Origin of the sequence: Paraburkholderia sp. 32 (assembly GCF_050435345.1) — a bacterium.
GTDB classification, from domain to species: domain Bacteria; phylum Pseudomonadota; class Gammaproteobacteria; order Burkholderiales; family Burkholderiaceae; genus Paraburkholderia; species Paraburkholderia tuberum.
Genome location: NZ_JBNDKD010000001.1, coordinates 1032365 through 1487111 on the forward strand (window position 1 = coordinate 1032365; position 454747 = coordinate 1487111).

Here is a 454747-nt window from a genome sequence, read left to right on the forward strand (position 1 = left end):
GGCGCCGGTCGCATACGCGAAAAGCAGACGTTCACAGCGCGGAGTCGGCAGCTATCTCAGCGCGCTGGCAGCGTGAATCCGGGGGGCGCCCATTTCCTGGGCCTTGTTCTCCAGCAATCAACGTTCGTGAGCAGCAAAGGTGCGATGACAATAATAGGTAAGCTCGTATCCCTGGTAAGCCGTCGGACCTTGCGGGCTGAAGGTCATGTCTTCGCCATAACGCCCGAGCGCATCGGGATTGCGGAAGGGATACACGCTGCGCTTGCGATGGCGCCGATGCTCTGTGCCGCGGCGATTCTCGGTCGTTCGGATATCGCTTTCGGAGCCGTCGCGGCGTTCTGGAACTGTCTCTGCGATCCGCAAGGGTCCAGGTCACAGCGCCTGAAGGCGATGGCCATCTTCACGGCCATGGGCGTTGTCGTCATGCCGCTGGCGTCCTATGCCGCGCATTGGGGCTATGCCGTCAGCATTGTCACCCTGTTTGTCCTGGTCTTCCTTTGTGGACTGGCACGGTCCTACAAGCCCTCGCTCGGGCCTATGCCGGCGCAGGCGGGGTTGGTTGCCTCGCTTGCGGTCGTGATCGGAATTGCGTCGCCCGAGCCGCTTGCCGTTGCACTCGCTCATGGTGGCTATTTTCTGCTCGGGTCAGCCTGGACCATGCTGTTTTGCATCTTCCTCTGGCCCGTCCCGTTCCCACAGTCCGCGGGCTTCACGCTCGCGACGATCTTCGGCAGGCTCGAGGACATGGCCGGTTTTTTGGAGTCGCTGGATTCGCGGCCTGGAATGGATGTGCAGGGCTGGACCGAGTTCGATACCGTTTATCGCCGCGGGGTGCGCATGTCGATCGAGCGCGGCAGGGCATTGGCGGCGCATGATGTTCGCAACGGCCCTGATCTCGGGCCGGGCGTCGATGCCGCGGGCAGGGTGTTTTCCACGCTGATCGCAATCGGTCATGCCCGACGCAACGCAGCGATTGCCGACGACGATGGATCGCGGCAATTGCTCCAGGGCCTGCGACAGTTGCTGCAAAGCGTGGCCGCGCAGGCACAGCAAGAACTGCCCATTGCCGATACGCTGGTAGCGCAAGCACACGCATTGTTGCGGCAGACGGCTGAACGGACGGACCAAACGGCAAGCGCCGTTGCCTTTGCGGCAAGGGCCATCGCTCGGCTCGCGGACGGGCGACATGCGCTCGCAATGGACCCCGAGACGCCCGCGCCTGCCGCCGCTCGCGCGGTCAAGATTGAAAGGCTGGTCTGGGACCATGCGCTGAGGGTGGCTGTCGCATCGGTGGTCGCTTTCATGATCGGCACATCGCTGAGTGTCACGTTTGCATACTGGGGCGTGATCGCTGCAATCGTCGTGACCCAACCGGTTTCCGCCAATACATGGTTGCGCGTGCTGGAGCGTGCATGCGGCAGCCTCATCGGCGCAACGATCGCCGCTGTTCTTCTGACGAGTCTGTCCGGTCCGGTTGCGGTGACATTGGCGATCTTGCCGCTTGCCGCGGTGACCGTCGCATTGAGGTTGGTCAACTACGGTCTGTTCGTTGTCTTCCTGACGCCGATGTTCATGCTGATGTCGGATTTCATCCATCCGGCGGAGGGATTGATTGTCGCTCGTCTTACCAATGAATTCGTCGGTGCCTGCGTAGGCGTGGCGGCGAGCTTTCTTCTCTGGCCGCCGAAGGAGAGTAACGCGCTGAATGCAGTGATCTCAGCCGCGATTTCGGCCAACATGGCATTCGCGTCCGCCGCGCTTCGGATGGCTGGAGGATCGACCGCCGCCCTCGATCGCCTCCAACGCGAAGCCGGTCTGGCCAGCTCACGGCTTGAAGTTGCGAGAGAACGTATGCTCCTGGAGGGCCAGCGGCGATCTGCGCGGCTCGAACAACTGCGGAACCTGACCGTCGCGGTGCGGGTGGTTTGCGGCGCCGCCGCGGTGATCGAAGTCCTTCGGAGCGGGGAACCGGAAGCACATGACCGGGAAAGGGCCAATCGCTACGATGAGATGACCGCCACACTGCTGGAAGCCCTGACGTCGAGGGAAGCGATGCCACTGAATCAGTCTTTTGAAACGCCGGCAGATGACCTCGAACAGGCGATCCAGCATCTCGTGACCGCATTTGATAGCTACGTGGGAACCGTATAAGAACGCCAGCGAGCCCCTGTTTGACCGCGGCCTTGCGTCGGAGAAATTCCGCGTTTTCATGACCGTATTCTTTCAGGCGAAATGACGGCAAGTCCGCGCTCGTTAGCATAGTCGCTAGAGCAGATGCTCACAGTTCCACGTGACAATTGACGACCGTGCACTGCAATTGAAAACGATCTATACACCAGCGTCGAACGGCCGGTCTTGGCCGGAGCCCCTTACCGCGCGAGCGGTTTCGTTCGTTTTGGCCCCGACATAAGCCGCAAAAAGCGTCACACTGACCACGAGCCCTGCGATGAGCAACAAAGAAACAGGCCGGTATGCGGCAGCGCACTCCATTGCGGAACGGTCGCTACGACAGAAAATATCGCGAAGCCCCCCGCGAGAGCCGTCGGCCATCCCAAGATCGCCAGCCTGCAATAGGCAATGCAAAAGGCCGCCTGCGCAGCAAAGGCGGGTCCATGCTCCAGTGCGGGAAACACTGAGATCGGCCCCGACGTGAGCGGCATTCCCACCAGCAAACCGCCGATCGCATCACCCCAGCGACGACCGGCAAGGCTTGCAGTCAATAGCAACAGCGGCGTAACGAGGAGCTTGAAAACAAGAACGATGACCACAGACTGGACTCCAGCAATGTCGGCTTTGAAGGACGTGCGAAGTGCCTCTGTTTTGCGTCAGATGAATGGCGCGATGTTCGCCATCGCCCGCGTCACGTAGATCTCCCTCTCGCCTACTGGGGCGACATGCTGCATCGCGGCGCGCGCAGCCTCGACGCCCTCCAGACGCGCGATCACCCACACGGCCAGATACTGCGAAGCCAGGCACCCGCCTGCCGTCGCGACATTCCCCTTCGCCACGAACGGCTGATTGAGCACCGGCACGCCCGCCTCTTCGACCCACGGTTTGGTAGTCAGATCCGTGCAGGCCGGAACGCCATCCAGCAGGCCCAGTTTCGCGAGTATCAGCGTGCCCGAACATTGCGCGCCCAGCAGTTGGCGAGTCGGATCGAGCCGCAACTGCGACATCAGCGCGGCATCGGCGGCCACTCCACGTGTCGGTATTCCACTGCCGACCAGCACCGCGTCGGCCTCGCAAGCGTCCTTCAGCGACGCTTGCGCCTCCAGGACCACTCCGTTCATCGAACGGATCTTCGCCGCTGGGCTGGCAATCGATACCTGCCAGCCCGGCTTTCTGACCCGGTTAAGGATATTCAGCGCGATTAGCGAGTCCAGTTCGTTGAAGCCTTCAAAGGTCAGAATGGTGATGTGCATGACGTCCTCGGGCAGATGGAGAGGTTGTGCAAGATCATGGTAGGGCCGATAATCAATACAATCAAATTATTGTCATGGATACATTGAGCCATGCCTGGGGCCCGTTACAAGCAATTGGTTGACCGCTTTGCGGCTGACATCCGCGACGGCCGCCTTCCCCCCGGGACGCGTCTGCCCACGCACCGCGAGCTGGCTGCTCGCGAGGGCCTGGCGCTGGTCACCGCGACGCGTGTCTATGCCGAGCTTCATACGATGGGTCTGGTGAGCGGCGAAGCTGGCCGTGGCACCTTCGTCAAGGAACCACTCCCTCGCGGGCAAGGCGTTGACTTGCACGCCTGGAGCGCCATTACGATCGACCTGAGCTTCAACTATCCCTCTGCACCGGGTCAGACAGACCTTCTTCGGGCAGCGCTGCGCCAGCTCGCGGCGGCCGGCGACCTCGAGTCGCTGCTTCGATACCAGCCGCACGGTGGCCGCGAGCACGAGCGCGCTACTGCGGCACGCCACCTGGCGAACCGAGGTCTGGCAGCAACAGCCGGAACGACGTTGCTCGTGAGCGGCGCGCAACACGGACTGACGACGGCCGCTATGGCGCTGCTCGAACCCGGCGACGTGGTTGCCGTGGACGCGCTGACTTACCCGGGATTCAAGCTGGCCGCCGAGGCCGTTCGACTGGAACTCGTGCCGATCCCAGCCGCGGGGCGCGGCCCCGATCTGGACGCGTTGACGGCCCTATGCAAGCGACGACGCGTACGCGCCGTCTACGCAATGCCGACGCTGCACAACCCTCTTGGCTGGGTAATGAGCGCGCGGCGGCGCCGCGAGCTTGTCGGTATCGCTCGACAGCATGGACTGATCCTCATCGAGGACGGGGCCTACGCATACCTCGCAGAAGATGCTCCGCCGCCGTTGGCATCGATTGCTCCGGAGACGACGATCTATGTCTCGAGCTTGTCGAAGAGTGTCGCGACAGGTCTGCGCGTCGGTTTCGTCTGCGCACCACGCGAATGGATTCCCAGGCTTGAACGGGTAATCCGGGCCACGACGTGGAACACTCCCGCAACCATGACGGCAATCGCCTGCAACTGGATAAACGACGGCACGGTGGCCCGGCTCGAAGACGAGAAGCGGCGGGATGCGAAGACGCGCCAAATCCTTGCCGCCGAAGCGCTCGGCAAGCTTAAGACGATGAGCCATCCAGCGTCGTACTTCATCTGGATCCCCCTGACGCAGGAAGTCCGCGCCGACGCGATTGCGATGGCGCTGATGCGTGAGCGCATTTCAGTGTCGACGGCCCTGCCGTTCGCGACATCGACGCATGTACCTCACGCCATCCGCCTCGCGATTGGGTCCGTCGATCTGGCCACGCTGCGCCGGTCGCTGGAAACAGTGGCCCGGGTTATTACCGAACAGACCTACTGACCGGCAAGCGCGAGGGCGCGGTCTGTCCACCAGGATTGTCCGGCCAGGACCTGTCGTCTCACTACGACGTACTTTCTGTTGCGATGCAATCGTAGAACACGCCGCGACATGCCCTTTCCCGACGACATCGCACGAAACGACCCTCGACATGGAATGCGTCGCTTTCGAGTTGCCAGCACAAGCATAAGACCGCTTCGTTCCTGCACAAACCGGTGCAAAACGGAAGGGAGAAATGTGCTGACTGGTGCGCAGCGCCCGCGCACGTCCGCAGCCACCCTGGATGGATAGCATCGCGTTGTAAAGCGTCGAGGTCCCATCCCCGGACTGCGACGTGTGTGGTAGTGCCCGCACCTTCGTGTGCGGATTTTTTTTGCCTTTTGGAGGTAGGGAAATGAGGCCTGGTGCAAATGTCTCCTATGTGCGTGAGTACCTCGGATGGACGCGAACCGAGTTCACGTATCGTTTCGCGCCCGCCACGTTCGACCATAACAACAGGAAGCGCTGCTACGACAATCTTCGTTCGCTCGAAGTGCGAAAGCAGCATTCGGCAGAATTGCTTGCGTGGATGGAACCCGTGCTGAGAATCAGCGCCGCCGTGTTGCAGACCGACGATCTGACCCAACTCACGCATGATGCGATGTCATCGTTGCGTGCCCGGTATGTCGGTCCGCCGATGGATGCGCTTACGGTGGTGGTGAACCGGTGCTGTGATGGTGTCGAGCCGACGCCTGATGAATACCGGGCCGCTATGGAACAGGCGGATAAAGCCGGCAACCGCGAAGAGGTGTTGCAGTTGCTGGAGAAAATCGCAACAGAACGGCGCAAGTGGCATCGTGGTGGATCGCCCCTGAGGCCCAATCGCTGGAATCAGGCGTAACGGCAAAAGGCCCGCGCAGTAGCGGGTCTCTTCGCAGAAAAAGTCGCATTGAAGCGGGACTTATTCGACGGGCATGTTAGCAATGTTTGCCGACGTTGATACACCGATGTCTACTACCATCACGACAGCCATGCCGGAAAACCGCGCTTAGGGACGTGCTCGCTTCACTTTCCGTCGCAGCAATTATTAGGACAACCGGGGGACAGTTCAATCTCCACACGTCGGACCTTTTCAGGCGGCTCGACGAAATGCTCAAGGGGCTTGTATATTCCAGCGCGGACGTCGTATGGAACTTGAGTAAGACCAAACTGCATCAGCATTGCCTTTGCTGTGTCCGCACGTTGCATTGCCAATTGCTTAGGCTCTTTTTCGCTTGCCTCAGCCACTCCACCAATGGACAGTACCTCTTGAATAGGATACTTAAGGCGCATGTCGATGGCCCAATTTGCCAATTTTAAAATTTGATCCGCCGATACCTGCGTCGAGTTTCTTTCAAAATACAAATCGATATTTTGACCCGGAAGGTTCTGAGATGTATTGCATGCTTGTGCGCTGATAGACAGCAGCCCAAATGCCAAGGCACCCAATTTAATATTCATATACGACGTATCCCGCCAGGCTATCTGCATTATTAATTGCTTGCTGCGGATTTTCTTGCCCCCAGGTTGCCAAGAATCTTGTGATCGTATATTTCCAATCTTTGCTCCCAAAAGTGTCCGTAAAGTGCGTGCACTCATGAATGATCGTTGACAGCTTCGAATCCCCTCCTGACGTGAAATCACGGGTTTCGCAAAAGACCTCGTGAATACTAATGGTATGCGTGGCTGTATCAGGGGCGCAAACGTGCGCAGCAGAACCACTGCTGACTGGATGGGGCAAACACCCAAGAACACGGTCAAGCTCAGGAGACTGCCGAACAAAATTCTTGGGTTGGAGACCACGCATAACTCTATTGACTGCGGTAAATCCTTGAATCAGAAGATCGCGCGTTGCATTGTCCTTCGTGCCAAACCAATTGGCGACGCGCGCTTGCTCTGAAGGACTCCATGTCTTCAATGCAGTTATTCGCTTGTCAACCAAAACAACCGCATCCTCGCGCAACTTCATGACCTTGGCGCGAAATTCGGCGTCCGTCATGTTTGGGCATATTGGTGTAGTGTCAATTGTCACATAAACCATTGAGCCCGGATTCGTGTTCGTCACTGCGCCAGAATGAACCTCGAACCATTCTTCATTTTCGTTCGCCTTGAAACCGTACTTATTGCGTTCACCAGATTCGTTCATTCCGGATTTCTCCTGTAATGTAAAGTATCAAGCTTGATACTGCATTCGTCTTGATGCGTTCGGTCTTCCCATGCGTCTCGATCCCTCACTACAGGAATCCCCATCAGACGCCCCCGCTGATTTCGAGTGTTAGCCGCCGCGCGTCTTTGGTGCTGATTCGCTGTGTGCGGCCTGCGGCGTCCGTGACGCCACTTGCTACTACGTTCAGGCCAACACGCGTTCGATAGCGCGCGTTCGCGAATGGTCGGCCTTTACGATCTCTCAGTACGAACTGTTCATCGAAACGATTCCGGGAGCGTTCCCGGCAATCGCACGCCCATGCGTAACCGAGGGCTTCAGCCATCTCGTAACCATTTGAATACGACTTCAGCCTATCGAACGGAAACCATTCGCCGGTTTCTGCGTTCAGCGCCATTGCGGACGGCATTGGCGGGAAGTTTGAGTAGATTGAATAGGTGATACGGCAAAGCTGGCATTCTTCCTTGCCCCCGGTTTCATCCTGTTTCTGTTGTTCCATCTGACCTCTGCTGATTTTCCAGAACACACCCGAGGAATTAACCATCCAAACCGCGACACGGTCAATGACTTTAATTCGAGATAAAACCGTTTTGACGGATATTCACAATTGCTCTGCCTATCTCATTTTCAGGTGCATTTTTTCAGTGTCACCGTCCAACAAAAAAGCGGCATTGAGCCGCTTTTTCCGTAAGTGATCGACGCCGGTTAGTGCTTTGTCCACGAAGCGTCCATAGCCGCCAGTTTCCCCTTCGCGCCGTGCGCAGCGTCAGCGAGAATCGCTGCGGCGTCCTGCGGTGTCAGTTGGCGGTTAGGAAGCCCCTTGGCGTCGAGCGCAAGCACCGTGAACAGTTCCTGATCGCAGCGATTGGCGGCGCGGTAGTCCTCGCCGAGCTGGATCATCACCTCCAGCAGGTTCCGGTGTTCGTGCCTTTCCTCGACAGTCACAGCAGGACTCCTGAGCATCGAGGTCGCAAGTGTAATCAGATGTCGGAGTTGCTGCCCCTGCCGGTCGCAAAGATGGAAGGCGGCCAGCGCGAGCCGTTCATACTGGAGAGCGTCTACAGGGGGACGGGAGGGAGATTGCTGCTTTCTGGTGGGTTTGGTCATGCGCGGTCCCTGTTATCGTGAAAGATCGCCCGGACACATAGGGAGGTCCCGCGCGCGCTGGAAACCGACGAGATCGCCGGCGTGGTTGCGGCCTACCGGCACGGCGCTGAAAACGCCAGAAAGGCAGGGTTCGACGGCGTGGAAGTCCACTGCGCCAACGGTTATCTGCTTGACCAGTTCCTGCAGGACTCCACCAATCAGCGCACTGACGCATATGGTGGATCGATCGAGAACCGTGCGAGACTGCTGCTCGAAGTCACGGACGCGTGCGTCGCCATATGGGGCGCCAACCGGGTCGGCGTGCATCTGTCTGCGCGCGGTGACGTGAAGTCGATGGGCGATTCGGACCCTGCGGCCACCTTCGGCTATGTCGCAGGCGAGCTCGGCAAACGCCGCATTGCCTTCATCTGCGCGCGTGAAGCGCTGGGAGACGACCGGCTCGGACCCGCACTGAAGGCAGCATTCGGTGGCAACTATATCGCCAACGAAAAGATGCCCAAGCACACCGCCGAACGTTTGCTTGCGGTCGGCGACGCCGACGCGGTTGCTTTCGGGCAGATGTTCATCGCCAACCCGGACCTGCCGCGCCGACTTAGATTGGACGCATCGCTCAATGAGCCGCGGCCCGAGATGTTCTATCACCCAGGAGCAGAAGGGTACACGGATTACCCGGCGCTTGCCTGACCGTACAAATAGCCACCCCCGGGCCTCGCACCGGCGAGCTTTCCTTGGGACGATCAGCCCAGACAACGGAGAAGCCCGCCAGGTCGGCGTACGCTTGCACCAGGAGATGCCGCCTCGGACCTCATCCGCATAGCCAGCCAGGTGCCCATGGGTCAACGCCGTTCTTACCGTATGTTTCACAACTCAAGGCGAACATGGAAGCAGCGATCGTCCCTATGCATGCACCGGCATCACAGACGAAAGCGAACGAATCGACAAGCCGTTTTTGGAGCAGGACCTCTGGTCCCCCAGCGGTCAGTCGATGGCTAGCGAACAAACTTCGCCGTCCATCGCACCGGGAGCGCGGCCCATCCCCAAAGAGTCCGGGTGGGCTGCATCAGCTTGCAGGCATGCCCGGAATGCTGACGCCGAACGACTGAAGCAATAGCACCGCATTCAGCGCGAGGATGACGACCGTCGCGGCAATCGCTGCAATGTCCGTTAGCCGTCTATTGACGAACTCGCCCATGATGTCTTTGCGGCGGGTGAAGAGCACCAGCGCCACCATCGGGATCGGCAACGCAAACGAAAGAACGACCTGACTGATCACCAGCGCCTGGGTGGCATTCACGCCGAGGCCGACCACCACGAACGCCGGCACCATGGTCACCAGACGTCGCACCCAGACGGGAATCCGGAAACCGACGAAGCCCTGCATGATCATCTGGCCAGCCATGGTGCCGACAACGGAGCTGGAGATACCCGAGCTGATGAGCGAAATCAGGAAAACCGCCGCCGCGCCCGCACCGAGCAACGGCGTGAGCGTATGGTAAGCAGTTTCGATTTCCGCGACGTCGCGGTGGCCGGCATGGAATGCCGCGCTGGCCATGATTACCATGGCCATGTTGATGAGACCTGCGAAGAAAAGCGCAACGATGACTTCCCGGTTCGAAAAACGCAGCAGTGCGCGATGCTCGCTCGCGTTGCTCGCCGGAGTCCGGCCCTGAGTCAGCCCGGAATGGAGATAGATCGCATGTGGCATCACGGTGGCGCCCACGATACCGACCGAAACGGTCAGCGCTTCCCGGTTCGGCATTGAGGGCAAGATCGAGTGCAATCCGGCCTGTCCCCATGCGACGGGCGCAATGAACAATTCGATCAGGTAACACAGACCGATCACAGCAACGAGCGCGCCGATGATGATCTCCATTGGCCGGTAGCCGCCTTTTTCAAACACGAGGATGCCGTATGTCACCACCGCGGTCACCGCCATGCCGGCCATCAACGGCATTTTGAACAGCAACGCGAGGCCGATTGCGCCACCGAGGAATTCGGCCAGGTCGGTTGCCATCGCAGCCACTTCGCTGACACACCACATGACGAAGACGGCCTTGCGCGGCAGTTGCTCGCGACACATTTCCGCCAGATTACGGCCCGTCACGATGCCGAGTTTGGCAGAGAGCGCCTGGAACAGCATGGCGATCAGGTTGGCCATCAGTACCACCCACAGCAGCGTGTACCCAAACTGGGAACCGGCCTGGATGTTGGTCGCGAAATTGCCTGGGTCCATGTAGGCGATCGAGGCAATCACCGCGGGTCCGGCGAACAGCAGCGCAGAGCGCAAGCCGCGTCGTTTGCCGGCCAGCACATCGCGAATCGCAACAGTCGTGCGATCTGTGAGCGTATTTTTGCCGGCAGTGCTGTTCATGGACACTTCCCGACTTCTCTGGACGAACGTGGCACTGCTATTACTCCAGGTTCTTTAGCGCGTGATGGCAATATACAACGGCCAAACTCCGCGGATGATCGGGGCGGGTGCTGCGCAAAGCGCGCCCGGGGCCGCGGGAAGCTCGGTCAAATACGGCGAAATCGCATGCGCATCGTCAGCTTCGCCCGAAATTTGTCAGGCTACTGACAGGAAGCGGTTGAGCATCGCTCCATATCAGCGCCATTCGCAATTCGTCCTTGCGTGACGGTGAATCCATCCAGCAGAATGAGTGGTTAATTCTCTCATGCATGCCCTCCATGAAGCTTTCACGTCGCGAAGTACTTGGCCGTAGTCTGGCCATTCCCCTGAGTCTCGGCCTGTCGCCTTTCCTCGCCCTTCGTTCAGGTATCGCCAGCGCGGCGCCCCCCAATCTCGCTATCGTAATGAATTCCGGCGAAGCCAGCGTTTCGGTCATCGACATGGCGTCGCACAAGATCGTCCGGACATTGCCGACGTTGCGCGAACCCAGTCACTGGGCGCTTTCGCGCGACAGAAGCAAGCTCTATATTGCCGACGCCAGCGGCAATGCACTGTTCATTGTCGACCCGCACACTGGTTTGGCGCTTGGCCATAAGGTGATCGCCGATCCGTACCAGCTTGGCTTCACGCCGGATTTCCGCTACCTCGTCGTCAATGCACTGCGGCTCAACTATGTCGATATCTACCGCCCCGACGACCTGACGCTCGTCAAGCGCTTCTCGCACGGCGGCATGCCGAGCCACCTCGACTTCTCGCCGGACTCGCGCTGGAGCTTCAATTCGATGCAGGAGTCCGGCACGCTCGTTTCATTCGACCTGACGAACCTGACGATCCGCTGGAAGTCGAACGTCGGATCGACCCCCGCCGGCGTGCTCTGGCACAACGGCAAGGTACTGGTCTGCGTGATGGGCAGCGACCATGTGGCGGAAGTCGATCCAGTGACGGGTAACGTGCTGCGGCGGGTGAAAACCGGCGTCGGCCCGCACAATGTCTTTCTTACGCCCGACGGCGCGACGCTCTACGTTAGCAACCGGATCGGCGGCTCGCTGGTGGCGCTCGATCCAACCACCCTCGAGCTTCGTCGTACCTATCCGTTCCACGCTGCGGGGCCAGATGATATTGCTGTTGGCCCCGACGGCAAGCTATGGGTGACGCTGCGTTTCCGGGAGCAGGTCGCCGTACTCGATCCAGCCAGCGGCAACTACGAGACCATCGATGTCGGACGCTCGCCGCACGGCATCTTCCTCACCACCGAAATGAGCCGCCCAGGTCTCGTTACCGCCGAAACGCTCTAACGCCCATCATGCTGATATTTCTCGACAGATTCTTCAATATGCTGGCCGGTGAAATCGACCAGTATCTCGTTCTGCCGTTGCTGTATCACTTCGGCTGGATGCAATGGGAAGAGCTTTCCTTCGACTGGGCGCTGATCTGCGTCTATGGCCTCTTCGCGGTTATCGTCACGTATGCGGTTTGCTGGCCGCTCGAAGCACTCTTTCCGATCGAACGCTGGGATGACCGCAAAGCCGTCGTAACCGACGCGTTCTATACGATCCTCAACCGCGTCGGGGTGTTGCCTGTCGTCAGTTTCCTGCTGTTCTACCAGGTGCAGGTGTGGGTGAACGGCTTCGTGGTCGATCACGGCTACATACCGCCAACGCTTGAGACGTTGATACCGCCGCTTCTCGGACATCCGGTCATTACCTTCATCGCGTACGCGCTGATTCTGGACTGTGCCGATTACTGGCGTCACCGCCTGTCGCACTCATACCGTAGCTGGTACGCACTGCATGCGTTGCATCATGCGCAGCGGCAGATGAGTTTCTGGTCGGACGACCGCAACCATCTGCTTGACGATCTGGTCGCCGCAATCTGGTTCGGCGTCGTCGGCCTCGCGATCGGTATTCCGCCGCTGCAGTTTCCACTGCTGTTCCTGTTCATGCGCTTCATCGAAAGCCTGAGCCACGCCAATATCAAGCTTTCGTTCGGCTGGCTCGGGGACCGGTTGATCGTCTCGCCACGCTTTCACCGGTTGCATCATGGCCTGCGCGCGGCCGGCCGCAATTCCTGTAACTACGGCGCCGTCTTCCCGATCTGGGACATCGTGTTTGGTACAGCGGACTTCTCCGCCGAGTACCCGCCTACAGGCGACCGGCGCGCACCGGAATCGATGGCCACGGGCGGCTACATCGCACAGCAACTAGGCGGCTTGCAGTTTTTCCTTGAACAGTGGCGGCAACCGGCAAAGGCTCGCCGCAGTTCCTCCTGAGAACATCCCTGCATTGCGCCAATGCCCAAACGGGCCGGTTCATGTGCGCCTGGATTTGGTCCGGACCGGCTGGTGCAAAGAACCTGTCAGTAGGCCGTAAGGCATCTGCTCTGTGCCTTTGAACCCGAGGTGCGATAATTGCAGTTGCCGGTTTCAGAATGCCCGGATACCGGCATCTACCCGCTCTATCCAGCTATCCTCAGTTCAAAGAGCTCGAAGTGGTAAAGACTGTCAAGCAAAGATCAGGGCAAGTAAACGTCGCGATACGGCCTGCGCTCCGGCAACATAGGGGGCTGTCTCTCCCCGACGCGACGCGCCCGTCAAGGCGTCCATGGAGTGAATGATGTTGCGCAGAACCAGTTCCTGGTCTGTGCGTTACACGCTCCGCGCGCGCGTTCGCACGCTCGCGCGTAAAGCGATCGGGCTGGCAATCTTTGTCAGCGGTTCCGCAGTGATTGTCGTGTATCTGCTACGACGCGTCTCCGATGGCTAAACGTCAAAGACAGGCGTGGCGCATTTGATTTCCAGGCAGTCCCGCGATGCAAACGTCGGGCGTCTGGAGCTACAGAGCAGCGCCCTCGCGGCTGGCAGCCCGACGCTTCGACTTCCTTTCCCTGGTGTTCAGGCGCGATCGCCGGAGGCACAAGGCAGCCGTAGAACTCCACAGCACGAAAAACGCATCCATACATGGCCGGAGACCGTCCTCTAATTAAACTGGTCATCAATCTCTACCGCGTGATTCGTATGAAGGTCAAATTGGAAAGGCAATGACGAAGACGATACGCTGCCAGTGGGACAGTGGAGAGTTCGCGCTGGACGTGGATGAGGCCGGTAGCGGCGCTTCGGTCGTCCTCCTGCCGGCCCTGAGTACGATTTCCACGCGCCTGGAGATGCGGCCGCTGCTCGACTTGCTCGCGCCTCAGTTTCACGTGACGACGGTTGATTGGCCGGGGTTCGGCGATCAGGCGCGGCCAAAGGAAGAATGGTCGCCGGAGCTTCTCTCGGAGTTTCTTAACTGGTTTTTAAGCGACATCGTGGCACCACCGCACGCCATTGTGGCGGCCGGACATGCAGCCACCTATGCGCTTTACCAGGCCGTCTTGCGCTCAGATACGGTTGATCGCCTGGTCCTCATCGCACCGACGTGGCGCGGCCCGTTGCCGACGATGATGGGTGGCCAGCGGGCCTGGTTCTCCCGTGTGCGCTCTGCCATTGATCACCCCCTCGCTGGCCCGCTTCTCTACCGGCTCAACGTCAGCCGCCATGTCATCACCATGATGGCGAGAGAACACGTTTACAGCGATCCTGACTGGCTTGGCGGCGATCGTCTCGCGGCCAAACTCGCCGTCACCCGTGCACCCGGAGCCCGGCACAGTTCGGTACGCTTTGTGACCGGTGCGCTAGACCGGGTCGCCAACCGTGCGGCATTCCTTGATCTTGCGCGCCGAGCCAACATTCCGATCCTCGTGATCTACGGCGATCAGACGCCGCCGAAATCGCGTGTCGAAATGGAGGCGTTAGGACAATTGCCAAATGTTCAGGTCGAATGGGTCATGAAGGGCAAGCTCGCGATTCACGAAGAGTTTCCAGAAATCGTCTCCATTGCCATCAGGCGGTTTTTGACGAAGGAATCGCCGCTTTAGACGATCAACGACAGACGGGCATAGCCGGACGCTCCGCATTACAGACAGCGGGTTATCCGGGCGTCGCATAGCCACGCCAATATGGCCGGATTACGAATCGATGTGCACCGACACGCCGGTCGACGAGTAGACCGGCGTCGCCTTGTGGCCGTCGACCGTGATCGTCGTGAACTGCTTCGTCGCCCCGTTGCCATCGATCAGATCGATGGTGTCGCCGACCTTGGGCGCATAGCCGCTCACGAACTTCACGTGTAGCGTGCCGCCGGCGATGGTCAGCTGATTACCAACGTGCAGTTGGCCGGCGCCTTTACCGTCAATGTCGAGTTCGAGTGTCGTGCCGGCGAGCTGCGTGTACTTGCCGACGATGGACACGGGCGACGCCGCCGCGATGGTGATGCCACCCGCACCCACATACACGTCGCCCGTGCCGAACGCATTCGGAGAATCGGCCTCGAGCACGCCGCCGCTTACCTGGGAGCCGCCCGACCAGGTGTTGTTGCCGCCGAGCTTCAAGGTTCCGCTACCCTGCAGCGTCAACTTCCCTGCGCCGGCAATGTCGTTGCGCCACAAATCCGACGCGTTGAATCCGCCCTGGGACGCATCCATCGAAACGATGACGCTGCCATGGAACGCACCATATCCGTCCCCGGCTGCAAACATGTTGAGGCGGCCCCACCCTTCCGCATCGTCCATGACCGGATAGCCGGAAGGAAGCTCGGTCGTTTTGAGCACCACGCGGCGCTGCTCAGCGCTCAGATACGGAAAGCGCGTCTCCAGTAACACCTCCGCACCCTTCGGCACAACGGGAGGCGCATTGGTCGATTCGATCGGAGCAAAGCCGAACGTCATACGGCGAGTGAAGTCCGCTTTGTTCGTCGCGTAGTCGGCGAAGCGGTCCGTCGCTGCCGTGCCGGAGTGGGCGAAAACGGCGAAGCTCGTCGAATTGGTATTCGTCGACTGCATCAGGGCCGCGTGCGCCTGGCTAAATGCGGCGCTCTTCAAGGTGGCGTTGCTCGGATCGGAAAGATTCGCAGCAGTCGCCGCAAGTGCAAACATTCGACCAGCAATGACGTCGAGCGGCGAGTGCATACCGGCGAAAATGCGGTTTTCGCCAAGTTCGAGGCCGCGGCTCGCCATCTCCTGGAACCGCTCCGGCAGCACGTAGGCCATCGTCATCGCGTCGCGCATGGCCTCCGCCTCGTGACCGCTGATAAATCCGCCATCGGTCGAAGGCGTGGTGCTCTCGGCAGGCACCAGAGTCGGATCTACCACGACACTCGTGCTCCAGCGGTATGGCCGGGCGTATTTGTAGAAGCGCTTGGCCGGCTCGGTGGACGCGTTGTTGCCCATGATGTTGAGCAGGTCGACAACCTGGCCGAAACTGGTGTTGCCGCCACTGCTGCCGACGCCGATGTTGTTGCCGTTGTCGTTGTACAGAACGGTCGTCGCATCCGCCGGAATCGACGTGATGGTCGTTACCTGCTGCGCCGCCGCGCGCCACGCATTGGTGAGCGGTCCCATGCCATCCGTCACGCTATAACCTTTGCCGCGCCGGTCGTCGTAGTAGGCTGCGTCGGCCTGTGCCTGAGTCCGGTTGGTCGTCTCGATGACCACGAATTGAATGTTTGCGGCATGGACGGCATTGTTCACGACAGCCCCACCCGGCGTACCGTCATTGGGTAGTCCTGTCCACGTGGACTGCACGACAGCCGGAAAGGAACCATTGGCGGGCGCGGAGACGCCCGCATCGACGATCTCGGTCAACGGTTGCCAGATGTCGAGGAATCGCGAGACGACACGCACGCCCGCATTCGTGGCGAGCGTCGCATATCGCGCATCGCCGCGCTGGTTAGTCGCAATCGTGTCGACGAACGCGGGCACGTCGGAGATTGCGGCGTTGTCGACAAAACCGGGGTCGGCAGGGGGCGCCGGGATCGTGGCCGTCGCCGTCGTCGTCGAAGTGTTCGAGGCGCTCGGCGTAGAAGAATCATTGCTACCACCGCACGCGGCTAGTGCCGCCACGCTTGCGAGCACCGTGAGGCGCAGCGGGAGAGGGACGCGAAAATGAGGCATCACGAGACTTTCTTGTGGTTGTTGGTGGCGTCGGATTGTGCGGATGAATTATGACGGCATTGTTTCGACTGATTACGCGGTATCGGATATCGTGGCGCGATTCGCAGGTATCCCGGAAGACCTGGTGGTGGAAGCTGCACATGCTTCGCAGACGTGGGAACGCAGAACTCCTTAGTATTTGATTGCGGCTCATCCACATTCGCGAAGCATGCGAAAGGTTTCATTCCGCGAGGTATTGGTGCAATGTCGATTCGGAACGCCAACCACAGGGCGATCCTTTAACGGACAAGCGTTTCGCGTGAGCCTAAAACCACCCCTTTACCGTCGCCACTCGCCAGACGACAAACATGACGAGGCCCACCGACGCGGCGGTCAACAGAATGAAGTCAATCGAGCGCACTAGCTTTTTCATATCGACGTTGGATCGGACGCGCGACGTCCGCATGAGAACCGGAAGTTAGGCGTGTGGAAGTATCGAAACGCGATCGTATGGAATGTCGAACGCTCACCAGTACTTCAGTGATGCGAGAAAAGCGCGCTATCTGAGGGCGTTGTGAAGGAAAGGCGATGTCCGGATTGCGAATTCACTACCGGCCCTGAACCGTAGTCGTTATTCGCGTGTGTCTGCCGCGGGCTGCTCTCGTCCGGATAGTGCACTTTCGACTGATGGAGCGTGCCGTTCTGTTCGGCCTGTATGACGTTCGCTTCCACCTCGGAGCGAGTGAGGGGCTGCGCCGACGAGAGCGCTGGAATGGCGATTGTGGTTGCGAGGATCGCATGAGCGATAAGTACTTTCATAAGTTGGCTCCTTGGTGAATAGGCAAATTTCGATGGATCGAATGGACCACGCTAACTGCATTGAAAGCGAGTCGATCTTCACGCTGAGGTGGACCGCGAACAGATAGCGATCGACGGGGTGACCGGTATTCAGTGTGTGGATATGAAGGTACGCCCTGCAACCTTAAAAGCCGCTTATCCCGTCTCCGAAAAATGCGCGGCGTCCGCGAGCCATGTTCCGACCGTTTATCGATAAAGGCGATCTGGCAGTTCTTTGACGAACCGGGTTCGCCTGACTCGCCAGGCACTGTGGACTGACCCGCCGCAATCGCGAATATCCGCACTGCGCCGTCAAACCGGGCCATCATGGCGAGCATTCAGCAGATGTTTTTCGAGCGGAAGGAGGCTGCGTTTGTTGCAAGCGCTTCAGTACCGCACGCTCCGACGCGCCTCGCGCTTGCTCGCATGGCGTGGACGACCGAACGGTCTGATCAAATCAGGCTCGGTAAATCTGTGCGCTATCGAACACACGCCGGTGAGTCGAATGTCCATGATTTACCGGTAAACGTCATTCCCCTAAGCCGTTTCGAAGTGGCCAGCCGGACTGACTTCGATGGGTGTCAGCATGGCTTGTGCGTAACGCGCTATATTTGAAATCTCACTGCGATGCGGCAATGCTCGTATTCGCCCGACAGGCGGCGATCTCGAGCTTCTTCTGCACGGCGACGCCCTACTTGCCGCGCGTGTATGCGCCGCGAAAGCTTCGTCTATCGTTGTGAGCGTTGGTGATTTTCAATCCCCGAGATTAACCGGGCTCGTGTTGGACCGTTGCAGACAGGCCTGGCTCGGGTCTTCCGCTTAACCACGACTTCACAGGACGGCAATATGTCACTTCGTATCAATGACACCGCGCCCAACTTCACCGCGCGGACCACGCAGGGCACCATCGATTTCCACGACTGGATCGGCGACCAATGGGCGGTCCTGTTCTCTCATCCGAAAGACTTCACGCCGGTTTGCACGACTGAACTGGGCTACATGGCGAAGATCGAGCCGGAGTTCACCAGGCGCAACGCGAAGCTGATCGGGTTGTCGGTCGATCCGGTCGAAGACCACGAAAAATGGGCCGCGGACATCGAGGAAACGCAGGGCGCCGCCGTCAAATACCCGATGATCGGCGACACCGACCTCGCGATCGCCAAGCTGTACAACATGCTGCCGGCCGACGCGGGCGATACCAGCGAGGGCCGCACCGCCGCGACCAACGCGACCGTGCGCTCGGTTTTCATCATCGGTCCCGACAAGAAGATCAAGCTGACACTGACCTACCCGATGAGCACCGGCCGCAACTTCGACGAAATCCTGCGCGTGCTCGATTCGATCCAACTGACCGCCAAACACAAGGTCGCGACGCCGGTCAACTGGAAGCAGGGCGAAGACGTGATCATCACGTCCGCGGTCAGCAACGACGAGGCGCAGCAGATTTTCCCTGGTTTCAAGACTATCAAACCGTATCTGCGCACCACCAAACAACCGGGCTGACAGATGTGGCACGGCGGCCGCTTGCGGCCGCCTCGCCGACCTTCCTAAGGGATACAGATGATTTTTCGTCAGCTGTTCGATCCTGCTTCGTCGACCTACACGTACTTACTCGGCGACAGCGGCGAGGCGGTGCTCATCGACCCTGTCTACGAGCAGGTGCCACGCGATCAGGCGCTGCTGCGCGAGCTGGGCCTATGGTTGCTCACGACGCTCGATACCCACGTGCACGCTGATCACGTAACCGGCGCATGGCGCATGCGTTTGCGTTGCGGCAGCGAGATCGGGCTTGCCGGGGTCGTCGAGGCGAAAGGCGTCACGCGAGCGCTCGCGCATGGCGATCGGATCGACTTCGGCACGCGTCATCTGAGCGTGCGCGCGACGCCTGGCCATACGAACGGCTGCCTGACCTACGTGCTCGACGATCTGAGCATGGCCTTTACCGGAGACAGCCTGCTGATTCGCGGCTGTGGCCGCACCGATTTCCAGCAGGGCAGTCCGCAGCAGTTGTTCGCGTCCGTGCGCGAGCAGATCCTGTCACTGCCGGACGACTGCCTCCTCTATCCCGCGCACGATTATCGCGGCATCACGGTGACGAGCGTGACCGAGGAGCGGCGCTTCAATCCGCGTCTGGGCGGCGACGTCGACGTCGGTGATTTCGCCGGTTACATGAACAACCTGAATTTGCCGCATCCGAAGCAGATGGCGGTCGCGGTGCCCGCAAACATGCGTTGCGGGCAGCCAGAAGGCGGCGCCGAAGTTGCGACCGAAACGCCGGATTGGGCACCGTTGACGCTGCGCTTTAGCGGCGTGTGGGAAATCGAGCCGATGGCGCTGCTCGAGCATGGCGCCGCGTTTCAGATCGTCGATGTGCGCGAGGCGCCCGAGTTCATCGATCGTTTGGGTCATCTGCCGGGCGCGAAGCTGGTGCCGCTGTCGCAATTGACGGGGCGGCTCGATGAACTGGAGCGCGAGCGGCCGGTGGTCGCGGTGTGCCGGTCCGGCGTGCGCTCGGCGCAGGCAAGCGTGTTGCTGACGAAGGCGGGGTTCGGCAAGGTGGCGAATCTTGCCGGTGGGATGCTGCGGTGGAGGACGGAGGGGTTGCCGGTTGCGTCGGATAGTGTTTGAGGGGGAGTCGGCGCTTCGAAACCCCCACAAGCTCAGCCTTGGCCTTGGCGACAGCCTCGACCTTGCCCCAAAGCCGCGCCAGCCCTCGAATAGCAAGCGCTCCGTTGCGCCGGCCGCGTGATCAGCCAGATCCCCCCACATACGAGCACCAGCGCGACGAGATTCTTCAATTCCATGATGTTCTCGTTCGGACATATCGCGGATAGCAAAAGGTGAACGCAAATTCAAACAGACCGCCGCCAAAATTGACGACCATCACGCCGACGAATCCCAGCAGGCATCCAAGTGCCTTGCGTGGGGAGACCTTGTCGTTCTTGTAGATGAAATGGGCAAGCAGCGCACTGAAGAAGGTCGCTGTCGAATTCAGGATCGAACCGCGAACGCCGGTCGTGTAGGCGAGACCGCACGAACCGGTAGCCTGCGAAGATCAGCTTTGAAGGAATATCGTTTTGCGTGATTCCGAGCAACGCATAGCCAATTTTAATTGCCGGGTACGAACTGCCCCACAGCAGGCAGCATACGGTCGCCACAATGACGAGCACTTTCGGTTGGGTGAATGACCGCGCGGAATCGCACGATCCGGTCGTTGCTGAAGGTACGGACATGTTTCTGGTGATGTTGTCTTTGTGCACTGTGTGGGCAGGCCACAGCAGTGCTTTTTTTGTAATGTCTGGCAGATGCGGCTGCTTCGCGTCTTGCCACGCGTCGCACGGGCACGCCAAATACGGCCGCTGAGACCCATCGGCCATCGAACGAAATGCCACGGGCGACCGGACGTTACGCCGGCTGCTATGTCCGCATCACTGTGTCGGGCGATCTTCCGACCATGCGCTGGCGAGTGGTGCGCACCTTCACACCTGCGGCGAAGGCACCCGTGGGTCCAGTCATTGTGCGCCGACCGCGCGATGCTCGCTCGCGCGGCTTCACCCGGTGCGCCCGAGGAGGATGCCAGTGGTGATTTTCGTTTGGGTGGGTGGATCGTCCCTTACGCCGACGAAGCGGTCGGCGCAAGTGTGCATCATCTGCTCGCGCAGCCGTTCGAGTTGCTGCTAGGGCGTTGCACGTACGACATATTCGCGTCGTATTGGCCATATGTACCGGCCGATTCACGCAACCGCGACATGGCCGACCAGTTCAATCAGGTCCGCAAGCACGTGGCCACGCATCGATCCGATACGCTCGGTTGGCACAACAGTCATGCACTGAAGGGCGACCTTGCCGACGCGATACGCGCGCTGTAACTTCAGGACGGTGCCGATCTATTGACGTTCGGCAGCGGCGACATGGTGCGCCAACTGCTGGCGGCGGGCCTCGTGGATGAACTCCAACTCCTGATTTATCCCGTCATGCTCGGGCACGGCAAACGCCTGTTCGGCAACGATGCGCAAGCGTCCGCCTTCACGCTGGCACACGCGACGAGCACCCCCGGCGGCGTGCTGATCACGCGCTACACCCGCAACGGCGAAGTCCGAACCGGAACGTTCGAGTAAGCGCGAAGCTTCCGATCGACGCTTACAAACGAAGGCCTATTGCTTCCTCACGTCCCGCGCTCGCCTGCCACCCGCCACGGTATCGGCGAACAGGTCGATCACGACCTCGCGCAGCCAGCGATTGCCTTCATCCTGATGGACGCGCTCGTGCCACAACAAATGGATCGGCGCGGCGGGCAGCGTCATCGGCAGCGCGCGCAGGCTGAGCGAGAACGGCGTGGCCAACTCCAGAGCGAGGCGCTCGGGCACCGTGGCGATCAGGTCGGTACGTTGCAGGATGTAGCCGACGCTCATGAAGTGCGGCACCGTCAGTCGCACCTGACGCCGCACGCCGCGCCGTTTCAGCCACTCGTCCACTTGACCGTGGCCGGTGCCGGCCGACACCACCACCAGATGCTCGGCTTCGCGCCACGCGGAAAGCGTGAGCGGCGCGTCCTCGAGTGGGTGAGCGCGTCTGAACAGACAGACGTAGCGCTGATCGAACAGACGCCGCTGATAGAAACCCCCCTTCAACTGCGGCAACAGACCGATCGCCAGGTCGACCCGGCCGTCGGCCATTTCGTTGCTCAGATTGACGCTCGTATTGCGCACCGTATTCATCGCGATGCCTGGCGCGACGCGCGACAATCGTTCCAGCAATGCGGGCAAAAACACGACTTCGCCGATGTCGGTCATACCGATCGTCATCGTACGGATCTCGCGCAGCGGATCGAAGCCCGTCACCGGATTGAGCGCGGCGTGCAAGGTGGCGAGCGCCTGCGAGACCGGTTCCGCGAGACGCAGCGCGAACGGGGTAGGCACCACGCCGCCCGGCGCCCGCACGAACAGCGGATCACCGAGCAGGCGGCGCAGCTTCGCGAGCGCATTGCTGACGCCCGGCTGGCTCATGTTCATTTGCTCGGCGACGCTCGCCACGCGCCGCTCCTGCATCAGCCGCTGGAACAGCAGCAGCAGGTTGAGATCGAGATCGCTCAGTTCCATGGTCTCGGCATGACCTAAGGTCATTCATTTCAGTGATGAAGTAGATTCATTTCATCTTATTGAGCAATGATCGTCTAGTGCTGAAAATACCAACACGGTATCCGCATGCGACGCGCCGGGCGCGCGTTCCAGAGTGGCCCGAATCGATAAACCCGCATATCGGAGACACAATCATGAACCGGATGGATCTGAGCATCGCGATCGTCGGCGCCGGCATCGGCGGCCTTACGCTGGCGCTCGCACTACGCGAACATGGCATCGATGCGCAACTCTACGAGCAGACCGATGAGTTGCGCGAAGTGGGCGCGGCCGTCGCACTGTCGGCCAACGCGACGCGCTTTTACGAGCGCATGGGGCTACGCTCCGCGTTCGAAAACGTGTGCGCCGAAGTACCCGGGCTCATTTATCGTGATGGCCGCAGCGGCAGCGTCATTGGACATCATCGCGGCATGCCCAGCTATCGCGAGCAGTTCGGTGGCTCGTACTGGGGCGTTCATCGCGCCGATCTGCAGGCGGTGCTGTCGAAGGCAGTTGGTCTCGAGCACATCGAGCTCAGCCATCGCTTGATCGATCTCGTGCAGCATCCCGATCGCGTGAGTCTCGCGTTCGACAACGGTCGGCGCATCGATGCCGATCTCGTGATCGGCGCCGACGGCGCACGCTCGATCACGCGACGCTGGATGCTCGGCTACGACGACGTGCTGTATTCCGGTTGCTCGGGCTTTCGTGGCATCGTGCCGGCCGAGCGCATGGACCTGTTGCCCGATCCGGAGACGATCCAGTTCTGGGTCGGGCCCGGCGGCCATCTGCTGCATTATCCGATCGGCGACAAGGGCGATCAGAACTTCCTGCTGGTCGAGCGTCATCCGTCGCCGTGGCCGTCGCGCGACTGGGTCATGCCGTCGACCGAAGGCGAGCAACTGCGCCTGTTCAAGGACTGGCATCCGGCCGTCGTGCAGATGATCACGGCCGTGCCGATCAGTCAGCGCTGGGGCCTGTTTCACCGTCCGCCGCTGGGCCGCTGGAGCAAGGGCCGCGTGACGCTGATCGGCGATGCCGCGCATGCGCTCGTGCCGCATCACGGCCAGGGCGCCAACCAGTCGATCGAGGATGCCGTGGTGCTGGCCGCGCAACTCGCCAAGGCGGGCCCAGGCAAGTGGCGAGAAGCGCAGGAAGCCTACGAGCGTCTGCGCCGGGGCCGCACGCGCAAGGTGCAGTACGCGTCGATCAGCACCGCGGACGTGTTGCATCTGCCGGACGGCCCCGCCGCGCAGGAACGCAACGCGCGGCTAGGGGCGCGCGACAGCATGCTGCATCACCTCGACTGGATTCACGATTTCGATGCGCTTGCGCAAGAGCCGAGCGCGCGACAAGGCGGCACGTGGCTTTGAGCCTCTCCATGAGGCTTCAATAGGGAGGCGGTGGGCCGCATGCTCATGCCAGGCGCCTCTCTCCAGCCACTACGCGTCACATGCAACCCATAGACCGAGTGGCGCGTCACCCTGATCACGTTACCTATATTGCCGCTCGTCTACTTTCCGGGAAACTGCGCGCCGGTGGCAATTGCACCTATGTCGCTGCGATCGCAGCCCTTTGTGCTTGCGCTGATTCGCGGCTGACGGTCATTTCTACCAGCTGTCAATGGCCGGTAGCGGCTGGCGACACCACGCTCGGGGTCGCCAGCGTGTTGTTGCTCTTGGGAGCGGCGGTGGTGTCAGACGTCGAGCTGCTATTGCTGCTCGGCAGGCCCGAGTTCGGTGCCTTGGCGCCCATGCCGCTGTCCGTGTTGGTGGTGCCCGGCATGCCCTAGCCGCCCGTCGTTGCGCCGTTCATCTGGTTCGACGGACTAGCCGTGCTGCCGGCTGTACCGGTCGAACCGCTGCCGCTCTGGCCTCCGGCCGCCTGCGCAAAAGCGCCGCCCGACAGCGAGAGTGCGGCGACGGCCGCGACTAGTGTGATGGTTGCCTTGCTCATGATCCGCCCCTCCTTAATTGGACTGGAAGATAGACGCAGACAGTTGTCGCCTGCGCTACAGCAATGTCGCAAACAGCGTGCGGCGTGCTTTTGTAGGTAGCGAAGCGATCGGCGGCGCACCGAGTGGCGGTCGTGGGGCGCGGATTCAACCGGTGGATCGCACGAGATCTGCCGCGAAATAAGCCGCTCTCCGCCGGAATAAACCCCGCGCCGTTCTCGTTCATTGACCGTTAAGTCCTTTGGGCAGAAGAAGGAGTGCGGTCATGAAGTCTCTACTCGCTCTATTCGGCGTCGTTGCATGCGGCGCGGCCGTCGCGACTCTGATGTCATGCGGCGGCGGTGGCGGCAGTGGCTCGAGTTCGAGCAGCGCGAGCCCATCCGTCCAGTCGTCATTCGCAGCGACGGCCCTCGTATCCGATGGCGCGGTGCCCGCTGCACACACCGACGCTAATCTGAAAAACCCTTGGGGCGTGGCCTTCAATCCCAAAGGTTTCGTCTGGGTCGCGGACAACGGCACCAACGTCGCGACGCTCTATGACGGCAATGGCGTGCCGCAATCGCTGGTCGTTACGATACCCGACGGCAAGAACGGCTCCGCATCGCCCACGGGCATCGTTTTCAATGGAACACAAAGCTTCCGCGTCACGGAAAACGGCAAGTCTGGAGTCGCTGCGTTCATCTTCACGGGCGAAGGCGGCACCATCACCGCCTGGGCGCCCGCCGTAGGGCCGACCAATGCGTTCGTCATGTACGACGACGGTACGGGCGGCGCCGTCTACAAGGGTCTCGCGCTCGCCGCGATGAACAACGGCAACTTCCTTTACGCGACGGACTTCCATAACGACAAGATCGACGTCTTCGATACCTCGTTCACGAAGGTCGCGATGCCCGGCGCCTTCACGGACCCGGCGATTCCAGCCGGCTTCGCGCCGTTCGGCATTCAGGCGATCGGCTCGAATCTGTTCGTCACCTACGCGATGCAAGACGCAGCCAAACACGACGATGTCCCGGGCGCGGGGCTCGGCATGGTCGATGTGTACGATACCGCAGGCAACCTGAAGCAACGCTTCGCGACAGGCGGTCCGTTGAACGCGCCGTGGGGCATTGCGCAAGCGCCCGGGAACTTCGGCTCGATGAGCGGCGCAATACTGATCGGCAATTTCGGCGATGGCATGATCAATGCGTTCAACGCGTCGAGCGGTCAGTCGATGGGACAGATCAGTGGGCCGAACGGCAGTCCGATCGTCGAGCAGGGCGTGTGGGGCATCGCGTTCGGCAACGATCTCAGCAATCAGCCTTCCAGCACGCTCTTCTTCGCGGCGGGGCCGAATGACGAAGCCGATGGCGTCTACGGAAGAATCGATCTGAATACGACGTCGAGCTCAGGTACGAACACGGGCACGAACACCGGCACAAGCGCGGGCGGCGGGATGAGCATTGGAATGTAGCGCTAAGCGCGCCATTGAGAAGCGCCGCTCTTGATGCGAGAGCGGCGGTACTACGACGAGTACATCTGCCAGTGGGACGCGTTGCTCAACGATATTGCTTATGCGGGGCGATGTACGCCTGAGCAGTGCGTGTGATGATCATCACATCCACGCGTGGTTGAGCACCAGACCTGGCCGACGCCCGTCTTATACTCGACCCGCGAGAGCGGGATCGATCTCGTTGTTTGTCAGGCCAAATTCCGCCATGCGAGCACGATGATCTGGCGAGCCCAGATATGAACGAAGGGCTTTGTTTACCGCCTGAATCAGATCGCTGTTACTTCTATTGAACGAGAATGCCCCGAGCGGAGGCTTCAGCTGCTTGCCGTTCGTTCCCGGTTCGTGCTCGATAGCCTCGAGCATTGAGCCTCCGATCCGGTTCGCAATGATCCGATTCCCCAGGGCCGTGCTCGCATACGCATCGACGGCGCCAGAGAGAACCGCTTCGACAGCGTCGGCCTGATGCTCGAAGACGACTATTTGGTCCTTGCTTACGCCAGACGCTTTCGCTGAGTCGTGCTGCACCTGTCCGGCTATGATGCCAAGGCGCGCATCAGCGCGTTTGGCAAGCGACACGTAGCTGTCGAGCGCTTTCGGGTTTCCAGTCCGAACCAGAAAACCGTCTGCGATCCCCCATACCGGGACGCTGAACGCAACCATATTGGTGCGTTCGCGTGTGACGAACAGCGGAACGTTCATATCCCACCTGCCTGCTTCAACGCCGGGCAGGAGTTCACTAAACGACGTCAGATGATGCTCGATCCGGGTTACGCCGATCGCCCGAAGAACCGCGTCGGCCAGATCGATGTCAGCGCCCGTGGGGGTACTATCTGCTTCCGTCCAACCGAACGGGGGTTCTTCGATGTACGCAATCGTTACCTTCATCGCTGTGTCTCGCCAATTGGGAACGGCCATCAAATGCCGGGCCGAATGTTGACGATTCTACTTACATGCGCGGTTGTCGTTGCGGCGGCTCTCTCTGAAACGAACGCGGTTATGCCTGGATCGGGTGTCGGTCTTATGGACGTTGGTTGGATTGCGCGGCATCGCTACGGAAACGCACCCACGTCTTCCGGTCAATCCATGGTCACAACCCTGTCACGCACTGCCTCAAGCGAACCGGCAGTTGCTCACGGAAAGATTTTTCGCGCTCACCACAATATTCGCGCTCCTGAAACGTCTTCAGGCGCATGGAACCGCCACCCACCTCGCACCCGATGACCGACCGAGACAGCGACATCACCGCGACCGTGGTGCGTGAGCGCACGAGGCTCGTCAATTTTATCCGGCGTCGAATACGCGACCCGGACGACGCCGAAGACATCCTGCAGGATGTGTTCCACGAATTCGTGCAGGCGTACCGGCTTCCCGCTCCGATCGAACAGGCGAGCGCGTGGCTTTTCCGTGCCGCGCGCAATCGCATCATCGATCGTTTTCGCAAGAAGAAGGAGCAACCGCTGACCGATCTGTCTGAGGCCGAGGACGACGCCACCGGTGAGTATCGCCTCGACCTCGCCCTGCCGGCGCACGATGCAGGCCCCGAAGCGCTTTACGCTCGCGCTGTATTGCTCAAGGCCTTGCAGGATGCGCTCGATGAGTTGCCGCCGAATCAACGTGAAGTATTTATCGCGCACGAGCTGGAGGGGCGGCCCTTCAAAGACATGGTGGCGGAAAGCGGCGTCGCGCTCAATACGCTGATCGCGCGCAAACGCTACGCGGTCTTGCATCTACGCGCCCGACTGCAGGCCATTTATGACGAACTGGATATATAGAGGAGTCGAGGGATGAAGTTTCGAATCAGATGTGTGGGCAAAGCGCTGCTGGTGGTGGTCGCCATAGCCGTGCTCGGATGGGTGGTCATGACGCTATGGAATTGGGTGATTCCGGCGCTATTCGTTGGCGCCCGTGCGATCGACTTCGCGCACGCGTTGGGCTTGCTGGTTTTGAGCCGCATCCTGTTTGGCGGATTCCGCGGACACGGCGGCTGGCGCGAACGGCGTCACTGGCGCAAATGGGAAGCGATGACGCCCGAAGAACGGGAGCATTTCCAGACGGCATGGCGATCGGGCCGCGACCGGCGCGCGGGAGATTGACCATGCGCGAGAAATCAACGGGCGACTGCAAACAGAAGCCGGGCGTGATTGCGCCAGTCGTCGACCTGAAACGTTGCGAAGGCAAGGGCGATTGCCTGGAGGTCTGCCCTGAGAATGTGTTTGAGATCCGGCGCATCGATGACGTCGATTATCTCAGCCTCGATTTGATGCACCGCCTCAAGCTACGCGTGCATGGAATGAAAGTCGCCTACACACCGAACGCGTACGCCTGCCGGTCGTGCGGTCTTTGTGTGACGGCGTGCCCTGAACGGGCGATCAAGCTCGTCAGAACGGCATAGCGTTACGCGTTTTAAGAAAAGCGCAGGCCGCCTGGCGCAGTGGTCAGTATTATCGATCTCCTCAAGGAGCGCACATGGCTTCATCAACCACGGATCTTCTGCGACAGCTTCACGAACAGAGCCAGACAGAAGTGATAGCCCGCGCACAGGCGCAATTTCAGGGATCGAGCGAGGAGTTTCTGAGTCTCGCGGAGGAATACGAAACGCTCGTACCTCGACTCCGTGGACGGTTTCTCGAAACGCTCGGGCTATCGAGCGAGGATTTCGAATCCTCGCAAGGCACTGCTCTATCGTTAGCCGTGTCAGCGGAAACGGGACGGTTCTTACGCAACATGGTGCTTTCGCACAAGCCGGCTCGAATCCTCGAGCTCGGCAGTTCCTGCGGCGTGTCCACGCTGTATTTCGCCGAGGCCCTTCGCACGTTAGGCAGTGGGACGGTTGTAGCGACTGAACTCGATGCTGTTAAGTGCGCACGACTTCGGGCCCACGTCAGAACGGCGGGCGTAGACGCTTATGTTGACCTGCGGGAGGGCGACGTCTTCCAGACCGTTTCCGAACTGGACGGCACTTTCGACATGGTGTTTATCGACGTCTGGGCCAACACCTATCTGAATCTGTTCAAGCAGATTGAGCGCCTGCTACGCCCGGGATCTATCGTTCTCGCCGACAACATGTACACCGCCGAGGACGCCGTTCGGCCATACAAGCACTACCTCGACGACGATCCGCGCTTTTCGACCACGACGCTGGACTTTGAATCAGGGGTCGAATTTACAGTCGTCGTGTCATAGGCTGACGAAGAGTGGACGCCGTCCAGAATCCGGTTCATGTGCCGTTCAATCTGGAAGGTTCGGCGATGCGATGTCTTGTCGATCTTCCGTGGGCGATGGCGGAATAGCCTGCGCTGCACCTGTGGACAGACAGGCGTCTTGACAGGTCATTTCAGTCCATATCCCAACAAGTTGCCCTTTAGTGAGGTCATTGACGCACTTCGCGCTCGTGGAGCATGCGTGCCATTTGCGCGATCTTGACGTTGTATTCGCAGAGAGATTCAGGGCGGTTCGAACGGAACATCTTTCAATAATCGGTTCGGTAGATGGCACGGCGCTCGCCGTCGAACGGAACTATCTCGGTCAAGACCTGAAAGATGCCGTTGAAGCGTTCCGGCGTTCGAGGGCACTTTTGCAATCCAAAGAGAGGACGACCGATATGAAGAACGACCCGCCCGTCATTTTCATTCACGGCTTGTCGATGCGCTTGTCCGGCGTCTGGCCACATTCGACCGTGAAACGCTCGGCGCCGCGAAAGCCCAGATCAATCGTTTCGGAATGTCGACGCCTGCCGAACTCCAGTCGAGCATTGACCTGTTCTTCCCGGCCCTGGCCTCGCCAAGTGGGCAGGCCCGCCGCGCCAAGCTCCGTAGCCTGGCCTACGGCGTTCCAAGCGACTTCGAAATGAACTTCGGCAGGTACCTGCCTACGCCAGGACAGGCGGGCGACGACGGCACGGAGCCGCCCTCACCGGCGCGCTAAAGCGCTGAGTCTCTGCGCGCAAATCGTGCTGCCCCCGCCGACCTACGCATTCCCACGCAGGGCCCCCGGGGCCGCAGGCGGCGTATCAGCCATCCGACCTGCTGCGGCGCCCGCTGTCCGGCGTGACCGGGTCGTCGAGCGCGTCGACGAGCGTGCGCCGCCCCGCGTCGAGGATTTCGTCGGCGAAGGCCGGGTCGGCGCCTGCGATCGCACGCGACAGCACGAGCGCCCCGACCATCTGACTGAACGCTGCAATCGCATCGCGACGGGTTTGTTCCGTCGTCGCGTCTTCCGTGGCGATCATGGCTGCAAGCCGGTCGAGATACGTGGCGAGGCCGCGCGTGTAGGACGCACGCGCCGCGTCGGTCATCCGCGCAGCGTCGCCAGCGAAGCCGGACAGCGGGCACCCTGCTTTGACGTTGTCGCGGTGCGAGGCGGACAGGTAGCGTGCCGCCTGCTTCCCCAGGCTGCCGCCGTTTGGCGAATCCGCGTAGTCTTGCATCGCCTTTTCCATGACCGCGGTGACCAGCGCATCCTTCGACTTGAAGTGGTTGTAGAAGCCACCCTGGCTAAAACCGGCTTCCTTCATCAACTCCGTCAGCCCCACGGCATCGACTCCGCGTACCCGGAAAAGCCGCTCGGCGGCCGCGACGATCGCGCTGCGGTTCTCGGCGGCCTGCTGTCGTGACACCCCCATCGATCTCTCCCTTATACAAGCGATCGCGTCGATTGAAAAACACAATGTCGATCACCATTGACATGCCGTAATTACGTCGACACAATGCGCCGTAAGACGATGGTGATCGACATTGACATGAGTGTAGCCGACTTTCGCGCACAACGCGAAGCAACGCCGGCGTGGCACGGATGGCAGTCCAGGTCCATCGCGGTTCTTTGATGTCGGCGGGCGGCGGGACGTTGGCGCCGTTCGGCGGGGCAACGGTTCGGTACGCAAGGGCAGGTTTGTTTTCTCCGAATTTCACGCGCGCTGCGAACCGGCGCCCATGCGATTCATCATGCGAAAGGATGAGATATGAAGATCGAAGGTGCTGTTGTTTTCGTGACGGGTGCGAACCGCGGGCTTGGCCTTGAGTTCGCGAAGCAGGCGCTCGAAAGAGGAGCGCGCAAGGTCTATGCGGGCGCGCGCGATCCGGCCAGCGTAACGCTGCCGGGCGTCGTGCCCGTGAAGCTTGACGTGACCGATCCGGCGGCCGTGGCCGCTGCCGCCGACGCGGCGGGCGACGTCACGCTTCTGATCAACAACGCGGGCATCGCGCGGCTCGGCAGTCTGACGGACGACGGCGCGCTCGACGCGTTACGCGATCACTTCGACACCAACGTGTTCGGGATGCTGTCGATGTCGCAGGCGTTCGCGGGCAACCTTGCCGGCAACGGCGGCGGCGCGATCCTGAACGTACTGTCTGTTGCGAGCTGGATAAACCGGCCGATCCTCGCGGCTTATGGCGTGTCGAAGTCGGCCGCGTGGGCGGTGACCAACGGCCTGCGTCACTCGCTGCGCGAGCAGCACACGCAGGTGATCGGGCTGCATGCCGGTTTTATCGATACGGATCTGACGCGCGGGCTGGAAGTGCCGAAGGCGACGCCGGCCGACGTCGTGCGTCAGGCATACGACGCGATCGAGGCAGGGGCGGAGGAAGTGTCCACCGACGAGTTCACGCGGCAGGTGAAGGCCGGGTTGTCGGCAGGCGTCTATCTCGACGCTCCGGCGCCGCACTGAAGGCGCCGGAGCGCCCGCTCGTCGCGCGCGGGCATCTGGACGGAAAAGCAGGTCGCGGGCTGGAAGGAGGTGACCTCTGCGGTTCATGCAGCCGGCGGTCCGATCGTCTCCCAGCTCTGGCACGTCGGGCGAGTCTCCGATCCCATCTTCCACGCCGCCGATATGCGCCACGACTGGCCGGTAGTGGCCGCGCGCTGCCCCATGCATGAGGGACCGTTTCCCGTGGCACGTAAAGCGGCGATCTGCGGCAGGCGACCCGGAGCGCCCAGCCATCGCTACAAAAAGCGGACGCATGACGCACGCGATCAAACTGGAGTTGCTCCAATGCAGCTATCCGTGTGCGTATTTCAAGTACCCGCAGCACGGATTGCCCGCACGGCCTGTTAGCGTCCCGGGCTCACTCGCCTGGTGGCAAGGAACCCTCAACCGCGGACCGCCGCAGTAACCACAATGAGAGCCGAGAAGATCAGCGCCGGGGCGAGATGCCGGAACGGTTCCCGATTTCGTAGCAACGTGAAGAGCGCACCGATCATGATCGCACCGGCCAGGGTTAGGCCTAAGACTCTGGTTTGTCGTCCAGCAAGAAGTGCCGCACTCAACAACTCGAGAGCGCCACAGAGCCACTGAAACCATGCCGGATAACCCCAGCGTGCGAAGTCGCGCTTCACCGCGCCGGGTCTTGCGAGATTGACCATCCCAGCAACCGCGAACAGAACCGCTACGATCGTCGCGAGGATCGATTCTAAAGACGCACTGTTCCACACCATCGTCATGCTCCGTTGATTTGCTGAAAGTGTTTTTGTGCAGAGAGGTCCGCAATCAGGCCGGGGCCATGGGGCTCCCACGCAAGAACTCGACGGGCATGCTGGCCGCTTACTGTCTGGTCGAGCGCCAGTGCGTCGGCGAACAGTCCAAGCGATTTGCGAGCATCGTCGAGCGACCAGAGTTCGACGCGATCGGCGCCGACCGAGGCCCGAATCGCTTCACCCATTTCGGCAACGGCAACGGCATCTTCCGCGACCACGTTGAAGATCTGTCCCGTGACCCGACCGTCCCCGCTTGCCGCCTGCTCCACAGCGCTCAGGTAAGCCGTGGCGAGATCATCGACGTGAACGGCAGGCCAGTGGTCGCGACCATCGCCGACGACCCTCACACTGCCGGTCTGACGGACCATCCCGGCAAGCATGCCGAAGACGCCACCGCCGTAGCCGTGCACCATCGCCGGCCTGAGAATCACCGCGGCAATCGAGCGGCTCGCCGCTAGCGCCCGCACATGTCGCTCCACTGCGGGCCGCCAGGCGATGAGTGGTGTCGGGTTCAGCGCCGAAGCTTCAGTCGCGGGCTCCCCCTCCGTATTGCCGTAGACCCAGGTGCCCGACGTATAGACAAACGCCGCGCCCGGCTGCAAATGCGAAAGCATCGCTACAGCCGCAGCCTCATCAACGGCACCGGCGGAAGCATCATTGGTCGACGCCATGTGCACCACGCCCTCGGCGGCACCGGCAGTCGCAGCGAAAGACTGTGGCTCACGCAGGTCGCCGGAATGCAGTTTCACGCCGAGATCTGTCAGCGCGCTGGCAGCAGCCGACCTGTCCTGGCGCACCAGCGCCGTCACCTGATGGCCGCGGCTGATTGCCTTGCGCGCGACCGCTTGCCCGATGTAGCCAGTACCACCTGTCATGAACAGTTCCATAGCGTTCTCCTCGATGATTGCCTGCGAAGTTGATAAGTCACACGAACGAGACTTACCGGTCTCGTTTTGACAAATCTAAACGAGACTGACCAGTCTTGTCAACTACTCGGCGATCTGTTATTTATCTGGGATGAACACACCCTCTCTCCCCGACCTGAGCCCGCTGCAACGCCGTAAGCGATCCGCCATCCTCGAAGGCGCGAGAACCGTTTTTTTAAGCCAAGGTTTCGGCCTGGCAACAATGGACGATGTCGCCGCGGCCGCTGGCGTCGGCAAACAGACGGTCTACCGCCACTTCAAGTCGAAGGAGGCGCTCTTCATTGGTCTGGTGAGTTCGATGTGCGCTCAGGTGGGTGGACTTCTTGCCGGGGCTCAGGACGAGCAATCCGATGGATCACCCGAAGTCGAGTTGCACGAGTTGGGGTGGTTGCTGGCACGAAGCCTTATCGTGCCGGATTACCTGCGGCTTTACCGGGCCATCGTCGCTGAGGCCGAGCGTCTTCCGGAACTCGGCCAGGTGTTTTACGAAAATGGCGCAAAGGTCGTACGTGCCTTCGCGGCAAAAATTCTGCGAAAGCGATTTGACGAATCGACTGCTGTATTGCGGGCAGCGACATTCGTTCAGTTGGTGCTAGGCGACGCGTATCTGGAACTGTCAATTGGCTACACGGTGCCCGATGTTGAAGCGCGCTTTGCGCTGCAGATTGACGAGGCCGTGGCGGCTGCACTTCGCTAAAATGGGCCAACCCTGTCGGTTTTCCGCGTAGCGACCCTCCACATCAGTTCATTTTGACGCCGCAACCAGACTAAGCGCGTATGCTGGGGGTACCACCTTCTCACGCAACGCATCAGGAGCAACACCATGGCCAAGAGTCAATTACGCAGCACTCGCGAAGCGAAAAAGCCCAAGCAACCCGCGAAGCCGTCAGTGCCGGCAAAGCCGTTCAGCACGGTTCGTTCGCGGGTTGCGAACGAAGGTGTCGCCAAGAAGAAGACGTAAATCGGTTGGCCGCGGACACGCGGCACAGCGATCACATGCAACCTGTAACGTTCACCGCAGTAAATTGATATCTCCACATTGAAGGCGCAAACCGCTTCGGGAGGTGCATCATGATCCATCACCACTCGGACCCCACTTTTCGTGGGCTTCCGCTCACGGCCGAGCAAGACTCGGAAATTCGTCATTACCTGAACAGGAAGGCCAAGCTGGGCAAGCCATGGAATACTCCCGAGCTGCGCGGGATGCTTGAGGACATGCTGCTGCCGCCAAGTACCGAAGACGACAGCGAGAGCGATATTCCGGGCGACGCGTCGAGCGCCGCTGAGCGCGCAGCCGCGTTCGTCGATCAGGACATGGAACCAATCGAGGCGTATGAGGAATTGCATGCCGCGATGGAAGCCGAAAGCATGAAAGGCGATCCGCACTAGCGGGAGCGCTCCGCGCGGGTAGTGAGCGTGCAACCCGGTCCATCCAAGGCGTAGAACGAAGGACGACACATGGCACTCAGTTTTTCCAACCCCAGCCGCAGCTATGATGGGATCAGGCATGGCGTGTGGTTCTGGGGATACGACAAAGCACGCGAGATTACCTTCTTTGTGGAAGACCGCGTACTGAAGCATTTCGACTCCGCCCTCGGTACTGACGAAGCCGAGGTGCTGGCCTCCTTCGACCGGAATCGCAATGAGATCCTGAAGGTCGCCATGACCCTCTATGCCGAGGGGCCGCAGACTCTCTACACGCTGCACTAAAGCTTCATCCGGTCACCCATGCTGAATGAGTTGATCCAGTTCAGGCGATCAACGCGTTTTCATACGGGCTCGATCCGTTGCTGCCGGTCGACGGCTTCCGCATCCTGAGGCTGTTTTTGATGCACTCTGGCCAGTCGCCGGGGCGATCGCTGACGGCTTCTCGACCGAAGTCGACTCTTGATATCAGGACTGGCAAGGCAGTTATAAGTCTCCTTTGCCTGCCTACATTTGTGCATCCACGACCTGGAAGGTCGGGATGCAGGACACCTTGCACTTTAGAGGCCCTACCATTGGTAGCGCACGCCGAGATCGCCCGCGACGCCGCTACGGCGGACATTGCTGTCTCCACTCACGGCGAACTGGTAGCCGAACTGTCCGTAAAGGTTCAGCCGCTCCTTGAGCCTGGCGGTGACACCGCCGGCGAATTCCAGTCGCGTGGCCTGCACATTCAGCGGCACCCGGTCATTGGCGAAGGTCGTGGTGGCCTCGGCATTGAAATCCCGCCACAGGTTGGCACGCACATACGGCTGCCACACCGCTCCCTGGCTGCCTTCGATGGTCCACTTCCCGCGCACGCCGAGGCGGCCACTCGCACCCGAAGTGGAGCCGAGGGAGACTTCACCCAGACCATCGTTCGCGTCGGAAAACGACACGTGCTGCCAGATGATCTGCGCCTGAGGCTCCAGCTCGAAACCCGGGCCGAGCGGCAGGGGGATCGGATAGCCCCCCTCGAGTGATGTCGCGAAGCCCGTACCCCGGACCGGCAGATTCGCAAACTGAGTGGTCGCGGAGCCGTCGTAGTGCGTACCCTGCACAACCGCATCGACATACCAGCCACTGGGGCCGTAGTGAGTCCAGTAGCCTCCGCCTGTATATGCATTCAGATGCATTGAGCCGGTGTGCTCCAGCGTGTATCCGGTTGCCGCTGCGTTGGTGACCAGGCCATCGACATCTGCACTGCCGTAGCCGTATGCAAAGTAGACGCCTGCAGCGTCGCGATGACCGGGCCAGACGCTTCCACGCCATAGGTCGAGACCGGTCTGCACGCCTCCGACTCCGCCGCTCACGCGCGGATCGGCGTAAGACTCGTAGCGGTTGTCGATCTGGCCGCCGAACACGCGTCCCCAGGCGGAGCTTGCCCAGCCCGAGCCGCCCGCGCCGCCGCTCTCCGTCGTGAGCGTGTCGCCGATGCGCTCATGGAGCGTCCCGAGCATCTCGACACCCATCTGCCGGGCGACCGGTTGAACTACGCCATAGGTGGCCAGTTCCGGCCCGATGATCGGGTAGACGCCTGGCGGCAGCGGATCCGGTGGGGGCTCGGTGCCAGGTCCAGTTTCCGGTTCCTCTTCGCCTCCCCCCGGTGGGGGCGGCACGACGAACGACGAGCGCAGAAACCAGTCCTCGGGATTGCTGCTGTTGACGCCGCCGCGAAACAAACGATAGTCTTCGGCGCCACCGCGCGCCTCGCCGACGAGCGAAAAGGCGTCCGACGCCGTGGTGCCACCGTTGGTTGTCTCGACGACGAGAATGCCGTTCCCCGTCGTCAATCCACCGGAGCCGCCTGCGTTCGTGATACGTACGGCTGAAGGATCGGCGCTGCCGCCGTTGATGATGAGTCTGTCCGACGGCGAGCCATCCAGACCGAGGAACGTGCGCAGCGCGAGCGTGCCGCCGGCACCCACGAAATTTTTGACAGTCATCGCACCGAATTGCCCTGCCGGGAGCCCGAAGCCCGGCTCAACCGTTCCGGCATTGGTGACGGTGTTCAAGTCCGTTCCTGTACCGCCCAGGGTTCCGTTCGCCTCCACATTGACCGGCGACTGCAACGAGCCGGTCAGATTGAGCACGCCATTGCGAACGTTCGTCGGACCAGTAAAGGTGTTCTGGCCGGATAACGTGAGCACGCCGTTGCCGGCCTTGGCCAGTGCCCCGCTTCCGGAGAGCACGCCGGACCATGTCGCGCCCATGCCGTTGGTGTCGATGGTCGACGTCGTGCCTCCGACCAGCGTTGCGTTGACGCCTGCGCTCAGCGCCGAACCCACCACCTGTATCGTTCCTCCACCGAGATTGAATGCATAGGTGCCACCCAGATTGTTGAAGTCGCCGAACAGCGAACTTCCGCCAATCTGCAATGTGCCGCCCGACAGGTTATACGTGCCGTTGCCGGCCGCCGCGAGGAACAGTCTCGACGCGCTGCCGATTGCAAGGGTACCGCCGGTCTGGTTGATCGTACCGGTGCCCTGGCTACCCGTGGACGTGACGTTCGAGCCGATGAACAGCGTCCCGTTAGCCACGTTGAAGGTGCCGCCGCTCAGGTTGAGCGTGCCGCTGCTCGGGTTGCCTTGCGTATTGCGGCCGAGCGTCATGAAGTCGGTGGTGCTGTTGCCGAATGCGACCGTTCCGCCCGCCAGATTGTAGGTGCCCGTACCGCCCTGGTTGCCGATGTTCAGCGACACCGGCGTGCCCGGCATACCGAAGACGACGTTGCCCGCGGTCTGCGTAACCGTGCCCGTGCCGCCGAAGTCGCCGACCTGGAGCGCGGAGTTGAACGTGAGCGTGCCGCCGCTCACGTTCAACGTGCCAGACGACGTCGATCCGGGGACCTGCGTCGCGAGGGTATTGCCGAGGCCCAGCGAAAGATAGTCGATCGCGGTGCTGCCGCTGGAGACCGCTAGTCCACCGCCCACCACAAAAGCCGAGCCGCCCTGAATCCGCGCACCGTTGATCGTGAACGTCCCTGCGCCAGTCTTGACGAAGATGCCTTGCAGCGCGTCGCTCGCCGTGCCGGCATTGATGATCGTGCCGGAGAAGCTGGTGCTCGTGTTATCGGTGCCAACCACCAGTATGTTCGTGCCGTCGATCACGGTGCCGCTGCCCGACAGGTTCGGCAGCGGCACGACGCCCGTCGCGACCCCCGGAATCGGAGTGGTTGTGACGCCCGAAATATCGAAGGTGCCGTTGTTTAACATCCCGCTGGTCAAATTGATGCTGCCGCTTCCCGTCAGCGCCAGCGTGCCAGCAGAGATGGTCGTCGTGCCGGTATAGGTATTCGCATTGGTCAGTGTGAGCACGCCGTTGCCGGCCTTGGCCAGTGCCCCGCTTCCGGAGAGCACGCCGGACCATGTCGCGCCCATGCCGTTGGTGTCGATGGTCGACGTCGTGCCTCCGACCAGCGTTGCGTTGACGCCTGCGCTCAGCGCCGAACCCACCACCTGTATCGTTCCTCCACCGAGATTGAATGCATAGGTGCCACCCAGATTGTTGAAGTCGCCGAACAGCGAACTTCCGCCAATCTGCAGTGTGCCGCCCGACAGGTTATACGTGCCGTTGCCGGCCGCCGCGAGGAACAGTCTCGACGCGCTGCCGATTGCAAGGGTACCGCCGGTCTGGTTGATCGTACCGGTGCCCTGGCTACCCGTGGACGTGACGTTCGAGCCGATGAACAGCGTCCCATCAGCCACGTCGAAGGTGCCGCCGCTCAGATTGAGCGTGCCGCTGCTCGGGTTGCCTTGCGTATTGCGGCCGAGCGTCATGAAGTCGGTGGTGCTGTTGCCGAATGTGACCGTTCCGCCCGCCAGGTTGTAGGTGCCCGTACCGCCCTGGTTGCCGATGTTCAGCGACACCGGCGTGCCCGGCATACCGAAGACGACGTTGCCCGCAGTCTGCGTAACCGTGCCCGTGCCGCCGAAGTCGCCGACCTGGAGCGCGGAGTTGAATGTGAGCGTGCCGCCGCTCACGTTCAACGTGCCAGACGACGTCGATCCGGGAAGAGTTGGGGCATTGCCCAGGCCCAGCGAAAGATAGTCGATGGCGGCGTCGCTGCTCGTCGCCGCCAGTCCACCGCCAATCACGAATGCGGAGCCCCCCCGGATCCTTGCGCCGTTGATCGTCAGTGTTCCGCCGCCCGTTTTGACAAACTGGCCTTGTTGCGACGTTGGATCGCTCGCAACGCCAGCATTGTTGATCGTGCCGGAGAAACTGGTGCTCGTGTTATCGGTGCCAACAAACAGGACGTTGTTGGCGGGGGTGTCGATCGTTTCGCTCCCGGAGAGATTGGGCCGTTCAGTCACCGTCTGCTGCGCCAATGCCGGCACGGGTGCCAGGCCCATGAGCCATATGGCATGGAGGATGCAGAAAGGGTTGAGTCGCTGGTGCCGCGTCGTCAGCGGAATCGTCAATCGACCACGCGCGCCGCCGGCCAACGTGCTTAACGATGCGCGATGAATCGTTCTTGCCGCCACGACGACCCTCCGTTACCTGCCGGTGGAAGTTTGCCAAGTCACGCGAGCTTGACTTCGGGAGACCGACCCATCGACGTTGACTTTGGAAAGCATCTCCCCGAACAGTCGTTGCCTTACTGGTTGTGCGCACGCGATTGAGTTGTTGCCAAGTTCTGCTAAGGGTAGGTAGGCAGATTGATTTGTCAAGAATTAACCTGGAAGGCTTCGATTGCGGTCCTGTCATGCGAGTTACCAACGGCTCGCCACCCGAGAAAAGCGCCTGAGCATATCGTCGTGTCCCGATTGGATCTCCGCTTTCCAGATTGTCACTGACGTTTGACTGTCCCGGCGATGCTTCCGGTGAGCGGCTCCTCGTGGCCGAGCGCAGCCGTTTACCAACCGCGCGACAACCCGGTGATACTTCGGCATCCACTCAGTCAGATCGCGCCCGCCTCAGTTAGAGATGCCTCGGACCCGCCGCGATGCCTCCCGCATCCGTTGGGACTTCTGCTTTCCCAACCATTGCAGCGATTCGCGCACGACCTCGGGCGGAACCTCATTGAATGACGCGCTGCGAATCAGCGCCTCGCTTGCGGCAATGTCGTTGAACTGCCCCAGCTTGTTCTGCACGGATGTCAATTCCTTGATGGTGCGACCGTGTCCGCCTTTGATAACGGGTTGAAAAAACTCCAGCAGGTACCTCAGTTTTTTGCCTGCCTTTCGAACGTCGTGAAGATCCTCCTCGTGGGTGTCCTCGCTGCGTGCAGCGCGTCTGCTTCGCTTTTGAAGTGCACGCTGTGCTAGACGGACACGCTTCTCGGCGAACGCCTGAATGGGTAGATTGTCGCAACGCGACAGCAGTGTGGTTTGCGCGCGAAGCAGGACATCGTTCAGAAACGCCTCGACATCGTCGCTTTTGATCATCGTCCGGCTATGCACCACCGCCTGCGCGCGCTTCTCGCGCGCCGCGGCCACCAGCAGTTCGATCGAGGCGCCGGACTCCTTGGCGGCTCTCAGCAGATCGCCTGCTATGTCCCAGTCACGGGTTCCGCCTGCCACGGCCGCAAGACGCTTGAATTCTTCGGTGGCTTGCGCGGTCGATTCCTCTCCGAGGTATGGAGAGTACGCCCAGTACAAAGCCCGAAGCTTTCTGAAAGCGACGCGAAGCTGATGAAACCCTTCTGCATCGCTCTGCGTGGATAGCTCTCTTGCCCTTTGCACGGCTTCGGCCACCACTGGCGCCGCCAGCGACGAGAAGGTACTGGCGATGGAACTCGTTTTTGAAAGTGATGAACCGGCCGTCCGGCGGTTGACTTTGAAGAGAGTGTTTGGCCGTGGCAAGGACCAGTCACCATCCATATCCATTGCAGCCTCGAGTCGGATAGAAAATTCATTTGCCGAGACCTTACCATAGCGACTCTCGAGCGCCGAGATTGTGACGCGGTGATGACATATTTTAAGCTGCCGCGCGTCCGCTGTCCTCGCTTCGAAACATTACCGGCTTCTGCTGCTCTGTATTAGGATGCTCAACTATGTCTGGCAACGCCCGATACGCCGCCGTGTGGTGCGCGTCTTGAGAGCATCTGGGGCATAAGTGGGAGTTCGGTTTGAAGAAACGCGCCACCGTGATCTGTCGCAGAGGTAAGCGAATCCTTCTGGTCGCACGTAGTCAAGCAAAGTGGGCTTTACCGGGCGGGATCCTCAAGCGTGGAGAACATCGCACGGACGCCGCACTTCGGGAACTCAAGGAAGAAACTCAACTATCCGGCAAGTCGGCCAAGCATCTCTTCGACTTCCGTGGCAAGCAGAAGCACCATCACGTGTTTTCCTGCGAAATCCCGAATCGGGCCAAAGCTCGCCCGAGTAACGAAATATCCAGGTGTCGCTGGGTTCACATGGACGAGATCCGTCGCCTCATGACCAGCGGGCCGACGACCGATATCGTGAAGCTCATGTATCAGCGGCGCAGGAAGTAGCCCAGACCTTCAACTGATACCCCGGCGCCCGGATTGCATTGCCAGGAACTAAACAAGCGAGGCCGGCGCACCAGCCTCGCTCAGAATTTCGAAGGCCCGAAAAACTACGCCGCGAACTTGAGCGCCTGTGCGAAATCCGCAATCAGGTCGTCGATATCCTCGATGCCCGCGGACAGCCGCAGCATGCCGTCTGAAATACCCATCGCCTTGCGCGTTTCCGGCCCGGCTTCGAAAAAGATCGTCGGCGCGACGGGAATGATCAGCGTGCGCGTGTCGCCGAGACCGGTCGCCTTGACCGGCAGCTTGAGCGCGTTGACGACTTCGACCATGCGATCCACGTTGAGTAATTCGAACGACAACAGCCACGACGCGCCCTTGAACAGCGTCTGTGCGATCTCGTATTGCGGATGGCTCTTCAGGCCAGGATAGAACACGTTGCCGATCGCTTCGTGCCCTTCGAGAAACTGCGCGAGCGCGAGCGCATTGTCGCTGCTTTGCTTCACGCGCAAGGCGAGCGTTTCCGCGCCCATCGCGATCGAGTGCGCCTGCTCGGACGACAATGCCGCGCCCATGTCTCGCAGGCCTTTCTTGCGGATCTGCAGCAGCCCCTGATCCTTTGCCGCCGAACGCCGATAGTCGTCGGCGATGTTCGGATACGCGCTCCAGTCGAACAGACCGGTATCCGTCACCGCGCCGCCGAGGGCCGCGCCATGACCCGCGATAGTCTTCGTCAGCGAGTTGATGACGAGGCTCGCGCCGACCGCCTTTGGCTTGAACAATGCGGGCGAGGTAATCGTGTTATCGACGAAGTACACGATGCCGCGCTCACGGCACACGTCACCGATACCTTGCAGGTCGGGAATCTGCGTGCCCGGATTCGCGATGGTTTCGACGAACACCATGCGCGTATTCGGCCGGATTGCGTTCTTCACGTCGTCGACGTTGCACGCGTCGACGGTCGTGACTTCGACGCCGAGCCCCCGCAACGTGCCGAACAGACTGTTGGTGTTGCCGAACACGTAACGGCTCGACACGAGATGATCGCCCGCGCGCAGCAGCGTCAGGAACGTCGCGGTGATGCCGGCCATGCCTGTGCTGAAGCAGACCGTGCCGACGCCTTCTTCGAGGCTGGTGATCTTGCGCTCGAGCGCGGCGGTGGTGGGCGTGCCCTGCCGTGCGTAATTGAAGCCGCCTTTCTTCGTGCCCTGGAACACGCCGATCAGGTCCTCGACGCGCTCGAAACCATATTGCACGGACGTATGAACTGGCTGACGCAAGGCACCGTGCTCGGTGCCCGCAATTCTGTCGCCGTGAACGATGCCAGTGGTGAAACCTTGCTTGTCCATTCCTTCTCCGCTTTTTTAGATCGATTGCTTCCAACCGATTATCACCTGTAACCGCTCGCCGGCGAAGTCCTTGGCGTCCCGTCCGGCGGCGCGCGACACCCCGAATGGGCAAAACCCGCTCCGCGATGTCGCGCTGCGGGGTTGACTAGCCTCGCTGGCACGAACAGGCTCTAAGTCTTCATCGACCAGCACGGGAGCGAACGTGGCCGACCCTGATCATCCTGGTAGCAAGCCGAGGACGGCGCACATCATCGCCGCGCAGGCGAGCCCGTGCGACGAGCTCGTCATCCGCACGCAGCCAATCACGACCGGCCGCCCGTGCCAGCGCAAGCGCCTCGCGCTGGCCGCGACGATCGGTGGTTCGAGCATGGCGTTCATCGATGGCTCCGTCGTCAACGTCGCGCTGCCGGCCATTCAGAGCGAACTCGGCGCGAGCGTCGCGGCGATGCAGTGGGTCGTCAACGCGTATCTGCTGTTTCTCGGCTCCCTCGTGCTGGTCGGCGGATCGATGGGCGACAAGCTCGGCCGGCGTACGGTGTTCATCGCGGGCGTCGCGCTTTTCACGCTGGCGTCGGCCGCTTGCGGGTTTGCACCGAATACGTTTGCGCTGGTCGCCGCGCGCGCGGTTCAAGGCATCGGCGCGTCACTGCTGGTACCCAGCAGTCTCGCGATCATCGGCGCAGTGTTCGACGACGCAGCGCGCGGACGGGCAATCGGGACCTGGGCGGGCGTCGGCGCGATCACCTCGGCCGTGGGGCCGGTGGCGGGCGGCTGGCTCGTCGACGCGTGGTCGTGGCGCGCGATCTTCTTCCTGAACGTCCCGCTCGCGGCGCTGACGATCGCGCTCGCCATATCGGCGGTGCCCAACAGCCACGGGGCCGATGCACCTGGACAGCTCGACTGGCCCGGCGCACTGAGCGCAGCCACGGGCCTCGCCGCGCTGACCTTCGGCCTGACCGAAGCATCGGCGCGTGGCTTCGCGCATCCGCTCGTATTCTGTGCGATTGGCGCCGGCGTGCTGATGCTCGCCGCATTCGTGACCATTGAGGCGCGCAGCCCCAACCCGATGATGCCGCTCGACCTGTTTCGCTCGCGCGACTTCGCCGGCGCCAACCTCGTCACACTGCTGCTTTACTTCGGCCTTGGCGGCACGTTCTTTTTCCTGCCGTTCACGTTGATCCGCGCGCATGGCTACACCGCGACCGAAGCGGGGGCGGCGCTGTTGCCGGTGCCTTTCATCATCGGTTTGCTCTCGCGCTTCACTGGCGGTCTGACTAGCCGCTTCGGTTCGCGCACGCTGCTGACCGTTGGCCCGGGCGTCGCCGGCGTCGGGTTCACGTTGCTGGGGCTGCCGTTCGTGCGCGGCAGCTATTGGGCTGAATTCTTCCCTGCGCTCGTCGTGCTCGGGCTCGGCATGACGATCACCGTCGCGCCGCTTACCACGACCGTGATGGGCGCGGTGCCGAGCGACCGCACAGGCGTGGCGTCCGGCATCAATAACGCCGTTGCGCGCGTGGCGGGCCTGCTGGCGATTGCGGTGCTCGGCATCGTATTCGTGTGGTCGCACCACGCGGCGCTATCGGCGCGCCTCGACGAACTGCATGTGCCGCAAGATACGGGCCAGATCGGACAATTGCTGGCGCCGGTCGAGCAAGCGGGAGGGGCGGCGGGCGACTCGCATACGCCGCGCGAGACATCCGTGGCGCGCGCGCAAGCCGATGCGATGACCGACGCGCTGCGGGCCGTCGCGCTCGTCTGCGCCGCGTGTGCGTTCGCCGGAGCGGGGCTTGCGATGGCCACCATCCAGCCGCTGAAACGGCCGGCGGTGGCGCGCCCGGAGTGAGATACGAAACTCAGTGGTGAACAGGCCGCACCGGGGACCCCGTCGGCCGGATCACCGCGGCCGCTCGCGCCTCGATTCTTGCCGCCGACGAAGTCGGTTGATGTGGCGCGCTGTCGTACCCGTTCATTTGTTCATCGATGACGAAATCCGCGACTCTCATCGCGTCCATCGCGTTGCCGTCCACGTCGTTCCACTCGCGAATCGCGCGATTGACCTTGGTTAGCGCGGTGACAGCAAGCAGTATGGCGTCGGTCTCGGTGATCTTGCCTTCGAGATCGTCTACGAGGTAGTCCGCAACACGTAGAGCCGCGCCGATCAGATTGCTGTCGTCGCTCAAGTCCGTCAGTACCGCATGAACCACTGCGAGGCAAGCATCTTTGCGTGCAAGTGCGATGTCTGTCATGAGGTTCTCCAGAGTCGAGGTACAAACACAATTTATTCCGGGTGCTCCCTGCATGTCGAATGCGCCCACCGCGAAGCCGCCACCGCGTTGCCTTTACCAGCGCTGGTGGACGTGCGGCGCGATATGGCGCTGATACACATCCCGGACCCGTTGCATTACCACGTCGGACAGCGGCGCGAGGCTCGCGGCCGAGACGTTCGACGCCGCCTGGGCCGCGTTTTTACTGCCCGGGATGATGACGGAGACGGCATCCTCCATCAGGATCCAGCGCAGAGCCAGTTGCGCCATGGAGGCGTTCACGGGTACCAGGCCGCGCAGTTCGTCGACCGCTTGCAACGCGACGTCGTAGGGTACGCCGGAGAACGTTTCGCCGACGTCGAACGCCTCGCCATGCCGATTGAATGCACGATGGTCGTCTGATGCAAAAGTCGAATCCGCGGACATCTTGCCCGTGAGCATGCCGCTGGCCAGAGGCACTCGCGCGATGACTGCAACGTCTTTCTTTTGCGCTTGCCTGAAGAACAGATCGGATGGACGCTGACGGAACATGTTGTAGATGATCTGCACCGAAACCACGTTCGGATATTCGATCGCCTTCAGCGCTTCTTCCACCTTTTCGACCGACACGCCGTAGTAGCGGATCTTGCCGGCGGCGACGAAGTCGTCCATTGCGTCGAACACCTCGGGACGGTAGTAAACCTCCGTCGGCGGGCAATGCAGCTGGACCAGGTCGAGCGTGTCGACGCCGAGATTCGAGCGACTCCGGTCGATGAAAGCTTCGAGCTCGCGCTTGTTCAGATAGCCGCTGGTCACATGCGGGTCGAGTCGGCGCCCGAGCTTGGTGGCGACAATCGGACGTTCGCCGCCTCGTTGCCGCAGCACGTCGCGGATGATCCGTTCGGAGCGACCGTCGCCGTAGACATCGGCCGTGTCGATGAACGTGACACCGTTATCGAGCGCGGCATTCAGCGCTGCCTTGGCGTCATCTTCCGCAACACTGCCCCACGAGCCGCCGATCGCCCATGCCCCAAAACCGATTTCCGACACATTCCAGCCGGTACGACCAAATTTTCTCGTCGAAAGCGTCATTTCGATGCTCATCCTCTGTTTTTTTGCGAAGTTGCGTCGCAGGTGGTTCATGACCCTTGCGGGAGCGCCGGCGGCCTTTGTACATAGTGTAGCAAGCGGACAGGGCCGTTGAAGTAGGGTATGCGTCCGGGCGGAATCGATGACCGCCCGCGCGATGCGATGAAGTATGATTTCCACGGCATCGAAGCGGCTGCTCCGACAACAGGACGTGGAACCCGGATGAAGGTGGCGTAATGACAACCAACGCAGGTTCTGACGGCATCGCGAACGACGGGCTCGGCGTCACGCGCACGAGTGCACGGATTCCGGCCATCGCACCATCGCGAACCGCGCTTGTCGTCATGCACTACCAGACCGACATTCTCGGACTCTTTCCGTCGGTCGCGCCCGCCTTGCTCGCCAATACGCGCAGCTTATGCGACGCGGCCCGGGCCAAAGGCGTCAGCGTCTATTTCGCCAACCTCAGGTTCAGTCCGGGCTATCCGGAAGTCAGCCCGTTGAACAGGAACGGGCAGGGAATCAAAAGTCTTGGCCTCTTCCTCGCAGACCGGATCGCGCCAGAGTTAGGCCAGCAGGCCAACGAACCGCTCGTGATCGCGCATCGTGCGAGCGTGTTCTTCGGCACCGATCTGGAGGCGAAGCTTTCCGGGCAAGGTATCGATTCGCTGATCATGGTCGGCATCGCGTCGACCGGCGTCGTGCTCTCCTCGGTCGCGTACGCCAGCGACGCGGACTTCCGCCTGTATACGGTGAAGGATTGCTGTTACGACCCGGACCAGGTGGTCCACGAGCATCTGTTTTCTACCGCGTTCGATTCACGCACAACGGTGCTGTCACTGGCGGACGCGTTACTGCTGCTCGCGTAGACCAATATCGCCAGCTCGATTACGTCTTTGCCCGGCGTTCCGTTGGTTTCGCTACGAATAAACCCCGCTATCGCACCAGCGCTTTCGGGCCTCCCGGCGTGACCGCGTAACCGTCGGTGCATGCCGTATTCGGCGATCACGATGAGTTACTCGCCACATCGGCATGTGATTTGCTGGCTGATACTGGAAGAGAAACCAACCGGATGACAAAACGTGGCGTCGAAAACAAAGGGCATCGCCCCGCTCCAGATGTTCGAAAGCGTCGTCATCCGGTTGTACGACGGCGGCGTCCTGTCGCCGGCCGTGCTCGAACGTGTGATCGGCGCCTTCGCGCAAGCGGATGTCGACTGGCATGACACGGTGGAGGGCCGCTCCGTCGACGGTCGTTCACTGCACGAAATCGTCGCGCTGACGATGCTGCCGGGACAACCTGTCCGATCGGCATCGGCATCGTTCATGACCGTGATCGAACACATCGCGGGCGTCGCGCCGGATACGGACGAGAAAGCAGCACAGCCAAAAACCGCGCGACGCAAAAAAACCGCGCCGCCCGTGGATGAAACGGACGCGGAGTCGGAGTCCGAATCGCAAGAACTGCTTGCGCAATTGTCGGGCGACGGACGATCCAGCAAGCGCCGCCGCGCGACCGAACAGGATCGGCCGGCGGGTTCGCGCGGCTATAACCCGTTCGTCGACGCACGGCCTCCGCGTCCGAAGAAGCCGTGACGCTGGTTGCCTTCGTCGACAGGAACGGTCGTTGGCCCGACGCGATTCCCCCCTGCCGTACACTATCCGCTGGCCGCATCGCCCGCTGCCCGCCAGCTCCAACCCATGCCCACTCCACTCAGTCCCGCCAACTGGCTAACCGCCCGCCGCGATGCCGAAACCGGCATCGAGAGCCTGCGCGCGCATTTCGGCGGCCACGCCTACGATCCGCACGATCACGACGACATGTTGATCGGCTATACGGAGCAGGGCGTGCAACGCTTCCAGTGTCATCGGTCGTTGCACACGAGCGTGCCGGGCCGCGCGATCCTGATCGAGCCCGGCGCGCTGCACGACGGTCACGCGCCAGAGGCGGCCGGCTTCACCTACGCGATGCTGTATCTGCCGCAAACCTGGGTCGAGCGCGCGGCGCGGCGGCTCGATCTGCCGGGACTGGCCGGCGTCGAGGCGGCGTTCGGCCATACGCTGGTCGACGACCGTGCGCTCATCGATGCGATCGGCCAGGCCTTCGCCGCGATCTACGGCAACGAGGGCCGGCTCGCGCGCGACGAGACGCTCGATCGTCTGCTGCTGCAACTCGGCGCCCAGCTACGCGATGCGCCGCTGACCGGCGACCCCGCCGCGTCACCTGCGATCACGCGGGTGCGCGATCTGTTGCACGAACACATGGACGGCAATCTCGGGCTCGACGAACTCGCCGAAGTTGCCGGCATCGACCGGTTCAGGTTGACACGTCTGTTTCAGCGCGCATTCGGCACCTCGCCGCACGCGTATCTGGTGCGCTTGCGCCTGCGCGCCGCGCGGCGCCTGCTCGCGACCGGCCGCACGCCCGCGCAGGTCGCCGCCGAAGTCGGCTTCGCGGATCAGAGCCATCTCGGCCGCTGGTTTCGTCGGGCGTACCGCGTGACGCCGGCGGCGTACCGACAGATGTGCACAAACGTTCCAGACTGATCGCGCGGCATCGTCGATCATGAGCGGCTCAACGAGGAGTCGTCATGTTCGATACCAAAGTGGCGCTGATCGTGCGCAGTGATCTCGCGGTCTGGCAGAAGCTCAATGTGGTCGCGTTTCTCGCGACCGGTGTCGCGGCCGCGGCGCCCGATGCGCTGGGCGAACCCTACGAGGATGCCGCCGGGCACCGCTACGGCCGCATGCTCGGCCAGCCGATGATGGTGTTCGCCGCCGACCGGTTCGGTCTGCAGGGCGTGCATCGGCAGGCGCTGTCGCGCGAGCTCGGAATCGTGCCGTATGTGCACGCGATGTTTTCGACGGGGCATGACGCGGCGAATCGCGCAGTCTTTCGCGCCGAGGACGCGGCGAATCTGGATCTCGTCGGTCTCGCACTGCACGGACCGAAGAAAGCCGTCGATAAGGCCGTGAAAGGTTTGGCCTTGCACGAATGAGTCAACGAGTGCGCGAGCCGCCCGATTGTCGACGTTACTCGCGCCGAACTCTAAAAGAAAAACGTTTGCCGCGCCGGACGCGAATTGCGTTAAAACAAAAAAGGCTTATTCGGCGAATGCACGGGGCATATCCAAAGGGCATAGATCAGAAAGGCACAAGTAACGCACCCCCTCAATAGCGGATCGGGCCGCCATCGTGACAATGCGATTGCAAGTCGTTGTCGAGAAACGAATTGTCGGCGATTGCCCCCGCGCGCTCGCCAACTCGTTTCAAATGGTTCTTTGCAAAAACGGCTTTCTACAGCACGAACATGCTCGCAAGAAATCCTTGCATATACGTTTCATCCTGAATTTGACTTCAGTCAGAATTGAACGTGTTGATGTTACACTGCAAGCCGCTGGAGCCATTCTGGCAAAGGGCTTTGGTGTTTCCAGCTCAACTGTGGTTTGAAACGCGTCCACGACTTGTCGCCGGTGTCGTGCGTGCGGCAGCCATTCACTGGACTTCTCCAACACCCTGCTGCGTTCCCGGATTCCTCAGGTACTAATACCGTGTACTCTCAAACGCAAATCGACCCGGTGATCAGCTTCCGCAACTCGCAGCGCGAGCACGTGCGTGGGACGATCATTAACCTCCAGAGAAAGTCTTTGGTCATGGAGGTCTATAACCCCTATTCCATCGTGCAGGTCAGCGAGGTGTTAAGCGAGCTGAGCGTGCGCATGGGCACCAAGAATGCCTATCTCGGCAAGGCGGTGGTGGTGAGTCTGGTGAACACCGGTCTGACCGCGGTGGTTTCGCTGGCACTCATCGACGAATGGCGCGAGCTTAGCGTTCTGCCCAATGAAGCGAAGTCGGTCGGCCGGGAAGCAGAACTCTTTATTAGCGACTGGGACGCGCGCTTCAATATCCGGCGCGACTATCAGATCGTCGTGAACGAGATGCGCGCATTCCTGTCGGAAGTGTCGCGCTGGGTCGAGCAGGTCGACCTGACCGAGAGCTTGCCGAAGACCGAAGAAGGCAGGCTGCGCGAGGACTTGTTCTACGAGCTCGCCACGCCGATCATGCTCAAGATCAAGTTCTTCCTCGACCGCCTGGAGGAAGAGGCCGAGCGCGTCGACGCCGAGACCGCACCCGTGCATCGCACGTATGCGCAAGCGGCACTGCATCCGTTGCTGCTGCGCGCGCCATTCGTCTACCGCACGTTCACCAAGCCGCTCGGCTACGCCGGCGACTACGAGATGGTCAACCAGATCCTCAGCGATCCGCAGCAGGGACCGACCACATACTTCCAGATCGTCAATACCGCGTTCCTGCACGCGGCGGTCGCGACTGCGCACCGCAACCGCATCACGCTGCTGATCGACTTTCTGACGCGTCAGGCCGAAGCGGCGCGCGCTGCCGGCAGGCCGTTGCGCATCCTCAACGTCGGTTGCGGGCCCGCTTTCGAGATCCAGCGCTTCGTGCGCGAATATCCGCATCCGGAGCTGCTGTCCTTCGAGCTGGTCGACTTCAGCGAGGAAACGCTGGCGTTTACGAAGGACGCGATCGAAAGCTCGGCGAATGCCGCGGGCCATAAAGCCTCGGTGCAAATGGTGCATCAGTCGGTGCACGATCTGCTCAAGCGTAAAATTTCAACGGACCCCTCCGCGCGCGAATTCGACGCGGTGTACTGCGCGGGTCTGTTCGACTATCTGTCGGACAAGGTCTGCGCGCGTCTCCTGAGTTACTTCGCCGCTCGCACGCGAGCTGGCGGCCAGTTGCTGGTCACCAACGTCCATTCGGCGAATCCGGAGAAGTACGGGATGGAGCATCTGCTCGAGTGGTATCTGATTTATCGGAACGAAAGCGGCATGAGCTCGCTGCTTCCCGCCAACTCCACTGACCAGAAGCTCTACGTCGACGAGACCGGGGTGAATGTGTTCGCGGAAGCCACGATCCTCTGAAACCGTGTCGACATCCCTGTTCATGACTACCAGTCCCCTGCAGAGCGGCTATCAAACCGAGCTGGCCGACTTTCGCGTCACGTTCAGCCGGGGCGGCGCGTGCACAGCGATTGCGCTCGTGCTGCTCGGCGTGGGGCTGGATTACGCGCAGTATCCGCAGTATCAGACGTCGTTCGCGCTCGCGCGCCTGCTCGTGTCGTTGATGATCGGCGGTATCATCGCCTTGCTCGACACCAGCATGGGGCGGCGGCTTACTCCATGGCTGACGCTGTCCTGGCTGCTGCTGCCGCAGGCGATGATTTCATGGATGATCTGGCGCACCGATGGTGTTCTGTCGCCCTACTACATGGGCCTGAATCTGGCCATCTTCGCGTCCGGCATTGCGTTGCCATTCGGTCTGTGGCAAAACCTCGTGTTCGGCGTGCTGTCCTGCTTTCTGTATCTGCTGGCCTGCCTGTTGCCTCCGCATGACGGCGTGCCGCTCGGCACGATGACCGTCAATGTTCTGCTCCTGCTGTTCGCCGCTGCCGCAAGTGCCGTCTACACGTTTTTCAACGAACGCGTGCGCTTCATGCTGTTTCGCCTGAAGGCCGAGGTGTCCGAGAAAAACGCGGAGGTCTCCGCGAAGAACGCCGAACTCGAAGTGATCAATCGGCAGTTGCTCGACATCAAGGGCCAACTGCTGCAGCAGGAAAAAATGGCGGCGATCGGTACGCTCGCGGCCGGCCTGCTGCATGAAGTGAACAACCCGGTGAACTTCTGTCTGATGGCAATCGAGGTTGCGCTGGAAGAGCCGATCTCGAAGAAGGAGCCGACGCTGCAGGAATGTCTGGTCGATGCGCGGCAGGGCATGCAGCGGATCCAGCACATCGTGTCGGACCTGAAGACGTTCGCGTATCGCAAGCCCGGCGCCGAGGCGGAGCTGGGCACGCCGTTCCTGTTCGAAAAGGCGCTCGATTCGGCGATCCGGCTCGTCGGGCATGAATTGCGCGGCGTCACCGTCACGCGCGAGCTGCCCGCGGATACGCTGGTGCAGGGCGACGAGGCGGCCATCATCGGCGTGCTGATCAACCTGCTGTCGAATGCGGTGCTGGCGATGCGCAAGGCGGGCACGCCCGCGCCGGCGATTCACGTCAACGTCAGATGGACCGAAGACCGCCTGCATGTGACGGTAAAAGACAACGGGCCGGGCATCGCGCCGGAGCATCTCGCGCGCGTGTTCGAGCCATTTTTTACCACCCGCGAAGTGGGACAAGGCCTGGGCCTCGGGCTGTCGATCAGCTATGCGGTGATCGAGCGTCATGGCGGCCTGCTGTTTGCTGAGAGCGAGCAGGGAAGTTGGGCTTCATTCAGTTTCGATCTGTCGCCCGCACCCTGAGAAATACCATGAATGACATCCGACAGACACAGCCCACTCTTCTCTACGTCGATGACGAAGAGTTGGCCTGCAAATATTTCGCGCGCACCGTAGGTGCCGATTACGAGGTCCTGCTCGCGACGAGCAGCGACGAGGCGATCGCTATCCTCGAGCAGGACAACGCCCGCATCGCGGTGCTGGTCACGGACTTCCGCATGCCGGGGCGTGACGGTGGCGACCTGCTGCGCCAGGTGGCGCTGGAATATCCGCACATCGTGCGGATTCTGGTCACTGCTTATGCAGACGTCGAGATGTTATTGCAGACGGTCAACACCGGCGAGGTGTTCCGCATCCTCGAAAAGCCGCTGAAGCCGGCGGCAGTGCGCGATACGCTGCAACTGGCGTTTGATCGTTACCACGAACGCACGATGCAGAATCAGCGCCTGATCGCCATCGACGAAACCCTGGCGTTCATCGCGCACGAACTGAACACGCCGCTCGCGGCGATCGCGCTGAACGCGCACAGCATCGAAGATCGCATCGACGCGGAGCGCGATGCGGAAGGCGAAATTCTCGGCGCCGCGAAATCGATGCGCGAGAGCGCGCAGTACTGCATGGCGGTGGTGTCGTCCTTCTGGCGCTCGGTGCACAACGGGCGGCGCCGGCAACTGGAGGGCGACGAGGCGCGCATCGAGAGTACCGCGCATGGGCTGATCTCGGCGTTGCTCGATACGTATCCGTTTACGACCGCGCAGCGCTCGTGGGTGCAGGTCGACGTCGACAGCGACTTTGCCGTGCTCACGCAGCCGAATTGCGTGGCGCTCGTGCTGTCGTCACTGTTGTCCAACGCGTTGCGCGCGCTCGCGGATGTGCCGTCGCCGTCGGTGCGCTTTACCGTGACAATGGAACCCCACCCGAGCATCGGCATCTGCGACAACGGGCCGGGAATTCCGCCCGAGATCAAAGACCGCCTGTTGACGGACCCAATTACAACGCACGCGAAATCCGGGGGGAACGGCTTGGGCCTGATTCTATGCAACCGTGTCATGCAGTCCTGTGGCGGCGGACTCAGGATCGAGTCCACGTCGTGGGGAGGCACCACCGTAGTGCTGGATTTCCCCCATATCAAAGGTCAAACGCACAGGAGTTGTTGATGAACGAAGCAAAAGCCACAGAGGAGTTGGCGCCGGCGATCATCTTCGTCGATGACGAAGCTACCGCCGTAAAGTACTTCCAGCGTGCCATCGGAAGCCTGGCGCCGGTCCTGACTGGCGGCTCGGTGGAAGAGGGCAAGGCGCTGCTCGACGAGCACGGCGACAGGGTGGGGGTGCTGGTCTCCGACCAGCGTATGCCGGGCGAGTTCGGCAACGAGCTGCTGCGCTATGCGAGCGAGCGCTTTCCGCATGTCGTGCGGATTCTGACCACCGCGTATTCGGAAATCGATCAGACCGTCGCGGCCGTCAACCTCGGTCATATCCATCGCTACATCAAGAAGCCTTGGGACATCACGGCGCTGCGCATGGAGCTGAAGCAGGCGCTCGAGCTGGCCGAGCTGCGCAAGGAGCGTGACACGCTGGTGCGCGAGAAGCTGGGCGTGCTGCAAAAGCAGGTGGTCGCCACTCGCATCGGTCTGGTGCGTTCGCTGTCGGCCACGCTGATCGGGCCCGAGCGCTTTCAGCCGGTCGAGACGTATCTCGCCGCAGCGGTACTCGCCGACGTGCCGAACTCCGAGCCGGACTGGCTGCTGCAGGACTACTCCGATCTGATCGCAGCCGAGAGTGCCCGCAGCGGCGCGTTCGGTCATACGGTGGCCGCGCACCTCGCCACGCTGCGCAACCGTCACGGCAGCGCGAGCGTGACCGCGAGCGACGCACTGACGACGCTGGTCGGGGTATTTTCCGAGGCAGGCATCAATGTGCGCCGCGAAGGCGATGGTCTCGTGTGCGACCAGCCGGCCACACTCGCGGAGTTTCTCGCGGAGCCGGGCAACAACGCGGTGTCGAGCGGGCACGCGGTATGGCTGGCGAGCCTTCTGTGGCTCGACGGCAATGACGTTGCACTGCAGCCGGCAAGTGAAGGCAATGCGATCGCGTTCCGGCCGGCGCAGCGCGGTAGCGAGTTCGCCGCCGATCGCCTCGCCACGTGGATCGAGCAGTTCTGATTACCTTGCTTCGGGGGCGCGGCGTCTGACGCGTCCTTCCTGCTACCGGCTTCGCGCTGCAGCCCGCCGCGGCTAGCAGCGCGACGCTGATCAAGGCTCGCGCGAGTCGTTCGAACGTTTTTCCACGCGCGCGGACAGACAGCACGCTCTTTTCACCTCGATAAGCGTTGCCTTTCAGGCCTGACTTCTCAAGCCTGAACGCGCGGCGCGAAGCGCCGCGTCCGAATCCACTTGGTAGCCACCCACTTGTCGCCCGTGCGCAGCGGCGTGCTCGCGTGCAGCGAGCTCGGATCGCACAGCCCAAAGCGGTTCCCATATTCGAAGTAGAGCGCGTGCCCGCGCTGCGGTGCGACCGACCAGCCAAGCTGCGGAAACACCGTCTCACCGCCGCCTTCGACATCTTTCAGATACATCAGCAGCGTGCCCATGCGCTGGCCGCTGCGCGCGATCGACTCGCGATTCGCTTCGTTGCTCGTCATCAGATAGTCAACGTGCGGCGTCGACTCCGCGCCTTCCTCATAGTGCAGCATTTGCAGGCCTTCGCCGTTCTCGACCGGGGTTGCCGTGAGTTCCGCGATGCGCGCCTCGATGCGCGAGATCAACGGCGTCTCGCCCAAACGGAAAAACATCCCGTGACTGCTGCGATGACCGGCGATCACATCGCGGCCGGTCACTGGATCGACGACGGCCGACCGGTCGAGCCGCGGCTGTGCGAGCGCGATCAGCTGCTCGCATTCATCGGCACTCAGGAAATTGGCGATGTGCACGGCGGCCGGTCGTTGCAGCCGCGACAGCACGCGCACCTTGCGCTCGCCGAGTTGGATCAGCGGAGCGTCGGGCACGCGCAGCGGCTCGGGCTGGTAGCTGAGCGGCGCGCTGCCGACTTCGAGCTTGTCGCCGGGCAGCGCCATACCGTACAGGAACGCCGATGCGACCGCATCGACCATCGCCGACGCGAGCTCGGCCGCGTTGTCGCGGCTCACCAGTTCGTTGACGATCGCTTGGGGCGCGACGCCGCGCGAAAGGTTGGCGGCGATCCAGTCGCGGACTTCGGCTGGGAAATTGACGGTGATGGACATCGGGGCGAGGTTGTGGGGTGTCGTGACAGTCGCGGCGCGCGCGACGCTGGCTCGCGATGATAGCGGACGATTGTGACGATTCTGGACGCACGGCCCGGTTGTCAGTTGGCTGTCGTCTGTTACCGCATATTGCGATGTCCCGCCGCGCCCATAACTCTGCCCGTGCGGGTGTCCGCCCCCACGTGCCGCCCGATCGATGCCCCGGACTCTTCCACCGGCCAACATGTTGCACCCCTGTAACTCAAGGCCGGCGCAAGCCGGTTACATTCACGCATGCCCGTATTCAAGCGCTCGCCCCACTTCCTTACGTCTTCATAACAACACGTCCGGAGGCGTTCGACTGATGACAACGCGCGTGAACCATGGCACTTTTGCGCAGTCCCGTCAGCGGACGAGCTTCCAACCGAGTATCAACACCAATATCCGTTCCCGGAGATCAACATGAGCGAAACCGTGTCCCCGCCGCCAAAGCGCTCCCGACGCGGGCTCATCATCTTCGCGGTTGTCGTGCTCATGCTGGTCGCGCTCGTCGTGGTTCATCTGATGACGCGCAAGAAGCCGGTGCGCGAGAACGCGGCGATCGTCGTCACCGTCGCGCAGGCGACGCTCGGTTCGATGCCGGTCACACTGAGCGAGCTCGGCACCGTCACGCCGATCGCAACCGTGACCGTGCTGCCGCAGCTGAGCGGCTATCTGACCGAGGTCGGCTATCACGAAGGCCAGGAGGTGCAAAAAGGCCAGTTCCTCGCGCAGATCGATCCGCGCCAGTATCAGATCAGCAAGCAGCAGGCGGAAGCGACGCTCGCGAAAGACCGCGCGTCGCTCGCGCAGGCGCGCGCCGATCTCGAGCGCTATACGCAGTTGAACGAACGCAAGTCGATCGCGCAGCAAACCTTCGCGGATCAGCAATTCCTCGTGCAGCAGGACGAAGCGGCGGTGAAGGTCGACCTCGCCAACATCGCCCAATTCGATCTCGACCTCGCCTATTGCCGCATCACCGCGCCGATCGCGGGCAAGGTCGGCTTGCGGCTCGTCGATCCGGGCAACTACGTGACCGCGTCGTCGTCGACCGGCATCGTCGTCATCACGACCGTGAAGCCGACCACGGTGCAGTTCACGGTGCCGCAGGATTCGCTTGCGTCGATCGTGCAGCGTCTCGCCACCGGCGCGAAGCTGCCGGTCACCGCGTATTCGAGCGATAACACCCGCGAGATCGCGACCGGCACGCTGTATGCGGTCAGCAACCAGATGGCGACCGCGACCGGCACCGTCACCTTGCGCGCGACCTTCGCGAACGACGACGAAACGCTGTTCCCGAACGAGTTCGTCAACGTGAAGCTGCTCGTCGACACGATGCAGAACGCGGTGCTCGTGCCGACCGCCGCGGTACAGTCCGGCGCGCCGGGCGATTTCGTCTATCTGGTCAATCCGGACAGCACGGTGTCCGTGCACAAGGTCAAGCTCGGACCGAGCGACGGCAAGAACACGGTGATCGTGTCGGGACTCGCGGCCGGCAACCAGGTCGTGACGGACGGCATGGATCGTCTGAACGACGGCGCGAAGATCCAGCCGGCGCATCCGAAGTCCGCCGCCGGCCCGAAAGCGCCCGCCGCCGCGTCCGAAGCCGCGCCGGCGTCGAGCGCGGCGGCATCGCCTGCGCCGGCCGCGTCCGAAGCCGCCTCGTCGTAACGGACCCCCGCGCCGATGAACATTTCCCGCCTGTTCATTCTTCGCCCGGTCGCGACGCTGCTGCTGATGATCGCGCTCGTGCTCGTCGGTCTGATCGCGATGCGCGTGCTGCCGGTGTCGTCGCTGCCGAACGTCGACTATCCGACGATTCAGGTGCAGACCTTTTATCCGGGCGCGAGCCCGACGGTGATGGCGACCACCGTGACCGCGCCGCTCGAGGTGCAGCTCGGCGAGATTCCGGGCCTGCAGCAGATGACCTCGTACAGTTCGGACGGGGCGTCGGTGATCACGCTGCAGTTCGATCTGTCGCTGAACCTCGACATCGCCGAGCAGAACGTGCAGCAGGCGATCAACGCGGCGAACAGCTATCTGCCGTCGGGCTTGCCGGCACCGCCGACCTACGCAAAGGTCAATCCTGCCGACCAGCCCATTCTGACGCTCGCGGTCACCTCGAAGTCGATGTCGCTGACGCAACTGGAGGACGTCGCGAACAACCGCCTCGGCACGAAGATCTCGGAAGTGGCGGGCGTCGGCGTCGTGACGACGAGCGGCGGCAACGTGCCCGCGATCCGCGTCGAAGCCGACCCGCACAAGCTCGCCGCCTACGGTCTGAACATCGACGATCTGCGCACGCTGCTGAGCTATGTGAACGTGAGCCAGCCGAAGGGCAATTTCGACGGCCCCGATCTCGACTACACGATCAACGGCAATGATCAGATCACCGATCCGAAGGACTACCTCGACACCGTAATCGCCTACCAGAACGGCTCGCCCGTATTCATGCGCGACGTCGCGCGTGTGAGCCAGGCCGCCCAGGACGTCGAGCGCGGCGCCTGGTACAACGGCTCGCCCGCGATCGTGCTGAACGTGCAGCGCCAGCCGGGCGCGAACGTGATCCAGACGGTCAACCAGATCATGAAGGAGCTGCCGCAGCTCGAATCGACGCTGCCGGCCGGCATGAAAGTGACCGTGGTGTCGGACAGCACCGGCGTGATCCGCGCGTCGGTCGCGGACGCCGCGTTCGAACTGATTCTCGCGATCGTGCTGGTCGTCGCGGTGATCTTCGTGTTCCTGCGCAACGTGCCCGCCACGCTGATTCCGAGCATCTCGGTGCCGGTCTCGCTGATCGGCACGCTCGCGGTGATGTACCAGCTCAACTACTCGATCGACAACCTGTCGCTGATGGCGTTGATCATCGCGACCGGCTTCGTGGTCGACGACTCGATCGTGATGATCGAGAACATCGTGCGCTATCTGGAAGAGGGCATGTCGCCGCTCGAAGCCGCCCTCGAAGGCGCGGGGCAGATCGGCTTCACGATCCTGTCGCTGACTATTTCGCTGATCGCGGTGCTGATTCCGCTGTTGTTCATGGGCGGCGTGATCGGGCGGCTGTTCAGCGAGTTCGCGGTGACGCTCGCAGTCACGATCGTGATTTCGGCGGTCGTGTCGCTGACGGTGGTGCCGATGCTGTGCGCGCGGATGCTGCGCGCGCAGGCCGAGCGCCATCCGAGCCGCTTCGAGCGTATCAGCGAGGGCCTGTTCGACAAGACGCTCGCCGCCTACGAGCGCGGCCTGCGCTGGGTGCTCGACCATCAGACGCTGACGCTGATGGTCGCGATCGCCACCGTGGTGCTGACCGGCATCCTGTATGTGGTGATTCCGAAGGGACTGTTTCCGGTGCAGGACGTCGGCGTGATCCAGGGCATCAGCGTCGCCGACAACTCGGTGTCGTACGCGGCGATGGTGCAGCGCCAGAGCGCGCTCGCCGAGGCGGTCCTGAAGGACCCGGACGTGGTCTCGCTGACGTCGTACGTGGGCATCGACGGCACCAATGCGACGCTGAACAACGGACGCTTCCTGATCAATCTGCGCGAGCGCGACCAGCGCTCGGACACCGCCCAGGAAATCGCGCGCCGGCTCGCGCAGGAAGTCGCGCACGTGCCCGGCGTGAAGCTGTTCATGCAGCCCGCGCAGGACCTGACGCTCGACACGACCGTGTCGCCGAACCAGTACAGCTTCGTGTTGCGCGGACCGAGCCAGCAGGCGTTCCAGAAGTACGTGCCGGAACTCGTCGCGCGCCTGAAGCAGATTCCGTCGCTGTCGGACGTGCAGAGCGATCTCAATAGCGACGGCCTCAGCGTGAACGTCGAAGTGAACCGGCAACTGGCCGCGCGCTTCGGCATCACGCCCGCGACGATCGACAACGCGTTGTACGACGCGCTCGGCCAGCGCATCGTGTCGACGATCTTCGAGCAGTCGGCCCAGTACCGCGTAATTCTGGTCGCAAAGCCGGAAACGATGCCGACCGTGCAGTCGATCGGCAATCTGTATCTGCCGAGCCAGACCAGCAGCACGGGTCAGGTGCCGCTTTCCGGCATCGCGAAGATCCAGATCGCGAAGGCGCCGCTCGTGATCAGCCATCTCGCGCAGTTTCCGTCGGTGACGGTGTCGTTCAATCTCGCGAAGGGCGCGTCGTTGAGCACCGCGGTCAAGCAGATTCACCAGGCCGAGCAGTCGATCGACCTGCCGCCGTCGATCACGTCGTCGCTGCAAGGCGCGACCGCGGCGTTCGAGGATTCGCTCTCCAGCGAGGTCTATCTGCTGATCGCGGCGCTCGTTGCCGTGTATATCGTGCTCGGCGTGCTGTACGAGAGCTTCATCCATCCGGTCACGATCCTGTCGACACTGCCGTCGGCCGGTATCGGCGCGCTGCTCTCGCTGATGCTCGCGGGTATGGATCTCGACGTGATCGGCATCATCGGCATCGTGCTCTTGATCGGCATCGTCAAGAAGAACGCGATCATGATGGTCGACTTCGCGCTCGATGCCGAACGCAATCATGGCAAGGCGCCGCGCGATGCGATCTTCGAAGCGTCGCTGCTGCGTTTCCGGCCGATCCTGATGACGACGTTCGCCGCGATGCTCGGCGCACTGCCGATGCTGCTCGGCACCGGCACCGGTTCGGAACTGCGCCGGCCGCTCGGTCTCGCGATCATCGGCGGCCTGACGCTGAGCCAGGTGCTGACGCTGTTCACGACGCCGGTGATCTATCTGTTCTTCGACCGTATGGCCACGCGTGTGAACCGCTGGCGCGCCGAGCGCGCTAAGCGCAACGGCGGCGACGAGCCGGGTGGGCGTCCGCCGGAAGGCGGCGCGGAGGGCACGCGGTGAACATCCCGGCGATCTTCATCCGGCGGCCGGTCGCGACGACGCTGCTCGCGATCGCGATCCTGATCTCCGGCACGCTCGCGTATTTCCGCATGCCGGTCGCGCCGCTGCCGAACATCGCGTTTCCGGTGATCGTCGTGCAGGCCAACATGGCCGGCGCGAGCCCGAATATCATGGCGTCGACGGTGGCCGAGCCGCTCGAGCGGCGGCTCGCGACGATCGCCGACGTCGCGGAGCTGACCTCGATCAGCTATGTCGGCTCGTCGTTGATCATCGTCGAGTTCGGCCTGAAGCGCGACATCAACGGCGCCGCGCGCGACGTCGAGGCGGCGATCCAGGCCGCGCGCGCCGATCTGCCCACCACCTTGCGCAGCAATCCGAGCTACCGCCAGTACAACCCGGCCGACGCGCCGATCATGGTGCTGTCGCTGACCTCGGACACGCTGACCAAAGCGCAGCTCTACGACTCCGCCGATTCGGTGATCCAGCAGCAACTGTCGCAGGTGCAGGGCGTCGGTCAGATCACGCTCGGCGGCGGCGCGTTGCCGAGCGTGCGCGTCGAGTTGCAGCCGGGCAAGCTCAATAGCTACGGGATCGGCATGGAAGACGTGCGCGCGGCGATCAGTGCGGCCAATGCCGACAGCGCGAAGGGGCATATCGACGTCGGCGATCAGCGCTACGTGGTCACGTCGAACGATCAGATCACGCACGCGGCGCCGTATCGCGATCTGGTGGTCGCGTATCGCGACGGCGCGCCGGTGCTGTTGCGCGACGTCGCCCAGGTGCGCGACTCGAACGAAAACATCCGCAACGCGGGGCTCTTCAACGGCAAGTCGGCGATTCTCGTGATCGTCTATCCGATGCCGGGCAGCAACGTGGTCAGCACCGTGCAGCAGATACGCAACGTGCTGCCGGCGATCGAAGCGACGTTGCCGAGCAACGTGCACGTCGATGTCGCGATCGATCGCTCGCAGTCGGTCACCTCGTCGGTCAGCGATACCGAGCGCACGCTGTTCATCGCGATGCTGCTGGTGGTCGGCGTCGTGTTCATCTTTCTGCAGTCGCCGCGCGCGACGCTCATACCGGCGGTCGCGTTGCCGCTGTCGATCGTCGGTACCTTCGGGCCGATGTATCTGCTCGGCTATAGCATCGACAATCTGTCGCTGATGGCGCTGACCATCGGCACCGGCTTCGTCGTCGACGACGCGGTCGTCGTGCTCGAAAACGTCGTGCGGTACATGGAGCAGGGGTTGAGTCCGAAAGAGGCCGCGCTGAAGGGCGCGGGCGAAGTCGGCTTTACGGTGATCTCGATGAGCCTGTCGCTGATCGCGGTGTTTCTGCCGATCATCCTGTTTCCGGGCATCGTCGGACTGATGTTCCATGAGTTCGCGATCACGCTGTCGATCGCGATCCTGATTTCGCTGGTGATCTCGTTGACGGTCACGCCCGCGATGTGCGCGTACGTGCTGAGCCGCGACAACGCCGGTCATTCGAAAGCGCGTTGGGCGCGGTGGATCGAGCGGCAGTTCGATCGCTTCAAGGGCGTCTACGCACGCACGCTCACGGCAGTGCTCGATCATTCGCTGCTGGTGATCCTGCTGCTGTTCGCGCTGCTGGTCGGCAACGTGTTCATGCTCAAACTCGTGCCTGCCACCTTCTTCCCCGAGCAGGACACCGGCATCGTGATCGGGCAGATCATCGCCGACCAGAGCATTTCGTTCACGGCGATGCAGAAGAAGCTCGCGCAGTTGCAGTCGATCGTGCAAAGGGATCCGGCGGTGCAGTCCGTCGCGGGCTTTACCGGCGGGCGCGCGCTCAATACCGCCAATGTGTTCATCGAGCTGAAGCCGCTGTCGCAGCGGCACGCAACGGCCACCCAGGTCGTCAACCGGCTGCGGCCGAAGCTCGACGAAGTGTCGGGCGCGCGGCTCTTTCTGCAGGCGCAGCAGGATTTGCGCATCGGCGGGCGGCAATCGGCGGCCGAGTACCAGTACACGCTGACGAGCGACGATTCCGCCGCGCTGTTTGCGTGGACGCCGAAGCTCGTCGCCGCGTTGTCGAAGCAGCGCGGGCGGCTGCTCGACGTGAACTCCGACTTGCAGCAGAACGGCCTGCAGAGCTACCTGACGATCAATCGCGCGACCGCCGCGCGCTACGGCTTTGCGCCGAATCAGATCGACAACGTGCTGTACGACGCGTTCGGCCAGCGCACCGTGTCGACGATCTACAACCCGCTGAACCAGTACTTCGTCGTGATGGAGGTCGCGCCTGAGTACTGGCAGTATCCAGAGACGCTGAACCGGATCTATCTGAGCACGTCCGCCGGCAATCCGACCGGCACGGCCGCGACACAGATGCCGCACGGCACGGTATCGGCAACGACTACCGCGACCACGACCGGCACGTCGTCGAACACGAACTCGCGCAACTCGGACGCGCAGTCGAACGCGACCAACAACAGCATCGCCAACAGCAAGGGCGGCAGTTCGACCGGTAGCGCGGACAGCACGGCCGCCGAAACGATGGTGCCGCTGTCGGTGCTGACCTCGTATAGGAACAGCCATACGTCGACGCAGGTGAACCACCAGAGCGGGCTCGTCGCCGCGACGATCTCGTTCAACCTGCCGGCCGGCGGGTCGCTGAGCCAGGCGGGCGAGGCGATCAACGAAACGATCCGCGAGATCGGCATGCCCGCGAGCATCCACGGCTCGTTCGCGGGCGCGGCGGCGGCCTATTCGCAGTCGATGGGCGTGGTGCCGCTGCTGATTCTCGCGGCGCTCGGCGTCGTCTACATCGTGCTCGGCGTGCTGTACGAGAGCTCGATCCACCCGCTGACGATTCTGTCGACGCTGCCATCCGCGGGCATCGGCGCGACGCTCGCGCTGCTGATCTTCGGCACGCCGTTTTCGGTGATCGCGATGATCGGCATCATCCTGCTGATCGGTATCGTCAAGAAGAACGGCATCATGATGGTCGACGTCGCGATCCAGTTGCAGCGCCAGCAACAGATGCCCGCGCGCGACGCAATCCACGCGGCCGCGCTGATCCGTCTGCGGCCGATCATGATGACGACATTCGCGGCCGTGCTCGGCGCGGTGCCGCTCGCGGTCGGCATGGGCCAGGGCGGCTCGCTGCGCCAGCCGCTCGGTATCACGGTGATGGGCGGGCTGATCCTGAGCCAGATGTTTACGCTCTATACGACGCCGGTGATTTATCTGTATCTCGACCGTCTGCGTGCACGGCTGGTCAGATGGTCCGCGGGGCTGCGCTGGAACCGCGACGCGAAGCCGGGACAAGCGGATACGAAGGCATGACGATGAAGATTGCGACTGAACGAATGACAGGATCTCGCGCCGGGTTGCCGAGCATCGCGACGCTCGCCGTCGCGCTGCTGGCGCTGTTCAACGCCGGCTGCATGGTCGGCCCGGACTATCATCGGCCGCAGGTCAGGGTGCCCGCCACGTACTCGGAACTGCCGGGCTGGACCCAGGCCGAGCCGAACGCGACCGGCCCGAAGGGCACATGGTGGAGCGCGTTCAACGATCCGTTGATCGACGAACTCGAACCGCTCGTCGCGGTGTCGAACCAGACCGTGCGCGTGGACTACGCGAACTACCAGCAAGCGCTCGCCGAAGTGCGCGCCGCGCACGCGGCCCTGTTTCCGACCATCGGCGCTACCGGTTCGGCGACGCGCGAACGCGCGAGCAGCGGTTCGGTCAGTGCATCGGGAAGCTTCGTCAACGGTACGGCGACGCGCATCGTCAATTCGGGCTCGCTGGAAGGCAACGTGAGCTGGGCGCCGGACCTGTGGGGCCAGGTGCGCCGCACCGTCGAGGAAAACGCCGCGAGCGCGCAGTCGAGCGAAGCGACGCTCGCGAATGCGACGCTCTCCGAGCAGGTCGCGCTCGCGACCGCGATCATCGAGCTGCGCACCAGCGACGCGAACATCGACCTGCTGCAGCAAACGGTCGTCGCGTATCAGCACTATCTCGACGTCGTCACCGAGCAGGATCGCGCGGGCACGATTGCGCCGAGCGACGTGATCACCGCGCGCAGCCAGTTGAATACCGCGAAGTCCGATCTGATCGCGCTCGGCGTCGCGCGCGCGCAGAACGCGCATGCGATCGCGGTGCTGGTCGGCAAGAACCCGGAAGAGCTGTCGATCACGCATAGCACCGCGATGCCGGCGCTGCCGTCGGCGCCGGTCGGCGTGCCGTCGACGCTGCTCGAACGCCGCCCCGACATCGCCGCCGCCGAGCGCAAGATGGCCGCGCAGAATGCGGCGATCGGCGTCGAGGTGGCCGCGTATTACCCGGACATCTCGCTGTCGGCCGTGGCCGGATTCACGCAGTCGCCGCTGTCCGGTCTGCTGAAGGCCGCGAACTACGTGTGGTCGCTCGGCGGCAGCGCGACCGAGACGCTGTTCGACGGCGGCCTGCGCAGCGCGGATGTCGACGCGGCGAAGGCGGCCTACGACGCGGCCGTTGCCAACTATCGCGGCACGGTGCTGGGCGCGTTCCAGAACGTCGAGGACGACCTGTCCGGCCTGCGCATTCTCGCCGAGCAGGCGCTCGTGCTCGAAACGGCGGTGCGCGACGCGGACCGTGGCGCGGAGATCGCGTTCAACGAATACCAGGCGGGCACCGTCGATTACACGACGGTCGCGATTGCGCAAGCGACGCAATTGACGACGCGGCAGACCGCGCTGAACGTGCAGGAATCGCGCTTGCTGCACGCGGCGTCGTTGTTTGGCGATCTGGGCGGCGGGTGGTCGACCGATGAGCTGCATGATCCGCGGCATCCGGCGGCGGCTTCTTCGGCTGCCTCGGCACCTTCTTCGGCTTCCTCGCCTTCGGCTGCGTCTGCTTCATCGGCTACGTCATCGGCGACGTCTGCGGCTATCGTGCCGGGCGCGCGGCAAGTGCGGCACGATCAAAACGACTAAGGACGAGCATTGGGCAAAGGCATCCACGGGCAAGACGTCAGCGACCCGGTATCGACACCCGAAGACGACGCGCCACACCACGCACCACCGCCGCGCGAAGTGACTTCGCTCGGCCTCTTTCTGATCTTCGCCCGCATCGGTCTGACGAGTTTCGGCGGCGGACTGAGCGGCTGGTTCATGCGCGAGTTCGTGCACGACCGCCACTGGATGAGCGAGGACGAATTTCTCAACGGCCTCGCGTTGTCGCAGGCGCTGCCCGGTGTCAACGTGAAGAATCTGGCAATCTGGATCGGCTACCGGCTGCTCGGCTGGCGCGGCGCTGTTGCGGGATTCTGCGGCATCATCTTTCCGGCGGCCGTCGTGATCATTCTGCTCGGCGCGTTCTTCTCGGCGATCGCATCGTTTCCGCTCACGCATATCGCGCTCGCTGGCGCCGCGGCCGGCGCGATCGGGCTGTCGCTGTCGATGGCGATCACCGCCGCACGCCGGCTGCCGCGCCGCGTGTTTCCGTATCTGGTGCTGCTCGCGACGTTCGCGGCCGCCGCGGTGTTTCGCGTGTCGCTGGTGTGGACCGTGCTGATCGCCGGCGCGTTGAGCGTCGGCTATGAATACGTGCGCGAGGCGCGCCAGCCCTGATCGGCTTTTATCGCCGCAAGTCAAACTCCACAAAAGCTTCTGCCGTGCTCAGAATTCTTATCGCCCTGTTTTCGGTGTTCGCGCCGCTGTCGATCGTCACCGTCGGTGGCGGGCAAGGGATCATCCCCGAAGTGCAGCGCCAGGTCGTCGACGTGCATCACTGGATGACCCATGCGCAATTTCTCAGCGACTTCGCGATCGCGCGGCTCGCGCCCGGTCCTGGCTCGCTGCTCGCGACGCTGATTGGCTATCAGGTCGGCGGACTCGGTGGCGCGCTCGTCGCGACCGTCGCGCTATTTGGGCCGACTGCGTTTCTGATGTATGGCGTCGTGCACGTATGGAACCGGCACGAAGGCGCGCGCTGGCTGAATGCGTTGCAGGCCGGGTTGCGGCCGGTGGCTGCCGGGTTGATTCTCGCGGCCGTCTATGTGCTGCTCAAGGAGCTCGAAGGCGGGTGGATTGCGTGGCTCACCGCGGCCATCGCGACCGTGCTCGTGATGACGACGCGTATCAATGCGTTGGTGCTGATCGCGGGCGGCGCGGTTGTGTTTGTGGTGGCGCATTTTGCGGGGTTGCTGTAGCGCGCCACCGGTACTTCTTCCTAGTTGTGTGTAATTCGCCTGATCGTACTGGTCACGAGATCCACGTAGAACAGGTCGCCATTCTGGCCCGCCTTCAGATCCACCGGTCCTCCCTGCAGACCCCTTGCGAAAGTCTGGGGCACATTGTTCGGAGGTTGCATGGTCCAGATGCATTGCCGCAGAAGATCACCAAAGTACAGTGCGTTTTTGAATTGAGCAGGGTAGGTTGTGCTCGTATCGTCGGTAAACCCGATCGCAGAGATGACACTGCCGTTCTGGTCCGGCCCTCCGCCGTTCCGCTTGCCGCCGCAGGTTCTTCCGCGACTGTCATCGGGTGAAATGTAGCTCGTGTGAGCGTACGCATAAAACGGCGCCGTGGCACCCACGAACTTTCCGCAGTAGCCCGTGTTTTGATAGTCGGGCTCGGGAGCCGCAGCGAAGTTGGCGCCAGGGCTCCATCCTTCGTAGCACGGCCAGCCGAAGTCTTGGCCGTCGACAGTGACATGATCGATTGCCTCCCAACTGTTCCAGCCCACATTGCCGATATACAGCTCGTCCGTACTACCAGGCAGGCGGGCGAACCGGAACGGATTGCGTAAGCCTTGCGCAACCAGGGCAACGCTTTGAGTTGTCGAACCCGGGTTCGTGATCCGGAGAACAGCGCCGTCGCTATAGGGAGACACGCCTTGACTGCGAAACGCGCCCTGCGGCAGATTCGTGCCATCGCCGCACGCAGTATCCAACTGTCCGTAGTCCACCTGATCGAAGCTCGCGCCCTCGCCAGCGCTAACGTACAGCGTTCTGTTGTCAACTCCGAAGACTAGTCCGCCAATACTGTGAGACGTGTAGAAAAAACACCACGTTTGATTGCCTGACCCTGCGGGAGGGAGGATCTTCGTTTCGGTCGTGCCCGCTCCCGCCGTTGTCAGCAGCGAAAGCTGGCCGTGAGTCAGAACGTTTCCGCTACAGGCGCCTGTAGCTGGAGGCGTCGTGTAAAGCACGTAAATTTTGCCGTCGTTCCGAGGATCGACCGCAATCCCGAGAAGTCCCCGGTCGACATCGTTGCAGACTTCATTGCTGAGGTCGGCAATCAACGTACAGGTAGGCGTCGCCAGGTCGCAATTCCAAACCCTGCCGCCTTTTTCGGCGATGAAGACCCTGGTCTGGCTTGCGTTGAAACTGATTGCCGTCGGCTGATTGAGACAACCGCTGTATAAAATCCGCTCTGTAAATCCCTTTGGAAGCACTGGCTGCGGCCTGGTCGTGGAGACGGGCTGACATATGACCGATTGCCCAATGGCGACGGAGGTCGGTACACCAGGGTTGCTGGGAGGATTGGCGTGCGCCGGATCGGCGAAACATGCCAACCCCAGCAGCGCTGCCAGTATGACGATCACGCGGGTCTGAGTTGCCCGCCAGAAAACACGGGGCGACACCTTATCCTCCTGTTCGCGAGTTGAATACAAAAACACCTGCAGACGTACGACCGGAGCATTGACTGCTGTATGTGCATCGCGATTCGCGAATTGTGAATGGTTGAATGATAGGACTCGTACCCGCGAATGGTGGCCAATTCTCTGCCGCCGCACGCCACCTCACGCAAGCCGCATAACGTCCACTCACGCGTTTTCCATGTTGAACTGGCGACGCTGGAATAGGTGGCCTCGTTCAACCGTCATCCTTGGATGGCGCCGCTTGGCGAGATCCTGCCCCACATTTTTTCGCGTTAAATGCCCTAGGACATTAATTTCCTCCCCCGTTTCTGCCGCACTATGGGAGATCAAGCGAGACGACGCCGACTCCTCACGGAGCCAGCATCCACCACGACATAGGAGCAGCGGTGATCGAGCAGTGGCGCGAGGCCGTGCGCGCGGTGCACGGCGTGGAATCGAAATACAAGCGGCTGGTCAAGGCGATTGCCGGCGACATCGAGAACACGACGCTGCCGCCGGGCGCGCGCCTGCCGCCGCAACGCGACGTCGCCGCCGAACTCGCGATCAGCGTGCAGACCGTGACCAACGCGTACAAGGAACTGGAGCGGCAAGGCCTGATCCGCTGCGAGGTCGGGCGCGGCAGCTTCGTCGCGGCGCGCGTCACCGAAACGATGTCGAGCTACATGCTCGATACGGCCGAGCGTTCGGTGGTCGACTTTTCGATCGCGCGCATCATTCACACGTCCGAGCATGACGCGATGTGGCGCAAGGTCTGCGCGACGCTGTCGACGCTCGACGATCAGCCGTGGATTCGCGCGTTCCGGCCGATCGCGGGCTTCGAGCATCATCGCCAGGCGGGTATTGCATGGCTCGCGTCGCTCGGCATGCCGGCTTCGGCCGATACGCTGCTCGTCACGAACGGCGCCGCCCACGGCATTTTTCTCGCGCTCGCTTCGCTGGTGGGGCCGGGCGACACCGTGCTGTGCGAAAGCCTGACGGATCACGGCGTGATAGGTTCGGCCAACGTGCTCGGCTTCACGCTGAAGGGCCTCGAGATCGACGAGTACGGCATTCACCCCGAGCATTTCGAGGAGATGTGCGACAGCGAGCGCATCTCGGCGCTCGTCTGCACACCGACGCTGAACAATCCGACCGTCGCGTTGATGCCCGATTCACGGCGTCGCGCGATTGCGAAAATCGCCGAACGTTATGGCGTATACGTGATCGAGGACGACGTGTACGGGCCGTTGCCGGCCAAACATTCCACGCCCATTTCGAGCCTGATTCCGGATCTTTCGTTCTACTGCACGAGTTTTACGAAGTCGGTGATGGCCGGCTTGCGCATCGGTTATATGACGACGCCGCGCCGGCTCGCGCTGCGCGCCGAGAGCGTGCTGCGCGTGAGCAGTTGGATGGCGACGCCGCCGATGGCCGAGGTCGCCACGCGCTGGGTTGTCGACGGCACGGCCGCGCGGCTCGTCGAAATTCAGCGCGAGCGGCTCGGGCGGCGTCAGTCGCAATTGCAGCAGACGCTCGGTAAATATGTGCTGGGCGCGCATCCGCAGGCGCTATCGGCGTGGCTGCGGGTGCCCGATCACTGGCGCACCGATCGGCTGGTGCGCGAACTGCGCAACCGCGACATCGCAGTCACGTCGCCCGATCCGTTTCTCGTGCGCGACGCCGACCGGCCCAACGCGGTGCGGGTTTGCGTCGGCGCCGAGGTCAGCGAAGACGCCTATAAAGCCGCGCTCGAAACGATGCGCGACGTGTTCGAGCAGTACCCGCAGGTGCACGATTTCACCTGATCGCGCCGGTGCGCGAATTGCGTAACGCTGACCGAAATGAACTAGGACAATAAAAATCCTTTTTTAGAACACTAGACTGGGCTGCATGGAAAGCGATGCGGTCGCGAGTCACTGCGTTTATCTGCGATAGCCGTGCCCGCATCGAATAGCGAATCGACCTCTTTGATGCAGGGCCTAGTGCATGTCCGTTCCATCGTTAGCCAATCTTTCGTTAGCCGACATTTACCGCGCGCGCAGCCGTATCGACGGTCGCGTATGCCGTACGCCGCTCGTCGAATCGCCGAGCCTGTCGGCGCACGCGGGCACGCCGGTTTATCTGAAGCTCGAAACCGTGCAGCCGACCGGCAGCTTCAAGCTGCGCGGCGCGACCAATGCGCTCGCGCAGTTGGCCGAGCAGGGCTGCACTCGCGTGGTGACCGCATCGACCGGTAATCATGGCCGCGCGCTCGCGCATGCGGCGCGCGCGCTCGGTATGGACGCGACCGTGTGTCTGTCGCGCCTCGTGCCCGCCAACAAGGTCGACGCGGTACGGGCGCTCGGCGCGCACGTGCGCATTACCGGCCAAAGTCAGGACGAGGCCGAGCACGAAGCATTGCGGCTCGCGCGTGAAGAAGGCTATGCGTACGTGCCGCCATTCGACGATCCGCGCGTGATCGCCGGACAGGGCACGATCGGGCTCGAAATCGTCGAGGCCTTGCCCGATGTCGCGAACATCGTGGTGCCGTTGTCGGGCGGCGGGCTGTTTGCCGGCATCGCGCTCGCGGCGAAAAGCACCAATCCTACGATTGGCTTGACAGGCGTCACGATGGCGCGCGGCGCCGCGATGCATGCGAGTCTCGCGGCCGGACGGCCGGTGCTGGTCGAGGAAGTCGACACGCTCGCCGATTCGCTCGGCGGTGGCATCGGACTCGAAAACCGCTATACGTATGCGCTGACGCGCGATCTGATCGACGAGACCGTGCTGCTCGACGAGGCGTCGATCGCGCGCGGCATCGCGCATGCGTATCGGCAGGAACGGCTCGTCGTCGAAGGCGCGGCGGCGGTGGGGATTGCCGCGGTGCTCGATCGCGCGCTGCCCGCTGAACGCATCGCGCGCGGGCCGCTCGTGCTCGTCGTGACGGGCGCGAACATCGATATGAATCTGCATCGGCGGATCATCGGCAACGAATCCTCGCAAGCCGCGCCGTCACCGAACTCACACACCCCATCATGACCTCGATCACGCTCCTTGGCGAAGCCGAGCTTCGCAAACTCGTGCCGCTCGATCTCGCGGCCATCGATCAGATCGAAGCCGCCTTTGTCGCGCTCGCGACCGAGGCGGTCGCGATGCCGCCGATCCTGCGGCTCGATCTGCCCGCGCATAACGGCGAAGTCGACGTGAAGACCGCGTGGCTGCCGCGCCTCGACAGCTTCGCGATCAAGGTCAGTCCAGGCTTCTTCGACAACCCGTCGCTCGGTCTGCCGAGCCTGAATGGTCTGATGCTGGTGTTATCGGCGAAGACCGGACTGACCGAAGCGGTGCTGCTCGACAACGGCTATCTGACCGCGATACGCACGGCGGCCGCCGGCGCGGTCGCGGCGCGCTGGCTCGCGAAAGCGCACACGCCGCAGGTCGCAGTGATCGGCGCGGGCGAGCAGGCGCGTCTGCAACTGCGGGCCTTGATGCTGGTGCGCCGCGTCGAACACATACGCGTCTGGGCGCGCGACGCGGCGAGCGCGCTGCGTTTCTCCGCGGAAGTGAACGACACGCTCGGCGTGCGATGTGATGTCGCGGCCAGCGTTCATGACGCGCTCGCCGAAGCGGACGTCGCGATGACCACCACGCCGAGCCGCACGCCGCTGATCGACGCCGCCGATCTGCATCCGGGCCTGCACATCACCGCGATGGGCTCGGACGCCGAGCACAAGAACGAAATCGCGCCGGCCGCGCTGGCGGCGGCGCGCTACGTGTGCGACCGCGCGCAGCAAACGCGCGTGCTCGGCGAACTGCATCACGCGCTCGCCGCGGGCACGATGCGTGACGATGCGGCGATCGTCGAATTGGGCCAGGTGATCGCGAAACAGGCCGCGGGCCGCACGAGCGACGCCGACGTGACGATCTGCGATCTGACCGGAACCGGCGCGCAGGACACCGCTATCGCCGCGCTCGCATTGCAGCGCGCGCGTGCCGCGAAGGCGGGAACGACATTTGGCAACGACGCGCCGCCTAAATGACGCGCGATGAACGGCAATACGCCGCGCAAGCGGCTCACGAAGGAGTAGCACAGATGCGGGCATCCCCGATTCAACCGACGGTCGATTTCAACGCCGACGGCGAACAGCATGGTTTCCTGAAGCTGCCTCATTCGCACGACGTCTCCGCATGGGGCGCGGAGATGATCCCCATCACCGTGATCCGCAACGGCGAGGGACCGACCGCGCTGCTAACGGGCGGCAATCACGGTGACGAATACGAAGGGCCGATTGCGCTGTCGAAGCTCGCCGCCACGTTGAAGGCGAGTGACGTACGCGGGCGCGTGATCATCGTGCCGTTCATGAATTTTCCGGCGTTTCGCGCGGGCACGCGCACGTCGCCGATCGATCACGGCAATCTGAATCGCAGCTTTCCGGGCAAGCCGGACGGCACCGTGACCGAGAAGATCGCCGATTATTTTCAGCGCTATCTGCTGCCGCTCGCCGACTATGTGCTCGATCTGCACGCGGGTGGCCGCACGCTCGACTTCGTGCCGTTCGCCGCGATTCACGTGCTGCCCGACACGACGCAGCAGGCGCGCTGCGAGGCAGCGATGCGCGCATTCGGCGCGCCGTACTCGATGCGGATGCTCGAACTCGACAGCGTCGGCCTTTACGACACGGCCGTCGAGGAAGCGGGCAAGGTGTTCGTGTCGACCGAACTCGGGGGTGGTGGCACGGCGACCGTGCACAGCGTGGCGATTACGGAGCGTGGCGTGCGCGGCTTTCTGCAGCATGCGGGAATCATCAGGCAAGACGAAGCAATGGGTCACTCGAGCGCGAGCGCGCCGCGCACGACGACGCTGCTCGATATGCCCGACGGCACCTGCTACACGACGAGCGAGCACGACGGCCTGCTCGAACTGTGCAAGGACCTCGGCGACATGGTCGACGGCGGCGAGGTGATCGCGCGGATCTACGACGCGAAGCGCACCGGCGCCGCGCCGATCGAATATCGCGCGCGACGCGGCGGCATGCTGGCCGCGCGGCATTTTCCGGGGCTCGTGCGGATTGGCGACACGGTTGCGGTGGTCGCCGACGTGCTCGAACGAGGCATACCGGTAACGCGTCTGAACGCGTGATGAAATTCGACCGCTACGATCTCGCGATTTTGCGCATTCTCGCGCGCGATGGACGCATCACGAAGTCGCGCCTCGCCGAAGAAATCAATCTGTCGATTTCGCCGGCATGGGAGCGCGTGAAGCGCCTCGAAGAAGAGGGCGTGATTCGCGGGTATCGCGCGGATATCGATTGGGTGCGCGCGTTCAAAGGCAGCCGCGTGGTGGTCGAGGTCACGCTCGCGCGTCATACCGCGCCGGACATGCGGCGCTTCGAGGAGCGCATCGCGGCCGCGCCCGAAGTCGTGCAATGCCTCGCGACGGGTGGCGGTGTCGACTATGTGATGCAGGTGTTGTCGCGCGATATCGACCACTATCAGCGCTTCATCGATACGTTGCTGACCGACGAATTGGGCATCGAAAAGTACTTCACCTATATCGTCACGAAGGTGGTGAAAAGCGGGGCCGAAGGCTTGCCCGAATGGGCGGAACAATCGATTGGCGAGAACGGCTGAGTGGCGCGCTACTTGCGGTCGACGTACGACGAAAAGCCCCACCCGAAAAAACGATAACCATGCGGCGAATTGCAGAAAAAACGTAGTCTTCGAGAAGCGACAACAAAAAAAACCGCAGTGCCGCCGGACCTACAGTGATAGCAGACATCGCACAGAGGAGGTCGTCATGTTGCTGGGTCATCCGGTCTTATTCAAATCGCTGTGCTACGTGGATGGACGCTGGGTTCATAGCGCGAGCGCCGCGAGCGTCGCGGTGCAGAATCCCGCGAATCAGGAAGTGCTCGGCCATGTGCCGATGCTCGACGCGGCGCAGATCACCGCGGCGGTCGATGCCGCGCAGCGCGCGTTCGACACGTGGCGCTGGGTGCCGGTCGCCAAACGTTCGGCGCTGCTGTTGCGCTGGCATGAGCTGATTCTGCGTCATCAGCAGGATCTCGCCGCGATTCTGTCGCTCGAACAGGGCAAGCCGCTTGCTGAAGCGCGCGGCGAAATTGCGTATGGCGCGAGCTTCGTCGAATGGTTCGCGCATGAGGTGCGGCGCCTGAATGGGCGCACGATTCCGACGCATATCGATGGCGCTCATCTGGGCACGATCATCGAGCCGGTCGGCGTGGCCGCGCTGATCACGCCGTGGAATTTCCCGTGCGCGATGCTCACCCGCAAGGCCGCCGCCGCGCTCGCCGCCGGTTGCACGGTGGTTGCGAAGCCCGCACACGAGACGCCGTTCTCCGCGCTCGCGCTCGCGCAACTCGCCGAAGAAGCGGGCTTTCCGGCCGGCGTGTTCAACGTCGTGCTCGGCGAGCCGCAAATGGCGATGGAAACGCTGGTTTCAGATAGCCGCGTGCGCTCGGTCAGCTTCACCGGCTCGACGCGTGTCGGCGCGCTAGTGATGCAAACGGCCGCACGGGCAGGCATCAAGAAGACCGCGCTCGAACTGGGCGGCAACGCGCCTTTCATCGTGACCGAAGATGCGGACTTCGAGCAGGCCGTGCGCGTCGCGGTCGCGGCGAAGTTCCAGACCTCGGGCCAGGACTGCTGCGCGGCAAACCGGATCTTCGTCGCGCGTTCGTTGTATGAAGCGTTCGTCGCGCGATATAGCGATGCCGTGAAGGCGTTGAAAGTGGGCGGCGCATTCGACCCGAACGTGGACGTCGGCCCGCTGATGCACCAGGCCGCGTTCGACACGACCGTGCAGCGCGTCGCCGACGCGCGTGAGAAGGGTGCGCGCGTCACGGTAGGCGGTGCGGCGCACGAGCGCGGCGGCTGGTTCTTCGAGCCGACCGTGGTCGCGGATGCGGCGCCCGGCATGCGCATTTACGACGAAGAAAATTTCGCGCCGATCTCGGCGGTCACGCCGTTCGATTCGCTCGACGAAGTGGTCGAACGCGCGAACGACACCGAGTATGGACTCGCCGCCTACGTGTGCGCGAAAGATCTGAACACCGTGTTTCAACTGATCCGCCGACTCGACTTCGCGATGGTGTCCATCAACGGCGCGAAGTTCACCGGCGCACCGATTCCGTTCGGCGGCATCAAGTCGTCGGGGCTTGGACGCGAAGGCGGCGTCGAAGGCTTCGAGCCGTTCGTCGAGACACGTTATTTCTGCCTTGGCCAGCTTGGCTTGCCGGTCAGCGACAGCGCCCCCGCTCGTGCCGCTGCACATGCGATGGCGACGGACGCAACGGCCTGAACCTACCGATTCATTCATCCAGACATCACACGAAGGAGCGACCCATGACTCAATTCGATCAACTGCTGAGCGCCGATCGCGCGCACTTCATGCATCCGTCGACGCACGCGCACGATCACGCGAGCGGCGCGCTGCCGGGCCGGATCGTGACCGGCGCGAAAGGTATCCGCATCGAGGACCATCAAGGCAAGACTTTTATCGATGCATTTGCCGGCCTTTATTGCGTGAACATCGGCTACGGCCGCACCGAAGTGGCCGAAGCGATTTACGAGCAGGCGAAGAAGCTCGCGTATTACCACACGTATGTCGGCCACTCGACCGATACGATCATCGAGCTGTCGTCGCGCATCATCGACTGGTCGCCGCAGGGCATGAAGAAGGTGTACTACGGCATGTCCGGTTCGGACGCGAACGAAACGCAGATCAAGCTCGTCTGGTACTACAACAATGTGAAGGGCCGCCCGAACAAGAAGAAGATCATTTCGCGCGAGCGCGGCTATCACGGCTCGGGCATCGTCACCGGCAGTCTCACGGGATTGCCGAGCTTCCACCAGTTCTTCGATCTGCCGATCGAACGCGTCAAGCATACCGTGTGTCCGCACTGGTATCGTCGCGCGCCGGCCGGTATGAATGAAACGCAGTTCGTCGCGTACTGCGTCGACGAACTCGAAAAACTGATCGCGCGCGAAGGCGCCGAGACGATCGCGGCCTTCATCGGCGAACCGGTGATGGGCACGGGCGGCATCGTACCGCCGCCGGCCGGTTACTGGCCCGCGATCCAGCAGGTGCTGAAGAAGCACGACATCCTGTTGATCTGCGACGAAGTGGTGTGCGGTTTCGGCCGGCTCGGCTCGAAGATGGGTGCACAGCACTACGGCATTCAACCCGATCTGATCACTGTCGCCAAGGGTTTGACGAGTGCTTACGCGCCGCTGTCCGGCGTGATCGTCAGCGAAGGCGTATGGGACGTGATCGATAAGGCATCGCAGGAATCGGGTGCGTTGGGGCATGGCTGGACCTATTCGGGCCATCCGATCTGCGCGGCGGCGGCGCTCGCCAACCTCGAGATTCTCGAACGCGAGAGCCTCATGCAGAATGCGGCGCAAACCGGCGCTTATCTGCTGGAGCAATTGCATGCGGCGTTCGACTCGCATCCGCTCGTCGGCGAAGTGCGCGGCGTGGGCATGCTGGCCGCGCTGGAGTTCATGGCCGACAAGGATGTCCGCACGCCGTTCGATGCGGCGCTGAAGGTCGGGCCGCGTGTGTCGGCTGCCGCGATGCAGCGCGGACTGATCGCGCGGGCGATGCCGCACGGCGACATTCTCGGCTTTGCGCCGCCGCTGGTGACGTCGCGCGGCGACGTGGACGAGATCGTGAAGCTGACGCGCGAGGCGGTGGATGAGGTGGCGTCGCAGGTGTTTGCGCCGGCTGCTTCGCTTTGATCAAGTGAGGTGAAGGAGAGCCCCGGCTGCTGTCTTGTCATGCGGTCGGGGTTTTTATTTGCTTCGTGCGGTAGTGGCGCCATAGCTTCATGATGGCCACATAGGCAAGCGCTGCCACGATCAATTCAATAGTCATCCACACCACGAAATACAAATCCTCGGGATCGCGAGTACCGAGCCAATCCGAAACACGCCACCATGCATGCGCTTCGCCTTCTGTCCACTCATTGGATAGTGGGATATAACGAGCTGATATAAAACACAACCCAATGAACAGCGCGACCTTGAATAGTCTACGGACAAGCGTTGCCATACGTGATGACCTCGATGACTGTCATTCGTTATCTCTCACTGTGCGCCTTGTTCGTCGATAGTGCCGCCATAGCTTCATGATCGCCACGTAAGCTAGAGTCGCCGCGATAAGATTCATCGCGACCGTCACCGCGAAAAATAGGTCATCGGGATCGCGGATACCAAGCCGGTTGGCCATATGTAGCCATGCAAGCTCCTGGCTTCTGGGCATCGGTATGGGGTACGTGTGAACGTAAGGCAGGAAAAGACGGAACAGGCCGCAAAACAGCACGACCTTGAAAAGTCTACGGACAAGTGTTGCCATACGTGATGACCTCAATAGTTCCGTATGCCCGCAGGCCCGAACTGCGCGCGGGGATGGTGACAGTATGCAGAAGCGCGTTTCGGATTCTCATGAAATCGCGATAGCTCGGCAGTGTGATGCAGCCAAGTGAAATACCGCGGCCGCCTGCCGGATGCAACCGGAACTGCCCGCGCTTAATTCCATTAACCCAGGTTATGTCGTCAACGCTGCCATCATCCCGGTACAACGCGAACCACTCTTCGTGATGGGACGGACGGCCGACGATTGTATTCAGGCTGTCTTTCGCCTGCCCGTAAAGCCGAGAGCCGATGCCGCCCGTGGGCCGGTCTACGATCCAGTATTTTCCGGCAGGTATCGGGCCGCTATTCGGCACCGCCGTGCATCCGCCCCGATTCAGGTATTGGTCATTACCAGAAAAGGCGTTGAATGTTCCAATCCCGAAAATGGTCAGCGGTGACAGAGGTTCGTTATTCACTAAAAACTTTCCCATATAAGCCATTTTTCAAGCCCCTTATTCGCGCTCATTCCACGAGTCTGTGTATTTGATGTTGCCATCAAGGTAATGCCACGTGATACGGTCATACATCATGGAGACCGATTCAACGTGATTGAGTGAGGACGCCTGCGCCAGCTTGGTATTGGCCATGCCGGGGCTGATGCCGCACACTTTCCCGCCTTCGAGCGTCATCGCAAAATAGACTTCTTCTTTTCCTGCATCGTTGATGCGATACCACTTGATCTCCGCAGACGTCAGGCGTTTGCCCCTTCGCCACGGCCTTGTAAAGATAGGGCGTTGCTGCATCAAACTCTTTTTCAAACGAAACCGGGGAGTGCGTGCGCCGGTAATTCTCCCGTTGGCGTTATCGACCGGCAGGTTAACGCCGTGACCGAAACTGATGAGTTCAATTCTTCCTTCCCGATCCTGAACGGTTGACGAACCCTTGATATCTGCACCGCCATCATCCTTTAGCCCATCGGCTTATACACAATTTCCAGCGTGACCGCCGACACGTAACTTCTGCAATGTCTTGGCAGCGATATGAACCTCTTTGAGTCCCAGCCAAATAGCTTTCGCGCCGGGTTCGCCATCGCCCTTGCGGCCGAGGAATCCGCCCAAGCGCGCGATCAAGCGCAGCACCTCGTTGAGCTTGGGCTTGGCCGGCTGCTTGACGTCGGTCAGCAAATACGCGCCGCGAATTTCATCGACATCGAAGAACAGTTCGGCATCCAGATCGGGGCAACTGCGGCCCATGTGCATCAGATGGACGATTCGCCAAGCCACGACCAGAAACAGCGCCAGCGCGCGTTCGAGCCGTTCGATCGCGCCCAGTTGCAGCGCCTCGACTCGGCAACCGTTCTTCAGCACGTTGAACAAGATCTCGATTTCCCAGCGCGCCCGATACCAGTCGATCAGTTCAATCGCTTCCTGCAGCGTCCTGGCTTCGCGGTTGGTCAGCAAGCGCCATTCGATCGGCTTGACGCCGTCTGGTGCATCAAACTCACGCGCCACCAGACACGTGGCCGCTACGCTTTGACCAACGCCTGCCGGCAGTTCGATGCGCCGCAACCATACGTGCTGGCGCACCTGGCGCGCCTTCACGCCGTGACGCGAGCCCATCGTGAAGGCAATCTCGCCGAGCGGTGCGCCTTCTGTCGTCGCCGTCCAAAGCTTAGCTCCCTCGGGCAGCGAGCGGTCGTGGGTCGAGCGAATCAGCCAATCCGCCGGCGTGCCCAACTCCTGCGCCCGCACCATCAGCGCGAGCATGTCTGCCTCGCGATCGGCGACGTACACCAGTCGCGTGTGCGGCAGGCTCGATGCCGTTTCCGCTACCCGCTCGTAACCCTCGATCCAGCGCAGGCTTTCCTTGAGCCCGCCGCGCTTGCCCTGCGCGTCCTTGGGCTCACGCGCCCACATCCACGCGTCGAGTACACCCAGCGGCACCCGCTCAGGTGTCACCGCATAGGTCGGATGCAAATACATTCCGCGCTGCATCTCGTAAGACAGTGGCCCAAGGCCCGCGGCCTGCCGGCCGTTGAAATCCAGTTCCGTGGTGTCCTGCAGGCACAACACGACCGACTGGGCGGCCATTCGTTGCTCGGTCTGCCGCCAGTGCGGCTCCAGAATCGCACTCCACTGGACCTCGCCGTTGTCGAAGAAGCGGTACGCCGCCATCGTCTCGCCCCAGCCCCGACACGCCTGCGGCACGCCAGCCGTCGGCTTGGCCGCCAATCGTTCCATCAATGTCCTTGCTCGCTTGTTCAAGCGCGCGTCGCCAAGGTCGAGCCCAGCAAATTCGGTTTCCGTCCAGCACGGTGCTTCCAGGGCCAAGGCGTTCACGCAAAAAGCAAGAGTAAACGCGACGCGCCGAAAGTTTACAAGCCCCGGTCGATCTCATTGCTCGACGACGGTTTGTTCCGGCCTACGGTGCGGAGGGCAGACTTGTGTATAAGACGATGCCTTTAGCCACATATGTGCGGGGATGCCCATGCTGAGTAAATGCTCCTTTGATTGAAAGCAGCGGTGATTTTCGGGAAAGGCGCACCTTGTCTGAGCGGCGCCTTCGCTACGCTGCCCCTAATGATGGACGACCGGACAGTGATTCAAGGCAAAGAAAAATGTAAATTGACAACAATTAACGATCGCTAGGCGCAAAAAAAAAGCCCGCCTTGAAGGGCGGGCTCGCAGTGTGCCTGGTTCGCCGTCGAGGATTAATTGCAGCGGCCGGCGGCTTTATTGCATCGAGCGTCAGCGTGCGACCGAGTCGCCATAATGCCGATCCGGAATCACAACGATATTGCCAACAAAGCGCTTTTCCATGAACCGCGTCTGCGCATCATGAAACTTCGACAACGGATAAGTCGCCGCCAGAACCGGCCGGATCGTCCCGTTCTGAATATAGTCGAGCACGCGTTTGAACGCACCGCGCGTGCCCTGCGACGATCCATTCAACTGCAACTGCTTCAGATACATCGTGCGCAGATCGAGCTGCACGACCGGACCTGCGATCGCGCCCGCGGTCGTATATCGCCCCTCGGGCCGCAGTACGTTCAGCAGCTTGCCGAACAGCGCCCCGCCGACAAGATCGGCGACTACATCGACGGCCCGCCCCTCGGTCATCCGTTCGACGTCCGCGACGAAATCGCTACTATCGCGCAGCATCACCCCTTGCGCGCCGAGCGCTATCACGGCCTCTTCCTTACCCTTGCTGACCACCGCATACGGAATCGCGCCGCGCGCGCGGCATAGCTGGATGATGGCCGAGCCGACGCCGCCGGACGCGCCGGTAATCAGCACCGTTTCGCCGTGCTTGACGGCCGCGCGTTCGATCATTTGCTCGCCGGTGTGATAAGCGCACCAGAACGTGGCAAGTTCGGCGTCGGAATAGCTGGAGTCGACCCGATGCGCGTTTTCCGCGGGCACGGCCGTGTATTCGGCGTAGCCGCCGTCGCCGCCGTGGCCGATGTAGTCGATATCGGCGAGGCTGTCGTCGTCGCGGTTGTAGATCGACGCGTCGACGATCACGCGCTCGCCGATACGCGCGTCGCTGACGCCGCGACCCACCGCGACCACGCGTCCGACGATATCCGCGCCCTGAATGCGCGGAAACGTCAGCGTCGAGCGGCCGCGTCGCCACGTCGACACCGCTTGCGGATCGTCGTCGGTGCCGTAGGCGCCCTGGCGGACCCACACGTCGGTATTGTTGAGACCGCATGCGGTGACGTCGATCAGTACCTCGCCAGCCGCGCACGAGGGAACCGGCACGTCGTCGCGATAGACCAGTTTGTCGAGGCCACCGTGCGCGGTCAGCACGACGGCCTTCATCGTTTTCGGAAGCATGTTTCCCCTTTCGTTGAAACGGGCGTCGTGCTTAGCGAGTTCACGCGGGCACGACGCCCGCGCAATCACGGTTTGACGAACAGCTTGCGTGGCGTCCTGCAAAAGGTCTCGACGCCGGTCCGCGTAATCAGAATGCTCTCGGTGATTTCGAGGCCCCAGTCGTCGAGCCACAGGCCCGGCATGAAATGAAACGTCATGCCGGGTTCGAGGACCGTCTTGTCCCCAGGGCGCAGGCTCATCGTGCGCTCGCCCCAGTCCGGCGGATAGCTCGCGCCGATCGGATAGCCGCAGCGGCTGTTCTTCTCGATGCCGTATTTATGCAGCACCGCGAAAAACGCATTGGCGATGTCCTCGCAGGTATTGCCGGGCTTCGCCGCGGCGAGCCCGGCCTCGATCCCTTCGACCACCGCACGCTCGCCCTCGATGAAATGCTTCGGCGGCTTGCCGAGGTAGACGGTGCGCGACTGCGGGCAGTGATAACGCTTGAAGCAGCCGGCAATTTCGAAGAACGTGCCGGCGTCCTTCGCGAACGGCGTGTCGTCCCAGGTCAAATGCGGGGCGGCCGCGTCGGCGCCGGTCGGCAGCAGCGGCACGATCGCCGGATAGTCGCCGCCATAACCGTCGATGCCGGTAATGCCTGCCGAGTAGATCTCCGCGACGAGGTCGTTCTTGCGCATGCCCGGCTCGATTCGCTCGACGATGTGCGCGTGCATCTTCTCGACGATGCGCGCGGCCACGCGCATGTACTCGATCTCGCGCGCGGATTTGACCGCGCGTTGCCAGTTGACGAGGCCGGTTGCGTCCTGCCATTTCGAGTCCGGCAAATGCGCGACGAGCGAGCGATAAGCGGCGGCGCTGAAATAGTAGTTGTCCATTTCGACGCCGATCTTCGCGTTGGCCCAGCCGCGTGCGGCGATCACGTCGCGCGCGAGGTAGTCCATCGGATGACGCGCGGTGGATTGCACGTAATGATCCGGATAGCCGACGATCTGATCGTGCTGCATGAAGACGGTGCGCTTGGCACCGTTCGCGTCCTGACCGCGGCCGAACCAGACCGGCTCGCCATCCAGCGCGAGCAGCACGCACTGATGCACGTAAAACGACCAGCCGTCGTAGCCGGTGAGCCAGGCCATATTGGTCGGGTCCGACACGATCAATAGTTCGATGCCGGCCGCCTGCATGGCCTTGCGCGTTTTCGCGAGACGCGCGGCGTATTCGTCGCGTTCGAACGGCAGGCGCACGACGGGCGCCGCGATTCGCGATTCGTGTTGCGTCGTATCTGACATCTTCCCCTCTCTCTGAGCGTGACGTCGTTGCGGAAAGTGGCGCCCGGTGCAAGTGAACGGGGCGTCCACGGGTATCTCTCGCCGCAGTCTAATGCCGCGAAAAAACGCCGCTGAATGTGCTAGTTCAATGTTCGTGACGTTGTCGACGGACGCTGGATGTTTGTTGCAGTGCACGCTGCGCCGCCCTTGTCCGCGCGTAAAAAGAATTGTTCTAGAGCAATCTGGATCGCAAATATGGCTGCGTATTCTGGTTCGCACTACATGTACGACGAACGGGATCGAATCGATATGAACACCGCGCGAGTCACCGATCTGTTGAGCGCTTCAGGCATCGCCCCGGCAAGTCTTTCCTCCGAGGAGCGCGCGGTCGCCTCCGCAAGCACACCGGCGCGCCGAGACGAAAGCCCGGCGAGCAAGCCATTGATCCGGCTCGACCGGATCACGAAACGATATGGCGCGCTGACCGTGCTCGACGAACTGTCGCTCGACGTGATGCCCGGCGAGAAGCTCGCACTGATCGGTCCGTCGGGATCGGGCAAGACGACGATCCTGCGCATCCTGATGACGCTGGAAACGATCGACGGCGGTCATATCGAAGTGGACGGCGAACAGCTGTTCCATATGCCGCGCGGCGGCCAGATAGTGCCCGCGAACGAACGGCATCTGCAAAAGATGCGCGAGAAGATCGGCATGGTGTTTCAGCACTTCAATCTGTTTCCGCACAAGAGCGTGCTCGACAACGTGACGCTCGCGCCGATGCTGACGAAGGGCGAGAGCCGTGAGTCGGCGCAGAGGCGCGCGCTCGAACTGCTCGACATGGTCGGCATGGCCGATAAGGCGAAGAGCCGTCCGGCGCAACTGTCGGGCGGGCAGAAACAGCGCGTGGCGATCGCGCGGGCGCTCGCGCTCGCACCGCGGATCATGCTGTTCGACGAGGTGACGTCCGCGCTCGACCCTGAACTCGTCGAGGAAGTCCTGAACGTGATGCAGCGGCTCGCGCGTGAGACCGATATGACGATGCTGCTCGTCACGCACGAAATGGGCTTCGCGCACGACTTCGCCGACCGCGTGCTGTTCTTCGATCGCGGCAGGATCGTCGAGGAAGGTAAGCCCGAAGACATCTTCACGCATCCGACGCACGAGCGGACTCAGACGTTCCTGCGCAAGATCCTCGCCGCGGGACATCGAATCTGAGCAGAGCCGTAAGAGATTGCTTTTCCCACGCTGCACGTCACTCACTACTACGCCATACCACTACGCCTTAGGAGCCAAAAATCATGAAGCTAAAGGGGATTCTGATTGCGGGAGGGTTGTCGCTGCTGACGCTCGCGAGCCTCGCACATGCCGCCGACGACAAGCTCACGCAGCTGCGCCAGCAAGGCTTCGCGCGGATCGCGATCGCGAACGAACCGCCTTTCACCGCAGTCGGCGCCGACGGCAAGGTGACGGGCGCGGCGCCTGATGTCGCGCGCGCGGTGTTCAAGAAGCTCGGCGTCAACGACGTCGTCGCGTCGGTCTCCGAGTATGGCGCGATGATTCCGGGCCTCGCGGCCGGGCGGCATGACGCGATAGCGGCGGGGCTGTTCATGACGCCGCAGCGTTGCGCGGCTGTCGCCTATTCGCAGCCGGTGCTGTGCGCGGTCGAAGCGTTCGCGGTCAAGAAAGGCAACACGAAGAGCATCAAGACCTACGAGGAAATCGCGAAAGATCCGAAGGCGGTGCTCGGTGTGGAAGGCGGCACGACCGAACAGAAGCTCGCGACCGCCGCGAACATTCCGACCGATCGCGTGATCATCGTGCCGGACGGGCAAAGCGGTCTGAAGATGCTGCAGGACGGCCGCATCGACATATTCGCGTTGCCGCTGCTGTCGATCACCGATCTGCTCTCAAAGGCGAAAGACCCGAACCTCGAATCGATCGCGCCGGTGCAGAACACGCCGGTGCAGTGCGACGGCGTCGCGTTCCGCAAGCAGGACACCGCGCTGCGCGATGCATTCGACGTCGAGCTGAAGAAGATGAAGGAGTCCGGCGAGTTCGCGAAGATCGTCGAGCCCTATGGCTTCTCGGCGAAGGCGGCAATGTCGACGAGCCGCGAGAAACTGTGCGCGGCGAAGAACTGAGTCCGCGATAAGACGCCATGCGCGCAACGCGATAGCGCGCATGGCCCATGACACATTGTGCGCGAGGTGCGTCGATGAACCACTGGTCCGGCTATTTGCAGCTGATTCTGCAGGGAGCGCAGACGACCGTCGAACTGACGCTGATGGGCGCGGTCCTCGCGCTCGTGATGGCATTCGTCGCTGGACTCGGGCGCCTGTCGCGTTTCTTCGTGGTGCGGGCATTGGCCACGTCGTATATCGAGTTTTTTCGCGGCACCTCGATATTCGTGCAGCTGTTCTGGGCGTATTTCGTGTTGCCGATGGCCGGCCTCACGCTGACGCCGCTGCAGGCCGGCGTGCTCGCGCTCGGTTTGAACGTCGGCGCGTATGGCGCTGAAGTGGTGCGCGGCGCGGTCGCCGCGATCGGCCACGAGCAGCGCAGCGCCTGCATTGCGCTGAATCTTTCCCGCTATCAGCGCATGCGGCACGTGATCTTGCCACAGGCCTTGCCGCTGATGCTGCCCACGTTCGGCAACAACGCGATCGAGCTGCTGAAGGGCACGGCCGTCGTGTCGCTGATCTCGCTCGGCGACATGACGTTCCAGGCGCAGGTGGTGCGCTCGCAAACCGGCAATACGTTGATCCCGTTCGCGACGATTCTCGCGCTGTACTTCGCCATGGCCTGTCTGATCTCGTTCGGCATGCGCAAGCTGGAAAGCCGGATGAGTTTCGGTCTCGACCGCATCAGGAGATAGACGAATGGAATGGGACTGGAGCTTCGTGCGCGAGATTCTGCCGACCCTGCTGCAAGGTTTGGAGATCACCGTGCTCGCCACTTTGCTAGGCGCGGTGGTGGCGGCCGTGGTCGGCATGGCGATTGCCATTTTGCGGCTGGCGCCGAATCGCGCGGTGTCGCGCGCCACGTCGGCGATCGCGAGTTTTATTCGCGGCACGCCGCTGCTCGTGCAGTTGTACTTCGTGTTCTACGTGCTGCCCGACATCGGCATACGGATGCCGGCGCTCGCAGCCGGTGTGCTCGCAATCGGCGTGCATTACGCGACGTATGCGGCCGAGGTTTATCGCGCCGGCATCGAAAACATTCCGCGCGGGCAATGGGAAGCAGCAAAGGCCTGCAACCTGAGTCCCGCGCAAACGTGGCAGCACGTGATCCTGCCCGAAGCGGTGCCGCCGATGGTGCCCGCGCTCGCCAATTATCTGATCTCCATGTTCAAGGAGACGCCGTTACTGTCGGCGATCACGGTCCTCGAATTGATGAATCAGGCAAAGATCATCGCGAATACGGATTACCGCTATCTGGAACCGATGACGCTTGTCGGCGTGCTGTTCCTGATCATCAGCCTGATCGCGGTGGCCGGTGTGCGACTCCTTGAAAAGCGTTTTCCGGCTCCGGGGCATTGAACGATGCAAATAACTATTCGACAGTTCGAGCGCGCGCCGCATCTGATCGAACGCGCTTTCGACAAACGTATCGGCCTCCTGATTCTCGCAACCGATCACACGACCGAGCCGGACTTCGCGGCACTCGTCGCAAACGAGCGTATCGGCATCTATGTGAATCGCGTGCCGTATGCGAACCCGGTGACGCCCGACAATCTGCGCGCGATGCAGCCATCGCTGAGCGCGGGCGCGGCGCTGATCCTGCCCGACGAAACGCTCGACGTCGTGATGTATTCGTGCACGTCGGCATCCGTGATGATCGGCGATGCGCAGATCGAGCGCGCCATTCATGCGGCGAAGCCATCGGCCAAAGTCGTCACCCCGACCGCTGCCGCGGTCACTGCGCTGAGCACGCTGGACGCGCGGCGTATCAGCGTGCTGACGCCGTACACCGCCGAAACCAGTCGGCCGATGTTCGAGTACTTTGCCGCGCAAGGCTTTGCGATCGACCGCTTCTCATGCCTGGGTCTGACCGACGACCGGGAGATGGCACGGATTTCGCACGACGATATCGTCGCCTTCGCGCGCGACGCGACAGCGCCCGACTCCGATGCGCTGTTTATTTCGTGCACTGCGGTGAGAGCTGCGCCGATCATCGCGCGAATCGAAGCCGCCATCGGCAAGCCGGTAGTGAGCAGCAACCTCGCGACCGCGTGGATGTGTTTGCGCCTTTGCGGCGAGAACGAGGCGAGGCCACAGCAGGGTCATTTGATGACGCTGCCGTTGCTGATGCGCTGAGAGCACTGCGCGACGCCAATCATGTTGTTTTTCCCGAACGCGCGCGACGCGTCGCCGACGCACGCGTACGGATTACCGCATCCGTTGCGGGCTTTATGGAAAACCCCGATGCCTGCATCGTCCTAGAACATCGTTGCAGGCGCGGGTCGCCGGTATCGTGGATTCGGGCGACGTTGCCTGTGTCGCATAGAAACATCCCAGGAGAAGACATGCACTACGTACATTCATGGACCGCGCAGAGCGCGCAACCGCAGGCGCGCAGCTTGCTGCGACGCGCAATCGCGGCGTCGGCACTCGGAAACGCAACCGAGTGGTTCGACTACGGTATTTACGCCTACGGCCTGAGCTATATTTCGGCCGCGTTGTTTCCCGGCAGCACCGCGCAGGCCACGTTGTTCGCGCTCGCGACGTTCGCCATTTCGTTTCTCGTGCGTCCGCTTGGCGGCCTGTTCTGGGGGCCGCTCGGCGATCGCCTCGGCCGCAAGCACGTACTCGCGTTGACGATCATCCTGATGTCGGTCGCAACGCTGCTGGTCGGACTCGTGCCGACTTACGCGAGCATCGGCTGGTGGGCACCGGTTATCCTCGTCGTTCTGCGGATGATCCAGGGCTTTTCGACGGGCGGCGAATATGGCGGCGCGGCGACTTTCATGGCCGAGTACGCGCCGGACAATAAGCGCGGCTTTTGTGGCAGCTTCCTCGAATTCGCGACGCTGTCGGGCTTCTCGCTCGGCGCGTTTCTGATGCTCGGTTGCTCCGTCGTGCTCGGCAACACGGCAATGCATGCGTGGGGATGGCGTCTGCCGTTTCTGATTGCGGCGCCGCTCGGCCTGATCGGTTTCTATCTGCGCTCCAGGCTCGAAGACACGCCGGTTTTTCGCGAGCTCGAACAAACGATGCACAAGGAGCAGCATAGCTGCGTCACGCTGAAGGCATTGCTGCGCGACTATTGGAAACCGCTGATCCAACTCGGCGGACTCGTGGTTGCTTTGAATGTCGTCAACTACGTGCTGCTCGCCTATATGCCGACTTTCATGCAGAAGCAGCTCGGCATGAGCGACAACATGTCCCTGCTCGTGCCGCTGATCGGCATGCTCGCGATGATGGTGTTTCTGCCGTTCGCGGGCACGTTCTCGGATCGCGTGGGACGCAAGAACGTCTGGTGGTTTTCGCTGATAGGCCTGTTCGTCGCGGCGATTCCGATGTTCCTGCTGATGAAGCTCGGCGTGGCGGGCGCGTTCATCGGCTTTGCGGTGCTCGGGCTGTTGTACGTGCCGCAACTGGCCAGCATCTCGGCGATGTTCCCCGCGATGTTTCCGACCCAGGTCCGTTACGCGGGGATGGCGATTGCGTATAACGTGTCGACGTCGATTTTCGGCGGCACGGCGCCGATGGCGAACGAATGGCTGGTCGCGCATACGGGCAATGCGCTGGTGCCCGCTTATTACATGATGGCCGCGTGCGTCGTGGGGGCGATTGCGTTGATCTACGTGCCTGAAACGCGCGGGTGTTCGTTGCGCGGGCAAGGCATTCCGGGGAAGCAGGAAGTGATTGTTTGAAGTGACATGGCGTGGCCAACCGCGTATCGATGCAGTTTGGCCACGCGCGTTTGATTGAGCGTTTATTTCAGCTGGCTTTGCGCGAGCCTCGACTTCAGCAGTTCGTATTTCTCCCGCGACGTATCAGCGAACGCCGCCTCACGACTCGAACGCGTATCGTCGAATGGAATCGGTTCGGCAAACTGGCTGACCGTCAGATCCCATCTGCTGCCGTCGATCAGGTTGTAGAAGTGCGTGCCCCCCGACGTACGCGTCGTCAGAATCTCGCCGCCGAAATAGTCCTGCATGATCAGAGACGTAACGCTGCAATGATTCTGCCCGGGATTCGTCGACGACCACGCGTGCGTGGGGCTCGACGTATCGCCGGCCCATACGCGTGCAAGGACGCGGTATAGATCGATGGGCGTCGCAAAGATCTTCGATACGGCAGGCGTCTGTGCTTCCTGTGTCATGGCGGCAATCCTTCGTTCGATGAGCGGAAAAGGTCGTGGAAAACAAAAAAAGCCCCGTCGTTGCCGGCGGGGCTTTCTGGCGCATGTCGCTGCGAATGATGTCTAGCGGCGTATGCGTATGCGAGTCCCCACAGGCAGTCCCACGCGGGCATGCGCATGACGATGCTTTGCAGTCGGGCGGTACGTGAGGGCTTGCATAGCGAGCGAGTGTGCCTTCGATTGCGCGACGCGTCAACGAATCATCGATAACTGCGTCGCGCTGACCGTGCTTACGACTTCGCGCCGCTCAGGATCGCGAGGCTCGGGCAGTAGTGCGTCGCGCTCAGATACGCGGCCTGCTGCGAGCGCACGCCTGCGCTGCTCGACGTCGGCGGATCGATGAATACCTGCGCGTTGTTCGATCCCGCAGGTGCCGTCAGCGTCATCGTTACTGGGGATAGAAATGAACGTGGCGCGCGTCGAATCAGGCGTTCGACCGCGGATGGCTTGCGCCGATGTGCTTCAACGCAATTCAACCGCCGGACAGAACCGTGTCCTCGACTTCGTAGCGCTCATTGCCAACTGAAATCAGATTGATGCCGGCATGCTTGCGCGTCAGCGTGTCGCCGGGCATCGGCCGATCGCTCGCGGACGCGGCCGTGCCGACTACCCGGCCGTTGACGCCGAAGAAAATCGCCCGCGTGGCGCCATCGGGCCAGTAGACCACGACCGTAGTCGATCGATCGCCGTGATGCACGACGCCGAACTTGCACATCGTTTTGGTCTGTCCGTTGCCGCGCTCGCACGGCAACGTGCCGCTCGCGCTGATAGGCGATTCCTTCACGGGCCCGTGGTCGTTCTGCGAGCCGGCCTGAGCGCTTTCAGTCGAAATCGAAATCAGCGTCACGCCTTCCGCTTCGCCGACCACACGCGCGTGCCGCCGATGCCCGACGATCGCGCGCACGGCGGCGCTGTCGCGCGAGCCCGGACAGCCGACCAGCATCGCCATATGGTCGAGATAGTTCACGGTCGCGGCCGACTCGCCGAGCCGCCGGCATGCATCGCCCGAGTGCGGATAGCCATCGCCGAGCACGACGAACGACGCGGGCCATTCGAACGGTTTCTCCATGCCAGCGGCCTGCGCGGAAGTCGAAGCGCAGGCGGCACCGAAAGCCATCGCCGCAATCGCCGCGTACGGCGCCGAAGCAAAAGACCGGATCGTGCGTCGCATCGAAGTTCTCCTCGGCTTGCTCACGCTCGAGCCGCGCCGGCCGCCAACGCGGCCTGCGCCCGCTGCAGCCACTCGCGATTATGCTCGCGCGCGTGGCGCGGCCAATGTTTGGCGTCCTGCACGATTTCCGCATAGAGCGCGCCGGCGCGGCGGCGGTCCGCATCTTCCGGTTGCGCGGCGAGCCAGTCGGCGAACAGGCAGCGCGGCGCGACGTCGGTCGCGCAGGTCAGCGCCTGTTCGAATGCCGCGCGTGCGCCCGGCGCATTCCGCGCGGCCAGCGTGCGCGCGTTCAGCAGCGCCGGCTCGCCCTGGTTGCGTGCCCGCGGATTGACCGAGAACAGATCCGCCAACGTCGCATCCGCGGCCGTGTAGTCGCCGAGCGCGAACTGCGAGCGCGCGAGACCGAGCAGCAGCGCAGGATCGTTTGCAAATGGGCCGTTCGCCGCGGTCTGGAAATGTTCGAGCGCTTCGCGCGGATTGCCGGCCGCGAGCAAGGCCTCGCCGAGCCGCATCCGATGCTGCACGGTCGGCGCGCGGTCGAAATCGGCGCGCGCTTCACGCAGCGCGCGATTCGGATCGACGAATTGCGTGATCGCCTGCGTGGCCACCCGCGCGCCGCGCGAGTGGCGCAGATCCGGCAGATAGATCGCGAAGAAGTACACGATGCTGCCGAGCAGCGGAAAAGCAAACAGAATGAATAGCCAGTAGATGCCCTGGTTATTGCGCATCGCGTGGACGGCGAAAAAGATCGCGATGAAAACGTGAAGACCAATTCCAAAAAAGTAGGGCATATCGATTCAACCTTCGAGCATGAGGAAAAGCGCGCCGCGAGCCCGTCATTGGCGTAACCGGGCCCTAATGCAGCGAACCGACCCGCAGATACGCGAATAGAAGCGACAACGCCACGACGATCACGCCGGTGGCAATGACGAGACGGTTGGCCAACAGTCGGCGCATCGCAAGTCTCCTAGACGAAACTGTAGCGTTCGGAATGGTAGCGGATGCGCGGCACTTTCATTTCGCCGAGCGCCGTTTCGATCGCATCCATCATGGCGTCCGGGCCGCAGATGAAATACTCGTGATCGGCGAACTCGGGCGGGAGATGTCGCCGGAACATCGCGGCGTCGATGCGCCCGACTTCCCCGCTCCAGCCTTCGGGCGGGTCCGACAGCACATAGACGATGCGCAGATCGAGCCGCGCTTTCAGCGCATCGAGCTCCTCGCGGAAAGTCAGCGAGTCCCAGGTCTTGCCGCTGTACAGTAGCACGAGCGGACGTTGGTCGCCGCGATCGGCGAGCGTGCGGATCATGCTCATCATCGGCGTGATGCCGATACCGCCCGCGATCAGCACGTGCATGTCGGTCGGATGCCCGATCGTGAACGCGCCATACGGTCCGTCCAGATACACACGCCGGCCTGTTTCGATCGTCTTCATCTGGCTCGTGAAATCGCCGAGATTGCGGATCGTCATTTCGACGCGGCCGTTCGCGGCCTCGGCGCTCGACGAGAACGAAAAAGGGTGTCCGGTGATCCTGAACGGGCTGCCCCACACGTTGAGCCAGCCGAACTGGCCGGGCTTGAAGCGAAAGCCAGCGTGGCCGTCGGGCTGCATCACGAGCGTCGTCGTGTCGCCGCGTTCGGCGCGCACTTCCGCGATCCGGTACGGACGCCTGATCATGAAGAGCGGCTTGAACAGACGCACGTACAGCAGCAGCGCTACCCAGAATACTGTCATGCAGATCCACAGCGTGCGCTTGAACGGATCGGTCAGATAGAAGCCCCAGCCGATCATATGCAGCACGCCGCCGAAGATCGCGACGAGCGCGAGTCCGATATGCGACAGATGCCACAGCTCGTAACCAATCCTCAATTGCTTGCGCCATAGCGCGGTGATCACCAGCACGATCACCGAGCCGATCGACAGGAACGCGAACCACGCACCCCACGGAACCTCGAGCAGCGAGTCGGGCATCGCGACCTTGTCCGAGCGGATCGCGAACAGGATCAGCGGATGCACGACGACCAGGCTGACCGCGAGCAGCGACACGCGTCGATGGAAATGATAGATAACGTCCTCGCCCCACGGCTCGGTCACGTGACGAAAGCGCGCGGTGAGGCCGAATTGCAGGCCCATCATCGCGAGTCCGGAATAGCCGAGCGCCACCGCGAATTCGGTGCCGAAGTTGCGCGCGGGCGGGAGCGTGCCGGTCAGCAGCGCAAACAGCGGCGCGAGAATGAACAGTAGATAGATGACCGACCAGACGGCCTTGTGCACGAGATCTCGAGACTGCATCGGTGCTTCTCCATGCCGGGTGCGGCGGTCGCGCTCGCGCTCAGTCCGCGTTCAAACGCAGGTGGTGAGCAGCAGCGCGGGCCCGAACGTGATCACGGTCGCGACCAGCGCCGCGATCAGGGTCCAGACGACGACGGTATGCATGAACGAGCTGATGCGTTCGGGACCGGGGTCGCAGGTCGCGGCGCGATAGCGCCATAGCCAGCCGATCGCGATCAGATGCAGCAGCAGAATGATCGCGAGACTCGCGCGCAGCGGGCCGGTGGGCCACGCGAACGCGCAGCCGATCGCGTGCAGCGCATACAGGATCACGAACGCGAGACACCAGATCGTGAAGCCGACGGCGAGCCACCACAACCGCCGCGGCGAAAGCGGACGCGCATTCATGGTCTGGCTCCCAGCACGGCGACGAGGCTCGGCAGCGCGAGCACGAGTCCAAGCGCGATGATGCCCGTCGCCAGCGTGTAATCGACCCACAGGCGGGTGAGGCGCAGATCGGTCAGGCGTCGCGCGGAAACGAAGCCCGCGCCGACGCGCAGCACGTTGCTGATGAGGAACAACAACCCGACGCCCGCGTGAACTGCGATGTACGTGAGCAGCGCCGCGGCCGTCGCGCCGAGCGCATGCTCGCGCGGATTCGGTGTCACGCCGTTGATCAGCATCACGCAGGCGATGAGCGCGACGATCAGCGCAATCGCGCTCAGCCCGATCGTGCCGTGCGGTTTGCGCTCGGCGGCGGCCGCGCGCAACGAGCCACGCGTGGCGGCTGCGGCGACCGCGAGCGCGACGGCCGCGACGAGCGCGAGCCCGCGGTTCGGATGCGGCGTCACGGCTGCCGGCCAGTTCGGCGCGGCAATCCACAGGTAGAACGTGCCGAAGATCAGCGAGGTGAACAGCGTGCTGTTCGCGATCAGCGCGCAGATCATCGAAAGCCACGACGGCGAACCGACGACCTCGGTATGCGGCGGCACGCTGACGCCTCGGCCGACCGGCAGCGCGCCGTAATCGCGCGCGTGCCCCGCGCTCTGGCCCGCGTAGATGAAGAGGCCAAACGTCACGAATGCGAATGCGACCGACAGCAGATAGAACTTGAACAGCATCGCGAGCACCGCCGCGGCCGTCACGAGCGCGGTGACGAGCGGCAGATACGTCGAGTTCGGCAGCACGATCACCTGTTCGGGCTCGCCCGATGTCATATGCACGCCTAGCGTCTCCTGCCAGCCGTTGCGCGTGAAACCGAGGTAACCCTCGCCGCGCGCCAGAGAGGTCGCTAGCTGGCCCGGGGGCACCTTTTCGGTTTCGGCGTCCATGTGCGGGATCGACGCGAATGCGTACGGCGCGGGCGGGATCGGCATCGCCCATTCGAGCGTGGTCGATTGCCACGGGTTACGTCGCACGCGTTGGCCGAAACGCAATTGCACGACGATGTCGATCACGACGAGCGCGAAGCCGATCGTCATCACGAAGCTGCCCACCGACGACAGCAGATTGAGCCAGTTCCAGCCTTCGTCGCCGCTATAGGTGAAGACGCGCCGCGGCATGCCTAGCAGGCCGGTCAGGTGCATCATGAAGAACGTCATGTTGAAGCCGATGAACACGAGCCAGAACGCCGCCACCGAAAGGTTATGCACGGCGGTGCGCCCGGTCAGCAGCGGCAACCAGTAATAGAACGCCGCGAGCATCGGAAACGCGAGCGCGCCGGCCACCACGTAGTGCAGGTGCGCGACGACGAAGTAGGTGTCGTGCGCCTGCCAGTCGAACGGCACGATCGCGAGCATCACGCCGGTCAGCCCGCCGCACGTGAACACGAAGAAGAAGCCGAAGATGTACAGCATCGGCACGTCCCAGCGCGGGCGGCCGTGCGACAGCGTGGCGAGCCACGCGAAGAACTGGATCGCGGTGGGCACCGCGACGATCGCCGAGCCCGCCGAGAAGAACGCGAGCGCCAGATGTGGGATGCCCACCGTAAACATGTGGTGCACCCAGATGCCGAAGCTCAGGAACGCGAGCGCGATGATCGCGACGACGATCGTGCGATAGCCGACGAGCTTGCGGCGCGCGAACACGGGGATCATCGTCGACAGCACGCCGGCCATCGGCAGGAAGATGATGTACACGTCCGGGTGGCCGAACAGCCAGAACAGATGCTGCCACAGCAGCGGATCGCCGCCGCGCGTCGGATCGAAGAACGGCAGGTTGAACGCGCGCTCCACCTCGAGCAGGATCGAGCCGAGAATCAGCGGCGGAAACGCGACGATCATCATCATCGCGGTGACGAGGATGTACCACGCGAAGATCGGCATGCGATCGATCGACATGCCCGGCGCGCGCATCTTGAGGATCGAGACGGTGAGTTCCACCGCGAGCGAAAGCGCTGAAATCTCCACGAACGTGATGCCAAGCAGCCAGATATCGGCATTGAGACCCGGCGTGTAGACGTTCGAGCTGAGCGGCGTGTACATGAACCAGCCGCCGTCCGGCGCGGAGTGCAGGATCAGCGACACCGTCAGGATCGTGCCGCCGAACAGATAGCACCAGTAGCCGTAAGCGGTCAGCCGTGGAAACGCGAGGTCGCGCGCGCCGAGAAACTTCGGCACCAGGTAGACCGCGAAGCTTTCCACCATCGGGATCGCGAACAGGAACAGCATCATCGATCCATGCATCGTGAAGACCTGGTTATAGGTCTCCACATCCATGAAGGCCGCATGCGGCGTCGCGAGCTGCACGCGCGTGAGCATGCCGAGAATCCCGGCGATCGCGAAGAACACGAACGACGTGATCATCATGCGCATGCCGAGCACCGTATGGTTGACCGCGGCGAGCCTCTGCACGCCTGGCCCGGTAGCCCAGATCGCGGCAAGCTGGCGATGCAGCCGCAGCGCGGTGATGCCCTGTGATGGCGGCTCGACGGGCACACTCATTTCTTCACCTCCCCGTTGGCGGCGGCGTTTTTGACAGCAGCCGGAAAATCTTCCGGACGATCGACGATCACGGTGAAGTGCATCCCCGCATGACCGATGCCGCAAAACTGGTTGCATTGTCCGGCGTACTGGCCGGGCTGATCGGCCTGGATACGCAGCAGGTTGTGGTGGCCAGGGACCGCGTCGATCTTGCCCGCGAAGCGCGGAATCCAGAATGCGTGCACGACGTCCATGCTGGTCACGACGATGTCGACCGGCGTGCCCGCGGGCAGGTGCAGCACGTTCCCGGTTTCGACGTTGCCGAGTTCCGGATAGCGGAAGGTCCAGCGCCATTGCTGCGCGATCGCCTCGATGCGCGCGGGCGCATGCGCGCGCAGCGGCAGCAGCAATTCGCCCGCGTACAGCGCGTAGCAGATCAACGGGATCAGGATCACTGCCGGCAGCACGAGACCGCCGAGCACGATCCAGCGCGCGGGCGACACGTGCGAGCCCCAGCCGGGCCGGAAGACCGTCATCAGAAACAGTACGAGCACCATCGCGAACAGGATCGCGGCGCCCGCCAGCATCACCCACCACAGCCCGGCGATCGATGCGGCGGCCGGACCCGATGGCTCGAGCGTCGAGAGCGGCCCGGTGCAGCCGGACAACGCGGCGAGCGATCCGGCTTGGACGGCCAGGCGCAAGCAGCTATGATGGTTTGCACCACCAGGCATCCGATGCGAGGACACACCATCATGGCAAACAAAGGCAATGCTGGAAACGAGACGCGAAGCGAAGTGATGCTCGAGCTGTTGCGGCTCGACAAGGGGTCGGTGGTGGCGCTCGTCGGTCATCCGATTCACGTGATGATGGTGCATTTCCCGATCGCGTTCGTCGTCGCGACGTTGGGCGTCGACGTAATCTACTGGTGGACGGGCGACCCGTTCTGGATTCGCGCCGGATTGTGGGCCGCCGGCTTCGCGTTCTGGAGCGGCGTGGCTGCGAGCGTGGTCGGTACCGCCGAGCTGCTGCTGGTGCGCGGTATCCGCCTGAAGGAGGCGAGCTGGTCGCATGCGGTCGCCGCGATGACGCTCGTCGCGCTCGCGGGTGCGAACTGGGGCGTGCGCCTTTATTACCCCGATGAGATCCTGCCGCATGGGCTCGTGCTGTCGGTGCTCAGCTCGGTGATGACGGGCTTCGCCGGCTGGCATGGGGGCAAGCTCGTGTTCGATCATGGCGTCGGAATTCTCGTTTCGCCGAAGGAGTGATGCAGCCAGCGGCCAAGTCCACCGGGCTCGAACAGATGCGGGGCCAGCAGGTTCGAGTCGATGTGAGGCTTGGCCAGCACGATCCAGATGATCGCGACGATCACGATCAGATAAGCGATGGTCAGCGCGATCGCCGAGGCACGGCTGAACCTGCCGTCGGGCAGATACAGATCGTGTAGCACGAGGCCGGCCAGCACATGCAGCATCGCCATGATGCCGACGAACACCATCTTCGCGGTGAACCATTCGACGAAGGTGGCCTGCAGAAAAATCAGTACGGTGCCGCTCGCAATCGCGACGAAAGCGGCGGGCGAGGTCAACTCCACGAACACGAGACGCGTGATGCGGTGCAGCCGGTCGAGTTCGGTGCCCGCCGCGAGCCCGCGGCGCTGCCAGAACAGATACGGCAGCACGATCAAACCGCCCGACCAGACGGCGATCGCAGCCAGATGAATGAACTTCAGCAGGGTCGTCACAGCGCGGGCTCTCTGACGCGCAGGCTTGACCAGACGAGCGAAAGTCCTGCCGCGAGATAAGGGATCATTGCCAGTACCCACATCAACAGTCCGGCGAGTTGCTGGTCGGCGAGCGGGGTGAGCCCCCACGCGGCGGTGGTCGCGAAGTGCGCGACGTAGAGCGGCACCGGCGCGAACACGATCAACGCGCCGAGCAAACCCATATGGCCGATCGTCGCGACGAGCGCCATCAGCGCGGGGCCGGTCGGCAGCGACGGCGAGAAGATGCTGCGCCACATGAGCCATGCACTGCCAAGCAAAGTAATCTGCATCAGCCAGTAGCCGGGTACCGTCGCGAGTCCCCACGCATAAGGCCCAGGCGCATGCCACAGCCAGATGATCACCGCATGAGCGGCGACCACCGGCACGAGCGGCGGATGCGCGAGGCGCGGCAGCGGAAACGCGAGGGCGAGCAATGGAGCGACGGCAGCGATCAGAATGACGTGATGAGTGACGCGTGCGGAGAACAATGCCGAGGACAACGCGCAGAGCGGCGACACGAACACGAGGGCCATCAACGCGACGGCGCCCCATCCCGCCCGTGCATTCGCCGAGCGGTTGCTGGCCACGAACCATGCGAGCGCCGCGAGCGCGACGAGCAATGGCGGATCGGTATTCCAGCGCAGCCACAAGCTTTCAGGGACAGCCGCGGGACCACAGTAGGCGACAGGAAAATATGGCATGGGCGATGTCTTCAACGAGTCCAGGTGCTTCTTCAGTACACGCAAGCAAACGCGTGACAGATAACGCCTTCGAATTGTCGGGACGGCTCACGATCCAACTGATCGCTCACGTACTCTAGCGCAAATAAACTGTTTAGGGACGGCTATCTGAATCCTGTTAGTTTTTGCGTGACAGAATGTTTTCAATTTGTCACTCGAGGCTTTTGCCGGCTGGATAAAAGCCGGTGTAATGGCGGCGGTAAGATTGCAATGGTGCGGCGCAATACTTCAGGCTGACCTGCCCGGCGTACTATGATGAAATCATGTGACGGAGACCCGCCATGTTTCATGATCCCATCCGAATTCCCGCAATGATCGAATTGACATTGCTTGCGATCGTGCTGATCGTTGTCAGCATCGTACGCGCGAGGCAGCAAAGGAAGCGGGCGCGGAATCGGGCCATGGCGGAGCAGCGAAGCTCTGATAAAACGCGAATGTAATATTCGCGTTTACTGCATCTTTTAATACCTCCGTATTCAGCTATTTTTCTGGTCTTTGTCACTTCTATCGATGGCTTTTCGGCGTGGCGGCAGCCACGCCGGTCGACTTTATAGCGATGGACGCTCCAGTTGGACCCACTGCTGCACGCTGGCGCGCTGCCATTGTTGCGTGGCGTACTCCTTGAGCTTGTGCGGAACGGGATCGCCGTTCAGCACGAGGCGATTGAGCATCAATGCGAGGTCCGTATCGGCGATGCACCACTCGCCGAACAGATTGGGCGAATTGGCCGGAAGCAATGCATCGGCGGCGGCGAAGAGTTTTTGTGCCGCTTCTTGTGCGCTGGCGGAAAGCGGGCCGCCGCGCGATCCGTAGAAAATGACTTCGGTGGAACGCTCCTGGCGAACCGGCAGCAGATCGCTGCGCAGCCAGGCCTGCAGCTGGCGCGCTCGCGCGCGCAGACGCCGATCTTGAGGATAGACCGGGGTGTCCGGGAAAGTCTCTTCGAGGTACTCGCTGATCGCCGACGACTCGGATAACGCAAAGTCTTCGTGTATCAGGGTCGGCACGCGCCGCGTCAATGAGCGGGCCGCATAGTCGGTGGCGTGATTCGCCTTGTTCGCGAGATCGACGGTCGAAAGGTCGAACGGCAAGCGCTTCTCGCGAAGCGTCACGAAGACGGACATCGCGTAGGGGCTTGCGAATTGGGCGTCGGTGTAGAGGTGGAAGGGCGGGTGTGCCACTGGGGCTCCGTTTTCGTTAGTCATCGATGTCGAGCTTCGAATACTAGCTGCTCGTCGCGCGCCGTGCAGCCTTTCACCAGTGCGGATTGGCCATCTCGCAGGCGAGCAGGCAGCCTAACGCCGACACGGTGCCGAGCGCGCCGAGACCAAATCCTACGGCAAGGTTCTCCGCCGTCGTTGCGCAACCCTGCAGCAGCGTTATCGACGTCAGCAGCGACGCGAGAAAAAGACGATACCGAAGTCGCGAAGAAGATGTGCGTCGTGGTGACATGATATGTTCGGCGTGAAGGGCGCTCTTTCAGCGCATCAGCGTACGAGCATAGCGGTCCGCCATTTGTCGCATTCACCCGAGTAGCGGCCCACAAGCGTCAGACCTTACGAGCTCTTGCGAGGCGCCGGGCCGCGCTCGAATCGGTCGCCGGGCAGCGATACGGGGTGAACGCCTCGTCAGTTTTTCGACCGGTATTGCAACTGCAGAACAATATCGCGCGTGGGGCTTCAAAAAAATGGGTCTTCGCGGAAAAGAGTGATGAAAAATCTCCATTTTTCAGATTCGAGGCAGCATGCAAGTGAGGATCTTCAGGCGCAGATACTGCTCATCTCGCAATCCGTACGCGCGTCGTTGGATGACCCGAATCTTGTTATTGAGTCCCTCAACGAAGCCGAGCGGCACCTTGTTTTCTGGCTTGCAATAGGAAGCAATCCCCTCCCAATGACGCTCGACCATCGCGGCAAACTTCTCATAGGGCTTCAAACGCTGCCACCTCAGGCTGGATTTCCAGTTCTCGAAGAAGCGACGTGCCCAGCCTTCGCGCTCGTAGTCCCACAACTGCCCGAACGACTCCTTGAGCAGGTACGCGGTATTCAGCCGTCGGTTCGCTGCGAGAAGCGTCTTCAACGAGTTCCTGCCTTCCATCGACAGGTTTTCGCGATGACTAAGCAGAACGTACTTCTGGCCTTTGATGTAGCGCCGCTGCTCGCCTTGCAGGCGAGCGTATTCGCTCTTGCGCACTTCATCCAGGGCTTCGTTGAGCTGCTTTATGACGTGGAATTTGTCGTACAGGATGGCCGCATGCGGCACGCGTTCCTGCGCGACGTTGTAAAACGGCCGCCACATGTCCATCACGACAAGCCGGATGCCGCGGGCCTTTTTCTCGCCCCGCCAGTCATAGAACTGATGCATGCTGGCCTCCTTTCGATCTTCGCCACCGAACCAGATCGCACGGCCCCGTATCAGGTCGCTCACAACAATGCGGTACGTCTGTCCCCTGCCAATCGAAATCTCGTCGATGCCGATGACCTTCGGCCCAGGCGTGCCGAACCGCTCCAGTTGCGCCCGCATGTACTGCATCTCGAGGTCCTTGACCGTGTGCCAGTGCAATCGCAGTTCGTCGGCCACGTCCTTGATCGTGCTCTCGCGACAGCGACGACCGACGTACCACGCGAAGCGCTTCGTGTAGTGAGGGTTGTCCGCCAGAAAGCTCAGTCGTTCGCCTTTCACGCTGCCATCGCATCGACAGCGGACCCGACGAGCTTCGAGTTCCAGGTAAATCCGTACGTCGCCGTTCGGCAGATCTCGAACGCGACGCACCGTGCGATCGTGGATCGAGCACCGTCGACCACATCCCTTGCAGGCCGTTTTTTTGAGCGCCGAACCAGCGTGACTACGCGTGCCATGCGATCACCGAAGACACCGCGCAGCGCTTCGCAAGGACGGAATCCGTCGAACCGGTATGCGTCAGAAAGACGCTTGAGTTTGCGTGAAGTAGCCATCGCGAAATCATGCCCGATTTCGCGAGGCCATCAAGACGCGCGAACCCTTACCCAGATTGGCTCTCCGACGTTTTCATCATGAAAAACCATCACACTTTTCCGCGAAGATCCAAAAAAATAATCAGGCTGATACAATGGCGCCCCTCTGCCCAGGTGGCGAAATTGGTAGACGCACTATCTTGAGGGGGTAGCGCCGAAAGGCGTGTGGGTTCAAATCCCGCCCTGGGCACCATTTCGAATCGTCGATTCGAATCTTCAAGCGCTTCGCGCTTTCTTCAGACAACGGCGGCCGTATCAGACCATCGCGTTGTCTCCGCTTCTGCGCTCAGAACTCGTTCCGATAGGCAAATAGCCCCGGAAGACCGCCGCTCATCACGAATAGAATTTTCTGTCCGGTACTGTACTTCCCGTTGCTCACGTTTTCCACAAGACCCGCAAATGCTTTGCCGCTGTACACGGGATCGAGCAACAGACCTTCCGTCGATGCCATCAGCCGAACAGCCGCGCGCATGTTATCGGTTGGAATGCCATAGCCGGGTCCGAGCTGCGCTTCGTCGATCGAGATCGCGTCATCACTCACGCTTAGGCCTGGGTCGATCAGCCGGACCGTCTGATTCGCCTTATCCAAAGTAACCGTGCGCGCGTGGCTAGCATTCCCATACACCGTGAATGCTGCAATACGCGACGGATCCAGGCCCAGCGCAATAAAACCCGCGACCAGCCCCGCATGCATGCCGCCGCTTCCATTCGGCACCACGACGCGATCGAAGGCCACGTTTTGCGCTTGCGATTGCGCGACGATTTCAGCTGCGCAGTCCGCGTAGCCGAGACAACCGACCGGGCTCGAACCGCCCAACGGACACACATAGACGTTACGGCCCTGCGCTCGCAACTCGTTCGCGCGTTCCTCGGCGAATTGCAATGGGTTGGCCGTGCCGGGAAGATCATGCACGCGCGCATCGAATAGCGCATCGAGCAGCACGTTGCCGTTCTCCATGTAGTCGTGGTCGAAACGTGGCACGGTTCTCGTCAGCACCAGCTCGCATTGAAGCCCGACGCGAGCCGCCGCGGCCGCCGTGAGGCGCGCATGATTCGATTGCCGCGCGCCGACGGTAACGATGGTGTCCGCGCCGCGCGCGAGCGCTTCGCCAATCAGGAATTCGAGCTTGCGCAACTTGTTGCCGCCGCCACCTAGTCCCGTCAGATCTTCTCTTTTGACGTAGATGTCCGCCCCGCCGAGGCGAGCGCTCAGACGCGCAAGGTGCTGAATTGGCGTCGGGCCTTCGAGAAGCGCATGGCGCGGAAACTTTGATAAATCGAGGCGGTGCGATGAGGCGGAGTTCATGGTCGTGTGCGCGCGATTGAGTTGAAAGAGACGTTTCCATTCATTTGACTGACGCAAAGTTCTCTTTGACTCGAGTGCTCAATGCGTCAACGTCCCTATCCCAGCCAGTAATTTATCAACTTCGGCGTCGGTGGTCAGATAGCTGACCGATGCGCGCGCGATCTGTGTCAGCCCTCTGCTAGTCATATCGAACGGCGTGTACGCGACGCCATTCGAGCCGATCGTGATGCCCTGTGCCGCCAACGCGCGTCGCACCGACATGGCATCGAGTCCGGCGACGTTGAACGACACCAGACCGGATCGTTCGACACCCTGGTCGAGCACCCACACGCCCTCCATCGCGGCCAACCGCTCGCGCAATGTCTGCGCGGTCCGGTCGATCTGCGCGCGGATGTTGTCGATGCCGATTTCCAGCGCTTCGTCCAATGCATTCGCCAATCCGCAATGCAGTGCAAGCGACGCTTCCGATGATTCGAAACGCACGGCATCGTCGCGCAGTACAGGGTCGCCATTGGCGTCGAGCGGCGCGGAATACGTGTCGACGAAGGCCGGCGTCAAGCGGGGCAGAAAATCCCGCCGGACGTATAGCAGCCCGGTGCCGCGCGGTCCACGCAGTGCCTTGCGGCCCGCGCCGGCCAGCACATCGCAGCCGACTTCGACGACGTCGATCGGAAGCTGTCCGACGGCCTGCGCCGCATCGATGAAATACGGAATGCCGTGACGGCGTGCTATCTGCCCAATCGCGGCGGCCGGATTGATCAGTCCGCCATTGGCCGGCAGCCATGTCAGCGCAATCAGTCGGACCCGGTCGTCGAGCATCGCTTCGAGCGCGCGAGGATCGACCTTGCCACTCTCATCGGAAGGAATCGTCTCTATCGATGCGCCCGCGCGCTGCGCCAGAAGGCGCATCGTCGCGAGATTGCCGCCCCATTCGTGCCGCGCAACGAGGATGCGTTGCCCCTCGCGCCACGGACCCAATGCCGCGAAAGCAGCGCCCCAGCCCGGCGAGTTGCCCGTCGTCAACGCGATCTCGGTGGGCTGAGCGTTCAGCAGTCGCGCGGCGAGCGTGCGCGCCCGTTCGGTCTGTTCGCGGGCAGCCGCGCCCGCTTCCATGGGTCCCATCGAGGCTTCGCGCAACAGATGCGCGTGAATTGCTTCGAGCGTGGCGGCCGACGGCAGCGACGCGCCCGCATGATTGAAGTGCGTGGTACTGCGCACACCGGGTGTGCGGGCACGTATTGCGTCGATGACAGCGGGCGACAGCGGAGAAGACATTGGCGGCTCCGAGTGTATGAGTTGAATTCAGACGTTCTTCAAGGCGACAACCGCTTCGACTTCGACGGCGACCCCTGCCGGCAGCGACGCAACACCCACCGCGCTGCGCGCGTGACGGCCGGCGTCACCGAAGATCTGCACGATCACGTCCGACCCGCCATTGGCAACCGTGCTTTGAGCACTGAATGCCGGCGTGCTCGCGATGAACACGTTCAGGCGCACGATGCGTGCCACGCGCTCGAGCCGGTCGCCCGTCGCCGCGGCGATCTGCGCGACGACACCAACCCTTCTCCAGCATCATTCCTGCCACGCCTCTCCTTCCGGATACCAGTACCTGTCCAGCGTCCCTTCCAGCATCTCGATGCTATACCCGGCCCTTTGCGGCGGCATATAGTGCCCGTTGCGGATCGCCACGGGATCCACGAAATGCTCATGCAAATGATCGACGTATTCGAGCACGCGATTCTCGAGCGACGCCGACACGCAGATATAGTCGAACAGCGAAATATGCTGCACGTACTCGCACAAGCCGACACCACCTGCATGCGGGCACACCGGCACACCGAACTTCGCGGCCATCAGCAGTACGACGATCACTTCGTTGAGTCCGCCGAGCCGGCAACTGTCGATCTGGCAGAAGTCGATGGCTTGCGCCTGCAGCAGTTGCTTGAACATCACGCGATTGTGGCAATGCTCGCCGGTTGCGACGCCAATCGAACCGAGCCGCCGGCGAATCGCAGCATGACCGAGGATGTCGTCGGGACTCGTGGGCTCCTCGATCCACCACGGGTCGAACTCGGCGAGACGGCGCATGTTCGCGATCGCCTCATCGACGTCCCACACCTGGTTCGCGTCCATCATCAGCTTCCGGTTCTCGCCGATCTCTTCGCGCAGAATGCGCGCGCGCCGTACGTCTTCCTCCAGATCGCCGCCGACCTTCTGCTTGAAATGCGTCCATCCCTGCGCGACGCCTTCGCGCGCGAGACGGCGAATCTTGTCGTCGTCGTAACCGAGCCAGCCCGCCGATGTCGTATAGGCCGGATAGCCGTGCGCGAGCATTTCCTTTTCACGCTCGCCCTTGGTCTTCGCATGACGATGCAGCATCGCGAGTGCTTCGTGCGGCGTGATTGCATCAGTCACGTAGCGAAAGTCGAGGCAGCGCACGAGTTCTTCCGGGCTCATGTCGACCAGCAGCTTCCAGACCGGCTTGCCGACGGATTTCGCCCACAGGTCCCACGCCGCGTTGACGACCGCCGCGGTGGCAAGATGAATCGCACCTTTGTCCGGGCCGATCCAGCGCAGTTGGCTATCCGAAGTAAATGCGCGCCAGAAAGCGCCCATATTCGCGGCGATATCTTCGAGCTTCTTGCCGACGATCAACGGCGTGAGTGCATTCACCGCGGTCACGCAGATTTCATTGCCGCGGCCAATCGTGAACGTGAGGCCGTGGCCCGTGAGATTCGGCGTGTCGGTTTCGAGCGTGACGTAAGTGGCGGAGTAGTCCGGCGCGGCATTCATCGCGTCGGAGCCGTCCAGCGAACGTGAGGTGGGGAACCGGATGTCCCGAACGGACAGCCTTGTGATCGTTGTCATCTGCGCACCCTCCGGGCTATGGCTATCGGCTTGTCGTCCGCGGACGCAGACGGATCGGTTTCGTGCGCACATTCTCTGTGTGCGCGTTCCTGCTACGCGTACGGGTAAGTCCGTAGTTCCCAGATACCAGGCATCCCTAGCTATTTCCAGGCATTTGTACGCGTTGACAACGCGGCATTCACTTTCTAGCATGCTAGCATGTCTTCTCGAAATCAAGGCCTTCGTGAATTCCTCGACCGAACTTGAGAATGCCGCCGGAGACCCGTATGTCGCACTGCAAAAAGTCGGCGGCGGCGAGCGCGGCAGCTTGACCGACGCGGTCGAGGCGGCGTTGCGGGAAGCGATTGTTACGTTGGCGTTGGAACCCGGCATGATGATCGACAAGATGGCCGTGTGCGAACGCATGGGGGTGTCGCGCTTTCCGGTGTCATCCGCGTTGGCGAGGCTTGCGCACGCGGGTCTCGTCGAGGTTTTGCCGCAACGCGGCACGCGCGTCAAACCGATCGCGCTCGACGACATCCGCCAGCATCTGTTCATCCGCAGCGCACTGGAAGTCGAGACGGTGCGTGGGGTCGCGCTGATGCACGACACGGCGACGCTCGACGCATTGGCAAGCAATCTCGATCAGCAGCGCAGTCTGGCCGGAAGTGGCGAACGTCTGGCGTTTCACGCGCTCGATCTGGCTTTCCATGAAATCCTGCTCGACGCGGTGAAGCTGCCGCGCGTGAAGGAGATCGTCGCGGTGTCGCGCAATGCGCTGGACCGCGCGAGACAATTGCTCGCGAGTCCAGAACGGCTCACGCATACGCTGGAAGAGCACGAGAGCATCTTCAAGGCCCTTTGCGCCGACGACGGCGATGCGGCCGCGAAAGCGATGCACGATCATCTCGACCAGGTCGTCGCCGAATTGCAGCGGTCCGCAAAAGAGCGCCCCGACCTGTTCGCGCCTTGAATGAAAGCTGGAATGAAAGCCGTTGTTCAAGCCGTAAAAAGCTCCACCGTAACAACGTTGGTGATATAGGCAGCCGTCGACAGATCAGCACATGAACCCACTCATTTCCGTCAACAATCTTTGCAAGAGCTTTCCGGGCGTAAGAGCGCTTCATGACGTCCGGTTCGAACTCATGGCCGGCGAGGTCCATGCGCTGATGGGCGAGAACGGCGCGGGCAAGTCGACGCTGATGAAAATTCTCGCCGGCGTCTATACGCGCGATTCCGGCGAAATTCTCTTCGACGGCAAGCCCGTCGATTTTCAAGGTCCGCGCGACGCGCAAGCTGTCGGCATCGGCATCATTCATCAGGAACTGCAACTGATGAACCATCTGAGCATCGCGCAGAACATCTTTATCGGCCGTGAGCCGCGCAAGGGTCTGGGTCTGTTCCTCGATGAAGACAAACTGAATGCGCAGGCGAGCGAGATCCTCGCCCGCATGCACGTGAAACTCGATCCGCGCACGATGGTCGGCACGCTGACCGTCGCGAGTCAGCAGATGGTCGAGATCGCGAAAGCACTGTCTTTCGATTCGCGCGTGCTGATCATGGACGAACCCACGTCCGCGCTCAACGATGCCGAGATTGCCGAGCTGTTCCGGATCATCCGTCAATTGAGAGAGCGCGGCGTCGGGGTCGTCTATATCTCGCACAAGATGGACGAGTTGAAGCAGATCACCGATCGCGTGACCGTGATGCGCGACGGCGAGTATGTGGCCACCGTGCCGACCGAGGGCACCGCCGTCGAGACGATCATCGGCATGATGGTCGGACGCACGCTGGGCGACGTGACGCCGGTCGAGAGCGCGCCGGTGAAAGGCGAACTCGCGCTCGAAGTGAGAAATCTCGTCGCAGGTCCGCTCGTGCGCGACGTCAGTTTCGAATTGCGCAAGGGCGAAATACTCGGTTTCGCAGGCTTGATGGGCGCGGGCCGCACGGAGGTCGCGCGCGCGGTGTTCGGTGCCGATCCGGTCGAATCGGGGGAGATACTCGTGAAAGGCGTGAAGGCGTCGATCAAGAGGCCCAGTGATGCGGTCAAGCGCGGCATCGGCTACCTGTCCGAAGATCGCAAGCGCTTCGGTCTCGCTACGGGAATGGATGTCGAATCGAACATCGTGATGGCCGATCTCGGCAAGTTCCTGTCAATCAATATGTTTCTGCGCCGCGGGCAGATTCGCAAAAGAGCGCAGCACTTCATCAAGCTGCTTGCGATTCGCACGCCTTCGGCGACGCAGCAGGTGCGGCTCCTGTCGGGCGGCAATCAACAGAAGATCGTGATCGCGAAATGGCTCGAGCGCGATTGCGACGTACTGTTCTTCGATGAACCGACGCGCGGCATCGACGTCGGCGCGAAAAGCGAAATCTACAAGCTGCTGCGCTCGCTGGCGGCGCAAGGCAAGGCGATCGTGATGATCTCCTCCGAGCTGCCGGAAGTTCTGCGCATGAGCGACCGCATCGTCGTGATGTGCGAAGGCCGCATTACCGGCGAGCTGTCCGCCAGCGAAGCGACGCAGGAGCGCATCATGCATCTCGCGACGCTGCGCGAAACCCTGAAAACGGTACAAGCCTGAAGAGGTCTACGACATGACATTGCGAACGAATGCCGCGGCGCTGGACAACGAAAGGCGCACTTCCGGGCTGAAAGCGCGAATTTTCGCGCCGACCGCCGTGCAAAAGATGCTCGCGTTCGCGAGCCTCATCCTGCTGCTGGTGTTCTTCAGCTTCGCGTCGCCGGCCTTCATGCAGATGGACAACATCCTCGGCATTTTTCAGGCGACAGCTGTGAACGGCGTGCTGGCGATCGCCGCCACGTTCGTGATCATTACGGGCGGCATCGATCTGTCGGTCGGTACGTTGATGACATTTACCGCCGTGATTTGCGGCGTGTTTCTCACGTACTGGCATCTGCCGATGTGGATGGGCGTGCTCGCGGCACTCGCGACGGGCGCGGTATGCGGCACGGTATCGGGCACGCTGACCGCGAAAATGAAGATCCCGCCGTTCATCGCGACGCTCGGCATGATGATGCTGCTGAAGGGATTGTCGCTCGTCGTGTCGGCGGACAAGCCGATCTATTTCACCGATACCGAGAACTTCTACCGTATTTCCCAGGATTCGCTGATCGGCTATTTCCTGCCGGGCGTGCCGATTCCGAATGCGGTACTGATCCTGTTCTTTCTCGCGATCGTCAGCTCTATTACGCTCAATCGCACCGCGCTCGGCCGCTATACGTTCGCACTCGGCAGCAATGAGGAAGCGGTGCGGCTCTCGGGCGTCAATGTCGATCGCTGGAAGATCGCGATTTACGGCGTGGGCGGCGCTATCTGCGGCATCGCGGGTCTGCTGATCGCGTCGCGGCTCAATTCGGCGCAGCCGGCGCTCGGTCAAGGCTACGAGCTCGATGCGATCGCGGCGGTCGTGATCGGCGGCACGTCGTTGAGCGGCGGTTCGGGAACGATACTCGGCACCATCATCGGCGCTTTCATCATGAGCGTGCTGACCAACGGACTGCGCATCATGTCGGTCGCGCAGGAGTGGCAGATCGTCGTGACCGGTTTGATCATCATTCTGGCGGTGTATGCGGACATCCTGCGGCGCAGCCGGAGAAGTTGACGCAGGAGCAGAAGCAGCAAATAAGCAGGGAACGCAGGAGCAGGAGAGAGAGGGCACGTGAAGGCTCCCTCGAACGCTCGATAGCGGCTTGATAGCCCAACCATTGGAGGAGGCCCCATGTTGAAGAGAAGACTGATCGGTATCGTGGTCGGTGTCGGTGCGCTCGTCGGCGGAAGTAGTCTCGCGTATGCGGACGAGCCGTATATTCCGCTTATTTCGAAAGGCTTCCAGCATCAATTCTGGCAAGCCGTCAAATCGGGCGCCGAGCAGTCCGCGAAAGCGAACAACGTCAGGATCACGTTCGAGGGACCGGAAACGGAAGCGATGGTCGATAAGCAGATCGACATGCTGTCGGCCGCGCTCGCGAAGAAGCCGCAGGCGCTCGGCATCGCGGCGCTCGACAGTAAGGCGGCCATCCCCTTGCTCAAGCGCGCCCAGAACGAAAAGATTCCGGTGATTGCATTCGACTCCGGCGTCGACAGCGATATTCCGTTGACGACCTGCTCGACGGACAACGTCGCCGCCGCCGCGCTCGCCGCCGACAAGATGGCCGCGCTGATCGGCAATTCCGGCGAAGTCGGCGTGATCGTGCACGACCAGACGAGCCGCACTGGTGTCGATCGCCGCGACGGTTTCGTCAATCAGATCAAGTCGAAGCATCCGAACATCAAGATCGTGTCCGTGCAATACGGCGCCGGCGATCACCTGAAGTCCGCGGAAATCGCCAAGACCATGATCCAGGCGAATCCGAACCTGAAGGGTATCTTCGGTGCAAACGAAGGTTCCGCGGAAGGCGCGGCGATCGGCGTCAAGGAATCGGGCAAGAAACTCGTGCTGATCGGCTTCGACTCCGGCAAGGAGCAGAAGGAGAACATCATGTCGGGCTTGATGGCCGGCGCGATTACGCAGAATCCGGTCGGTATCGGCAAATGCACGGTCGACTCGGCGGTCAAGGCGCTGCACGGCGAGAAGCTGCCGAAGAAGATCGACACCGGTTTTTACTGGTACGACAAGACCAACATGAACGATCCGAAGATCGCAGCCGTGCTGTACGACTAAGCGAGGCCGGCGATCGCGACTCGGCAAGCCGAGGCTGCGACAATCATCAAAGAGGGAGAGCCACGATCTTCCTCTTTTTTTATTGCCGTTCCGCAACTTCGGAATCGCGCTATATCGAGCGGTCCGTTGTGCCGCAACAACATGTAATCCGAACGCTCGTACTCCATCGAGCAAGTCGGGATTCGCGCCCATGCAGTGCTTTTGATCCACGGCTGCCGGTCATTTCACACCATTGCATGCATTAATCTGATACTTTATGTTGATGTAATCGCTGCACGAGCCGTCCATTCGCATGCCGATTCGGACCCACCCACCGTCGAATGCGCAGGTCATGGCTTTTACCGAACCAAGGTCTCCATTTTCCAGGTGGGTCGTGTCCTCGGCCCAGAACCTGAGTCCGGACAACCGGCAGATTCTGCTTGCCAACCTGTTCACGCGAACCGCATCGATCGTTTTCGCGTCGATTTGCGAAATCAGCGTATGCGCAACCGCGTATTATCTTTATCCGATTCCTCTATATGCCGCGTGGGGTATTGCGGTCGTCGCATTGCTGATCGCGCGGCTCACGCTGATCTGGTTATGCCGCACGCGGGCAGCCCTTGGGCTGCCCACGCCGACTTCCGCGTTTATTTTCGCGAGTCTGTTGTGGAGCGCGTTATTCGGGTTTGGCACATTCCTGTGCAATATCAGCGGAAGTCCCACGCTTTTTCTGCTTGGAAACGTCTGTGCGGTCGGTGTGATCGGCGGATTGTCCGGACGCAATGCGGGCACGCCGCGGCTTGCGTTATTGCAGATCGTTTTTATTCTCGGCTTTCTGAGTGTCGGCGCGGCGATGTCGCCGGGCAATGGCAAGCTCGTGCTGCTATTTCAGGCTCCGTTTTGCGCGGCCGGCTTCTTCACGGTCGCGCTGCGCAGTAATCGCGACACCGTTGCGTTGCTGCTCGCGCGGGAAAACAGTCATCGCCTCGCGCGCCAGGATAGCCTGACCGGTTTGCCGAATCGCGCGCGTATCAACGAGCTGCTGATCGAACGCACCGGCGAGAGTTCGACGCGGCAGGGCGAGGCGTTCGCGGTGCTGCTGATCGACCTCGACGGCTTCAAGGCGATCAACGACAGTCTCGGTCATGCCGCCGGCGACCAGATTCTGCAGGAAGCGGCCTCCCGTTTGCGCGATCTGCTGCCGAGCGGCGACCACGTTGGCCGCCTGGCGGGCGACGAGTTCGTCGCGATTTCGGACGACGCCGGGCAGCTTCGCGACGTGCGCGTGCTGGCCGATCGCATCGTCAGAACGCTGGCGCGGCCGTTCGTGTTGAGCGAAGCGCTCGTGCATATCGGCGCGAGCGTCGGCATCGCGCTCTATCCCGAACATGCGAAAACGGGTCCGCAATTGCTGATCTGCGCGGACCGCGCGTTGTACGGCGTCAAGCGCAGCGGCAAAAGCGCGTTCATGATTTTCGATGCCGAGAAGCACGTATCCGACGAAAGCCTGAGCCTGCTGCGCAGCGACCTCGAAGGCGCGCTGAAGTCGTTCAATGGTTTGCGCATGGAGTATCAGCCGATCATCGATCTGCATACCGGCGCGGTAGCGGGCCGCGAGGCGCTGATTCGCTGGGCCCATCCGACGCGCGGCGAGTTGTCGCCGTCCGCGTTCATTCCGACCGCCGAGCGCACCGGCCTGATCCTCGCATTGGGTGAATGGGTGCTGCTGCAATCGTGCATGGCGGCGTCGGCGTGGCGCGACAAGGTGATCGTCGCGGTCAATGTATCGCCGGTGCAATTGCGCGAGGAATCGTTCGCATCGACGGTGACGGCAATACTTCGGAAAACGAGGCTGCCGCCGACGCGGCTCAATCTCGAGGTCACGGAAACGGCACTGCTGAACGACGACGAAGTGACTCGCCGCAATATCACCAGATTGCGCGCATTGGGTATCGGGCTGGCGCTCGACGACTTCGGCACCGGCTTTTCGACGATGTCCACGCTCGTGCGCTTCTCGTTCGACAAGCTGAAGATCGACAGTTCGTTCGTCCGCGAGTCCGTGCATCGGCGCGAATCGGCGGCCGTGGTGCGCGGCATCGTCGCGCTGGCGCGCGAGATCGGCATGCCGACCACGGCCGAGGGCATCGAAACCCAGGAGCAGCTCAATTTCGTGCGCGTATGCGGTTGCACGCATGCGCAGGGTTATCTGCTCGGCAAGCCGATGTGCAACGAAGAAATCGAGCAGTGCGAAGCGGTGCTCGACGCGCGTGTCGCCGACAAGGCCGCGCCTGCGGACTTTTGATATCCGTTACCGATGCGATCGAGGTCGTGATGTCGTCTCCCTTGCAATTTCAACTGCGAATCACCGCGCCGATGGAACTCGCCAACTCGCTGCGTGCGGACCCTTCGTGCGCCGCGCATCCAGCGCTACGTGCCATTTTGCAAACGCATCACGCAACGCTCAAATGCCAGTTCGATGCATTCGCGGACTACGTGAGCGAAGCGGAGAGAATGGGCATCGAGAACTACCCGCTTTATCAATGGACACGGCAAACCATCGAGAACCCGCAGAAGAAAGCGAAGTACCTGCAGTCGTTCACGCTCCATGTGAATGGCGACGAAGTGTATGACAAGGACGTCGCCGATGCTCTCGAGGCCGGCTTGTCGAAGCTGATCGACGCGAACGGTATTGTTCGCGTGTCACGGTACGACACGAATCCCGGAAACAATCCGCAGCCGCCCGCGCGCGTGTGAGGCAGCCGCTTAAATTTCAGTCCGAAAGCTTCATGGTCAAGCGGTTTAACATTTGAGGACATGCCGCGAAGTTCGTGAGACGATGCAATTTCACTTATTTTTGTGGGAGCACGACATGGGACTTCTGGACGAAGTGGGCAAGATTGCCGGTGCGGTTGCCGCCGTTGAAGCCGCGGAGAAAGTCGATCCCGAAGCGGGTCTGCTGACCAAAGGCGTGGCCGCTATCGCCGGTTTCGAAGGCGCTGGAAAGCTGGAATCGCTGGTGGAAAAGAAAGAAGAAGAGAAGCAGGACGACGCCGACAACGCTCAAGCCGCGGACGATACAAGCTCCCAGACCTGAACGGACGTCAAGCGGATTGCCGGTTGCATGCGCGCGATCGAATCACGCGCTGCACCGGCAATCTGTGTTTATAAACCTTTCGATATCGAACTCTCCTTCCGCTATTCGCCCGATGTTTCATCGGGCTGTCATCGCCGTCCGGCTACGATCGTCCGTCACTTTCCGTCCGCGCTCGCCCCGCGGGGCGTTGTTTTGCGCTGGCATTCTTCCACCTGAACAACCATACCGGACATGTCGAACAGAAAAATCGTCAAGACAACGCCTGCCGATGAGCACGGCGCATCGATCGTCTCGCGTCGCGGCTTTCTGAAGTTCGCCGGCGCATCGAGTCTCGCGACGGCGGCGGGCGCGCTCGCATCGACCGCGCGCGGCGCCAATAGCGGCACACCCGATGGCACGCCCGAACAGATCCATCTGACCTGGGGCCGCGACCCGACGAGCGAAATTACCGTGTCGTGGTCGTCGCTCGCGCCCGCGGTCAATCCGCAGGTGCGCATAAGCGGCGTCAATAACGGGGACCACGCGAAACATACGGTGCACGCGGTGCAAAGCACGTACACCGACGGCATCAACGGCGAGGTCGTATTCAACTATCACGCGCGCGTGCGCGAGTTGAAGGCCGACACGAGCTATCAGTACGAAGTGACGGCCGATAACGACGGCAATGCAGCGCAACCCTTCACCGCGAGTTTTCGTACCGCGCCGCGCGGCCGCGCGCCGTTTCGCTGGACGAGCTACGGCGATCTCGCTACGCCGAATACGAACTGGGTGCTGTCGTCGCCGCAAAGCCGCTTCGCGGTGGCGGCCGTCGAGCGCTTTCAGCCGCTCTTCCATCTGCTGAACGGTGACCTCTGCTATGCGAATCTGAATCCGACGCAGCAGCCCGAGGTGTGGCGCGACTTCGGCGACAACGCGCAGACGTCGGCGTCGAACCGGCCGTGGATGCCGTGTCCCGGCAATCACGAGCTCGAATTCAACAACGGCGAGCAGGGCCTTGCGTCGTATCTGTCGCGCTACGTGCTGCCCGATAATCACACGCGTTTTCCGGGCCGCTGGTACAGCTTCCGCGTCGGCTCGGTGCTGTTCATTTCGCTCGATGCGGACGACGTCGTCTATCAGGACGCCGCCGCTTTCGTCGCCGGGCCCGCGCCGCTGACGCCGGTCGCGAGTACCGGCAATCCGCCGATTCCGGCGGGCACGTCGCTATACGTGCGCGGCTATAGCAATGGCGAGCAGACACGCTGGCTCGAAAAAGTGCTGCAGCATGCATCGCACGATAACGACGTGGACTGGATCATCGTGCAGATGCATCAGGACGCGCTCAGCTCGTCGAAGACCGGCAATGGTTCCGACAAGGGCATTCGCGAAGCGTGGCTGCCGCTGTTCGATCGCTATGGTGTGGACCTCGTGCTGTGCGGTCACGATCACGACTACGAGCGCAGCTATCCGGTGCGCGGTTGCAATCACAACAAGGGCACCGACATCGCGACGGGGCACCCGGTCGATACGTTGCAGCCCAAGCCGATCATGTCGGCGGTATCGGCGGGTGCATCGACGTTCGATACGAGCCACGGCACGATCCACCTGATTCTCGGCGGCGGCGGCACGAGCGCGCCGCTCGACGTGTATGGCGTCGATACCGGCACAGGCCTGCCGCAGGCGCGCATCTTCACGAAGCCGAATCGCCCGATCCCGTCGACGACCACGGGCACGTTCGTGCGCGCGAGCGCCGACGCGGTCGAAGACGCGATCTGGTCCGCCCAACGCGACACCGGCACCGGCTACGGCATCGCGGTGTTCGACTACGATCCGGGGCAGCCCGGCGGCGACACCACGATCACGATGAACTACTACCATGCGCCGGGCGCGGATCAGACGCCGACACCGGAATATGATCTGTTCGAGACGATCGAATTGAAGAAGAAGCGGCGCGGGTAGAAGGATAGATTCGATTCACTGATCGGCATTCAATTTTCAGGGGCCGCTCATCACGAGCGGCCCTTGTTTTTTCACGGTCACCGCAAAAAACAATGCCCCATTCATTTTGTTACACGTCTTACCGCCACGGACTGTCGTGGTTACAAAGGCCTTTCGAAAGCCCCGCTATACTCGGCGCCGTCTCACTAAAACAAAGACCCGATATGTCGAAGAAAATCATTCAGATGGTTGCCGTGGCTGCATTGAGCGCCGCGGCGTCGTTGCCGGCACTCGCCGGTGATATGAACAACATGCTCGGTGGCGCGCTCGGTGGCGTCGCTGGCGCGGCAGTCGGCGGCGCGGTGGGCGGCAGCACCGGCGCGGTGATCGGCGGCGCGGTGGGCGGCGGGGCGGGCGGCGCGGTCACGTCGAATCGTCACGAACGTACCGGCGCGATCATTGGCGGCGCGCTCGGTGGCGGGGCGGGCACCGCGGCCGGCAACGCGATGGGCGGCCGCACCGGCGGCCTGGTCGGCGCCGCGCTCGGCGGCGGCGCGGGTTCGGCGCTCGGCGGCAACATCTCGCGCTCGAACTCGTATGCCAACGACTACTCCCGCGGCCACCAATCGGGCAAGCACCATCACAAGCATCGTCGTTACGACTGAGACGGCATGACATCGACAGGGCCGGTCCGCGTCCGCATCACAGACGAATGCGGCGGCCCTCGTCCATCACGCATGCAAAACCAGTTTCTGAATACGCCAGTTCAGCAACTCGGCAACGAATAATACGTTTTCCGAAGGACACGCCATCTCGTGAATCCAGCCGAACTGCTTCGGCTGTTTGCCCGCTTTGCCAAGCACACCGAGCACTTTGCCGTCGAGCGTCATCTTGTAGATGCGGCCCGGAAACGCGTCGGCGCTATAGAGCACCTGATTCGGTCCCGGCGAGATGCAGATCGCCCAGGGCGAGCCCGGCGCGAACGTGCCCGCGGCGAGGTCCGCTTCACTCGGCATGTTACCGATCGCGGGGCGCGCGTCCGGCGGCACCGGTACGTCGATCGTGAACTGGCGCAGGAACGTGCCCTCGGTATCGAACACCTGGATGCGCCGGTTGCTGCGATCGGCCACATAAACGTGGTCGTGCGCATCCACCGCGATGCTATGCGGCGTATGGAACTGCCCCGGTCCCGTGCCGCGATCGCCCCATGACTTCAGCCAGTTGCCGTCGCGATCGACCTTCGCGACGCGCGAGTTGATGTATCCGTCGCTGATATAGGTGTTGCCCGCCTTGTCCCACGCGACGTCGGTCACCTGGCGAAAGCGTCCGGGTTCGGACGGCAGCGGCGGATTCGGATGCTTGAGCGGCGCGGTCTCCTCGTCCGATGCTTCCTGCTTGCGGCCGAACACCATCGCGACGCGTCCTTCCGGCGTGAACTTGATCACCATGTCCGAGCCCTTGTCGGTGACCCAGATGTTGTCGTGCCGGTCCACCTTCACCGTGTGGGCGAACGACCACGCATACAGGTTGTGGCCGATCTCGCGCACGAAGCGTCCATCGGGCGCGAACTCGACCAGTTGCGCGGCGGCCGCGCCATATGCGGGGCCGGTGGTGTTGCCGCGCGACAGCACGAAGATATGGCCATGCGAATTGAGCGCGACGCCCGAGCATTCGCCGAAGTACCTGTCGTTCGGCAAACGTACGGGGTTGGCAATCGAGTCGTAAGCAATCGTGGGCACGGCCGGTGTGTCCGCGGCGAACGCCGGCGGCATGGCGAGTCCGGCGGCGCTACCCGCGAGCAGGCTCATGAAAGTCCGTCGGCTCATCGCCCGGTGGTCGGGACCGCCGCAGCATGCACAAAACGACTCGTATCGCTCGCTCATTCGTTGTCTCCTTTGGTCCATCGCTTGAAGTGTGCAAAGGCAAGCCTAGTGCACAAAACGTTGAATGGCTAAATCGTTTTGGCGATGCTGAAAGAGACACTTCCCGGTATGCGCGATCTCGTGCTGTTGGTGGCAGATGCTGTCCAAGTCGCGGCGCGCGGCGGAGCGGTACCGCTCGGCATCGCGAGCCAGCCCGCTTTGCTACTATGTAAGACCGCGACTGCTTAGGTCCGCTTTAGTCCCGCGTTGGTCCATCACACAAGGAGATTCGAATGAGCAAAGGTTATTGGGTGTCGTCGTACCGCAAGACGAACGATCCGCAGAAACTGGCCGCGTACGCGCAACTGGCCCCGGCCGCGGTGGCGGCGGCGGGCGGCAAGTTCCTCGTGCGAGGCGTGGCGGACGAGGCGCGCGAGCAGGGCCTCAAGGAGCGCACGGTCGTGATCGAGTTCCCGACGTACGAGGCGGCCGTCGCCGCTTACGAAAGCGAGGAGTACAAGAAGGCGCTGGCCGCATTGGGCGATGGCGTCGAACGCGATCTGCGCATCGTGCGCGGCACCGACTGACGCGCGACCCGCAAGCGAACACTGCGCGGCAAGTAAGTGCCGCGCAGTCACTCACTTCACCGCGCCGAGCGCGAGCCCCTTCACCATATAACGCTGCAACCACGCAAACACGATCGAAACCGGCAACGTCGCGCACAAGGTCGCGGCCATCACCAGATGCCATTCGACCACGTACTTGCCCGCGACCATATCGGTCACCTGCACGGTCAGGGTCTTGTTTTCCGGCGAGCGGATCAGCGTATAGACGACCGCGAACTCGTTCCACGCATTGATGAACGTGAAGATGGCGGTCACGACGATCGCCGGCACCGCGAGCGGCAGAAACACCTTGAACACCGCGCGCGTGCGGCTGCAGCCTTCGAGCCACGCGGATTCCTCGAGATCCTGCGGCACGGTCTGAAAGTACGACGACAGCATCCACACCGCGAACGCGATATTGAACGCCGCGTACGACACGATCACGCCGATCCTCGAATCGACCAGGTTGCCGTCGCCCCACGGAATCATCGCCGCGAGCCGGAATAGGCCGACCACCAGCAGGATCGGCGACAGCATCTGCGTGACGAGCAGGAACTGCCGATACAGGCCGCGTCCGCGAAATGGGAAGCGCGCGAGCGCGTAAGCGGCGGGCAGGCACACCGCGAGTGCGAGCGCGGTGGACAGGAAACTGATGATCGTGCTGTTGCGCAGCGCGACGCCGAAGTTGGCCGCGTCCCACATGTCGATGAAATTGCGCCACTGCCACTGCACCGGCAGCCAGCGCGCCGGATAGACGAAGATCTCCGAGGCCGGTTTGACCGCGGTGAAGAACATCACCGCGAACGGAAACAGTATGACGATCACGAGCGGCGTCAGCGCGATCCAGCACCACAGCGAGCGTTTCGTCTTCGCGCTCAGACTCATGATGGCACTCCTTCTTTCGCGCGTTGCAGACGCAGATAAGCGATCGAGAACACGAACAGCATCACGAGCATGATCAGCGAAACGGCGGCCGCTTCGCCGGGCCGTCCGAGCCGGAAGCCGAGTTCGTACAGGTAGGTGACGAGGATGTGCGTGCTGTTGTCGGGGCCGCCTTGCGTCATCACCCAGATGATCGGAAACGAGTTGAACACGTAGATCACGTTCAGCAGGATCGCCATGTTGATGAACGGGCGCAGCAGCGGCATCGTCAATTGACGGAACTGCTGCCAGGCGCTCGCGCCGTCGATACGCGCGGCTTCGTAGATATCGCTTGGCACCGAAGACAGGCCGCCAAGAAAAATCGTCACCGTAAACGGAATCGACACCAGAATGCCGACCGCGATTTCGACGGGGAACGCGAACTCGGGCGTCGCGAGCCAGTGAATCGGCCCGCCGATCAGGCCGAGCCGCTGCAGCGTGACATTGACCATGCCGTAGTCGTCGTTGAAGGCCCAGCGCCAGACGACGGCGGTCATCGTCAAAGAGACGGACCACGGCAGCATCACGATCGTGCGTGCCACGCCGCGACCGTGAAAGTCCTGATTCAGAATCAGTGCGACAGGTACCGAGATCAGCACCGTGCCGCCCACCACGCACACGGTCCAGATGATCGTGCGGCGTACCGAATCGAGAAACACCGGGTCCTGAAACACGTTGATGAAGTTCTGCGCGCCGGTGAAGTCGCGGATCGCGCCGAAGCGCGATACCTCATGCAGCGATTGCCACACGATGTTGAAAATCGGATAGCTGATGATGAACAGCGCGAGCACGAGGCTCGGCGCAATCAGCAACCAGGGCGCCTGCGCGCGCGAAGAAACGGAACGGCTCATGCGTGCTCGATCGTAAGACGCGCCCGCTCTCTGGCGGCGGGCACGACGGAATGGGCCGGAGGGTGCATCGTGCTGCATAGGCTCGAATGTGGGAATGGCGCGGCGCAACGCGCGGCGCTCGAGCTACGGCGCCGCGCGTCCCCTGTTCGTCTCGTTACTGTCAAAAGCCGCGTATCAGTGACCGAGCGACTTGTTCGCCTGCGCAGCGGCCGCATTCAACGCTTCCGCCGGTTGCGCCTTGTTCAGGTAGATCGCCTGCATCGCGTCGGTCACGGCTTTCGCGGTGTCTTCCCAGCCGGTCACGGTCGGCGCGAAGTGAGCCGTGGGCAGCAGCGCGACGAATGCCTTGATGTCCGGATCGTTGAACGCCGGGTCCGCCGCTTCGGCCTTCGTGGTCGGCAGGAAGCCTTCGGTCGTCGTGAACTCGACGCGCGGTTCCTTCGTGAACAGATAGTCGAGGAATTTCCACGCGGTCTTCTTCACCTTCGAGTTCTTGAACATCACGATCGAGTCGGTGACCGCGTAGGTGGCGTGCGTCGTGCCCATCGGCACCGGATCGATGCCGTACTTCAGGTTCGGCGCTTCCTTCTTGATCTGCTTGGCGAGGAACGGCGCGGAGATCACCATCGCGACGCGGCCCTGCTTGAACAGGTTCTGCACGTCTTCGCGGCTATAGCCGGTGACGCCCGGTTGCGTGAGACCCTGGTCGATCATCTGCTTGTACATCGTCGCGGCCTTCACGCCCGCCGGCGAATTGAACGCGGCCTTGCCGTCCTTGCCGACCACTTCTCCGCCCATCGTCCACAGCGCGTAGTAAAAGTAGACGTCGGTTTCGATTTCCTTGCCTTGCAGACCGAAGCCGGCGATGCCTTGCGCCTTCAGCTTCTTCGATGCATCGATCACTTCATTCCAGGTCTTCGGGCCGTCGGGGTAGCCGACCTTCGCGAGCAGATCCTTGTTGTAGTACAGCGCGCGGGCGGAAGCGGCGATCGGCAGCCCGTAGGTCTTGCCGTTGATCTGGCCAGGCGCCAGGAACGGACCGATGAAGCGTGCCTTGAAGTTCGCGTCCATATAACCGTCGAGCGGCTCGGCGACGTCGTCCTTCACGAAGTCGAGGAGCCAGCGCGTGCCGACGATCGCGAGGTCCGCGTTGGCGCCGCCGGAGATGTCCGTTTGCAGCTTCTGTTGCAGCGTGTCCCAGTTCACGTCTTCGATCTTGATGGTCGTGCCGGGATTGGCCTTCTCGAAGTTGCGGGCCATTTTCTCGAAGTACGGCGCGGTCGCGTCGCTGTAGTGAGCGACCGTCACGCGGACCGTCTCGGCATGGGCCGAGACGGCGATACCTGCAAACGCGAGCGCCACGGCGACTTTGCCTAGCGCGAGGGAAGCACGGGCATGCAACGACATTTTTCTCTCTCCTGTGGGTGGTTTGCTGCCGTCGCCGGCCGCCTTGGGTAAATTGTTTGAAAAAATCCTACATGACGCAAAATAGCTTGTCACGTAGGGTCTGCGATATTTTTTCTCGGGCTGTTTTGTGCATAAGATGCTGTAAAGCATGGGGTATTCTGCACGGCGCGACGGGGATGGAAACCCACTCTTCGGGATGGCCGGCAGTCGTCGAGGGTTGGGTATGTAGGAAATTTACAGCGTTGCGCGTAGCGCGAGCCGGGTGGCGGACGGCGCCGGCAAGACGGCCGAAACGGCCAGGCCAACGAGCGAGGAACACATGGATCGTGTCGTATTGGTAACGGGCGCATGCGGCGGTATTGGCAGCGTGTTATGCGAGCGCTTCGTCGAGGCGGGTGACACCGTGCTCGCACTCGACATCGACGCGACCGCGCTGCAATCGTTGAGCGCGCGACTCGGCGCGCAACGGGGCGCGCAACAGGTCGTGCCGGTCGCGGTCGATCTCGGCGACGCCGCTGCGGTGCAGCACGCGGTGGCCGCGGCGGTCGCGCAGCGTGGACCGGTCGACGTACTGGTCGCGAACGCGGGCGCGGCGCTCGGCGCGTCGCTCGCGACCACCGACGCCGCAAGCTGGCAGCGCGACATCCATCTGAATCTGAACGGCACGTATCACACGGTGGAGGCGGTGCGCGCGTCGATGATCGAACGGCAGCGCGGCGCGCTCGTGCTGATCGGCTCGGTGAACGGTCTCGCCGCGCTCGGTCATCCGGCATATAGCGCCGCGAAGGCCGGCCTGATCGGCTATACGAAGGCGCTCGCGCTCGAGCTGGGCCGCTTTGGCATTCGCGCGAACATCGTGTGTCCGGGCACTGTGAAGACGCAGGCGTGGCAGGCGCGTGTCGACAAGAATCCGCAGGTGTTCGAGGAACTGAAGAAGTGGTACCCGTTGCGCGACTTCGCGACGCCCGACGACATCGCCGATGCGGTGCTGTTCCTCGCATCGCCGCAAGCGCGCGTGATCACCGGCGTCGCGTTGCCGGTCGACGGCGGCTTGATGGCGGGCAACCGCCTGATGGCGCAGGAGCTGACGCTCGAGTCGTTCTGAGCCGCGCGCGGCGCGTGCACTACGATACCGGCAATACAACATCGGCAATACAACACACAGCAAGACAATGAGGACAGCATGGCAGCAGTGCAACTGAGCGGCATCTTCAAACGCTATGGCGACACCCAGGTCGTGCACGGCATCGATCTCGACATCGACGATGGCGAGTTCGTCGTGCTGGTCGGTCCGTCGGGCTGCGGCAAGAGCACGCTGATGCGGATGGTGGCCGGGCTCGAGGAAATCAGCGGCGGCGATCTGATGATCGGCGGCACGCGCGCGAATACGCTCGCGCCGCAGCAGCGCAACATCTCGATGGTGTTCCAGAGCTACGCGCTGTATCCGCATCTGTCGGTGTATGAAAACATCGCGTTCGGTCCGAGAATCCGCAAGGAATCCTCGGAGAAATTCAAGCCGCGCATCGATGCGGCCGCGAAGATGCTGAACCTCAGTGACTATCTGGACCGCTTGCCGCGCGCATTGTCGGGCGGTCAACGGCAACGCGTGGCGATGGGCCGCGCGGTGGTGCGCGAGCCGTCGCTGTTCCTGTTCGACGAACCGCTGTCGAATCTCGACGCAAAGCTGCGCGTGCAGATGCGCACCGAAATCAAGGCCCTGCATCAGCGCTTGAAGAACACGGTGATCTACGTCACCCACGACCAGATCGAAGCGATGACGATGGCCGATCGCATCGTCGTGATGAACGCGGGACGCATCGAGCAGATCGGCCGTCCGCTCGAACTCTATGACCGGCCGGCGAATCTGTTCGTCGCGAGCTTCCTCGGCTCGCCGTCGATGAATTTCGCCGAGGGCGTGATCGTCAATCGCACGCAGGGTGCGGGCCTCGCGTTGAAGCTCGCGGACGGCAGCGAGGTCGCGCTCGAACGCACGCCTGCGTCGGCCGTGGTCGGTGCGAAGGCCACGCTCGGCGTGCGGCCCGAGCACGTCGAGATCACGACGCAGATACCGGATGCCGCGCTCGACGTCGAAGTGATCGAGCCAACTGGTGCCGAAACGCACCTGTACGGGAAAATAGGCGGCGCTTCGTGGTGCGTGACCACGCGCGAGCGCTCGAAGATCGAGCCCGGTCAGCGTGTCGCGCTGCGTCTGCCGGCCGAACACATCCATCTGTTCGATACGGAGAGTGGACGCAGGCTGGTCTGAACCGCGTGCGGCTTGAACTTTGATCAGGCCGATTCAAGCCGAACAAGCTGCGAGCGACGCGGATCCATATGAAACAGCCCCTAAGGAACACCGGGTGTCCGCACCGAACTTGATTCCTCACATCCGCAACGCACTCGCGAGTCTGCGGCCCGCCGAGCGCAAGGTCGCCGACATGGTGCTCGCCGACGTCGACTTCGCGATGCGCGCGAGCATCACCGAACTCGCGCAGCGCGCCGAAGTATCCGAGCCTTCCGTCACGCGTTTTTGCCGCGCGATCGGTGCGCACGGTCTGCGCGACTTCAAGATGCAGCTCGCGCAGAGCGTCGCGGGCGGGCTGCCGTATGCATCGACCGCGGTCGCGCGCGACGACGACGTGCAGACCTTGATGGACAAGGTCGGCGAAGCGGCGATCGACGGCATCACGCATGCGCGCGGCGCGCTCGATCCTGCCGTGGTCGAAAGCGCGATCGCGGCGCTTTCGAGCGCCCGGCGCGTGTTTTTCTTCGGCGTGGGCTCAGGCTCGGGGCTCGTCGCGCAGGACGCGGCGCTGCGTTTTTTGCGCATCGACATCGCGGCGGCCGCGTTTACCGATGGTCATTTGCAGCGTCTATACGCGGGTTTGATGGAGCCGGGCGACGTCGCGTTTGCGATCTCGCATTCGGGGCGCAGCGTCGAAGTGAATGAAAGCATCCAGATCGCGAAGGAGCGCGGCGCGACGACGATCGCGCTGACCAACGTCGGCTCGCGACTCGCATGGCTCGTCGATATTCCGCTGCTGCTGCGCGTGGCGAGCCCGATCGATCCGAACACGCCGGGCGTGTCGCGGCTCGTGCATCTGTGCATCATGGATGCGCTCGCGATCGGCGTCGCGCTGAAGGCCGGGCCCGAGACGCTGGAAAAGATGCGCCACGCGAAGGCGCGGCTCATGCCGCATGAGCCGGAAGGGGCGGGCGGGTAAGCCGCGCACATTCCGCGACTTTCGTCGTCGCTCCAGGTAGAATCGGCTCGCAGCGTTCCCGTTTACGTCCGTCCGCCCATGTCCTCCCGTTCCGCCGACACCGCATCGCACGCCCCATCAACGACCACCGCCGAACGTGTGCCGACCCTGCTGCTGGCCGCCGCGCTATCGCTCGGCAGCGCGACAGCGCTCGGCTTCGCGCGCTTCGCGTACGCGCTGCTGTTGCCGTCGATGAAACTCGACCTCGGCTGGAGCTTCGCGCAGGCCGGCGCGATGAACACCGCCAACGCGCTCGGCTATCTGCTCGGCGCGCTCGTGTTTCCGCGCCTCGCGCGCCGCTGGTCGGCCGGCGCGCTGTTCGGGGCCGGTTGCGTGCTGACCGCGCTGCTGATGGCCGGCAGCGGCCTCACCGCCAGCACGCATGCGCTGCTGACGCTGCGCGTGATCACCGGTGCGAGCAGCGCGGCGATCTTCATCGGCGGCGGCGTGCTTGCGGCGCGGCTCGCGTCGGCGCGACCGCGCGACGCGGGACTCGTGCTCGGTCTGTATTACGGCGGCACCGGCTGGGGGATCGTCGCGTCGTCGGTGCTGGTGCCGGTGGCGATCCTTGATGCCGCCCACGGCTGGCAATTCGCGTGGTTCGCGCTCGCGGCGGCCTGCGCGGTGTTCGCCGCGGTCGCGATCGGCGCGGCGCGCAGGATCGAGCGCGCGTACTCGAGCGCGGCGGCTGCGGCGCATGCGGCCGGCGCCACCCCTGCCCCGGGCTGGCCGCACTTCGCGGCCGCGCTCGCGGGCTACGGACTGTTCGGCGTCGGCTATATCGGCTACATGACGTTCATCGTCGCGCTGCTGCGCAACGCCGGCATGAGCGCGGCGGTCGTCACCGGTTTCTATCTACTGCTCGGCGCGGCGACCGTGGTGTCGGCGCGCATCTGGTCGACGCTGCTCGATCGCATGCGCGGGGGCCAGGCGCTCGCCCTGCTCAACGCGCTGCTGGCGATCGCGACGCTGCTGCCCGCGCTCTTCACGCAGCCGTGGGTCGCGTTCGTTTCGGGCGCGCTGTTCGGCGCGACGTTCCTGTCGGCGGTCGCGTCGACGACCGCGTTCGTGCGCCACAATCTGCCCGCGAGCCACTGGGCGAAGGGTATCAGCGCCTTCACGATCGTGTTCGCGTTCGGGCAGATCGTCGGGCCGGTCGTGATCGGCTGGGTGTCGGATGGCGCCGGGCTCGCGCGCGGGCTCGTGTATTCGGCGCTGCTGCTGGCGGCCGGCGCGGTACTCGCAGCGTGTCAGAAGGCGTTGCGCGCGCCGTGAGTCGCCTTGTGCGTGCTTCGTATTCAGCGATACGTCCAGCACCGATGCGCGACGAACGTGAGCGGCGGCACCACGCACACGACTAGCGCGATACCGAGCGCGGGCGGCCCGCCCGCAAGCTGCGTCAGGTGCGCTACGAGCGCGGTCGACGTCAGACCGCCCAGCGACACGACCACGAACCGCCCAGCGTTCAGCAACGCAGGCAGCGCAGAAAAACTCCAGAACGTGTTCAACAGATAAGAGGCCGCCGTCGCCCAGGTGAAAGCGATCGCGTTGGCCCACGGCGGCGACATGCCGGCGTCCGCGATCAGCGTCAGCGCAATGCATACATGCAGGCCGGTCGCGATGACGCCGCTCGCGCCAAAGCGCATCAGCCTGACCCGTTCGACCGGCATCATCGCGACGCTCCCTCGCGCTTGCGCAGGATCGCGAACAGCGATACGCCATAAGGCAGCGGCGCATGCGCGAGCCAGTGGCGCTCGGCGCTGAAGACGCGGTACAGCGCCGCGTTGAGCAGCCACGGCGGAATCGCGTCGCCGCTGGAATGCTTGCGACGCAGCAGCCGGTCGGCCCAGCGCGCGGCCACCGCGACCGGATACAGCAGCGTGTTGAAATAGCTGATGCGTTCGACTTCGTAGCCGGCCACGGCCGCGCAGCGCATCAGCGAGCCGCGGCTATAGCGGCGGTGGTGGTGCAGGAAAACATCGTGCGCACTCCAGAGACTTTGTCCGGCCGGCACCGTCACGATGATGCGGCCTCCCGGCGTCAGCAGGTCGCGCATGCGCGCGAGCGAGCCGGCGTCGTCGGCGATATGTTCGAGGCAGTCGAAGAAACAGATCAGGTCGAAGCGTTCGCCGTTGAACGGCACGTCGTCGGGGCAGTGGCCCGCGCGGATGTCGAACTGGTTGCCGGTCTTGCGCGCGCTCAGCGCCCGAGCGGTCGGGTCCATCTCGAGGCCGCTGACGGCGCCGAAGCCGGCCAGCATGTCGAGGTTGCCGCCGGTGCCGGAGCCCACTTCGAGCACGCGTGCGCGACGCGGTAACGCGAGCCGTTCGAGCAGCGTGCGCAGCACGTCGCGCCGCGCGCGAAACCACCAGTGCCCGGCTTCGGTCTCGGCCATTTCCAGGTAGGCATCGGGAGACATGGTGGACTCCTCCGCTTTCAGTGGCCGACTACGCGAAACCGCGGCGCGGCACGCCTGCGTGTCAGTTCGACGCGCGCCACGTGCGCCGCGCGCGCATCCTGACGCACGCCCGGCAACATGCTGACCTTGCTCTTCGCCTGATAGCGACGCCGCACCAGATAAACGGGCCGTTCCTTCGACTCGTAGTAAATGCGGCCGACGTATTCGCCGATCACGCCGATGCCGATCAGCTCGATGCCGCCCATGAACAGCATCACCGAGATCGTGGACGCGTAACCGGGCACCGGATTGCCCGACCACAGCGTGCGGCCGATGACGAACCCGCCGTAGACGAACGCGAGTGTCGCGATCGACAGTCCGATATAAGTCCAGCTGCGCAACGGTACCGTGCTGAAGCTCGTGATGCCTTCGAGGGCGAAGTTCCACAGCCGCCAGCCGGAGAACTTCGAGTGACCGGCGCTGCGCGGCTCGCGTTCGTATTCGACGATCACGGTGCGGTAGCCGACCCACGCGAACAGGCCTTTCATGAAGCGACGGCGCTCCGGCAGGCTGCGCAGCGCGTTGACGACTTGCCGATCGATCAGCCTGAAGTCGCCGACATTCTCCGGCAGCTTCACTTCGGACAGCGCGTTGTGCACGCGATAGTAGAGCGCGGCCGCCGTGCGTTTGGCGAACGTATCGCACAGGCGGTTCGTGCGTTTGGCCGCAACCACTTCGGCGCCCGCGAGCCAATGCTCGACCATCACCGGGATCAGGGTCGGCGGGTCCTGCAGGTCCGCGTCGATCGGAATCACCGCATCGCCGAACGCTTCGTCGATGCCGGCGGTCAGCGCCGCTTCCTTGCCGAAGTTGCGCGTCAGGTCGATCACGCGAATGCGCCGGTCGCGGCCGCTTTGCGCGATCAGCCGATCGAGCGTCGCGTCGCTGCTGCCATCGTTGATGCAGACGATCTCGAAGCGCGTGCCGTCGATCGATTCCAGCACCGGCACGACCGCCGCGAAGAAGCGTTCCACCGCATCCTGCTCGTTGTAGAACGGCACGACGAGTGAGATCAGTGGCGTGGTTGTATGAGTTGGCATGACGCTTCCCCGTTTATCGAATGATTCGAACCGCGTGCGAATAGGCGAGGGCGGTGCGCTCGCCGCGTTCTTCGTCCATCACGCGCACGCGGCGCACGACCATCAGCAGCACCAGCAGCAGAACGATCGGGCCGATCTGCGGCAACTCGGCCGTGCGGTTGAAAAATTCATAGACCGGCAGCAGCCACGCGAGCGCAATCACACTCTGCTCGCCGCGCAGCCAGCCTTTGTCGATGCCGAGCGCGGTCAGGCAGGCCGTCGCGATGCCGAGCCACGCCAGTTCGTAGTGCCACACGTAGGGGTTCGTCAGCAGCGTGGCGACGACGAGACTCGCCGCGCGCAGCCGCGTGTCGCGCGTGTTTCGCCACACCTGCCATGCGGCTGCCGCGGCGATGAGTCCGACGCAGGCCTGGGCCGCAAAGGCCGCGGCGATCGGCGCACCGCCCTCGCGCAGCACCGCGAACGCGGTCGGCGACGCGAGCCAGTAGCCACGGCATTGCTCGAGCAGCGTCTCACGCGCAATGCCGGTGTTGACGAAGAAGAGCCGCACCGATTGCACGCCGCATATCAGCACGCTGAACGCGCCGAACAGCGCCGCGCTGAACGCGGCGGCCGCCAGCGTGCGCCATGCGCGTGCGGCAATCAGCACGAGCGGAAACAGCACGGCCATCTGCGGCTTGATCGCGAGCAGACCGAGGCACAGCCCCGCGCGTACCGGATGCCTCCGGACCCAATGCAGCGTGAGCGCGGCGATGCCGGCGGTCAGCAGCGAGTTCTGGCCGAAGATGGCTGGCACGAACACGCACGGCGAGGCCGCGACGACGAACCATGCGAAGCGCGAGCCCCTGAAGCTGTCGGCAAGGCCCGACACGCGCAGCGTGCCCGCGCTGAGCAGCACGATGCCGCCGCCGACGAACACGAAGTACATGACGAGCCGCGGTAACAGCGCGAGCGGTGCGATCAGCACGAGGAACGTCGGCGGATAAAGCCAGGGCATCACGCTGTCGTGGCTCACGTTCGTGAATAGCGCGCGCTGTAGCTTGTCGAACGACGCGTGGTCGTAGATCTGCATGGCCGAACCGTGCAGCAGTCCATACGAGGCCGACCAGAAAATCGAAAAATCCTCACCGGGACGCGTGAGCCGCGGGTCGGAGAAGCCGTGGCTCGCATAGGCCCACAACGCGATGATCCCCACGTACAGCACGCACATCCCACAGCAGTAGAAGACGATGCGCTCGGGCGTAAGCCAGCCGTGAATCTCGCTGTCGCCGCTGCGCATGCGTAGTTGTGATGCGTACATGATCCCCGCCCCCCGCGTGATCCGGATCGGGTCTATCGACCCGCCGTTCGTTCTGTTTATAGGTTCCGTCTTGTATGTGTCGGCGCGTGACATCGAATTAAAAACCGTGTCGTTGCGCTGAACCGGTCAGCTCATTGTTGGCGGAAATTGATGCGACTTTCAAGCTCGCGTTTTTCTGGCCACGCGCCGCGCACTGCCGACTCCGCCAAAAAGCGGGCCAAACGGCCAGCTTTGTGTGCGCCAACGCACCAAGCCGTCTTGCCGATGAGACGCTTTGGACCGGCGCGCCCTTCGGGAACGGCGATTTTTCGATGGAATTTCTTTTTTACCGGAGTAGGGAAAGTCCTGGGAAAAAAATGCCGAGCCTTGCCCGGCGGGGCATTACGCGATCCGCGAAGTGTTCGGCGGGTCAGGCAAAACGTTGCGCATTCGGACATTTCGGACGCGAATAGGGCGCGAGGCTGGGGGCCAGTCGGCTCGAACCCGCGTCGTTACACTGTTTTCGCAAAGCTGGTCCCGTCCTTGCAATAGGGAGTGCGCGGAAGTCGACGACACGATGCTGCGGACCTGAACAGGCAGCACACCATGGCGAGAGAGGGAGCCAACGTCGACTGACTAGCGGATGCCGGCCTCGAGCCGACGCCAAGAAAAGAATCACGAAAGACGGGGGATGTATGCACAACAAGATCACGCGAGTGCGCGGCGATACCAGGCCCGTGTGCGGCGCACATCGTGCGGCCATGCTGCGCCAGCGGCACGCGGCCGCGATGCTGCGGCTCGCCCGGCAGTTGCCGCTTCACTTTCCCCGTTTCCTCCAGTTCGTGTCGCCCAGCGTTGCGACCATGCGGATCAAACACCGCGCGACGCTGATCGGGCGGCGGAACTAGCCAGCAGCTTCCCGCATTTCCCTGCAGTACCCGCAGTCCCATCGCCCACGCCAATCCTGGTAACGGGTTCCATTAGTTAGTCTTCCAGAGGAGTCGAATCATGAAGAACATCATCGCTGCCGCAGCCCGTTTCGTTCGTGACGAAGACGGCGTGACCGCCATCGAATATGGGCTGCTCGCCGGCCTGATCTCGCTGTTGATCATCAGCGGCGCAACATTGCTCGGCACGCATCTGCAGACGATTTTCAACAACCTCGCGGCCTCGGTCTGAGTCCTCGAGTCGACGGACGAACCTCGCGATTCGTCCGTCCCCTTCCCACTGGAAAAAGGAGGTCTGTCATGAAGAACCTGATTGCTCGCGCAGCACGTTTCATTCACGACGAGGACGGTGTGACCGCCATCGAATACGGCCTGCTCGCCGGCCTGATTGCACTGCTGATCATCGGCGGCGCGACCACGCTCGGCACCAACCTCAGCACGATCTTCAACAATCTCGCTGACTCGGTCTGACGCGGCTCAATCATCCTTGACGAGGTCATCATGACGCTGCCACCTCTGCCGCCACATCCTGTACCGCTGTGTGTGATCGTGCTGGCGATCGTGGCCGCGAGCACGGACATGAGCGCGCGGCGCATTCCGAATCGCCTGATCTCACTCGGACTCGCCGTCGCGCTTGCCGTGCAGATGTCGATTCACGGGCCGCTCGCCGGCGCGCTCGAGTGGTTGATCGGCGCGGCGTGCGGCCTCGCTTTGCTGTTGCCGTTCTATCTGCTGGGCGGCATGGCCGCCGGCGACGTGAAGCTGCTGATGATGATCGGCGCGTGGGTCGGCCCCGCGCTGACCTGGCGGATCGCGGTTGCCACTTTTCTGCTCGGCGGGATCTGGTCTCTGCTGATCGTGCTGTGTCGCGGCCGCTTCGCGCGCGTGCTCGCGAATCTGCGGCAACTGCTCGGCAGCCTCGTCGTCGCGCCGCTCGGACAGCCAAACCTGATCGATGCGGGCTCCGGATCGGTCGGGTCGATTCCCTACGGTGTCGCGATCGCGGCCGGAACCCTCGGAATGCTGTTCGCGGCCGCGCTATAGCCGGACGTTTCCACTGAACGATGCGGGAGTGTTGCCATGAAAAACAGTCGGGCTTTAGTGATGCTGACGATCGCCGTGCTGGCGGGCCTCGCGGCCGTGAGTTTCGCGTCGCGCTGGCTGCTGCAGACGTCGTCGGGCGCGGTGACGTCGGTCGCGGTGGCGTCGTCGGAAATCAGCCTCGGCCAGCCGCTGAACCAGAACCTGATCCACCTGGTCAGTTGGCCGACTTCGAGCGTGCCGCCCGGTGCGTTCGCCGATGGCAAGGCGCTTGAAGGACGCGTGCTGCTGACGAGTCTCGCGCCCGGCGAGCCGGTGCTCGAATCGAAGCTCGCGCCGCAGGGCACGAAAGGTGGCTTGTCAGCGGTGATTGGTGAAGGCAATCGCGCGATCACCGTACGCGTGAACGACGTGGTCGGCGTCGCGGGCTTCGCGCTGCCGGGCAATTACGTCGACGTGATCGTCAATACGCAGCAGACGAACAAGACCGACACGCCGCAAAGCATCTCGAAGATCGTGCTCGAAAAGATCCTCGTGCTGGCAGTCGCGCAGCAGGTCAGCCGCGACGACACCGCGCCGAAAGTGGTCAACGCGGTGACGCTCGAGGTGACGCCCGAGCAGGCCGAGAAGCTCGACCTCGCGCGCAGCGTCGGCACGCTGTCGCTGGTGCTGCGCAATCAGGTGGACAAGCAGACCCCGAGCACCGGCGGCGCGACCAAGCTGACCTTGCTCGACGTGCCGGCTTCGGCGCCGGCGGCGCCCGATGTGCATCCGGTGCGCACGCACTATGCGGCGCGTCCGGCGCCCAGGCGCGATTGCGTCGGTGTGCTGTCGGGGGTGACGGGCAGTGTCGAATGTTTCTAGCGCGGTCGCGGCGCGCGGGTTTGCGCGAGTTCACGTCAGGCGTCGCGATCTGAATCAGAAGGCCATCAAAAGACGTCTCGGTTCACACCTATCGAGCGACGGGGGCAGCAACATGAAAACACAACAACGGTTCTCATCCGGTGGCGGCAAGCATTGCCGCTCGCTCGGCGGCACGGTGCTCGCCGCCGCGCTATGCGCCGGATTGACGGCCGCGCACGACAGCGCGGCACAAACGATGGCCGCCGCGCACGTGCCGCCGGGCTGGGGTGCGCAGACAGCGCCGCTGCCGGTCGGCCGGGGCGCCGTGCCGATGCTGGTCAGCAACACGCCGATGCCGAGCGGCGCGACGAGCGGCAGGATGGTCGCCCCCGCGCAGCTGACCGGGCCGAACTGCACAGGCGAGATTCGCGACGAATCGAGCGTGTCGGTGGCAGTCGGCAAGTCGATTCTGGTGCCGCTCGTCGAGGCCGCGCGCAACCGTACGCTCGGCAATCCGGTCGTCGCGCAGGCGACGCTCGTGTCGCAGCGCACGCTGTACGTGGTCGGCATGAGCGTCGGCACCACGAACATGATCGTGCAGGGCCGCAGCGGCGCATGCCAGATCATCGACGTGAGCGTCGGCGTCGATGCCGAAGGGCTGCAACGCACACTCGCGCAATTGCTGCCGAACGAGCGCGGCATTCGCGTGTCGAGCGCGGCCGCCAATCTCGTGCTCGCGGGCCGCGTGTCGAGCGGGCAGGCTGCGCAGCAGGCGATGAGCATCGCCGGCGCTTACGCGGGCGCGCAGCCCACCCAGCAAGACCAGGCGAGCACCGCGAGCTTTGGTAACGGCGGTACGATCTCGCAGCAAAGCTCGAGTGTTAGCAAGGGTTCCGAAGTCATCAACATGATGACGGTCGATTCGCCGCAGCAAGTGATGCTCGAAGTAAAGGTCGCCGAGGTGTCGAAGACGTTGCTCAATCAGTTGGGCGCGGCGGTCAACATCCAGGGCGGCTTCGGTTCGTGGACCGGTGCGCTCGTGAGCAGCCTGCTGGCCGGTGTCAGCAGTGGTATCGCGGTGAGCAAGGCGAACAACAGGCCGTTCAATATCGCCGTCGACGCGCAGAAGAGCGACAGCCTCGGCAAGATTCTCGCGGAGCCGAACCTCGTCACGCTGAGCGGGCAGGAGGCGTCGTTCCTCGCGGGCGGCCGGGTCTTCATTCCGGTGCCGCAAAGCAACGGCTCGGGCGGCTCGACGATCACGCTGCAGGAAGAAGAGTTCGGCGTCGGCCTCAAATTCACGCCGACCGTGCTCGCGGGCAGCCGCGTGAATCTGAAGGTCGCGCCGGAAGTATCGGAACTGTCGCCGACCGGCGTCACCGTGTCGGCGAGCGGCACGAGCAACACCTCGGTGCTGCCGCTGATCACGACGCGGCGCGCGTCGACGACGGTGCAGATGAACGACGGCGAGAGCTTCGCGATCGGCGGGTTGATCCAGAACAACATCACCGGCTCGCTGAAGGCGTTGCCCGGCATCGGCGAATTGCCGGTGCTCGGTGCGCTGTTTCGCAGCACGTCGTTCCAGCAGGATCGCACGGAGCTGATCTTCATCGTCACCGTGCATCTGGTGAAGCCGCTGCCGGCGGGCGACTATCCGCTGCCGACCGATAGCTTCACCGGTGTATCCGACGGCACGGTCTACGCGACCGGCAACATGGAAGGCCGCCGGCCCGCAGCGCAGGCAGCGGGCGCCGCGAACCCGAATGCGCCACAGATGCCCGCGCAACCGCAAACGCAACCCGCGTTGCCCGCACCGGTTCCGACGCCGGCACCGACCGAAGGCTCGGCCGCGCCCGCCGCGCTGCTGCCGCCCGACACCCAGGCGGACCGGCCGGCACCGTCGGCGGCGGTGCCGCCACCGGACAAGACGACCGCAACGGCAGCGTCGGCAGCGCAAGCGCACACCAACGCCGAACCCGCATTCGCCAAAGCCGACGCCGTGAGCCCAGGCAACCCGACGATCAAGGGCGCACAGCCCAACCCGTAACGCGCCGCGAAGGAGACTCTCATGAAATCCGAACATCTTCTGATCACGCGCCGCGCGGCGTTGCTGCTGATGCTGTGCGCCACGCTGGGCGGCTCGTTGAGCGGCTGCATGTCGAGCTCGCCGATCTGGGACGCACACGTCGGCGACGCCGTGCGCACCGTGACGCAGATGCAGATCATCGATCCGCATGCGGGCGAGCACACGCCATCCACACCGGGCGTCGACGGCAAGGCCGCGGTCGCCGCGCAGCAGCAGTACGACAAGTCGTTCCAGACGCCGGTCACGACGTTCAATCCGTTCGTGATGGGTATCGGCAGCAGCGGCGGCAGTCAGTGATGGCGAACGCGGCGCATGGGGCGGACGCGCCGTCCGCCGGTTAATTCGACAGCTCGGTTGGGAACATCATGATCAACATCCTGGCTCTCTCTGAAGACGGCGCACGGCTCGCGCAGATCGCGCATCTGAGCGGCGAAGCCGGCGACTACCGGATCACGCGCGCGATGGGCACGCCGTCGCTGCTCGGCGAACGCGGCGACACGCTCGACGCGTTCGACGTGCTGATCGTCGACGCCGCGTCGCTGAAGGACGCAGAGCTCGCGGTGGTGGAGCGCCTGCATCGCGAGCATGGGCGGCTCACCTGCATCCTGCTGATTCCCGACGCATCGCCGCAGACGCTGATCGCCGCGATGCGCGCGGGCTTTCGCGACGTGCTGAACTGGCCGCTCGATTCGCGCCAGTTCGGCGACGCGCTGCAACGCGCGCAGGCGCAGAGCCTGCAGGGCGGCACGCGCGATACGCGGATTCTGTCGTTCGTGTCGTGCAAGGGCGGCGCCGGCACCAGCTTCATCGCCGCGAACGTCGCGCATGCGATCGCGACTCTGCCGCAGAAAAAGCGCGTTTTGCTGATCGATCTGAACCAGCAGTTCGCCGATGCCGCGTTTCTGGTCTCCGACCAGACGCCGCCGTCGACGCTGCCGCAAATCTGCGCGCAGATCGAACGCATGGATGCCGCGTTCTTCGACACGAGCCTCGTGCACGTGAGCGACAGCTTCCATATTCTCGCCGGCGCGGGCGACCCGGTGAAGGCGGCCGAGATCAAGGAAGACCGTCTCGAGTGGCTGCTCGGCGTCGCCGCGCCGCATTACGACTTCGTGCTGTTCGATCTCGGCCAGACGCTGAACCAGCTGTCGATGCTCGCGCTCGATCGCAGCGACCAGATTCATCTCGTGCTGCAGGCGAGCATGCCGCACGTGCGGGCCGGCCGCCGGCTGCAGGAGATTCTCTGCTCGCTCGGCTATGCGCAGGAGCAGATGCGGCTGATTCTGAACCGCTATACACGGCACGGCGAGCGGCCGCGCGCGGCGCTCGAATCCGTGCTCGGCATGAGCGCGTATCAGGTGATCCCCGAGGATGCCGAAACGGTGACCGATGCGATGAACCTGGGACTGCCGGTGTCGAAGACCGCGCGCGGCAGCGGGGTTGCGCGCAGCCTGCAGGCGCTCGCCGAAAACATCGCGGCACGCGCGACCAAACCGGGGCGTTCGCGCGCGAAGGGCGAGTCGCTGTTCGGGCGGCTGCTGGGCCGCCAGCCGTCGCCGAAACTCGAAACGCTTTAACCGTGCTCCAACGCTACACGATCAGAACAGGGGGAACGTCATGTCGCTTCGTGAGCAGATTTCCGCGCAACGCGTGCAGCCGCTGGGCGAACGCCAGGACCCGGCGGGCGCCGGCATGTTGCGCGGCGCCTACCAGAAACTGAAACGCGAGATTCATCAGGCGGTGCTCGAACGCGTCGAGCTCGAACGGCTGTCGCGCCTGCCGCCCGAGCAGGTCCGCCAGGAGATCGCGACGCTGATCGGGCGCATTCTCGAAGATCAGAAGGCGCCCGCCAACGATCTCGAACGCCGGCAACTCGTCGGCGACGTGCACGACGAAATGTTCGGCTTCGGTCCGCTCGAAGTGCTGCTGCGCGACCCGACCGTGTCCGACATTCTGGTGAATACGCATCGTCATACGTACGTCGAGCGCCGTGGCCGTCTCGAAGCGACCGACGTGACCTTCTACGACGACGCGCATCTGATGAAGGTCATCGAGAAGATCGTCTCCGGCGTCGGCCGCCATATCGACGAATCGAGCCCGATGGTCGACGCGCGCTTGCCGGACGGCTCGCGCGTGAACGCGATCATCCGGCCCTGTGCGATCGACGGTCCGTTGCTGTCGATCCGCCGTTTCGCCGCCAATCCGTTGCAGGTTGCCGACCTGGTTGAATTGCAGAGCCTGACGCCGCCGATGGCCGAAGTGCTCGACGCGCTCGCGCGCGCGAAGGTGAACATCCTCGTGTCGGGCGGCACGGGCAGCGGCAAGACCACGCTGCTGAACGTGCTGTCGGGCTTCATTCCGGGCGACGAGCGCATCGTCACGATCGAGGACGCGGCCGAGCTGCAACTGCGCCAGCAACACGTGCTGCGGCTGGAGACGCGTTCGCCGAACATCGAGGGACGCGGCGAGATTACACAACGCACGCTGGTGCGCAACGCGCTGCGGATGCGGCCCGACCGCATCATTCTCGGCGAGGTGCGCGGCGCCGAAGCGCTCGACATGCTGAACGCGATGAACACCGGCCACGAAGGCTCGCTGTCGACGATCCACGCGAACACACCGCGCGATGCGCTGACGCGCCTCGAAAACATGATGACGCTCGGCGGCCTGTCGCTGCCGACGCGCACGATGCGCCAGCAGATTTCGTCGGCGATTTCGGTGGTCGTGCAAGCCACGCGTCTGACCGATGGCCGCCGCAAGATCGTCAGCATTTCGGAGCTGACCGGCATGGAGGGCGACATGATCAACATGCAGGAGATCTTCGTGTTCCGCCGCTCCGGCGTCGATACGAAGGGCAACGTGCGCGGCCATTTCTGCGCGACCGGCGTGCGGCCCCAATTCGCCGAGCGCTTGCAGGCATTCGGCGTGGCGCCCTCGGAGCAGGTCTACGATCCGGCGCGTCGCTTCGAAACCACATGACAGGTATGGGCAACGCGCACCAACCGCTCGCCCGGTGTTTCAGGAGACTTGCATGAGCCCGATTTTCTACGCGTCGATCATTCTGCTGTTCGCGGCCGTGGCGCTCGCGACGGGCGGCGTCTACGAGTATTGGAACAGCCGGCACGGCCCGGTCGCGCGGCGCGTCGATTCGCGGATTCGCGCGCTATCCGCCGGCGGCGCGTTGAGCAGGCAGCGTCTTTCGATTCTGAAGACGCGCACGATGGCCGACTCGGCGGTGCTCACGCGGCTGCTGCTGCGCATTCCGCGCGTGCACGCGCTCGATCTGTTTCTGCAGCAGTCGGGGCTATCGTGGTCGGTCGGGCGACTCGTCGGCACCTGCGCGGTGTTGCCGCCGTTCGTGCTGATGGCGGGCGCGAGCCTCGCGATGCCATGGGTCTTCACCGCGGGCGCCGCGGCGCTGTCCGCATTGCTGCCGCTCGCCTACGTGCAGCGGCGGCGCAACCGGCGCATCCGTCAACTCGAACGGCAACTGCCGGACGTTTGCGACATGCTGTCTCGCGCGTTGCGTTCGGGCCATGCGTTCACCAGCGCGATCGATATGGTCGGCACCGAGTTCGCCGAGCCGATGAGCGGTGAGTTCCGCATCGTGTTCGACGAGATCAACTACGGCGTGTCGATCAGCGAGGCGCTGACGAATCTCGCGACGCGCGTGCCGATTCGCGATCTGCGCTACTTCGTGATCGCCGTCGTGATCCAGCGCGAGACGGGCGGCAATCTCGCCGAAGTGCTCGACGGCATCACCGCGCTGATCCGCGACCGCTTCAAGCTATTCGACAAGGTTCGCGTGCTCGCCGCCGAAGGCAAGATGTCCGCGTGGGTGCTCGGCCTGCTGCCGTTCGGCGTCGGCGCCGCGATGATGGCGATCAACCCCGGGTTCCTGAACGTTCTGTGGCAGGACCCGGCGGGCGTCAAGATGATCGCGGTGGCGAGCGTGGCCATGCTGTTCGGCATTCTGTGGATGCGGCACATCGTGAAGATTCGCGTCTGAGCGGGCGAGAGCTCATCGGAGAAGGACCATGCAAACACTGAACATCACGCAGATTCTGTTGCTTGCCGGCGTATTCGCGATCGTTGTCGCGGCCGTGTTCGGCGCGATGCATCTAGGCACGCCGCGCGACATGAGCCGCCGTATCGAGCAGGCGGGCGGCGCGAATGCAGTCCCGGCGCCGGAGCAACTCGACGCCGCCGCGCAGACGCCGTGGTACGAAAAGCTCGTCGAGATTTCGCAGCCGATCTCGAAGCTGTCGGTGCCGAAGGACGGCTGGGAGCAATCCGCACTGCGCCTGCAATTGATGAACGCCGGCTGGCGCTCGGCCAACGCCGCGCCGATCTATCTGGCCGCGAAGACCGCGCTCGCGCTGACGTTGCCGCTCGTGGCGATGCTCGCGCTGTACGGCTCGTCGTTCGCGAATTCGCTGCTCGAACGCGCGATCGTGCTGGTCGTGCTGGCCGCACTCGGCTACTACCTGCCGAACGTCGTGCTGTCGCGCCGCATCGCAGCGCGCAAGCGCAGCATCGTCGAGGACTTTCCCGATGCGCTCGATCTGCTGACCGTGTGTGTCGAAGCGGGTCTGGGCCTCGATGCGTCGCTGATGAAAGTCGGCGAGGAAATCCGCCTTCGCAGCGCGGTGGTCGCGAGCGAGCTCGAACTGATGCTGCTCGAAATGCGTTCAGGTTTCTCGAAGGAAAAGGCGCTGCGCAATTTTTCGCTGCGCACCGGTGTGGAAGACATCGACTCGTTCAGCGCGATGCTGATCCAGGCCGAGCGCTTCGGCACCAGCATCGGCGCGTCGCTGCGTGTGCTGTCCGATACGCTGCGCACGCGCCGCCGGATGCGCGCGGAGGAGCGGGCCGCGAAGATCGCGCTGAAGTTGCTGTTTCCGTTGATGTTCTGCATTTTTCCGGCGCTGCTCGTCGTGCTGATGGGGCCCGCGATGATTCATATCTATCGCGATCTGCTGCCGAGCATGGCGGGTGGTGCATGACCACGCACTTCCTCGCGGGTGGACCGACATGTGGAACGAACGGAGGGAGCCGGTGAAACGCACAAAACAACGTGGCGCGGCAGCGGTCGAACTCGCGCTCGTGCTGCCGCTGCTGCTTGCGCTGATCTTCGGCATCGTGCAGTTCGGCTGGCTGATCAACAACTATCTGGTACTGACCAACGCGGCCTCGCTCGGCGCACATCAGCTCGCGGCGGAGCGCGGTTACGCATCGCCATACTCCGACGCGACTGCCGCGATTCATTCGCAGACCGGTGCGCTGAACGGCACGTTGACGATTTCGATGAGCGTCGGCGGCACGTCCTGCACGAGCGATAGCGCGTGCGCCAGCGCACTGGGGTCGAGCACGTCGGCTCCGGCTGCGGGTACGCAGGCGAAGGTGCAGCTCGGTTATACGTTCGCGCCGCTCTTCGGCGGCACGCTCGATAACCTCAAAGGCATCATGCCCCGCAGCTTGAGCGCCACCATGTCGGAGGTCGTGCAATGAGTGCAGCCATTCGTCCGAAGCGGAGAACGACACCGCCAATCGGTTACAAGCAACAGAAGGGCGTCGCCGCGGTCGAGTTTGCGCTGGTCGCGCCGCTGCTGCTGCTGGTGCTGCTCGGCATCGCGCAGTTCGGCTGGCTGCTCGGCAACTACGTGATGGTCGTCAATGCGGCCTCGTCGGGCGCGCGCTATTTCGCGTCGCAACGCGGCACCAGCACGCCGTACTCGGCCACGCAAGGTCAGGTAAGCACCTCGGCGGCGCTTCTGAATACGTCGAATCTGTCGATCGCGACGTCGGTGAACGGCGTCGCGTGCAGCAGCGATTCGAGCTGCGCCGCCGATCTGACCAGCGCCGGCGGCACGAGCGCGGTCGGCACGGCGACCGTGACCGTCACCTACACGTTCGCGCCGCTGTTCAAGGGCAGCCTGTCGGGTCTGTACGCGATGATGCCGACCGCGCTCAATGCGAGCGCGGTGGAGCGGGTGCAATGACGACGCATGAATAACAAAAGCGGTGGGACCGTTTGGGAGGGGCGTGAAATCATGAAAACGACATACCGTAGTTCGGGTGGCTCGCGTCGGCGTCAGCGCGGCGCCGTTTCCGTTCTCGTGGCGGTATCGATGGTCGCGCTATTGGGCTTTGTCGCAATCAGCGTCGACTTCGGCTACCTCGCGTATAGCCAGCGGCGCCTGCAAAGCGCAACCGATGCCGCGGCGCTGTCGGGCGCGGTCGACCTTTGGACGCAATCGTGGACCACCGCGGCAAGCGACGCGCAGGCGTTCACGGCGGGGTACAACAACAGGCTGCCTGCCGCCGTCGTGCCCGCCAGCGCGACGATCACCGGTCTCACGTTGTCGAGCGTCACATTGCCATATAAGCAGGCGACCTCGGGCTATAACGGCATCCAGGTCACGCAAACGGCGACCGTGCCGCTCTATTTCGCGCGCGTGTTCGGCAAGAGTTCGCAGACCATTTCCGCGACCTCGCGAGCCGGGGCGGGCGGCGGCGCGGAGCCCGCGCTCTACAACGTGATGATCGTGCTCGACGCCACGAAATCGATGGCCACGACGACGGACAGCAACTGCAAGAACTCGAAGGGCGTCGCGCAGACGCGGCTGGCGTGCGCTCAGGCGGGCGCGTTGACGCTGCTGACAGGCTTGACCAATGCGGGAGACAACGTCGGCTTGATGGCGTTTCCGCCGCAAACGTCGTCCACCTATAACTTCACGTGCTCCGGCAAGGCGCCGACCATCGCGGGCAGCTATTCGGCGTCGGGCGCGACTTACCAGGTTTCGTCGCTGAACACCGGCTATCTCGGCAGCAACGGTTCGGTCAGCACGAGCTCGGGTATCGTGCAGGCGCTGGGCGGCGGCAGTTGCGGCGGCATGTCGGCGCCGGGCGGTCTCGGCACGTTCTACGCGCAGGCGCTTACGGCTGCGCAATCGGCGCTCGTCGCGAAGTCGTCGACGCAGAGTCCGGCTGGACAGAACGTGATCATTCTGTTGAGCGACGGTGTTGCGTCGTCGTCGACGAGTCAACTCGGCAACACGTACGGCAGCACTTATGGAAGCGAGTGCCAGGCCGCCATCAATGCGGCGTCGACGATCAAAACCAGCACCGGCACGTTGATCTATACCGTCGCGTATCTGGGCGGGGAGGCCGCGTCGGCGCCGAGCTGCGGCGACGGTAACGACAAGCTCACCGCGTGCAATACGATGCAGTCGATCGCGTCCGGTCCGTCGTATTTCTACTCGGACACCTGCTCGAATGCGGCAGGCGGCACCAATAGCCTCAATACGTTGTTCAGCCAGATCGCGTACAGCCTGACCAAGCCGCGGCTGATTCCGCAAACCGCGAGCTGAAGCGCGAAGGGCTCGTTATGAGTTGTCGCGTGTCTCGGCCGTGCGTCTGCCCTGGAAGACCGGCAGCCGCCAGCCATAGCGCAGCGACGCGAGCCGCGCCAACACGCAAGCCAATGTCGCGAACCACGGCGTCCACCAGGCCGTCCAGCCCGCGTACGAAAAACCGACTTGCACCGCCGCGCCTAACAGCGCGGCCGACGCATAGATCTCGCGTTCGAGAATCGCGGGTACGCGCGAGAGCACGACGTCGCGCATCACGCCGCCACCGACCGCGCTGACGATGCCGAGCAGAATCGCGAGTTCGGCATTGTGGCCATACGTGAGCGCTTTCTGCGCGCCCGACACCGCGAACAGACCGAGCCCGATCGCATCGAAGAACAGCACCGGCTGACGCAGCCGGCGCACCTGCGGATACGCGAGAATCGTCACGGCCGACGCGGCGAGCGCGGTCGCCAGATAGCGCCAGTTCGACAGCCCCGCAGGCGGGATCGCGCCGATGCACAGGTCGCGCACGATGCCGCCGCCGCACGCGACCATGAAGGCGATCACGACGATGCCGAGCAGGTCGAGCCGTCGTTGACGCGCGGCCACCGCGCCGCTGATCGCGAATACGAAGGTGCCGATCAGGTCGAGAATGGTGTAGACGGCGTGTGAATTCACTGAGTGGTTTCGTGTTGATCGAGCCAGGCACCGGCCGCGCACAGCATGGCTTCGAGGCCCGTGCGCAGGGTCGGGTCGAGCACCGGTGCGAATTTCGGCGAGTGATTGCTCGGAATTTCGTTGAGTTTTTTCGCGGCGAGCGCCTGGCGGAACACTTCGGGCTCGGTGCCGCCGACGAACCAGAACGAGTACGGCACGTTCCATTCGCGGCCGAACACGCTGAAGTCTTCGCTTGCGGCGGCCGGCGGCGATTCGTACGCGCGCTCGCCGAACTGCGCCTCGAACGCGTTGCGCACACGCTCGGTCGTGGCCGCGTCGTTGATCGTCAGCGGGTAGCTCGATAGTGTCGTGAATTCTGGCTCGCGCGGCGCGTTCGACGCCACGCATTCGGCGCAGCAGATGCGGCGGATCGCGCCGAGCATGTACTCGCGCACGTCATCGTCGTAAGTGCGCATGTTGAGCTTCAGCGTCGCGTCGTCGGGGATGATGTTCTCTTTCGTGCCGGCTTGCAGCGAGCCGATGGTCAGCACGGCGCTGTCGCTCGGCGCGATTTCGCGCGACACGATGGTTTGCAGACGCAAGGTCGTCGACGCTGCCATGATCACGGGATCGATCGACGTCTGCGGCTGCGAGCCGTGCGCGCCGCGCCCGAACAGCTTGATCTTGATGCTGTCGCCGGCCGACAGGATCGTGCCGCTGCGATAGCCGACCGAGCCCGCCGCGCCGACCATCACGTGCTGGCCGAGAATCACGTCGGGCTTCGGAAAGCGCGTGGTCATGCCGTCGTCGAGCATGCTGCGCGCGCCGCGGCCGACTTCCTCACCGGGCTGGAACACGGCCATCAGCGTGCCGCGCCATGCGTCGCGATGCCCTGCCATCAGACGCGCGACGCCGAGCAGCCATGTGACGTGCATGTCGTGGCCGCACGAATGCGCGACGCCGACTTCGAGCCCGTCTTCGTCTTTCGCCCTCACCGTGCTCGCATAGGGCAGGCCGGTCGCTTCGGCCATCGGCAGCGCGTCCATGTCGGCGCGCAGCATCACGGTGGGACCGTCGCCGTTGCGCAGCAACGCAACGACGCCCGTCACGCCGACGTTGCGCGTCACCTCGTAACCGAGCTTTTCCACGTAGTCCGCGACGATGCCCGCGGTGCGCACCTCCTGCATCGACAGTTCGGGGTGCGCGTGCAGGTCTTTGTAGATCGCTTCGAGTTCAGGCAGCAGCGCGTCGATCGCGCTCGACATCGTTTCGATCAGCTTCGACATGGAGGGCTCCTTGTTGCCATGAACGCCAGGGAAGGAAGGCGGCGGAATGCGGACCGTCTGTCAGGATCGCGCAGGCGGCGCGCTTGCGGACTCGCTTTCGAGCAGGCTGTGCGAAAGCTTGCCAAGCAGACGTTCGAGCGTTTTGCGTTCGTTCGCGCTGAGCGCCTTCGCCAGCTCGACCTCGAGTTCGGTGCCCACCGCTTCGGACGCCTGCGCGACCTCGAGGCCGTGCGCCGTGGCACGCAACGCGATACTGCGGCGGTCCGACGCATGCATGTTGCGCGTGATCAGGCCGCGCGTTTCAAGCTCGGCGAGGACTTTGGAAAGCAGCGTTTTTTCGATCAGCGCGCGCTGTGAAACGGATTTGGGCGTGATGTCGGGCTCCGCGCAGACGAGGCGCAGCACGCGCAACGCACGCACGTCGAGATCCCAGCGCTCGCGGTAGACCAGGTTCGCGCGGTTGATCAGCAACGCGCTGGTCAGATCGAGCCTGAAAGTCAGGAAGTCCGAATACAAGAATTTGCTCCGCTGTCCGTGTCATACGCAGTGCAGGCATTATAGGCAAGTAGTTGAAATTTTCAAATACTTGCGTGGACGCCGCCCTGGTGCGAGACAGGGGAAGTGTTAGCGAGCGTCGCGCCCGGAGCCGGATTGGGCCACGCGGGCGGCGACACCCATCGGTTCGATCAAAGCACTTGAATCGGTCTGCTCGCCGCTGAGCGAATCGAGGCTGATGCCGTTGGTCTCGGGCAGAATCCACGCGGTGACGATCACGCACAGATAACCGACGCCCGCGACCAGCGGAATCGCGGAGTCGAGCGCCATATGACCGGTGCTGAGCCAGCCCACGCCAAGCGGGAACAGCGAGCCGATGACGCGCCCCATGTTGTAGGCCACGCCGTAGCCGGTCGCGCGAATTTCGTTCGGGTAGCTCTCCGAGATCGTCGCGGCGATGCCCGAGAACGTTCCCTGCATCAGCACGCCGAGCAGAAAGCCGAGCACGAGCATCGCGCCGTTCGACGCGGGAATCGCCATATAGGCGAGCGCCATGGAAAACGCGCCCGCCGCGAACACGATATACGTGAGGCGTCGGCCGATGCGGTCCGACGAATACGCACCGAGCACGTAGCCCACGAACGAGCCGAGGATCATGATCGCGAGATAGGCGCTCGTGCCGAAGATCGACAGGCCGCGTTCGAGCTTCAGATAGGTCGGCATCCACGTCGCGATCGCATAGTAGCTGCCGAGCATGCCGCCCGACAGCAGACTGCACAGGATCGTCTTGCCGGCGAGCGGCCGCGCGCAGACACGGCGTAGTCCTTCGAAGGCGGCGGGCGAGTGCTGTTTTCCGAGCGCGCGCGAGAACGCTTCGGGCTCCTTCAGATCGCGCCGAAGATACACAACCAGCAGCGCCGGCACGATGCCGATAAAAAAGCAGCCGCGCCACGCCCACTCCGCCGGCAGCCACGAAAACAGCACGCTATAGACGACCGCCGCGGCGGCCCAGCCAAACGAATAACTGCTCGCCGCGAAGCCGGAGAATTTGCCGCGATGCGCGGGATTCCTGATGATCTCGGTCAAGAGCACCATGCATAGCGACGATTCGCCACCGAAGCCGAGCCCCTGCAGCATGCGAAACAGCGCGAGCTGTAGTGGCGAGTTGGCGAAGCCGCACGCGAAGCACGCGAGCGCGAATAGCACGATGGTCCAGCGCAGAATGCGCACGCGCCCGAAGCGGTCGGCGAGCAGGCCCGCGCCGATCGCACCGACGAGCGACGCGATCAGCGTGTAGGTGACGATGCTGCCCGCGATGGCCTTGTTCATGTGCCAGGTCGCGGCGAGCACGGGAATCAGGAACGAGTAGATCATGAAGTCGTACACATCGACGGCATGACCCATGAACGCGCCCGCAAAGGCTTTCTTCTCGTTGTTCGACAGCGATTCGAACCAGACCATGATGGAGGACTCCGGGCGAGGATGAGGTGGCGGCTGGCGCCTCGAGAATGCGAGTGGGTGTTATAGCGGTGGCGCGACGAACGACAGTCCCGCCTGCTCGAGCAGCGCGGCCACCCGCAGCGAACGCAGGTCGTGATAGAGCGGCGCGACGATCTGCACGCCGATCGGCAGGCCGTCCGCGGTCGTGCCGGCGCGGGCCACGGTCGATGGCAGGCCGCACAGACCCGAGTGGCCGGCCCAGAACAGCTGGGTCGTCATCGGCTGCGGGCGGCCGTTGACGTCGAGCGTGCGCTGCCACGGCGCCCCGGTTTCGTCGAGCGTGAAGGCGGCGGTCGCGGCGGCGGGGCACAGCAGCACGTCGATCGTGCCGAACAGCTCGCGCCATGCTTCGCAAAACGCGTCGCGCTGCTTTTGCAGCAGCAGCCAGTCGCGGTGACGCAACGCGGTGCCCGCGTATTGCAAGGCGGCGTACGACGACGCGTCGGCGGGCACGGCGGCGCTTGCTGTGAGCGCGGCGGCGAAGGCGTCGTCGTCGAGATAGTGCGAGGTCGACGCGCGCAGCAGCAGCACGTAGGCGCGCATCAGTTGCGCGGCGTCGAGCGCGGGGCGCGCGTCCCAGACCACCGTCGCACCGGCGTCTTCGAGCTGCCGGCCAAGACGCGTGAGGCACGCCTCTACCGGGCCGTCGACGTCGGCGAGCGGATGATTGGTCAGTACGCCAAAGCGGAATTCACGCAGGTCCGTGCGCTCGCAGGGTGGCAGTGCGAGCCGCAGCGCGCTCGCGGCTTCGCCGGCCGGACCGGCGATCGCGCCGAGCACGAGTTCGAGGTCGCGCGCCGAGCGCGCGAGCGGACCCGCGACGTTGATGTCGGGCTGCGCCATGCCGCCGCCGATGCCATGGCCTTTCAGCGACACGATGCCATGCGTGGTCTTGTGCGAGAAGACGCCGCAGAAATGCGCGGGGTTGCGGATCGACGAGCCGACATCCGAGCCGACGTCGAAGAATGACATGCCCGCGCAGACGGCCGCCGCGCTGCCACCCGACGAACCGCCCGGCGTGCGGGACGGATCGCGCGGATTGCGGGTCGTGCCGTAGAGGTCGTTATAGCTTTGCCAGTCGCGCAGATAGATCGGCACGTTGGTCTTGCCGAGCAGCACCGCGCCCGCGTCGAGCAGGCGTTGCACGACGTCCGCATGGGCGCTCGCGATGTTCTCGCGATGCGCGGGGTCGCCAAGGGTCGTCGGCCAGCCGCGGACGTCGAAAGATTCCTTGATCGTAAACGGAATGCCGTGCAAGGGGCCGCGCAGCCGCCCCCCGCGCCGTTCCTCGTCGCGTGCTTCGGCGGTGGCGTAGGCGGCGTCGAAATCGGATACGACGACCGCGTTCAGCAGGCCGTTGTCGGCCTCGAATGCGGCTTCGCACGCGGCGACGAGCGAGACGGCGTCGATCTCGCCGGCGCGCATGTCGTGCGCGGCCTGCTGGACAGTGGCGTAACGGTAGCGCGCCGCCTGACTGGCGGCGGGTGGGGAGGAGCTTGGTGTCATGAAAGGCCTGAGAGGGCGATTGATGGGCGGTATGTTGTATACCGTCTATCGCCAAATTCAGCCTGTCAAGTGGCTTGCAGCGTAGTCGACGAAATTATCGGGTGGCGTAAAGCGAGCGCGGTGGCGTGTGCCGCGCCTCGCTTCCTATGCCGCGCGTTTCAAAGGCCGTTTCAACGCGCATTGTTCGCCAGATAGTGCTGGGCGGCGCGCATCACATGCCGCTCGGCGAGCAGCGCCGACAGCGTCGCATCGCCCGACTGCACCGCGCGCAGGATCGCGGCGTGTTCGTCCCAGGTCTGGCGGACTTCCGCATCGCTCGCGTTCGTGAACAGCATGCGCGTGCGGTCGCGCAACGAGCGCATCAGGTCGCTCAGAATCGTATTGGCCCCGGCCGCGTAGAGCAGGTCGTGAAAACGCGCGTTGAGTTCGAGCAGGCCGGCCGTCTCGCCGGCGTCGACTTTTGCCTTGCCTTCAGCGAGCACCTGTTCGATCTGGCCGACCAGTTCGGGCGTTCGATGTTCGGCGGCGAGCCGGGCGTTGAGTCCCTCGAGCGTCGCGCGGATCTGGATCATTTCGCGTGCCGCCGACGGCTGCAGCGACGCGACCACCGCGCCGTGCCGCGGCCGCACTTCGACGAGGCCTTCCGAGGCGAGCGCGCGCAGCGCTTCGCGTACCGGCACGCGCGAGACGTCGAGCTCCTGGGCGATGCGTCCTTCGACCAGCCGCTCGCCGGGCGCGTACGTGCCCGAGACGATTGCTTCGCGCAGCCGCGCGGTGACGAGATGCGACAGCTGCTGATGCATGATCGGCGCGCTCGATTGCCCCTGTGCGCCGCTTGCCGCGGTCGTGTCCGCTTCAGTGTTCATAAGGATCTCCAACCTGTGTTGCTGATGGCGTGTGATGCAGGCGATTTTACCTCAGTGCACGTCACGAATACTGTAGACCTTATACGGAAATAGCCGGCTCGGCCTTGTCTGGCGGGGCATTGAAGCACGCGCCGCGCTTCCTCGTGGCTGCTGCCGCTCGATTCTCCTGCTTTGAAATGTCGCGACGAATGCGGGTAAACCTCAGGCAAGCAGCCGTTGATCCTGTTTTATTTAGTACATAGTATACCAAGCGGTTATCTCAAATCAGCCGCATCCACCCGCGCTCGCAGGTCCGCGCAGTCAGGAGAAGCAATGGAATCTCACGTCGTTCTAACGTCGGCGCACTGGGTTTATCTGTGTGGTGTCGTCTCTATCATCGCGACGCTGGTGTTTCGCGCCAACGTCGTCGCGCCCGCGATTCTCGCGACCTTCGCCACCGTCTACGCGTTTTCCGGCCAGGTGTCGACCGCGATCGAAGCGGTGTTCTTCGCGCCGCTTACGGCGGCGCGCGAGCTGTTCAATATCTTCCTCGTGATTTCGCTGATGACCGCGTTGCTCAACGCGCTGAAACGGATCAACGCGGATGTGCGCATGGTCCAGCCGTTTCGCGCGGTCATGGTCAACGGGCACGTCGGCTTCTTCGTGCTCGGCTTCGTGAGCTACGTGTTGTCGCTGTTCTTCTGGCCGACGCCGGCCGTGCCGTTGATCGCCGGCATTCTGCTGCCGGCCGCGATTTACGCGGGCGTGCCGCCGCTGGGCGCGGCGTTGTGCATCGGCATCGCGGGACTCGGCACGGCCTTGTCGTCGGATTACGTGATCAAGGTCGCGCCGGGCATCAGCGCGAAAGCGGCCGCGGTCGCGATGCCGGACGTTGCCGACAAGGCGCTGCTGCTGTCGCTGATCACGGGCGGCATCGCGTTCCTGATCGCCTATCTGCGTATCCGCAAGCAGATCCAGGCGCCCGATGCGCGCCATCTCGAACGCTGGGAAGCGACCCAGGTCACGGCGAATACCGTTGTCACGCCCGCGGCCGGCACGAGTCGCGCGCGCATCCGGCGCGGCAAACCGCAGCATGCGTCGGTCGGCGACGGCGGCCAGGTCAGCGGCGCGAGCGGCTCGCGGGCGTTGTTGTCGTCGCGCGACCTGTTGACGCCGTGGCAGGAGCGCTGGTCCCGCTGCTTCGCGATCGTGATCCCCGTCGCCTTTCTCGCGATCGTCGCTTACATGGTGTTGCCGCATCTGATCCCCGGCTTCAAGGGCGCGAGCGGTGCAGCGGCCGCGGCGCTCGTCGGTGGCGTCTCCGCGTTGCTGATGGTGGCGGTAGCCGCTGCGCGCGACTATCGCGCGATCTGCCGCAGCACGGCCGAGCACGTCACCGAGGGCTTCGTGTTTTCGTTTCGCGCGATGAGCTCGGTGCTGCCGATTGCGGGCTTCTTCTTCATCGGCGTGGCCGGCACTGCGGCGCCGATCCTCGGCTTGCCCGCCGGTACCCATGCCCCCGGCCTGCTTGCCGATCTCGTGAAAGCGGGCGAGGTCTACATTCCGCACAACGCGTTCTTCGTCTCGTACGGCATTCTGCTGGCCGGCATGGTGACGGGCATCGACGGCTCGGGCTTCGCCGGTTTGCCGTTGACCGGCGCGCTGGCGGGCGCGCTCGGCCGCACGGTGGGCTTCGACGTGTCGACCCTCGCGGCGATCGGCCAGATGGGTTCGGTGTGGACCGGCAAGACGCTGACCGCATGGTCGGCGCTCGCGGCGGTGGCGAGCTTCGCGCGTGTGCCGGTGTTGCAGGCGGTGCGCAATCTGTTGCTGCCGGTGGTGTGCGGCCTGGTGGTGTCGACGTTGGTGGCGATTCTGATCTGGTGATGGGGGGCTGGACGCGCGTGTCGTCCGCGCGGTTTTTGCCGGGCCTTGCGCGTTGGTTTGCCGATGCGCAAGGCCTTGGCGGTTTGATCGTCGGCGCGCTTTGCCCGCGAGTTGCGGCCTACGTCTTACGCCTCGCAACGACAAGCAAAAACGCCGGCTTCAGTGCATCGAAGCCGGCGTCCCAGTTTGACTCACTACGTTGTGTTGCTAACTCACCATGACACGCTGACATTGCCATTGACGAAAGTCTGACAGGCCATCCGATAGCCAGCTTTGATTTCGTCTTCGCTCAGATGGCGTTTTTCCTTGTCCTTCACGCTATCGGTATGTTCGATGCCGTGTTCGACCTTGCATTTGCAGGTGCCGCACAAGCCGCCGCCGCATTTGAACGGAATGCCGCCTTTTTCGCGCAGCGAGACGCGCAGCAGATTGCTGTTGGGCGGCGCGCTGACCGACTTGTTGTCGTTGCTGAGGAAAGTAATCTGGATCATTCGGAGGCTTACGTATTGGGTTCGGAGAGGAGGGGATGAAACGGCGCGGCAACTAGCGCGGGGTCAGTTGCGCGGCGCCGTTGCCGTGGCCCGCGAGCTGCCGCAGCGACTCGAGCGCGGCTTCAGGCGTCGCGAATTTTTCGAGGAACCTGGTGGGAACGAGATTGACCGCCGACGGTGTGGCTTCGTCGATCACCCTGATCTTCGTTTCTTTCATGAGCGCGGCGATGACGAACGTGGCGATATGCCGGTCGCCGTAGAGGTAGTCGAAGGTGGCGAGCGGCACGATGCCTTCGGTCGCCTCGGTGCGGTACTGGCCGGGCTTGCTCGTCAGAATCACGTGCGTGCCGGCCGCGACGGAGCGCGTATTCATGCTGCCTGCTCCAGATCGTCCTGCGCGAGTTCGATGTCGTGCTCGATCCATAGTTGGCACGCGAGGCGATAACCCTGCGCAAGCCGCTCGCCGAGCTGTTTTTTTTCCTTCCAGTTGGGCTCGGGCAGATACTGCGCGCCGGACATCACGCGACACGCGCACTTCGAGCACTTGCCCATGCCGCATTCGTAGCGCAGATGCGGAAACGGGAATTGCCTGATGCCGGCGCGCACGACGAGGTTGGTGTTCTCCTTGACCTCGCCCTGATGGGTCGCGCCATTTTTGTGAAATACCACTGTTGGCATAACGCTCTCCGTGATTCGCTCGGATCTAGTCTAGTTGAAAAAAAGGATATAGTATACCGTCTACTGCCGGACGGACCCCGGCGAGGGCCGAAGACAGCGCCGGCTGGCGCGCATTAGTTCCAGTTTTCTTAGGCTTTCCGCGGTGAGGCCGTAATGAAGCGGCGCGTAGACGGAGCGCTCTTCCCAAGAACGGCTCGCGCAATTCAGACATTGCGGTATACAGTATGCATTAAGGAGGCTACACTAGCTCAACTGTTCCTTCCGTGCCCGACGGCATTCGGGCTTTCGACAACGCCAACCTTTTCCCTACCTGTCAGGAGCTTGAAATGGCTGAATTGATGAACCGTGATGACTTCCGCGCCGCGCTCGAGGACGCCATCAAAGGCAAGAGTGCGAACAAGGCGCCGTTCAGCATCGCGTGGGCGAGCGGCAAGCTGAGCCGCGCGCATCTCGCGCGCTGGGCCGAGAACCACTATCACTACGTGGGCCCGTTCGCCGACTATCTGGCCTACATCTATGCGCGCACGCCGGACCGCTTCACCGAGGCTAAGGACTTTCTGCTCGCCAACATGTACGAAGAGGAAATCGGCGGTGACCGTCATACCGATCTGCTGATCCGTTTCGCCGAAGCGTGCGGCACGACGCGCGAGCGCGTGACAGATCCCGACAACATGTCGCCGACCACGCGAGGCCTGCAGGCATGGTGTTATTCGGTGGCGATGCGCGAGGACCCGATCGTCGCGGTCGCGGCGCTCGTCGTGGGTCTCGAATCGCAGGTGCCGTCGATCTATCGCAAGCAGACGCCGACGCTGCGCGACAAATACCAGTTCACCGACGAGGAAGTGGAGTTCTTCGATCTGCACATCGTGTCGGACGAGATTCATGGCGAGCGCGGCTATCAGATCGTGCTCGAACATGCCGACACGCCCGAGTTGCAGCAACGCTGCCTGAAGATCTGCGAGATCGGCGCGCAGATGCGTCTGCTTTATACGACCGCGCTCTATTACGACTACGTCGAGCAGGACCTGGCGCTGCCCGAACTCGAACTCGCGAGTTGAACCCGCGGCGGCGCGCGCAACGCGGCGCCGTCTTCCGTTGGCATCGCCGCGAGCCAGCCGGCCGGCATGGCGCCGGCCATTGCGGCAACAGCACAGGTATCCGTCATGAGCAATCCGGCAACACTAGAGTTCAAGAATCTCATCGCGGGCGAGTGGACCGCCAGCGTGAGCGGCGGCACGTTCGACAACGTGAATCCCGCCGATACGCGCGACATCGTCGGCCGCTTCCAGGCGTCTTCGGCCGAGGACGCGCGCGCCGCGCTGGCCGCGGCGGCTGGCGCGTTCGCCGCGTGGCGGCGCACGCCGGTCGCGCAGCGCGCGGCCGTTCTCAATCGCGCGGCGGCGTGGCTCGAACGGCATGCGGACGGATTCGCGAACGAACTCACGCGCGAAGAAGGCAAGCCGCTCGCGCAGAGCAGGGACGAAATTCTGCGCTCGGCGCAGGTGCTGCGTTTCTATGCGGTGGAAGGTCAGTCGTATGCCGGCGAGACGTTCCCGAGCGACGATCCCGACATGACCGTCCACACGCAGCGCGAACCCCTCGGCGTCGTCGCCGTGATTACACCGTGGAATTTTCCGATCTCGATCCCGGCGCGCAAGATCGCGCCGGCGCTGATCGCCGGTAATACGGTGATCTTCAAACCGTCGTCGGATGCGCCGCTGATCGGCTACCGGCTCGCCGAAGCATTCGCGCAGGCGGGCATTGCATCGGGTGTACTGAATTTCATCACGGGACGCGCGTCGGAAATCGGCTCCGTCATTACCGCGTCGCCGGTCGTCAGGGCCGTGTCGTTCACCGGTTCGACCGCCGCTGGCGAACAGATTCATCGCTCCCTACCGCTGACCACGCGCACGCAGATGGAACTCGGCGGCAAGAACCCGCTGATCGTGATGGACGACGCGGATCTCGACCGCGCCGTCGACCTGACGATCAAGGGTGGCTTCTCGCTGACGGGCCAGGCCTGCACCGGCACGAGCCGCGTGCTGGTCATGCAGAGCGTGCGCGATGCGTTCAGCGAGAAACTGCTCGCTAAAGTGAAGACGCTCAAGATCGGCAGCGGCCTCACGCCCGGCATGGACATCGGCCCGCTCGCGACCCGGACGCAACTCGACACCGTGCTCGACTACGTGGCCTCCGGCAAGGCACAGGCCACGCATCTGTACGGCGGCGAGCGCCTGAGCGGTCCCGATTACGAGCACGGCTATTACGTCACGCCGGCGATCTTCACCGACGTGACGCAGGACATGCGTATCTGCCGCGAAGAAATCTTTGGGCCGGTGATCGCGATCGTCACCGTGACCAGCTACGAGGACGCGATCGCGAAGGCGAACGACACCGAGTATGGGCTCTGCGCCGCGATCGTCACGTCGAATCCACGCCACATGCATCGCTTCGCGGACGACATCGAGGCGGGCACCGTGAAGATCAACCGAACGACGACGGGCAACGCGATCAACGCGCCGTTCGGGGGGCTCAAGCGTTCGAGCACGTCGACGTTTCGCGAATCGGGGCGTGGCGGTCTCGAGTTCTATACGCAGATCAAGACGGTCTATCGCGGCATCTGAGAGCGGCGAGATCAGCTTTCCGAATCAATGAATCAATCAACAATGAGGGGGTTGCAATGAAACAGATATTTCGCCTGGAACTGGCCGAAGCGCGCGAAATGATCCGCGCGGCCATCGGCCGGGCGCAGCAGATCGACGTGCTCGAATCGGTCTGCATCGTCGACGAGGGCGGCTATCCGCTCGCGCTCGAACGGATGGACGGCGCGCGCATCACTGGGCCGCAGATTGCGTGGAACAAGGCGTTCACGGCAGCCGGCCACAAGCGCTCGACGCATCTGTTCACCCAGCGGCCCAACGGTCCCGCGTTGCCGGGCAACGAAGCGTTCGGCATTCAATGGAGCTTCGAGGGTAAGTTTGCGGCATTCGTCGGCGGCTTTCCTGTTGTCGTCGATGGCCAGGTGGTGGGTGGTGTGGGCCTGAGCGGCGGCAACGGCGAGCAGGACACGCAGTGCGGCCTCGCCGCTTTGCAGGGGCTGCACGATCTGCTCGCGGCGCAGGGGCATAGCGTGCTCGTGGAAGCCGACATCAAGAAATGACGCCACGGGCCGCCTGTGCATGCCGGCGGTCCTGTCGTTCGCATCGCATCGTCATGAGGTGGCGTCATGTCATACCGGATTCAGGTGCTCGAAACAGGAGCGTGCTTCAGCGCCGAGCGCGACGAATCGCTGCTCGCCGCCGCGCTACGCGCGGACGTGCCGCTTGCGCACGATTGTCAGTTCGGCGGTTGCGGCACGTGCCGCGTGAAAGTGCACGAGGGCACGCTCGACTACGAGGAGTTTCCGCTCGGACTCACCGAGGAGGAGGCGCAGGCGGGATTTGCGCTCGCGTGTCAGGCGCGGCCGCGCAGCGACATTGTGATCGGCGCGGGCCACACCGGTGCGCCGACATCGGAGCCGGCGCGTCATACGGTGCGCGTCGAGGCGGTACGCTTGCTGGCGCACGACGTCACGCACCTCACGCTCGCGCTTCCAGAGGATGCCGAAATGATTTACCGGCCCGGTCAGTACATGAACGTGATGCTCGAAGACGGTAGTCATCGCAGCTTCTCGATGGCATCCGCCGCGCGCGCGGGCGGCCTCGTCGACTTTCATGTGCGGAAGATCGCGGGCGGCCGGTTCACCGATCGTGTGGTGGCGCAGCTCAAACCGGGCGACCGCCTCGACGTGGAGCTGCCGCTCGGCGGATTCCGACTGCACGAAGAGGACTATCGTCCGTTGCTGATGGTCGCGACCGGCACCGGCCTGGCGCCGGTGAAAGCGATGCTCGAATCGCTGATGGACGATCCCGATTGCCCGCCCGTCACGCTGTACTGGGGCGCGAGAACGGCCGACGGCCTGTATCTGCATGACGAAATCGGCCGCTGGGCGGAGCGTCTCTACGAGTTCCGCTATGTGCCGGTGTTGTCGCGCGCGGACACAGCATGGAGCGGGCGGCGCGGCTATGTGCAGCATGCGGTGTGCGAGGACCATGCGGACCTGTCGGAGCACGCGGTCTATCTGTGCGGCTCGCCCGCGATGATCGCCGAGGCGAAGGCCGCTTTCATCGCGAAGGGCGCGAGCGTGGATCATCTGAACTCGGACAGCTTTACGTTCCAGCACGCCGCAGCGGCGCTCGTGTAGCGCGCGGCACGCGCGCCATCCAGTCATCAGATTCGCACAAGGAAGCATTCTCCATGATTCATCTGAACGACGCGCAGATCGATGCGCTCGTGGGTTTCGACGAAGCGATCCCGACGCTCGAGCAGGCGTTTCGCGCACTGTCGCGGGGACGCGCGGCGGTGCAGCGGCGCGTGCGCACCGAAGCGGGCGGCGTGAAGCTATCGACGCTCGGCGCCGTGTTGCCCGAAGCCGGCGTGACCGGCGCGAAGGTGTACACGACGATCAACGGCCGCTTCTCGTTCTCGATCGTGCTGTTTTCAACCGACGACGGCCGCCCGCTCGCCACGCTCGACGCGAACGCGCTCACGCGAATCCGCACGGCCGCGACCACGGTGCTCGCGGTGCGGGCGCTCGCGCGCGAAGATGCGCGCGCCGTCGCGATCTTCGGCACCGGCGTGCAGGGGCGCGCGCATGCGCAGGCGCTCGCCGCGCATACCGGTTTGCAGTCGTTCAGAATCGTCGGCCTCGATAACGTGGAGCAGGTCGTCGACGAACTCAACGCGCGTCACCGTGCGCGCGGCGTGAAGGCCACCGCAGGCGAAGCCGCCGAGGCGGTGCGTGATGCCGACGTGATCGTCACCGCGACGCGCGCGACCGGTGCGCTGTTCGATGGCGCGACGCTTGCGCCCGGTGCGATGGTCGCGGCCATCGGGTCGAGCCTGCCCTACACGCGCGAGCTCGACGACACGACGCTCGCGCGCGCGTCGCGCATCGTGGTTGAACTGCATGAACAGGCAAGGGAAGAGGCCGGCGACCTGGTGCAGGCCGCGCCCGGCACGTTCGACTGGCGCAACGTAGTCGAACTCGGCGACGTGCTGGAAGGGCGCGCCAGCGCACGCGTGCGGTCCGAGGACATCGTCGTCTACAAGGCGGTCGGCATCGGCTTGCAGGACGTTGCGCTCGCCGGGCTCGCGTGGCGCAAGCATGTCGCTCGCGAAGCGGCCGCACAGCGCGCCTGAACGCCGATGAGCAACGGCACGCCACCCGGCGCCATACCGCACGGCACATCGCCGCCCAACACGGCCCGCTCGTTCCGTCAGTCGCTCTTTGCGATGCTTGGCTTGTCGAGCGTCGTGATGATGGTCGCGATCGATCAGACCGTGGTCGGCACCGCGTTGCCTACCATCGTCGCCGAGCTGAAAGGCTTTAATCTCTATGCGTGGGTCGCGACTGCGTATCTGCTCGCCTCGGTCATCACGGTGCCGATCTTCGGGCGGCTCGGTGACTGGTTCGGACGCAAGCCGTTGATCGTGATCGCGATCGTCGTGTTCACGGCCGCGTCGGTGCTGTGCGGTGCCGCGCACAGCATGCAGGCGCTGGTGCTGTTTCGCGCGTTGCAAGGGATCGGTGGCGGCATGCTGGTGGGCACCTGCTTCGCGTCGATTCCCGATCTGTTTCCCGATCCCGTCGTGCGTCTGCGCTGGCAGGTGCTGTTTTCGAGCGCGTTCGGCGTCGCGAATGCGGTAGGGCCTTCGCTGGGCGGCTTTCTGAGCGAGCACTACGGCTGGCGCTCCGCGTTTCTCGTCAACCTTCCGGTCGGCGTGCTCAGTCTTTATCTGACTGCCCGACATCTACCGAACATTCGCCATCAACTGCGCGGCAAGCTGAGCCCGGACTGGCGCGGCGCATTGTTGATCGCAGCCGGACTCGGTGCGTTGCAACTGCTCGTCGAATCGCTCGCGCAGCAGACGCTGAAGGTTTCGACGATCGCGTTCGGCGTGGTGGCATTGAGCGCGGGCGCGCTGCTCGTGCGCGAGGAACTGCGCGCGGCCGATCCGATTCTGCCGCCGGCGTTGCTGCGCGAGCGGGCCATCATCGCGTTGCTCGCGTTGTCGATGCTGATGGGCTTGGCGATGTTCGCGCTGCTGTTCTATGTGCCGTTGCTGCTGCAAGGCGGCATGGGTCTCAACGCGGATCGCGCCGGCGTGATGGTGACGCCGCTCGTGCTATGCATCACCGTCGGCACGATCGCGAATACGCGCGTCGTCACGCGTCTGCGTAAGCCCAACGTGCTGCTGTACGTCGGCTTCGCGTTGCTGGGCGTGGCGTGTTGGGGCGTCGCGGCCGAACGCATGGAGACCGGTCATGCGTTGATGGCCGCATTGACTGCGGGCGGCGTCGGGATCGGTCTCGTGATGCCGAATCTGACCGTGTTTGCGCAGCAGGTGGGCGGGCAAGCGTCAGCTTGGCATTGCGACCGCTATGATCCAGTCGGCGCGGATGGTGGGCGGCATGATTGGAACGGCCGTGGTCGGCACAATCGTGCACGTGCTGTATCGCCAACGGGTGGCCGATGTTTTGCAAGGGCACGGTATCGATACGGACGCGCCGTGGGTTGCGCCCGCCGCGCACAGCCCGCAAGTACTGCTGACGTCTCGCGACGTCGCGACCTTCATTCGCGATGCCCACGCGGCAGGGTTCGACGGCGACGCGCTGATCGCCGCGGCGCGCGTCGCGCTCGTGCAGGCCATCGACCACGCGTTGCTCGCGGTGAGCGCGGCAATGGTGCTCGCATGCCTCGCCGTGTCGCTCGTGCCGCTGATTCGCGTGCAGCGATTGGGACGCGAGGTCGCGTCAGTCGCAGTAAGCGAATGAGCGCTGGTGCGGGTCAAAGTTGCTTGCAATAGAAGGTCGTGGCGCAAAACGCCCCGTCGGGCATCAGCGCGTAATTCGGCACGCTGCCGACGCGTTGCCATCCGGCGCGCTGATAAAGCCGTTCGGCATCGCCGCCGGTTACGGTGTCGAGCACGAGAACCGATTTCTTCTCTTCTCGCGCAATGCGATCGAGTTCGCTCATCAGGGCGTGCGCGACGCCGCGCCGGCGTGCTTTTCTGTGCACGAGCATCTTCGCGACGTCGGCGCGATGTGACTGATTTTCGGGTTGCGCGGTAATCAGCTGCACGGTGCCCACGATATCGCCGCTGTGATCTTCGGCGATCAGCAATACGCGCTCGCCACGCGCGACGCTTTCCACGTCGTTGCGCCAGAACGCGAGCGCCGTGTTACGCGAGATCGGCAGCATGAAGCTGACCGATGCTCCGCCTTCCACGCAGTCGATCAGCACGTCGGCGAGCGCTTCGACGCAGGCGGAAGCTTCGTTCGCGCCCACGCGCCGTATGGTCACGTTATCGCTCATCCGTTTCTCCGTTCGTTGACTGGCGATGTGGTCAGCGCGACGAGATAGCGCGCGCGTTTGCGAGTGGGGTTACGGAACACGATCGGGCTGTCGAGCCGCATTGCCAGGCAGTCACCGGTCTTGAGCCGCCAGCTGGTGTCGCCGACCGTGATTTCCATCGACCCGTCGAGCATCCACACCTGTTGATGAATGTCCGCGTCGCGCGCCCCGGTTTCGTAACTGACGCGCTGACCGGCGGGAAAGTTGACCTCGACCAACTGGATCGCCGAGCGCGCGGTCGGCGACAGATGACGTCGCACATACCCCGAGCTCGGATCGGTCCACACCGCCTGCTCGGTCGCGCGACTGACCGGCGATGGCTCGGCAGCCGGCGCGCCATCCTGCTCGAATAGCGACGCGAGCGGCACGTTCAACGCGGTCGCGAGTTTGTCGAGCACGGTCGCGGTAGGGCTGCTCTGAGCGCGCTCGATCAGCGAGATATTCGAGCGGCTGACTTTGCTGCGCTCGGCCAGTGCATCGAGCGACCAATTTTGAGCGTCGCGCAGTTCCTTGATCCGGCGCGCGATCTGGGCGTTGATGTCCATGTAATCCAGTTTAAGGGATGCGGTTTCCAGTAAACTAGACGGCGGCTTTTTTGTTGTCAATGCGCAAATGCCCACTCACCAATTTGAATAAAAATCCGCACAACATTGCCGACTCTTTATTCGCTTTGATTCGCTAACTTTCAATTAGCCTGTGTCGGAAAAGCCTTACGCCCCATTACGCATAAAATTACACGTATTGGTATAAATACCGATGCTGTAGTGAGACTACATTCCTACATTACTCACCACGAAGAGTCGCTACAGCCCATCCAGTTGCGCCGATTCTTCTTCCCACAGGCAAACGTTTGCAGTCATCGCTGCATGCCTGTTTTCGCGTCCGTTTTCCATCCCCCGACGCGCTCCGTTGCCCCAGAAAAGCACAATTTCGGAGAGACACCTATGCAGAAGAAACTATGGCCGGCCGTCGCGATAGCGGCGGCCGTGAGCGCCGCTGCGCACGCGGAAACTCCCACTCCTGGTCTCGACTTCGCGCCCATGTCGACGGTGCTGAACGCGTTCGCGTCGGCCGCGGCGCATCGGCGCGCGGAAACGCTCGTCAACCAGATGACGATCGACGAAAAGCTGCAGTTCATTCACTCGCAGTACGCGATGTCCGCCGTGCCGGGCGGCGGCGCGGGCTACATTCAGGGCGTGCCGCGTCTCGGCATTCCCGACCTGAACATGGTCGACTCGGCCACGGGTTCGGGCAGCACCAACCAGCCATCGACGACCTTCCCGGCGACGCTCGCGGTAGCGGCGAGCTGGGACCGCGCGCTGTCGTGGAACTTCGGCAAGCAGATCGCGATCCAGTTGCGTCAGCAGGGCTTCGGCATGGGGCTCGGCGGTGGCACCAACCTCGCGCGTGAGCCACGCGGTGGCCGGCTCTTCGAGTATCTCGGCGAAGATCCGGTGCTTGCCGGCGAGATGCTCGCCGAGCGCACCGACGGCACGCAAAGCCAGAAGGTCATCGCGACGATCAAGCACTACATGGGCAACGAGCAGGAACATAACCGCGGCGGCGGCAATAGCCAGATCGACGAGCGCACGATGCGCGAGCTCTATCTGCTGCCGTTCGAAATCGCCGCGCGCCGCGCGCAGCCCGGCAGCGTGATGTGCAGCTACAACGAGGTCAACGGCATCCAGGCCTGCGAGAACCCGCACATTCTCAACGACGTGCTGAAGAACGACTGGCACTTCGAAGGTCAGGTGCAGTCGGACTGGGGCGCGACGCATAGCACGGCACCGGCGATCAATGCGGGTCTCGACGAGGAGGAAGACGTCGGTTCGACCGTCTATCTGACGCCCACGCTGGTCAAACAGGCGATCGCGAACGGCTCGGTGTCGACCGCGCGCCTCGACGACATGGTCGAGCGCAAGCTGTATGTGATGATCCGCACGGGCGTGATGGACGATCCGCCGAAGGGTGGCGCGACCATCGACTTCTCGGCCGCGAGAGCCTTCACGCAGTCGGTCGAAGAGCAGTCGATGGTACTGCTGAAGAACGCCAGCAATCAGTTGCCGCTCGCCGCTGGTTCGCTGTCGCGTATCGCGGTGATCGGCGGCCATGCCGACGCGGCGGTGCTGACGGGCGGCGGTTCAGGCAACACGCGCGATCCGGTGACGGGCGCGTTCGCCGGTTGCGGCGGCTTGACGTTCGGCACGGAGACGGGCTGCAGCTGGTGGACCAACCCGTGGCTGAAGCTGAATACGCCGATCGTGTCGGCGATCAAGGCGCTCGCGCCGCAGGCCACCGTGACCTTCGCCGGCAACAGCGATCAGCAGTCGCCGTTTGCCGCCTACACGCAGCAGCAGATCACCCAGGCGGCCACGCTGGCGGCCAACTCCGACGTTGCGATCGTCGTGGTCGCGCAGCCGGCCGGTGAGGATATCGGCGATCTGCCGAGCCTGGGCCTCGCGAATCCGACCAACCAGGATGCACTCGTCGAAGCGGTTGCGGCGGCCAATCCGCACACGATCGTCGTCGTCGAAAGCGGCAACCCGGTGCTGATGCCGTGGAAGGACAGCGTGTCGGCGATCATCGAAGCATGGTATCCGGGCGAAGGCGGCGGCAATGCGATTGCGAATGTGCTGTTCGGCAAGGTCAATCCTTCCGGCAAGCTGCCCGTCACGTTCCCGGTGCGCGACCAGGATACGCCGACGTGGGGCACGAATGGCGCGTTTGCGGCGAACCCGGTGTACGCCGAGAAGCTCGATATGGGCTATCGCTGGTACGACTCGCAGAACATCACGCCGATGTTCGAGTTTGGCTATGGCCTGTCGTACACGCACTTCGCCTACTCGGGTCTGTCGGTTCAGCATCTGCCGGGCGGCCTGATCGACGTGTCGTTCGACGTGCGTAACGATGGTCGCGTCGCCGGTGCGGAAGTGCCGCAGGTGTACCTCGGCGTGCCGTATCAGGGTGAACCGCCGCGGCGTCTCGTCGGCTGGGACAAGGTGGGTCTGAACCCGGGCGAATCGCGTCGTGTGCACGTTGTCGTGACGCAGCGCATGCAGAGCGTGTGGGATACGACGAGCAACCGTTGGCTCTATGTGCCGGGCAGCTCGGTGTACGTCGGCGCATCGTCGCGCGACATCCGTCTGCAGGGGCACGGCTAAATAGTGTGACGGTGTAGTTAATGCGGGCGCGCCAGGTTGCGCGCCCGCCTGAATTGTTGATTACGCTTTCAGCGTGTTCTTGTAGAACTTTCCATCCTTCATCACGATGCGCAGGTTCTGCTCCGGGTTCGCGATCAGGTCGAGATTCTCGAGCGGATTGCCGTCGACGAGCAGCAGATCGGCGTACGCACCTTCCTCGAGTACACCGAGCTTGCGCGGGTACGGATTGCGGTGCCCGGACAGCGCGAGTAGCTGGCCATTGGTGCCCGTTGCGATGCCCAATGCTTCGGCTGCGCCATACCACGCCTTCATATGCGTGAGCATCGTGCCTTGCCGCGCGGCCACGGCCTGCGAAAAGATCAGGTCCGTGCCGAACGCGACCTTGATGCCATGCTTGCGCGCGAGTTTGAAAACCCTGTCCGTGCCCGCGATCACCTGAAGAAATTTTTCGCGGATCGGTGGGGCGAGCGGACCCGCGTCGTCTTCGTTGACGAACGGCTGCGTGCTCAACCACGTGCCGTTCTTCGCCATCAACGCCGCAGTCCTGTCATCCATCAGATGACCGTGCTCGATGCACTGCACGCCTGCCACAACGGAGCGCTGAACCGCTTCGGGCGTGTACGCATGCGAGAGGACATAGGTGCCCCAGTCGGCCGCTGTTTCGACGGCCGCGCGCAACTGCTTTTCGGTAAACGTGAGCATGTCGAGCGGGCTGCGCGGCGTCGATACCCCACCGGCTCCGACCAGCTTGATCTGCGTCGCGCCCTGAATGAACTGCTCGCGCACCCGCAAGCGGACTTCGTCTTCGCTGTCGGCGATCGCGAAGCCACCGTCCCGTTCCAGTTGGGTGACCTGGTTGCCGGCGCGCGGCAGATCGCTCAGCGCACGAAAATCGCCGTGACCGCCGGTGGTCGTGATCATCGCGCCGGACGGATAGATTCGCGGCCCGGAAATCATGCCGCTATCGATTGCCTGCTTCAGCGCGAATGACGGGCCGCCCGCGTCGCGTATCGTTGTGAAGCCGCGCAGTAGCGTACGTTCGGCTTCAGCGCTTGCCGCAAGATGGACGAAAGCAATGTCGGATTGAAGGATGACCTGAATCGGCACTGCCGCGAGCAGCGCGTGCCAGTGCATGTCGATCATGCCGGGCATCATCACCTTGCCACCGCAATCGACGAGCGTTTTGCCGTCGATCGAAGCCGGTTGACCCCGACCCAACTGGCTGATGCTGTCACCCTCGACAACCATATAGAGGCCGTCACGCAACGTCGACGATTTGCCGTCGAACAAGCGGAAGTTCGTGAACAGCACCGGCTTGTCCGGCGGTGCTGGCGGTTGGGTGGTTTGAGCATTGCCAAGACCGGGCAGAACCAGGCTCAGCATCGAAGCGGCGAGACCGGTGACGAAGCCGCGCCGCGACAGATCGGCACTGATACGGCGGTTGGCATACTGCGCTTGAGACTTGTCACAAAGACATGAAAACGACGAACTGACTGTTTTATCGCCGATGTACTTTCCTGAAGGCATAGCTCACCCGTAACGTAGATCACCGTGCATCGAAAGCCGCCATCTGACTACATTTCACACCTGGCGACGCGAAAGTCAAGCCCGCACAGATTATCGCCTACGAACGAGGATGGCAAATTCCGCGTCGCTTGATACAAGCATTGAAATTGCATCTATTACTCGATTACGCGGCTGCAGCATGTAATTAGAAAAATATGCTTGCGACGGGCGAAAAGAACGGGCTATGCTCACGCCACGTATTCTGTAAGTGAATCCCCCGAAATAAGGCGCGATTCCCTACCCCGCTTGGGGGGAGATGCGCCAAACAAACGTCCCAATAAAGCGGATGCATCGGCTATTACAAACGTATTTTCTATCATCGCGATTATCGAGCGAGGCGATCGGTCATTCTTTTAACGCCGCTGCAATTAGAAACTCAACTATTTCACAATTTCGCCGCCACTCCATGAATGCCGGGATCGGAAAAGTCGCATTCAGTCTTTTTTAATTTTTTCACGGAGAAACAGAAATGATCGATGTGTCAAAGCCGCGTATGCTCAAGGTGCTGGCGGGGGCTGGCTTGTCGCTGTTTGCCGTCACCGCGATGGCCGACGATACGCTCGGTTTGTCGGAAAGCCTGTTCTCCATCGGCGCGCCGGAAGTGACGCAGGCGCCTGGCGCGGGTGCGAGCCCGTGGCGCTTCGCGGTTGGCGCAGGGGTCGTGAACATGCCGAAATTTCCGGGCGCGAGTGGCACGAAATGGGAGGCGGTGCCGTCGGTGAGCGTGAATTACGACCGCTTCTTTATCGGCGCGAATCCAGACGCGGGCTCGGTGCTATCGCTGGGCGCATATCTGTATCGTGATAGTAACTGGCGCGTCGGCGCGGCGGTGACCTACGATTTCATCGAACCGCGCAGCGAGTCCGACGACTCGCGGCTGCACGGACTCGGCGACGTCAAACGCACCGCGCACGCGGAGCTGTTCGGTGTTTATACGTGGGAGTTCGTCACGGCGCGCGCGAGCGTTTTGACCGATATTGCCGGCAACGATCGCGGCACCGTCGCGACTTTCGATCTGTTGGGACGCTATCAACCCATTGCGCAACTGACGCTCAGCGCAGGCCCGGGCCTGACGTGGGGAAGCGACAAGTACAACGAAACCTATTTTGGCGTGAATTCCGAGCAGAGCGCGCGCTCGGGATTGCCGACCTACTCGGCCAGCTCCGGTTTGAACCAGTTGCGCTTCTCAGTCAACGGGGTTTACCGGATCGCAACGCGTTGGAACGTTGGCGCGAGCGTGTCGTTCGCGTGGCTGCGCGGCGACGCGACCGACAGCCCCATCACCGAAAAGACGAGTCAGATTACGTACGGCCTTTTCGCCAATTACCTCTTTTAGTCGTCCGCCAAAAACGAAGGCCCGCTGCACCCGATCGCGTGGGTGCAGCGGGCTTTCCCGTTCTGCGAGTCAGCAAGCGCTTCGTCAATTCTTCTGCGCGAGCAGCGCCTGAATCCTGGCTTCGGTCTGCGCATAGTCGCCTTCTCCAAAGTGCGTATAGACGATATGACCTTGCTTGTCGATCAGATAGAACGCGGGCCAGTACTGGTTGTTATAGGCATTCCAGGTGGCGTACTGGTTGTCCTGCGCAACCGGATAGCTGATACCGAGCCGTTTCAGCGCGGTCTTCACATTGCCGGTGTCGCGTTCGAACGGATATTCCGGCGTATGCACGCCGATCACCGTGAGCCCCTGATCCTTGTACTTCTGGTTCCAGCTTTTTACGTAAGGCAGCGTGTTGGCGCAATTGATGCAGCTATAGGTCCAGAAGTCGACGAGTACCACTTTGCCGCGCAATTGCTGCAATTTGAGCGGCTCGCTATTGAGCCATTGCGTGATGCCTGTGAGCTCGGGTGCGGGCGAGCCGCTTTCCTGCGGCGCGGCGACGGCGACCGTACTCGTCGCGATCAACGCGCAGGCGGCAAACGCGGTGGACAGTGCGAAGGTTTTCAAGCGGGTAGTCATGTCAAAGTCCTTTGAGTGAGGGGAAAAGACCGGCGAGCCGCGCGTACAGCAGCACGTCGTACTGCAAATAGATGGCGAGGGCGGTCAGCATCACCAGTACGCCGAATACCTGTTGCAGGCGCTCCGCGTGACGTGAGACCACACGGACATGACGCGTCACGTAATGGCCGCCGTAGATGATCGCGAGCATCGGAATCGCCGCGCCGATCGCATACAGCGTGAGCAGCAGAGCCGACCAACCGAGATCCTGAGCCTTCACGACGAGCACCAGAATCGACGCGAGCACGGGGCCGGCGCAGGGCGTCCATACCGCGCCGAGCGACATGCCGAGCACGAAGCCGCCCGCGTTGCCGCTGCCGGGTTGCGTAGCTGGCGCAATGGCCGCGCCGATGCGCTCGAGCGGCCCTTGCAGTTGCGCGACGAGCCAGTCGTAAGGTCGCGGCCAGATACGCAGAAGCCCGGACAGTGCGAGCAACGCGATGCCGGTATTGCGCAGTACCTGTTGCGCGACGTGCACGGTGCTCGACACCGCGCCCAATAGCAGCGCGAAAGACGCGAAAGTCAGAATGAAGCCGGCGACGATGAACAGTGGCCGCGTGCGGCTCGGTCGTTCGACGGAAGTGCCGAGCAGGATCGGCATCACCGGCAGCACGCAGGGAGAGGCAATCGTCAGCAGCCCGGCGAGCAGGGCGAGCGGAGTTTCGAGAGTACTGTGCATGATGGGCGTTCCGTTGGCTGGGATGGCCGTATTGGAACGCCCGCACGTATCTGGTTTATGTCGGGGTCAGGCGCGCTTGCAATGTAGTGTGTCTGCGTATGGCGCGGATACATTGCGACACAAATCGGTTGAGCAACCGATGCGCGCGGGGGGCAAGGCGGCGGTAGCCGAACGCTGGATCAGCGCGCCCTGCGCTTACGCACCGCGGTTCCGGTCGCGGCTGCGACGCTATTTGCGCTGGACGTGGAGAACATCGGCATACGCTCCTCGATCCAGCGCAGCAATTCGAGAGGTCCCGGTGCGAGCGGCCGGCCGGTCTTGACGAGCACACGCGCCTGCGCGCCGGAAAACAGCGGATGCGCGATCGGTATCGTCGTCAATTCGCCACTCGCGATTTCGCGGTAGGCAGCGAATTCGCCGATCAGCGTCATGAAGTTGTCGACCGTGACGAAGCGCTTCAATGCGCTCAGTGAGTTGGTGGTCAGCGTCGCGGGAATCAACACGTTTTCGGCGAGTTCCGTCATCTTGACGACATGACCGATCCCAAAGGTGGGTGGCATCAACGCGAGCGGCCACGCGCGCAGGTCGTCGAGCGTCGCGGGTCGCTTGCGCTTCGCGAGCGGATGGTCGCTTCTTAGCAACAACACGACCGGCTGCGGCGAACTCGCGCGATGCTCGAGGCGCGCATGAGGCGGCGGATTGTACGCAAGCCCGATATGCGCACGACTTTCGGCGACTTCTTCCTGGATCGCGTCGACCGCGAGCATATCGAGGCCGATTTCGAGTTCTGGATATTGGACGCAGAATGGCGCGAGCACATCGTCGACCAGCGTATCGACGAAGCCTTCGCTGACCGCGAGCCGGATCTGCCCTCGCTGCAGGCCTTTCAACGCATGCAATTGATCTTCGAGCTTCTCCTGCTGCGAACGGTAGCCGCGCCAGAATTCGAGCAGATGCGTGGCCGCTTCGGTCGGCCTGACTCCGCGCGGCTGCCGCTCGAACAGCACCGCGCCGAGTTCGTCCTCGAGCAGCTTGATCTGCCGCGTGATCACGGAGGGTGACGTATTGATGCTTTCGGCGGCGCCGCGGATGGTGCCGTGCGTGAGCACCTCGTTGAAGTAGCGAAGGCGTTGCTGGTTGATCTCGCGCATGTGATTTGTCGATTGCGGTTAATGTGTTGCCCACAAGGCAACGATTTGTGAACTTAGTTGCTCTTGCTGATGAAGGCTTGCGCTGTCACTATCCATCTCAAGCGTCGCGACCGCGGTAAGCCAGTGGTTCAGTCGTCAAGGCATCTCCGGTTTCAGATTCGCTCTACCCGTCTCGTTCGATTCGTTTCAGATTGCCATTGAAGTCCGCTTTGCCTGCACGGCGCTCGCATGCGGCTGTGCGATATCACCCGCGAGCGGACCCGATCAATTCCATATCAAAGCCTTTGCTTGAAGGAGAACAGCCATGTCGGATCAGATCAATAGTCGCCGCCGCCGCTTTCTCGGAACGGCGGTTGCCGGTATCAGCCTGCTCGAATTGGGACTGAGCGGGCTCGCGCATGCGCACTCGGCCGACGCGGCCGGCAATGCGAAAGCGGGCGCGCGCGTGGCGTCGTTCGAGAACATTCGCTCGATCAATGCGGGCACGCTGAACGTCAGCTACGCGGAAGCGGGGCCGCAGAACGGACCGGTGGTCATTCTGCTGCATGGCTGGCCTTACGACATCTACAGCTTTGCCGAAGTGACGCCGTTGCTGACGGCGGCCGGTTATCGCGTGATCGTGCCTTACCTGCGCGGCTACGGCGGCACGCGTTTTCTGTCGGCGGATACGCCGCGCAACGGTCAACAGGCGGTGGTCGCGGTCGACATCATCAACCTGATGGACGCGCTGAAAATCGACAAGGCCGTGCTCGGCGGCTTCGACTGGGGCGCGCGCACGGTGAACATCGTCGCCGCGCTGTGGCCGCAACGCGTGAAGGCGATGGTGTCGGTGAGCGGCTATCTGATCGGCAGCCAGGACGCGAACCGCGCGCCGTTGCCGCCGAAGGCCGAGCTGGCGTGGTGGTATCAGTTCTATTTCGCCACGGAGCGCGGCCGCGCGGGCTATGAAGCGAACCGTCATGACTTCAACAAGCTGATCTGGCATACCGCCTCGCCGAAATGGAATTTCGACGACGCCACGTTCGAGCGCTCCGCCGAATCGTTCAATAACCCGGACCATGTTGCCGTGGTGATTCACAACTATCGCTGGCGTCTGGGACTCGCGCAGGGCGAGCCGCAATACGACGAACTCGAAAAGCGCCTCGCCTCCGGACCGACGATCGCGGTGCCGACCATCACACTCGAAGGCGATGCGAACGGCGCCGCGCATCCCGAGCCCGCAGCATACGCGAAGAAGTTTACCGGCAAGTATCAGCACCGCAATATCAGCGGCGGCATCGGCCATAACCTGCCGCAGGAAGCGCCGAAAGCCTTTGCGGATGCGATTCTCGACGTCACCCGCCTTTGATGGAGCCGGCGCGCGCCGGCTTCTTCTGAACGGAACCCCAGCAGTCGAACGTACGGCTGCTGGGGTTTTTTCATGAGCGGGCCATTTGCAACCCACCTGCAACCCGCACGACGCATGCGACGCCGGCCCTGCTCGGCAGGTTCGGAAGTGGGTTTTTGTATCGCAATGTATCAACGGCATACGCAGACAAACACGCTTGCAGAAATGGGGGATGACGAAAACATTGCAGATACGTTGGAGCGTTCTAATGTCTTCACGCAAGGTTGATTCACGACGTTGCGTGTGAATCAGGCGGGACGTCACAGTGTATCTGCGTCGATGGCTTCGCGTCCCGCTCAATCCTTATCCCTGATGGTTCGATACCCGGAGAAGACTCATGAAACTCGTTCAATCGCTGATCGTCGCCGCACTCGTCGCCGTTCCCGTCGTTTCGTTCGCGCAATCGCAGCCGCAACAGGCACTCACACGTGCCGAAGTCCGCGCGGAACTGGTCCAGTTGGAAAAGGCCGGCTACAACCCGGCCAGCGACAACACGCAATACCCGCAGAACATCGAAGCGGCCGAGGCGCGCATCAGCGCGGGCCATGACGCGGCCGCCTACGGTGGCGTCGCGAACGGCAGTTCCGCTTCGGGCTCGCACGTGCCGATGAAGCGCGCGGCGGCGGATCGCGTGTACGACGGCTCCCACATCGTCGGCCTCGGTTCCATCTACGCGCATTCGTGATCGATGCAAATGAGCAGGCCGTCCGCGTGCATCGGCTCACGTCGACGCGCGGACTCCTTGTTTAACTCAACCTGTCGAGACAATAACGATGACCACGCTGCTGAAAAAAATTCTGGGTTCCGTTCTGTTGCTGGGCGGACTGTTCGCGTTGCAGGCCACGGAGTCCGCGCAGGCGGCGCCGTCCGATGACCTGAAGGGCAAGAACGTCGTTCTCGTACACGGCGCTTTCGCTGACGGGTCCAGCTGGGACAAAGTGATCCCATTGCTCGAAGCGCGCGGCCTGCACGTGGTGGCCGTGCAGAATCCGCTGAGCTCGCTCGCCGACGACGTGGCGGCAACCCGGCGCGTGATCGCGCAGCAGAACGGGCCTGTGATTCTGGTCGGCCATTCATGGGGCGGCGTGGTGGTCAGCGAGGCCGGCAACGACGACAAGGTGAAGAGCCTCGTGTACGTCGCGGCATTTGCGCCGGACAACAGTCAGTCCATTGCCGACATCACGAAGGACCACCCCGCGCCAGTCTGGGCGAGCGAATTGCGCAAGGACTCGGCGGGTTATCTGACGCTATCGACCAAGGCGGTGCTGGACGACTTCGCGCAGGATCTGCCGCTGCCGCAAAAGCGTCTGATCGCGGCGACCCAGCAGCCTTGGGCCGCTGGCTGTATCGACGACAAGGTGACGAACGCCGCGTGGCATGGCAAGCCGTCGTACTTCGTGGTGTCGGGCCGCGACCGCATGATCGATCCGTCCTTGCAACTGGAGATGGCGAAACACATCGACGCGAAGATCACGCGCGTCGCCACGAGCCACGTCGCGATGCTGAGCCAGCCGCAGGCCGTGGCCGACGCGATCATCGCCGCCTCGCGGGCCGCGCATTGAAGCGCCCGCAGTCTCGTCAATCAGATTGCGATAGACGGAATGCTCTTCATGCAGCACAGCGCGAACATCGAGCGGCTATGGCGAATGCCTGCGATCTTGTTTTTGCTGATCGAGCAATGCGACATAGCCGCGGATATACCCTCCGTTTTCGAGGCTTCAGACAATGGAGATACGGCACGTTTGCGGCTTCACCGGTTCTGTCCCATCAGTACCTCGTCGAATGAAGCGCATTGGTCGGCCAATCATCAGTACCTTTTGCTGGGCAGTACTTTTGCGCTGATATTCGCGTTGGGCCTGGCATCGACGGCACTCTTCCCGCACCGTCTGCGTACGGGTTCTACAGCGGCCGACGCGGCTGCGCATCGTGAACCGTCTGAGGGGGGAGCTTGCTGGTAGGGATGGGCACGCTGATGGCGGCGGTACGCTGACCATGAAACGATCCGCATACCGCCGCCGCGGGAACAACGTCATCCTTATCGTCTGTACCGCGCGATATCAATGGAAAATGAGGTACAGGATGATCAGTACGATCACTGGAACGCCGAGCAGCCAGCCAAGTAGGTAAGGCATGATGTCATCTCCTTTCGTATTGGAGTTCGAATACGCAGGAGTTTCAGCAGGCAGCGTGCCTGGCTCGAAGATGTCGATCTATTCGAGCAATCGATCGACGGCAACGCCGATGGTCCGCGTATCGGGCTTTAGCCATATCGATGCCATAGCCGATTCCGAACTTGCGCCGGTAACCAGCGCGACCTGATTGGCCAGTAACTTTTCCATCGAGTGCTTCGGCAACCACGAAAAAGCGAAGCCGCCACCTACCGGCACGCGACATCGCGCGGATAGACGGCGGCCCGCCTCATGTTCCAGTCCACTACGCGTGGTCTATATCACACCGGCAACCAGCAGAACGATCACCACGATCAGTACGATGCCGAGTCCACCCGTCGGACCATAGCCCCACGATCGGCTGTGTGGCCACGCTGGAAATGCGCCGATCAGCAGCAGAATCAGCACGATTAGAAGAATGGTTCCTAGCATGTTATGACCTCCGCCTGGTTGAGAGACCTGCTTTATCTACGTTGGCCACAAGGCCGCAGGGTAATCCCCAAGGAGCAAAGCTTGTGCCCAAGGTCGATCCTTTAATCAGATCACCGGGACGGCGCGCGGCGCGTGCGGAGATTCTCGAGCCAATTGAAACGGCACCCGTCGCGCTCAAAACCTGAGCCGGGTGCCGTTTTTCCAATTGCGGACACGTCGCGCGTCCTATAGACAGGTTCCGCTGATGCGGCCTTCGAAGATCGCGGTGTTGATGTCCCAATCGTCGACGGTACCCGTGCCGCCACCGTCCACCTTGACGACTACCGAGCGGCCGCCGCGCAGCGTCTTCATCTGTTCGGCGGTCAGCGTTGTCTCGTCGGATGGCTCGCCCGCGCCGGGCGGCAGGTCCTTGATGATCACAGTGGCTTTCATGGCATTTCTCCTTGACGTGGAAAGGCGAGCACAGTGCGGCGCCCGCATCGATTTCTGCAAGGCCTATGCCAATGTGAGGGAACGTGCGCCGCAACATGGAGCGGGGGCCGCGATGCGAAGCCTGGCAAGGATCCGCGCGATAGCCGCGTTGAATCGCACTGAACACGATCGCGATTGCGCGTCGAAGTGTTTGCGCGCGTCCCACGAGTCACGTGCGAATGGTTGGGGCGCAGTGCAGCGTCGCGCGTGGCGAACTCAGGCGTCCAACACTCGATCGCAAGCGCAAACAGAAACGGCACGCGCCATATGCGCGTGCCGTGATGGTGAAACGCCCCGGCGAGGAATGCTAGCGGCGCTGGCGTCTACGCGGCGAGGCTGCTTCCGCGATACGCAGATGCGCGGCCGGAAAGCCCGGCGGGTATTCGACGACTCGCATCGCGGCCGGCACCAGCGGCGCGGCGAGACTCGAGCGCGCGCCGACACGGGCGCCGCCGACGATCGCGGCCATCGCCTCGCGGTCCAGTTCGACGCTTTCGGTCAGATCCTTGATGCTCAGCTTGGCCATGATGGCTCCAGAAAAACGCTCCGGCGGCCAGACCCGTTCGGGTGCCGGCCGCCGTGCTCGGAATGTGTTCGGCGTGTCATTCGTTGTATTGAGGTCTCAACGCACGATCAGTATAGGAAATCCATTCGCGACGCGCATGGCCGTGGTGTTGCCGCGGCAGTGAAGGAACCCCCAGTCCCCCGCTGCTGCCCCGGCTTACACGGCGGAGTAATTGGCGCCCGACAGGACAGGGTCGACTCTCAGCTTCAGCGGCAGCACGACGCCTGGGCCGATCGAACCGATGTCATTGAGCGCTGCGACGTTGACGATTTGCTGCTGATCCAGATTCTGAATGACGTTGACGTTGACGTTGACGTTGGCGAGGCCGGCAAGGCTGCCGAGACCACCAAGGCCCGAGGGCATGGGCACGTTGCTGCCGGTGCCGCCGGCGATCCCGGACATGGCCCGGCGGTCGAGTTCGCGCGTGCCGGACAGATCGCGAATCATGAGGGATGACATGGCGTTTCTCCAAAGACGTACGGAAAGCGGACATGAATGGCTCGCGGCGAAGCGGCCCGCGGCTGCGGGCGCCTCGCCGCACCACGCACTATTAGTGGTTGCTGTTGCTCGAATCGATATACGGCGAGAAGTCCGACGTGATGCCGGTGGCGAGCGCAACATCGTTGCCGTTGGCGTTCTGGAAGTTCAGTTCGTTACTGATCAGTTGCGTGGTGGTGGTGTTCTTGACGCTGGTCGGCGCATAGACCGGGGCGAAGCTGTAGTACTTGCTCGGGCCGAAGCCGCCGCGTACGGCTTGCATGGCTTTGCTGTCGAGTTGTTCGGTGACGGACAGGTCTTTGATCATCAGCGTTTTCATGGTGAGTCTCCTGAAAGAAGTTTTTGCAGTGTTGCCAGTGGTTTCGAGCAATTCGTTTGCTCGGACATCACTAACGCACAGGCTGTGCCAGTATTAATCAAGGATCCTGAGGAAATCGGCGAAGCCCTGTCGTATAAGGGTTTTGCGCGTGGAGGGACCACCGTGCCGGTCAGCTCGAAGCACGCTGACGCGCTCGGAGCGGTGGCCGCCGTCCGACATCGCGGCGGACCCTGTTGGATGGCGCACGACATTGCGCGAGCCAGCACGCGGCGCGGCGCGCGGCTCATGCCTGGTTTGCCTGGTTTGCGAAAGCGCGGACCGGGAGCTAGTATCGAAACGGCACATGTAACTGGATACGACAGGTTTTCTATCGACCCGCGTGGCGTCGGTCGCATGCGACACGGTCCAGCGGCAACGGCGGTGCTTCGCACAAATGGCTAGCCTTGCGCGTGTGATTCTCGACTTCCAGAGCGGCGAGCTATCGCGTGACGAGTTCGTCGCGCAGCTCGACAGCGCGTTGGCGACCGAGCAACTTGGTCCGACGCGGCTGCTGGAGACGCTGTACGCCGCGCATCATCGGTCGCCGTTGCCCGACGATCTCTACCTGGAAGTGCGGCGGCGCATCGAGCTGCTGCGCGTGTCGAACGTCGCGGCGGGTGGCGAGGAAACCGGCATCCAGACCTCGGTCGATCTACCGTCGCTGCGTTCGTCGAGCGCTGCGAGTGCGGGCGCCGCGAGTACTGCCGGCAGCACCGCGCACGAGACCATCAAAGGCATCGGCGATACGCTGAACAACCGCTTCGTGCTCGAGGAGTGCCTCGGCGTGGGCGGCATGGGCACCGTGTACAAGGCGCTCGATCTGCGCAAGCTCGAAGCGTCGGATCGCAAGCCCTATCTCGCGATCAAGGTGCTGAACGTCCAGTTTCGCGGCAATCCGAATTCGCTGGTCGCGCTGCAGCGCGAGGCGCGCAAGGCGCAGGTACTCGCGCATCGCAACATCATCACCGTCTACGACTTCGACCGCGACGGGCCGATCGTCTATCTGACGATGGAGTACCTGAGCGGCAAACCCTTGAGCCAGCTGCTGCGCACGCCGGGCTATCAGGGCATGCCGGTGCGGGCCGCGCTGCCGATCGTGCGCGGCATGTGCGCGGCGCTCGCGTACGCGCACGAGCGCGGCTTCGTCCATTGCGATTTCAAACCCGCGAACGTGTTTTTGACCACGAATGCCGAAGTGAAAGTGATCGACTTCGGCATCGCGCGCGTATTCCAGCGGCCTGAAGAGGAGAGCGACGCGACGGTGTTCGATCCCGGCAGTCTCGGCGCGTTGACGCCGGCCTATGCGAGCCCGGAGATGATCGAGCATCGCGAGCCGGACCCGCGCGACGATATCTACGCGCTTGGCTGCATCACGTACGAGCTGCTGACGGGACATCATCCGTTCGATCGCCTGTCGGCCACGCAGGCGCGCAATGCCGATTTCAAGCCGCAGCGTCCGGCGAATCTCGATGCGCGACAGTGGCGCGCGTTGCGTGCCGCGTTGTCGTTCGATCGCAATACGCGGATACCGAGCGTCGTGCGCTTTATCGCCGAGTTCGACAATGAAGCGCGCGCGGAGAAGTCCGGGACGCTCGCGTGGGTCGGGCTCGCTGGCCTCGCCGTCGTGTGCGCGGTCACCGTGGGCGTGTTCGCTTTTCGCTCGGGGTCCAGCCGGCAGCAAGCCGCGCAAACCGAGGCGGCGCGATCACAGGGCGATCAGGTCGATCGGGCGGCTGGGGCGTCCGCTGTCGCGCCCGCACCGAAGCCCGCGTTGACGCTCGCCGCGATTACGCCCACGCTTGCCCAGGTGCCGTGTTCGGCTTTATCGGGCGCGGTGCAGGACCACGCACTGACGGTACGCGGTTTCCTGTCGCAGCGATACGGTGCCGCGCATCTGAAGGAGACGTTGGCGGCGCTGCCTGGCGTCGATACGGTTTCGCTGGACGTGCGGCCGCTCGCCGACGATAAATGCGACTTCGTCAAAACGCTCGCGCCGTTTCTGGTGCGCAACTGGCAGGCGGGGCGCGTGGCGTCGCTGCAGATGCGTCCGCCAAGCGGTTTTCTGACCGAGAACGACTCGCTGGTGGTGGACCTGAAAGCGCCGCCGTTCGATTCCTTTGCGACCGTCGACTACTACCAGCTAGACGGCCACGTCGTGCACATGGTGCCCAGTCGTCTGTGGCCGGACAATCAGATGCAGGCGAACGGCGGTCCGTACACGATCGGCAGCAATGCGGGCGATTGGACCGTATCGAAGCCGTTCGGCTCGGAAATGGTGGTGCTGATGGTGACGCCGGTGCCGCTGTTCGACAAGCTGCGCCCGGAAAGCGAAGCGCGCGCCGATTATCTGCGCGCGCTCGAGACCCGGCTCAAGCAGATTGGCGGTCAATACGGGCAGGATCGCCTGTTGGCGGACTTCGCCCCGATTACGACCAAACCCGCGACGCGATGATCCGTCAGGGAGCCAATCGACACGGCTTTTAGTGCAGATCCTTGACGACGCGAAAACCGTTCTGCGATTGCCGCACGCCCGCGCTGTATTTGAAGCGCGTCGCGCTGAGCATGTAGTCGCCGCCTTCGCGCCATGAGCCGCCGCGAATCGCGCGCATCTCGCAGCCGGGCGAGTCCCACGCGTGGCCATCGACCGGCGCGCCCTGATAGGTGTTGTGCCAGCAGTCGGCGGTCCATTCCCAGACGCCGCCGTTCATGTCGTACAGACCCAGCGGATTCGCGGCGAACGTGCCGACGTTTTCCGGGCCTTCCTTGTGCCACGGGTCGCCGCAGTCCTTGCAATTGGCGTTGCCCTTGCGCATCTGCTCGCCCCACCAGTACGCGGTCGTGGTGCCGGCGCGGTCCGCGTATTCCCATTCGGCTTCGGTCGGCAGACGGTACGGTTTGCCGGTCGTTTTGGCGAGCCACTTGACGTACTGCTGCGCGTCGTCCCAACTGAGATCGCGCGCGGGTGCGGTCTTGATGCTATTGCTCTCCGGCGTCAGCTTCTGGCAGGCGCCGGCGGCGACGCACGCATTCCATTGCTCGACCGTCACGGGGAATTTACCGATCGCGAAGGGCGCGCCAATGCTCACGTGATGCACGGGCTTTTCCGACGGATCGTCGGTATTGCTGCCCATTGCGAACGAGCCGGCGGGTACCGCGATCATGACCGGACAGGCCGCGCAGTCGCGGATTTCACCGGCCGTCGGTGGATGGGCGACGGTCTTTTCGGCGAATGGCGCGGCAGCGGGGCGCGGTGGCGCCGCGGCTGCGCTGGCTTGCGTCGCGGGATGCATGACCTGGGCAGGCGGCGTGGGTGGCGCGACGTGACCGCTTTGCGTCGCGGGCGCGGCTGGCGGTGCAGCCGGCGCGGCACTCACCGCGGGAGTCGATGCCGCCGCGCGCAATCGATCGATACGCGCATGCGCGAGTGTGGCGAAGCGGCCATTCGGATAGGCCTTCAGATAAGCCTCGTAATCGGCCGGGTAGTTGCTGTCCTTGATCGAATCCCAGAACGTGATTTCGTATTGTTCGCCGCTTTCCTTGGGCATGATGCCGCGACTGCGCGGCGTGATGGCGCGACGCTCTGACGTATTCGACGACTCGATAGCGCCTTCGCCACTTGTGGGAATGGATGAACGCGCGACAGAGAGCCACGGTTGCTGCGTTCCGCGTGTAGCGGCGCGTACTTCGGCGCCGACGTCTCGGAACAGCGCGGCGAGCGATCGAGACGATGCGCCGGCGTCGTTGAGCGCTTGCAGCAAGGCATCGGTATAGACGCCATGCCGCGGACCGTCCGCCGCGAAACCGCCCGGTGCGGTTGCATAGGCAATCACGGTGTTGGCAGCGATCCTCGGTTTATCGATCGCAACCGCGGCGGGGGCAAATGGATTGTCGAGGCACGTATCGAGAATCACGAGATTGAGCCGGCCGACACGGGCGGATTGCATCGCATGCAAAACGGTATTCAGATCGACGCCGTTATTCAGTAGCGACACCGGCGCGCGGATGTCGCCTCGCGCATCGAGTCCCGCCGGCAAAAGCAGCGTTTGTGCGCCTACCTGCATGCCGTGTCCGGCGAAATAGAACACTCCGATATCGCCTGTTTGCAATCGTCGTTGAAATTCGTCGATGGCCGCGCGCATCTGCGGCGGCGTAGCATTCGTGCGCGTGATGACTTCGAAGCCACGCGCACGGAGCGCAGCGCCGATCGATTCGGCGTCGCGCGGCGCGTTGGCGCGGATCGGGTTAGTGGCGTCACCGTACTCGCCATTTCCGATCACGAGCGCGACACGCCGCGAATGCGTGTCGTCGCGTGACGAAGCAAAGGGTGAAAGGAGCAAAGCGGTGTCCGCCGGCCGCGCCGGATGACTCGCTACCCAAGCCGGGCTCGGCTCGATGCTTTCATGTTGCGTCGCGGCACCCGCACTGTCCCACTGCGCCTGGATTGCCCCAACCATGCACACCAGCAGGAATCGTCTCCACATCTTTATATCCTGTTTGTACCGGACAGAGTTCAGGCATTCGTGCACCAGGCTCGCGCTGCCTGCGCTCTTTATTAACGATAGCACGCGCTTTGCGTCACAACTGTCCGGGAGTCCTTAACGCATCATACGGTTAACGAGCATTGCGTATCTTTTTGGCAAGTTACGTCCTAAGCTGATTCACAAAGTCACGTCACACGGTCGTTTTAACTAGGTGGGCTGCCTGCCGGTTTCGACCCGCGACATGCCGCTCGAACACCCGGAAGGTCATCGATAGCCGGGCCCCAGCCATGACTCCTGTTCGGGAGAGTGCGCTATGCGAAGAACCCGTGTTTCCTTTCTTTTCGGCAGTCGTGATCCGGCGCAAGCGCGTCGCGGCGGATTACGCGCGGCGGTGTGCGCGGCGCTCGTCGCGGTCTGCCTCGGTATCGGCGCTGGCGGCGTTGCGCGCGCCGAGCAGACGCCGTCACCGCCGGGGGCCGAGGAGTACATCATCTGGCCGTCGGATGGCGCGGTGATTCACGGCGGCAAGCTGTGGGTGCGCATGGGGCTGCGCAATATGGGCGTGTGTCCGAAGGGCGTCGCGTTTCCGAATACCGGCCACCATCATCTTCTGATCGACACGGATTTGCCCGCGCTCGATCAGGAGATTCCATCGGATCGCCAGCACCTGCATTTCGGCGCGGGCGAAACCGACGCGCGCATCGAGTTGCCGCCCGGCAAGCACACGCTGCAGCTGATTCTCGGCGACCATAATCACGTGCCGCACGTACCGCCCGTGTATTCGAAGAAGATCACCATCACCGTGCTAAAGAACTAACGCGGTCCGTTCGTTCGAACTGGTCAAGCCGGAACGGAGAGTCCTGATGAAGAAGATCATTGCGGCCGCGGCATTCGTCGCAGCGGCGCTGACGGTATCGACCGCGCCGCAGGGCGCGTGGGCAGCGACGCCGTCGCCGCCCGGCGCCTACGCGTATATCGGCTATCCGAACGATGGCCAGGTGGTGCCCGCCAATAAACCGTTTCGCGTGTGGTTCGGTCTGCGTTTCATGGGGGTCGCGCCGAAAGGCGTGAAGTACCCGAACACCGGCCACCATCATCTTCTGATCGATACCGATCTGCCGCCGATGGATCAGGAGATACCCTCGGATCGCCATCATCTGCATTTCGGCGCGGGCGAAACGGAAACGATGATTTCATTGCCGCCGGGCAAGCATACGCTGCAGCTGTTGATGGGCGACGACATGCATATGCCGCACAACCCGCCGGTGTATTCGAAGAAGATCACGGTGATCGCGCGCTGACTGTCATCGAACAGCCAACAATGTCGCGCGCGCTGTTGGCTGCGATCCACCATTCACTGGTCTCGCTGTGCCGCTCGTCAGCGTCGGGACAGCGGGTGCGAACTTCCAGGCCTTTGCTATAAGGCGTTCAGGACGCGAATGACGAAAGCAAGGCACTCCTGGCATAGCCCATGCGTCAGTAGCGCCCGAGCAGACAAGTTGCTCGAACCCCGACGCTCGATGATGCGCTTTCCCACTCCCAGGAGATTTGCCATGAACACGCTGATGATCAAGGACCTGTCCAACACCGAACAACTCGACAGCAAGGCGATGAGCGCCGTGCGCGGTGGCAACGGCTACTATTCGATGCCGTCGTACCTCAGCTATGCGCCCGTCTATGCGCCGACCAGCATCAAGAACGTCTCCACGACGCAGATGATCAACACGGAAATGAACATCCAGAGCGCTAACGGCAACGACTCGGCGCTAGTCAGCGGTACGGCCACGTACATCCAACCGACCATTTACTCGAGCAACGTCAACAACGGGTAGTGAGCGGCGCACACGCGGCCCGGGCGGCCGCGTGTGCGTGCCCCAACAGGCGCGTCGCTCAAAAAGACCGCTAATCCAATCGTCCTTTCCACGCATCCTTCGCGTATCCGCCGCTCCCCGCATCGACTTTTCCGCCGCTTCATTGCCGAAGCCGCGCGGAAGCGGCTCGGCCTGAAAAACCGGGCATCTCGCGCGAAACAGGCGGGTGCAACTGGAGACCAACGTGTCAGCGCTGCCGGAATCATCGTTCGATTCGTCGTGTGATTCGCTGGACCTTCAGCGGGTTCCTGCTGAAGCCAGGACGCCTCGCCGCATAGCCCGTGTACTGCGCGGGATCTGCGCGGCAACGATGTGCGCTTTGGCAGTGAGCGCGTGCGTCGACGTCAGCATGCCGGCTTATCAACGCCCGGACACGCCGGCCAAGACATCGTGGTCGGATCGCAATGGCGCGCCGGTATCGGCCGCGGAGACGATCGAGCGCGACTGGTGGAAGGGCTTCCAGGACCCGTACCTCGATACGCTGATCGACAAGGCGATCGACGGCAACTTCGATATCCGGGTGCTGGCCGCGCGTATCGAAGTCGCGCACACGCAGATCAGCGAGACAGGCGCGGCCGCATTGCCGACGGCGGACCTCGGTGCCGGCGCCGACTACACGAAGACGACTGGCCAGCCTTTGACGAAGACGTACAACCTCGCGCTGCAGGTGAACTGGGACATCGACATCTGGGGCAAGGTCGAAAAAGGCGTGCAGGCGCAAAAGGCCGAATTCCACGCGAGCGAGGCGGATTGGCGCGCGGGGTATCTCGAACTCGTCGCGAATGTGGCCAGTACCTATTTCCAGATCCTGCAATTCGACGACCAGATCGCACAGCAGCTAAAGACCATCGCCACGAACAAGCAAATCCTGGCGATCTACGAAGGCCAGGCGCGCAATGGGCTCGTGCCGCAAACGCAGGTGTTGCGCCAGCAGGCGGAGATCAACCGGCTCACCAACGATCTCTATGATCTGCGCCGATCGCGGGCGGTCTCCGACAACGCGCTATGCACGTTGCTCGGCGTGCCGGCCGGCGAATTCCATGTGCCGCAGGGCCATTTACAGGAGCGCGTGAAATTGCCGGGCGTGCCCGATGGTTTGCCCGCGCAATTGCTGTCGCGCCGCCCCGACGTGGTGGCGGCCGAATTCAGGGTGCTCGAGGCCTATGACCTCGTCGGTCAGTCGAAGCTCGCGCAATTGCCGAGCATCGGCCTCACCGCGCAAGGCGGCACGGCAAGTTACGCGCTTAACCAGTTGCTGAAGTCGTTCACGTTCGGCCTGATGCCGAGCATCAATTTTCCGCTGTTCGATCCGGGCGTGCGCGCACATGTGAAGGTGACCGAGGCGCAATCGAAAGTCGCCGAGCAGCAATATCGCGTGGCCGTGATGGGCGCATTCGAGGAAGTGGAGAACGCGCTCGTCAATCTGAGTGCCCATAAGGCGCAGCACGCGGAATTGCAGCAGCAGGTGTCGCGCCTGCAGATCGTCGCTGATCAGATCCAGTCGCAACTGCGCCTTGGCGTCGTGTCGCAACTCGAAGTATTCGAAGACGAGCGGACCTTGCTGGAGGCGCAACAGGCGTTGCTGGAAAACCACCAATTGATTCTGTCCGACACGGTAACGCTTTATAAGGCGCTCGGCGGCGGATGGCCCGGTGTCGACGTGCAGGCGCAGGTCAAAGAGAAGTAACGAAACATTGAGCTAATCCACGAGTTGGCGTACCGCGCGGGTATTTCGTCGGCTGACGGCTTATCCGCGGTCTTCTCATCCGGCGATATCCAAATTGACACTCTCGATGCGTGACTTACAATCCTTTAGGGGTCAGCGTTTGCGTGGCTCTTCACGACAATATCGTTGCGCCGTTGTTCTTCGTCCAGTTCGCCCCGCGTTCCCGCCGCGGCAGGTAAACGCTTAGCGATCCAGATAAAATGGCCACCGGCGAAGCTCCGATTGCTGAAATGCGCGTGACAGTGGACGCTGCCTTCGACGTGGTGTTGTCACCGGTTGCCTGCGCGCAGCGCCCCGCGCTCGACGCCATTCGCATCGTCGACAACCTGTTCGCCATCGGCCGCAGCGAAGCGCCGTTCAGCGACTATCCCGCACCATGGACCGCCGCTCTCTCGCGCCGACATGCGCGCGTTTTCATCGAGCATGGCGCGATTTATGTTGCCGATCTCGGCAGCAAGAACGGCACGACGGTCAACGGCATCGCGGTGCGACAAACCCCCGCGCGTGTACGCGCCGGCGATGAACTCTGCTTTGGCGGTGAACTGCGCTATCGCGTCGGCATCGAGCCGCGCGCGCGCGTCGTCACGGGTGGAAGCGCTTCTCCCCTCATTCATCTATTGCTGGTGCCGCAGCGCGATGACCTGGGTCTGCAACCGGTCGACGTGCTGGCTTTTCCGTTTCTGATCAGTAAAACGGACGAGGTTTTCTCGCGCTACAAAGACCGTTATCCGCACCAGGTCAATTACATATCCCGGCGCCATGCGCACCTGTTTCTGAAGGGCGGCGAGCTGTATGTCGAGGATCTCGGCAGCACCAACGGCACGTTCGTGAATGGACAGCGGATCGGCGAATCGGCGCTTGCACTGGCGGACGGCGACGTCGTTGCATTTGGCGGCGACCACTTCGTCTACAGGGTGTCGCTACAGAACTCCGCCGACGTCGAACCCACCGTGACCCAGCTCTCTCTTCAGCCCGCTGCCGACAGTGCCGCCGATGCCGACAAGACGACCTTCGTCGGCGCTGCGCATTCGTTTCTCGACATCTTTTGCGTCGATCCGGCGCTGCAACGCGAAGACGAAGTGAATGAAGCGGCGCAGCCGGGCTCCGCGCGCGCGAAGCGTGACGGAGTAGGGACGGCAAATGGCGCGCAGGGCGCCAAAGGTGCGCAGGCGGGGCATCCCGCCGATACGAGAGACGGCGCGAACGAAAGAAGCGGCAAAGCTAAAAGCGCGGCAAGAGGTAAGCCGCGTCGCTGGAAGATGGTCGCCGGCGAACTCCACAAGGCGTTAGCGGACGGCGAGCGCACCAATGTGCGGCGCGCGGCGGCATGGGGCGCAGCGGCTATCGCGATCGTGGTTGCGCTTGGCGTGGGCCTTTATCTGCACGGTTCATCGGAACGGGAGTTGAAGAGCCTGCTCGCGAGCGGTGATTACTCGAGCGCCCTCACGATGGCGCGCGGCTATCTGGCCACGCATCCGGCGGACACGAAAATCAGCGCGCTCGCGAGCGAGGCGTTATTGAAAGCGAACTTGCCGGGCTGGATCGAAGCCGTGCAAAAAGCGCAGTTCGACCAGGCCGACACGCTGCTGAAGAACATGAGGGCGTTGAGCGGAAATGACGCCGATGCCGCGTCGCTGGTCGGCGAATTGCAATGGGTCGGCGATCTCGAACGCTTCGTCGCGGCGCGTGGCGGCGTCGACGCGCCGATCCGCATGTATACGGACGAAGCGACGATCAACGGTCTGCTGCACCGCTGGGACGACGACGCGGCGAGTCACCAGCGCGCGCTCGATCGGATTGCGAGTTACGTGCCGGTCTTCGCGGAGCCCTACGCCCACACGCTCAGCCATCTGCGCAAGCTCGAAAGCGACGATTCGGTGTACGTCGCCGCGATCGATCGGCTCAATGGCGTAATTCGTACCGAACTTTCGCGCGACAAACCCGACGCGCTGCCGCCGGTACTCGACGATTACGCGCAGCGTTATCCGCGGCTCGCGGGGCTCGATAGAGTGCGCGACGATTTGCGCCAATACACCGGGTTGCTGAATGCCGCGTTGAGCCGTCAATTGACGTCATTGCTGGCGATGATGAAAACGGTGCGCTTCAGCACGCCGCCTTTTCAGGCGCAATTCCAGCAGCTTGCGGCGACGCGCTTGCCGTCGGCGGACATCGTTCAACGGCAGGACGCGGTCGATGCCGCGTGGCAGCGCGGCGACGCGCAGCAGGCGCTGAACGATTTGCAGTCGATGCCGGCGAGCCCGTGGTCCGATGTGCTCTCGGCCGAAGCGACGCACAAGCAGGCGTTGTCCGATCAATACAACGATCTGCGGAAAACGCGTGACGGGAAAGATTACGACCAGCGTCTGCTGTCGTTCTACGCGAGCCTCGATCCGCGGATAGACGCATGGTTCGTGCAGGCGATCCAGAAAGACGTGGCCGCATTGCATGACAAGGCACTCGCGCATGCGCAAGATCTGCTGGTGCGCGCGCAAAGCCTGTGGAAAGAGTACCGCGCGAACGGCCCGATCGGCGGCACGCAGCGGCTCGAAGCCGGCATCTCGCCGGGCTTTCGCAACGAGGCGCGTCTGCTGAGCGAGGCGCAGACGGCGGCACGCCAGGGCATGCGCATCTATACGCAGCTGAAGGCCGATCATCCCGCCGACTTCGATCGCCTGCTCGCGGATATCGAAGCCGAAGCGAGTTTGCAGCGCCGCTCGTTGACCGAGTTGCGCATGGTGCTGGACCCTGGGCTGCTGAAAGCGAAGCTCGCGTTGATTGGAGGCGATCAGAGTGAAACGCGATCCTCACCCTAGACCGTTGTCGGAGGCGCTCGAAGATCATAGCGTCGAAGGCATTGCGATTCTGACGTCCGAGCCGGTGCGGCTTGCGCGCGCGCTGATCTGGGCGATGGTCGCGCTCGTCGTGTCGGGTTTGCTGTGGTCGTTCGTCGGCCGCGCGGATGTGATCGTCAGCGCGCCCGGCACGTTGGCGCCGGAGTCGGAGGTGCGGCGCATCTATACGCCGATCGACGGCGAACTCGCGGATCTGTATATCGCCGAGGGGCAGCCGGTGTCGAAAGGCGACGTGCTCGCGCGGCTCAATGCGCGCGGCGCGATCGAGGCAGCGAGCAACGCGTTACAGGCACAAGTGAAGCTCGAAGACGCCGAACGCGAATGGAAGCAGTTCCCGGAGAAGAAGGCGTTGATGGAACGCAAGGCCACGTCGTTGAAGGCGCAACTCGAAGTCGAGGAGCGCTTGCACGAGAATCGCGTTTCAGAAGGCACGACGAAGCTTGCCGAAGGGCAGAAGGCCGAACTCGACGAAGCGCGCAGCTCGCTCGACAACGCGCGCCGCACGCGCGAAGCGGCGAATCAGGAACTCGATCGCTATTCGCGGCTGTTCGCGCAGCCGGGCGGCGGTGGCATTGCCGAATTACAGGTCGAGCAGAAACGCACGGCCGCGCTCGAAGCGGATAACGCTTACCGTGTCGCGCAGTCGAAGCTGGCCGAGCTCGACTTTCGTCTGAGCCATGAATACGCGCAGGCCAATGCGCAACTCGCGACGAGCGGGCAGCAAAGCACCGATCTGCAGCTGCAATACGATCAGGCGGTGCGCGACATCACCGATGCGGAAGACAAACTGCGCGTGCAACTGCAAAGCGCGCGCCTCGAAGCCGATGCCGCCGCGCGGGTGCGTTTCGAGAACATCGATAAAGACAATTTTCTGCTGATTCTCGCGCCGGTTTCAGGCGTGATCACCGACGTCACGTCGACGCAGCGCGGCGACAAGATTCAGGCGAACGCACCGCTCGGCGGCATTGCGCCAAAAGACGCGCGGCCCGTGCTGAAGATCGAAATCTCCGAACACGACCGCGCCTTTCTGCACGTCGGCCTGCCTGTCAAATTGAAGTTCAACGCGTTTCCTTACCAGCGCTACGGGTTGATCAGCGGCACGCTCGCCTATATCTCGCCGGCCACGAAGCCATCCGCGCAGGACAAGCAACCGGTCTACGAAGGCCGTGTCACGCTGGACAAGGACTACTACCAGGTGGCCGGCACGCGTTATCCGCTGCGTTACGGCATGACCGCCAATGCGGAAATCGTCGTGCGCGAGCGGCGCCTGATCGACCTCGGTCTCGATCCGTTCAGAGAGGTGGCGGGTTGAGCGCGCGAATCAAAACATCCACGAAAGGAGCCGGGCAAATGACCGCGATAGTGCGTATCGATGACGAAGTCGTGGACGTGGACGAGTTCATTCGTCTTCTGAAACTGACCGGCCAGTTCGAGAGCCTGGTCGAGCAGATCGTGCGCGACAAGCTTACCGTCCATGCGGCGAAGAAGCAGGGCGTCGCCGTCAGCGCCGACGAAATCCAGCAGCGCGCGGACCAGTTTCGCCGCGTGCGCGGGCTGCATCGCGCGGCGGACATGAATCATTATCTCGACGCGCTGCACGTGAGCCTCGACGAATTCGAGGCGTTCATTACCGACGGGCTTTATCAGGAGAAGATGCTCGACGACATCGGTAACGACGCGGCGATCCATGATTACTTCGCGCTGAATTCACCGAAGTTCGACGCGATCGAAGTCAGCCATATCGTGCTCGATAGCGAAGGCAAGGCGAAGGAAATGATCTCGTACCTGCACGACGACCCCGACGCCTTCGGCGAGATGGCGCGCGAGCATTCGATTGCCGATACGCGCGAGTCGGGCGGCGTGATCGGCAAGGTACTGCGCGGTTCGCTGAAGCCCGATATCGAGGCGAAGATCTTCAATGCGGCGGTCGGCGATCTGCTTGGGCCGTTTCCGTCGGCCGACCGTTCGTGTTTCGAGATCTTCGCGGTCACGGCCAAATATCCGGCCACGCTCGATGCCGACGTGGCCACCGAAATCCGCCGTTTGCTGCGCGAGAGCTGGCTCATTGCCCGCGCCCAGGAACACGTGATCGAAGCGCGCTAGCGCCCGACTAGCGCCCGATAAAGCGAGGCTCACCGATACATGGACGCCCTCCAGACCGCGCCATCCGCGCCTTCCACCGCCGAATTTCTCGCTTCGGTGGAGATCCTGTCGCCGTTCTCGCGCGACGAAATCGAGCGGCTTGCCGAGTACGCGCAGGCAAAGTTCTATCCGTTTGGCGAAACGGTGTGCTCGGCCGGTGACGTCGCCGAAGGTCTCTATGTGATCCGCTCGGGCACGGTACGTATCTTCTCCGAGGAGCACGGCAAGGAAACCAGCATGGGCGTGCGCAAGTCGGGCGAGATCTTTGCCGACATTGCGATGTTGCGCTCGTACGTTCACGAAGCGTCGGTACGTTCGTCGGGCAAGACCGAAGTGCTGTTCATTCCGCGCAGCGCGATCGAACCGGTGATGGCGGGCAACGCCGCCGCGTTGGCGTTCGTCGCCAGCTATGTGGCGATCAATTCGGCCGGGGGCTTCGTCGCGCAATTGTTCGATCTGCGCGGCAAGCTGAACAAGGCGGAACTCGAAGAGTACGTGCGCAGCGTCGGCGCAAAACGGGTCGCTGCCGGCAAGGAGATTCTGAAACAGGACGGCCGCGACGACAGGCGGCTTTATGTGGTGCGGCAAGGCCAGGTGCGCATCGTGCGGCAGGAGGAGGGCCACGACTATACGCTCGCGACGCTCGGCAAAGGGGAGATATTCGGCGAGAAGGCGTGCCTGATGCGCCAGGAACAGATGGCATCGGTCGTTGCAACCACCGACACGCGGCTGCTGGTCATCCCCGAGCGCACCGTTCATTTCATTCTCGAGCGCAATCCGAAACTGCGAGAGGTGCTCGACGAGCGCATCCGCTATGGCGACCGCGAATTACAGCGGCAAAAGCGGCTCGAACAGCGGCGCAAGCTGCCGTTGATGCTCGACCTGCAGAGCAAACCGGAACTCGGCGAGAAGATCATCCGGCGTTTCGCGCTCGTCGAGCAGGCCGAGGAGATGGATTGCGGCGCCGCGTGTCTCGCGATGATCTGCCGCCATTACGGCATTCCGATGACGCTCGGCAAATTGCGCGAACTCGCGAACGTGACGACGCAGGGTGCGACGCTCGACAGCCTCGCGCGCGCGGGCGAGTCGCTCGGCTTCACGACGCGCGGCGTGCAATGCACGTTCGATTCGCTGCGCGGCTTCGATCTGCCGTTCATCGTGCATTGGGAGGGTTATCACTATGTGGTCGTGTACGGGCTGTCGAAAGACTATGTCTGGATGGCGGACCCGGCACTCGGTTTCAGAAAGCTGAGCGTCGAAGATTTCGAACGCGGGTGGAGCGGCACCTGCCTATTGTTTACCGGCGGATCGCAGCTGCTGCAGATGTCGGCCGAGCGCTCGCCGTGGATTCGCTTTGTCGGCTATCTGAAGCCGTACCGCAAGATACTCGGCTATCTGTTTCTGGCGACCTTCGTGATTCAGGTGCTCGGGGTGATTCCACCGCTGATCATTCAGAACATTCTGGACGGCGTGATCGTGCATCAGAACGTCAGTCTGCTGCATATGCTGATCGGCGGGCTCATCATCTCCAATGTCTTCACGCAGTTGATGTCGACGATTCGCGCGTATCTGGCGAACTTCATGGTTCGCAACATGGACTTCGCGATGATGTCGCAGTTCTTCAAGCATACGTTGTCGCTGCCGTTCTCGTTCTTCGCGAAGCGCAAGACCGGCGATATCTTCGCGCGCTTTCAGGAAAACCAGACGATCCGCGCGTTCCTGACCGAATCCACCGTGACGACCGCGCTGAATCTGCTGATGATCTTCATCTACTTCACGATCATGTTCGTGTACAACGTGAAGATGACGCTGGTGTTGATCGCGTTCGTCATTCCGATCATGGGACTCACGGTAATCGCGACGCCGAAGATCAAGGGCTACGCACGCGAGGTGTTCACGGCGTCGACCGAGGCGAAGTCGTTCCTGATGGAAGCTCTGTCCGGCGTCGAGACCGTCAAGGGCATGGGCATCGAGCGGCCGGTACGGTTGCGCTGGGAGAAGAAATACGCAAAGGCGCTCGAATTGCAATATCGCGCGCACGCATTCAATATTCTGGTCGGCTTTGGCAGTCAATTGCTGAATGCGGCAACGACGATTGCGATTCTTTGGGTCGGCGCGAATCTGGTACTCGCGCGTGAGTTGACGATCGGTCAGCTGATCGCGTTCAATGCATTCATGGGCAGCGTATTGAGTCCGCTGATGGGTCTCGTCGGCTTGTGGAGCATGCTCAACGATGCGGGTGTCGCGATGGAACGGCTCGGCGATGTGCTCGATATCGAGCCCGAACAGAAGCCGCAGGATTTGCCCTCGCGCGTGATGCTGCCGGAGCTGCAAGGCGAGATCAGCCTGCAAGGCGTGTACTTCCGCTATGGCGAAGAGGATTCCGCTTATGTGCTGGAGAACATCAGCTTCGATATCAAGCCGGGTGAACTGGTCGCGATCGTCGGGCGCAGCGGGTCGGGAAAAACCACGCTCGCGAAGCTGCTGGTTGGCTTCTATCGGCCGAGCGAAGGGAAAATAACGATCGACGGCTATGACTCCGGCGTGATCGACAAGACTTATTTCCGCGCGCAAATCGGCTACGTGATGCAAAGCAATCTGCTGTTCTCGGGCACGATCGCCGAGAACATCGCAAGCGGGGACGACGCGCCGGAGCGCCGCCGCATCGAGGAAGTCGCGAAAATGGCCGACGCGCATGGCTTCATCAGCAAGATGCCGCTCGGATATGAGCAGATCGTCGGCGAGCGCGGCATCGGTTTGTCGGGCGGTCAAATCCAGCGGCTTTGCATTGCGCGTGCGTTGTATCACGATCCGCGTCTGCTCGTGTTCGACGAGGCGACGTCGGCGCTCGACTCGCAATCGGAAAGCAATATTCTCGGCAATATGCACGACATCCTGAAGGGCCGCACGGCGGTGATCATCGCGCATCGGCTCAGCACGATCATGCGCGCGGACAAGATTCTCGTGCTGTATGAAGGCGCGATCGTCGAACAGGGCCGTCACGAGGAGCTGATCCAGCGCGGCGGCATGTACTATCAGCTCGTGCAGAAACAGTTGAGTGCATCATGATGAAGATACTCGACCAGATTGAAGAGGCGAGTCCCGCGATATCGTACGCGGGACTGATCGAGCGGATCGAGATCCTGCGCTCCACGTTGCGCTGGTCGTCGCGGCTCGAACGCGCTGATATCGACAAGCTGCTGAGGCAAGCCACGTCGTTGCGCGACGAAGTGATGCAGCTTTCGCACAAGGAGCGCTTCGTGCAGGCGGCCACCGCGGGCGAGCCGCAGACGAGCGCGGAGCAATCGCGCGGTGCGCGCCGCAAGGCACTACTCGAACGCAGCTTCATTTTCGAGGGCACGTTCGGCGACAACCCGCGTTTGCTCGAATCGCTCGAAATCGCGGAAAAAGCGGCGCCAACCGATTTGCCGGTGTTGATCGATGGAGAAAGCGGCACCGGCAAGGAGCTGATGGCGAAAGTGATTCACGCGAATGGCTCGCGTGCGGACAAGCCGTTCGTTTCGGTGAACTGCGGCGCGATTCCGGAAAATCTGCTCGAATCCGAACTTTTCGGGCATCGCAAGGGCGCATTCACTGGCGCGTCGAGCGACCGCAAGGGAAAATTCGAAAGCGCGCATACGGGCACGATCTTTCTCGACGAAATCGGCGAGTTGCCGCTCGCGGGCCAGGTCAAGCTGCTGCGTGTGCTCGAGGCGCACGAGATTCAACGCGTCGGCTCGGACGAAACGATCGCGGTCGATACGCGCATCGTCGCGGCGACCAATCGCAATCTGCGCAAGCTCAGCGAGGAAGGCCGGTTTCGCGAGGATCTGTTCTACCGGCTCAGCGTGATTCACGTGACGCTGCCGCCGCTGCGCGAACGGCGCGACGAAATTCCGTTGCTGATTGCGTGGTTCGGCGACGAAGCGGCGGGCACGCTGAAACGCCGGCCAGTCAGGTTGACGCCGCGTTTGCGGGACTTTCTATTGAGCTACGCGTATCCGGGCAACATTCGCGAATTGCGCAACGTGATGTACCGCATCTCATGTCTGGCTGCCGACATGGCCGACATCGAGCATTTGCCGCTCGATATGCGACCCGCCGCACCCGGTTCGGCGGCGGCGCAGGCGGAGGGCGGACAGGCGAGCGGCGAGCAGCCGATCAGCGTCGCGAATCTGATGTCGTTGAGCGACGCGAAGCGGGCGGCCAGCGACGACGCCGAGAAAGCGTTCCTCGAACGCGGACTGCGTGAAGTCAGCGGGACCGTCGCCGAACTGGCGCGGCGCATCGATATGAATCGCTCGCACTTGCAGATGCTGCTGAAAAAGCACGGCCTGCATTCGAAGGATTTCCGCAATCGCAATGCGTCGCCCACGAAGAACGGCGCGAACGAGCGCGACGAGGAAGAAGACGAAGGCTGAGTGAACGACCACTGAACGCTCGGTGAAACGCGCGCCTGAAGATCATCAAGGCGCCGGGTTCAGCAAGGTCTTGTCCGCGGCATTCGGGTCCTGCGCTTCGACGACCACTGCGGTGATATTGTCGCGCCCGCCGCGCGCGAGCGCGAGGTCGACGAGTTCGCAACTTGCGTTTTCGCGCTCCGCCGTGGTCAGCACGGCGGCGATCTCGTCGTCGCTCAGTTCGTTGCTGAGACCGTCGCTGCACAACAGGAACACGTCGCCGTCGGCGACTTCGATCGCGTCTTCGTCGAGTTCGAGCGAATCCGTTGCCCCGACCGCGCGCGTGATCATGTGCTGCGCGGGATGATGGCGCGCCTCTTCGTCGGTGATGACGCCGAGCGAGCGCAGCTCCTCGACCTGGCTGTGATCGCGCGTCAGTTGCCGCAATTGCCCCGCGCGGTACAGGTAGATGCGGCTGTCGCCGGCCCACACGTAGCCGCAGAAGCGATCGCATGCAAGCAGCACGACCACGGTGCTGCCGATGCGCTGCACCTGGCGGCGCGCGGCTTCGTCGCGCAATTGACGGTTCGCGGTTTGCAGACGCGTGCGTACATCGGCGATCAGCATTCTGAGGCCGTGCGGCGCCGCCAGTTGAGTCAACGCGTCGATCACGGTGCGGCTGGCAACGTCGCCGACCGCGTGACCGCCCATCCCATCGGCGACAGCCCAGCGTCCCGCTTCGGGCTCGTCGAGGCAGGCATCTTCGTTGATTTCGCGGACCCGTCCCGTGTCGGAACGCGCGGACGACGTCCAGCGAAATTGGCTCTCGCATGTCACAACGGCTACACCATATCGTTTCGGTTGCGTGCGTCCGGAGACACGGTGAGGTTCGCGTTCGCGCCGGTATTGCGTACGTCGACCGACTGGAACTGGTTGATCATCTGGTTAGCATAGAAGTTGTTGGAGACCTCGTACAGATTGACCACCGGCCCAATGCTCGGCGTTTGCGGCACGTACGGCTGAATCCAGCCATAGATCCATGGCGCGCCGCCGCCACCGCGAATCGCCGCCATCGCTTTGCGATCGAGCGCGAGGTTCAGCGAGAGGTCGTTCAATTTGATGCAGGACATGTCGTTCTCCGGTTGGCCGCGTGCGCAATGCGCGCGGCTGAATGGACTCTGCACCACACGGCGCAAAGGCCATGCCAATCGGGGGCGGATTCGACGCGAAGCCCGCGGCGCATTGACTGGCGCGGCTTGCGCGGCTTTACCACGAACGCGGTCGACGCGATCGGTCGGCTCGCGGCCAACAAGCCCCCATTCGAACAGGTGTGAGACCCAACACATTCAGCGGGGTCCCACGGGTTCTCCATTCGGTTGAAATCAACCCGCGACACGGCTCGCAAATGAGCGTCACACACCAACAGATCAGCGCGATTTCTGTTGGTCCCGTCCTGACATCTACCTCTTCAGAAAACCGCTCGATCAGCCGTCAACCCTGTAAACAGGGGTTTTCCGGCGCCTGGCCCGGATGATGCAAAAGCTGTCGCAACAGTGTTGGAAATGCGAACGAGGCCAGCCATGAACACGCCAAACGCTCGATACACGCGACGACGACCCGCAATCCGCAGCCGCTTGCGACACCGCATCATCGACGATCGATCTGCCGATCGGCGCACATCTGGTCACGCAACGCAACGGCTACGAACATCACGGCATCTATGTCGGCAATGGCCGCGTCGTGCACTACTCGGGCTTTGCGGCCTCCGCGCATCCCGGACCGGTCGAGGAAGTCGAACTCGCGCGCTTCGCCGCCGGCCATTCGCTGTCGGTTCGCGCGACGCCGAGCGCGATCTACGTCGGCGCCGATGCGGTGCGCCGCGCGCGCTCCCGCCTCGGCGAAAACCGCTATCGCCTGCTGACCAACAACTGCGAACACTTCTGCGCGTGGTGTCTGCTCGGCGAAAGCCGCAGCGAACAGGTGCATTGCTGCTTGCGCCATCCGAGCACGGGCATGCGCGCACTGCTGTGCCTCGTGAAGGCGTTTGTCGAGAGCGGGGCGAGGAACGAACACCGCGTGGCGCAACTCGCGCAACTCGCGTGAACGCAGCGCGTCGGGAACGGGACGGATTCGAGGAGAACATCATGGTAGCCGCAGAAAAAAGCTTGCACTGGGCCGTCGACAAATGGCTCGCGCCCACGCCGTCGATGCCCGCGCGCGTGGTGCGGTTCTGCCATCACGCGTCGCAACAGCAACGCTATGTATGTGTGCAGGCGTTGAAGCCGGAAGGATTGCTGTCGATTTTCTTCTTCCGCCACGGCGACGGTTCGTGGAACGTGTTCCCGCCGCAAGCCGAGCGGCCCGCGATGAACGGGTATTGCCGCACGGCCGCGTAGAAACTCATGCGTGACCCGCCGTGGCCGCTTCCGTGGCGAGCCACTGACTGAACAGCAACATCGCCGGCGTCATCGGCTTGCCCTTCAGGCAGGTCAGCCAGTAACTGCCCGCCTTGACCTCGACGTCGAACGGGCGCACCAGACGCCCGGTATTGATCTCCCTTTCGAACATCAACGCAGGCACGAGCGCGATGCCCGCGCCCTGTATCGCCGCTTCCACCATCAACCGCGACGAATCGAACACCGGTCCGCGCACCGGCCGCGGCGCGATGCCCGCGGCCGCGAACCAGTTCATCCAGTCGTCCATGCGGTACGAGCGCAGCAGCGTTTCGTTGGCGAGATCGTCGGGCCGCGCGAGGCGCGCGGCGATCTCGGGCGTGCAGAGCAGCGCGAGCGGCGCGTCGAGCAGTTTGGTGGCGAGCGAGCCGGGCCACGTGCCGTCGCCGAAACGGATCGCGAAATCGAGGCCCTCGGTCGCGAGGTCGACGAGGTTGTTATTGGTCAGCAGCCGCAGCTCGACGAACGGATGCGCGTCGCGAAACGACTTCAGGCGCGGCATCAGCCAGCCGACCGCGAACGTGCCGACCACACCGACCGTCAGCACCTCGTGAAAATGCCCGCCGTCGAACTGCTTGAGCACCGCCTCGATACGATCGAACGCGTCGGACAGCACGGGGCGCAACGCGAGCCCTTCGTCGGTCATCGCGAGGCCGCGCGGCAAACGCTTGAATAGCGCGGTGCCGAGCCGCTCCTCCAGCGAGCGCACCTGCTGGCTGACCGCGGCTTGGGTCACGTTCAGCTCTTGCGCCGCGCGCGTGAAGCTCAGATGCCGCGCGGACGATTCGAACGCGCGTAGCGCGTTGAGCGGAAGATACGGTCTCATGGTGCAGATACAAGATTTTCTTGTGAGTGGACTAACTTATCACCATCGGCCCACTTCGCCGACTCCCTGTCTCTTATTCGCTAGTCGAATTGTGCGACACTAGGGCCACATCGACGGGGGCAATCGCATGCCCGGCGCCGCGCCAGACGCGCGGTGGCGAGTCGGCAATGAAGAGCCGGCAATTGTGAGCAACGGTGAACGGCCGCCACGGATTGCCTCGATGTAGGTGGTGAGAAGTTGACTGTCCAGATGGAATGCTCGACATGTTCTGCCGACGTTCGTCCAGGTAAGCCGTCGGCTCGTGCAACCTTGCATCATTGCCCTCGATCGGGAGTCCGCTATGTCCGTGTATGTTCTGGCCTTGCTGATTGGCGTCGTCGCCGGCCTTCGCTCGATGATCGCCCCCACCGCCGTCAGCTGGGCCGCGCGTCTGGGATGGCTGCCGCTGCAAGGCACATCGCTTGCCTTCCTCGGCTTCGCGGCCACGCCGTATATCTTCACCGTGCTGGCGGTCATCGAACTGATCACGGATCAATTGCCCGAAACGCCGAGCCGCAAGGTGCCGCTGCAGTTCGGCGCGCGAATCGTGCTCGGTGCGCTGAGCGGCGCGGCGATCAGCGGCGCGCACGGCGGCCTGGCGGGCGGCATGATCGTCGGGGTGGTGGGCGCGGTGGTCGGCGCGGTAGGCGCGGTGATCGGCACGCTCGGCGGCGCGAAGGTGCGCAGTTCGCTCGCCAGCATGTTCGGGCGCGATGCGCCCGCGGCGTTGATCGAGGACGTGGTCGCGATCGTCGCGGCTGCGTTGATCGTCGTGTCGTTGCACGGGTTCTGACACAAACGCAAAAACGCGGCGGGACGCTTTGCGCGTCGCCGCCGCGTTCGGTCGCTGCCCGCAGCTTATTGAACCCGGGCGATTCGCGCGGCCGTCGTGACTTGCGTGACCGGCGCCGCCGCCGTCGAACTCGCCGCCACGGGCGGCATCAGCTTGCCTTGCACGAGCAGTTGAAGCGTCTTCACGACCAGAATCGCGATGATCGCGTTCGCCACCACGAACAGAACCGGTGCGGCGAATTCGATCGGACCCGTCGCGCCGCGTTCGACGAGACGCAGGGCCATCGTCGGCAACGCCGCTACGCCGAAGCTGAACGCCCAGTAGCCGGGCACGAATGCCTGTTGGCGGATCCACGGTAGCAAACGCAGCAGCATCAGCGCCTGATAGAGACCGTAGCCGAGCAGCGCGTAGGCGAGCAGGTCGGGCGTGCCGCTGGTGAGGCTCAAATACGCGACACCACCGACGACTGGCGGCGCGAGTTGCACGCCGAGGGTCGGGCGCAGCGCTTCGGGCAGCGGTTCATGCACGGCGGCGCGATGCAGGATCATCGATTCGAGCGCGAGCCACGCCAGCATGCCGCCGCCGAAAAACAGCTCGCCCAGTTGATGGAAGCCGAATGCGGCCGAGCTCGCCGCCGCGACGAAGCCCGCTCCGACCGTCGGCAGATAGATCGCCGGCGTGGTCAGTTCGGGCTTGCGGCCGCCTTGCCACAGCTTGCCCTGTAGATAGACGCCGAGCCCAAGTTGCGCGATCGCCGCGATGCCGTACAGCGTCAGCGCGAGGGTATGCGCGTACGGCTGCAGCAGTTGCGCGGCAAGCAGCGTCGAGATCGGCGCGAGCGCGACGAACGAAGACTGCACCGGATGGTCCAGTTCGGCGCGTGCGTCGGCGCTCCGTGCGAACCACTTGTGCGCGTAGGCGAACAGAATGATGACCCAGACGGCGAGCGCCGCGATCGTCACCACGCTGCCGGCGACGGCCGGCAAGTGCCACAGGCGGATTGCTACGCGCCACAGGTTGGCCAGCGCCAACGAGCCCACCGCGATGCTCAAGAAGCCAGCGGGAACCGCACCACGATTGCTGTTCATGACGACCTCCGAAAGTTGCGTCGCGCTGCGGGTTGCTGGCCATGCGCGATCGATGGCCTACTGTAAAAGGCCACGGAGAATCGCAGAACGCTGCAAACGCTCGACAAATGGCGCGAGCGTCTCAAGCTGTGTTTTAGCGGGGGAAAGGGGCAGAGAAGGCGGGGGAGGAAGGGCGGCCGTCAACCGCCCATGCGCACCAGCATCGCCAGCAGCTGGTCGAACGAAAGCGGCTTGCGCGCGTAGGCAAAATGTGGATTCGGCTGCACCGGAATGTCCGACGCGGCGCTGCACAGGATGATCGGAATCTCGCGCAGCTCTGGGTCCTCATACAGCGTCGCGCACAACTGGAGGCCCGACATGACCGGCATCATGCAATCGGACACGATGATATCGGGCCGGCTCGAACGGACCAGTTCGAGCGCGACGGAGCCGTTCGACGCCGTCCGTACCGCATAGCCGTGTCGTTCCAGCAGCAGCCGCCACACCGTGAGGATGTCGAACTCGTCGTCCACCACCAGAATGGTTTTCATGGGCGGCTAGGTTTTTCGCCCCAATTGCAGCGTGGCCGACAGGCCCGGCGTCGATTGGATGCCCGCGGCGCTGGGCGAGCCGTCGATCACGTCGAGTCCTTGCGACGAAATCGACAGTTCGCGCAGTGACGTGTCGTGCGCGCTTTCGCGTTGCTTCACCACCGAAATCACGCGCCGCAGTCCGCCTTCGGTCTCGGCGTAGCGCAGCAGCACGAGGTTTTCGGTCAGCGCCGACACGCGCACGGCCTTCGCGTGACCCGGATCGCTGTACAGCGGCAGCTCCTCCGTGACGAGCGTCGTGACGGTCGCTTCGCGCAACTGATGCAGCAGTGCATTGAGGAACAGGCCGAAGCGCTCGGTACGCAACGCCGAATCGCGAAAGCCCTCGACGCCGTCGATCACGATGCGCGTCGCGCCGGTCTGCTTGACGGTGGTGAGCGCTTTCGACGCGATTTCATCGACCGCGAGTTCGATCGCCGGCTGCCAAAGCACCATCAGACGACCGTCCTGCCACGCATCGGCAAGCGCGATCGACACCGCTTCGGCCTTGCCGATGAGTCTCTGCGGACTCTCGTAGAAGCCGAGATACACGCAACGCTCGCCGCGTGCGAGACCGGCCGCGAGGAACTGCAAGCACAGCAGCGTCTTGCCGACGCCCGACGGGCCGATCAGCGTGGTCGTCGCGCCTTGCGCAAAGCCGCCGCCGAGCAGGTTGTCCAGGTGCAGCAAGCCGAAGCCGAGCCGTGCTTTCAGATCGACGGGGCCCGCTTGCTCCGCGCACTGCGCTTCGAGGCGCGGGAACATCAGCAGCCCGCTGCCGGCGATGCGGAAGAAGTGCTTGCCCATCAGATGATCGCGCGCGCGCATCTTGTGCACTTCGATTTCGCGCGCGCGCCGCATGCCGTCGTGATAGCTGTTCAGCTCGATCAGACCGTCCACCAGCGTGTGCTCGGGATGCGACTCGTTGCCCGACAGCGGCGCGAGCAGCAGTGTCGTGCAGTCCATCGCGGCGACCAGCGCGTTCAGCTCGTGGATGAACTTCGACAGCGACAGCTCGGTTTCGCTGAATTCGCGCGCGCTGCGAAAGCCGTCGATGATCATCAGGCTCGGCCGATAGTCGTAGATGCTCGACGCGATCAGCTTCAGGAAACCGTCGAGTCCGTCCTGCATCAGCTCGTGATAGCCGGACACGAACAGCATCTGCTGCGCGACCGCGGCTTCGTCGAAAAAGCTCAGGCCTTTCAGGTGACCGAGCAGCTTGTCGTGCGATTCGGCGATCAGCGTCATGTACAGCACTTTCTCGCCTTGCCGCACCCGATGAAAACCGATCTGGCTCGACAGGATCGTCTTGCCGGCGCCGGCCATGCCCTCCAGTAGATAGACGCCACCGCTCACCAGACCGCCGCCGAGGATCTCGTCGAAACCGGGCACGCCGGTTTCGACATTGCGTCGGGCCGCGTCAGGCCGGGCCGTGTTAGGTCGCGCCGCGTCGGACGGGCGGGACGTGTTGGATGCGTCGGTAGTCATTGTCGATGTGTCGTTCAAAGTGCAAGCGACGGCCTGGTCGTAACCGTCCTGTGCTCAACCCCGTTGCGGCAGCAATCCCCATTCCCGATCGCGAGCGACAGTGTCCCGCGGCGTGAAATGCGGGGAGTCTATCCGGCAACGCGTGCTCGGCGAACGGCATGTGCTCGACAGGGCGGCGTGAGAGGGCGAAAAAGGCCGGCGGCGAGAAGCCCGGTGCATGCGGTATGAGGGGGAGTGAAGTGCGGTGGCCGGTCGAACTTGCAAACCGATGCAATGAAACGGAAAGGCGAGCGCTTCGCTCATACGGCGCCGCAGGCTGCGCTCGAGGCTGCCGACCACATAGGTCAGGTGCAGGTTCGAACGGCGGCTGCGAGTGGCGCCGGCTTCGGCGGACGGCTTCTGATGCTGGTTCATGGTGTACCGGGTGACGCGCCTCGCCGTATACAATTCGGCAGCGCCTGATCCCAGCGGGCTTTCCCCCGCCTATTTGCCAACCGATCCAACCCATGCCGAATCCGACCCGGGCCTTTCTTCTCGGCCCGCTCCTGAAAGGCGTTTCACGCTCCTTCTATCTGACGCTGCGCGTGCTGCCCATCGGCATGCGCGATCCGATCGGCCTTGCGTATCTGCTCGCGCGCGCGGCCGATACGATTGCGGACACCTCGCTGATCGCGCCGGGCCAACGCCTCGAATTGCTGCTCGCGTTGCGCGATCAGGTCAATGGCGTGGCCGTCGACAGCGCGCCGTTCCAGCGCATCGCCGCGGAAGTCGCGGGTCAGCAGGCGCAGTCGGATGAAAAGCTGCTGCTCGAATCGTTGAGCCCCGCGCTCGACGTGCTCGCGCAACTGAGCGAGTCCGACCGCCACGCGGTGCGCGCGATCGTCACGACGCTGACCGAGGGCATGGAATTCGATCTACGCACGTTCCCCGACGAACGCTCCGGCCAGATCGCGGCGCTGCGCGAATACGACGAACTCGATCGCTATACGTATCTGGTCGCGGGCTGCGTCGGCGAATTCTGGACCACGATGACTTACGCGCACATGCCGGGCACGCTGAAAGAACAACCCGACACGATGAAGCAGCGTGGCGTGCGTTTCGGCAAGGCATTGCAAATGACCAACGTGCTGCGCGATTGCGGAAAAGATTTGCGCATCGGCCGCTGCTATTTGCCGCAGAGCATGTTCGAGCGCCACGGTCTGAGCGCGCGCGATCTGCTGCAACCGGCCAATTCGATGCGCGCGCGGCCGCTGCTCGTCGAACTGCTGCGCAAGACGCTCGATCATTTCCGCGCGGCGCTCGACTATACGCTCGCGATTCCGGTGAGCGCGGTGCGCTTGCGGCTCGCCTGCCTGTGGCCGATCCTCATCGGCCTCGACACCTTACTGCTGCTCGCGGATAACGACGCGTGGCTCGATCCGGCGAAAGTGTCGAAGGTGACGCGCCATGACGTGTATCGGATCATCGCGTCATCGCTGCTGCTGGTGCCGTCGAATGCGCTGGTGCGCCATGCGATCAATAGCCGCATCGCGCGGATCGAAACTCGGCTGTAGGCGTAAACGCCTACGGTTGCGCGCACAGTCACGCGCATCGAATAAAACTGAATCGCTTCAATGCACTACGAATCGCCCGCAGTAGCCGCGATTTATTCTGGATCATTGAATCTTCAACAATCGGGAAAGCCCCAGGCCACTGCATTCGCGCTTCACGTTAGTCTCTTCGAAAAGGAGGCGACCCATGCGACAAGCGTTCAATATTGCGTTGGTGCTTTTGCTTGGCTATCTGATGGCGGATCGGGCGTTGATGCGTGCGCAGGCGGGCGAGGTCGGCACGATTACGTGTCACCAGGGCGCGGCGCTCGTCAAATCGGACGCGTTGAAAAAGGGCTTTGGTGACGCTGGCGCGAGCGCGCAGAGCGAGAGCTTCCTGTCGAGTTGCCTCGTGACCGGGCGCGGCCAGGTCGGCAATCTGATCGCACGCGACTGAGCGCGGGCAGCTGAGAATTCATCGCGACGCACGCAGAGCGGCGCGAAAAAGCGCCCAGACCGTGAAGGCCTGGGCGAAGTCATCGGGAGCCCGATGACGGAGGTAACCACATACGAACTGGCCCGCGCTCGGAGATACCCGAGTCGCGGGCCAGTTCATTTGAATCGGGGTGCGCGTCGCAAGGACGCGCTATTTGGAAGTGCTCGCGGTTCGTTTCGCCGTAGGGCTTCGTGGCCACACAGCTGCGCTTGACGAACCGCCTGCCACCTACCGCTTACTGACCGAAGTAGACCGACTTCGGGCCACTCGTCGGAGCCGCATGGCTCGTTTGCGACGTACCGCTCACCACACCACCGAAGCCGGTAGCGGCTTGACCGACGCCGTTTTGCGCGTCGACGCGGGCTTGCGCAGCCTGGATGTCAGCCGGGTAGTGCGGGTCGGCGTGACCAGGTTGATAGCCGGCCTTTTCCAGTTGGATCAGTTCGGCGCGCACTTGAGCGCGGGTCACGGGCTGGTTGGCTTGCGCGAACGCGGCGACCGGAGCGGCGACAGCGACGGCGATGACAACGGCTTGAATCAGCGATTTCATGATACTTACCTCCAGTTCAGGGTTTTATCTTGCTGCGAACTTGCTTGTTCGTAGTCAGTGATTGCATTGTAATTTGGCGAACTGGACAGAGTAAGTCGTGAGGTAGGTAATGTTTGTTGCTAAAATTGATATAAAGCGACGGAACTTTTAGGGTTAACGCGTAGACGTGTGGCCGGTGTCACAGGAAATGAAAACTATTCGAGGTCGGTGAACGACTGCTAGCACAGTTCGTGATTGATCCGGGCGGTCGACATCCCTTGCAGGAGTAAGGTGGTCCGCGATTGCCTCAAATCGACCCCAAGCCGACCGTGAACCCATCACCACATATTCGGCAGCTTCCAAACTACAGCGGCGATCCATTCCTGCCAGTCGCTCGGCGGGTCATCGGCCCTGAGCGGACGACCGGAAGTACAGGCGTTCCCTTCAGTTAAAGTATCTGCGTCTGTTGCCGATATGCCGTGTGAGTGCCTACCCGTCAAGAGCTCTAAGCAGCCCTGTTTTATAGACATTCAGGTGCCGATCGATAGGCGTCGTCGATGACAAAAGATCGGCCGGCAGCGAGAAAGATTTGTGATGAAATGCGCAGCGGCATGCCGGGCTTCGTCACAACTGACCGCTGCAGGGACGCCGCCATGGTTATGCAAGTGATTCGACCGCGATGAAAGTTTCACCGGTTTGCCGTCGAATGCGCCCATAGCCTCTGCCGAGGGCCGCCCAATCCAAGCCGAATCTGAAAAAGTGAACCCCACGTGCGACAACACTGAGTTTGGCTCCTTGCTGTCGGTCTTGGCCTGTTTCATTCTTTTCTCGTTGTGCGGTTGCCATCAGCGAGACCACGATTCTTCGAACACGAGCGGGCCGGCCAGTACCACCATCACCGCCTTGATCTGGGCTCCTGACTGGCCGGAAGAAATGCTTCAGATTGCTGCCGAATTCAGCAAGCTGAATCCGGACATACACGTGGATGTGCAGTTCATGATTGGCAATTCGGTGGAAGAAAATATCAAGCCGCGGATCGCCTCCGGCAACTTGCCCGATCTGGTGAGTATCAATCCGAATGCCTACGCGGCCGACCTGGCCGATCAAGGGCTCCTAGCCGACGTTAGCAAGACAGCCGCCTGGAACAACATGCTCGATCCTCTCAAAAAAGACTGGACCAGTCGCCAATCCAGGCACTTTGGAATAGCGGGGGGAATGGCTACGACTTTGATCTATTACAACCAGGACATGTTTGCGAAGGCGGGGATCAGAGAGCTGCCGACCAATTTCAACGAATTCCTGGCGGTTTGCGAACAGCTCAAACGTGCGGGCTATACGCCAATAATGTGGAACGGCGGCTTCCCAAATATGCTCGGCAACGGCCCCTTCAGTTCAGGCTTTGCTAACAATGTGGTTGCGCGCGAGCCAGACTGGAAGGACAAAATCAGCGATGGCACGCTGGATTTGAACACCCCCGAGGTAGCGGATATTTTCGCCAAGATCAGGCTGATGCCGGAACGGGGTTTCGTACAGGAATCGTTCATGACAACTGGCTACGATGATGGCATACGGCTATTCAAGGAGGGCAAAGTCGCAATGGCTTTTCACGGTAGTTGGGCAGCCGGTCTGTTGCTGCACGGCAATCCGTTTGAAGTTGGCGTGCTCATCCCGCCCTGGAACGCGCCAGGCGAGCAGGTGGTGCCCGTGATCGGCAGCGAAACCGGGTTTGCGGTGTCGGAAACGCCCAACAAGGCCGCGGCAATGCGTTTTCTCGAGTTCGTCGCTGGGCAGGGGTTTTCCATCCTCCAGATCAAGCGCCAGAACATTTCCCCATTCAAGCAGTTCCCGGGCATGGTGGTGAGCGATCAGAAGATTGTCGACTACACGAACATGGTCAGTCGCTATGCTGTGACCGGCAGCCCGTACTATTCGTTTCTACCTTCCAATTCCATCGAGCGCTTGCATCGATTGATACAGGATGTGCTGTTCAGGAAAATAACGCCAATGCAGGCTGCAAAACTCCTGGACGAGTCTGTTAAGAATGAAGCGAAGATGCACTACAAATGAGCCCACTGATCGCCTGGCTGCGAAGCGCATTCGCCTACTTCTCGTTGGATCTGCTGCGCCGGGTCGAAATTCGCTACCGGCTGATAACCGCGTTTATCCTGCTTTCGCTGATACCGATACTTGTCTCCAGCTACATTTCGTATGTGGAGTCAACAGCAGAGTTCAAGCACAAAGCGGAGATATTTTCCAAAGAGGTAGTCAAACAGGTATCCAAAAACATCTCGTTGCGGATGGAGCAGATCGAGACGGAGAGCAGTCTTCTGGTGCTCTCCGATCAGGTTCAAGACGCGCTGACCCGCGTCGCACACGGCAATGAAAAGGAGCAGAGCGAAGCTCGCCAGGATCTGACCCGACTGCTCCTGGAGCACTACGGCGCGGTTGATTTCATCAATCAGAAATATTTGCTCGACAAGGACAACCGGATCACGGACACCCAGGCGTTCGCGCAATTGACGCGAAGTGTGGTGCATCTGGTCCAACAGGCTCCCGATCGAAATGGCCGGCCTTACTGGGGCAGCTATGACAACGGGGCCGGTCAGCAAGATCTCGGGATGGTGCGCGCCATCATCGGCAAGAGCGACAATCGACAGATCGGTAATCTGGTTCTAGTGATTCGCCCCGAGTATTTCTCATCGATTTTCAATGACGTCGCCGTGGGCAGTGGAACGGAGATCTATGTACTTGACGCCAGCAGCGACAAGCTGATTGTTCGTGCCGACGGCTCTTCAATGAGCACCGACGGAAAGGCTGAACCGGGTCTGCTCGAAAGAATCACAAACGCCGATCCGCACGGCGAGCCAAATGGCTTCGTCGACTTCCATGGCAAGAATGGCGACCGATATCTCGCTGCATACACGGGTATCGCCGGCACAAAATGGTTTGTGGTCAGTACGATCCCGGAGAAGAAGTTGACGGCGGAGGCACAGTCCGTACGCGATCAGATCATACTGGTGGGCATTTCGGGGTTTCTGCTTTCGATCTTCCTCGCCAACTTCATTTCACACAGCATCTCTGTACCGCTCAAAGATCTGGTGCGAAGGATGGACGACACCGGTAGCGATGCAGGCGCAGAGGCGGAGGCATCGGTGGACGCGCGCAGTGAGATTGGCGTAAAGGATGAATTGGGCAGATTGGCGCACAGGTTCGAACGAATGAGTGCGGCGATCGGGCAGAAGATCCAGAAGATCAACGAGATCAACGCTACCTTGGAGCAGACGGTCATCGAGCGAACGGCCGAGCTCGTCGCCAAAGAGCAGGAGTCGCGCACGTTGATCGAGAATTCACCTGACACGATCACGCGCTACGACCGGGAGCTGCGCCGCACCTACGCCAATCCGGCCTTCTGTGTCTCGGCGGCCCGCAGCCTTCGCGAATCGCTCGGCAAACGGCCCTCAGAGATACCGGGCGGTGCTAACGCGCTGGCTTACGAGAAGAAGATCAGCGAAACCATTGCAACCGGGAAAAGTCGCCAATTCGAACTGAGATGGCTCAGTAAGGACGGACAGGAACAGTGCAGCCATATCAGGCTCACTCCAGAGATCGACGCGTCGGGCGAGGTGAACTCCGTGTTGGCGGTCGGTCGTGATTTGTCGGACCGGATGGCATTCGAGGCAACGATATGGAAACAGGCTAATTACGATGCGCTGACCCATCTCCCGAACCGCCAGATGTTTCATGCCCGTCTCGAGCACGAAGCCGGCGTGTCCCATCGCTCCGGGCGGCCGATGGCCTTGATGCTGATCGATCTCGACCGCTTCAAGGAGGTCAACGACTCGCTCGGACACGATATGGGCGACATCCTGCTGATCGAGGCCGCGAGGCGCATTACCTCGTGTGTGCGTGAATTCGACACGGTCGCTCGACTTGGCGGTGACGAGTTCACGGTGATTCTGCCCGAGTTGGACGACACCGGGAGCATCGAACAGATCGCGAAGACGATCATCGCCGCGCTGGCCCAACCCTTCAAGCTTGGTCCGGACGAGGCTTTCATTTCTGCGAGTGTCGGAGTCACGCTTTACCCTGACGACGGGACAGAACTGGATGTTCTCTTCAAGAATGCCGACCAGGCCATGTACGCGGCGAAAGCCGCGGGGCGCAACCGTTTCCACTACTTTACGCCCGAGTTGCAAGTGGCGGCAGAAAAGCGCCAGCGTCTCACGAGCGATCTACGTACCGCCCTGCAAGTCGAACAGTTCCGTGTTTATTACCAGCCTATCGTCAATCTGGCGACTGGCGAAATTTATAAAGCTGAAGCGCTAATTCGCTGGCTGCACCCTGTGCGCGGCACGATCAGTCCATTGGATTTCATCGCATTGGCCGAAGACACGGGGCTCATCGTTCCGATCGGCGATTGGGTGTTCAAACAGGCCGTGCGCCAGGCGCGTCAATGGCGCCGACGATTCCATCCATCGTTTCAGATCAGTGTGAACATTTCACCGGTGCAGATTCGCCAGGACAATCTGGTGTGTATCCAATGGTCGGAATACCTCATTCGGCAAGGCATGCCTAGACAGAGCGTGGCAATTGAAATAACCGAAGGGCTGTTACTGGACGCCGAATTGAACGAGAAGTTGCTGAGTTTCCGCGAGGCAGGAATCGGGATTTCGATCGACGACTTCGGGACCGGTTACTCGTCCTTGGCCTATCTGAAGCGCTTCGACATCGATTATCTCAAGATCGACCGTTCATTCGTACAGAACCTCGGTTTCGACGGCGGCAATCAGGCGCTCTGCGAAGCAATGGTCATGCTCGCTCACAAGTTGGGATTGCAGGTTATTGCCGAGGGGGTCGAGACGACGGATCAACGTGATTTTCTCGCCGCCGTGGGTTGTGACTTTGCGCAAGGCTTTTTGTATTCGGAGCCGGTTCCGTCTGATCAATTTGAGGAGCGGGTGTGGCCGACAGCCAGGCAGGCGGCTCACCAAGAGGTGCGCGACGAATCGTGAGCTATCGCCGAACGAGTGTATGCCAGGTATCGAGAAACGAGCCCCGGTCACGGTAGTCTCGAACGGTCGAAAACAGTTCGACCTCAGTCTTCCGAGTTTTCGGGAGAAGCCATTGGACAGGCTGCGATCGGACGGGGCGCCAACGGCCGCAAAGGCCGGTCTCGCGACAGACGGACTCAACGCTCGAAAGTCCGTTTGCAGGCTTGAAGATACGCCTGAACGTGTATATCGAGGCATCGACCAACGGCGGCTTGTGGCCGAACCCAGTCCGACGTTTAACACGCCGAGTGAGCCGCCATTCATCAGTCCGCGTCGGGCAGAGGTCGACCCATAAGGGCAACTCAATTGCACTCGCGGCGAATGACGGGTTTTGGGTAGCCGCCGCCATATAATCCCTGGATTCGAAGAAATCGAGGAAGCAATGACAATGTGTCCATTGGTTCGAATATTCCCGCACCAAAGACGATATAGTCAGCGTGATAACCGACTACACCAAAAAATCGTGGAATAGCGTTTGATGACACGCGACCGGGAGCCAGACGAGATGACCCTTGAGGAGTTGTACGATCAAGCAATCGGCAACATGGAACGCACCGTCCATCGTCTCGCCCAACGCCTTCCCCAACCGGAGATGGTTACTGTCGGCAAGACTGCTATCGGCTTTCGGTATTCCGACAAAGGCACACCTCAGGCAATCGTGCAGAAAATGGCCCGAGTAGTTAGCTCACTTAGGGCGGCTAGACTGCTACTTGCGCACGGATTCATCGGGGAGCAGGCCGCGATGCACCGAATGATTGATGAAGCCGAACAAGACATAAACTTTCTTTCACTCGGCATGGTGTATGGCGAGACCGAGCTGCATAGGACGTTCCTTGAAAACTTTTATCAAGAAGAGTTTGAGGACCCGACTCGCCCTGTTCAAACGAGAATCAAGCGCGGCAATGTTCCACGGGCGCGAATCCACGCATACCTGGCCCAAAACCCAGCAGCCGACGCGGACCCAAGCACGGCCTCCACGACGATGCAGACCATCCATAAAACGTATTCTGGCTACATCCACGGCGCGTCACCTCATCTGATGGAAATGTATGGAGGTGGGCCAGCGAGGTTTCATATGGCAGGAATGCGCCGAAGCCCGTTGTGGCAAGACCACGCGGACGATCTCTAGAACTACATATATCGCGGTATTTTGTCCTTTGGCATGGCCGCGAAGGCGTTCGGCGATGAAAAGCTCTTCAGCCAGATCCGCGCTTACGCTCACGAGTTCGAAAGGAGTGAGCCACGATGAAGTAACATGCAGATCACTGCGTTCACCGTGTTCGCGGTGCCAACGACACAACGAGCCTTACTATGCGCGAAGGTCCGTTGCTTGAGCGGAATAGCCGTTCTAGCGTCCGCGCGCGTACGCCAGCGAGTGTCAGCAACTGGCCGCACCCGGTCCGACGATGAGCTGACGGCGTGCTCCGCCATTGATGCCTCGGGTCGGGCAGCAGTCGGACCCGAAGCGGACCTTGGCATTTTCCGGAAGCAGCCGTTCGTGCCAGTGTCTCGCCACGTCTCCACGGGGCGAGGTCAATGAACGCAATCGAAATTAAATCTTGCGAATCTCAGGGCTGCAATCGTCAATGGCGTCCGTCCTACATCTGATTTTGACGTCGGCATGCATGCAGTATCTCGTTGACCGCAAATGCTCCTCTCACGGTCTGCACATTTTGCAGGACACACAGGTGATACGCTCTTTCGCGCGGCAAAAGCATTGCGCCATTTCTGTAAATCGCGTCGCACGAGTTGCTGATCTGGCGAGCCGCAAAGCTGCTCTGACTGTTTCCCAACGAATGCAGAATGCATTGATCGTAGTCTGGATTATCACTACCGTACGCTAGGGCCGAGAGCGGGGTGGCGAGCGTGATCGAGAGAAACAGATAGGCGAGTTTGAGCATGATTGCGACCAAGACTCAGGGATATAACGGCGGGCAGTTACCGATTATCAGCGATTCAGGCGTCAGTGTCGAATGACCGGTGGTGGCAGGGCCGAGTCAAACACTCGGCCCACCTATGTGAATGCCTCAGACCGACCCTCAACGGCCAGTCACGGTGCGCGCTCTCGCTCGCAGAAAACTGACCGGTCCGTACGTTCAAGTGGCATTTTCGGGAACAACTATTCGACTTAGCCGCCGCTGGCCGGTCGCCACACCGACGGCGGCTTAAGCCAACAAGGTGCTGGGACCTGCGTCGTCATGGTGTTTCGCGTCCGCGGTCCGCGTGGGAGTCCGTTGTTTTACGAGGAGAAAAGTTGAGCACGCCTGGTGAGGAACCGGAAGCCTAGTACCTCATCGATCGTGAACAAGAAGACGGTCGTAATGCCCTCAGAAAGAATGCTCACGCTCACAACAACCCGTCGAATTGAAGCGGAACGGTCGGTATCGGGGCAGCGCAGATAAAGTCACCGGAAGCGAATTCAAAGAGGCCCCTCGTTGGCGGGGCCTTGAGCTACGAAATCACCGTGTTTCTGTTAGTACGTCACAGAAGTCCCACTGCCAGTAAAACTGTGCTGGGTAGGAGCGTCATTTGCATAGTCGCCAACGGCCTGGATGATGTTCACGATCTGCTGCGGCAACCTGCCGCCGCTGACGGCGGTCATTGCAGTACGATCCATCTCAACGACTACGGGGAGGTCTTTGATTACCAGCGCGTTCATTTCGATTCTCCAAGGGTAAATTAGTCAGTCAGGAATGTCAGAGCTTGTTTTGAGGGTGTAGATACTCCTCGATGAGGATCAAGGCAAAGTGCGTGCCAAACGGTGGCACCGCGGTAAGCGATCACACAACTAATTGAAAATATTGGATTTTTAATGGCGACCAGTGCGAATTGGTAGACAGACATGCGCGCTGCGACCGGTGGGTCGGATCCAACTCTCCGTCTGGCGCTGTGGGTTAGATCGCGACACATGCGGTCCGCCTCCGTATCCCGTGTTTGTACGATGTCCTCGAGGCTTAGAATCCGATCGAAGCCTGAGGACAATGAGTCTGTCGCACGGTCGCTGAGGGAAACGCCGATTCGCTCCGCGGCTTTCCTCGTTTCAATGACGGGAGATGCTGTCAGTCAGCGAGAAATTGCCCGGCTCTTCGATGTCTATCTGCACAAGCCGTTCTCCTGCGAGGCACTCATGCAGGTCATCGAAGACGCTCGCTGCAGCAGCGATGCGAATACTCGCCAAGCCGCCTGGACTAACTGTTGTCGACGGAAGCGCATACAACCCATAGTCGGAGGTTCAACGGCAAGCCTCTTCCGGGTCACGGAGCAAAGCGAGCGGCAGCTTTCAGCATGAAAGCGACTTTTGAATGTCTGGCCGAGTGAGCGGGCGACCGGCTGAACATGGCCGAGAGCGCCACTTCAAATGAAGGTCGCGCGAAGCGGGCGTGAACGGCAACGTCTGTTTTTCCGTATTCAAGGGCGCGGATGAGACAAGCGTGCCCCACTACACAGGCAAATCCAGCGTCGAAAGGCTTGTGCGAGCCGTCTGTGCATATGGCGAATGGCATATAGCAGGGAGTACCGCCGCGTCTAAACTGAAATTGCCGCCACATCACGATCACGACTTTTCTCTGCCCACATTCCGACGTGTCTGGGTCCTTCGGCGCAGTTGCCGGACTCGACGAATCAATCCACCTGCCTTTGTCATCCGCTGAAAAGGGCGTAGAGACGGGCTGACGGGCGTTCAACGATGTGAGATCTGAACCATGGCCAGAAAATCTACGCGCGCACCAATTCTCGCTCTTTAATAAAGTGAACTAACGCCTTTGAACCGGAGGTCAGAATGGAGCAAGTTCTGCGTGCAGCGGTCATGCAAACGGGATCGGCCATGTTCGATGTCGAACGAACGCTGGCCAAGCTCGAACGGGACGTAGTCGCGGCGTCGAAACTCGATTCGCAATTGATTGTGTTCCCGGAAGCCTTCGTATCCGCCTATCCCAAGGGACTGCATTTCGGCGCTCCCGTCGGCGAGAGGACGCCTGAAGGCAGAGAGGACTATCGCCGGTACTTTGACAGCGCCATCGAGGTGCCATCCGTGTGGACAAATCGAATCGCGCAGATCGCAGGCGACCTGAGGCAATACCTGATCGTCGGTGTGATTGAGCGCGACGGCGGTACGCTCTACTGTACTGTCATCTTCCTGGCGCCCGATGGAATACTGCTGGGAAAACATCGAAAGCTGATGCCCACAGCGGCCGAGCGGTTGATCTGGGGGTTTGGCGACGGGTCGACGCGTTCCCGTATTTGATACGCCTTTCGGTCGGCTGGGTGCGGTGATCTGTTGGGAAAACTACATGCCGCTTTTGCGCATGGCCATGTACGCGAAGCGAATACAGATTTATTGCGCGCCGACAGCGGACAGTCGGCCCACCTGGGTTGCTTCAATGCAGCACATTGCGATGGAAGGCCGCTGTTTTGTGCTCTCTGCGTGTCGGCATTTACGGCGCCGCGATGCGCCGGACAACTATGCTGCCGTCCAGGGCAACAATCCGGATACCGTCCTCATGCGTGGCGGCAGTTGCATAGTGGGACCACTAGGAGAGGTGCTTGCCGGGCCCGTGTTCGATGAAGACGCCCTGCTTGTTCACGAACTGGATCTCGCTGACCTCGCGAGGGGAAAATACGACTTCGATGTCGTAGGGCACTACGCACGTCCGGATATATTCCGCCTCCATGTAAATGAGTCGGTTACCCCACCCGTCGTCTTTGAGCAGAACCGTTGATTGCGCCTTGTCGGGCTGTTTCTCCGAAACGGCCTCGCACGGATGCCTAACGTCGGTCGCGACATCACCGAGGACAATCGGTCTCAGTATGCATTTCATTGCGGCACTTCACCGTGCCTTCCTGAAACAGGCGAATGATGCCCGGTTCTCGGGCGATGGAGGACGCTATGTATTCCTTGTTGCCAATATTGGGACCTGATCCTGACGCCCCCGTGAGCGCGGAAGCATACTCATTGGGTAATGATGGTCAGGCAGCCGGAACCACATTTGTGAACGACGAGGGGCAATCGCGGCCGGTTGGCGCGCAATGGCTAAACGGCTGGCTTACCTCTACCCTTGCGCCTCCGAATCACACGACCCTCTGGGGTATCAACGACGGCCTTATCGCTGTGGGCAGCATGACAACGGACAACTACGCAACCGAGTCCGCCATCATCGTCGACGCCGGGAATGTGACTGACCTCTCGAACCTGGTCGGGCCGATCTCATGGGCGGCCGATGTCAACGATCAGGGGCTCGTTTGCGGCGGCGGCACTAACGGAGAGGGTTTCCTGTTCAGCGTGCCCGCAAACCGTCTCGTTGCCACTGTTCCGGCGCTTAATCTTGCCGTGATAAACAACCAGGGAGAAGCAGTTGGCTTTAGTGATTCCGGGAAGCCGGGAGTACATAGCGTCGCGAGCGGCGCCACAAAGATGCTGGATGCGATGGAAAGCGCGTACGGCATTAACGACGCCGGGGTAGCCTGCGGAGCAGCCGGCACGCCGCCCACATACAAGGCCGTTCCGGGAACGTGCGACACACGGCAGGCGACGCCGGTCTTTCAGCCTATCCCGCTGCCCGCTGGAGCAGCCGAGGGTACTGCAACGGCAATCAACAACAGTGGTGATGTGGTCGGCAGTTGCGTGTTTGACGATCCGTCGTTAAACAACGGCTTTCATTTTGGAGCTTTTCTCTATCAAAACGGGACGACGACGCTTCTGGACAAGCTGATTTCGGATCCCGGATGGCATCTGGAGGTTGTGTTCGATATCAACGCTAGCGGACAGATCATCGGGATGGGGAAGCAGAACGGCACTTTGACGGCTTTCATGCTGTCACCCACGACGAGCTGGCCATGGTGGCATTTTCCGTTGCCGGTACTTGTAGGGCGCCTTCTCGGGGGTGTGGCCGATGACGCAGGTGGTTCGCTAGTTCTTGGCGGAAGGCCGATTCCAATCGATCCGTGGGGCCCCTGGCTGCAACTACAGCCGGAAAAGCGCGATGCGCTCATTGCACTAGCGATCGACGAGATCGCGAGTTCTATCTTTGACGAAGCGACCCGCGTGCAGGTGCGAACGACGTTGGTCGAAGCCGCAACCAGCCGCCTGAAAGGTATGAATGTCAGACGCGGTCGAACCGGACCGCGGCAAACCTCGAAACGAAACGCGGAGATTCCCAGAAAGCACGGGCTTCCGGTGAGCTGGCTAAAGAAGTTTGGCCGCTAGCGTCAACCTGGCGGATTCAACCGGTCGATGCAATAGTTCGATCGAATCGTTCAGCCGGTGTTTCGTAATCCAGGGTCTTTCGTGGTCGCTCGTTCAGCCTTCGTCCCACTCGTGTAGACTGCGCGGTTGTCCCAACAGATCGACCACCTCGGCCCGGCTCTTCCTCCTGGGTCCGGCGTGTGTCAATGCCCGCGTTCGACGCGCCCCCGACAACGCTTGATGGTTTTGACCAGCTGGTAGCAGACCCGAGCGAGTACTCGATCGAGCCGCCAGCGGAAGAACAAATAAAACGGATGCATTTCTGGAACACCCCCTGATTGAAGCGGAAATCGAATTGCTGGTTGATTGCCTGATCGGCGACGCCGCGCCGGACGAGGCAATCGATGTCGCGTCGAATTCCCGATCCAGCGAATTCGACATCGCGACACGCGCGCTCGCCGTCGACGGCTGGTGTGTCGTGTCGAACTTTTTGTCACAGAGCCAGACGCAGGCCTTATCGACCGAATGCATGGCCATGCACGACGCGCAGCTGCTGACACCAGCCCGTGTGGGGGCCAATCGCGCTGCCACACTTTTGCGCGGCGATAGCACGCACTGGTTCCAACCCGACGCGCTGAGCAAGCGGCAGCAGGCGTTCGCCGATCGCATCGACGCGCTACGGAACGCGCTCAACCGCGACCTGTTTCTCGGTCTGGTCGATAGCGAATCACACTACGCGATATATCCGCCAGGTGCCGGATACGCACGCCACCTCGACTGCCTGCGTAACAGCGACAGCCGCGTGATTTCCGCTGTGTTCTACCTCAACGAAGCGTGGCAGGACGCCGAGGGCGGCGCACTGCGGCTATACCTTGCCGATCAGTCTTATCACGACGTCTTTCCGCGCGCCGGAACGCTGCTCTTGTTTCTCTCGGCGGAGTTTGAACACGAGGTGCTGCCCGCCACGCGCGACCGCATGAGCATTGCATGCTGGATGAGGCAGCGGGTGTAAGCCGAACCGCGTGCGCATCTGTGGTTAGCGTCCAGGATCGCGCCCTTTCGGATCAGCTTGACAATCAATTGCCGGATTTCGTTAGTGTCCAGTTCGGCATGGTGCCGATGGCATACGCGCGAAGCCAACGCCGAGTCACGACAATGTGGCCGAGCTCGGAAGCTCAATCAAGCCGTGAGCCCTCCTTTCGCCCCCGTCACCCTGGGTGCAGCAGACGCGTGAACAGAGTCCCCAAAAAGTAGCTCAGTGTTGGAGATTTTCCTCGCAATCTTCCCAGTACCGAAGCGGGTCGCGATGTTGTGGATAGTGTAAGTTGAGCCACTCTGACAACCGGGCCCAATCGGGATGGTTGGTACCAGTTTGAGCCGACCAGATCGACGACCTCTCAAGTACTCGACCGTTCGCGCGATCACGGACGAGCAAGCTGCCCAGTCCGCTTGAACTGTTCGTCTGTGACTCAACCAGATACCGCGGCAGAATCCTGAGCTCAGCATCCTCGGCCCACCCGTATATGGCGCGGACCACGCCGGACGGATCTCGCAACTCTATGGGTCCGCTTTCCGGGCGAACGGCTGTCCAACCTTCAGGAAACTCAGTGACAACCCCGTTTTTACCTTCCCTTACCCACTTCGCCCGCCATGCCCTCGCCATCGACTCGCGCATGCGAGATACCGACTCGTAGGCAGCAGGCAACTCGATCGCCATCGGAAGAGTAATGAGGTTGTCTTTCCAGAGTTTGGCTTCGTCGTCGACGCGCTCGACCTCGTCGAACACCCCTGCATCGAATGGGTTCTCTGGCCGGCTCGATACTTTCACGTTCCCATTAGGCAGACCCTCGAAAAGGCGCTCAGCATCATGGCGGGTAAGTTTCGTCTTTCCTTTCTTCATTTGGCTCTCTGCAACAAGGTTGTCGCTAACGCGTAGGCCATAACGACCGAAATCGGGCGCCACTTCCTCTCACGCGCGGTTGAAGATGCTCACGATCCTATTCTGCGCTATTCGCATGTTATACCGGCTTGCGCGGCGGCAATGGCACGGCTTATGCCGCCGCTCCTGCCGCCGGACATCAGACGGGTCGATCCTCGCACAGGATCAGAGGATGAGCGGACGGGCGTCTAACGATTCCAGCAAACTATTGCATCCACCGGTTGAATCCGCCACCCTTTGCAGACGGTCACGATAAGTGGAATTCTACGGCCGGTATCAGAGGCGATTCAGCCACTTGGCACGCCTGCATTCCGACTAGCTTCTCCCGCGCCCCGGAAGGAATTGACCCAGTTATCAAGCAAGCGCCGTGGCGGCTGATCGCAAAGGCTTACCACTAGAATTCGGACTGCGGGAACGGCGATGCACCATTGAGCCAGTCGTAATGCTCAACATTGACTCTTGACTTCAGTACACCTTTGTTGCGAACGTTGCCGTCGTCATCTTGAGCGTTATCCGACGAAAATCTCAGCGCCACACCGACGGTGGCGTCCGCAAACCGTGCTGTCAGATTTGCGCTGCTCGTGCAGTCTACCGGTGCACTCAGGGTGCCGGTTGTCACGATCGCTCCTCTTTCCAGCGTCCGACCTTGGCGCGCGAACTCCTTCCAAAGGAACGCAAGGGATTCAAACGGCCGAGTTCGATCATCGCCATTAAGCGTTGATGCGATACGCTCACCGTTGCGCCAGATGCCCGCATCCTCATCAAAGGAACAATCATCTGCAAAGGGGATTTGCTCGCCGCAGATTAGTGCGTGGAATCCAAGGTTATCGGCAACGAAGCTAGGCTGTGCGACTGCTTTCCTGTCGATGTATCGGCTACACACGACCTCGATGGCAACAAAAGCACGATCAAGCATTGACGTATCGAACGCTTCTTTTGCAGGAGAAACCGTGCGACCGAAGCGAAAAGCAACCTCGGTTTCAAGCGTCGCACGACTATCGACGCGAAAATTGAGGATGCTGCCCGAAGGTGGGGACTCGCGATTGGACCAAGCACCCGGTGGCAGGAGCGTTGATTAACTCGCCGCGCAGTCCGCGCGGCGAGGCACCCGCGATTTTCCATCCAATCACTGGCTCGCCGATACGCTCGACAAAAAGCGCCTGTGCGGCGTAGCCGCCACTCAGCGAACTGGGTCTTGATCCGGGCGGCAAGTCTCCAAGCCCCAGCCCGGTCTGCCACGACCATTCCAAGTGGGCCGCGGCGGCAGCGGGATCGAAACGCATCTGTTCCATTCCTTCAACGTAGGCGTGCTCTGTTACACAGTGGACGAATAGCTCGGGGAAAAGGAAGCCCCGCCCTAACGGCAAGGCTGTCGTTCCGAGTTGGCTTAGACGTCCTTGGCTCGAAGTTGAGCCGGGAAGGCCCAGATAGCGATCGCTGCGCAAAGCACGCACAATGCGACGATCGTGTAGAGCGCAGGAGTTGTGCTTCCGGTCAAATCGCTAATACGGCCGACCATCACAGGGCTGACGATGCCGCCCAATTGCCCGATCGAATTGATCAGTGCGATACCGCCCGCAGCACCCACACCGGTCACAACCTTAGGCGGGAGTGTCCAGAACGCCGGAATCGTGGTCAGCATGCCCGTACCGAGAACAATCAGGGCGACGACCAGCGCAACCGGGTTCTTCGCGAAGATGCCCGCGCCAAGAAAGCCTAAGGCGGTGAGCAGCATGCAACCTGCGAAAACCATTCGACGATTCCCAGAACGATCGCCCAGCTTGCCCATCGTGAGCATCCCGATGCCACCAAACAAGTACGGGAGGGCTGTGAGTAGACCGATGGTAGAGGGGTCTTTAATTCCCGACGAGCGAATGAGCTGTGGCATCCAGAAGTTCATTCCGTAGGACGCGATCTGAACGAGGAAGTACGCCAGCGCCAGAATCAGGAAGGCCTTCGACTTCAACGCACCGAGAAACGAGTGGCTTTCGGCCTTCTTCGCGTCGGCATCGAGTTTGGACCGCAAAAGAATCTTCTCGTCGTCATTGAGCCATTTGGCATCTTCGACACGATCGTCAAAGCGGAAGAGCACCACGAACCCCAGCAGCACGCAGGGCAAGCCACCGATCAGAAAGATCCAATGCCATGCGGCCATGCCCATGAAGCCATCGAAGTGCGAGAGGATGAAACCCGACAAAGGTGCACCGACGACGCCGGAGAACGCCAGGGCGAGAAAAAGCAGCCCACTGACTCGGCCGCGATGCTTCGCAGGAAACCAGGTCGAAAGGTAATAGAGTACGCCTGGTGCGAAACCCGCCTCCATCGCGCCGATGATAAAGCGAGCAATGTAGAACTGCGTCTCGCTCCGAACGAAGACCATGCACGCCGTGGCGATGCCCCACGAGATCATGATGCGCGCGATCCATTTGCGCGGTCCGACACGAAAGAGAAACAGATTGCTCGGAACTTCGCAGGCAACGTACCCCACTACGAACAGGGCAGCACCCAGGCCGTAGGCAGTATCGCTCAGCGCAAGCTCCTTCTGCAGATGAAATTTCGCAAAGCTGATGTTGATTCGATCAAACCATGCGAACAGATAGCAGATGATGATGAGCGGAATAACGCGAAGTTTGACCTTCAACATTAGCGCTGTTTCGGCATCGCGTATTGCTACGCCACCTTCCAATGCCTTATTGATTTGCATATGCTGCCCCTTATGTCTCTGGTAAAGGGTAGGTGTCGCGGCGTTGTTTTAACGCAGCGTCCAAAACCGTATGTCCGGGTAAGTTCGGCTCGATAGGAACGGCTCAGTTCAACTGCGCAGGCCCGGAATCTTTTTTTGCGTTCTCGTTTCCAAGGAGCTGTTCCTGCACGCGACTGATTCGCTATTTGCCTTGGCGGCTCATGATTGTCTCCATTTCGCTTGTTTAGTATCGGTGCGATGCACCTGTCACTGTCGGACGAAGAACGACACCCACCCGTTGCCGGGTGGGTGGATCTCATTACTTGGTGAAGTTGGCTTCGCGCGCCTTGATGATCGCGACTACCGTGTCATTGACAGGAGTCGGCACGCCGTACTTCCTGCCTTCGCGGGAAATTGATCCGTTGATCGCTTCGACTTCGCCGCGACGGCCGAGGTTATAGTCGAGCAGCATCGAGGGGCGAGCATTGGGAATCTTGCTTCCAAGCTTGCGAATGTGCTCGATCGGATCGCCCACATCGAGGCGGATGCCAGCGGCTTTCGCCACCGCAATCGCTTCTTCCGCCGCGCCCTTTGCTACACTCCAGGCACTGGGGTTCGCCATTACTTCGCCGATGGTCATTCCCGTTGCACACGTGGTGCCCGAGAACGCGACGTTCATGATCAGCTTTTCCCAAACCATCTGATCAAGATCGCCGAAGATCGCAACCTTGAAGCCCGACGAGCGCCAGATTTCAGCAGACGCTTCGAGGTCATCACGCGACAGACCACGATAAGCGCCGAAGCGAATCATTTCCATGCCGTTGTGGTGTGCATGACCGGGTGCGCGAATCGATGCTCCAAAGCCTCCTACAACGCCTATCGCGATCCGGTTCTCTCCGAGGATCGTCGCAGCCTTTTCGGCAGACCCCAAACCGTTCTGAATGGTTTGAACAACTGTCTTCGGACCGAGGAGTTGTTCCGAGGCACGAGCGGCAGCCTCAACGTCGAACGCCTTCGTCGCGATGATGACGAGATCGCACTCGCCAATACCATCGGTTGTCGTGCTGGCGTGAATCGGCACCGTGCGGTCGCCGCTGGCACCTTCAACACGCAGTCCTTTCTTTTGCATCGCGGCCACGTGATCGGGCCACAGACAGATCGCATGTACTTCGTGGCCGGCGCTCACCATCAGACCAGCGTATACGGAGCCCATTGCTCCGCTGCCTACAATCGCTATCTTCGCCATTTCCGTGCTCCTTAGTGGCTAAGCACGGAGATGATTGCCTTCGTGACGCTTTCCGTGTTGCCGTTGCCGCCGATGTCCGGGGTGCGCGGACCGTCTTGCAACACCTTGGCAGTCGCCTGGCGAATCGCCGCAGCAACCTTTTCGCAACGCGGATCGTCATTCTGTCGGGCGATCCATTCGAGCATCATCGCAGCGGACAAGATCGTTGCAATCGGGTTGGCTACGCCCTTGCCGGCGATGTCCGGCGCGCTGCCGTGGCTCGGCTGGAAGATGCCGTGCTTCAGGCTCACGTCGCCCGAGGGTGCGACGCCGAGACCACCCACCACACCGGCTGCGATTTCCGAGGTGATATCGCCGAAAACGTTCTCAGTCACCACCACGTCATAGCGTTCCGGGTTGGTGACAAACATCATCGAACCGGCGTCGATGTAAATCCGGGCAGTGCCGATGTCGGGGTGACGTTCCGCGACTTCATCGAACACCTTGCGCAGAAAGGCGTTGCTGCGCAGCACGTTCGACTTGTCCAGCAGCGTGACGTGACCGGGCGTGCCATGTGTCTCGCGACGCTGCCTGGCTTGCTCGAACGCCAGTTCAAAGAGTTTTTCGCTGGTAGCGCGGGTGATCGTCAGGCGATCGCTGACAGCTTCATTGCTGGATTCCTGCTTGTCGTGACGACCAGCGAACAGACCTTCCGTCGTCTCACGGATGACGAGCATGTTTACTTTCTCGGCCTTTACACGCGTCGGCACGCCGGGGAACAGCTCGCAGGGACGCAAGCTCGCGAACAGGCCATAGCGTTCGCGCAGATCGATTTGAGGCGCAATTTCGGTACCGTCATCCTTGCGAACAGTCGGCAGACCCATCGCGCCCAGGAGAACAGCGTCTGCCTCGCCGACGGCAACCGCGTCAGCTTCGGCCATTGATTCGCCAGTGCGCTGGTAGAGGTTTGCGCCTGCTTCGTAGGTCGTGTATTTCAGCTCGACGCCTTCGTTCCCAGCCGCCGCCTTCAGGACGCCAACCGCAGCGTCAACCACTTCAGGACCGATACCGTCGCCCGGCAGGAGGGCGATTTCGTATTGCGCCTTGCTCATCTTCGTGTCTCCAGATCTAACCGGCGCCGTTGCGGTGCCGTTGGGTCAAATAATGGAGAAGGCGGGCTGGTCCGTGAATTAGTCTTTCGCTAGCCAGCCGTAACGAACCGTTATGGCTGCCTTACGCGTCACGGCGCGCGGCCGCGCGAGCCTGAAGGTGCACTACAAGGCTCTCAGCCGCTGGCGAGAGGGCTTTGCGGTTGCGAATCGCGATGCCGAGGCGACGACGTGCCCAAGGCTCCTCGAGGGGCACTTCGGTAATTCCTAAGCGTTTGACGAAAAGTTTGGTGAGGTTGCGAGGGGCAACCGCAATGCCAAGGCCTGACGAAACCATCAAGCAAAGAGCATCGTAGCCGGTGACCTGTATCCGGAGCCTGAACTCCTTTTGGAGCCGATTGGCGATCTGGGTGAGCTGAGTGTTGATCGCACTCCCAGTACGAAGCCCTACGAAATCCCACGAGAGAGTCTCCTCGAACCGGGTATGTCTTCTGCCTGCCAGCGGATGGTCGCGCCGCACCACCACGGCCAACTCGTCTTCCTCATAGGGCAGAGTCTCGACGCTCTCTGCGTGAGGCTCGACAGTGAAGATTCCGACGTCTGCGGCGTTCTCAGCGACTGAACGCAGCGTGACAAGGCTGTTGCGTTCCTCGAGCCGGATCTCGACTGCCGGATGGTCGGCAAGAAAGGTCCCGAGGTCATCGGGCAGGAACTGGGTTATCGCCGAGATATTTGAAAAAACTCGCACCTGCCCCCGCGTACCGGAGGCGAAATCCAGCATCTCGCTGTGAATGTCGTCGAGGTAGTTGACGGCGCGACGTGCAAGATTCAGCAAAACATACCCAGCAGCAGTTGGCTCGACGCCTTTATGATGGCGCGTCAACAAAGTGGTTCGCAGTGTTTCTTCGAGCGCGCTGATGCGCTTACTCACGGCCGGCGCGGCGATGTGCTCTCGTTCCGCGGCGGCTGCGATGCTTCCTTCTTCGACCACAGCGATGAAAAAGCTGAGAGAAACGGGATCAAGCTTCATAGGCGGCTCTCTGGCCATTCGTTGCACGCACTAAATTCATTGCTTCAGCGTCCCTTTGGCATCAGGGGAGAAGTTTAACTGACCCACTCGTGGCGCCCCCCGGGCGAACGCCCAGTGCCCAGTGTATTGATCCCGCGCTAGCCCAATGTCAACGGTGCAATCCCTCAAAGGGCGCCTCTCGAGGTCGCACTTTGATAGCGCTTGTTCCGGTACTGATGCATCGATTCGCCTGGATACTTGGATGGCTGGCCGGTACCAGGGTGGGACTGGTCATTTGGATGTCGGATTGCGGCGGCTGTCAAACGTCGACTTATGGCCGAACCCAGAAATTCGGGTTCCGGCCGAGACTCACGGAGTGCGCCAGCGCCGCGAATTCGGGATTCCGCTGAATGCGAGCAGGCCTGCGGAGTGGCCGCTCGCCCCGCTCCAATCAGAGGTTCGACACGCAGCCATTATTCGACTAGGCTTATCAGAAGCCCCATGCTGCACAAACGCGTTGAAAACCCGCCAAGAAAGATTCGATTCAAACATCTGTTTGCAGGGTATCTCACGATAGGCTACCGACCATGGACGACATCTCTCCGCAGGCCTTCGTCGATGCCGCGATAGCCTATCAGAAGACTGCCGCGGTGAAAGCCGCCGTCGAGCTCGATCTGTTCACCGCGATAGCGGACGAGCACGGCGACGTTAAGCGTATAGCCGAGCGGGTAAAGGCCGCCGAGCGCGGTGTGCGCATACTCTGCGACTTTCTGACCGTGCACGGGTTTCTGCAGAAGGAAACGGGACAGTACCGATTGACGCCGTCGACCACCGCATTCCTGACGACTTCCTCGCCGGCCTGGATGGGGAGCATCGTGGATTTCCTGGCGGCTCCTGAAATGACGGCACTGTGGCTGGACGACCCCGCCGCGTTCGTTCGCAACGGAGGAGCCGTGGGGCTGGGCAACATCGAGCCCGAGCATCCCGTCTGGGTGAAGTTTGCGCGTGCGATGGCACCGTTCGTGACACAAACCGCACAGAGCATCGCGCAACACGTGAGTGCGCGGCCTCAGGCACCGAAGCGCGTGCTGGACATTGCAGCCGGGCATGGGCTGTTCGGAATCGCGATCGCCGAAGCGATTCCCGGCGCGGAAATCGTGGCGACCGACTGGCAACCGGTTCTCGAGGTCGCGACGGTGAACGCCGCAGCGGCCGGTGTCAGTTCGCGTTACCGCACGGTCGCCGGCAGTGCGTTCGAAGTCGATTGGGGTACGAATTTCGATCTGGCGCTGGTCACGAACTTCCTGCACCACTTCGATCCGCCAACCTGCGTGGAATTACTCTCGAAAGTCCGCAGGAGCCTCAGTCCCGCAGGGCGAGCGCTCGCGGTGGAATTTGTTCCCGACGAGGATCGCGTGTCGCCGCCGTTCGCCGCCGCGTTTTCCTTTATGATGCTTGCGTCCACGCCGCAAGGCGACGCGTACACCGCGCGCGAACTCGAGCAAATGGGCCGCGAAGCCGGCTTTTCCAACGTAACGGTGATGCCGCTGCCACCTTCGCCGCAAGCCCTCGTTGCATTCGAGTAGCGCACACCCCTCGCGCTCCAGGCACCGCATTTCGTAATGGAGACGGCGTTCAGACGATGTCGATGTTGAAGGTTGCGCTGCCGGCCGACCTGACGGTCGACGCCGGGGTGTGCTCGGCACGGGCGCGGGCGGCTATCTTCCGCCGTCGCGAACGCCCGACGACGTATGCTCTTGCTGACGTACAAAACCTGGTCGATCTTGCTCATCCTGCGGGTCGATGCCGCTCGCAGCCTCGTCGATACCGGAGAACTCTCACTTGCAGTGATCGCCAGAGAGACCGGATTTGGCGATACCGAAAGAATGCGCAGAGCATTCGTCAGGACGCTCGACCACCCCCTCATTGCTTCACGGAATTTTCAAGAAGGGTTCCGCACCTTGTCCACGGCTCAGTCCCCGCACATGGTTGCGGCGCGATTGGCAGCAAACGTGTACACGGCGATCCGTCAGCGGGCCGCGCATAATCGTTGCCTGCCTGAAGGCGGTACGTTTCAGCGGAGATCGAAGTACGGATGCCGAAAGCAGGCGCGTCCGGCGACGCCAAGCACATCACTTGCGGGCTGGATGGTCGCCACCGCGAGACCCGCTCCTGCGAACGCGCACGCGCCGGACACCAGCGCGACTCCGCGCAGCGCGTCAGTGATGGCGTCGGCTTCCGCCTTCGCCACGGGTGTCTGCGGCGGCGTATGAGCATCGCCGGCCGCCGCCGCGGCTTGCGCGTCCGGCTCCAGCAACCGCCCGGTCTGGCAGCTTGTCGCCCATCGATCCGCCCACCAGCACAAAGGACCCGAGAAAGAGCAGGTAGGCGTTGACGATCCACTGCATCGCCGCAACGCTCGCGTGGAGCTCCCTCTGAATGGCAGGCAGCGCTGCGCTGCGGCGGTCCCGAACCGAAATTCCCGGTTTCTGTGGCACGATTCACCGTCCGCTTCACTGATACCGTCACTGCCAACCGGGCACTGCCAACCGGCCACTGCGTCAAGACGATTGAAATAGTCGAAGAAATCCAAGGTCCCCGATTTCACGAACTCTGGCATCCGCCGACGTTCCGCACTACCACCGCTTTGCGGCGTGCTATTTCTCCGGGACCGGATTGACGGACGAGGCCGTTTCTTCCGCATCGTCTCGCGCGATGCCCGGCGTCGCCTCACGGACCGATTGCCGCAAACGCGTGAACGCCTGGCTCGTGCGTGCATCGCGTTGGTCGCGTGCGTCGTAGAAGTCCTTGCTGAGCCACTGGCCGAGACTCATCATCAGCGAGCCCAACGCGCTCTTGAAGCGCACCCATGCGTTGCCGGTGCGCGCCAGTTGCGCGGCCGCCTCGACCGCCTCGGCGGCGAGCCGGTCCAGTTCCGCGTGCAGATAGTCGGCGAAGTGATGCAGGCCATGCTGATTGCCATTCGACGATTTGCGCTCCAGTTCGACGTGCTGCGCAATCAGCGATTGATTGGGTACGCGAATAAACGGCGGCGTATCGGTGCGCGCGCCGCCGCCACGGCGAATCGCCACACCGAGGTTCGCGGACGCCTCGGTGCGCTTGCCGAGCGGTGGCATTTGCCACTTGTCGCACAGGTACTTCAGCAGGCTGCAATGATCGAATCGTTCGTTGCACACGCCGGCTTCGCACCACGGTGACACCAGGATGGCGGGAACACGCACGCCGAGTCGTTTGAAATCGAAGCTCGCGGTGTGGTCGTCGGGTGCGAGCACGTCGGCCGGCGGCGATACGTGGTCGTAGAAACCGCCGTGCTCATCGTAGAGGACCACCAGTAACGTGCGCTCCCACAGCGCCTGATTCGAGCGCAGCGCATTGTAGGTATCCGCGATCAGCTTCTCTGCCTTCATGATGTTGTGCGGCGGATGATCGTCGTTCTGCGCTTCGCCGAAGTACTTCGGCTCGATCAGTACGAATTGCGGAAACTGACTGGCGGGTCCCGCTGCGTCCTCGAAGAATTGATCGAAAGAGCGGTAATTCGCGAGGTTTTCCGCGCGTCGCTGGTTCTTCAGCAGCAACGAGGCGGGGAAGTCGTAGAAATAGACGCTCCACGTTTTGCGCGCGGCGTTCAGCCGATCGAAAATCGTGTCCTGATCCTGCTCGGTGTACCAGTGCGGATTGAGCCCGTCGAGTCCCGAAGGCATTCCGATCTCGCCTTTCGACGTACCCGTCAGCGCGAAAAAACGGTTGGGCCACGTCGGCCCCGGCAATGACGAGAACCACCGGTCGCACACGGTGAATTGCGAACCGAGCGTGTGCAGCGCGGGCAGAAAGCCGAGCGGGTAATAGCCCATCACGTCTTGCCGCGCGGCGAGGCTGCTCTTCGGGTAGTCGTTCACGAACGTACGCACGAAACCGCTGTTGTCGGCGGCGATCTGTTCCATCACGGCCTTGTGCTCGTGATTCGGATCGTCCTTCATCTGCCGCTCGCGCGTTTCACGCGGATAGAAGGTGTGGCCTTGACCGTCGGCGTTCGATTTGCCGGCCGCGTTGCGCACGCCGTCCAGTTTGTCGTGCACGGCGTCGAGGCAGCCGAGCATCTGGTCGAACGAGTGATTCTCCATCAACAGTAGCACGACGTGTTCGATCGGATCGTTCTGCGCGTTCTGCTCGACGTCACTCATCTTTTATCGCTCCACTCGGGACGGGATGGACTTCGCGTTGCCAACTTAGCGCAAAACGCGCGCTGGCGAAAGAGCCCTGCTTTGAGGCGGACATGCACGCGACGGTCAATGTACTTCGTCGTATGCATGATTCGCTTAACGTAGCATCGACTCAACTGCCGCCCGAGAAGATCGGACCTTGCCCGCCCGGCGCGAACGATGGGAAGTGGTCGCCGGACGGCGCGGCCGTCGCCGGTGCTTGCGCTCCCGACTGCGACGCCGGTTCGCGCAACGTCAACGCGCTATCGGCCGTGATCGGCACGCTCGGCTTCGCGAGCAGCTCGGTCTTGCGCATCGAGCCGACCGACGTGCCGAAGTAATAGCCGATGATGCTGATCCACGCGGTTCCCAACGCGCCGACGATCACGTTGACGAGATCCTTGTTGGTACCCGGCAAAGGCTGGAACGCCATCAGCAGCAAAATGCCGAAGAAGCCGGCGGTGACGGCCATCGCGAGCACCTTCGGGACCCAGTCGCGATTGGCGACACCCATCGCGCGTGCATTCGCGGTGTCGCTCGTGGCGATGCGGGCCATGTCGGCGTCGTGCGCGAGGCTCGACTGCGCGGCCGTCACCATCAACTGCTGCAATTGCAGCGAATTCGCGCTTTCGGCCTGGCGAAGTTTTTCGAGTGCGCCGGGGTCGTTCAACGCGGGTTCCACGAAGGCCGGGTCGCCCGGCGTGCCGAGCGCGTGCGAGATGATCGCGGCGGCAGCGGTCACGCCGAGGCCGACCGGCCCCCCTACGAGCCCGGCGAGAAGCGGGGCGGTGCTGTTGATATTCTTCGCAACTTTAGACCAGTCCATCATGCTGCTCCCAGGAGAAGATTGGCTGCCATGCGTTCGGTCCAGCCGCGGCTGAAACTCGGCCACGAATGCAGGTTCCGCAGGTACCGCAGACGATACGCGGCGAAGCGCATCACGAACTTCATCGGATCGGCGTTCTTGACCGCATCGAGCGTGTCGGGGCCGAACTTGCCGTCTTCCCTGGCGCCGGACGCTTTCTGCATCCACAGCACGACGAGGCCGCCGTTGTAGTTCGCATCGAAAATCTGGAAAGCCACGCGCGGATCGAGTTCGTCGAGATGCAACGGGTCCCAGTACCTGCGCTTGGCGATCTGATGGGCGGTATCGAGCGGCAGGTCTTTCATCGCGCCGTTATAGCCCTCACTGCGCGCGACGCGCGCTGTCACACCCCACATCGTTTCGCCGCCTGGATCGGCCGGATTGAAGCTGTACCCGCCTTCGTTTCCGATCAAGGCTTTGAATGCATCTTCGAAGCTGTCCATCGAACTGTCTCCTGTTCGGCTGTGTTGCCAACTCAAATGGCGAATGCGCGCGGCTCAGGCCGCTCGCATCGCCCGTCCTACGGCGTCGCTTACCGTATCGAGCGATGCCCGAAGCGGGTACGACGTCATGGGATTCGAAACGGGCTTGACGCGCAGGTCAGGCCTCGATGTCCGGGTGTCGGCTTCGTCGGGCGATGCGTCCGTCGAGAGCGCCAGCTCGCGTTCGCGCGCCGACAACGTGCCGGCGTCGAGCTGCAATGCCTGTGCATACTTGCGCGCGGCCTCGCGCAGCGCGCCTTTGTGTTCCAGCGCGTGGCCCCATTCCACATAGGACGGCGCGAGATCGGGACGCAACGCGACGGCATGCGACAGCTTGTCGATTGCTTCGTCGTCGTGGCCGGTTTTGACGAGCGCCTCGGCCCAGTCGTGCAGCGTGTCGACGGAGTCGGGGTTCATCTTGGCAGCCTGCCTGAATGCTTCGAGTGCTTCGCGATCGTGCTTCTTCGAATGCAACAGCACGTCGCCGAGCAGTCGCAGGTTTTCAGCGGTGCGCGACTTTTCCTTCGCGGCGGCCCGCAGTTCCTTTAGCGCATCGTCGATGCGGTTCTGCTGTTCGAGCGCAATGCCGAGACTCGCGCGCAGCACCGCCGAGTGCTTGTATTGGGTCAATGCTTCACGGATCTGCTGCTCGGCTTCTGTCGAGCGCTGCTGACTGTCGAGCAACCACGCCTTACCCGCGACTGCCCATTGGGCTTGCTCGGATGAGGGCAACGCGAGGACTTCGTCATAGATCCCGACGATCTCGCGATAGTCGCATTGCGCGAGCGAGCATTTGGTCTTTTTTTGGACCTGCGTGAACAGATGACTGGCGAGGATGTTAGGTTCGGCGAGGCGCATCGCCGTGACTGCGATGTCGTGCACGAGCTTTTCGAGGTCGCGCCCTTCGAACGGCACCGTGCTTTCGCGGCCGTTGAACGGTCCGTGTTCTATCTGCACGTGCGCGACGTATGAATCCGCGCTGCCATTCGTCTTCGTGATGCCGATGTGCACGGCGACATCGTCGCGTTTGAGCACGCCTTTGATGAAGCGCACCGTCGTCGCATACGACATTTCCTGACCCGGAATCTGGATGTCCTGCTGCGCGTCGTTGCTGGTCATCGTGTCGTGCGGAATCGATTCGGCATCCTGGCCGATTTCCTTCATCGCCGACATGATCCGCTCGGCGAGAAAGTTCGCCGTATAGCCGCGCTCGGTCAACGTTTGCGGTGTCTCCACCGGCGGTACCAGCAATTGACGCGTGAGCACGCCGCGCACGACGAGGCAGATGGAACCGATCGTCAGTAGGATGAACAGCCAGGGCAGGACATACGGCCAGAGGCGTTTCGGTCCGCGGCCGATCACACCGGCGGTGCGCAAGCCGAACAGCACGAATCCGCTCGAATGATGACGATCGCGGCGATTCGCGGCGCGCATGAACGGGCCGCCGTACCCGTTGGTTGACCGGCGTTGACTCTGTGCACTCGACATGACTCACCTCGCTTCGATCCGCGATCGATGTTGGCAATCGCCTGACTTGCGCGGTGGGGTATGCATCGAGCGTGCCATAGCGCATGGAACCGGCTGGCAGCCGGATGTTGGCTTCTGGTGGGGGATTGAAAGAAAGAAGTGTTGCGAGGTGACCAACGTATTGCGAAAAACAGTTTGCTGGCGGGAGACAGGATGTGCGTTAGCAAATAAAAATGCCGCTCAGTCCAGAAGACTGAGCGGCATCGGTGAAGCGAACTACTGTTTGTGGATTCTGCGCTGCCGTGGCTTAAACCGAACTCGGCCGCCACTTCAACAATCGACTCTCCACCGCGGTCAGCAGGTAGTCGGCGGCAAGCGCGACCACCGCCAGCACGATCATCGCCGCGAACACGCCGGCGGCATTGAACGCGCCCTGGGCGGTGGAGATCAGCAAGCCGATGCCCTGCTTCGAGCCGAGAAACTCGCCGACCACCGCGCCGACCAGCGCAAAGCCGAAGCTCACGTGCAGGCTCGCGAGAATCCAGCTGAGCGCCGACGGAATCACGACCGAGGTCGTCACCTGACGGCGCGACGCGCCGAGAATCTGCGCATTCGCGATCATGTAGCGATCCGCTTCGCGCACGCCCTGGAACGCGTTGGCGAACACGACGAAAAACACCATCACGACCGCGAGCGCGACTTTCGACGCCATGCCGAGCCCGAGCGCGATCACGAACACCGAGCCGAGCACGACGCGCGGGATCGAGTTGGCGATCTTGATGTAGAGACTGAACACGTCGGAGAGCAGCTTGTTGCGGCCGAGCACGATGCCGCAGAAGATGCCCCCGATCGAACCGATGATGAAGCCGAGCCCCGTTTCCTCGAGCGTGACCCACACCTGCGTGAGCAGCGGCCCTTGCGAGGTACCGTTCACGAACCAGTCGATGATCTGAGCGAAGATCTCGGTCGGCATCGAGAAAAAGAAAGGGTCGATCCACTTCAGGCGCGCGGACAGTTCCCAGCCGCCGAGCACGACCACGAGCAGGAGAATACGCAGCGAAATCACCAGAATCTGGCGCTGGCGGATCTTCTTCTGCGCAATACGCTCGACGTGAGCGAGCGACGCGGCGTCGATGCCCGAGGGCATCATCTGTTGAGAGGTTGTAGACATGTTTGCCGTTCCTTGATTAACCGATCTGCACTTCTTCGCGCAGGTCATGCCAGATATCGCGCGAAATTTCGATGAAGCGTGAGTCGTAGCGGATCTCCGATGTGACGCGCGGTCGCGGCAGATCGATTTCGTAGACTTTCTTCAGCGTGGCGGGGCGGGCAGTTAGCACGAACACGCGGTCGGCGAGCGCAATCGCTTCTTCGAGGTCGTGCGTGACGAACACGACCGAGCCGGCGCCGCCCCACAATTGCAGCAACTCGTCCTGCATCAATGTGCGCGTCTGCATGTCGAGCGCCGAGAACGGCTCGTCCATCAGCAGGATTTCCGGCTTGTTGATGAAGGTCTGCGCAAGCGCGACGCGCTTGCGCATGCCGCCGGACAGTTGATGCGGATAGTGCTTGCCGAACTTGTCGAGGCCAACGCGGCGCAGCCATTCGTTTGCTTCATCGTAAGCGGCCGATTTCGAGCGGCCGCGATACAGCGGACCCGCCGCGACGTTGTCGAGCACCGAGCGCCACGGAAACACCGCATCGGCCTGAAACACGAAACCGATGCGCGGATCGATGCCGTCCACCGGCGCGCCCATCACGCGCACTTCGCCGGTGGTCGGCTTCAGCAAGCCGGTGATCATGCTGAGCGTGGTGGACTTGCCGCAGCCGGTCGGGCCGACCACCGCGACGAATTCGCCGCGTGCCACCGACATGCTGAAGTCGCGCAGCGCGATCGTGGCCTTGCCGTCCGGGGAAATGAAACGGCACGACACGTTGCGCATTTCGATCGCTGGCGTCTCGCGTGACATAGGTTGATTCATCGGCGGGTGCCTCGCAGTTCTGTGAAGATGAAAGAAGCGTTACTTCGACGCGGTCTTGACCGGCGCCGACACGTAGTCGTTGGTGTAGGTCTTGGCGAGATCGATATGCTTGCCCTTCACCGACGGATTGAATGCGGACAGCACCTTCAGCACCGTATCCGGGCCGTCGGCGGGCATCTTGCCGTCCTTCGTGAACATCGGCAGCGACGCCTTCAGCGCGTTCACGTACAGGTCCTTGTTGTTGCCGTAGTAGTCTTTCGGCATCTGCGCGGCGATGTCCTCGGCGCTATGCGTCGCGATGTAGTTCAGCGTCTTCGCGAACGCATGCGAGAGCTTCGCGGCCTCGTCCTTGTGCGCTTCGGCCCACGCGCGCTGCACGTAGAAGCTCGAAGCGGGGTAGGTGCCGCCGAGCGCGGCGCGCGTACCGTCCACGTTGCGCATGTCGACCAGCACCTTCGCGTCGCCGGTCTTGAGCAGTTGCGAGACGGTCGGCTCGGTGGTCATGCCGGCGTCGATGCGGCCTTGCTTGACGGCGGCGATGAAGCTGTTGTCCGCGCCGACCGGCAACATCGTGTATTGCGTCGACGGCACGCCCGCGCGCTGCGCGAGGTACTGTGTGAGGAAGCTGGTCGACGAACCGAGGCCGGTCACGCCGAGCGTCTTGCCTTTGACGTCGGCCATGCTCTTCAGCGAATCGGCCGCCTTCGTCGAGACCATCTCTACTTCGCCCGGCACCTGGCCGAAGACGACGAGCGCCTGCACTTCCTTGCCCTTGCTCTGCAGGTCGATCGTATGATCGTAGAAGCCGACCACGCCTTGCACCGCGCCCGCGAGCAGTTCGTTCTCCGCATCGACACCGGCCGGCTGCGACAGGATCTCGACGTCGAGGCCTTCGTCCTTGAAGTAACCGAGCTGCTCGGTGAGCTTGGCCGGCAGATAGATGATCTTGGTGGCGCCGCCGACCATGATCGTGATTTTCTCGGCGTGAGCGGCGGCCGATGCGGCGGCAAGGGCGAACGCAACTCCTGACACAGCGGCAATCTGGCGCAAGGTACGCATGAAGCAGTCTCCTTAGGTGGGTCGCCGCGACCCCGTGGTGCGCGGCGCTTTTCTGGGTCAATGGGGGCGATTATAGAAACGCGAAACCTTCTGGCAGCTTTCGGGGTTTGGCGCAAAACATGGGTGTTAACCCGAAAATGCGCCAAAAATGCGCCGAAATTGCGCGCGATCGGCACTACGCTCGCGGCGGGCACTGGACGTATGCGGCAAACCACACGGTATGCGCGCGGCCCTCTTGTTTTAAGGCACAATCGACGACCTGACTTTTGCCGTTGCCGCCATGAAGCTGCTGCTGATCGAAGACAACCCCACGCTTGCGCACTGGCTCGCGAAGATGCTGGAGCAGGAGGCCTTCGCGCTCGACGCCGTGCAGGACGGCGATGAAGCCGACCGCCTGCTGCGCACCAATCACTACGACGTGATCCTGCTCGACCTGAACCTGCCGAAGCTGTCGGGCAAGAACGTGCTGCGCCGGCTGCGTCAGCGTGGCGACGCGACGCCGGTGCTGATCCTCACCGCGAGCGGCTCGATCGACGAGAAGGTGGAGCTGCTCGGCGCCGGCGCCGACGACTATCTGGTGAAGCCGTTCGAAGTGCGCGAGCTGATCGCGCGCATCAAGGTGGCGATTCGGCGGCAGTCACCGTCGAAAGCGGGCGAGGTGGTGTGCGGCGATCTGTCGTTCGACATCGACACGCGCCAGTTCACGCTGAAGGGCGCGCCGCTGAACGTGACGCCGCGCGAGCGTTCGGTGCTCGAAGCGCTGATCCTGCGCCTCGGCAAGACGGTGACGAAGCCGGCGCTCGTCGATGCGATCTTCACGCTCGCCGACGAGCCGAGCGAGGATGCGGTCGAGATCTACATTTCGCGTCTGCGCAAGAAGCTCGATGGCAGCTCGGCCGCGATCGTCACGCTGCGCGGGCTCGGCTATCTGCTGCGCAAGCGGGAAGACGACCAGTAACGATGGCCAATAGCCTACGCATACGCCTGCTGTGGTGGCTGCTCGTCCCGCTCGCGCTTTATGTGTTCGTGACCGGCAAGACCGAGTACGACAACGCGCGGCACACCGCGAATCTGGTGCAGGACAATCAGCTGGTCGCGTCGGCGCGGATGATCGCGGGCGAGGTCGAATGGAGCGACGGCTTTCTGCGTGTCGATGTGCCGCCCGCCGCGCTCGAGATCTTCGCATCGCCATATCGCGACCAGGTGTTCTATAGCGTGCGTGTCGACGATGGGCGGCTGCTCGCGGGTACGCCTGATTTCCCGCCGCGTCCGCTGCGGGCGCCGGACGTGCCGGATTCGTACTACACGCAGTTGCACGGCCAGCAGGTGCGCGCTGTCGACATCGTGCGGCTCATGTACGACAACGGCGCGACGCGTCCCGTGCGCGTGACGGTCGGCAAGACCGTGCGCTCGCGCGATGCGATGACGCAACAGCTGTGGCGGCCGCAACTCGTGCGCCAGCTCGAAATGATCGCGCTGGCGGTGGCGCTCGTTTGCATCGGGCTCACGTTCGAGTTGCGGCCGTTGATGAAGGTGAAAGACGAGGTGGCCGACCGCGATCCGATGCAGCTCGAACCGATTCGCGTCGAGCGTCTGCATACGGAACTGCGGCCCATCGTCGATGCGATCAATCAGTGCATCGCGCGGCTCGGCGTGCAGGTGGCGGCGCAGCGGCGCTTTATCGCCGACGCCGCGCATCAGTTGCGCACGCCGCTCACGCTGCTCGGCACGCAACTGCAATTCGCGCGGCAGCAGGAAGGCCTCAATCCCGCGCTCGACGAAGCGCTTGCCGCGATGCATCGCAGCAACCGCTCGATGGTCGGGCTCACCAACAAGCTGCTTTTGCTCGCGCAGGCCGAGGCCGCCGACAACTCGCAGCTCGCCATGGAACGCGTCGATCTGGTGCCGCTCGCGATGGAGGTCGTCGAAGATCTCGGCCTGCTCGCGCAGGCACGTGAAATCGATCTGGGCGCGGAATTGCACGGCGCGGCGCCGGTGCTCGGACATCGCGGCTTGTTGCAGGCACTGATCGCGAATCTCGCCGAGAACGCGATTCGCTATACGGGCAGCGGTGGTCACGTGACGGTCGCCGTGAACGCCGATACCGCGGCCAATGCGGTGACGGTCAGCGTGACCGACAACGGCCCCGGCATTCCGGCCGAATCGCGCAGCCGCGTGTTCGAGCCGTTCTTTCGTGCGTCGACGGATACCGAGGGCACGGGCCTCGGTCTTGCGATCGTGCGCGAAATCGCGGACGCCCATCACGGCGAGATCACGCTGAAGGCGGGCGAGGGCGGCAAGGGTGTGCATATCGCCGTGACGTTTCCGCGCGCGACGCCGAAGTGATCGGGATAAGCCCGAGATTCGCGCAACATGCACAGCCGTGAAAGCATCGGGAAGGGTTCGCACCTTCCAAATCACGGGCAGGCGACCCGCGCGGCGCCCGGACACAAGATAACGGAGACACCCCCAATGAAGCTTTCCTTGACGCGTTGCTCGCGCGCGGCCTATGCCGCCGTCGCGGCGTCGCTCGTGCTGTGGGCGCTCGCGAGACTCGCGACGCCTGCGCAAGCCGCCGCGCCGGAGAAACTCGCGATCATGGTGGGCGGTACCAACAAGCTCATCTATCTGCCGGCGCGTCTTGCCGAACAGCTCGGCTATTTCAAGGCCGAAGGGCTCGACGTCGAACTGCTGTCGCAGCCGACTGGAATAGACGGCGAAAACGAAATGCTCGCGGGCGCGGTGCAGGGCGTGGTCGGCTTCTACGATCACACGATCGATCTGCAGACACGCGGCAAGGAAGTGAAGACGATCGTCGTGTTCAGCCAGGTGCCCGGCGAAGTGCAACTGGTCGCGGCGAAATCGGCCGATTCGATCCGGAGCATGGCCGACGTGCGCGGTAAAACGCTCGGCGTGACGGGGCTCGGCTCCTCGACGAGTTTTCTCACGCAGTACCTCGCACAGCGCGCGGGCGTGCGGTCCACGCAATACACGCTGCTGCCGGTCGGCGCGGACAGGAGTTTCATCGCGGCGATGCGGCAAGGACGCATTCACGCGGGTATGACGACCGAGCCGACCGTCACTCGACTATTGAAAGCGGGCGACGCCAAAGTACTCGTCGACATGCGCAATGTCGATGGCACGCCCGCCGCGCTCGGCGGCATGTATCCGGCGTCGAGCCTCTACGTGCAAAGCACGTGGCTCGACGCGCATGCCGATGAAGCCGCGAAACTCGCGCGCGCATTCGTCAAGACGCTGCGCTATATGCGCACCCACAGCGCGGAACAAATCGCCGCGCAGATGCCGAAAGAAGACATCGGCAACGACAGGGCGCTGTATATCAGCGCATTGCAGGCCTCGCTGCCGATGTACACCGTCGACGGCAAGATGCCAGCCGACGGTCCGCAGACGGTGCTGAAGGTACTGTCGAGCTTCAATCCGGCGGTGAAGGGGCGGCATATCGATCTGTCGCGCACGTTTACCAATCGGTTCGTCGATGACGTGAAGCCTTGAAAGCGGGCTGACCGCGGGGGTCGCTTCGAGCACAAGATGAAGCTTCACAATGGTTACGTCGTCGCGACGACGTTTGGCGCGAAGAACCAGTTGCAATTGACGACGAGTATTCGCACGCGGTTCTGAGTTGCGGGACGGCTTGCGAATGCCACCTCACGACTTCCGCTCACGTCCCGCACGCGTCTTGCCCGCTCTGCTGCTCGCGCGGGTCTGCGTCGCGAGTTCCTCGACCATTTCCCGCGCGGCCGTCTGCAACTCGGGCACATAGCGCCGCTTCGCTTCCGCGAGCGACACCGCGCGCGACAGAAACACTACGTTCAAGCTCGCGAGCACGCGTTCCTCGAACACGATCGCGACGGCAACCGCGCCGATCTTCCCCTGGTCCGCCCAGTCGCCGTGATTCGAGCCGAACCCATCCGCGCGCACGCGTCGCACGAGACTGCGAATCAACGCGTCGTTCGACGCGAGCGCCTTCTGCTCCTCGCCGCCCGCGCCCGCGCGCAGCAGATCGAGAATGTCCTCGCGCTCCTCGTCGGGGCACATCGCGAAGTACGCGCGACCCGCCGCGGTCAGCAGGATCGGCAAACGGCGGCCGACCATCGCGCGATGAAACGATAGCGGACTGAAGCGGTGCGTGGTCTCGCGGACGATCATCGCGTCGCCGTCGGGCGTGGTCAGATCGGACGGCCACGCGACGCGTTGCAGCAGACGCCCCATCACCGGCGGCGCGATCGTCGCGATACGTTCGTCGTCGGTGAAGCCTTCGCTCAGCGCGCGCACCTTCAGCGTGAGCCGGAAGCTGTCGTCCGACGCGCTGCGCCGCACGAAGCCTTCCTCCATCAACGTTTCGAGCAGCCGCCGCGCGGTGGTGCGATGCAGGCCGGTCAGTTCGCTGATCTGCTGGCTCGTCGCGCGGCCGCTGTCCATCGAGTTGAGCGCCTGCAGCACCTGCAAGCCGCGCGACAGACCTCGCACATTCGTGTATTTGGTCACTTTAAACCTCAATAAAATCAACTATGTGCATTCTATGCACAATTTCCAGATTTTGTTGAGCGGGCAGGTGGCCGGTCCTAGACTGCCAACAAATCAACGATTTCATGGAGACAGCAAGCTGTTGTCCGCAGGCGATTTTTCGCCATGGCGACAGCCGGTTCCCGCCGCCGCGCTCCGTGAATATCTCGACCCGGTCACTCTGGTCGACATACGGAGACAACATGCCCCAACCGCTCGACCCGGTGGCCGCGCAAGGCCACAGTGGACCCGTCACCACCGACGTCGCGATCATCGGCGCCGGCCCGGTCGGTTTGATGATCGCCAACTATCTCGGCCTGCAGGGCGTGCGCGTCGTGCTGATCGAAAAGCTCGACGGGATCATCGACTATCCGCGCGCAATCGGCCTCGATGACGAAGCGCTGCGCGTGTTTCAGTCCGTCGGCCTCGCCGATGCATTGCTGCGGCACACGACCCCCGATCACTGGATGCGCTTCGTCACGAGCAACGGTCACTGCTTCGCATCGATCGAGCCGCGCACCGACGAATTCGGCTGGTCGCGCCGCAACGCGTTCATTCAGCCGCTGGCCGATCGCGTGTTGTACGACGGCCTGCAACGCTTCCCGCACGTCGAGGTGCGGTTCGGCCACACGGTCGACTCGTTCACGCAGGACGGCAGCGGCGTCACGATCGAAGCGCAACACGCGCAGAGCGGCCGCCGCACGATCCGCGCGTCGTACATGGTCGGTGCGGACGGCGGCAACAGCTTCGTGCGCCGCACCCTCGACGTGCCGTTCGAGGGCCGTACGAAACCGAATCAGTGGATCGTCGTCGACGTGCGCAACGACCCGATCGGCTCGCCGCACGTGTACATGCATTGCGATCCGCGGCGCCCGTATGTGTCGGCCGCGCTGCCGCACGGGATTCGCCGCTTCGAATTCATGGTGATGCCCGGCGAGACCGAGGAAGAGCTGTCGAAGCCGGAGAACATGGCCGCGCTGATCCGCAAGGTCGTCGCCGAGCCGGAGAAGGTCGACTACATCCGCAAGCGCGTCTATACGCACAACGCGCGCCTCGCGAGCAGCTTCCGCGTGAAGCGCGTGCTGCTCGCCGGCGACGCCGCGCACATCATGCCGGTGTGGCAGGGCCAGGGCTACAACAGCGGTATTCGCGACGCGAGCAACCTCGGCTGGAAACTCGCGATGCTGGTCAAGGGCGTCGCCGGCGATGCGCTGCTCGATAGCTACACCGCCGAGCGCCGCTCGCATGCGCGCTCGATGATCCACCTCTCTGAGGTCGCGGGCGACATCTTCGCGCCGACGAGCCGCTTCGGCATCAAGTTTCGCGACGCGTTCGTGCGTACGTTCAACTGGTTCCCGGCGGTCAAGCGCTACTTCGTCGAAATGCGTTTCAAGCCGATGCCACGCTATGAAAGCGGCGTCGTATTGCTGGCGCGCACGCCGCGCAAGCGTGGCTGGCTCGCGCGCGTGCTCGAACGCTCGGGGCATTCGGCGCCGGGCCGCCTGCTCGGTCTGATGAGCGAGAAACGCGAGTCGCGGCTCGGCCGTCTGGTGTATGGACGCGACCCGCATTGTCATTCGCCGGTCGGCCGCATGTTCGTTCAACCGCGCGTGCGCACGGTGAGCGGCGAGGTCGTGCGACTCGACGATGTGCTCGGCAACCGCTTCGCGATCGTCGGCTGGGGCGCGGAACCGACCTTCGGTTTGTCGGAGCAGGCGCGTGCGATCTGGCAGCGGCTCGGCGGCTGCTTCGTGGTCGCGAAGCCGGATACGCAGCTGTCTTTCCATGACGACGTGCCAGAAGACGTCATCGCGATCGGCGATGTGAACACGCGGCTGAAGGACTGGTTCACGCGAGTGCCGGAATCGGTCGTGCTTTTGCGTCCCGATCGTTTCGTCGCGGGCATGGGCTCGCCGCAGCAGGTGTCGCAACTCGTCGTCGAACTCGCGCGGCAACTGCATCTCGACGTGGCGGGGCGGGCCGACGTGGCCGGTTCTGGCAACGAAGCAGCGTTCGCGCCCGATGCCGTCGCCACTTTCGCCACCGCAGCAACCGCCGGAGCCTGATATGCCGATGCTGCTCGAATGCCTTTCGCACACGCCGTTGCACGGCTATTACGATCCCGCGCCCGAAGTCGTCGCGGAAGTCGAGCGCGTGCATGCGGCAGCGCGTGCGCGCGTCGTCGAGTTCGATCCCGAACTGGTCGTCGTGTTCGCGCCCGATCATTACAACGGTTTCTTCTATGACGTGATGCCGCCGTTTTGCATCGGCGCATCGGCGAGCGCGATCGGCGACTTCAAGAGCCTCGCCGGTCCGCTGGACGTGCCCGTCGATACCGCGCTCGACCTTGCCGAAGCGGTGCTCGCGAGCGACGTCGACGTCGCCGTCTCGTACCGCATGCAGGTCGATCACGGTTGCGCGCAAGCGCTGGAGATTCTGACGGGCGGCCTCGATCGATATCCGGTCGTGCCGGTATTCATCAATTCGGTGGCCGCGCCGATGGCTTCATGCCGCCGCGCGCGTCTGCTCGGCGATGCGTTGGGTCGAGCGCTCGCACGCTCGATGCAACGCGTGCTCGTGATCGGCTCGGGCGGCATCTCGCACGAGCCGCCGGTGCCGGAACTCGCGGGCGCGAGCGAGGAAGTCGCCGAGCGTCTGATCGCGGGCCGCAATCCGTCGGCCGAATCGCGTGCGGCGCGTGAGGCGCGCACGATCGCGGCGGCGCGCGCGTTCGCCGCGGGCGACAGCCGTCTGCATCCGCTCAATCCGGAATGGGATCGCGCGTTCCTGAAGCTGCTCGAAGACGGCGAACTCACCGCGCTCGACGGTTTGACCAACCGCGCGATCACGCGCGAGGCCGGCAAGTCCGCGCACGAAATCCGCACGTGGATCGCCGCGTTCGGCGCACTGAACGCGAGCGGCCCGTATCGCGCGTCGCTCGATTACTACCGTCCGATCCCCGAATGGATCGCGGGCTTTGGCGCGATGCATGCCCGACCCGTGACTTCCCACGTCTAACCGAATCAGGAACCCGCTATGACCACTCAAAGCAATATAGACGCGCTCGCCCTGCGCCTGCGCGAATCGGAACGTACGCGCGCGACCATCGCGCCGTTGCGCGACGACCCGCGTTTCGTCGAACTGTCGAACCCGGCCGACGCCGAGGAGCTCGCGTACGCGGTGCAGCAGGCCAACGTGGCCGCGCGCATCGCGGCGGGCGAGCGCGTCGTCGGCCGCAAGATCGGACTCACGTCGCCGGCGGTGCAGCGTCAACTCGGTGTCGACCAGCCTGACTTCGGCGCGCTGTTCGCATCGATGGCGTATGGCGACGGCCAGCCGATTCCGCTGGACGAGCTGATCCAGCCGAAGGTCGAAGCGGAGATCGCGCTCGTGCTCGAACACGATCTGCTGCACGAGCGCCACACGTACGCCGATCTGATGCGCGCAACCGCGTATGCGGTCGCGGCGATCGAAGTGGTGGACAGCCGCATCGAAGGCTGGAACATCCGTTTCGTCGATACGGTCGCGGACAACGCGTCGAGCGCGCGCTTCGTGCTCGGCAGCCGGCCGGTCCTACTGCGCGATATCGATCTCGCGGCCTGCGCGATGACGCTATCGAAGGATGCGGAAGTCCTGTCGCGCGGCAATGGCGCCGCGTGTCTCGGCAATCCGCTGAATGCCGCCGCCTGGCTCGCGGATCGCATGGTCCGGCTCGGCACGCCGCTGCGTGCCGGCGACGTGCTGATGACGGGCGCTTTGGGCCCGATGGTCGCCGTCAAGGAGCCGGGCACCTACTGCGCGCAGATCGAAGGTCTCGGCAGCGTCCGCGCGACTTTTTCCGCATAAAACATGCACTCGCAAGCACTCGATTGGGAACTCATATGGCAAGCGAAAAACTGAAGGCCGCGATCATCGGCTCGGGCAACATCGGCACCGATCTGATGATCAAGATCCTGCGTCACGGCAAGCATCTCGAAGTCGCGGCGATGGTCGGCATCGATCCGAACTCCGACGGCCTCGCGCGCGCCGCGCGGCTTGGCGTCGCGACCACGCATGATGGTGTCGAAGGTCTGACTCGTCTACCCGTGTTCAACGACATCGACTTCGTGTTCGACGCGACCTCGGCCGGCGCACACGTCAAGAACGATGCGCTGTTGCGAAAGCTGAAGCCCTCGATTCGCGTGATCGATCTGACGCCGGCGGCGATCGGCCCGTACTGCGTGCCGGTGGTGAATCTCGACACGCATCTCGACGCGCCGAACGTGAACATGGTCACGTGCGGCGGACAGGCGACCATTCCGATGGTCGCGGCCGTGTCGCGCGTCGCGAAGGTGCATTACGCGGAGATCGTCGCGTCGATCAGCAGCAAGTCAGCGGGCCCAGGCACGCGCGCGAACATCGATGAATTCACCGAGACCACGTCGAAGGCGATCGAAGTGGTCGGCGGCGCCGCGAAGGGCAAGGCGATCATCGTGCTCAACCCGGCCGAGCCGCCGGTGATGATGCGCGACACGGTCTATACGCTGTCGGAGCTGGCCGACCTCGACAAGGTCGAGCAGTCGATCGAGCAGATGGCCGCCGCGGTGCAGGCGTACGTGCCGGGCTATCGCCTGAAGCAGAAGGTGCAGTTCGACGAAATCAGCGCGAGCGCGCCGCTGAACATTCCGGGCCTCGGCAAGTTCAGCGGTCTGAAGACCTCGGTCTTCATCGAGGTCGAAGGCGCCGCGCACTATCTGCCTGCGTATGCGGGCAATCTCGACATCATGACTTCGGCCGCGCTCGCGACCGCGGAGCGCATGGCGCAGGCGCTCGTGCAGGCATCAGAGGCTTAAGGAGACTTCCCGCATGGACAAGAAACTGTATATCTCCGACGTGACGCTGCGCGACGGCAGCCACGCCATTCGTCACCAGTACTCGATCCAGAACGTGCAGGACATCGCACGCGCATTGGACCGCGCAAAGGTGGACAGCATCGAAGTTGCCCACGGCGATGGCCTGCAGGGTTCGAGCTTCAACTACGGCTTCGGCGCGCACAGCGACCTCGAATGGATCGAAGCGGTGGCTGACGTGGTCGAGCACGCTCAGATCGCGACCCTGCTGCTGCCCGGCATCGGCACGATCCACGATCTGAAGGCCGCCTACAACGCGGGCGCTCGCGTGGTGCGCGTCGCCACGCATTGCACGGAAGCGGACATCTCGAAGCAACACATCGAATACGCGCGCGAACTCGGCATGGACACTGTCGGCTTCCTGATGATGAGCCATATGACCACGCCGGAGAACCTCGCCATCGAAGCGAAGAAGATGGAGAGCTACGGCGCGACCTGCATCTATGTGGTCGACTCGGGCGGCGCGCTGACGATGAACGACGTGCGCGACCGCTTCCGCGCGGTGAAGGCGGTGCTGAAACCCGAAACGCAGACGGGCATGCACGCGCACCACAACCTGTCGCTGGGCGTGGCCAACTCGATGGTCGCGGTCGAAGAGGGCTGCGACCGTATCGATGCATCGCTCGCGGGCATGGGCGCCGGCGCGGGCAACGCGCCGCTCGAGGTGTTCGTCGCGGCGGCCGAGCGCATGGGCTGGAATCACGGCACCGACCTCTACACGCTGATGGACGCCGCCGACGACATCGTGCGTCCGCTGCAGGACCGGCCGGTGCGCGTCGATCGCGAAACGCTCGCGCTCGGCTATGCGGGGGTGTATTCGAGCTTCCTGCGCCACTCGGAAGTGGCCGCGAAGAAATACGGCCTGAAGACCGTGGACATTCTCGTCGAGCTGGGCAAACGCCGCATGGTGGGCGGCCAGGAGGACATGATCGTCGACGTCGCACTGGATCTGAAGCGCGCGCACGCAACCGACGCAGTGGCTTCATGACCCGGACGCTGCGCGACCGTGCCGCATGCCGCGCGCGCAGCGTTCATTTCATCCAGCAAGGTCGCCGCAAGAGCGACGCTGACTCAACATTGGAGACATTTATGCGGCAGTCAACGCAAGCAACGCAAACAACACAGTCGACGAAACCTCTTGCCGGCGGCGCGCTGACGATCGGGCTCTGCCTGATCGTCGCGCTGCTCGAAGGCGTGGACCTGCAATCGACCGGCCTCGCGGCACCGCGCATGGCGCGCGAATTTCATCTCGCGGTCGCGCAGATGGGCTGGGCGTTCAGCATCGGCGCGTTCGGGCTGCTGCCAGGAGCCGCGATCGGCGGACGTCTCGCCGACCGGCTCGGGCGCAAGCGCGTGCTGATGTGGTCGGTCGCGCTATTCGGCATCTTCTCGCTCGCGACCGCGCAGGTGTGGGACCTGAACAGCCTGCTCGCCGCGCGCTTTCTGACCGGCCTCGGTCTTGGCGCAGCGATGCCGAATCTGATCGCGCTGTGCTCGGAAGCGGCGCCGCCCCATCAGCGCAACACCGCGGTCGGCGCCATGTATTGCGGCATGCCGTTCGGCGCGGCGCTCGCGGCGGTGGTCGGCATCATCAGCCCGGGCGACGCGGGCTGGCGGCATATCTTCTACGTCGGCGGCTTCGGGCCGTTGCTGGTGCTGCCGCTGCTTGCACTGTTCCTGCGCGAGTCGGCGCAGTTCGTCGCGGCGCGTGCAACCAAAGGCGCGCGATGCGATGCGTCGGCGAGCGTGACGCACGCGCTGTGGCAGGAAGGACGCGCGGGCACGACGATCGCGTTGTGGATCAGCTATCTCGGCACGCTGATCGTGCTGTATTTCCTGATCAACTGGCTGCCGTCGCTCGTCTTGACGCGCGGTCTGACGCGCGTCCAGTCCGGTGTCGTACAGATGATGTTCAACATCGGCGGCGGCATCGGCGCGATCGTGATCGCCGGCATGATGGACCGGATGGGCCGGCGCCGCACGGTCGCGGGCATGTATGTCGGCATCGTCGTTGCGCTCGGCGCGTTGCTGAGCGCGAATGGCGGCACGTCGATGGCGTGGGGCGGTCTGCTCGCGGGGCTGTTCCTGGTCGGCGGGCAGTCGGTGTTGTATGCGCTGGCGAGCAGCCTGTACCCGACCGAAGTGCGTGGCACCGGCGTCGGCGCGGCCGTGGCGGTGGGCCGTCTCGGCTCGATCCTCGGACCGTTGATCGCGGGGCAACTGCTCGCGATCGGTCAGGGTGCGAGCGTCCTGCTCGGCGCGAGCATTCCGCTGATCGCGCTCGCCGCGATTGGCGCGTGGCTCGTCGTGAATCGCTCGACACTTCGTTATACCCCGGTGGCCGCGCAATAGCTTGGCAGCCCGAAATACCGCGCGGGTCCGCCGTCAACGGCGACTCGCGGTCACTTAATCCGTGAAACAAAGGAATTCGACATGAGCAACACCAACACACAAGCAGCGGCGATCACCGAGGAAGCGACCAGCCGATTCGTGCGGATCACCGAAGACGGCCGCGAGATGCAGCTCCACTACAACGACGTGGGGCAGGGTGAGAAAACGGTCGTGATGCTGCACGGCTCGGGACCGGGCGCGACCGGCTGGGCCAACTTCAATCGGAACGTCGAGCCGCTCGTCGCGGCGGGCTATCGCGTGATCCTGATGGACTGCCTCGGTTGGGGCAAGAGCGACCCGATCGTCTGCAAGGGCTCGCGCTCGGAACTGAACGCGCGCTGCCTGAAGGCGCTGCTCGATGCGCTCGATATCGAACGCGCGCATATCATCGGCAACTCGATGGGTGGGCATAGCGCGGTCGCGTTCGCGCTCGCCGAGCCGCAACGCGTCGGCAAGCTCGTGCTGATGGGCGGCGGCACCGGCGGCCCGAGCCAGTTCGTGCCGATGCCGACGGAAGGCATCAAGCTGCTGCAAGGGCTGTACCGCAACCCGACCATCGAGAACCTGCAGCGCATGATGAGCGTCTTCGTGTTCGACACGAAGGCGTTGACCGAAGACCTGATGCAAGCGCGCCTCGCGAACATGCTGGCGCGCCGCGATCATCTCGAGAACTTCGTCGCGAGCCTCGCCGCGAATCCGAAGCAGTTCAATGACTACGGGCCGCGCCTTGGCGAAGTAACCGCCTCGACGCTCGTGATCTGGGGCCGCGACGATCGTTTCGTGCCGATGGACATCGGCCTGCGGCTCGTTGCCGGGATGCCGAACGCCGATCTGCATGTGTTCGGCCGCTGCGGGCATTGGGCGCAGTGGGAGCATGCGGACAAGTTCAACCGGATGGTGGGGGAGTTTCTCGGACGCGGGCAATGAGCAGGGTTGTCGTTGTGGGCGACTGGTGCGTCGTTGCGGCGGCGGGCTGGTTGCCTCGTTTAGGTTTGGGTTCTTTTCTTCGCCGACTAATAGGCGATTTCAAGGTCCAAATGTAGAGTCAATGTAGATACGGGCGACTTGCTGTTTTCGCTGTGCGTATCTACAATGGATATACATTTGGAGCTGGGATATGAAACTCAAGATTCAGAAGTGGGGCAACAGCGCTGCAGTACGGTTGCCGGCCGTGTTGTTGGAGCAAATTCATGCGTCGGTGGGCAGTTCGCTGAACGCGGACGTGCGCCCCGAGGGGGTGTTGCTTACGCCTGCGCGTCGCAAGTATTCACTGGATGAACTCGTCGCGCAGTGCGATCCGAAGGCGCCACTGCCAGCCGATCTCGACGTCTGGAGTGAAGTCAAGCCGGCGGGGCGCGAAGCATGGTAAGGCGCATCAAGTTCGAGCGCGGCGATATCGTGCGCGTGAGCCTGAATCCGACGCTTGGCAAGGAGCAGCAAGGCGATTTCCGTCCCGCGCTGGTTTTGTCGCCTGCCGCATTCAATGCTCTTGGGGTCGCGCTCGTTGCGCCGATCACGCAGGGGGAGTTCGCTCGATACGCTGGATTCGCGGTACCGCTCTCGGGTTCGGGAACAGAGACTCAGGGGGTGGCTCTGGTGAATATGGTGCGCACTCTGGACCTCGAGGCCCGCGGCGCACGCAAAGTCGAGCGCGCTCCGGCCGAGGTAGTCGAGGACGCGCTCGCCCGACTTCAAACGATTCTGGAATGACGGGAAAGACGATACGAACTAAACCAATCCGCGGCGAGCGACCCCATCACTGCGCCGCCGGCATCCGGGTCACACTCTTCGGCACCCGCCCATCACTACCCGCGGCGTCGTCCGCTGCCTCTCCCAACTCCCGCCTAACCATCGACTCCCGCACCACCAGATGCAGATCAAGCATCGAATAACCCGCGCTTTCTTCGCCCTTACCGTGCAGTTCGTCGATCAGCTTCATCATCGTGAGCTCACCCATCTTCTCGCTCTGAAAGTCTACCGAGGTCAGCGCCGGCGACGCGTACTCGCCATACGGCACGTTGTCGAATCCAGCGATGGAAAAGTCGCGCGAAGTCGGCACGGTGACGGGACTCGCCGCGCTCGTCGCGGGGCTCGGCAATTTCGCGTTCACGATGACGATGGACTGGTTCGTGAGCCGCGTCGGCTATACGCCGTTTCTCGTGGCGCTCGGCTTTGGCGATCTGATCGGCGCGAGCCTGCTATGGACGCTCGTGTGCCGCCCGTCGACGACGCCGGCGCAGGACGTCGTGACGCGCGAAGCGCGGGCTTGAGGAGCCGGCGGCGCAAGCGCATCTTCGAGGCGCCCAATCGTCGGCAAGTGGAGGGCCAGCAGTCACGGCTCGGTGGGGGCATTTGCGGCGCGTCAATGCGACCAATTCGCATTCATCCAAAAATAATATTCCCCAAGTCCTCTATAAGATATCTGTCTTAAGACCGGGGTAATCGGCCGCAACCCCTTGCCAGTCAGGGCTCGACCCCTTTGGGTAGGGTCTCGCGACCTGTTTGTCTAGTCACATTTAGTGGAAAACGCGCATATACTCTCGGTCGTATCGCAAAACGAAGGTCGCGGGGTTGCGTCGTGCCGAACTGACGCCGTCGCCGTCGCGCCACGATTTGCGCTGGCTTCGACTGCCAACGCTCTGTCTATCACTTCCTAGCAAAGCATTAATCATGTCCACACCGCCGAAGATCATCTACACCCTGACCGACGAAGCGCCCGCACTGGCGACGTACTCGCTGCTGCCGATCGTCAAGGCGTTCACGCGCTCGTCCGACGTGCTCGTCGAAACGCGCGACATCTCGCTCGCCGGCCGGATCATTGCCGCATTTCCGGACTACCTGAGCGCGGAGCAGAAGGCTTCCGACGATCTGGCGGAGCTCGGTGGACTCACCATGCGCCCGGAAGCGAACATCATCAAGCTGCCGAACATCAGCGCGTCGGTGCCGCAGTTGAAGGCCGCGATCGCCGAGCTGCGCGACCAGGGCTATAAGCTGCCGTCGTACCCGGACGTCGCGACGAGCGACGCCGAGAAGGACGTCAAGGCCCGCTACGACAAGATCAAGGGCAGCGCGGTGAACCCGGTGCTGCGCGAAGGCAATTCGGACCGCCGCGCGCCGTTGTCGGTGAAGAACTACGCGCGCAAGCATCCGCACAAGATGGGCGCATGGAGCGCGGACTCGAAGTCGCACGTCTCGCACATGAGCGCTGGCGATTTCTACGGCAGCGAGAAGTCGGCGCTGGTCGCGCAGGCCGGTAGCGTGAAGATCGAACTGGCCGCCGCCGACGGCACGATCACGGTCCTGAAGGCGAAGACGCCGGTGCAGGCAGGCGAAATCATCGACGCGTCGGTGCTGAGCAAGAACGCGCTGCGCAGCTTCATCGAAGCGCAGATCGCCGAGGCGAAGGCGAACGGCGTGCTGTTCTCGGTGCACCTGAAGGCCACGATGATGAAGGTCTCGGACCCGATCATCTTCGGTCACGTGGTGTCGGTGTTCTACAAGGACGTGCTCGCGAAGCATGCGGAAGCACTGGCCAAGGTCGGCTTCAACCCGAACAACGGTATCGGCGACCTGTACGCGCGTCTGAAGGATCTGCCGGCTGAGACGGCCGCGGCGATCGAAGCCGACATCGAGGCGCAGTACGAACAGCGTCCGCCGCTCGCGATGGTCAACTCGGACAAGGGCATCACGAGCCTGCACGTGCCGAGCGACGTGATCGTCGACGCATCGATGCCGGCGATGATCCGCGAGTCGGGCAAGATGTGGGGCGCCGATGGCGCGCTGCACGACGCGAAGGCGGTGATTCCGGACCGTTGCTACGCCGGTGTGTACCAGGCGGTGATCGAAGACTGCAAGAAGCACGGTGCGTTCGACCCGGTCACGATGGGCACGGTGCCGAACGTCGGGCTGATGGCACAAGCCGCCGAAGAATACGGTTCACACGACAAGACGTTCCAGATCCCGGCGAACGGCGTGGTCCGCGTCACCGACGAAGCTGGCGCGGTGCTGCTCGAGCAGCCGGTGGAACAGGGCGACATCTTCCGTATGTGCCAGACCAAGGACGCGCCGGTCCGCGACTGGGTCAAACTCGCGGTGAACCGCGCCCGCGCTTCCAACACGCCGGCCGTGTTCTGGCTCGACGCGGCGCGCGCGCACGATGCGCAGATCATCAGGAAGGTCGAGCAGTACCTGAAGGATCACGACACGAACGGTCTCGACATCCGCGTGATGACGCCGGTCGAAGCGACGAAGTTCTCGGTCGAGCGCATCCGCGCCGGCAAGGACACGATCTCGGTCACCGGCAACGTGCTGCGCGACTACCTGACCGACCTGTTCCCGATCATGGAACTGGGCACCAGCGCGAAGATGCTGTCGATCGTTCCGCTGATGGCCGGTGGCGGCATGTTCGAAACCGGCGCGGGCGGTTCGGCGCCGAAGCACGTGCAGCAGCTGGTCGAGGAAGGCTTCCTGCGCTGGGATTCGCTCGGTGAATTCCTCGCGCTGGCGGCATCGCTCGAGCATCTGGGCACCGCGTATCACAACCCGAAGGCGCAGATTCTTGCGAAGACGCTCGATCAGGCGACCGGCAAGTTCCTCGACAACGACAAGTCGCCGGCGCGCAAGGTCGGCGGCATCGACAATCGCGGCAGCCACTTCTACCTCGCGATGTACTGGGCCGAAGCACTGGCCGCGCAAACCGACGATGCCGCGCTGCAGGCGCAGTTCGCGGGCGTCGCGAAGGCGATGGCCGACAACGAGGCGAAGATCGTCGCGGAACTCGGCGCGGCGCAGGGCAAGCCGGTGGATATCGGCGGCTACTACCGTCCGAACGTCGAGCTGACTGGCAAGGCGATGCGCCCGAGCGCGACGCTGAACGCAATCGTCGATTCGGTGGCTTGAACTCGCGCGGGCGACTGATGCGGTAAGCGCCGCGGCCGCACCTGCGCTGGCCCCGAAAGCCGCGCGGTAAGCACGCAGTACAACCGCGGACAAAGCCGCAAGCAGGACCGCAAATACGACAATGGCGCCTTCGGGCGCCATTGTCGTTTCTACTGTCACTGCTACGTCGCCGTCGGTCATGCCCGTCCTTATACGTGAACGATTTCCCAATCGGCGAGCTTCTCCGGAATTTCGAGCGTCGACGTGTCGAGCTCCGACAGATGCTCGCAGCTCAGACCGCGCGCGAGGTCGTCGGCGGCCTGTTGCGGGCTCGGGAATTCTCCGAGCGTTTCGTTGCCGTAGGTGGCTTCCCAGCCGTCCTGACCCGGCAGAATGTAGAACGCTCCCTGCGTCGAACCAAAGCGAAAGCCTTTCATTTTTAGTCTCCCAGTTGCCAATAAAAAAAGCCGCGATTCGTGACGGCTTCTTCGCAATCTGCGGGATTTGGCTGGCCATGTCGTGAGGCCCCTCGAATCCGACTGCGTGAAGCGCGTGCTCTTGTGAAAGAGTCTACGTCAGCGAATCGGCGGGCAATTGGGCGTCGAACCGGTCTTTATATTAAAAATATGCTTGTAAAAACAAAGGCTTGTGCGATCCGTTTTGCGATGTGCAACGCCGCCGGGCATCGTGAAATGGCCGCTTTGTGCCCCGCAACATGATTTTTTACGACGCGCGGCATCGTTTCGTATCGTGAAAATTAGGGGCTGCGCGCGACGCGCAAAACGACGCTGTGCGGCCCTATGACGCGCCGAGCCGTTCGATCAGCATCGCGACGAAGGTCTCGGTCACCGGCGGCAAGGTTCGGCCGCGCTTTTTGATCAGCGCGATGCGTCGCGTGAACGCGGCTTCGTCGATCGGTCGCGCGACCAGCTCGGGCTCCGCGCGCACCTCGCGCGCCGACGCCGGCAGGATCGTGATGCCGAGCCCGGCGCGCGCCATCGCTACCGCGCTCATCATGTAGGTCGGTTCGCAGGCGATGCGCGGCTCACATTGCGCGTCGGCGAATGCGCTGTCGACGACCGCTCGCACGCTCGTGCCCTGCGCGGTCAGCACGAGCGGCTCGCTGGCGAGATCGGCGAGCGTGACGGGCCGGCGCCGCCGCGCGAGCGCGTGCTGCTTCGGCAGCACGGCGACGAGCCGGTCGATGCCCGCGTGCAGTACCTCGAGCCCGCTGTCGTTCAGCTCGCCGCCCGTCAGTCCGATATCGGCTTCCTCGTTGCGCACCAACGTGTTGACCATGCTCGCGACGACATCGCGCACCTCGAAGCCGACGCGCGGCACGGCTTTTCTCAGCGCCTGCACGAGCTCGGGCAGCACGCTCGCCGCGAAGGTCGGCAGACACGCGATGCGCACCGTGCCGCTCCCGCCTTCGCCGAGCGCGCGCGCATCGAGCAGCACGTGCTCCATGTCGTGCAGCGATTTCTGCAGCACGGGCAGCAGCTCGCGGCCGGTCGGCGTCAGGGCGACGTTGCGGCTGTTGCGATCGAACAGGCGCAGGCCGACCGTTTCCTCGAGCCGGCGAATCTGCACCGTCAACGCCGGTTGCGACAGATGCAGCCGCGCGGCCGCACGCGTGAAGCTGCCCGTTTGCGCGACCGCGATAAACGCGCGGATGTCCCGGAGATTCAGATCCATGATGATATGTGATTGCTGCAATCAATTCATTTCAATTGCTTTATTGCTGCCTCGAACTTACGCTCGATCACACTAAAAAACAACCTGGAGACAAGCTCATGCTGCCATTGCTGGGGCTGGCTACCATCGTCGTGCTGCTCGGCGCGATCCTGTCCAAACGCATGTCGCCGCTCGTCGCGCTGATCATCGTGCCGCTCGCGGCCTCGCTGCTCGGCGGCTTCGGCTTGCAGACGAGCAAGTTCGTCGTCGATGGCCTCAAGAGCCTCGCGCCCGTCGTCTGCATGTTCGTCTTCGCGATCCTGTACTTCGGCACGATCACCGACGCCGGTACGCTCGACCCGATCATCGAGCGCATCCTGCGCGCGGTCGGCACACGGCCCACGCGCATCGTGATGGGCACCACGCTGCTCGCGCTGCTGATCCACCTCGACGGCTCCGGCGCTGTCTGCTTCCTCGTCACCATTCCGGCGATGCTGCCGCTCTACGACCGCCTGAAGATGGACCGGCGCGTGCTCGCCGCGGCGGTATCGATGGCGGCCGGCATCAATTTCCTGCCATGGACGGGGCCGATGATTCGCGCGTCCGCGTCGCTGCATCTGCCGATCTCGGCGTTGTTCAATCCGCTTATTCCGGTGCAGGCGATCGGCCTCGTATTTGTGTTCTCGATGGCGTACTGGCTCGGGCGGCGCGAGGAAAAGCGCCTCGGTCTCAACGCTGCGAGCGGTTCCGTGCCGATGCCCCAACGCGAACTGACGCCGGAACAACAGGCGCTGCGCCGCCCGCGAAACTTCTGGTTCAACATCGTGCTGACGTTCGTCGTGCTCGGCACGATGGTCGTGATGGGCGAGAAGATTCCGCCGGCGATCATGTTCATGGTGGGCCTGTGCATCGCATTGATGGTCAACTATCCGAATGTGGACATGCAGCGCAAACGGATCGACGCGCATGCGCGCGCCGCGCTGATGATGGCCGGCATCCTGCTCGCGGCCGGCGTGTTCACCGGCGTGATGCAGGGCAGCGGCATGCTGAAGGCGATGGCGCAGGCGGCCGTCGGCTTCGTGCCGCCGGCGATGGCGAGTCATATTCCGATCGTGCTCGGCCTGCTGTCGATGCCGCTCAGCATGCTGTTCGATCCCGATTCGTTTTATTTCGGTGTACTGCCGGTGATCGCGGAAGTGGCCGGCCAGCTCGGCGTGCCGGCGGTGCACGTCGGTCAGGCCGCGTTGCTTGGACAGATGACCACCGGTTTTCCGGTCAGTCCGCTCACGCCCGCGACGTTCCTCGTGGTCGGGCTGTGCGGTATCGATCTGGCCGATCATCAACGATTCACGTTTCCCCTGCTGTTCGGCGCGTCGGTCGTGATGACGATCGCGTGCGTCGTGCTCGGGATCTTTCCACTGTGAGCTTCACTGAAGGAACGGGAGCACCATGACAGCCACTGAACCTCGACGCGTCGTGCGCATCGGCGCGGGCGCGGGCTATTCGGGCGACCGTATCGAACCCGCGCTCGAACTCGCGGAACACGGCCAGCTCGACTATCTCGTGTTCGAATGCCTCGCCGAACGCACGATCGCGATCGCGCAGCAGGCGCGCAGCAAGGACCCGGAGCTCGGCTACGACCCGCTGCTCGAAGCGCGCATGCGCGCGGTGCTGCCCGTCGCGGCGCGCAACGGCGTGCGTATCGTGTCGAACATGGGCGCGGCCAATCCGCTCGCGGCAGCGCGCCGGACCGCGCAGATCGCGCGCGAGTTGGGTCTCGGCGGCCTGAGGATTGCCGCAGTCACCGGCGACGACGTGCTCGACGTCGTGCGCGCGGGCGACTTCCATTTCGTCGAATCGGGCGAGGCGGTGGCCGCGTACGCGGACCGGCTGATATCGGCCAATGCGTACCTCGGCGCGAGCGGCATCGTCGAGGCGCTCTCGGCCGGCGCGCAGATCGTGCTGACCGGGCGCGTCGCCGATCCGTCGCTGTTCGTCGCGCCGCTGATCCACGAATTCGGCTGGCGCATGGACGACTGGCCGATGCTCGGCCAGGCGACGGTAATCGGCCATCTGCTCGAATGCGCGGGGCAGATCACCGGTGGCTACTTCGCGGACCCCGGTTTCAAGGACGTGCCGAATCTCGCGCGGCTCGGCTTTCCGATCGCCGAAGTTGCGCGGGACGGTTCAGTGGTGATCACGAAGCTCGCGCAAAGTGGCGGGCTCGTGACCGAGGCGACCTGCAAGGAGCAGTTGCTCTACGAGATCCACGATCCGCGTCGTTATCTGCAGCCCGACGTGGTCGCCGATTTCTCGCAGGTGCGCGTCGAGCAGGAAGCCGTGGACCGTGTGCGCGTCACCGGCGGTGGCGGCACGGAGCGCACCGCGACGTTGAAAGTGTCGGTTGCGTATTTCGACGGCTATATCGGCGAGGGGCAGATTTCGTACGGCGGACCCGGCGCGCTTGCGCGGGCGCGGCTCGCGCTCGATATCGTGCGCGAGCGTCTCGCGCTGACCGGCGTGCAGACGCGCGAGTTGCGCTTCGATCTGATCGGCGTGAACGCACTGCATGGTGACGCGGTGGCGGCCGGTCATGGCGAGCCGTACGAAGTGCGCGCCCGGGTGGCGGGACGCACGGCGTCGCTCGCGCAGGCGCTGCGCATCGGCAACGAGGTCGAGACGTTGTACACGAACGGACCGGCGGGCGGCGGCGGCGTGACGAAGGCGGCGCGCGAGGTGGTCGCGGTGCAATCGGTGCTGCTGCCGCGCGAGTATGCGGCGCCGGCTTTCTCGCTGATGGAGGCTTGAGATGAAACTACGAGAACTGGCCCACTCGCGCACCGGCGACAAGGGCAATACGCTCAATATCTCGGTGATCTGCTACGACGCGCTGCATTACGAGCGGTTGCGCGATGTGCTGACGCCCGAGCGCGTCAAGACGCATCTGCGCGATGTGGTGCGCGGCGAGGTGGTGCGCCATGAGTTGCCGGGCCTTGCCGCATTCAACTTCGTGCTCGGCGACGCGCTCGGCGGCGGCGTTACGCGTTCGCTCGCGCTCGACGCGCATGGCAAATCGCTGAGCTCGGCGTTAATGGATCTCGACGTGGGGCAGTGAGGGCATTGCCGGCGGCGTGTCGTATTGCGGAGCGGCCGCTCGGCCCCGCATGTGATCACACGCCAGCCTTCGTCAGGTCATGCGCGCGGCGCAGTCGCTCGCGGCTGTTGCTCAGATGCATGCGCATCGCGGCGCGCGCGTCGTCGGCATCCTGACGCTCGATCGCGCGATAGATCATCAGATGCTCGCCGAGCACGCTGCGCAACACCTCGATATGGTCTAGCTCCGCGATCTCGGCCGAACCGAGCCGGGTGCGCGGGCTGACCGAGCGGCCGAGCTGGCTCAGCACGTCGAAGAAATAGCGGTTGCCGCTCGCGCGCGCGATCTGCAGATGGAACTCGATGTCGTGTGCGAGCGTGTCGGTGCTGCCGCGCTCGAGCTCCGACTCGAATCGATCGAGCGCAGTGCGGATCTGCTTCAGGTTCTGCTCGGTGCGCCGCGATGCCGCGAGCGCGGCCGCGGCCGCTTCGACGTCGATCCGGAACTCGATGATCGCCATCACGTCGAGCATGCTGGTGAGATCGGCGGCGGGAAGCTGCATCGGCTTTTCGGCGGCGGGCGCGAGCACGAACGTGCCAATGCCATGGCGCGTCTCGACGATCCTCTCTGCCTGCAGACGCGAAATCGCCTCGCGGACCACGGAGCGGCTCACGGACAGCTGCTTCATCATCGCGACTTCGGTGGGGATGCGGTCGCCTGGCCTCAGCGCCCCGCGGCGAATCTCATCGGAAAGGGTGGCCACCACCTTTTCAGTTAGGCTGCTCATTTTTGTGGCTGGTTGACTGATCCTGCAAAGTATCGCACAGGACTGTACTCGATTCTGCCGCGTTCGGCGGCATCGGCGCGGGCTATTTTTTGCGTGCGGATGCGCGGTTGGGGGCGGGGATGAGGCGGACATTTGCGCAAACGCATGGGCTGCAGACGACAGTCTGTCAATTGGAGACATCAGACGTCCTAGTTCGAGGCGGATGCCGGGTTAGTCAACAGGGCTATGAACCTTTGAATCTGCCGTCATTTCAAGGCGCTCACTTTGGAACCACAGGGTAAACACCCCGCTGGATTTGACAAAAGTAACGCGGTAGACTGTCGTCAGACAACATATCGGGCGTAGAGCAGGGTCTTGCACCCACCGGGTGCGCCGCGCTGCGTTCCACCAGGCCTTGTGGCCGACAAGGAGACACAACTTGACATCAGTTCTGACCACCGCGCTCGACCCGCTGGAATCGGCGGTCGCGAAGGTGAAGCGCAACGTGTTGCCGCTTTTCCTGATCATGTTCATCGCGAACTATATCGACCGCGTGAACATCGGCTTCGTCAACGCGCACATGAAGGCCGATCTCGGCATCGGCGCGGCCGCCTACGGGCTCGGCAGCGGGCTGTTCTTCATCGGCTACGCGCTGTTCGAAGTGCCGTCGAACGTGCTGATGCAGAAGTTCGGCGCGCGCGCCTGGCTCACGCGCATCATGGGCACGTGGGGGCTGGTGGCGGGCGCAATGGCGTTCGTCTGGAACGACACGTCGTTTTACGTGCTGCGGTTCCTGCTCGGCGTCGCCGAGGCGGGCTTCTTTCCCGGCGTCGTCTTTTACTTCACGCAGTGGCTGCCGCAAAAGGAACGCGGCAAGGCGATGGCGATCTTTCTGTCGGGCTCGGCGCTCGCGTCGGTGCTGTCCGGTCCCATCACCGGCTCGCTGCTGTCGATTCGCGGCCTCGGCCTGCAAGGCTGGCAGTGGATGTTCCTGATCGAAGGCGCGTTCTCGATCGCGCTGTGCGTCGTCAGCTGGTTGCTGTTGAAGTCGCGCATCCGCGACGCGCATTGGCTCACGGCCGAAGAACAGCGTGTGCTCGAACAATCGATCGCGGCCGAACAGGGCGAGCGCGAAGCGCAAGGCGGCGCGCATCTGCCGACGGTGAAGCTGCTGAAGGACCCGCAAATCGCGCTGTTCTGCTTCCTGTACTTCGCGATCCAGCTGACCATCTACGCGGCCACTTTCTGGCTGCCGACCATCATCCGCAAGATGGGCGGCCTTTCCGACTTCGAGGTCGGCATGTTCAACGCGATTCCGTGGCTGATCTCGATGGTCGCGATGTACGGCTTCGCGGTCGTATCGGCGAAATGGCGTCATCAGCAGGGCTGGCTCGCGGTCGCGCTCGTCATCGCGGCGGTCGGTCTGTTCGCGTCGACGTCGGGCAACCCGGTGTTCTCGTTCGTCGCAATCTGCTTCTCGGCGATCGGCTTCAAGGCGGCGTCGTCGCTGTTCTGGCCGATTCCGCAGGGCTACCTCGATGCGCGCGTCGCCGCCGGCGTGCTCGCGCTGATCAATTCGCTCGGCAACCTCGGCGGCTTCTTCGCGCCGGCCACCTTCGGCTATCTGCAGCAACACACGGGCTCGATCACGGGCGGGTTGTACGGTCTCGGCGTCGCGTCGCTGCTCGCGGCGGCGGCCGGCTTCCTGACGCGCAACAAGCCCGGCAATCGCGAGCCGTTGCCCGATTCGTTGCGCGGCAACACGCATTGACTACACTGACGGCTCGCGTGCGGCCGTCGATTTTTCTGTATTCGAGTTCTCATCCGGTCCGGTCGAACACGCACGCAGCGCGCGGCGGCTTCCGCCGGCCGGCCTACTTCATCACACAGGTGCTTTTCCCATGTCCACCAAACCTACCGAATCGAACGCCACGCCGGTCGTCACCGAACTGCGCGTCGTGCCCGTCGCCGGTCGCGACAGCATGCTGATGAATCTGAGCGGCGCGCATGGTCCGTTCTTCACGCGCAACATCGTGATTCTGCGCGACAGCGCGGGCCATACCGGCGTGGGCGAAGTGCCGGGCGGCGAGAACATCCGCAAGACGATCGACGACGCGCGGCCGTTCGTGGTCGGTCAGTCGATCGGCAATCTGCAGGCGATTCTGAACAAGGTGCGCACGCAGTTCGCCGATCGCGACGCTGGGGGGCGTGGCCTGCAGACCTTCGACCTGCGCACGACAATTCACGCGGTGACCGCGCTCGAAGCCGCGCTGCTCGACCTGCTCGGGCAGCATCTCGGCGTGCCGGTCGCGGCACTGCTCGGCGAAGGCCAGCAGCGCGACGAAGTGGAAATGCTCGGCTACCTGTTCTATATCGGCGATCGCAACAAGACCGATCTGCCGTACGCGAACAACGCCGGCGCGCGTGACGACTGGGAGCGCGTGCGCACCGAGGAAGCGCTGACGCCGGAGACGGTCGTGCGTCTTGCCGAGGCCGCGAAGGCGCGCTATGGCTTCAACGACTTCAAGCTGAAGGGCGGCGTGCTGCCAGGCGACGCCGAGATCGAAGCGGTCACGGCACTCGCCGAGCGCTTCCCCGAAGCGCGCGTGACGCTCGACCCGAACGGCGCATGGTCGCTCGCGGAAGCGGTGCGCTTGTGCCGTGACAAGCACGATGTTCTCGCCTACGCGGAAGATCCATGCGGCGCGGAGAACGGCTATTCGGGCCGCGAAGTGATGGCCGAGTTCCGTCGCGCAACCGGCCTGCCGACGGCGACCAACATGATCGCGACCGACTGGCGTCAGATGGGTCACGCCATCCAGCTGCAATCGGTCGATATTCCGCTCGCCGATCCGCATTTCTGGACCATGCAGGGCTCGGTGCGCGTCGCGCAGATGTGCAACGACTGGGGCCTCACGTGGGGTTCGCATTCGAACAACCACTTCGACATTTCGCTCGCGATGTTCACGCACGTCGCGGCCGCGGCGCCGGGCAAGATCACCGCGATCGATACGCACTGGATCTGGCAGGATGGTCAGTTCCTGACGCAAGATCCGCTGCAGATCGTCGGCGGGAAGGTCAAGGTGCCGCGGAAGCCGGGGCTCGGCATCGAACTCGATACGGATGCGCTCGAGAAGGCGCACGCGATGTATCAGCAGCACGGCCTCGGCGCGCGCGACGACGGCATTGCCATGCAATATCTGATTCCGAACTGGAAGTTCGACAACAAGCGGCCGTGTCTCGTGCGTTAAGGACGATTTAACTCAATCAAAAAGCCTGGCGGGCCGCACGAAAGATGCGGTTCACCAGGCTTTTTTGTTTCCTTTTGCATTGCACGGTGCGAGATAGCCGCACCGCGGATGTCGGCGGCCATCATCGGGCCACTTGTCAGCTCTTGCGAAACACCACATGCGAAATCCGCTGCACCAGCAGCGCGGCCGCGAGCGATGCCACCGCCGTCAGCCACACACCGATATGAATCGACTGTACGAGCGCGTCGCGTGCGCTATCGATCAGCGCGAGCGTATCGAGTCCCGACTTCTTCATATCCGCAATCAGCTGTGTGCGCGACGCGTCGTCGATCAGGATGCGCAGATCGACGAAACGCGGCCGCCATTGCGATGAGGCCGGCTCTCCGAGCACGCTCATCGTGCGCGTGACGACGTTGCGATAGTGATGCTGCACGACAGTCGCGACGATGCTGGTGCCGAGCATGCCGCCGACCATGCGCGTCGATTGCAATAGCGCGGTCGTGATGCCGAAGCGCTCGCGTCCGGCGATCTCCTGGCCGAACACGTTCAGGTTGTTCAGGATGAAGCCGAGGCCGATGCCGACCGCGCCCATCGGCAGCACGATGCGCCAGTGCGGCGTGTTCGGATTGGCGAACGCGAGCGCGATCGACGCGAACATCAGCAGCGCGAAACCGATCGTCAGAATGCGCGTGGGCTTCTTCATGTGAATCACGATGCGCGTGTTCACCACACTACCGAGCGCGATGCACGCGGCGATCGGCGTCGCTAGCAGGCCGGCCTGCTGCGGCGAAAGACCGAAGCCGCCTTGCAGCAGCAAAGGCGCGAAGAAGATCAGCGAGAACATCACGAACCCGGACAGCATGCCGAGCGTGAATAGCGTGACGAGCTGCGCGTCCTTGAACAGATCGAGCGGAACGATCGGATGCGTGGCGCGCTTTTCGCACCTGAAGAGTGCAATCGCGCCGGCGATCACGCACGCGCCGAGCACGAGATTGCCCACGGTGAGGCCGTGCTTCGGCACCGCTTCGATAAACGCCTGCAAGCCGCCGAGCACGCCCGCGACGAGCCCCGCGCCGAGCCAGTCGATCTTTACTTCGCCGTCATGCGGCCGCCGGAAATTCGGCAGATGCATCCAGATGAAATAGAGCGCCGCCGCGCCAACCGGCAGATTGACGAGAAACGTCGAGCGCCAGCCGAGGTGCTCGCTCATCCAGCCGCCGAGCGACGGGCCGGCCGCCGTGCCGATGCCGTAGGCCGCGGCCAGCACGACCTGCCAGCGCACGCGGGTGCGCGGGTCGGGGAACAGATCGGGAATCGACGCGAACGCGGTGCCGACCATCATGCCGCCGCCAACGCCTTGCAGTCCGCGCGCGATCGCGAGAAACAGCATGCTGTTGGCGAGGCCGCACAACACGGACGCGACCGTAAACGTGATCACCGCGGCGATCACGAAGCGCTTGCGGCCGAAGTAGTCGCCGAGCCGCCCGAACACCGGCACCGTGACGACCGAGGCAAGCAGGTACGCGCTTGCGATCCACGCAAAATATTCGAAGCCGTGCAGCTCGGCGACGATCGACGGCAGCGCGGTGCTGACGACGGTCTGGTCGAGCGCGACCAGCATGTTGACGAGGCCGATGCCGAGCATCGCGTAAAGCGCGTGACGAAACGGCAGGGCGGGGGCGGCGGCGGCGGAACTGGCGGGGGCGGTGGAATTCACGGATCGGGCAGAAGGCGGTTCGGGGTGGACGCTGCACGGCGGATCGCGGTCAGGCTGCCGGCGATTGTACGCAGGTTGTCTGACGTCTTGAGGATTATACGGGTTTCCCCTGGTCAAAAGAATTCGTCGCGCGAAAAACCACACGGCGCGGGAAAAAGGTGGTGCCCCCCGGGCACGGCGTCGCACACGGGCCGCGGCGACTCCTGCATCGCCGTCCTCCAGTCGCGGACGCTGGCGCGCGCTTGCATCGTAGGGATGTGCGCGAGCGTACTGGACGGTGCGCACGGGTTCGCCCGAACGTGGTAAGTTCGCTCGCGGAATATCCGATCGATGTGTTCGAGGAGGAACTCATCCTGCGTCACGCCATGGCTTGCCTGCTGAACACAGTCCGCGAAGCCTTGACGATCAGCGTCGGCGCGAGAGCGGCTTGGGGAGGTGGCGCGCTTCTGCTCTATGCGCACGGCGCAGCCGCCGTCACCGACATCGATACCGGCACCGGCGCCGCCTCAGGAATCGACACCGGCTTGGTCTCGCTGTATGGCGTGATCGATACGAGCGTCGAAATCACCGACCCCGGTTCGGGCTGGGTCGCGCGCATGGACTCCGGCGCGTATCGCGGCTCTCGGGTCGGGCTGCATGGCGCGCAGCCGCTCGGGGGCGGCAACGCGATCGTGTTCACGCTCGAAAACGGCTTCAGCTCGACCGACGGCAGCTTGCAGGTGCCCGGCTCGATCTTCAATCGTCAGGCATGGATCGGCGCGAGCGGCAGCTGGGGCGAACTGCGCGTCGGCCGTCAGTATTCGCCGATCTATATCCCGTTCAAGGGCGATCTCGACGCGTTCGGCGCCGGCACGATCGCCTCGGGGCTCAACAATCTGTCGAAGATCACGCCGTATGCGAACAACGCGGTTGCGTATCTGTCGCCGCGCATCGCCGGCTTCAGTGCGACGCTAATGATGGCGATGCGCGATCCGTCCGAGGCCGACGGCAACGGCATCGACGGTTATTACGTGAGCGCGTCGTATCGGCTCGACCACCTGCATCTGCTGTACGCGCGCCAGCAGACGCACGGTGCCGGCGCGCTGCGCGCGAACCTCGGCGGCGCGAACTACGCCTTCGGCAAGCTGCGCGTATGGCTGTCCTTTTTCAACGGCGATGGCGGCACACCGGTCTATCACGGTGCGGGCGGCTCGCTGTCGGCGCAGTACAGTTTTTCGACCAATGCGCGTGCCTCGCTCGGCTATGCGCACGTGCGCGACTACACGACGCCTGGCGGCAGCGCGGACCAGTTCAGCGCGGCATTCGAATACAGCATGTCGCCGACGCTGCTGCTGTATTTCAGCGCCGCCTATCTCGCGAATCACGACGACTCGCGCTTCACGCTGCGCGGCGTCAACGTGACCGGGCTGCCCGTTGCCTATCCGGGCGCGCCGGTCGCGGGCGTCCAATTCGGTGTGATAGAGCGGTTCTAGCGCGCATCGCAATACGTCTAGCTTTCAGTCGAGTCATTCACCCAATGGATAAAAGCGCTTGAATGCGTGCGCGAAATCACATGTCGCGCGGGCCTGATTTCTGCGTCGCGTTTTACGCCAGCTTTCAACACGAAACGGCTGAGGGCGTGTTTCGCGTCGACGAATCAATTAACGAATTTTTGCTTATGTTGATCCTCATATTGTTCAATTCACATAACGCGCAGATTCCGGGGGATCACGCTCGCGCGTTGGCACGATTCCGATTGAACAGAAAACGGGGTAGCGGCGCTATGCTAGCGGTTTCGTCTACTCGAGGAGCGACCGATGACCCAACACGCAGGTTCGATGATCACGTTCAACCGTCCCGACGGCAAGCAGCTACAGGGCTATCTCGCGAAGCCTGAAAAAGCCGCGGGCGCGCCCGCGGTCGTCGTGATCCAGGAATGGTGGGGCTTGAACGACCAGATTCGCGGCGTCGCCGATCGCCTCGCGAAAGCCGGCTACTTCGCGCTGGTGCCCGATCTGTATCGCGGCAAGTCGACGGTCGAAGAGGATGAGGCGCACCACTTGATGAGCGGCCTCGATTTCGGCGATGCCGCAACGCAGGACGTGCGCGGCGCGGTCCAGTATCTGCAGCAGCACGCGGCGAAGGTTGGCTTGACCGGCTATTGCATGGGCGGCGCGCTGACGTTCCTCGCGCTGTGCAACGTGCCTGAAGTGGCGGCCGGCGTCGTCTGGTATGGCTTCCCGCCGCTCGACTATATCGACGCGTCGAAGATCAAGGTTCCGGTGATGGGCCACTGGGGTCTGCAGGACGAGTTCTTCGCCGCCGACACCGTCGACGCGCTCGAAAAGAAACTCACCGACGCGAAAGTCGACGTCGAGTTTCATCGCTATCTGGCGCGTCACGCATTCGCGAACGAAACGGCGGTCGGGTCGGGCCGCATCGCGAGGACGCAATACGACCCGGTCTGGGCGCAACAGGCGTGGGATCGTACGTTGACGTTCTTTGGCCGCACGCTGTGGAAATGAGTTGGTGAATGGCGGAAGCGGACGGCTCGTCCGCTTCGTGAGAGTGCCCGCGGTCTTGGCGCTTTCTTGATACGGCCGTCCGAACTGTGCCGGACGCTGCCCACGATGGACGCGTCCGCGGCTCAGGAAGCGCCCCACATCTGCGCGCTGTTGATGGCGGCGGCGTTCGGCAAGGAAACAGGCTTGACCGGCAGTGCGCGGGTGGTGGCACGCACCGCGATGTTCACGGCAGCGCGCCGCTATATCGACGCAAATCTCGGCCAACCTGATCTGACGGTCGACAGCGTGCTGGCCATGTCGCGAGCTGTCGCGGCCCACGCTGTATCGATTGTTCGAGCCGGAGGGTGGGCTTCATGCGTATATCCGCAATCAATTCATGGAGATGACAACGTGGTGAAGATCGATCCTGACCGACTGATGGCCGACCTCAAACGGCTGCGCGGTTTCGGCGCGACCGGTCCCGGCGTGGTCCGGCTCGCGCTGTCGCCGGTCGATCTGGCGGCGCGCGAATGGCTGGTCGGCCGGATGACGGAGGCGGGGCTCGACGCCCGCATCGACGGTGTGGGCACCGTGTTCGGACGCTCGCGCAATAGCGGGCCCGCGCTCGTGATCGGCTCGCATACCGACACGCAGCCGACCGGCGGCTGGCTCGATGGCGCAATGGGCGTGATGTACGGGCTCGAAATCGCCCGCGCGCTAGCGGAGCATGACGCGACGCGGCACCTCGCCGTCGACGTCGCGTCGTGGATCGACGAGGAGGGCACGTTCTCGGGCCTGCTCGGCAGCCGCAGCTTCGTCGGCGAGGTGGTCGACGATTCGATTCGCGGCGCGACGAATCGGCAGGGCGAACGCGTCGCCGACGTACTCGAGGCCGCTGGACTGGCGGGCCGGCCGCGTGCGCGTTTCGAGGCAGGGCGCCAGGTCGCGTATCTGGAGCCGCATATCGAGCAGGGCGGACGTCTCGAAGCGATCGGCAAAGCGATCGGCGTCGTCACGACGATCGTCGGGCTGCGCGAATCGCGGCTGCGCTTCACGGGTCAGCGCAATCACGCGGGCACGACGCCAATGGCGATCCGCCGCGACGCGGGCGCGGCGCTCGTCGCGTTCATCGCGCGGATGAACGACGCGTTCGGGCAGCTGGCGGACGCGGATACCGTCTGGACCGTGGGCCGCATCGATCTCGATCCGGGCTCGATGAGCGTCGTGCCCGGCGCGGCCGACATGTACCTGCAATTCCGCGATGCGAACCCGGCACGGCTTCAGGCCATGGAACGCGCGCTCGCGGAACTGGTGCGCGATTTCAACGCGCACGACGCGGTGAGCGTCGAATTGCAGACGCTCGACGAGCCGATCGAACCCGTCAGCATGGACGCCACGCTCGCGGAGCACATCGCGCGAGCCGCCGAAGCACTCGCGCCGGGCCAGTGGCTGCGCATGCCGAGCGGCGCCGCGCACGACGCGCAGGTGATCGCGCGTTGCATGCCGGCGTGCATGATGTTCGTGCCGAGCATCGGCGGCGTGAGTCACGACTTTATCGAGGACACGGCCGAGGCACATATCGTGCTCGGCTGCCAGGTCGCGGCGACGGCCGCGGCTTCGATACTGCTGCAGCTATCCGCCAGGCATTCCTGAGGGCCGCGCTACTTCCACTTGTCGCCGAGCGCGTCGAGCCCGGCTTTCATCAGATCCTCGGGCAGCATCGCGATGCGCAGCTCGCAGTCGGCGTCGAGCGTCAGGAACCACGGTTCGGCAAGCGCGGGGATCGCCGATGCATCGGCGACCTCGACGACCGCCACCGCGCCGCGTTTGCCCTGCTGCTCGGTGAAGTAGATGGCTTCTGGTTTCATGTCATCGAGGATCTTTCTCATCAGGTCGCCGATTCGGCCTTCGCGCACGAGTGTGCTGAACGGTTCGTTCGGTATTTGTATGTTGAGAAGCATGCGCATGTCATCCTCCTGTTCGATGCCCCAAAGGGCATCTTAAGGATAGGTGTTGCATGCGCGGGCGATGGTGCTGATCGCGGACGAAGCATCGGCGATTACGGCCGGTGGGTGGCGCATCGTGCCGGGTGTGCGCTGCTTTAGCTACCGAACAGCGAACCCTGCGTTCCCCGGCTCGGCTGACGATGCGCCGGTTTCGCGGGCGCATCGTCCTTGACAGCTTGCGCCGCTCCCCGGTCAGGCGCCTGCCTTTGCGCGTGGTCCGCCGCTGCTTCGAGCGAGGTCTGCCCCGCCTCCAGCGAAAGCAGCAGCATCTTGTTGGCGAGGCCGCCGGCGAATCCCGTCAGCTCGCCCGACGCGCCGATCACGCGATGACACGGCGCGACGATCGAGATCGGATTCCGGCCGTTTGCCGCGCCCACCGCGCGTACCGCATTGAGTTTGCCGATCTGCTGCGCGATCTCCGAGTAGCTGCGTGTCTGGCCGAACGGGATGGTCAGCAGCGCGCGCCAGACCTGCTTCTGGAACTCGGTGCCGTGAAACTCGAGCGGCAGATCGAAGGCCTGGCGCGTGCCCGCGAAGTACTCGTGCAATTGCCGCGCGGTCTCCACGAGCACCGCTAGCTCGTTCGCTTCGCTCATCTCGCCGAGTCGCACGCGGTCAGGCTTGTCGTGCTCCCACAAAATCGCGGCGAGGCATTCGCCTTTCGCCACCAGCTTCAACTGACCGACCGGCGAATCGATCAACTTGTATGCGTACGTCACTTTCTCAGGCTCCTGACAGGGTGGCGGCGCAAGGACTTGCGAGGCGGCGTTTCGACTACCGGACGCGCAAAACTGCATGAAGGCTGCGCCGTTATCCGATAGTGTGTCGCTTGCGTGGCCCGAACGCGCTCCAGATATTGCTGTCTCATTCGCATTCGACATGGCCGCGACGGCCGTGACCCCCGCGACGCTCGCATCACTGTACCGCAGAGGACCCCAGATGACCTTCGACTCAGTAAAATCGACAGCTTCGGTACGACGCGCTGCGGGCGCTACCCGATCTTCTTTCCCACGACTGTGACCACGACTCTAGAACAACTGCGGGCCGGGCGACTGGCGGGTGCGCGCGAACTCAAACTCGCGTGCGGCCTGAGCGAATTTCCGCGCGAGATTTTCGATCTCGCCGATACGCTCGAAGTGCTCGACCTGTCGAACAACGCATTGACGACGCTGCCGGACGATCTGCCGCGTCTGCGCAAACTGCGCATCCTGTTCGCGTCCAACAACCCGTTCACCGAATTGCCCGGCGTGCTCGGCGAATGCGCGCAACTGAGCATGATCGGCTTCAAGTCGAATCGCATCCGCGAGGTGCCGGCGCGCGCGCTGCCGCCGCTGCTGCGTTGGCTGATTCTGACCGACAACGATCTCGAACGCTTGCCCGCGGAGCTCGGCCGCTGCACGCAACTGCAGAAGCTGATGCTTGCCGGCAACCGGCTGCGCGCGCTGCCCGAGGAGTTGGCCGCATGCAAGCGGCTCGAATTGCTGCGGCTCGCGGCGAATCGTTTCGATGCATTGCCGCGTTGGTTGCTGCGTCTGCCGCGGCTTGCGTGGCTCGCGTATGCGGGCAATCCGTTCAGCGCGGCGCTCGAACAGGCGGCGCTCATCGACACACCGATCAGCGGCATTCGTTGGGATGCGTTGCAGCTCGAACGGCCGTTGGGCGAGGGCGCATCGGGCGTCATCTATCGCGCGGCGCTGCACGCGGACAACGAGCCCGCGCCGCGTGCGGTCGCCGTCAAGCTGTTCAAGGGCGCGGTGACGAGCGACGGTTTGCCCGACTGCGAGATGGCTGCTTGCATTCGCGGCGGCGAACATGCGAACCTGATCCCCGTGCTCGGCAAGGTGATCGGGCATCCGTCGGATACGCATGGCCTCGTGATGGGATTGATCGATACGCGCTTCGCCAATCTCGCCGGTCCGCCGAGCCTCGCATCGTGTACGCGCGACATCTATCGCGACGACGCGCGCTTCGACCTTGCGACGGTGCTCGGTATCGCGAGCGGCATCGCCAAGGTCGCGAGTCATCTGCATCGGGGCGGCGTGATGCATGGCGATCTGTACGCGCACAATATCCTGCACGGCGGCGCGGGGGGCGCGCTGCTCGGCGATTTCGGGGCGGCGTCGTTTTTTGACGCCGGCGATCGCGAGCTCGCTATCGCGTTGCAGCGGCTCGAAGTGAGGGCGTACGGCTGTCTGCTCGAAGAACTGCTCGAGCGTTGCGACGTATCCGGTGGACTCGACGCGCAACTCGCCGCCTTGAAGACGCGTTGTCTGAGCGAAGATATCGACAGCCGGCCGCTCTTCGATGAAATTGTCGCCAGCGTCGCGTCGTTCGATCGGCCCGTCCGCAACCGGCACGTCCGCAACCGGCACGTCCGCAACCGGCACCTCCGCGAAGGAGTCAAGCCATGACGCAGAACATGCGCCGCCGCGTGCTGCTCGCGGGCGCGCTGGCCGCAACCGGTCTCACTGGCATCGCGCTGTTCGCGGACGATGCCGGCGCCGAAGTGCTGCCCGGAACGAAGCCGAAGATCGCGCTCGTACTCAAATCGATGTCTGACCCGTTCACGGTCGCGATGGTCGACGCTGCGCGCAATTACCATGACCACTTCTCGTCGCAATTCAGCCTGACGATTCGCGGCACGGCCAAACAGACCGACACCGCCGCGCAGATCCGCATGGTCGAGGAGGCGATCAGGGCGAAGGTGAACGCGATCGTGATCGCGCCGACCGACTCGAAGGCGCTGGTCCCGGTGATCGCGCGCGCGATCAAGGCCGGCATCATCACGATCACGATCGACAACCCGCTCGACGATGCGGCGCAAGCGGCCGCCGGCATCTCGGTGCCGTTCGTCGGGCCGAACAATCGCAACGGCGCGAAGCAGGTCGGCCAATATCTGGCCGCGCGGCTGAAGCCCGGCGATCAGGTTGGCATCATCGAAGGCATTTCGGTGAGCAGCAATGCGCAGCAGCGCACGGCCGGCAGCCGCGATGCGATGGATGCCGCGGGCGTGCAGGTCGTCGCGGTCGAGTCGGGTGACTGGGAGTACGGCAAGGCCCGCGACGTGGCCGCGAAAATGCTGGCCGAGCATCCGCAGTTGCGCGCGCTGTTATGCGGCAACGACAACATGGCGATGGGCGCGGTCGACGCGATTCGCGACGCGGGTCGCGGCGGCGGCGTCTATGTCACCGGCTACGACGCGATCGATGCGATCAAGCCGCTACTCGCCGACGGCCGCGTGCTCGCGACGATGAACCAGTTCGCCGGCCGCCAGACCGTGTTCGGCATCGACTTCGCGTTGAAGGCGGTGACCGAGCGGCGCAAGCAGCGCGAGTTGTCGAAGGTGATCGAGACGCCGCTGCAACTGGTGACGGGCTCGAAGCGTTGAGGCGGCGCGCGACGCGGCAGCGATTTTTTCCGTGGCATGATGATGTCCGGTGTATTGGTATTCAACCACAACGAACCGCTGGGCCTGCCATGTCCTTCCATACCTGGTTGCTTTTCGCCGGTGCCTATCTGCTCACCACCATTTCGCCGGGACCGAACGTTCTGCTCGTGATCCGCAATTCGGTCCGCTATGGAAACCGCGGCGCGGCGGCGAGCGTCGCCGGTAATCTGCTCGCGCAAGGAGTCGTCGTCGCTCTCGTGGCGCTAGGTGTCGGCGCGGTATTGACGACGCTGCCGCCGCTCTTCGTCGCGATGAAAGTGCTCGGCGCGGGTTATTTGGTGTATCTCGGCATCAGGCAACTGCGCGGCGGCAACAAAGAGGCATCGCGGGCCGCGCAGCCGGCGGGCGTCGCATCGTCCGCTTATACGTTCGAGCGCAAGAAGGTATTCCGTGAAGCCTTGCTCGTGTCGAGCAGCAATCCGAAGACGATGATCTTTCTATCGGCGTTCATGCCGCAATTCATCGACCACGAGCGCGGCCTGTCGGAGCAGTTCATCGTGATGTATCTGACGATCGCGGTCACCGTCGCGCTCGTGCACACCATTTATTCGCTCGGTGTGCGAGGTATCCATACGCGCGTCGGAGCCAGCCGTTGGGTCGCGGCCATCAAACGCGGCAGCGGGCTCGTCTTCGTCGCGCTCGGCATCAAGCTGCTGACCGCGCAACGCGGCTAGTCCGTCATGATGCCGGCAAGAAAATGAGCCGAATGCAAAGCATCGTCGATGTGAACGTGCTGTTCCTGAATGGGCAGGGCGAGTGCCTTTTCATCCAGCGCGCGAATACCGGTTTCAGGGACGGCCAGTACGCGTTGATTGCCGGCCATCTCGAACCGGGCGAATCGATCGAGGCATGCGCGATTCGAGAATCGAAAGAAGGATCTTCGCGGAAAAGTGTGATGGTTTTTCATGATGAAAACGTCGGAGAGCCAATCTGGGTAAGGGTTCGCGCGTCTTGATGGCCTCGCGAAATCGGGCATGATTTCGCGATGGCTACTTCACGCAAACTCAAGCGTCTTTCTGACGCATACCGGTTCGACGGATTCCGTCCTTGCGAAGCGCTGCGCGGTGTCTTCGGTGATCGCATGGCACGCGTAGTCACGCTGGTTCGGCGCTCAAAAAAACGGCCTGCAAGGGATGTGGTCGACGGTGCTCGATCCACGATCGCACGGTGCGTCGCGTTCGAGATCTGCCGAACGGCGACGTACGGATTTACCTGGAACTCGAAGCTCGTCGGGTCCGCTGTCGATGCGATGGCAGCGTGAAAGGCGAACGACTGAGCTTTCTGGCGGACAACCCTCACTACACGAAGCGCTTCGCGTGGTACGTCGGTCGTCGCTGTCGCGAGAGCACGATCAAGGACGTGGCCGACGAACTGCGATTGCACTGGCACACGGTCAAGGACCTCGAGATGCAGTACATGCGGGCGCAACTGGAGCGGTTCGGCACGCCTGGGCCGAAGGTCATCGGCATCGACGAGATTTCGATTGGCAGGGGACAGACGTACCGCATTGTTGTGAGCGACCTGATACGGGGCCGTGCGATCTGGTTCGGTGGCGAAGATCGAAAGGAGGCCAGCATGCATCAGTTCTATGACTGGCTGGGCGAGAAAAAGGCCCGCGGCATCCGGCTTGTCGTGATGGACATGTGGCGGCCGTTTTACAACGTCGCGCAGGAACGCGTGCCGCATGCGGCCATCCTGTACGACAAATTCCACGTCATAAAGCAGCTCAACGAAGCCCTGGATGAAGTGCGCAAGAGCGAATACGCTCGCCTGCAAGGCGAGCAGCGGCGCTACATCAAAGGCCAGAAGTACGTTCTGCTTAGTCATCGCGAAAACCTGTCGATGGAAGGCAGGAACTCGTTGAAGACGCTTCTCGCAGCGAACCGACGGCTGAATACCGCGTACCTGCTCAAGGAGTCGTTCGGGCAGTTGTGGGACTACGAGCGCGAAGGCTGGGCACGTCGCTTCTTCGAGAACTGGAAATCCAGCCTGAGGTGGCAGCGTTTGAAGCCCTATGAGAAGTTTGCCGCGATGGTCGAGCGTCATTGGGAGGGGATTGCTTCCTATTGCAAGCCAGAAAACAAGGTGCCGCTCGGCTTCGTTGAGGGACTCAATAACAAGATTCGGGTCATCCAACGACGCGCGTACGGATTGCGAGATGAGCAGTATCTGCGCCTGAAGATCCTCACTTGCATGCTGCCTCGAATCTGAAAAATGGAGATTTTTCATCACTCTTTTCCGCGAAGACCCCGAAAGAAGAAGCCGGTGTGACGATCGCGCCCGGCGCGCTCGAATTCAAACTCGTGATGCGGCGCGACTCGGACACGAACCGCATCAGCTTCTTTCTCGTGTGCCGTTCATGGCAGGGCGAACTGGCGAACATGGAGCCGCACAAGTGCTCGGGCTTCGTGTGGGCGAAGCCGGACCATCCACCGGCACCGGTCGTCGACTACGTGGCGGCCGCTCTCGCGCATATCCGCGACGGTGTGATGCTGGCCGATTTCAAGCCGTGGTGGGCCACCTGAACTCGCGCGTCGATTCCGGCCTCGAAGATCTACAGCGACGCTCGTGACCGGCGAAACGACGTTCGACGCGAAGGGCGACCTTCAGCACGGCGTGATCTCGCTGTACGACTACAAGGACGGCAAAAAGACGCTGCTGGACGTCGTCAAGCTGTAACAGCGAGCGGTACGCCGCAAAAGCACAAAGGGCCGATCAAGCATTGCTTCATCGGCCCTTTGTTTTGACGGTAGCGAGATCGTTCGACTCAGGTCATTGTGGTTACGGCACGAGCCACAACGCCACCGCGTAAATCACCAGCGACACCGCGAACGTCACCGCCGTATAGCCCATGACGCGCTGAATCCGGATACCCGCGATCGCGACGATCGGCACGGCCCAGAACGGCTGCAGCATGTTCGATACATTTTCGGCCATCGCGACGCCCATTGCGGTGCGCGGCACCGACGCATGCAGGCTGAGCGCCGCGGGCAGCACGAACGGACCCTGCACCGCCCAGTGGCCACCGGCGCTCGGCACCAGCAGCGTGATGATCAGCGAGCTCAGATAGCTCCACAGCGGCAGAGTGACCGGTGACGCGATCGTCACGAACGCTTTCGCGATCATCGACGCGAGACCCGTGCCCTTCATGATGCCCATGATCCCGCCGTACATCGGATATTGCAGCAGCATCGAGCCGGTCTGACGCGCGGCGCGGCGAATCGAATTCGCGTACGCGATCGGCGTGCGTTGCAGCGCGAGACCGATCATCAGGAAGATCAGGATCGTGTTGTTGATGTCGAGATCGAATCCTTCCTTGTGCCACGTCAGCGCCAGATAGCCGATGCCGAGCGCGAGCATCAGCAGTGTGCCGAGCATCGACTGTTCGAGGCGCGCCGCGAGCGATGTCTCGCTGCTCGCGCGGGCATGCGGGTCGTCGCTCGGCGCGTCGGCGGCTGCTTCGCCGCTCTGACGAAACGCGACGACGTTCTCCGCCTTCGGATGCATCTTGATGAAGATCGCGGTCATCACGACGACGACCAGCACGGTCGGAATGAACACGAACGGCGCGAAGATGGTTTCGCTGAGCGGCACTACGTGGCCGGTCGCTTTCTCGACGAGATTCAGCGCATTGCCGTGCGATGCCTGTGATAGCGCGATCGAACTTGACAGCCCGCTGTTGCAGATCGACCAGGCCGAATAGCTGCCCGCGACGAGCCATGCGAAGTCGACGTCGACGCGCCGCGCGATTTCCCGCGACAGCAACGCGCCGACGATGAGCCCGAGCCCCCAATTGAGCCACGCGGCAACCGCGACGACCGGAAACACGAGCAGCGCGGCACGCGTCGGCGAGTTCGCATGCGAGGCGAGCGCGCGCAGACCGCGTTGCACGATCGGCGCTTCCGCGATCGCGTAGCCGGTCGCGAGGATCAGGATCATCTGCAGCGCGAAGCCCAGAATGCCGAACGTGCCGGTGTACCAGGAATCGAGCAGCGTCGGCAATGTGCCGTTCGGTGCGATCAGCATCGCCAGCACGGCGACGAAGAACGTCAGGCAGATCGACAGTACGAAGGGGTCGGGCATGACCTGCTCGAAAACATAAACCAGCCCTTCGACGATGCCGCGCGAAGCGGCCGGTCGGCCGGCGGCGTGAGGGGGAGTGTCTCGCTTCATGTGTGTGACTCTGTGTAGTGCCCGGCCCTGTGCTGGGCGGAGGGGCGGGTACGGCGCGCCGGCGCGGGGTGCTGGCGCGTATTGGCGGCAAACTTGCCTTACCTGATCTTGATCACAGCGGACAGATTGGCGCGAATCCAGGAAGGTGGGCCCAGGCTTGGGCGCGCCTGGCCTCGAACCCGGTGTTGCGCTCGAAAAGACCTCTGTTTCCGTTTCAATGTTCTTACGGTGAACACGGTTTCGTTAAACGAACACTGCATTATTCGCGGTGGGAGCGTGCAATGTCAAGAAAGGTGAAATCGGCCGAGCGGTCGCGGCATCGTTTAATACTTTCCTCGACCTAATTACGCAGAAAAAATATATTGGACGTCTTACTGGCGTTCTTGCACTATTCGTTCCCAGCGCAAAGTCCGCGCTGCGATCCCCACGCCCGCGCGGGCGCTCATCAAAACCGATAACAGCAATACCTGAGGATACAGATGCCTAACTATCGCTCACGCACTTCGACTCATGGCCGCAACATGGCCGGCGCCCGCGCGCTGTGGCGCGCCACCGGCATGAAGGACGACGATTTCGGCAAGCCGATCATCGCGGTCGTGAACTCGTTCACGCAGTTCGTGCCGGGCCACGTGCATCTGCGCGAGCTGGGCGCGCTGGTCGCGAAGCAGATCGAAGCGGCCGGCGGCGTGGCGAAGGAATTCAACACGATCGCCGTCGACGACGGCATCGCGATGGGCCACGGCGGCATGCTGTATTCGCTGCCGTCGCGTGAACTGATCGCGGACTCGGTCGAGTACATGGTCAACGCGCACTGCGCGGACGCGATGGTCTGCATCTCGAACTGCGACAAGATCACCCCGGGCATGCTGATGGCCGCGATGCGCCTGAACATTCCGGTCGTGTTCGTGTCGGGCGGTCCGATGGAAGCGGGCAAGATCAAGTCGCCGACCGACGGCCAGGTGATCGCGAAGATCGACCTGATCGACGCGATGATCAAGGCCGCCGATCCGAAGATCAGCGACGCCGAAGTCGCCGAAGTCGAGCGCAGCGCGTGCCCGACCTGCGGTTCGTGCTCGGGCATGTTCACCGCGAACTCGATGAACTGCCTGACCGAGGCGATCGGCCTCGCGTTGCCGGGCAACGGCACCATCGTCGCGACGCACGCATGGCGCAAGGGCCTGTTCGAGCAGGCGGGCAGCCTGGTCGTCGATCTGTGCCGCCGCTACTATCAGGAAGAGGACGCCTCGGTCCTGCCGCGCAGCATCGCCACCAAGCAGGCGTTCGAAAACGCGATGACGCTCGACGTCGCGATGGGCGGCTCGACCAACACCGTGCTGCACCTGCTGGCCGCCGCGCAGGAAGCGGGCGTCGATTTCACGATGTCGGACATCGACCGTATCTCGCGCAAGGTGCCGTGCCTGTGCAAGGCCGCACCCATGACCGACAAGTACCACATCGAGGACGTGCATCGCGCGGGCGGCATCGTCGGTATTCTCGGTGAACTCGCGCGCGCGGAGCTGCTCGATCTGTCGTGCGGCAACGTGCATAGCGGCACCCTCGGCAACGCGATCGCGAAGTGGGACATCGCCGGCGACGCGGGCGAGGAAGCGCAGAAATTCTTCCGCGCGGCGCCGGGCGGCATTCCGACCACGGTCGCCTTCAGCCAGGAAGCGACCTACGCGACGCTCGACACGGACCGCAAGAGCGGCTGTATCCGCAGCAAGGACAACGCGTACTCGAAGGACGGCGGCCTCGCGGTGCTGTACGGCAATCTCGCGGAGAAGGGCTGTATCGTGAAGACCGCGGGTGTCGACGAATCGCAGTGGCTGTTCTCGGGTCGCGCGCGCGTGTTCGAAAGCCAGGACGACGCGGTCGACGCGATTCTCGGTGACAAGGTCGTGCCGGGCGACGTCGTGGTGATCCGCTATGAAGGTCCGAAGGGCGGTCCGGGCATGCAGGAAATGCTGTACCCGACTTCGTATCTGAAGTCGAAGGGCCTCGGCAAGAGCTGTGCGCTGTTTACCGATGGCCGTTTCTCGGGCGGCTCGTCGGGCCTCGTGATCGGCCATGCGTCGCCGGAAGCGGCGGAAGGCGGCACGATCGGTCTGGTCGAAGACGGCGACGTGATCGAGATCGACATTCCGCAGCGCAAGATGCATCTCGCGGTGTCGAACGAAGAGCTCGCACGCCGTCGCGCGGCGATGGAAGCGCGCGGCGACGACGCATGGCAGCCGACCAATCGCGAGCGTGTCGTGTCGCAGGCATTGCAGGCGTATGCGGCGCTCGCGACCTCGGCCGATCGCGGCGCGGTGCGCGATATTTCGCAATTGAAGCGCAAGTAAAGCGCCAATAAAGCGCGGACTGGCGCGGATCAGCGCGGCGGCCCTGTTCGCGGTGACGCGACTGGGCCCCAATAGAGACCGGTATGCGGGCGACTGCATGCCGGTTTTTTTTGCAGTGCCAGCGCGAATGGACGATCGCTTAGGCGTCTCCTGCGCAGCCCTGCGCGGAGCCTTTCCTAAGCCGGAAACTGGAAACGATGTCATCGGCACGCTGCGACGACCCCGCCAGCATCACGCAGTTTCTGCCGTTGGCTTTCGCGGCATAGAGCGCTGTATCGGCTCTCGCCATCGCCGAGGCAACGGTATCGCCGTCACCGAAAGGCTCCTGGCGCAACACCAGGTCGCGCCAGTTACATCCGCTGCCTCCGCACGAAGCGCATCTCGTACCGGAAGAATTTTTCGCGCCAGATCAAATTTCAACGATTTTCGCCCGACGATTTCCTTTCGAATCGCTGGACAGACTCATCTGGCGTCGACGTAACGGGGCGGTTGCCACGCATAGCCGGATTTCGGCCTCATGCAACCTTCGCGTTACGGCCTGCTTGCGTCTATGCTTGACTCACTTGTTTGGCTGCCAACAACGCCGACGAGGTCTTCTGCAGTCTTCAATAATCGCCCGCTCACCAAGGGCAAACCCAACAGGAGAAAACCAGATGTCACGATCCATCACGCGGCGCGCTTTCATGGTGTTCTGTGGTTTGGCCTTGGCGGGTACGCTGACCTTGGCGCAAGCGGCGCCCGTCTCGTTCGAGGTGCCTTTGACGGGCGCCCAACAGGTTCCGCCGGTGCAGACGCCTGGCAGCGGCACCGCCAAGCTCACGTACGACCCCAGCACGCGGGTCGTCACCTGGAACATCAGCTTCAGCGGATTGACGAGTCCGACCACGATGGCGCATTTCCACGGACCCGCCCCGGCCGGTAAAAACGCTGGCATAAAAGTCTGGTTGTCGCAGAAGGGCAACATGGAGGTGACGAGCCCGATCACCGGTCAGGCCACCCTATCTCCGGACGACGCCAAGATGTTCGAAGCCGGTGACATGTACATCAACGTTCACACGAAGAACAATCCGAATGGCGAAATTCGCGGCCAGGTGAAGCCGCCGAAGGGCAGCTGAAGCAGGCACGGTAGCCGCGCCCGGAGAGCGGGTTTGCGGCAGGCTCACAGATAAGCCGCGAGCAGCATCACCACGGCAACGCCGACGCCGAATGGCAGCAGCGCCAGCAGCGCTGGCGCCTGCCGCGGCGCGTCCACGGACGAGGGCAGCAGTTTGTAGCCGGTCAGCATCGGGCGCAGCAGGTTGTGTCCCTTCGCTACCGCGTAGAGGGCGATCACGAGCACGTGCAGGACCACCGCGGCGAGCAGCACGTACCAGACAAGGCCGTGCAACGCCGAGATTGCGTTGGCGAGCCACACGGGCACCAGTTCGCTAAACGGCCCTTCGTCGGCGATGTCGTTGTTGACGTAGAGCCCGCTCAGCGTCTCGGTCAGCAGCAAGACGAGCAAAAATAGAACCATCCAGCCGCCGGCCGCATTGTGGCCTACCTGCACATCGGGCTCGCGATGAAACAGGCGGCGCAAATGACGAAGCGCAGCCGCGGGTGATGCCACGAAACTGCGAAAGCGGGCGGTCTCACTGCCAAAGCAGCCCCACAGCAGCCGGAAAATAACAAGGGCGAGCAGCGTCTCGCCGACGCGCACGTGCCAGTCGATCCAGTTCAGCTTCAACGTGACATACGCGGCCGTGACCAGCACGACCACCAGCCAGTGAAACAACCGCACCGGCGCGTCCCAGACAAGGACAGGGCGGGTTACGGGCTGGGTCGGCCGCGTGTCGGGTTCGTGAGCATCCATGTGTCGTACCTGCGTGCGCGATCGCGCTCGGACGAAAATCCCCGTGGCTCCTCGGCCACGCGGAAAATCGACGGAGCCGTGCTGGCAAACGAATTCAGTGTTTCGAGCGGGACCGGAAACTTCCCCACACTCTAGCCGGCGGGAGCTTAAATCCGATTGCCACTCGAACAGCAACTGGCGGCGGCGAGCGCGGTCGTTGGCGTCTGTTCAAGCCGATTGCCGCCCAGCGACTTGGCTCGATACAACGCCTGGTCGGCGGCTGACAGCAGGTCGGTGAGGGAAGCCGTTTCGCGACTTGACTCGGCGAGTCCAATGCTGACAGTGGCGCGAATCCGGTCGCCGTCGGCGCCATGGGACATTGCGGCGAACCGGCTGAGAACGGTCTCGCCTAGCTTTTTTGCGCGGTCGCTGTCGTAGCCCGGCAGCAGGGCGGCAAATTCTTCGCCGCCGATGCGTGCAAGAATCGCGTCCGTACCCGTCACGGCTCGAACGGTTTCCGCGAATGACCTCAAAACCTCGTCGCCGGTCTTGTGCCCAAAGTGGTCGTTGATTCTCTTGAAGTGATCGAGGTCGAACGCAAGAAGTGTGACGGGTAGTCGATTTATGCCGTGGTCGCTGATAACCCGCTCCCCCTCTTCGAAAAACAACTTTCGATTTCCGAGGCGAGTCAGGTAATCCGTGCGGGACTCCTGCAAAAGCTCACCATGAATTTCTTCCCGGGTCAGCCGGAGCAAGGTCATCGGCAAAATGACCGAGTAGAGAACCCCTTCGTACATCGTGATTTCGCTGGAGACAGCCAGCACGCGCGGCCCGAAGATCGGCACCAGCCATGGCAGCACGAAAGCCCGGGCGACGTAAAACAGCGCGTGGATGCCCGTTACCGCCACGGCGACGCGCCGGGATTGAACCGCCGGCATGCCGTCGCCTCGCAGCAGTTCGAGCGACGTCATGGCGGAAGCCAGCGCGATCGGGATGGCGCTGACGTACATCCAGACGGCAGCCTGCCAACGCACGCCAGCCACGGCCCACGTGAGCCCCATCAGCAGAAGCAACCCGATCGAGCTCGCGAGATATCGCCGGCCGTTGGACATTGCCACACCGTCCAGGACGAGCAGATAGCCGGTGAGAATCACGAGATTACTCACTGCGGGGCCAACTGCACCGAGCAGTTGAACCCGAAATGCAGCCGCCGCGCAACCGATTCCGAGGGTCGCATAGCCGGCCGCCAGCATTCGCAATTCCTTGCCGCGCTTGGGATGGGACAGGTGTTCCCAATACATCATGGCGGAACTGGCAAACAAGGTTCCGATCACAAGAAGGTAAAGCGTGGCTAGATCGACTTTCATCGCTGACTTCAGAGCGCGTCCCCGCTGCAACGGGGAAAAGGTTAGAGACTACATACGTGATAACGGCAAATGCCGCGCATCCTTGCGAAATGATATCGGAATGGGTCGTGGGGAGATTCGCAACCGGTCTCGTGACTCAGCCGTCCTATCAGCCGATCGGCATCGCGCGGGCCAATACAGGCACGATCGGGAACGATGTGTACTGGGACACCGACACCACGACCGCCACAGCCGGCGTCGTGTACGGCACGCCGATTCCCGCGGTGAACGGGCTGACCACCGCGCAGATGAGCACACCGGCATCATTCGTCGGTGATGACTTCGGTCCGACGGGGGTGTGGGCGATGCCTGCCGGCGCGACGCATCCGGTGCTGCGCTGGCAGCTGGCGCAATGACGCGTGACTAATCAAGCGGAAGTTGGAAAAAAATTCTAGCTTCCGCTGATTAGTTACCCCCTGACAAATGAAGCAAAAGGCGGTCAAATTATCGCGGCCAGCGCACGAGCTGGCCAGTTGGGTCAGGCCCGCCCGCTCAACCCTCGCATCCGCCGGGCGAAATGGGCGCGCTCCGCATCGTCCATCAGCATGAGGAACTGATCCGCTTCCATATGAATCAGTTCTTCGTGATCGCCCGCCTCGAAGTAGACGTCGGGCTGGCCTGCCAGGCTGGATTCCAGGTAGGTTTTCATGCCATACGCCATACAAATTGGCGGCACCGCACCCACATCGCAGTCCTTGAATAATTCGCGCAGTTCGACTTCCGTGGCCAGGGCGAGCCGGCGCCCTGTCTTGCTCCAGAGTTCGGAGAGCTGCACGGCGTAAGTTGACGGCAGCACGGCGGCCACGTAGCCGTGTTCGTCTTCGAGGAGCACGGTCTTGGCGAGGCGGTCGCCCGGAATGTGCGCCGCAGCAGCCGTTTCGATACTCGAGTGGCTGTATGGGTGACGCACGACTTCGTAGCGGGAACCCTTGCTGCGCAGGCAGTCCTGCAAGGTTGGCGACATCGACATGGCACACCTCCTGTCGAATACCTGAAAAGGAATGAACAATTGCGGTCTTTTCAGAATAGTTCACGCACCGGCAATACGCACGCCAGCTGAACGATTCCATCGAGCGATCGCATCCACCGGTTGAATCCGCCGTTCCTCAGCTGACGTTGGTCGGCCGGTCCGGCGAACGACACCTTTGGTCCGTGCGAGGCATGGCGCCGCCGCGGACCGAAAAAGTTCGCAAGCTGTTGATCGTTAAGGAACTGCGTTCTACCGTTCTCGCAGGTGCAGCCGATTTACAGGTAGCCTGCATTCGTCAACTTGACAACGCCCATCGTGAACCTCGAACGCAGCCATACCTTCTCCTTTAGCCCCGACGGCGAACATTTCCTGCTCGACGGCCTGCCGTTCCAGATTCGCAGCGGCGAGGTGCATCCAGCCCGCATCCCGCGCGAGTACTGGCGACACCGGATCCGCATGGCAAGGGCGATGGGGATGAACTGCATCGCGTTGTACATCATGTGGAATTACCACGAGACGCATAGAGGCGTGTTCGACTTCCGCAGCGGGAATCGCGATATCGAGGCCTTCATCCGCCTTTGCCATGCCGAGCAGATGTGGGTGCTGTTGCGCCCCGGACCTTACGTGTGCGCGGAGTGGGATCTGGGCGGCCTCCCTTCCTGGCTGTTGCGCGATCCGGACATCCAGTTGCGGACCGACTCGGCCACCGATCCTCGCTACATGGCGGCGGTGGCTCGCTATATCGACGAACTGGTTCCGCGTATCAAGCCCTTGATGAGCGAGCACGGCGGACCGATCCTGATGATCCAGATCGAGAACGAATTCGGTTCGTATGCGAGCAATCCGGCTTACCTCGAAGAGCTCAGGCAGCTTTGGCTAGCAGGAGGCATAACCGGGCCGTTCTACACCGAAGACGGTCTGCCGCAACTCGAACGCAATCGCACCACGGTAACGGGCGGCGCGATCGCGCTGAGCAACGGCGACGCAGCGCAGATCGCAACCGTGCGCCGCGAATTCCCCTCGGTGCCCGCGATGGCTGGCGAGGTGTACCCAGGGTGGCTCACGCATTGGGGCGAAGCGGGGTTCGCGGGCGTGGACTACGACCTCTCCAGTACCTTGGCCACGTTCATGCAGGCGCGACTATCGTTCAACCTGTATGTCATTCACGGCGGCACGAGCTTTGGCTTTTTTGCCGGCGCGAACGTGGACGCTTCAGGCAACTATCAGCCCGACATCACGAGCTACGACTACTGCGCGCCGATCAGCGAGCAAGGCATGGCGACGCCGAAGTACATCAAGTACCGAGACCTGATCGCCAGCTATCTGCCCGAACCCTTGCCAGCCATACCCGAGGGCATCGCCACGCTTGACTGCGCAGGCGCTGAGGCCTTGATGCCAACGCTCTACGCCTCGATCTGGGACAACCTGCCCGCGGCACTGCCACGCGAGCATGGCGTCGAGCCGCAGTCGTTTGAACGCTACGGTCAGGCGTTTGGCTTCGTGCTGTATCGCAAGTCTTTGCCGGAGCACGCGCGCGGTGTGCTGGATATCAGCGCCGTTCACGACTACGCAACGGTTTTCCTTGGTGAACGGTACGCGGGCGGCGTATCGAGAGCGCAACTGCCGCAGAAGTACGCGCAGTCGCTCCACATGATGCATCGCGCGCCGCTTGCCCTGCCTTCGGCGCGGCACAACCACGGGTCGAACCCGGACGGCAAGGTCGCGCTGGAGATACTCGTCGAGGCCATGGGGCGCGTCAACTTCGGACCCGCGATCGTTGACCGTAAAGGTCTGCTCGAGCCGGTCACGATGAAACACGTCGACGGCTCGCTCGCGTTGCTCGAGGAATGGGACATCTACCTGCTGCCGATGGATGAAACGTTTATCGCCAACCTCAACGAAGACTGCACGAACCCACGGAAACCCGGTCTCTTTTATAAGGCGAACGTGCTGCTGACTGAAGTCGGCGACACCTGGCTCGACATGAGCAACTGGACCAAGGGTATCGTCTGGGTCAATGGCCACAATCTCGGACGCTACTGGAACATCGGCCCGCAAAGGCGCCTGTATTGTCCCGCGCCGTGGCTCGTGCAAGGTAACAACGAGGTGCTGGTCTTCGACCTCCATCAGATCGAGGCAAAGCCGATTCAACTGGCCGACAGGTTGTACTAGCGCCTACGTATCGTCCCCCCTTCACCGCTTCGCGGCGGCAACCGGCAGCAGTTCGAGCGTAAGCACTTCGAACGGCGCCAATTGCACTGCTTGCGACAGATCAGCGTCCAGTTGAGCAGGAATACCGGAATCCCCCGCACGCCCAAGGCTGCGCGATTCGAATCGTGCCGCCGCGTGATCCGGCAGTTCCAGTTGGCGCCGCAGCTCGAGTGTGAAGCGTTGCGTGCGACTGTGAGGATTGCGCAGCGTCACGATCGCCTTGTGCGGCGCCCACGCTGCCCAACCGTAGGCCGCCTGTTCGTCCGGCGCTCCGCCGATCCAATGACTGTCGCGAAGAATGTCGCCGTTTTCGCGCGCCCATTGGGCGGCGCGCGCAAGCACATCCCAGTCGTGCTCGCCCAGCAGCGCCGGCGTAATGTAGAGCTCCTGCAATTGCGTGCCGGTCCCGAAGTACGACCACACTTCGTTGGAGAATGCGTCGCCCGCCGACGCATTGAGGCGTGGATTGCACTGCGCGTAGAGGATGCCGTGCAGCATCAGCGAATTGAGTGGAAAGAGCGGACTGCGCTCCACGACGTTGTGATACGTCTGCATGTCGCGGTATGTGATCCAGCGCTCGCGGTTGGTGCCGCTGCCCGCCAGGCCATCGTCGCTGCCGCCGCGCCAGATGGAGTCGACGTGGCGCAGCCAGAACGGCGACGGATGCGTACCTGTGGTGAGATTAATGAAAATTTCAGGCTTGGCCGCGCGGATGTCCTCGATCAGTTGAATCGCCGCGTCCCAATCGCTGTCGAACAGGCTGCCGGGGAACACCCTGTCGGCATTGCCTGTGCCGTCGAACTTGAAATGGTTGACGCCGCCCTTGTCGAGCAAGTCCATCGCGACTTCATGAAAGCGCCGGTAATACGTCGGCCCCGATAATGCGAGACCGTTGTCGATGACCTCATAACCAGCGGCACGTCCTCGCGTCACGCGTTCCTGTTTCGGCGCACCGTAGCCGCCCCACGGGGAAAGCCATATGCCGGGAGCGGCGCCGAATCGCGCGGCAGCGTCGCGCAGCGGAACGAAGCCATGTGGAAATGCCTTGCTGAATTGCCAGCCGCCGCCAAGGTCGTCCCAGCCATCGTCGAACAGAAGCGAATCGATCTGCACCCCGCGCGCTGCGTGCAACTCGTGGCCGATTGTTGCGATGCGCTCGAGGGCCTGCTCCTGCGTGTACGGCGTGAGGTAGCCGATGTCGCCCCAACTGTTGTAGTGCAGAAACGGGCGATACGGGCGAGCCCGTTCCCGCTCCAGATAGATGCCGAAGTCGCGCCGAACCTGGCCGTCGCTGGCTACACCTGCCACAGCGGAGTAGACCAGCGTCCTGTTTTTCTCCAGCGGCAACGCGCGATGCAGCATGAAGCTGAGGCTGTCGCCCTTCACCTGACTTGTCGCCAGCGGGTGCTCGAAGCCCAGATAGAAGTTGCCCGCAATGACCGGCGTGCCCTTGCGCTCACTACTGGCCCTGGCGCCTGGAGCGCGCGTCTTCAGCAATGAGACGGCAGCGATCTCTTCGTCCTGAAGAAGCGCCGTAATCGCCAGCTGGACGCGCAGATATCGTGACCCTTCGCGCTGTTCCACGCTCAATTGCACCTTTAGGCGTCCATGTGTATCTACCAGGGAGACGCTCGCGCGTCGCCCTGCGATTCGTTCGCCCAAGCGGGACGCATGAGGGTTGGGTTCGAGCGCAGCGTCGCTCACGGGCGCAACGACCCTCAGCTCGGCCAGGCCGATGGTGGTTCCGTCAGCGAGCGTGAGCGTGAACGGCGCGACGATGCGCAACGTGCGTTTGCGCTCGCAATCGATCAGCGAGAAACCGGCGAGACGTTTGTCCTCGTTCGTCCAGCGCAATGCAATCGCGTCGTTGCCGAACGAGGAGATATGGCCCGTCGTCTGGAGCACGGGCATGCCAGTTTGCGTGGACAAAGCATGGTTGGCGCGCATGGAGAAACCTGTCTCGGGCCAGAGGAAGAGATTTTCGCCGCTCCGCGAATGGCGTCAGATAACGAACTGCGCCGTGGTGGAAGGCGCGAACAGTTCGTCGATAGTCATTATCCGTTCGGAAAGCCCCTGCGTATGGCGGTAGCGCAAGAACGCGTTGAGCACCGCTTCGTTGCCGGGCACACCGTAGCGCTCGCCCGAGGCGGCTCCGGAGCGGCGACTCTCAAATCCGCCAGCGCGTACTGACGACCCACTGCCGCCCTTCGGCCCGGTGCGAAACCAACGGCTGCTTGCGGTGGCGGATTCAACCGGTCGATGTTTATCGGGAGACGGCTGGTCAGCCGGCGTCGCAACGTTACTGTCCCGATGAGGGCGAGCCTTAGACAGGATTCGAGGCGGGCCGTCCTTCCAGCACGGCGGCGATATTGTCCAGCGCCGTAAAGCCCATCTGGTCGCGGGTCTCGATCGTTGCGCTGGCCATATGGGGCGTCAGGAACACGTTGTCGAGCTCAGCAAACCGCTTGTCGACGTTGGGCTCGTTCCGGTACACATCCAGAGCCGCGCTGAACAGATGACCCGACGTCAGGGCGTCATAAAGCGCATCTTCGTCCACCAGGCCGCCACGCGCCGCGTTAACAAAAATCGCGCCTGCGGGAAGGAGTCCAAACTCTCTTTTCGTCATGAGCGGGACGCTTCCACCCGGCACGTGCAGCGTGAGGACCTGGCAGTGCGGCAGCATTTCGTCGAGAGTGGCATAGAAGGTCGCGCCATTTTCCAGCGACGGGGCCGCACGGTGCATGTCCGTGTAGATCACGCGCATGCCGAATCCCTGCGCACGCTTAGCGACCGCCCGTCCAATACGCCCAAATCCGACGATGCCGAGCGTCTTGCCATTCACTCGCATACCCAGCATCTCGGTCATGCCGAACGATTTGCCCCATCCGTTGCGCATGATCCGTTCGTATTCTGACGCGCGACGGCACGCAGCCAGCAAGAGCAGCATGGAAAAATCGGCTGTGCACTCGGTCAACGCGTCGGGCGCGTTCGTCACGACGATTCCCCTTTCACGGGCCGCCGCTACGTCCATGTGATCGAAGCCCGCGCTCGCGTTCGCAATAATCTTGACCGTCGAAGGCAGCGCGGCAATGTGTTCCGCTTGCAGGCCGGATTTTTTCCCGATGAGTACGGCCGGCACGTCGTGCTTCTTGCAGAAGTCGACGACAGACCACGAGTTCATATCGGACTCGGTCACGAAGGCATGGAATTCGGCCGCAGCGCGATTCGCCACGGCGGTGGGAACCGTTCGCGCAATCAACAGGCTGGTGCGTTTATCTTCCGACATGGTTTTTCCTCTGGTAGGCAGACGTCGAGAGACTACGAAATCGCTGACCGGGCCGTCAATGTTGATTGGATGAATCAACTCCTCGGTGATGACTCGCCCCTATTGTTCGCGGCGCCTGCGCGTTGCGATTTGTTTCCGTCTTGCCCCTCTTCAATCTTGCTTGCGGCCACACGCGCATCAGGAAAACCCTGATGCGATCCCCATCCGCAAGGCCCGCGGATGTTGATTCAATGAATCAAGATTGCTCAACCCCTGATGCGAATGCAACTCTGTTTCCCATGTCCAATTGACTTGACGAGAGGAAAGGAAATGTCTGCATCGAAGAAGTTCGCAGCCGTGACGGGCGCCGGCTCCGGCATCGGCCGAACCGCCGCCGTCGCACTTGCTAACGCAGGATTCGCCGTCGCGCTGATCGGGCGCAGAGCCGAGCCGCTGCTGGAAACAAAGGAAGCAATCGGCAGGGCGGGGGGAGAAGCGGATGTATTCCAGGCCGACGTTGGCGACGCAGCATCGGTCGAGCACGCGTTTTCGGGAATTGCCGAGGCATTCGGTCGGCTCGACGTGCTGTTCAACAACGCGGGGCGCAATGCTGGGGCTGTCCCTCTGGAAGACTACGAAGTCGACTTCTGGAACGACGTCGTGGCCACCAATCTGACCGGCGTTTTCCTCTGCGCTCGCGCCGCTTATCGTTTGATGAAGGCACAGTCCCCGCAAGGCGGACGAATCATCAACAACGGATCGATCTCCGCCCACTCGCCAAGGCCGCACACCATTGCCTATACGGCAACAAAACATGCTGTGACTGGCATCACCAGATCGATCGCGCTGGACGGACGCGCATTCAACATCGCCTGCAGCCAGATCGACATCGGCAACGCCGCCACATCGCTCACTGAACGGATGAACCACGGCGTACTGCAAGCGGACGGACGCCTGGCACCCGAAGCAAGAATGGATGTGACGCACGTGGCGAATGCAGTCGTGCACATGGCCAGTCTTCCGCTCGAAGCCAATGTTCTCAATATGACCATCATGGCGACCGCCATGCCGTTCGTCGGCCGCGGATAAATCGCCCTTAAGCCAACTAAAAAAACAACAGGCTAATGTTACGGAGACACCGATGAAAATCGCAGAGGAACAAACATTGCCGGTGGGAACCCCGGCTTACGCGGATACCACGAATCGCTCCAGAGTCCGCTACGTCGTGCTCTCGATGTTGCTCATGGCCACCATTCTGAATTACGTGGACCGGTCGGCGCTGGGCATCGTTGCGCCGGGCCTCTCGAAGGGGCTGGCGCTCAACAAGATGCAGATGGGCGAGCTGTTTGCTGCATTTGGTCTTGCCTATTCCATTGCGCTGGTGCCCGGCGGAGTGCTGACCGACATTCTCGGCTCACGCCTCGCCTATGCGCTGTCTCTGGTCGGTTGGTCGTTCGCCACGCTGTCGCAGGGTTTCGCGACCGGCTATCAGATGCTGCTCGGGTCGCGGCTCGCCATCGGCGCACTGGAGGCGCCGGCCTTCCCTTCAAACGCACGCGCCGTGACCTTGTGGTTTCCCGCCCGGGAACGCGGCTTCGCGACCAGCGTCTACGTAATGGGGCAATACATCGGGACGCCCTTGTTCACCGGATTGTTGCTGTGGATCTCCGCCGCGTATGGTTGGCGGACGGTCTTTTATGTGACCGGTGGCTTCGGCATTCTGTTCAGTCTGCTCTGGTACCGGGTTTACCGCGATCCGCATCAGCACCCGCGCGTGAATGCCACCGAGCTGCAATACATCAATGAAGGTGCCGCGGCGACGCGCAAGCCCCGCGAGAAATTCAACTGGCGCATGGCGCTCAAGCTGCTCACCTACCGCCAGGTTCTCGCCATCTGTCTCGGAAAGTTCTGTAACAACACGCTGCTGGTCTTCTTCACCACGTGGTTCATGACCTATCTGATCGAAGCGCGTCACATGTCGATGATCAAGGTTGGGATCTTCCAGGCACTGCCTTTTATCGGCGCCACGGTTGGCATCCTCGCGGCCGGCTCCCTTTCGGACTTTTTTATTCGGCGCGGAGTGGCGCTTTCGACAGCGCGCAAGGCTCCGCTCATCATCGGCACGATGCTCGGCGCGTCTATCGTGCTTGTCAATTTCGTCGAGTCGAACGAGCTGGTGATCGCCATCCTGACGATCGCGTTCTTCGCGCAGGGCGTCGGGTCGATGTCGTGGGCCGCCGTTTCCGAAATCGCGCCTCGACAGTACGTGGGACTGACCAGCAGCATCACGAGCCTCGCGGCCAACATCGCGGCCGTCACCACGCCGCTCATGATCGGCTACATCACCCAGCACACCGGCCACTTCTACTGGGCCCTCAACCTGATGGGCGCGATCTGCCTGCTCGGAACGTTTTCGTATTCCGTGCTGCTGGGCAAGCTTTCCCGCATCGAACTGTGATGCTTTCAACTATACGGTGAAATCGGATGATTGAATTCAAGTGGGATCATCTGCAACTGTGCTCGGCGGACGCCGAAGCCACTGCGGCATGGTTTGCGCGCTGCCTGAACGCCGAGATCGTGCGTCGTCCTGGGCGAGTGGATTTGCGCATCGGCAGCATCAACCTTTTCATCACCTCGCTGGCGAGCGTCCAAGCCGGCCACCCTCGCTGCGAGCGGCAGCAGGGCATAGATCATTTCGGCGTGGTCGTGGACGATATCGACGCGGCGTTCGTGCATCTGTTGCTCTGCGACGCGGAAATCGTCGAACCGATCAAGCAGGTTCGCCCCGGCGTCAGAGCCTGCTTCGTGCGCTCGCCCGGTGACGTTCTCGTTGAGATACTGGAGCGGCGACCCGCCGAGATGACTTTTACCTGAAAAAAAGTCAATATTGGCGCTGGATCGGTCGTGCTCGAGTGCAAGGCGCGATCTGCGTCGTCACTCCCCCGTTGCCCCGTTGCGCTGCATCACCTTGCTTGCCATCCCATGCGAAACTGGATCACTCTGACTGAAGCGGCTCGACAACTCGGAGTGCAGGCGCAGACTGTCTATGCGTATGTAAGTCGAGGTACCATCGCCGTCATGCCGGATCCGCTCGACCCACGCAAGAGCCTCTATCGCGCGGAGGACGTCGCCGGTCTGTGCCGAAAAAAGCAGGTGGGACGCAAGCGCGAAGCGCTCGCCGCCGGGACCATATTCGGTGCGGAACCCTGCATTTACAGCAGCATTACCACCTTCTCAAAAGGCCGGCCCTACTACCGGGGGCGGGATAGCATCCGGCTTTCGGACGCGGCGACGCTTGAAGACGTGGCGGCCATTCTCTGGAACGCGCGCGCCCCCGTTTCCTTCGAAAGCGGCGAGTTGCCGCTACAGGGCGACGAGCGCGGCAGGCAATGCGCGTTCACATCGCTGGCAGCGCTCGCGGCCTGTGGACACTCGACCCTCGGACGCACGGACAGCGCACTGCATGTCGAGGCCGGCCGGCTCGTGGCGCTCATCGCACAAGCGTTTGGTGCGCGACGCGGCGCGAACGCACAAATGACGCATGAGCGGCTCGCGCTTGGTTGGGGCCAGGACCGCGATGGCGCCGAACTTATCCGCCGTGCCTTAGTCCTCGTGGCCGACCATGAGATTACGAGTTCCGCGTTCGCCGCCAGGATTACCGCCTCCACCGGCGCGTCGCTGCCCGGATGCCTGCTCACGGGACTCGCGACTTTCTCCGGCCCACTGCATGGCGACGCGTCAGGCCGCGTGCGGGCCGTGTTCGACGACGTCGGAAGACTCGGTGCGCAGCACGTGGTTGCCCATCACTTGCAGTCGGCCATTCCAATCCCCGGGTTTGGACATCATCTGTATCCGGACGGCGATCCGAGGGCGGCCGCGGTGCTCGAAGTGCTGAATCCGCCTCAAGAGATCATGTCGTTCATCAACAAGGTGGTTGAGCTGACCGGGCTCAAGCCAAATATCGACGTTGCGCTTGCGGCCCTGACGGCTCAACTGGCGTTGCCGCGCGATGCGTCGTTCGCGTTGTTCGCAACAGCCCGGAGCGTGGGTTTGCTCGCGCACTGCATTGAGCAACTCCGGGTGAGCAAGGTCATACGGCCACGAGGCCGCTATACCGGGCCGGCGCTGGAAGACGCCGCCCCCGAGTCGCCTGCGGAAGGCAGCGAGAATACGCTCGATCCAGCCATGCTCGACAAGAATCGCTTATTCAGGCCGGTTGGGCGCTGAGAGACGTGGCACCTGGATCTTTGCCGAAACAAAAAACCTCGACGCCGATCGGCTCTTGCCGAGAGGGCCGGCTTGTTCCAGTGGACGTAAGCGTTTTGAGCGAAGCGGCGTCGGTAGCTTCGAAGACGTTGCCACCATGCTTATGGCGATGGATGGGGCATGCGACGCCAGACCATGGCCAGATTGCGGACGGAAGGTCTGGAGTCTGGGCGGGAGCCCACATTCCAGGGGTTGCATCAACGTGCGTCCGAGCGGCCGCTCTTGGGCCGACTCCTGCCTGACGGCGGTCGGCGGCTCGCGACCCGGATCTGCCCTTCGCCCCAATGCGGACTCGGCCGCGGCTTTCAAGGTAGAACGGCCGCCTGGTGGTGCATCCGCGGTGCAGGCGCTTGCTGCCCATACGCAGTCGTTTTCGCCAGGGAGAACCGAGAACCCCTGGCGTCCACCTGGGTAGCCCGTCACAACGCAGTACGTGCGATACTTCGCTGCCATCGCCATGCTATGCCACCAGGATCTCGAACTTTGTTATACATCCGTAAGTATTCGTATTTTTCCGTGTCGCGATGAGTGATTCTCGCAAGCGGGGGAGGTTCTTGGGGCGATTAGGCTATGTCTTGATTGTAGTGCTGCTGCGCGTCTTTGCAGTCCTTCCCTATACGCTCGTCGCAAGGTTCGGCAGCGCGCTTGGGGCAATGTTATACGCACTTCCAAGCTCCCGAAAACATATCGCTCTCGTCAATCTGCGTCTCTGTTTTCCGGGCAAGAGCGAGTGCGAGTACGACGACCTTGCCAGAAACCATTTTCGCCACGTCGTTCGAAGCTATCTCGAACGAGGGATTCAATGGTATGGCAGCGCGCAAAGGATACGGAAGCTGGTCCACATCGAAAGTCGAATCGATCTGGAAGACAGGAATGCTCCACCGACCATCTTTCTGGGCTTCCATTTCGTGAGCATCGAGGTCGGCTGCATACTCTACTCAACGCGCCTGCCCGCCGCCTCACTGTATACACGCATGTCGAACGCGCGCCTTTGCAGTCTAGCCAAGCGGCAACGCGGCAGATTTGGCGCCGAGATGATTGAACGTTCGACAAGCGCCAGAAAGATCGTCGGCTTACTTCGTTCAGGCAAACCAGTCATGCTGGCTGCTGACATGGATCACGGCATACACAACTCCGTTTTTGTGCCGTTTTTTGGCGTCCCCGCTTGCACACTCACTTCGGTTTCGCGCCTTGCTCGACTGGCCCATGCGCGGGTTGTACCATTCATGACTGAAGTATTGCCCGACTACCGCGGGTATAAGCTGACCATCTTCGAGCCGCTCAGCGACTTTCCTTCAGAAAGTGAGACGATCGACGCGCGCCGATTGAATGAATTTCTTGAAACGCAGATCAATCGGTGCCCAGAGCAATATTACTGGGTGCATCGACGCTTCAAGAATCGTCCACCGGGCGTACCAGGTGTGTACTGAGTACACCGTCCGTAAGGCATGCGACCGTTCCTGGTTGTGTGCTTCCGTGAGGTAACGCAATGAGCTCGACTGACAGGCATAGGTCCGCTATCTGAGTGGACCGGACGTTTGAGTGTCTGTCCGAATGCTCGAGCGTATGGCCGTTCGTGGCCGGATGGCGACCGTCTCAGTTCGCCCCACTCCGGGCCAAACTCCAGCCGCGAAATGAAACTACCTTCCGCAGCGAGACGACGCGCACATGCTCCCAGATACGAGCGTCCGCGGCCCGGCACCTGCATCAAATGCGCTCGCCAACACGAGCAGGGCACCGCCGGGAACCCTGTCCGCTTACGCGCCGGCACCCGTCTCATCGAAGAATGAGGTTTTGTCCGTCCCGTTCGCTTTGGCGCGATACATCGCGCTATCGGCCTGGCGCATCAGGGCGTGTACATCAAGACGTTCGTCCGCGCTATTGGTACCGAGCATGCGCACGCCAATGCTGGCCGATACGGCGACGGGATGACCGCCGATCTCTCGAAGCCCATGAAGGATGTCGTGAATACCGTCGGCAATCGCGCGCGCGCCGGCGTCGCCATGCACGTGGCGGGCGAGCACCGCGAACTCGTCGCCTCCCAGGCGGGCAACCGTATCGCCGCGGCGAATGCGTGTCTGCAGACCGTTGGCGAAGCACTGCAACAGTTCATCACCCACCGCATGCCCATAAGCGTCATTGACGTACTTGAAGCCGTCGAGATCGATGAACATCAAGGCAGACTGTCCTTTATCGTCGTCTCGCGCCGCAGTCGCTTTAGCGATCGCCTGCTCGAGGCGAGTGCGGTTGCTGAGTCCTGTCAGAGGATCCGTCGCAGCCTGCCGTTCGAGCCGATGCACGAGGGCCATCAAGTACACGGAAGTCGCCGCGATGCTGAGCATGATGCCCAATCCCACCGCGAGGTTTTCTCTCCACCACGACTCGACGCGCATCAAAATCACGACGCCTGCAAGCGCAACTGCACATGAAAGTAGCAACGGCCGCTTGCCGTGGCGGCAACCGGCACCCACAAGGAACCAGAACACGACCCAGAGCAAGGGCAGCGCCACGCGCCCGCCGAGCGCCAAGGCAGTCATGACAAGCGCCTGGTCTGCAATGGTGGTGACCGTCAATCGAAGGCGCGGCCGAACCGTCGCGGCGGTCGCGGCTATGTATGTCACCACGCCGAATACCACGTATGCGAAAACCACGCCCAGAGTGTCATACGCGGCGGCCGTGCGTTGGAGCGCGGCGACGGCGATATAGCCGATCAACACGACCGTGCCCATGCATATCCGGAGGAGCGCCTGCTCCTTCTCAGGTTGTCCGCGAAAGACACCTGGAAACGTTTGCTCATGCCAACGCTGCGCGCCCGGCCGCTCCATGCCGTCTACCCGTCAATATTGTCTTTTGCAGCGGGCATTCTATCGCTTTTGCCGGCGACCAATGCTTCTTGCCGCTCTCTCCGTCCGCTTCCGAGGGTTGAACGGCCATTCCTGCCGCCGCGGCGACCGACACACATCCCCGCCTGAAGCGGTACCGGCAAGCACCGGGTGCATGCCCAAATACCGGTTGGTCTTTTGAAACGCGCTGCTGCCATTAGGCTGTGTTGTGCGGTATGGCGGCTTTCGCGCCTTGCCTGGTCGCAACAATCTGCGTTCCGCGACGACGCCCCCAACCCCGCGCAATGGGCTGTCCTTTTCGCTGGCGTATGCCGGCGCGGCACTCATCGCGCCTCGGTCGCGGCCTTTCGCGTGGAACCGTGCTCTGCGCCCGCTGACGCTTGCACTTTGGGTGCCGCTCGCGCTCGCCGCGTGGCGCGTGCCGATGGCCCACGCGGCCGGACCACTGCCGCAGGGCGGCGCCTTCGTCCGGGGCCAAGGCGCGATGACGAGCGGCACCACTTCGCTAACGATCGACCAGTCCTCGTCCCGCGGCGTGATCGACTGGCACAGCTTCTCGATCGGCAACGGCAACACCGTCGCCTTCAACAACGGGTCGGGCGCGACGCTGAACCGTGTCACGGGCGGCGATCCGTCATCGATTCTCGGCAAGCTCACCGCCACCGCGGCACACTCACAGCCATGTGAATGAGGGCAGATGTCGAATAACCTTTAGCGCGTGCAGCCAACCGACGTCAGGCACAGGTCGTTGCAAACCGGCCAGTTCTCGTCGGAGAAGGGTAGCCATCACCTACATCGACTGCATTTCGCTGGCGCCTATGGCCTGGGACCTGGGGCCTCAATCAGCATCAGGTCGAAATCGGCTCACCTAATCCTGGCCCGCTTGCAAGTGTCGAGCGAGTGCATGCGAGCAGCTCGCCGTTGCAGTTCGAGCCGGATCGATTCTTTGGGAGACGGTGCGGAAGCAGGAAGGATATCGTCCCTTGATATCAACTCCATATGGTCTATATACAAGCAGAGTGATTGTTGAAACCGGCAAGGAATTGGGAATGGACGACGCTACTTTCGGGGAGCAATTAGCTCCAAATGGAGACGCCGGGCTGCCTTGGTCAAGCAGCATCACGGTGACGATGCGTGTGAACGGCCAGCCGCGGGCCGCTACGGTGAACCCGCGCGTCACGCTGCTGGACTGGTTGCGCGAAGACTCGGGTCTCAGCGGCGCCAAGAAGGGCTGTAATGAAGGCGCATGCGGCACCTGCACCGTGCTGGTCGACGGCAAGCGGATGAACAGTTGTCTGACGCTCGTCGTGCAATGTGACGGCTGCGAGGTCACGACTGTCGAAGGTCTGGCCGCCTCCGACGGGACGCTGCATCCGGTACAGCGGGCATTTATCGAGCACGATGCCTTTCAGTGCGGCTATTGCACGCCCGGGCAAATCGTCTCCGCGGTCGCCTGCATCGCTGAAGGGCACGCGACCGATGAGGCGAGCGTTCGCGAATGGATGAGCGGCAATCTGTGCCGCTGCTCTTGCTATCCGCAGATCGCGGCGGCTGTGCTCGATGCCGCCGGCGCGGCCGGGGACAAACGATGAAAAACTTCGAATACGCGCGTGGCGCAACCGCGCAACAGGTAGTCGCGTCGTTGGCGGCGGGCAACGTGGCGATCATCGCGGGCGGTACGGAGCTGCTCAACTGGATGCGGCTCGGCATCGCAGCGCCCGATCGCGTCATCGATGTCGCTGGACTCACAGGTCTCGTTCGTATTGTGCGCGAGCGTGACGATCTGGTGATCGGCGCGCTGACGGACCTGAACGTGATCGGTGAAGACGCGCTCGTCGGCGCCCACGCGAGCGCGCTGGCTCAAGCCTGTCTGCTCGCCGCCTCGGCGCAGGTGCGCAACCGCGCGACGCTCGGTGGCAATGTGATGCAAAAGACGCGATGCGCTTATTTTCGTTCGGAAGCGCCGTTGCCATGGGGCTGCAACAAGCGCAATCCCGGGTCGGGCTGCCCCGCGCGCAATGGCATCAACGAACGGCATGCAATTTTTGGCTGGACCGATGCATGCGTCGCGGTTCAACCGTCCGATCCGGCTGTGGCACTGGCTTGTCTGGATGCGACAGCTGAGGTCATCGGGCCGAACGGCGGTCGAATGATCAAGATGACGGAGTTCCACCTGACGCAGCAGGAAGCGGCCGGCGTGGGCGGCGATGCCGCCCGGCTCGAGACGAGACTGGCTGCCGACGAAGTGATCGTCTCCTTTCACATACCCATCCGCGCGGACGCACGATCGGCCTACGTAAAAGTCCGCGAGCGCGCCAGCTACGAATATGCGCTGGTCTCGGCAGCCGCATCCGTGGAGCTCGATCGGGATCGCATTGTGTCGGCGCGCATTGCACTTGGCTCGGTGGCGCAACGTCCGTGGCGCCTTCCAGCCGCGGAGGCGTCGCTGGCCGGGCAGGCGCCGACCAGGGAAGTGGTCACGCCGATTGTCGACGCGGCAATGAGCGACGCCCGGCCGCTCGCTCACAATGGCTACAAGGTGACGATGGCGCGCAATGCCGCGGTGCGTGCGTTACTGACGGCAGCAGGGCGATCATGAGCATCGGCACGGCGGTCTCCCGCGTGGAAGGCCAGGCGAAGGTCACGGGACAGGCGAAATTCGCGGCTGACAACACGCCGCCCGGCACGCTTCATGCGGCGTTGGTCGGCGCGCCCGTCGCGTCGGGCCGGCTGATCGACGTGGATGCCACCGCGGCACTTACCTTACCGGGTGTGGTGCGGGTGCTTACCGCGCACGATATGCCGCGATTCGGTGCGGTTCAGCCGCCCGCGGCGGTGCTCGCACTGCCGTTGCAAAACGACGCGATTCGGTACGAAGGCGAGCCGGTCGCAATCGTGCTTGCGGAATCCATCGAGGCGGCGGAAGCCGGCCGCGATGCCGTGCTTGTCCGTTGCGAGCGCGACGACCCCGTCCTTCCCGGCGCCGCGCCGCGCGAGCCGCCGCCCGAGCCACGCATGCTCGGCGACGATCTGGAGATGGGCGACGTCGATGCGATTTTCGGAACCGCACAGGCAAGCGTGGCGGCGACGTATATTCAAGCCGCGCGTCACCACAATGCGATGGAGACATCGGGCACCGTTGCGCGATTCGAGCATGGCAAGCTCACGCTGTGGGATGCGGTTCAGGCGAGCGAGAATGTGCCGCTTGTCGTAGCCGCGGCACTCGGCATGAGGCCGGACGACATTCACGTGATCGCACCGCACACGGGCGGCGGGTTCGGCTCGAAAGGATATGTGTGGCCGCACCAGATTCTTGCCGCCGCCGCGGCACGCGTCGCGGGGCGGCCCGTGAAGCTTCATCTGCGGCGTCACGATCAGTTCGTCTGCGTCGGCTATCAGCCGTGGGTCAAACAGGACATCAAGCTTGCGGCAACGGCGGACGGCCGGCTCAGCGCCATCGATCACGAAATCGTCAATTCGAGCGCGATTGCGGACACGCATCTGGAGCCCGCAAGCGAAGCAAGCAAGACGCTTTATGCGTCGCCCGCCATTCGCACCAAGCAGTGGCTGGAGCGGCGCAACATCAACGTGCCCACGCCAATGCGCGCGCCGGTGGAAGGTCCGGGACTATGGGCGCTCGAAAGCGCGATGGACGAACTCGCCGTGGCGCTGAAGATCGACCCGCTCGATCTACGACTGGCGAACTACGCCGAGGTCGATCCGCATACGAACAAGCCTTGGTCGTCAAAAAAGCTTCGCGAGGCGTATGAGGAAGGCGCGCGGCTTTATGGCTGGCGCACGCGCGGCGAGACGCCACGACGAGACGGAGCGTGGCGCATCGGACATGGGATGGCGACGAGCTCAATGGGCAATTTCCGCTTTCCCGGCGGGGCGCGCGTGCGCCTGAGGTCCGACGGCACGGCGCTGATCGAGGCGAACACGCACGATATCGGCACCGGCACGCAGACGGTCTTTTGCCAGATCGCGGCCGAAGAGCTGGGCTTGCCGATCGAGAACGTGTCGATTGTGTGGGGCGATACCAACCTTCACCCGGCGAGTCCCGTCTATGGATCGAGCGCCACGGGCAGCACGGGAAGCGCGATCGCACTGGCTTGCCGGGAAATCAACGCGAAGCTCGATGCGCTCGGCGGGAAAGACGTTCGCGCGAGCCTGCGGCGGGCTAATCTACCGGAGATGGTCGCGGACGGTGCGTTCACGCTTCCGGGTGGCGCCAGCTTCAGCGCGGACGGCGACGGTACGCCATACGCGATGCGGACGTGGGGTGCGATCTTTGTCGAAGTAGGCGTCGATCCCGAGCTTGGCCTCGTGCGCTTGCGCCGGGCGGTGGGTGCCTACTCCGCGGGCCGGATCATCAATCCGAAAACGGCGCGAAGCCAGATGACGGGCGCGATCATCTGGGGTTGGGGCAAGGCGACGATGGAAGAAAGCGTGCAGGAGCCCAATACCGGTGGCTGGCTCGCGAAGAATCTGTCGAACGTGGCGGTCCCGGTGAATGCGGACATTCCGCTCGATATCAAGATCCACTTCGTCAGTGAGTATGATCCGCATGCAAGTGCGATCGGTACCCGCGGCATCGGAGAACTCGGCGCGACCGGCGTGGATGCCGCAGTGGCCGCAGCCGTCTACGACGCCATTGGCTTGCGTGTGCGCGACCTGCCCATTTTGCCGGGCAAGATACTGGCCGGCCTTTCGAGTCAGCACGCCGCTGCGGGATAGCACCATCTGTGCCTTGTGTGACAACGCTCGCTGACATATTGCACCCGCACACCGGGAGTTACAGGTTTATTTCAGCGAGCGGATGTTCCCGCTGACCGGCGACCGGGAAGTGTTCCCACGGTTTTTCGCGATCCTGTACAGACTGTCGCGAGGCGCCTGCGAACGGCAGTTGACGAGCCCAATTGCGGCACATCGGCAAGTCGGGCATGTCCCGAAGTGCCCCCTCGGCAGATTGCTTTTCGCAGCAAGCCGGAAAAACGCTCAGTTCAGAGCCTATACACCCGCTCCGCATTGTCGTGAAATAGCGCGCGCCGCTCGTCGGACGAAAATTCTTGCGTAATTTCCTTGAATGCGTTGAATACGGCGTCATAGCTGCTAAACAGTTTGTCGACCGGGAAATTGCTCGCGAACATACAGCGGTTCGCCCCGAACGCTTCAATCGCGTGCAGCACGAACGGCCGGATGCTATCCACCGTCCATTTCCAGTCTCCCATGCCCAGTCCGGATATCTTGCAGAAAACGTTGGGAGCCGATGCGAGCGATTTCATGCCCTGCTTCCAGCCTTCGATTTCTTCCGGCATCCGGTCGACTGGCATGCCGGTGTGGTTGAGCACCATCAGCGTATCGGGAAACTCCCGTGCGAGAGACAAGGCCTCTTCCATCTGGGTGTAGTAGAGCTGCAGGTCGAACGACAGGTCGTAGCGCTTGAGCAACGCATAGCCTCGACGCCATTGCGGATCGCTCATCAGATTTGGGTTATCGATAAACGTCTTCACCGGATCGCGGTGGAAATTCAGACACTGACGGATGCCCCGCACGTTGGCGAATTGACAGTGTTCCTCGATCACAGCCTGCGTGTTCGGCGCGGCGAGGTCCGCGAATGCGACGATACCGTGCGGATAACCGTGAACATCGGCGACGCCCTGGAGCCAACGCGTCTCGGCGACAGGATCGTTGTGGTCATATTCGACCTGCAGGTGAACCGACTTCACGACGTTCTGGTTCCTGATGTCGGCGAGGAAATCGTCGATGAGATAGTCGCGGCGAATGGCCGAATAGTCACCGAATACGCGCTCCAGCATCGGCCCCTGCAGCCAGGGATAGTTACCGGTTTTGAGATCGTAGAGATGATGATGCGGGTCGATGATCGACAGATTGTCCATGATGTCTCCCGTTTAGAGTAAGCCGGAATGCGTTGCCGCTCGCGGCGTACGAACGTCAACGCCACAACCGCCATGCACTATTAGTAGTTGCCCGCCGAAGGCGGATAGACTCGCTTGACCGTCGCCTGTACCTCCGGCTTATCGATGGTCTCTTTCGTCACGAGCGGCTCCTTGAGCGCCAGTTCCTGGGTGGTCGGCTGATGGTTCAGTGCGTTGAAGACCTGCGTGGTCGCGTCGATTCCCTGCCCGACCGCCTCCTGCAGGAATATCCCCTGGATCGCGCCATCGCGCAGCAGCCTGATCGTCGTCGGACTGCCGTCGGCGGTCACGACGGCAACCTTGCCGACCATGCCGCGCGTTTGCAGCGCCTTCGCGGCGCCCGTAGCGGCTTCGTCGTACATGCCGTAGATCGCCTTGACGTCCGGATGCGCCGTCAGCACGTCGTTCGCCTGGGTGACCGCCTCGTTGACGGTCAGGCCGTGCGTCTCCAACACCTGGACGACTTCACACCCATCAGCCTTGAACGACTCCTGCGCGCCCTTCAAATACTTCTGCGCGTTCTCGCGATCCTGCGGCAGCGACAGCACTGCCACCTTGTTGCTGCCGCGCTCCTTCGCGAGCTTGCAGACATAGGCACCCTCTGCCTTGCCGGTGTCGTAGTTATTGGCGGTGACCGCCGACGTATAGTCGGTCTGACCGGCTTGCGGCCCGATGCCGGTGAATGCGACCGGGACCGACTTCGACTTCAACAGACGCAGCACCGGCGGCGTGCTGGTCGAACTGACCGGCCCCATGACGATCGCGCTGACGCCGCGTGTCATCGCCGTGCGGACGTTGTCCATCTGCTTGGCCGGGGAATTCTCGGAGGTGAACTCGACGTAATCCATGCCGAGTTCCTTCGCTCGTTGCTTCACGCCGTAGGCCACCCACTGCCAGTACGAAATATCCAGTGACGGCGCGATGTACGCGACGGTCTGCCGGTCCGCCGCGAACGACATCTGCGACGCGAAGGCCATGCTGATCGCCAATGCCGATGCCCCGATCAACCGTCCAAGCGGACGGTCTGAAAACCTGCCGGCTGATTGCAACGTGTGCTTGTCCATCTCCGTCTCCTGAGCTGGCCCGTGCTTAACGCCGGGCTTTGGTAACGCGGTCGACGAGGACCGCAATGAGAATGACGACGCCTGTGACGGTGCCTTGCCAGAAGCTGTTGACACCGATAAGATTCGCGCCGTTCTGAATGATGGTGATCATGAGTGCGCCAAGCAGCGCGCCGATCGCAGAGCCTGTTCCGCCGAACAGACTCGCTCCGCCGATCACGACTGCCGCGATTGCCTGCAGCATCAGGCTCGAACCCGCGGTCGCTTCCGCATTACTGATGTAGGACACGCTGACGATGCTCGCGAATGAAGCGAACAGTCCCGACAGCAGGTAGGCGCCCAGCCGCACGCGATTGACCGGGATGCCGATCACGCGGGCCGATGAACTGCTGCTGCCGATCGCATACAGCCACCGCCCCGCGACGACCTTGCGCAGGCAATACTCGATCGCGACGAGCAGCAGCACGCACCACAGCGCGTAGTTCGGCAGGCCGGGAATCAGCGTTCCGGAATTCAGCAGGTAGTAGTTGGGATCTGAAATGGGCAGCGAATGACCATCTGTGACGATGAACGAGAGGCTTCCTGCGATTGCGTACGTGCTCAGCGTCACGACGAACGGCGCCAGCCCGACGAAGGTCACGAGCGCACCGTTGAGCGCGCCGATCACGATTCCGACCGACAGCCCCGCGAGACTGCTGACGATTGCGCCGTAACCGTGCGTCATGGCCAGACCCGTGACCATGCCGGTTAGCGAGAACACCGAGCCGACGGACAGATCGATCCCGCCCGTGATGATCACGAGCAGCACGCCGAACGCCATGATCACGAGCGGCGCGGCCGCTTGCGTCACATTGGAAATGTTGCCACCGGACAGCGCCGCCGGCACGATCATGCCGACCGCGAGTTCGATCACGACGATGGCGATCGCAATGGCGATCTCCGTGCGATACGTCGACAGCAAACGGCGCAATGCGCCGCCAGACTGGCGATGCTCGCCCGCGATCGGCTGAGTGACTGATTTCATGACTGTCTCCAGATAAATATCGTTCGTATGCAAAGCGGTCTAGGCAGCCATGCCGGTCGCGGCAGCCAGTTGCGTCTCGTTCACGTCGGCATGACGCAACACTTCGGTCGGCCTGCCGTCGAGGTCGAACGCAAGTACCGTGTCGCACAACTCGACGAGTTCGATGTATTCGGTTGACCACCAGACGATCGTCGTGCCCTGCTGCGCCATCCTGCGGATCAGCCCGTAGATTTCCCGCTTCGTGCGGATGTCTACGCCGCGTGTAGGTTCTTCGAGCACCAGCAGCCTGGGCCGCAGTAACAGCCAGCGGGCCACCAGCAGTTTCTGCTGGGTGCCGCCGCTGAGCGTTGCGGGCAAGTCCCACAGCGAGCCTGCGCGGATTTTCAGTGCGTCAAGTAGTTGGGTGCTTTGCTCGATCTCCGCGCGACCCACGACTTGGCGCCGCCCGACGACACGCGCAGCGGCGACGAGGTTGTCGACGATTGGCAGGGTAGCGAGGATGCCTTTGTTGGAGCGGTCGCCGGAGACAAAGCCGACACCGTCGCGTGCGCCGGCGGAGGGGTGGGCGTATCTCACGCGCGTGCCATCACGCGTGATGGCCCACGCTCCGGCGGGTGCGATACCGGTTAGCGCATCGATAAGCGACGATGGACCGACAGGTGCGCCAGCGAGGCCGACAATCGCGCCTTGGGGAACCTCGATCGCCACGCCATCACGTTCGATGCGAAGCACGCCGGCGGAGTGGGCCTTGGCGCCATCGTGAGGTTCCCGGTCGGCAAGCGGCGCGGCTTGTGTCAACTGCGCCGAGCCCGCTACGCTTTCCGCCGCGTCGTCGACCACGACGCTTTGTCCCATGCATTCAATGATTTCGCGGTCCGTGATCGCGCCGAGCGCGGCACGGTCGACCGCTGTCTTGCCATCGCGGATGATCGTGCAGACATCGGCTATCTGGCGGATCTCGCGCATTCGGTGCGAGACGAACAGCACAGCGAGCCCCGCGTCGGCGATCAACCGGCGTATCACCGAAAAGAGCCGGCCCGTTTCCGCCGCGGTCAGATTTGCAGTCGGCTCGTCGAGCAGCAGCAGCTTCGCCCCTGAGCCGAGCGCGCGGGCGATCTCCACCAGTTGGCGCTCATGCAGCGTCAGGCTGCTGACGAGCCGTCCTGCCGATTCGCGCGCGAAGTGAGGATCGATCAGTGAGAGCGCTTCGATGGCGATGGCCATCGAAGCCCGTTCGCTGTAGCGGGCGCACCCGCGCTGTAAGCGCGGCATGGCGATGTTCTCGGCGACGGATAGATGCGGCAGCAGCGCCAGTTCCTGATTGACCACGGCAATGGTGCCCGCGGCGACATGGCCGCCCACGGATGTGCCGATGTCCTGTCCGTCGAATTCGAGCGAGCCGCCGTCGCGGTCGAACTGGCCAGAGATGATTTTGATGAGCGTCGATTTGCCTGCGCCGTTGCCGCCCAGAAACGCGTGCACTTCGCCTGCGGCGATTGAAATATCAAAACCCTTCAACACGCTCGTGGGTCCGAAGCTTTTGACGATCGAACGCGCCGTCAGCAGAAAGGACGGATAATTCATCGCTGTCTCCTGCGCAGCTGTTGCGCTGCGCAATATATGTCTATGGTTTACCGCGGTGCTGCCGGTGCATTGACGCTGTCAGCATCAGGAAACTTCACGGCCCCGGGTTAAGCGGCTTGCCCACAGAATGGCAGTGCGGATGGCGTGCTAACAAGGCGGTTTCATTCAACTTCGACTGAAATAAATTTCACTATGCGCATCCCACCCGTGAAAGCTATCGTCGCTTTCGAGAGCGTGGCCCGAACCAGGAGTGTCAGCCGTGCATCCGAGGAACTTGGTCTGACCGCTTCGGCGGTGAGCCATCAGATCAGCAACCTCGAATCGATCATCGGCCAACCACTTTTCTATCGGTCGGGCCGGGGTCTCGTCCTGACACCGACAGGCGAGCGCTATCTGTCGGACGTGACGGGCTCTCTTGCTGATCTGAGCCGCGCGACCGAGCGCGCATCGAGCCGCGCCGACGTCGATATCCTGCGTGTGCATTCCAGCCCCAGCTTCGGGCTCATGTGGCTGTTGCCCAGGCTCGCGTCGTTTCAGGAAGCCAATGGCGATATCCAGTTGAATCTGGCCTGCTCGTATGAAGATGTATCGTTTACCAGTGGCTACTACGACATCGACTTGCGGCATGGCTATGCGAACTGGCGCGATCTCGAGGTCAGGACACTGCGCAATGAATTCATCGCGCCGCTCGCCTCGCCGAGATATCTGGAAAGCCATCCGGTCAGAACGCCGGAAGACCTTCTGGAGCATCGTCTGATCTATTCGGAGACGCCGCTCGTCCAGTGGAAGCAGTGGTTCGGACGCACCGGCGTGTCCGCTGCGCACAAGACTTTCGATTTCTCGTTTGACCGCTCGTACATGTCGCTCGAGACGGCCGCACTTGGCCTGGGCATTGCGTTAGAAAGCCTGATGCTCGCGTCGGTACGAATCAAGGAAGGTGCGCTCGTGCCGGTATTCGCTGATTCGCACTCTGTCGAAGTGGGCGCGCATCATCTGGTCTATCCGCCCCAGAACGCGGAGCTCCCACGCGTTGCGCGGTTCATCGCCTGGATCGAGCGGGAAATCGGTCACAGGGACCGTACGGCGTAATGACTGCGCCGAATCGGCATCAGGGTATTCCGGTACGTGCATGAGCATGCGGGTTGTTTCGGCGCGTCGACACAGCGACCCGGCATGCCTCGCGGGCTGGCAGCCGGTTACCTGAAAATTTCTCAAGCATAGTTGAGCGCCACGGTGTTGATGCGAGTGACCGCGTGCCGGACACTGCGTCATCAGATCAACACCCAGGAGACAATCATGCTGCTCGACAACAAGGTCGTTATCGTCACGGGCGCGGCTTCACCGCGCGGAATCGGCAAAGCCACCGCCAAAGCACTGGCCGAGCAAGGCGCGCGAATCGTGATCCTCGACTTGCGCGAAGAAGACGCGAAACAGGCCGCTGCCGATCTCGGCGAAGCCCATCTCGGGCTCGCCTGCGACGTCACCGACAAAGACGCTTGCGTGAAAGCCGCGAAGGCGACGCTCGAACGATACGGCCGCATCGACGGCCTCATCAACAACGCCGGCATCACGCAGCCGGTGCGCACACTAGACATCACCGCCGAGGGCTTCGACGCAATCGTCGACGTCAATCTGCGCGGCACGCTCTATATGTCGCAAGCCGTATTGCCGGCGATGAAAGAGCAGAAAGGCGGCAGCATCGTATGCATGTCGTCGGTGTCGGCGCAACGAGGCGGTGGTATTTTCGGCGGCCCCCATTACAGCGCCGCGAAGGCCGGCGTACTCGGTCTCGCCCGTGCGATGGCGCGAGAGTTCGGTCCCGACAGCATTCGCATCAACTCGATCACGCCCGGTCTGATCCAGACCGACATTACCGGCGACAAACTCACCGCGGAGATGCGCGTGGACATCATCAAAGGCATTCCGCTTGGCCGGCTTGGCGATGCTGCCGATGTCGCAAACGCGTGCCTCTTTCTGGTGAGCGATCTGTCAACGTATCTCACCGGCATCACGCTCGACGTGAACGGCGGCATGCTTATTCATTGACTGACACCGTGCGCCCGAGAGAGGGCGCTGAATTCCAGGTACCCGGGCCAACCCGGGGCCAGTGGATGGAGACAAAACATGAAATCCAAGAGTACCGCTTCGCCCATCGAAGGCGGCGTGTTGCCCCTTGCCGACTCGCCCAGCTTCGAATCGAAGACCTACGCGAAAGTAAGCCGCCGGCTCATCCCATTCCTGATGCTGTGCTACCTTGGCGCATATCTCGATCGGGTCAACGTCGGCTTCGCGAAGCTTCAGATGCTCAACGATCTGCGCTTTAGCGAGACGGTATACGGCATGGGCGCAGGCATCTTCTTTCTCGGCTATTTTCTGTTCGAAGTGCCGAGCAACCTCGTCCTTCACCGTGTCGGCGCGCGCAAATGGCTCGCGCGAATCATGCTCACGTGGGCGGTGATTTCCGCGAGCTTCGTTTTTGTGAAATCACCGACGGCGTTCTACGTGTTGCGATTTCTGCTGGGCGTCGCTGAAGCGGGCTTCGCACCTGGCGTAATTCTCTATCTGACCTACTGGTTTCCGGCTGCCCGCCGAGCGAAGGCGCTCTCGCTGTTTTTTATGGCGATTCCGCTGGCCGGCATAATCGGCGGCCCGCTTTCGGGCTGGATTTTGCACTCGCTGCATGGCACGCTGGATATGGCCGGCTGGAAATGGCTGTTCCTGCTCGAAGCGCTGCCCTCGCTCGTGCTCGGTATAGCGATCCTGCTGTATCTCGATGACAGCATTGTCAAGGCAAAGTGGCTCACCGAATCGGAAAAGACCCTGCTCGCACGCAATGTCGCGAGCGATAACGCGCATAAGATCGCCCACATCTCGGTCAGATCGTTCATCGGGGACCGTCGCTTGTGGCTGATGGCCGCGATCTACTTCTGCGTCGTGCTCGGCCAGTACGGTCTGACGTTCTGGCTGCCGACGATCATCCGCAAGTCCGGCGTTGCCGATCCGCTGTGGGTGGGACTGTTCACTGCGATCCCGTATCTGTGCGCCATCATCGCGCTGCCCTTGATCGGCATGAGCGCTGACCGTCGCCGCGAGCGCCGGCTGCACCTGGCGATTCCCATGCTGGTCGCCGCCGCGGGCTTCGCCGTATTGCCCACGCTCGGCAGCATCCCCGCCTCGATCGTCTGTTTGAGTATCGCGGCAGCAGGCATCCTCGCCTCGTCGTCGCAGTTCTGGTCGTTGCCGACAGCCTTGCTAGGCGGCATGTCTGCCGCAGCCGGAATAGCTGCCGTGAACTGCGTCGCCAATCTCGCCGGCTTCTTTTCTCCAGCGATCGTGGGCTGGCTGAACGACCTGACAGGTAAGTCAACAGCGGGGCTGATTTTCATCTCGACCGCTATCACGCTCGGTGCCTGCCTTGTCTTCCTGGTGCCCGCTAAAACCGTGAACCGCTGAACCTCCTTCACCCATTCCGACTGATCACAGGAGACGACATGAACAGTCCATCCAATGCCTCGACGGCATCGCTTGCCGAGCACGCTTACCGTATCCGCAGAAACGCCCTGTTGATGGGCGAAGTCCAGGGACAAGGCTACATCGGGCAGGCGCTCGACATCGCCGATGTGCTGGCCGTTGCTTACTTTGGCGCGATGCGCTATCGCCCCGAAGACCCTGAGTGGGAAGAGCGCGACCGCTTCCTGTTGTCCAACGGACATTACGCAATCGCGCTGTATGCGGCGCTGCTCGAAGCAGGCATTCTGCCGGCCGAAGAGCTAGAAACCTACGGCAGCGACGATAGCCGCTTGCCGATGTCCGGCATGGCCAGCTATACGCCTGGCATGGAGATGTCCGGTGGTTCGCTCGGCCACGGCCTGACCATCGCGGTCGGACGGTGCCTCGGACTCAAGCGCAAGCATTCTGCTTCGTTCGTGTACACGCTGTTCTCTGACGGCGAACTGGATGAAGGCGCGATCTGGGAAGGCATCATGTCGGCAAGCCACTGGAAGCTCGACAACCTGATCGCGGTGGTCGACGTGAACAACCAGCAGGCCGACGGCCCGTCCACGCAGATCATGGCGTTCGAGCCGCTTGTCGAAAAACTGGAGGCGTTCGGCTGGTTCACGCAACGCGTCGACGGCAACGATATTGCCGCCGTGGCCGCTGCGTTCGACGCGGCCCGCGCGCATCCCATTGCGCAACCGCGCATGATCATCGCCGATACACGCATGGGTTGCGGCGTGCCGTTTCTCGAAGAACGCGAGAAGAACCACTTTATCCGCGTCGATGCCCACGAATGGCAATTGGCGCTGCAGGCACTCGAAGCAGGGAGACAAGCATGAGCAACGCAACGACAAGCAAGCCGCGCCTGAAGACCTCGGCCATGATCGCCTCGATCGCCGGCGAAGGACAGATCACGCGTTCGGCGCCTTTCGGCCACGCACTGGTGGAATTGGCACGGCAGAACACGAACGTCGTCGGCATGACGGCCGACCTCGGCAAGTACACCGACCTGCACATTTTCGCCAGGGAGTTTCCCGAGCGCTACTACCAGATGGGCATGGCGGAGCAATTGCTGATGGGCGCCGCGGCCGGCCTTGCGCACGAGGGGGCCCAACCGTTCGTCACGACCTATGCGGTATTCGCTACGCGCCGCGCCTATGACTTCATGCATCAGGCCATCGCCGAGGACAACCTCGACGTCAAGATCGTCTGCGCATTGCCGGGTCTGACTACTGGCTATGGTCCGAGCCACCAGGCGGCTGAAGATATCGCGTTGATGCGCGCGATGCCGAACATGACGGTGATCGACCCGTGCGATGCGCTCGATATCGAACAGATGGTGCCGGCGATTTCCGCACATAAAGGACCGGTGTACGCGCGCCTGCTTCGCGGCAACGTACCTGCTGTGCTCGACGAATACGACTACACCTTCGAACTCGGCAAAGCGAAGATGCTGCGCGACGGCGCCGACGTGCTGATCATCTCCTCCGGCATCATGACGATGCGCGCACTTGAAGCGGCGAAGGCGTTTGAAAAAGATCGGATCGACGTGGGCGTGCTGCACGTACCGACCGTCAAGCCGCTCGACACCGAGACGATTCTCCGCGAAGCGAAGCGCTCGGGTCGGCTCGTGGTGGTAGCGGAGAATCACACGGTAATTGGCGGTCTCGGCGAAGCGGTGGCGGCGGAACTGATGCGCGCGGGCGTGTCCTGTCCGTTCCGGCAGGTGGGACTGCCGGATGCGTTCCTTGCTGCCGGTGCGTTACCTACGCTCCATGACCGCTACGGAATTTCCACGTCGACGATGGTTGAGGCGATCAAGCGGTGGTTGGTCTGAGGCAAGGCACTCGCCGTCAGACGGGTGACTCGGAATCAGGGGAAATTCGCGGCTGGCGAGGTGCGAATGTCCGGAAAGCAATCTGTAACTGCCTCAGAAACGCAAGCGCGTGTCAGCGCCTTCTATCGGTTGAATGAGACAGCACACGGGGAGCGGCGATACGTTACGTGCCTACGCCTGCCGCGCTGTCGGCGCCGCCGTCCGGCACCTGTATGTAGTCGTCCTGCGAAAGGTCCCTTATTCAGGCTCCGTCGTTGGCTCCGCACGCTCCGACACATCATTCCCCTTCGCGTGCATGCACTCCAGGTACGCGAGATCGTATCTTTGTTGCACGTTCAGTTGTGCCCGCGGCACGTGGGCGTCGCTCGCGGCGCGCGTGTCGACACCGCTCGCCAGCTGCTCCCTCGCATACTGTTTGCACTGCGCATCGTCCCGCAGAAAAACGGTGAATGGCTTGTCGCGCCCCGGCTTCACGGCTACCGCCGGCCCTATGGGCTGCGACACGCATCCGGCGGCAACCGAGCAGGCCGTCACGGCAATCTTGATTCGACAAAGAATACTCACGGCGTCCGTCCCTATCCGAGGCTATCAAGATAGCAGCGTCCCGACGGAGAGGAAGTAAAGGGTAATAAGGTCGACATGCATGCTCTCGCTTGCCTGGTACTTCGCGAAATGGGGATTCCCTACGACGGGTTAACGGCGAGCGGCCCGACGTCTTAAGGGCGACGCAAATCCCGCGCGGCGTTACGATATCTGCGTTCAACCGACAGCCGATTCCTTCCGCCCGACCGCCGCCCCATGGAACTGAAGCAGATCCAGTATTTCATCGCTCTCTTCGAGGAGGGCACCGTGACCCGCGCGGCCAAGCGGCTGAACATCGCGCAGCCCGCGCTCAGCATGCAGATTTCGAAGCTCGAAGCCGAAGTGCGGCAGACACTTTTCGCGCGCGGCCCGCATGGCATGGCTCCGACCGAAGCGGCGCGGCTCATGTACCGCCTCTACACGCCGATCATGCGCGACATCGAACATGCCCGCGAGCATCTGAGCCGGCGCGATGTCATCGTGACGGGACGCGTGTCGCTCGGGATGGTGTCGTCGGAGGCGCAAAGCGTGCTGCCCGAATCGCTCGCACGGTTCGACGCCCTTTTTCCGCAAGTCGAAGTGTCCGTCGCGGACGGCTTCAGCGCGCAACTCATCGACGCCGTCGAAGCGGGCCGACTCGATGCCGCGATCATCAACAAGCCGCGCGGGCGGCTCACGCTCGACGTGGAGCCGCTGCTGGTGGAAGAAATGGTGCTGGTGACGAGCGCGGCGCACGGGCCGGATCTGCCGGAGACGATGCATCTGGTCACGCAGTCCGGTATCGAATTTATGCTCCCCACGCGCCGCAACGGACTGCGCGGCGCGCTCGACGCCGCCTTGATGGCCGCCGACGTCGTCATTCAGCCGAAGTTCGAGATCGATCTGCTCAGCACCATCGTGCAGTTCGTCGAGCAGAGCAGCATCGCGACGATCCTGCCGCGCGTCGTGGTGCAGGCGAAGGTGGACGAAGGCCTGCTGCGGGCGCGCACGATCGACTCGCCGCCGATCGTGCGTCACATCATTCAGGTCACGCACCCGAAGCGCCCGATCGGGCCGGCGGCGCAGGCGCTCATTGCGATCATCACCGAGGAGATCCGGCGCGTGACCACTGGCGCGCGGGCTTAGTGAAAACTCAACCGCCGCTCGGGCTCATCGGTTCACGCGCGCTGCACGACGCATCGCTGCGCGTGCCGAACAGCGTGTCGCAGATCGGGAACGTGAGGTTGAAGTTCTGCGTCGCCATAAGTTCGGGATCGTGATGCGTGACGTGCAGGCGCCGGACTGTGTTGATGAGCGGCACGCGGTCGAGAAACGGGCTGTCCGTCACATGCGAAAGCGTGCGCAGCCCTTCGTACATCAGATAGTACGCGGCCATGCAGCACATAGCGGTGCGCGGCCCATTCCGCCCAGTTGCCGAACAGAAAGAGCGGCACGACCGCGAGCCATTCCGCGAACGTCGGCGCATGAAGCTGCGCGGCGCAATAGACGATCACCGCCGTCGTGAAAATGAGCGTGAAACCGAGATGCATCTCTCCGCGATACCACCACGGCGTCGCCTGCACATATTCGTCGCGAAACTTGTAGGATCGCGCGCGAATGTCGTCGTCATACTTCATGATGAGCGTCTCCTTTTTCTATCGGACGATGCGCGGGCGCGCTCTTCGGCGCGCCCGCCGATGCTTGCATGCTTCAGGACGGATTGCGCGCCGCCCCGTTTTCGAGCTTGCCGAGCGTCTCGGGCACGACGAACGCGCCGATCAGGAAGATCACGCTGATCGCGCCGACGAAGATCGCGAGCGTCGACGGCAACTGGCTCGCATCCTTCGCGACGAGCGAGACGAAGGTCGGCATCATCCCGCCGATCGCGAAGCCGATGTTCCATGAAAGACCCGTCCCGGTCGCGCGGATCGCAGTCGGAAAGCGCTCGTTCAGGAAGATCAGGATCGGCGCATAGCCCGCGCTGCCGAGCGCGGAGAGCAGCACCGCGTACACGCCGATCATCGTGATGTTCTGCGCGGTCGGCAGCAGCACGAAGAGCGCAGGCAGCGCGACCAGCCGGATGAGGCCGAGCCACACGAACGCGCTCTTGCGCCCGATGAACGTGCTCAGATGCCCCGCCGCAACGGAGGCGACGACCACCGCCACGCTGCAGATCATCAGGATCGCGGCGGCCGCGCCGTTCGGCACGTGGCTCACGACCTTGAGGAAGGTCGGCAGATAGCCCGACGTGAGGTAATAGCCGCTGCCGCCACCGATGGTCAGCAGCAGGTTCACGAACAGCACCTTGCGATAGTCCCGCGAGAACAGCGTGCGAACCGGCGAGCGCACCACTTCCACCTGCCCGCTCTTGACCTGCGCGGCGGCCTTGGCGGCCTTCTCGGCGGCGAGCTTCTTCCAGAGCGGCGATTCTTCCAGGCTATTGAATACGAAGAGGCCGAGCAGCGAACTCAGGATGCCGGTAAAGAACATGCAGCGCCAGCCCCAGACGTCGAAGAGATCGCCGGGAAAAAGCGACGACATCGCGAGATACGTGAGCGACGCGAGCAGTGCGCCAAGGCCCGCGCCACCGCCGCCGATCAGCCCCGAAACCGCGCCGCGATACTTCGGCGCGACGGATTCCGTGCCGATGGTATGCGTCGAAGCCACCACGCCGCCGACAAACACGCCCTGCACGAGGCGCAGCAGCATAAACAGGACCGGCGCGACGAGGCCCACCTGCGCGACCGTCGGCAGCATGCCGAAGGCCGCCGTCGAGAGGCCAACGCCAACGACCGCGACGATCATCGCCCCCTTGCGGCCATGACGGTCCGCGTAGGAGCCGAAAAGCGCGGAACCGAGCGGGCGCATCAGCAGCGTCACCGCGAACGACGCATAGACCGCCGCGAGCGAGAGCATCGCGTGCTCGGATGGGAAGAACAGACGCCCGACCACCGGTGCCACGTACAACAACACGAACAGGTCGAACAGATCGAGCGCCCAACCCATGCACGAGGCCACGACTGCGCCCATGACCTGGCGCTGATTGACGTGAAGCGCGGCGGCACCTTCTTGCGCTGCTACGGACATTTGCATCTCCTTGTATGTCACTGGGCCGTCTTTCGATCGCCCCCGTGTCGCTGGCACGTTTGTCTTTTGGCGTGCTCTTGTCGAGGTTAAAAAATCGTCAGTGCGCGGCGGCGAGCGGCGGCGCAGCGGAGTCGCTGGATGCGCCCGATGCCAAGCTCGCGCGTCGCTGCGCGACCATCGCGTGGGCGATCTTCTCGGCGATCATGATGGTCGGTATGTTGGTGTTGGCCGAAGGCAGTCTCGGCATCAGCGATGCATCGACCACGCGCAGTCCCTGCGCGCCGTGCACGCGCCCGTCGGTATCCGTGACGGCGTCGCGATCCTGCGCGCCGCCCATGCGGCATGTGCCGCTCGCATGCCACACGCCGAACACGTTCGCGCGGATGAAGTCGGCAAGCGCGCGGTCGTCGGCCAGGAGCGCGGCCATGTCCAGCCCGCGCGTGAAGAAGCGTTCGATCAGAAAACGACGCAGCGGCGCGGGCGTATCGAGCAGCGTGCCGAGCATCGAAGTCAAAAGCGCGTTGCGCTCGCCGACCTGGCTCAACGCCTTGACGCGCGGAGAAAACGCCGCTGGAAAGAAGTCGCGCGGATCGCGTCCGAGCCCCGACGCCTCGACCACGCTCGCGAGCATCCGCACGCCGGTAGCGAGCCGTTGCAGATCGCGTTCGTCGTCGAGCAGATTCAGGTCGACACGCGCAGCGGCGGCGGTATCGGCGGATACGAGCTGCACGCGGCCGCGCGAGTACGGCCGATTGCACCACAGGAAGAAAAGGCCCAGCCGGTTGCCCAGCTCGTGCCATGCCGCGCGTGTCGCGCTCGACAGATACAGGTCCGACTCGTCGCAGCCCGCGACGCCGGAGCTCATGCGCGCGGCCATCATGCTGGCGCGGCGTCGCGCGAGCGGCATGCGAAAGCGCGGTTCGAGAAAATGACAGAACGTGAGCGACGGATGATCCTGCAGATTGCGCCCGACGCCCGGCCGATCCACCGCACACGCGATGCCGAGCGCCGCGAGTTCGCGGGCATCGCCGATACCCGCGCGCATCAGCAGCGCAGGCGACTGAAGCGCGCCCGCGCTCAGCACGACTTCGCCCGCCTCGAAACGCACGCGCTCGCCGCTTTGCGCCAGCGCGATCACGCCGCGCGCCGCCGCGCCTTCCATCACGATGTGCTCGACGCGAAGGTTCGAATACACCGTGAGATTCGGGCGCTTGCGCGTGGCTTCGTCGAGATAGGCGATGGCCGTGGACACGCGCTTGTCGTCGATGTTCGAGAACGCGCCGGGGAAAAAGCCGTCGCCAAATTCGCCGTTCTGATCCTGCAATTGCGCGACGCCATTCGCGCGCAAGCCCTTGGCGAACGCATCGCAGAACGGCGGCCAGTCTTTCGGCATGATGCGGCGAATCGGCACGGGGCCGTCGCTGCCGTGCAGTTCGCCGCCCGGAAAGTTGACGTCGCGTTCCAGCTTGCGAAAGTACGGCAGCACGTCACGCCACGCCCAGCCATCGGCGCCGTTCGCAGCCCACTCGTCGTAGTCGCGCGGCAGGCCGCGATTGGCCGATTGCACGTTGATGCTCGACCCGCCGCCCATCACGCGGCCCTGCTCGTAGACGCGCGGCGCGGCGTCCTTGGTGGCTTTCGCCTTCAGGTCCGGCCAGATGTAGGTCTCGCCACAGAAGACGGGCATCGGATAGCTGTCGAGGATGGCGGCGGGCACCGCGCCCGGCGGCGTATCGGCGCCTGCTTCGATCAGCGCGACGCGCAGCGACGGCACGGCCGACAGCCTATGCGCCAACACGCATCCCGCAGAGCCGCCGCCCACGATTACGTAATCGAAGCGTTCCATCCTCTGTCTCCTGTTCTTCTGTGACGCTGCTTATCAACTTCCGCGAAACACCGGCTTGCGCTTGCCATGGAACGCCTCGACGCCCTCGCGGAAATCGTCCGATGTGCGCAGCCGGCTATAGCAATGCCCTTCAAGTTCAATAGCAATGGAAAGCGGCGCATCTTCCGAATCGTTCAGCAGCTTCTTCGCGGTGCGCTGAGCGAGCGGTGAGAACGCGCGCAGTTCGTCGACGAGCGCATCGGTGGCGGTTTCCAGTTCCGTGTCGGCCACGCAGTCCACCGCAATGCCCCACTCGTAAGCCTGCTTCCCCGGAATGCGGCGCGAGCGCATCACGATGTCCTTCGTCCGGCCGATGCCGACCATCGCCTGAAGACGAGCCGAGCCGCCCGAGCCGGGAATCTGCCCGAGCTTTTGCTCCGGCAGCGCATAGAAGGTCGTTTCGGTGACGATGCGGAAATCGCAAGCCAGCGACAGCTCGAACCCCACGCCGAAGCAGAAGCCGCGATTGGCCGCGATCACCGGCTTCGAGCAACGGGCGGGCGCCGCGATATTCCACGCGAGCTTCGACACGTGCTCCGGCGACGCTTCCAGAAAGCCCTTGATGTCACCGCCGCTCGAAAAGTGCTCGCCCGTCGCGCGCACGACGATCACGCGCACGCGCTCGTCGTCGTCCAGCGCCTCGAAGACGAGGCGCAACTGGTCGCGCGCGCGCATCGAAATGACATTCAACGGCGGCCGATGCAGGATGATGTCGGCGCGCTCGCGTTCGGCGTCGATCTCGACCGAGAAGCCGTCGAGTCCTTGCAGCAGCGTCTGGCCGCGATGGTTCAAATCGCTCATATCGGGTTACTCCTTTGTGGTCTGTGTGGGTTGAACGTTGCCGTCGGATGCGTATTCGCCCGCCGAGAGCTTGCGGCGCAGAATCTTGCCGACCGGCGACTTCGGAATATCGTCGACGAACACGTAGTCGCGCGGGCGCTTGAAGTTGACGAGGTCGGACTGGCGGCACCAGGCGTCGAGCGCCTCGGCATCGACGTATTCGCGGCGCTTGATGAACGCGACCACGCGCTGGCCCCAGCGCTCGTCCTTGACGCCCGCGACCGCGACTTCATCGACGGCCGGATGCAGCGAGAGCACCGATTCGATATCCACCGGCGAGATGTTTTCGCCGCCGCTGATGATCATGTCGTCGACGCGGCCGGTCACGTACAAATCGCCGTCGCGGTCGAAATAGCCGGTGTCGCCGGTGAAATACCAGCCCTCGCGCAGCGACTTCGCGTTCGCGTCCGGGCGGTTCCAGTAGCCTTCGAATGCTTCGTCGCCGAGCAGGTCCGCGATGATCTGGCCTTCCTCGCCGGCCTGTGCGATCTCATCGGGCGACACGGCGTCGAGCTTCACGACGCGCAGCCGCGTGTTCACGCCCGCGCGCCCGGCGCTGCCCGGCTTGCGCGTCGCGTCCTGATCGATGCTGACCGTGTAGACCTCGGACGAACCGTAGTGATTGACGAAGATCTCCGGCTCGAACGCAGCCGACAGGCGCTTGAGCAAACCATCGTTCATCGGCGCACCCGCGAAGCCCAGCTTTCTGACCGACGACGTATCGGTGCTGGCGAACGCGCTGTCCGCGAGCAGATCGTGATAAAGCGTCGGCACGAGATAGAGGCACGTGAGCGCGTACTTCGCGATGGATTCGAGCGCGAGCTTCGCGTTCCAGCGACGCACGCAGACGAAGACGCCATCGACGAGCGCCATCGAAAGCAGCGAGCGCACGCCCATCGTGTGATAAAGCGGCATCACGCCGAGCGTGCGTTCGCCGCGCCGGTACAGGTTCTGCGCGACGTGCGCGAGCGCGCCCGCGCGTTCATGCCGATGACGGCGCGGGACACCCTTCGGCTTGCCGGTCGTGCCGGACGTGTAGAGGATCAGCGAGATATCGTCGGCGGTGGCGTGCGTCGTCTCGCCGGTGCGCGTGCGTTCCGCGAGCAGCGCGTCGAAGGCCATCGTGCGGCCGGGGGCGTCGTCCAGACCGATGCGCGGCACGTGCTGCGCGGCGGCGCTTTCCACGACGGCATCGGCGCAAACGGGTTCGTAGACGATCGCCTTCACGCCCGCATCCGTCACGCAGTACTCGACTTCCTCCGGCTTCGCGCGCCAGTTGAGCGGCACGATCACGATGCCCGAGAATTGCCCCGCCCAGTGCAGCGTCGCCATTTCCCAGCGGTTTTGCAGCACGACGAGCAACCGGTCGCCGCGTTGCAGCCCGAGTTCGCGCAGGGCATCGGCGACATTCAGAATCATGCGATGCCACTGCGCATAGGTCAGTTGCATGTCGCCATCGACGAGCGCGAGCGCGTTCGGGCTGCGCTCGACGCTTTGCAGAAACGTGCGGCCGAGATCAAGCATGTTCGGCCTCCTTCTCGCCGCGCGCCTCGACCTGACGACGCGCTGCCACATCGAGCACGGCCGCGACGATCGGCGTATAGCCGGTACAGCGGCAGATATGGCCCGAGAGCATGTCGCGCACCTGATCCTCGGTCGGATTCGGCACCCGCTGCAGATAGTCCGCACATGACATCAGAATGCCCGCCGTGCAGAAGCCACATTGCAGCGCGTGATGGCGCTGGAACGCCTGCTGCAAATCGCCGAGCGTCTGGTCGGGCGCAAGACCTTCGACTGTGTCGATGCGCCGCGCATCGGCCTGCACCGCGAGCATCAGGCACGAGCGCGCCGCGACGCCATCCACGTGCACCGTGCATGCGCCGCACACGCCATGCTCGCAGCCGACATGCGTGCCGGTCGCGCCCAGTTCGTGGCGGATGAAATCCGACAGCAGTTCGCGCGGCTCGCAATGGCCGCTGCGTTCGCGGCCATTGAGCGTCAGCGTGATGCGCCGCTGCTCCCCTTGCCGCATGATGTTGTCCGATGTGTTGCTGCTCACGTAGCCTCCTCGATCGCGCGCCATCCCAGTTGCCGGACGAGATTGCGTCGATATTTCGCGCTGATGTGCGCGTCGTCCTGCGCGTTCAGTTTCCAGCTCAGGTCGTTCAATGCGCCGCGCAGGTCGTCGCCTGTCAGACGCGGCCAGCTTTCCGCCACCGGCCGGTCCGCGACGCCGCCGACCGCGATACGGATCGAATCGTCCGTCACCACCGCCGCGCACGCGACGATCGCGAAATCGCCGTGCCGCGCCGAGAACTCGGTGAACGCATAGCGTTCGCCGGGCTTCCTGAGTGGAAAGCGCACGGCTTCCACGAGTTCGTTTGGCTCGCGCGCGGTCATCAGCATTCCCTGAAAAAAGTCCTGCGCGGCGAGCGTGCGGCGCTTCTTTTTCGAGCGCAGCATCACGTCGCCGCCGAGCGCGGCCAGCACCAGCGGCAGTTCTGCGCTCGGGTCCGCATGCGCGACGGAGCCGCACACCGTCCCGCGATTGCGAATCTGAAAATGCGAGATATGCGGGAACGCCATCGCGAGCATCGGCACTTCGTCGCGCAGCGTGGGACGCCATTCGACGCTGCCTTGCGTCGCCGCCGCGCTCACGACGAGATGGCCTGCTTTGTCATCTACGCGCACGGCGTCGAGTTCGGCGGTGCGCGAGATATCGACCAACACGCGCGGCTGCGCGAGCCGCATGTTGAGCACGGCCATCAGCGATTGACCGCCCGCCAGCACGCGCGCGTCGTCGCCGGTTTGCGCGAGGGCGTCGAGCGCGTCTTGCGTCGTCATGGCGCGCAGATAATCGAACGGCGCGGGCTTCATACGTGCCTCCTGAAGCGGGCCAAAATCCGCGCAATCCACGACATGCGCTGCTCGACGGGCTGGCCCGCCGCCTGCCGTCCGAGCGATTCGAACAATTGCTTGAGCACGACCTTCGCCGCGCCTTCGAGCATGCGTGCGCCGACCGCCGCCACCTTGCCCGACACCTGCGCTTCATAGTCATAAGTGAGGCGCGTGCCGGTTCCCTGCGGCGTCAGTTCGACGAGACCGTTGCCGCGCGCGCTGCCGAGCGGCGAGATGCCCGCGCCCGCGAGCCGCAGCCGGTGCGGCGCGTCGATCTCCGACAAGCCGATGCGCGCCTCGAAGCGCGCCTTGATCATGCCGACGCCCACCGTCACGTCCGCGCGATACTGATTCGGCGCGGTCTCGTCGAGCGCATGGCAGCCGGGAATAACCTTCGCGAGCGCCTTCGGGTCGAGCAGCACGCCGAACACGGCTTCGGGCGTCGCGGGCAAATCGACCGTGCCGCGCGCCGTCAACGCCTTGCCGCCCGGCGTCGCGGGCTTCGCAGCCGGTGCTTCGCGCAGTTCGGGCCGCGACGGTTCGGGATCGTCGATGCCGATCAGCGCCATCACTTTGGGCGGCGTGAGGGGCAGGCGGATATCGTCGACGCCGAGGGCATCGGCCACCGCATTCGCGATGCACGGCGGCGTGCTCATGTTGTTGCCTTCGCCGAGCCCCTTCGCGCCGAGCGGCGTGAAGGGCGACGGCGTCTCCAGATGTACGATCACCGGGTCGGGCACTTCGCAGGTCGTCGGCATCAGATAGTCGGCGAGCGTGCCGGACTGGAAACTGCCGTCCGCGCCGTAGCGGAACTCTTCCATCAGCGCCGCGCCGACGCCTTGCGCGAACGCGCCGCGAATCTGGCCATCGGCGAGTGCGGGATTGAGTAGCGTGCCGGCGTCGTGCGTCGTCACATAACGGTCGATGCGCACGCGCCCCGTCACGCGGTCTACTTCCACGCCGCACATGTCGAACGCGAAGCCGTACGCCGCCGACGTGTTGATGCGATCCTGTTCGTCGGGCGCGTCCATGTGCGGCGGCGACCAGAAGACGCTCTCGCGCAGACCCGGCTCCTCGCCTTCCGGTAACAGCGCGGGCGCCCAGTGCGGCGCATTGCTTGCGGCGCGCGCGAACGGCAACGCGCGCTCTTCGGCACCGTTCGGAAAGACGCGCGCGCCTTCGAAGCGCACGTCGCCGGGCGCGCAGCCGAACTGCTTCGCGAGAATGCGCGCGAGCTTTTCGCGCACGCGGGTCGCGGCCAGATGCACCGTGCCGGCCACCGCGCCCGCGAATCGGCTCGAATAATTGCCCGCCGCGACGGACCACGCGTCCTTGTGCGTATCGAATTCGACGTTCACGACGATGTCCTTCGGGTCGAGCCCGAGCACATCCGCGACGACTTGCGCGCATACCGTCATGTGGCCCTGGCCCGCTGGCGTCGACGCGATGGTGACGACCACGCCGCCGAGCAGATCGACGCTCACCGTCGCGCTGGCGATCGCGCCGTTCTTCGGCCCGGCTTTCTTGCGGGCGTCGGGCGGCATCACAGTCGTGATGTATCCCATGTTCGATACCGACGGCTCCACGATCGCCGCGAAGCCGATGCCATAAAGACGCCCAACTTTGCGCGCCGCGTCGCGTCGCGCGACGAGTTCGTCATAGCCGCCTTCGGTCATCGAGCGGCGCAGCGCTTCCTGATAGTTGCCGGAGTCGAGCAGCGCGCCCGCCGTCGCGCGATACGGAAAGGCATCGGCGGGAACGAAGTTGCGGCGGTACACATCGAGCACATCGAGCCTCAGTTCGACGGCGATACGCTGAATGAGCCGCTCCAGCGCGAAGTAGACCTGCGGTCCGCCGAAGCCGCGCACGAGGCCGGTCGGCGTCTTGTTCGTGAGCACGACGCGGTTGCGCACGACGAGATTCGGAATGGCATATGCGCCCGTCAGGCAGCCGTGCATCCGGTAGAAGGTCGCGGGTTCGGGCGCGCGCACGTAGCCGCCGATATCTTCCAGTTGATCGTAGGAAAGCGCGACGATGCGGCCATCGCTTTCAACGGCCGCTTCGATGGTCGAAAGGCGCGCGGTCGCGGAAGTCGCCGCGCTCAGGTGTTCGAGCCGGTCCTCGACCCATTTCACCGGCGCGCCGGCCTTGCGCGAGGCGAGGCACATCAGCACGACATACGGAAACACCGCCTGCTTGACGCCGAAGCTGCCGCCGGAATCGCGCGGGGCCTTATGACGCAGACGGTTCGCGGGAACGTTGAGCGCCATCGCCATGACGGCGTGCAGCGAAAACGGTCCCATGAAATTGGATGTGACGTCATAGCCTTCGCCGCCCGACAGATACTCGGCGATGACCACGCCGCATTCGATCGGCGCGCACGTGTTGCGCGGATAGTGCGCGACGAGCTTCACGCGATGCGGCGCATTTTCGAACGCGGCTTCCGGTTCGCCATAGCGGAAACGCCGGTCGCTGATCACGTTGCTGCCGACGCGCTCGTGCAGCACCGGCGCATCGCCCCGCACCGATTGTTCGATGGACGTGACCGGATCGAGCATCGCGTAGTCGACCTTGATGAGGTCGAGCGCGTCTTCCGCTAGCGCGCGGGATTCCGCCATCACCACCGCCACCGGCTCGCCGACGTAGCGCACGCGGTCCATCGCGAGCGCCCACTGCTCCATCGGCGACTTCACGCCGACGACGAAGGGTCGCGACCACGCACGCAGATCGTCGCGCGTGAGCACGGCGTGCACGCCGTGCAGCTTCGATGCGGCTTCGGTATCGATGGAAACGAGTTCCGCATGCGCGTGCGGCGAGCGCAGAATCGCTGCGTGCAGCGTGCCGGGCTTCACGGCGATATCGTCGCCGTAGCGGCCACGGCCCGTGAGAATCGCCGGGTCTTCGAAGCGCTGCATCGGCTGGCCGACGTGGCGCTGCGGCTTCGCGGCATCGCTGTCGGCCACGCGCGCGTTGATATCGGCAAATCCGGTTTCGCGCTGATTCATGGCGTCACTCCGTCATCTTCGCCGCGGCTGCCGAATTCATCGGCGAGACCGCTCCAGCGGCGCGCAATCTCGCCGTGCTCGATGCCGAGCAGATCCAGAATGCGCCCGACCGTGTGATCGACGACATCGTCGATGGTCTTCGGATGCGCATAGAACGCCGGCACCGGCGGCATTACGATGGCGCCCATTTCGGTCGCGAGCGTCATGTTGCGCAGATGCGCGAGATTGAGCGGCGTCTCGCGCGCGACCAGCACGAGGCGGCGGCGCTCCTTGAGCATCACGTCGGCGGCGCGGGTCAGCAGATTGTCCGCGAAGCCGTTCGCGACACCCGCGAGCGTTTTCATCGAACACGGTGCAATCACCATGCCTTCGCTGAGGAACGAACCGCTCGCCACGGCCGCGCCGATATCGCGCACGTTATGCACGACGTCCGCGAGTTGGTCGACGTCGCCGCGCGTGAGGCCGAGCTCCTGCGCCGCCGTCACTGCACCCGACGCCGACACGATCAGATGCGTCTCGTGCGTGCCGAGGCGCCGCAGCGCAGCGAGCAGCCGCACGCCGATGACCGCGCCGCTCGCGCCCGATATGCCCACGACGATGCGCTTCTTCCGCTCAGCCATGATCGCGCGCGAGGTAGGCGTCGAGCGCGCTGTTGTCGGCGGCGACGAGCGCGGTCAGATCCGCGGTGTCCTGACCCGGGATGCGCACGCGTGTGAAGACATGCGCCGGATAGACGACCGGGCGCGTCGCGTCGAGTCCCATCTTCGCGCTGATGCCTTGCAGATGCGCGGGGGCGTCGTCGGGCTGGCCGACCGTCGTCGAGGGATCGAGCGGCGAGCCTTGCGCGCCCGCGACGACGACGAGATCGCGGTCGGCCTGAAAGCGCGTCGCAATCGCCCATTCGATTTCTGCGGGATCGTGCACGTTCACGTCCGTATCCACGACGACGACCAGCTTGATGTCGTAATGCGCGCCGAACGCGCAGAGAATCACGTTCTTCGCTTCGCCTTCGCGTTTCTTGTCGAACTGCACCCACAGGTGATAGCGGCACACACCGCCTACCGACAGATGCACGTCCTTCACCGCCGGATGGCTGCGCTGAAGGTGCGCGAGGAGCGTCGCTTCGCGCGGAATCGCGCCGAGCAGCAGATGCTCCATTTCGGCCGGCACGATCGTATGAAAAATCGGGTCGCGCCGATGCGTCACCGCCGTCACTTCAATGACTTCGCGCGCTTCCTTCGCGCTGTAGTACTTTGGGAACTCGCCGAATGGGCCTTCCGGCTCGCGCACGTTCGGCAGAATGCGTCCTTCTATGACGATCTCCGCGAACGCGGGCACATGCACACCGCTCGTCACGCATTGCGCGACCGGCAGCGGCGCGCCGTGGAGCGCGCCGGCGATTTCGAGTTCGTCGTTATCGATGGGCGTGATCGCTTGCGAAGCGAGCATCGTCAGCGGATCGACGCCAATGGCGACGGCCACGTCGAGCGCATCGCCCGCTTCCTCGGCGGCGCGCTGGAACGCGTAGAGATGGCGCGGCAGCAGCAGTATCGCCATGCGATCGCGGCCATGCACCTGAATGCGGTTGATCGACACGTTCTGCACGCCGGTGCGCGGATTGCGCGCAATCACGAGACCCGCGGTGATGTACGGGCCGTTGTCATGCTCGCTATGCGTGGGAATAGGCAGAAGCGCGTGCAGATCGATTCCGCTCGTATGCGCCACTTGCTGGCACGGCGCGTCCTCACGCGCAATGACTTTCGACGCGAGCGGCTCGGCGGCAGCGGCGGAAAAACGTGCGAGCAAAGCGGCTTCGTCGACGCCCATTGCTTCGGCAATCCACGCCCGCTTCGACATGAATCCGCTCACGACCGGAACCGCATGGCCGCCGGGGCGCGTGAAAAACGCCGCTTGCGTGCCGTCGAGGCGTTTGGCGATAGCGGCGAGTTCGTGTTCGAGCGCAACCGGCTTGTCGATGGTCGCGAGGCGTCCCGTCTTCGCGAGATGCGCGAGCCAGTCGCGCAGCGAGAGCGAGCCCGCCTCCGAGCCTTCCGGGGCCCACGAGAATGAGGAAATGCCGTTCTTTGCGGCATAGCGTATGTTCATCAGCGTCTCCATCTGTGCTGTGCCCGGCAAAGTGATGCCGCAGCGATCGATGGGGTCAAGCGTAGCGATATCGCGCCATAACTTCTAATAGTGTTTTCTGATGCGCTGGATCATTCACTCTTATATCAGTGTTAGCCCCGATGACAGCGTTCTTACAGTTACGTATCAATAGATCCGTCCCGCAACCCGTACTGGCGGGCGCGGGCGGCAACGGCGCGCGGCAGGCACGCACCGTTCGACGTGATAATGCAGGTGGCGGCTATTAGCATCGCTGATGCACGAGGGATGAGATGGACCTCAAGCAAATTCAGTACTTCATCGCGCTGTTCGAGGACGGCTCGGTTACGCGGGCGGCCAAGCGCCTGAATATCGTGCAGCCCGCGCTCAGCATGCAGATCGCGAAGCTCGAGGACGAACTGCATCAGCAACTCTTCGAGCGCGGCGCGCACGGCATGGCGCCGACCGCGGCGGGGCGGCTGATGTATCGCCTGTTTCTGCCGATCATGCGCGACCTCGCACACGCGCGGCAGCAGATCGTTCAGCGCGATGAAGTCGTGACGGGACACGTCGGCATCGGGCTGATTGCGTCCGTCACGGAGAGCGTGCTCGCGGATTCGCTCTCGCGCTTTCACGCGCAATATCCGGACGTCGAAGTCACGGTCGCCGACGGCTACAGCGCGACTTTCATCGACTGGGTGGCGGGCGGTCAGTTGGAAGCCGCGATCATCAACAAGCCGCGCGCGCGTCTGTCGCTCGACTCCCGCGCGCTGCTCGACGAAGAGATGGTGCTCGCAACCAGCGCCGCGCACGGCCCCGATCTGCCGCACGCCATTGAACTCGCGCAGCTGCCCGAACTGGAACTCGTGCTGCCGACCAAGCGCCACGGCCTGCGCGGCGTGCTCGACAGCGCCGCGCAGCATGAAGACGTGCTGCTCGCGCCGCGCTTCGAAATCGACGTGCTCTCGACCATCCTCAAGCTCGTCGAAAACACGCGCTTTGCGACGATCCTGCCGCGCATCGTGGTCGAGCGCGCCGCGCGGCATGGCACCTTGCGCGCGTGCCCGATTCTCGCGCCGCGCATCGTGCGGCATGTCGTCTGCGTGAGCCATCCGCGAAGGCCGTTGAGCGCGGCGGCCGAAGCGCTGATCGCGATCATCGGCGACGAGCTGCATCAAGCCTCGAATATTTCGTGTAACGAACCATCCCCTTCTTTGAAGGAACGCTCCGCATGAACGCATCACGCTGGATTGCCGGCGAATGGACCGGCACGCCTACGCTCGACAGCATCGATCCCGCCACGGGCGAGGCCATCGACCGGTTCGCCGACGGCGGCGCGGATGAAGCCGATGCCGCCATCGCCGCCGCGCGCCATGTGTTCGATCGCACGACGTGGGCGCAGGATGCACGTCTGCGCCAGGACGTGCTGCGCGGCTCGGCGGCGGCGCTCGACACAACGAACGGGAAACGCTGGCGACGCTGCTCACGCGCGAGAACAAGGCGATTGCATCGAGGCCGCTTGCAGAATACATGCCAATAAATCGGCTGACGATCGTCAAAAAACCGCCCGCGAGCCTTGATACATAAGGCGAAGGCGGCCAATTTGGCCAGAGGAAGATCCGTCAGGAGATGGCTTCGCATTACTTCGTGGCGGTCATTCCAGCCCGGAGTAAAAAACCCCGCGATAAGCCGAAAGCAGAGTTGTCGCTCCTTCTGGCGCTGAGATGGGTCATCGCCCGCCTACGCAATCAGCGCTTCTTCAGCCTGGACGACGCGCTCGGTGACTATCTGCCCGATCTCCGGCGACCCGTGCCTCCGCTCGATCCGACGGTCGATTTCGCATTAAAATCAGTGGCTTAGGTCGAGATGGGAGAGGCGGGATACGGCGGATTTTTTGCGAATCCCGGCCGACCCTCCGCCTCGCTCAAAATACCGGAAGTCGAATCAGCGCGCTGAAAACCTGGCGCTCTCGTTACAACGTAATGGCGGGAATGTTCTATGACGCCGACTTTTGGTCCCTTCTACTCTCTACCGATCCTCACTTTTTGAAGCGCGATCGATTACGCATGTGGGTGATGCTTTCACGGCACGCTCACAGCAACTACGGGAGTATCGAATGTCTAAGGCACCGTCCCCTGAAGTCGATATTAGAACACTGCGCAAAGTCATCATGGCTGCCTCGATTGGTAACTTTGTTGAATGGTTCGATTTCGCAGCGTATGGTTTCCTCGCAACTATCCTCACTAGCGAGTTTTTTCCGAGCAGCGATCCATCCGCGGGCCTCCTGAAGACTTTCGCGGTGTTTGCAGTGGCTTTCGCATTTCGTCCGGTCGGTGGCATAGTGTTTGGCGTAATTGGAGATAGGATTGGGCGCAAACGCACGCTGGCGCTGACCATCTTGATGATGGCCGGGGCGACCACACTGATCGGCCTGCTGCCGAACTACGCCGCCATCGGTGCTCTCGCGCCGTTGTTGCTAACCGTGATTCGCTGCGTGCAGGGCTTTTCGGCCGGTGGTGAGTATGCTGGCGCCTGTGCCTACGTAATGGAGCACGCGCCGCAAAACAAACGCGGCTGGTACGGCAGCTTTATTCCCGTGTCGACTTTTTCTTCATTTGCGATCGCGGCCGTCGTCGCTTATGCGCTTGATGCAACGCTTTCGGCTGATGCAATGCGCGCGTGGGGATGGCGCGTGCCGTTCCTCGCGTCCGCACCCATCGGGCTCATCGGGCTGTACCTGCGCATCAGTCTCAATGAAACACCCGCCTTCCGCGCTCTTGAAGGCGAGCACCAGGTGGCGCATGCGCCGTTACGCGAAACGTTCCGTACGCAGGCGGGCGGCATTCTGAAGCTCGGTGCATTTATTTCAGTGACAGCATTGTCCTTCTATACCTTTACTACCTGTTTCGCGACATATCTGCAGGTCGTAGGACACATGAGTCGCGCAACTTCGCTGCTGATCACCGTTGTGGCACTTTTGTTTGCTGCGGCCATTTGTCCGCTTGCCGGCCTGTATTCTGATTTCGCCGGGCGCCGCATGACATTATTCACCACGTGCGCGCTGTTGATTGTAATCGTCTATCCCTCGTTCTCGCTCGCGGGCTCGGGACAATTTCTGTCAGCACTGATCGGCGTGGCAATGCTCGCGACAGGCGCGGTGTTGTCGGGCGTGGTGACGGCTGCGTTGTTGTCGGAAGTGTTCCCAACCAGGATGCGCTATACCGGGTCGGCCATTACCTATAACCTCGCCTACACGATCTTCGGGGGCACCGCGCCGTTGGTCGCTACCTGGTTGATCGGCACGACCGGAAACAATATGTCGCCCGCTTTGTATCTGATCGCCGTATCTTTCATGGGCCTGATCGGCGGGATGATGCTTCCAGAAACTTCACGAATGTCCTTGCAAGATGTGGGCACTGACAACGACCCAGCTATAGGCGAGATGCTCGGAGCGCAGCGACCGCTCAGGTAGCCCGGATCGTTCGAAGCTTTCCCGAGACTGCCGGCCGGCACGACGCGCGGCCTTGGCGTCGGCGAATTCCGCGAGGTTGGCCGCCTGATCCTCCAAGCTTGCGCACAGCCATAGCGACCCCACGCGCCAGAAGCCTATACGGAGCATCGAATGAGCAATCTGCATGAGAACAGCATCATCATCGACGGCCTGAACATTTCGAAATTCGACCGCTCGGTGTTCGAGGACATGAGGAAGGGCGGCATCACCGCGGCCAACTGTACGGTGTCGGTGTGGGAGAGCTTTACGAAGACCGTCGACAACATCTCGTTGATGAAGCAGCAGATCCGCGCAAACAGTGAGTTGCTGACGCTCGTGCGCACCACCGAAGACATCGCGCGTGCGAAGAAGGAAAACCGCACTGGGGTGATCCTGGGCTTCCAGAACGCGCATGCGTTCGAGGACAACCTCGGCTATATCGAAGCCTTCGCCGACATGGGCGTGCGCGTCGTGCAGCTTTGCTACAACACGCAGAACCTGGTCGGCACCGGTTGCTATGAGCGCGACGGTGGGCTGTCGGATTTCGGCCGCGAAGTGATTACCGAAATGAACCGCATCGGGATCATGGTCGATCTGTCGCACGTTGGTGGCAATACGTCGTCGGAGGCCATTGCGTTCTCGAAGAAGCCGGTCTGCTATTCGCATTGCCTGCCGTCGGGTCTCAAGGCGCACCCGCGCAACAAGTCCGATGAACAGCTGAAGGAAATCGCCGAGGCCGGCGGCTTCATCGGCGTGACGATGTTCGCGCCGTTCCTCAAGCGCGGAATCGATGCGACGGTCGAGGACTACATCGAAGCCATCGACTATGTCGTCAACCTGGCCGGCGAAGATACGGTGGGCATCGGCACCGATTTCACGCAAGGCTACAGCGTCGACTTCTTCGACTGGCTCACGCACGACAAGGGCCGCTATCGCCGTCTGACGAACTTCGGCAAGGTCGTGAACCCGGAAGGCATCCGCACGATCGGCGAGTTCCCGAACCTCACCGCGGCCATGCAGCGCGCAGGCTGGAGCGAGACGCGCATCCGCAAGATCATGGGCGAAAACTGGGTGCGCGTGTTCCGCGATGTCTGGGGCGCATAAGCACCGAAGCCCGATCCTCATTCATCGAAACGCGACGGGCGCCGTGACGAGCGCCCGCGCGAACCGAAACTCACCCCTCGGAGCACCCTCGCGATGCAACCGCAACTGCCGATCGACGTCGATCCGAACACTGGCGTCTGGACCTCTGACGCACTGCCGATGCTGTACGTCCCGCGCCATTTCTTCACGAACAATCACACGGCTGTCGAAGAGGCGCTCGGGCGTGATGCCTACGCGGAGATCCTCTACAAGGCGGGTTACAAGTCGGCCTATCACTGGTGCGACAAGGAAGCAAAGCAGCACGGCATCAGTGGCATAGCCGTATTCGAGCATTACGTGAAGCGTCTTTCGCAACGAGGATGGGGCATCTTCACGATCGTCGAAGTCGATCCGGTGAGCGCGCGTGCGCGCGTCGAACTCCGTCACTCATCCTTCGTGCTGGCGCAACCGGGCAAGCACGGCAAGCTTTGCTACATGTTCGCGGGCTGGTTCGCCGGCGCTATGGACTGGGTGAACGACACTACTGAAGCCGGCGAGGGCGCTCCGCGCTCGCAGTCGAAGGAAGTGCAATGCGCAGCGGAAGGCCACGACCACTGCGTGTTCCAAGTGTCGCCAGTCGCGCAATAAACCGTTTTCTCGCAATAAGCTGACCTGAGTTGCTGAGAGACGGCGCCAGAGCGTAGGCCATTGCAGTACGCGAGAACGGACATCGTGTCCCTGACGCGACGTACAAGTGCGTATTCGACGGCAAGTCGAGCGCAGATTCCACGCTTGCCCGAGCGCGGATTCCACGACTGCCCGAGCATGAATTTCACGTGAAGTCGAGCGCTGGAATGTGAGGTAACGACGCGGGTAACCCATGGCACCCTCGACGTTTTTGCGTCGGGAGTGCGAATGCCGAACAACAGGTTATCCATGCGTCAGATCAAGGAAGTCTTACGGCTCTATTAGGTCTATTAGGGGGGCCCCGGTAGGCGCGATTTCCTGTCATAAGCGCCGGGGTTATGTACCATTAGCGACTCCCCCGCAAAAGTGTCATAGCGTGACATATAAAATCCGCTGTGCGAGTAGGGCCGACAGGGTCACGGGAACGAAATCCGGCCCCCGCATTCGCCTCCCTACGGAGCGGTCCGAATTCAAAGCAGATATCCGCGTCGCTACTGAGCACCCTGGGGACTGACCGCTTAGGCCGACAATGTGCTGGCCAATCTGACCGAGCGAATGGCCGTTGCACCTGGCGGATGCCGCCGATCGCCGTCCTTTCCACTCCGCCGTAAAATAGCTTCGCCTGTGACAGCGGAGAGTACAAGGCGCTATGAAAATCCGTACGCGGTTCGTCACCGCAATATTGGCGGTGCTCGTCGCCATCGCGGTGCTCTTTATCCCGTTGCCGCAGCGAATTGCGCTCGACACGCGCATCATTTCGGTTGCGTCGATACAACGCCCTCCCACGGTCGTGTTCGACTATGTCACGACGCCGGCTCACTGGCCAATCTGGCATCCGTCATCGCTCGCGGTCAGCGGTTCGGTGGAACATTCGCTCGATGTGGGCGAGCAGGTAACGGAGGAATTCAGGGTGGCGGGCAGGCGTGGCCGCGTTGTGTGGACAGTCGCGGCACGTGTGCGTCCGAGCAAGTGGGTGATAGCAGGAAAGATTGACGGCAGATCGGCCGGCACCGTCACTTATTCGCTGACATCGACTGTGAGCGGAACCCGTTTCGAACGTGAATTCACCTATCGCGCGCCGTCGTTGTGGTTCGCGATATTGAACTGGTCCGTGCTGCGCGCGCGGATTCAATCTGAATCGGATACGGCAGTCTTGCGACTTAAGAGCCTTGTGGAAGCGTCACCGCAGCATTAGCAACGTCGCTCGGCTGGCGTTGTGACTTGGCGTTTTCACGACCAGACTGAATCCTTGGGTACAAGTCTGCTAGTGGCCATTCGTGAGGGCAATCGAAGCGCAAGAGGGTGCCATATGCGGTCGTTCGCCATTGCCACGATTTGGACATTTGAGTGTCCGTTCACACAGGTTGAATCCGCTATTCATTGGAAAGTCCGCTTCGGATCGCGGGCCTAGACCGCTCGCGCGGCAGGGGCTCCGATAGACGGTGGCGCAATGGAGAGGAAACCGACTCTGTCTTCATGTCGTCGGGCGGGGAAATCCGCCTCGTCTTCCATCGTGGGAAGCATCGACGGCCACATGTCGCCGAGATCGGTGGGGCAGGAGGTGAGCAGAACTTCCTAGCGCCAATCGTCGAGGACGAAGTCGTTAGGGCGGCTGTAGGCAGGCTCGTTAGGCCGATGCATGGTCACCACCTGCATTTGGCTGCGGAAACCGCGTGCCATCATCTGGCGATAGGCTTGCTCGCGCCCGGTATTGACCCCAACCAGGACCCTCGCCATCCCCAATGCGGTGGCGAGCGCGCCGGCGGCGTCGAGCAGCGCGCCGAACCGATCGGAGGCACCCGGACCGGGGCGCACCGCGCCGAATTTGATGAAGAGACAATCGGCACCGGCCTCGCTCGCCGGTCCCCAATGGCAAACCGCGAAGCCGCCCAACTGGCCCGAACGCTCCCATAACAGCAGGGCGTCGCCGAGGCCGCGCGCGGCGACGGTGCGGATCTCAGCGGAGAGATCGAGACCGTCGAGGATCTCGTCGCTGAGCGCGCGGCTCGCTTCTTCCGCCGCCCGCCGCTCGCCGGCCGCGAGCGCCGTATAGCGCGCGTCCTGCGGCAGCGGGCCGGACGCCGCCGGCGCCGCCATGATCGCGGTGAGAAAGCGCGGATAGAAGCCGAACTTCTGATAGAGCCAAATGTGCTTCGTGCTTTGGGCGAACGTGCACAGGCCGGCATGGCGCGTGCCCCAGTCCGCGAATTGTTCCGAGACCGCTGCGACCAGCGGCTGGGCGATGCCCTTGTCCCACAGATCAGGGCGAACCGAGAGTGGGCCGAAAAAGCCGACACTGCCCCAGTTGGTGGCGAAGTTGACGCCGGCGAGCGTGCCGTCGTGGTCGGCAGCGAAGGCGGCGGTATGCTCGCATCCGAAGCGGCCATAGACGTAGTCGAAATCGGTCCAGAAATTATCGGGATCGGCGACGCCGAAGAAGGTACCGAAGGCGCGCCGCACGATGCGCTGCCCCTCCGGCAGGTCGCGCTCTTCAAGTGGACGAACGTTGAGCATGTTGGCAATCCCCCGTCCTCGGCCATGACCTGCAACGATCGTAGCATACGGTCGGGTCCTCGCGAATAGGCGGGGCGGAGGTCTGTTGAGGTTTACGGGCGCCCCCGTCAGGCCGAGGTCGTTAAGGTTTATTCGATGCCTGCCATCGGCCGCAGGAATGTGCATGCCTCCGCGCATGTCGGCAGGCGTCGAATAAGCCCGATGGAGGAAACCGCGGAGTGCTCCGATGCGCTCGGAGCTTCACGGCTATGGCGATTGATAGACCGGGATGCTGAGTGGCGTCGGATGCGGCACGGTCAGGCGAGGTGCCAAGCGGGCGCTGACGCCGTGGCGGAGCGGTGCAGTCGTGCATGCGCGAGGATGACGCGCGCGGGCGAAGCGCTTCGCGAAGCGACACGCGCAAACGTCCGCCCCTGGGCCGCGTTGCCGCAGAGCGAACGTTCGACAGGCAGGTCGAGGAACCGTGGAGTTCATGTCTGATCCCGGCGCATTGGCGGTGCACGGATCGGGGCGCTGCGCGCGAGGATGTCGATGACGATCATCGGTGCGCCGCAGTGCCGGCAGATGAAGACGGGGCGGGTTGCGACGATGGCCTCGTCCGGTGACGGGCTGATCTCGGGTGCGACGTGCAGCAGATTGCGCACCCTCGCGAGACTGGTACGGCGCACCGGGTTGGCGAGCAGTCCGTAATGACCGATCCGATGGAAGCCGCCGGGTAGCACATGGAGCAGGAAGCGGCGTATGAATTCGCCGGTTTCGAGGGTCAGGGTCTTGTAGCGGGTGCGTCCCTTCGCACGGTAGTCCTTCCAGCGGAACGTCACGCCACGCTCATCGAAGGTGACCAGGCGCTGGTTGGAGATGGCGACGCGGTGCGTGTAGCGTGAGAGGTACTCGAGCACCGCCTTCGGTCCGGCGAACGGGCGCTTGGCGTAGACCACCCATTCGCAGGTACGTAGCGGCGCAAGCCACCGGGCAAAGGTGGCGGGGTCAGCGAGCCCGGTGTACTCGCCGAAGAACTGCAGGTCGCCACGGTGGTGAACCGACTGGAGTGCCTCGAGGAAGCGGCGCCGGAACAGGCGTGACAGGACGCGCACGGGCAGGAAGAAGCCGGGCCGGCAGGCGATCCAGCGCTCACCGTCAGGCGACAGCCCGCCACCGGGCACGATGCCGTGCACATGCGGGTGATGCGTGAGCGCCGAGCCCCAGGTGTGCAGTACGAGCGTGGCGCCGACCCGGGCGCCGAGGTTCCTGGGATCCGCGGCGATGGTACGCAGCGTGTCAGCGGCGATGTCGAGCAGCAGGCCGTAGATGATCCGTTTGTTGTACCAGGCGATCGCACTGACGGGCGCGGGCAGCGTGAAGACGACGTGGAAGTATTCGACGGGTAGCAGAGCGGCCTGGCGTGCCTCCAGCCAGCGGTGTGCGGCGCTGGCCTGGCACTTCGGGCAATGCCGGTCACGGCACGAGTTGAAGGACACCTCTGTGCTTGCGCAGCCTGAACAGCGCAGCACATGTCCGCCCAGTGCCGCCGTGCGGCACCGTTCGATGGCCGACATGACCTTCAGCTGCCCCAGGCTCAGGTGTGTCGTGGTTTGCCACGCTGGTCCATGGCTGCGGAAGATGTCCGCAACCTCCAGCATGAGGCGTTACAGCGCGCGGGCCTACCCGGCAGGCAGGCGGTCCAGCGGACTGGTGACCTCGTGCAGCAGGTCGGTGGCCACCTGGACGCAGAGCGCGGTGTTCTCAAGCTTCGCATGGCCGGGCAGCACCTGGATCACGCGGATGTCCACCTTCTGTTCAAGCAGGTGTGTCGCAAAGCTATGCCGCAGCGTGTGCATGGACATGCGCTTGTCGATGTTCGCAGCCTCGGCGGCGGCATGAATGGCACGGTTCAACTGTCGCGTGCTTAACGGATCGAGCGAATCGAGCCCGGGAAACAGCCACCCGCCATCGAGCATCCTGCCCTGCGCACGGGCCACGCGCCCACCACACACGCAGACGCTCGAGCAGCACCGGCGAGAGCATGGCGTAGCGGTCACGGCGCCCCTTGCCCTGCTCGATGCGCAGTGTCATGCGTTCGCTGTCGACGTCGGTGACCTTCAGCGCTACCACTTCGCTGGCGCGTAGCCCCGCGCCGTACGCGACCGACAGCGTGGTCTGGTGCTTCAGGTTGCCGGCCGCCTCGATCAGTCGCCGCACTTCATCGGGACTGAGCACGACGGGCAATATGCGGGGCACGCGCACCGGTTGCATCCTGACCATCAGCTCGGGCCGGTCGAGCGTGACTGTGAAGAAGAACTTCAGGCCCCGTTACGCCGCCATTTTCTTCGCTCGATTAAACGGAGCCAGGAGCAGAGACTACACCGGACAGTGTCCGAAACGATCATGCGAGATCAAGGGTACGCACGAACTTCAGCAGTTGATCGCTGACATCGGCGGCGGCCTCATGCTGAACCCAATGCCCCACGTTATCGAGTTCGAGTCCTCCTACAAGGCCCGGTAAGCCGGCGCGAAGGTCGTCGAGGCTAAGCGGATATAGCTCTTTCAGACCGTCCGCCTTGCCCCAGATAAAAAACGACGGCTGAACGATCTTCGCGCCCTTCCACGGAGCGGACAAGGCGAAATACGGCTCCGCCGCGCGGTAGTAATTCAACCCTCCGTGGAAACCGGTACGCTGAAATTCCGCGATGTTATGCGCTACATAGTCTGTTGGGGCCCACGAAGGCAACGGTCCAGGGGCAGTACGATGAAGGCTTCGAGCCGGATCCAGTGGACTCCACTGCTGGCCAGCTGGCGCGGTACCCGATGCCCAATACAGAATGCCGGGAATGGTCACCGCTGCGTTGGCCCAGATTTCGTCGGCGTCGGCCCGAATTTGCTCGAACATATAGAACTTGTCTTGAAGCCCCGCCTTTCGCATTCTGTCGAAAACACTAGCGTCTCCGCGCGGCACGAAAGGGACACTGAGGCAGAACACCGCCGGAAATCTGTCCGGGCGCATCAGCGCCGCGTTCCATGCATGGGTCGCCCCCCAGTCATGTCCGACGAGGACGGCGCGGGGAATCGCTAGCGCATCGAGCAGGCCAATCAGGTCGCCTGCCGTGTGCAACGGTGTGTAGAGGTTTGCGTCGACTGGAGCCGAGCTTCGCCCATAACCGCGCATATCCGGGGCAATCGCACGAAAACCCGCCGCCGCAATGGCCTTCATCTGCCGCCGCCACGTATAGGCGGTGTCCGGGAAACCGTGGCAGAACAGCACTGCTGGCCCCTCACCTTGCTCCGTTACGTGCAAGGTAATGCCGTTGGTCGCAATGTCGTATTGTTTGATGCCATCGCTCAAATCTGAAATCACTTCATCGCTGTTCGATGCGCTCATTTCATTCAACTCCTTTAGTCGACCTGCAGGACCCTATCCGGGTCAGGATGTGACCGTGATGGCTACGACAGCCTTTTCGCCTCGAGCCAGGCGCGGATTACCTGGACGAGTTCAGCCTTGCGTTCGAGCGGAAGCCAGTGGCCTGCGCCCAGCGTCGCCACAGACAGATCCGTGCAGGCGTTTCGCATGGGCTCGCCGAGAGCGCTGCGGGTGATATCGCAGATGCCATCAAATTCGCCGTTCACGAACAGCACAGGCTGGCTCAGGCGGCCGCTGTCGGGCGCAATTCGAGCGTAGGCGATGTTGGCGTCATCGTTCAGATACCAGGCGTTACCCGGACGAAAACCGGTCACACGGAACACATTAACCAGCGCGTCGAAGTCAGCCGACGGCCAGAGCGCCGCGTCCGGCGCCACCGTCGGCGCGCGACGTGCCGACCCGAACCAGCCTCCATTGCGCGAGACCAGCGCAGAGCGATAGATGTGGTCCACGGATTTCGGGTCTCCAGACCGATAGATCGCCGCCAGTGTCGCCGCTATGTCGGCATTGAAGTCGGTAACGGTCTGATCGAAATGAGTCAGATAGAAGCGGTAGTAGTCCCATTGCCCGTCCGGATACTGGTCGGCGGGATAGAGCGTGCGATCGACCAGGGGCAGCAGACTGCGCAACCCGAAGCTCTCGGGCATATACGGAACGGAGACGAACACAACGGCACGGCTGCGCTTCGCGTGATGCGCAGCCAGCGCCCCGGCCACCGGGCTTCCGAGGTCGTGGCCGACCCATATTGCCGGACTTGCGCCCAGATGGTCATGAAGCTCGACCATATCGTCAACGATCTCTTTGAGTGCATAGGCATCGGGCGCGCCTGGTGTCGATGAGCCGCCGTATCCGCGCATGTCCGGTGCAATGCAGCGCCAGCCCTCCGACGCGAAAGCCTCGATCTGCGCGCGCCACATCAGACCGAGCCCGGGCCAGCCGTGAAGGAGGATCATCAGTGGCCCCTCGGCGGGCCCGGCCTCCCAATAGCGCGTGGAATGGCGGGGTGAGGCGAACGTGTGGGCGATCATGGCAGGAGCATTCTCCGGTGGTCGGTCGTCCAGAAAGGACGCGGTTTTCGATTCCATTTGCAGCGTGAGTTCGCAAGCGCAGCGTGACTCACTTGCCGCCCGCCTCGAGAACGGCATTCCGCAAAAGACTAGTACGGAATTCTCATCTATCGCCGTTCAGGATTATGACTATACTCCAGCTCAGATCCGGTGACTGAAACGTTCATCACCCTCCCAATTAACGAATGGAGCGGAGCTTTCAAATGGCTTTTCGTAAATTTTTTATCGCAGGCGCGACTGGTGACACGGGCGGAGCAGCGACAACGGCCCTTTTAGCTGCAGGCGAACAGGTACGAACCCTGGTGCGACGCGAGGACGCTCGCTCAGAGCGGCTGCGCGCACAGGGCGTCGAGGTGCTGGTTGGCGATCTCTCGGATATCGACGATGTCGCACGCGCTCTTCAAGGCATCTCATCGGCCTATTTCGTTTATCCGATCGAGGCTGGTGGGATAGCGGCCAGCGCTTCGTTTGCACAGGCCGCCCGTGAGACCGGAATCGAATCGATTGTGAACATGTCGCAGATTTCGGCTCGCCGTGAAGCGAAAAGCCATGCCGCGCGAGACCACTGGATCTCGGAACAGGTGTTCGACTGGGCCGGCACGTCGGTAACGCATCTGCGCCCCACGTTCTTCGCTCAATGGTTGACCTACCCGGGTCAAGTCGCGTCCGTCAAAAAGGACGGGATGCTGCGTCTGCCTTTTGGCGAAGGGCGCCATGCGCCGATTGCAGCCGAGGATCAGGGTCGCGTGATTGCCGCGATCCTTCGCGATCCGGCGTCGCACGCGGGCAAGGTCTATCCGCTCTACGGGCCGGTCGAGATGAATCACCATGAGATTGCGGCGGAGATGAGCAAGGCGTTGGGTAGGACGGTCTCGTACCAACCAGTCGATCTCGATCTGTTCAAACAGCGCCTGAATACGGATGCAAAATTCAGCGACACCTTCACGCAGCATCTCCTGTCGGTTGCCGTCGATTACCAGGAAGGCGTTTTCGCCGGCACCAATTCCTTCATTGAGGATTTGACCGGTACTCCGCCGATGACGGTCCAGGCTTTTATCAGGAAGCACGCGGCACGGTTCGCCTGACCGCGATTCCACAGCAGAGAAGACGAACAAAACAGGAGCTTGTCATGCAGTCCTCCCGCATTGATGCAGCCAGTGAGATCGGGACCGAGGAATACCTCGCCAATCCCGTATGGATCGCTCTGAGCGAAGCGCCTCCGGCCTTCATCGAGCGCCGCGAAGGCGGTGCCCGGTATCGCCCGGAATTTGCGCCGTTCGGGGCCGCGCAAAATTACACTGCGCAAAGCGTCTCTCAAGTTGCAGCAATGCTCCAGCCGGGACAGCGCCTTTCATTCTTCACGGCGGCCAAACCGGACTTGCCGCCCGGCTTCGAAGTGGTGCGCGAGGCTGTTGCAAATCAGATGGTTGCCGCCAACAGGTTCACCGTATCGTCCGATGAGCGGATCATGCGACTCGGTGTCTACGACACACCTGATATGCTCCGACTCGCCGAAATGACGGAGCCTGGACCATTCAACGCCCGGACCAACGAATTGGGTCACTTCTTTGGCGTTAGGGAGAGCGGCCAGCTGGTGGCGATGGCGGGCGAACGAATGACTGCCGGCAAGTACGTCGAAATCAGCGCCGTGTGCACGCACCCCGAGTGGCGCGGCCGAGGGTTGGGTCGACTGTTGATGGAGCACCTGGCGGCAACCATCCAGGAACGCGACAGAATACCGTTCCTTCATGTGTTCACGAATAATGTTTCCGCCGTTCGTCTGTATCGGGAGCTCGGTTTTCGCATTGCCAGGACTTTGCAACTGACGGCAATTGTGAGGTCGTCGGGCGAGAGCTAACCGCTGCTGCGGGAGCACCGGGCGAACGGCATTGCCTGAGGTTGACTCGTAGCACAATGCATCTTTGAGACTGGAAAATGGGGCACTCACAAGCTGGCAAACTGGCCACGCATCAGCGGATTGTGCAGGTCGCCGCACGGCGTTTGCGCGAGCGCGGCATTGAGGGAATCAGTGTCGGCGACATCATGAAAGAAGCCGGCTTAACCGTCGGCGGCTTCTACAAGCATTTCGAGTCACGCGATGCGCTCGTGACGGAGGCTTTCATCATGGCATTGCAGGACATCGAGCATATTCAGGCCGCGCTCAAGACGGCGCCTGAGCGCGCGATAAGCACATATGTGTCGGAAAGCCATCGGAACAACCTCGGCAGAGGTTGTCCAATTTCAGCGCTAGTCAACGACGTACCGCGCGCGCCCGAAGCAACCCGCGAGGCATTCACCGAACGTGTCAGTGAGATCATCGCTTTGCTCGCACAGTCTTTGCCGGATACAGAAGACGCCCATGCTAAAGCGGTGATGATCTTCAGCACCTGCGTTGGTTCAATAGCGCTCGCTCGCGCCGTGAATGACCCGAGTCTGTCGAACAGGATAATCGAAGGAGCGCTGGCGGAGATGCTCAAGATGTACGAATGATGTCGATCAGCGGAAAAGGATAATTCGCTGGCTTCGATCATAAGCCGGTTGATGGAGCAGAGCGGACGCTCGAATGTCTGCGCGGATCAGCGGCCGGAGGGCCGCAGTTGGCCGACTGCTGACTCATAAGCCTGCGTGTCGTCCAGTTGAAGCGTACTTCAGCCGGACGTCAGAGCCCGGCGGGGAACGCGTCAGATTAAGGTATTTCCAACGTAAATTGACACCCTCGCTGCAAAGTCTCAGGACCAAATCTGACAGTTTCGCCGTTGACGTAGGTAAACGTCCGAATCTTGACGGTACCCCGATTACGAAACGGTCGCCTTTGCCGATCGGCGCGGCTATGACGGCATCGGGCTATGACGGCATCGCCGTGGCGCGGGGGATGGTGGAGCGCGGCCGGCAGATCCTCGGCCAGCTCGAGAAGCGCCTAGAACGCGCGAAGGAGGCCGTGCGCGAGCGGTTCGGCACTGCCGACAACCGCTCGCGCTGCGTCTTCGCCATGAACCTCAACTACGACCCCGACGTCGTGCCCGAGATCGTCGAGGCCGACGCGATCTTGCGCCGCGACCATCAGAAGCTGGCTCCGTTCCGGTGCTATGCCCGCTTATGGCTCGAGCGCGACTACGACGCGGCGGCCGGCAAGGGCGAGGTCATCGTCCAGGGGGACTCAGCCGTAGCGGCGGATCGTTTCCTGCACGCCCGACAGACCTTTGCGCAAGTCATCGGCATTCATGACCGGCACGAGTTCGATCTTGGCGTTCAAACCAAAGAAGAGCCGCTCGGCGGTATCGGCAATCTGCGATGATTCCGCCATGTTCACGATGAAGAAGCCGCCCCGGTCGCCATTCTCGGCGTGGAAATAAGCGGCTTCGGGCTTCAGATCCTCGGTTAGCTGTTGGAAGACTTTTTCTAATTTGCCGGCGCGGATGGCGGAGTTGCCGGCATCAGCGGAAAACGAGAACTTCACCATAACACGCATGACTTACCTCCCTGACGGTTGCCGGGTCGCCCGGCGACGGGCACCCTCGGTGGATCATTCTTAGCCTACGCTCACCCGCCCGCAACTTGGATCGGCGGCAACCCCAGGCGGGGGATTTCGATCGCGGGGCAGCGGTTCATCACCTAAACGGACTTTTCGTACGCTAAGCGCGCTACGCTGGGCGTCTCGAACGTCTCTGCGCGACCCGTTGCCGCCACTCTGTCTCGTGGAGGCTCTACGGCAGATATCCAAGGGACAACTGACAGTGAGCAGAGCACACACGTGCCGACAAGGGGCGCAAAACGCGTAGATTTAGGCGCATCCCGACAACGTCTCCCGCTATTCTTCATACACGGGTCGCGCAGTTCGCGCCCTTTCCTCGCGCGTGCCGACCGTCTTGCGCTTACACGGGGGACGTATGAGCCCTGCTGCTAGATTGTCGCGTCTACGGCGCGCACCTGGAAGCTGTCGGTCGTCGCGAAACATCCCGCTGGTCATCGCGCTTGCACTGACTGAACTGTTCTCTGGGCAGCAGGCCTTCGCGGCAGGACCGCTGCCGCAAGGCGGCCGCTTCGTAGGCGGCTCAGGAAGCATTGCTCAGAACGGCACGAACCTGAACATCACGCAAACGGGCTCACGGGGGATCATCGAATGGGACAGTTTCTCGATCGGACCGCACGGCACGGTTTCGATCAACAACGGCACGGGCGCGACACTCAATCGCGTGACGGGTAACGACTTCTCCGCGATCCTCGGCACGCTGAGCGGCACCGGCAGTATTTACCTTGTCAACCCGCATGGGGTTCTAATCGGGCGAAACGGCGTGGTCTCGACGGGCGGGCGCTTCGTCGCTTCGACGCTCGACATCCCCAACGACACATTTTTGAATCCGCCCGCGATCGGTGGGTCGGTCTACACGGGCAGCTCCACGGCGAATGTGATCAATCTCGGCAGACTCATCTCGTCGGGCGGGGACGTGTTCCTCATATCGGCTAACAAGGTCACGAACGCAGGGACAATCGATGCGCCAACCGGCAATGCCGAACTTGCCGTGGGGCGTCAGGTCCGTCTGCTTGACGGCACGGATCAGCAAGTTTTCGTGGACGTCGGAAGCGGCGGCACGGTGACGAACACGGGCTCGGTGCAGGCGGCTATCATCAATTTGCAGGCGGCCGACGGCAACATTTTCGCGCTCGCGGGTCATTCGGGAGCGCTGCGCGCCACCGGCACTGCGTCACGCGCCGGCCACGTGTGGCTCGTCGCGAACACCGATACCGCCACTTCAGTTATCAACACCGGTAGCGTCGACGCGCGCGGGGCGCAGATCAGCGCACGCAATGCGGACGGCAGCGGCGGCGCGGTCGATATGTCCGGCAAGGAGGTCGAGGTCGGCGGCGCGGACGTTCAGGCGAAAACCTGGAACATCACAACGGGGGACTTCATCACGGACGCCTCCACCGCTCGCACGCTGAGTGCAAGCCTGAGCCACGGTGCCTCGATCAACGTGGACGCGAACGGCGGCGACGGCCTGCTAGGGGCGACCGGCGAGGGAGACATCGCTATCGACGCGAGCATTCGCTGGCACGGCGCCGCGTCGCTGACGCTCGACGCGGCGCACTCGCTGACCATTGCGCCGAACGCGACCATCGCCAATCGCGGCACAGGCTCGCTGATTCTCAATGCCGACTGGCATGGCTTCGACAACGGCGGCAGCGTGACCAACCTGGGCACCATCGACTGGTCGCGAAGCACGGGCATCGTCACGGCGCTCTACGACATGAACGGCAGATACACGCCCGGTACGTTGCGCAGCAATCCTTCCTGGAGTGCCGCGCCGTTTAGTGGCCTGGTGACGCAGATCACCGCCTATCAGCTAATTAACTACCTGGCGGACCTTAATGCGGTGAATAACAATCTCGCGGGCAACTATGCGTTGGGCAACCTGTCAATCGATTTCCTGGATCCGGTGAATTTCGGCGGCATCGGCACCGCTGCCACACCGTTCACGGGTCAGTTCGACGGTATGGGCCATGTCGTCACGGGACTCAACATCTCCGGCGACGCCGATACCGGGCTTTTCGGCGTGATCGGCAAAACCGGCGTCGTGCGCAATTTTGATCTCACACAAAGCTCAGCGACCTCCTCCGCAGGACCGGTCGGCTTGCTCGCCGGCACCAACTATGGGCTCATTGTGCAGGTCGGCGTCTTCGGTAGCGTCCAATCCACGGGCGACACAAGCAGCGTGGCCGGAGGGATCGTCGGCGAAAATCGCGGCCTCGTCGAACAGTCGTTCGCTGCGGTGCAAGTCAGCGGCGCGGGCATGGTCGGTGGCCTTGCCGGTACGAACGATGGTTGCATCGAACAGTCTGTGGCCGAACATAGGGCGGGTGCCGGTGCGAAAGCCACGATCGGGGGACTCGTCGGCACGAATCATGGCGGCATTAACCAATCGAACGCAATCGAAATCTTGACGGGCGGCGCTGTGGTCGGCGGACTGGTCGGCAGCAATGCGGGCGTTATTCGCGAGTCCTATGCCAAGTCGACACTCGCGCCTGATCCGGGTGCAACGACAGGCGGTATCGCGGGCACGAATAGCGGCCGGATCGCCGCGGACGTGTTCTGGAACAGCGAGTCGTCCGGGGCGACGGCAGGCGTCGGCTCGGGCACACCGGTGGCGAGCTCAAGCGGACTCACGGACGAACAACTGACCGAGCCGGCGAGCTTCGGCCCGACGTGGGACTTCAGCGCGAACGGTGTTTGGGTCGTCGGATTTCCCTACCCGACGCTCCGCTGGTTGAGCGGATCCTGATATCCGGGCACTCGACTACAGTTCTGTGTAAGGCTTAGTGCCAGTTTCGAGCGACTCCGCTTCGTGGACTGGCAACCATATCTCGACTGGGCGTCACCGGCAAAGCGCGCAGCCGGCGCGGTTGGCGCAAGTCGACCCCTATGTATAGATCTCAACTATGTATAGGTTGGCTCGAAGGCGGGCATCGGCCCCTGTTCCGCAGGGCTTGAGGGGCCGACGGATCTTTACATAGTTATAGCGTCTGTAAGAAGCGGATGAGCGAATCCGGCGCACGAAATCGCCGCATCTTGGTCGCGGGAGCTTCCAGCCGAGCGAGTGCCTTCTCCTTGATGGCGAGGTCTGCCTCAACGTAGCGGTGAGTGGTATTGGTGCTCTCATGTCCGAGCCAGAGTGCGATCACGTTGAAGGGCACGCCCGATTGCAGCAGGTGCATCGCCGTGGTGTGACGCAACGTATGCGGTGAAACCTGCTTGTTGGCAAGGCTCAGCAGGCTGGTCGCGGCGCGGGCGACGGCAAGATCCAAGCGTTGCCCAACATTACAGCGAGTCATCGCGCGCCCGTCGCGATTAGGAAGCAAGGCTGCTTCAGTTCGCAGTTGTGGGTTGAGGCGCAGCCATGCGCGGATTTCCTGCACAGTCGTCTTCCACAGCGGTACCGATCGTTGTTTGCGACCCTTGCCCTGCAGGTGCACGCAAGCCGCTCCGTCGAGTACGACATCGCTCACGCGCACGCCGATAATCTCGGACACACGAGCGCCGGTGTTGTAGAGCATCGCCATGAGTAGATGGTCGCGCTGCGAGGACCAGGTCGGTCCGGGTTGCCCCAGGACTGCCGCCATCTCTTCGCGAGTGAGGAAACCCAGCATCGGGCGTTCGAAGCGCTTCATCGGCACCGCCAAGGCTCGCTCTACAACATGTAGCGAGGCGACATCGCGTCGGCCGGCAAACTTCAGGAATGCGCGCAGCCCGGTCAGCCGCAGATTGCGGCTGCGAACCGAGTTGTTCCGCTCGCGCTCCAGATGATCCAGGAATGCCAGGATCAGATCGGGCTGGATGTCCACGAGTTGCATCGCGGTCGGCTCCTTGCCCAGCTTGCGCCCGGCGAAGTCCAGAAACAGCACCAGGGCGTCGCGGTAACACGCTACCGTGCGCGAGCTGAGCGCGCGCTGTGTGACCAGGTATTCGGTAAAGAACTGCTGCACGAGCGAAGCGAATGAAGGCGGCTTGGGTGCGACGGCATTACGCATCGGGCACCTCCACCTGGGGCATGAACGACTCGAATCGCTCTGCAGCCAAACCCATCAACTCCGGAACCGCCGAGAGGTACCAATACGTGTTGGTCACCATGGCGTGCCCGACGTAGGTCGACAGCGACAGCATCGCCTGATCGATATCAACACCCTGCGTGTGCCATCGCATGATGCGGTGCACGACGAAGGTGTGACGCAGATCGTGGATACGCGGGGCGTGATGGGTCCCGCGGTTGCGCCAGTTCAGGTTCTCGCGTAGCCCTTTGAAGACGCGATGTACCTGGCGCTCGCCCAGCGGCAGTCCCCGGCGTTGACCGCGCGTGCCGACGAAGAACGGTGCGTCCTCCTGCACGGACTCGCCAGACAGCTCACGCGTCAACCGATAGCGACGCAGGGTTTCGATCGTGGTGGGGTGCATAGGTACCTGACGCGACTTGCCGAACTTGGTCTGGTGGATGGTGAGCATGCCGCGCGTGAGGTCGACATCCTCGATGCGCAGCGCCAGCGCTTCTGAGATTCGCAGCCCCGTGCTGGCGACCAGTCCGAACAGTGTCTCGAAGATGATTCCGCGCAAGCCCGGGGCCGGCCCAAGCTGTCGAGCGGCAGCCAGCAGATCAACGATCTCGCTCTCGCTATAGATATGCGGTGCCTGTCGCTCCGGCAGGCGACCGAAGATCGCATCGTCGGGAACCTCGGTACGCGGCTCGAACTGTTGCAGCCAGCGCATGAACGGGCGCAACTGTTTGAGTCGTCTCGCCCACGTGTGCGGGTCGCTGCTGCCGTGGCTGTCGCGTCGCGCCCAATCGGCCATGACCTCCACAGTCAACGGTCCGCGGTGACCGATGGACTGAACGTGCCGTGCGAAGCTGCGTAAGGCATAAGCCGGGCTGCGTAGACCAAACCCGAGGCCGCGGCGCTCAGTAAGGTAGCGCTCAACGTACGCGTGCAGAGAGAGGACGGCGCTCATGATGGGCTCCCCGGCCACGGCAGCGCCACCTCGACCAATTTACGGCTGTCGAGCTTGGCGTAGGTTAGTGTCGTGTTCAGGGACCGATGGCGCAGCACGTCGGCCACCTCCTTGAGGGAGGAGCCGCTTGCCAGCAGTCGGTTTGCCATGGTGTGGCGAAGCAGGTGTGAGCCTGTGTATGGCAGCCCAGCGCGAGCGTAGGCCTGGCGAATCGTCTTGCGCACGAGATCGGGGCCTGCGGGCTCGCCGCGTGGGGCGACGTGACGTACGAAGACAGCGCGATTGCGGGTCTTGGGACGTTCATCCTTCAGGTACGCGGCAATCGCTGCGCCGGTGGTCGATGGCAGCGGCAGTACGTCTTCCCGACGCCCCTTGGTGTGCCGGAGTGTGATCGTACCGGCGCGCCAGTCGATGTCATCAAGGCCGAGCCGCGCAACTTCACCGCTGCGAAGCCCAAGATCAAGGGCACATCGTACGATGGCGGTACGCCGCATCGGGCAGCGGCCGGCTTGGCCGAGAGACCCGATCAGCCGCTCGACTTCTTCGGTCGTCAGGGTCTTGGGCAGCGAAGCCAATTGCCAGTTGGCAGGATACGAGAGCGCGCCGATGAGCCCATGTACAAGATCGCCGAGTGACGCGCGGTAGCGGAAGTAGCCGCGCAGCGCGGCCACCACTGCGCCGGCACTCGCCGGCTTGCTGTAGAGCTTTGCCTCTTGGGCGAAGAAGCGGCGCACGTGCTCAGGCCTGACCATCGGGATGTCGATGACGTAGTCGCCGAACCGCGAGGTCAGGAACCGACCTACGATGCGTAGTGCCGACTCCCGGGTCTTCGGAGCGAGGCCACGAACATGATCCATGTACTCGTCGTACTGGCGTAGTTCTTCGCTTACCGGCGCTTTGCTCACGACCGGTGGGGTGATCACTCCTCGAGCGCGTAGCACTACCAGCAGATGCCCTGGTGCAGCGCTCAGACTGGGTCGATGGCGTTGAACGACACCGTCGCAACGGCAGGACGGAAGGTGCTCGTTCAGAAACTCGGCGAGCACTGATTCGTCGATGCGACAAACATCCACACGACGGCGATGAATCCATTGCGCAAAATGATCGATGCTGCGCACGTAAGTGGCAAAACTGTTCTTGGCGTAACCACGGTCCGCCAGATATTGCACGAACGCATCGACATGAGGCGCCAAGGGCCCCACGTCGAGCCAGTTGGTGAAGCTGTGTTGAGGCAGTCGGACGTTTCCCATGACGGTCTCCTGAAGTGGAACCACCACTGGACTCCGATACCAAAACTATGTCTAGAAGATCGCTGACCGGCCTGCCACCAGCCGCGCTGCGCCTACATTACGCGAATTCGAAGCCAGCAAACTATACATAGTTGAGATCTATACATAGGGGTCGCTATGCAAAGCTTTACATAGCGACCCGATACGGCCCTTCAAGCTGCCTGGCAGCGGTCGTTCAATCGCTGGGAAAGCGGACGTCATATACTGGCTGCAGGAGAAGCCGATGAAACGCACATGGACAATCATTGGTGTTGCTGATGTGGCCCGCAGCTTCAAGTGGTATCAGTCGCTGTTCGGACAACCGGAAACGCTGCCAGCGCATGACTACTTCGGGCAAATCGTCGACACGGATGGAACGGTCTTGCTATGCCTTCACCAGTGGGGCGCGCATGAGCATCCTCCGCTGGCTAGTCGCGACCGTGCGGAACCTGGCAACGGACTGCTTTTGTTCTTTCGTATCGATGATTTCGACGATGCGCTGCTGAGAGCCCGCGCGCTTGTCGCCGGACTCGAAGAGGAGCCCAACGTGAACCCCAACACCGGAACCAAAGAGTTTGCGCTCCGCGATCCTGACGGGTACTACGTCATGGTGAGTGCGCTCGACCCGCCCTAACACTTCCATCAGGCGGTCGCGCGGCCAATGGCTACTATCGAGCATTTGCGCCTTCGCTGCGCAGGTCCGCAACTGGCCGTTCAGTGCCTCATGCAAGCGGCATATGCACGCCAAGGCAGCGCGATGCAGCGATCGACAGCAGCCGGACCCGCTCCGGCCAGTCAATCCCCTCCGAAGCAGCCGTTCAACGTTTCACATGAGTCGCGTGCGCGGCTTGTCCCCGACTCGCCGCTCGATGAAGCGATGAAGAAGAAATCGGATTGCCATACGTGGAACCGGCGAGCGGCGTGGTGCCGCTTGTTCCCGAAGAGCGCTGCCTAGTTCAAGACAAGCCATCCGCAGCCCATTATGAGATCGCGGAATTCTCAATCCGCTCCGTGGGATCTTCCTGCTCAACGTACAAAGGCCGGTCTGGACGAACTCGGTAAACAGTGTGCGTGAGGAGCAGCCGGTGAAGCTGGTTACGTACCTGCCAATCCGGCCGCCGAACTCATACGGTGCCAGTCGCAAGGCGAAGTTACTTCAGGTGAATGAGGACTGATCCCTCCGATATTTCCGGCGCGGCTGCGCCCGTGTTTCCGGCGTTTTTCGCGATCCAGTCCTTCGCCTTTTGCACGCTTTCATCAATGCCTGCCTTGTCCTGGCAAACAGTTACCGAGAATCCGCCATCGCCGCTGCGCGCGAGGGTGTAGCCGACAAAGCCTATGACCGAACGCAGCAGTTCTTCGACGTCAGTCGCTCGGTTCTCCAGCAGATCGAATAATTCCTTTGCACCCTTCCCGGAATATGTCCTTATAACAGTTTGCATGATTGGATCCTCCTGTTTGATGGACCAACGAGACGAGCACGCCGCACAAAATAATGTGGAGGCTCGATCTGCTCTTTCCGACAGCGTGTAGTGCGTGCAACTAATTGAGAAGGCCGCCCCACCTGATATCCGCGACCCTTACCTATCAGTGTAGTAACTGTGCCGTCGTAGTAAACGCAACGCCCGCAAATGGCCGTTTACTGCACCATGCACGCGGCCACACCCCCGAACCGCGCAGGGCAGCGGTCGACAGCCCTCGACCCCTAGTTGCCGTCGGACCCGGCACCAAGTCAACGGCAGATTTTAGGATCCAACGGCCATCCATGAGCCTGGTGCGGCCGGCAGGTTCTCAGCTTTTTGCTGGTTGGCGAGCGCACGGTTTTCGGTGACTCGACTATGATGATCTGGTAATGGCCTCGATTCCGCAGTAATACAGCAAGATCTCGAAACGGCGATTGTGGGAGGCGCAATGAGCGAGCAACAAAATGTTCAATTGGTGCAGCAAGCATACGATGCTTTCAGCAAGGCCGACATCGGGGGCGTCCTGAAAACGCTCGCCGAAAATGTCGACTGGTTCATACCTGGGCCTACGGAGATCATCCCATTCGCTGGTGGAAGGCACGGCCCTCAGGAGGTCGCGGAATTCTTCAGTGCGCTTGCTGCGACTCAGACTGCCGAACGGTTCGAACCTCTCAATTTTATTGCCAGCGAAGACAAGGTCGTCGTGCTTGGGGTGCAGCGCTGGCGCGTAAATTCAACTGGCATTACGTATGAGGATGAGTGGGCTCACGTCTTCACGATCGAAAACGGAAGAATCACGAAATTCAAGGAATACCATGACACTGCGGCTGAAGCGGCGGCCCATCGGCGATAGAAACATTGGTCTACCTTGATTAAAGCCGAGGCAACGTTCAGCGACCGCGAGTTTGGCCCTCATGTCGATTTTCTTCGGTAATTTTCTTCGGTACCACCAGCGGCGGCGTGCATCGATCCGCAACATCGTCCCCTCCCGCACGCGCCTGGATGCCTCGTGTGGGTCACCGCAACGCTTCGCTTGACGAATAACGCGCTCGGGGCATTCTCTTTCGTCAAAGGCCCGCCCCGTTGCGCCACTAGCCCGCTTTTCGCGTGGGACGGATCTGGGCGCCGGATTCGGCCCTGTCCCGGCGTTTCAGCGCACCGGAGAAGGCTATCCGCCTGCGCCTCCTGCATCGCACGACAGGCCTTGTAAGCATGTCTTTATGCTGAAGTCCAGTTATCGAATATCGCCAAGAGAGCTGGCAAGATCCCTCTTGGGCTCGCATCACGAATGACAGCCTGAGTTTGTCGTCAAGCCGTCACTAGGCCATCCTCGAACGATTCGATAAGACCGGCGGGGACGACACGATAGACCGCAGCTCAGGGACCGGCTCGGACAGTGCTTTAAGATCCGGCGCAGGTCGCCGCAGCGCGTCGTCCGTAGCAAATGCCGCTTCGAGCGCCTCCGAAATGTCCAGCAGCCGCCCGTCTCCACGCGCTGGGCCGACCAACTGCACACCAAACGGCATGCCGGCATGATCGACCCCGCACGGCAGCGACAACGCCGGATTGGTCATCAGCGAAACGAGGTAAGTCAGTCCCAGCCAGCGATAGTACGTATCGAGCGGCTTGCCATTGATCGCTTCGAGATGCCATTGGGACCACGGAAATGGCGTGACGGACACCGTCGGCGAAACGATCACGTCATAGTGCTGCACGAGCGACTGGAAGCGTCGATACAGCGTCGTTTGCATCTTGTGCGCCCAAACGGCGTCGCCGAGCGTCATCGATGCGCCCAGCTCGAAGTTCGCGCGCGTATTGGGTCCAAGCTGCGACGGATCGCGCTCATAGATTTCCGCGAACTGCGCAACGAAGTTCTGCGCGCGCACTACGTCGAAGCATCGGTCGATGCCGCTCATGTCGATGCATACCGGTTCGCACACCGCCACGTGCCGTGCGATCTTGTCGACCTTCGCGCGGAACGTCGCGCGGGATGCGTCGTCGAGCGCGCATACCCCGAAGTCATCGGTAAAGCCGATGCGCAGCCCCGACGCATCGATCGGACGGCGCTGCGCAAGCGCGGCCGAATCGACGTCGTAAGATAGCGGATCGCGCGCGTCGAAGCCAGCCTGCGCGGCAAGCAGCAACCGCACATCGCCGACGGTACGTGCCATCGGGCCGCTCACGGTAATCGGCGCCCACCCGAGTTCGCGCCGGTCGCCCGGCACGAGTCCCGGCGATGGCCGCAGTCCCACAATCCCGCAGACCGCGGCTGGAATGCGCAGCGATCCGCCCGTGTCCGAGCCGGTGCAGAGCGGGAGCATGCCGGTTGCGAGCGCTGCGGCCGATCCGCCCGACGACCCCCCCGCGTTCAGCAGCGGCGCAAAGGGGTTGCCCGTCGCGCCCCAGACGTCGTTGCGGGTGTTCGCACCCGCGCCCATTTCGGGCGTGTTGGTCTTGGTTGTCACGATGGCGCCCGCCGCCCGAATGCGTGCGACCATCCCGTTGTCCTCGTCCGGAACGTTTGCGCGGAAGAGCTTCGAGCCATACGTCGTGAGTACGCCGGCGGTCTCTTCCAGATCTTTCACGCCGATGGGCACGCCATGCAGCAAGCCGAGCGGCTCGCCACGCATCACCGCCGCTTCCGCGCGACGCGCTTCGTCGCGCGCACGTTCGAAACACGTCGCCGCCATCGCGTTGACGGCAGGGTTAATCGCTTCGATGCGCGCGATGCACGCGTCAAGCAGTTCGACTGGCGAGACACTGCGATCGCCGATCAGTCGGCGCGCATCGACGGCGGAGAGAGAGACGAGAGAGTCGTGCGTCATGGGCATCGAGGAGGAATCGGATAAGAGCTCAAGCCGCCGCTGGCGAAGGCAAGGCCTGCTCGACACAGGCGATGATCGCATCGCGCGTGTTCTCGAGATGCGCGTACGTCTGCTCATGCACGGCGCGCATATCGCGGGCGCGGTAGGCGTCGAGGAGATCGGCATGCTCGCGGTTGTTGCTGTCGAGGATATCGCTTTTGACGTGCATCGAGAGGGACACGTAAGGCCGCGCGACCAGCGACAGCCCTTCGACCAGTTCAAAGAGACGCGTGCCGGCGGCGCTCGCCATCAGATGCTTGTGGAACTCCTCATTGAGGATGGCCCACCTCTCGGACGACAATGTCGCGCACATTTCATCATGCACCTTTTCGGCGGAGGCGAGCTCGCCATCGGTGGCATGCGCGCAGGCGCGTTGGGACAGCATCGGCTCGAGCACCATGCGCAGTTCGTAGATTTCGCTGACGTCCGCGGCCGTGAGCGCGCGTGTGACGACGCCCTTGTTGGGATCGATCGAGACCAGCCCTTCCGCGCGCAGGTCGCGGAACGCTTCGCGCACCGGCGTCGTACTGACGCTGAGGCGTTTGGCGATCTCTTCCTGCCGCAGCCGCGTGTTCGGTGGATACACGCCGTTGAGAATCTCGGCGCGCAACGTGCCGAGCACGTATTGCTGAATGGTACGAAAGGGCTGGCTCATGTTCGTCTCCGTGAGCGGTTGTTATCGTATGTTGCGCATTTCGTCGATCAAATGGTGACGGCGCGTCTTTCGAACTTCAGCATGCTTTCGATGCGCGCGGCAACGCGCAGCAGCTTCGCATCATCGCCGAAAGCGCCGACGATCTGGAAGCCGAGCGGCAGATTTGCATCGCTCCAGCCGGAAGGCACATTGACGGCGGGCGCCCCCATCAGGCTCCAGGGTGCGCAGAAACGGGCGTCGCCCGTATCGGCGTGTCCGTGGGGCGCTTCACCGCTGGCGGGCAAGGTCACGAGCGCGTCGCAGCCTTGCAGCAGCGCGGCAGACTGCGAGCGCACGTGCGCCTGCAACAGCAAGGCTTGCTGATAGCGCTCGAGCGGCATCGCCTGGCCTTCGGACAACAGCACGCGCATGTGTTCGCTCATCAGCGCGGGCGCGCGTGCGGCTACATCGCCAATGGCGCGATACGCCTCGACCGCGAGAATCGTCAGTGTCGCTTCGCGCATTTGCGGCAGGTCCGCGCCGTAGTCCAACTCGACGATGCGCGCGCCGCCTTCGCTCAGCGTCCGCAGCGATGCATCGAAATTGGCGCGTTGATGCGGCGCGATGAGTTCGTCCCAGAACGGCGTGCGAACGACGCCGAGCGTGAGCGCGGAGGTGCCGCGCGGAAAGTGATCGCGCCACGCCGCTTCGCTTTCGACCGCCTGAAGAGCGCCTTCGACGAACAACGCATGCGCGACGGCGACATCGTCGACGGATCGCCCGAAGAATCCGACGTGATCGAGCGACGCAGCCAGCGGATGCACGCCTTCGCTCGGCACCGCGCGATACGACGGCTTGTAGCCGACGATGCCGCAATACGCGGCCGGGCGAATGATCGATCCGACCGTCTGCGTGCCGATGGCGAGCGGCACGATGCCCGCTGCGACGGCCGCCGCCGATCCGCTCGACGAGCCGCCCGGCGTGTGCGCACGGTTCCACGGGTTGACGGTCGCAGCCGGTCCGCGCCAGGCGAATTCGGTCGTCTCGGTCTTGCCGAAGACCGTCCCGCCGAGCGCGCGGATCATCGACACGATGCGCGCGTCGCGCTCGGGCCGATGCCCGTCGTAAGCCGGCGAGCCGTAGCCCGTGGGCATGTCGGCGGTATCGGCGAGATCCTTGACTCCGATGGGCACGCCCACGAGCGCACGCGCCACGGCGCCGCGCACGGCGTACGTATCCGGCCGATGCACGAAGGCCCGAAGCCACGGCTCCAGCGCATCGGCGCGGGCCTGCGCGTCCAGCAGCGTCGCGCGCGCGGCGGCTTCGTCGTGACGATTAGCGAGCAGTGTCGTGAGCAATGATTGATCTGATCGATTCATCGTTACTTGCTCGCGGCTGCGGCGAACGTGTTGTCGACGCCATTGGCATAAGTGATTGCGCCGGGTTTGATGTTGCCGATCGACTCCTGCAGATCGAGCGCATTGCGGAAGGCCTGCTCGGAAATACCGGGCGTGGCCGCATAGATCTTCTGATCGATGAGACGCTGCACCGCCGAATCGACGATCTTCGGATCGAGCGATGGGAATTCGGCGCGCGCGACGCTCTTCGCCGTGTCGTGCGATTGCTGAATCAGAGCTTCGGCCTCACCGATCGACTTCACGAACGCGGCTACCATCTTCGGCTTGCTCTTGACGGTGAGAGAGAGCGTGTCGATGGTCGAGAATGCATAGCCGCCCGGATACGCCTTCGGGAACGCATACACGATGCGATAACCCTGCGCGAGCCCCGTTTCCGCTTGCGGCATATAGAGCGCGGCGGCTTCTGAGCGCCCCGCCATCACCGGCGCGAGTTCGGTGCCGATCTGCACGGTGTTCATCTTCACGTCCGCGAGCTTCTGTTCGCTGATGAGCCGTTGCAGCAGATACGTGCTCGTCGACGGCGGCAGTGCGGTCGAGACGCTTTTGCCTGCGAGATCGCCGACGCCCTTGACCGTCGAATCCTTCGGCGCGATCACCCACACCGGCACGCCGGCGACCACGTTGGCCACGTTCACGAGCGATGCGCCCTTGAGGTTGGCGAGCATGGCGGTCATCGGGTCTTGCAGCGAGAAGTCCGCATGACCGCCGATCACCGCTGCAACGCCCGCCGCGCCGCTGCCCGCAGTGACCTTCTGCACGGCAAGGCCGTTCTTCTCGAAGATGCCTTTGTCGATAGCCACATAGAGCGGCAGGTACTGGATCGACTGAAATGCCTGATAGATGACCACCGGCTCGGCGGCCTGAGCGCTCGTCGCGCCGATTCCGGATGCGACCAGACATGCGGCCGCGATACTATTGAGCAGAGCGTGTGTCTTCTTCATTTTTTCTTCCAGGAAATGATCTTCGCTTCCGCGAGTTGAACGATCCAGCTGAGAACCGAGGCCATCAAGGTCAGCACGATGATGCCGAGCCAGACGGTATTGAGATCGAAGAGCGAGCCCGCGACGAACACCGCGTGACCGAGCCCCGACTGCGATGCAATGTATTCGCCGACGACCGCGCCGATCAACGCGAAGCCGATGTTCACGCGCAGCGTCGAGAAGATCCACGGCAGCGCGCTCGGAACGATGAGCTTGGTGAAGATCATCGACGGCTTCGCCTTGAACGAATGGAAGAGATTGAGCAGGTCCTTGTCGACTTCACGCGCGGCGGCGCAGGACGAGATCATCGCGACGGCGAATGTGGAGATGCCGGCGAGCCATATCTTCGACGAGGCGTCGGAACCGAACCAGATCACGATGAGCGGTCCGAGCGCAATCTTCGGAATACTGTTGAGGATGACGGACAATCCTTCGGCGACACCCGAGACTGTCGGCAGAAACCACAGCAGCAGGCCGAGACCGATCCCGAGGCCGCTACCGATGGCGAGACCCGCCAGCGTTTCATAGAGCGTGACCCAGGTGTCGGACACGAGCGTGCCCTGCGTCAGCCCGATGACGGCGGCCTCATAGATGCCGGACGGCGAGCCCAGCAGCTTGCCGTTGATCCAGCCCGCGCTAACGGCAAGTTGCCAGGCAAGGACCAGCGCAACGACGATACCGAAGACGGCGCCCGTCGTGCCGAACTTGCGGCGCGTACGGCGTACGGCTTTCCTTGGCGTGACGTTGGTGGACAGAACGGCTTCAGTCATGGACGGCTCCTGCAAGGATGCTCGATGGAGCGACTTCATCTGCGTCGCGCGAGGTGACGTGTCCGCGCAAACCGTTCCAGACACGCGCGTGATAGCCGCGGAACTCGGGCGCCTCGCGCGCGGAGACGGCATTGCGCGGTCCGTGCGTCGTCAGTTCGATGTCGATCTGGTCTTCGATGCGTGCGGGACGCCCGCCAAGCAGGATCACGCGATCGCTCATCGCGATGGCTTCTTCGATGTCGTGCGTGACGAGCACGACACTCGTGCCGCTTTGCGCACGCAGCGCGATGATGTCGTCCTCGAGTGCGAGACGCGTTTCGTAGTCGAGCGCGGAGAAGGGTTCGTCGAGCAGCACGAGCGTCGGATCGACGAGCAGTGTGCGCGTGAGCGCAACGCGCTGTCTCATGCCGCCTGAGAGCGAATGCGGATAGGCATCGGCGACGGCGCCGAGCCCGTAGCGCGCGAGCATCTGCCGCGCACGGGCGACATCATCGGGCCGGACCTTGCGATACAACTCAATGCCGAGCAGCGCGTTTTGCAGCACTGTGCGCCACGGCATCATCAGGTCCTTCTGCAACATATAAGCGATGCGGCCCGCTTCCCCATCTGCCGCGTCTGCCGACCGATATCTCGCCTGACTGCGGCGTGAGCAGGCCTGAAATGAGATTGAAGAGGGTGCTCTTGCCCGCGCCGCTTCGTCCGACGATGGACACGATCTCGCCATGTCCCACGGAGAAGTCGAGCCGGTCGAAGATGGTCACGGTCGAGCGATCGGGCGATTGAAATCCGTGACTGAGCTGCCGCACGCGCAGCGGTTCCGCGAACGTGTTGACTGTTGCGTTCGATCCCTTCATGTCGTTCCTCGCAAGGTCTCGTACTGGTGAAGTAGTTGCTGCAATGCATAATGCACAATCAAAAATCGGAAGCTGTCCTCGTCAAAAAAGTTTTTTCCCGGTGGATTCGCATGGGGATGCGTCGGTGCGCGACCTTGGTGCCGCTGCGCGTCCGCAGTGCGCGTCGCTGTGCGAAATCGGTGCATGTTGCGATGAAACTGTGCGGAGCGAGGCATGAATTCAATGGCACATTAATCGCTTCGTGCAAGTCTCTTGAACGACGTTCATTCCGTTGGAAAGCCACTGCAAAGAGCGATTGCCAAGACAGGAAGTGTTCGATCCGTGCACGAGCGATCAGCCGATAGCCGCCCGAATCGTCAGCTTGCTCGACGGCGACAGCTTGATGCTGTCTATCGATCGACTGGCCGCGTTCGGACACCGCACCGATGGCGCGTGTCTCGAGAAGCGCTGACACCGCGAGATCGCGGCTGGGAGACTTACGTCGACGATTGCGCGAACCTGTCCTTTCGTCGCAACTGTCTCGAGGATCTGCCACCGGTCCTGACCGGCAATCGATACACAGCCCGCAGGCGGACGCCTGGACGGCGCTTACGGCGGGCTGGCAGGGCTCGAAGTGCTTCGCGCGCTGGATCCAGCGGGCATCGCGACACGGCATCCTGTCGAGGTCGTCGCGTGGACGAACGAGGAAGGCAGTCGTTTTGCGCCCGGCGCGGGGGTTCGAGTGCGTTCTCGATCCCGCATTGCTCGCGGGCTACCGCGAATCGCGCGACGCCGGAGGCATCCGGTTTGGAGATGCGCTGGATGAAGCGCTTGCGGCAACGCCCGTCATTGCGGTTACGTGAAGACCCGCTATCGTGGTCTGATGAAGAACATCGCCCAGATCACCACGCTTCGGGAAAGTCGAAGGACGCGATCGGACAGCAGCTCGCCGGTGAGAAATGCGACGGGAATAACGCCTGCCCACGCGAAATGACGCCTAATGCTATCAGCAACCTCCTTGCCAGTGGCTCCGTCGCGCGGCCGGATATCGGTGACGATGAGATCGGGAATGCGGCTGTCATCGGCGAGGATGACGTCAAATCCATCCATCGATTCTGCGGCGTGCACGAATGCGCCCGCGCTCGCGGCACGTTCCAGTGGAATGGTGACGAGCAAACCGACGACATACATCATCGGCACCATCGTGGCGTGCGCAATCACCGACTCCACGCGCGCGTCGACGCTCTGGCCGCTGGGCTTGAAATAGAGCATGACCAGGTAACTGACAACGCATAGCCCGATCAGCCACGCCGCCGTGATCCCTCGGAGCCGGAATGCCATGAATATCATGAAAAGGGAAAACGTCAGGATCGGATAGGCTTGCCGCCAAGCCAGGTCGCCCGGATAGATCTGCACCATTCTCAGGACCGCGCACCAGCAACTGATCGTCCAGACACTGAGCAGCTCGACGGCCCTCCGCTCGACGAAATAGCATCGTTGAGATCCAGAACTGAGGGATCTATACACGCCGACGACGGTGAAGGTGACGGTTCGATAGTCGAAACATCCTTCTGGCCCGCGCCCCTCACCTAGCTGCCTCGGTAAAGCTCGACCATCTTCGCTGCTTCGCCATTTTTCTGGAAATCCTCCAGCTCGCGCATCACCTGCTCGCGTGTTTTTCCGGGGAGAACAGGATCTGCCGATGTGGCAGCCGGAACCGCGACCGCCGGAGCCTGCTGGGTGCTGCCAGCCGCTACGGACTCCTGCTGGTTGGTCGCTGATTGGGCGAAGCATCCATCTGCTGTCACTCCAGCCACCACGACAAGACAGACGGTAACCGATTGATAAAGTTTCATGAGAGTACTCCTTCGAAGTTTAAGAGATCGGCGTGTTCACTCTCTCGCCGACCCACAGCATTCTTCGCACGAGCCAACGCAGATTCGGCCTCCTTGCGACGATCAGCCGATCCAGGTGCACTCGATGACTGCCCTGTCAGCGTTGCTGTCATATTCATTCTTGGCCAGCCGAAACGCCATCGCAACGCACATGCGTAGGCGATGAACAACCACCGTCGGCGAAAGATGTATGCACTGTCGATGTCCGATCCCAATCCCGATCCCGATGACGTGTCGGACATTCGCCTCCCGACGGCGGTCCTTCCTGAACGGTCCAACTGCGGGCACGTCACGTCGCTGATACATTTGTGGCTGATGGTAGGGAGGGCGACCTGCTATTCTGTTTTTATCGCACCGCGGCTACGGACGAGGGCGTTGTGCATCCGTGGCCTTCGACATCGCTTTCGCTGCAATTCGCCGCATTGCTCCGTTAGCCACGATCGGTGGAGATCTTTCCAGCCAGTGGTGCGGCGATAAAGCTCATCGATGTGGAGCACTATCCCACGGTGATTTTTCTGGTCCGGCAGGCCTTATGAAATTGTCAGGCTTCGTGGTACGCAAGTTTGCCTCGGCAGATCTCGAGCGCGCGTTCCGTACTGACTATGCGCGCCGCTACGCCGGCCAACGCAGGCTGGCTGGCGCCGCCAGCCTCCTGCTGTGGATCCTGTTTGCTCGCCGCGATTGGTGGCTGCTGACCCGGGTCGATCCCGGCATCATCTTTCACGTTGGCTATCTGCGGCTCGCAGGTGCCGTGGGTATGGCTGTGCCGATATGTTTGATGTGGGGACCGCGTGCCTTCGACGAACGCTGGGTGGTCGGATTGCTTTGCGTATGGATGCTGAGCTGCTGGTTCACCCTCTTGCAGTTGATGGAGCTTTACCCGGGCGGCCTTGGCTTTCCGGGAAGTATTCCCCGAATTTTTACTTGTCCTTTTCACGATATTCACATTGCTCCGACTTCGAGCAATCACGGCAGCGTGGTTAGTCGGGCTGGGCGTTGTAAGCTTTCACCTTACCCTTTCTCTCTGGCCACGGACGGGCGCTTCCACGGTGGGCGCTGGCTGGGCGTCCCGTGGGTCTGTGTTGGCCATCATGTATTTTATGGGCGTTGTCATCTGCATTCAGTTTGAACGCGCTGCCCGCCGTGAATTTATGTTCAGGCGGACATTGCGCGCAGCAAACGCACGCGTTCAGGCGGCGTCCTCCGCTGTCAAACGGCAGAATGAACGCATGAGAGAGCTGGTCAGAGAGAAGGAACGGTTCTTTTCATCGGCCTATCACGACATCCAGCAGCCGCTCGCCGCAATCAACCTCTTCATCCGCAGCGCGCGGACAAAGCTCGAAGCTGGTCACGCCGCAACGCATGATCTCGACGTCATCGAGGAGACGGCAGGCGACATCCTCGACATGTTCAAGAACATTCAGGACTACAGCGAACTAGGTTCGTACGTTCCAAGCCTGTCGCCGATCGATACACAAGCCGTGCTGGCCGATGTTTTTGAACAATATCTTGAACCGGCGAGATCGCAGGGCATCGAAATCAGAAGCACCATGCGCTTGCGCCGCCCGCCGCCCATTGAAAGCGACCGCTCGCTGTTCAAGCGGGTATTGTCCAACCTCGTATCGAACGCGATCAAGAACACCCGCATGGGAGGCGTCGTTATCGGGTGGGTGGAGGTCGGTGAACGGCTTCGCATCGACGTCTGGGATACGGGCGTCGGTATCTCGCCCGCACATCGGGATGCGATATTCGCCGAGTACTATCAGATTGACAACCCGGGCCGCGATCGCTCGAAAGGCTTGGGGCTCGGGCTGTCCATCGTCCAACGGGTCATTGGGATTCTGCCGGGGCACAGCTTGAGGTTCTATTCGGTCGAAGGGCGCGGGTCGCACTTTTCCCTGTACGCTCCAATTTCGATAATGACGCCGGTCATCGGGACGGAGGACCGAAAGGATGATGCATACACGTCCGTGCTCAAGGGCAAATACGTCCTGCTTTGCGACGACGAACCGACCGTTCTCGAAGGTCTGCGGCGGCTGTTTATCAGCGCGGGCGCACTCGTGGATACTGCCGGGTCAATGACGGACTTCGAAGCGATTCTGGCCGATGAAGGCCGCGCACCCGACGTCCTCGTCACCGATATACGGCTGCGCGAAGGGCCAAACGGCATTGAGCTTGCCGAACGGATCAGGCGGCGTTTCGACTGGGCGGGCGCGCTGCCCGTTGCGTTCATCACGGGCGAGCTGATTTCCCCGCCCTCACTTCGCGATTTTTCCCAGCCTTTCGTGTTGCTGCGCAAGTCTTCCGCGCCAGAAAACACGCTCGTTGAAGTCAGCCGGTTCGTTGCCGCCCAACAGCCGGCAGACTTTTGTCATGTGCGGGATCCGTGACTGGCGGAACGCCAAGTTTGATCCCTCTATCTGCAAGCATCACGATCAGTTCCGTACGGCGCCGCAGATTGAAATGCGCGAGCAGATGACTGATGTATTTCCGTACGGTAATGTCCTCGAGCCCCATTTTCAGCGCGATGACCTTGGATGGAAGCCCGCGCACCAGCCACGCCAAGGTTTCGAACTCTCTCGGAGTCAGTCCCAGTTCAGATGCGGTGCTCATTTCTGAGTTGCCTCCCGACTGGTGGTTCCGAGGTTCATCCGCGGGGGCGTCGTCTGTGCTCATGTAACGCCTGAGCGTCGCGATGCTTGACGCAGGCAGGAATACGCCGCCGGCCAGCACCGCGCTTATCGCCGCATGGAGCGCTTCAGGAGATGACGATTTGGGCACGTATCCCATGGCGCGAAGTTCGATGCATCGGCCAATGGTTTCCACGCTACCGTCGGCCGAGATCACAATCACCGGTAAAGACGGGCGCGACTCCTTCAATTCGGCAAGCGCGTCGCAACCGTGACCATCGGGAAGGTCGAGATCGAGAAAAACGATGTTCAGGAATTCGCCGAGCGCATGATTCAAACCTTGTGACAACGTACTCGCGTGCAGCAACTCGATGTCCGGAAAGATCTGTCTCAGCAGAAGCGCCAGTCCGGCTCTGAACAGTTCGTGATCGTCGACGATCAGTACGCGCATTCCATCGTCTCCCTGAACCGCTTTCGAAGCGGGCCGCAATGACGCAGCGGATGATGCTACATCCGTGGCGGTCTTGCGTTGTGTCAGACCAATAGTACATGCAGTGTACCGATGCCCCGGACGGCGACGGCTGACCAATAGGACATTTCCTCGAATGTGGCGGTTTTTGCCCGTCGTCCGGCGATTCAAGCCTACCGGAATGGGGATAAACTCACGAGCGGACGCTTCAACTTCACCTGCTCGCGCAGCGGTTGGCGCAAGAAATCTCCCTCTGGCACCGGCATCTTCGGGCCAATCCCCACTTCGTCAAAATTTGAAGGATTCGTGCGGCAATATGCACGCACCATGTAAATCACGCAACTCCATTTCCGCATCGGATTCTTGCTGCGTAAGCCGCTGAGAGTTGTTCGGGAACGCCTACTTGGGCAGAGCGATGTTGGCACTCAATTGCGCGAATTCAGTTTTGCTCATCGATAATTAGCCGTTAGTCTTAAATCGTTGCACCATTTATCTATTGAGTTGACTAAGGCCAAATTCAAATTCCCGTCTCAGTACGCCGGACACATCAATGAACATTTGTTCGGCCGTCATCTCGTTCTGCTCGATCTGAAGCGACATGAAGACGCCGTCCAGCAATTGAAGTAACATTCGCCCCATTCTTTGGGCAAGGCGCTTCGCACCGTCGGACTCATAGCCCTCTAAAAGGGGGGCCACAGATCGCTCGACATAATCCCTCCATTCGCGCCGGATCTTGACCGCAGCGTCCCGTATTTCATGGCGACTGGCTTGATGTTCGGTTGCGACGATCATCATAAGGCGCAAAAATTCCGGTGCCTGAACGAAGCCAGAAGCGAATACCATCAGCTTTTCATAGGGGTCGGTCTTCTGATCCGAAAAAGGCTTAAATTTCCGCCTCCATTCCTCTGCAGTAATGGTAAGGACTTCTGCAAAGAGCCTCTCTTTGGATTCAAACGCCCAATAGATTGACCCCGAAAGCACGTTCGCTTTTTTTGCGATCTTTGATATCGATGCCGCTGTATATCCTTGCTCGGCAAACACCTCGCGCGCGGCCGCCAAGATACGGTCGCGAGCGAGTTGCGGATCGACGTTTTTTTTTATTTTTTCGTTTGCATTAGGCATAAATCTTCTTTCTGAGTTTGTTTCAGCCCTCCATGATAACTGGGTTTTCCAGTCTGATCGGGGTGAATGACGACGCGGTGCAAATCGCGCAGGGACGCCTCGGCGGGTGCATCGAGGGTGCTGCGATCCAGCGGGGGCGCTGCATGCATGAGGGACGCCTCCTGGCACGAACGGAACCAGGCTCGGCCGACGGCGCACGCGGGGACCGCATCGAAACCCAGTCTACTCGAACATGCGAGACGATGTGTCTGCCAGCCCGCCGTTGCCGTCGAAATCGCCTGGCAAGGCAGCCACGCGAGCGCGGGCCGATCCTGCCGGCGCAGACCGGACGACGCTCGCGGCGTAACCGCGCAGCCGGCGTGACTCGTCAGTGTTCGTCGGGCGCCACCAGCCCCGAGCGCTGCTGCCGGCCCCACGAGCGCCCGCCGCGCAGGAAGTGCAGCCAGCCGAGCAGCGCGCCGGTATGGCGAATCAGCTGGAACGTGAAGGGCTCGGCAAGCGCCGCCGCCATGGCCATCCACAGACTCGAGCTGGGGCGCTCGCCGGTCCAGCGCCGGTACAGGTGGATACACCAGAGATAGAACGCCAGGTCGATGGCGGTTTTCAGGCCGATCACGCAGAAAATCGACACCACGATCGCGCGGTGCCCGCCGAACAGAAAGCCGGGCAGCAGCGCGAACGCGGTCAAGCCGTAGATCGGCTGCATCGTATCGATCGCCTTGACCGGCAGCATCAGCATCCCGAGCGTGCCGTAGCGCGGATTGCCGGTCATGTCGCGATTCCAGTACTGAGTCTGCAGAAAGCCGGCGAACCAGCGGCGCCGCTGCCGCAGAAAGCTGCCGAGCGTGCCGGGCGCGTCCGTGCGCGCATGCGCGTCGCCGACCACGCGCACCGCCCAGCCGAGCCCGTGATCCGCCGAATGGCGGCGCAGCCGGTGAATCAACTCGTAGTCCTCCACCAGACACTGCGGGTCGAAGCCGCCTACCGCCAGCAGCGCATCGCGCCTGAACGCGGCGAACGCGCCCGACACCAGCAGCAGGCTGTCGGCGCGCATCCACGCAAAGCGCGCGATGAAGTTGCGCATGTACTCGTAGGTCTGGAACCACTGGAACACACGGCCCGACACGCTCTTGCCGCAGACCGGCACGAGAATGCCGGCCGCCGCGACGAGCTTCGGCTCGCTCGCGAACGCGGCGCGCATCGCGTAGGTGGCGTCGTCATCGAGCAGCGTGTCGGCGTCGACGGTCATCACGGTGTCTGTCGTCATCACGGTGATCGCTGCGTTCAGCGCGCGCGCCTTGCCGCCATGCGGCACGCGCAGCCAGTACAGATTGGGATAGAGCGAACTGGGCGCGCTCAGTTTGCCGTCCGCGGCCGGGGTCAGGCCGAAGCGCTCCGTGAGCAGCGCGCGCGTGTTGTCGGTGGAGCCGTCGTCGGCGATCACGATCTGCGTCAGGCCGTGCACCTGCCGCAGCAACGCGGCAAGCGTCATGGGCAGCACGGCGGCTTCGTCATGCGCGGCGACGATCACGCCCATGGCCGGCAAGCTGCGCGTCTCCGAGGCCGGATCGAGCGGCGCCGCGGGGCGCAGGAGCGGCAACGTCTTCAGTGTGACGAAGCCCAGCAACAAGGTGTCGTAGGCCACATACGCGAGGCCGGTGGACCACGCCACCACGCCATGCAAAAAGAACGCCCGGGCGAACAGCAGTAGCCATACCACGACGACACTCAGGTGAATCAGCGTGCTCGGCAGCGGGGCGGGGCGCGGCAGAATGCGCGGCGATATGAGCGCGAGCGCCTGTTCCAGTGATCTCTTCAAAATGGCTGCTGAATCTGTCGATACCGCGTTGATAAAAGGCCTGCGTCAAAAGGAACAGCGACGGCCGTCACGGCACCATGCGTTTGAGCACCGACTTGCGATCGATCCATTGATGCTTGAGCGCACCGCCCACATGCATCAGAAGCATGGCGTAGAGCGCATAGCCGAGCCACGCATGCAGGGCGCCGAAGCGATCGTGCAAGCTTTCCTTCAGCGCCGGATCGAGACGCGTCACGTAGCCGATGCGCGGCCACGGGAACAGGTTGAACAGGCGCATCGGATGAGTCGCCGCGTCTTTCCAGGCCGAATCGTGCAACCAGCCCGACAGCGGCAAGCCGATCATGAGCAGATACAGCACGAAATGCGCGACGTGCGCGGCGCGCATTTCCCAAGCCGGAAAGTCGGCCGGCAACGGCGGCGGCCGGTGCGACACGCGCCACAAGATGCGCAACAGCACGAGGCAGAGCACGGTGATGCCGATCGATTTGTGAGTATCGATCACCGGACGCACCCAGTCGTCAGGCAGCGAATCCGCGCTGAGCCCCAACACGACATTGCCGATCATCAGCACCGCGATGATCCAGTGCAGCAGCATCGCCGTGCGGGTGTAGCGCCACGAAGCCTGCGCAGCGCTCGACTGCGCAAGCGGGACAGGGGCCGGAGTGGTCATCGATGATTCCGTCCGGACATGAAGGCGATCCTGCACAACCTGTTTAAAACGGCGTCGTCGAAATAGTGCCTGCGTCTATAAATTGACCCCGATAGAACGTTCGCTTTTTTTGCCATTTTTGATATAGATGCCGCCGTGTATCTTGCTCGGCAAACACCTCACACGCGGCCGCCAAGATGCGGTCGCGAGCGAGGTTCGGATCGACGGTCTTTTCGTTTTTCCGTTTGCATTAGGCATCAATCTTCTTTTTGAGCTGGTTTCAGCCCTCCACGATAACTGGATTTTCCAGTCTGCCTATGCCTTCAATTTCTACCGAGATGGGCTTGCCTGAGCGTCGGAGATCCCAATGAGCCAGCATGAGATACTTGCCACCGATCCGCGGCTGCATCGCAGTGCCGCAATGCAGCACATCGCCTGGTTCAAGCGTCATGTATTTGGACGCGTGGGCGATAATCCTTTGTACCGAGAATGTCAAATTAGCCGTTGAATCTTCGAAGACAAGATCATCGCCGTCGAAGGAGTTGATCGTCAGCCGATTGGGGTCCTGAATTTCATCGCGCGTGACGATCCAAGGCCCCATCGGACCAAAGGTATCGGCACCTTTGGACAATGTGTGATACGTCAGATAGATCGAGCGCTCGTGCTCCTCGTCTCGTACGTGACGCCAGGTCAAAAGTTCCCGGTATCCGCCACGGACCACCCCGGGAAGAACAATCTCCAGGCTGTCTTGTTCTTTCAGCCCGGGTGAGGTCACGTCATTCACGATGGTGTAGCCAAAGACGTGGTCGAGTGCCTGCGACTCCGCAATCATCTTGCCGCCGCGCCCAATCACTACCCCAAGCTCTGGCTCGGGGTGAGTCAGACCGAACTCTTCTCGCACGATTACGGATCGTCCGCAACCTATCAGCGAGCTGGCAGGCTTGAGAAAGAAGGCGGGATTTGCAAACGGCCGAAATGCCAACTCTTGTCCCATCCGATTATTGATGGCGACGCCGATGATCTTACCAGGTCGAGAAAGCGGAGGGCACCACGAGACCTGGTTCAATGGAATTGGCTGGACTCCCAACAATGCCGCCGTGATCGTCTCCTGTCTCAAGCGATGATCGGCCATCGCTGCAATGAGCGCCTCAAGGGATTCCGGTGCTTGCGCACCCAATGCACCCTTAAGATCCACGACACCTGCGTCACACACGACGCCATAAGTCCGCCGCTGAGCGGTCTCAAAACTACAGAACTTCATCTCGGAACCTCCACGTTGCTTGACCAGTAGAAGTGGCCATGATACCGTGCCTTGGTTGATCGATCAAGCAAGAGACAAATTTTTGTTCTCGGGCCGCCCGGCAAAAGGGCTTAGATGGCGGCGCGAGCCGCTCTGGAGTGAGTAAATGGATTTCATGATGGTGTGCGCGTCGCACTCTCCCATCCTGGACTTCCCTGCAAAGCAGAGTCGTTCAGTGCGCAACGTTCTCGAGGCACTCGAGGGTCAGCGCGCGCGCATCGCTTCGTTCGCACCTGATCTGGTGATCCTCTTTGGCGTCGATCACTATGGGGGGCAGCAAATGAATTGCATGCCGTCGTTCTGTGTCGCGGTGCAAGCGACGGCGCTTGCTGATGTGGGCGGGACGCCGGGCCATCTCAATGTCCCCAGGGACCTGGCGGTGCAGGCGGTAAAGTCGATACGTGGCCAAGGTGTGGACACGGCCGTTTCATACGCCATGGAGGTTGACCACGGTTTCTCGCAGGCACTGAAGTACCTGACCGGCGGGCTGGCCGCCTATCCTGTCCTGCCGATCTTCGTGAGCTGCCTCCAACCGCCATTCAGCCCCTATGCGCGCGCCCGGGCATTGGGGGAGGCGGTCGGCAACTTTGCGCGCTCGCTGCGTCAAGCTCGCGTGCTCTTTATCGGTACCGGCGGGCTGGCCCACGACCCGAGCAGGCTGTTTCCTCCGATCGACTCGGTTAAGGACCGATGGAGACCCTACATCCTGCAAGGCAAGGCGCAATCGCAGGTGACGCAACAAGCCTGGATCGACTACGAGATCAAAGCCCACCGAACCGTTGCAAAAATCCTCGCTAGCGTCCTCATGCCTGCAAAACTGGCCGGGCTCAACGACGGCTGGGACAAGGCGTTCATGGAGGCGTACTGCTCCGGTCGATTGAACCAGTTCGACGACTGGGATCCCGAACAGGTGATGGCCAAGGCAGGAATTGGAGCGGTGGAAACCCAATCCTGGGTCGCCGCCGCAGCTGCCATGCATGTCGCAACAGGCGCTGTTCCTCACAAGGTATTTCAGGAGCTATCCAAAGAAATTGGCATTGGTTTTGGCATTGCGGAAGCCGGTCCAGCAAAAGGGCGCAGTGTCTGCGCCCCCCAGCTTTGAACTGCTTCGGATCCGAGCCAGAGATCGCAGACAAATTTCGATACATAGGTCTGCGAAATGACGCTCCGCGCCGATTTAAATGGTGTTGAGACTTCGGCTTGTTGCAAGCGCCTCCGCATGCGCCGGCCGCCAGACTTCGCACGATCCGGACGATTAGCCCAAGCCTGTTTTTTGTGCCGGCTGCCGCTTCCGGCAAGCCGCGATTTTGCCCAGGACAGGGTGCACGGATCTCATCGCGGCCGCGGGCGATGCAGACCGCTTCGATATCCAGAAAAAGAAGCCTCCAAAAGGCATCGGGTCCATGCATGCACGAACAGTCCGATTCTCCCAAACCACGTGTTGCCCCTGCCGCCTAGGTATAAACGACAATATCGTCACGATGACGATACTGTCACCATGAACACCACATAACGGCCATTGCGTCGTGTAATGGGTGATGCGCATGCCGCATGCAACACCAATGCTGGCCGACGGCAGACATAGCCCTATCGGCGCGGTCAGGCTTGCGCCGAGCGAAGCCCCGACAAGCCACCGTGCGCGGCATCGCCTACCGCTGCTGGAGAAATCATGGAGAACACGATGCGGCTAACCAGATATGCAACCTTGCCCGGGCTGCTGTTGCTGCTCAGTTCATGTGGCCGATTGCGAGATCCGTTCATTGAGTCGCAGGTACGCGATCGGACCGACTATTCGGTGATTCAGGACAAGTCGACGAATTGCGTAATCGTTTGCGGCACCGGGTCGCCGCAGATCACGTCGGTGTGCGCTCAGGGCTGTACCCTGGCGGCGTCCGGAACGCAACGATTCCTGTTCCGTGCGGGCGAGAACGCCATGCGCAACATCGAGGTCAGCCACGTACCACTAAAAAGCGGTTGACGGAGCATTCATCCCTGTGGTTCCAGAGCTTTCATCCCGCACCGGCGTGTAAAAACGCTGGTCCAGAGCAGTCCGTTGCCCAGCTAACGCGCCCGCCACGCTTCTTTCAACTAGGAGAAACACATGTCTTCCGGAGCCGATGGATGGCTCCGGTGGGACACCGGTTGCCGTAGTTCTACAAAAAAGAGGAGGAGACACAGATGTTGCATCGTTCCATTTATCTTGGCTTGGCGGCGGTAAGCAGCCTTACCTCCATCGTTGCGCATGCAGGGGAAGATTTCCAGGTGAGGTACAACATTGCCGGCGCCATTGGCGGTGAAATGTTCGCGCCTCCCGATTCCTCAGGGCTTGCCGTCGGTGTTGCCGCGACCTACATCGACATTAAGAAAGTGACCGGTAACGACGGCAATACGCTCACAGCCCCCATTCCGGGCGGAACCGTGCCGCTGCCCGCGCCGAACCCCGCGGCGCTGTATCCCTCCTATGGCGCCAGCACCGCCCAGGTCGACGCCACAGGCACGTTCAAGATTTTCAACCTCGCTGTGGGCTACATCACGAGCGACACCTACGGCGGCGGTCGCCTGGTTTTTGGCGGCCTCCTGCCGTACGGCACTCAGACAAAGACGACTCAAGTCAACGCTTCAACGCCCGCTCTGCATTGGAATCCGGCGGTTCCTTCCGCAGCGCAAAGCGCTGTGGCGGCCCAGTTCGGCGCATCGTATCAAGGGAGCCTTGCTAGCCAGGCAGCAGCTGGCTCTGGCGACGTATCGGGTATCGGCGACCTTGAATTGCAGGCTGGCTGGCTCTATGCCGCCGAGCAGCTTCGTGTTCTGGCAGGCGTTTCACTTGTGCTGCCGACGGGCCAATACAACGCGTCGAACCCATCAGCCCCAGACATCGGCTTCGGCAATTTCTATACGGTGCGCCCGGCTATCCAGGTGGCTTACCTACCGACCCCGCGCACTGCGCTCACAGTGAAGCTGAGCCTGGGCTTCAACACCACGAACCGGGACGACAACGTGCGCAGCGGCAATTGGCTGGGTCTGGAAGGGGCGGCAGCATACAAGGCTTCCATCGGGGTGTTCGGACTACATACCGTCTTCGTTCAGCAGTATCAAAGCGACTCCAACAACCCCTGGGGCTCGAGTCGTTACCAAACGCTGAATGCCGGGGGGTTCTTCACCACCAAGGTGCCGGTCCTCAATGCCGCGCTGACGCTTCAGTACATGGCGACGGTCAGTTCACGTAATGCAAGGGCGGGCAGCTTCAGTCAAATACGACTGATCAAGGTCTTTTGACAGGGATATCGGCGAGGACTCGGCGAGAAGCCCGGCTGCACATCAGCGTGCTCGCGGTCGAACGAGATGTCTATCGTTCGTCGTGTAGCATGCGTAACGACATTTGTGTCATGATGGCAATATCGTCATTATTATATGGGGACACGATGCTGCGCTCAACACGCTCGACCGGCCGTGAATGTCAACACGAGCTCGATCCTGCGCGCAGACGCCGCGCCGTCCGCAATTTCCGGCAAGAGCTTTCGAGTATCTTTCCAGTAGCACCGAGGACGTCATGAATCTGCATCGAAGACAACTATTGATAGGCGCCGGCATTGCGGTTGCCGGCGGAATGATAGCTGCCCGTGCTTTAGGCAACGCTAAGCGTCCGCGCGCACACTTTGGTGCGCGCCGCGCCCGGCAGCCGAACATCTTGCTGGTTGTCACCGACCAGGAGAGACACGGTTCCATGCTTCCCCAAGGTCTTCATCTACCTCATCGAGATCGGCTGTACGAACGCGCGATGAGATTCTCGGGCATGAACGGAGTAACCGGCCTTTGCTCGATGGCGCGCGGGAACATTTACACGGGACTCCACTATCAATACAACGGTGTCTACGAGAACGTGCCCGTTCCATTTGCGCACGACCTCTATGAGTCGGTTCCCACGCTTGGAACCATGTTGCAGGATGCCGGTTACGAAACCGCCTATTTCGGGAAGTGGCATCTGAGCCACCTACCTTCCCAGCCGGTCGGAACCGATCGGATGCGGGCCTTGTTTGGCAGCTACGGTTTCGCCATCAGCGACCAGGATCGCGAATTCGACGGCGCCCTCGCCGGGTTCGATGCCGATCGCGGCATCGCGGAGAAGGCCGCGCAGTTCATCGGCAGCCGACGAAACGCCCGCCAACCGTGGTTTGCGGCCGTCAACTTCGTCAACCCGCACGACATCATGTATTTCCTGGCGACGCAGCGCCAGTTCGAGACCTATGTCCAGCTGCCGATCGGCGGCGTGTCGCTCAAGCCCGCGCCCGACGATCCGCTCTTTCGGCAGAACCTCGGCTTCGACCTGCCAGCCAATTTCGGCAAGGATGCCGACAGTGGGCGGGTGTCTGCGCACAAGCTCTTCGAGTTGGACTATGACATGGGGCTCGGACGCATTCCGCTCGATGATCGCGACGCCTGGCGGAACTACCAGAATTACTACTTCAATTGCCTGCGAGACGTGGATCGCAACATCGGCATCGTTTATGACGCGCTGGATGCCTCCGGAGGGTGGAACGACACAGTGGTCGTCTTTGTGAGCGATCACGGAGAGCTAAGTGGGGCGCACGCGCTGCGAGGCAAAGGCAACGTCATCTATCGCGAGAACTGCTGCCTGCCGTTTGCAGTCTGGCATCCCGATATGCCCGCTGGCGGGGACACCGCTGCCCTTGCCAGTCACATCGACATCGCGCCAACCCTCCTTTCATTCGCCGGGATCAATGAGGTCGAGCGACGTGCGGCGTATCCGCAGCTGCAGGGAGTGGACTTGTCGGAGGCAATCCATGCCAGCGACCGCGGAACGACGGGCAGTGGCCGCAAAGGCGTTCTGTATCAGTGGGACAGCCGCATCTACGGCGTGCCCCCCCAGGCGATCCAGGAGGTGACCTCGGCGCACGGCGCCCTGTCGAGGACACTTTTCATGACCAAGGGTCTGCTGCTGGAAAGCATGAAAACGAGGAGCGGAATGCGGGGCGTGTTCGACGGGCGGTACAAGTTTGCCCGCTACTTTCGGTCTACTGAACACAATACGCCGCGTTCGTTTGCCGAGCTCGTGCGATTCAACGATCTGGAGCTGTACGACACCTTGGCGGACCCGCTGGAGCAGACCAATCTGGCCGCCCGGCCGGGAAACGAGGCACTGCTTTGGAAGATGGCCATGTTGTGCAACGAATTGATTGCCCTGGAGATCGGCGAGGATCGTGCGCAAATGCTGCCTGGTCCCCAGCTGCTGTGGAACGTAGGTTGACACCCACAACCGAGTGCCCCGTCAGGGTGATCAATGTCACAAAGAGCCGGTCGGAACCGGCGAAACGGATAAGCGGAGTTCCTAGTGGAAACAATTGCGCAGATGAGCGCTCGGCCCGGTGGGTGCGTTGATTCGTTGCGGCGGACAGTCGGAGCGCTGCCGTCGGTCGTCGACGTGCTGGTCGTCGGCTTTGGGCCAGTAGGCGCCGCGCTAGCCAATTTGCTCGCGAGTCATGGCGTGCAGGTCCTGGTCATCGACAAGGCAACCGACATCTTCATGGCGCCGCGGGCCATCGCGCTGGACAACGAGGCACTGCGTATCTTGCAACTGGCGGGCGTGGCCGAAGGCGATTTCGAGACGCTGGCCATACCCTATGTGCGGATGCGCTCGCCGGCGCTGGGCGAGTTCGGCAAGGCCAACACGCTGGGTAGCCTGGACGGTCACCCGAAGCTCGTGACGTTCTATCAGCCGGACCTCGAGCGGTGCCTGCGCAGCCGGCTGGCGGGGTGTGGCCACGTGCAGACCGCCCTCGGGGTTTCGCTCAGCGGATTCCAGGCAGGGCACGAGTTTGTCGTCGCGTCGCTGGACCTGGGTCAGGGCCGTACGCATTCGGTCCAGGCCGGCTACCTGGTCGGCGCAGATGGTGCCAGCTCGCTCGTGCGCCAACTGATCGGGCAGGAGTTCAAAGGCAAGACCTTCGTCGAGGACTGGCTGATCGTCGATGCCCGCAACGTGCCACGCCCGATCGACCATGTCGAGTTCAATTGCGATCACCGGCGGCCGACTCCGCATATGCCCGCACCCGGCGGGCGTGAGCGCTGGGAATTCATGCTGCGGCCCGGGGAGACGCGCGAGGACATGGAGTCCGAGGCGCGCATTCGCGAGCTGCTCGCTCCGTGGGGCAACGTTGACGACATGGTCATCGAGCGCAAGGCTGTTTACCGCTTTCACGCCAGGACGGTGAACGCGTTCAGCCAAGGACGCGTTTTCCTGGCGGGCGATGCCGCGCACATCACGCCGCCATTCGTCGGGCAGGGACTGGTCGCCGGGCTGCGCGATGCAGCCAATCTGTCCTGGAAGCTCGCCTGGGTCATTCGCGGGCGCGCCGCTGCGCAGATTCTCGAGACCTACGATCAGGAACGGCGTCCCCATGTGAAGGCGATGATCAACTTCGCGAAGTTGATGGGGAAATTGGTGATGCCGCGCAATGGCGGTCTCGCGCTGTTCACACACGGCTTGATGCGTATGGTGCGGCTCGTGCCACAGCTGCGCGCGCATTTCGAAGAACTGGGCCTCAAGCCGAAGAACGCCTACTCGCGCGGGCTCTTCGTCAAGGGCCGGACACGGACCAGGCTGGTGCGCGGCGCCGTCATTGCTCAGGGCTGGGTGCGCGGCTGCGACGGCACAACCTGCCTGAGCGACAACGTACTCGGCAAGGGCCTCACGCTGGTCGGGTTCGGCAGCGACGCGGGCGCTGCGCTCGATAACGAGACGGCCACCGCGTTTGCCGCTGCCGGCGGCACTGTCGTTCAGATCGCGCATCGCGGGCAGCGGCTGCATCTTGCGCCAGGCGGCAGCTGGGAGGACCTGGACGGCGTCTTCCTTCCTCGCGTCGTATCGGTCGGCTGGGCCGCCGTGATCCGCCCTGACCGGACGATCCTCCACGACGGACCGGCGACCGAAGCGAGCCGGCTGGTGCGCGAGAGCCTGGCCTTGCTTGGCGCGCCGATCAGCGCCCCCGTCGGCGCGCCTGCGCCCTCTGTCGCACTTACCGTACCCGCCGCCTGAGGCTTCCGCCATGAACCTGACCACTGTACAACCGGCTCGCCATCCGCGCCCGACGACGAAAGCGTCGGCGCTGGCGTACCTGATTTTTGATCGCCCCGACCTCGCAAAAGCCGAGCAGTTTTTGAACGACTTCGGGCTTCGTACCGTGTCGCGCGACAGCGAGCGGATGTTCCTGCGGGGCACCGGAGCCGCGCCTTTCTGCTACGTGGCTCGCAAGGCGGCGAAGGCCCGTTTCGTCGGCTTCGGCTTGCGCGTGAACAGCAGGGCCGATCTTGAGGCGCTTTCGCGCGTGCCCGGTGCATCGGACGTGGAGTCGTCGAAGTGGCCAGGCGGCGGCTACCGTGTGGGCCTGGTCGACCCGTCGGGTTTCCGCGTCGACGCAATATTCGGCCAGGCGCCGGCGTCAGCGCTACCTCATCGGCCGCCGCTGCCGTTGAACTCCGTGGACGCCGCAGTGCGCATCAACGGGACGCAGCGCCCGCCGGTGGGGGCGCCGGACGTCATCCGCCTCGGGCACGTCGTGCTCGAACTGGCCGACTTTCAGCAGACCTGCGCGTGGTACACGCAGCACTTCGGGTTCATCCCAAGCGACGTGCAGGTGCTTCCTGACGGCTCGCCCGCGGTCACCTTCATGCGGCTCGATCTCGGCACCACGCCCGCGGACCACCACTCGCTCGCGTTGGCCCAAGGCTTCGCACCGCTCTACAGCCATAGCGCTTACGAGGTGGTGGACGCCGATGCGGTCGGGATGGGACAACGCCTGCTGCGCGAGCAAGGCTGGACGCACGCCTGGGGTATCGGGCGACACATCCTCGGCAGCCAGGTGTTCGACTATTGGCAGGACCCGTGGGGCGACAAGCACGAGCACTACTGCGACGGCGACCTGTTCACCGAAGATGCACCGTTGGGGGTGCATGCCGTCAGCCGCGAAGCGATGTCGCAGTGGGGGCCGACCATGCCGCGCAGCTTCACCAAACCCAGGTTCACGCCGGCCAGTGTGGCAGCGCTCATCCGCAACCTCCGGCACAGTCCCGACGTGACGGTGGAGAAGCTGAAAACGCTCGCCAAGCTGTTCGCCTGACGCGAGCCATTTTGCAAAGCCATTCGAGGCGTATTTATGTCACTGCACGTTCTGCATTACAAGCATCAAGGCCGCGCCCAGTGGGGCGTCGTCCGCAAGGGCATCGTCACGCCGATTCCGGGCGAGTTCGAGACGACGGCCGACTTCATCCGCGTGAACCATATCGAGACGCTGTCCGCGTTGACCGGGCCGGCGATTCCCGAGTCTGAAGTGGAGTGGCTCTCGCCCGTCACGCGTAATCAGCAGTTCGTCTGTCAAGGCGCGAACTACCGCCAGCACATGATCGAATCGGGCATGGACCCGGATGCGAAGACGTTCAACATGATCTTCACGAAGGCGACGAGCTGTGTCGTCCCGGCCGACTCGCCCGTCGTGCGGCCCCCGGAGGTGCGCTTTCTCGACTACGAGATCGAACTGGGTCTGGTGATGAAGCGCGACATCACGTCCCTTCAGTCGATCACCGATGCGAATCTGCACGAGTACATCGCAGGCGTGGTGATCGTGAACGACTACTCGGCCCGCGACATCCAGATCCCGCAGATGCAGTTCTATAAAGGCAAGAGCTACCGCACCTTCGGCCCGGTCGGCCCTTACTTGTGTCTGCTCGAGCCGCGCGACATCCCGAGGCTGCGACGACTCGATCTGACGCTGACCGTCAACGGCGCCGTGCGCCAGAAAGACTCGACGGCCAACCTCGTCTATGGTCCCGCCGAGACGCTGACCGAGCTGTCGGGCGTGCATGACCTGTATGTCGGCGACCTGCTCTCGACGGGCACGCCGTCCGGCTGTGCGCTCAGCGTTCCGTCCCCGGGCAAACAGAAGATTGCCGCACTGCTGCCTGAAGCAGTCAAGTGGAGGATGTTCATGAATGTGCAAGCGGGCAGGAGTCAGTATCTGAAGGCCGGCGACCTCGTCGAAGCGCGTATCGCCAGCCCCGACGGTCTGATCGATCTCGGCGTGCAGCGCAATCGCATCGTCGGAGAGGCGGCATGAAAGGGATCGCAAGCCAGGCGGACGTCCTTGCGATCGAAGCGCAAGGAGTGCCGGCGGATCTGCCCGCGAGCACCTACGAGATGATCTGCCGCGGTGCGGCCGTCGATCCGTCAGCGCCCGCGCTCTCGTTCTTTCTGCGTGCCGACGATCACCGGAAGGCGGAGTGCTGGACCTACCGGGAGCTCCTCCGTGACATCACTCGATCCGCGAATCTGTTTGCGCGCCTGGGCCTGCGCAGCGACTCCGTGGTGGCCTATGTGCTGCCGAATCTGCCGGAAACCCATTTTGTCATCTGGGGCGGGGAGGCGGCCGGCATCGTCTGCGCCATCAATCCCCTGCTGGAGGGCGCGGCCATTGCCGACCTGCTCAATGCATCGGGGGCCAAGGTGCTCGTCACGCTGGCCCCGTTCCCCGGGACCGACCTTTGGCCTAAAGTGCAGGCCGTCCTCGACGAGGTGAAGTCTCTGCAGCATCTGGTGCTCGTCAATCTCGCAGACCGCGTGCGAGGCCCGAAGCGGCTCGCGGCCCGGTTCCTGCAACGCCGTGAGTGTTCGAGGCTGCATGGCGGCGGCGGTGTTCGCAGCGCCGTTCCTTCGCACGTCACGATCCATGATTTCGGCAGTGCGATCGCCCGGGAGTCCGGGGCCGCACTGGACAGCCGGCGCCGCTTCAGCGCCCACGAGTCGTCCTCCTATTTTTGTACCGGCGGCACGACCGGGTTGCCGAAGATCGCCATGCGCCGCCACCGCAATGAGGTCGCCAACGCCTGGAGCGTCGGCCAATTGTTCGGCGACAGCATCGGCCCGGGCAAGACGGTGTTCTGCGGGCTGCCGCTCTTTCATGTCAATGCCGTTCTGGCGACGGGGCTCGTGCCGTTCTCGCGGGGCGCACACGTGGTGCTCGGTACACCGCAGGGTTATCGCGGCGAAGGCGTCGTCAAGCGTTTCTGGGAAATCGTCGAACACCACCGCATCAACTTTTTCAGCGGTGTCCCTACGCTCTACGCGTCGTTGCTCGATGTTCCCGTGGGCGGTCGCGATATCGGTTCGCTCGAATACGGCCTGTGCGGCGCGGCGCCGATGCCGGTCGAGGTGTTCCGTGTCTTCCAGGAGCGCACCGGCATCAGGATTCTCGAGGGCTACGGGCTCACCGAGGGGGTTTGCGTGAGCAGCGTCAATCCGCCGCTCGGAGACCGCCGGCTGGGGTCGATCGGGCTGCGTATTCCAGGGCAGGCGATGAAGGCCGTCATCGTCGACGACACCGGCCAATATGTCCGCGACTGCGTCGCGAACGAAGCCGGGATTCTCGTGATCTCCGGCCCGAACGTCTTTGCCGGTTATGCGCAGCCCGAGCAGAACAGGGGGCTCTGGCTGGATCTGGGCGACGGCAAGCGCTGGCTCAATACGGGAGACCTGGGGTGCTGCGATGCCGACGGCTATTTCCGGCTCACCGGCCGCAAGAAGGACTTGATCATTCGGGGCGGCCACAACATCGATCCCGCGACGATCGAGGAACCGCTTCACCGCCACCCCGCAGTCCAGATCGCCGCGGCGATCGGGCGGCCCGACGCGCACGCCGGAGAGTTGCCGGTGGCTTACGTCCAGCTCAAGCCCGGCGCAAGCGCCACCGAGCAGGAACTGGCGGAGTTCGTGCGCCGCGAGATCAGCGAGCGGGCCGCACTGCCCAAGCAGATCCGGATCGTGGATGCGATGCCGCTCACTGCCGTCGGCAAGATATTCAAGCCGGAGCTGAAGCGGCGCGAAACGGCCGACGCGCTACGCTCGGCGCTCGTCGAAGCCGGCATTGCGGGCGCCCGCGTGAGCGTCGACGAGAACAAGTCGAGCGGCATCTCCCTGCATATCGAACTTCCGGAAGATGCGCTTGAAGCGAGGGCCAGTGCGGTAGTGGGGCGGTTCCCGTTTCCCTTCTCGATCGCGGCAGCCGCAGAGGCGGTGCGGGTGGGCAACAGGAAGACGGCAGGCGCGGACAATGAGGGCGGCCAATAGTCGGGTCGACAGGAAGCTATACAGGTTTGTGGTGATATGAACGAAGACCTTTTGGAGGCATTTCTAGCCATGACTTCTGCGGGAAAGAAAGCATTGGAGCCGCCCCTTGGGTGGAGAAGCCTGCGCGCACCTCGGTTGAGCCCACTGCGCCGGGACCAACTCCCGTCGATTCCGCGCGTGATGTTGAGGATCTTGGGAAAACGCGCACGCGTCAATGCACCCAATCTCTTCTTGACGTTGATGCGGCACCGGCGGCTCATCCGTCCCTGGCGGAAGTTCGCCTCGACGCTGATGCCTTACGGGACGCTGAGCCGCATTGATTGTGAACTGGCCATCTTGCGCGTTGCGTGGAACTGCCGAAGCAAATACGAGTGGTTTCAGCATGTCAGCATCGGGCTGGGCGCCGGCTTGAGCCCGACCGACATCGCGAGGGTCGCCGAAGGCCCTGATTCGCCCGCATGGAGCGCACACCACGCGGCCGTGCTCAGAGCGGCGGATGAAATCCATCATGACCGGGTCATTGCCGATGCGACGTGGAGGCAACTTGCCGAGCAGTACGACGACAAGAAGCTGATTGAACTCTGCATGTTGATCGGCCACTACGAGATGTTGGCGTCTGTGCTGAATTCACTGGGGATCCAGGTGGAAGAATCGCTTGACAAGCGCGTCCTCGCCGCCGGTATTGGCGGCCCCGTGAACGATGACCGAGCCCAAAGCGCGATCGGCGCGAGCCCAATGAACGCGGGGCGGCAGCGCTGACACCCCGTCAGTGGCTTCAGGCTGTCACGCCGCGCCTCCTGACGGTGTTCTCCTCCGCAGTGGCCGGTTGGTTGAGCACCTCTGACATCAGGCCCGTTGGGAAACTCGCGAGCGTCGGGAGCGCTCGTGTCGCTAGCCGATCGGCAGTTTTGCCCGGCAGGCCGAGCGCGCGAAGGGCTGCGGCTGCACTTTGTTCGGCGAAATCCGGATCGCAGCCCGGCTGCAACATCGAATGCGTTGCGCCGAGGACGGCGCCGGCGACAACGTTGAGCGCCAGCGCAAGCGGCATTGGCCTGAAGCGGCTTGTTCGTATGCCGTTGGCCAGATCCCGTCGCGCGAAATCGAGCAGAAGCCCCGGTCCTTGCGCATCGGGCCAGCTCACGCGCACGAGGAAGCTGGCAACGACCGGGTAGTGCAGAGCGAGTCGCGACACCAGACGAATGCCGCAGGCGATTCGTTCAGCCGGGTCTTCGGATTGCAGGACGACCGGCTCGGCGAAAGCAATCAGCTCGTTTGCGACCGTCCCGGCCAGTTCCCGGATCAGCGCTTCCGGAGAGGCAAAGTATTTGTAGAACGTTCCCCGGGAGACTTCCGCGGCAGAGATCACATCATCGATCGACGTCGATGCGGGGCCTTTCTCCGCTACGAGACGAAGTGCGCTCTTCAGCAAGCGCGCCCGCATGCGCTCTCGGCGCTCTGCTGCGACGCGTGGGCGATGGTCATGAGTTTTCATTCACACGATTGTACGCTGTCCGTACTCGATCAAACGACGATCCTGTCATGATGACTACAAGATCACTCGGACACGCGCGAAAACCACGCCAACCCCGCCACGATGGCACGGGCCGCATGACGTGCCGTTGACGTCATTCATACGTCGGGCTCGGACCAGCGCGAGGCGCGTTTTTTTCAACCGCCAGGCGCCCAACCGGAGGCGACGGCACTGGAGTAGCAGCGTTCCGGATGCATTGTCGAACAGGTATGAGTGTCATTATTGTCATTGTGACATATGTGTTATTATATGAGCGCGTGCTGTTCGCCATGTCGGTCGAACAGTGCGCGGCGGAGGAAGCAGGCCTGCTCTCATCCTGTGAGCTCCTTGTCTTCCCACCTGCAACGGTTAGTTCAGCCGCCATCGAGCGACGCCATCGAGCGCGCGTTTGCATTGAAGGCTAATTGACTCTCAGAAGGATTTCCTATGGCAGGCTCATGCAAGACCATTGCGATCTATGGCGGCGGAATCGGCGGTGCATTGCTCGCGCGGCGCCTGAGCAAAGACTTCAATGTCACGCTGATCGATCCGCTCGACTACTTCGAAGTACCGATGTCGGTGCCGCGAAGCCTCGTCGATCCTGAATTTGCCGAACCCGCGATGATCCCGTTCGCCGTCGCGTTGCCAAACGTCACGCACGTCCGAGCGCGGCTTGTCGAATGGACCGCGAACGGGGGCAGGATTGCCGACGCGGACGGCCTGATGAGCCTGGTGCGCGCCGATGTTTCCGTGCTTGCGACGGGCAGTCGTTTCTCCAGTTCGCTGATGCGATCGGAGGGCGAGACGATGGACGAGCGCAAAGCGTTCTATCGTCGCTTTCATGCGAGGTTGCTGGCCGCAGACAGGATCCTTATCGTCGGCGGCGGCCCCATCGGAATCGAAGTGGCAGGCGAGATCAGCGAAGCCCTCCCGCAAAAGCGCGTCACGGTCATCGAGGCAGGTGCACGAATCCTTGGCGGAACGTCTTTGCGACTGTCCGAGCATGCCCGAGGAGTTCTCGCGGCGCGCGGGGTGACGATCGTGACTGATGAGCGCCTTGCCGATGGCGCTGCGCCGTTACACGAGACTCTCGCACCCGCCGGGGAGGCGCTGACGAACCGTGGACGGTCGATCCGGTATGACCTCCTGATCTCGTGCATCGGCGGGCGGCCCAACACCGACTTCATGCGCTCTCAGTTCGGGCATCTGCTCGATTCAATGGGGCGCATCCGCGTCGACGGCCACCTGCGCGTGGCTGACGAGGATCGCGTCTTCGCACTGGGCGACATCACCGATCTGGCGGAGAACAAGATGGCTTGGCATATCCACGGGCAAGTCATCGTCGCCGAATCTAATATCCGTGCGGTACTGTCGGGCAGAGCCGGACCGCTGAAGGTCTATCGTCCGAAGACCAACGTCCCGACCATGGTGGTGACTCTCGGTAGTCGCGAGGGCGTCGCGCATCTGCCGGTGCTTGGCTTGGTGACGACGCCGTGGGTCAACAGGATGGCGAAATCGGCGCACATGCTTGTTCCGAAATTTCGCAAGGCGCTCGGGCTTGTCCAGGGCTAAGGACGGCCGGCGGGCCACCGTCGCTACCAGCGGTCTGCGGCGGGAAGTGCGCGGAGCTGGTTCCGGGACTGGTAACACTTGACGCCGCATCGTTGCGAAGTCCGCCGGGCATGGCGGCAAGGCAGGCTTGCGCCGCCTGTACGCCGGCCCGCCGTCCGGATGCCGTGGCCAGCAACACTTCGTCAGCAGCCGGCGCAGCAACCGCTGACGCGCTCGGCCGCTTTCGGGGAATCCACGTAGTGACATAGTCGTCACCGTGATGATAATGACACTATGCAGCGCGTGGCATGCTAATCCGCCAGCAAGGCGCCAATGTCATGAGTTAGAAATTCGCATTCAAAGCTCTCGCCATGGTAGCCATCGACACAGTGCCGCAATAGCCGTCTGCGAGTCGTGCAGAGGCATCGAGTTCTCAATGACACAGGATTCGTAGCCCTAAGCCTAACAGGTGGATGGCTGAATCAAGGAGAGCGAAGTTGAAGGAGAAGTCGATGGGTATGGCGGACGGGTCTTTGCGTTTGGTGGTCGAAAAATGGCTTGGGCCGACTCCGACGATGCCGGTTCGGGTAACCCGGTTTGGTCGCATGCCCTCGAGTCAACGACGCTATGTGTGCGTCGAGGCATTGCGGCCAGCAGGCGAGTTGGCAATTTATTTCTTCCTTCACGCTGACCGTACGTGGTGCGTGTTTCCGCCTGAGGTCGAGCGTCCGGCGATGAGCGTTAATGACATGCATCGTTATCGCGGTAATCCCTGGGCTTTTTAACGACAGCCTCGTCTGCACGTACAGTGCGTGACGTGCCGCGAGAAGCGCACGATCGTCGCCGGCATGACGCTGCGCAGGCGTCACGTAGCGGATGCCGCTATGACGATGCTCGAAGTTGTACCACTGCACGAAGCCGGCAGCCCAGGTGCGAGCAGCGTTCAGGTCCTCGAAGCCTGTGACCGGAAACTCCGGCCGGTACTTCGCGGTTCGGAACAGCGCTTCGGCGTAGGCGTTGTCGTCGCTGACACGGGGGCGTGAGTACGACGGCTTGACACCCAGCCAGTGGAGCATCGCCAGCACGGTCGTGGCCTTGAGCGTCGCACCGTTATCGCCGTGCAGCACCGGCCGGGTCTCAAGGACGGCAATGCCTTCGGAGAGCGCCGTACGACGCACGAGATGAGCAGCGTGTTCGGCCGCGTCGCTGTCGTGCACCTCCCAGCCGACAATCTTGCGGCTATACAGGTCCAGGATCAGGTACAGGTGGAACCATCGACCTGTTACCGTTGCCGGCAGAAACGTCATGTCCCAGCACCACACCTGGCGCGGCGCCGTTGCGACGTGCGTGGTCGGCGGCCGGGCGCTCGAAGGCGTTCTGGCACGACCACGGCGCGTCATCTGCCCATGCTCGCGCAGCACGCGCGCAAAGGTCGATTCGCTGGCGATGTACACGCCTTCGTCAGCAAGCATCGGCACGATACGCGCCGGTGGCATGTCGGCAAAGCGTGGCTCGTTGGCTACGCGCAGCACGTTTGCCCGCTCCTGCGGGCTCAGGGTGTGCGCGGGCAATGGGCGCATCGCGCCGGGCCTGGCGTCGCCCTTGACGAGCCCCTGATGGGCCTTCCAGCGTTGCAGCGTTCGCACATCGATTCCGGCGACCTCGCAGGCCAGACGCAACCGTGCGCCAGCCCGATTGGCCGATTCGATTTCCCGGGCCAGCCGCTGGCGATCCTCGAGGCCGATCATTCGTCCTCGCCCTTGTCCGTGTTGAAGATCGCCGCGACTTTTTTTGACAGTACCAGCAGCGCTGCTGTCTCAGCCAGCGCCTTCTCCTTGCGCCGCAGTTCGCGTTCCAGTTCGTTGATGCGGCGCTGATCCTGCTTCGTCTGCTGCGGGCTCGTGCGGGCTTCTTCGGGCTCGGCCAGCGCCTGCGTGGCCGCTTGCCGCCACTGCGCCAGTTCCTGCGGATACACGCCATGCTCGCGGCACCACGCATTGCGCGCCGTCTCGTCCATCGCTGCCGTGTTCAACACCGCCTCGAAACGGGCGGCCGCTGTCCATGCCCGCTCGCGAGCGGGCATGGACAGCGCATCACTGCGCCAGCGCTCCAGCGTCTGCGCGCCAACACCGATCTCGCGCGCAACCTTTTCCACTGATGCGCTCTCCGGCGGCAGCAACCGCGCCACCGCTCTGTCCTTGAATGTCTTTCCGTAACGCGCCAACTTGTTCTCTCTTTATCGCCCCCAGATTCCAATTTTATCCAGGCGACAACCATTGTGACGCGGGGGGATTAGACGGCGGCCGAAGGTCTGAAAAGTCCTTCGAAGCACTTTCATGGTAGATATCAATAACGACTGCGATCGCAAAGTTAACCGATAGTTGACCTTTCTAGAGGTAAAGCGATAGCTTGTCTCTTGCATCAACTATCGCTTAATTCCTCACCCGCACACACCGAAACCCCGCATACACATACTGATAATGCGGCTGAAACCAGTTGCGAAATTCCGGCCGCAGCATGCACAGCGCGGTACGCGCCGAGCCGCCCTTCAGCACGTAGTGCTGCCCATCGAAGAAGTTGGCCGAATAGCCGGGATAGAACGGAAACGCTTCGAAGCCCGGCAGCGCTTCGAAAAGCGTCGAGGTCCATTCCCAGCCGTTGCCGAACTGACCTTCCGCGCCGAACGTGCTGACGTTGTCCGGATGCGCGTCGACGGGCCGTGGATCCCAACTGCGGAAATCGAAGTTCCCCGACGCCGCTTGCGGCGCACCGTGCGCCGCGCGTTGCCATTGCGCCTCGGTCGGCAGGGTTTTGCCGGCCCAGCGCGCGTAGGCGCTCGCTTCGGCGTGGCTCACGTAGACGGGCCAGTCGAGCGGCAAGGGCACGTCGTCGAACATCGTGCGCAGCGTCCATGCCGGGCGACCGTCTTGCGCCGTGCGTTGCGACCAGCCAGCGGGATGCTCGATGCGCTCCGCTTCCTTCCATGCCCAGTCCTTCGGCGACCACCACTTCGGCTCGCGATAACCGCCGTCTTCGATGAACTCGAGGAACGCACCGTTCGTGACCATGTATCGATCGATCTCGAACGCGGGCACGTCCACGCTCATTTCGCCGAACTCATTATCCCAGCCGAAGCGGCCGGCCTCGCGCGGCATGCCGAGCACGGCCGTGCCGGCCGGCACGCTAACCATCGACGACAACGCGTCGCGCTGCTCATCGCTCGTCACCACCGGCTCGCGCAACGCGGTGTTCTTCTGCGCGAGAGGCAACTGATGGAGCATGTACGCGAGCGTTTCCGCATGCATCAACCGATGCTCGATCGCGACGTTCAGCAGTTGCACGGCCGCCTTGTCGTGCGCCGCGCTGCCGAGTTCGTCGAGCGCGGTGTCGATCTGCCGGCGCGCGCGCGTCGCATACTCGCGCACGGCGGCGAGCGACGGCCAATCGCTGGGTTGATCGGTGGGAAAGCCGCCGTCTACCGGATCGATGCCGAAGGCGAACAACTGGTCGAGTTCCGGCGCGAAAGCCGGCAGATCGAACAGACGCTGGTCGAGCAGATTGCGATCGAACGCTTCGAGATGGCCGATGTAGAACACGACGCGGTGACGCTCGCGGATCGGCCGTTCATAGAGGTAGTCGGGTTTGACGATCGCAAACAGGTCGTCGGTGACTTGACGCGCGTCGAGCAGGCGCTGCACGAGCGGATGATGCGGGACAGGGTCGCGATTCATTGGGGCCGGGTCTCCATGCAACACGGTTGCCGTAGGGGGACGGTCTGAAAACTCTACCCGCTCGCAGGCGGCGTGCCAAGACTAACAGCGCGACCGTCCAGGCCAGCCCGGCCGCTAGACCTGCCGCAAGCCTTGGAGATCGACGATGTGAATGTGCTTGCCCCGCGTGTCGATCAGGCCGCGTTTTTGAAATCTTGACAGGGTACGGCTGACCGTTTCGAGCGTCATGCCGAGGTAGCTACCCATGTCCTCGCGCGTCATACGCAGATTGAACTCCGACCACGAGTAGCCGCGCTGCGCATTGCGCTGTGACACGTCCAGCAGAAAGGCGGCGACGCGTTCGTCGGCGGACAGCGAGCCGAGCACCATCATCTGCGCGGCTTCGCTGACGATCTGCGTGCCCAGTAGCTTGTGCATGCGTTCCTGGATCGAACTGATTTCGCGACACAGCAGCTTCAGCGCGCTATAGGGAACGATGCACACCGTGCTGTCTTCCAGCGCGACGGCGCTGCACGCATGGAGGTCCGCGCTGATGCCGTCGAGCCCGAGCGGCTCGCCGGCCAGACGCAGCCCGGTGACCTGCTCGCGGCCGTCGCGGTGGACCATCACGGTCTTCATCGAGCCGGAGCGCACCGCGTAGATATTGTCGAAGCGGTCGCCGCTGCGATACAGCGCTTCGCCGCGCGGCACCGAGCGCGCCGAACAGATCAGCGTTTCGAGCTTCGGCAGTTCCTCCGCCGACAGCCCCTGCGGCATGCAGATCTCACGCATCGAACAGCTGGAGCAGCGCGCGGCGGTACGTGCGGCTGCGCGTGCCGCCACGGCCTCGCGGTTGCCGGCGGAGCGGGTCGAGGAACGGGTCACAGCAGTAGGATTCAGCATGTTCGATCATTGGTAGTGGTGAAATTGTCCCACCCGCTATGACCCGCAACTGGCGGCAAAGTGACGCGTTCGCTGCTCGGCAGTCCGAGCAACGGCGGTGCTCTGACGAAAGTGAGAAGGTGAGCCGCCGCGGCCTATATCGACGTCGCCCGTCGACGGGTAGCGTGGCTCGATTCCGGCAAGGCAGGGCGTGGCGTGCCGCCCCGCGCCTGATGAAAGAGTCAGGCGGGTTCCTTGTCGGTGCCCGCGGCGGACGGTACCAGCAGAACCGGAAGAGTGGCCTGGCGCACGCAGCGTTCAGCGACGCTGCCGAGAATCAGCCGCTGAAAGCCACGCCGGCCGTGCGTGCCCATCACGAGCAGGTCGGCGTTGAATTCGGCGGCGGCCTGCAGCACGATCTCGGCGACATCGCCGAGCGACGAAGCCTCGGAGACCGCCGGGTCGCCCTTCACACCTTGCTCGGCCATCGCTTTCGAAAACTCGGCACGCAGCTCCTGGCCTTCCTCGATCAGGCGGTTGCGCAGGATCGACGGGTCGTAGCCGGGCGCCTCAAAGTACATCGGCGTGTTTTCGACGACATAAAATGGCCGCAACACCGCGCCATTCGATTTGGCGAGATCGAGCGCCGCTTCGAACGCACGGCGCGAGGTATTGCTGCCGTCGACCGCTACAAGGATGCGAGTGTACATATCGGCTCCGAGTCAAAAATGCGTCTGCCACATTGCTAACCGCGGCAGGTTTATTGATCTTTTATACCAATGAAGCTTAGATGATTGCCCGAAAAGATGCACCGGACCAGGATGTAAATCAAACACTGGCCAAATATTCCGGCGCGGCGCGGACAAAATGGCGGACGCGGCGGCGTGCGCGAAGCAGCCTGGCATGCTTACAACCCGTAGAACTTTGCTGAAGCCGAAACAGGGTTGGCCTTACAATCAAGCCATATTCAGACAAGCTGGCCAGTCCGCTGATGAACGATCGAAAAACCAAGGGCTTACCCGACCAGATCTACGGCGACATTCTCAACCGCATCCTCGAAGGCGAGTACAAGGAAGGCGAGCGATTGCCGACCGAGCACGCGCTGGCGGAGCGTTTCGCCACGTCCCGACCGACCGTGCGCGAAGCGCTCGCGCGATTGCGGGCCGACGGCATCATCTCGACGCGGCACGGCTCTGGCACGACCGTCGCGCGGCGCCCCGATCCGGACGTACGCCGCTTCGCGCCGCTCGAAACGCTGTCCGATATCCGCCGCTGCTATGAGTTTCGCATCGTGACCGAGGCGGGCGCGGCCGCGCAGGCAGCGCTGAAGGCCGACGCCGACGACATCGCCGCGATCCAGCACGCGTGGGACGAGCTCGAGCGCATCATCGAGGCGCAGGGGATCGGCGCGAAGGATGACTTCCTGTTTCATCAGGCGGTCGCGCGCGCGTCGAAGAATCCGTTTTTCATCACGGTGATGTCGTTCATCGAGGAACAGATCCTGTTCAGCATGAACCTGTCGCGCAATCTGTCGCTCGTCAAGACGGTGGAGCGGCAGCGGCTGGTGCAGGCCGAACACATGGCGGTGCTCGACGCAATCCGCCGCAAGGACGCGGCGGGCGCGGGGGCCGCAATGCGCGCGCATCTCGAGAACGCGCTGGAACGGATGTTCGGTTCCTGAGTCCGCGCGCGGGTGAAGGCGTCGCGACTTTTGTCAGGCCGCGCTTCGGCGCGGCTCAAGCAGCGACGGCGACCGGCCCGAACAGCGAGGTCAGCGTTTTCGCGCTCACCGCGACTTCGAGCGCGACGGCCCGCTCGATGCCAATCTGCAGCGGCGGCCCGAGCCGGCTGATGTCGAGGCCGGCTCGGCGCAGCATTCTCTCGATCGGCGTGGTGGTCACCGTGACGTAATGCGTGATGCCCATGCGCTGCGCGAAGCGCATCACTTCCTGAATTGCGCGGATTGTCATATCCGTGAAACCAAACGACTGTTCCTCACCGCCGGTCTCGATCGCCCAGCGGCTCAGTTCCCAGATATGTCGCCCGACCGGCGCGGCCGCGCCATGCAGTAGCTGCGGGAAGGTGTCTTTCAGCATGTTCGGACCTTCGGTCGGCATCAGGCGCCAACAGCCGCGCAACCGTTCGTCTTCGCCCTGAATCAGCATGTAGTACGGCCCGAGCGCGTCGTAGCCGTCTATCTCCATTCCCGCGATGGTCGGAATTTCCCAGCCGAGCCGGCCGTGAAAGACACGGGCGCGCAAGCGGTACATCTCGTTGATCAGTTCGTTGTCGAATTCCTGCCGGAGTCCAATTCGGATCGTGGTTTGCATGACGTTCTCCTGTACGCGTTGGGGGGCTGCCAGATACGCAGGAAAACTTATGCATTCTGAATCTTTGCGCCACCTACCTACCTGGATAGGTGTGGATGCTTATCGGGTATATCAGAATTCAGACACGTCTCCGCCCCCAACCTACAAGGGTCCAAAATGGAACTCCTCGACAATCACTGGCAACCGCAAACCCACCTCCAGGCGCGTCCTTCGGAGGTCTCTTCGGCAGTGGATCGCGTTCTGATCATTGCCTACCGGAAGAAGAAAAAAGAGAGCCAGCGCCGTTTCTGGGCTCGCTTTGGCGTCACGCAATCGCGCGGCAGCCGCTTCGAGTCGGGCGCGGAGATCCCGGCGCCGGTGTCGATCCTGCTGGGTCTGTACTTCATGAAGACCGTGTCGGACGCCGATCTGGGTCGCGCCGAGCGTGTGATGTACAGCCGCGACGCGGCCGCGCTGCTCAACCCGGGTCAATAAGCCCAAGCTGCGCCGCGATCACGGCTGCCGCACGCCGCGAATTCACGCCGAATTTCGCCCTGATGTTTTTCATATGGAAGTTCACCACCGCTTCCGAGCAACTCAGGATGTGAGATATCTCCCACGTGGATTTGCCGCGTGCGGTCCATTTCAGACATTCTCGCTCGCGCGGCGTGAGCTTTGGCATCAAGGTCTGCGCATGTGAATTCAGATGCTGTTTGCTGGTGTCGATCACCAGGTCGCGCAACAGCACGAGGTTCGGCAACGCGGCGTTCACATGGCGCCTGAACCCGTCTGACGGCTTGTCGTCATTGACGAAGCACATCATGCCGGCTTCCTGATTCGGCCCATGAATTGGCAGCGTCACGCCCGCGCTCAGGCCGTACGAGCGAGCTTCCTCATACAGGGATTGCTGCGCCGGGCTGGCGAAAATCTCGGGCGTCCAGACCAGCGGCGATGAGCGTGACAGGCAGTGTGCGACCGTCGGATCGATATGCACCATGCCTTGCTCGTCGTACGTCTGGCGCCATGCCGGTGCGTAAGTGCTGCGCAGGTAAGCGTCCTCGAGACGCATGGTTGGCCGCGGCAGCATCGCGACCAGAATCTTGTCGAAGCCCCACGTTTCGGCAAAGCCCGTAATTACGCCGAACCATTCCGCCTCGTCGGCGGCGTCCAGTAGCGGTGCCATCTGCTCGATAAAGTGTAGCGGCAATTTTTTGGCTCTCTCAGGCTCGCAAACATCCCGTTCGCGGTTATTGGCAGACAAACTTCGGTCCGCTCTTTTGGTCCGCATAATCTATCACTAAAAACTCGAACGCAATGCGCCGGTGCTCCGCGGGGTAAACGATAGCCGCCACGTGATAGCAACGCCGGCGTCGCCTATTATTATGCTGATTGAAATAAATCTTTAACCCGGCCGGGCTTCTCGGGTGCGCGGCGCGGCTAATCGGCATCCGGCGACAGATTTTAATATGTTTCGTTGACGGCATTATTTCGTCGCGCTTTAAACTAAATCGTATTTACTCGATTATCTCGGAAAGCGGGTTATTGCTCGCCGTGTCCTTGTTGCCAAAAAAAGCCTGCGCCGATTCCGCTGGCTGCGGGCCCGCTTCATTGTTATACAAAAGGAAATTTCGTGATCGGCTCCCGCGCAAATCGCCGCCGATGGCATGCTGGGCAATCGTCACGCGCAGGTTGTTTGACAACATTGTGATGCCGATGCTACCGTGAAACCTCCGCCTAGCGCGTTTCCGCGTCAACCATCATGAACGAATCACCGCTTAGCGACGGCGAGTTCGCCGCGTCGGTCATGGCCGTGCCGCCGCTCGCGCGCCGGGCCGACTACACGCTCGACCCTGCCCAGAATCTCGCGCTGATCCGCCATATCGAAGCGGGCGGCGTACGCACGCTACTGTATGGCGGCAATGCGAACCTTTATCACGTCGCGGTCAGCGAATACCGCGAGCTGCTGGACCTTCTCGCCGAGGCTGCGGGTTCCGGGACACGGGTGATTCCGGCGCTGGGTCCCGACTACGGCAAGATGCTCGATCAGGCGCGCATCCTCGCGCAGACGCGTTACCGCACGGCGATGGTGCTGCCGCTCGGCGGCTTCACGACGTCCGAGGGCGTCGAGACGGGCCTCACGCGGGTCGCCGACACGGCCGGCATGCCGCTCACGCTGTATATCAAGAGCGAAAACTACGTCGCTGTCGATACGCTCGCGCGGCTCGTCGAGCGTGGGACGCTGAGCGCGGTCAAATATGCGATCCCGCGCGACAACCCCGCTGACGATCCGTATCTGCGCCGGCTGCTGCAACGCGTGCCGGCCGCGAAGATCGTATCGGGCATGGGCGAGCGGCCGGCGCTCGTGCATCTGCGCGAGTTCGGACTCGCAGCGTGGACGACCGGAAGCGGCTGTATCGCGCCGAGCATGGTGATGGCGCTGCTGCGCGCGGTGCAAAGCGGCCGGAGCGCCGGTAGCGCCGTTAGCGCCGATCACGACACCGCCCAACGTCTCTACGATGCGTTCATGCCGCTCGAAACGCTGCGCAACGACATCTCGCTGATCCGCGTGCTGCACGATGCAATCACGTTCACGGGCCTCGCCGACATGGGGCCGCTGCAGCCGCTGCTCAGTTCGACACCGCGCGAGCATCATGCGAAGATCGCGCAGACCGCGCGCACGCTGCTCGCTCTCGAGCGCGAGTTCGCGCCCACCCAATCGAACCGCTCCGACACGCAGACAACCCCATGACCGATCACAGTCGACGCTATCCCGATCCCTCCATCCGTGTGTTCGATCCGCGCTTCAAGTCGTTGATCATCGCGTCGGCGTCGGTCGAATGCTTGTATCAGGGCACGCGCTGGTCGGAGGGGCCGGTGTGGTTCGGCGATGGCCGCTATCTGCTGTGGAGCGACATTCCGAACGACCGCATCCTGCGCTGGGACGAAACGACGGGCGCGGTCAGCACGTTCCGTCAATCGTCGAACAATGCGAACGGCCATACGCGCGATCGCGAAGGGCGTCTCGTCAGTTGCGAGCACCTGACGCGGCGTGTGACGCGCACCGAGTACGACGGTTCGGTCACCGTGCTCGCCGATCGCTATCAGGGCAAGCGCTTCAATTCGCCGAACGACGTGGTCGTCAAATCGGACGGCTCGATCTGGTTTACCGACCCGACCTTCGGCATCGAAGGTTTCTACGAGGGCGAGCAGCAGCAGTCCGAGCTGAAGGCGTGCGTGTATCGGATCGACGGCCAGTCGGGCGAGGTGTCGATGGTCATCGACGACGTGCTCGCCCCGAACGGTCTCGCGTTCTCGCCGGACGAATCGCTGCTGTACGTGGTCCAATCGCGCGGCGAGCCGCGCAAGATCCGCGTATTCGATGTCGAGGCCAATGGCAAAGGCACGACGCTGTCGAACAACCGCGTGCTGATCGACGCGGGTCCGGGCACCCCGGACGGCTTTCGTGTCGACACGCATGGCAACTTGTGGTGCGGGTGGGGCATGGGCACCGACGAGCTCGACGGCGTGCGCGTGTTCAGCCCGCAAGGCGAGCCGCTCGGCCACATCGCGTTGCCGGAGCGTTGCGCGAACGTTTGCTTCGGCGGACGGCATCGCAACCGTCTGTTCATGGCGGCGAGCCACGGATTGTATTCGCTGTTCGTCAATACGCAGGGCGTGCGCGGAGGTTGAGCGGTTGTCCGCTAACCAGACAACATATATTGCTATCGCGGCGAGGGCTCGGGTTTGCCCTTAACCCGCGGTGCCGGGCATTGAACGACAAGGATTTCAGGTTAAACAAGCCATTTTCTCGCCCGACCCACATCTCGACTATTTGCTTGACATCGGCTGTTGCGCTTCGCTATGTTCCCTTGGTAGAAAGACACCGCCCGCAACGCATCGACCAGCGGGCTTCCATACCAAGAAGCGAGGAGACGCAATGACTGTTTCGCACAGGTTGTCGTTCAAGCTGGTATCCGTCTGTATCGCCGCGAGCGCGGCGTTCACCCTTGCCGCGCACGCGGCCGATCCGGTCACGATCAATATCGTCGACGTGGCCGGCGATCTTCAACTCACGCAGAAGGGCTTCGAGGCGTTCAAGGCGAAGAATCCGAATCTCGTCGCGAACATCACGTTCACGAACGCGCCCGCGCCGCAATTGCCCGGCAAGATCAAGGCGATGCAGGCCGCGGGCCGCTCCGACATCGACCTCGTTTTGACCGGCACCGACGCGCTCGCGGCCGGCATCGAACAGAACCTGTGGATCAAGCTGCTGCCCGACAACGCGGCGCAATTCCCCGGCGTGCTCGACAAGTACGCGCCGGGCCCGCGCAAGATGCAGGATCTCGCGCAAGGCTACGGGCTCGAGGTCGCGTATATGCCGGCTGGTCCGCTGCTCGAATACAACCCGGCCAAGGTCAGCGATCCGCCGAAGACACCCGAGCAACTGCTGCAGTGGTGCAAGGCCCACCCCGACAAGCTGATCTACGCGCGGCCGGCCAATTCCGGTCCTGGCCGCACGTTCCTGATGGGCTTGCCCTACGTGCTCGGCGACAAGGACCCGCAGGACCCGGTGCACGGCTGGGACAAGACGTGGGCGTTCCTGAAGCAGTTGAACGACTGCATACCGTACTATCCGGGCGGCACCTCGGCGGTGATGAAGGAACTGGGCGAAGGCACGCGCGACATGACCGTGACCGTGACCGGCTGGGACATCAATCCGCGCGCGCTCGGCATCGTGCCGGCCGAATTCCGCGTACAGCCGTTCGACAACATGACGTGGGTCAACGATGCGCACTACATGGTGATTCCGAAGGGCGTGCCGAAGGAAAAGCTCGACGTGCTGTACAAGATGATGAACTTTATGCTGGAGCCCGCGCAGCAGGCGCTGACCTATGACGACGGCTACTTCTATCCGGGTCCGGCGATCAAGGGCGTCACCGTCGAGCAGGCGCCCGCGCACAGCCAGGAGGTGCTGAAAAAGTATGGCCGCCCCGAATACGCGAAGATGTTGGCCGATCATCCGCATGCGTTGCCGCTGAACGCAGCGGCGATGGTCGCCGCCTTCAAGAAGTGGGATAGCGAGATCGGCGCGCAGAAGACCCAATAGGCCTTCACCAATGCGACGGGAAACGGGGCAAAACGCAGCGCGGCGTGAGGTTCCGCCGCGCTGCGTGTTTTCAGCGATCACGCGCGTCTCGGCTTGAGTGCCTGATGCGCCGCGCCACCGCAAGCGCGGCACTCGCGACATCCGTCGCCTCACGCGGAGCAGGGAACCGCCATGAAGCATCACTTTGAGCAGTTGCGGCTCGATTCAGTGAGCCGCAGTTTCACGAACCCGCAAGGCCACGCGATCGCCGCGCTGCAGGGTCTCGATCTGACGATCCGGCGCGGCGAGTTCATCGCGCTGCTGGGGCCGTCGGGTTGTGGCAAATCGACGGCGCTGAACTGCATCGCCGGATTGCAGCCGCTCACCGGCGGCGGCATCTGGCTCGACGAGCGGCGCATCGACGTGCTGCCGCCGGAAAAGCGCGGCTTCGGCATGGTGTTCCAGAACTACGCGCTGTTCCCGCATATGAGCGTGCTGGAGAACGTCGGCTTCGGGCTGAAAATGCGCGGCGTCGGCAGAAGCGAGATCGCGCGCCGTGCACGCGAGGCCTTGAAACTGGTGCAACTGACCGGTCATGAGCACAAGCTGCCCGGCCAATTGTCCGGTGGCCAGCAGCAGCGTGTCGCGATCGCGCGTGCGATCGTGATCGAGCCGCCGCTGATCCTCATGGACGAGCCGCTGTCCAATCTCGATACGAAGCTGCGCATCGAAATGCGCGCGGAAATTCGCCGCATCCATACGCAGCTCGAACGCGCGACGCTGTACGTGACGCATGATCAGGACGAAGCGCTGTCGATGGCCGATCGCATCGTCGTGATGAGGGAGGGCGTCGTGCAGCAGGTCGCGACGCCGAAGGAGGTCTATACGCGGCCGCGCAATCTGCATGTCGCGCGCTTCATGGGTTATCGCAATGTCGCCGAGTTCACGCTGGAGGGCATGCAAGGTGATGGCGTCGTGGTCAGTGCTAACGGCGTGCGGCTCATCGGCACGCCGATGGCCGGCTTCGACGGCAAACGCGTGAGTGTCGCGCTGCGCCCCGAAGACATGGAGCGCGCCGAGCCCGGCGCCGACAACGCGTTCGAGGCGCTGATCGACGCGGTCGAGTATGGCGGCCACGATTCGCTGCTGCGCGTGAAGACCGCGTTCGGCGACGTGTGGGCGCGCGTGAGCGGTGAATGCGCGGAGGGCGAGCGCATCACGCTGCGCGTGCGGCCGTCGTGCGTGCTCGTCTACGACGCCGAGGCCGCATGAACACGCCGACGCTCGTCCCCCCGCTTACGTCCCGCGTGCCGCGCGATGCCAAGGCCTGGCTCGTCGCGCCCGCGCTGCTCTTTATCGTCGCGCTGTTCATCTATCCGTTCGCGTATGGTCTCGCGCTGTCGTTCCGGCCGATGAACGGCGGCGGCGTGTGGGCCAACTATCTGACGTTCTTCACCGACACGTCGATGTGGCCGACGATTTTCGTTACGCTGAAGCTGTCGGTGCCGGCCACGCTGATCAACGTCGGCGTGTCGGTGCCAGTCGCGTTCGCGCTGCGCCGCTACTCGCGGTATCAGAAGATCGTCACGACGCTGTTGGTGATCCCGGTGACGCTCGGCACCGTGCTGATCGCCGACGGCATGCTCACGTACTTCGGTCCGCACGGCTGGCTGCCGCAGGCGTTGCAGGCGCTGCATCTGTACACGCAAGAGGTGCGGCTCACGCACAACTTCACGGGCGTGTTGCTGTCGCTGATCGTGTCGGGCTTTCCGTTCGCGTTTCTGCTGACGCTGTCGTACGTGACCGGCATCGACCCGACGCTCGCAAGCGCGGCCGCGACGCTCGGCGCGAGTCCGTGGCAGCAGTTTCGCCGCATCTATCTGCCGCTGCTCGTGCCGGGGCTCACGATGGCCGCGTGTCTGTCGTTCGTGCAGGCGTTCTCGGTGTTTCCGTCGGCGGTGCTGCTCGGCGCGCCCGCGGGTCCGACGCGCGTGATGTCGATTGCCGCGGCCGAAGCCGCGTTCGAGAGCTACGACTATTCGCTCGCATCGGCGATCGCGATGGTGATGGGCTTCGTGCAACTGCTGGTGGTCGCCGCGCTGCTCGGCGCGCGCCGCTGGTTCTATCGTGGTCCCGTAACGGGAGGCAAAGGCTGATGACGACCGATCGTCGCGCGACGCAGCCCGACTGGTCCGCGTCCACCTCCGCTTGCGCGGCGCCTCAGCCGGGCGACGGCGCCCGCGAGCCAGCACAACATGCGCGTCAGCGCGCGAATCTGCCGGGCCGCATCTGGCAGGTGCTGGTGTGGGCCGTGATGGCGTTCTTCCTGATCAACGTCGTGCTGCTGATTGCGACCGTCGCGGTGAATTCGATCGCGACGCGCTGGTTCGGCACCGCGTTGCCGCAAGGCTTCACGTTGCACTGGTATGCGCAGGCGTGGAGCGACTTCCAGCTCGCGAGCGTGCTGTGGGTGACCGTGCAGGTGGTCGGCGCGGTCGTGTTGCTGTCGGTGCTGCTCGGCGTGCCGGCTGCGTATGCGCTCGCGCGCGTGCAATTCCGCGGCAAGCGCCTTGCGATGCTGATCTTTCTGCTGCCGTTGATGGTGCCGCCCGTCACCTACGGCATTCCGATGGCGACCGCGATGTACAAGGTCGGACTCGCCGGCACGCTATGGGGCGTGATTCTTGCGAATCTCGTACCGGCGCTGCCGTTCGTGATTCTGGTGATGACGCCGTTCATCGAGCAGATCGATCCGAATCTCGAAGCGGCCGCGCGCATTTTCGGCGCGAACACGTTCCGCTATTTCCGTTACGTGCTGCTGCCGCTGCTCGTGCCGGGCATGCTGGCGGCGGGGCTGCTCGTGCTGGTGCGCACGATCGGCATGTTCGAGCTGACGTTTTTTACGGCCGGTCCTGCCACGCAAACGCTGGTGGTCGCGTTGTACTACGCTGTGTTTTCGACCGGCGTGCGCGCGCCGCAATCGATCGATGCGATGGCGATGATCTATATGGCGATCACGTTGATCTGGGTGCTGATCGCTCTACAATTCGTGAGCCCGACGCAGATCGTGTCCCGCGTGAAAGAACAGAGGCGCTGACGCATGGTCGGCGCCAATCGTGGAGTAGACGTTGACGAATAGAAAGACCCCCGAGGAATTGCGTAGTCATCGCTGGTACGGCGCGAACGATCTGCGTTCGTTCGGCCACCGCTCGCGCACCGCGCAGATGGGCTACAACCGCGACGAATACGCGGGCAAGCCGGTCATCGCGATTCTGAACACGTGGAGCGAGATCAATCCGTGCCACACGCATTTCAAGCAGCGCGTCGAGGAAGTGAAACGCGGCATCTGGCAGGCCGGCGGCTTTCCGATCGAGCTGCCTGTGCAGACGCTGTCCGAGCCGTTCCAGAAGCCCACCACGATGCTGTACCGCAATTTCCTCGCGATGGAAGCCGAGGAGATGCTGCGCTCGTATCCCGCCGACGGCGTCGTGTTGATGGGCGGCTGCGACAAGACCACGCCCGCTTTGTTGATGGGCGCGATCTCGATGGATCTGCCCGCCATCTTTCTGCCCGCCGGCCCGATGCTGCGCGGCAACTGGAACGGCGTGACGCTCGGCTCGGGTTCCGATTCATGGCGCTACTGGGCCGAACTGCGCGCGGGCACGCTGACGTCGGACGACTGGCAGGGCGTCGAGGGTGGCATCGCGCGCTCGCCCGGTCACTGCATGACGATGGGCACCGCATCGACGATGACGAGCGCGGCCGAAGCGCTGGGCTTCACGCTGCCCGGCTTCGCGTCGATTCCCGCGCCCGATTCGCGGCATGCGCAGATGGCCGCGCAAACCGGCATGCGTATCGTCGAGATGGTGTGGGAGGATCTGAAGCCGTCGGACATGATCACGGCGGCATCGGTCGATAACGCGGTGACGACTTGTGTCGCGCTGTCCGGGTCGACCAATTCGGTCGTGCATATGATCGCGCTTGCACGGCGCGCGGGCATCGAGTTGACGCTCGACCGCTTCGACGAGATCGCGCGCCGCACGCCCGTGCTCGCGAACATCAGACCGACCGGCGCCTATCTGATGGAGGACTTTTTCTACGCGGGCGGTTTGCGCGGGCTGCTCGCGGAACTGGGCGAACTGATCGACGGCTCGCAGAAAACCGTGAACGGCCGCACGCTCGGCGAGAACCTTGCCGGCGCGCGCATTTTCAACGACGACGTGATCCGCCGCCGCACGAATCCGCTACTGCGCGACAGCAGCCTCGCGGTGCTGCGCGGCAATCTCGCGCCCGACGGCGCCGTGATCAAGCCGGGCGCGGCCGAGCCGCATCTGCTCGTGCATACGGGCCGTGCGGTCGTGTTCAGCGACTACGACGACATGGCCGCGCGCATCGACGACGACGCACTCGACATCGACGAAAGCTGCGTGCTCGTGCTGCAGCACGCGGGGCCGGTCGGCGCGGGCATGCCCGAATGGGGTCAACTGCCGATTCCGCGCAAGCTGCTGCAAAAAGGCGTGCGCGACATGGTGCGCATCTCTGACGCGCGGATGAGCGGCACGAGCTATGGCGCGTGCGTGCTGCACGCGGCGCCCGAGGCATTCGTCGGTGGGCCGCTGGCGTTGGTGCGAAGCGGCGATCTGATCGAGCTCGATGTGCCGCGCCGCAGGCTGAATCTGCTGGTATCGGACGAAGAGCTCGCGCGCCGCAAGGCCGCGTGGGTCAAACCCGCTGCGCGCTTCGAGCGCGGCTATGGCGCCCTGCATCAGGCGCACGTGATGCAGGCGGATCAAGGCTGCGATTTCGACTTCCTGCAGCGCGGCGGCGTGAGTCCCAATAGCTCGGGCGAGCCGGAGATTCACTGAGGTTCAATACCCCACGCGATACACGCGCCCCGTCTGCGCCCCTTCCACACTGCGCAGATAAGCAAGCGCCGCGCGTTGCGCGCTGACGGGCTCGAAGCCGCGAAAGAACGGCGCGTAAGCTTCCATCGACTCGGTCAGCACGGTCGGACTCACCACGTTGATGCGCAGCCCGCGCGGCAGTTCGATCGCGGCGCCGCGCACGAAGCCCTCGAGCGCGAGATTGACGGTCGTCGCGCTCGCTCCCTGCGGGATCGGCTCGTCGCCCAGAATGCCGCTCGTCAGCGTGAACGATCCGCCGTCGTTCACATACGGCAGCGCCGCGAATACGACGTTGATCTGGCCCATCAGCTTGTCGCGCAGCCCGACCCAGAACTGCTCGATGCTCATCTGCTCCAGCGGACCGAAATGCACCTTGCCGGTCGCGGTGACGACGCCGTCCACCTTGCCGATGTCGCGAAACAGCCGCTCGACGCTCGCCGGGTCCGTGCTGTCGACGTGATATTGCCCGCGCGTCGCGCCCACCTCGATCACTTCGTGACGCGCCTTCAGCTCCGCGCGGATCGCCTGGCCCAGCGTGCCCGTGGCACCGATGACGACGATTCTTTTCATCCGCAACTCCGTTAAACGAACCCACGTTAAACCAAGCAAAGCACGCACCAGAATAAAACGGTGCGTGCTGCGTGATTGCCTGATAAATCGGAATAAACCCGGTAATTCAAACGCGCGCGTCTAAAGGGATGATGCGCGCGCGCCTATTTCACCCGATGTAATTCGATTACGCGCGCGGGCCGCAAATGATTGAGCGCATAGTGAATGCGGCCACGATCGTGGCGCTGTCCGACCGGACGCGGGTCGTCGTACTGATGGTCGGCCGAGTAGACGTCGAGCGGCTCGGCCATGCCCTTGTCGATCACCGAGTAGCCCGGCTCGAGCGCGAGCAGCAGGTGGTTGCCGCCGACCCTGCTGTCGAAGCCGGCCATGCCATCGAGCGACTCGGGCACGCTGTTGTCGAGCGTCGCATTGCTGGTCGTGACCGCGTCGGGCGAGATCGCGCCGTGGCCCGCCAGACGGGCCGCTTCGCGGTTCTTGCCGTCGGTGTCGACCGTGCTGTCGTGCGTGCGGTCGTTGTGCAGGTCGGTGCTTCGTGGGTCCTTCGGGTCCGGCTTCGTACCGGCGTTTTCGGGTTTGCTGATCGCGCTGTTCATCGTGCATTCTCCTGAAGCGGACATTCGAAGAAAAGAGCAAAAGCCGTTCCGACTGACACGGCGCCGCGGTGCGCGAGAGTCGCGATGCGTTCTCCGCCATCCTTCGATGCGAGTGGCGTTACCTCGCGATTAAACGGCGATGACGTCCGCGATTCATTTCGTTTTTTTCAATGGACGCGTATTTTCTACAGAGTATGATCTTACTCCTGCGACCGACGCGCGGATAAATTGGCGGCATGCTCCGGCTGTTCCAGCATGGTCGGAAAAACTAACAAACAAATGGCCGCGCGACTGAGAAAATGTTACGGGGCTTCAGGGGCGGGTGACTCATGCACTTCGATGCTGCATTCACACATCGCGGCTATCTTCTGAATTGCGAACCGGCGCGCTCGGGCGACGGCTCCTGGCAACCGTATGTGGTGATCTCGCGCTCGAGCGACGGCGAACTGGTCGCTAACCGTTTCTTTCCCACGGAACTGCGCTTCTCCGACGAAGCCGCTGCCATCGCGCACGCGCGCGATTGGGCAGTGCGCTGGATCGACGCGAGCAGTCTGACTATCTGAAGTCAGGGAACGATGCGTGCGTGCCAGCGCGCGTCGACGCAATGAATCCGAGCCGACCTGCGCGCTGCCGGCGGGCACCGCTAAAACGCGGTAATCTCTGCTCGATAACCACTTCGAACCCGTGCACGCCGCACGGCGCCGTCCCTTATGCCCAACGAGCCTTCCCATAACTGGGGCCTTGAACAGATCGTCGCCGACCTGCGCGCCTCGCGCGAGCAATTGCATCGCACGCGGCATCCGCTCGGCATTCGCGAATTGCCATCGCGCGAAGCGGTGGTCAATATCGTGGCCGGTCTGCGCGCCGCGATGTTTCCGACGCATTACGGCGCGCCCGATCTAACCGACGAAACGGTCGACTACTACGTCGGCCACACGCTCGAAAGCACGTTGCGGCTGCTCGCCGAACAGATTCGCCGCGCGCTGCGCTTCCTGCCCGAGTTCGGCGAGACGCCGGACACCGAGTTGCGGGAGCGCGCGTTCGCGGTGGCGCGCGAGTTCGCGACGCAGCTGGCGGGCATACGCGCGTTGCTCGTCAGCGACATCCAGGCTGCGTACACCGGCGACCCCGCCGCGCAGCACATCACGGAAATCCTGCTGTGCTATCCGGGCGTGTGGGCGATGACGCATCATCGGCTCGCGCATGCGCTGCATCGGCTCGGCGTGCCGCTGCTGGCGCGCTTCATCAACGAGATCGCGCACTCGGCGACCGGCATCGACATTCACCCGGGCGCGACGATCGGGCCGAGCTTCTTCATCGATCACGGCACCGGCGTGGTGATCGGCGAGACAGCGATCATCGGCGAGCGCGTGCGCGTGTACCAGGCGGTCACGCTCGGCGCGAAGAGCTTCGCGGCCGATGAGGACGGCACGCTGATCAAGGGCAATGCCCGGCATCCGATCGTCGAGGACGATGTCGTGATCTACGCGGGCGCGACGATTCTCGGACGCGTGACGATCGGGCGCGGGTCGGTGATCGGCGGCAACGTGTGGCTCACGCATAGCGTGCCGCCGGGCAGCAGCGTATCGCAAGGCAAGGTCCGCGAAGGAGAGCGCACCGACAACGGACGGCAATGATGCACGGCTAGCCGCCGCGCCCGCGCGCCGGGCCGATAGCATCGCGCTGCGCCTAGCCGATCGGCCAATGGCGCAACCACGGCAACGCATGCATGCCATGCAGCCACACATGCTCGCCGATAAACCACGCGGCCGCCCACGACGCCCCGACGACGATCAGATCGCAGCGCCCGCTATTCCATAGATTCAACGAATGTCGCCCGGCGATCCACGGCACGCCGAGCGGATTCGGCCAGTCGGCGAGCAGATGCATCAGGCCGCCGCACGCGAAGCCGAACGCGGGCGCCGCGAAGATCGAATGTCCGAGCGTGTGATACGACACCGCGAGCAGCGCGAGCCAGCCGATGCCCCAATGCGTCAACGTGCGATGCGTGATCCACAGCCGCCGCGCGCGCGACCACCATGCGACTTCGAGCCAGTCCGGCGCGGTGCTGCCGGCCACGCCGGCGATGAAGCTCAGCAGCACGCCAGCATGAAACGGACCGCCGCCGTTGCGCGCGACGATCGCCGCCGCGATGATGCCGGCTGCGAAACCGGTCGCATGATGCGCTTTGCTGGATGCCATCGAAACTCGCGGCACACGTGCCGCGCGAAAGACAAAGGGCGGCTATGTTCGCAGATGGGCGCGTAAAAAAATAGCCGATGCGCCAGATAAAAATTCGCGCACCGGCCTTCCGTGCATGACGCGCACGGCGTTCAAGCGCGCCGCGCCGCTCAGGTCGCGCAGCGCGCGATATCGAAGCGCATTTCCTCCTCGGGCGGATCGTCGGGCGCATTGGCCGGATGCACGACCTTGATGACCGTGTTGCCGTTGAGCGGGGTCAGCGTGACGAAGTACGAGTTGTGCGAATCGGCACCGACCGCAAGTTCGGTCGCCGCGCCGGCGTGCGAGGTGCGCACGCGCGGCAGACGTTCTTCGAGGCAGGCGGCGATGGACGCAGGCGTGCGTGACGACGACACGTACACGAGCGGTGCGGACGCATCGCGCGCGGGGCCGCCCGATGAACCGCAAGCGGCGAGGGTGGCGGTGAGGGCGACAGCTGGGGCAAGCAGGAGAAGTCTTTTCATGATCCGATCGTCGGCATTCCCGGTCATGCATGGGAAGGTGAGGCGCGGGCGAAGCGCGATGCGCTGACGTACAGCGCGATGCTTCGCGACGAAGCTGCCGTGCAGGCGGCGCGGTTTCGCGGCGTCGCACGGCGGCCGGGGCAGTATACCGAGCATGTGTCGACGTCGTCACTAGCGCGGCCATGCGTTTATTGGTGTCGATGCGCAGCGAAGTGTAATTGCCGCTATGCGGATATTTAATTGCGCGCCTTACAACGGTTTATTTTCGAATCCGGGATTATGTGAATTAATCGCGTAAGTGCCGGTCCGCAAAAGGAAATTATTTTTAACGATGAATGGCGGGACGCGCTGTCAGGTCAGGGGCTTTTGTCGGGCGGTAACGGCTCAAGGCCTCGCGGCGAGCACAAGGGGAAAGCGGATGAGGCCGTTTGCCCTGATTCCCACGGTTTTGCGCAATGCAGTCTTTCGAAGAAAGCCTTAAATCGAGGAGGGATGCCACTTATAATTTTGATAGACCCCTTCGACCAAAGGGTGTCTTTTTCATTTTTACACGCGGCTTTCGGGCCGCGTTTTTTTATCTGAAATTTAAAGCGGATTTATAAATCGTCGCGTAGGTAAATATAACTTTTTGCGCGTTGAGCGGCGGCGCCGTTCCGAACGCGCCTTGTCCGTTCGTCAGAGCGAGCAGGGCCAAGCGGGCTGCGCAGGTAGAATCGCGGGTTCGAAATCTGTTTGTGCGCCCCGCGAAGTGAGTGAACCTGTGATGACCGACACGCCCTTTCCCTCGACTGACACGAATGCCGAGTTCCTCGGACCGGACGACAGCGTGCATGAAGAACGTCTGTGGCGCGACAACGGCTGGACCGCGCGCATCATCAAGAACGAAGACGACGAAGGCTGGGCCGTCGAAATGATCAAGGACGGCGAGGCGGAGCCTGCGCTCGTCGGACCGTGGACGATGGGCCGCAACAAGAAGGATCCGAAGCCGCTCGACGTATCGGCGTTCAACACGCTCGTGAAAACCGCGACGGAAGTGCTGCGTCGTCACGAGCAGCAGCTGCGCGCGCAACTCCACAAGACAGTGCGCGTGCCGAGCGCGGACGGCAACGACGAACTCGACATCACGCTCGACATCGTCCCCGACGAAGACGAGCCGTACGCACTGTTGAGCGCGCTCGATATTTTCGGCGAGCAGATCGCGCAAGTGCAGGTTGCGCCGACGTTCAAGCTCAGCAAGGCGAGCGCCGCGGCGTGGGTGGCAAACGAGTTTCGTCGGCCGGGGTAAGTGGCGGTTATAGGCGCGGTTGCGTCGTGATCGGCTCCGCTGGTCGCTGACACTGCCGGCGATCATGGCTGGCCACTCGAACTGGCTCGTGGTCGAAGATATCGACGATCGTGGCGAAACGGTCGGATACGACGTCTCGCCAAACCCTAGCTGCGCTTGCAGAAAATCGCGGTGATGAGCGGCGCGACGTGATGCACGATCGCCGTGCTGCCGGCGTTTTCAAGCGCGCTTTTAACATTGTCGTCGCTGCCGAACACGACCGCGCCATACGCGGACTGGGCGACCGGTTCGCCGTCGCCGACCCGGAACATCGGGTCGTCCTTTTCGAAGCCCACCACCGCGAATACGCGGAAACCGAACGCGGTCAGATGCACATCGGGCATCGGCGAGAACGCGTTGATCGAGTTGCTTTCGACGTGACTTGGCTTCGGTTTGATCAGCTGCTGCTGCATCAGATCGGCAATGAACTGGTGGCCGCTCTCATTGCATGTCAGCGGCGCGTCGAGCTCCACGGCGAACGAAGAAAGGGGCAGCGCGGCGGCGGCAAACAGCAGAGGGACAAGGAGACGGTTCATGAGCGTAGGCGGGCGTCAACAGTCGATGTCGTGGATTAGCAACCACTGCGCCATCCCCCGGAGGGCACGAGCGGTGCTGAACATCGAACAGATTCCGCGTGACTGGCACAACTGGATTCGCACTTTACAGCGATTCGGTGAATTCCGCTTTGTGACGGACACACGAACGGTATCTGCAAATTGCAGAGCAACGTACGGCATAACAGCAAGCTTTCAGAATCCCGTATATATTTCCGCCCTATGACTTCGCAACCCCGACCTCCAATCAACGTTCCGCCGCCACGTACGTGGGACGCCCGGCTCGCCCGCCGGCTCGTGACACCGCTAGTCGATACCTGGGTCACCCCGAACCATTTGACCACGCTGCGTCTGCTGATCGGCGTCGCAGGCGCGCTGTGCCTTGCGCACGGGGGATTCGCGTGGGCCAATGCGGGCGCACTGCTGATCGTCCTGTCGAATTTCGTCGATCACACGGACGGCGAACTCGCGCGAGTGGGCGGCAAGTCGAGCCGCATCGGTCATTTTTACGATCTCGCCTGTGATGCGCTCGTGACCGTGATGCTGTTCGTCGGCATGGGTATCGGTGTCGGCGGCGCGCAGATCGACGCTTTGAAGCTCGCGCCCGGCGTGCTCGGCGCGGTGGCTGGTGTCGCGGTCGCCCTGATCTTCTTTTTGCGCATGCGGATCGAGGAAATGGTCGGCAAGGCCGGCACGAAGCAGGCGTCGATGGGGGGCTTCGAAACCGAGGACGTGCTGTACCTGCTGCCCATCGTCACGCTGACGAATGTCGTCGCGCCGTTCGTGGTGATCGCGTCGATCGGCGCGCCGCTGTTCGCCGCATGGGTGGTGATCGACTACTGGCGCGTCGCGCGCCGTAGCGCTCGCCCGACGGCCAAGGCTGCCAGCGCGTCTGAATCCCGTCAACAGTGGGCCAGCAAATGAATCTGCACGCCGAAGACGAGGTTATCGCGCCCGTGTCGTCAGGCACGCCCGTGGCGGCGCTCACGCCCGCGCCCGATGCCGACCGCGCGGTCGCGAGCCGTACCCGCACGTTCGACAACGCGCGTCTGCGTAAAGACTTCGCCGCGCAGGACGCGTTTCTGTATCTGGACGATTTCCTCGCCCCGGAAGTGACCGCGCAGCTGGTACACAGCGCGCGCGCGCTGCTCGACGAAGTGAACCGCAACTATCTGCCGGGTCACAAGCAGGGCGGCAGTGTCAGCCGCCATACGATCGACCGTCTCGCGCCGTTCGTCGCCGAGCTGTATCGCTCGAAGGAGTTGATCGGCTGGCTCGAGCAGCTTAGCGGCGACCAGTTGCAGGTGTCGCCCGCCGACGATCCGCACGCATACGCGCTCTACTACTACACGCGCCCCGGCGACCATATCGGCTGGCACTACGATACTTCGTATTACGAGGGACGCCGCTACACGCTGCTGCTCGGCGTGATCGACGAATCGTCGTGCCGGCTCGACTACGAACTGCATACGCGCAATCCGGAGGTGCCCGACCAGCCGGGCTCGGTGCAGATTCCGCCGGGCGGCCTCGTGTTTTTCGATGGCGACAAGCTGCGTCATCGCATCACGCCGGCCGGGCCGAACGAGATGCGTGTGTCGCTGACGTTCGAATACGTCACCGATCCCAACATGCGGCCGTGGCGCCGCTTCGTTTCCAACATGAAGGACGCGATCGCGTACTTCGGTTTCCGCCAGGTGTTCCGTCAGATGGCCTCGCGCGGCAAGGACGCCGCGTGAGTCGGGCGGCCCTGCTTCTGCTGTCGATCGGCTCGGCGCTGTTCGTCGGCCTGCTCGCCTGGCAGGGCTTCGGCTCGGTGGCGTCGACCTTGCTCGCAGCCGGCTGGGGCCTCGCGGTCGTCGCCGCGTTCCACGTGGTGCCGCTCGTGCTCGATGCGGCTGCGATCGCCGTGCTGTTCAGGCGCGATCAACCTTCGCGTGACGGTGCGCATGAAGGTCCGGCAAGCGGTGCAACCAGCGGCGCGACGAGCGCTGCGCGAGCCGAACCCTCGCTGCGCGATGCGTTGTCCGCGCGCTGGATCGGCGAGTCGGTGAATAGCCTGCTGCCCGCTGGGCAGATCGGCGGCCCGGTGGTGATGGTGCGTCAACTGTCGCAGCACGGCATGCTGCTGCGCGACGCGGCCGCCGCGATCACCGTCAGCACGACCTGGCAGGCGCTCGCGCAAATCGTGTTCGCGCTCGGTGGCCTCGCGATGTTCGGCGCGTACGCCGCGCACGGCACGCTGCACGACCTGCGCACCGCAACGCTGATTGCGACCGGCGTGCTCGGCGCGCTGATCGCCGCGTTCTACTTCGCGCAGCGGCGCGGTCTGTTCGGCCGGCTGCTGAGCGTGGTGTCGAAGGTGTTCGGCAAGCGCGACTGGTCGTCGCTGATGACGCGCGCGGAAGCCGTCGATGCCGCCGTGCAGTCGCTGTACCGCGAGCGCGGCCGCGTGGCGGCGAGCTTTGCGCTGAGCCTCGTGGGATGGGTCGTCGGCACGGCCGAGGTATGGCTCGCGCTGCGTTTTCTCGGTCATCCGGTCGGCTGGATCGACGCGCTGCTGCTGGAAAGCATCGGCCAGGCGATTCGCGGCGCGGCCTTCATGATCCCGGGCTCGCTCGGCGTGCAGGAGGGCGGCTATCTGCTGCTCGCGCCGCTGGTGGGTTTGCCGCCCGACGCGGCGCTGGCGTTGTCGCTCGCCAAGCGTGCGCGTGAACTCCTGCTGGGCCTGCCGGGCCTGCTTGTATTGCACTTCAGCGAACGAAGCTGGCAACGGCGGCGCGCTCCACGGCGTGTGCCGGTTGCCGATTGACCTCCGTACTTTTTTCAAAGGACCGCGCATGCGCGCAATCATTCTCGCAGCGGGCCTCGGCCTGCGTCTCCAGCAGCCGCCGCAAGCCCAGTTTCCGAAATGCCTGTTGCAGTTCGACGGCATGAGCCTGCTCGAACGGCATCTGCAGATGCTCAAAACCGCTGGCGTGACCGACGTCGTGCTGGCGCTCGGTTTCCAGCCGGAATCCGTGCAGGCGGAACTCGCGCGCATCGACTGGCCGCACAAGGTCGAGACCGTGCTCAATCCGCGCTTCGATCTTGGCAGCGTGCTGACCGTGCATACCGTTGCCGACGCGTTGACGCGCGGCGGCGACGTGCTGCTGATGGACGCCGACGTGCTGTACGACGAGCGCATCCTGAGCGCGCTGGTGGCGGGCGAGTCGGTCAACCGTCTGCTGATCGACCGCGATTTCGAAGCGGGCGACGAGCCCGTCAAGCTGTGCCTGAAGGACGGCGTGCCGGTCGAGTTGCGCAAGCAGCTCGCGGTCAATCTGGAGTACGACACGATCGGCGAGTCGGTCGGCTTCTTCCGCTTCCGCGAGGAAACCGCGCGACGCTTCACGCAGATCGTCGCGGGCTATATCGACAGCGGCCGCGCGAACATGCCGCACGAAGAGGCGGTGCGCGACCTGCTGCTCGAGCGCAGCCAGCTGTTCGACACGGCCGACGTGAGCGGCGCGCCGTGGATCGAGATCGACTTTCCGAACGACGTCGCGCGCGCCGCCAACGAGATCCTGCCGCAGTTGCAGCCGCTCGTCAGCGCATCGCGCTGAGGCGTCCGTGCCGCGCGCGAAGATGCACGGCAGCGCGCGATGGCACACGGCAAAATCCCCTCGCGCGACAACATTTGTTGTCGCCGCGATGCCATAATCGACGCTTTCCATTGATGGCTGGCCGCCCGTCGCCATGACAATGCTGCTCGCTTTAGGCGCTTTCATCGTTCCGCTGATCGTCGCGTGCGCGATGTTCATGGAAAACGTGGACGGCACGGTCATCGTGACGTCGCTGCCGGTTCTGGCACGCGACCTCGGTCATGATCCGATCACGCTGAAGCTTGCGGTCACCGCGTATGTGATCGGCCTTGGCGTCTTTATCCCGATCTGCGGCTGGGTCGCCGACCGCTTCGGTTCGCGCACCGTGTTCCGCACCGCGATCGGCATCTTCATGGCGGGCTCGCTGCTGTGCGCGGCCTCCACTTCGCTCGATACCTTCGTGCTCGCGCGCTTCGTGCAGGGCATCGGCGGCGCGCTGATGGTGCCGGTGGGCCGCATCATCATCTTCCGGTCGCTGCCGAAGTCGGAGTTCATTCGCGCGATGAACTATCTGACGGTGCCGGCGTTGCTCGGTCCGGTGGTCGGGCCGCCGCTCGGCGGCTTTATCACCACCTATCTGCACTGGCGTCTGATCTTCGTGATCAACGTGCCGATCGGCCTGCTCGGCATCTGGCTCACCAACAAGTACATCGCCAATACGCGCGAGCCGCATCCGGGCCGGCTCGACTGGCTCGGCTTCGTGCTGTCGGCTAGCGGGGCTTCGCTGTTCATGCTCGGGCTCTCGCTGGTCGGCGGCGAACTGGTGTCGACGGGACTATCGGTCGGCATGTGCGTGACCGGCATCGTGTTGCTGCTGCTTTATGTGCTGTATGCGAGCCGCGTCGCGCTGCCGGTGCTCGATCTGCGTTTGCTGCGCATTCCAAGTTTTCATGCGAGCGTGATCGGCGGTTCGCTGTTTCGGATCGGTCTTGGCGCCGTGCCGTTCCTGTTGCCGCTCGCGTTGCAGGAAGGGCTCGGCATGACCGCGTTTAGAGCCGGCGCGATCACGTGCGCGTCCGCGTTCGGTTCGATCTTCATGAAGACGGTGGCGTCGCGCATTCTCGAACGCTTCGGCTTTCGTACCGTGCTGATGGTCAACGCCGCGTGCGCGGGTCTCGCGATCGCCGTGTACGGGTTGTTCTTTCCCGGCACGCCGCATTGGGTGATCTGGTGCATCGTGCTGGTGGGCGGCTTCTTTCCGTCTCTGCAATTCACGTCGCTCAATACGCTGGCCTATGCCGATATTCCGGGCAGCGACGTCGGCCGCGCGACGAGTGTCGCGAGCGTCATCCAGCAGATGTCGCTCGGCCTCGGCGTGACGATCTCGGGCATCGTGCTGCAGATTTCGCATCGTGTGCAAGGGCATCCGAACATCGTGTTCTCCGATTTCTGGCCGGCGTTTCTCGTCGTCGGTCTGTTCTCGTGCCTGTCGATTCCGATTACGCGGCGGCTGCCGCGAGACGCGGGCGATGAGATCTCGCGCGGCCGTCGCGGGCGCGCGTAAGCCATCATGCGGATGTCGTCGTCGATGAGGAGGTCATGAAGTTGTTTCGCAACGTCAAAGCTTCAACCAGTGCTTCGATCAGCGGTCTTGCCCTGATCGCAATCCTCTGCGTTTCAACCGGGTTTCTCGAGGCGGCGCCTGCTGTCGCGAAAGCGCCCGCGAAGACGCAACCGGCCGTGCTTGCCGGTTCGGCGATTGCGGTGCCGGACTCATACAGCGCCGATGCCGCCGAGCAGATCTTCAACGAAGGTGGCAATGCGGTCGATGCGGCCGCCGCGATCGCCTTCACCCTCGCGGTCACGTTCCCGGATGCGGGCAACATCGGCGGGGGCGGGTTCATGACGCTGTACGTCGACAACAAGCCGTATTTCCTCGACTATCGCGAGCGCGCGCCGCTCGCCGCGACGAAGAACATGTATCTCGACGACAAGGGCGAGATCATCAAAGGCATGAGCCTGGTCGGCTATCGCGCGGTGGGCGTGCCGGGCACCGTCGACGGCATGTGGCAAGCGCAGCGCCGTTTCGGCAAGCTGAAATGGCAGCAGGTGCTCGCGCCGGCTATTCACTATGCGCGCGACGGCTTCGTGGTCGCCCCGCAACTGCAGAAGCTGCGCGACGATGCGGCGAAGAACTTCGCGGGCAGGACCAATTTCGACACCTACTTCGGCAATCTGAAGCAGGGCGTCACCTTCAGGCAGCCTGACCTTGCCGCGGTCCTGCAGCGTATTTCCGATCAGGGCGCGAAAGATTTCTACACGGGCAAGACTGCGGATCTGATCGCCGCTTCAATGCGCGGCCACGGCCTGATTACGAAGGCCGATCTCGCGCAGTACAAGGCGGTTTGGCGCGAGCCGGTGCAGGCGAACTGGAACGGCTACCGCGTGATCACCGCGCCGCCGCCGAGTTCGGGCGGCGTCGGGCTCGTGCAACTGCTGAAGATGAAGGCCGATATCGCGCCCGAGTTCAAGAACGTGCCGCTCAATTCCGTGCAATACGTGCATCTGATCGCGGAGCTCGAGAAGCGCGTGTTCGCGGACCGCGCGCAGTATCTCGGCGACCCGGATTTCTACAAGGTGCCGGTCGCGCAACTGATCGACGACCCGTATCTGGCCAAGCGCGCGGCCGAGGTCGATCCGAATGCACCGTCGGACACGAAGAGCATTCAGCCGGGGCTCGGGACCTCGATGCCGGAGAAGGCGGAGACCACGCATTTTTCGGTGGTCGACAAATGGGGCAACGCGGTGTCGAACACGTACACGCTGAACGGCGCGTTCGGCTCGGGCGTCGTGGTGGATCGGGCAGGCATCGCGCTGAACGACGAGATGGACGACTTCTCCGCGAAGCCGGGCGCCGCCAACATGTTCGATGTGGTCGGCAGCGACGTGAATGCGATCGAGCCGAAGAAGCGCCCGTTGTCGTCGATGGCGCCGACGATTCTGACGAAGGACGGCAAGGTCGCGCTCGTGATCGGCACGCCGGGCGGATCGCGCATCTTCACGACGATCTTCCAGGTGATCACCGACATCTACGACTTCGACATGCCGTTGCCGGATGCGCTCGCCGCGATGCGTTTCCATCACCAGCTATTGCCGCCGAATACGATCTATTCGGAGCCGTACAAGCCGATCGAGGGCGAACTCGCCCAGCAGCTCGAGGCGAAGGGCTACAAGCTGGAAGGGCAGCAATTCACCGGCGATGTTCAGGTGATCAGGATCGATGGGGACGAGCCGGAGGCGGCGGCCGATCCGCGTGGGCGAGGGGTGACGCGGGTGGTTCGGTAGGGAGGAGAGTCGGTTGCAGCCATTCTCTTCGACGATCAGCCTAGTCCTGATCGACTTCGGGCCATAGTCTCGGGAATAGAAATCGAAGACTCTTCAATGGGAGACCGAACGAGAGATTGCCGCGATGGGAAGGCGAGTCGAGCAGTCCAATATCAAGTAGAGAGCGCGTAATCCGGCGAGCCAGAACATCAGTAACGCCAAGTATCTGATTGAATTCGGCGCGGCTGACTGCACGCCGCGTCGCCACAAACTCCATCGCCAGTGCCGAGGCCTCCGGTTTGATCACCGATTTTTCGGAGCCGATCATCCACGGATTCGAATCGAGGTAGCGCAATAGATCGAGCAGGCGATCTGCAATGCCATCGAACTCGGTCATGCGAACCATAAAGCTTACCTGGTCCAGGCAGCAATCGAGAAAGAACCGCGCGAAACGCACCAGGCCTTCCTGGGATAGATTGCCTCGGCCATCGAGGTCATTGCGGCGGGTCTGGTCGGCTTCGCTCAATCTTGCGTAGTACAGCTCATGTTCGCGTGCGAGACCGCGAAGCGGAGACCATAGGCCATGCGTCAAGTCGGCCGATCGTAAAGCGAGATGTGAATGCAGACGTGCCACCCGGCCATTGCCGTCTGCGAACGGGTGAGTCCATGCCAACCGATGATGCGAGCAGGCGATGCCGATCAACTGATGGTCCTTGATCCGTAGGCGCGCATATCGCTTGGCCCATGCATCGAGCAATGGCGCGATCATTTCAGGTTCTGGCGCGAGATGCCGGCCCACGGTGACGTCCGATCTGCGAAGTTCGCCCGGCACGATTGGTTCGCCCTCGCTGGTAAATCTCTCAGCGACCGGCAAATAGGAAAAAAATCGCTCATGAATGGCCGTAAGTCGTGCGGGCTCGAACAGGGCGGGCGTCGCAAGCAAATCCCACTCTTCTTCGAGCGAGGATTCCGTTGCAATATGCGCCATCGCAAGGCGCTGCTTTTTGCGCTCGGCGACGTCAGCTGAATAGTCGCGCTTGAGAGCGGCCTCGATCCTGGCGGGCGTGGTGTGCTGGCCTTCGATCTTATTTGTGTAGTACGAATTCATCGCACGCAATTGCGGGACGAGCGCCGCGGCAAATGGCGTCCCGCTTACGGCAAGGAGCTTTTGCGATGAGTCGACGAGTTCGGTCGTGCGCTCGATCAGCGGATCCAATACACGGTCCTCAGGAAACAAGGGTTCGAACGATACGACGGTCGTCATCGCGGATTGTAGGGTTTAATGTAGAGTTAGATGTTGTTGATTATATCGTTCAATAAATTGATTTATAAGGATTTTAATTATTTCTTGTAGAGTCTAATGTAGGGTTTGCGGTAGGGTGGCGCCTGACTGTCCACCCCGCAGTCCCCCGGCAATCCCCCCATCACCCTGCCTGCTCCACCGGCGTCACCGTCAACTCCACCCGCTGCGCGCCGCGCAACACCGTCACGTTGACCGGCTTGTCGATACGCGAAGCATCGAGCGTGCGTTGCAGTGCATCCACATCCTGCACCGGCTGCGCGTCGATCGCGACCATCGTGTCGTCGGTGCGCAAGCCGCCGAGCGCCGCCGGACTGCCTTTGACGATCTCCATCACGCGCACGCCGCTTTGCGTGCCGAGCCCGAAGTAGCGCTGCACGCGGCGCGACAGCGGCGTCGTCGTGCCGGCCACGCCGATATACGCGCGTCGCACGCGACCGTGCGCGAAGATCTGCATGATGACCCACTTCGCGGTATCGATCGCCGTCGCAAAACAGATGGCCTGTGCGCCAGGAATGATCGCGGTATTCACGCCGATCACCTGACCCGCCGAATTGATCAGCGGTCCGCCCGAGTTGCCCGGATTCAATGCCGCGTCGGTCTGGATCACGTCGTAGATCATGCGGCCGGAGTTCGAGCGCAGCGACCGGCCGAGCGCCGAAACGACGCCGGTCGTCACGGTCTGTTGCAGCCCGAGCGGGTTGCCGACCGCAATGGCGATCTGCCCGACGCGCAGCTTTGATGATTCGCCGAGTTCGACATGCGGCAGCGGTTCCGGCGAACCGATGCGCAGCACCGCGAGATCGCTGCCGGGATCGTCGCCGACCAGATCGGCGTCGAACTTCGCGCCGTCGGCCAGCGTCACCTGGATATGCGTCGCGCCATGCACGACGTGGCTATTGGTCAGCAGGTAGCCGTCGGGCGTGAACAGGAAGCCCGAGCCGGTGCCGCCGCGCGCGCCGCGCCCATGCGCGGACGCTTCGCCGGGCAGCCGGCGTTCGACGGCGATAAACGCGACCGCCTGCTGCACGCGCTCCAGTGCACCGATCACGGTGCGGGAGTAGGCGTCGAGCAGCGCGTCGTCGTCGTGGGTCAAAAGGTCGGTGGACTGGGGCCCGGGGGCGTCGGATGCGGCGCTCGACAGGTCATCGATGAAGCGTGGGCGGCTTCCCATAACGATGCTCCGGATAGACGGGCTCCGAGATGCGGGACGGTGCGCGAGTTTTCAAGTGCATCGCGGGGGCGTCGGCGGCGTCCCGGCCGCGCCGCCAGACCGGTGGCCACTGCCCGTGAGACACTTTCCCGGGCGGGCCGTCGTTCGCCGCTCGCTCGCGCCACGGAGACCCTGTTCATGTCCGCATCTAACGCTTCAGCGCCGCAATCCCCGCAGCCGGGTCCACGCATCGAGTCGCTCTGTGCGATCACGCTCGCCACCAGCGACATGCAGCGCGCCGTCGCGTTCTACGAAGCGCTCGGCTTCCCGATCAAGTTCGGCGGTCCGCGCGAGGCCTTCACGTCGTTCGCGTTCGGCAGTTCGTATTTGAACCTGATCGCTGATGCGCGCGCGCCGGTCAACTGGTGGGGGCGCGTGATCATCTACGTGTCGGACGTCGACGCGTTCCATGCCAGGGCGGTGGCGGCAGGCTTGCAGCCGACGTTCGCGCCGTCGGATGCGCCGTGGGGCGAGCGCTATTTTCATATCACCGATCCGGACGGCCACGAACTGAGCTTCGCGCGGCCACTGCCCTAGCGGCGGAAGTCGGGGCAAAACTCGCTATCATGGGGTTATCACGCATATGCAGCGGCCGCCCACGCGGTAACACGGCTGACACCTCGCGCTTCGATAATCGAACGCGACCGCGTCGCGCTAGCCGCCGCGCGCCATCCCATTCCTGTTGCGAGGAGAGCCGCAATGAAAGAGCCGGACCCGAGACCCGATATCGAACTGATGGCGGAGCGGCAACGCCGTTTCGAGGAAGACCTCATCGATGCCTACGACGAAGAACTCGAAATGGAGGTCGACGACCGCATCATCGACGGCCCGGACGGCTTGACGCCCGAGCATCGCGAGGCGCGCAAGCAGTACTTCCGCGAACTGTTCCGGCTGCAGGGAGAACTGGTCAAGCTGCAGGACTGGATCGTCGCGACCGGGCACCGGCTCGTCGTGATCTTCGAGGGGCGCGACGCGGCCGGCAAGGGCGGCGCGATCAAGCGCATCACACAGCGCCTCAATCCGCGCGTGTGCCGCGTGGCCGCATTGCCCGCGCCGAACAATCGCGAGCGCACGCAATGGTATTTCCAGCGCTATGTATCGCACCTGCCGGCGGGCGGCGAGATGGTGCTATTCGATCGCAGCTGGTACAACCGCGCGGGCGTCGAGCGCGTGATGAACTTCTGCACCGACGAGGAATACGAAGAGTTTTTCCGCTCGGTGCCGGAGTTCGAAAAGATGCTGGCGCGCAGCGGCGTGCAGATCCTCAAGTACTGGTTTTCGATCACCGACGAAGAGCAGGAAATCCGCTTCCAGAACCGCATTCACGATCCGCTCAAGCAGTGGAAGCTGAGTCCGATGGATCTCGAAAGCCGGCGCCGCTGGGAAGCCTATACGCTGGCGAAGGAGGTGATGCTGCAGCGCTCGCATATCCCCGAGGCGCCGTGGTGGGTCGTGCAGGCCGTCGACAAGAAACGCGCGCGCCTGAACTGCATTCAGCATCTGCTGAGCCAGGTGCCGTATCACGAGATCGAGCATCCGCAGATCGACTTGCCGTCGCGTGTCTATCACGAAGACTATAGCCGTCAGCCGGTGCCTCAGTCGATGATCGTGCCTGAGCTGTATTAACAGCGGATCGTATGAAATAGCCGGCCAACGAAAAAGCGCGGTACGTATATCAGCGTACCGCGCTTTTCTTCGTGCTTCGCCCCGCCAGATCGGCGAACTCAGAACACCGAACGGAACGCCCAGAACAGCCCGCCCGCGAGCGCGATCGACGCGGGCAACGTCAGCACCCATGCGAGGATCAGACTGCGCACCGTGGCCCATTGCAGACCCGAGCCGTTGGCCGCCATCGTGCCGGCCACGCCGGAAGAGAGCACATGGGTCGTCGACACCGGCAGACCGTAGACGTCGGCGGCACCGATCGTGATCATCGCGACGAGTTCAGCCGACGCGCCCTGGCCGTACGTCAGATGCTGTTTGCCGATCTTCTCGCCCACCGTAACGACGATGCGCTTCCAGCCGACCATCGTGCCGAGACCCAGCGCGATCGCGACCGCCACCTTGACCCACGGCGGAATGAACTTGGTCGCGTGGTCGATCTGCGTTCTGAAGTTGGCGATGACCTTCGCGTCTTCGGGCGAGAACTGCGGCTGATTGGCCTTCTGCATCAGACGGATCGCCTCGGAGGTGACATACATGTTGTTGCGCACGTTATCGACGATGCCTTGCGGCACCGCGGCCATCGAGCCCGACTCGGCGACCTGGCGACCGATCTGCTCGGTCAGCTGCTGCAGCGCCGGCAGCGTGGCGGGCGTCAGCTGACGGGTGCGCACGAAGGCCTCGACGTCGGCGCGCGGATCCGCGGAAGGCGCCGCGCCCTGCGTGTAGCGCGACAGCGTCGCCGCGGTTTGATGCGCGACCGCGACGAAGTTCTGCGTTTGCGCCGGCGTGACCGCCTTGTTCAGCGCGTAGGCGGTGGGCACGGTACCGATCAGGATCAGCATGATCAGCCCCATGCCTTTCTGGCCGTCGTTCGAGCCATGCGCGAACGACACGCCCGTGCAGGTCAGAATCAGCAGACAGCGAATCCAGAACGGCGGCGGCTCCTTGCCCTTCGGCTCGGCATACAGCGCGGGCACGCGCACGACGGCCTTCAGGATCAGCAGCAGCAGGCCCGCAAGCAGAAAGCCCACGATCGGCGAAAACAGCAGCGACTTGCCGACGCCGAGCGCCTGATTCCAGTCCACGCCACTGGTGCCGTTCGCACCATGCAGCATCTGATTCATCAGACCTACGCCGATGATCGAGCCGATCAGCGTGTGCGAACTCGAAGACGGCAGGCCCAAAGACCACGTGCCCAGATTCCAGATGATCGCGGCGATCAGCAGCGCGAATACCATCGCGAAGCCGGCGCTGCTGCCAACCTGCAGAATCAACTCGACGGGCAGCAGTTGCAGCACGCCGAAGGCGACCGCTCCGCTCGACGTCAGCACGCCCAGAAAATTCCACGTGCCGGACCAGACCACCGCGATATTCGGCGTCAGCGAGTGGGTGTAGATGACGGTGGCGACCGCGTTGGCCGTATCGTGAAAGCCATTGACGAACTCGAAGCCGAGCGCGATCAGCAGCGCGACACCGAGCAGCAGATACGGCAGTACCGAGCTTTCGCGTACGGGCTGCAGATCGTCTATCAGATGAACGCCGCAGTACACGACGCCCGCGATGAGCAGGGCAACGAAAATAACCAGGCCCGCGTTACGGCCTTTGCCGCTGGCGGCGCCTGGTTGCGGATACGAAAGTTCCGGCATGACGTGAGCCCCAAAAAGTGGTCGCAGAGTTCTTGATGCTGCTTTCGCTGTGTGTCGCAACGATGACAACTACGTGACGGCATTGGGGGTGCGGGAAAAGCAGGCGCGGCGCGCCCTATGCTACGCCGCTCACGCCGGTAAATACTACGCGGGCTGGCGGACGGGAATAGCAAGATGTCCGAACCGAACTAAGCAAGAGCACGAGCGGCGAGCGGGCTTCGGTTGCGCTTACGATGCGCTGACTACTTCGCCGCTTGCGCTGCCACCGAGGGTGCGTTTATAAGCTTGCGCGACGATTTCCGCCGGTACCCCTTGCGACGGATCGCGGCCCATCGATTCGAGCGTTTCGGCGACCCACCCCGGGCTCACCACATTGACGCGGGCCTTGCCTCGCAACTCGAGCGCGGCCGAGCGCGCGAACGCTTCGACACCTGCATTGACGATGCTGACCGCGGCGCTGCCTTCCATCGGCTGTTGCGCGAGCACGCCGCTCGTCAGTGTGAACGAGCCGCCTTGCGACACATGGTCCACGCCGCAGCGCACCAGATTGACCTGCCCCATCAGTTTATTGGCAAGACTAAAAGAAAAGTCTTCGTCGCCAAGCGCCGCGAGCGGCGCGAATTTCGCCGAGCCGGCCGCGCAGATGATCGCGTCGAAGCTGCCGGCTTGCGCATACATCGCTTCGATGCTGCGTTTGTCCGACAGGTCGACGTGCAGTTCGGAGCCTTTGCGGCTCGCGCCGACCACGTCATGTTCCGTGGCGAGCAGCCTCACGATGTGCGAACCGAGCAGGCCGGTCGCACCGACAACGAGAATTCGCATACATCCTCCTAAGGTCTGTTTGCGGCATTTGCCGCACTGCACACTGCATCGTCGCCGGAGCACTCGCCGAACCGTGCAACGCGCGATCCTATCGGTCGAGGATAGACGCTGCCGGTGCGACGCGCCAACGCGTGAGGGAAGAGTCGGCTGACACGCGCCGCGATCCTCCTGAGCATCATTTTTGCTACGCTGGAAGTAAGGTCATGTTTCCGGGGAGCGTCGATGAAGCAAGACAGCGAGACAGTCAACGAGCCGGTAGAGGACGAACCGGCACAGCGTGCCTTCACTTCCTATGCCGCGCCGCTCGTCGATGAGGCGATCCGGCTCGCCAAAGGGGTGCATGGCGAGGCGTCACCCGAAGCGCTGCACAAACTGCGCGTTTCACTGCGGCGTTTGCGTTCGTTATGGTGGGCTTTCGCACCGCTGCTCGACAAGGGCGAAAATTCCCGGCAACGCGCGGTCTACAAGTTTCTCGCCACCGCGGCGGGTAAAACGCGCGATTGGGACATCCTGATCGCGTTGCTCAGGCAGCAAGACAGCGGCGCGCAAGCATTGATGCCGAAGCTCGAGCAGGCGCGCCGCGACACGCTGGCGACCAGCCGCGAGACGTTGTTGAACGCCGACGTCAAACACCTGCTGCGCGATGCGTTGGCCACCACTTCCGCGCAACTGCACGCCACGCACGATTCGGCTATTGCGCTGCGCAAATTTGCCGCTCGACGCATAGGGGCGTCGGAGCGCTCATTGAAAAAGCGCATCAAACGCGCGCGCCATGCGAAACGCTCGAATTACGGAGCCTTTCACGATGTCAGAAAAGCGGGCAAGAAACTGCGCTATCTGTTCGAGTTTTTCGGGCCGGTGCTTAAAACCAGCCATAAGCGCACGCTCAAGCGCCTGAAAAAAATCCAGAAGCGCTTCGGCATGCTCAACGATACCGTCGCGAGCGAAACGCTGTTGCGCGACAATGCCGCATCGTTTGCCGACGCGGACCACATCGAAGCCGCGTTGGGTTGGCTCGACAGGAAACGCAAACGCCGCTTGCGCGCGGCGTCGGAGCTACTGGGCTGAGAGAGCGCGTTCGGTCCTCGCTAGCGCGGAGGATCCGCAGCCCAAAATGCACGGCGCACCGCGCTGCGGCCCGAAAGAATAGTCCGCGAAGGAGGCGAGGAGCGTGGCACCGCATGGGCTTTCGCTGCGTCATCGGCTGCGCCTGACGTTGCGCGCCGTTCGAGCCGGGATGACCCGCTATGTGGGCAACCGCCCGTGGGTGGCCGGCATCGCCGGCACGCTCGTCGCGTTGGCGATGTCGATCCTGACGGCGGTGGAGGTCGGCGAAGGCCGCCGCGAAATGCTCGATCATGCGCGCCAGACGTCGCAAAACCTCGTGTCGATCATTTCCGCCGATCTCGCGCGCAACGTCGAAATTTATAGTCTGTCGCTGCAATCGATGGTGGATGCCGCAGGCGATCCGCTCACCTGGACGCTGCCGGTCCCGGTGCGCCAGGCGATGCTGTTCGATCGCGCGACTACCGCCGCGTTTCTCGGCGGCGCGTATATAGTCGGCGCCGACGGTGAAGTGGCCGCCGCGCAGTACGCCGACGCCAACACCACCGTCCATCTCGACGATCGCGAATACTTTCAGGTGCATCAGCGCAATCCGGCGGCGGGCCTGTATTTCTCGCATCCGTTCATGTCGCGGCTGCGTGGCGGCAAGCTGTCGATCGCGCTGACGCGGCGCATCGACGATGCGCAAGGCCGCTTCGCCGGCATCGCGCTGCTCGCGATCCGCATCGAGTACTTCCAGCACCTGCTGGACCGGATCGACACCGGCGAGCAGGGCTCGGTTTTCATCGTGATGGCGGACGGCACGCTGCTCGCGCGCAAGCCGATCGACGCGCGCGCTATCGGCACCAGCGTCGCCAAGTCGCCGACCTTCGCACCGATGACGGTGCACGACTCCGGCAGCTACGTATCGGTCTCGCGGGTCGACGGTGTGCGTCGCATCTTCACCTACACGCACGTACCGGGCACGCCGCTGATCGTGGCCGTCGCGCCCGCTGTCGATGACGTGCTCGCGCCGTGGCAGCGTCGCAGCCACGTGGCCGCCGCGCTGACCATCTCGTTCGGCTCGGTGTTCGTGCTCGTGTCGTGGCTGCTCGCGTTCGCGCTGCGCGACAAACAGCGCGCGCAGGCCGCGCTGCTGCGTCTTGCCGCGACCGATCCGCTGACCGGGCTCAACAATCGCCGCGTGCTCGACAAGCGGCTCGACGACGAATGGAAGCGTGCGCGACGCGAGAACAAGCCGCTGTCGGTGCTGTTCATCGATATCGATCACTTCAAGCGTTTCAACGATACCTACGGCCATGAGAGCGGCGACGAGGTATTGGTCGCGGTGGCTGATTGCATCGCGTCCGTGGTGCGGCGCTCGGCCGATCTGGTCGCGCGCTACGGCGGCGAAGAGTTCGCGGTGGTGCTGCCGGATACGACCGCGCAGGGCGCGTTCGCGGTCGCGGAGCAGATTCGTCGCAAGGTGGAAAACCAGGTCATCGTGCGCGGACACGATGCGCCGCAGGCGGTGACGGTGAGCGTCGGCTGCGCAACGGCGCTGCCGAGCGCCACGGATGTCGCGAACGGACTCGAGCTGATGGCGGCCGCTGATGGACAGTTGTATGTGGCGAAGAACGAAGGGCGCAATCGCACCCGGTCGGCGCAGTGGGACGAGTATTCGGCGGCGCAGGGGGTCTCGCGCACGGGGGCGGCGCCTTAACGCCAGGTGTTCGTGCGCGTGAGCGTGAGCGCCTTCCCGGCCCAGATTGTCGCGACGCAGCGCAATTCAGGCGCGCTCCGCACTGCGCGGCGCGAAGCCGCGCAACGTCACCGCCGCTGGTGTTTCGTCCCGCAACGCCGAGCGCGGCCGATCGGCGGCCGAACCATCCGCGTAAGCCAGCAAGCCCACCGGGAAGCCACGCCGCTGCCATGCATCGAGCCCGCCGCGCAGTGCGCGAATCCGCGTGTAGCCATTGCTGCGCATATGTTGCGAGACTTCGAGCGCGGTCGCGCTGTCCGGGCAGATGCAATAGATGACCATGTCGTGCGTGCGCAGCGCGCCGTCGATCTGTTCAGGCGAATGCGGATCGAGCGCGCGCGCATCGGGAATCTGGCGTCGCAGATCGAGCAGCGGAGCGCCGGGCCGCGCATCGAGCACGCGGGACGGCGCCATGCGGCGCAGGCGGCCGGAGCACCGCCAGCGCCACGGCATGCTCGACGCGGCGGCACTCGCCGATGAGGCCTGCGTCGGCGCGGCCAGCATCGGCTCGGCTTGGGCCGACGTGGCTCGCGTGAACCGGCGCCGTTCGTAATATCGCAGATACAGCCGGTAGAGCAGATAGACGAGCGCCACCGCAAGAAGAATGTCGGCGATCGTGCCGCCGCGCTGCTCGACGAACGCGCGCAGCATATGCACCTCGCGTTCCACGGCCGCGCCGCCGAGCAGCCAGAACGTCGCCCACGCGATCACGCTCGCCAGATCCCATAGTGCGTAGATGCGGATGTCGACGGCGGTCGTACCCATCAGCGGCGGCGTAATCAGGCCGAGGCCGGGCACGAACTTAGAGATCGACACGAGCGGCACGCCATAGCGTTCGAATAGCGCGCGCGCGGTTTCCAGCCTCGTATCGACGGCGGGCGACAAGCGGCCGAGCCACGCGAGCAGTTTGCGTCCATACAGACGGCCCGCCGCGAACCAGGTGCCGTCGCCGATCAATGCGCCCAGCACCGCCGCGCCGAGGGTCGGCCAGAACGCCAGGGTGCCCGCAGCGATCGCCGAGCCCGCGAACAGCAGCATCGGCACGGCCGGAATCGGTACGCCGAGGCGCGTCAGCAGGACGTTGACGAACACGATAGCGCTGCCCCAGGTTGAAACCGCCGACAACGGAAACTCGACCAATTGAGGCGCTCCTGTTGCTGCTGTTGGGCTGGCATGCGTGGACGGCCGGTATCGACCATCGGCCTCAATCGTCAATACGCAACTAACTGTCAACCCCGCGTGCCCACCGCAAGGTGGCCGGCGCGCTTGAAGAGAGTGCGCGCGAGCGCGCACGCTGGATTCGCAGGGGCGGGGGCTGCATCGTCAACGAACCACGAGCAGCCCCCGGGTCCACCTCATCAGGCATTCGGCACTGCCACCACGCCCGGATTCCCGACGATCGCCAGAAACTCCCGCCGTGTCGACGGATCGGTGCGGAACGTGCCGAGCATGCGCGACGTGACCATCGTGACGCCCGCCTTGTGCACGCCACGCGTCGACATGCACTGATGCGCGGCTTCGAGAATCACGCCCACGCCGGCTGGCTGCAGCACGTCGTTCAGCGTATCGGCGATCTGCACCGTCATCTTTTCCTGGATCTGCAGCCGTTTCGCGAACGCATCGACGAGGCGCGCGAGCTTCGAAATGCCGACCACGCGATGGTTCGGCAGATACGCGACGTGCGCGCGTCCGATGATCGGCACCATATGGTGCTCGCAATAGCTTTCGAAGCGGATGTCCTTCAGCACGATCATTTCGTCGTAGCCGTCCACTTCGGAGAAGGTACGCGCGAGGATGTCGCGCGGATCGACCTGGTAGCCGACGAAAAACTCGTCGTAAGCGCGCGTCACGCGTGCCGGCGTGTCGATCAGACCTTCGCGCTGCGGATCGTCGCCGGCCCAGCGCAGCAGCACGCGCACGGCTGCCTCAGCTTCTTCGCGGCTCGGGCGTTCGGCGGCCGCTACGGGTTTGGTCTTCTTTGCCTTGCTGCTGGTCATGCGTCGTCCTCCTGGATCGCGCGTCGACGCTGCGCGACGCGCGGGGTCAGTAACTGAGGTCATTGTTCCATGTTTTGCGCCGAAGGTGCCGATGCCCCTTTCGCGGCCGGGGCAGTCGCGGGCGTGCTGCGCACGGCTACTTCGGCCATTCGTCCATCGCATCGTTGAACAGCTCGGCGACCACGCCGCGCAGCCAGCTGCCGCGCGGATCGTTATGAAACTTGCGATGCCAGTGCTGCCGCAGGTCGAAGCGCGGCAGCGGCAGCGGCGGCTCGACGAGCATGATCGACGCATGCTCCGAGACGTACGCGAAGCCGATCGCGTGCGGCACGGTCGCGAGCAGGTCGGTGCGCGCGAGGATGAAAGGCAGGCTCATGAAGTGCGGCGTTTCGAGCACCGCGCGTCGCTTGATGCGCTTCTTTTCGAGGTACTGCTCGAGCACTTCCTGGCTGCGTCCCTCGGCGCGCACGACCGCATGCCCGGACGCCACGTATTGCTCGAGCGTGAGCGGCCCCTTCGACAGCGGATGTCCGCTGCGCATCAGGCAGATGAAGCGATGCGTGAAGAGCCGCTGCTGAAAGAAGTTGTTGCCCGCCAGGTCCGGAAAATAGCCGACGGCGAGGTCGACATCGCCCGATTCGAGCCCGCGTTCCACTTGCGACGGCGACAGCGTGACCGAGCGCAGTTTCGCGGACGGCGCGCGCTCGGCGAACAGCTGCAAAAGACGTGGCAGAAACACGATTTCGCCGACGTCGGACAGCGCGATCGAAAACGTGTGCGTGCTCGTCGCCGGATCGAAATCCTGCACGTCGAGCATGCCTTTCTCGATGCGCAGCAACGCGTCGCGCGCGGCGGGCAGGATCGCGAGCGCGCGCGGTGTCGGCTCCATGCCTTTCGATGTGCGCACGAACAGCGGATCGTCGAAGTATTCGCGCAGGCGCCCAAGCGCGGTGCTCACGCGCGGCTGGCTCACGCCGAGCTGCTCGGCGGCGCGGCTCACGTTGCGCGTGTCTTCCATCGCGACCAGATAGGGGATCAGGTTCAGATCCAGATGTGTCTCGGACATGCTTGTTATGGCTCGCGGGGCGGGCGGGGCAAGGGGATGCTTATGCCGTATCGCTATAGAGCCTAGTTGAAAAATCGCCCGTAAGCATAGTGGGATTTTGCGCGGCCGGCATTTTCGCGCGCAGGGCGAGCGCTGGACGAGGGCATCCCGGACCTTCGCCGCCGCGCGCGGCGACCTATGATGAAGGGGGTTTCCCTGCCTTGACAACCCGCCCACAGGACAACCATAATCGCCGAAGCGTTCGCTAAACGAATCACTGTTCATTCAACGAACAATTCAGCGGCGAAGCAATCGAAGGCGCCAGCCCGCTCTCCCCCTCGCGAGCCGTCGCCAGCATGCCCGGAGACTGTTTCCGCGCGAGCCTTGCCGGTTACGGCTGTCAGCCCAGCGGCACGTAGCGCCCCCAAAGGAAATTCGACATGATCAACAAGATTTTCGAGACACTTCAATCGGCGGTCGCCGATGTCCACGACGGCGCGACCGTCATGATCGGCGGCTTCGGCACGGCCGGCATGCCGTCCGAGTTGATCGACGCGCTGATCGAGCAGGGCGCGCGCAATCTCACCATCGTCAACAACAACGCAGGTAACGGCGATATCGGCCTCGCGGCGCTGCTGAAGGCCAAGCGCGTGCGCAAGATCATCTGCTCGTTCCCGCGCCAGACCGACTCGTATGTGTTCGACGCGCTCTATCGCGCCGGCGAAATCGAACTCGAACTCGTGCCGCAAGGCAATCTCGCCGAGCGCATCCGCGCCGCGGGGGCGGGCATCGGCGGCTTTTTCACGCCGACCGCGTACGGCACCAAGCTCGCCGAAGGCAAGGAAACCCGCCTGATCGACGGCCGTCACTACGTTCTCGAAGCGCCGCTGCACGCGGACTTCGCGCTGATCAAGGCGTACAAGGGCGATCGCTGGGGCAACCTGATCTATCGCAAGACCGCGCGTAACTTCGGGCCGATCATGGCGAGCGCCGCGAAGACCGCGATCGTGCAGGTGTCGGAAGTGGTGCCGCTCGGCGGTCTCGATCCCGAAGAAATCGTCACGCCCGGCATTTTCGTGCAACGCGTGATCGCGGTGCCGCAAGCGGCGCATGCCCCCACGCCCAATCCTCACGACGCTGCTGCCTGACCCGGAGACCGACATGAAGAAACTGACTCGCGATGAAATGGCCAAGCGCGTTGCCCAGGACATCCCTGAAGGCGCTTACGTGAACCTCGGCATTGGCGTGCCGACGCTGGTGGCGAACCACCTCGCCGCCGACAAGGAAATCTTCCTGCACAGCGAAAACGGTCTGCTCGGCATGGGCCCGGCACCGGCGAAGGGCCAGGAAGACGACGAACTGATCAACGCCGGCAAGCAGCACGTCACGCTGCTGACGGGCGGCGCCTACTTCCATCACGCGGATTCGTTCGCGATGATGCGGGGCGGCCATCTGGACTTCTGCGTGCTCGGCGCGTTCCAGGTGTCGGCGAAGGGCGACCTCGCGAACTGGCACACCGGCGCACCCGACGCGATTCCGGCGGTCGGCGGCGCGATGGACCTCGCGATCGGCGCGAAGCAGGTCTACGTGATGATGGAGCATCTGACCAAGCAGGGCGAGAGCAAGATCACCGCCGAATGCTCGTACCCGGTCACCGGTATCGGTTGCGTGACCCGTATCTATACGGACCTCGCAATGATCGACGTCACGAAGGAAGGCCTCGTCGTGCGCGAGATTTTCACGGACATCGGCTTCGACGAACTGCTGAAGCTGACCGGTGTGCCGATGACCGACGGCACGCAGGCCGCGCGCGCGGCCTGATGGCTGGCTGAGGCGTCGCGGCGGCGGTCTGCTTTGCGGCCGCGTCGATGGCGTCTCGTCTGAAAGCAGCATTGCGCGAACGGGCCAGCGCTGACGGGGTGAATTCCTGGACGGCGCTGGCCTGGCGACTTCAGCGACGGGCTGACCACGTTTGGCGCACAATACGCAGCAGATACCGCGGCATACGCACGGCACGAGCGCGGAGCAAGCGCGCTACGAGCGCTTGCTCCGCCACGGCGTCGGCTTCGAACCGCCGCGCGCCGTGCCGCTTCTTCGCTTCCGATTCCCTCAAACATCGTCGTCACCATGCTCGACTCCAGCGCCCGTCTGACTGGCCTTCTTTGCGGCACACAGCCGATGAACGACATCTGGGCGCCGCGTGCCACGCTGCAGCGGATGCTCGACGTCGAAGCCGCGCTCGCGCGTGCCTCTGCCGCGCACAAAGTCGTTCCCGAATCCGCCGTCCCTGCGATCGAAGCGGCCTGCCAGGCCGACCAGCTCGACGCCGACGCGCTCGCACGCGACGCCGCGCTCGGCGGCAACCTCGCGATTCCGCTCGTCAAGCAACTGACTGCACGCGTCAAAGCCGCCGATGCCGAAGCTGGCAAATACGTGCATTGGGGCGCGACGAGCCAGGACATCATCGACACCGCGACGGTGCTGCAACTGCGCGACACTTTCGACCTGCTCGACGGCGGCCTGCAAGCCACCTGCGACGCGGTCGCGAAACTCGCGGCCACCCATCGCGCGACACCGATGATCGGCCGCACGTGGCTGCAACAGGCGCTGCCGATCACGCTGGGTCTGAAGTTCGCGCAATGGCTCGACGCGCTGTTGCGTCATCGCGAGCGGCTCGACGCGTTGCGCGAACGTGTGCTGGTGCTGCAATTCGGCGGCGCGGCCGGCACCCTCGCGAGTCTGCGCGAGGCGGCGCCGCAGGTCACGCAGTCGCTCGCCAAGGAACTCGGCCTCGCGGTACCGACCTTGCCGTGGCACACGCAGCGCGATCGCATCGCCGAGACGGCGTCGCTGTTCGGCATGCTGATCGGCACGCTCGGCAAGATCGCGCGCGACGTGTCGCTGCAAATGCAAACCGAAATCGACGAACTCGCCGAACCGGCCGCGGCCGGCAAGGGCGGATCGTCGACGATGCCGCACAAACGCAACCCGGTCGGTTGCGCGGCGGTACTGACGGCCGCGACGCGCGCGCCCGGCCTTGTGGCGACTGTGTTCGCCGGCATGGTGCAGGAGCACGAACGCGCGCTCGGCGGCTGGCAGGCCGAATGGGACGCGCTGCCGGATCTCGCGCGCCTCGCGGGCGGCGCGCTCGCGAACATCGAACAGATCGCTGCGGGTCTGAACGTCAACGAAGCGCACCTCGCCGCGAATCTCGACGTCACGCACGGCCTGATCCTCGGCGAAGCGGTGATGCTCGCGCTCGGCGATTCCATCGGCCGGCTCGACGCGCATCATCTGGTCGAGCGCGCGTCCAAGGCGGCGATCCGCGACGGCAAGACGCTGTATGACGTGCTCGCCGCCGACTCGGCCGTCACCGAACATCTTTCGCTCGAGCGCCTGAAGCAGCTGCTCGATCCCGCTCAATACGTCGGCCAGGCGCACGCATATGTCGACGCCGCGCTGGCGCTTCACACCACGCGCGCGCAGCGCGCCCATTCCAAGGAGTAACCGGCATGCCCTACGCCGCAGTCAACGGCACCGAGCTTCACTATCGTATCGACGGCGATCGTCACGGCCACGCGCCGTGGCTCGTGCTGTCGAATTCGCTCGGCTGCGATATGTCCATGTGGACGCCGCAGGTCGCGGCGTTGTCAAAGCACTTCCGCGTGCTGCGCTACGACACGCGCGGCCACGGCCATTCGGAAGCGCCGAAGGGTCCGTACACGATCGAGCAGCTGAGCGGCGACGTGCTCGGGCTGATGGATACGCTGAAGATCGCGCGCGCGAATTTCTGCGGCATATCGATGGGCGGCCTGACCGGCGTCGCACTCGCCGCGCGTCACGGCGACCGCTTTGAGCGCGTCGTGCTGTGCAACACGGCCGCGCGCATCGGCTCGCCGGAAGTGTGGGTGCCGCGTGCCGCGAAGGCGCGCAGCGAAGGCATGTTCGCGCTCGCCGACGCGGTGCTGCCGCGCTGGTTCACGGCAGACTTCATCGAGCGCGAGCCGGTCGTGCTGGCGATGATCCGCGACGTGTTCGTGCATACCGACAAGGAAGGCTACGCATCGAACTGCGACGCAATCGACGCGGCCGACCTGCGGCCCGAAACGCCGGGCATCAAACTGCCGACGCTCGTGATCAGCGGCACGCATGATCTGGCCGCCACGGCCGCGCAAGGCCGCGAACTTGCGCAGTCGATTCCGGGCGCGCGCTACGTCGAACTCAATGCCTCGCATATCTCCAACATCGAAAAGGCCGGTGAGTTCACGAAGACCGTGCTCGACTTCCTGACGGAGGCAAAATGAACGACGAAGACCGTTACGAAGCCGGTATGGAGGTGCGTCGCGCGGTGCTGGGCAACGCGCACGTCGACCGTTCGCTCGCGAACCGCACCGAGCTGACCGAGGAATTCCAGAACCTGATCACGCGCTATGCGTGGGGTGAGATCTGGACGCGTGAAGGTCTGCCGCGTCATACGCGTAGCCTGCTGACGATCGCGATGATGGTGGCGTTGAATCGCAGCGAAGAACTCGCGCTGCACCTGCGTGCCGCCAAAAACAACGGCGTGACGCGCGAGCAGATCAAGGAAGTGCTGCTGCAGACCGCGATCTACTGCGGCGTGCCGGCGGCCAACTCCGCATTCCATCTGGCCGACAAGCTGTTTCGCGAGGATGATGCGGCGGCCGCGGCGGCGAAGTCGTAAGGACTGAGCACACGTAACTGATCCTGCGCATCGCGCAGGATCAGGTCGAAGGTGAGGGCAGGCGTGCTCACGACGGACTCCGCAGCTCACGCAGGAAACGCTGCACGGCCACCCGCACGATCTGCTGCACCCAACGGTGGGTCGCCTTCGACACCGCGCGCAGTTCATCGAGCAGTTCCTGCGGCAAGTACTGGCGGTAGGAAGGGTTGCGGTAGCGGCCGGCCATTTCAGTTCGTCCATTCCGACCGGCCGCGACAGGTCAGGACTGTCTTGGGTTCAATGCAGGCCAGCGGGCCAGGGCAATGAACCACAGCAGAATGACGTTCACCACCGGAATGAAGGCGAGCAGCGACCAGGCGCCCGCATATCCCGCCTTCTTCAGGATCAGCCATAGCGGGATAATCTCCGCGATGACGACAACAAGAACAAACACCAGCCAGTGCCATATGGAAAGAGCGCCCACGCATACCTCCATTTTTTAAAGGGTCTTCGCGGAAAAGAGTGATGAAAAATCTCCATTTTTCAGATTCGAGGCAGCATGCAAGTGAGGATCTTCAGGCGCAGATACTGCTCGTCTCGCAATCCGTACGCGCGTCGTTGGATGACCCGAATCTTGTTATTGAGTCCCTCAACGAAGCCGAGCGGCACCTTGTTTTCTGGCTTGCAATAGGAAGCAATCCCCTCCCAATGACGCTCGACCATCGCGGCAAACTTCTCATAGGGCTTCAAACGCTGCCACCTCAGGCTGGATTTCCAGTTCTCGAAGAAGCGACGTGCCCAGCCTTCGCGCTCGTAGTCCCACAACTGCCCGAACGACTCCTTGAGCAGGTACGCGGTATTCAGCCGTCGGTTCGCTGCGAGAAGCGTCTTCAACGAGTTCCTGCCTTCCATCGACAGGTTTTCGCGATGACTAAGCAGAACGTACTTCTGGCCTTTGATGTAGCGCCGCTGCTCGCCTTGCAGGCGAGCGTATTCGCTCTTGCGCACTTCATCCAGGGCTTCGTTGAGCTGCTTTATGACGTGGAATTTGTCGTACAGGATGGCCGCATGCGGCACGCGTTCCTGCGCGACGTTGTAAAACGGCCGCCACATGTCCATCACGACAAGCCGGATGCCGCGGGCCTTTTTCTCGCCCAGCCAGTCATAGAACTGATGCATGCTGGCCTCCTTTCGATCTTCGCCACCGAACCAGATCGCACGGCCCCGTATCAGGTCGCTCACAACAATGCGGTACGTCTGTCCCCTGCCAATCGAAATCTCGTCGATGCCGATGACCTTCGGCCCAGGCGTGCCGAACCGCTCCAGTTGCGCCCGCATGTACTGCATCTCGAGGTCCTTGACCGTGTGCCAGTGCAATCGCAGTTCGTCGGCCACGTCCTTGATCGTGCTCTCGCGACAGCGACGACCGACGTACCACGCGAAGCGCTTCGTGTAGTGAGGGTTGTCCGCCAGAAAGCTCAGTCGTTCGCCTTTCACGCTGCCATCGCATCGACAGCGGACCCGACGAGCTTCGAGTTCCAGGTAAATCCGTACGTCGCCGTTCGGCAGATCTCGAACGCGACGCACCGTGCGATCGTGGATCGAGCACCGTCGACCACATCCCTTGCAGGCCGTTTTTTTGAGCGCCGAACCAGCGTGACTACGCGTGCCATGCGATCACCGAAGACACCGCGCAGCGCTTCGCAAGGACGGAATCCGTCGAACCGGTATGCGTCAGAAAGACGCTTGAGTTTGCGTGAAGTAGCCATCGCGAAATCATGCCCGATTTCGCGAGGCCATCAAGACGCGCGAACCCTTACCCAGATTGGCTCTCCGACGTTTTCATCATGAAAAACCATCACACTTTTCCGCGAAGATCCTTTTTAAAGTTGACGGGCAGAGCTGAGTATAACGACGCACGGCTGACTTCTTTTTCAATATTTCCGGCTGCCATCGATGCCGCACACCCGCTGCGCTTTACGCGCGTAGTCCTGCAACGCGGTCAGTTTCCGTATGGTCGCATCCCCGTCGCTGGTGATACCGAAAAGATCGTCAGCAGCCGCTGCGTCAAGTCCGGCTGTACCGGCTCCATCAGCTCCAACCATCCGTTCGCATCCGACCGTGCGGGAGGCGGCCAGACACTTCCGCGCCACGCAGCTGGCCGTACTCGACGCGTGCGAAGACTGGGAGGGCGATGGTTACATGCGGCCCGCAACGGTCTTTCGCGCCGGAAGCGTTTCGGATCGATTTCCCGCCTTGGCGACTATTTCGTGGAAGCCTACAGACAGACCCGAACCAGACGTACAGGCCGCGCGGGCAAGGGGTGTAATGACTGAAACAGAGCGAGGTAGGGGCCTTATGACGCGCCGCTCGCAGGCAAAAAAAGACCCGCGCGATGCGGGTCCGGGTCTGAACTGGCGCGGTTCACTCGATATGCCTGTACCGAGTGTCCCCGCCGCCACGCTGCAACTGTTTCGAAACGATAAGAAACTGCTCGTCACTAATCGTACACTCCAGTTCGCCTATCTCGTACACAGCAATCAGCTTGATCTTATTTCCGTTTCGCTCCTCAAAGGTAATCTGATAGACCCCTCGCCACATTGGTTCGCCATCCTCATATTTACCGATCTTCTCGGACGCCAGTCGCACGGCCCTTGTTTTCGTAGCATCGAAATCCAGGGAGAGGATGTCAGTTTTTCTTAGCGCCATCTGGGCCACATAGGCCGGAAACCGGTCGCCGCATGGCGGGTATGGTCCGGGTTCCGCCAGGCATAGCGCGGGAAGGGATAGCAGCAGGACTGCAAAAGCGTGTTTCATGGATTCAAAGGACCTCACTCTATCTGCTTGAACATTCTGTCAGCCTCGACTCTTGACAGCAAATGCTTCGAAACGACAAAAACCTCTACGGCACTCATTGAGCATTCAAATTCGCCAGCGTCGTTCACAGCAATCACCTTGACCTTGTTTCCGTTTTTTTCGTGAAAGGTGATGTGATAGACCTCACGCCATAACTGTTCGCCATCCTCATCTTTTCCTATTTTCTCGGACGCCAGTTGCACGGCTTGGGTTTTCGTATAGTCGATATTGCCAAGCATGCCAGCCTTTTTTAGGCTGTTTTCGGCCATGTTGGTCGGCCACCCGTCGCATGGCGGGTTCGGTCTGCCTTGCGCCAGGCATAGCGCGGGAAGGGATAGCAGCAGGACTGCAAAGGTGCGTTTCATGGATGTTTCACCCTAAGCATTCTGTCGCCACTGTTCCAGATTTGCTTGCGGTATGGCAAGTGCAGAACGATACATCCATTTGACGCGTTGCCGGGATCGGTCTGGCTGTCGCCGTGGATCATGAAGGCGGAACGTTCGCCTAAGCACGTTCCGCATACCGGGTTAAGCCCATCGTCTTATACACAAGTCTGCCCTCCGCACCGTAGGCCGGAACAAACCGTCGTCGAGCAATGAGATCGACCGGGGCTTGTAAACTTTCGGCGCGTCGCGTTTACTCTTGCTTTTTGCGTGAACGCCTTGGCCCTGGAAGCACCGTGCTGGACGGAAACCGAATTTGCTGGGCTCGACCTTGGCGACGCGCGCTTGAACAAGCGAGCAAGGACATTGATGGAACGATTGGCGGCCAAGCCGACGGCTGGCGTGCCGCAGGCGTGTCGGGGCTGGGGCGAGACGATGGCGGCGTACCGCTTCTTCGACAACGGCGAGGTCCAGTGGAGTGCGATTCTGGAGCCGCACTGGCGGCAGACCGAGCAACGAATGGCCGCCCAGTCGGTCGTGTTGTGCCTGCAGGACACCACGGAACTGGATTTCAACGGCCGGCAGGCCGCGGGCCTTGGGCCACTGTCTTACGAGATGCAGCGCGGAATGTATTTGCATCCGACCTATGCGGTGACACCTGAGCGGGTGCCGCTGGGTGTACTCGACGCGTGGATGTGGGCGCGTGAGCCCAAGGACGCGCAGGGCAAGCGCGGCGGGCTCAAGGAAAGCCTGCGCTGGATCGAGGGTTACGAGCGGGTAGCGGAAACGGCATCGAGCCTGCCGCACACGCGACTGGTGTACGTCGCCGATCGCGAGGCAGACATGCTCGCGCTGATGGTGCGGGCGCAGGAGTTGGGCACGCCGGCGGATTGGCTGATTCGCTCGACCCACGACCGCTCGCTGCCCGAGGGAGCTAAGCTTTGGACGGCGACGACAGAAGGCGCACCGCTCGGCGAGATTGCCTTCACGATGGGCTCGCGTCACGGCGTGAAGGCGCGCCAGGTGCGCCAGCACGTATGGTTGCGGCGCATCGAACTGCCGGCAGGCGTTGGTCAAAGCGTAGCGGCCACGTGTCTGGTGGCGCGTGAGTTTGATGCACCAGACGGCGTCAAGCCGATCGAATGGCGCTTGCTGACCAACCGCGAAGCCAGGACGCTGCAGGAAGCGATTGAACTGATCGACTGGTATCGGGCGCGCTGGGAAATCGAGATCTTGTTCAACGTGCTGAAGAACGGTTGCCGAGTCGAGGCGCTGCAACTGGGCGCGATCGAACGGCTCGAACGCGCGCTGGCGCTGTTTCTGGTCGTGGCTTGGCGAATCGTCCATCTGATGCACATGGGCCGCAGTTGCCCCGATCTGGATGCCGAACTGTTCTTCGATGTCGATGAAATTCGCGGCGCGTATTTGCTGACCGACGTCAAGCAGCCGGCCAAGCCCAAGCTCAACGAGGTGCTGCGCTTGATCGCGCGCTTGGGCGGATTCCTCGGCCGCAAGGGCGATGGCGAACCCGGCGCGAAAGCTATTTGGCTGGGACTCAAAGAGGTTCATATCGCTGCCAAGACATTGCAGAAGTTACGTGTCGGCGGTCACGCTGGAAATTGTGTATAAGCCGATGGGTTAAGCCGCATCGAGAACGGTCCAGTTTTAGGGTGCGGAAACGGTGCCGTAATTTCATACAGGCCAACGGGGATTGGTCCCCAGTCGCGGACATACTGGCTACTGTGTTTATTCTTGTGCTCTCCCTTGCCGGAATATCCCTTATCTGTGATTAATTTGTCGTTGTGATACAACAAGTGGCTCTCATGCTTGTAAATCCACACCATCGTCTTTTCCTCATTGGTTGTACGAACCAATGATTACACCAGATCATCTGGCTGCACACAATTTTTAAGATATACGTCAGTTTGATCTGCATCCGCGTATCGAGCCGACAGAGGCAAGTGCAATTGATCGCGAAAGATCACGGCGAATATGAGTATGGGGCCGATTCGTGGGGAAAACAGAACCACGCCGCAACGATTGCCGGAGCAACACAATGTAAAGAATGCGAATCAAAGCAACAAAAAAGAACGCGAAGAATGCAGCCGCAACGAACGTTCAAAACGCAGATGTGCAAAAGCCGGACGTTACGAAGGTCAGCGCAGTGAAGCCTCAAGCCACGAAAACCGCGGCAAACGAAAGCCGCAAAACGAAAACGCCTGTTACCGTTGTGAAGGAATGCGCGCCGTTCAGGATTGGTATCGAAGGAATCCGCACGGCATTCATTCGCGAATTCGGCGGGCGCCGATATTTTTTATGCGGTAGTCGTCGCTACGACGCTCACCGGCACCTGCACGCACACCGCGCGCAACACCGTCTCCTTGATCACCTCGCGCCAATGCGCGAGCGCCGCCTTGTCCATCAGCGGCTCGCCGAGAAACGCGCCGAGCGTGTACTGATTGGCGTTATAGAAATAGCCGAGCGACGCGATCATCAGATACACGTCGCGCGCCGCGATATCGGCGCGAAACACGTCCTGCGCGCGGCCCGCCTCCAATAGCCTCTGCACGACCGAAATCGCGTAGCCCGAAATCTCCTTGAGCTTCTGCGATTTTTTCGCATGCTTGCCCTGGTGCAGATTTTCGCTCGACAGCAGCGTCACGAACTCCGGGTGATCGAGGTAGTACTGCCAGACGAACTCGACCATCTGTTCGAGGCCATGCACCGGATCGCGCAGATCGAGATCGAGTTTGCTTTCCGCTTCGTTGAACTGCGTGTAGATCGTCTCCAGCACTTCGATGAATAGCTGCTCCTTGCTGCCGAAGTAGTAATAGATCATCCGGTCGTGCGAACGCGCGGCCTTCGAAATACTTTCGATGCGGCCGCTCGCATAACCCTGCTTCGCGAACACCCTGATGGCCGCCTTCAGGATCTTGGCGCGCGTGTCCTGCGCCTGTTTCGCGCGGATACCGATGGCGCCCGGCTTGCGGGCGGCGGTGGGGCTCATGACGGTCTCGGATCTCGTTGTCAGCGTAGGTTTGAACGGCGGGCGCGCAGACTTAGCACGCCGATGCCGCATTGCACCATGATCCCGCGTGACGGAAAACACGTTGCACAGTCGATTTTGATCGAGTAGATTTCAATCGAGTTTGGTGTAGAAGATACTACATGAACGGTGAGTGACCGCAACATGAAAATGGGCGGCCCACGCGGAAATGCCCTGAAACCGGGACGATTCGCGCACCACGCAGCACCGCCAGCCATGTCGCGCCTGTGATGTCGTAGGGAACCCCACGATGACAGAACATACGAAGGTCGATTTCGGTGCAGAGAGTGTCGATCGCGATACCGCGTCGACGCCGGGTCCAACCGTGCTCGAAAAGTCGGCGCCGCGCAGCGAGCGCATGGCCTCGAACAAGATCGAATGCAATGCGTGTCCGGTGCTGTGCCAGATCTCGGAAGGGCGCACCGGCGCGTGCGATCGTTATGCGAATGCGGATGGGCGGTTGATACGCGTCGATCCGGTGGTGTTTCTGTCGCGTACGGATGATGCCGACGCCGATCCGGTAAATGCGGCGATCGAATTCGGCACAGCCCCCGCCGCGGACCCAGGCACCCCCGAACCCGCGCTGTTCGTCACCGGCGTCGGTGCCTCCTCGACCTATCCCGACTACAAGCCCGCGCCGTTCATCGTCGCGTCGAAGCTCGACGACGTCGACATGGTCACCGTCGTCACCGAAGGCATCTTCAGCTATTGCAGCTTCAAGGTGAAGATCGACACCGACCGCTTTCTCGGCCCCGAACAGGCCAACGTGCGCTGCGACGGCGAGATCGTCGGTCACGTGAGCACGGCCGAATACGGCTCGCAGATGCTGAGCCTCGGCGGCGTCCATCATCTGACCGGCGGCAGCAAGAAAGAGGGCCGCGTGACCTGCGACATGATGCTCGCGCTCGGCAACAAGGAGGCGGTCGAGCTTGGTATCGACGGCGGCGCGAGTCTCGTGATTCGCGCCGGCGTCGCGCCGATCGTCGACGGTGTCGAGGAGCAGCGCATGCGCGTCGGCTGCGGCTCCGCGACGATCGGTATCTTCGCGAAGCAATGGTTCGGCCACGTTGATGAGGTGGTGGTCGTCGACGATCACATTACGGGCGTGCTGACCGAGCACCAGGCGGGCCGCTGCCTCGGCATGACGCGCTCGGGACTCAAGATACGCGGCCGCAAATCGACGCCGGGCCGCTATTTCCAGGTTGCCAATCCCGGCACCGGTTGGGGGGGCACCGACATTCAGGACCCGCTCGCGATCGTCGAAGGATTCGATCCGTCGGTCGCGAAGCCGGGCATGCGCGTGCTGATGGTCTCGACGACCGGCGAACACGCGCAATGGTACGAACTCGACGCACAGCTCGTGCCGCGCATCGCGCCGATGCCCGACGCGGTGCGCCGCACGGTCGAGCGGATCGGCGAGAACTGCGAGCCGTCGCTCGCGACGGTGCTGTTTCTCGGCGGCGCGGGCGGCAGTCTGCGCGCCGGCGCGACCGAGAATCCGGTGCTGCTCACGCGCGCGATCAAGCGCAAGCACGTCAACGTCACGTGCGGCGGCGCGCCGGCTTATGTGTGGCCGGGCGGCGGCATCACCGTGATGGTCGACGTGACGCGCATGCCGGACCGCTCGTTCGGCACGGTGCCGACACCGGCGCTCGTCGCGCCGATCGAATTCACGATGACGTACGACACGTACCGCGATCTCGGCGGCCACGTCGAGGCGGTGCGCTCGTTGCAGAGCGTGCTCGCGAGCGGGCCGACGCATACGGAAGGCGCGCCGCTCGCGCGGCGGACGCTGGCTCGCGATCCGGACAATCCGTGGCCGCCTGCAATGCCCGGTTAAGCACCCTGACTAAAAATCACGCGATGACCCCCACCCGAACCCGCCTCGACGAACACCGCTGGCATTGGCAGCACGGGCCGATCGACCTGATCCTCGGCGCCGACGGCGAGCCCGACGCGGTGCGTGCCGCATATGACGCATGCTGGGAGCGCTTCAGTCCTGTGCTGGAGGAGCTGGTCCGCGAATTGAACGTGCTTCGGCAACCAGTGCAGGCTGTGGCGGCACGACATGATTGCCCGCTTCGAGGGCCGGTCGCGACGCGTATGTGGCGTGCGTGTCATCCGCATCGTTCGAGCTTCATCACGCCGATGGCGGCGGTCGCGGGCAGCGTCGCCGACGAACTGATCACCGCGTTCGCGCGCGACGGCATCGCGCGTGCGTTCATCAACAACGGTGGCGACATCGCGCTGCACCTGGCGGCGGGGCAGAAGTATCGGGTGGGCGTGTTGGCGGACCTCGCGCAAATTTCGGGCACGCGTTTCGCGCACGACCCCGCGCTCGACGCGCATCTGACGCTCGACGCTCGGCAGCCGATTCGCGGCGTCGCGACGAGCGGCTGGCGCGGCCGCAGCTTCAGTCTCGGCATCGCCGACAGCGTGACCGTGCTCGCGCGCGATGCCGCGAGCGCCGACGCCGCCGCGACGATGATCGCGAACGCGGTCGATCTCGACCATGCGGGAATCGTGCGGCGTCCGGCGTCGTCGCTGAAGGACGATAGCGATCTCGGCGATCTGCTGGTGACCGTCGACGTGCCGCGTCTGCCGCAGCCGCTGATCGATTTCGCGCTCGCGCGCGGCGTCGATGTCGCGAAGCGGTTGCGCGACCAGGGTTTGATCGAAGGCGCCGCGCTGTTCCTGCAAGGACGGGCGCGGGTCACCGGCATCGACGATTCACGCGCGTTGTCCACCACGCGCGCTTCACTGACAACGGAGGCTCCGTGTTCGAAATACGCCGCGTGCTGACGCACGTCGAAGACATCTTCCACGAGTTCGGCCCCGCGCCCGCGCAGCCGCTCAGACGAGGCGCGATCGCCGCGGTGATGACGAATCCGTTCGCGGGCCGCTACGAGCCGAAAATAGAACCCGCGATGGAAGCGCTGAAACCGCTCGGCTTCGAGATGGCGCAGCGGCTGCTGACGGCGATGGCGGTGCCGCATGCGTCGATCGAAAGCTATGGGAAGGGCGCGATCGTCGGCGCGCGCGGGGAACTCGAGCACGGCGCGCTATGGCATGTGCCCGGCGGCTACGCGATGCGCGAGCTGCTCGAAAAGCACGGCGTGCCGACCCACGCGATCGTACCGTCGACGAAGAAGGTCGGCGCGCCGTCCACCGCGCTCGACGTGCCGCTCACGCATGTCAACGCGAGCTACGTGCGCAGCCACTTCGATGCGATCGAAGTACGCGTGCCCGGCGCGCCCGCCGCCGACGAGATCGTCTACATCCTCGTGATGAGCACGGGGCAGCGCGTGCATGCGCGGGTGGGCGGCCTCGCGAAAGAGGCGATCGTCGGCAAGGATGGCTTGCGCTGAAGCGGCGCGCGGCAACCATACAGCAAGGCAACGAAACTCGGAGAGCGCAAATGGCAATCAGGCTTCGGAAGCTGGTCGTGCAGGTCGACGAAACACGCATCGAAATGGGCCAGACCGTCGAGCCGCCCGCGCGCCGCGCGGTCGCGATCGCGGTGATCGATAATCCGTATGCGGGCCGCTATGAGGCGAAGCTCGACGCGCTGATCGAAGCTGGCGAGGAACTCGGCGCGCTGCTCGGCAAGCGCTGTGTCGAGGCGTTGGGCATCGCGCCCGGGGAAGCGCAAAGCTACGGCAAGGCGGCGATCGTCGGCGAGGCGGGCGAGCTCGAACATGCGGCCGCGATCCTGCATCCGAAGCTCGGCGCGCCGCTGCGCGCGGCGGTCGAGAAGGGCGCCGCGCTGGTGCCGTCGGCGAAGAAGATCGGCACCCTGGGCACCGCGATCGACGTGCCGCTCGGCCACAAGGACGCCGCCTACGTGCGCAGCCATTTCGACGCGATCGAGGCGCGCGTGGCCGATGCGCCGCGCGCGAACGAAATCGTCGTGGCGGTCGCGGTGACCGCGTCGGGCCGGCCGCTGCCGCGCATCGGCGGCTTGCAGGCGAACGAGATCAAAGGCGAGGACGGCCTGCGCTGAGCGATCGTTTTTTTCAGCCGCCTGTTTGCCGTCGCTTGTTTTGCGGGTTGTTTCGCTGGTAGTGTCCTGCCGTTGACGCGGGCGCGCATGGTGCCGCCCGCGCTGCAACGTCCGCCGATCGGGCCGCTGCGCATGTTGCGCGCGCGCCGTTCGGCGAGCTGCCGAGGGTCGCGATGCTTTCGAATCTGCTGGTACAACTGGTCAATGGACTCGCCGACGCGTCGACGCTGTTTCTGGTCGCCGCCGGTTTGTCGTTGATCTTCGGCGTGACGCGCATCGTCAACTTTGCGCACGGCTCGTTCTATATGTTCGGCATTTACGTCGCGTATAGCATCGCGAGCCGCTTTGGCCACACGGCGGGCGGCTTCTGGCTGTCGGTGCTCGCCGCCGCGCTCGCGGTCGGGGTGTTGGGCGCGCTCGTCGAAATCGTCGTGTTGCGGCGGATCTATCAGGCGCCGGAGTTATTCCATCTGCTCGCCACGTTTGCGCTCGTGCTGATCTTTCGCGACGCCGCACTATGGTTTTGGGGCCCCGACGATCTGTTCGGTCCGCGCGCGCCGCATCTCGCGGGCGCGGTCGACTTTCTCGGCCATCCGCTGCCCACGTACGACATCGCGCTGATCGTGATCGGTCCGGTCGTCTTGCTGCTGCTGTGGTACGCGTTGACGCGCACGCGTTGGGGCACGCTCGTGCGCGCCGCGACGCAGGATCGCGAGATGCTCGGCGCGCTCGGCATCAATCAGGCGTGGCTGTTTACCGGCGTGTTCTTCGTCGGCGCGTTTCTCGCGGGACTCGGCGGCGCGCTGCAAGGGCCGCGCATGTCGGCGAACCTGTCGCTCGACCTCGAGACGATCGGCAATGCGTTCGTGGTCGTCGTGGTCGGTGGCATGGGTTCGATTCCGGGCGCGTTCGTCGCGGCGTTGCTGATCGCCGAGATCAAGGCGCTGTGCATCGGTATCGGGCACGTGACGATCTTCGGCATCGGTTTATCGCTGAGCCGCTTCACGCTGGTGGCCGAATTCGTCGTGATGGCGGTCGTGCTGGTGGTGCGGCCTTGGGGTCTGCTCGGCCGCGCGAGCGCCGCGGTGCGCGCGATGGGTACGCCGGAAACGCCATTGCGTCCGGCGGGCAGGCGTCTGAAGGGGCTGGCCGCCTTCGTGTTGCTGGTGCTGGTTCTGGCGCCGCTCGCGGCCAACGCGTTTCCGTATATGCCGGTGCTGCTGGTTGAAATCCTGATTGCGGTGCTGTTCGCGGCGAGCCTGCATTTCATCATGGGTCCGGGCGGCCTGCATTCGTTTGGCCATGCCGCGTACTTCGGACTTGGCGCTTACGGCGCGGCACTGTTTCTGAAGGTGCTGAATCTGCCGATGGAAGCCGCGTTGCTGCTCGGGCCGCTGCTCGCGGTGGTGGGCGCGCTCGTGTTCGGCTGGTTCTGCGTGCGCCTGTCTGGTGTCTATCTGGCGATGCTGACGCTCGCGTTCGCGCAGATCGTCTGGTCGGTCGTGTTCCAGTGGGACGACGTGACGGGCGGCAGCAACGGCATTCTCGGTCTATGGCCGTCGAACTGGCTGTCGTCGCCGGTTGCGTTCTACTACCTGACGCTCGCGTGCGCGGTGCTCGGCGTGTGGCTGCTGCGCCGCATGCTGTTCTCGCCGCTCGGCTATGCGATGCGCGCGTCGCGCGATTCCGCGCTACGCGCCGAGGCGATCGGCATCGACGTGAAGCGGGTTCAGTGGGCGTCGTTCGTGATCGCGGCGTTGTTCTGCGGACTCGCCGGATCGCTGTACGCGTTTTCGAAGGGCAACATCTCGCCCGAAGTGATCAGCGTGAGCCGCTCGGTCGATGGCCTCGTGATGGTGCTGCTCGGCGGCTTGCAGACGTTGAGCGGGCCGATCGTCGGCGCGGCCGTGTTCACGTGGCTGCAGGATACGGTCGCGCGCCAGACCGACTACTGGCAGGCGCTGCTCGGCCTCGCGATCCTGCTGCTGGTGATCGCGTTTCCGCAGGGTATCGTCGGCTTCATTCGCGAGCGTTTCGGCGACGCGAACGGCGATCAGGCCGACAAGACCAACGGCGGCGCCGCGTCGCCGTCGCAACGGGCCGCCGCGGTCAAGGAGGGGCTATGAGCCTGCTGCGCGTAAGCGGTCTGTCGAGATCGTTCGGAGGACTGAAGGCGGTCGATAACGTTTCATTCGATCTCGAAGCGGGTCAACTGCTGGCGCTGCTCGGCCCCAACGGCGCGGGCAAATCGACTTGTTTCAATATGGTCAACGGCCAGTTGCAGCCGTCGTCGGGTTCGATTCTGCTCGACGGTCATGAACTCGTCGGCATGCGGCCGCGCGATATCTGGCGGCGCGGCGTCGGCCGCACGTTCCAGATCGCCGCGACGTTCAACTCGATGACGGTGCTCGAAAACGTGCAAATGGCGCTGGTGTCGCGCGAGAAAAAGACCTTCGGCCTCTGGAAGCCAGCGGCCTCGCACCACGCCGACGAAGCGTTCGCGCTGCTCGAACAGGTCGGCATGGGCGCGCACGCGAAGCGCGCGTGCGGCGTGCTCGCGTATGGCGACGTGAAGCGCGTCGAGCTTGCGATCGCGCTCGCAAACCGGCCAAAGCTGCTGTTGATGGACGAACCGACCGCCGGCATGGCGCCGAAGGAGCGCAACGAATTGATGGCGTTGACCAAGCGTCTGGTGACCGAACACGAGATCGGCGTGCTGTTCACCGAACACAGCATGGACGTCGTATTCGCGTACGCCGACCGGATGATCGTGCTCGCGCGCGGCAAGCTGATCGCCGAAGGCGACGCCGACACGATCCGCAACGACGCACGCGTGCAGGAGGTCTATTTCGGCACCGGCAAGACGTTCCGGCCGCACGCGCCACTGCAAGAGGCGTCAGGCAGCGTGCGGGATCGTGGAGCATTGCAATGAGCGAACCGATGCTGAAAGTCTCCGGCCTCAATGCGTTCTACGGTCGCGCCCACATCCTGTTCGACGTCGGCCTCGAAGTCGGCCGCGGCGAGGTGGTCGCGCTGATGGGCCGCAACGGCGCCGGCAAATCGACGACGATGAAAGCGGTGATGGGACTGCTGCCGCGCCGCCACGGCGAAGTGACGTTTCGCGGCCAGAACATCAGCGCGCACGCGCCGTACAAGATCGCGCGCATGGGCGTCGGTTTCGTGCCCGAGGACCGCCGCGTGTTCGCGGACCTGACGGTGATGGAAAACCTCGACACGGGCCGCCAGCCGCCGCGCGAAGGCGCGCCGCAATGGACGCCCGACAAGCTGTTCCGCCTGTTTCCGAATCTCGGCGAAATGCCGAAGCGCCCCGGCGGCCAGATGAGCGGTGGCGAGCAGCAGATGCTGACCGTGTCGCGCACGCTAATGGGCAATCCGTATCTGGTGCTGCTCGACGAACCGTCCGAAGGCGTCGCGCCGGTGATCGTCGAGCAGATGGCGAACATGATTCTCGAACTGAAACGCGAAGGGCTATCCATTCTGTTATCCGAACAGAATCTGCACTTCGCCGAGCTGGTCAGCGACCGCGCGTATGTGCTCGAGAAAGGGCAGATCCGTTTCAGCGGGACGATCGGCGAACTCGCACGGAACGAAGCAGTGAGGCGCGCTTATCTGAGCGTGTGAATTCATCGGGTAGTGTCGGCGAAAGGAGAGGCAGATGGCGGCAGAGACGTTGACAGGCTTGTCGGGCAAGGTCGCGGTAACGAACATCGGGCTGCTGCTGTCGGGCGATATCGATCAGCCGATTCTCGACGCGGACACGCTGGTGATCGACGACGGCGTGATCGTCGCGCTCGGCCGCGAGAAAGACTGCGATCTCGAAGGCGCGCGCACGACGGTCGACTGCAAGGGCACGACGGTCGCACCGGGCCTGATCGACTCGCACGTGCATCCGGTGTTCGGCGACTGGACGCCGCGCCAGAATCAGCTCGGCTGGATCGAGTCGAATCTGAACGGCGGCGTGACGACGATGATCTCGGCCGGCGAAGTGCATTTGCCTGGCCGTCCGAAAGACGTGCTCGGCGTGAAGGCGCTCGCGATCACCGCGCAGCGCTCGTTCGACGGCATGCGCGCGGCCGGCGTCGGTGGCGGCGTCAAGGTGCTGGCGGGCGCGCCGGTGATCGAGAAGGGCATGGTCGAGCAGGACTTCAAGGAGCTGTCCGAAGCCGGTGTGAAGCTGCTCGGCGAAGTCGGCCTCGGCAGCGTGAAGGGCGGCGAGGAAGCGCAACAGATGGTCGCGTGGGCGCGCAAGTACGGTATCCAGAGCACGATTCACACGGGCGGTCCGTCGATTCCGGGCTCCGGTCTGATCGATCGGGACGTGGTGCTCGCCGCCGATGCCGATGTGATCGGCCACGTCAATGGCGGCCATACGTCGCTGTCGTACCGGCACGTGTGCGATCTGTGCGAGCAGTCGAGCCGCGCGCTCGAAATCGTCCACAACGGCAACGAGCGGATCGCGTTGCTGACCGCGCGCCATGCGATCGAACTGAAATGCCCGCACCGGATCATTCTCGGCACCGATAGCCCGGCCGGCTCCGGCGTGCAACCGCTCGGCATTCTGCGCATGATCGCGCTGATATCGAGCCTCGCCGACGTCCCCGCCGAAATCGCGTTCTGCTTTGCGACCGGCAATACCGCGCGGCAGCGCCACCTGCGCCAGGGGCTGATCGAGGTGGGCCGTCCCGCCGATCTCGTGTTCATGGACCGCGCGCAGCATACGGCCGCCGACACGCTGCTCGAAAGCGTGCAGCTCGGCGATATTCCGGGCGTGGGCATGGTGATGATCGATGGTCTGATCCGCTGCCGGCGCAGCCGCAATACGCCGCCCGCGACCGAAGTGCCGGTGGTGCTGTGAACGCGCGGCGCGACAGGGTGCTCGCATCATGATGAACCGCGCCGCTCAGCTCGTGCTGAAGGTAAACGGCGCTACGCATGTGGTCAGCGCGGCGGCGCAGACACCGCTGCTCTACTTGTTGCGCAATGATCTCGCGCTGAACGGGCCGAAGTTCGGTTGCGGTCTCGGCGAATGCGGCGCCTGCACCGTGCTGCTCGACGGCATGCCGACGCGCGCCTGCGTGACGACCGCCGAAGTTGCGCTGGGCCGCGAGATCACGACGCTCGAAGGGCTCGGTACGCGCACCGCGTTGCATCCGGTGCAGCAGGCGTTCATCGACGAACAGGCCGCGCAATGCGGCTACTGCCTGAACGGCATGATCATGACCGCGAAGGCGCTGCTCGATCGCGATCCGCATCCGAGCGTCGCGACGATCCAGCGCGAGCTGTCGCGCAATCTGTGTCGCTGCGGCACACATGTCGAGATCGTGCGCGCGGTGCAGCGCGCGGCGCAATTGCTCGACGCGCAAACGGACGTGGACGACGGAGCGCGCGTATGACCGGGCCGGACTTCAGCGTCGATCGTCGTGGCGCGACGCCGTCGCGCAAGCAGTTGTACGACGCGCACAGCGTGCTGCTCGTCGCGCGGCCGCCGCATGCACCGGTCAAGGCCGCGCGCGGCCAGCCGGGTTCGCGTTCTTCGTTCGTGCCGACCGAGGCGGATCTGTTTCTGGTCGTGCGAGACGATGGCAGCGTGGTCGCGTTCAACGGTCACGTGGATCTTGGCACCGGCATTGGCACCGCGCTCGCGCAGATCGTCGCGGAAGAACTCGATGTGCCGTTGACGCGTGTGTCGATCGTGCTCGGCCATACCGGCGAAGCGCCGAACCAGGGACCGACGATCGCCAGCGCGACGATCCAGATTTCGGCGGTGCCGCTGCGGCAGGCGGCGGCGCAAGCGCGTCAGTATCTGGTCGCGCAAGCGGCTGCGCGCCTGAACGTAGACGCGAACGATCTCGACGTGCAGGACAGCCGCGTGTTTCCACGCGATGGCGACCCGGCGCAGGGCATTCACTATGGCGAGCTGATCAAAGGCCAGCGTGTCGAACTGCTGCTGTCGAACGATGCACCTTTGAAACCGCCGCACGCGTATCGCGTCGTCGGTAAAAGCGCGCCGCGTGTCGACATTCCCGCGAAGGCGACCGGTGAGCTGAGCTTCGTGCACGACGTGCGCGTGCCCGGCATGCTGCATGGACGCGTGGTGCGGCCGCCTTATGCGGGCGTCGCGCAGGGTGAGTTCATCGGGCATAGCCTGCTGGAAGTGAACGAAGCGGCGATTCGCGATTTGCCTGGCATCGTCAAGGTGGTCGTGATTCGCGATTTCGTCGGTATCGTCGCCGAGCGTGAGGAGATTGCGCAACAGGCGGCGCAGCGGCTCGACGTGCGCTGGAAAACGGTCGATGGCCTGCCGCCGCTCGACACGAGCGAGCAGGTCGAAGCGGCGTTGCGCGCGAATCCGGCGACGCGGCGCGATCTGGTGATCGAAGGCGACGTGGATGCGGCGCTCGCGCAAGACCCGTCGCGCACGTTGGAACGCACTTACGTGTGGCCGTTCCAGATGCACGCATCGATCGGGCCGTCGTGCGCGGTCGCGGACTATCGCAACGGAGGCGGCGACGACACGCAGCTGAAAATCTGGTCCGGCACGCAGAACCCGCATTCGCTGCGCGCCGACCTCGCGTTATTGCTGACGCTCGACGAAGCGCGCATCGACATCGTGCGGATGGATGCGGCGGGCTGCTACGGACGGAATTGCGCGGACGACGTCGCCGCCGACGCCGCGCTGCTGTCGCGCGCGGTCGGCGCGCCGGTGCGCGTGCAGCTCTCGCGCCAGGACGAACACGCGTGGGAACCGAAGGGCGCCGCGCAACTGATGGACGTACGCGGCGCGCTCACCGCCGAAGGCGAACTGGCCGCCTACGACTTTGCGACGCGCTATCCGTCGAACGACGCCCCCACGCTCGCGCTGCTGCTGACCGGCACGATTGCCGCGCAGCCGCAGGTGTTCGAGATGGGCGACCGTACGGCCGTGCCGCCGTACGACTATCGCAGCATGCGCATCGTCTGCGACGACACGCCGCCGATCGTGCGCGCCGCGTGGCTGCGCGGTGTGTCCGCGTTGCCGAACACGTTCGCGCACGAGTCGTTCATCGACGAACTGGCCGAGCAGGCCGGCGTCGATCCGGTCGAATTCCGCCTCAGGCATCTGACCGATCCGCGCGCGATCGACCTCGTCAAGGCGGTCGCGGCGAAAGCCGGGTGGGAACCGCGCGAACCCGCGTTCAGAACGCGCGGCGAGGACGACGAAGACGGCAACATCGCGCGCGGCCGCGGCATCGCGTACGCGCGCTACGTGCACAGCAAATTCCCGGGATTCGGCGCCGCATGGTCCGCGTGGGTCGCCGACGTCGAAGTCGATCGCAACAGCGGCGAACTGGCGGTCACGCGCGTCGTGGTCGGCCAGGACACCGGCACGATGGTCAATCCGGATGGCGTGCGTCACCAGATTCACGGCAACGTGATCCAGACGACGAGCCGCGCGCTGAAGGAGCAGGTCAGTTTCGGCGACAACGCGGTGACGAGCCAGGAGTGGGGCGCGTATCCGATCCTGACGTTCCGCGAAGTGCCGGTGATCGACGTCGTGATGATGCCGCGCCACGGCGAGCTGCCGATGGGCGCCGGCGAGTCGGCGTCGCTGCCCGGCGCGGCCGCCATCGCCAATGCGCTGTACGACGCGACGGGGGTGCGTTTCCGTCGCCCGCCGTTCACGCCGGGAAAAGATCCGCGCCGCGCTCGCCGACGCGCAGGCGCAAGACGCGGCGGCGGCGCGCAGGAAAAAGCGCTGGCGGCGCGGCTTTTTCGGCTTGTTGGCCGCGGGCGCGGTCGGCTGGCTTGGCGCGCTGTCGTTCGCGTCCGGTTCCAGCGCGCCGCTTGCGCCGATCACGCCGCCGCTTGCAAGCGCGTTTGCGCCGGAACTGGTCGCGCGCGGCAAGCTGCTCGCGTCGCTCGGTAATTGCGCGGTTTGCCATACCGCCCACAACGGCGTGCCGAACGCCGGCGGCAAGCCGCTCGCGACCCCGTTCGGCATCGTCTACAGCACCAACCTCACGCCCGACGGCCAGACCGGGATCGGCCACTGGTCGCTCGAAGCGTTCGTGCGCGCGATGCGGCACGGCATCAGCCGCGACGGTCATCGGCTGTATCCGGCGTTTCCGTACACGTCGTTCCAGAACATTTCCGATGACGATCTGCACGCGCTCTACGCGTATCTGATGTCGCAAACGCCGGTGCGCAGCCGGCCGCCCGAAACGAAGCTCGCGTTTCCTTTCAGCGTGCGTCCGCTGATGGCTGCATGGAACGGCCTGTTTCTCGGCCGCACTGCGTTTACCGCCAACCCCGCGCAGAGCGCGCAATGGAATCGCGGCGCGTATCTGGTGAATGGCCTTGGCCATTGCAGCGCGTGCCACACGCCGCGCAACGTGTTCGGCGCCGAGAAAACCGGCGCGGCGTTCATGGGCGGAGGCAGCGCCGAGGGCTGGGAAGCGCCCGCGCTGTCGGCGTTGTCGAATGCGCCGGTGCCGTGGAGCGAGGACGAACTGTTCCGCTATCTGCGCGACGGTCACGCGCCGTTGCACGGCGTCGCGGCCGGGCCGATGGCGCCGGTGATCGGCGATCTCGCGGCGCTGCCCGACAGCGATATCCGCGCGATGGCCGTCTATCTCGCGTCGCTCAATCCGCTGGAGCCGAACGCCGATCCGGCCGCGACCGCGCGCGAATACGAACAGGCCAGCGCGATGACGGGCGCGCCGGTCACGGCGGGTGCGCGGCTTTTCGACGGCGCGTGCGCCGCGTGCCATCACGCTGGCAGCGGACCTCAGTTGTTCGGCGCACATCCGTCGCTGGCGCTGAACACGAACCTGCACGGCGCGGCGCCGGACAACCTGATTCGCGTGATTCTCGACGGCATCGGCTCGCCTGCGCGGCCCGAACTCGGTACGATGCCGGCTTACCGCGACAGTTTCAACGACGCCCAGGTCGCCGAACTCGTGTCGTTCCTGCGCGCGCAGTTCGCGGGCGGCAAGCCGGCATGGCAGGACGTCGCCGCGAACGTGGCCAGAATCCGCGCGGAACCGCGCGAGCAATGAGCCGCCAGCCGTCGTCCGAAGGTGCGCAGGTCCACGCGCTTGCACGTCCTCAGGTTCGCATGTCTGACTAAAACCACCATTCCTTCTGATAACGGAGAAACGCATGACCACGCGCGCAGGATGGATCTCTCGCCTCATGGTGTCGACCGTGTGCTCGTTTGCCGCGCTCGGCGCGAGCGCCCAGCAGACCATCAAGATCGGTGAGATCAATAGCTACAAGGCGCAACCCGCCTTTCTCGGGCCTTACAAGCAAGGCTGGAATCTCGCACTCGAGCAGGTGAACGCGGCGGGTGGCGTGCTCGGCAAGCAGCTCGAAGTTATTTCGCGCGACGACAACGGCAACCCCGGCGACACGATCCGCGTCGCCCAGGAACTGATCGCGCGTGAGCAGGTGCAGGTGCTGTTCGGCGGCTTCCTGTCGAACACCGGCCTCGCGCTCGCCGACTTCGCGAAGCAGAAGAAGATCTTCTTCCTCGCGGCCGAACCGCTGACCGACAAGATCGTCTGGGCCGATGGCAATAAATACACGTACCGTCTGCGCCCTTCGACCTACATGCAGGTCGCGATGCTGGTGCCCGAGGCCGCGAAGCTGAAGAAGAAGCGCTGGGCGATCGTGTATCCGAACTACGAGTACGGGCAATCGGCGGTGGCGACCTTCAAGAAGCTGCTGACGGCCGCGCAGCCGGACGTGCAGTTCGTCGTCGAACAGGCGACGCCGCTCGGCAACGTCGACGCGGGCGCCGTGACCCAGGCGATCGCCGACGCGAAGCCCGACGCGATCTTCAACGTGCTGTTCGGCGCCGACCTCGGCAAGTTCGTGCGCGAGGGCAATACGCGCGGGCTCTTCAAGGACCGCGCGGTGGTGTCGCTGCTGACCGGCGAGCCCGACTACCTCGATCCGCTCGGCGCCGAAGCGCCGACCGGCTGGATCGTGACCGGCTACCCGTGGTATTCGATCGATACGGCCGCGAACAAGCAGTTCGTCGACACGTATCAGGCGAAATATCACGACTATCCGCGGCTGGGCTCGGTGGTCGGCTATTCAGCGCTGATGTCGATCGCGGACGGAATCAAGAAGGCGGGCTCGACCGATCCGGACAAACTCGCCGCCGCGTTCAAGGGGCTCAACGTGCAGACGCCGTTCGGCCCGATCATGTACCGCGCGCAGGACAATCAGTCGACGATGGGCGCGTATGTCGGCGTGACCGGCGTGAAGGACGGCAAGGGTGTGATGACGTCGTACCGCTATGTGGATGGCGCGAGCGTGCAGCCATCGGACGCCGAGGTGAAGAAACTGCGCCCGGCGGATTGAGGACGTGGCGCGCGGCGGTCCGTCGTGACTGCCGCGCAATGGCCGCGCGAGTGTTGGTGAATGCACGTCCGCAGCGGCTTTTGCCACGAGCGGGCGGCTTTGAAAACGGCGGTTGCCGTCGGCGAAACCTACTCTTCCGCGTCGTGCTCCGTGACGAAGCGCTTCAGATAAGCGAGCACGGCCGCTTCCATCGCGCGATGATCGGCGGTGTTTTTCGAGCCCGCGTTTTCTTCATCGCCGAACAGTGTGGACGGCGCGTTGTGCACGTCCACTTCCTGCCCCTCGCGGAACACGCGAATTTCGTGGACGTCTTCGACGTACTCGGCGATCCAGTGCACGCCCTCGATATGTGTGCCAGCGCGAACCGTAACTATCTTCATGGCTGTCTCCATGCAAGGCGGCCGATTTGAGTTAGCGCTTCGGCGCTTACTCCCGTCCCATGTCCACCACCATACGCCGTCCCGCCGACGCACGCGAGTCCCGCCGCGCAACCGCCGCCGGAGCATGGCGCGGATGGGCGCTCCGGCACGCTCGTTGCTGAATGATAGAGACTCACCCACAACCGGAGAACCGTCATGCCAGAGCAGAAAACCTTGAAGCGTGCCGCGGCCGATAAACGCGCCGGCAAATCAGCGAGTACTCAAGCGGGAGAGTTCGTCAAGGAACAGGTGGACAAGGTCCGCGCCGGCAAGCACGGCGTGCGCTCGCCGAAGCAGGCGATCGCGATCGGGCTGTCCGAGGCGCGGCGCGCGGGCGTCGACCTGAAGCCGCCGAAGAAGGGCGCCACGAGCGAGGCGACCCGCAAGAAAGCGCAGAAGGACAGCGCGGCGGGCAAGCACGAAGGCGCCGCGAAGAAGAGTGCGAGCAAGGAGTCGAGCGCGAAACGCTCGCGTGTGTCGGAGAGCGTGCTCAAGCGCGAGAGCAAGGCCGGGGCGTCGTCGGCGGCGATGTCGAAGCAGGCGAAGTCGGCGGCGGCCAAGCGGCCAGCCGCGAGCCGCTCGGCCGCAGCCAAAAAGGCCGCTGCGACGAAGGGCGCGGCTGGACGCTCCGCTGCCGCGAAAAAGGCCGCGCAAACGCGGGCGTCGCGCGCGCATCACTGAGCTTGCGGCTCGCAAAGCGGCAGCAATAAAAAAGAGCGGCGCACGCATGCGCGTGCCGCTCTTTCGTCGTCGCCTGGTGGCGCGCTTGCGGGCCTTCTTACTGCACCGTCGCCAGCACCTCGCCAACGGTGCGGAAGAGCCGCGCGATCTGCTCTTCGTCGATGATCAGCGGCGGGGAGAACGCGAGGATGTCGCCGGTGAAACGGATCAGCACGCCTGCCTCGAAGCATTTGACGAACGCCTCGTAGGCGCGCGCGCCCGGCGCTCCGTCGCGCGATTCGAGCTCGATGCCCGCGACGAGGCCGAGATTGCGCACGTCCTTCACGTGCTTCGCGTCGCGCAGCCCATGCGCGGCGGCTTCGAACGTCGGCGCGAGGCTGGCCGCGCGCTCGAACAACTGGTCGCGGCGGTACAGATCGAGCGTCGCGATCGCGGCCGCGGCAGCCGCCGGATGCGCCGAGTACGTGTAGCCGTGGAACAGCTCGATCGCGCCCGGCGCGCCGCTACCCACGACCGTGTCGTGGATGGTGCGGCTCGCCGCGACCGCGCCCATCGGAATCGACGCGTTGTTGATCGCCTTCGCCAGCGTGATCAGGTCCGGCGTGACGCCGAAGTGTTCGCTCGCGGTCGCCTTGCCGAGGCGGCCAAAGCCCGTGATTACTTCGTCGAAGATGAGCAGGATGCCGTGCTTCGTGCAGATCTCGCGCAGCTTCTGCAGATAGCCTTGCGGCGGAACCAGCACGCCGGTCGAGCCGGCCACCGGTTCGACGATCACCGCGGCGATCGTCGAAGCGTCGTGCAGCGCAACGATGCGCTCCAGCTCCTCGGCCAGATGCGCGCCCCATGCGGGCTGGCCCTTCGAGAACGCGTTGTGTTCGAGGTTGTGCGTGTGCGGCAGATGATCGACCGCCGGCAACAGCGCCCCCGAAAACGTCTTGCGATTCGGCGCGATACCGCCGACCGAAATCCCGCCGAAACCGACGCCGTGATAGCCGCGCTCGCGGCCGATCAGACGCGTGCGCTGGCCTTCGCCGCGCGCGCGATGGTAGGCGAGCGCGATTTTCAGCGCGGTGTCGACCGATTCGGAGCCCGAGTTCGTGAAGAAGATGCGATCGAGCCCTTCCGGCATCAGCTCGGCAACCTTCTTCGCCGCTTCGAACGCAAGCGGGTGGCCCATCTGGAAGGTCGGCGCGAAGTCGAGCGTCGACAGCTGCTGGGTGATCGCGGCGACGATTTCATCGCGGCCATGGCCGGCGTTCACGCACCACAGCCCGGCGCAACCGTCGAGAATCTCGCGCCCGTCGGTGCTTCGGTAGTACATGCCCTTCGCCGATTCCAGCAGGCGCGGCGCGGCCTTGAACTGGCGATTGGCGGTGAAGGGCATCCAGAAGGACGACAGATCGTCGATGACGGGGCGCGAAGTCATGGCATCTCCTCGAAGTGGTGTCGGTTGGGGCTTTAAGCGTAGCCAAACTGTAGCCCTCGCGGTTTAATGGCGGCATAAACAGTTGACCAAGTGTGGTGTCAACCGTGCTGGTGGATTCGCGCGAACTGTTCCGGTAGGCGGGCGGTCCGCGGTTCGTCTTTTTGCCCCTCGTTTTTCGCCCGAAACATGATCGAACTGGACCTTCAACGCGACCGGCGCGCGGCGCCGACGCTCGTCGAACAGGTCGTGCAGAGCTTCGCGCGCGCGATCGACTCGCAATCGCTGCGCGCGGGCGCACTGCTGCCGTCGGTGCGGCAGCTTGCCCAAAGCCACGCGCTGAGCACCTTCACCGTGACCGAGGCGTACAACCGGCTGGTGTCGATGGGGCTCGTGGTCGCGCGGCGCGGCTCCGGCTATCGGGTGGCGGCGCGCTCGCCGTCCACACGGGCGGCCGTCGCCGACTGGACGCCGCCGAGCCTGACCGCGACGTGGCTGCTGTCCGACGTGTTCGCCGATCACTCGGTGCCGATCAAGGCGGGCTGCGGCTGGCTGCCGAGCGAATGGACCAACGAGAGCGGCCTGCAGCACTCGCTGCGCGCGCTGAGCCGGGTGCCGGCCGCGCGGCTCGGCGACTATGGCCATCCGTACGGCTTCGCGCCGCTGCGCGAGCGCATCGCCGAACAACTCGACCGGCGCGGGCTGCCCGTCGACGTCGCGAACGTGCTGCTCACGCAGGGCGCGACGCAGGGGCTCGATCTGATCGTGCGCACGCTGCTGCGCGCGGGCGATGCGGTGATCGTCGAAGATCCCGGCTACTGCAATCTGCTGCAGATCCTGAAGCTCGCCGGGCTGGTCGTGCATGGCGTGCCGCGCACGCCGGCCGGCGTCGATACGGACGTTCTCGCAACGCTGGTCGCGCGGCACAAGCCGAAGGCGATCTTCGTCAACACCACGCTCCAGAATCCCACCGGCGCGACCTTCGGCATGTCGGCCGCGTTCCGCTTGCTGCAGATCGCCGAGCGCGAGCGCATCTGGGTGATCGAGGACGACGTGAGCCGCGAACTCGCGCCGGCCGGCGCGCCGCTACTGGCGGCGATGGAAGGCTTGCAGCGCGTGTTGCACGTCGGCGGCTTTTCGAAGACGGTGACGCCGTCGCTGCGCTGCGGCTATGTGGTGGCCGAGCAGGCGGTGCTGCGCGAACTCGCGCGCACGAAGATGGCGGTGGGGCTGACGTCGTCGGAAACGATCGAGCGGATCGTCGACAAGGTGCTGGTGGAAGGGCGTTACGCGCGCCACGTCGAGACGGTCAACGAACGGCTCAAGCTCGCGCACGTGGCACTCGAAGAACGGCTGGACGCGCTCGGGCTCGAGGTGTTTCACCGGCCGCGCGCGGGGCTCTTCATGCTGGCGCGTCTGCCGATCGAAGCGGAGCGCGCCGCCGAGGTCGCGACCGCCGCGCTCGCGCACGGCATCTGGCTCGCACCGGGCTCCTACTTCCGTCCCGACGACGCGCCGAGCGCGTGGTTCCGCTTCAACGCGCCGTATTCGAGCGACGACGCGTTGTGGCGCTTCATCGAGCGGGTCGGGCAGGGGGCGTGGTAGACGCGGCGGCGCGCGTCGAAAGCTCAGCCGCCGTGCCCGATCAGCTTCAGCGCGATCGGATACAGCGACGCGACCAGCAGCAGCGCCATCGCGATGTTGAAGACGCGCAGCCGCTTCGGGTTCGACAGCACCTCGCGCATCGCGGTGCCGAAACCGGCCCACACGCAGATGCACGGAAAGCCGATCACGTAAAACACCGCAGCCATCGCGACGGCGTTCATGCCGAAGCTGTTGCTCAGGTGAATCGTCGTCGCGGCGGTCAGCACCATCATCCACGCCTTCGGATTGACCCACTGAAACGCGATCGCCTCGTGAAAGCGCATCGGGCGACGCTCGCCGTTCCTGAGCTTCAGTTCGCCCGACGTGCCGATTTTCCACGCCAGATACAGCAGATAAGCGACGCTGACGACTTCGAGCACCGTATACAGCACGGGGAAATGCACGAACGCCTCGCCGAGGCCGATGCCGACCGACAACATCAACAGCACCACGCCGACGCTGATGCCGGACAGATGGGGTAGCGTGCGGCGAAAGCCGAAATTGACGCCCGACGCGAGCAGCATCGTGTTGTTCGGACCGGGCGTGATCGAGGTGACGAGCGCGAACAGGATGCCGGCGGGCAGCGCGCTGAGAGTGACGAAAGACATGGGGGCTCCGGTGTCGCCAACAGAAAACGGTGAGGCTCATTCTAGCGACAGGGGCCGGTACAGTACCTGTACGGTTTTGAGAATGATGTCCGGTACGGATCGATGATGACTTGATTGGCCGGAAAGCGTCGCCACGCGGCGTTTCAACACTCGGTAGTTAACATATGTTGCATTTATTTTTTTAATGGCAACATATGTAGACGGCTGGCGCAGCAGCAGCCCGCTATCCATCAGGAACCTGCCGTACGATTGGAGATACCCATGAAAGTGATGAATTGGTCCACTGTTGCCATGCTCGTGGCGGCAACGTTGGCGAGTCCGGGCGCGTTCGCGCAGGACGCGACGTCCACGCTCGCGAAGATCCAGCGAAGCGGCGTGATCGCGATTGGCCATCGCGAGACGTCGGTGCCGTTCTCGTACGTCGACGCGAACAACGAGGTGGTCGGCTTTTCGCAGGACCTGTGCAACAAGGTCATCGATGCGGTCAAGGCGAAAACGAAGCGTCCGGACCTCAAGGTGCGCTTCATCCCGGTCACCTCGCAGAATCGCATTCCGCTCGTGCAGAACGGCACGGTCGATCTCGAATGCGGCGTGACGACCAATCTCGTCGCGCGCCAAAGCCAGGTGGCGTTCGCCGACACGTTCTTCGTCGCGACGACGCGTCTTCTGACGCGCAAGGACTCGGGCATCAAGGACTTTCCGGATCTCGCGGGCAAGACGGTCGTGACGAATCAGGGCACGACGTCCGAGCGCATCCTGCGCAAGATGAACGAGGACAAGAAGATGAACATGCAGATCATCAGCGCGAAAGATTACGGCGAAGGGCGTCTCACGCTCGAAAGCGGCCGCGCCGTCGCGTACATGATGGATGACGTGTTGCTTGCCGGCACGCGCACGCTGACCGCGAAGCCGTCGGACTGGATCATCACCGGCACGCCGCAATCGTCGGAAGCGTATGGCTTCATGTTGCGACGCGACGATCCGGAGTTCAGAAAGCTCGTCGACGACACGCTCGAACAGGTGATGAAAGGACCGGAAATCCACACGATGTACGACCGATGGTTCATCAAGCCGGTGCCGCCGAAGAACATCAGCTTCGACTTTCCGATGAGCGATTCGCTGAAACAGCTTTACGCGACGCCGAACGACAAGGCGCTCGAATAACGGCTTTGGCCGCTATTGCGCGTAGGAATGGTTTCTAGTGGCAGTCTTTTGCTCTTTCCTCTATACCTGGCTATAGGCGGCGCGTTTCGGTTGAACGTAGCCTATAGCGGGAACGGAGGTGCAAAGTGAAGAGGCCGATGGAATCTTCGCGGCGCGGACGGATTTTCTCCAGTGGAATTCTTCGTGCTGCGCTGGCGTTGGCAAGCGGCGTATTCACGGTGTCCGCAAACGCCGACGCACAAACGCGCGCGATTACGATCGTATCGGGCACCTATGGCGAGAATTGCGGCGCGCCGCGCGGCAACCTGACTCGTGAGCTCGAGCGTCATTGCAACGGACGGGAAACTTGCGATTACGCGCTGCCCGGCCTGCACAAAGGCGGCACGACGATGGCATGCCCACGCGACTTCCACGCCGAATGGCATTGCGACCACGCGGACTTCCACACGGCGGCGCTGGGTCCCGGCGCGAAATCGGGCGACACGCTCGTGCTGGGTTGCGTCGAGTCGCGTGGCGCGGGCAAATAGCTCCATGCGCGAATAAAAAGGCCGAGACCCTGACGGGGGCTCGGTCTTTGATTTTTGCTGCGGTCTTTTTAGCTGGCTTTACGAACCGGCGCGAACCGGCGCGAAGCGCCGCTTGCTGAACGACGGCCCGATACGACGGAAACGTTCCCGTTTGTGCTCGTCTTCGAAGTGCGCGAGCGACGGCTTGACCAGATCGCTGCGCGACACGATGCCTCCAGACGCATGCTGTTGCGATCGGCGACCACCGGCAGGCGTTCGAGCCCGAGCACGGCGAGCCGCGTCGCCACCAGCCGGCAGGTTTCGGATGACAAAGCAAACGCGGTGTTGTGTTGCGCGAACACGTCGGCGAGCGTCATCGCGCGCTTGCGTTCCGTGTCCTCGGCGCAGAAGCGTTCGAGCAACATGCGGTCGGCCACGCCGATCACCGCGCCGTCGCGCACCACCGGATACGCGCGGCGCAGCTGGTTCGCGCCGAACAGCGTCTGCAGCGTTGCGCCGACCGTCGTGGCGGCATCGACCGATTCGACCGAGGCGGTCATCACTTCGTCGACATAGTGGCGCTCGAGCGGATCGACGCCGTACTCGCGATAGATGTGATAGCCGCGTCGCGCGATTTTCTCGGTCATGATCGAGCGCCGCATCACGACCGTGGAGAAGCCGTGCGCGATCAGCGTTGCCGTCAGTAGCGGCAACAGCGCGTTGGCGTCGTGCGTGAGGCCGAACGCGAACACGATGGCCGTCAGCGGCGCGCCGAGCGTGGCACCAAGCGTCGCGGCCATGCAGACGAGCGGCCACAGCGCCGGTTCGCTGCCCGGGAGCCAATGCGCGAGCACCGTGCCGAGTCCGGCACCGAGCATCAGGAGCGGTGCGAGCACACCGCCCGACGTGCCCGAGCCGAGCGCGATGACCCACATCACCGCCTTCACCGCGAGCAGCAAAAGGGCGACCTGCACTGCAATGTGCTGATGCAGCAGATCGCCGATCACGTCGTAACCGACGCCGAGCGCACGCGGTTCGAGCCAGCCGCCGATGCCGACGACGATGCCGCCGAGCGCTGGCCACCACATCCAGTGGATCGGCAGCTTGCCGAACAGGTCTTCCACCTTGTAGAGCGAGGCGGACAGGCCGGACGCCAGCGCGCCCGACAACCCGCCCGCGACCGCGCACGACAGCAGCGACCAGCCATCGGGCGCGGCAGTCTGTAGCGGAAACAGCGGACCTGTACCGAAGAAAATCACGCGGGCGAAGCCAGCGACCGCGCACGCCACCGCGACTGGCAGGAAGCTGCGCGGCCGCCATTCGAACAGCAGCAGTTCGACCGCGAGCAGCACGGCCGCGAGCGGCGTGCCGAACACCGCGGTCATGCCGGCCGCCGCGCCCGCCACGAGCAGCGTCTTGCGTTCCGCCGCCGTGACCTTCACGCACTGCGCGATCAGCGAGCCGAGCGCGCCGCCGGTCATGATGATCGGGCCTTCCGCGCCGAACGGCCCGCCGCTGCCGATCACGATGCCTGACGACAACGGCTTGAGCACCGCCACTTTCGGCGACATCTTGCTCTTGCCGAACAGGATCGCCTCGATCGCCTCGGGAATGCCGTGGCCGCGAATCTTTTCGGAGCCGAAGCGCGCCATCAGCCCGACGATCAAACCACCGATCACCGGCACGCCGATCACCCAAATGCCAAGCGTATTGGTGGCGGGCGAGCGGTCGACGAACGACAGCGTGCCGAAGAAAAACAGATTGGTGAACAGGCGAATCAGGTTCAGCAGAACAAAGGCGGCAATCGTGCTGACGAAGCCGATGCCTGCGGCGAGCGCGAAGATGCCGGGCAGCCGTGCATTCGCCGCGAAGTCGCGTTTGTGGGAATTCATGCTCATGGTTAGTCGAGGTCGATCCGTGGAACCTGGAAGGAGCCTTCGAGCGATCTCAATTCGGCGCGATGCAGTTCCGCAAGCCGTTCGAGTACCCGTTCTCCCGCTCTTTCGAGGTGTACTTCAACCTGGCGGCGATCGGTCTCGCTGACCTGGCGGCGCACGAGATTCAGTGCCTCGCAGCGCGATACCAGCGCGACGACGCCGTGATGTTGCGCCTGCAGACGCTCCGCGAGTTCGCCGACGGTCGCCCAGTCGCGCTCCGGATAGCCCTTGATGTGCAGCAACAACAGGTATTGCAACGGCGTGATGCCCTCGCTTTGCGCGGCCTGCTCCGAGAAGCGCTCGAAGCGCCGCATCTGATAGCGAAACTGCGACAACTGCTCGAAATCGCTCTTAACGAGCTTGCGAGTCCGTACTTTCATGGCAAATCCGCCGATGCGAAGAAAACCGAAAATATATCACGTCATGATGTACTTGAGCGAATTGCGGCCGTCGCAACGGCATCGCGCGGCAGGTCTCCTCGGTCTTTTAGTTGAAAATCAGGCCGCCTCGCGGGCTCGGGTGGCGGTTTGCCGATACAGGCCGGAGATCAGGTCCACCTGCGTGATCATGCCGACCACGCGGCCCGCGCGATCGAGCACCGGGATGTGGTGATGGCCGAAGTTCGCGAACATCGGCACCAGTTCCGTGATTGGATCGGTGGCGGCGACGGTGCAGACGTCGGTGGTCATCACGCTGCCGACGTTCGACGTGCGAAGCGCATCGCCGCGCAGCCAGCCGTCGAAGTAGTTCAGGATCGGGCCGAGCGCACCGAAGCTTCTTCTGTCGACGAAATCGGCGCGCGTGACGATGCCTAGCAGTTTCTGCGCCGCGTCGACGACCGGCAGCGCCTTCACGTTGTGGCGCTTGAACAACTGCCATGCGGCGGCGGCGCGCGTGCCCGGCGATACCGACACGAGGTGGCGCGACATCACGTCTTCGCAGCGCAGTTCGTTGAAGCTGCGCGAGAACGCCTGAAGCTGCGTTTCGCGCAGCAGCGAATAGAGATCGTCGGTGTCGATGTCGAGCAGTTCGTCACGGCGTCCGAGCACGGCTTTGACGTCTTCGCGCGTGAAGCCGACGCGCGCGGCTTCGTCGGCGGCCTGGCTCGGTGTCGCGCGGTCCTGGCGTCCCGCATGCGGATAACGGTGGCCGGTTGCCGCGTGATAGACGAGCGCCGCGAATAGCAGCGCGGCCGACTGGATCGCGATGGGTTCGAGCACGAAGCGGTAGCCGAGCGCATGAATGACCGGGCCGCCCAGCACCGCGGTCAACGCGACCGCGCCCGACGGCGGGTGCACGCAGCGCAGCGCGAACATGCCGGAGATCGACAGCGCCACCGCGAGGGCGGCCGCCAGCGTCGGATCGCCGATCAGCATGGCGCAGGTTACGCCGACCGTCGCGGACACGAGGTTGCCGACGATGATCGACCATGGCTGCGCCAGCGGGCTCGCGGGCACCGCGAACAGCAACACGGCGGAAGCGCCCATCGGCGCGACAAGCAGCGGAATATTTGCGACAGGGCCGAGCAGCAGATACATCAGACCGCCGGTGAACGCGATGCCGAGAAGCGCGCCGAGGCACGAACGCGCACGCTCGTGCCATTTCACGGTGACCGGTGCAGGGAGAAAGCTGGCAAGCCAGCCGAGAGCAGGAGAGCGGGACAAGATAGGAGCAGAAAGTAGTCGATGATGCCGGGCCCGACATTACCGGGGAAACCCTGGCAACGCGAATACAGTCTGGTCATGATTATATGTCAATATGATATAAAAGTTCTCCGCCCCCCGCGCGGCGCGCGGAATCTGTCGCATCTCGCAGACAGTCGAGACCACAGCCGACGTGCTTCAGCATGGCCCTTAAATCAACCCTCGGCGCGTTCTTTTTTGTCACATCGTGATATAAAATGAGAGCAGGCGGATTGGGAGGACTCGTTGGCCCGTTGCCTGATAGACCGATAAAGGAGCCATCATGATGATCACATTTCAATCGACGGCGTCGCCGGATGTCGTCATGCTCAGGGATCTCGCACAATATCTGCTTGGTCTGATCGGCAAGCGGCTCGGCGCGCGGGGTGTTATCAGCCACGACGAGCTGCCCCGCGCGATCGATCGGCTCGAAACCGCCATCACCGAAGACGCGGCCGCGGAAACGACCCTCGAAGCATTGCACTGCTCAACCAGTAATCAACGCGAGTCGCGCAACCGGCTGTCGCAGCGCGCGTGGCCGTTTCTGGACATGATGCGTGCGGCGCGCGACTCGGACGCAGACATCATCTGGGGGCTGTAGTTCGTCGAGGGAATCGCGATGAAACGACTTGCGTCGTGTCGACGTTTCGCAATCGTCCTCATTTCGGTTTGCGCCGTTCCGCTTGCCTATGCGTTCTCACCCGCGCAGCAGACCGGCCGATACCCGCAGCCGGTGTGCGGCTCTTGCACCGCATCGTGCGGCACGGGGGTGCGAAGCAGTGTGATCGGCGTGTATGGCGGCACCGTTGTCGACCAGTTGTCCAGCGGAGCGGTGGTGCTCGTGAAATGGCCGAACGGTTCGCCGCACGAGGCATGGACCGCTCGGTCGCATGGCTATGGTTTGCCCGTCGATCCCGCGGCAAACGCTGCTCATGTTTTCTTTCTGTGGCCTGAGTCGTAGCGCGGTGTTCCTGATCGCCGCGCCGAGCAACCGCTATTTCAGGGCAGGGATTCGGTGGCCGCCGAAACTCGTGAATAGTGCCTGTTTGACCGCGTTTCTGTAGGTATTTGCATGCATCGGTGTCGCGCGGTATATATCACGAACTGACATATAATTAATTGATCACGTGCCGCACGGCGCAAGGAGATTCTCATGTCGAGCTTCAAGCGCATTCTTCTCTGCTACGACGGAACTCGCGAAGGACAACACGCGTTGAAGGACGGTGCCGCTCTCGCGCAAGACCTGAACGCAGAAGTGCACCTGCTTTCCGTGCTCAACAATACGGCGTGGATGCAGGGCGCGGACATCACGTCCGCGGTGCCGGTCGATTTCATCAACGAATCCGCCAAAACGCTGCTCGACGAGGGCTTACGAAAGCTCGCCGCACGCGGAATTCGCGCGACCGGTCATCTCGCGATCGGCGAACCACTCGATGAGATTCCGTTTTTCGCTAACGATCTGAAGGCCGATCTGGTCGTCGTCGGTCATCGTCGCAGTCACGGACTCGCGCGATGGTGGGGTGGCCGGCACGACGGGCTGCTGCTCGATCGCGTGACGTGCAGCGTGCTGGTCACGATGGGCGCGGCAACCGATGCGCCGGCCGCAGCCGCAGGCACGGGCGAGACCGCGCGGTCCGCCGAACATTCATGAGCGTTGTGTTGTGTGTTGAGTTGCGTTGCGTTGGCACGGAGGCACACCATGAAAGACGTCGACGAACAGTTCAATCATCCTCAGCCCGTCAGGCACAGCGACAACGAAAAGAGCAAGCTGCCGCAGCGCGCAGCCGATGCGCAGCGGCCGAAGAAAAAACCCGAAGGCGAGCCGCCGGTCGAGTGACGAGGGGCGGCGCCACGCCGTTCAGTTTGCGCGGAAACACTACAACGCTGCCAGCCCGAAAGCCTGGCAGCGTTTTAGTCATGCATGCAAGCCGCTGGCACAGGCGACCGACGTTACGTCAGACAATCAGAAGTCGGTGCTGACCGACAACAGGAACGTACGCGGTGCGCCCTGGGTCAGGTACGTCGTCGCGCCGTAGGCCGACACGGCTGACCAGTACGCCTTGTTCGTCACGTTCTGCACGGTGGCGCGCAACGTCGTCCTCTTGCCGTAGAGGGACGTCTCGTAACGCGCCCCCAGGTCGAAGCGGTTCCACGACGGGATCGACAGCGTGTTGGCCGCGTTCGCTTCCTGCGCGCCGGTATGGATCCAGCGCGCGTTGACCGCGAGCCCCGGCACCATCGGAATGTCGTAATCGGCGCCCAGGTTGAACAGGAAAGTCGGCACGCCCACCGGACGGTTGCCGTCGTAGGTTCCGCCTTGTGTGTTCTCGAGCGTCGCGTCCATCAGCGAAGCGCCGGCCAGCAGACGCAGGCCCTTGAGCGGCTCGCCATGCACTTCGGCTTCGAGACCGCGATGGCGTTCGTTGCCGTTCAGGCCATAAATATGCGTGGCCGCGTCGGTGAACGCCGACGGCTGTTCGATCTGGAAAGCGGCAAACGACGCACCGAGCCTTTCGGTGTCGTACTTGACACCCACTTCCCACTGCTTCGTGCGGACCGGCGCCAGTTGTTGACCGTAGTTCAGCGTGCCCGCCGGCGCGATGCTGCCCGCTGCCAGCGCTTCGCTGCGGTTCGCGAAGATCGACACGTTCTGCGTCGGGCGCAGAACGAGGCCGAACAGCGGCGTCGTGATGCCGTCGCTGTAGTTGCCGCTGCCGATGCCCGTGTTGTCGTAGTTGGCCGTCGCGATCTGCTGGCGACGCGCGCCGACCGTGAACAGCACCCGGTCATGCAGGAAGCCGAGCGTGTCGGACGCGGACACGCTGCGGATCACCGTGGTGGCCGTCATGCCCGGATCGGCCAGGTTGCCGCCTGACATCGTCGTGGCCGGGTAAGGCGTCTGCACCGTGTTGTAGAGCGAGACCGGGCCCATGAAGGCGTAGGTCCACGCGGAGTTGGTGTTCTCGCTCGTGATGGCGCCGCCCGCCGCAACCCTATGCGAGACCGGGCCGGTGTCGAAGCGGCCGCGCACGCCGACTTCGGCGGAACTCGAATTCTGGTTGTACGGCACGCCGAGACGGGCACCGGTGACGCCGGTCGACGAATAGGTCGGCGAGTAGTACTCACCTTGCTCGACCGTGCGGCGCACACCACCGGTCGCATAGGCGGTCCAGCCAGGCAGGAAGTCGTATTCGGCCTTCAGGATGCCGACGGTGTCTTCGAGGTTCGTGTACGACCAGTTCTGCGCGTAGTTGTAAGTTGCCGGCGGCACGGCGGGAATCGCGTCGGTGAAGTAGACGACCGGGCGGCCGTCGCTGACGTGCTCGCGCTGATACAGGAAGTCGCCGGACAGACGCAGCTTGTCGCCGCGCCAGTCGAGCGCGACGGCCGTAGTGTTGTCGCGGCGGTGTTCGCCGTCGATGCTCGTCTCGCCGTCACGATTCGCCTGGTTCACGCGGATCCCGAACTGGCCTTCGCTGCCGAAGCGTCGGCCGACGTCCACCTGCGCGCCGAACTCGCCGGAGCCGCTGGTTGCGAGTGTCACGTTGGTGGTCGGCGTGTCCTCCGCTCTCTTCAGCTGCACGTTCACGCCGCCGCCGATCGCCGAGCCCGTCGGCGAAGCACCGTTCAGGAACGCGTTGGCGCCCTTGAACACGTCGACCCGCTCGACCGCCGCGGTCGAGACCAGTTGGCGCGGCGTAACGCCGTACAGACCGTTGATCGAGATGTCGTCGGCATTGAGCTGGAAGCCGCGAATCACGAACACTTCCGAGAAGTTGCCGTAGCCGTACGCGGTTCGCACCGACGGGTCGTTTTCGACCACGTCGGCGAGCGTGCGCGCCTGCTGATCCTTGATCAGCTTGGCCGTGTAGGTCGTCATGCTGAACGGCATGTCGATGTTGCGCTGCTTGCCGAGCACGCCGTAGTCGGCGCCGCGCGCGACCTGGCCGCCCGCGTATGTCGGCGACAGGTCGCCGGGCAACTCTTCGACGGCGGCCGCCTGAACCTTGATGGCGGGCAGCGTGCCGTCGGCGGCGGGGGCGGAGTCGGAGTCGGTGGATTGAGCGAACGCGCTGGCCGGGACACTGAAAGCGACGGCGATGGCGGCAAGGATGGTGGCGCGATGCAGAGTGGCTTGAGCAGGCGTGGCCTGCGGGCGATTCCAGCGTGAAACGGACATGAATTGGAAAGTAGGCGTGGTCGTCGATCTTCCGTCCCGGGGCGCTAGTTGGAATCCGGGCGGCATTTTTCCTGGTTGCGCGCGCGGATGATGCCGTTTATGTAAGCAGTCCGAGCGCAGAACGAAAGGTTCGGCGGAATTATAGTGCAAATAGGAATCATTCCTATTATAGAGACGCAACGATTTACGGAACTGATGGCAAAAGTGGATGTTTTCGATGACGTCGAGCGGCCGCGACGCGCGGGTTTGACGCCGCCGCAGCCGCGGTACAGCGCTTGCTACCCACCCAAAGGTTTACTCGCAGGCCGCCATACATGCCACGAAATCCGACTACCTGCCAGAGGTGGAGCGCCCGAGAGGTCCAGCTATTGCACGGCGTGCCGCGCGTGCTCGTCATCGACGACAACGAGAACGCCGGCGAAGCGCTTGCCACCTGGCTTTCCTACGAGGGTGTCGAGGCGCGCGCCGCGACCGGCTGCACCGCGGCGCTGCACTGCGTGCGCAACTGGGTGCCCGACGTCGTCGTGCTCGACATCATGATGCCGGAGCGCGACGGCTACGAAACGGCGAGCGCGCTGCGCCGCTATCTGCCGACGCACAGTCTCGGCATCGTCGCGTTTACGTCGCTGGACGAGGACCACGTGAGGCAAACCGGCCGCGAGCGCCACAACTTCGACGGTTATTGCCAGAAGGGCACGGCGCCGGCCACGCTGCTCGCCCTGCTGCGAGGGTTGTGGCGCGGCTAGCGACCGGGGCGCGCGTCGATAAAAAAACGCGGCGGCGTGGACATCGCTCCACACCGCCGCGCTTTTCAACCGCGCTCTTTAGTCGGACCCGCAACCCGCCGCGCTCAACCGCTCAGCTCTTTCGCGCGGTCTGCATCCAGCCGGCTTGCACGCCGAACTGCGCGATCTGTTTCGCGACTGCATCGGCGAGGCGCTTTGCATCGTCCGACACGCCCGCGCGCTTCGTTTCGGTCACGCCGTGCAGGCCCGCGCCGGCCGCTGCCGCGGTCGCGACGGTGCCGGCCGCCGCGCCGACCCCGGCGGTTTCGACCATGCCGGGCATCTTGCCGCTGTCCGCGTTGGCCGTGAAGCTCTGCACGACACGCGGCGTGCCGCCCGCGGGCTGGTAGACGATCCGCACCGCGCTGCTCACCTCGCTCTTGCCCGCGCCCAAACCGATCAGCGTGCGGCGGCGGCGATTGCCGGCGTCGATCGTCTCGAAGCTGCCTTGCACGAGCAGCACGTTCTGGCCGGCGGGCGCCGGCGCGTCGGTGCGCACCGCGTGCAGACCCATCGCCTGCAGCTGATGGACGATCTCGTCGGCGACCTGCTCGCGCACCTTGGCGGCATCGGCAACCTGCTTCTGCGCGTCCGACGAGCCCGACATCTGCGTCTTCAGTTTTTGCAGCATGCCGCCGTTGTCGAGCTTGACCTGCTGCGGATCGGCATCGAACGTGTAGACGTAGATCGTGTCCGGATGCATCGTCGATTGCGTGCCTGCGTCGGCCGTCGCGGACGTGCTCGTCGCGCTCAGATTCGTGACGCTGGCGCCGGCGCAGCCGCTCAGCAGCGCGCCGCCGCACACGAATGCCATGCAGGTGAAACGGGCGGCGTTCTTTTTGATGAAGTTCACTGAAGTCAACATGATGATCCTGTGGTCGGCACGCGGTGCCAGTCTGTTCGAGTCCATCGCCGATGATCGGGCAACCGTGGGATCGTCGATCGTCGGCGAAGGGATTCGCACGTGAAGCCTTTCGATCTCATGCGTCTGTGATTCGTCACGCACCGGCAGCGAACGAAGTATGGGTGAGCGGCTCGCCGAACTCCATTCAACAATTATTTCGAGCGATGTCACGGCGAGACGAAGAAGAGCGCGCGGACGTCGAGCCGCCGATCAGCTCAAAGCGAGCTTGACGATGCAGCACAGGACGAAAACTAGCAGGGCGGCGGCAATGGCCATGTCCATTGGATAGCGCATTCCTTCACCCTGCCCTGACGTTGCGGAGCTCCTATCGTAATCACCTGACGGAAGATGAAAAGCATCAGTGAAGCGCCAATGTGGGACAGGCAACGTAGTCCCGGAAAGCCGCGCGGGGCGGGGCTGCGGGAGCGCACGGACGAGATGCGGCGATGCAGCGGTCGCTCGAACGCGCTCGCATGTTCCGGCGCAAAGAAA

412 protein-coding genes, 1 tRNA gene and 19 pseudogenes are annotated in these 454747 nt (G+C 62.9%); 240 read left to right on the plus strand and 192 right to left on the minus strand.

Going from position 1 to position 454747, the window contains the following annotated elements; translation table 11 throughout:
* The first annotated feature begins 126 nt into the window (after nt 1–126).
* On the plus strand, nt 127–2151 hold the full coding sequence (locus OKW26_RS04900; RefSeq protein ID WP_429352858.1) for an FUSC family protein: 2025 nt from the start codon (nt 127–129) through the stop codon (nt 2149–2151).
* Between the two features lie 272 nt (nt 2152–2423).
* Here the strand turns inward: OKW26_RS04900 and OKW26_RS04905 are convergent, their stop codons facing one another.
* Both OKW26_RS04905 and OKW26_RS04910 read right to left on the minus strand, forming a co-directional pair.
* Nucleotides 2424–2768 (minus strand): hypothetical protein, encoded by a 345-nt coding sequence (locus OKW26_RS04905; protein WP_429352859.1) that lies wholly within the window; start codon nt 2766–2768, stop codon nt 2424–2426.
* Nucleotides 2769–2825: 57 nt separating this feature from the next.
* Nucleotides 2826–3422 (minus strand): DJ-1/PfpI family protein, encoded by a 597-nt coding sequence (locus tag OKW26_RS04910; RefSeq protein ID WP_429352860.1) that lies wholly within the window; start codon nt 3420–3422, stop codon nt 2826–2828.
* Nucleotides 3423–3512: 90 nt separating this feature from the next.
* Here OKW26_RS04910 and OKW26_RS04915 point away from each other — a divergent pair, with 90 nt between their 5' ends.
* Together OKW26_RS04915 and OKW26_RS04920 are read left to right on the plus strand one after the other, a co-directional pair.
* Nucleotides 3513–4844, plus strand: a complete 1332-nt coding sequence (locus OKW26_RS04915; RefSeq protein WP_429352861.1) for a PLP-dependent aminotransferase family protein — start codon at nt 3513–3515, stop codon at nt 4842–4844.
* A gap of 391 nt (nt 4845–5235) precedes the next feature.
* Nucleotides 5236–5721, plus strand: coding sequence for a hypothetical protein (locus OKW26_RS04920; protein WP_429352862.1), 486 nt, complete (start codon nt 5236–5238; stop codon nt 5719–5721).
* Nucleotides 5722–5885: 164 nt separating this feature from the next.
* On the opposite strand, the gene OKW26_RS04925 is transcribed toward OKW26_RS04920, so the two are convergent.
* From OKW26_RS04925 to OKW26_RS04940, 4 genes are all read right to left on the minus strand, one after another.
* Nucleotides 5886–6320: a hypothetical protein gene (locus OKW26_RS04925; RefSeq protein ID WP_184030258.1), complete on the minus strand. Its 435-nt coding sequence runs from the start codon at nt 6318–6320 to the stop codon at nt 5886–5888.
* A complete protein-coding gene (locus tag OKW26_RS04930) occupies nt 6310–7005 on the minus strand; it encodes a M35 family metallo-endopeptidase (protein WP_429352863.1) in 696 nt (231 codons plus the stop codon). Before OKW26_RS04930 ends, OKW26_RS04925 begins: the two co-directional genes overlap by 11 nt.
* Nucleotides 7006–7108: 103 nt before the next feature.
* On the minus strand, nt 7109–7522 hold the full coding sequence (locus OKW26_RS04935; protein WP_429352864.1) for a hypothetical protein: 414 nt from the start codon (nt 7520–7522) through the stop codon (nt 7109–7111).
* 206 nt (nt 7523–7728) lie between these two features.
* Nucleotides 7729–8130 carry a hypothetical protein gene (locus tag OKW26_RS04940; RefSeq protein WP_429352865.1) on the minus strand — a complete coding sequence of 134 codons (402 nt, stop codon included), beginning with the start codon at nt 8128–8130 and terminating at the stop codon, nt 7729–7731.
* A 45-nt stretch (nt 8131–8175) separates the two neighbouring features.
* Here OKW26_RS04940 and OKW26_RS04945 point away from each other — a divergent pair.
* Nucleotides 8176–8814 (plus strand): annotated as a pseudogene (locus OKW26_RS04945) (alkene reductase); the annotation flags it as partial.
* Nucleotides 8815–9190: 376 nt separating this feature from the next.
* Here the strand turns inward: OKW26_RS04945 and OKW26_RS04950 are convergent.
* Entirely contained in the window at nt 9191–10501 is a 1311-nt protein-coding gene (locus OKW26_RS04950; RefSeq protein ID WP_429352866.1) for an Nramp family divalent metal transporter, read from the minus strand.
* Between the two features lie 317 nt (nt 10502–10818).
* Here OKW26_RS04950 and OKW26_RS04955 point away from each other — a divergent pair, with 317 nt between their 5' ends.
* The 3 genes from OKW26_RS04955 (at nt 10819) to OKW26_RS04965 (ending at nt 14452) form a co-directional block, all read left to right on the plus strand.
* On the plus strand, nt 10819–11835 hold the full coding sequence (locus tag OKW26_RS04955) for a YncE family protein (protein WP_429352867.1): 1017 nt from the start codon (nt 10819–10821) through the stop codon (nt 11833–11835).
* 8 nt (nt 11836–11843) lie between these two features.
* Entirely contained in the window at nt 11844–12809 is a 966-nt protein-coding gene (locus OKW26_RS04960; protein WP_184030237.1) for a sterol desaturase family protein, read from the plus strand.
* 767 nt (nt 12810–13576) lie between these two features.
* The gene (locus OKW26_RS04965; RefSeq protein WP_184057993.1) at nt 13577–14452 is read left to right on the plus strand and encodes an alpha/beta fold hydrolase; all 876 of its coding nucleotides are present in this window, start codon (nt 13577–13579) and stop codon (nt 14450–14452) included.
* Nucleotides 14453–14542: 90 nt separating this feature from the next.
* On the opposite strand, the gene OKW26_RS04970 is transcribed toward OKW26_RS04965, so the two are convergent.
* Nucleotides 14543–16525, minus strand: coding sequence for a phosphatase PAP2 family protein (locus tag OKW26_RS04970; RefSeq protein ID WP_429352868.1), 1983 nt, complete (start codon nt 16523–16525; stop codon nt 14543–14545).
* A gap of 516 nt (nt 16526–17041) precedes the next feature.
* On the minus strand, nt 17042–17323 hold the full coding sequence (locus OKW26_RS04975) for a DUF4148 domain-containing protein (protein WP_429352869.1): 282 nt from the start codon (nt 17321–17323) through the stop codon (nt 17042–17044).
* A gap of 864 nt (nt 17324–18187) precedes the next feature.
* On the opposite strand from OKW26_RS04975, the gene OKW26_RS04980 reads away from it, so the two are divergent.
* Both OKW26_RS04980 and OKW26_RS04985 read left to right on the plus strand, forming a co-directional pair.
* Nucleotides 18188–18844 carry a peroxiredoxin gene (locus OKW26_RS04980; protein ID WP_184058000.1) on the plus strand — a complete coding sequence of 219 codons (657 nt, stop codon included), beginning with the start codon at nt 18188–18190 and terminating at the stop codon, nt 18842–18844.
* Between the two features lie 57 nt (nt 18845–18901).
* Nucleotides 18902–19969: a rhodanese-like domain-containing protein gene (locus tag OKW26_RS04985; RefSeq protein ID WP_184058002.1), complete on the plus strand. Its 1068-nt coding sequence runs from the start codon at nt 18902–18904 to the stop codon at nt 19967–19969.
* A gap of 166 nt (nt 19970–20135) precedes the next feature.
* Here OKW26_RS04985 and OKW26_RS04990 read toward each other — a convergent pair whose 3' ends face one another.
* Nucleotides 20136–20339: a hypothetical protein gene (locus OKW26_RS04990; protein ID WP_429354173.1), complete on the minus strand. Its 204-nt coding sequence runs from the start codon at nt 20337–20339 to the stop codon at nt 20136–20138.
* Nucleotides 20340–20874: 535 nt separating this feature from the next.
* Here OKW26_RS04990 and OKW26_RS04995 point away from each other — a divergent pair.
* Nucleotides 20875–21459: pseudogene (locus OKW26_RS04995) on the plus strand (dihydrofolate reductase family protein).
* Between the two features lie 36 nt (nt 21460–21495).
* Here the strand turns inward: OKW26_RS04995 and OKW26_RS05000 are convergent.
* The gene (locus tag OKW26_RS05000; RefSeq protein WP_429352870.1) at nt 21496–22440 is read right to left on the minus strand and encodes a LysR family transcriptional regulator; all 945 of its coding nucleotides are present in this window, start codon (nt 22438–22440) and stop codon (nt 21496–21498) included.
* 173 nt (nt 22441–22613) lie between these two features.
* Between OKW26_RS05000 and OKW26_RS05005 the strand changes: the two genes are divergently transcribed.
* Nucleotides 22614–23831, plus strand: coding sequence for an FAD-dependent monooxygenase (locus OKW26_RS05005; protein ID WP_090807791.1), 1218 nt, complete (start codon nt 22614–22616; stop codon nt 23829–23831).
* 247 nt (nt 23832–24078) lie between these two features.
* Here the strand turns inward: OKW26_RS05005 and OKW26_RS05010 are convergent.
* A pseudogene (locus tag OKW26_RS05010) lies at nt 24079–24414 on the minus strand (hypothetical protein).
* 263 nt (nt 24415–24677) lie between these two features.
* Here OKW26_RS05010 and OKW26_RS05015 point away from each other — a divergent pair.
* Nucleotides 24678–25862: a TIGR03118 family protein gene (locus OKW26_RS05015; protein WP_429352871.1), complete on the plus strand. Its 1185-nt coding sequence runs from the start codon at nt 24678–24680 to the stop codon at nt 25860–25862.
* A gap of 186 nt (nt 25863–26048) precedes the next feature.
* Here OKW26_RS05015 and OKW26_RS05020 read toward each other — a convergent pair whose 3' ends face one another.
* Nucleotides 26049–26786 (minus strand): transporter substrate-binding domain-containing protein, encoded by a 738-nt coding sequence (locus OKW26_RS05020; RefSeq protein WP_429352872.1) that lies wholly within the window; start codon nt 26784–26786, stop codon nt 26049–26051.
* Between the two features lie 305 nt (nt 26787–27091).
* Here OKW26_RS05020 and OKW26_RS05025 point away from each other — a divergent pair, with 305 nt between their 5' ends.
* From OKW26_RS05025 to OKW26_RS05045, 5 genes and pseudogenes are all read left to right on the plus strand, one after another.
* Nucleotides 27092–27673, plus strand: coding sequence for an RNA polymerase sigma factor (locus OKW26_RS05025; protein WP_429352873.1), 582 nt, complete (start codon nt 27092–27094; stop codon nt 27671–27673).
* Nucleotides 27674–27685: 12 nt separating this feature from the next.
* On the plus strand, nt 27686–27994 hold the full coding sequence (locus tag OKW26_RS05030; protein WP_184070297.1) for a hypothetical protein: 309 nt from the start codon (nt 27686–27688) through the stop codon (nt 27992–27994).
* A 2-nt stretch (nt 27995–27996) separates the two neighbouring features.
* Nucleotides 27997–28293 carry a 4Fe-4S dicluster domain-containing protein gene (locus tag OKW26_RS05035; protein ID WP_184061497.1) on the plus strand — a complete coding sequence of 99 codons (297 nt, stop codon included), beginning with the start codon at nt 27997–27999 and terminating at the stop codon, nt 28291–28293.
* 74 nt (nt 28294–28367) lie between these two features.
* A complete protein-coding gene (locus tag OKW26_RS05040; RefSeq protein ID WP_429352874.1) occupies nt 28368–29084 on the plus strand; it encodes an O-methyltransferase in 717 nt (238 codons plus the stop codon).
* A 193-nt stretch (nt 29085–29277) separates the two neighbouring features.
* Nucleotides 29278–29478 (plus strand): annotated as a pseudogene (locus tag OKW26_RS05045) (DinB family protein); the annotation flags it as partial.
* Nucleotides 29479–29910: 432 nt separating this feature from the next.
* Here the strand turns inward: OKW26_RS05045 and OKW26_RS05050 are convergent.
* Nucleotides 29911–30522 (minus strand): TetR family transcriptional regulator, encoded by a 612-nt coding sequence (locus OKW26_RS05050; protein WP_429354174.1) that lies wholly within the window; start codon nt 30520–30522, stop codon nt 29911–29913.
* 336 nt (nt 30523–30858) lie between these two features.
* Between OKW26_RS05050 and OKW26_RS05055 the strand changes: the two genes are divergently transcribed.
* Nucleotides 30859–31563, plus strand: coding sequence for an SDR family oxidoreductase (locus tag OKW26_RS05055; protein ID WP_429352875.1), 705 nt, complete (start codon nt 30859–30861; stop codon nt 31561–31563).
* Between the two features lie 30 nt (nt 31564–31593).
* Nucleotides 31594–31728: pseudogene (locus OKW26_RS05060) on the plus strand (alkene reductase); the annotation flags it as partial.
* Nucleotides 31729–31985: 257 nt separating this feature from the next.
* Here the strand turns inward: OKW26_RS05060 and OKW26_RS05065 are convergent.
* Nucleotides 31986–32336 carry a DoxX family protein gene (locus tag OKW26_RS05065; RefSeq protein ID WP_260331815.1) on the minus strand — a complete coding sequence of 117 codons (351 nt, stop codon included), beginning with the start codon at nt 32334–32336 and terminating at the stop codon, nt 31986–31988.
* A complete protein-coding gene (locus OKW26_RS05070) occupies nt 32333–33256 on the minus strand; it encodes an NAD-dependent epimerase/dehydratase family protein (RefSeq protein WP_429352876.1) in 924 nt (307 codons plus the stop codon). Before OKW26_RS05070 ends, OKW26_RS05065 begins: the two co-directional genes overlap by 4 nt.
* A gap of 130 nt (nt 33257–33386) precedes the next feature.
* On the opposite strand from OKW26_RS05070, the gene OKW26_RS05075 reads away from it, so the two are divergent.
* The gene (locus OKW26_RS05075) at nt 33387–33992 is read left to right on the plus strand and encodes a TetR/AcrR family transcriptional regulator (protein ID WP_429352877.1); all 606 of its coding nucleotides are present in this window, start codon (nt 33387–33389) and stop codon (nt 33990–33992) included.
* A gap of 137 nt (nt 33993–34129) precedes the next feature.
* Here the strand turns inward: OKW26_RS05075 and OKW26_RS05080 are convergent, their stop codons facing one another.
* The gene (locus tag OKW26_RS05080) at nt 34130–34375 is read right to left on the minus strand and encodes a hypothetical protein (protein WP_429354250.1); all 246 of its coding nucleotides are present in this window, start codon (nt 34373–34375) and stop codon (nt 34130–34132) included.
* On the opposite strand from OKW26_RS05080, the gene OKW26_RS05085 reads away from it, so the two are divergent.
* Both OKW26_RS05085 and OKW26_RS05090 read left to right on the plus strand, forming a co-directional pair.
* Nucleotides 34367–34684 (plus strand): hypothetical protein, encoded by a 318-nt coding sequence (locus OKW26_RS05085; RefSeq protein WP_090807765.1) that lies wholly within the window; start codon nt 34367–34369, stop codon nt 34682–34684. The genes OKW26_RS05080 and OKW26_RS05085 overlap by 9 nt on opposite strands.
* A gap of 69 nt (nt 34685–34753) precedes the next feature.
* Nucleotides 34754–35005: a DUF1488 domain-containing protein gene (locus tag OKW26_RS05090; protein ID WP_018425166.1), complete on the plus strand. Its 252-nt coding sequence runs from the start codon at nt 34754–34756 to the stop codon at nt 35003–35005.
* Between the two features lie 284 nt (nt 35006–35289).
* Here the strand turns inward: OKW26_RS05090 and OKW26_RS05095 are convergent, their stop codons facing one another.
* Together OKW26_RS05095 and OKW26_RS05100 are read right to left on the minus strand one after the other, a co-directional pair.
* Complete coding sequence (locus tag OKW26_RS05095; RefSeq protein ID WP_429352878.1) at nt 35290–39114, minus strand: autotransporter outer membrane beta-barrel domain-containing protein; 3825 nt, start codon at nt 39112–39114, stop codon at nt 35290–35292.
* A gap of 564 nt (nt 39115–39678) precedes the next feature.
* A complete protein-coding gene (locus tag OKW26_RS05100; RefSeq protein ID WP_429352879.1) occupies nt 39679–40590 on the minus strand; it encodes a CHAD domain-containing protein in 912 nt (303 codons plus the stop codon).
* 242 nt (nt 40591–40832) lie between these two features.
* On the opposite strand from OKW26_RS05100, the gene OKW26_RS05105 reads away from it, so the two are divergent.
* On the plus strand, nt 40833–41201 hold the full coding sequence (locus OKW26_RS05105) for an NUDIX hydrolase (RefSeq protein ID WP_090807757.1): 369 nt from the start codon (nt 40833–40835) through the stop codon (nt 41199–41201).
* Between the two features lie 104 nt (nt 41202–41305).
* Here the strand turns inward: OKW26_RS05105 and OKW26_RS05110 are convergent, their stop codons facing one another.
* A complete protein-coding gene (locus OKW26_RS05110; protein WP_429352880.1) occupies nt 41306–42547 on the minus strand; it encodes a cystathionine gamma-synthase family protein in 1242 nt (413 codons plus the stop codon).
* A 202-nt stretch (nt 42548–42749) separates the two neighbouring features.
* Here OKW26_RS05110 and OKW26_RS05115 point away from each other — a divergent pair, with 202 nt between their 5' ends.
* On the plus strand, nt 42750–44390 hold the full coding sequence (locus OKW26_RS05115) for an MFS transporter (RefSeq protein WP_429352881.1): 1641 nt from the start codon (nt 42750–42752) through the stop codon (nt 44388–44390).
* A 10-nt stretch (nt 44391–44400) separates the two neighbouring features.
* Here OKW26_RS05115 and OKW26_RS05120 read toward each other — a convergent pair whose 3' ends face one another.
* Both OKW26_RS05120 and OKW26_RS05125 read right to left on the minus strand, forming a co-directional pair.
* Complete coding sequence (locus OKW26_RS05120; RefSeq protein WP_184005010.1) at nt 44401–44793, minus strand: hypothetical protein; 393 nt, start codon at nt 44791–44793, stop codon at nt 44401–44403.
* Between the two features lie 93 nt (nt 44794–44886).
* Nucleotides 44887–45882, minus strand: coding sequence for an aldo/keto reductase (locus tag OKW26_RS05125; protein WP_429354175.1), 996 nt, complete (start codon nt 45880–45882; stop codon nt 44887–44889).
* Between the two features lie 233 nt (nt 45883–46115).
* Between OKW26_RS05125 and OKW26_RS05130 the strand changes: the two genes are divergently transcribed.
* From OKW26_RS05130 to OKW26_RS05170, 9 genes are all read left to right on the plus strand, one after another.
* Nucleotides 46116–46748, plus strand: a complete 633-nt coding sequence (locus tag OKW26_RS05130) for an isochorismatase family cysteine hydrolase (protein ID WP_184061507.1) — start codon at nt 46116–46118, stop codon at nt 46746–46748.
* A 249-nt stretch (nt 46749–46997) separates the two neighbouring features.
* The gene (locus OKW26_RS05135) at nt 46998–47474 is read left to right on the plus strand and encodes a hypothetical protein (RefSeq protein ID WP_429354176.1); all 477 of its coding nucleotides are present in this window, start codon (nt 46998–47000) and stop codon (nt 47472–47474) included.
* Nucleotides 47475–47579: 105 nt separating this feature from the next.
* Nucleotides 47580–48425 (plus strand): helix-turn-helix domain-containing protein, encoded by an 846-nt coding sequence (locus OKW26_RS05140; protein ID WP_429352882.1) that lies wholly within the window; start codon nt 47580–47582, stop codon nt 48423–48425.
* Between the two features lie 44 nt (nt 48426–48469).
* Entirely contained in the window at nt 48470–48877 is a 408-nt protein-coding gene (locus tag OKW26_RS05145; RefSeq protein ID WP_184061509.1) for a DUF2000 domain-containing protein, read from the plus strand.
* Nucleotides 48878–49085: 208 nt separating this feature from the next.
* Nucleotides 49086–49328 carry a hypothetical protein gene (locus OKW26_RS05150; RefSeq protein ID WP_429352883.1) on the plus strand — a complete coding sequence of 81 codons (243 nt, stop codon included), beginning with the start codon at nt 49086–49088 and terminating at the stop codon, nt 49326–49328.
* 101 nt (nt 49329–49429) lie between these two features.
* A complete protein-coding gene (locus tag OKW26_RS05155; RefSeq protein ID WP_090807735.1) occupies nt 49430–50821 on the plus strand; it encodes a class I SAM-dependent methyltransferase in 1392 nt (463 codons plus the stop codon).
* Between the two features lie 22 nt (nt 50822–50843).
* Nucleotides 50844–52199 carry a sensor histidine kinase gene (locus tag OKW26_RS05160; RefSeq protein ID WP_090807732.1) on the plus strand — a complete coding sequence of 452 codons (1356 nt, stop codon included), beginning with the start codon at nt 50844–50846 and terminating at the stop codon, nt 52197–52199.
* 8 nt (nt 52200–52207) lie between these two features.
* Nucleotides 52208–53332: an ATP-binding protein gene (locus OKW26_RS05165; RefSeq protein WP_429352884.1), complete on the plus strand. Its 1125-nt coding sequence runs from the start codon at nt 52208–52210 to the stop codon at nt 53330–53332.
* On the plus strand, nt 53332–54339 hold the full coding sequence (locus tag OKW26_RS05170; RefSeq protein ID WP_429352885.1) for a response regulator: 1008 nt from the start codon (nt 53332–53334) through the stop codon (nt 54337–54339). Before OKW26_RS05165 ends, OKW26_RS05170 begins: the two co-directional genes overlap by 1 nt.
* Before the next feature lie 188 nt (nt 54340–54527).
* On the opposite strand, the gene OKW26_RS05175 is transcribed toward OKW26_RS05170, so the two are convergent.
* Nucleotides 54528–55418, minus strand: a complete 891-nt coding sequence (locus OKW26_RS05175) for a 2OG-Fe(II) oxygenase (protein ID WP_429352886.1) — start codon at nt 55416–55418, stop codon at nt 54528–54530.
* Between the two features lie 441 nt (nt 55419–55859).
* Here OKW26_RS05175 and OKW26_RS05180 point away from each other — a divergent pair, with 441 nt between their 5' ends.
* Genes OKW26_RS05180 through OKW26_RS05205 form a run of 6 tightly spaced genes read left to right on the plus strand, consistent with a single transcriptional unit; the run spans nt 55860 to nt 66437 of the window.
* The gene (locus OKW26_RS05180) at nt 55860–57107 is read left to right on the plus strand and encodes an efflux RND transporter periplasmic adaptor subunit (RefSeq protein WP_429352887.1); all 1248 of its coding nucleotides are present in this window, start codon (nt 55860–55862) and stop codon (nt 57105–57107) included.
* 15 nt (nt 57108–57122) lie between these two features.
* Nucleotides 57123–60278 carry an efflux RND transporter permease subunit gene (locus OKW26_RS05185; RefSeq protein ID WP_429352888.1) on the plus strand — a complete coding sequence of 1052 codons (3156 nt, stop codon included), beginning with the start codon at nt 57123–57125 and terminating at the stop codon, nt 60276–60278.
* Entirely contained in the window at nt 60275–63589 is a 3315-nt protein-coding gene (locus OKW26_RS05190) for an efflux RND transporter permease subunit (protein WP_429352889.1), read from the plus strand. Before OKW26_RS05185 ends, OKW26_RS05190 begins: the two co-directional genes overlap by 4 nt.
* Nucleotides 63586–65220 (plus strand): efflux transporter outer membrane subunit, encoded by a 1635-nt coding sequence (locus OKW26_RS05195; RefSeq protein WP_429352890.1) that lies wholly within the window; start codon nt 63586–63588, stop codon nt 65218–65220. The genes OKW26_RS05190 and OKW26_RS05195 overlap by 4 nt, the downstream gene beginning before the upstream one ends.
* A 9-nt stretch (nt 65221–65229) precedes the next feature.
* Nucleotides 65230–65856 carry a chromate transporter gene (locus OKW26_RS05200; RefSeq protein ID WP_429352891.1) on the plus strand — a complete coding sequence of 209 codons (627 nt, stop codon included), beginning with the start codon at nt 65230–65232 and terminating at the stop codon, nt 65854–65856.
* Nucleotides 65857–65900: 44 nt separating this feature from the next.
* The gene (locus tag OKW26_RS05205) at nt 65901–66437 is read left to right on the plus strand and encodes a chromate transporter (RefSeq protein WP_429352892.1); all 537 of its coding nucleotides are present in this window, start codon (nt 65901–65903) and stop codon (nt 66435–66437) included.
* Between the two features lie 20 nt (nt 66438–66457).
* Here the strand turns inward: OKW26_RS05205 and OKW26_RS05210 are convergent, their stop codons facing one another.
* Nucleotides 66458–67873 (minus strand): PQQ-dependent sugar dehydrogenase, encoded by a 1416-nt coding sequence (locus OKW26_RS05210; RefSeq protein ID WP_429352893.1) that lies wholly within the window; start codon nt 67871–67873, stop codon nt 66458–66460.
* A 404-nt stretch (nt 67874–68277) separates the two neighbouring features.
* On the opposite strand from OKW26_RS05210, the gene OKW26_RS05215 reads away from it, so the two are divergent.
* The 7 genes from OKW26_RS05215 (at nt 68278) to OKW26_RS05245 (ending at nt 76612) form a co-directional block, all read left to right on the plus strand.
* The gene (locus OKW26_RS05215; protein WP_429352894.1) at nt 68278–69675 is read left to right on the plus strand and encodes a PLP-dependent aminotransferase family protein; all 1398 of its coding nucleotides are present in this window, start codon (nt 68278–68280) and stop codon (nt 69673–69675) included.
* Nucleotides 69676–69856: 181 nt separating this feature from the next.
* Complete coding sequence (gene eutB / locus OKW26_RS05220) at nt 69857–70888, plus strand: hydroxyectoine utilization dehydratase EutB (RefSeq protein WP_429352895.1); 1032 nt, start codon at nt 69857–69859, stop codon at nt 70886–70888.
* Entirely contained in the window at nt 70885–71889 is a 1005-nt protein-coding gene (locus OKW26_RS05225; protein ID WP_429352896.1) for a cyclodeaminase, read from the plus strand. The genes eutB and OKW26_RS05225 overlap by 4 nt, the downstream gene beginning before the upstream one ends.
* A 53-nt stretch (nt 71890–71942) precedes the next feature.
* Nucleotides 71943–72989, plus strand: a complete 1047-nt coding sequence (gene doeB, locus OKW26_RS05230; RefSeq protein WP_429352897.1) for a N(2)-acetyl-L-2,4-diaminobutanoate deacetylase DoeB — start codon at nt 71943–71945, stop codon at nt 72987–72989.
* Complete coding sequence (locus tag OKW26_RS05235) at nt 72989–73480, plus strand: Lrp/AsnC family transcriptional regulator (protein WP_429352898.1); 492 nt, start codon at nt 72989–72991, stop codon at nt 73478–73480. The genes doeB and OKW26_RS05235 overlap by 1 nt, the downstream gene beginning before the upstream one ends.
* A 166-nt stretch (nt 73481–73646) precedes the next feature.
* Nucleotides 73647–75170 carry an NAD-dependent succinate-semialdehyde dehydrogenase gene (locus OKW26_RS05240; RefSeq protein WP_429352899.1) on the plus strand — a complete coding sequence of 508 codons (1524 nt, stop codon included), beginning with the start codon at nt 73647–73649 and terminating at the stop codon, nt 75168–75170.
* Nucleotides 75171–75214: 44 nt separating this feature from the next.
* On the plus strand, nt 75215–76612 hold the full coding sequence (locus tag OKW26_RS05245; protein ID WP_429352900.1) for an aspartate aminotransferase family protein: 1398 nt from the start codon (nt 75215–75217) through the stop codon (nt 76610–76612).
* Between the two features lie 37 nt (nt 76613–76649).
* On the opposite strand, the gene OKW26_RS05250 is transcribed toward OKW26_RS05245, so the two are convergent.
* From OKW26_RS05250 to doeA, 7 genes are all read right to left on the minus strand, one after another.
* On the minus strand, nt 76650–76925 hold the full coding sequence (locus OKW26_RS05250; protein ID WP_429352901.1) for a hypothetical protein: 276 nt from the start codon (nt 76923–76925) through the stop codon (nt 76650–76652).
* A gap of 21 nt (nt 76926–76946) precedes the next feature.
* A complete protein-coding gene (locus tag OKW26_RS05255) occupies nt 76947–77228 on the minus strand; it encodes a hypothetical protein (protein WP_429352902.1) in 282 nt (93 codons plus the stop codon).
* Nucleotides 77209–77727 (minus strand): DUF2778 domain-containing protein, encoded by a 519-nt coding sequence (locus OKW26_RS05260; RefSeq protein ID WP_429352903.1) that lies wholly within the window; start codon nt 77725–77727, stop codon nt 77209–77211. Before OKW26_RS05260 ends, OKW26_RS05255 begins: the two co-directional genes overlap by 20 nt.
* A 12-nt stretch (nt 77728–77739) precedes the next feature.
* Nucleotides 77740–78174 carry a type VI secretion system tube protein TssD gene (gene tssD, locus OKW26_RS05265; protein WP_429354177.1) on the minus strand — a complete coding sequence of 145 codons (435 nt, stop codon included), beginning with the start codon at nt 78172–78174 and terminating at the stop codon, nt 77740–77742.
* 33 nt (nt 78175–78207) lie between these two features.
* Nucleotides 78208–79557: an IS4 family transposase gene (locus OKW26_RS05270; RefSeq protein ID WP_429352904.1), complete on the minus strand. Its 1350-nt coding sequence runs from the start codon at nt 79555–79557 to the stop codon at nt 78208–78210.
* A gap of 417 nt (nt 79558–79974) precedes the next feature.
* The gene (locus OKW26_RS05275) at nt 79975–81066 is read right to left on the minus strand and encodes an alcohol dehydrogenase family protein (RefSeq protein ID WP_429352905.1); all 1092 of its coding nucleotides are present in this window, start codon (nt 81064–81066) and stop codon (nt 79975–79977) included.
* A 65-nt stretch (nt 81067–81131) separates the two neighbouring features.
* Nucleotides 81132–82352: an ectoine hydrolase DoeA gene (doeA, locus tag OKW26_RS05280; protein WP_184061528.1), complete on the minus strand. Its 1221-nt coding sequence runs from the start codon at nt 82350–82352 to the stop codon at nt 81132–81134.
* A gap of 288 nt (nt 82353–82640) precedes the next feature.
* Between doeA and ehuA the strand changes: the two genes are divergently transcribed.
* The 6 genes from ehuA (at nt 82641) to OKW26_RS05310 (ending at nt 88206) form a co-directional block, all read left to right on the plus strand.
* Nucleotides 82641–83546 (plus strand): ectoine/hydroxyectoine ABC transporter ATP-binding protein EhuA, encoded by a 906-nt coding sequence (gene ehuA / locus OKW26_RS05285; protein ID WP_429354178.1) that lies wholly within the window; start codon nt 82641–82643, stop codon nt 83544–83546.
* 83 nt (nt 83547–83629) lie between these two features.
* Nucleotides 83630–84472 (plus strand): ectoine/hydroxyectoine ABC transporter substrate-binding protein EhuB, encoded by an 843-nt coding sequence (ehuB, locus tag OKW26_RS05290; RefSeq protein WP_429352906.1) that lies wholly within the window; start codon nt 83630–83632, stop codon nt 84470–84472.
* Between the two features lie 74 nt (nt 84473–84546).
* Nucleotides 84547–85206 (plus strand): ectoine/hydroxyectoine ABC transporter permease subunit EhuC, encoded by a 660-nt coding sequence (gene ehuC, locus OKW26_RS05295; protein ID WP_018423791.1) that lies wholly within the window; start codon nt 84547–84549, stop codon nt 85204–85206.
* A 4-nt stretch (nt 85207–85210) separates the two neighbouring features.
* On the plus strand, nt 85211–85870 hold the full coding sequence (gene ehuD / locus OKW26_RS05300) for an ectoine/hydroxyectoine ABC transporter permease subunit EhuD (RefSeq protein ID WP_184061530.1): 660 nt from the start codon (nt 85211–85213) through the stop codon (nt 85868–85870).
* A 3-nt stretch (nt 85871–85873) separates the two neighbouring features.
* Nucleotides 85874–86647: an ectoine utilization protein EutA gene (eutA, locus tag OKW26_RS05305; protein ID WP_429352907.1), complete on the plus strand. Its 774-nt coding sequence runs from the start codon at nt 85874–85876 to the stop codon at nt 86645–86647.
* Nucleotides 86648–86856: 209 nt separating this feature from the next.
* On the plus strand, nt 86857–88206 hold the full coding sequence (locus OKW26_RS05310; protein ID WP_184061532.1) for an MFS transporter: 1350 nt from the start codon (nt 86857–86859) through the stop codon (nt 88204–88206).
* Between the two features lie 62 nt (nt 88207–88268).
* Here the strand turns inward: OKW26_RS05310 and OKW26_RS05315 are convergent, their stop codons facing one another.
* From OKW26_RS05315 to coxB, 8 genes are all read right to left on the minus strand, one after another.
* Nucleotides 88269–88658, minus strand: coding sequence for a YunG family protein (locus OKW26_RS05315; protein ID WP_429352908.1), 390 nt, complete (start codon nt 88656–88658; stop codon nt 88269–88271).
* Between the two features lie 269 nt (nt 88659–88927).
* Nucleotides 88928–89083 (minus strand): hypothetical protein, encoded by a 156-nt coding sequence (locus OKW26_RS05320; protein WP_167368682.1) that lies wholly within the window; start codon nt 89081–89083, stop codon nt 88928–88930.
* Between the two features lie 86 nt (nt 89084–89169).
* Nucleotides 89170–89868, minus strand: a complete 699-nt coding sequence (locus tag OKW26_RS05325; protein ID WP_429352909.1) for a hypothetical protein — start codon at nt 89866–89868, stop codon at nt 89170–89172.
* A gap of 20 nt (nt 89869–89888) precedes the next feature.
* Nucleotides 89889–90659 (minus strand): tetratricopeptide repeat protein, encoded by a 771-nt coding sequence (locus tag OKW26_RS05330; protein ID WP_187610654.1) that lies wholly within the window; start codon nt 90657–90659, stop codon nt 89889–89891.
* Nucleotides 90660–90835: 176 nt separating this feature from the next.
* Nucleotides 90836–92161: a ferredoxin reductase family protein gene (locus OKW26_RS05335; RefSeq protein ID WP_429352910.1), complete on the minus strand. Its 1326-nt coding sequence runs from the start codon at nt 92159–92161 to the stop codon at nt 90836–90838.
* Nucleotides 92162–92212: 51 nt separating this feature from the next.
* The gene (locus OKW26_RS05340; RefSeq protein WP_429352911.1) at nt 92213–92548 is read right to left on the minus strand and encodes a hypothetical protein; all 336 of its coding nucleotides are present in this window, start codon (nt 92546–92548) and stop codon (nt 92213–92215) included.
* Nucleotides 92545–95082 carry a cytochrome c oxidase subunit I gene (gene ctaD / locus OKW26_RS05345; protein WP_429352912.1) on the minus strand — a complete coding sequence of 846 codons (2538 nt, stop codon included), beginning with the start codon at nt 95080–95082 and terminating at the stop codon, nt 92545–92547. The genes OKW26_RS05340 and ctaD overlap by 4 nt, the downstream gene beginning before the upstream one ends.
* On the minus strand, nt 95079–95765 hold the full coding sequence (coxB, locus tag OKW26_RS05350; protein ID WP_429352913.1) for a cytochrome c oxidase subunit II: 687 nt from the start codon (nt 95763–95765) through the stop codon (nt 95079–95081). The genes ctaD and coxB overlap by 4 nt, the downstream gene beginning before the upstream one ends.
* Nucleotides 95766–95816: 51 nt before the next feature.
* On the opposite strand from coxB, the gene OKW26_RS05355 reads away from it, so the two are divergent.
* Nucleotides 95817–96329: a DUF2231 domain-containing protein gene (locus OKW26_RS05355; RefSeq protein WP_184040085.1), complete on the plus strand. Its 513-nt coding sequence runs from the start codon at nt 95817–95819 to the stop codon at nt 96327–96329.
* Here the strand turns inward: OKW26_RS05355 and OKW26_RS05360 are convergent.
* The 5 genes and pseudogenes from OKW26_RS05360 to OKW26_RS05380 all read right to left on the minus strand — a co-directional run.
* Nucleotides 96293–96805 carry a CopD family protein gene (locus OKW26_RS05360; protein ID WP_429352914.1) on the minus strand — a complete coding sequence of 171 codons (513 nt, stop codon included), beginning with the start codon at nt 96803–96805 and terminating at the stop codon, nt 96293–96295. The genes OKW26_RS05355 and OKW26_RS05360 overlap by 37 nt on opposite strands.
* The gene (locus OKW26_RS05365) at nt 96802–97527 is read right to left on the minus strand and encodes a cytochrome c oxidase assembly protein (RefSeq protein ID WP_026226403.1); all 726 of its coding nucleotides are present in this window, start codon (nt 97525–97527) and stop codon (nt 96802–96804) included. Before OKW26_RS05365 ends, OKW26_RS05360 begins: the two co-directional genes overlap by 4 nt.
* 587 nt (nt 97528–98114) lie before the next feature.
* Complete coding sequence (gene yfcF / locus OKW26_RS05370) at nt 98115–98771, minus strand: glutathione transferase (RefSeq protein ID WP_429352915.1); 657 nt, start codon at nt 98769–98771, stop codon at nt 98115–98117.
* A 49-nt stretch (nt 98772–98820) separates the two neighbouring features.
* Nucleotides 98821–99018, minus strand: coding sequence for a hypothetical protein (locus OKW26_RS05375; protein WP_429352916.1), 198 nt, complete (start codon nt 99016–99018; stop codon nt 98821–98823).
* Nucleotides 99019–99294: 276 nt separating this feature from the next.
* Nucleotides 99295–100386 (minus strand): annotated as a pseudogene (locus tag OKW26_RS05380) (ISL3 family transposase); the annotation flags it as partial.
* A 281-nt stretch (nt 100387–100667) separates the two neighbouring features.
* On the opposite strand from OKW26_RS05380, the gene OKW26_RS05385 reads away from it, so the two are divergent.
* Nucleotides 100668–100752 (plus strand) — tRNA-Leu (locus OKW26_RS05385).
* A gap of 93 nt (nt 100753–100845) precedes the next feature.
* On the opposite strand, the gene OKW26_RS05390 is transcribed toward OKW26_RS05385, so the two are convergent.
* The 4 genes and pseudogenes from OKW26_RS05390 to OKW26_RS05405 all read right to left on the minus strand — a co-directional run bounded on the left by OKW26_RS05390 (nt 100846) and on the right by OKW26_RS05405 (nt 104733).
* Nucleotides 100846–101865 carry a D-cysteine desulfhydrase family protein gene (locus tag OKW26_RS05390; protein ID WP_429352917.1) on the minus strand — a complete coding sequence of 340 codons (1020 nt, stop codon included), beginning with the start codon at nt 101863–101865 and terminating at the stop codon, nt 100846–100848.
* Nucleotides 101866–101943: 78 nt separating this feature from the next.
* Complete coding sequence (locus OKW26_RS05395) at nt 101944–103140, minus strand: aminotransferase class V-fold PLP-dependent enzyme (RefSeq protein WP_429352918.1); 1197 nt, start codon at nt 103138–103140, stop codon at nt 101944–101946.
* A gap of 27 nt (nt 103141–103167) precedes the next feature.
* Nucleotides 103168–103425, minus strand: a pseudogene (locus OKW26_RS05400) (RidA family protein); the annotation flags it as partial.
* Nucleotides 103426–103437: 12 nt separating this feature from the next.
* Nucleotides 103438–104733, minus strand: a complete 1296-nt coding sequence (locus tag OKW26_RS05405; RefSeq protein WP_429352919.1) for an L-fuconate dehydratase — start codon at nt 104731–104733, stop codon at nt 103438–103440.
* Between the two features lie 190 nt (nt 104734–104923).
* Here OKW26_RS05405 and OKW26_RS05410 point away from each other — a divergent pair, with 190 nt between their 5' ends.
* The 9 genes from OKW26_RS05410 to OKW26_RS05450 all read left to right on the plus strand — a co-directional run bounded on the left by OKW26_RS05410 (nt 104924) and on the right by OKW26_RS05450 (nt 115050).
* Nucleotides 104924–105685 (plus strand): GntR family transcriptional regulator, encoded by a 762-nt coding sequence (locus tag OKW26_RS05410; protein ID WP_429352920.1) that lies wholly within the window; start codon nt 104924–104926, stop codon nt 105683–105685.
* Between the two features lie 91 nt (nt 105686–105776).
* On the plus strand, nt 105777–107294 hold the full coding sequence (locus OKW26_RS05415; protein ID WP_090807657.1) for a sugar ABC transporter ATP-binding protein: 1518 nt from the start codon (nt 105777–105779) through the stop codon (nt 107292–107294).
* Nucleotides 107295–107307: 13 nt separating this feature from the next.
* Nucleotides 107308–108336 carry an ABC transporter permease gene (locus tag OKW26_RS05420; RefSeq protein WP_429352921.1) on the plus strand — a complete coding sequence of 343 codons (1029 nt, stop codon included), beginning with the start codon at nt 107308–107310 and terminating at the stop codon, nt 108334–108336.
* A gap of 117 nt (nt 108337–108453) precedes the next feature.
* Nucleotides 108454–109395 (plus strand): ABC transporter substrate-binding protein, encoded by a 942-nt coding sequence (locus OKW26_RS05425; protein ID WP_090807654.1) that lies wholly within the window; start codon nt 108454–108456, stop codon nt 109393–109395.
* Between the two features lie 331 nt (nt 109396–109726).
* Entirely contained in the window at nt 109727–111676 is a 1950-nt protein-coding gene (locus OKW26_RS05430; protein WP_429352922.1) for a putative bifunctional diguanylate cyclase/phosphodiesterase, read from the plus strand.
* 29 nt (nt 111677–111705) lie between these two features.
* Nucleotides 111706–112128, plus strand: a complete 423-nt coding sequence (locus tag OKW26_RS05435; RefSeq protein ID WP_429352923.1) for a hypothetical protein — start codon at nt 111706–111708, stop codon at nt 112126–112128.
* Between the two features lie 115 nt (nt 112129–112243).
* The gene (locus OKW26_RS05440; RefSeq protein ID WP_184072767.1) at nt 112244–112468 is read left to right on the plus strand and encodes a hypothetical protein; all 225 of its coding nucleotides are present in this window, start codon (nt 112244–112246) and stop codon (nt 112466–112468) included.
* A gap of 231 nt (nt 112469–112699) precedes the next feature.
* On the plus strand, nt 112700–114406 hold the full coding sequence (locus OKW26_RS05445) for a fibronectin type III domain-containing protein (RefSeq protein WP_429352924.1): 1707 nt from the start codon (nt 112700–112702) through the stop codon (nt 114404–114406).
* Nucleotides 114407–114609: 203 nt separating this feature from the next.
* Nucleotides 114610–115050, plus strand: a complete 441-nt coding sequence (locus OKW26_RS05450; protein ID WP_429352925.1) for a hypothetical protein — start codon at nt 114610–114612, stop codon at nt 115048–115050.
* Nucleotides 115051–115116: 66 nt separating this feature from the next.
* Here the strand turns inward: OKW26_RS05450 and OKW26_RS05455 are convergent, their stop codons facing one another.
* Nucleotides 115117–116268 carry a peptidyl-alpha-hydroxyglycine alpha-amidating lyase family protein gene (locus tag OKW26_RS05455; protein WP_429352926.1) on the minus strand — a complete coding sequence of 384 codons (1152 nt, stop codon included), beginning with the start codon at nt 116266–116268 and terminating at the stop codon, nt 115117–115119.
* A gap of 272 nt (nt 116269–116540) precedes the next feature.
* On the opposite strand from OKW26_RS05455, the gene OKW26_RS05460 reads away from it, so the two are divergent.
* A complete protein-coding gene (locus OKW26_RS05460) occupies nt 116541–116834 on the plus strand; it encodes a DUF1330 domain-containing protein (RefSeq protein ID WP_018423759.1) in 294 nt (97 codons plus the stop codon).
* 51 nt (nt 116835–116885) lie between these two features.
* On the opposite strand, the gene OKW26_RS05465 is transcribed toward OKW26_RS05460, so the two are convergent.
* The 3 genes from OKW26_RS05465 to OKW26_RS05475 all read right to left on the minus strand — a co-directional run bounded on the left by OKW26_RS05465 (nt 116886) and on the right by OKW26_RS05475 (nt 120031).
* The gene (locus tag OKW26_RS05465) at nt 116886–117737 is read right to left on the minus strand and encodes a carbohydrate ABC transporter permease (RefSeq protein WP_090807642.1); all 852 of its coding nucleotides are present in this window, start codon (nt 117735–117737) and stop codon (nt 116886–116888) included.
* The gene (locus OKW26_RS05470) at nt 117734–118624 is read right to left on the minus strand and encodes a carbohydrate ABC transporter permease (RefSeq protein WP_090807639.1); all 891 of its coding nucleotides are present in this window, start codon (nt 118622–118624) and stop codon (nt 117734–117736) included. The genes OKW26_RS05465 and OKW26_RS05470 overlap by 4 nt, the downstream gene beginning before the upstream one ends.
* 174 nt (nt 118625–118798) lie before the next feature.
* On the minus strand, nt 118799–120031 hold the full coding sequence (locus tag OKW26_RS05475) for an ABC transporter substrate-binding protein (protein ID WP_429352927.1): 1233 nt from the start codon (nt 120029–120031) through the stop codon (nt 118799–118801).
* A 319-nt stretch (nt 120032–120350) separates the two neighbouring features.
* Here OKW26_RS05475 and OKW26_RS05480 point away from each other — a divergent pair, with 319 nt between their 5' ends.
* The 4 genes from OKW26_RS05480 (at nt 120351) to OKW26_RS05495 (ending at nt 124569) form a co-directional block, all read left to right on the plus strand.
* Nucleotides 120351–121136: an SDR family oxidoreductase gene (locus OKW26_RS05480; protein ID WP_429352928.1), complete on the plus strand. Its 786-nt coding sequence runs from the start codon at nt 120351–120353 to the stop codon at nt 121134–121136.
* A gap of 78 nt (nt 121137–121214) precedes the next feature.
* The gene (locus tag OKW26_RS05485; RefSeq protein WP_184072779.1) at nt 121215–122297 is read left to right on the plus strand and encodes an ABC transporter ATP-binding protein; all 1083 of its coding nucleotides are present in this window, start codon (nt 121215–121217) and stop codon (nt 122295–122297) included.
* A 94-nt stretch (nt 122298–122391) separates the two neighbouring features.
* Nucleotides 122392–123255, plus strand: coding sequence for a MurR/RpiR family transcriptional regulator (locus OKW26_RS05490; protein ID WP_187610637.1), 864 nt, complete (start codon nt 122392–122394; stop codon nt 123253–123255).
* Nucleotides 123256–123333: 78 nt separating this feature from the next.
* The gene (locus OKW26_RS05495) at nt 123334–124569 is read left to right on the plus strand and encodes a YbfB/YjiJ family MFS transporter (RefSeq protein WP_429352929.1); all 1236 of its coding nucleotides are present in this window, start codon (nt 123334–123336) and stop codon (nt 124567–124569) included.
* A 23-nt stretch (nt 124570–124592) separates the two neighbouring features.
* Here OKW26_RS05495 and OKW26_RS05500 read toward each other — a convergent pair whose 3' ends face one another.
* From OKW26_RS05500 to OKW26_RS05520, 5 genes are all read right to left on the minus strand, one after another.
* Nucleotides 124593–124967 carry a GtrA family protein gene (locus tag OKW26_RS05500; RefSeq protein ID WP_184061561.1) on the minus strand — a complete coding sequence of 125 codons (375 nt, stop codon included), beginning with the start codon at nt 124965–124967 and terminating at the stop codon, nt 124593–124595.
* Complete coding sequence (locus OKW26_RS05505) at nt 124964–125713, minus strand: class I SAM-dependent methyltransferase (RefSeq protein WP_429352930.1); 750 nt, start codon at nt 125711–125713, stop codon at nt 124964–124966. The genes OKW26_RS05500 and OKW26_RS05505 overlap by 4 nt, the downstream gene beginning before the upstream one ends.
* Nucleotides 125714–125730: 17 nt before the next feature.
* Complete coding sequence (locus tag OKW26_RS05510; RefSeq protein ID WP_429352931.1) at nt 125731–126792, minus strand: glycosyltransferase family 2 protein; 1062 nt, start codon at nt 126790–126792, stop codon at nt 125731–125733.
* Between the two features lie 13 nt (nt 126793–126805).
* Nucleotides 126806–128092, minus strand: coding sequence for a glycosyltransferase family 87 protein (locus OKW26_RS05515; RefSeq protein ID WP_429352932.1), 1287 nt, complete (start codon nt 128090–128092; stop codon nt 126806–126808).
* A 131-nt stretch (nt 128093–128223) separates the two neighbouring features.
* Nucleotides 128224–128529: a hypothetical protein gene (locus tag OKW26_RS05520; protein WP_429352933.1), complete on the minus strand. Its 306-nt coding sequence runs from the start codon at nt 128527–128529 to the stop codon at nt 128224–128226.
* A gap of 237 nt (nt 128530–128766) precedes the next feature.
* Here OKW26_RS05520 and OKW26_RS05525 point away from each other — a divergent pair, with 237 nt between their 5' ends.
* The 14 genes from OKW26_RS05525 (at nt 128767) to OKW26_RS05590 (ending at nt 140361) form a co-directional block, all read left to right on the plus strand.
* Nucleotides 128767–128979 carry a hypothetical protein gene (locus OKW26_RS05525; RefSeq protein WP_429352934.1) on the plus strand — a complete coding sequence of 71 codons (213 nt, stop codon included), beginning with the start codon at nt 128767–128769 and terminating at the stop codon, nt 128977–128979.
* A gap of 100 nt (nt 128980–129079) precedes the next feature.
* Nucleotides 129080–129250: a Flp family type IVb pilin gene (locus OKW26_RS05530; RefSeq protein ID WP_184046198.1), complete on the plus strand. Its 171-nt coding sequence runs from the start codon at nt 129080–129082 to the stop codon at nt 129248–129250.
* 68 nt (nt 129251–129318) lie between these two features.
* Entirely contained in the window at nt 129319–129489 is a 171-nt protein-coding gene (locus OKW26_RS05535) for a Flp family type IVb pilin (protein WP_184046199.1), read from the plus strand.
* A 30-nt stretch (nt 129490–129519) separates the two neighbouring features.
* The gene (locus OKW26_RS05540; protein ID WP_429352935.1) at nt 129520–130062 is read left to right on the plus strand and encodes an A24 family peptidase; all 543 of its coding nucleotides are present in this window, start codon (nt 129520–129522) and stop codon (nt 130060–130062) included.
* Nucleotides 130063–130098: 36 nt separating this feature from the next.
* Complete coding sequence (cpaB, locus tag OKW26_RS05545) at nt 130099–130923, plus strand: Flp pilus assembly protein CpaB (protein ID WP_187610631.1); 825 nt, start codon at nt 130099–130101, stop codon at nt 130921–130923.
* A gap of 112 nt (nt 130924–131035) precedes the next feature.
* Nucleotides 131036–132949 carry a type II and III secretion system protein family protein gene (locus OKW26_RS05550; protein ID WP_429352936.1) on the plus strand — a complete coding sequence of 638 codons (1914 nt, stop codon included), beginning with the start codon at nt 131036–131038 and terminating at the stop codon, nt 132947–132949.
* A 21-nt stretch (nt 132950–132970) separates the two neighbouring features.
* On the plus strand, nt 132971–133285 hold the full coding sequence (locus tag OKW26_RS05555) for a hypothetical protein (protein ID WP_429352937.1): 315 nt from the start codon (nt 132971–132973) through the stop codon (nt 133283–133285).
* Nucleotides 133286–133353: 68 nt separating this feature from the next.
* Nucleotides 133354–134565 carry an AAA family ATPase gene (locus tag OKW26_RS05560; RefSeq protein WP_184061571.1) on the plus strand — a complete coding sequence of 404 codons (1212 nt, stop codon included), beginning with the start codon at nt 133354–133356 and terminating at the stop codon, nt 134563–134565.
* A 40-nt stretch (nt 134566–134605) separates the two neighbouring features.
* On the plus strand, nt 134606–135967 hold the full coding sequence (locus OKW26_RS05565; protein WP_184024443.1) for a CpaF family protein: 1362 nt from the start codon (nt 134606–134608) through the stop codon (nt 135965–135967).
* 52 nt (nt 135968–136019) lie between these two features.
* A complete protein-coding gene (locus OKW26_RS05570; RefSeq protein ID WP_429352938.1) occupies nt 136020–136997 on the plus strand; it encodes a type II secretion system F family protein in 978 nt (325 codons plus the stop codon).
* A gap of 28 nt (nt 136998–137025) precedes the next feature.
* Complete coding sequence (locus OKW26_RS05575) at nt 137026–137994, plus strand: type II secretion system F family protein (protein WP_429352939.1); 969 nt, start codon at nt 137026–137028, stop codon at nt 137992–137994.
* Nucleotides 137995–138046: 52 nt separating this feature from the next.
* Nucleotides 138047–138499 (plus strand): TadE/TadG family type IV pilus assembly protein, encoded by a 453-nt coding sequence (locus OKW26_RS05580; protein ID WP_187610624.1) that lies wholly within the window; start codon nt 138047–138049, stop codon nt 138497–138499.
* The gene (locus tag OKW26_RS05585) at nt 138496–138990 is read left to right on the plus strand and encodes a TadE/TadG family type IV pilus assembly protein (RefSeq protein WP_429352940.1); all 495 of its coding nucleotides are present in this window, start codon (nt 138496–138498) and stop codon (nt 138988–138990) included. The genes OKW26_RS05580 and OKW26_RS05585 overlap by 4 nt, the downstream gene beginning before the upstream one ends.
* A gap of 51 nt (nt 138991–139041) precedes the next feature.
* Nucleotides 139042–140361: a pilus assembly protein TadG-related protein gene (locus OKW26_RS05590; protein WP_429352941.1), complete on the plus strand. Its 1320-nt coding sequence runs from the start codon at nt 139042–139044 to the stop codon at nt 140359–140361.
* A 15-nt stretch (nt 140362–140376) separates the two neighbouring features.
* Here the strand turns inward: OKW26_RS05590 and OKW26_RS05595 are convergent, their stop codons facing one another.
* The 6 genes from OKW26_RS05595 to OKW26_RS05620 all read right to left on the minus strand — a co-directional run bounded on the left by OKW26_RS05595 (nt 140377) and on the right by OKW26_RS05620 (nt 146653).
* Nucleotides 140377–141021, minus strand: a complete 645-nt coding sequence (locus OKW26_RS05595) for a trimeric intracellular cation channel family protein (RefSeq protein WP_429352942.1) — start codon at nt 141019–141021, stop codon at nt 140377–140379.
* Nucleotides 141018–142286, minus strand: coding sequence for a M20 family metallopeptidase (locus tag OKW26_RS05600; RefSeq protein WP_429333334.1), 1269 nt, complete (start codon nt 142284–142286; stop codon nt 141018–141020). Before OKW26_RS05600 ends, OKW26_RS05595 begins: the two co-directional genes overlap by 4 nt.
* Before the next feature lie 60 nt (nt 142287–142346).
* A complete protein-coding gene (locus tag OKW26_RS05605) occupies nt 142347–142802 on the minus strand; it encodes a MarR family winged helix-turn-helix transcriptional regulator (RefSeq protein WP_187610620.1) in 456 nt (151 codons plus the stop codon).
* Between the two features lie 108 nt (nt 142803–142910).
* Entirely contained in the window at nt 142911–144245 is a 1335-nt protein-coding gene (locus OKW26_RS05610) for an MFS transporter (protein ID WP_429354179.1), read from the minus strand.
* Nucleotides 144246–144302: 57 nt separating this feature from the next.
* Nucleotides 144303–145787 (minus strand): amidase, encoded by a 1485-nt coding sequence (locus tag OKW26_RS05615; protein WP_184061579.1) that lies wholly within the window; start codon nt 145785–145787, stop codon nt 144303–144305.
* A gap of 170 nt (nt 145788–145957) precedes the next feature.
* On the minus strand, nt 145958–146653 hold the full coding sequence (locus tag OKW26_RS05620) for a GntR family transcriptional regulator (RefSeq protein ID WP_184061580.1): 696 nt from the start codon (nt 146651–146653) through the stop codon (nt 145958–145960).
* 312 nt (nt 146654–146965) lie between these two features.
* Between OKW26_RS05620 and OKW26_RS05625 the strand changes: the two genes are divergently transcribed.
* Nucleotides 146966–148519, plus strand: coding sequence for a hypothetical protein (locus OKW26_RS05625; protein WP_429352943.1), 1554 nt, complete (start codon nt 146966–146968; stop codon nt 148517–148519).
* A 212-nt stretch (nt 148520–148731) separates the two neighbouring features.
* Here OKW26_RS05625 and OKW26_RS05630 read toward each other — a convergent pair whose 3' ends face one another.
* From OKW26_RS05630 to OKW26_RS05640, 3 genes are read right to left on the minus strand one after another with little or no spacing between them, the layout of a single operon-like run.
* Nucleotides 148732–149010, minus strand: a complete 279-nt coding sequence (locus tag OKW26_RS05630) for a 2Fe-2S iron-sulfur cluster-binding protein (protein ID WP_090807615.1) — start codon at nt 149008–149010, stop codon at nt 148732–148734.
* A gap of 52 nt (nt 149011–149062) precedes the next feature.
* Entirely contained in the window at nt 149063–149383 is a 321-nt protein-coding gene (locus OKW26_RS05635; RefSeq protein WP_429352944.1) for a hypothetical protein, read from the minus strand.
* Nucleotides 149380–149688, minus strand: a complete 309-nt coding sequence (locus OKW26_RS05640; protein WP_184061583.1) for a 2Fe-2S iron-sulfur cluster-binding protein — start codon at nt 149686–149688, stop codon at nt 149380–149382. Before OKW26_RS05640 ends, OKW26_RS05635 begins: the two co-directional genes overlap by 4 nt.
* Before the next feature lie 326 nt (nt 149689–150014).
* Between OKW26_RS05640 and OKW26_RS05645 the strand changes: the two genes are divergently transcribed.
* The 6 genes and pseudogenes from OKW26_RS05645 to OKW26_RS05670 all read left to right on the plus strand — a co-directional run bounded on the left by OKW26_RS05645 (nt 150015) and on the right by OKW26_RS05670 (nt 156565).
* Nucleotides 150015–150746, plus strand: a complete 732-nt coding sequence (locus OKW26_RS05645; RefSeq protein ID WP_429352945.1) for a TenA family transcriptional regulator — start codon at nt 150015–150017, stop codon at nt 150744–150746.
* Between the two features lie 105 nt (nt 150747–150851).
* A complete protein-coding gene (locus tag OKW26_RS05650) occupies nt 150852–152312 on the plus strand; it encodes an aldehyde dehydrogenase family protein (RefSeq protein ID WP_429352946.1) in 1461 nt (486 codons plus the stop codon).
* Nucleotides 152313–152368: 56 nt separating this feature from the next.
* Complete coding sequence (locus OKW26_RS05655) at nt 152369–152848, plus strand: GlcG/HbpS family heme-binding protein (RefSeq protein WP_184061585.1); 480 nt, start codon at nt 152369–152371, stop codon at nt 152846–152848.
* A gap of 66 nt (nt 152849–152914) precedes the next feature.
* On the plus strand, nt 152915–153931 hold the full coding sequence (locus OKW26_RS05660) for a 2Fe-2S iron-sulfur cluster-binding protein (RefSeq protein ID WP_429352947.1): 1017 nt from the start codon (nt 152915–152917) through the stop codon (nt 153929–153931).
* A gap of 53 nt (nt 153932–153984) precedes the next feature.
* Nucleotides 153985–154929, plus strand: a complete 945-nt coding sequence (locus OKW26_RS05665; RefSeq protein WP_187627147.1) for an ornithine cyclodeaminase family protein — start codon at nt 153985–153987, stop codon at nt 154927–154929.
* Between the two features lie 6 nt (nt 154930–154935).
* Nucleotides 154936–156565: pseudogene (locus OKW26_RS05670) on the plus strand (MFS transporter).
* Nucleotides 156566–156578: 13 nt separating this feature from the next.
* Here the strand turns inward: OKW26_RS05670 and OKW26_RS05675 are convergent.
* Together OKW26_RS05675 and OKW26_RS05680 are read right to left on the minus strand one after the other, a co-directional pair.
* On the minus strand, nt 156579–157106 hold the full coding sequence (locus OKW26_RS05675) for an N-acetyltransferase family protein (RefSeq protein WP_429352948.1): 528 nt from the start codon (nt 157104–157106) through the stop codon (nt 156579–156581).
* Entirely contained in the window at nt 157103–157690 is a 588-nt protein-coding gene (locus OKW26_RS05680; RefSeq protein WP_090807603.1) for a helix-turn-helix domain-containing protein, read from the minus strand. Before OKW26_RS05680 ends, OKW26_RS05675 begins: the two co-directional genes overlap by 4 nt.
* Nucleotides 157691–158089: 399 nt before the next feature.
* Here OKW26_RS05680 and OKW26_RS05685 point away from each other — a divergent pair, with 399 nt between their 5' ends.
* Nucleotides 158090–160306 (plus strand): beta-glucosidase, encoded by a 2217-nt coding sequence (locus tag OKW26_RS05685; protein ID WP_429352949.1) that lies wholly within the window; start codon nt 158090–158092, stop codon nt 160304–160306.
* A 60-nt stretch (nt 160307–160366) separates the two neighbouring features.
* Here OKW26_RS05685 and OKW26_RS05690 read toward each other — a convergent pair whose 3' ends face one another.
* Nucleotides 160367–161689, minus strand: a complete 1323-nt coding sequence (locus OKW26_RS05690) for an amidohydrolase family protein (RefSeq protein ID WP_429354180.1) — start codon at nt 161687–161689, stop codon at nt 160367–160369.
* A 652-nt stretch (nt 161690–162341) separates the two neighbouring features.
* Here OKW26_RS05690 and OKW26_RS05695 point away from each other — a divergent pair.
* Nucleotides 162342–163208, plus strand: a complete 867-nt coding sequence (locus OKW26_RS05695) for a MipA/OmpV family protein (RefSeq protein WP_429352950.1) — start codon at nt 162342–162344, stop codon at nt 163206–163208.
* An 84-nt stretch (nt 163209–163292) separates the two neighbouring features.
* On the opposite strand, the gene OKW26_RS05700 is transcribed toward OKW26_RS05695, so the two are convergent.
* The 3 genes from OKW26_RS05700 to OKW26_RS05710 all read right to left on the minus strand — a co-directional run bounded on the left by OKW26_RS05700 (nt 163293) and on the right by OKW26_RS05710 (nt 165701).
* Nucleotides 163293–163832 (minus strand): thioredoxin family protein, encoded by a 540-nt coding sequence (locus OKW26_RS05700; protein ID WP_429352951.1) that lies wholly within the window; start codon nt 163830–163832, stop codon nt 163293–163295.
* Nucleotide 163833: 1 nt separating this feature from the next.
* The gene (locus tag OKW26_RS05705) at nt 163834–164550 is read right to left on the minus strand and encodes a cytochrome c biogenesis CcdA family protein (RefSeq protein WP_090807599.1); all 717 of its coding nucleotides are present in this window, start codon (nt 164548–164550) and stop codon (nt 163834–163836) included.
* Nucleotides 164551–164729: 179 nt separating this feature from the next.
* On the minus strand, nt 164730–165701 hold the full coding sequence (locus tag OKW26_RS05710) for a LysR family transcriptional regulator (RefSeq protein WP_429352952.1): 972 nt from the start codon (nt 165699–165701) through the stop codon (nt 164730–164732).
* A 304-nt stretch (nt 165702–166005) separates the two neighbouring features.
* On the opposite strand from OKW26_RS05710, the gene OKW26_RS05715 reads away from it, so the two are divergent.
* From OKW26_RS05715 to OKW26_RS05725, 3 genes are all read left to right on the plus strand, one after another.
* On the plus strand, nt 166006–167049 hold the full coding sequence (locus OKW26_RS05715) for an alpha/beta fold hydrolase (protein WP_429352953.1): 1044 nt from the start codon (nt 166006–166008) through the stop codon (nt 167047–167049).
* Nucleotides 167050–167425: 376 nt separating this feature from the next.
* Nucleotides 167426–167773, plus strand: coding sequence for a DUF4148 domain-containing protein (locus OKW26_RS05720; protein WP_184061594.1), 348 nt, complete (start codon nt 167426–167428; stop codon nt 167771–167773).
* A gap of 88 nt (nt 167774–167861) precedes the next feature.
* Nucleotides 167862–168650 carry an alpha/beta fold hydrolase gene (locus tag OKW26_RS05725; RefSeq protein ID WP_429352954.1) on the plus strand — a complete coding sequence of 263 codons (789 nt, stop codon included), beginning with the start codon at nt 167862–167864 and terminating at the stop codon, nt 168648–168650.
* A gap of 20 nt (nt 168651–168670) precedes the next feature.
* Here OKW26_RS05725 and OKW26_RS05730 read toward each other — a convergent pair.
* From OKW26_RS05730 to OKW26_RS05755, 6 genes and pseudogenes are all read right to left on the minus strand, one after another.
* Nucleotides 168671–168748, minus strand: a pseudogene (locus OKW26_RS05730) (AsnC family transcriptional regulator); the annotation flags it as partial.
* 784 nt (nt 168749–169532) lie between these two features.
* Nucleotides 169533–169688 (minus strand): DUF3309 family protein, encoded by a 156-nt coding sequence (locus tag OKW26_RS05735; RefSeq protein ID WP_018423731.1) that lies wholly within the window; start codon nt 169686–169688, stop codon nt 169533–169535.
* Nucleotides 169689–169913: 225 nt separating this feature from the next.
* The gene (locus tag OKW26_RS05740; RefSeq protein WP_429352955.1) at nt 169914–170120 is read right to left on the minus strand and encodes a hypothetical protein; all 207 of its coding nucleotides are present in this window, start codon (nt 170118–170120) and stop codon (nt 169914–169916) included.
* A 346-nt stretch (nt 170121–170466) separates the two neighbouring features.
* Entirely contained in the window at nt 170467–170685 is a 219-nt protein-coding gene (locus OKW26_RS05745; protein ID WP_184005151.1) for a hypothetical protein, read from the minus strand.
* A 195-nt stretch (nt 170686–170880) separates the two neighbouring features.
* Nucleotides 170881–171183 (minus strand): hypothetical protein, encoded by a 303-nt coding sequence (locus OKW26_RS05750; RefSeq protein ID WP_429352956.1) that lies wholly within the window; start codon nt 171181–171183, stop codon nt 170881–170883.
* Between the two features lie 91 nt (nt 171184–171274).
* Complete coding sequence (locus tag OKW26_RS05755) at nt 171275–171541, minus strand: hypothetical protein (RefSeq protein WP_429352957.1); 267 nt, start codon at nt 171539–171541, stop codon at nt 171275–171277.
* Nucleotides 171542–171974: 433 nt separating this feature from the next.
* On the opposite strand from OKW26_RS05755, the gene OKW26_RS05760 reads away from it, so the two are divergent.
* Nucleotides 171975–174032 (plus strand): protein kinase domain-containing protein, encoded by a 2058-nt coding sequence (locus OKW26_RS05760; RefSeq protein ID WP_429352958.1) that lies wholly within the window; start codon nt 171975–171977, stop codon nt 174030–174032.
* 28 nt (nt 174033–174060) lie between these two features.
* On the opposite strand, the gene OKW26_RS05765 is transcribed toward OKW26_RS05760, so the two are convergent.
* Together OKW26_RS05765 and OKW26_RS05770 are read right to left on the minus strand one after the other, a co-directional pair.
* Nucleotides 174061–175125 (minus strand): formylglycine-generating enzyme family protein, encoded by a 1065-nt coding sequence (locus OKW26_RS05765; RefSeq protein WP_429354181.1) that lies wholly within the window; start codon nt 175123–175125, stop codon nt 174061–174063.
* A 105-nt stretch (nt 175126–175230) separates the two neighbouring features.
* Nucleotides 175231–176061, minus strand: a pseudogene (locus tag OKW26_RS05770) (caspase family protein); the annotation flags it as partial.
* Nucleotides 176062–176374: 313 nt separating this feature from the next.
* On the opposite strand from OKW26_RS05770, the gene OKW26_RS05775 reads away from it, so the two are divergent.
* From OKW26_RS05775 to OKW26_RS05815, 9 genes are all read left to right on the plus strand, one after another.
* Nucleotides 176375–176878 carry a DUF4399 domain-containing protein gene (locus OKW26_RS05775; protein WP_429352959.1) on the plus strand — a complete coding sequence of 168 codons (504 nt, stop codon included), beginning with the start codon at nt 176375–176377 and terminating at the stop codon, nt 176876–176878.
* A gap of 46 nt (nt 176879–176924) precedes the next feature.
* Nucleotides 176925–177362 (plus strand): DUF4399 domain-containing protein, encoded by a 438-nt coding sequence (locus tag OKW26_RS05780; RefSeq protein WP_090807583.1) that lies wholly within the window; start codon nt 176925–176927, stop codon nt 177360–177362.
* A gap of 252 nt (nt 177363–177614) precedes the next feature.
* Nucleotides 177615–177893, plus strand: a complete 279-nt coding sequence (locus OKW26_RS05785) for a hypothetical protein (RefSeq protein WP_184061603.1) — start codon at nt 177615–177617, stop codon at nt 177891–177893.
* Between the two features lie 349 nt (nt 177894–178242).
* Nucleotides 178243–179619: an efflux transporter outer membrane subunit gene (locus OKW26_RS05790; RefSeq protein WP_429352960.1), complete on the plus strand. Its 1377-nt coding sequence runs from the start codon at nt 178243–178245 to the stop codon at nt 179617–179619.
* A 239-nt stretch (nt 179620–179858) separates the two neighbouring features.
* Nucleotides 179859–182471 carry an FHA domain-containing protein gene (locus tag OKW26_RS05795; protein WP_429352961.1) on the plus strand — a complete coding sequence of 871 codons (2613 nt, stop codon included), beginning with the start codon at nt 179859–179861 and terminating at the stop codon, nt 182469–182471.
* The gene (locus OKW26_RS05800) at nt 182449–183822 is read left to right on the plus strand and encodes an HlyD family efflux transporter periplasmic adaptor subunit (RefSeq protein WP_429352962.1); all 1374 of its coding nucleotides are present in this window, start codon (nt 182449–182451) and stop codon (nt 183820–183822) included. The genes OKW26_RS05795 and OKW26_RS05800 overlap by 23 nt, the downstream gene beginning before the upstream one ends.
* 38 nt (nt 183823–183860) lie before the next feature.
* A complete protein-coding gene (locus OKW26_RS05805; RefSeq protein WP_184024541.1) occupies nt 183861–184613 on the plus strand; it encodes a peptidylprolyl isomerase in 753 nt (250 codons plus the stop codon).
* Between the two features lie 39 nt (nt 184614–184652).
* On the plus strand, nt 184653–187721 hold the full coding sequence (locus OKW26_RS05810) for a peptidase domain-containing ABC transporter (RefSeq protein WP_429352963.1): 3069 nt from the start codon (nt 184653–184655) through the stop codon (nt 187719–187721).
* Nucleotides 187718–189073 (plus strand): sigma-54 interaction domain-containing protein, encoded by a 1356-nt coding sequence (locus tag OKW26_RS05815; protein ID WP_429352964.1) that lies wholly within the window; start codon nt 187718–187720, stop codon nt 189071–189073. The genes OKW26_RS05810 and OKW26_RS05815 overlap by 4 nt, the downstream gene beginning before the upstream one ends.
* A 45-nt stretch (nt 189074–189118) precedes the next feature.
* Here OKW26_RS05815 and OKW26_RS05820 read toward each other — a convergent pair whose 3' ends face one another.
* Nucleotides 189119–189889 (minus strand): PP2C family protein-serine/threonine phosphatase, encoded by a 771-nt coding sequence (locus OKW26_RS05820; RefSeq protein ID WP_429352965.1) that lies wholly within the window; start codon nt 189887–189889, stop codon nt 189119–189121.
* A gap of 5 nt (nt 189890–189894) precedes the next feature.
* The gene (locus tag OKW26_RS05825; protein ID WP_090807566.1) at nt 189895–190182 is read right to left on the minus strand and encodes a hypothetical protein; all 288 of its coding nucleotides are present in this window, start codon (nt 190180–190182) and stop codon (nt 189895–189897) included.
* A gap of 526 nt (nt 190183–190708) precedes the next feature.
* Between OKW26_RS05825 and OKW26_RS05830 the strand changes: the two genes are divergently transcribed.
* Both OKW26_RS05830 and OKW26_RS05835 read left to right on the plus strand, forming a co-directional pair.
* Complete coding sequence (locus OKW26_RS05830) at nt 190709–191155, plus strand: lecithin retinol acyltransferase family protein (protein ID WP_429354182.1); 447 nt, start codon at nt 190709–190711, stop codon at nt 191153–191155.
* A gap of 41 nt (nt 191156–191196) precedes the next feature.
* Complete coding sequence (locus OKW26_RS05835) at nt 191197–191448, plus strand: hypothetical protein (RefSeq protein ID WP_184061610.1); 252 nt, start codon at nt 191197–191199, stop codon at nt 191446–191448.
* 4 nt (nt 191449–191452) lie between these two features.
* On the opposite strand, the gene OKW26_RS05840 is transcribed toward OKW26_RS05835, so the two are convergent.
* Nucleotides 191453–192331: a LysR family transcriptional regulator gene (locus OKW26_RS05840; protein ID WP_184061611.1), complete on the minus strand. Its 879-nt coding sequence runs from the start codon at nt 192329–192331 to the stop codon at nt 191453–191455.
* Between the two features lie 340 nt (nt 192332–192671).
* Between OKW26_RS05840 and OKW26_RS05845 the strand changes: the two genes are divergently transcribed.
* A complete protein-coding gene (locus OKW26_RS05845; protein ID WP_090807556.1) occupies nt 192672–193163 on the plus strand; it encodes a DUF4126 domain-containing protein in 492 nt (163 codons plus the stop codon).
* A gap of 65 nt (nt 193164–193228) precedes the next feature.
* Here the strand turns inward: OKW26_RS05845 and tehA are convergent, their stop codons facing one another.
* From tehA to OKW26_RS05860, 3 genes are all read right to left on the minus strand, one after another.
* On the minus strand, nt 193229–194251 hold the full coding sequence (gene tehA / locus OKW26_RS05850; protein WP_429352966.1) for a dicarboxylate transporter/tellurite-resistance protein TehA: 1023 nt from the start codon (nt 194249–194251) through the stop codon (nt 193229–193231).
* Between the two features lie 179 nt (nt 194252–194430).
* The gene (locus OKW26_RS05855; RefSeq protein WP_184061613.1) at nt 194431–194781 is read right to left on the minus strand and encodes a response regulator; all 351 of its coding nucleotides are present in this window, start codon (nt 194779–194781) and stop codon (nt 194431–194433) included.
* 6 nt (nt 194782–194787) lie between these two features.
* Complete coding sequence (locus tag OKW26_RS05860; protein WP_429352967.1) at nt 194788–196308, minus strand: RAD55 family ATPase; 1521 nt, start codon at nt 196306–196308, stop codon at nt 194788–194790.
* Nucleotides 196309–196814: 506 nt separating this feature from the next.
* Here OKW26_RS05860 and OKW26_RS05865 point away from each other — a divergent pair.
* Nucleotides 196815–197861: a phytoene/squalene synthase family protein gene (locus OKW26_RS05865; protein ID WP_429352968.1), complete on the plus strand. Its 1047-nt coding sequence runs from the start codon at nt 196815–196817 to the stop codon at nt 197859–197861.
* Between the two features lie 184 nt (nt 197862–198045).
* Nucleotides 198046–198294 carry a hypothetical protein gene (locus OKW26_RS05870; RefSeq protein WP_129961873.1) on the plus strand — a complete coding sequence of 83 codons (249 nt, stop codon included), beginning with the start codon at nt 198046–198048 and terminating at the stop codon, nt 198292–198294.
* Nucleotides 198295–198568: 274 nt separating this feature from the next.
* Here OKW26_RS05870 and OKW26_RS05875 read toward each other — a convergent pair whose 3' ends face one another.
* A complete protein-coding gene (locus OKW26_RS05875; protein ID WP_184024579.1) occupies nt 198569–198883 on the minus strand; it encodes a DUF4148 domain-containing protein in 315 nt (104 codons plus the stop codon).
* A gap of 509 nt (nt 198884–199392) precedes the next feature.
* Nucleotides 199393–199683 (minus strand): hypothetical protein, encoded by a 291-nt coding sequence (locus OKW26_RS05880; protein ID WP_429354251.1) that lies wholly within the window; start codon nt 199681–199683, stop codon nt 199393–199395.
* A 10-nt stretch (nt 199684–199693) separates the two neighbouring features.
* On the opposite strand from OKW26_RS05880, the gene OKW26_RS05885 reads away from it, so the two are divergent.
* The 3 genes from OKW26_RS05885 (at nt 199694) to OKW26_RS05895 (ending at nt 205042) form a co-directional block, all read left to right on the plus strand.
* The gene (locus tag OKW26_RS05885) at nt 199694–200929 is read left to right on the plus strand and encodes an ABC transporter substrate-binding protein (protein ID WP_429354183.1); all 1236 of its coding nucleotides are present in this window, start codon (nt 199694–199696) and stop codon (nt 200927–200929) included.
* On the plus strand, nt 200926–203874 hold the full coding sequence (locus OKW26_RS05890) for a bifunctional diguanylate cyclase/phosphodiesterase (RefSeq protein WP_429352969.1): 2949 nt from the start codon (nt 200926–200928) through the stop codon (nt 203872–203874). The genes OKW26_RS05885 and OKW26_RS05890 overlap by 4 nt, the downstream gene beginning before the upstream one ends.
* Nucleotides 203875–204391: 517 nt before the next feature.
* A complete protein-coding gene (locus tag OKW26_RS05895) occupies nt 204392–205042 on the plus strand; it encodes a hypothetical protein (protein ID WP_429352970.1) in 651 nt (216 codons plus the stop codon).
* A gap of 469 nt (nt 205043–205511) precedes the next feature.
* Here OKW26_RS05895 and OKW26_RS05900 read toward each other — a convergent pair whose 3' ends face one another.
* A complete protein-coding gene (locus OKW26_RS05900) occupies nt 205512–205814 on the minus strand; it encodes a VF_A0006 family four-cysteine protein (RefSeq protein WP_184046296.1) in 303 nt (100 codons plus the stop codon).
* Between the two features lie 572 nt (nt 205815–206386).
* Nucleotides 206387–206572, minus strand: a complete 186-nt coding sequence (locus tag OKW26_RS05905) for a hypothetical protein (protein ID WP_184061621.1) — start codon at nt 206570–206572, stop codon at nt 206387–206389.
* Nucleotides 206573–207691: 1119 nt separating this feature from the next.
* Between OKW26_RS05905 and OKW26_RS05910 the strand changes: the two are divergent.
* The 3 genes and pseudogenes from OKW26_RS05910 (at nt 207692) to OKW26_RS05920 (ending at nt 211106) form a co-directional block, all read left to right on the plus strand.
* Nucleotides 207692–208631 (plus strand): annotated as a pseudogene (locus OKW26_RS05910) (nitrilase-related carbon-nitrogen hydrolase).
* Nucleotides 208632–208798: 167 nt separating this feature from the next.
* On the plus strand, nt 208799–210115 hold the full coding sequence (locus OKW26_RS05915) for a hypothetical protein (RefSeq protein ID WP_429352971.1): 1317 nt from the start codon (nt 208799–208801) through the stop codon (nt 210113–210115).
* Nucleotides 210116–210623: 508 nt separating this feature from the next.
* Nucleotides 210624–211106, plus strand: coding sequence for a 2OG-Fe(II) oxygenase (locus OKW26_RS05920; protein WP_429352972.1), 483 nt, complete (start codon nt 210624–210626; stop codon nt 211104–211106).
* A 243-nt stretch (nt 211107–211349) separates the two neighbouring features.
* Here the strand turns inward: OKW26_RS05920 and OKW26_RS05925 are convergent, their stop codons facing one another.
* From OKW26_RS05925 to OKW26_RS05950, 6 genes are all read right to left on the minus strand, one after another.
* Nucleotides 211350–211994: a hypothetical protein gene (locus OKW26_RS05925; protein ID WP_429352973.1), complete on the minus strand. Its 645-nt coding sequence runs from the start codon at nt 211992–211994 to the stop codon at nt 211350–211352.
* A 433-nt stretch (nt 211995–212427) separates the two neighbouring features.
* Nucleotides 212428–212949 carry a hypothetical protein gene (locus OKW26_RS05930; RefSeq protein WP_429352974.1) on the minus strand — a complete coding sequence of 174 codons (522 nt, stop codon included), beginning with the start codon at nt 212947–212949 and terminating at the stop codon, nt 212428–212430.
* Between the two features lie 471 nt (nt 212950–213420).
* Complete coding sequence (locus tag OKW26_RS05935; RefSeq protein ID WP_429352975.1) at nt 213421–214737, minus strand: MFS transporter; 1317 nt, start codon at nt 214735–214737, stop codon at nt 213421–213423.
* A gap of 298 nt (nt 214738–215035) precedes the next feature.
* Nucleotides 215036–215962, minus strand: coding sequence for a ketopantoate reductase family protein (locus tag OKW26_RS05940; RefSeq protein ID WP_184061626.1), 927 nt, complete (start codon nt 215960–215962; stop codon nt 215036–215038).
* An 11-nt stretch (nt 215963–215973) separates the two neighbouring features.
* On the minus strand, nt 215974–217053 hold the full coding sequence (locus tag OKW26_RS05945) for an isocitrate/isopropylmalate dehydrogenase family protein (protein ID WP_184061627.1): 1080 nt from the start codon (nt 217051–217053) through the stop codon (nt 215974–215976).
* A gap of 121 nt (nt 217054–217174) precedes the next feature.
* The gene (locus tag OKW26_RS05950; protein ID WP_184061628.1) at nt 217175–218080 is read right to left on the minus strand and encodes a LysR family transcriptional regulator; all 906 of its coding nucleotides are present in this window, start codon (nt 218078–218080) and stop codon (nt 217175–217177) included.
* Nucleotides 218081–218646: 566 nt separating this feature from the next.
* On the opposite strand from OKW26_RS05950, the gene OKW26_RS05955 reads away from it, so the two are divergent.
* Nucleotides 218647–219645 (plus strand): methyltransferase, encoded by a 999-nt coding sequence (locus OKW26_RS05955; protein ID WP_429352976.1) that lies wholly within the window; start codon nt 218647–218649, stop codon nt 219643–219645.
* A 171-nt stretch (nt 219646–219816) separates the two neighbouring features.
* Nucleotides 219817–220332, plus strand: coding sequence for a hypothetical protein (locus OKW26_RS05960; protein ID WP_429354252.1), 516 nt, complete (start codon nt 219817–219819; stop codon nt 220330–220332).
* A 24-nt stretch (nt 220333–220356) separates the two neighbouring features.
* Here OKW26_RS05960 and OKW26_RS05965 read toward each other — a convergent pair.
* From OKW26_RS05965 to OKW26_RS06000, 8 genes and pseudogenes are all read right to left on the minus strand, one after another.
* A pseudogene (locus tag OKW26_RS05965) lies at nt 220357–220518 on the minus strand (MFS transporter); the annotation flags it as partial.
* Between the two features lie 198 nt (nt 220519–220716).
* Nucleotides 220717–222261: an alkaline phosphatase family protein gene (locus tag OKW26_RS05970; RefSeq protein ID WP_429352977.1), complete on the minus strand. Its 1545-nt coding sequence runs from the start codon at nt 222259–222261 to the stop codon at nt 220717–220719.
* A 151-nt stretch (nt 222262–222412) separates the two neighbouring features.
* Nucleotides 222413–223105: a hypothetical protein gene (locus OKW26_RS05975; RefSeq protein ID WP_184061680.1), complete on the minus strand. Its 693-nt coding sequence runs from the start codon at nt 223103–223105 to the stop codon at nt 222413–222415.
* Nucleotides 223105–223587 carry a glycoside hydrolase family 108 protein gene (locus tag OKW26_RS05980; protein ID WP_090807511.1) on the minus strand — a complete coding sequence of 161 codons (483 nt, stop codon included), beginning with the start codon at nt 223585–223587 and terminating at the stop codon, nt 223105–223107. Before OKW26_RS05980 ends, OKW26_RS05975 begins: the two co-directional genes overlap by 1 nt.
* Before the next feature lie 54 nt (nt 223588–223641).
* Nucleotides 223642–225114, minus strand: a complete 1473-nt coding sequence (locus OKW26_RS05985; protein WP_429352978.1) for a tetratricopeptide repeat protein — start codon at nt 225112–225114, stop codon at nt 223642–223644.
* 286 nt (nt 225115–225400) lie between these two features.
* A complete protein-coding gene (locus tag OKW26_RS05990; protein ID WP_429352979.1) occupies nt 225401–226264 on the minus strand; it encodes an ABC transporter permease in 864 nt (287 codons plus the stop codon).
* A 16-nt stretch (nt 226265–226280) separates the two neighbouring features.
* Complete coding sequence (locus OKW26_RS05995) at nt 226281–227075, minus strand: ABC transporter ATP-binding protein (RefSeq protein WP_184024643.1); 795 nt, start codon at nt 227073–227075, stop codon at nt 226281–226283.
* A 39-nt stretch (nt 227076–227114) separates the two neighbouring features.
* Nucleotides 227115–228134 (minus strand): ABC transporter substrate-binding protein, encoded by a 1020-nt coding sequence (locus OKW26_RS06000; RefSeq protein ID WP_018423693.1) that lies wholly within the window; start codon nt 228132–228134, stop codon nt 227115–227117.
* 280 nt (nt 228135–228414) lie between these two features.
* Between OKW26_RS06000 and OKW26_RS06005 the strand changes: the two genes are divergently transcribed.
* The 3 genes from OKW26_RS06005 (at nt 228415) to OKW26_RS06015 (ending at nt 231647) form a co-directional block, all read left to right on the plus strand.
* Nucleotides 228415–229092, plus strand: a complete 678-nt coding sequence (locus tag OKW26_RS06005; protein ID WP_018423692.1) for a response regulator — start codon at nt 228415–228417, stop codon at nt 229090–229092.
* A 2-nt stretch (nt 229093–229094) separates the two neighbouring features.
* Nucleotides 229095–230480 carry a sensor histidine kinase gene (locus tag OKW26_RS06010; protein ID WP_187619659.1) on the plus strand — a complete coding sequence of 462 codons (1386 nt, stop codon included), beginning with the start codon at nt 229095–229097 and terminating at the stop codon, nt 230478–230480.
* A gap of 126 nt (nt 230481–230606) precedes the next feature.
* Nucleotides 230607–231647 carry an ABC transporter substrate-binding protein gene (locus tag OKW26_RS06015; protein ID WP_429352980.1) on the plus strand — a complete coding sequence of 347 codons (1041 nt, stop codon included), beginning with the start codon at nt 230607–230609 and terminating at the stop codon, nt 231645–231647.
* Between the two features lie 153 nt (nt 231648–231800).
* On the opposite strand, the gene OKW26_RS06020 is transcribed toward OKW26_RS06015, so the two are convergent.
* The gene (locus tag OKW26_RS06020; RefSeq protein WP_429352981.1) at nt 231801–232640 is read right to left on the minus strand and encodes a DNA-binding transcriptional regulator; all 840 of its coding nucleotides are present in this window, start codon (nt 232638–232640) and stop codon (nt 231801–231803) included.
* A 221-nt stretch (nt 232641–232861) separates the two neighbouring features.
* Here OKW26_RS06020 and OKW26_RS06025 point away from each other — a divergent pair, with 221 nt between their 5' ends.
* From OKW26_RS06025 to OKW26_RS06065, 9 genes are all read left to right on the plus strand, one after another.
* Complete coding sequence (locus tag OKW26_RS06025) at nt 232862–234724, plus strand: bifunctional 3-(3-hydroxy-phenyl)propionate/3-hydroxycinnamic acid hydroxylase (protein WP_429352982.1); 1863 nt, start codon at nt 232862–232864, stop codon at nt 234722–234724.
* A 1-nt stretch (nt 234725) separates the two neighbouring features.
* Nucleotides 234726–235676, plus strand: a complete 951-nt coding sequence (locus OKW26_RS06030; protein WP_429352983.1) for a 3-carboxyethylcatechol 2,3-dioxygenase — start codon at nt 234726–234728, stop codon at nt 235674–235676.
* A gap of 18 nt (nt 235677–235694) precedes the next feature.
* The gene (locus OKW26_RS06035; RefSeq protein ID WP_429352984.1) at nt 235695–236504 is read left to right on the plus strand and encodes a 2-keto-4-pentenoate hydratase; all 810 of its coding nucleotides are present in this window, start codon (nt 235695–235697) and stop codon (nt 236502–236504) included.
* 35 nt (nt 236505–236539) lie between these two features.
* Nucleotides 236540–237490: an acetaldehyde dehydrogenase (acetylating) gene (locus OKW26_RS06040; RefSeq protein WP_184046345.1), complete on the plus strand. Its 951-nt coding sequence runs from the start codon at nt 236540–236542 to the stop codon at nt 237488–237490.
* 13 nt (nt 237491–237503) lie between these two features.
* Complete coding sequence (gene dmpG, locus OKW26_RS06045; protein WP_429352985.1) at nt 237504–238535, plus strand: 4-hydroxy-2-oxovalerate aldolase; 1032 nt, start codon at nt 237504–237506, stop codon at nt 238533–238535.
* Nucleotides 238536–238636: 101 nt separating this feature from the next.
* Nucleotides 238637–239899 carry a 3-(3-hydroxy-phenyl)propionate transporter MhpT gene (gene mhpT, locus OKW26_RS06050; protein ID WP_429352986.1) on the plus strand — a complete coding sequence of 421 codons (1263 nt, stop codon included), beginning with the start codon at nt 238637–238639 and terminating at the stop codon, nt 239897–239899.
* Between the two features lie 81 nt (nt 239900–239980).
* The gene (locus OKW26_RS06055) at nt 239981–240865 is read left to right on the plus strand and encodes an alpha/beta fold hydrolase (protein WP_429352987.1); all 885 of its coding nucleotides are present in this window, start codon (nt 239981–239983) and stop codon (nt 240863–240865) included.
* 190 nt (nt 240866–241055) lie between these two features.
* Nucleotides 241056–241307 carry an AbrB/MazE/SpoVT family DNA-binding domain-containing protein gene (locus tag OKW26_RS06060; protein WP_429352988.1) on the plus strand — a complete coding sequence of 84 codons (252 nt, stop codon included), beginning with the start codon at nt 241056–241058 and terminating at the stop codon, nt 241305–241307.
* A complete protein-coding gene (locus tag OKW26_RS06065; protein WP_429352989.1) occupies nt 241301–241648 on the plus strand; it encodes a type II toxin-antitoxin system ChpB family toxin in 348 nt (115 codons plus the stop codon). The genes OKW26_RS06060 and OKW26_RS06065 overlap by 7 nt, the downstream gene beginning before the upstream one ends.
* A 46-nt stretch (nt 241649–241694) precedes the next feature.
* On the opposite strand, the gene OKW26_RS06070 is transcribed toward OKW26_RS06065, so the two are convergent.
* Nucleotides 241695–241955, minus strand: a complete 261-nt coding sequence (locus OKW26_RS06070) for a hypothetical protein (RefSeq protein ID WP_429352990.1) — start codon at nt 241953–241955, stop codon at nt 241695–241697.
* Nucleotides 241956–241971: 16 nt separating this feature from the next.
* On the opposite strand from OKW26_RS06070, the gene OKW26_RS06075 reads away from it, so the two are divergent.
* Nucleotides 241972–242208: a hypothetical protein gene (locus OKW26_RS06075; RefSeq protein ID WP_429352991.1), complete on the plus strand. Its 237-nt coding sequence runs from the start codon at nt 241972–241974 to the stop codon at nt 242206–242208.
* Nucleotides 242209–242608: 400 nt separating this feature from the next.
* Entirely contained in the window at nt 242609–244837 is a 2229-nt protein-coding gene (locus OKW26_RS06080) for an NADP-dependent isocitrate dehydrogenase (protein WP_429352992.1), read from the plus strand.
* A 188-nt stretch (nt 244838–245025) separates the two neighbouring features.
* On the opposite strand, the gene OKW26_RS06085 is transcribed toward OKW26_RS06080, so the two are convergent.
* Complete coding sequence (locus tag OKW26_RS06085) at nt 245026–245253, minus strand: hypothetical protein (RefSeq protein ID WP_187610566.1); 228 nt, start codon at nt 245251–245253, stop codon at nt 245026–245028.
* 361 nt (nt 245254–245614) lie between these two features.
* Nucleotides 245615–246511 carry a LysR family transcriptional regulator gene (locus OKW26_RS06090; RefSeq protein WP_187610565.1) on the minus strand — a complete coding sequence of 299 codons (897 nt, stop codon included), beginning with the start codon at nt 246509–246511 and terminating at the stop codon, nt 245615–245617.
* Between the two features lie 98 nt (nt 246512–246609).
* Here OKW26_RS06090 and OKW26_RS06095 point away from each other — a divergent pair, with 98 nt between their 5' ends.
* The 3 genes from OKW26_RS06095 to OKW26_RS06105 are packed head-to-tail and all read left to right on the plus strand — an operon-like array spanning nt 246610 to nt 249605.
* Nucleotides 246610–247914 (plus strand): CitMHS family transporter, encoded by a 1305-nt coding sequence (locus OKW26_RS06095; protein ID WP_429352993.1) that lies wholly within the window; start codon nt 246610–246612, stop codon nt 247912–247914.
* A 25-nt stretch (nt 247915–247939) separates the two neighbouring features.
* Nucleotides 247940–249298: an acyclic terpene utilization AtuA family protein gene (locus tag OKW26_RS06100; RefSeq protein ID WP_429352994.1), complete on the plus strand. Its 1359-nt coding sequence runs from the start codon at nt 247940–247942 to the stop codon at nt 249296–249298.
* A 1-nt stretch (nt 249299) separates the two neighbouring features.
* The gene (locus OKW26_RS06105; protein ID WP_184061648.1) at nt 249300–249605 is read left to right on the plus strand and encodes an AtuA-related protein; all 306 of its coding nucleotides are present in this window, start codon (nt 249300–249302) and stop codon (nt 249603–249605) included.
* A gap of 55 nt (nt 249606–249660) precedes the next feature.
* On the opposite strand, the gene OKW26_RS06110 is transcribed toward OKW26_RS06105, so the two are convergent.
* A complete protein-coding gene (locus OKW26_RS06110) occupies nt 249661–250371 on the minus strand; it encodes a FadR/GntR family transcriptional regulator (protein ID WP_184024710.1) in 711 nt (236 codons plus the stop codon).
* Nucleotides 250372–250789: 418 nt separating this feature from the next.
* Between OKW26_RS06110 and OKW26_RS06115 the strand changes: the two genes are divergently transcribed.
* On the plus strand, nt 250790–252121 hold the full coding sequence (locus OKW26_RS06115) for an MFS transporter (RefSeq protein WP_184061649.1): 1332 nt from the start codon (nt 250790–250792) through the stop codon (nt 252119–252121).
* A gap of 130 nt (nt 252122–252251) precedes the next feature.
* Nucleotides 252252–253601, plus strand: a complete 1350-nt coding sequence (gudD, locus tag OKW26_RS06120; protein ID WP_429352995.1) for a glucarate dehydratase — start codon at nt 252252–252254, stop codon at nt 253599–253601.
* Between the two features lie 136 nt (nt 253602–253737).
* On the opposite strand, the gene OKW26_RS06125 is transcribed toward gudD, so the two are convergent.
* Nucleotides 253738–255246: an MFS transporter gene (locus OKW26_RS06125; protein WP_429354184.1), complete on the minus strand. Its 1509-nt coding sequence runs from the start codon at nt 255244–255246 to the stop codon at nt 253738–253740.
* A gap of 371 nt (nt 255247–255617) precedes the next feature.
* Between OKW26_RS06125 and OKW26_RS06130 the strand changes: the two genes are divergently transcribed.
* The 3 genes from OKW26_RS06130 (at nt 255618) to OKW26_RS06140 (ending at nt 259454) form a co-directional block, all read left to right on the plus strand.
* Nucleotides 255618–256790: a porin gene (locus OKW26_RS06130; RefSeq protein ID WP_429352996.1), complete on the plus strand. Its 1173-nt coding sequence runs from the start codon at nt 255618–255620 to the stop codon at nt 256788–256790.
* A 324-nt stretch (nt 256791–257114) separates the two neighbouring features.
* Complete coding sequence (locus OKW26_RS06135) at nt 257115–257822, plus strand: dienelactone hydrolase family protein (protein WP_429352997.1); 708 nt, start codon at nt 257115–257117, stop codon at nt 257820–257822.
* A 390-nt stretch (nt 257823–258212) separates the two neighbouring features.
* Nucleotides 258213–259454 carry a Zn-dependent hydrolase gene (locus OKW26_RS06140; RefSeq protein WP_429354185.1) on the plus strand — a complete coding sequence of 414 codons (1242 nt, stop codon included), beginning with the start codon at nt 258213–258215 and terminating at the stop codon, nt 259452–259454.
* A gap of 8 nt (nt 259455–259462) precedes the next feature.
* Here the strand turns inward: OKW26_RS06140 and OKW26_RS06145 are convergent, their stop codons facing one another.
* Together OKW26_RS06145 and OKW26_RS06150 are read right to left on the minus strand one after the other, a co-directional pair.
* Nucleotides 259463–259768, minus strand: coding sequence for a panthothenate synthetase (locus OKW26_RS06145; protein WP_187614207.1), 306 nt, complete (start codon nt 259766–259768; stop codon nt 259463–259465).
* Nucleotides 259769–259902: 134 nt separating this feature from the next.
* Complete coding sequence (locus OKW26_RS06150; RefSeq protein ID WP_429352998.1) at nt 259903–260526, minus strand: methylated-DNA--[protein]-cysteine S-methyltransferase; 624 nt, start codon at nt 260524–260526, stop codon at nt 259903–259905.
* A gap of 297 nt (nt 260527–260823) precedes the next feature.
* Here OKW26_RS06150 and OKW26_RS06155 point away from each other — a divergent pair, with 297 nt between their 5' ends.
* The 7 genes and pseudogenes from OKW26_RS06155 to OKW26_RS06185 all read left to right on the plus strand — a co-directional run.
* On the plus strand, nt 260824–262218 hold the full coding sequence (locus tag OKW26_RS06155) for a leucine-rich repeat-containing protein kinase family protein (protein WP_429352999.1): 1395 nt from the start codon (nt 260824–260826) through the stop codon (nt 262216–262218).
* Nucleotides 262215–263195, plus strand: coding sequence for a substrate-binding domain-containing protein (locus OKW26_RS06160; RefSeq protein WP_429353000.1), 981 nt, complete (start codon nt 262215–262217; stop codon nt 263193–263195). Before OKW26_RS06155 ends, OKW26_RS06160 begins: the two co-directional genes overlap by 4 nt.
* Before the next feature lie 89 nt (nt 263196–263284).
* Complete coding sequence (locus OKW26_RS06165) at nt 263285–263929, plus strand: LysE family translocator (protein WP_429353001.1); 645 nt, start codon at nt 263285–263287, stop codon at nt 263927–263929.
* 32 nt (nt 263930–263961) lie between these two features.
* Nucleotides 263962–264210, plus strand: a complete 249-nt coding sequence (locus OKW26_RS06170) for an NUDIX domain-containing protein (protein ID WP_429353002.1) — start codon at nt 263962–263964, stop codon at nt 264208–264210.
* Nucleotides 264211–264374: 164 nt separating this feature from the next.
* Nucleotides 264375–265466, plus strand: a pseudogene (locus OKW26_RS06175) (ISL3 family transposase); the annotation flags it as partial.
* 56 nt (nt 265467–265522) lie between these two features.
* Complete coding sequence (locus OKW26_RS06180) at nt 265523–265780, plus strand: hypothetical protein (protein WP_429353003.1); 258 nt, start codon at nt 265523–265525, stop codon at nt 265778–265780.
* 37 nt (nt 265781–265817) lie between these two features.
* A pseudogene (locus OKW26_RS06185) lies at nt 265818–265934 on the plus strand (ABC transporter substrate-binding protein); the annotation flags it as partial.
* A gap of 102 nt (nt 265935–266036) precedes the next feature.
* On the opposite strand, the gene OKW26_RS06190 reads toward OKW26_RS06185, so the two are convergent.
* A complete protein-coding gene (locus OKW26_RS06190) occupies nt 266037–267428 on the minus strand; it encodes a short-chain fatty acid transporter (protein ID WP_090807457.1) in 1392 nt (463 codons plus the stop codon).
* 479 nt (nt 267429–267907) lie between these two features.
* Here OKW26_RS06190 and ilvD point away from each other — a divergent pair, with 479 nt between their 5' ends.
* Nucleotides 267908–269770, plus strand: coding sequence for a dihydroxy-acid dehydratase (gene ilvD, locus OKW26_RS06195; protein ID WP_429353004.1), 1863 nt, complete (start codon nt 267908–267910; stop codon nt 269768–269770).
* Between the two features lie 653 nt (nt 269771–270423).
* Nucleotides 270424–270885: a CHRD domain-containing protein gene (locus OKW26_RS06200; protein ID WP_429353005.1), complete on the plus strand. Its 462-nt coding sequence runs from the start codon at nt 270424–270426 to the stop codon at nt 270883–270885.
* A gap of 44 nt (nt 270886–270929) precedes the next feature.
* Here OKW26_RS06200 and OKW26_RS06205 read toward each other — a convergent pair whose 3' ends face one another.
* Complete coding sequence (locus OKW26_RS06205) at nt 270930–271622, minus strand: cytochrome b/b6 domain-containing protein (protein ID WP_090807451.1); 693 nt, start codon at nt 271620–271622, stop codon at nt 270930–270932.
* 146 nt (nt 271623–271768) lie between these two features.
* Nucleotides 271769–272968, minus strand: a complete 1200-nt coding sequence (locus OKW26_RS06210) for a diguanylate cyclase domain-containing protein (RefSeq protein WP_429353006.1) — start codon at nt 272966–272968, stop codon at nt 271769–271771.
* A 107-nt stretch (nt 272969–273075) separates the two neighbouring features.
* Between OKW26_RS06210 and OKW26_RS06215 the strand changes: the two genes are divergently transcribed.
* Nucleotides 273076–273363, plus strand: a complete 288-nt coding sequence (locus OKW26_RS06215; protein WP_429353007.1) for a hypothetical protein — start codon at nt 273076–273078, stop codon at nt 273361–273363.
* Nucleotides 273364–273485: 122 nt separating this feature from the next.
* On the opposite strand, the gene OKW26_RS06220 is transcribed toward OKW26_RS06215, so the two are convergent.
* Nucleotides 273486–273977, minus strand: coding sequence for an aminoacyl-tRNA deacylase (locus OKW26_RS06220; protein WP_429353008.1), 492 nt, complete (start codon nt 273975–273977; stop codon nt 273486–273488).
* A gap of 300 nt (nt 273978–274277) precedes the next feature.
* Here OKW26_RS06220 and OKW26_RS06225 point away from each other — a divergent pair, with 300 nt between their 5' ends.
* The gene (locus OKW26_RS06225) at nt 274278–276149 is read left to right on the plus strand and encodes a beta-galactosidase (protein ID WP_429353009.1); all 1872 of its coding nucleotides are present in this window, start codon (nt 274278–274280) and stop codon (nt 276147–276149) included.
* A 21-nt stretch (nt 276150–276170) separates the two neighbouring features.
* Here OKW26_RS06225 and OKW26_RS06230 read toward each other — a convergent pair whose 3' ends face one another.
* The 3 genes from OKW26_RS06230 to OKW26_RS06240 form a co-directional block, all read right to left on the minus strand.
* Nucleotides 276171–278135 carry an enterotoxin gene (locus tag OKW26_RS06230; RefSeq protein ID WP_429353010.1) on the minus strand — a complete coding sequence of 655 codons (1965 nt, stop codon included), beginning with the start codon at nt 278133–278135 and terminating at the stop codon, nt 276171–276173.
* Nucleotides 278136–278189: 54 nt separating this feature from the next.
* On the minus strand, nt 278190–278315 hold the full coding sequence (locus OKW26_RS06235; protein WP_429353011.1) for a hypothetical protein: 126 nt from the start codon (nt 278313–278315) through the stop codon (nt 278190–278192).
* Nucleotides 278316–278511: 196 nt separating this feature from the next.
* Nucleotides 278512–279474 (minus strand): 2-hydroxyacid dehydrogenase, encoded by a 963-nt coding sequence (locus OKW26_RS06240; protein WP_187619784.1) that lies wholly within the window; start codon nt 279472–279474, stop codon nt 278512–278514.
* 309 nt (nt 279475–279783) lie between these two features.
* On the opposite strand from OKW26_RS06240, the gene OKW26_RS06245 reads away from it, so the two are divergent.
* The 5 genes from OKW26_RS06245 to OKW26_RS06265 all read left to right on the plus strand — a co-directional run bounded on the left by OKW26_RS06245 (nt 279784) and on the right by OKW26_RS06265 (nt 285149).
* On the plus strand, nt 279784–280542 hold the full coding sequence (locus OKW26_RS06245) for an SDR family oxidoreductase (RefSeq protein ID WP_429353012.1): 759 nt from the start codon (nt 279784–279786) through the stop codon (nt 280540–280542).
* A gap of 52 nt (nt 280543–280594) precedes the next feature.
* A complete protein-coding gene (locus tag OKW26_RS06250; RefSeq protein ID WP_429353013.1) occupies nt 280595–281911 on the plus strand; it encodes an MFS transporter in 1317 nt (438 codons plus the stop codon).
* 26 nt (nt 281912–281937) lie between these two features.
* A complete protein-coding gene (locus tag OKW26_RS06255; RefSeq protein ID WP_090807437.1) occupies nt 281938–282327 on the plus strand; it encodes a VOC family protein in 390 nt (129 codons plus the stop codon).
* Between the two features lie 108 nt (nt 282328–282435).
* Nucleotides 282436–283680, plus strand: a complete 1245-nt coding sequence (locus OKW26_RS06260) for a citrate/2-methylcitrate synthase (protein WP_429353014.1) — start codon at nt 282436–282438, stop codon at nt 283678–283680.
* Between the two features lie 563 nt (nt 283681–284243).
* Nucleotides 284244–285149 (plus strand): lipid A biosynthesis lauroyl acyltransferase, encoded by a 906-nt coding sequence (locus OKW26_RS06265; RefSeq protein ID WP_184061669.1) that lies wholly within the window; start codon nt 284244–284246, stop codon nt 285147–285149.
* 327 nt (nt 285150–285476) lie between these two features.
* On the opposite strand, the gene OKW26_RS06270 is transcribed toward OKW26_RS06265, so the two are convergent.
* Nucleotides 285477–286448 (minus strand): diguanylate cyclase domain-containing protein, encoded by a 972-nt coding sequence (locus OKW26_RS06270; RefSeq protein ID WP_429353015.1) that lies wholly within the window; start codon nt 286446–286448, stop codon nt 285477–285479.
* 505 nt (nt 286449–286953) lie between these two features.
* Between OKW26_RS06270 and OKW26_RS06275 the strand changes: the two genes are divergently transcribed.
* The 4 genes from OKW26_RS06275 to OKW26_RS06290 all read left to right on the plus strand — a co-directional run bounded on the left by OKW26_RS06275 (nt 286954) and on the right by OKW26_RS06290 (nt 291299).
* Nucleotides 286954–287253, plus strand: a complete 300-nt coding sequence (locus OKW26_RS06275; RefSeq protein ID WP_429353016.1) for a filamentous hemagglutinin N-terminal domain-containing protein — start codon at nt 286954–286956, stop codon at nt 287251–287253.
* A gap of 358 nt (nt 287254–287611) precedes the next feature.
* Nucleotides 287612–288154 carry a (2Fe-2S)-binding protein gene (locus OKW26_RS06280; RefSeq protein WP_429354186.1) on the plus strand — a complete coding sequence of 181 codons (543 nt, stop codon included), beginning with the start codon at nt 287612–287614 and terminating at the stop codon, nt 288152–288154.
* Nucleotides 288151–289161, plus strand: coding sequence for an FAD binding domain-containing protein (locus tag OKW26_RS06285; RefSeq protein ID WP_429353017.1), 1011 nt, complete (start codon nt 288151–288153; stop codon nt 289159–289161). The genes OKW26_RS06280 and OKW26_RS06285 overlap by 4 nt, the downstream gene beginning before the upstream one ends.
* On the plus strand, nt 289158–291299 hold the full coding sequence (locus OKW26_RS06290) for a xanthine dehydrogenase family protein molybdopterin-binding subunit (protein WP_429353018.1): 2142 nt from the start codon (nt 289158–289160) through the stop codon (nt 291297–291299). Before OKW26_RS06285 ends, OKW26_RS06290 begins: the two co-directional genes overlap by 4 nt.
* A gap of 266 nt (nt 291300–291565) precedes the next feature.
* On the opposite strand, the gene OKW26_RS06295 is transcribed toward OKW26_RS06290, so the two are convergent.
* From OKW26_RS06295 to OKW26_RS06310, 4 genes are all read right to left on the minus strand, one after another.
* The gene (locus OKW26_RS06295) at nt 291566–292453 is read right to left on the minus strand and encodes an amidohydrolase family protein (protein WP_429354187.1); all 888 of its coding nucleotides are present in this window, start codon (nt 292451–292453) and stop codon (nt 291566–291568) included.
* An 89-nt stretch (nt 292454–292542) separates the two neighbouring features.
* Nucleotides 292543–293565, minus strand: coding sequence for a substrate-binding domain-containing protein (locus OKW26_RS06300; protein WP_184063135.1), 1023 nt, complete (start codon nt 293563–293565; stop codon nt 292543–292545).
* 25 nt (nt 293566–293590) lie between these two features.
* Entirely contained in the window at nt 293591–294586 is a 996-nt protein-coding gene (locus OKW26_RS06305; protein WP_184063137.1) for an ABC transporter permease, read from the minus strand.
* Nucleotides 294587–294625: 39 nt separating this feature from the next.
* The gene (locus OKW26_RS06310) at nt 294626–296107 is read right to left on the minus strand and encodes a sugar ABC transporter ATP-binding protein (protein ID WP_311734752.1); all 1482 of its coding nucleotides are present in this window, start codon (nt 296105–296107) and stop codon (nt 294626–294628) included.
* 255 nt (nt 296108–296362) lie between these two features.
* Between OKW26_RS06310 and OKW26_RS06315 the strand changes: the two genes are divergently transcribed.
* The 6 genes from OKW26_RS06315 to OKW26_RS06340 all read left to right on the plus strand — a co-directional run bounded on the left by OKW26_RS06315 (nt 296363) and on the right by OKW26_RS06340 (nt 303212).
* Nucleotides 296363–297259 (plus strand): LysR substrate-binding domain-containing protein, encoded by an 897-nt coding sequence (locus tag OKW26_RS06315; RefSeq protein ID WP_184063141.1) that lies wholly within the window; start codon nt 296363–296365, stop codon nt 297257–297259.
* 207 nt (nt 297260–297466) lie between these two features.
* Nucleotides 297467–298216 carry an SDR family NAD(P)-dependent oxidoreductase gene (locus tag OKW26_RS06320; protein ID WP_184063143.1) on the plus strand — a complete coding sequence of 250 codons (750 nt, stop codon included), beginning with the start codon at nt 297467–297469 and terminating at the stop codon, nt 298214–298216.
* Nucleotides 298217–298294: 78 nt separating this feature from the next.
* The gene (locus OKW26_RS06325; RefSeq protein ID WP_429353019.1) at nt 298295–299623 is read left to right on the plus strand and encodes an MFS transporter; all 1329 of its coding nucleotides are present in this window, start codon (nt 298295–298297) and stop codon (nt 299621–299623) included.
* 38 nt (nt 299624–299661) lie between these two features.
* Nucleotides 299662–300507, plus strand: coding sequence for a transketolase (locus tag OKW26_RS06330; RefSeq protein ID WP_184063147.1), 846 nt, complete (start codon nt 299662–299664; stop codon nt 300505–300507).
* A complete protein-coding gene (locus OKW26_RS06335; protein ID WP_090807419.1) occupies nt 300504–301505 on the plus strand; it encodes a transketolase family protein in 1002 nt (333 codons plus the stop codon). The genes OKW26_RS06330 and OKW26_RS06335 overlap by 4 nt, the downstream gene beginning before the upstream one ends.
* A 798-nt stretch (nt 301506–302303) precedes the next feature.
* The gene (locus OKW26_RS06340; protein WP_429353020.1) at nt 302304–303212 is read left to right on the plus strand and encodes a LysR family transcriptional regulator; all 909 of its coding nucleotides are present in this window, start codon (nt 302304–302306) and stop codon (nt 303210–303212) included.
* 7 nt (nt 303213–303219) lie between these two features.
* Here OKW26_RS06340 and OKW26_RS06345 read toward each other — a convergent pair whose 3' ends face one another.
* From OKW26_RS06345 to OKW26_RS06390, 10 genes are all read right to left on the minus strand, one after another.
* Complete coding sequence (locus tag OKW26_RS06345; RefSeq protein ID WP_429353021.1) at nt 303220–303462, minus strand: hypothetical protein; 243 nt, start codon at nt 303460–303462, stop codon at nt 303220–303222.
* 314 nt (nt 303463–303776) lie between these two features.
* Nucleotides 303777–305153 carry an MFS transporter gene (locus tag OKW26_RS06350; protein WP_184063153.1) on the minus strand — a complete coding sequence of 459 codons (1377 nt, stop codon included), beginning with the start codon at nt 305151–305153 and terminating at the stop codon, nt 303777–303779.
* 97 nt (nt 305154–305250) lie between these two features.
* Nucleotides 305251–306999, minus strand: a complete 1749-nt coding sequence (locus tag OKW26_RS06355) for a GMC family oxidoreductase (protein WP_429353022.1) — start codon at nt 306997–306999, stop codon at nt 305251–305253.
* Between the two features lie 33 nt (nt 307000–307032).
* Nucleotides 307033–307839, minus strand: a complete 807-nt coding sequence (locus OKW26_RS06360; RefSeq protein WP_184063157.1) for an enoyl-CoA hydratase/isomerase family protein — start codon at nt 307837–307839, stop codon at nt 307033–307035.
* A gap of 6 nt (nt 307840–307845) precedes the next feature.
* Complete coding sequence (locus tag OKW26_RS06365; protein WP_429353023.1) at nt 307846–309402, minus strand: AMP-binding protein; 1557 nt, start codon at nt 309400–309402, stop codon at nt 307846–307848.
* Nucleotides 309395–309910, minus strand: coding sequence for a (2Fe-2S)-binding protein (locus OKW26_RS06370; RefSeq protein ID WP_244145040.1), 516 nt, complete (start codon nt 309908–309910; stop codon nt 309395–309397). The genes OKW26_RS06365 and OKW26_RS06370 overlap by 8 nt, the downstream gene beginning before the upstream one ends.
* 23 nt (nt 309911–309933) lie before the next feature.
* A complete protein-coding gene (locus OKW26_RS06375) occupies nt 309934–310755 on the minus strand; it encodes an FAD binding domain-containing protein (RefSeq protein WP_429353024.1) in 822 nt (273 codons plus the stop codon).
* Nucleotides 310752–313781, minus strand: coding sequence for a xanthine dehydrogenase family protein molybdopterin-binding subunit (locus OKW26_RS06380; RefSeq protein ID WP_429353025.1), 3030 nt, complete (start codon nt 313779–313781; stop codon nt 310752–310754). Before OKW26_RS06380 ends, OKW26_RS06375 begins: the two co-directional genes overlap by 4 nt.
* On the minus strand, nt 313778–314401 hold the full coding sequence (locus OKW26_RS06385; protein WP_090807398.1) for a UbiX family flavin prenyltransferase: 624 nt from the start codon (nt 314399–314401) through the stop codon (nt 313778–313780). Before OKW26_RS06385 ends, OKW26_RS06380 begins: the two co-directional genes overlap by 4 nt.
* Nucleotides 314394–315887 carry a UbiD family decarboxylase gene (locus OKW26_RS06390; RefSeq protein WP_429353026.1) on the minus strand — a complete coding sequence of 498 codons (1494 nt, stop codon included), beginning with the start codon at nt 315885–315887 and terminating at the stop codon, nt 314394–314396. The genes OKW26_RS06385 and OKW26_RS06390 overlap by 8 nt, the downstream gene beginning before the upstream one ends.
* Nucleotides 315888–316177: 290 nt before the next feature.
* On the opposite strand from OKW26_RS06390, the gene OKW26_RS06395 reads away from it, so the two are divergent.
* From OKW26_RS06395 to OKW26_RS06425, 7 genes are all read left to right on the plus strand, one after another.
* Entirely contained in the window at nt 316178–317119 is a 942-nt protein-coding gene (locus OKW26_RS06395) for a LysR family transcriptional regulator (RefSeq protein ID WP_184063167.1), read from the plus strand.
* On the plus strand, nt 317116–317424 hold the full coding sequence (locus OKW26_RS06400) for an aldehyde dehydrogenase family protein (RefSeq protein WP_429353027.1): 309 nt from the start codon (nt 317116–317118) through the stop codon (nt 317422–317424). Before OKW26_RS06395 ends, OKW26_RS06400 begins: the two co-directional genes overlap by 4 nt.
* Before the next feature lie 89 nt (nt 317425–317513).
* Complete coding sequence (locus OKW26_RS06405; RefSeq protein ID WP_429354253.1) at nt 317514–317744, plus strand: hypothetical protein; 231 nt, start codon at nt 317514–317516, stop codon at nt 317742–317744.
* Between the two features lie 256 nt (nt 317745–318000).
* Nucleotides 318001–319356: an MFS transporter gene (locus tag OKW26_RS06410; RefSeq protein ID WP_429353028.1), complete on the plus strand. Its 1356-nt coding sequence runs from the start codon at nt 318001–318003 to the stop codon at nt 319354–319356.
* A 150-nt stretch (nt 319357–319506) separates the two neighbouring features.
* Nucleotides 319507–320478, plus strand: coding sequence for a dipeptidase (locus OKW26_RS06415; protein WP_429353029.1), 972 nt, complete (start codon nt 319507–319509; stop codon nt 320476–320478).
* A 93-nt stretch (nt 320479–320571) separates the two neighbouring features.
* Nucleotides 320572–321105 carry a DUF5943 domain-containing protein gene (locus tag OKW26_RS06420; protein ID WP_429353030.1) on the plus strand — a complete coding sequence of 178 codons (534 nt, stop codon included), beginning with the start codon at nt 320572–320574 and terminating at the stop codon, nt 321103–321105.
* Between the two features lie 688 nt (nt 321106–321793).
* On the plus strand, nt 321794–322339 hold the full coding sequence (locus OKW26_RS06425) for an SRPBCC family protein (protein ID WP_184063177.1): 546 nt from the start codon (nt 321794–321796) through the stop codon (nt 322337–322339).
* Between the two features lie 380 nt (nt 322340–322719).
* Here OKW26_RS06425 and OKW26_RS06430 read toward each other — a convergent pair whose 3' ends face one another.
* From OKW26_RS06430 to OKW26_RS06450, 5 genes and pseudogenes are all read right to left on the minus strand, one after another.
* Nucleotides 322720–323658 (minus strand): GNAT family N-acetyltransferase, encoded by a 939-nt coding sequence (locus OKW26_RS06430; RefSeq protein WP_429353031.1) that lies wholly within the window; start codon nt 323656–323658, stop codon nt 322720–322722.
* Nucleotides 323659–324128: 470 nt separating this feature from the next.
* The gene (locus OKW26_RS06435) at nt 324129–325298 is read right to left on the minus strand and encodes an IS91 family transposase (RefSeq protein ID WP_429353032.1); all 1170 of its coding nucleotides are present in this window, start codon (nt 325296–325298) and stop codon (nt 324129–324131) included.
* Between the two features lie 21 nt (nt 325299–325319).
* A pseudogene (locus tag OKW26_RS06440) lies at nt 325320–325965 on the minus strand (tyrosine-type recombinase/integrase); the annotation flags it as partial.
* A gap of 76 nt (nt 325966–326041) precedes the next feature.
* Complete coding sequence (locus OKW26_RS06445) at nt 326042–327034, minus strand: alpha/beta hydrolase (protein ID WP_184063183.1); 993 nt, start codon at nt 327032–327034, stop codon at nt 326042–326044.
* A gap of 62 nt (nt 327035–327096) precedes the next feature.
* Nucleotides 327097–328101, minus strand: a complete 1005-nt coding sequence (locus OKW26_RS06450) for an alpha/beta fold hydrolase (protein WP_429353033.1) — start codon at nt 328099–328101, stop codon at nt 327097–327099.
* A 242-nt stretch (nt 328102–328343) separates the two neighbouring features.
* Here OKW26_RS06450 and OKW26_RS06455 point away from each other — a divergent pair, with 242 nt between their 5' ends.
* The 5 genes from OKW26_RS06455 to OKW26_RS06475 all read left to right on the plus strand — a co-directional run bounded on the left by OKW26_RS06455 (nt 328344) and on the right by OKW26_RS06475 (nt 334418).
* On the plus strand, nt 328344–329225 hold the full coding sequence (locus OKW26_RS06455) for an NmrA family NAD(P)-binding protein (protein ID WP_184063184.1): 882 nt from the start codon (nt 328344–328346) through the stop codon (nt 329223–329225).
* Nucleotides 329226–329269: 44 nt separating this feature from the next.
* Nucleotides 329270–329998 (plus strand): GNAT family N-acetyltransferase, encoded by a 729-nt coding sequence (locus OKW26_RS06460; RefSeq protein WP_184063187.1) that lies wholly within the window; start codon nt 329270–329272, stop codon nt 329996–329998.
* Between the two features lie 77 nt (nt 329999–330075).
* On the plus strand, nt 330076–330630 hold the full coding sequence (locus tag OKW26_RS06465; protein WP_429353034.1) for a TetR/AcrR family transcriptional regulator: 555 nt from the start codon (nt 330076–330078) through the stop codon (nt 330628–330630).
* A 340-nt stretch (nt 330631–330970) separates the two neighbouring features.
* Complete coding sequence (locus tag OKW26_RS06470; protein ID WP_429353035.1) at nt 330971–331435, plus strand: hypothetical protein; 465 nt, start codon at nt 330971–330973, stop codon at nt 331433–331435.
* 592 nt (nt 331436–332027) lie between these two features.
* Complete coding sequence (locus OKW26_RS06475; RefSeq protein WP_429353036.1) at nt 332028–334418, plus strand: beta strand repeat-containing protein; 2391 nt, start codon at nt 332028–332030, stop codon at nt 334416–334418.
* Between the two features lie 232 nt (nt 334419–334650).
* Here OKW26_RS06475 and OKW26_RS06480 read toward each other — a convergent pair whose 3' ends face one another.
* From OKW26_RS06480 to OKW26_RS06490, 3 genes are read right to left on the minus strand one after another with little or no spacing between them, the layout of a single operon-like run.
* On the minus strand, nt 334651–335664 hold the full coding sequence (locus tag OKW26_RS06480; RefSeq protein ID WP_429353037.1) for a tyrosine-type recombinase/integrase: 1014 nt from the start codon (nt 335662–335664) through the stop codon (nt 334651–334653).
* The gene (locus OKW26_RS06485; protein ID WP_429353038.1) at nt 335657–336634 is read right to left on the minus strand and encodes a tyrosine-type recombinase/integrase; all 978 of its coding nucleotides are present in this window, start codon (nt 336632–336634) and stop codon (nt 335657–335659) included. Before OKW26_RS06485 ends, OKW26_RS06480 begins: the two co-directional genes overlap by 8 nt.
* Nucleotides 336631–337884, minus strand: a complete 1254-nt coding sequence (locus OKW26_RS06490; RefSeq protein ID WP_429353039.1) for a site-specific integrase — start codon at nt 337882–337884, stop codon at nt 336631–336633. The genes OKW26_RS06485 and OKW26_RS06490 overlap by 4 nt, the downstream gene beginning before the upstream one ends.
* Nucleotides 337885–338146: 262 nt before the next feature.
* On the opposite strand from OKW26_RS06490, the gene OKW26_RS06495 reads away from it, so the two are divergent.
* Nucleotides 338147–338536: a VOC family protein gene (locus OKW26_RS06495; protein ID WP_187620014.1), complete on the plus strand. Its 390-nt coding sequence runs from the start codon at nt 338147–338149 to the stop codon at nt 338534–338536.
* A 517-nt stretch (nt 338537–339053) separates the two neighbouring features.
* Here the strand turns inward: OKW26_RS06495 and OKW26_RS06500 are convergent.
* Nucleotides 339054–339344 carry a hypothetical protein gene (locus OKW26_RS06500; RefSeq protein WP_184063196.1) on the minus strand — a complete coding sequence of 97 codons (291 nt, stop codon included), beginning with the start codon at nt 339342–339344 and terminating at the stop codon, nt 339054–339056.
* A 469-nt stretch (nt 339345–339813) separates the two neighbouring features.
* On the opposite strand from OKW26_RS06500, the gene OKW26_RS06505 reads away from it, so the two are divergent.
* Complete coding sequence (locus tag OKW26_RS06505; RefSeq protein WP_184063198.1) at nt 339814–340218, plus strand: nuclear transport factor 2 family protein; 405 nt, start codon at nt 339814–339816, stop codon at nt 340216–340218.
* 466 nt (nt 340219–340684) lie between these two features.
* On the opposite strand, the gene OKW26_RS06510 is transcribed toward OKW26_RS06505, so the two are convergent.
* The 8 genes from OKW26_RS06510 to OKW26_RS06545 are packed head-to-tail and all read right to left on the minus strand — an operon-like array spanning nt 340685 to nt 347339.
* On the minus strand, nt 340685–342190 hold the full coding sequence (locus tag OKW26_RS06510; RefSeq protein ID WP_429353040.1) for an amidase: 1506 nt from the start codon (nt 342188–342190) through the stop codon (nt 340685–340687).
* Between the two features lie 28 nt (nt 342191–342218).
* Complete coding sequence (locus tag OKW26_RS06515; RefSeq protein WP_184063203.1) at nt 342219–342884, minus strand: GntR family transcriptional regulator; 666 nt, start codon at nt 342882–342884, stop codon at nt 342219–342221.
* Between the two features lie 47 nt (nt 342885–342931).
* Nucleotides 342932–344242 (minus strand): amidase, encoded by a 1311-nt coding sequence (locus tag OKW26_RS06520; protein ID WP_429353041.1) that lies wholly within the window; start codon nt 344240–344242, stop codon nt 342932–342934.
* A gap of 2 nt (nt 344243–344244) precedes the next feature.
* A complete protein-coding gene (locus OKW26_RS06525) occupies nt 344245–345222 on the minus strand; it encodes an ABC transporter substrate-binding protein (RefSeq protein WP_184063207.1) in 978 nt (325 codons plus the stop codon).
* Nucleotides 345219–346031: an ABC transporter permease gene (locus tag OKW26_RS06530; protein ID WP_184063209.1), complete on the minus strand. Its 813-nt coding sequence runs from the start codon at nt 346029–346031 to the stop codon at nt 345219–345221. Before OKW26_RS06530 ends, OKW26_RS06525 begins: the two co-directional genes overlap by 4 nt.
* Nucleotides 346024–346590 (minus strand): ABC transporter ATP-binding protein, encoded by a 567-nt coding sequence (locus tag OKW26_RS06535; RefSeq protein ID WP_429353042.1) that lies wholly within the window; start codon nt 346588–346590, stop codon nt 346024–346026. The genes OKW26_RS06530 and OKW26_RS06535 overlap by 8 nt, the downstream gene beginning before the upstream one ends.
* Nucleotides 346547–346885 (minus strand): ATP-binding cassette domain-containing protein, encoded by a 339-nt coding sequence (locus OKW26_RS06540; protein WP_429353043.1) that lies wholly within the window; start codon nt 346883–346885, stop codon nt 346547–346549. The genes OKW26_RS06535 and OKW26_RS06540 overlap by 44 nt, the downstream gene beginning before the upstream one ends.
* Nucleotides 346886–346943: 58 nt before the next feature.
* Nucleotides 346944–347339, minus strand: a complete 396-nt coding sequence (locus tag OKW26_RS06545; protein ID WP_429353044.1) for a hypothetical protein — start codon at nt 347337–347339, stop codon at nt 346944–346946.
* A gap of 96 nt (nt 347340–347435) precedes the next feature.
* On the opposite strand from OKW26_RS06545, the pseudogene OKW26_RS06550 reads away from it, so the two are divergent.
* Nucleotides 347436–347594 (plus strand): annotated as a pseudogene (locus OKW26_RS06550) (M20/M25/M40 family metallo-hydrolase); the annotation flags it as partial.
* A 140-nt stretch (nt 347595–347734) separates the two neighbouring features.
* On the opposite strand, the gene OKW26_RS06555 reads toward OKW26_RS06550, so the two are convergent.
* Nucleotides 347735–348283: a hypothetical protein gene (locus OKW26_RS06555; protein WP_429353045.1), complete on the minus strand. Its 549-nt coding sequence runs from the start codon at nt 348281–348283 to the stop codon at nt 347735–347737.
* A 170-nt stretch (nt 348284–348453) separates the two neighbouring features.
* Nucleotides 348454–348720, minus strand: coding sequence for a hypothetical protein (locus tag OKW26_RS06560; protein ID WP_184063215.1), 267 nt, complete (start codon nt 348718–348720; stop codon nt 348454–348456).
* Between the two features lie 424 nt (nt 348721–349144).
* On the opposite strand from OKW26_RS06560, the gene OKW26_RS06565 reads away from it, so the two are divergent.
* Both OKW26_RS06565 and OKW26_RS06570 read left to right on the plus strand, forming a co-directional pair.
* A complete protein-coding gene (locus tag OKW26_RS06565) occupies nt 349145–349888 on the plus strand; it encodes a hypothetical protein (RefSeq protein WP_429353046.1) in 744 nt (247 codons plus the stop codon).
* Nucleotides 349860–351149 carry a hybrid sensor histidine kinase/response regulator gene (locus OKW26_RS06570; RefSeq protein ID WP_429353047.1) on the plus strand — a complete coding sequence of 430 codons (1290 nt, stop codon included), beginning with the start codon at nt 349860–349862 and terminating at the stop codon, nt 351147–351149. The genes OKW26_RS06565 and OKW26_RS06570 overlap by 29 nt, the downstream gene beginning before the upstream one ends.
* On the opposite strand, the gene OKW26_RS06575 is transcribed toward OKW26_RS06570, so the two are convergent.
* The 5 genes from OKW26_RS06575 to OKW26_RS06595 form a co-directional block, all read right to left on the minus strand.
* The gene (locus OKW26_RS06575) at nt 351091–351840 is read right to left on the minus strand and encodes a response regulator transcription factor (protein ID WP_429353048.1); all 750 of its coding nucleotides are present in this window, start codon (nt 351838–351840) and stop codon (nt 351091–351093) included. The two genes, OKW26_RS06570 and OKW26_RS06575, sit on opposite strands and share 59 nt — an antisense overlap.
* A gap of 507 nt (nt 351841–352347) precedes the next feature.
* Complete coding sequence (locus tag OKW26_RS06580; RefSeq protein ID WP_187613174.1) at nt 352348–352980, minus strand: TetR/AcrR family transcriptional regulator; 633 nt, start codon at nt 352978–352980, stop codon at nt 352348–352350.
* 367 nt (nt 352981–353347) lie between these two features.
* Nucleotides 353348–354799 carry a glycosyltransferase family 2 protein gene (locus tag OKW26_RS06585; protein ID WP_184063223.1) on the minus strand — a complete coding sequence of 484 codons (1452 nt, stop codon included), beginning with the start codon at nt 354797–354799 and terminating at the stop codon, nt 353348–353350.
* Between the two features lie 67 nt (nt 354800–354866).
* Nucleotides 354867–355469 carry a cytochrome b gene (locus OKW26_RS06590; protein WP_184063226.1) on the minus strand — a complete coding sequence of 201 codons (603 nt, stop codon included), beginning with the start codon at nt 355467–355469 and terminating at the stop codon, nt 354867–354869.
* A 259-nt stretch (nt 355470–355728) separates the two neighbouring features.
* On the minus strand, nt 355729–356709 hold the full coding sequence (locus OKW26_RS06595; protein ID WP_429353049.1) for a fumarylacetoacetate hydrolase family protein: 981 nt from the start codon (nt 356707–356709) through the stop codon (nt 355729–355731).
* A gap of 145 nt (nt 356710–356854) precedes the next feature.
* Between OKW26_RS06595 and OKW26_RS06600 the strand changes: the two genes are divergently transcribed.
* The 9 genes from OKW26_RS06600 (at nt 356855) to OKW26_RS06640 (ending at nt 368641) form a co-directional block, all read left to right on the plus strand.
* Nucleotides 356855–357850: a hypothetical protein gene (locus OKW26_RS06600; protein WP_184063232.1), complete on the plus strand. Its 996-nt coding sequence runs from the start codon at nt 356855–356857 to the stop codon at nt 357848–357850.
* A 567-nt stretch (nt 357851–358417) separates the two neighbouring features.
* On the plus strand, nt 358418–358726 hold the full coding sequence (locus tag OKW26_RS06605; protein ID WP_184063235.1) for a hypothetical protein: 309 nt from the start codon (nt 358418–358420) through the stop codon (nt 358724–358726).
* A 200-nt stretch (nt 358727–358926) separates the two neighbouring features.
* Nucleotides 358927–360024: a transporter gene (locus OKW26_RS06610; protein WP_184063238.1), complete on the plus strand. Its 1098-nt coding sequence runs from the start codon at nt 358927–358929 to the stop codon at nt 360022–360024.
* 274 nt (nt 360025–360298) lie between these two features.
* The gene (locus tag OKW26_RS06615; protein ID WP_184063240.1) at nt 360299–362014 is read left to right on the plus strand and encodes a sulfatase-like hydrolase/transferase; all 1716 of its coding nucleotides are present in this window, start codon (nt 360299–360301) and stop codon (nt 362012–362014) included.
* A gap of 102 nt (nt 362015–362116) precedes the next feature.
* Complete coding sequence (locus OKW26_RS06620; protein WP_184063558.1) at nt 362117–363802, plus strand: bifunctional 3-(3-hydroxy-phenyl)propionate/3-hydroxycinnamic acid hydroxylase; 1686 nt, start codon at nt 362117–362119, stop codon at nt 363800–363802.
* Between the two features lie 10 nt (nt 363803–363812).
* On the plus strand, nt 363813–364883 hold the full coding sequence (locus tag OKW26_RS06625; protein WP_429353050.1) for a VOC family protein: 1071 nt from the start codon (nt 363813–363815) through the stop codon (nt 364881–364883).
* 36 nt (nt 364884–364919) lie between these two features.
* A complete protein-coding gene (locus OKW26_RS06630) occupies nt 364920–365876 on the plus strand; it encodes a fumarylacetoacetate hydrolase family protein (protein WP_429353051.1) in 957 nt (318 codons plus the stop codon).
* Entirely contained in the window at nt 365873–367882 is a 2010-nt protein-coding gene (locus tag OKW26_RS06635) for an acyl-CoA synthetase (protein ID WP_429353052.1), read from the plus strand. Before OKW26_RS06630 ends, OKW26_RS06635 begins: the two co-directional genes overlap by 4 nt.
* A gap of 36 nt (nt 367883–367918) precedes the next feature.
* The gene (locus tag OKW26_RS06640; RefSeq protein WP_429353053.1) at nt 367919–368641 is read left to right on the plus strand and encodes a carboxymuconolactone decarboxylase family protein; all 723 of its coding nucleotides are present in this window, start codon (nt 367919–367921) and stop codon (nt 368639–368641) included.
* 16 nt (nt 368642–368657) lie between these two features.
* On the opposite strand, the gene OKW26_RS06645 is transcribed toward OKW26_RS06640, so the two are convergent.
* Nucleotides 368658–369374: a TetR/AcrR family transcriptional regulator gene (locus tag OKW26_RS06645; RefSeq protein WP_184063255.1), complete on the minus strand. Its 717-nt coding sequence runs from the start codon at nt 369372–369374 to the stop codon at nt 368658–368660.
* A gap of 465 nt (nt 369375–369839) precedes the next feature.
* Here OKW26_RS06645 and OKW26_RS06650 point away from each other — a divergent pair, with 465 nt between their 5' ends.
* Nucleotides 369840–370964, plus strand: coding sequence for an NAD(P)/FAD-dependent oxidoreductase (locus OKW26_RS06650; protein WP_184063259.1), 1125 nt, complete (start codon nt 369840–369842; stop codon nt 370962–370964).
* A gap of 770 nt (nt 370965–371734) precedes the next feature.
* Here OKW26_RS06650 and OKW26_RS06655 read toward each other — a convergent pair.
* The 4 genes and pseudogenes from OKW26_RS06655 to OKW26_RS06670 form a co-directional block, all read right to left on the minus strand.
* A pseudogene (locus OKW26_RS06655) lies at nt 371735–373167 on the minus strand (IS3 family transposase); the annotation flags it as partial.
* A gap of 208 nt (nt 373168–373375) precedes the next feature.
* The gene (locus tag OKW26_RS06660; protein ID WP_429353054.1) at nt 373376–374674 is read right to left on the minus strand and encodes an SUMF1/EgtB/PvdO family nonheme iron enzyme; all 1299 of its coding nucleotides are present in this window, start codon (nt 374672–374674) and stop codon (nt 373376–373378) included.
* 114 nt (nt 374675–374788) lie between these two features.
* On the minus strand, nt 374789–375556 hold the full coding sequence (locus OKW26_RS06665; protein ID WP_429353055.1) for a helix-turn-helix domain-containing protein: 768 nt from the start codon (nt 375554–375556) through the stop codon (nt 374789–374791).
* Nucleotides 375557–375777: 221 nt separating this feature from the next.
* Nucleotides 375778–376245 (minus strand): universal stress protein, encoded by a 468-nt coding sequence (locus OKW26_RS06670; RefSeq protein WP_429353056.1) that lies wholly within the window; start codon nt 376243–376245, stop codon nt 375778–375780.
* A 281-nt stretch (nt 376246–376526) separates the two neighbouring features.
* Between OKW26_RS06670 and OKW26_RS06675 the strand changes: the two genes are divergently transcribed.
* Entirely contained in the window at nt 376527–377216 is a 690-nt protein-coding gene (locus tag OKW26_RS06675) for a FadR/GntR family transcriptional regulator (protein WP_090807327.1), read from the plus strand.
* 55 nt (nt 377217–377271) lie between these two features.
* Here the strand turns inward: OKW26_RS06675 and OKW26_RS06680 are convergent, their stop codons facing one another.
* On the minus strand, nt 377272–377865 hold the full coding sequence (locus tag OKW26_RS06680) for an acyl-homoserine-lactone synthase (protein WP_429353057.1): 594 nt from the start codon (nt 377863–377865) through the stop codon (nt 377272–377274).
* A 156-nt stretch (nt 377866–378021) separates the two neighbouring features.
* Here OKW26_RS06680 and OKW26_RS06685 point away from each other — a divergent pair, with 156 nt between their 5' ends.
* The gene (locus OKW26_RS06685; RefSeq protein ID WP_013092374.1) at nt 378022–378339 is read left to right on the plus strand and encodes a hypothetical protein; all 318 of its coding nucleotides are present in this window, start codon (nt 378022–378024) and stop codon (nt 378337–378339) included.
* Here the strand turns inward: OKW26_RS06685 and OKW26_RS06690 are convergent.
* Nucleotides 378323–379027 (minus strand): helix-turn-helix transcriptional regulator, encoded by a 705-nt coding sequence (locus tag OKW26_RS06690; RefSeq protein ID WP_090807322.1) that lies wholly within the window; start codon nt 379025–379027, stop codon nt 378323–378325. The two genes, OKW26_RS06685 and OKW26_RS06690, sit on opposite strands and share 17 nt — an antisense overlap.
* A 331-nt stretch (nt 379028–379358) precedes the next feature.
* Nucleotides 379359–379547 (minus strand): hypothetical protein, encoded by a 189-nt coding sequence (locus OKW26_RS06695; protein ID WP_429353058.1) that lies wholly within the window; start codon nt 379545–379547, stop codon nt 379359–379361.
* Nucleotides 379548–379603: 56 nt separating this feature from the next.
* Here OKW26_RS06695 and OKW26_RS06700 point away from each other — a divergent pair, with 56 nt between their 5' ends.
* From OKW26_RS06700 to araD, 7 genes are all read left to right on the plus strand, one after another.
* Nucleotides 379604–380593, plus strand: coding sequence for a dihydrodipicolinate synthase family protein (locus OKW26_RS06700; RefSeq protein WP_429353059.1), 990 nt, complete (start codon nt 379604–379606; stop codon nt 380591–380593).
* Entirely contained in the window at nt 380590–381534 is a 945-nt protein-coding gene (locus tag OKW26_RS06705) for an SMP-30/gluconolactonase/LRE family protein (protein WP_429353060.1), read from the plus strand. The genes OKW26_RS06700 and OKW26_RS06705 overlap by 4 nt, the downstream gene beginning before the upstream one ends.
* A 247-nt stretch (nt 381535–381781) precedes the next feature.
* Nucleotides 381782–382951: an extracellular solute-binding protein gene (locus OKW26_RS06710; protein ID WP_429353061.1), complete on the plus strand. Its 1170-nt coding sequence runs from the start codon at nt 381782–381784 to the stop codon at nt 382949–382951.
* 171 nt (nt 382952–383122) lie between these two features.
* The gene (locus OKW26_RS06715) at nt 383123–384202 is read left to right on the plus strand and encodes an ABC transporter ATP-binding protein (protein WP_429353062.1); all 1080 of its coding nucleotides are present in this window, start codon (nt 383123–383125) and stop codon (nt 384200–384202) included.
* Nucleotides 384199–385086: an ABC transporter permease gene (locus OKW26_RS06720; protein ID WP_429353063.1), complete on the plus strand. Its 888-nt coding sequence runs from the start codon at nt 384199–384201 to the stop codon at nt 385084–385086. Before OKW26_RS06715 ends, OKW26_RS06720 begins: the two co-directional genes overlap by 4 nt.
* Nucleotides 385086–386027, plus strand: a complete 942-nt coding sequence (locus OKW26_RS06725; protein ID WP_184063285.1) for an ABC transporter permease — start codon at nt 385086–385088, stop codon at nt 386025–386027. Before OKW26_RS06720 ends, OKW26_RS06725 begins: the two co-directional genes overlap by 1 nt.
* A 31-nt stretch (nt 386028–386058) precedes the next feature.
* Nucleotides 386059–387795 (plus strand): L-arabinonate dehydratase, encoded by a 1737-nt coding sequence (araD, locus tag OKW26_RS06730; protein WP_429353064.1) that lies wholly within the window; start codon nt 386059–386061, stop codon nt 387793–387795.
* 3 nt (nt 387796–387798) lie between these two features.
* On the opposite strand, the gene OKW26_RS06735 is transcribed toward araD, so the two are convergent.
* Together OKW26_RS06735 and OKW26_RS06740 are read right to left on the minus strand one after the other, a co-directional pair.
* A complete protein-coding gene (locus OKW26_RS06735) occupies nt 387799–388404 on the minus strand; it encodes a short chain dehydrogenase (protein ID WP_090807306.1) in 606 nt (201 codons plus the stop codon).
* Between the two features lie 143 nt (nt 388405–388547).
* Nucleotides 388548–389000: a DUF3005 domain-containing protein gene (locus OKW26_RS06740; RefSeq protein ID WP_184024819.1), complete on the minus strand. Its 453-nt coding sequence runs from the start codon at nt 388998–389000 to the stop codon at nt 388548–388550.
* A gap of 329 nt (nt 389001–389329) precedes the next feature.
* Here OKW26_RS06740 and OKW26_RS06745 point away from each other — a divergent pair, with 329 nt between their 5' ends.
* Both OKW26_RS06745 and epsC read left to right on the plus strand, forming a co-directional pair.
* Complete coding sequence (locus tag OKW26_RS06745; protein WP_013092363.1) at nt 389330–389563, plus strand: hypothetical protein; 234 nt, start codon at nt 389330–389332, stop codon at nt 389561–389563.
* A 147-nt stretch (nt 389564–389710) separates the two neighbouring features.
* Nucleotides 389711–390637, plus strand: a complete 927-nt coding sequence (gene epsC, locus OKW26_RS06750; protein WP_187613193.1) for a serine O-acetyltransferase EpsC — start codon at nt 389711–389713, stop codon at nt 390635–390637.
* 52 nt (nt 390638–390689) lie between these two features.
* Here the strand turns inward: epsC and OKW26_RS06755 are convergent, their stop codons facing one another.
* Together OKW26_RS06755 and OKW26_RS06760 are read right to left on the minus strand one after the other, a co-directional pair.
* Complete coding sequence (locus OKW26_RS06755) at nt 390690–391202, minus strand: metal-dependent hydrolase (protein WP_429353065.1); 513 nt, start codon at nt 391200–391202, stop codon at nt 390690–390692.
* A 149-nt stretch (nt 391203–391351) separates the two neighbouring features.
* Nucleotides 391352–391861: a hypothetical protein gene (locus OKW26_RS06760; RefSeq protein WP_429291650.1), complete on the minus strand. Its 510-nt coding sequence runs from the start codon at nt 391859–391861 to the stop codon at nt 391352–391354.
* A 607-nt stretch (nt 391862–392468) separates the two neighbouring features.
* On the opposite strand from OKW26_RS06760, the gene OKW26_RS06765 reads away from it, so the two are divergent.
* Nucleotides 392469–392990 (plus strand): hypothetical protein, encoded by a 522-nt coding sequence (locus OKW26_RS06765; protein WP_184063294.1) that lies wholly within the window; start codon nt 392469–392471, stop codon nt 392988–392990.
* Between the two features lie 146 nt (nt 392991–393136).
* Here OKW26_RS06765 and OKW26_RS06770 read toward each other — a convergent pair whose 3' ends face one another.
* Nucleotides 393137–393565 (minus strand): hypothetical protein, encoded by a 429-nt coding sequence (locus tag OKW26_RS06770; RefSeq protein ID WP_429353066.1) that lies wholly within the window; start codon nt 393563–393565, stop codon nt 393137–393139.
* Between the two features lie 240 nt (nt 393566–393805).
* Between OKW26_RS06770 and OKW26_RS06775 the strand changes: the two genes are divergently transcribed.
* From OKW26_RS06775 to ggt, 6 genes are all read left to right on the plus strand, one after another.
* Nucleotides 393806–394507 (plus strand): CDP-alcohol phosphatidyltransferase family protein, encoded by a 702-nt coding sequence (locus tag OKW26_RS06775; protein WP_429353067.1) that lies wholly within the window; start codon nt 393806–393808, stop codon nt 394505–394507.
* Complete coding sequence (locus OKW26_RS06780) at nt 394504–395319, plus strand: HalD/BesD family halogenase (RefSeq protein WP_429353068.1); 816 nt, start codon at nt 394504–394506, stop codon at nt 395317–395319. Before OKW26_RS06775 ends, OKW26_RS06780 begins: the two co-directional genes overlap by 4 nt.
* On the plus strand, nt 395316–396392 hold the full coding sequence (locus OKW26_RS06785) for a lysylphosphatidylglycerol synthase domain-containing protein (protein ID WP_429353069.1): 1077 nt from the start codon (nt 395316–395318) through the stop codon (nt 396390–396392). Before OKW26_RS06780 ends, OKW26_RS06785 begins: the two co-directional genes overlap by 4 nt.
* A 28-nt stretch (nt 396393–396420) precedes the next feature.
* Complete coding sequence (locus OKW26_RS06790; protein ID WP_187614221.1) at nt 396421–397185, plus strand: NTP transferase domain-containing protein; 765 nt, start codon at nt 396421–396423, stop codon at nt 397183–397185.
* A gap of 139 nt (nt 397186–397324) precedes the next feature.
* A complete protein-coding gene (locus OKW26_RS06795) occupies nt 397325–398728 on the plus strand; it encodes an MFS transporter (RefSeq protein WP_429353070.1) in 1404 nt (467 codons plus the stop codon).
* A 35-nt stretch (nt 398729–398763) separates the two neighbouring features.
* A complete protein-coding gene (gene ggt, locus OKW26_RS06800; protein WP_429353071.1) occupies nt 398764–400509 on the plus strand; it encodes a gamma-glutamyltransferase in 1746 nt (581 codons plus the stop codon).
* 40 nt (nt 400510–400549) lie between these two features.
* On the opposite strand, the gene OKW26_RS06805 is transcribed toward ggt, so the two are convergent.
* On the minus strand, nt 400550–401704 hold the full coding sequence (locus OKW26_RS06805) for a Fic family protein (RefSeq protein ID WP_429353072.1): 1155 nt from the start codon (nt 401702–401704) through the stop codon (nt 400550–400552).
* A gap of 208 nt (nt 401705–401912) precedes the next feature.
* Complete coding sequence (locus tag OKW26_RS06810) at nt 401913–402962, minus strand: S1C family serine protease (RefSeq protein ID WP_429353073.1); 1050 nt, start codon at nt 402960–402962, stop codon at nt 401913–401915.
* A gap of 177 nt (nt 402963–403139) precedes the next feature.
* Here OKW26_RS06810 and OKW26_RS06815 point away from each other — a divergent pair, with 177 nt between their 5' ends.
* Entirely contained in the window at nt 403140–403538 is a 399-nt protein-coding gene (locus tag OKW26_RS06815) for a VOC family protein (RefSeq protein ID WP_090807279.1), read from the plus strand.
* Between the two features lie 162 nt (nt 403539–403700).
* On the plus strand, nt 403701–404627 hold the full coding sequence (gene ppk2 / locus OKW26_RS06820) for a polyphosphate kinase 2 (protein ID WP_429353074.1): 927 nt from the start codon (nt 403701–403703) through the stop codon (nt 404625–404627).
* A 98-nt stretch (nt 404628–404725) separates the two neighbouring features.
* Here the strand turns inward: ppk2 and OKW26_RS06825 are convergent, their stop codons facing one another.
* Complete coding sequence (locus tag OKW26_RS06825) at nt 404726–406312, minus strand: inorganic phosphate transporter (RefSeq protein WP_429353075.1); 1587 nt, start codon at nt 406310–406312, stop codon at nt 404726–404728.
* A gap of 228 nt (nt 406313–406540) precedes the next feature.
* The gene (locus OKW26_RS06830; protein WP_090807273.1) at nt 406541–407134 is read right to left on the minus strand and encodes a short chain dehydrogenase; all 594 of its coding nucleotides are present in this window, start codon (nt 407132–407134) and stop codon (nt 406541–406543) included.
* Between the two features lie 222 nt (nt 407135–407356).
* Between OKW26_RS06830 and OKW26_RS06835 the strand changes: the two genes are divergently transcribed.
* The gene (locus OKW26_RS06835) at nt 407357–408202 is read left to right on the plus strand and encodes a CHAD domain-containing protein (RefSeq protein ID WP_429353076.1); all 846 of its coding nucleotides are present in this window, start codon (nt 407357–407359) and stop codon (nt 408200–408202) included.
* Nucleotides 408203–408305: 103 nt separating this feature from the next.
* Nucleotides 408306–409901 carry a diguanylate cyclase gene (locus tag OKW26_RS06840; protein WP_429353077.1) on the plus strand — a complete coding sequence of 532 codons (1596 nt, stop codon included), beginning with the start codon at nt 408306–408308 and terminating at the stop codon, nt 409899–409901.
* 66 nt (nt 409902–409967) lie between these two features.
* On the opposite strand, the gene OKW26_RS06845 is transcribed toward OKW26_RS06840, so the two are convergent.
* The 3 genes from OKW26_RS06845 to OKW26_RS06855 all read right to left on the minus strand — a co-directional run bounded on the left by OKW26_RS06845 (nt 409968) and on the right by OKW26_RS06855 (nt 413003).
* Nucleotides 409968–411080 (minus strand): VTT domain-containing protein, encoded by a 1113-nt coding sequence (locus OKW26_RS06845; protein WP_184063363.1) that lies wholly within the window; start codon nt 411078–411080, stop codon nt 409968–409970.
* Between the two features lie 218 nt (nt 411081–411298).
* A complete protein-coding gene (gene folE, locus OKW26_RS06850; protein WP_184063367.1) occupies nt 411299–411937 on the minus strand; it encodes a GTP cyclohydrolase I FolE in 639 nt (212 codons plus the stop codon).
* Nucleotides 411938–412073: 136 nt separating this feature from the next.
* Complete coding sequence (locus OKW26_RS06855; RefSeq protein WP_090807267.1) at nt 412074–413003, minus strand: LysR family transcriptional regulator; 930 nt, start codon at nt 413001–413003, stop codon at nt 412074–412076.
* Between the two features lie 419 nt (nt 413004–413422).
* Between OKW26_RS06855 and OKW26_RS06860 the strand changes: the two genes are divergently transcribed.
* From OKW26_RS06860 to pcaC, 5 genes are all read left to right on the plus strand, one after another.
* Nucleotides 413423–414130, plus strand: coding sequence for a 3-oxoacid CoA-transferase subunit A (locus OKW26_RS06860; protein ID WP_062131411.1), 708 nt, complete (start codon nt 413423–413425; stop codon nt 414128–414130).
* A 13-nt stretch (nt 414131–414143) separates the two neighbouring features.
* A complete protein-coding gene (locus OKW26_RS06865) occupies nt 414144–414803 on the plus strand; it encodes a 3-oxoacid CoA-transferase subunit B (protein WP_018423570.1) in 660 nt (219 codons plus the stop codon).
* Nucleotides 414804–415109: 306 nt separating this feature from the next.
* A complete protein-coding gene (locus OKW26_RS06870; protein WP_429353078.1) occupies nt 415110–416489 on the plus strand; it encodes a 3-carboxy-cis,cis-muconate cycloisomerase in 1380 nt (459 codons plus the stop codon).
* A 5-nt stretch (nt 416490–416494) separates the two neighbouring features.
* On the plus strand, nt 416495–417286 hold the full coding sequence (gene pcaD / locus OKW26_RS06875; protein WP_090807263.1) for a 3-oxoadipate enol-lactonase: 792 nt from the start codon (nt 416495–416497) through the stop codon (nt 417284–417286).
* Complete coding sequence (gene pcaC, locus OKW26_RS06880; RefSeq protein WP_187619599.1) at nt 417283–417684, plus strand: 4-carboxymuconolactone decarboxylase; 402 nt, start codon at nt 417283–417285, stop codon at nt 417682–417684. Before pcaD ends, pcaC begins: the two co-directional genes overlap by 4 nt.
* Nucleotides 417685–417751: 67 nt before the next feature.
* Here pcaC and OKW26_RS06885 read toward each other — a convergent pair whose 3' ends face one another.
* The 5 genes and pseudogenes from OKW26_RS06885 to OKW26_RS06905 form a co-directional block, all read right to left on the minus strand.
* Nucleotides 417752–417910, minus strand: a complete 159-nt coding sequence (locus OKW26_RS06885; RefSeq protein ID WP_429353079.1) for a hypothetical protein — start codon at nt 417908–417910, stop codon at nt 417752–417754.
* A 33-nt stretch (nt 417911–417943) separates the two neighbouring features.
* Nucleotides 417944–418147 carry a hypothetical protein gene (locus OKW26_RS06890; RefSeq protein WP_184063382.1) on the minus strand — a complete coding sequence of 68 codons (204 nt, stop codon included), beginning with the start codon at nt 418145–418147 and terminating at the stop codon, nt 417944–417946.
* Nucleotides 418148–418206: 59 nt separating this feature from the next.
* Nucleotides 418207–419298, minus strand: a pseudogene (locus OKW26_RS06895) (ISL3 family transposase); the annotation flags it as partial.
* Between the two features lie 789 nt (nt 419299–420087).
* Nucleotides 420088–420480 (minus strand): hypothetical protein, encoded by a 393-nt coding sequence (locus OKW26_RS06900; RefSeq protein WP_184063218.1) that lies wholly within the window; start codon nt 420478–420480, stop codon nt 420088–420090.
* Nucleotides 420481–420494: 14 nt separating this feature from the next.
* Nucleotides 420495–420884 (minus strand): hypothetical protein, encoded by a 390-nt coding sequence (locus OKW26_RS06905; protein WP_429353080.1) that lies wholly within the window; start codon nt 420882–420884, stop codon nt 420495–420497.
* A gap of 297 nt (nt 420885–421181) precedes the next feature.
* On the opposite strand from OKW26_RS06905, the gene OKW26_RS06910 reads away from it, so the two are divergent.
* Together OKW26_RS06910 and OKW26_RS06915 are read left to right on the plus strand one after the other, a co-directional pair.
* Nucleotides 421182–422531: an IS4 family transposase gene (locus OKW26_RS06910; RefSeq protein ID WP_429352904.1), complete on the plus strand. Its 1350-nt coding sequence runs from the start codon at nt 421182–421184 to the stop codon at nt 422529–422531.
* Between the two features lie 369 nt (nt 422532–422900).
* Nucleotides 422901–423227, plus strand: coding sequence for a hypothetical protein (locus OKW26_RS06915; protein WP_429353081.1), 327 nt, complete (start codon nt 422901–422903; stop codon nt 423225–423227).
* Here the strand turns inward: OKW26_RS06915 and OKW26_RS06920 are convergent.
* On the minus strand, nt 423217–423909 hold the full coding sequence (locus tag OKW26_RS06920; RefSeq protein ID WP_184063388.1) for a TetR family transcriptional regulator: 693 nt from the start codon (nt 423907–423909) through the stop codon (nt 423217–423219). The two genes, OKW26_RS06915 and OKW26_RS06920, sit on opposite strands and share 11 nt — an antisense overlap.
* 289 nt (nt 423910–424198) lie before the next feature.
* Between OKW26_RS06920 and OKW26_RS06925 the strand changes: the two genes are divergently transcribed.
* The 11 genes and pseudogenes from OKW26_RS06925 to OKW26_RS06975 all read left to right on the plus strand — a co-directional run bounded on the left by OKW26_RS06925 (nt 424199) and on the right by OKW26_RS06975 (nt 438322).
* Nucleotides 424199–425788, plus strand: coding sequence for a 6-hydroxynicotinate reductase (locus OKW26_RS06925; protein ID WP_429353082.1), 1590 nt, complete (start codon nt 424199–424201; stop codon nt 425786–425788).
* A gap of 23 nt (nt 425789–425811) precedes the next feature.
* Nucleotides 425812–426750: a UPF0280 family protein gene (locus tag OKW26_RS06930; RefSeq protein WP_429353083.1), complete on the plus strand. Its 939-nt coding sequence runs from the start codon at nt 425812–425814 to the stop codon at nt 426748–426750.
* Nucleotides 426726–427316, plus strand: a complete 591-nt coding sequence (locus OKW26_RS06935; RefSeq protein WP_184024978.1) for an amino acid synthesis family protein — start codon at nt 426726–426728, stop codon at nt 427314–427316. Before OKW26_RS06930 ends, OKW26_RS06935 begins: the two co-directional genes overlap by 25 nt.
* 50 nt (nt 427317–427366) lie before the next feature.
* Nucleotides 427367–427951, plus strand: coding sequence for an amino acid synthesis family protein (locus tag OKW26_RS06940; protein WP_184024981.1), 585 nt, complete (start codon nt 427367–427369; stop codon nt 427949–427951).
* A gap of 173 nt (nt 427952–428124) precedes the next feature.
* A complete protein-coding gene (locus OKW26_RS06945; RefSeq protein WP_429353084.1) occupies nt 428125–430077 on the plus strand; it encodes an ABC transporter permease in 1953 nt (650 codons plus the stop codon).
* A complete protein-coding gene (locus OKW26_RS06950) occupies nt 430074–430883 on the plus strand; it encodes an ABC transporter ATP-binding protein (protein ID WP_429353085.1) in 810 nt (269 codons plus the stop codon). Before OKW26_RS06945 ends, OKW26_RS06950 begins: the two co-directional genes overlap by 4 nt.
* On the plus strand, nt 430880–431593 hold the full coding sequence (locus tag OKW26_RS06955) for an ABC transporter ATP-binding protein (protein WP_429353086.1): 714 nt from the start codon (nt 430880–430882) through the stop codon (nt 431591–431593). Before OKW26_RS06950 ends, OKW26_RS06955 begins: the two co-directional genes overlap by 4 nt.
* Before the next feature lie 34 nt (nt 431594–431627).
* The gene (locus OKW26_RS06960; RefSeq protein WP_090807235.1) at nt 431628–432827 is read left to right on the plus strand and encodes an amidohydrolase family protein; all 1200 of its coding nucleotides are present in this window, start codon (nt 431628–431630) and stop codon (nt 432825–432827) included.
* Between the two features lie 31 nt (nt 432828–432858).
* Nucleotides 432859–433365, plus strand: a complete 507-nt coding sequence (locus OKW26_RS06965; RefSeq protein ID WP_090807233.1) for a (2Fe-2S)-binding protein — start codon at nt 432859–432861, stop codon at nt 433363–433365.
* A pseudogene (locus tag OKW26_RS06970) lies at nt 433362–437010 on the plus strand (molybdopterin cofactor-binding domain-containing protein). Before OKW26_RS06965 ends, OKW26_RS06970 begins: the two are co-directional and overlap by 4 nt.
* Nucleotides 437011–437113: 103 nt before the next feature.
* A complete protein-coding gene (locus OKW26_RS06975) occupies nt 437114–438322 on the plus strand; it encodes an ABC transporter substrate-binding protein (protein ID WP_090807229.1) in 1209 nt (402 codons plus the stop codon).
* Between the two features lie 128 nt (nt 438323–438450).
* On the opposite strand, the gene OKW26_RS06980 is transcribed toward OKW26_RS06975, so the two are convergent.
* Entirely contained in the window at nt 438451–438702 is a 252-nt protein-coding gene (locus OKW26_RS06980) for a hypothetical protein (RefSeq protein WP_018423554.1), read from the minus strand.
* A 195-nt stretch (nt 438703–438897) separates the two neighbouring features.
* Between OKW26_RS06980 and OKW26_RS06985 the strand changes: the two genes are divergently transcribed.
* Nucleotides 438898–439422: a DUF6496 domain-containing protein gene (locus OKW26_RS06985; RefSeq protein WP_090807227.1), complete on the plus strand. Its 525-nt coding sequence runs from the start codon at nt 438898–438900 to the stop codon at nt 439420–439422.
* 97 nt (nt 439423–439519) lie between these two features.
* On the opposite strand, the gene OKW26_RS06990 is transcribed toward OKW26_RS06985, so the two are convergent.
* Nucleotides 439520–440848 carry an aspartate aminotransferase family protein gene (locus tag OKW26_RS06990; RefSeq protein WP_090807225.1) on the minus strand — a complete coding sequence of 443 codons (1329 nt, stop codon included), beginning with the start codon at nt 440846–440848 and terminating at the stop codon, nt 439520–439522.
* A gap of 186 nt (nt 440849–441034) precedes the next feature.
* Between OKW26_RS06990 and OKW26_RS06995 the strand changes: the two genes are divergently transcribed.
* Entirely contained in the window at nt 441035–442450 is a 1416-nt protein-coding gene (locus OKW26_RS06995; protein WP_187618688.1) for a PLP-dependent aminotransferase family protein, read from the plus strand.
* 23 nt (nt 442451–442473) lie between these two features.
* On the opposite strand, the gene OKW26_RS07000 is transcribed toward OKW26_RS06995, so the two are convergent.
* On the minus strand, nt 442474–443097 hold the full coding sequence (locus tag OKW26_RS07000) for a LysE family translocator (RefSeq protein WP_184007090.1): 624 nt from the start codon (nt 443095–443097) through the stop codon (nt 442474–442476).
* Between the two features lie 261 nt (nt 443098–443358).
* On the opposite strand from OKW26_RS07000, the gene OKW26_RS07005 reads away from it, so the two are divergent.
* Together OKW26_RS07005 and OKW26_RS07010 are read left to right on the plus strand one after the other, a co-directional pair.
* Nucleotides 443359–444261: a glutamate/aspartate ABC transporter substrate-binding protein gene (locus OKW26_RS07005; RefSeq protein ID WP_184025029.1), complete on the plus strand. Its 903-nt coding sequence runs from the start codon at nt 443359–443361 to the stop codon at nt 444259–444261.
* A 137-nt stretch (nt 444262–444398) separates the two neighbouring features.
* Nucleotides 444399–444788: a hypothetical protein gene (locus OKW26_RS07010; protein ID WP_429353087.1), complete on the plus strand. Its 390-nt coding sequence runs from the start codon at nt 444399–444401 to the stop codon at nt 444786–444788.
* Between the two features lie 68 nt (nt 444789–444856).
* Here the strand turns inward: OKW26_RS07010 and OKW26_RS07015 are convergent, their stop codons facing one another.
* The 3 genes from OKW26_RS07015 to OKW26_RS07025 form a co-directional block, all read right to left on the minus strand.
* The gene (locus OKW26_RS07015; RefSeq protein ID WP_429353088.1) at nt 444857–446665 is read right to left on the minus strand and encodes a chloride channel protein; all 1809 of its coding nucleotides are present in this window, start codon (nt 446663–446665) and stop codon (nt 444857–444859) included.
* Between the two features lie 2 nt (nt 446666–446667).
* Nucleotides 446668–447084: a MarR family winged helix-turn-helix transcriptional regulator gene (locus OKW26_RS07020; protein WP_090807212.1), complete on the minus strand. Its 417-nt coding sequence runs from the start codon at nt 447082–447084 to the stop codon at nt 446668–446670.
* Nucleotides 447085–447201: 117 nt separating this feature from the next.
* Nucleotides 447202–448368 carry an HPP family protein gene (locus tag OKW26_RS07025; RefSeq protein WP_429353089.1) on the minus strand — a complete coding sequence of 389 codons (1167 nt, stop codon included), beginning with the start codon at nt 448366–448368 and terminating at the stop codon, nt 447202–447204.
* A gap of 301 nt (nt 448369–448669) precedes the next feature.
* On the opposite strand from OKW26_RS07025, the gene OKW26_RS07030 reads away from it, so the two are divergent.
* The 3 genes from OKW26_RS07030 to OKW26_RS07040 all read left to right on the plus strand — a co-directional run bounded on the left by OKW26_RS07030 (nt 448670) and on the right by OKW26_RS07040 (nt 450223).
* The gene (locus OKW26_RS07030) at nt 448670–448987 is read left to right on the plus strand and encodes a DUF1840 domain-containing protein (RefSeq protein ID WP_018423542.1); all 318 of its coding nucleotides are present in this window, start codon (nt 448670–448672) and stop codon (nt 448985–448987) included.
* A gap of 552 nt (nt 448988–449539) precedes the next feature.
* On the plus strand, nt 449540–450037 hold the full coding sequence (locus OKW26_RS07035; RefSeq protein ID WP_429353090.1) for a universal stress protein: 498 nt from the start codon (nt 449540–449542) through the stop codon (nt 450035–450037).
* A gap of 48 nt (nt 450038–450085) precedes the next feature.
* The gene (locus OKW26_RS07040; RefSeq protein WP_167368721.1) at nt 450086–450223 is read left to right on the plus strand and encodes a hypothetical protein; all 138 of its coding nucleotides are present in this window, start codon (nt 450086–450088) and stop codon (nt 450221–450223) included.
* 126 nt (nt 450224–450349) lie between these two features.
* Here OKW26_RS07040 and OKW26_RS07045 read toward each other — a convergent pair whose 3' ends face one another.
* Nucleotides 450350–452566, minus strand: coding sequence for a TonB-dependent receptor (locus OKW26_RS07045; RefSeq protein ID WP_429353091.1), 2217 nt, complete (start codon nt 452564–452566; stop codon nt 450350–450352).
* A 314-nt stretch (nt 452567–452880) separates the two neighbouring features.
* On the opposite strand from OKW26_RS07045, the gene OKW26_RS07050 reads away from it, so the two are divergent.
* Complete coding sequence (locus OKW26_RS07050) at nt 452881–453312, plus strand: response regulator (RefSeq protein WP_429353092.1); 432 nt, start codon at nt 452881–452883, stop codon at nt 453310–453312.
* A gap of 112 nt (nt 453313–453424) precedes the next feature.
* On the opposite strand, the gene OKW26_RS07055 is transcribed toward OKW26_RS07050, so the two are convergent.
* Complete coding sequence (locus OKW26_RS07055) at nt 453425–454216, minus strand: DUF4410 domain-containing protein (RefSeq protein ID WP_429353093.1); 792 nt, start codon at nt 454214–454216, stop codon at nt 453425–453427.
* Between the last annotated feature and the right edge of the window lie 531 nt (nt 454217–454747).

What these genes read in the sequence shown, in the direction of transcription:
- OKW26_RS06110 (WP_184024710.1), bottom strand. Translation starts at nt 250,371, where the DNA reads ATGAGCAGCCTAACTGAAAAGGTGGTGGCCACCCTTTCCGATGAGATT.
- OKW26_RS05975 (WP_184061680.1), bottom strand. Translation starts at nt 223,105, where the DNA reads ATGGACTGGTCTAAAGTTGCGAAGAATATCAACAGCACCGCCCCGCTT.
- OKW26_RS05000 (WP_429352870.1), bottom strand. Translation starts at nt 22,440, where the DNA reads ATGGAACTGAGCGATCTCGATCTCAACCTGCTGCTGCTGTTCCAGCGG.
- OKW26_RS06380 (WP_429353025.1), bottom strand. Translation starts at nt 313,781, where the DNA reads ATGAATCAGCGCGAAACCGGATTTGCCGATATCAACGCGCGCGTGGCC.
- OKW26_RS06670 (WP_429353056.1), bottom strand. Translation starts at nt 376,245, where the DNA reads ATGTACACTCGCATCCTTGTAGCGGTCGACGGCAGCAATACCTCGCGC.
- OKW26_RS06425 (WP_184063177.1), top strand. Translation starts at nt 321,794, where the DNA reads ATGAAAATCCGTACGCGGTTCGTCACCGCAATATTGGCGGTGCTCGTC.
- OKW26_RS06530 (WP_184063209.1), bottom strand. Translation starts at nt 346,031, where the DNA reads ATGACTGAAGCCGTTCTGTCCACCAACGTCACGCCAAGGAAAGCCGTA.
- OKW26_RS06675 (WP_090807327.1), top strand. Translation starts at nt 376,527, where the DNA reads ATGAACGATCGAAAAACCAAGGGCTTACCCGACCAGATCTACGGCGAC.
- pcaD (WP_090807263.1), top strand. Translation starts at nt 416,495, where the DNA reads ATGCCCTACGCCGCAGTCAACGGCACCGAGCTTCACTATCGTATCGAC.
- OKW26_RS06625 (WP_429353050.1), top strand. Translation starts at nt 363,813, where the DNA reads ATGAACCTGACCACTGTACAACCGGCTCGCCATCCGCGCCCGACGACG.
- OKW26_RS05600 (WP_429333334.1), bottom strand. Translation starts at nt 142,286, where the DNA reads ATGTCGAAGCTGATCGAAACGATGTCGAGCGCGATCGACGCGCTGCTG.
- OKW26_RS06940 (WP_184024981.1), top strand. Translation starts at nt 427,367, where the DNA reads ATGGCAATCAGGCTTCGGAAGCTGGTCGTGCAGGTCGACGAAACACGC.
- OKW26_RS06765 (WP_184063294.1), top strand. Translation starts at nt 392,469, where the DNA reads ATGACCGACACGCCCTTTCCCTCGACTGACACGAATGCCGAGTTCCTC.
- OKW26_RS05560 (WP_184061571.1), top strand. Translation starts at nt 133,354, where the DNA reads ATGATCAACATCCTGGCTCTCTCTGAAGACGGCGCACGGCTCGCGCAG.
- ehuB (WP_429352906.1), top strand. Translation starts at nt 83,630, where the DNA reads ATGAAGCTAAAGGGGATTCTGATTGCGGGAGGGTTGTCGCTGCTGACG.
- OKW26_RS06515 (WP_184063203.1), bottom strand. Translation starts at nt 342,884, where the DNA reads ATGAGCCAGCCCTTTCGTACCATTCAGCAATACGTGCTCGGCACGTTG.
- mhpT (WP_429352986.1), top strand. Translation starts at nt 238,637, where the DNA reads ATGCGGCAGTCAACGCAAGCAACGCAAACAACACAGTCGACGAAACCT.
- OKW26_RS06390 (WP_429353026.1), bottom strand. Translation starts at nt 315,887, where the DNA reads ATGAACATACGCTATGCCGCAAAGAACGGCATTTCCTCATTCTCGTGG.
- OKW26_RS06245 (WP_429353012.1), top strand. Translation starts at nt 279,784, where the DNA reads ATGTCTGCATCGAAGAAGTTCGCAGCCGTGACGGGCGCCGGCTCCGGC.
- OKW26_RS06690 (WP_090807322.1), bottom strand. Translation starts at nt 379,027, where the DNA reads ATGGCACCGCTACTGGACGCCGCCGACGAGGCGGAATGGTTCGGCGTA.
- OKW26_RS05520 (WP_429352933.1), bottom strand. Translation starts at nt 128,529, where the DNA reads ATGTCCGAATGCGCAACGTTTTGCCTGACCCGCCGAACACTTCGCGGA.
- OKW26_RS05980 (WP_090807511.1), bottom strand. Translation starts at nt 223,587, where the DNA reads ATGGACAGCTTCGAAGATGCATTCAAAGCCTTGATCGGAAACGAAGGC.
- OKW26_RS06745 (WP_013092363.1), top strand. Translation starts at nt 389,330, where the DNA reads ATGCACTTCGATGCTGCATTCACACATCGCGGCTATCTTCTGAATTGC.
- OKW26_RS05260 (WP_429352903.1), bottom strand. Translation starts at nt 77,727, where the DNA reads ATGGCTTATATGGGAAAGTTTTTAGTGAATAACGAACCTCTGTCACCG.
- OKW26_RS06595 (WP_429353049.1), bottom strand. Translation starts at nt 356,709, where the DNA reads ATGAAGTTCTGTAGTTTTGAGACCGCTCAGCGGCGGACTTATGGCGTC.
- OKW26_RS06010 (WP_187619659.1), top strand. Translation starts at nt 229,095, where the DNA reads ATGGCCAATAGCCTACGCATACGCCTGCTGTGGTGGCTGCTCGTCCCG.
- OKW26_RS06395 (WP_184063167.1), top strand. Translation starts at nt 316,178, where the DNA reads ATGGACCTCAAGCAAATTCAGTACTTCATCGCGCTGTTCGAGGACGGC.
- OKW26_RS06465 (WP_429353034.1), top strand. Translation starts at nt 330,076, where the DNA reads ATGGGGCACTCACAAGCTGGCAAACTGGCCACGCATCAGCGGATTGTG.
- OKW26_RS05660 (WP_429352947.1), top strand. Translation starts at nt 152,915, where the DNA reads ATGTCATACCGGATTCAGGTGCTCGAAACAGGAGCGTGCTTCAGCGCC.
- OKW26_RS05315 (WP_429352908.1), bottom strand. Translation starts at nt 88,658, where the DNA reads ATGACACAGGAAGCACAGACGCCTGCCGTATCGAAGATCTTTGCGACG.
- OKW26_RS05940 (WP_184061626.1), bottom strand. Translation starts at nt 215,962, where the DNA reads ATGGCGAAGATAGCGATTGTAGGCAGCGGAGCAATGGGCTCCGTATAC.
- OKW26_RS05970 (WP_429352977.1), bottom strand. Translation starts at nt 222,261, where the DNA reads ATGAGTGACGTCGAGCAGAACGCGCAGAACGATCCGATCGAACACGTC.
- OKW26_RS06620 (WP_184063558.1), top strand. Translation starts at nt 362,117, where the DNA reads ATGAGCGCTCGGCCCGGTGGGTGCGTTGATTCGTTGCGGCGGACAGTC.
- OKW26_RS06635 (WP_429353052.1), top strand. Translation starts at nt 365,873, where the DNA reads ATGAAAGGGATCGCAAGCCAGGCGGACGTCCTTGCGATCGAAGCGCAA.
- OKW26_RS05845 (WP_090807556.1), top strand. Translation starts at nt 192,672, where the DNA reads ATGTCCGTGTATGTTCTGGCCTTGCTGATTGGCGTCGTCGCCGGCCTT.
- OKW26_RS06710 (WP_429353061.1), top strand. Translation starts at nt 381,782, where the DNA reads ATGACTGTTTCGCACAGGTTGTCGTTCAAGCTGGTATCCGTCTGTATC.
- OKW26_RS05570 (WP_429352938.1), top strand. Translation starts at nt 136,020, where the DNA reads ATGAGCCCGATTTTCTACGCGTCGATCATTCTGCTGTTCGCGGCCGTG.
- OKW26_RS06055 (WP_429352987.1), top strand. Translation starts at nt 239,981, where the DNA reads ATGAGCAACACCAACACACAAGCAGCGGCGATCACCGAGGAAGCGACC.
- OKW26_RS06740 (WP_184024819.1), bottom strand. Translation starts at nt 389,000, where the DNA reads ATGAACAGCGCGATCAGCAAACCCGAAAACGCCGGTACGAAGCCGGAC.
- OKW26_RS05445 (WP_429352924.1), top strand. Translation starts at nt 112,700, where the DNA reads ATGTCGAACAGAAAAATCGTCAAGACAACGCCTGCCGATGAGCACGGC.
- OKW26_RS06330 (WP_184063147.1), top strand. Translation starts at nt 299,662, where the DNA reads ATGAACAGTCCATCCAATGCCTCGACGGCATCGCTTGCCGAGCACGCT.
- OKW26_RS05435 (WP_429352923.1), top strand. Translation starts at nt 111,706, where the DNA reads ATGTCGTCTCCCTTGCAATTTCAACTGCGAATCACCGCGCCGATGGAA.
- OKW26_RS06430 (WP_429353031.1), bottom strand. Translation starts at nt 323,658, where the DNA reads ATGCTCAACGTTCGTCCACTTGAAGAGCGCGACCTGCCGGAGGGGCAG.
- OKW26_RS06810 (WP_429353073.1), bottom strand. Translation starts at nt 402,962, where the DNA reads ATGGGAAGCCGCCCACGCTTCATCGATGACCTGTCGAGCGCCGCATCC.
- OKW26_RS06575 (WP_429353048.1), bottom strand. Translation starts at nt 351,840, where the DNA reads ATGCGCGTACTGATCGTCGACGATCACGAACTGTTCAGAGCCGGACTG.
- OKW26_RS06860 (WP_062131411.1), top strand. Translation starts at nt 413,423, where the DNA reads ATGATCAACAAGATTTTCGAGACACTTCAATCGGCGGTCGCCGATGTC.
- OKW26_RS06125 (WP_429354184.1), bottom strand. Translation starts at nt 255,246, where the DNA reads ATGCTCGGCATCGGCCTCGTCAACATGCTGGTCGCGCTCGACCAGACC.
- OKW26_RS05405 (WP_429352919.1), bottom strand. Translation starts at nt 104,733, where the DNA reads ATGACAACGATCACAAGGCTGTCCGTTCGGGACATCCGGTTCCCCACC.
- OKW26_RS05655 (WP_184061585.1), top strand. Translation starts at nt 152,369, where the DNA reads ATGAAACAGATATTTCGCCTGGAACTGGCCGAAGCGCGCGAAATGATC.
- OKW26_RS05515 (WP_429352932.1), bottom strand. Translation starts at nt 128,092, where the DNA reads ATGTACGCATCACAACTACGCATGCGCAGCGGCGACAGCGAGATTCAC.
- OKW26_RS05690 (WP_429354180.1), bottom strand. Translation starts at nt 161,689, where the DNA reads ATGCTGAGCCTGGTTCTGCCCGGTCTTGGCAATGCTCAAACCACCCAA.
- OKW26_RS05535 (WP_184046199.1), top strand. Translation starts at nt 129,319, where the DNA reads ATGAAGAACCTGATTGCTCGCGCAGCACGTTTCATTCACGACGAGGAC.
- OKW26_RS06950 (WP_429353085.1), top strand. Translation starts at nt 430,074, where the DNA reads ATGAGCCTGCTGCGCGTAAGCGGTCTGTCGAGATCGTTCGGAGGACTG.
- OKW26_RS05530 (WP_184046198.1), top strand. Translation starts at nt 129,080, where the DNA reads ATGAAGAACATCATCGCTGCCGCAGCCCGTTTCGTTCGTGACGAAGAC.
- OKW26_RS07030 (WP_018423542.1), top strand. Translation starts at nt 448,670, where the DNA reads ATGATGATCACATTTCAATCGACGGCGTCGCCGGATGTCGTCATGCTC.
- OKW26_RS05175 (WP_429352886.1), bottom strand. Translation starts at nt 55,418, where the DNA reads ATGTCCATCACCGTCAATTTCCCAGCCGAAGTCCGCGACTGGATCGCC.
- OKW26_RS05565 (WP_184024443.1), top strand. Translation starts at nt 134,606, where the DNA reads ATGTCGCTTCGTGAGCAGATTTCCGCGCAACGCGTGCAGCCGCTGGGC.
- OKW26_RS07015 (WP_429353088.1), bottom strand. Translation starts at nt 446,665, where the DNA reads ATGAGCATGAATTCCCACAAACGCGACTTCGCGGCGAATGCACGGCTG.
- OKW26_RS05095 (WP_429352878.1), bottom strand. Translation starts at nt 39,114, where the DNA reads ATGGGCCTGGCACCCGTGCCGGCATTGGCGCAGCAGACGGTGACTGAA.
- OKW26_RS06605 (WP_184063235.1), top strand. Translation starts at nt 358,418, where the DNA reads ATGGAGAACACGATGCGGCTAACCAGATATGCAACCTTGCCCGGGCTG.
- OKW26_RS05455 (WP_429352926.1), bottom strand. Translation starts at nt 116,268, where the DNA reads ATGAGCGAGCGATACGAGTCGTTTTGTGCATGCTGCGGCGGTCCCGAC.
- OKW26_RS05160 (WP_090807732.1), top strand. Translation starts at nt 50,844, where the DNA reads ATGACTACCAGTCCCCTGCAGAGCGGCTATCAAACCGAGCTGGCCGAC.
- OKW26_RS06240 (WP_187619784.1), bottom strand. Translation starts at nt 279,474, where the DNA reads ATGTCGGAAGATAAACGCACCAGCCTGTTGATTGCGCGAACGGTTCCC.
- OKW26_RS05440 (WP_184072767.1), top strand. Translation starts at nt 112,244, where the DNA reads ATGGGACTTCTGGACGAAGTGGGCAAGATTGCCGGTGCGGTTGCCGCC.
- OKW26_RS05005 (WP_090807791.1), top strand. Translation starts at nt 22,614, where the DNA reads ATGAACCGGATGGATCTGAGCATCGCGATCGTCGGCGCCGGCATCGGC.
- OKW26_RS05930 (WP_429352974.1), bottom strand. Translation starts at nt 212,949, where the DNA reads ATGCTTGATCGTGCTTTTGTTGCCATCGAGGTCGTGTGTAGCCGATAC.
- OKW26_RS06190 (WP_090807457.1), bottom strand. Translation starts at nt 267,428, where the DNA reads ATGAAGCGAGACACTCCCCCTCACGCCGCCGGCCGACCGGCCGCTTCG.
- OKW26_RS06915 (WP_429353081.1), top strand. Translation starts at nt 422,901, where the DNA reads ATGGGGCCGATTCGTGGGGAAAACAGAACCACGCCGCAACGATTGCCG.
- OKW26_RS05990 (WP_429352979.1), bottom strand. Translation starts at nt 226,264, where the DNA reads ATGTCTACAACCTCTCAACAGATGATGCCCTCGGGCATCGACGCCGCG.
- OKW26_RS05020 (WP_429352872.1), bottom strand. Translation starts at nt 26,786, where the DNA reads ATGAAGGTAACGATTGCGTACATCGAAGAACCCCCGTTCGGTTGGACG.
- OKW26_RS06040 (WP_184046345.1), top strand. Translation starts at nt 236,540, where the DNA reads ATGGCAAGCGAAAAACTGAAGGCCGCGATCATCGGCTCGGGCAACATC.
- OKW26_RS06285 (WP_429353017.1), top strand. Translation starts at nt 288,151, where the DNA reads ATGAAAAACTTCGAATACGCGCGTGGCGCAACCGCGCAACAGGTAGTC.
- OKW26_RS06495 (WP_187620014.1), top strand. Translation starts at nt 338,147, where the DNA reads ATGAAACGCACATGGACAATCATTGGTGTTGCTGATGTGGCCCGCAGC.
- OKW26_RS05255 (WP_429352902.1), bottom strand. Translation starts at nt 77,228, where the DNA reads ATGGCAACACTTGTCCGTAGACTTTTCAAGGTCGTGCTGTTTTGCGGC.
- OKW26_RS05915 (WP_429352971.1), top strand. Translation starts at nt 208,799, where the DNA reads ATGTATTCCTTGTTGCCAATATTGGGACCTGATCCTGACGCCCCCGTG.
- OKW26_RS05935 (WP_429352975.1), bottom strand. Translation starts at nt 214,737, where the DNA reads ATGCAAATCAATAAGGCATTGGAAGGTGGCGTAGCAATACGCGATGCC.
- OKW26_RS04970 (WP_429352868.1), bottom strand. Translation starts at nt 16,525, where the DNA reads ATGCCTCATTTTCGCGTCCCTCTCCCGCTGCGCCTCACGGTGCTCGCA.
- OKW26_RS06615 (WP_184063240.1), top strand. Translation starts at nt 360,299, where the DNA reads ATGAATCTGCATCGAAGACAACTATTGATAGGCGCCGGCATTGCGGTT.
- OKW26_RS06205 (WP_090807451.1), bottom strand. Translation starts at nt 271,622, where the DNA reads ATGGATGCTCACGAACCCGACACGCGGCCGACCCAGCCCGTAACCCGC.
- OKW26_RS06075 (WP_429352991.1), top strand. Translation starts at nt 241,972, where the DNA reads ATGGAAAAGTCGCGCGAAGTCGGCACGGTGACGGGACTCGCCGCGCTC.
- OKW26_RS05680 (WP_090807603.1), bottom strand. Translation starts at nt 157,690, where the DNA reads ATGGACATCAACGCCCAGATCGCGCGCCGGATCAAGGAACTGCGCGAC.
- OKW26_RS06230 (WP_429353010.1), bottom strand. Translation starts at nt 278,135, where the DNA reads ATGCGCGCCAACCATGCTTTGTCCACGCAAACTGGCATGCCCGTGCTC.
- OKW26_RS05785 (WP_184061603.1), top strand. Translation starts at nt 177,615, where the DNA reads ATGAACACGCTGATGATCAAGGACCTGTCCAACACCGAACAACTCGAC.
- OKW26_RS06510 (WP_429353040.1), bottom strand. Translation starts at nt 342,190, where the DNA reads ATGACGCACGACTCTCTCGTCTCTCTCTCCGCCGTCGATGCGCGCCGA.
- OKW26_RS05870 (WP_129961873.1), top strand. Translation starts at nt 198,046, where the DNA reads ATGCGACAAGCGTTCAATATTGCGTTGGTGCTTTTGCTTGGCTATCTG.
- OKW26_RS05715 (WP_429352953.1), top strand. Translation starts at nt 166,006, where the DNA reads ATGTCGGATCAGATCAATAGTCGCCGCCGCCGCTTTCTCGGAACGGCG.
- OKW26_RS06975 (WP_090807229.1), top strand. Translation starts at nt 437,114, where the DNA reads ATGACCACGCGCGCAGGATGGATCTCTCGCCTCATGGTGTCGACCGTG.
- OKW26_RS06470 (WP_429353035.1), top strand. Translation starts at nt 330,971, where the DNA reads ATGACGGCATCGGGCTATGACGGCATCGCCGTGGCGCGGGGGATGGTG.
- OKW26_RS06500 (WP_184063196.1), bottom strand. Translation starts at nt 339,344, where the DNA reads ATGCAAACTGTTATAAGGACATATTCCGGGAAGGGTGCAAAGGAATTA.
- OKW26_RS06260 (WP_429353014.1), top strand. Translation starts at nt 282,436, where the DNA reads ATGCGAAACTGGATCACTCTGACTGAAGCGGCTCGACAACTCGGAGTG.
- OKW26_RS07045 (WP_429353091.1), bottom strand. Translation starts at nt 452,566, where the DNA reads ATGTCCGTTTCACGCTGGAATCGCCCGCAGGCCACGCCTGCTCAAGCC.
- OKW26_RS06650 (WP_184063259.1), top strand. Translation starts at nt 369,840, where the DNA reads ATGGCAGGCTCATGCAAGACCATTGCGATCTATGGCGGCGGAATCGGC.
- OKW26_RS05470 (WP_090807639.1), bottom strand. Translation starts at nt 118,624, where the DNA reads ATGAGCCGTTCCGTTTCTTCGCGCGCGCAGGCGCCCTGGTTGCTGATT.
- OKW26_RS05480 (WP_429352928.1), top strand. Translation starts at nt 120,351, where the DNA reads ATGGATCGTGTCGTATTGGTAACGGGCGCATGCGGCGGTATTGGCAGC.
- OKW26_RS06145 (WP_187614207.1), bottom strand. Translation starts at nt 259,768, where the DNA reads ATGCGCATGCTTCTCAACATACAAATACCGAACGAACCGTTCAGCACA.
- OKW26_RS05040 (WP_429352874.1), top strand. Translation starts at nt 28,368, where the DNA reads ATGGCTTCATCAACCACGGATCTTCTGCGACAGCTTCACGAACAGAGC.
- OKW26_RS05890 (WP_429352969.1), top strand. Translation starts at nt 200,926, where the DNA reads ATGAGCCCACTGATCGCCTGGCTGCGAAGCGCATTCGCCTACTTCTCG.
- OKW26_RS05710 (WP_429352952.1), bottom strand. Translation starts at nt 165,701, where the DNA reads ATGCGCGAGATCAACCAGCAACGCCTTCGCTACTTCAACGAGGTGCTC.
- OKW26_RS05695 (WP_429352950.1), top strand. Translation starts at nt 162,342, where the DNA reads ATGATCGATGTGTCAAAGCCGCGTATGCTCAAGGTGCTGGCGGGGGCT.
- eutB (WP_429352895.1), top strand. Translation starts at nt 69,857, where the DNA reads ATGTCCGTTCCATCGTTAGCCAATCTTTCGTTAGCCGACATTTACCGC.
- OKW26_RS05070 (WP_429352876.1), bottom strand. Translation starts at nt 33,256, where the DNA reads ATGGAACTGTTCATGACAGGTGGTACTGGCTACATCGGGCAAGCGGTC.
- OKW26_RS06790 (WP_187614221.1), top strand. Translation starts at nt 396,421, where the DNA reads ATGCGCGCAATCATTCTCGCAGCGGGCCTCGGCCTGCGTCTCCAGCAG.
- pcaC (WP_187619599.1), top strand. Translation starts at nt 417,283, where the DNA reads ATGAACGACGAAGACCGTTACGAAGCCGGTATGGAGGTGCGTCGCGCG.
- OKW26_RS06100 (WP_429352994.1), top strand. Translation starts at nt 247,940, where the DNA reads ATGACAGCCACTGAACCTCGACGCGTCGTGCGCATCGGCGCGGGCGCG.
- OKW26_RS05485 (WP_184072779.1), top strand. Translation starts at nt 121,215, where the DNA reads ATGGCAGCAGTGCAACTGAGCGGCATCTTCAAACGCTATGGCGACACC.
- OKW26_RS05705 (WP_090807599.1), bottom strand. Translation starts at nt 164,550, where the DNA reads ATGCACAGTACTCTCGAAACTCCGCTCGCCCTGCTCGCCGGGCTGCTG.
- OKW26_RS05320 (WP_167368682.1), bottom strand. Translation starts at nt 89,083, where the DNA reads ATGACGCTGACGGCACCTGCGGGATCGAACAACGCGCAGGTATTCATC.
- OKW26_RS04960 (WP_184030237.1), top strand. Translation starts at nt 11,844, where the DNA reads ATGCTGATATTTCTCGACAGATTCTTCAATATGCTGGCCGGTGAAATC.
- OKW26_RS05645 (WP_429352945.1), top strand. Translation starts at nt 150,015, where the DNA reads ATGGCTGAATTGATGAACCGTGATGACTTCCGCGCCGCGCTCGAGGAC.
- OKW26_RS06435 (WP_429353032.1), bottom strand. Translation starts at nt 325,298, where the DNA reads ATGCTGGAGGTTGCGGACATCTTCCGCAGCCATGGACCAGCGTGGCAA.
- OKW26_RS05170 (WP_429352885.1), top strand. Translation starts at nt 53,332, where the DNA reads ATGAACGAAGCAAAAGCCACAGAGGAGTTGGCGCCGGCGATCATCTTC.
- OKW26_RS06835 (WP_429353076.1), top strand. Translation starts at nt 407,357, where the DNA reads ATGAAGCAAGACAGCGAGACAGTCAACGAGCCGGTAGAGGACGAACCG.
- OKW26_RS05550 (WP_429352936.1), top strand. Translation starts at nt 131,036, where the DNA reads ATGAAAACACAACAACGGTTCTCATCCGGTGGCGGCAAGCATTGCCGC.
- ehuD (WP_184061530.1), top strand. Translation starts at nt 85,211, where the DNA reads ATGGAATGGGACTGGAGCTTCGTGCGCGAGATTCTGCCGACCCTGCTG.
- OKW26_RS05950 (WP_184061628.1), bottom strand. Translation starts at nt 218,080, where the DNA reads ATGAAGCTTGATCCCGTTTCTCTCAGCTTTTTCATCGCTGTGGTCGAA.
- OKW26_RS05590 (WP_429352941.1), top strand. Translation starts at nt 139,042, where the DNA reads ATGAAAACGACATACCGTAGTTCGGGTGGCTCGCGTCGGCGTCAGCGC.
- OKW26_RS05540 (WP_429352935.1), top strand. Translation starts at nt 129,520, where the DNA reads ATGACGCTGCCACCTCTGCCGCCACATCCTGTACCGCTGTGTGTGATC.
- OKW26_RS06930 (WP_429353083.1), top strand. Translation starts at nt 425,812, where the DNA reads ATGACCCCCACCCGAACCCGCCTCGACGAACACCGCTGGCATTGGCAG.
- ilvD (WP_429353004.1), top strand. Translation starts at nt 267,908, where the DNA reads ATGCCTAACTATCGCTCACGCACTTCGACTCATGGCCGCAACATGGCC.
- OKW26_RS05945 (WP_184061627.1), bottom strand. Translation starts at nt 217,053, where the DNA reads ATGAGCAAGGCGCAATACGAAATCGCCCTCCTGCCGGGCGACGGTATC.
- OKW26_RS05760 (WP_429352958.1), top strand. Translation starts at nt 171,975, where the DNA reads ATGGCTAGCCTTGCGCGTGTGATTCTCGACTTCCAGAGCGGCGAGCTA.
- OKW26_RS05835 (WP_184061610.1), top strand. Translation starts at nt 191,197, where the DNA reads ATGGTAGCCGCAGAAAAAAGCTTGCACTGGGCCGTCGACAAATGGCTC.
- doeB (WP_429352897.1), top strand. Translation starts at nt 71,943, where the DNA reads ATGCGGGCATCCCCGATTCAACCGACGGTCGATTTCAACGCCGACGGC.
- OKW26_RS05025 (WP_429352873.1), top strand. Translation starts at nt 27,092, where the DNA reads ATGGAACCGCCACCCACCTCGCACCCGATGACCGACCGAGACAGCGAC.
- OKW26_RS05525 (WP_429352934.1), top strand. Translation starts at nt 128,767, where the DNA reads ATGCACAACAAGATCACGCGAGTGCGCGGCGATACCAGGCCCGTGTGC.
- OKW26_RS05375 (WP_429352916.1), bottom strand. Translation starts at nt 99,018, where the DNA reads ATGTCACCACGACGCACATCTTCTTCGCGACTTCGGTATCGTCTTTTT.
- OKW26_RS06700 (WP_429353059.1), top strand. Translation starts at nt 379,604, where the DNA reads ATGAACGAATCACCGCTTAGCGACGGCGAGTTCGCCGCGTCGGTCATG.
- OKW26_RS06445 (WP_184063183.1), bottom strand. Translation starts at nt 327,034, where the DNA reads ATGAGCGCATCGAACAGCGATGAAGTGATTTCAGATTTGAGCGATGGC.
- OKW26_RS06475 (WP_429353036.1), top strand. Translation starts at nt 332,028, where the DNA reads ATGAGCCCTGCTGCTAGATTGTCGCGTCTACGGCGCGCACCTGGAAGC.
- OKW26_RS06695 (WP_429353058.1), bottom strand. Translation starts at nt 379,547, where the DNA reads ATGTTGTCAAACAACCTGCGCGTGACGATTGCCCAGCATGCCATCGGC.
- OKW26_RS06985 (WP_090807227.1), top strand. Translation starts at nt 438,898, where the DNA reads ATGCCAGAGCAGAAAACCTTGAAGCGTGCCGCGGCCGATAAACGCGCC.
- OKW26_RS05165 (WP_429352884.1), top strand. Translation starts at nt 52,208, where the DNA reads ATGAATGACATCCGACAGACACAGCCCACTCTTCTCTACGTCGATGAC.
- OKW26_RS04920 (WP_429352862.1), top strand. Translation starts at nt 5,236, where the DNA reads ATGAGGCCTGGTGCAAATGTCTCCTATGTGCGTGAGTACCTCGGATGG.
- OKW26_RS06135 (WP_429352997.1), top strand. Translation starts at nt 257,115, where the DNA reads ATGACCCAACACGCAGGTTCGATGATCACGTTCAACCGTCCCGACGGC.
- cpaB (WP_187610631.1), top strand. Translation starts at nt 130,099, where the DNA reads ATGAAAAACAGTCGGGCTTTAGTGATGCTGACGATCGCCGTGCTGGCG.
- OKW26_RS04955 (WP_429352867.1), top strand. Translation starts at nt 10,819, where the DNA reads ATGAAGCTTTCACGTCGCGAAGTACTTGGCCGTAGTCTGGCCATTCCC.
- OKW26_RS05780 (WP_090807583.1), top strand. Translation starts at nt 176,925, where the DNA reads ATGAAGAAGATCATTGCGGCCGCGGCATTCGTCGCAGCGGCGCTGACG.
- OKW26_RS04940 (WP_429352865.1), bottom strand. Translation starts at nt 8,130, where the DNA reads ATGACCAAACCCACCAGAAAGCAGCAATCTCCCTCCCGTCCCCCTGTA.
- OKW26_RS05650 (WP_429352946.1), top strand. Translation starts at nt 150,852, where the DNA reads ATGAGCAATCCGGCAACACTAGAGTTCAAGAATCTCATCGCGGGCGAG.
- OKW26_RS06420 (WP_429353030.1), top strand. Translation starts at nt 320,572, where the DNA reads ATGCAACCGCAACTGCCGATCGACGTCGATCCGAACACTGGCGTCTGG.
- OKW26_RS07035 (WP_429353090.1), top strand. Translation starts at nt 449,540, where the DNA reads ATGTCGAGCTTCAAGCGCATTCTTCTCTGCTACGACGGAACTCGCGAA.
- OKW26_RS05310 (WP_184061532.1), top strand. Translation starts at nt 86,857, where the DNA reads ATGCACTACGTACATTCATGGACCGCGCAGAGCGCGCAACCGCAGGCG.
- OKW26_RS06995 (WP_187618688.1), top strand. Translation starts at nt 441,035, where the DNA reads ATGATCGAACTGGACCTTCAACGCGACCGGCGCGCGGCGCCGACGCTC.
- OKW26_RS05505 (WP_429352930.1), bottom strand. Translation starts at nt 125,713, where the DNA reads ATGTCTCCCGATGCCTACCTGGAAATGGCCGAGACCGAAGCCGGGCAC.
- OKW26_RS05450 (WP_429352925.1), top strand. Translation starts at nt 114,610, where the DNA reads ATGTCGAAGAAAATCATTCAGATGGTTGCCGTGGCTGCATTGAGCGCC.
- epsC (WP_187613193.1), top strand. Translation starts at nt 389,711, where the DNA reads ATGCCCAACGAGCCTTCCCATAACTGGGGCCTTGAACAGATCGTCGCC.
- OKW26_RS05925 (WP_429352973.1), bottom strand. Translation starts at nt 211,994, where the DNA reads ATGAAGAAAGGAAAGACGAAACTTACCCGCCATGATGCTGAGCGCCTT.
- OKW26_RS05180 (WP_429352887.1), top strand. Translation starts at nt 55,860, where the DNA reads ATGAGCGAAACCGTGTCCCCGCCGCCAAAGCGCTCCCGACGCGGGCTC.
- OKW26_RS05630 (WP_090807615.1), bottom strand. Translation starts at nt 149,010, where the DNA reads ATGATCCAGATTACTTTCCTCAGCAACGACAACAAGTCGGTCAGCGCG.
- OKW26_RS06980 (WP_018423554.1), bottom strand. Translation starts at nt 438,702, where the DNA reads ATGAAGATAGTTACGGTTCGCGCTGGCACACATATCGAGGGCGTGCAC.
- OKW26_RS05390 (WP_429352917.1), bottom strand. Translation starts at nt 101,865, where the DNA reads ATGAACTCCGCCTCATCGCACCGCCTCGATTTATCAAAGTTTCCGCGC.
- OKW26_RS06580 (WP_187613174.1), bottom strand. Translation starts at nt 352,980, where the DNA reads ATGCCTAATGCAAACGAAAAAATAAAAAAAAACGTCGATCCGCAACTC.
- OKW26_RS06080 (WP_429352992.1), top strand. Translation starts at nt 242,609, where the DNA reads ATGTCCACACCGCCGAAGATCATCTACACCCTGACCGACGAAGCGCCC.
- OKW26_RS06645 (WP_184063255.1), bottom strand. Translation starts at nt 369,374, where the DNA reads ATGAAAACTCATGACCATCGCCCACGCGTCGCAGCAGAGCGCCGAGAG.
- OKW26_RS06680 (WP_429353057.1), bottom strand. Translation starts at nt 377,865, where the DNA reads ATGCAAACCACGATCCGAATTGGACTCCGGCAGGAATTCGACAACGAA.
- OKW26_RS06355 (WP_429353022.1), bottom strand. Translation starts at nt 306,999, where the DNA reads ATGGAACGCTTCGATTACGTAATCGTGGGCGGCGGCTCTGCGGGATGC.
- OKW26_RS06415 (WP_429353029.1), top strand. Translation starts at nt 319,507, where the DNA reads ATGAGCAATCTGCATGAGAACAGCATCATCATCGACGGCCTGAACATT.
- OKW26_RS05865 (WP_429352968.1), top strand. Translation starts at nt 196,815, where the DNA reads ATGCCGAATCCGACCCGGGCCTTTCTTCTCGGCCCGCTCCTGAAAGGC.
- OKW26_RS05615 (WP_184061579.1), bottom strand. Translation starts at nt 145,787, where the DNA reads ATGACACCAAGCTCCTCCCCACCCGCCGCCAGTCAGGCGGCGCGCTAC.
- OKW26_RS07020 (WP_090807212.1), bottom strand. Translation starts at nt 447,084, where the DNA reads ATGAAAGTACGGACTCGCAAGCTCGTTAAGAGCGATTTCGAGCAGTTG.
- OKW26_RS04975 (WP_429352869.1), bottom strand. Translation starts at nt 17,323, where the DNA reads ATGAAAGTACTTATCGCTCATGCGATCCTCGCAACCACAATCGCCATT.
- OKW26_RS05475 (WP_429352927.1), bottom strand. Translation starts at nt 120,031, where the DNA reads ATGTCGTTGCATGCCCGTGCTTCCCTCGCGCTAGGCAAAGTCGCCGTG.
- OKW26_RS05765 (WP_429354181.1), bottom strand. Translation starts at nt 175,125, where the DNA reads ATGCCCAAGGAAAGCGGCGAACAATACGAAATCACGTTCTGGGATTCG.
- OKW26_RS06170 (WP_429353002.1), top strand. Translation starts at nt 263,962, where the DNA reads ATGCAAAGCATCGTCGATGTGAACGTGCTGTTCCTGAATGGGCAGGGC.
- OKW26_RS06610 (WP_184063238.1), top strand. Translation starts at nt 358,927, where the DNA reads ATGTTGCATCGTTCCATTTATCTTGGCTTGGCGGCGGTAAGCAGCCTT.
- OKW26_RS05235 (WP_429352898.1), top strand. Translation starts at nt 72,989, where the DNA reads ATGAAATTCGACCGCTACGATCTCGCGATTTTGCGCATTCTCGCGCGC.
- OKW26_RS05790 (WP_429352960.1), top strand. Translation starts at nt 178,243, where the DNA reads ATGTGCGCTTTGGCAGTGAGCGCGTGCGTCGACGTCAGCATGCCGGCT.
- OKW26_RS06600 (WP_184063232.1), top strand. Translation starts at nt 356,855, where the DNA reads ATGGATTTCATGATGGTGTGCGCGTCGCACTCTCCCATCCTGGACTTC.
- OKW26_RS06865 (WP_018423570.1), top strand. Translation starts at nt 414,144, where the DNA reads ATGAAGAAACTGACTCGCGATGAAATGGCCAAGCGCGTTGCCCAGGAC.
- OKW26_RS05725 (WP_429352954.1), top strand. Translation starts at nt 167,862, where the DNA reads ATGACCACGCTGCTGAAAAAAATTCTGGGTTCCGTTCTGTTGCTGGGC.
- OKW26_RS06905 (WP_429353080.1), bottom strand. Translation starts at nt 420,884, where the DNA reads ATGAAACGCACCTTTGCAGTCCTGCTGCTATCCCTTCCCGCGCTATGC.
- OKW26_RS05130 (WP_184061507.1), top strand. Translation starts at nt 46,116, where the DNA reads ATGACAACCAACGCAGGTTCTGACGGCATCGCGAACGACGGGCTCGGC.
- OKW26_RS07010 (WP_429353087.1), top strand. Translation starts at nt 444,399, where the DNA reads ATGGAATCTTCGCGGCGCGGACGGATTTTCTCCAGTGGAATTCTTCGT.
- OKW26_RS06535 (WP_429353042.1), bottom strand. Translation starts at nt 346,590, where the DNA reads ATGCCGTGGCGCACAGTGCTGCAAAACGCGCTGCTCGGCATTGAGTTG.
- OKW26_RS05245 (WP_429352900.1), top strand. Translation starts at nt 75,215, where the DNA reads ATGACTCAATTCGATCAACTGCTGAGCGCCGATCGCGCGCACTTCATG.
- OKW26_RS07040 (WP_167368721.1), top strand. Translation starts at nt 450,086, where the DNA reads ATGAAAGACGTCGACGAACAGTTCAATCATCCTCAGCCCGTCAGGCAC.
- OKW26_RS05985 (WP_429352978.1), bottom strand. Translation starts at nt 225,114, where the DNA reads ATGTCGAGTGCACAGAGTCAACGCCGGTCAACCAACGGGTACGGCGGC.
- OKW26_RS06485 (WP_429353038.1), bottom strand. Translation starts at nt 336,634, where the DNA reads ATGAGCGCCGTCCTCTCTCTGCACGCGTACGTTGAGCGCTACCTTACT.
- OKW26_RS06490 (WP_429353039.1), bottom strand. Translation starts at nt 337,884, where the DNA reads ATGGGAAACGTCCGACTGCCTCAACACAGCTTCACCAACTGGCTCGAC.
- OKW26_RS05340 (WP_429352911.1), bottom strand. Translation starts at nt 92,548, where the DNA reads ATGAATGCGCGTCCGCTTTCGCCGCGGCGGTTGTGGTGGCTCGCCGTC.
- ehuC (WP_018423791.1), top strand. Translation starts at nt 84,547, where the DNA reads ATGAACCACTGGTCCGGCTATTTGCAGCTGATTCTGCAGGGAGCGCAG.
- OKW26_RS06590 (WP_184063226.1), bottom strand. Translation starts at nt 355,469, where the DNA reads ATGACCACTCCGGCCCCTGTCCCGCTTGCGCAGTCGAGCGCTGCGCAG.
- OKW26_RS04935 (WP_429352864.1), bottom strand. Translation starts at nt 7,522, where the DNA reads ATGGAACAACAGAAACAGGATGAAACCGGGGGCAAGGAAGAATGCCAG.
- ppk2 (WP_429353074.1), top strand. Translation starts at nt 403,701, where the DNA reads ATGAAAGAGCCGGACCCGAGACCCGATATCGAACTGATGGCGGAGCGG.
- OKW26_RS05640 (WP_184061583.1), bottom strand. Translation starts at nt 149,688, where the DNA reads ATGCCAACAGTGGTATTTCACAAAAATGGCGCGACCCATCAGGGCGAG.
- OKW26_RS06945 (WP_429353084.1), top strand. Translation starts at nt 428,125, where the DNA reads ATGCTTTCGAATCTGCTGGTACAACTGGTCAATGGACTCGCCGACGCG.
- dmpG (WP_429352985.1), top strand. Translation starts at nt 237,504, where the DNA reads ATGGACAAGAAACTGTATATCTCCGACGTGACGCTGCGCGACGGCAGC.
- OKW26_RS05430 (WP_429352922.1), top strand. Translation starts at nt 109,727, where the DNA reads ATGGCTTTTACCGAACCAAGGTCTCCATTTTCCAGGTGGGTCGTGTCC.
- OKW26_RS06665 (WP_429353055.1), bottom strand. Translation starts at nt 375,556, where the DNA reads ATGCTGAATCCTACTGCTGTGACCCGTTCCTCGACCCGCTCCGCCGGC.
- OKW26_RS06360 (WP_184063157.1), bottom strand. Translation starts at nt 307,839, where the DNA reads ATGAGCGATTTGAACCATCGCGGCCAGACGCTGCTGCAAGGACTCGAC.
- OKW26_RS04965 (WP_184057993.1), top strand. Translation starts at nt 13,577, where the DNA reads ATGACGAAGACGATACGCTGCCAGTGGGACAGTGGAGAGTTCGCGCTG.
- OKW26_RS05050 (WP_429354174.1), bottom strand. Translation starts at nt 30,522, where the DNA reads ATGGGGGTGTCACGACAGCAGGCCGCCGAGAACCGCAGCGCGATCGTC.
- OKW26_RS06920 (WP_184063388.1), bottom strand. Translation starts at nt 423,909, where the DNA reads ATGAGCCCCACCGCCGCCCGCAAGCCGGGCGCCATCGGTATCCGCGCG.
- OKW26_RS05250 (WP_429352901.1), bottom strand. Translation starts at nt 76,925, where the DNA reads ATGGCAACGCTTGTCCGTAGACTATTCAAGGTCGCGCTGTTCATTGGG.
- OKW26_RS06640 (WP_429353053.1), top strand. Translation starts at nt 367,919, where the DNA reads ATGAACGAAGACCTTTTGGAGGCATTTCTAGCCATGACTTCTGCGGGA.
- OKW26_RS05840 (WP_184061611.1), bottom strand. Translation starts at nt 192,331, where the DNA reads ATGAGACCGTATCTTCCGCTCAACGCGCTACGCGCGTTCGAATCGTCC.
- OKW26_RS05880 (WP_429354251.1), bottom strand. Translation starts at nt 199,683, where the DNA reads ATGAAACAGGCCAAGACCGACAGCAAGGAGCCAAACTCAGTGTTGTCG.
- OKW26_RS06480 (WP_429353037.1), bottom strand. Translation starts at nt 335,664, where the DNA reads ATGCGTAATGCCGTCGCACCCAAGCCGCCTTCATTCGCTTCGCTCGTG.
- OKW26_RS06065 (WP_429352989.1), top strand. Translation starts at nt 241,301, where the DNA reads ATGGTAAGGCGCATCAAGTTCGAGCGCGGCGATATCGTGCGCGTGAGC.
- OKW26_RS05995 (WP_184024643.1), bottom strand. Translation starts at nt 227,075, where the DNA reads ATGAATCAACCTATGTCACGCGAGACGCCAGCGATCGAAATGCGCAAC.
- OKW26_RS05145 (WP_184061509.1), top strand. Translation starts at nt 48,470, where the DNA reads ATGTTCGATACCAAAGTGGCGCTGATCGTGCGCAGTGATCTCGCGGTC.
- OKW26_RS06005 (WP_018423692.1), top strand. Translation starts at nt 228,415, where the DNA reads ATGAAGCTGCTGCTGATCGAAGACAACCCCACGCTTGCGCACTGGCTC.
- gudD (WP_429352995.1), top strand. Translation starts at nt 252,252, where the DNA reads ATGTCCACCAAACCTACCGAATCGAACGCCACGCCGGTCGTCACCGAA.
- eutA (WP_429352907.1), top strand. Translation starts at nt 85,874, where the DNA reads ATGCAAATAACTATTCGACAGTTCGAGCGCGCGCCGCATCTGATCGAA.
- OKW26_RS05055 (WP_429352875.1), top strand. Translation starts at nt 30,859, where the DNA reads ATGAAGATCGAAGGTGCTGTTGTTTTCGTGACGGGTGCGAACCGCGGG.
- OKW26_RS06990 (WP_090807225.1), bottom strand. Translation starts at nt 440,848, where the DNA reads ATGACTTCGCGCCCCGTCATCGACGATCTGTCGTCCTTCTGGATGCCC.
- OKW26_RS05585 (WP_429352940.1), top strand. Translation starts at nt 138,496, where the DNA reads ATGAGTGCAGCCATTCGTCCGAAGCGGAGAACGACACCGCCAATCGGT.
- OKW26_RS06025 (WP_429352982.1), top strand. Translation starts at nt 232,862, where the DNA reads ATGCCCCAACCGCTCGACCCGGTGGCCGCGCAAGGCCACAGTGGACCC.
- OKW26_RS06965 (WP_090807233.1), top strand. Translation starts at nt 432,859, where the DNA reads ATGAACCGCGCCGCTCAGCTCGTGCTGAAGGTAAACGGCGCTACGCAT.
- ctaD (WP_429352912.1), bottom strand. Translation starts at nt 95,082, where the DNA reads ATGAGTGTGCCCGTCGAGCCGCCATCACAGGGCATCACCGCGCTGCGG.
- OKW26_RS06250 (WP_429353013.1), top strand. Translation starts at nt 280,595, where the DNA reads ATGAAAATCGCAGAGGAACAAACATTGCCGGTGGGAACCCCGGCTTAC.
- OKW26_RS05895 (WP_429352970.1), top strand. Translation starts at nt 204,392, where the DNA reads ATGACACGCGACCGGGAGCCAGACGAGATGACCCTTGAGGAGTTGTAC.
- OKW26_RS05075 (WP_429352877.1), top strand. Translation starts at nt 33,387, where the DNA reads ATGAACACACCCTCTCTCCCCGACCTGAGCCCGCTGCAACGCCGTAAG.
- OKW26_RS06370 (WP_244145040.1), bottom strand. Translation starts at nt 309,910, where the DNA reads ATGCGGCAAGGGGAGCAGCGGCGCATCACGCTGACGCTCAATGGCCGC.
- OKW26_RS04910 (WP_429352860.1), bottom strand. Translation starts at nt 3,422, where the DNA reads ATGCACATCACCATTCTGACCTTTGAAGGCTTCAACGAACTGGACTCG.
- OKW26_RS05100 (WP_429352879.1), bottom strand. Translation starts at nt 40,590, where the DNA reads ATGGATATGGATGGTGACTGGTCCTTGCCACGGCCAAACACTCTCTTC.
- OKW26_RS05955 (WP_429352976.1), top strand. Translation starts at nt 218,647, where the DNA reads ATGGACGACATCTCTCCGCAGGCCTTCGTCGATGCCGCGATAGCCTAT.
- OKW26_RS05815 (WP_429352964.1), top strand. Translation starts at nt 187,718, where the DNA reads ATGATGAAGATACTCGACCAGATTGAAGAGGCGAGTCCCGCGATATCG.
- OKW26_RS05675 (WP_429352948.1), bottom strand. Translation starts at nt 157,106, where the DNA reads ATGAGCGATAACGTGACCATACGGCGCGTGGGCGCGAACGAAGCTTCC.
- OKW26_RS06720 (WP_429353063.1), top strand. Translation starts at nt 384,199, where the DNA reads ATGAACACGCCGACGCTCGTCCCCCCGCTTACGTCCCGCGTGCCGCGC.
- OKW26_RS06795 (WP_429353070.1), top strand. Translation starts at nt 397,325, where the DNA reads ATGCTGCTCGCTTTAGGCGCTTTCATCGTTCCGCTGATCGTCGCGTGC.
- OKW26_RS05920 (WP_429352972.1), top strand. Translation starts at nt 210,624, where the DNA reads ATGGCCATGCACGACGCGCAGCTGCTGACACCAGCCCGTGTGGGGGCC.
- OKW26_RS05365 (WP_026226403.1), bottom strand. Translation starts at nt 97,527, where the DNA reads ATGCCATATTTTCCTGTCGCCTACTGTGGTCCCGCGGCTGTCCCTGAA.
- OKW26_RS05420 (WP_429352921.1), top strand. Translation starts at nt 107,308, where the DNA reads ATGACATTGCGAACGAATGCCGCGGCGCTGGACAACGAAAGGCGCACT.
- OKW26_RS06340 (WP_429353020.1), top strand. Translation starts at nt 302,304, where the DNA reads ATGGAACTGAAGCAGATCCAGTATTTCATCGCTCTCTTCGAGGAGGGC.
- OKW26_RS05225 (WP_429352896.1), top strand. Translation starts at nt 70,885, where the DNA reads ATGACCTCGATCACGCTCCTTGGCGAAGCCGAGCTTCGCAAACTCGTG.
- OKW26_RS06375 (WP_429353024.1), bottom strand. Translation starts at nt 310,755, where the DNA reads ATGAAGCCCGCGCCGTTCGATTATCTGCGCGCCATGACGACGCAAGAC.
- OKW26_RS05500 (WP_184061561.1), bottom strand. Translation starts at nt 124,967, where the DNA reads ATGATGCCGGTCGAACGGGTCAGGCTGATGCGCTTTGGCGCGAGCGGC.
- OKW26_RS05080 (WP_429354250.1), bottom strand. Translation starts at nt 34,375, where the DNA reads ATGGATCATGATGCACCTCCCGAAGCGGTTTGCGCCTTCAATGTGGAG.
- OKW26_RS06955 (WP_429353086.1), top strand. Translation starts at nt 430,880, where the DNA reads ATGAGCGAACCGATGCTGAAAGTCTCCGGCCTCAATGCGTTCTACGGT.
- OKW26_RS05085 (WP_090807765.1), top strand. Translation starts at nt 34,367, where the DNA reads ATGATCCATCACCACTCGGACCCCACTTTTCGTGGGCTTCCGCTCACG.
- OKW26_RS06400 (WP_429353027.1), top strand. Translation starts at nt 317,116, where the DNA reads ATGAACGCATCACGCTGGATTGCCGGCGAATGGACCGGCACGCCTACG.
- OKW26_RS05750 (WP_429352956.1), bottom strand. Translation starts at nt 171,183, where the DNA reads ATGTCATCCCTCATGATTCGCGATCTGTCCGGCACGCGCGAACTCGAC.
- OKW26_RS05330 (WP_187610654.1), bottom strand. Translation starts at nt 90,659, where the DNA reads ATGCCCTACTTTTTTGGAATTGGTCTTCACGTTTTCATCGCGATCTTT.
- folE (WP_184063367.1), bottom strand. Translation starts at nt 411,937, where the DNA reads ATGACCAGCAGCAAGGCAAAGAAGACCAAACCCGTAGCGGCCGCCGAA.
- OKW26_RS07005 (WP_184025029.1), top strand. Translation starts at nt 443,359, where the DNA reads ATGAAAGTGATGAATTGGTCCACTGTTGCCATGCTCGTGGCGGCAACG.
- OKW26_RS06815 (WP_090807279.1), top strand. Translation starts at nt 403,140, where the DNA reads ATGTCCGCATCTAACGCTTCAGCGCCGCAATCCCCGCAGCCGGGTCCA.
- OKW26_RS05120 (WP_184005010.1), bottom strand. Translation starts at nt 44,793, where the DNA reads ATGACAGACATCGCACTTGCACGCAAAGATGCTTGCCTCGCAGTGGTT.
- OKW26_RS05425 (WP_090807654.1), top strand. Translation starts at nt 108,454, where the DNA reads ATGTTGAAGAGAAGACTGATCGGTATCGTGGTCGGTGTCGGTGCGCTC.
- OKW26_RS06925 (WP_429353082.1), top strand. Translation starts at nt 424,199, where the DNA reads ATGACAGAACATACGAAGGTCGATTTCGGTGCAGAGAGTGTCGATCGC.
- OKW26_RS06900 (WP_184063218.1), bottom strand. Translation starts at nt 420,480, where the DNA reads ATGAAACACGCTTTTGCAGTCCTGCTGCTATCCCTTCCCGCGCTATGC.
- OKW26_RS05415 (WP_090807657.1), top strand. Translation starts at nt 105,777, where the DNA reads ATGAACCCACTCATTTCCGTCAACAATCTTTGCAAGAGCTTTCCGGGC.
- OKW26_RS05665 (WP_187627147.1), top strand. Translation starts at nt 153,985, where the DNA reads ATGATTCATCTGAACGACGCGCAGATCGATGCGCTCGTGGGTTTCGAC.
- OKW26_RS05775 (WP_429352959.1), top strand. Translation starts at nt 176,375, where the DNA reads ATGCGAAGAACCCGTGTTTCCTTTCTTTTCGGCAGTCGTGATCCGGCG.
- OKW26_RS06200 (WP_429353005.1), top strand. Translation starts at nt 270,424, where the DNA reads ATGTCACGATCCATCACGCGGCGCGCTTTCATGGTGTTCTGTGGTTTG.
- OKW26_RS05555 (WP_429352937.1), top strand. Translation starts at nt 132,971, where the DNA reads ATGAAATCCGAACATCTTCTGATCACGCGCCGCGCGGCGTTGCTGCTG.
- OKW26_RS06095 (WP_429352993.1), top strand. Translation starts at nt 246,610, where the DNA reads ATGCTGCCATTGCTGGGGCTGGCTACCATCGTCGTGCTGCTCGGCGCG.
- OKW26_RS04930 (WP_429352863.1), bottom strand. Translation starts at nt 7,005, where the DNA reads ATGAACGAATCTGGTGAACGCAATAAGTACGGTTTCAAGGCGAACGAA.
- OKW26_RS06350 (WP_184063153.1), bottom strand. Translation starts at nt 305,153, where the DNA reads ATGTCCGTAGCAGCGCAAGAAGGTGCCGCCGCGCTTCACGTCAATCAG.
- OKW26_RS06705 (WP_429353060.1), top strand. Translation starts at nt 380,590, where the DNA reads ATGACCGATCACAGTCGACGCTATCCCGATCCCTCCATCCGTGTGTTC.
- OKW26_RS05275 (WP_429352905.1), bottom strand. Translation starts at nt 81,066, where the DNA reads ATGCTTCCGAAAACGATGAAGGCCGTCGTGCTGACCGCGCACGGTGGC.
- OKW26_RS05460 (WP_018423759.1), top strand. Translation starts at nt 116,541, where the DNA reads ATGAGCAAAGGTTATTGGGTGTCGTCGTACCGCAAGACGAACGATCCG.
- OKW26_RS05125 (WP_429354175.1), bottom strand. Translation starts at nt 45,882, where the DNA reads ATGACGCTTTCGACGAGAAAATTTGGTCGTACCGGCTGGAATGTGTCG.
- OKW26_RS05325 (WP_429352909.1), bottom strand. Translation starts at nt 89,868, where the DNA reads ATGCGACGCACGATCCGGTCTTTTGCTTCGGCGCCGTACGCGGCGATT.
- OKW26_RS05745 (WP_184005151.1), bottom strand. Translation starts at nt 170,685, where the DNA reads ATGGCCAAGCTGAGCATCAAGGATCTGACCGAAAGCGTCGAACTGGAC.
- OKW26_RS06755 (WP_429353065.1), bottom strand. Translation starts at nt 391,202, where the DNA reads ATGGCATCCAGCAAAGCGCATCATGCGACCGGTTTCGCAGCCGGCATC.
- OKW26_RS06060 (WP_429352988.1), top strand. Translation starts at nt 241,056, where the DNA reads ATGAAACTCAAGATTCAGAAGTGGGGCAACAGCGCTGCAGTACGGTTG.
- OKW26_RS06780 (WP_429353068.1), top strand. Translation starts at nt 394,504, where the DNA reads ATGAATCTGCACGCCGAAGACGAGGTTATCGCGCCCGTGTCGTCAGGC.
- OKW26_RS06335 (WP_090807419.1), top strand. Translation starts at nt 300,504, where the DNA reads ATGAGCAACGCAACGACAAGCAAGCCGCGCCTGAAGACCTCGGCCATG.
- OKW26_RS05740 (WP_429352955.1), bottom strand. Translation starts at nt 170,120, where the DNA reads ATGAAAGCCACTGTGATCATCAAGGACCTGCCGCCCGGCGCGGGCGAG.
- OKW26_RS05185 (WP_429352888.1), top strand. Translation starts at nt 57,123, where the DNA reads ATGAACATTTCCCGCCTGTTCATTCTTCGCCCGGTCGCGACGCTGCTG.
- OKW26_RS06255 (WP_090807437.1), top strand. Translation starts at nt 281,938, where the DNA reads ATGATTGAATTCAAGTGGGATCATCTGCAACTGTGCTCGGCGGACGCC.
- OKW26_RS06325 (WP_429353019.1), top strand. Translation starts at nt 298,295, where the DNA reads ATGAAATCCAAGAGTACCGCTTCGCCCATCGAAGGCGGCGTGTTGCCC.
- OKW26_RS06885 (WP_429353079.1), bottom strand. Translation starts at nt 417,910, where the DNA reads ATGGCCGGCCGCTACCGCAACCCTTCCTACCGCCAGTACTTGCCGCAG.
- OKW26_RS06555 (WP_429353045.1), bottom strand. Translation starts at nt 348,283, where the DNA reads ATGGTGCAGATCTATCCGGGCGACCTGGCTTGGCGGCAAGCCTATCCG.
- ggt (WP_429353071.1), top strand. Translation starts at nt 398,764, where the DNA reads ATGAAGTTGTTTCGCAACGTCAAAGCTTCAACCAGTGCTTCGATCAGC.
- OKW26_RS05135 (WP_429354176.1), top strand. Translation starts at nt 46,998, where the DNA reads ATGTTCGAAAGCGTCGTCATCCGGTTGTACGACGGCGGCGTCCTGTCG.
- OKW26_RS06570 (WP_429353047.1), top strand. Translation starts at nt 349,860, where the DNA reads ATGGGCGTTGTCATCTGCATTCAGTTTGAACGCGCTGCCCGCCGTGAA.
- OKW26_RS06385 (WP_090807398.1), bottom strand. Translation starts at nt 314,401, where the DNA reads ATGGCTGAGCGGAAGAAGCGCATCGTCGTGGGCATATCGGGCGCGAGC.
- OKW26_RS06540 (WP_429353043.1), bottom strand. Translation starts at nt 346,885, where the DNA reads ATGAAGGGATCGAACGCAACAGTCAACACGTTCGCGGAACCGCTGCGC.
- OKW26_RS06460 (WP_184063187.1), top strand. Translation starts at nt 329,270, where the DNA reads ATGCAGTCCTCCCGCATTGATGCAGCCAGTGAGATCGGGACCGAGGAA.
- OKW26_RS05900 (WP_184046296.1), bottom strand. Translation starts at nt 205,814, where the DNA reads ATGCTCAAACTCGCCTATCTGTTTCTCTCGATCACGCTCGCCACCCCG.
- OKW26_RS06105 (WP_184061648.1), top strand. Translation starts at nt 249,300, where the DNA reads ATGAAACTACGAGAACTGGCCCACTCGCGCACCGGCGACAAGGGCAAT.
- OKW26_RS06280 (WP_429354186.1), top strand. Translation starts at nt 287,612, where the DNA reads ATGGACGACGCTACTTTCGGGGAGCAATTAGCTCCAAATGGAGACGCC.
- OKW26_RS06830 (WP_090807273.1), bottom strand. Translation starts at nt 407,134, where the DNA reads ATGCGAATTCTCGTTGTCGGTGCGACCGGCCTGCTCGGTTCGCACATC.
- OKW26_RS05905 (WP_184061621.1), bottom strand. Translation starts at nt 206,572, where the DNA reads ATGAACGCGCTGGTAATCAAAGACCTCCCCGTAGTCGTTGAGATGGAT.
- OKW26_RS06770 (WP_429353066.1), bottom strand. Translation starts at nt 393,565, where the DNA reads ATGAACCGTCTCCTTGTCCCTCTGCTGTTTGCCGCCGCCGCGCTGCCC.
- OKW26_RS05030 (WP_184070297.1), top strand. Translation starts at nt 27,686, where the DNA reads ATGAAGTTTCGAATCAGATGTGTGGGCAAAGCGCTGCTGGTGGTGGTC.
- OKW26_RS05110 (WP_429352880.1), bottom strand. Translation starts at nt 42,547, where the DNA reads ATGGACAAGCAAGGTTTCACCACTGGCATCGTTCACGGCGACAGAATT.
- OKW26_RS04950 (WP_429352866.1), bottom strand. Translation starts at nt 10,501, where the DNA reads ATGAACAGCACTGCCGGCAAAAATACGCTCACAGATCGCACGACTGTT.
- OKW26_RS06960 (WP_090807235.1), top strand. Translation starts at nt 431,628, where the DNA reads ATGGCGGCAGAGACGTTGACAGGCTTGTCGGGCAAGGTCGCGGTAACG.
- OKW26_RS06560 (WP_184063215.1), bottom strand. Translation starts at nt 348,720, where the DNA reads ATGAAACTTTATCAATCGGTTACCGTCTGTCTTGTCGTGGTGGCTGGA.
- OKW26_RS05575 (WP_429352939.1), top strand. Translation starts at nt 137,026, where the DNA reads ATGCAAACACTGAACATCACGCAGATTCTGTTGCTTGCCGGCGTATTC.
- OKW26_RS05755 (WP_429352957.1), bottom strand. Translation starts at nt 171,541, where the DNA reads ATGAAAACGCTGATGATCAAAGACCTGTCCGTCACCGAACAACTCGAC.
- OKW26_RS06870 (WP_429353078.1), top strand. Translation starts at nt 415,110, where the DNA reads ATGCTCGACTCCAGCGCCCGTCTGACTGGCCTTCTTTGCGGCACACAG.
- OKW26_RS05015 (WP_429352871.1), top strand. Translation starts at nt 24,678, where the DNA reads ATGAAGTCTCTACTCGCTCTATTCGGCGTCGTTGCATGCGGCGCGGCC.
- OKW26_RS06320 (WP_184063143.1), top strand. Translation starts at nt 297,467, where the DNA reads ATGCTGCTCGACAACAAGGTCGTTATCGTCACGGGCGCGGCTTCACCG.
- OKW26_RS06410 (WP_429353028.1), top strand. Translation starts at nt 318,001, where the DNA reads ATGTCTAAGGCACCGTCCCCTGAAGTCGATATTAGAACACTGCGCAAA.
- OKW26_RS06715 (WP_429353062.1), top strand. Translation starts at nt 383,123, where the DNA reads ATGAAGCATCACTTTGAGCAGTTGCGGCTCGATTCAGTGAGCCGCAGT.
- OKW26_RS05495 (WP_429352929.1), top strand. Translation starts at nt 123,334, where the DNA reads ATGTCCTCCCGTTCCGCCGACACCGCATCGCACGCCCCATCAACGACC.
- OKW26_RS06035 (WP_429352984.1), top strand. Translation starts at nt 235,695, where the DNA reads ATGACCACTCAAAGCAATATAGACGCGCTCGCCCTGCGCCTGCGCGAA.
- OKW26_RS05825 (WP_090807566.1), bottom strand. Translation starts at nt 190,182, where the DNA reads ATGTCCTGCATCAAATTGAACGACCTCTCGCTGAACCTCGCGCTCGAT.
- OKW26_RS04980 (WP_184058000.1), top strand. Translation starts at nt 18,188, where the DNA reads ATGTCACTTCGTATCAATGACACCGCGCCCAACTTCACCGCGCGGACC.
- OKW26_RS06265 (WP_184061669.1), top strand. Translation starts at nt 284,244, where the DNA reads ATGAGTGATTCTCGCAAGCGGGGGAGGTTCTTGGGGCGATTAGGCTAT.
- OKW26_RS06290 (WP_429353018.1), top strand. Translation starts at nt 289,158, where the DNA reads ATGAGCATCGGCACGGCGGTCTCCCGCGTGGAAGGCCAGGCGAAGGTC.
- OKW26_RS06365 (WP_429353023.1), bottom strand. Translation starts at nt 309,402, where the DNA reads ATGCTTGATCTCGGCCGCACGTTTCTGCAAAGCGTCGAGCGCAGCCCG.
- OKW26_RS05635 (WP_429352944.1), bottom strand. Translation starts at nt 149,383, where the DNA reads ATGAATACGCGCTCCGTCGCGGCCGGCACGCACGTGATTCTGACGAGC.
- OKW26_RS06630 (WP_429353051.1), top strand. Translation starts at nt 364,920, where the DNA reads ATGTCACTGCACGTTCTGCATTACAAGCATCAAGGCCGCGCCCAGTGG.
- OKW26_RS04985 (WP_184058002.1), top strand. Translation starts at nt 18,902, where the DNA reads ATGATTTTTCGTCAGCTGTTCGATCCTGCTTCGTCGACCTACACGTAC.
- OKW26_RS05395 (WP_429352918.1), bottom strand. Translation starts at nt 103,140, where the DNA reads ATGTCTTCTCCGCTGTCGCCCGCTGTCATCGACGCAATACGTGCCCGC.
- OKW26_RS05810 (WP_429352963.1), top strand. Translation starts at nt 184,653, where the DNA reads ATGGACGCCCTCCAGACCGCGCCATCCGCGCCTTCCACCGCCGAATTT.
- OKW26_RS05335 (WP_429352910.1), bottom strand. Translation starts at nt 92,161, where the DNA reads ATGCAGTCTCGAGATCTCGTGCACAAGGCCGTCTGGTCGGTCATCTAT.
- OKW26_RS05465 (WP_090807642.1), bottom strand. Translation starts at nt 117,737, where the DNA reads ATGAGTCTGAGCGCGAAGACGAAACGCTCGCTGTGGTGCTGGATCGCG.
- OKW26_RS06455 (WP_184063184.1), top strand. Translation starts at nt 328,344, where the DNA reads ATGGCTTTTCGTAAATTTTTTATCGCAGGCGCGACTGGTGACACGGGC.
- OKW26_RS05410 (WP_429352920.1), top strand. Translation starts at nt 104,924, where the DNA reads ATGCTAGCATGTCTTCTCGAAATCAAGGCCTTCGTGAATTCCTCGACC.
- OKW26_RS06270 (WP_429353015.1), bottom strand. Translation starts at nt 286,448, where the DNA reads ATGGGCACGGTCGTGTTGATCGGCTATATCGCCGTCGCCGCGCTCCAA.
- OKW26_RS06015 (WP_429352980.1), top strand. Translation starts at nt 230,607, where the DNA reads ATGAAGCTTTCCTTGACGCGTTGCTCGCGCGCGGCCTATGCCGCCGTC.
- OKW26_RS05355 (WP_184040085.1), top strand. Translation starts at nt 95,817, where the DNA reads ATGGCAAACAAAGGCAATGCTGGAAACGAGACGCGAAGCGAAGTGATG.
- OKW26_RS05620 (WP_184061580.1), bottom strand. Translation starts at nt 146,653, where the DNA reads ATGAACACTGAAGCGGACACGACCGCGGCAAGCGGCGCACAGGGGCAA.
- OKW26_RS06855 (WP_090807267.1), bottom strand. Translation starts at nt 413,003, where the DNA reads ATGTCCGAGACACATCTGGATCTGAACCTGATCCCCTATCTGGTCGCG.
- OKW26_RS06520 (WP_429353041.1), bottom strand. Translation starts at nt 344,242, where the DNA reads ATGAATCGATCAGATCAATCATTGCTCACGACACTGCTCGCTAATCGT.
- yfcF (WP_429352915.1), bottom strand. Translation starts at nt 98,771, where the DNA reads ATGACTAACGAAAACGGAGCCCCAGTGGCACACCCGCCCTTCCACCTC.
- OKW26_RS06000 (WP_018423693.1), bottom strand. Translation starts at nt 228,134, where the DNA reads ATGCGTACCTTGCGCCAGATTGCCGCTGTGTCAGGAGTTGCGTTCGCC.
- OKW26_RS06735 (WP_090807306.1), bottom strand. Translation starts at nt 388,404, where the DNA reads ATGAAAAGAATCGTCGTCATCGGTGCCACGGGCACGCTGGGCCAGGCG.
- OKW26_RS06300 (WP_184063135.1), bottom strand. Translation starts at nt 293,565, where the DNA reads ATGGACAAGCACACGTTGCAATCAGCCGGCAGGTTTTCAGACCGTCCG.
- OKW26_RS04925 (WP_184030258.1), bottom strand. Translation starts at nt 6,320, where the DNA reads ATGAATATTAAATTGGGTGCCTTGGCATTTGGGCTGCTGTCTATCAGC.
- OKW26_RS05860 (WP_429352967.1), bottom strand. Translation starts at nt 196,308, where the DNA reads ATGACTACCGACGCATCCAACACGTCCCGCCCGTCCGACGCGGCGCGA.
- OKW26_RS05240 (WP_429352899.1), top strand. Translation starts at nt 73,647, where the DNA reads ATGTTGCTGGGTCATCCGGTCTTATTCAAATCGCTGTGCTACGTGGAT.
- OKW26_RS05875 (WP_184024579.1), bottom strand. Translation starts at nt 198,883, where the DNA reads ATGAAATCGCTGATTCAAGCCGTTGTCATCGCCGTCGCTGTCGCCGCT.
- OKW26_RS05090 (WP_018425166.1), top strand. Translation starts at nt 34,754, where the DNA reads ATGGCACTCAGTTTTTCCAACCCCAGCCGCAGCTATGATGGGATCAGG.
- OKW26_RS07000 (WP_184007090.1), bottom strand. Translation starts at nt 443,097, where the DNA reads ATGTCTTTCGTCACTCTCAGCGCGCTGCCCGCCGGCATCCTGTTCGCG.
- OKW26_RS06160 (WP_429353000.1), top strand. Translation starts at nt 262,215, where the DNA reads ATGACGCAGAACATGCGCCGCCGCGTGCTGCTCGCGGGCGCGCTGGCC.
- OKW26_RS06315 (WP_184063141.1), top strand. Translation starts at nt 296,363, where the DNA reads ATGCGCATCCCACCCGTGAAAGCTATCGTCGCTTTCGAGAGCGTGGCC.
- OKW26_RS06165 (WP_429353001.1), top strand. Translation starts at nt 263,285, where the DNA reads ATGTCCTTCCATACCTGGTTGCTTTTCGCCGGTGCCTATCTGCTCACC.
- OKW26_RS06305 (WP_184063137.1), bottom strand. Translation starts at nt 294,586, where the DNA reads ATGAAATCAGTCACTCAGCCGATCGCGGGCGAGCATCGCCAGTCTGGC.
- OKW26_RS06505 (WP_184063198.1), top strand. Translation starts at nt 339,814, where the DNA reads ATGAGCGAGCAACAAAATGTTCAATTGGTGCAGCAAGCATACGATGCT.
- OKW26_RS05625 (WP_429352943.1), top strand. Translation starts at nt 146,966, where the DNA reads ATGGAATCTCACGTCGTTCTAACGTCGGCGCACTGGGTTTATCTGTGT.
- OKW26_RS06525 (WP_184063207.1), bottom strand. Translation starts at nt 345,222, where the DNA reads ATGAAGAAGACACACGCTCTGCTCAATAGTATCGCGGCCGCATGTCTG.
- OKW26_RS05795 (WP_429352961.1), top strand. Translation starts at nt 179,859, where the DNA reads ATGGCCACCGGCGAAGCTCCGATTGCTGAAATGCGCGTGACAGTGGAC.
- OKW26_RS05035 (WP_184061497.1), top strand. Translation starts at nt 27,997, where the DNA reads ATGCGCGAGAAATCAACGGGCGACTGCAAACAGAAGCCGGGCGTGATT.
- OKW26_RS06450 (WP_429353033.1), bottom strand. Translation starts at nt 328,101, where the DNA reads ATGATCGCCCACACGTTCGCCTCACCCCGCCATTCCACGCGCTATTGG.
- OKW26_RS05510 (WP_429352931.1), bottom strand. Translation starts at nt 126,792, where the DNA reads ATGCCAACTCATACAACCACGCCACTGATCTCACTCGTCGTGCCGTTC.
- OKW26_RS06405 (WP_429354253.1), top strand. Translation starts at nt 317,514, where the DNA reads ATGGCTTCGCATTACTTCGTGGCGGTCATTCCAGCCCGGAGTAAAAAA.
- OKW26_RS05805 (WP_184024541.1), top strand. Translation starts at nt 183,861, where the DNA reads ATGACCGCGATAGTGCGTATCGATGACGAAGTCGTGGACGTGGACGAG.
- OKW26_RS05195 (WP_429352890.1), top strand. Translation starts at nt 63,586, where the DNA reads ATGACGATGAAGATTGCGACTGAACGAATGACAGGATCTCGCGCCGGG.
- OKW26_RS06090 (WP_187610565.1), bottom strand. Translation starts at nt 246,511, where the DNA reads ATGGATCTGAATCTCCGGGACATCCGCGCGTTTATCGCGGTCGCGCAA.
- OKW26_RS06085 (WP_187610566.1), bottom strand. Translation starts at nt 245,253, where the DNA reads ATGAAAGGCTTTCGCTTTGGTTCGACGCAGGGAGCGTTCTACATTCTG.
- OKW26_RS06345 (WP_429353021.1), bottom strand. Translation starts at nt 303,462, where the DNA reads ATGGCCGCGTACTATCTGATGTACGAAGGGCTGCGCACGCTTTCGCAT.
- OKW26_RS06210 (WP_429353006.1), bottom strand. Translation starts at nt 272,968, where the DNA reads ATGAAAGTCGATCTAGCCACGCTTTACCTTCTTGTGATCGGAACCTTG.
- OKW26_RS05720 (WP_184061594.1), top strand. Translation starts at nt 167,426, where the DNA reads ATGAAACTCGTTCAATCGCTGATCGTCGCCGCACTCGTCGCCGTTCCC.
- OKW26_RS05735 (WP_018423731.1), bottom strand. Translation starts at nt 169,688, where the DNA reads ATGCTAGGAACCATTCTTCTAATCGTGCTGATTCTGCTGCTGATCGGC.
- OKW26_RS06760 (WP_429291650.1), bottom strand. Translation starts at nt 391,861, where the DNA reads ATGCTCGGTATACTGCCCCGGCCGCCGTGCGACGCCGCGAAACCGCGC.
- OKW26_RS06725 (WP_184063285.1), top strand. Translation starts at nt 385,086, where the DNA reads ATGACGACCGATCGTCGCGCGACGCAGCCCGACTGGTCCGCGTCCACC.
- OKW26_RS05140 (WP_429352882.1), top strand. Translation starts at nt 47,580, where the DNA reads ATGCCCACTCCACTCAGTCCCGCCAACTGGCTAACCGCCCGCCGCGAT.
- OKW26_RS06825 (WP_429353075.1), bottom strand. Translation starts at nt 406,312, where the DNA reads ATGCCGGAACTTTCGTATCCGCAACCAGGCGCCGCCAGCGGCAAAGGC.
- OKW26_RS06660 (WP_429353054.1), bottom strand. Translation starts at nt 374,674, where the DNA reads ATGAATCGCGACCCTGTCCCGCATCATCCGCTCGTGCAGCGCCTGCTC.
- doeA (WP_184061528.1), bottom strand. Translation starts at nt 82,352, where the DNA reads ATGTCAGATACGACGCAACACGAATCGCGAATCGCGGCGCCCGTCGTG.
- OKW26_RS05855 (WP_184061613.1), bottom strand. Translation starts at nt 194,781, where the DNA reads ATGAAAACCATTCTGGTGGTGGACGACGAGTTCGACATCCTCACGGTG.
- OKW26_RS05065 (WP_260331815.1), bottom strand. Translation starts at nt 32,336, where the DNA reads ATGACGATGGTGTGGAACAGTGCGTCTTTAGAATCGATCCTCGCGACG.
- OKW26_RS04915 (WP_429352861.1), top strand. Translation starts at nt 3,513, where the DNA reads ATGCCTGGGGCCCGTTACAAGCAATTGGTTGACCGCTTTGCGGCTGAC.
- ehuA (WP_429354178.1), top strand. Translation starts at nt 82,641, where the DNA reads ATGAACACCGCGCGAGTCACCGATCTGTTGAGCGCTTCAGGCATCGCC.
- OKW26_RS06220 (WP_429353008.1), bottom strand. Translation starts at nt 273,977, where the DNA reads ATGTCGATGTCGCCAACCTTGCAGGACTGCCTGCGCAGCAAGGGTTCC.
- OKW26_RS05685 (WP_429352949.1), top strand. Translation starts at nt 158,090, where the DNA reads ATGCAGAAGAAACTATGGCCGGCCGTCGCGATAGCGGCGGCCGTGAGC.
- OKW26_RS06685 (WP_013092374.1), top strand. Translation starts at nt 378,022, where the DNA reads ATGGAACTCCTCGACAATCACTGGCAACCGCAAACCCACCTCCAGGCG.
- OKW26_RS07050 (WP_429353092.1), top strand. Translation starts at nt 452,881, where the DNA reads ATGCCACGAAATCCGACTACCTGCCAGAGGTGGAGCGCCCGAGAGGTC.
- tehA (WP_429352966.1), bottom strand. Translation starts at nt 194,251, where the DNA reads ATGAACAGCAATCGTGGTGCGGTTCCCGCTGGCTTCTTGAGCATCGCG.
- OKW26_RS07055 (WP_429353093.1), bottom strand. Translation starts at nt 454,216, where the DNA reads ATGTTGACTTCAGTGAACTTCATCAAAAAGAACGCCGCCCGTTTCACC.
- OKW26_RS05700 (WP_429352951.1), bottom strand. Translation starts at nt 163,832, where the DNA reads ATGACTACCCGCTTGAAAACCTTCGCACTGTCCACCGCGTTTGCCGCC.
- OKW26_RS06775 (WP_429353067.1), top strand. Translation starts at nt 393,806, where the DNA reads ATGACTTCGCAACCCCGACCTCCAATCAACGTTCCGCCGCCACGTACG.
- OKW26_RS06030 (WP_429352983.1), top strand. Translation starts at nt 234,726, where the DNA reads ATGCCGATGCTGCTCGAATGCCTTTCGCACACGCCGTTGCACGGCTAT.